Source organism: Massilia sp. BHUDP2, assembly GCF_046236355.1.
In the GTDB taxonomy this organism is placed as follows: Bacteria; Pseudomonadota; Gammaproteobacteria; order Burkholderiales; family Burkholderiaceae_D; genus Telluria; species Telluria varians.
The window spans coordinates 111,942-570,719 of the sequence record NZ_JBJUVW010000001.1 but is presented as its reverse complement, the minus strand read 5'-3'; the positions used below and the strand labels follow the sequence as shown (position 1 = coordinate 570,719).

The following is a 458,778-nucleotide window of genomic DNA, read 5'->3' as shown; positions in this document are numbered from 1 at the left end:
GGCTCGACCAGGGCCACGACGACGAGGGCGTGCCGGTGGTGATGATGGAAACCCGCAATGCCTTCGAGGTCGATGTCGGCACCTTCCAGAACACGCTGGACTACCGCATCGACAAGTTCACGGAGTTTCCCGAAGTGGCCGCGCAGCACAAGGATGAGCTGGCCGGCAAGACGGTGGTGACCTTCTGCACCGGCGGCATCCGCTGCGAGAAGGCCGCGATCCACATGAAGAACATCGGCTACGACCGCGTCTACCAGCTCGACGGCGGCATCCTCAAGTATTTCGAGGAAGTCGGCGGCGAGCACTACCAGGGCGACTGCTTCGTGTTCGACTACCGCACCGCGCTCAACCCGAAGCTTGAGCCGACCGAAACCACGCAGTGCTTCGCCTGCCGCGCCGTGGTGACGCCGCGCCAGCAGCTGGCGCCCGAGTATGTGCCGGGCGTGTCCTGCCCGCACTGCGCCGGCAAGGACAAGGGCGCCGCGGCGCCGGCCGGTCAGGAGCGGGCCGCTTTGTAAGACTGGGTGGACGCGTGGTCGGCGGGGCCGACCACTCTACGCCCAATCCAAGTTCTGCTACGGTAATGCGCTACCTGCGCCATACCGCTTCCACTACCCTGCACGACACCACGGCTTCGCTCCAGGCGATCCGTTTCACTTAATAATATTTCAAAAAACGTCTATTTTTGAAATATTGTTTCAAACGATGGCCATGCCGTCGAAGTCGAAACCGCTTGGCGAACCGACGATCTTCGCGATGGCCGCGTCGATCTGGCCCGGGTCGGAATACATGGCACCGGTCTGCAGGTTCTTCACCTGGGCGATGTAGTCGACCGCGATCGCCGTCTTGGCGCCGGTGTAGGCGGCCTTTTCGGCATCGGTATCGATCCGGTTGGTGAACTGGGTCGACACGCCCACCTTGGCATTGAACGCGACGCGGTCGTCACCCTGGGCGCCCGCGGCCACGCCGGTCACCACATTGCCGATGTTCAGCGCACCCGTGTTCAGGGCGTTCGCCCAGAAATCGATGCCGGCGGCTTCGCCCGCACGGCCGAACAGGTTCTCGTACACTTCCGCCACCACGGCACGGTTATTCATGCCGCCATAGGTCGCCTGGTATTCGGCCGAGGTCGAGAACGCCTGGGCGATTTCCTGGTAGCCGTTCGGGTTGGTCGCCAGGTTCTTGGCCCAGAACTCCAGGCCGGCCGGGTCCGCCGGGCGGCTGAAATAGGCGACATACAGTTTCTGCACTTCGTTAATGTAATCAGTTGCCATCACGGCCTCCTCATCAAAATGGTGAGGAAAATATACCGTAATAAAAAGAACAAGGGCGCAATCCACTCATCCGTGCGCGCCTAATTTCTTCAAGAAAATCAATTACATAGAAGAATAGATTTCCTCTGCGAATCGATATTTAACAATCCCTGGCGCTGCCGGACAAGGCTACTGACGAGCTCGAAACAGCCATCCATGCGGCTTTCGGCGCAGTGGCGCAAGCCCGGCACGGGAAGCCGCAAGGCTCAGGAAAAATGCACTGTTGAAAGGTTTACGCACAGGCGGCAGCAACCAGTGCAACACTCGCCGCATCGACTTGTGGTATCAGGGAGACAAGCAGACCGGCAAGGCCGGTCCGCTTGCAGTCGGCAGCAGATCAGCGGAAGTGGGCTGCGATCTCGCGCACCGAATCGGCCTGCAGCACGCCTGCCGCTGCGCGCAAGCGCATCAGCGCGATCAGGTAGGCGTAGCGCGCTTGCGCCAGGTCGCGCTGGCTGGTGAACAGCTGCTGCTGGGCATTGAGCAGGTCGAGGTTGATACGGACGCCGCCCTTGATGCTCTGCTCGGTGGCGGTCATCAGGAGCTTGCCCGACTCGACCGCCTTGCTCAGCGCTTCGACCTTGCGCGCACTGCTGGTGACGAGGCTGTGGGCCTTGCGCAGCTCGACCGTGATTTCATTGGTGCGGGCATCCAGTTCGGCCTGGGCCCGGCCATAGGCTGCCGCGGCCTGGCGCGTGCTGGCGCTGATCGCCCCGCCCTGGTACAGGGGGATGTTCACCTGCACGCCGAGCTGGCGGTTGACCTGCTGCTGGTTCAGGTTGGTCAGCGATTCGCTGTCGCTCTTGTTGTAGGTGGCCACGAAGTCCACGCGCGGATAGTGTCCCGCGCGCACGCGGTCGATGTCCAGGCGGGCGGTTTCGACCGCCAGGCGGGCCGCCGCCAGCTGGTTGTTGCGCGCCAGCGCCAGCTTGCGCCAGTCTTCGAACGCGACCGGCTCCAGTGCGATCGGTCTGAACTGCTCGCCCAGGCGGTCCAGCTCGCCCGGATCCATGCCGATCACGCCTTCGAGCGTATTGCGGGTCGCGGTCACGTTGTCCTGCGCTTCGATCACCTGCGCTTCGGCCAGGTCCAGGCGGGCCTGGGTTTCCAGCATGTCGGTCTTGGTGCCCTCGCCCTTTTCCAGCAGGCGCTGGTTGAGCTTTTTCAGCTCCAGGCTGGCGTCGCGCTGCACCTTGGCCAGCGCCAGCTGGTCCTGTGCGAACAGCACGTCCAGGTAGGCGCTCACCACGCGCACCGACACCTCGTCGATGGCGGCCTCGTAGGCCTCCTCGCTCTGGGCCGACTGGGCCTTGCCCTGGCGGTAGCGCGCGATGCCTTCCATGCTGAACAGCGGCTGGCGCAGCTGGACCACGCCCGAGCGGCTGGTATAGCGCGGGGTGTCGTGCCGCGGGATACCGAGCTGCATGTAGTCCTGGTCGGCCACGTTCTTGCCGTAGGAATAGCTGCCCGAGACCTGGGGCAGCAGGAAGGAGCGGCCGATGATCCGGTTTTCCTTGCCCGATTCGTTCTCGTAGAAGCGCATGCGGAATACCGGGTCGTGCTTGATGGCCGCCTCGTAGGCCTGGGTCAGCGACACCGCGCCGGCGCCGCCGGCGCTGCCCGCCAGCAGCACGCCGAGCACGCCCGCACGCAGCATCAGGCCCGGCCGGTTCTTCTTCACTTTCTCCATGGTCAATCCTCGCTCAGGGACGAATGCGCACGGTCCATCAGCGGCTTGAGCAGGTAGTTCATCATCGTGCGCTCGCCGGTCTTGACGAACAGTTCCACCGGCATGCCGGGACGGATGTCCATCTTGTGGTGGGCAACCATCTTCGCGCCCGCCGGCGACACCTTGACGCGCACCACGTAGAAGGCCATGCCGGTGCGTTCGTCGACGGTACGGTCGGCGGCGACGGTCTCGACCTCGCCTTCGATGTGCGGCGTGCGGTTGGCATTGAACGCCGAGAACATCAGTTCGACCTTCAGGCCCGGATGGACCTTGTCCACCAGGTTGACCGGCAGCTGGCCCTCGACCACCAGCGGGTCGTCGGTCGGCACGATTTCCATCATCTTGAAACCGGGCTGCACCACGCCGCCGTTGGTGAACACCGCCAGACCCACCACGGTGCCGCCGACCGGCGCCTTGACTTCGACGTTCGACAGCTCGAAGCGCTGCGCCTGCAGGCGCGCGCCCTGGCCCTGCGCCTCGCGCTGCACTTCGGACAGCTGGGTGCGCACTTCCTTCTGGTAGTCCTGCAGGCGCTGGGCCTTGCGCAGGGTCAGTTCGGTCACCTGGCGGCGCGCACGGCCGATATTGCCGATGTCTTCCGAAATCGAGCCGCCCAGCTGGGCATAGGTGCGCTCCAGCTCGAGCAGGCGGTTGCGGGCGACATAGCCTTCCTTCGCCAGGTCGCGCATGCCGGCCAATTGTTCCTTCAGGAAGCTGACCTGCTCCTTCTTGCTCTCGCGCGATTCCTCGAGGCCCTGGATCTGCAGCTTGAGGCCGGCGATGTTCTCGTCCAGCGCAGCCAGTTCGCTCTGCAGCGAGGCCTTGCGCGAGGCCAGCAGCGCGTTCTGCAGGCTGATCAGGCCGGCCACCTGCGGCTCGTTGCGGCGCTTTTCCAGCTCGGCCGGGAAAGCGATCTGCTTGAGGCCGTCGCGCTCGGCCGACAGGCGCGCTTCGTTGGCCAGCGCCGACAGGTACTGGCTTTCGGTCGTTTCGACGCCGGCCTTGGCCATGACCGCGTTCATGCGCACCAGCACCTGGCCGGCCTTGACGGTGTCGCCGTTGCGCACGAGGATTTCCTGCACCGTGCCGCCGCTCTGGTGCTGCACCGACTGGCGATTCGATTCCTTGGCCACGTGTCCGCTCAGCGGCACGCCCTTGTCCAGCGGCGCCAGCAGCGCCCACAGGAGGAAACCGCCCACGCCCAGCAGGACGATGATCCATCCGAGCCGGCTGTAGGCCTTGGCATCGGTGTTCACCGCCAGCGGGGTGGCGTCATGGGAAATGACTTCCGTCGTTTCGTTCTTTAACAACTTCATTGTTTCGCTTCTCCGATAGTTGCCGCCTGGTCTTGCGCGCTTGCGCCGGCCTGCTGGGTCTTGGCAGCCACTGCGGCCTGTGCGGCCTGCAATGCCTTGGCATTGGCTTCCTGCAGGGCCGCCAGCACTTGGCCGGTGGGGCCGAACATGTGGACCGCGCCCTCGCGCATCAGGAGCAGCTTGGTGGTGGCGCCAATGATGCTGGTGCGGTGGGTGATCAGGATGATCGTCTTGCCGCGCTGGCGCAGGTCGGTGACCGCGGCCACCAGCGCCTGTTCGCCGGCATCGTCGAGGTTCGAGTTCGGCTCGTCCAGCACGATCAGCGAGGGGTCGCCGTACATGGCGCGCGCCAGACCGATGCGCTGCTTCTGGCCGCCGGACAGGCCGGCGCCGCCGTCGCCCAGCTGGGTGTCGTAGCCTTCCGGGAAATGCAGGATCATGTCGTGCACGCCGGCGCGCTTGGCGGCCTGCACCACTTTTTCGGCATCCACTTCGCCGAAGCGGGCGATATTCTCGCTGACGGTGCCGCCGAACAGCTCGATGTCCTGCGGCAGGTAGCCGAGGTGCGGCCCCAGTTCCGCCTTGTTCCAGCTGTAGATGTCGGCGCCGTCCAGGCGCACCTTGCCCATCATGGCCGGCCACACGCCCACCAGCAGGCGCGCCAGGGTCGACTTGCCCGAGCCGCTCGGCCCGAGGATGCCCAGGACGTCGCCCGGAACGATGCCGAAGGACACGTTCTTGACGATCGGGTTGCGCGTGCCCGGCGGCGCGGCGGTCACGCCTTCCAGGGTCAGGATGCCTTTCGGCGCCGGCAGGGCCATGCCGGCCGGACGCGCCGGGTTGGCGTCGAGCAGCTTGGTCAGGCGATCATAGGCGCTGCGGGTGCTCGACCAGGTCTTCCAGACCCCGATCACCTGCTGCACCGGGGCCAGGGTACGGCCGACCAGGATCGAGGCGGCGATCATCATGCCCGGGGTGATCTTCTGCTCGAGCACCAGCAGGGCGCCCAGGCCGAGCACCAGCGATTGCAGCGAGGTCTGCACGAACTTGGTCACGGCGCCGATGCTGCCGGCCTTCTGGCTGGCGTCGGCCTGCAGGTTGAGGAACTTGCCGTGCATCTTGAACCAGCGGCTGATCAGGTTCGGCAGCATGCCCATCGACTCGATCACCTCGGCATTGCGCAGGTTGTTGGTCGCCAGCGTGCTGGCCGAGATCGCCATCGTGTTCGCTTCCGTCAGGGGCTGCTTGGTTACGCGCTCGTTGACGTAGGCCAGCACCACCAGCACGATCGTGCCGCCCAGGGCGAACAGGCCGAGCCAGGGATCGAACAGGAAGATGACGATCAGGTAGATCGGGAACCAGGGCGCGTCGAAGAAGGCGAACAGCGCATTGCCGGTCAGGAACTGGCGCAGGTTGGTCAGGTCGTTCAGGGCCTGGCCCGCGTTGCCGCCGGCCTGCTTGAGGTTCTGTTCGAAGGACGCGGTATAGATGCGCTTGTTGAGCACCATGTCGAAGCGCGCGCCGACGCGCACCAGCACGAAGGAGCGGATCACCTCCAGCGCGCCCATGAACAGGTAGGCGCCCAGCATCAGGAGGGTCAGCATCAGGAGCGTGATCTCGTTGCGGCTGGCCAGGACCCGGTCGTACACCTGCAGCATGTACAGCGACGGCACCAGCATCAACAGGTTGATGATGGCGCTGAAGGCGCCGATCGTCCAGAAGGTGCGCTTGAATGCCAGCAGGGCGCGGCCGATTTCAGTTTTTTCGTCTAAGAATTTCGTCATGAGTAAGGTGTGCAAGCTAGTGCACTAGAGATACTTCCTACGGGAAATGAATCGCCCTACATTATGAACGATAAAGACGAAAATTTGTGATGCACATCACATTTTTACGTTATTAGAGAGGCAAGATTGTGGCGTCGGCGCGTCGATGCTAATACCGCAAAGAAAAACCCCGCCTTCTTGCGAAGGCGGGGTTTTGTGTCAGCAATCAGCCTGGAAACCCAGGCGGCTTACTTAGACGGTCGGAGCCGGAGCAACCGAGGTGATGATGCCGTTGTTCAGCTGGATGGTGCTTGCTTCCACGCCGACCAGGGTGATGGTCACGACTTCCGGGGTAGCTGCGCTCGAACCGAAGACGGTCTTTTCCAGCTTGATGACGGTGTCCGAACCAACCTGGTTCACGAAGGCTTCCAGGACCGCGTTGTTGCCAGTCGACAGGGCGCCCTTGACCATGGTGTACTGCGAACCGATGTACAGCGAGTCGGTGCCTTGCAGGTTGAACAGGCTGATGGTCGAGTCCACTTTGCCGGCCATGAAGATGTCCGAGTTCGACGAACCGATTTCGGCGGCTGCATCCACGTTCTGGATGGTGTAGTTACGCGAGGTGAACACGCCAGCCGAGGTATCGATCGCAGCTTGCAGAGCGTTGCTCTGGGTAACCAGGCCTTCGGCGGTCTTCAGTTCTGCCAGGGCTTTGGTGAAGGCGGTGATGTTGTCGTTGGCGGTCTTGACCTGTGCGTTAGCGGCGGTCAGGGCTGCAGCCAGCGGGTTCTCGGCAGCGGTCTGGTCGTAGAACGCGTCCACCAGGCCCTTGAAGGTTTCGTACACGGTCGAATCGGCGGTGTCCTTGGCCTTGAAGATTGCCAGTTGCTCGGCGATCTGGGCTTCGGTCGGCATGGAGCCGGTAGCGACGGTCACGTCCTTGAACTGGGCCTTGATGGCAGCCAGTTCAGCCTGCTCGGCATCGCTGGTGTCCAGGTAGTCGACGGTGTTCTGGGTGGTGGTGACCAGGACGTTGGCCTTTTCCACGTTCACGTCCGACGCTTCCTTGGCGAACGATGCGTTCAGCAGAGCGGTCACGCCCGGGTTCTTGGCTTCGGTCACGCCCGATGCCAGGGTCAGTGCGCCGGTGGTGGCGCTGGTGGTGATCACGCCAGCCACGGTGCCGTTGGCTTCGACGGTCAGCGCGGTGCCGTTGGCAGCGTTGTAAGCAGCCAGCTTGGCAGCCAGGTCGATGTTGGCGGCCTTCTGGGTGTTCAGAGCGGCGGTCTGGGCGGTCACAGCAGCGGCAGCGTTGGCGATAGCCGACTGCAGGCCAGCAACCTTGCCGATGTCGCCGGTTGCCTTGGTGACGGCAGCTTGCGCGTCGACCAGGGCCTTGGCGTTGGCAGCTTGCTGGTCAGCGATCAGCGCAGCGCGCACCGAAGCCGAGCCGTTTTGGTAGATGGTTTCCACTGCGTCGCCAGCGGCCGGGGTGCCCAGCAGCTTCTGCACGGTAGCAGCCTTGGCATCGACCGATGCTTTCAGGGAGGCGTCGTCAGCGCTGGTGTCGGCTTTGCCGTCGCCATCGGCGGTGACCAGGAAGTCAGCCTTGGCCTTCTGTGCAGCAGCCAGGTTTGCCAGGGCGCCAGCGACGGTGAACGGGGTACCGGCGACGACGACTTTCGACACGGTGGTAGCCAGGTTCACCGGAGCGACGGCTGCTTCCAGCGATGCGTCGTTGGTGATGCTGGTGACGTAGGCCTTGGCCAGGGCGTTGGCGGCGGCGCCGCTGTAGCCATCTTGCTCAGCCTTGGTGTCCAGTTGTGCGGTGAAGGTGGTTGCGCCCGAAACTTTGTTTTCGTAGGCACGTGCGTCCGAACCCTGAGCACCCTTGACGACGTCAGCGACGACCTTGTCGATGGTGGTGGCTTTGCTGTCCAGGGCAGCAGCCCAGAATGCCTTGCCGGCTTCTTCTGCAGGACGGCCGAACAGGTTCATGTAGATCTTGTTGACGATGTCGGCGTTCGACAGGCCAGCGTATTCGGTCTTGTATTCGGCTTCAGCGGCGAAAGCAGCCGACACCAGGGCGGTCGAGCCCTTCTGGCCTGCAACGACGTTGGTCCAGTAATCCAGGCCAGCGTAGTCAGCCGGACGGTTGAAGTATGCGACGTACAGTTGCTGAACAGCTGCGACGTGTGCGGTGACGATTGCCATGTATTGCTCCAAAAAGAAAGATCGATCAATCAAGTGTTGGATCAAGCTTGCAGAGTGCGGATTTGCACGCCTGTAAGATCAACGGAGCGCATGATGACAGATGCGGAACAGAGCGATATGTGACGACCATCACAAAAGGACAAAGTTTTGCCGGAAATCGACAAAATTTATACAAATGCGATCACGATTACGCACTATGGGTAATTGACCGGGTTTGCATAGGGGAATTAAATATATGCATATGGACTGCGCAATATCATTGCACTTCAGAAATCGCGACAATAAAAAATAAAAACCCCGGACGCCCCGGGGTTTTTTAAATTCGACAAATCAGGCCGTCAACGCCAGGTCGCGCCGCCGCTGACGGTCCGCTTCTCGTCCAGCCGGCCGTCGAAGATGGTGGTCGCCGTACCGCCGCGCTCGTTCGTGAGCAGGCCCTGGACATTCATGATGCGGTGACGTCCCTCGGCGGCGTTGCCGTACAGGCGGCCGTCGTTCGTCACGGTTCCATCGGCGCTGACGCGCACGACGTCGGTCGAGGTATTCACATCCATGCCGGTCTGGAAAGTCCGCTTGCCGAAATCGACCATGAGGCTGCCGTTGGATAAAGTGGCATGCTCCGCCACGTTATTTCCATACCCATATTCGGTGGTGACCACGGCTTCGCTGTCGCGCAAGCCAAAACCGACCGTGCCGTTATTCGGCGCAACATAATCCTTTCCCGAGGAACGCAGCAGCGCAAAATACCCTGCCATCCCCAGCAATTCCTTGTTCTGGCGCTCTTCCGACAGATTCAGCTTGCCGTAGCTGCCCCCGATGGGTTGCCAGCGGCCCCACACGGCGACGCGCTCCGGCAGGGTGGACGGCGTCTCGATCACCGGAGCGGGCATGTTCACCACCGGCTCCGGCTCTTCCTTTGCCGGAGCCGGCTTGTCCGGCGCCGGAACGGAGGGCGGCGCGGGGGGCGAGCTGACCAGCTTTTCGATGACGGAGTTCAGGCCCGCATTCTTCATCGCTTCCACGCTGGCGGACTGGGCCGGGGAGGATCCCGCCCCACCCTTGGCAAGCGGCTCGTCGCGGCGCGGCGGCGAGACCTGGTCCGGGGACAGCGGGCTGCTCTGCAGGACCTGTGCGGCCTGGCCGCGCTGCACCTGCACCAGCTGGCCGCGCTGGGCGGCGCTCAGCTCACGGCTGGCCTCGCCTTCGCAAGGACCGGCGCCATCGGGCCGGCAGGCGCCGCTAAAGCCGCTGACCACCACGCCGCCGGAGATCACGGCCACGCGCGAGGTGTCGTCGTCGGTGAACACGGTGAAGTCCGTGCCGCGCACGCCGATCGCCGCAACCGGCGTATTGAAACGGAAGTTCTGGCGCGCCAGCTTCACCGCCTCGCCCGATTTGCTGCGCGCGACGCCGCTGAGCAGCTCGAGCTTGATGCGGGTATTGGCCGGGTTCTTCTGGTCGATGTGGTAGGTGACGATCCGCGCCTTCGTGTTGGGGCGCAGGATGAACAGGCCGTTGTCGACCGTCTTCACGTAGATGAAGCCGTCGCCGCCGGTGCTCAGCATCTGGCCTTCCTGGACGGCGCCGCCTTCGCGTGCACTGCTGTCGCCGACCTGCGCACTGCCGGCAACGAAGATGATCTTGCCCGCATCGGCTGCCTGTGCAGTGTGCGCTGCGCACATCAACAGTGCACTCAATATAATTTTTTGCAAGATAGTCCCCTTTTCCTCGGATGTTACCGTTTGTCTACGGCACGCTTCCGTGACGAGCATCACATTCTATCGGAAAGGATGGGCTCGTTAATGAACATTACATTTCGTCGTATTTCAATAAAAACAATGCGCAGAAGCAACTATGCGCGTTATACTGCCTTATTCTTTAACTGAAAGTACACCTGTACACTGCTGCGCGTGGCTGAACCGAGATTCCAAGCCCGACCCCGTGGAAGCTGGGTCATTGCTGCGCTGGCCTTCCTGGTGACCCTGTGGTCGCAATATGGGCAGCTCCTGCAGCTGTCGCTTCCGCACAACGGTCCTGCATCGTTCCCCCTTCCCTGGACAGACCCTCTGTTCCTGGCAAACGAGCGGCTGCGCGACGTCTTCCTGCGCCTGCAGGTGAGCAGCGCTCCCGAGCCGCGCATCCTGGTGGTCGACATCGACGAAGCCTCGCTCACCGAGGCCGGGTCCTGGCCCTGGCCGCGCGAACGCCTGGCCGACCTGGTCGAGATCCTGCTGACCCGCTACGAGGCGCGCGGCGTGGCGCTCGACATCGTCCTGCCGGAGGCGGGCGACAGCGCCGGCGACCGCCGTCTGGCGCTGCTGGCCCGGCATGGTCCGGTGGTGCCGGCCCAGGCATTTACTTTTCCGGCCGCCGGTCCGCGCGAGTACCCGCTGCGCAGCGGCCGGCTCGGCGGCGCCACCGATGCCTACCGCGGCGGCGTGCCGGCCAACGGTTACCTCGGCAACTACCCGGAGCTCGCCGAGGCGTCCCACGTCGGCGCGATCGGCTTCATCCCCGACCCGGATGGCGCGCTGCGCCGCGTGCCGCTGGTGACGCGCTTCGAAGGCCGCCACTACCCTGCGCTGGCGCTGGCCCTGGTCAACTGCTGCGCCGGCAAAGGGCCGCTCATGCTCGAGGACACCGGCATGCTGCGCGTGCCCTACACGCGCGACTGGTCGGCCTACACCGTGGTCAGCGCCGCCGACATCCTGGCGCAGCGCATCGTGCCGTCCAGCGCCGGCGGGCGCCTGGTGGTGGTCGGCTCGTCCTCGCTCGGCATGGCCGACCGGGTCGCCACGCCGCTGGCCGCCAGCCGCCCCGGCCTGGGCGTCCAGGCCACCATCCTGTCGGCCCTGCTCGACCGCCAGCAAGGCGCCGCGCCGGCTCCCTGGCCGGGACGCCTGATCGCCTGCCTGTTCGCGCTTGCCTCGGTAGCCGGCTGCATGCTGCTGTTCCCGCGCCTGTCGGCCGTTGCCAGCGTCGGGCTGCTCGCGGCCAGCTCGCTCCTGTGGCTGGGACTGGCCCATGCGGCCAGCAGGCACGATCCCGGCTTCGCGCCGGTGGGGCCGCTCGCCACCAACCTGTTCATGCTGGCGGTCGCCGTGCCCTACCAGTGGCAGGTGGCGCAGCGCCGTTCGCGCCAGCTGCTGCAGACCCTGCGCCAGTACGTGGCCCCGGCCGTGGTCGAGGAACTGCTGCGCAGCGAGGAGGACGATCCGCTGCGGCCGCGCCAGCGCGACGTGACCACCCTGGTGGCCGACATGGAAGGCTATACCGGCCAGGTCGAGGCGCTGCCGGTGGCCGAGGCGGCGCGCCTGACGCGCGACTTCCTCGACTGCCTGACCGGCCCCGTGATCGCGCACCAGGGCACGCTCGACAAGTACACCGGCGACGGCATGATGGCCTTCTGGGGCGCGCCGCTGCCGCTGGAGCAGCACGCCGACCTGGCGCTCGACGCCGCGCGCGAGATCACGCGCCGCGTCGCGGCGCTGAGCGCGGCGCGCGAGCGCGCCGGCCACAAGCCGCTGCGGGTACGGATCGGCATCGAAAGCGGACCGGCGATGGCCGGCGACTTTGGCACGACGTTCCGCAGCATTTATACTGCGGTCGGCGACGGGGTCAACACGGCGGCCCGGCTCGAACAGGTAGCCCGCGATTTCCCTCACAACACCATCATCGGTCCCGGCACCGTCGAACGCGCGCGCCGGCACCGCTTCCTCGCCCTGGGCGAACGCCTGCTGCGCGGTAAAGAAAAACCAACGCCTTTGTATACCCTCGACACCAGCATGAACCACCCCGGCACGGCCGTCGCGCGCAAGCCGGCAGCCGTGCTTCCCGCCAGCGGAGGCGGCGCATGAGCACTCCAGGCCTGTTCCTGCCCTCCTTCCTGGCCCTGGCCTTGGCCTGCCTGCCCGCGCAGGCGCGGGCCCAGGACATCGGTCCGGACGCCGCGCCGGCCCCGAGACTCGATGCCTCGCACGAGGCGCTCTACCAGGACGCCCTGCAGGCGCTGGCCGAAGGGCGCAAGACCGATGCCTCGACTACCTTGCGGCGCCTGATCGGACAGGTGCCCGAGCACGCCGGCGCCCTGATCGACCTGGCCCTGATCCAGTGCGGCCTCGGCAACGCCGGCGAGGCCGAGCGCCTGTTCGCCACCATCGAGACCCGCTTTTCGCCGACGCGCGAGATCCTCGAGCTGCTCAACGAGGCGCGCGACAGCGGCTGCAGGCCGGCCGCGCCGGCCAGCGCCGCCAGCGTGACCATCGGGCGCGGCATCGACGACAACGTCAACCAGGGCGCCAGCAACTCGACCTTCATCGTCACCGGCCCGGACGGCGACATCGAACTGCCGCTGCTGGAGGATTTCCGGCCGCAGCGCGACGGCTATACCACGCTGGGCACCGACTACGTGCGCGGCATCGGTTCCAATGGCAGCCTGGGCTTCGTGCAGGTGCAGCAGCGCCGCTACGACCGGCTGCGCGCCTACGACACCGGCGGGCTGTACACCGGCATCGAATCGCCCTGGCGCTTCGGCGCCTGGACCCTGCGCACCACCGGCTCGGTCGGGGCCACCACCATGGGCGGCCGGCTGTACCAGAAACAGCTGCAGCTGCAGGCACGGGTCGCGCCGCCGCTGCCCCTGCCGCCGCGCACCCAGCTGTACCTGACCGGCAGCGCCACCCGCACCGACTACCAGAACCTGCGCAACTTCGATTCGGACGTCCTGGAGGCGCGCGTCCTGCTGACCCACCAGGCCGGCACCCTGGGCGCCTATGCCACCCTGGGCGCGCTGAGCGACCGCGCACGCGGCGAGCGCCCGGGCGGCAATCGCCACGGCAGCTACCTCACGCTGTCGCTGCGCAAGCCGCTGGGCTGGGACCTGAATGGAGAATTGTCCTGGACGCGCCAGCAATGGGACAGCGCCACCCCCTATTCGCCCGAACTGCTGATCGACCAGGTGCGCGCCCAGCGCACCCAGATCCTGCGCGCGGTGCTGTCCTGGCAGCTGCGCAAGGACCACAGCCTGATCCTGGAAGCACGGGGCGTGCGCAACCGCGAGAACATTTCGATCTTCCAGTACGACAACCGCCAGCTCCAGTTCAGCTGGCAGTGGCAGCTGCCGTGAAACGCGGCTCCGCCTCCTGATTTTTCGCCATGGCATATCAACGACAACAGCGCAGCCTCGAAGCGGCCATCAGCTCCCACGACAACGGTTTCAACCTGGTGCGCCTGGTGTGTGCGCTGCTGGTGGTGGTGTACCACACCTGGATGATGAACCGGGTCGCGCCGCACCCCGATCCCCTGACCCGGCTGCTGGCGCCGAACGGCGACCTGGGCGCGCTCGCGGTCGGCGTATTCTTCGTCATCAGCGGCATGTTCATCGCGCGCAGCTGGATGGGCGACCCGCACCTGGGCCGCTTCGCCCTGCGCCGGGTGGCGCGCATCGTGCCCGGCCTGTTCGCCTGCCTCCTGGTGTCGACCTGCGTCGCGGTGGTGTTCTTTTCCGCACCCGGGTGGCGCGGCCTGCTCGAGCCTGCGCCATGGCGCTTCATCTTCGGCAACACGGTGCTGCATGGGCTGGTCTACAACATCCCGGCCGAGGAACTGCGCATCGCCGGCGTGCTGGGCGGCCAGGACCTGAACGGCCCGCTGTGGACCCTGTACTGGGAAGGCCGCATGTATGTGATGGTGGCCCTGGTCGGCTTGGCCGCGGCGACTCCCCTGCGCAGCTGGATGCGCGGCGCCGCCCTGTTCCTGCTGCTCGCCGCCAACCTGTTCCCGGAAGTGGCGAGCGGCTACGTCTGGGAAGTGCGGATGTGGTCGCTGTTCCTGGTCGGCATGCTGCTGCAGACCCTTGCCCCGGACCTGCGCATCGGCTGGCGCCACGTGGCCTGCGCGCTGGCCCTGCTGCTGCTCAACTGGACCAGGTCCGCGGCCCTGACCCCGAGTCCGCTCACCTGGTTCGGCATCGCGCTGGTGGCGGTGACGCTGGCCATGTGTGTCGGCTCGCAGTCCCTGCCATGGACGGCGCACGTGCAGCGCCACGACTACTCGTATGGCATCTATATCTGGCACTGGCCGGTGATCATCGTGCTGCGCGACCTGCTGCCGCCGGTGGGTCACCGGGAGCTGACGCTGGCGACGCTGGCCGTGGTGCTGCCGCTGGCCATGCTCAGCTGGCATCTGGTCGAGGCGCCGGCACTGCGCGCGGCGCGCGGCTGGCTCACGCGCCGCAGGCCGCAGGCGGTGGCGGTTCCAGCCGTGTAGAAATTCGCGCCAAGAGCGTTGCTGGCGTGCGCCGGCCCGCCCCCTTGCCGTTCCGAAACCCACCCTAAGCAGGCTCGACCGTATAGAATCACGCTTGTCGGGAATTCTGGAAAGGCCCTTGGATCGTGGTGGAAGATATGGTGTTGCTGGGCGTGGTCGCGAGCGCCGTGTGCGCGGGATGCCTGGTGCCGAACCGCTGGTTGCCACCTTTACCGAACGATAAATTCCTCCACTTCGCCAGCTTCGCGGTGCTGGCCATGCTGGCGCTGCGCATCGCCGAGACCCATGTCGAGGCGCTGTTCTGGCTGCTGGGCCTGCTTGTCGCGGGCTGGCTGATCGAATGCCTGCAGAGCCTGGTGCCGGACCGCCGCTTCTGCTGGCGCGACATCGGCGCCAACACGGCCGGCACCGTCTTCGCGGCCGCCGCGGCCCAACTCTACGTGACCTTCTTCCGAGCTTGACCAGAACGCAACATGAACGCGACCGCCAAACCCCTGCCCGCCCGCCGACCTGCCGAGAACGATACCCCCGCACCGGAAGAGCGCCAGATCCAGATTCACCTGCGCAAGATTCCACTGCTGGCCGGCCTGTCCGACGAAGAGCTCATCCGGGTCAAGCAGGACCTGCGCTTCCGCCATTACAAAAAGCGTGAGATCGTGCTGCAGAAAGGCGGCCATGGCGACGGCCTGCTGTTCCTGCTGTCGGGCCAGCTGCAGGTCATCGACGTGACCGAAGACGGCCGTTCGATCGGCTTGCGCATGCTGGCGCCGGGCGACTTTTTCGGCGAGATTGCCCTGATCAATAATTCGACCCGGTCGGCCTCGGTGGTGGCGATGTCGGACGTGCTGGTGGCCTTCCTCCCCGCCGCCACCGCCATGCACCTGTTCTCGCACTCGCCGTCGGTGGCGAACCAGATGCTCAAGCACCTGGCCCAGAAGATCCAGCGCGATTCGGAATTCCGTTCGCTGCTGAGTATTAACAATACCGCCAAGCGCATCTACACCTACCTGGTGCTGATGCAGAAGAACAAGCAGGACGAACCGGGCGTCCCCGCCGTGGTCGAGAACCTGCCGACCCACCAGGACATCGCCAACATGATCAACACCAGCCGCGAGACCGTGACGCGCGCGCTGACGGCGCTGGCGCAGCAGGGGATCGTGCAGAAGGATGCGCACCGCTTGATCATCGTGAAGCCGGAGGCCTTGCAGAAGCTGGTGCAGGGATCGTGAGCCGTCCTTGACCCGTAGGGTGGGCGGCTCCACCGACGCAGCGTGATCAGCCGGCCCCACAGCGCCGCCCACGCGTTCAACAGGCGGATGAGCAGCCGCACGGGCGGCATTGGCATGGTTTGAACGCGTGGGCGGCGCGAGCAAGCCGATTGTTCATATCGCCCGGTGGAGCCGCCCACCCTACGAGCGTCGCGTGCTACATTCATGTCATTACATGTTTGTTCAGGAGACGACAATGAGCACGATGACCGGCAAGGGCATGGAAATCAAACCCGGCCTTGGCAAGAGCCTGCTGACCGTGGCCCTGGTGACGGCGGCCATCCTGATGATCCCGCTCGTCGCGATGCAGTTCACCACCGAGGTGAACTGGACCGGTTTCGACTTCGTCGCCGCCGGCATCCTGCTGGCCTTCACCGGCCTGGTCCTCACCTTTGCACTGCGTAAGATCCGCAGCACGAAAAGCCGCCTGATTGCCGCCGGCCTGATCGGCCTGGGCTTCCTGTATTGCTGGGCAGAGATGGCTGTCGGGATTTTTACCAACCTGGGTAGCTGAACACGCGACAAACCATGACAAATTGAGTTGATTATAGACAAGGTGTTACATCTGTAACAATAGATTGGCGATTGGATGAAGTATAATTTTCGGCTCATCCGGCTCAGCCTTTCCTTATGCAACTCACATTGACGTACCCGATTGGGGCGCTGCTAGAGCGGGCCGCCCCATGATTTCTCCACTGATGCTGCGCGGCCTGTGGGCCTACCGCGGTTTCGTGCTGGGCAGCGTCAAACGCGAATTCCAGTCGAAATACGTGAACGCGATGCTGGGCGCCGTCTGGTCGGTGCTCAGCCCGCTCGCCATGATCCTCGTGTACACCGTGATCTTTTCCGAGGTCATGCGTGCCAAGCTGCCGGGCAACGCCTCCGGTGCCGCCTATTCCATCTACCTGTGTGCCGGCGTCCTGACCTGGGGCATGTTCGCCGAGATCGTCGCGCGCGGGCAGAACATGTTCCTCGAGCAGGCCAACCTGCTCAAGAAGATCAGCTTCCCGCGCATCTGCCTGCCGATCATCGTCGTGCTCAACGCCCTGGTGAATTTCGGCGTCATCTTCGGCCTGTTCCTGGTGTACCTGCTCGCCTCGGGCAATTTCCCGGGGCCCGTGTTCTTCGCCATCATTCCGGTGCTGCTGCTGCAGATCCTGCTGGCCATCGGCCTGGGCATGGTGAGCGGCATCCTGAACGTGTTCTTCCGCGACGTCGGCCAGTTCGTCACCATCGCGATGCAGTTCTGGTTCTGGCTCACGCCGATCGTCTACCCGGCCTCGATCCTGCCGGAAGCGGCGCAGCCGATCCTGGTCTACAACCCGATGGCGGCCGTGGTGGGGGCGCACCAGGCGATCCTGGTCGAAGGCCGCCTGCCCGACTGGAATGGCCTGATTCCGGCAGCCTTGCTGGCCCTGCTGCTGTGCATCCTGGGCCTGCGCCTGTTCCGCAAGCGCTCCGGCGAAATGATGGATGAACTCTGATGGGCAGCATCGTCGTTCAAAACCTGGGCAAGGCCTACAAGCAGTACCCCACGCGCTGGTCGCGCCTGGGCGAATGGCTGCTGCCGCTGCGCGGCCCGCGCCACAAGCTCAAGTGGGTGCTCACTGACATCAACTTCCAGGTCTCGCCAGGCGAGGCCGTGGGCCTGATCGGCATCAACGGCGCCGGCAAGAGCACGCTATTAAAGCTCATCACCGGCACCACCCAGCCGACCACCGGCAGCGTCTGGATGGAAGGCCGCGTGGCCGCCCTGCTGGAGCTGGGCATGGGCTTCCACCCCGATTTCACCGGACGCCAGAACGTCTACATGGCCGGCCAGCTGCTGGGCATGACGGTGGACGAGATCAGCGCGCTGATGCCGCAGATCGAGGCCTTCGCCGACATCGGCGACTACATGGACCAGCCGGTGCGCGTCTACTCGAGCGGCATGCAGATGCGTGTGGCCTTCTCGGTCGCGACGGCGCGGCGCCCTGACATCCTGATCGTCGACGAAGCGCTGTCGGTGGGCGACGCCTACTTCCAGCACAAGTCTTTTGATCGCATCCGCCAGTTCCGCAAGGAGGGCACCACTCTGCTCCTGGTGTCGCACGACAAGCAAGCGATCCAGTCGGTGTGCGACCGTGCCATCCTGCTGGACGGCGGCCGTCTGGCGAAACAGGGCAAGCCGGAAGAGATCATGGATTATTACAATGCCATGATCGCGGAACGCGAGAACGAAACCGTGCGCCTGAACGAGACCGGCGACGGCAAGGTCCAGACCATCTCGGGCACCGGCGAAGCCACGGTCAGCGACATCGCCCTGCGCGACGAGCTGGGCGAGCGCGTCGAGGTGGTCGACGTCGGCGCGGCCGTGACGCTGGAAGTGAAGGTGAAGGTCAAGGCCCCGATCCCGCGCATGGTGCTCGGCTACATGATCAAGGACCGCCTCGGCCAGCCGATGTACGGCACCAACACCCACCTGAAACAGCTGCCGCTCGAGGACGTCGCGGCCGGCGAAGAAGTGACCTACCGCTTCGCCTTCCCGATGAACCTCGGCCCCGGCACCTATTCGGTGGCGACCGCGATCGTCAGCACCGAGACCCACCTGGTCAACAACTACGAATGGCGCGACCTGGCGCTGGTGTTCACCGTGATGAACATGCGCCGCCCCCACTTCGAGGGCTCGGCCTGGCTCGACCCGGCCGTCGACATTCAACGTTCCCCATTGAGCACATGAGTTTCATTTCCTACTCCCAGAACGCCGAGGACGTGCTGCTGTGGCGCGCGCTCGGACACGTCGAGAACGGCTTCTACATCGACGTCGGCGCCAACGATCCCGAAGAGCATTCGGTCACCAAGGCCTTCTACGATGCCGGCTGGCGCGGCATCAGCATCGAGCCGCTGCCCTCCTTCCACCAGGCCTTCCTCGAGCAGCGCCCGCGCGACGTCAACCTGGCGATCGCCGCCGGCAGCGCGAACGGCGAACTGACCCTGTACGACACGCCCCAGGTGCGCGGCTGGGCCTCGCCCGACCAGGCGGTGGCCGAGCTGCACCGTTCGGAAGGCCACCAGGTCGTCGAGCTGAGCGTGCCGGTACGGACCCTGGCCTCGGTCTGCGAGGAATACGTGCAGGGCCGGCAGATCCACTTCCTGAAGATCGACGTCGAAGGCTTCGAGGGCGAAGTGCTCAAGGGGATGGATTTCGCGCGCTGGCGTCCCTGGGTGCTGGTGATCGAGGCCACGCTGCCGAACAGCCGCGAGACCAACCACGCCTCCTGGGAGCACATGGTGACCGGCCAGCGCTACCGCTTCGTGTGGTTCGATGGCCTGAACCGCTACTACGTGGCGGAAGAACACAGCGAACTGGAACAGCACTTCGGCATCCAGCCGAACGTGTTCGACGACTACATCTCGCACCACCTCGACAAGTCCTGGGCCGCCGCCAAGCGGCTCTCGACGGCCCTCAAGGCATCCGAGCAGGAAGCGCGCGACATCTCGGAACGCGCGGCACGTTCGATGGAACAGGCCCACCAGGCCGCGATGCTGGCGCAGCAGGCGCACCAGCAGGCGCTGGCGGAGCTGCACCACGCATCCGCGCGCGCCGAACAGGCCGAGCAGCAAAAGCGCGACGCCGACGCCCAGATCCTGGCGCTGCAGGATGCGCTGGCCGCATCGCAGCTGAGCGGCCACCACCTGACCGTGTGGGCGCAGGACATGGAAGCGCGCCTGACCGCCACCTATGCCAGCACCTCGTGGAAGATCACCGCGCCGCTGCGCGCGCTTGGGCGCGTGGCGCGTGCGCTGCGCCGTCCCGGCCTGGCGCGCCGCGTCGTCACCCGGGTGACGAAGAATGAGCGCATGCGCCGTCTCCTGATCCCGGTGCTGCTGCGCTACCCCGCGCTGGGCCAGAAGGTCAGCAGCTCGCTCGCCGCCATCAAGCAGGCCGCACCGGAGCCGGCGGCCCCTGGCGCGGCGGCGGTCCCCGAAGAACTCAAGGGCTTGCCGGTCTCGGTGCGCGCGGTGCTGGGTGACCTGCAGCGCGCCCGCGGCCAGGCTGGAAACCGGGCAGGACAATAAAAGATATGCGTATCGTCATCGACTTTCTCCACGCGCGGGACGGCATCGAGCCGGCCGCGTTGAACCTGGCAAAGGCCCTTGCGGCCGCCGCCGGCATGCGCGAGCTGTGGATTGCCGCGCCCCTGGACCAGCCTGGCCTGCTCGAAGACCTGCGCCTGGCCTTCCCGGACCGCGTGCGCGCGCTCGACCTGACGGGCAACGCGCGCCTGCAACCGGCCCTGCGCGAACATGCGCTGGCCAGCCTGTCGCCCGACGTGGTGCTGGTGCCGCGCGCTGCCGACAGGAGCCTCGCGCCCCTGCCCTTCCCGGTGCTCTACCGTGCGCCGCAAGGGCTCGACGCAGCCGCCCTGCTGGTCGAACTGGACGCCACCGCCGCCGAACGCAGCACCCATGCCGGGGCAAGCCGTCCGAAGCTGGCCTACGTCTCGCCGCTGCCCCCGGTCAAATCCGGCATCGCCGACTACAGCGCCGAACTGGTGCCGATCCTTGCGCAGTACTACGACATCACCCTGGTCGTCGACCAGGACACGGTGCTCGACGCGCGCCTGGACGGTTTCCCGCTGCACGGCCCCGACTGGCTACGCGCCCATGCGCATGGCTTCGAGCGCGTGGTCTACCACGTCGGCAATTCGCACGCGCACCAGCACATGTTCGAGCTGATCCGCGAGGTGCCGGGCATCGTGGTGCTGCACGACTTCTTCCTGTCGGGCGTGCTCGACAACCTGGAACGCGAAGCCTACCTGCCGCAGGGTTTCATCAAGGCGCTGTACGAATCGCATGGCTACACTGGCCTGCTCAGCCATCGCAGGGAAGGCCGCAACCCCTCGATCTGGAAGTACCCGCTCAACAAGGGCGTGCTCGACAACGCCACCGGCGTGATCGTCCACTCCGACTTCTCGAAAGAACTGGCGAGCGAATGGTACGGCGCGGACGCGGCACGAGGCTGGCACACCATCCCGCTGCTGCGCGGCCGTCCCGAGGACTCGGCCACGCCGGCGGCGCGCGCGGCGGCGCGTGCGCGCCTGGGCGTCCAGGACGGCGACTACCTCGTCACCACCTTCGGCATGCTGGGCCGCACCAAGCTCAATGAAGAGCTGCTCGACGCGTATCTCGCCTCGCCCCTGGCGCAGGACCCGCGCTGCCGCCTGGTCTTCGTCGGCGAGAACGACCCCGGCCTATACGGCGCAAACTTGTTGCGCAAGATCGCCGCCAGCGAAGCCGCCGGCCGCATCCGGATCGCCGGCTTCGTCGATGCCGCCACCTATGCCGACTACCTCGCCGCCAGCGACTGCGCGGTGCAACTGCGCGCCTCGACCCGCGGCGAGACCTCGGCCTCGGTGCTCGACTGCCTGCTGTACGGCATCCCGACCATCGTCAACGCCCACGGCTCGACCGCCTCGATCGACGACGCGCTGCTGCTGAAGCTGCAAGATGGCTTCAAGACATCGGAACTGGCCGATGCGCTGGCACGCCTGCACGGCGATGCGGAGCTGCGCGCCGGCCTGGCACAGCGGGCGCTGGCCCACATGGAACGCAAGCATGCGCCCGCCCACGTCGGCAAGCTGTACTTCGCCGCCATCGAAGCGTTCGCGCAGCGCAGCCCGCAGGCCGCCTACCGCAAGCTGGTACGGGCGTGCGCGCCGCAATGTCCGGACGCCGAGCTGCCGGCGCTGGCATCGGCGATCGCCTTCAACCATGCGCCCAGGGCGCCGCGCCAGCTGCTGGTGGACGTCTCCGCCGTGGTGCAGTCCGACCTCAAGACCGGCATCCAGCGCGTGGTGCGCAGCATCCTCCTGTCGATGATCGCGGATCCGCCGCCGGGCTTCCGTGTCGAGCCGGTGTATTCGCACGGCGGCAACCGCAGCTACCAGTACGCGCGCCAGTTCGGCCTGAACATGGTCGGTGAGACCGGACTGCTGCTGGAAGACGCCCCGGTCGACCTGCGTCCTGGCGACATCTTCTTCGGTCTCGACCTGTTCACCAACGGCACCTCGCAGAACGAGAGCCTGCTGCAGTCGATGCGCGCGCGCGGCATCGGCATCTATTTCGTGGTGTTCGACATCCTGCCGATGCTGCGTCCGGACGTCTTCCCCTTCGGGACCGAGCAGTACTTCGGCGACTTCCTGCGCACCGTGCACAAGGTGTCGGACGGCGTGCTGTGCATCTCGCGCGCCGTAGCGGACGAGCTGGCCGGCTGGATCGAAAGCCAAGGCTTGAAGCGCCGCGCGCCGCTCAAGCTCGGTCACTTCCACCTGGGCGCCGACATCGACGCCAGCGCGCCCAGCTTCGGCCTGCCGCCGGACGCCGCGCAGGTGCTGGACGCGCTGGCGCAGCGCCCCAGCTTCATCATGGTCGGCACCGTGGAGCCGCGCAAGGGCCACACCCAGGCGCTGGACGCCTTCGAGCTGCTGTGGGAGCGCGGCGAGGACGTCAACCTCGTCGTCGTCGGCAAGCAGGGCTGGATGATGGAAAAGCTGTGCGAACGCATGGCCGCGCATCCGGAAAAATCGAAGCGCCTGTTCTGGATGAACGGCATCTCGGACGAGATGCTGCTCAAGCTTTATGCCGCCTCCTCGGCCCTGCTGTCGCCGTCCGAAGGCGAAGGCTTCGGCCTGCCGCTGATCGAGGCGGCCCAGCACGGCATCCCGATCGTCGCGCGCAGCCTGCCGGTGTTCCGCGAAGTGGCGGGCAAACATGCCTATTACTTCGACGGCCTGGCGCCGCAAGACCTGGCCGACGCGATCCAGGCATGGCTGCTCTTGCAGCGCGAGGGCAAGGCGCCGCAGTCGACCGGCATGCCCTGGCTGACCTGGGACCAGAGCGCCCGGCAGGTGCTCGACGGCCTGGTGCGCCAGCAGTGGTACCGCGTGCTGCCCGGCACGGATAACGGCCATGCTTGAGCGCTGGCGCTTCCCGCTGCTGGTCGCACTCAGCCTGTGCGGCCTGCTCTGGATGTACGAGCCCTACTACGGCGGCGACGTGGTCGAGTACACGGTCGCCACCGTGGCGATCGCCGACCATGGCTCGCCCGATATCCGCCTGGAAGACATCGCCCGCGTGCGCAGCCTGCTGCCCGGCATGTTCGCGGAACCCTTCGACCTGCTCGAGCGCGGCATGCGCGCGGGCGAGCAGCAGCTGTACGCGGCCTTCGTGCGCGGGCGCGACGGCGATGTGTTCCCGGTCCATTACTTCGGCTATTCGCTGTTGGCGGCCGCCCCCTTCAAGCTGTTCGAGGCGCTCGGCATGCAGCCCTTCAAGGCCTTCCAGGCGGTCAACCTGGCGGCCGTCTTCGTGCTGGGACTGGCGCTGCGCCGCTTCTTCGGGTCCGAGCCCAAGGCCTGGCTCGGCCTCGGACTGTTCATGCTGTGCGGCGGCGCCCTCTACCTGCACTGGAGCAGCCCGGAATGCGTGAGCGCGGCCCTGCTGCTGGCCGGCCTGCTGTTCTATACCAGCGGCGCCCCGCTGGCCGGCAGCGTGCTGGCCGGGCTGGCCGGGCAGCAGAACCCGACCATCCTGTTCTTCTTCGTGTTCGCGCCCCTGTTCAAGCTCTGGCTCGAGTATGAGCGCCAGCTCGGCTTTGTCGGCAACCTGCGCGCCCAGCTCACCCGCAGCAACATTCTCGGCCTGGCTGGCGGCATGGCGGTGTTCGCGCTGCCGCCGCTGTTCAACCTGTGGCAGTTCGGCGTTCCTAACATCATCGCCAAGCTGTTCTCCGACCCGGGCCTGGTCGGCGCGACGCGCCTGCTGTCCTTCTACTTCGACCTGAACCAGGGCATGATCGTCGGCGTTCCCGCCCTGCTGCTGCTCCTGCTCCTGCTGCTGCCGCGCATGGATGGCCGCGCGCGCGGGGTGCTGGTACTGAGCGCGCTGCTCACGCTGGCGCTGGCCCTGCCCGCGCTCGCCGTGCTGAACTGGAACTCGGGCGCCGTGGGCCCCATGCGCTACGCCTTCTGGGCCGCGATGCCGCTGGTCTTCGCACTGCTGGTGCTGCTGCGCCGCCTGCCGCGCTGGCCGCAGCTGGCCCTGGTGCTGCTGGCGGCCGGCCAGGCGGCGGCGGTGGACCACGCATCCGAATACAACTACGTCCACTTCAGCCCCACCGCCGAGCTGGTCCTGGCACGCGCCCCGCAGCTTTACCATCCGGAGCCCGAGATCTTCGCCGAGCGCGCCGGCCACCACGACAACTACATCCAGACCGACAAGGTTTACGTGCTGCGCGGCGCCGACGGCAGGGAGCTGAAAACCCTGGTGCATGCGTCCAACGCCCACCTGGACGAGCAGCTGTGCGGCCGCGGCGCCAGCCTGGCGCCCGACCTGCCGCAGGTGGCGAGCACGCGCGGCTGGCGCTATATCGACGGGCCGCTGCGCTGTGTCGCAGGGGGCTACGTCCAGCGCAGCTTCGGGTTCGACGCGCTGCGCGCCGGCGAGGCCGTGGCCCTGGTGTCGGGCTGGAGCAACCTGGAGGCGAACGGCCCCGGCTGGGACGGCGCCTGGTCGCTGGGCGCGCGCTCGCGCCTGCGCGTAAAGGTCGACGGCGCCGCCGTCCAGGCCCTGCTCATCGCCGGCAACTACCTGGCGCCGAACCGCCAGACCCGCGTCATCGTGAACGGCCAGGACCTCGGCTGGCATGCGCTCGACCAGGCCGGCCCGCTGGCGCTGCCCGGACAGGCGCGCGCCGCCACACTCGACATCGAACTCGAACATGCCTCGCCCACCTCCCCCGGTCCGGGCGACCCGCGCCTCCTCGCCTTCTTCCTGCGCGAGCTCAGCGTACGCCAACACCCCAGCAAGCCATGAACGCTATTGACGCCAGCAGCACGAAGCTTTCTCCCGCCACCACGCAGGCCATTGCGCCGATCGGCGTGCCCGACGCGGTCGCGGTCGTGATCCCCAGCTACAAGGTCACCCGCCACATCCTGGGCGTGATCGAGGGCATCGGGCCCGAAGTCAGCCGCATCTACGTGGTGGACGACAAGTGCCCGGACGGCAGCGGCGCCTTTGTCCGCGAACACTGCCGCGACCCGCGCGTGGTAGTGCTGGAACACGCCGAGAACCAGGGCGTGGGCGGCGCCGTCATGACCGGCTACCGCGCCGCCATCGCCGACGGCGCCAAGGTGATGGTCAAGATCGACGGCGACGGCCAGATGGACGGCGCGCTGATCCCGAACTTCATCGCGCCGATCCTGGCGGGCGAGGCCGACTACACCAAAGGCAACCGCTTCTTCAACCTGGAACGCCTGGGCGCGATGCCGCCGATGCGCCTGTTCGGCAACGCGGCCCTGTCCCTGATGACCAAGCTGTCCTCGGGCTACTGGGACCTGTTCGACCCGACCAACGGCTACACCGCGATCCACGCCGACTGCGCGCGCTTCCTCCCTTTCGACAAGATCAGCAAGCGCTACTTCTTCGAGTCGGACATGCTGTTCCGCCTGAACATCCTGGGCGCGGTGGTGGCCGACGTGCCGATGGACGCCGTCTACGGCGACGAGGTCAGCAACCTCAAGATCTCGCGGGTCGTCACCGAATTCTTCACCAAGCACGTGCGCAACTTCGGCAAGCGCATCTTCTACAACTACTACCTGCGCAACATGTCGGTGGCCTCGATCGAGCTGCCGCTCGGGATCCTGCTGACCCTGTTCGGCACCATCTACGGCCTGACGCACTGGATCGCCTCGGCCCAGGATGGCGTCGCGACACCGGCCGGCACCGTGATGCTGGCCGCGCTGCCGGTGATCATGGGCGTGCAGCTGATCCTCGCCTTCATCTCGCACGACGTCGCCTCGGTGCCGCGCCGGCCGCTGCACAAGAAGACCCTGTACCGCAGTACCCCATGAGTCCGGCCAAGATCGCTTCGAAGCTGGCCTCGCGCCAGTTCGCCGTCTACGTCACCGGCGGCGTGCTGTGCGCGCTGGTCGACATCGGCCTGATGCAGCTGCTGCTGGGGGCGGGCTTCCACCACACGGCCGCCGCCAGCGCCGGCTTCGCGGCCGGGCTGCTGGTCAACTTCGCCTTCCACTCGGGCGTCACCTTCAACGCCTCGGCCAATCCGGCGCGCTTCGCGCGCTACCTGTGCCTGGTCGCCGTGAACTACGGGCTGACCCTGGGCTGCGTGGCCCTGGCCCAGGCGCTGGCGGGCAATCCCCTGCTCGGCAAGCTCCTGTCGCTGCCGCTGGTGGCGGTGAACGGCTTCCTGCTCGGCAAATACTGGATCTTCAAGTGAATACCACGGCAAGCACCCGGAACACACGCATACCCTCCCTGGTCCTGGCTGCCGGCATGGCGCTGGTGGGCTGGTACCTGCTGCAGCGCACGCTCGGCCTGTCGCCCGGCGTCTTCGCCGACGAGTGGTATTACAGCAAGATGGCGCGCCTGATGCCGCTGTCCGAGGCCACGCTGCCTTCCTGGCTCTACCTGCTGGTGTTCGGCGCCAGCAGCAGCTGCGGCCCCGGCTTCCTCGACTGCGCCCGCATCGGCAACGCTTTGTTCCACGTCGGCGCCGCCCCCTTCCTCTACCTGGTCGCGCGGCGCGTGATGCCGCCTGCCCTGGCCTGCGCCATCGCCCTGCTGTCCCTGCTGCTGCCGCTGAACCTCTACACCAGCTTCTTCATGCCGGAGTCGATGTACTTCTTCAGCTTCGCGGTGCTGGCCTGGGTCGCGCTGTGCGGCCTGGCCTGGCGCCCATGGCTGCATGCGCTGCTTGCCGGCCTCGTGCTGGGCCTGATGAGCCTGGTGAAGGTGCACGCCATCTTCCTGCTGCCGGCGCTGTCCCTCTACCTCGTGTACGCCAGCCGCGTGCGCGCTGGGGGTGACAAGGGCGGCGCCTGGATCGCACGCGGCCTGGGCGCGGCGGCGCTTGCGCTTGTCACCGCCGTGGTGGTGAAACTGCTGCTCGGCTGGCTGCTCGCCGGCGAGGCCGGCCTGACCCTGTTCGGCGCCTTCTACGGGGCCGGCGCCAGCTCGGCGTCGCAGCACAGCCTGCTGTCGCGCCTGTACCCGATCACGGTCAGCGCACGCGGCCATGCGATGGCCTTGACGGCGCTGCTGGCCATCCCGCTGGCGGCGCTGCTGCACGCCCTGTTCAGCCGCGACACCTGGCGCGCCGACAATCCGCGCGGCCCGCTGGTCGTCTTCACCGTGCTCGCACTCGGCTCGGCGCTCGGCCTGGCCGTCCTGTACACGGCCTCGATCGCCCACGAGGGACCGACAGAAGTCATACGCCTCCATTCGCGTTACTACAGCTTCGTCCTGCCCCTGCTGCTGTTGGCGGGCGCCGCGGCGACTCGCCCAGCCGGTTCCGGCCAGCTGCTGGCGCCGGCCCTGATCGCACTGCTGCTGGGTTTGCTGCTGGCACTGGCCTGGTTCCGCATGTCCGGCTTCGACCCGCGTATCACCGACAGTCCCGAGTACACGGCGCTGCTGCTGCGTGACTGGACGGTCGGTGCGCTGTTCATCGTACAGGCCCTGCTGCTGGTCCTGTGGCTACGCTACCGGCGCGCCGCGGCCTGGGGCTTCATATTGCTGGCGCTGCCGCTGGCCCTGTACGTCACCGATGTGCAAATCGGCACCTACCTCGGCCACCGCCAGCAGGCAGGGGCTGCCGACCGCGCCGGCATGGCCGCGCGCGCGCTGATTCCGCTGGAGGAACGCGGCGCGACCATGATCGTCGCCAACGGCGCCGACCTGTTCCGCACCCAGTTCCACATCGACTACCCCGAGATGACCCTGCTCGACATGCCCGACGGCAGCCCGATCGAGGCCTATCGCATCGGCTCGCAGACCCGCTGGCTGGTCGCGGTGGGCCGCCATCCGCTGCCGGAAGGGATGGTGCCGACGGTCGCCAACGAGGCCTTCACGATCGTCAAGCTGCCGCGTCCCGCGCGCAGCCTGGTGGGCGAGTACGCCTTCAATGTCGCGCCCGGCCCCGGCCAGCTGGTGGTGGGGGCCGACGGCCTGTCGAATGTGGAAGCCTGGGGCCGCTGGTCGGACGGCAAGCGCGTCGAGCTGCGTTTCGACCGCCCCCTGCCGGCGCGCCTGACGGTGGTGCTGACCGCCGGCGCCTTCGGCGCCAACATCAACGCGCCCTTCGTGCTGCGCGTGGGGGACGCCGCGCTTGAATTCCGCCTGCCCTGGGAAGCCCGCGAAGTCGTGCTCGACCTGGATACCGACGGGCGCCAGCAGACCCTGGCGATCGAGGTGCCGCAGCCGCAGCGGCCGAGCGAGCTGGGAAATTCGACGGATACGCGCCTGCTGGGGATTTCGCTGACGCGGATGCGCATTGAAACGAGACCATGACTCCACACGATACCCGAACAAAACGCCTTGTCTGGCCCCTGGCCCTGAGCTTCGCCCTGGCCGGCATCGCCTGGCTCCTCTACCAGCGCAACACCGGCCTGCAGCCGAGCGTCTTCGCCGACGAATGGTATTACAGCAAGTTCGCGCGCCTGATGCCGCTGGCGGATTCGATGCTGCCCTCGTATCTGTATCTATGGCTGTTCGGCGCCAGCAGCGCCTGCGGCGACGGCTTCCTCGACTGCGCCCGGATCGGCAACCTCGCCTTCTTCGTGGGCGCCGCGCCTTTCATCTACCTGATCGCGCGCCGCTACACGAGCGCTCCGGCGGCCGCCGGCGTCGCGGTGCTGAGCACGCTCGCGCCGCTGAATTCCTTCACCGTCTATTTCATGCCGGAATCGATGTACTACTTCGGCTTCTGCGTGCTGAGCTGGGTGGCGCTGAAGGGCAGCGACTGGCGGCCAGGCGCGCATGCGCTGGCAAGCGGTGCCGTGCTCGGCCTGATGAGCCTGGTCAAGGTGCATGCGGTGTTCCTGCTGCCGGCCCTGGTTCCCTTCCTGCTGGCGGCCAGCTGGCTCCGTGGCGGCCCCTGGTTCCTGCGCGGCATTGCCATGGCGGCCGCGGCGATCCTGTGCACCTTTGCGGTCAAGTTCAGTCTCGGCTGGCTGTTCGCCGGCGACGCCGGTCTCAGCATATTCGGGGCCTTCTACGAATCGACCAGGCTCGCCACCGACAGGATGACCCTGCTGGTGGCAGCCCTGGTCAGCGCGCGCGGCCACCTGATGACGCTGGCCCTGGTCTACGGCCTGCCGCTGGCCATGCTGGTCTACGCACTGTGCACGCAGGTAATGCGTCCGCGCGCCGAAGGCGCCGTCCCCGACCGGGAAGACGCCAAGCGGCGCTTGCTGCACCTGTACACCCTGCTCATGCTCGGCGCCGCCGCCGGCCTGACGGTCATGTATACCGCCGGCCTGCACGTCGAGGGCAGCCGCGAAGGCCTGCGCCTGCACCTGCGCTACTACAGCTTCGTGTTCCCGCTGCTGGTCGTCGTGGCCGCGGCGGCGCTGCCCCGGGAAGCACGGCTGCCCGAAGGGCGCGAGCGTTCCTGGCTGCGCTGGACACTGGTCGTGGCACTCGGGTCGGCCCTGGTCGCTGCGCTGTTCATGCTGCAGGGCTACACGACAAACGTGGTGGACGGCCCGGACATCCACCGCCTCAACGCGGTGGAGAAGTACCTGCGCATCCTCGTCGGGCTGCAGGCGCTCGTCCTGCTCGCCTGGGCAATGCGCCTGCGCGCGGCGCCGCTGCTGTTCCTCTGCCTCGTCCTGCCGGCAAGCTATGCGGCCAGCAACCGGGCCATCCACAATCACTTCGAGAACCTGCGCCCACCGAGCCAGACCGACCTGGCTGCCAAGTGGGTCCACGACCACGTACCGCCGGACGAGCGCAGCCAGGTGGTGGTGGCGGGCGTCGACCTGAGCATGATGCTGCGCGCGCAATTCCATATCGACCACCCGGACACCACGACCATGGTGATCGATTTCGGCACGGTCGCCGAGTACCAGTTGCCGTTGAACAAAAAGTGGATGCTGCTGCTGGGCGAGTACCAGGTGCCGGACAACATCGCCACCACCGTCCTGCGCACGCCCTGGTACACGGTGCTGCGCCTGCCCGAGCCCGAGCCGAAGCTCAGCCATGTGAAACTGTCGCTCCCGCCGGATCCGCGCGTGGTGACGGGCGTCGAAGGGCTGTCGCACCTCGAGCCCTGGGGCCGCTGGTCGGATGCGAAACGGGTCGTGATCGAGTTCGCGCAGCCGCTGCCGCGCCGCGCCGGCGTGGTGCTGACGGCGCGCGCCTACGACGTCAACGCCAACATGCCTTTCAAGATGCACCTCGGCGGCCAGACCCGGGAATTCAAGGTCGGCTGGCACCAGCAGGAAATCGGCCTGCATTTCGACACCGACGGCAGCGCCCGCACCCTGGTCATCGAGGTGCCGCAGCCGGTGTCGCCGGAGGAGCGCGGCCACCCGGGCGATTCGCGCAAGCTCGGCATCGGCATCGGCGACATCATCATCACCGACGGCACAGCCCAGGCCGCGCGTTGATCTGGCGCAGACTGGAGCCTTGTTGCCGGTGCTGTGTGCGGTCACGTACGGAATACCGTCCCCTGCCCCGCTAAAGTGAACTCGAGCCGGCCGCCCGCGTGCGGCTGCCGGCGCCGCGGCATGTTGCCGCACATCGGGACACACATGGCAACTGGATCGGACAAGGAAGATCACCTCTCGAAACCCCTCGACATGCAGGGGAATGGCCAGAGCGTGGGCGTGCAGGCCGTCGGCGAGGTCGAGGGCAATGCCGTCACGCCGACCGGCGGCCCGGGCATCAATCACTGGCAGGCCGGCTATATCGGCCGCCGGGGGCTGGACGAGCGCAGCAACATCTTCTTCGCCGCCGTCGAGATGACGCGCATGCCCATGATCATCACCGATCCCAACCAGGACGACAATCCGATCGTGTTCGCCAACGGCGCCTTCTTCGACCTCACCGGCTACGAAGAGAAGGACGTGATGGGCCGCAACTGCCGCTTCCTGCAGGGGCCCGACACCGACCGCGGCACCGTCGCCGAAGTGCGCAAGGCCTTGTGCGAGCAGCGCGCGGTGGCGGTCGACCTCCTCAACTACAAGGCCGACGGCGAGCCTTTCTGGAACGCCCTGTTCATCGGCCCGATCTTCGACCAGGACGGCAAGCTGCTGTACTTCTTCGCCTCGCAGATGGACGTCACCGAGCGCCGCAGTACGCTCGAGTCGAACCTGCAGGCGCAGAAGATGGAGGCCATCGGACAGCTGTCGGCCGGGATGGCGCACGACTTCAACAACCTGCTGCAGGTCATCAACGGCAACCTCGAACTGGCGCTCCTGAGCGCCGGGAAGACCCCCGCGGCGGCCGAGCCGATCCGGCGTGCCCAGCGCGCCACCCTGCAGGCCGGCAAACTCACCCAGCAACTGCTGAGCTTTGCGCGCAAGCAGCGCCTCGAGCACAAGCGCGTCAGCCTGAACGCGCTGGTGGTCGATTTTTCCGACATGCTGGTGCGCACGCTCGGCGACAAGGTCGAACTACGCCTCGACCTGCGCCCCGGCCTGCCGTCCTGCTCGATCGACCCGACCTACCTGGAGATGGCGCTGCTCAACGTCGTCATCAATGCGCGCGACGCCATGCCGCAAGGCGGCGTGGTCACGGTGGGCACGGCGGTAGTCGACGAAGCACGGCGTGTCGCCAACCGGCTGCCGCCGGGCGAGTACGTCGCCATCTCCATCCAGGACGGGGGCGAAGGCATGCCGCCGGACGTGCTCAAGCGCGCCACCGAGCCCTTCTTCACCACCAAGGGCCTGGGCACGGGCCTGGGCCTGGCGATGGTGCACGGCTTCGTGCAGCAGTCGCAGGGCCGGCTCGACATCGACAGCGAACCGGGACGCGGCACCCAGGTGCGCATGATCTTCCCGGTGGCGCAGCAGCCGCGGCACGAGGACGGCGACCTGGAGCCCGGCACGGACGCGCACGAAGCGGGCCGCAAGTGCCGCATCCTGGTGGTGGAAGACAACGAGGACGTGCGCGAGCTGGCCGAAGCCATGCTGGCGGCGGCCGACTACGACGTGCTGTCGGCGCCGAGCGGCGAGCGCGCGCTCGAGCTGCTCGAAACGGAAAAGGTGGATTTGCTGTTCACCGACGTGATCATGCCGGGCGGGATGAACGGGCTGCAACTGATCGAGCAGGTGCATGCCAGCAAGCCGTCGATGCCGGTGCTGGTGACCACCGGCTACATGGATGAACTGCCGGCGCGTGGGGCGCGCGACAAGTCACTCGACGTGCTGGCCAAGCCCTACCAGCACCAGGACCTGCTGGACCGGGTGCATGCGGCGCTGCGAGCGCGCCGGGCCGCCTGAACTCGCTATTCGTAGGGTGGACGGCTTCGCCGTCCACCCTACGAAAATCAATTGCTACGCGGTCCGCCACCCAGCAGGAAAGCCAGCTTCTGCTTGCCCGGCTTGGCTTGCGGCGCCGGCGTCACGACTTCCCTGCGCGCAGCGCTGGACGGCTCGTAGGGCTTGAGGAACCACGGATCGACCTTCTCGCGGCGCGGCGTCGGGCTGTAGCCGCTGCTGCGCGGCGGACGTTCGCCGCGCTCGCCGCCACGCGGGGCGCCTTCGTCGCGGCGTCCACGGCGTTCGCCGTCGCGGGCGAATTCTGGGCGTCCGCCTTCGCGCGAACGGCTCGACGGCGCCACGAAGCCCGGCAGCTCACCGCGCGGGACGGTCTGCTTGATCAGCTTTTCGATGTCGGCCAGCAGGCGCTCGTCCTTGTCCGAGTACACCGACAGCGCGTCGCCCGAGGCGCCGGCGCGTCCGGTACGGCCGATGCGGTGCACGTAGTCCTCGGCGTTGTACGGCAGGTCGTAGTTGATCACGCAGGGCAGGTCCGAGATGTCGAGGCCGCGCGCGGCCACGTCGGTCGCCACCAGCACTTCCACCGTGCCCGCCTTGAAGGCGTCGAGGGCGGCCATGCGCTCCTGCTGGGTCTTGTCGCCGTGGATCGCCGAGGCCTTGATGCCCTTCTGCTCGAGGTGGCGCGACAGGCGCGAAGCGCCGATCTTGGTGTTCGAGAACACGATCACCTGCTTCAGCTTGCGCTCGCGGATGATGTGCTCGACCACGTCGCGCTTGAGCTCCTCGTCGACCTTGTAGACGATCTGCGTGACCTTGTCGGCGGTGGCGTTGCTGCGCGCCACTTCGATCAGCACCGGACTGTTCAGGAAGCTGTTGGCCAGCTTCTTGATCTCCGGCGAGAAAGTGGCCGAGAACATCAGGTTCTGGCGCTGCTTCGGCAGCAGGTTGATGATGCGCTGCAGGTCGGGCAGGAAGCCCATGTCGAGCATGCGGTCGGCTTCGTCCATCACCAGCATCTGCACCTGGCCCAGGCTGATGTTCTTCTGCTCGATGTGGTCGAGCAGGCGGCCCGGGGTGGCGATGACGATCTCGACGCCGCCCTTCAGGATGGTGGTCTGGCCCTTCATGTCCATGCCGCCGAACACGACGGTGGAACGCAGCGGGGTGTGCTTGGCGTAGGCCTTGACGTTGTCGGCCACCTGCACCGCCAGTTCGCGGGTCGGGGTCAGCACCAGGGCGCGCACCGGGTGGCGCGCCGGCGACATGCTGCTGTTGGCATGCGCCATCAGGAGCTGGATGATCGGCAGCGAGAAGCCGGCGGTCTTGCCGGTGCCGGTCTGGGCGGCGCCCATGACGTCGCGGCCCTGCAGCACCAGCGGGATCGCCTTGGCCTGGATCGGGGTCGGGTACTCGTAGCCCTGGTCGGTCAGCGCACGCAGGATTTCCGGCGCCAGGCCGAGGTCGGTGAAGCGCACGGTCGGCGCTTCGTCCGCCTTGACTTGCTCGACCGGTGCGGCCAGGGTGATGTCGTCGGAATCGGCGCTCACGGGAGTATTCTGGATATCAGACATATTCTTGTTGGACAGTATTTCGTTAGCTCTACGGCTGCGCCTGCGGGCACGAATCGGCCCGCGCGGGTAGCTTCCAGAGGGACGGCGGGCCGGCAAACCGGTCCGCATGGGCCGCGAAGCGCCCAGGCAACAAGCCTGGACAGGGCGGACGTAGAGGCACTTTAGCGGGCTACACGATACCTGAAAACCACCCCCATGTATATAAAGTCCTGTTTCCGGGGCAGTTTTCGAGAACGGTGGAAAGCATCGGACAAAGGGTCAGGGTGTCCAGCCACGCTGCTGGGCCGCGCGTTCGGCCGCCGGGTCGAGGGTGGCGCCGACGATGCGGGCGTCGATGGCGGCCTGTACCGACGGCGGCAGGGTGCTGCCGTCGAGCCAGGCGGTGCCCGGCTGCGGCTGGGCCAGCACCGGGATGGTCCAGCGCCCGTTGCCGCGGCAGGCCAGGCCGGCCGTGGTGTCGACCACGAAGCTGCGGCAGTAGCTGCCGTCTTTCGACACGAAGGTGACGCCGATGCGCACCCCGGTTTCCGAGGGGCCGGGGCTGGCCAGCTGGCCGCCGAGGGCCTCGACCAGGCGGCCGCGCGCCACCAGGGCGCCGTCGCTGGCTTCGAGCATCACCAGCCCGGGGTCGGGCCGCAGTTCCTGCCAGCCGAGGGCGCCGCCGAGGGCGCCGGCCACGAGCGCGGCGCCGACGGCCAGCCAGTGGCGCGGCGTCCATTTGGTGCGGGCCGGCAGGGAGGGCGGCGCCAGCGGCGCGGCGCGTCCGGGGCGGACGGCGTCGAGGTGGACCACCTTGGCCCCGCCTGGGGCCCGGGCGCGCCCCTGGTGGTGTCCGCCGTGGCCGTTCGAGACGCTGAAGATGTGGGAGCGGCCGGCGGAGCGTTCGCCGCTTTCGCGGCGATGCTGGGCGATGCGGGCGGCCAGCACCGGATCGGCGCGCATAGCGCGCTCGACCGCCGCGCGCGCCGGCTCGGCCAGCTCACCGTTGATGTACGCGATCAGGAGGTCGTCCGAGAATTTCATGCCAGCACATAAACCACGAAAATAAGCTACGAAGTAATGAGACCGTGCTCGTCCAGGACGTCGTGCAGCAGCTCCAGGCGGATCACGGGGTTGTCGAGCATGAGCATGTGGTGCTTCTGCTGGTTGGGCAGCGGCAGCAGTTCGCACCACCGGTTCGCCACCCAGCCGCAGTCGTCGAGGCGGAACGGCGGCTGCACCGGCCAGCGGTGGCGCGGTACGTCGTGCAGCGAGGACAGCACGCGGTCGAGCGCGTCGGACGCGCCCTGCAGTTCGGACGGCACCTTGACGTCGTGGTCGTCCTCGACCAGCTCGGCCTCGGCCATCCACAGCCCGTTCAGGCGCTGTTCGGCGGTCACCACCGTGAAGCGCGAGCCGCCGCGGCAGAGTACCTGCAGCAGCCCGGGCGAGGTGGTGGTGGTTTCGGTGACGGAAGCGATGGTGCCGGCGGCGGCGAAGCGCTCCGGCTCGCCATCGGGCTGGCGCACCTCGTGTCCATGCGTGAGCAAGACCACGCCGAAGGGTGCGTCTTCGGTGAGGCAGCGGCTGATCATGTCGAGGTAGCGAACCTCGAACACCTGCAGCGGCAGCACCCCGTCCGGAAACAGCACCGTACTGAGCGGGAACAAGGGCATGGAAATCGTGGACATGATGTCCATGATGACAGAATCGCAGGCAAAACGGGAGCACGATTGGGCGCGCGCAGGGCGCCTTCAATCAGGCCCCTGCAGCGGCATGCTGCGGATCGCGTGCCCGAAGTTGGCCAGCCGCCAGCGCAGCCTGTCCATGCCCGGATCCGGCATCGGCACCACCCGCACCCGCAGCACCCCGCCCGGCAACGCCGGACAGGGGATGTCCTGCTCGCCCGCCTCCTCCACCGGGAGCCTGAACTCGCCGCCCGGCGCCAGCTGCACCGGGCCGAACACCAGCGGCGCCCCGGTGCCGTTCCTCAGCAACAGCACGTCCTGCACGCCCAGGGTCAGGCGCACCGCCGAAGGCGCCTGCTGGTCGCGCCGCACTTCCAGCGCCAGCTCGTGGCTGTCGCCGCGCAAGGGCCACAGCATTCCCCACAGCAGCACCAGCAATGCGCCGGCCACGAGGGCGGCGAGCGGCCAGTGGTGGCGCAGCAGCTCGGACGACTCAGGCAGCCGCATGCCGGGAGGGTAAAGCGCGGGGGCTCACACGTTTAGAAAGTTGCATCACGTCACTATAGGAGATAATACGATATATTGTCAGACGCGCCCGGTGGCGTGCGCTCCAACACAGCAAGGGTGCGTATCCTACCTGCTTCCGCGCGTTTCCGATCAACCTGCCCCACGGCGCCCTTCGCGCGTACGACTACATGCCGCAGTCCCAGCCAGCCACCCAGCCCAGCCGCATTCCCCTGCCCGGTTCCGGACAGATGCCGCTGCTGCTGGCCATGCTGGTGCTGCTGGTGACCCTCCTGGTCACGTTCAGCGCCTGGAGCAGCGCCAAGCGCGCCGCCGAAGCGCAGCTGCTCGAGACCTTCGACTACCGCACCCGCGACATGGCCTACAGCATCAGCCGCCGCATGGCGGTGTACGAACAGGTGCTGCGCGGCGCGCGCGGCTTCCTGCGCGGCTCGGTCGAGCTCGATCGGCACGACTGGGCGGAGTACTACGGGCTGCTGCGCCTGGACCAGTCCTTCCCCGGCATGGAAGCGCTCGGCATCGCCACCATCATCCCGCGCCCGCAGCTGGCGGCGCACGAGGCGGCCATGCGGCGCCAGGGCCATCCCGGCTATGCGGTGCACCCGGACACGCCGCGCGAAGTCTATACCGCGATCACCCACATCGAGCCCTTCGGCGGACGCAACCTGCGCGCCTTCGGCTTCGACATGTTCAGCGAACCGGTGCGCCGCGCCGCCATGGAGCGCGCGCGCGACACCGGCCAGGCGGCGCTGAGCGGCAAGGTGGTGCTGGTCCAGGAAGGCGTGGGGCACGGGAAGCCGGGCAGCCAGCAGGCCGGGGCCCTGATGTACCTGCCGGTGTACCGCGACGGCGAGCTGGCCGGCACCGTCGACCAGCGCCGCCGGGCCATCGTCGGCTGGGTCTACGCCCCTTTCCGCATGGACGACCTGATGCGGGGACTCGGCGGCGCCCATTCGACCGACCTCGAGGTCGAGATCCACGACGGCGATCCGGCCGGCGCCGCCAGCCTGCTGTACCGTTCGCCGAACGCGTCCAAACACCCGGCGCGCCTGCGCGCCAGCGCCCAGATCGTCCCGGGCGGGCGTACCTGGACCATCAGCATGCGCTCCAGCGCCGCCCTCGAAGAGAGCCTCGACACCAAGCGCCCGCAGCTGGTGGCGATCACCGGCATCGGCCTGAGCTTCCTGATCAGCCTGGTAGTCTGGCTGCTGGCCAGCGAACGGCGCCGCGCGCTGCAGCTGGCGCACGGCATGACGCTGGAGCTGCGCCAGTCGCACGACCGCATCGCCAGCGAGCAGAAACGCATCCAGGTCATCCTCGAGAACGCGCCCGACGCCTTCGTGGCCGTCGATGCCCGGGGCCGCATCACCGACTGGAACGCCCAGGCCAGCCGCCTGTTCGGGCAAAAGCCCGGCCAGGCCATCGGCCGCCCGGTGGACGAACTGCTGCCGGAGGAAAGCCGCGCGTCCTTCCGTGCCGGCTTCGAGGCCTTCGCGCGCAGCGGGCAGTGCGCGATGCAGGGTGCGCCGACCGAACTGCAGGTAGCCGGGCGCGACGGGCGCCACATCGCGACCGAAGTGACGGTGGCGGTGATGCCGACCGAGGAAGGCTTCGGCGCCACCGCCTTCGTGCGCGACATCACGCAGCGCAAGGAAGCGGAAGCGCGCGAGCAGCAGCGCCAGCAGGGCCTGGACGAGGCGCGCCAGCTTCTCGCCAGGGCCCAGAAACTGGAAGCGGTGGGCAAGCTCACCGGCGGCGTGGCGCACGACTTCAACAACATCCTGCACATCATTAGCGCCAACGTGCAGCTGATCCTGCGCGCCGACGCCAGCCACCGCAAGCGCCTGCTCAGCATCCTCGACGCGGTCGAGCGCGGCGCCAAGCTGGCCGGCCAGCTGCTCGCCTTCGCGCGGCGCCAGCCGCTGCACCCGCTCGAGGTGCACGTGGACGGGCTGCTGGAGCGCATGGACAGCCTGGTGCTGCGCGCGGCGGGCGACCAGATCACCCTGGAAAAACGCATCCCGCCCGATCTCTGGCCGGTGCTGGTGGACCCGAACCAGCTCGAGAATGTGCTGCTCAACCTGGTGATCAACGCGCGCGACGCGATGGAAGGCAACGGGCGCATCGTGCTGGCGCTGAACAACGCGCACGTGGAGGGCGACGCCGTGCTGGCGCCGGGCGACTACGTCACGGTGGCGGTCGCCGACAGCGGGCACGGCATGCCGCAGGACGTGATGGAGCACGCCTTCGAACCCTTCTTCACTACCAAGCCCGAGGGCAAGGGCACCGGCCTGGGCCTGTCGATGGCGCACGGCTTCGCGCGCCAGAGCGGCGGCGACATCCGCCTGGCGAGCGAGCCGGGCAAAGGGACGACGGTGACGATCTATCTGCCACGGCATATGGCCAGCGCACCCGTGGCGATGGCCTAGGGCGAATCGTGCGCGACTAGTCGCATGCTACATTGGCCCTGCCTGAACCCGAGCCAGGAGCCCACAGTGTCTTTCTCCGACAATGCCTCCCTCCACGTTCCCGTCGAGCAGAGTGTGCCGCACACCAGGGTCTTCGACAGCACGCTCAAGCTGCTCTCCGAAGGCTATCCCTTCTTCCAGCGCCGCTGCGCCGAACTGGACACCGACGCCTTCGCCACCCGCCTGATGGGCCGGCGCGCGATCTGCGTGAGCGGCCACGAGGCCGCGCGCATGTTCTGGCAGCCGGGCCGCTTCACACGGCGCGGCGCCATCCCGCCGACCACCCTGCTGCTGCTGCAGGACGCCGGCAGCGCCGAAACGCTCGACGGCGAGGACCACCGCCACCGCAAGGCGATGATGATGTCGCTGCAGACCCCAGGCGACCGCGCGCGCATGCTGACGATCGCGCAGGAAGAATGGCGCGCCCGGGTCGGCGGCTGGCCCGCGCGGCGCCGCGTGCGCCTGTTCGACGAGACCGAAAGCGTGCTGTGCGCCGCGGCCTGCCGCTGGGCCGGCATCCCCGCCTCGCACGTCGACCATGCGCGCCTGACCCGGGAATTTTCCGCCATGATCGACGGCGCCGGCACCGTGTTCCGGCGCACCATCCAGGGCCTGCTGCTGCGCAGCCGCACCGAGCATTGGGCCAAGGGCCTGGTCGGGGCGGTGCGCGCCGGCCAGCTGGCGCCGGAGCCGGGCAGCCCGCTGGCCGTGATCGCCCGCCACCGCGACCGCGACGAACAGGCGCTGCCGGTCGACGTCGCCGCCAATGAACTGATCAACGTGCTGCGCCCGGTGGTCGCGGTGGCGCGCTACATCGTGTTCGGCGCCCTGGCGCTGCACGACTACCCCGAATGGCGCGCGCGCGTCGCCACCGGCGACGACGCCACGCTCACCGCGTTTGTCCAGGAAGTACGGCGCTTCTATCCCTTCTTCCCGGCGGTCGGCGGGCGGGCGCTCGATGCGTTCGACTGGCGCGGCCTGCACTTCGCGGAAGGCACCTGGGTGCTGTTCGACATGCACGGCACCAACCACGACCCGCGGCTGTGGCCGGAACCGGAGCGCTTCAAGCCGGAGCGTTTCATTGGCTGGCAGGGCGACGGCTTCGACCTGGTCGCGCAAGGTGGAGGCGACTACCTGACCGGGCACCGCTGTCCCGGCGAAGCGATGACGGTGGACCTGGTGAAGGCCGCGCTGCACCTGCTGGCCTCGGAAGTGGTGTACACGGTGCCGCGCCAGGACCTGAGCATCAGCCTGGCGCGCATGCCGACCATGCCGGCGAGCGGCTTCCAGATCGAGGTGGCGGCGCCGGTGCGCTGAGCGGGTTCAGGCCTGGCTGCGCAGCGCCGGCGCGACCCGCTGCGCACCGTCATGCGCGCCACTGGCGCCCATGACCCGGTTGCGCCCCTGCGACTTGGCCTCGTACATGGCCAGGTCGGCGGCCCGCAGCAGTTTCTCGGCATCCATGCCGTCGTCCGGGAACAGCGCAATGCCCAGGCTGCCCGAGATGCGGTGCACCAGCTCGCCGTCGTCGAACGGCTGGTTCAGCTGGAGCAGGATGTTTTCCGCCACCTTGCGCGCGTCAGGCAGTGCCTCGCAGCGCGGCAGCAGCAGCACGAATTCGTCGCCGCCGACGCGCGCCAGCGTATCGGCTTCGCGCAGGCCCGCGCGCAGGCGGCGCGCCACCAGCTGCAGCAGGCGGTCGCCGGCCGCGTGGCCGTGGGTGTCGTTGACCGGCTTGAACTCGTCGAGGTCGAAGTAGATCAGCGCCACCTTGTGCCCGTCGCGGCTGGCGGCGCGGATCGCCTGGCGCAGGCGGTCGCCCAGCAGCACGCGGTTCGGCAGGCCCGTCAGCGCATCCTCGTGCGCCATGCGGCGCATGCGCGCCTCTTCGAGCTTGCGCGCGTCGATGTTGGAGAAGGTACCGACCATGCGCATCGGATTACCCAGCTCGTCGCGTTCGCTGATGGTGCCGCGCGCATCGATCCAGCTCCAGTCGCCGCTCTGCTTGCGCACCCGGAACTCGGCCGCGAAGTCCGGGCTGCGCCCGGCCAGGTGGCTGCGCAGCTGGGTGCGCAGCTGCGGCAGGTCTTCATGGTGGACGATGGCGTCAAGCGCGCTGCCGTACCACGAGATCACCGCGCGCTCGGTATCGAGGATCATCTGGGCGCGCGCCGACAGCGTGGCCAGGCCGGTGACGACGTCGCAGTCCCACACGCCGTCGCCGGTGGCGGTGAGCGCCAGCTTCCAGCGCGCCTCGGCGGCGGCCAGCGCCTTGAGGGCGCGGCGGCGCCGTTCGGCGGCGCCGAGCGCCGCCCAGCCCAGCAGGGTGAGCACGAAGGACACGGCGGCGCCGACCCAGCTCAAGGCATTGCGCTGCTGGGCGAAGCGCGCCTCGGCGTCCTGCACGGCTTCGCCGACCGTCACCACCATGCCGTAGTCGGGCAGCTTGTGCCAGGCATAGAAGCGGTCGACCCCGTCGAGCTGGCTGAGGCGGCGGAAGGTCCCCGTGACCGGGCTGTGGCCGGCATACGGGTTATTTGTCAGGAAGCGGCCCATGCCGTGGCTGGCGCTGCCGCGGGTGCTGCGCGCGATGACGGCGCCATCGATGCGGACCAGCGACACGGCGGCATGGGGGCCCAGGTCGATATCCTCGTAAAAGCGCACGAAATAGTCGGGCGAGACGGCGGCGATGATCACGCCCTGCAGGCGCCCTTGCGTGTCGCGGATCGAGCGGCTGAACTGCACGGCCCAGGCATTGGTGAGCGTGCAGATCACCGGCCGGCTGACGTCGATGCGGTCGTCGCGGATCCCGAGGTGGGCCTGGTAGCCGGGCGCGCTGCTCAGGTCCAGCCCGGTCTGCCCGGGACCGGCATTGGTGTAGGCGATCCGGCCCTTCGCGTCGAGCACGGTGATGAACATCGGCACCCGGTTGCGCAGGTAGCGCGTATTCTCGCCCACCATTTGAGTAAAGCCGTCGCGGTCGCGCTGCCAGGTGGAGCGCAGCTGGATCAGCGACAGGTCGACGATGCCGACGGTGGCGCGCACTTCCTCGGTGAACACGCGCGCATAGTTGCGCAGGTCGCGCGTGCTGCCCGCCTTGGCGATCGAGGCGAAGCGCGCCTGCTCCACCGCCACCAGTCCCCAGACGATGGGCAGCATGAGGGCCAGGTAGATGGCGAGGTCGCGCAGCACCCGCGGACGAAACAGGTTCGCCAGGCGTGAGCGCCACGAGGGCTTGGAGGTAGAGGAAGACGTAGGCATGACGACGAGCTTGCGGCAACCGGTATCTGGCATGAAGAGGCGAAGCCGGGCGTCTTGCTCGCGCCCGCAAAACTCCTGGATCGCGCCCGTGGTGGTCTAACCCATTATACATACAGTTTCCTGTTGGAACTTACTGTTGATGTAAAATTTGACGATTCCAACGATTTTTCGCCATGATGAAAGAATATTTCATACTGAACAGTAAGATGAAACACTATTTCATCAATAAACGACCGCGCCGCCTGTCATGACGCATGCTAGAGTGACATCATGAAACCGTTCTACAACGCGGCGGGCGTGCTGGCGCTACTGCTGGGCATCTTGGGCCTGTTCCTGCCCCTGCTGCCGACCACGCCCTTCCTGCTGCTGGCCTCCTGGTGCTTCGCGCGCGGCTCGGAGCGCCTGCACCGCTGGCTGCTGTCGCACCCTGTGTTCGGTGAATACCTGCGCAATTTCGAAGCCGGCCGCGGCATCCCGCTGAAGGCCAAGGTTCTCGCCACGGTCATGCTGTGGGGCTCGCTGCTGCTGGCGATGCGCCGCTTCGATGATCCGGCCATCCCCGCCCTGCTGGCGCTGATGGGCGCCGGCGTCAGCATCTACCTCTGGCGTTTCCTGCCGACCCTGCGCCTCGACCCCGCAAAGCGCTAGCCGCGCCATTTTTACGCGCCTCGCCGCACGTCGCCCGAATTTGTACTATCATTAGTTACATGAGACGCGACAGCAAACTATCCTCGGTGCTCCACGTGCTGCTGCACCTGGCCCACAGCGACCATCCGATGACCTCGGAAGAAATGGCCCGCTTCCTCGACACCAACCCGGTGCTGGTGCGGCGCGTGCTGGCCGGCCTGCGCGAGCGCGGCTACATCAGCTCGAACCGCGGCCACGGCGGCGGCTGGAGCATCACCTGCGACCTGGCCAAGGTGACGCTGCGCGACATCTACGACGCCGTCGGCGCCCCGTCCTTGTTCGCGATGGGCAACCGCAGCGAAAAGACCGCCTGCCTGGTCGAGCAAAGCGTCAACGCCGCCCTGGGCAATGCCTTTGACGAAGCCGAAGCCCTGCTGCTGCGCCAGCTCGGCGACGTCACCCTGGCCGACCTGTCGCAGGACTTCAACCGTCGCTTCGACGACTACAAACGCAGCCATCCCCACACGAGGTTTCACCATGAACATGAGCACGACCCAGTTTGACGCCATCGTCATCGGCGGCAGCTACGCCGGGCTGTCCGCCGCCCTGCAACTGGCCAGGGCGCGGCGCCGGATATTGGTGGTCGACGCCGGCCAGCGCCGTAACCGCTTCGCCGGCGAGTCGCACGGCTTTCTCACCCGCGACGGCCACCCGGCGGCCGACATCGCCGGGGCCGGCCGCGCCGAGGTGGCCGCCTACGACACCGTCGCGTGGATCGACGGCAGCGCCGTCGACGCGCGCCCGGATGGCGAGGGCTTCACGGTCGACCTCGACAGCAGGGGGAAGGTGCACGGCCGCCGCCTGGTGCTGGCCACCGGCGTGCGCGACGAGCTGCCGTCCATCGAGGGCCTGGCCGAGCGCTGGGGCAAGAGCGTGTTCCACTGCCCCTACTGCCACGGCTACGAGTTGCAGCAGGGCGCGATCGGCATCCTCGCCAACGACGAACTGGCCTTCCACCAGGCGATGCTGCTGCCCGACTGGGGAAAGGTGACGCTGTTCACCAACGGCCGCTACGCGCCCGACGCCGAGCAGCGCGCCGCCATGGAAAAACGCGGCGTGCTCGCCATCGACGACACGCCGGTCCTGCGCATCGAGGACAGCGCCACCGTCGTGCTGGCCGACGGCCGCCGCATCCCGCATGCGGGCCTGTTCACCTATGGCCGCCTGCACATGGCGAGCCCGATCGCGTCGCAGCTCGGCTGCGAATTCGACGAAGGCCCGCTCGGCCCCTTCATCCGCACCGACATGACGAAGCAGACCACCGTGCCGGGCGTGTTCGCCGGCGGCGACGCCACGCGTCCGGCCGGCAACGTGGCCATGGCCGTGGCCGACGGCGCGATGGCCGGCCTGGGGGCGCACCGCTCGCTGGTCTTCGGCTGAATCAGGAACAGCTGCGCCTGAGCCGGCCCTGGTTGTCGGCCGGATAGCTCAGCAGGATGGTGTCGGTGCGCTGGCCGGGCATCCAGGCCATCTCTACGTCGCCCGATCGCGAAGCGAACAGGTGCGGACCGACCTCCTCCAGCTGGACCCGCCGCCGCTTGTCGAACTCGGCAATGAGCCGCTCGTCGAGGTGGATCAGGTCCAGCCGGTGGCCGTTCGAAAGCGCGTAGCTGCCGACGACCTCGTCGGCCAGCTGGGTGCCGGTGGAAATGCGTCCATCGGGCGCGCCCATGGCCTCGCGCTGGGCGGTGATGTTAACCTTGCCCTGCGGGCCGCACTGGACAGCGAACGCAAGCGGCGCGGCCAGCAGCAAGGCGGCCGCGACAAGCGGATAGAAGCTGCGCATGATGTCTCCTCATGACGGATCGAATGGCAGCCGCACCACGGCGGCCGTCCTGAAGGTCAGACAGCGAAAGCCATGCGGGCGGTCCATCGCAGTATGGGAAGGCATTGAGCGCGATCAAACACATGGCGGATTGCCGGCGATCGCGCATAATGGAAGCCTCATCAGTCACGGCGCAAGGTATGGAAATCCAGTTCCTCGGCACCTCTTCCGGCGTACCGACCAGGTCGCGCAACATGACGGCGATCGCGATCCGCACGCGCGGCGCCAGGCACTGGTCGCTGGTCGACTGCGCGGAAGGCACGCAGCACCGGCTGCTGCGCACGAACTTGTCGCCGATGAGCCTGCGAGCGATCTTCATCACCCACCTGCATGGCGACCACTGCTACGGCCTGCCCGGCCTGCTGGCCAGCGCCGGCATGCTGGGCCGCACGGAAGCATTGGCCATCGTCGGCCCGCCGCCGCTGCGCGGCATGATCGAATGCATCATGGAAGCCTCGCAGCTGACCCTGCCCTACCCCATCGACTGGGTGGCGATCGACGCGCTGGCGCACAGCGACATCCTGCCCGACCTGCGGGTGCGCGCCACCAGGCTGTCGCACCGGATCGATTGCTGGGCCTACAGCTTCACCGAGGCGGCGGTGGAGCGCAAACTCGACATCGACAAGCTGAAAGCCGGCGGCGTTCCCGCCGGGCCGGCCTGGGGCGAGATCCAGCAGGGGCGCAACGTGGTGCTGGACGATGGCCGCGCCGTGGTGGCCGAACAGTACCTGATGCCGCCGCGCAGGTCGCGCAAGGTGATCATCGCTGGGGACAACGACACGCCCGAGTTATTGGCACAGGAAGCGGCGAACGCGGACGTGCTGGTGCACGAGGCGACCTATACGGAAGCGATCCTGCACAAGGTAGGACCGGAACCGCAGCACAGCTCGGCCGCGATGGTGGCGCGCGTGGCGCAGGGGGCGCAGGTGCCGAACCTGATCCTGACCCACTTCAGCCCGCGCTACCTGGACCCCAAGCAGGCAAATGGGAAGGTCCTGACGCTGGACGACATCGAGCACGAGGCGCGCGCGCATTACACGGGCACGCTGGCGCTGGCGCGCGACTTCGCGATCTACGAGCTCAGGAAGGATGGCAGCTTGCATCTGCTGCCGTAAAATCGACCCATGCCCAAGAAAAGCCCCATCTTCCCCGGACCCAATACATCGCGTGGCGCCGTGCTCGCCGTGCTGCTGTCGAACGAAGACCAGCTGGGTAGCGAGCCGCTGCGCGGCCGCATCACCCTGGCCGCCATCGTCCGCGCGCTCAAGCGCAAGTACCACTGGCCGATCGAGACCGAGAGCTTTCCGTCGAATAGCGCGGACGGGCGGGCGACCTGGGCGACGGTGTACAGCCTGCCGGCCGAGGTGATCACGAAAGCGTTGAATGCGGGTGGGCGCGATTGGCTGAAGAGCCGGAAGGCTGGCGCATCCGGTGATCAAGGAATGTAGTCATGGACAAGCGGCCCTTCGACATCGACGTGGCGCTCGAGCGCATCGAAGACGCCGTGCGACCCTGGCCGAAGGCGGCGCTGTTCCAGCTGGCGGAGGAAGGCTTTACCTCGACCTTCGAGCAGCTGCTGGCCTGCATCATCTCGATCCGCACCTATGACGAAGTGACGCTGCCGGTGTCGCGCACGCTGTTCGCGCGGGCACGCACGCCCTCGGCGGTCATGGCGCTGTCCTGGGAAGAGCTGGACGCCTTGATCAGCCCCAGCACCTTCCATGAACGCAAGGCGAACCAGATCCTTGCCATCGCACGCCAGGTGCATGAGCGCTTCGGCGACACCCTGCCCGGCGAGCGCGAGGTGCTGCTGTCGTTCGCCGGCGTCGGCCCCAAGTGCGCGAACCTGGTGCTGGGCGTTGCCCACGGCACGCCCGTCATCAGCGTCGACATCCACGTGCACCGGGTAACGAACCGCTGGGGCTACGTGCAGGCCTCCAAGCCCGAGAAGACCCTGGCGGCGCTGGAATCAACGCTGCCGCAAGAGCACTGGATCGACATCAACCGCCTGCTGGTCCCATTCGGGAAGCACATCTGCACTGGAACGAAACCGCGCTGCTCAAGCTGCCCGGTGCTCGACATGTGCCGGCAGGTGGGCGTGACGGAACATCGCTGAAGCGGCCTGGAGCCGCCAGCGGATGTTCGCCCCTATGCAAGCTTCCGGCAAACAAATTAACCAATTGCATAGCCCCAATAAAAGTGGGTATGTTTTTGTGCTTATTCGATGGGAATCTCCTATGGCGTCTCACATTATCTCGGCCAAGGCTATTTTCCCGCCTGAAATAATATGATCAGTCGAATACTCATCAATTCATGCATAGCGCATCGATTGCGGTAATTATTTATTTCAATGACGGTTTCGTCCGATCGATATTCACAACATATTCAAGGTTTGCAGCACAGTTATTCTTGGGATATATGCTAGATTAAACATTACGTCCGGAGCAGGAAGCTTTGTACGTACCAATTGTTTGCGCAGCCTTTATCAATATTAAAGGAACGATGATGCATATTGAACAAACCAGATTCTATAAAGCACTAGCGGTATCGACATTGACCCTCTTTACGGCGACGATATCCTTGCCAGCTGCGGCGACAAGCAATTTCGAAGTCTCGGCCTCCAATTACCGATATACGGTAAAGGATTTGAGGCCTGACGATGGCCAGGCAGCACAGTTCCTCGGCGAGCTGCGAAGCGTTAGAAACAGTGTGCAAGGAAGCGTCCAACAGGGCGACGCAATTATTTACAGCGACGCCCAGCAGAGCTTGTATATCAAGAACACACCGCCGTCGATTAGCTGGGACGGCAAGCTATCCGGGGAAAGCCATTATGCGTTTGATGCCAATGAAAACGTAACGGGCAATTCATATCCGGTGCACTCATGCTCCCAGCAGATATGCGGGGCGAGCTGAATGCCTCCGCTAGCACGTCGAATATCTTTTTCCAGCTTGCTCCGCACTCCGAGGTTTCGATGTCACTCGACGTGGTGATGAATCTGTACGCGACGCCTGGATCCCTGACAAAAGGCTCAGCACAGGTTGTGCATTGGGCCAGGGCAGACGGCGAGGAATTGAACCAGGCATCCGTCTCCGGCAGCGTGGGGCTATGGAATGACAGTTTTACCGACTCGGTCGACCGCGCCGAAACGCTGACGCTTGGCTTCGTGAATTCGTCGGACCAATGGATGTATGGGTCCTTCGGCTTCAACCTGCGCGCGGATTTCTCGCAAGGGGTGGTAACGGCAGTGCCTGAGGCACCGGCCCCTGCCATGCTTGCCGCCGGCGTTGGCCTGCTGGGGCTGTGGGGACGCCGTCGTTCCCGCGCGAGAAGCTAAGAGTCGTATCGACACCTGCCTTGTATCCATTTCAAGCAGGCGTCGATCGATACACTAGCGCGTTTCTTCAGGCGCTCTTAATGGATGAGCTCCAGCTGCGCCAATGCTTCCACCGCAAAATCCACGAAAGCCCGCACCCGCGCTGGCATGTGCCGCGCGCTCGGGAACACCAGGTGCACCGGCAGCAGCTCGGCTTCGTAGGCGCCCAGCACCGGCACCAGGGTTCCGGCCCGCAGGTCCGGCGCCGCCTGGTAACTCAGGGCGCGCGCGATGCCGAAGCCCTCGCGCGCCGCATGCAGCACGCCCTCCACGTCGTTCACCTGCAGGCGCGGCGTAAAGCGCACCACGTACTCGCGCCCCTCCGCGCCGTAACGCCATTCCGGCAGCCCGCGCACGGCGGTGCCCAGGATCAGCTGGTGGCGGCTTAGCTCCTCGGGCGTGGCAGGTGCGCCGTGCTGGCGCAGATAAGCCGGGCTGGCCACCGTCATGCGCCGCACCGCACCCACCTGGCGCGCGACCAGGCCCGAGCTGTCGAGCGGACCGATGCGCAGCGCCAGGTCGATGCCGCTGTCGATCAGGTCCATGTTGCGGTCGTTAAGGATGAGTTCGACCTGGATGTCCGGATAGCGCATCAGGAATGCCGTCACCACGGGCGCCATGTGGCGGCGCCCGAAAACCGTCGGCGCCGTTACCCGCAGCAGGCCGCGCGGGGTGGCCTGCTGGTGCTCGCTGATCGCCGCGTCATAGTCGGCCAGCAGGCGGCGCGCGCCCTCGGCCAGGCGCTGCCCCTCGCCCGTGGCGGTCAAGCGACGCGTGCTGCGTTCGAACAGGCGCGCGCCAACGCGCTCTTCCAGGGCGGCCAGCTGCCGCGTCACCGCCGAGGGCGAGCGGTGCAGCTTGTGCGCCGCGGCCGCCATGCTGCCTGCCTCGAAGATGGCCAGGAAGACCTGCAGTTCATCCAGACGGTCCATGCTTATTGCGAGAAGTGAAAGAGTGAATTGCGATTATGCCCCATTCCGCAATGCCCACCACCTGTCTAGGATGAAGACTCCATCAACCATTCCCCTTCACAGACATGGCTCCTTCCCTCACCCTCTACGGCACGGCGCTGTCCGGCCATACTCACCGTGTACAACTGTTCCTGCACCTGCTGGAGCTACCCTACCGCCTCGTTGAAACGCCAGCCTCGGTGCGCGAGAGCGCCGAGTTCCTGCGTATGAGTCCGCTCGGCCAGATTCCCGTGCTGCAGGACGGCGAGCTCGTACTGGCGGACAGCAATGCCATCCTCGTCTACCTGGCCAAGCGCTACGCTCCCGGCAGCGGCTGGCTGCCGGACGATCCGGTCGAAGCGGCGCAAGTGCAGCGCTGGCTGTCGCTGGCGGCCGGAGAGATCGCCTTCGGCCCGGCAAAGGCGCGCGTCGGCGCTCGCTGGGGCGACACCGGCATGCCACTCCATCTCATGCACAAGCTGGCGGACAAGGTGCTGCGCTTCATGGAAGCCAGCCTGGCGCAGCAGGACTTCCTGGCCCTGCCTGCACCGACGCTGGCGGACCTGGCCTGCTACGCCTACATCGCGCATGCGCCGGAAGGCGGCATTTCGCTGGCGCCTTACCCGCAGGTGCGCAACTGGATCGCGCGCGTCCAGGCGCTGCCGAATTTCGTGCCGATGCCGGAGTGAGGCCATGATCGATCACTGCATTCCCGAGCCTTTCCACGAAGGCGAGCTGCGCGCCCAGCAACTGGCTGGCGGCGGCCCGGCCGGCGCGCCGATCCGCAGCCAGATGCCGGACCAGCACCGCCAGTTCTTTTCCCTGCTGCCTTTCGTGTGCGTGGCTGTGGCGGATGCGCAAGGGTGGCCGCTTGCGACGCTGCTGCATGGCGAGCCGGGCTTCGCTTCCTCGCCGGTACCTGGTCGGCTGCGGATCGCCGCCCTGCCCGCCCCGGGAGACCCGGCCGGCCCGCATTTTCGGCAGGGTGCGGAGATCGGCATCCTCGGCATCGACCTGGGTACCCGGCGGCGTAACCGGGAAAATGGCGTGATTGCGCAGGCGGATGGCGAAGGCGTGCTGGTGGATGTGCGCCAGTCGTTCGGCAACTGCCCCAAGTATATTCATGTGCGCCAGCTTGTTCCCGTAGCGCGGGAGCGCGGCGGCATCGAGGCTTTCGGGGGCGAACTACCGCCAGACGCGGTGCGCCTGATTGTGGCGTGCGAAACGATGTTTGTCGCCAGCGCCAGTGGCAATAGCGCCCAGATCGGGGCACGCGGCCTCGATATCTCGCACCGCGGCGGCGAGGCCGGATTCCTGCGCCTTCGCGACAATGTGCTCACGGTGCCCGACTATCCGGGCAACCGTTACTTCAATACCCTGGGCAACCTGCTGCTGGAGCCGCGCGCCGCCCTGGTCATGGTGGACTTTGCCAGCGGTGACATCCTGCAGCTGCAAGGCCGCGCCGAGATTGCGTGGCAAGACGGCGCATTATCGGATGCACGGGCCGAGCGGGCCTGGACGTTCAGTGTTGCGCGCGGATGGCTGCGGCGAGCGGCATTCCCGCTCGCTGAGCGCCGCGACATTCGACACGCATGCTGATCGAATTGGCATGCGCAAGGCTTGCAGGAGAAAAGTGGTAGGCCTCCCCAGAGTCGAACTGGGCACCAACGGATTATGAGTCCGCTGCTCTAACCAAGCATGAGCTAGAGGCCCAGAAATCGGGACAGTGGCTAGAAAGTGATCTCGCCACCCGCTTCAGCGGCGCGGTACCGTGAAGCAGAGTGGCGAGAGGATATTGCTTTAGTGTAGGTCCGTCAAGCTCAGGTTACAACACTCAACCGCCGCTGCCCTCGAGGAAGCTCTTCAGCTTGTCCGAGCGCGACGGGTGACGCAGCTTGCGCAGCGCCTTCGCCTCGATCTGGCGGATGCGCTCGCGGGTCACGTCGAACTGCTTGCCCACCTCTTCCAGCGTGTGGTCGGTCGACATCTCGATACCGAAGCGCATGCGCAGCACCTTGGCCTCGCGCGGGGTCAGCGAATCGAGCACGTCCTTCACCACGCCGCGCATCGAGGCATGCAGCGCGGCGTCCGAGGGCGCCAGCGTGTTGTTGTCCTCGATGAAGTCGCCCAGGTGCGAATCGTCGTCGTCGCCGATCGGCGTCTCCATCGAAATCGGCTCCTTCGCGATCTTCATGATCTTCCGGATTTTGTCTTCCGGCATCTCCATCTTGATGGCGAGGGTGGCCGGATCCGGCTCGGCGCCGGTCTCCTGCAGGATCTGGCGCGAGATCCGGTTCATCTTGTTGATGGTCTCGATCATGTGCACCGGAATACGGATGGTGCGCGCCTGGTCCGCGATCGAGCGGGTGATGGCCTGGCGGATCCACCACGTCGCATAGGTCGAGAATTTATAGCCGCGGCGGTATTCGAACTTGTCCACCGCCTTCATCAGGCCGATATTGCCTTCCTGGATCAGGTCGAGGAATTGCAGGCCGCGGTTGGTGTATTTTTTGGCGATCGAGATCACCAGGCGCAAATTGGCCTCGGTCATCTCGCGCTTGGCTTTACGGGCCTTCATTTCGCCGGCGGCCATTTGCCGGTTGATGTTGCGCAGGTCCGGCAGCGGCAGCACGACACGGGCTTGCAGGTCGATCAGGCGCTGCTGCAATTCCTTGATGGTCGGGATGTTACGGCCCAGGATGGCGCTGTAGGCGTGGCCGGCGTTCACTTCGCCGTCCACCCAGTCCAGGTTGGTCTCGTTGCCCGGGAAGACCTTGATGAAGTGGGCGCGCGGCATGCCGCAGCGGTTCACGGCCACATCCAGGATCTGCTTCTCGATGTGGCGCACTTCGTCCACCTGGCCGCGCAGGGTGTCGCACAGCTTCTCGACCACCTTGGCCGTGAAGCGGATGCCCAGCAGCTCGTTGGAGATCGCGTCCTGCGCCTTGACGTAGGCCTTGCTGTTGTAGCCGTCCTTCTCGAAGGCCTTGCGCATCTTGTCGAACTGGTCGGCGATGTTGCCGAACTTTTCGAGGGCGGACTGCTTCAGCGCTTCGAGCTGCTCGGCCGAGTAGCCGGCCGCGCCGGAGGCGCTGCTGCTCTCTTCTTCCTCTTCCTCGGCTTCTTCCGCTTCGTCCTCGTCCTCGTCCTCGTCGTCGGTCGAGGTCGGGGCCACGGCGGTCGGCGAGGTGTTCTCTTCTTCGTCCGGATCGACCATGCCGTCGACGATCTCGTCGATCTTGATCTCGTCCTTCTCGATCTTGTTGGCGGCCTCGATGATCTCGGCGATGGTCACCGGGCAGGCCGAGATGGCCTGGATCATGTCCTTCAGGCCGTCTTCGATGCGCTTGGCGATCTCGATCTCGCCTTCGCGGGTCAGCAGCTCGACCGAGCCCATTTCGCGCATGTACATGCGCACCGGGTCGGTGGTGCGGCCGAAGTCGGAGTCGACGGTCGACAGCGCCGCCTCGGCGGCCGCTTCGGCTTCGTCGTCGCTGGTGACGTTCGGGACGTTATCGGACAGCAGCAGGGTTTCGGCGTCAGGGGCATGCTCGTAGACGGCGATGCCCATGTCGTTGAAGGTGCCGATGATGCCTTCGATCGCTTCCGGATCGACGATGTTGTCCGGCAGGTGGTCGTTGATCTCGGAGTACGTGAGGAAGCCGCGCTCCTTGCCCGACTTGATCAGGGCCTTGAGCTTGTTGCGGCGGATCTCGAGCTCTTCTTCGCTCGCTTCGGTATCCGAGGAGAACGCGTCCTTCAGCAGCGCTTTTTCCTTGGCCTTGCGGTCCTTGGCCTTGGCCTTGTCCGCGGCCTTCAGTTCGGCGCGCTCGACCGCGTTCAGCGCGGCGATCTCGTCGTTCTCGGGCGTGAATTCCTTGGGCTTGCGGCCACGGCGTCCCGGGACCTTGACGGTTGGCAGGACGTAACCGGACGTGTCGATGGCGGCCAGTGCGGCCGCATCGGTCGTCGCGTTAACCGGTGCCGGGCTCGCCGTACGAACCTCGGCCTGGTCTTGGCCTTTGTCCACCTTGGCGGACGCTCTCGTGGTTTTTGCAGCCACTTTGGTTTCGGGTTTCTTGGTTGGCACAGGCGCTTTCGAAGTCACAACGACTAACTTTACGATGGTTAAAGATAAAGTTTTTTGTTACCTTACATCACCCTGCAGGCAACGAACCGTTGCCTCGCTAACTGAAACTCCACGCCCCGATTGAAACGAAAAATGGTTTCAACAGTTGCAATAGTTAGCGTTTTATTATAGCACGCACCCCTATTTTTCCAAGTTGCACAAATGACCACACTCGCGGCTGTCAGTCAGACTTACCGTGCTGTCATTTCCGCAGCCGCTTCGCGGTCCAAAAGGTCCTGCTGGGCAACGATCTCGCGATAGCGAGTACTCACCTGATCTGGGGGCAACCCTGATGAAAACAACTGGTTAAGTTCTTGTGTTAACGCGTCCTTCTTGATTTGGCGCACAGCACTGAGCAGCCAGATGCGATCTGCCTCAACGTCCGACTCCGGCTCCGCAGCGATTTCCGAGATCAAACTGTCGTATTCTGCCGTCACTTCTTTTAACCCTTGTGACAAGGCCGCGAAGGTGCCGTACTCGCCCAATCCCTGGGCCAGGTGCACCAAGTGGCGCAGCGCGTCGGCGGATTCCTGGCCGAAATAGTCGAACGAAGCCAGCGCCTCGTCGTTCAGCAGCTGCGCCAGGTGCGGATGCGAGACCAGGATGCGCAGCATCTGCAGCTCGAGCCCGACCGGTTTTGGACGGCCCTGGCGCGGCGGCGCACGGCGCACGACCGATACCGGCTTAGACAATTCGAACAGCGATTCGATCTCGGCCGACGACGATTCGGTCAGGTTCGCCAGCCCGCGCACGATCTGCAGGCGCAGCGCGGTCGGCGCCATCGCCTGCAGCATCGGCTTGGCCTCGTGCTGGGCATGCGCCCTGCCCTCGGGCGTGTCGAGATCGTGCTCGGCCGTCACTTCGCGCAGCAGGAACTGCGACAGCGGCATGGCATCGTGAATTTCCTGCTCGAAGGCCTCGGCTCCGCGCTCGCGCACGAAGCTGTCCGGGTCGTGCTCCTGCGGCAGGAACAGGAACTTGATGATCTTGTCGTCCGTCACCTGCGGCAGGCAGGCTTCCAGCGCGCGGCGCGCGGCGCGGCGGCCGGCCTTGTCGCCGTCAAAGCTGAAGATCACGGTGTCGGTCTGGCGCAGCAGCTTTTGCACGTGGGTGCTGGTGCAGGCGGTGCCGAGCGTCGCCACGGCCTGCGGGAAGCCCAATTGGGCCAGGGCGACCACGTCCATGTAGCCTTCCGTCACCAGCACGTAGCCGGCGTCGCGGATCGCCTGCCTCGCTTCGAACAGGCCGTACAGCTCCAGGCCTTTCTGGAACAGCGGGGTTTCGGGCGAGTTCAGGTATTTCGGTTCGCCGCCGTCGAGCACGCGGCCACCGAAGCCGATCACCTGCCCTTTGGTATTGCGGATCGGGAACATGATGCGCTCGCGGAAGCGGTCGTAGCGTTTCTTGTTGTTGCCGTCCTCGTCGACCTTGTCGATCACCAGGCCGGATTCGACCAATGCCAGGGCGTCGTAGTCGGAGAAGACCGAGCGCAGGTTGTCCCAGCCGCCGGGGGCGTAGCCCATGCCGAAACGGGCCGCCACCTCGCCGGTGAGGCCGCGGTTCTTCAGGTAGGCGATGGCGTTGGGCGCTTCGCGCAGCTGGGCGCGGTAATAGGCGCAGGCCTGGGTGAGCGCTTCGGTCATGGCCAGCGACTGGGCCTGCTGGGCGGCGCGCTGCTGCGGCGGGATCTTGTCGTCCTGGTCCGGGACCACCATGCCCACGTTCTGAGCCAGGTCCTTGACGGCATCGACGAAGCCCATACCGGAGTATTCGATCAGGAAGCCGATCGCGGTGCCGTGGGCGCCGCAGCCGAAGCAGTGATAGAACTGCTTGGTCGGGCTGACGGTGAAGCTGGGGGATTTTTCGTTGTGAAACGGGCACAGGCCCATGTAGTTGGCCCCGCCCTTTTTCAGCTGGACGTAGCGGCCGACGATGTCGACGATGTCGACACGGTTGAGCAAATCGGTAATGAAGGATTGCGGAATCACTAGAAGGTACTCAGTGTTTGTCTCAACTCAGACTATACCGCAGCGGTGACTGCAAATTGATTTATGACAAGGCATCCGTTTGGATGGGGTCGGCTGTGGGAAAGGCGCATCGCGGCCTTTCCCCTGCCGCGATGGCGGTTCAGCCGCCGCTCAGCGCCTTCTTCACCAGGCCCGACACCACGGTCATGTCGGCACGCCCCGCCAGCTTCGGCTTGAGCACGCCCATCACCTTGCCCATGTCCTGCGGACCGGCAGCGCCGGTCGAGGCCACGGCAGCCGCCACTTCGGCGGCGATTTCCTCGTCCGACAGGCCGGCCGGCATGTAGGTCGACAGGATCGCCAGCTCGGCTTTCTCGATATCGGCCAGGTCGGCGCGGCCGCCGGCTTCGAACTGGGTGATCGAATCCTTGCGCTGCTTGATCATCTTCTCGACGATGGCCAGGGTCTGGGTGTCGTCCAGCTCGATCTGCTCGTCGACTTCCTTGCGCTTGATCTCGGCAAGGATCAGGCGGATGGTGGCCAGGCGGGCGCTTTCCTTGGCGCGCATCGCGGCTTTCATGTCCTCGGTGAGTTGTGCTTTCAGGCTCATGGATTCTCCGTCCGGTAGAGGTAAATTAGGTGGATATAAACGACAAAACCCGCCGCGGCAAAAACCGGAGCGGGCTTGCGGACGCTCAGCGACTCGCCGGGACTGAAGTCACCGGGGCAAGCCGTCAATGCCGTCTGATTAGTACAGCTTCTTCGGCAGCTGCTGGCTGCGGATGCGCTTGTAGTGACGCTTGACTGCGGCGGCCAGCTTGCGCTTGCGCTCTGCAGTTGGCTTCTCGTAGAACTCGCGGGCGCGCAGTTCGGTCAGCAGACCGGTTTTTTCGATAGTGCGCTTGAAGCGACGCATAGCGACTTCGAACGGCTCGTTTTCTTTAAGGCGGATAGTGGTCATGTAAAAATGAAACCGTTGGATTTAGGAAGAACGAAAGTGTAGCATCATTTGCCGATCAGTGGAAGCTTTTAGCAAATGTCCCACAATTGCCACACACCTCAAACGCTGCTGCCCGCGGCATGGCCCGAAGCCCATGCCCACTGGAAGTTGTAGCCGCCCAGCCAGCCGGTCACGTCGACCGTTTCGCCGATGAAGTACAGGCCCGGCACCTTGTTCGCCATCATGGTCTGCTGCGACAGCTCGCGCGTGTCCACGCCGCCCAGCGTCACCTCGGCCTTCTTGTAGCCTTCCGAACCGGTCGGGACGATGGCCCAGCGGTTGATGGCGTCGCCCAGCTTGCGCAGCTTGGCGTCGGCCATGTCGGCCAGGCGCGCGTCCGGCGCGAAACCGTTGGCCACCAGCAGGCCGTCGACCAGGCGCGCCGGCAGCCATTGCGCCAGCACGTTGCCGAGCTGCTTCCTGACCGTGGTTTTCATCGCGATCAGCTCCTCGGCCACATCCATCTCGGGCAGCAGGTCGAGCACGATCGGGGTGCCGGGCTGCCAGTAGCTCGAGATCTGCAGGATCGCCGGGCCCGACAGGCCGCGGTGGGTGAACAGCAGGTCTTCGCGGAAGTGGCCGCGCTGCGCCTTGCCCTTGCCCTTGCCGCTGCCGCCGGTGCTCACCTCCACTTCCAGCGCGATGCCGGCCAGCGGAACGAAGGCCTCCCAGCTGGGACCATCGAAGGTCAGCGGCACCAGGCCCGGGCGCGGCTCGACGATCTGCAGGTCGAACTGCTTCGCGATGCGGTAGCCCAGGTCGGTGGCGCCGATCTTCGGGATCGACAGGCCGCCGGTGGCGATCACCAGGCTGTCGCACTCGATGTCGCCGCCTTCCGCCGTGATGTGGAAGCCTGTGCCGGACTTTTCGATGCTGCCGACCTTGCAGGGCATGCGCCAGCTGACGTCGCCCGCATCGCACTCGGCGCGCAGCATCTGGATGATTCTCTCTGACGAGTCGTCGCAGAACAGCTGGCCCTTGTGCTTCTCGTGCCAGGCGATGCGGTGTTTCTTCACCAGGGCAAGAAAATCCTGCGCGGTGTAGCGCGACAGCGCGCTGCGGCAGAAATGCGGGTTCTGCGACAGGAAGTTGGCCGGACCCGCGCCGATGTTGGTGAAATTGCAGCGGCCGCCGCCGGAGATGCGGATCTTTTCGGCCAGCCGGGTGGCATGGTCGAGCAGCACCACGCGCCTGCCGCGCTGGGCAGCCACCGCCGCGCACATCATGCCGGCGGCGCCTGCGCCGATTACCGCTACATCATAGTGTTTTGCCATGTCCTGCCGTGTCCCGCCGGTTGCCCGTCAATCGCCAAACCGGCCATTGTATACGGTTCAGGGGTGCGGCGGAAAGCTAGCTCCCGTCCGCCGCCCGCACGTCCAGGTCGCGCCCGTTGAGCACCGTGCCGTCCCTGGCGATCGTGATGATGTGCATGCCCGTATCCGTCAGGCCCAGGCGCTTGAGCTGTTCCGGCGACACCCGCAGGAAGTACTCGCCCGGGAAAATCCCGCCGATGACGAAGTAGCCGTCGGCGGCGCTGGTCATCATGGCGACCACCTTGCGCGACGCGTCCACCAGTTCCAGCTTCAGGTCGCCGACGGCGCGCCGCTTGCCGTCGGCGTACAGGTAGGTGGTGCCGTCCACTTCCCCCGTCATGTTCACGGCGAACTCGACCTGGCTCACATTGCCGGGGCGCGGCAGGATGCGCACGCCGGGCGTGCGCGGCTGCCATTGCGGATCGTCGAGCGTGTTCGGGTCGAGGCCGATGTCGGTATGCTGGTAGGCCAGCAGGCGCGGCAGGTAGCCAATGCCCCTGGCATCGGTGCGTACCGCGTAATAGGCGCCATTGACGATGAAACCGGCGCCGGCGATGGCTTCGTCGGCGCCGTCCATGACGCCGTTCAGGTCCTTGTCGAGGAACACACGGATCGAGGCCGCGCCCATGTTCGCCATCGGCTGGGCGTCGGTCACCATGCGGCCGCTCCTCGGCTCCAGCCCCATGGCCATGAAGAACTGCATGCCGAGTCCATACTCGCCGCGGTTGGAATAATAGCCGTTGATGCCGAGCCCGTAGCTGCCCAGGCTCTTGTTCAGTGCGCCGGTGGCCCGCAGTTCGCGGTCCTTGAATGTGCGCGCCAGGCCGAGGTTCAGCAGGTAGCCGCTGTGCAGGTAGTAGTCGGCGGAGACCGCCGCCGCGCCCAGCGCGGTGTCGGGCGACAGCCTGTACTGCAACTGCCCGGTCAGGCCGATGCCGGCCACGCGCCGGCTTATCTGGAACTGGCCGTCGGCCAGCTCGTTGACGCCCAGCCTCTGCCAGCGCAGCCCATTGGTCAGTGCGAAGCCGTCCCGGTAGGCCGAGATCCGCCCCTGCACCTCGATGTTGCGGGTGCCCGAGGACAAGCGGTCATGCCGCACCTGCAGCGCCAGCGGAAAGAATTGCGCTCCTCCGGCGCCCAGGACGCCATCGGCGCGTACTTCATCGCGCGAGCGTACCGGGTCCGCGCCCCGATGGAAGAAATCGCTGCTGAATCCATCCAGGCGCGCGTGGCTGGCCGACACCGCGACACGGCCCAGGCGCGTCTTCAGGCCCAGCTGCGCCAGCGTGCCGCCGTCGTCCGCCCTGGCCGCATCCGCTGTTGCGATGAAGCTGTTCCAGTAGCCGCGCAGGCCGAGGTTGGCATAGCTGCGCCCGGCGCCGTCGAAGGTCGGCACGCGTTGCCAGCCGGCGGTGGCGTTGAGGTGCTCGCTCATGCCCCACTCGAACTGCGCCACGGCGCGCCGGCGCCCGAACCCGTCGCGGTGTGCGCCGAGGTCGTAGTACAAGGCGCCGCGCGGCACGGCCGACTGCTCCAGCAGGAAGCTCTGGCGCTCGACGCGCAGCTGGCCCAGCGGGCCGTGGAACACCAGCCTGAACTCGTTGGGACCGTAGGCCAGCGGCTGGTCCTCGAAGCTGTACTTGCCGTCCGGGCCCGACTGGCGGACCCCGACCAGGGCGTCGTTGTAGTACAGCTCGACGTCCCAGCCCGGCGGCAGCGCACCCTGCAAGCTGTGGCGGTCGAAACTGGTGGGCTGGTTGAGAGGACGGTTGCTGAGCACCATGCCATTGCCGGTCGGGCTGCTCGAGGAAATATTGTTCACGCCCGGCAGCGGCACGCTGCCGAACAGCGCGGTACGCGCATGGAGCGGGCCGAGCAGGCCGGCGTCCGGGTCGTTGCGCCCCAGCGTGAGGCGCAGGCCGGACGAAGGATCGTAGCGATTGCTGCTGGCATACAGGGCCGCCTCCATGCCCAGCAGATCGGTGGTCAGGTAGGCGGTGTAGCTTGCGTCCGCCTGGCGCCGCCCGCCGCCGTTGCCGGCAGTGAGCCCGATCGTCTGGTCGATGAAAGGCACGCCGGCCAGTCGGTAAGGCGCGGACAGGCGCGGGTAGCCCGGATCGACATAGCCTCCGGGAGCGCCCGGCCGGCTGCCATGCTTGCGCCGCTCCAGCCTTGCCTGGAGCGGCAACTGCTCGCGCGGGCGCACCTTGAGGGCGAGGCTGGACATGTCGAGGTCGAGGTCTACCGGCAGCCAGCGGGCCAGTACCTTGCTCGCCACATAGATCTCGTCGGACTGCAGCTTGAACTGCGAACGCTCGAGCTTCTCGTGCCGGCCCGCGATGTCCGCGACGCCGCCGGGCACGTCAAGGCTGAATCCGCGGCTTTCCGAAATGATATAGCCGCTGGCGCGGCCCTCTCCGGGCGTCACGCGGATGGCGAGCGTCAGCAGGCGCGCCATCTCGCCAAGCGGCAGGAAGACATCGCGCCCGATTTCATACCCGCTGACGGCGTCGGACAGGAGCTGGTTGCCGAGTCGGACTTCGAGCAGGACGAGGTTGTCCTCGGATTGCTGCGACGCTGATGCTGCCGCCGCCGGCTGCAAGGCCGGCAGCAACATCAATCCTGCGACAAGAAACCCCGTTCGGAAACCCTGCATGGTGCTCGAATGCGCATATTGCCGGCCAACCGGCGGTTGACCCGGCAATATGATTATTGTTCAATAAACATCTTCTGGGGACGCCCTGGGGCCATCACGGCAGGGCCAGGCTGGACTCCGCCAGCAGCTTGCCGCCCGCTTCCGGGCGGTCGCGGTAGCTGACCTCGATCGCGCCGCCAGAGAGCGCCACGCCGGCCGGCACCTGCAGTGGCAGCGTGACCCGGCGCACGCGATTCGGCGTAAGCACGGCAATACCGCCGATCTGCGCCAGATGCTGGGGCTTGCCGCCGCGCGGCGTGAACGTCACGTTCAGGTCGCCGTACACCGAGCTGCTTCCTTCGCGCTGCAAGCGCAGCGCCAGCTTCAGGGAGCCGCTTGCATCCTTCTGGATGGCGAGCCCGTCCAGGCTGACGTTCGCGCTGAGGTTCCCGTGGCGGACGATCACCGGCATCGCGGCGCCAACCAGGGTCTGGATCACCACGCCGACCTGGCCGTTCTCGACGCTACGGTTCTCGATACTGGCGCTGCCTTCGACATCCGGCAGCTTGTCGAACAGCAGGTGCGAACGGTATTCGCCTTCGGCCAATTCGGCGGGCTTGCGCAACATGATGCGCACCGTTTGCGCGGTCCCTGGCTGCAGCGTCACCTGGCGCGGCGAATAATGCAGCATGCCGTCGGCGAAGCGCTCGCCTTCCATGGCGGTCGCGGCCGGCTCGATCTGGCCGGATTCAAGCATGCGGCGGTTCACCAGCGAGATCCGGTAGCTTGCCGGTTTGCTGCCGTTGTTGATCAGCTGCACCTGGGCCGCACGCATGTTCTTGTCGAAGACGATGCGCGTCGGATGAAGCATGAGGTCGGCAAACGCAGGCGAACATGGCACCAGCAGCAGATATGCGAGCACAAGGGAGAGTGCCCGGCGCAGGCGGCCGAAGGAAGCGGATGCGAACGTGGGGTCAAACATGGTGGATTCCTGTGCCTAATTCTGAATGGGAGTGACGTTCACGTTGAACGTGCCGGTGTACCTGCCTGCCGGCTGCTTGGGCGCCACGACCAGGGTCGCGCCGATCGACAGGTTCGTGCCGTTGCTGGTTGGCACTGAAGCCAGGCTCGGCGGGTTGCTGTTGATAGCATTGAGCACCATGCTGCTGGCGCCACTACTCAAGCGGGCGCCGCCATTGGGAGGCAGGGTAATGATGGCGTCTCTATCTCTGCCGCTATTATTCCGGCGCACGTTGACGCTGGCAGCATGGACTGGCGAGGAGTTGAGGAGGATGACGCCGCCCGAACTTGTACGAGCACCGTTCGGCAAGAGGGTGATCGTGCCGGCGCCGGTGACGACGAAACTTCCGAAGTCCAGGTTGCTCCCTGGGGTGAGCACGACCTGCTGGGCATGGGCTTGATGCTGGCCGAGCAGGGCCAGCGCCGCCAGCACGATCGTGCCGGCGGCCCGGAATGCATGGCAACGGCGTGCCGACATGATTCAGGCGAAGACTGCGCCGCTACCGCTGCGCTCAGACGCCGTAATCGACGGTGGCGGTGATCTGGCCCGAGTAGACGCCGCCTACCTGGGTTGCGCCAACGGTCAGGACGCCGCCCACGTAGATCTTCGCGCCGGTGGCGCCCAGGGTGCCGCCGCTGGCCGTTGCCGAGGTTTCATTCGTCGGCGTCAGGGTGCTGATCGGCGTGAACGACATCGTCTCGGTGCCGCCGCTCCGGGTCAAGGGAGTCGTCACCGTGACACTGACCGTGAAGTTCTTGCCTTCATCACCGGTCACGTCGAACTCGGCGACGGTGGCCGAGTCGCTGCCCCCTGCCACTACGCCACCGAGCGTGCGAGTGCCGTTCGTGGCGAGGGTAACCGTACCACCGGTACCTCGCCCGAAGCTGCCGAACGACAGGTCGGTCACTTTGCTGATCGCGATCGGGACGATCACGGTGGCGGAGGTATTTGCGGTGGTGTCGGCGGCAACGGCGCTGCCGGTGGCGGCGGCGACTGCCAGCGCCAGGGCGGCCAGCGACAGGTGGGTCTTGGTAAAGCGGGCGTATTTGCTCATTCTGGTCTTCCTTCAGATTGTGATGGAGCTTGATTGCTAGCCAGGGCTGCTTGTTTTACGAACTAGACTACAAAGTGTCGCAGAGGAAACTATGAACGTTGCCGTTCGGTATCGTTTTGCTATGTTGCAAGAAAATAACAGCGACTTATTGAGAAAAATCATGGATTCAGCCAATCAAAACCCAAGCATTGTTGTCAATTTCATCAGTAAGTACAAAAACTTCATTCCCCTGGAATAGTTCTCTGTCCTCAGGCAGGACGTTGTTGCAATCCAAGGTTTGCAATCCTAAAAAACAAAAGGCCATCCCAAAGGGATGACCTCTTGCCTGTAAAGGAGAAAACGCGGGGCTGCCGTGTCAGCGGCGCAAGCCGCGCGCGACCTCGACGCAGTGTGCGGCCTGAGCAGCGATCGGTGGCGGAATCGGGACCTCGCCGCGCAGGGCGGCCGCGATCCAGGCCGCAGTGGTGGCCGCGTCGCGCGCCTCCGGCACCTCGGCCAGCTGGTCGGCGGGTGCGTCGCGCTCGACCAGCAGGCTCTGCTTCCCATCGTGGAACCAGTCGATCCGCGGTGCGCGGTGCGGGTTGGCGACGGTCTCCCCTTCGGTGCCGCGCATCAGGAAGGCGTCGCCGCGCTCCGGTGGGGCGGCCGTCGTGAAGTACGCGCCCAGCGTCTCCAGGTACTCCGGATGGGTGTAGGATACGAGACGCAGCGCCGGCCCCTCGAAAGGCTGCAGGATTTTCACCAGCGTATGGGTCGAGTTGCGCACACCGAGAATGCGGCGCAGCGACAGCATGTGGGCCAGGCTCGGCGCCAGGTGCTCGATCGGGATGAAGGCGGGACGGCGGCTGGCGAAGGCGTCGAGGATGTCGGCGCTCGTGCCCGCTTCTGCCACGCCGAGTTCAAGCAGGATTTCGCTGGTGGTAATGCGGCCCGGATCCTTACGCACGCCGTGCACCAGGACCGGCACGCCCTCGCGCGCCAGCAGCAGGGCCAGCAGCGGGGTCAGGTTGGCCAGCTTGCGCGCCCCGTTGTAGCTCGGGATCAGGACCGGGGCATACTCTCCCGGCGGGCTCGGCAAGGGCGCGAACGCGCTTTCGGCCGCATCCATGAAGCCCGCCAGTTCTTCCACCGACTCGCCCTTGATGCGCATCGCCAGCAGGATCGCACCCAGTTCGAGGTCGGAGACCCGCCCTTCCAGCATGGCCGCGTACAGCGCGCGGGCATCCTCGCGCGACATGCTGCGCGCACCTTTCACGCCACGGCCGATTTCCTTGATAAAGGGGGCAGCAGCAAAGCCTTCGATGTTCTTGTCCATGGCGCAAGCATACAACGCCTGTGCGCAGCCCGTGCGCGCGGCCGTGAGTTTTTGGGCGCCGGTGTGCAAGTGCAGCATTTTCGGTCTACACTGGATATTCCCTTTAGAAATCATCGCACCATGATCAACACGCCTGCCATTGAAAATACCAACGTCAGTTCGTTCGGGCAGATGCCGACGCCGACCGAACTCCACGCCACACTGCCGCTGTCCGACAAGGCCTTTGCCACCGTGATGGCAGGCCGCGAAACCCTGCGCAACATCCTCGACCGCAAGGACAAGCGCCTGTTCGTGGTCGTCGGGCCCTGCTCGATCCACGATCCGGAAGCCGGCCTGGATTATGCGCGCCGCCTCAAGGCGCTGCAGGCCGAAGTGGCCGATACGATGGTGCTGGTGATGCGCGTGTATTTCGAGAAGCCGCGCACCACCACCGGCTGGAAGGGCTATATCAATGACCCGTTCATGGACGACTCCTTCCGCGTCGACGTCGGCATGGAACGCGCGCGCCGCTTCCTGCTCGACGTGTGCGAACTGGGCCTGCCCACCGCCACCGAAGCGCTGGACCCGATCTCGCCGCAGTACCTGGGCGATTTGATCGCCTGGACCGCCATCGGCGCGCGGACCACCGAATCGCAGACCCACCGCGAGATGTCTTCCGGCCTGTCGACCCCGGTCGGCTTCAAGAACGGCACCGACGGCGATGTCTCGATCGCGATCAATGCCGTGCTGTCCTCGGCCAACCCGCACGCCTTCCTGGGCATCAACGGCCAGGGCACCGTGTCGATCGTGCGCACCAGCGGCAACGCCTACGGCCACGTGGTGCTGCGCGGCGGCGGCGGCCGTCCGAACTACGATTCGGTGTCGGTGGCGATCGCCGAGCAAGCCCTGCAGAAGGCCAAGCTGCCGGCCAACCTGGTGGTGGATTGCTCGCATGCCAACAGCTACAAGAAGCCGGAACTGCAGCCGCTGGTGATGTCGGACGTGATCCAGCAGATCAGGCACGGCAACCGCTCGCTGGTGGGCGTGATGATCGAATCGAACATCGTCAGCGGCAGCCAGGCGATTCCGGAAGACCTGTCGCAGCTGAAGTATGGCTGCTCGGTGACCGACGGCTGCATCGGCTGGGAAGAGACGGAACAGATGCTGCGCAGTGCGCACAAGGAACTCCTGCAGCGTCCGTAATTGTTATTGGCTGAACCACACCGCCTTTGTAGGGTGGACGGCGGAGCCGTCCACCCTACGGTAAAATCCTGTATTTCCCTCCTGCTGTTTCCCCCATGATTGTTCTCGGCGTCGAATCCTCCTGCGATGAAACCGGCCTGGCTCTGTACGACACCGAGCGCGGCCTGCTGTCCCATGCCCTGCACTCGCAGGTCGCCATGCACGAAGAGTATGGCGGCGTGGTGCCGGAACTCGCTTCGCGCGACCACATCCGCCGCGCCCTGCCGCTGCTGGAAGAGGTCCTGAAACGCGCGGACATGCCCGCATCGAACATCGATGCCATCGCCTACACCCAGGGCCCGGGCCTGGCCGGCGCGCTGCTGGTCGGTTCCTCGGTGGCCTGCTCGCTGGCCCTTGCCCTCGACAAGCCGGTGCTGGGCGTGCACCACCTGGAAGGCCACCTGCTTTCGCCCCTGCTGGCCAGCGAGCGCCCGGAATTCCCCTTCATCGCCCTGCTCGTCTCGGGCGGCCACACCCAGCTGATGCGCGTGGACGGCGTCGGCCGCTACACCCTGCTGGGCGAGACCCTGGACGACGCCGCCGGCGAAGCCTTCGACAAGTCGGCCAAGCTGCTGGGCCTGGGCTATCCGGGCGGCCCGGCGATCTCGCGCCTGGCCGAGTTCGGCGATCCGCTTGCCTACACGCTGCCGCGCCCGATGCTGCATTCGAAGGATTTCAATTTCAGCTTCTCGGGCCTGAAGACCGCCGTGCTGACGGTGGTAAAGAACCATGAAGAGAAGGTGGTGGCGAATATCTGCGAGCAGGACAAGGCCAACATCGCGCGCGGCTTCGTCGACGCCATCGTCGAGGTCTTGACCGCCAAGTGCGTGAATGCGTTGAAACACACGGGCCTGAAGCGCCTGGTGATCGCCGGCGGCGTCGGCGCCAACCGCCAGCTGCGCGAATCGCTCGATGCCGCGGCCGCCAAGCGCAAGTTCAAGGTCTATTATCCGGAGCTGGAATTCTGCACCGACAACGGCGCCATGATCGCCTTCGCCGGCGCCATGCGCCTCGAACGCAAGCCGGATCTGGCCCAGCGCGACTATGCTTTCAACGTGCGTCCGCGCTGGCCGCTCGATGAACTGGAAGCCGCCTGACAAGGCCTTTTACACTTGCTTTCAACATTGAACTTGCATGCCTGACATCGATCCTACGGTGTGACCGCCCCTTGCCAAACGATGGCAATATCCGACGGTTAAGTTTTACGGAGGTACTGCGATGCGCGTTGTAAGTTGGAACATTCGTTGGGGTTGTGGCAAGGACGGCCGGATCCGCATTCATGCGATCATCGACGTCCTGCGACGGCTGAATCCGGATGTCGTGTGTCTGCAAGAAGTAGCGGCCAATCACTCGGAACTGGAAGGCAGCGCCACCGCCAACCAGTTCAAGCAGCTGGGCGGCGCTTTCGGCGGCTACCACTCCATGGAGCACGCACCAAGCGAACTCTACAAGAACAACTCGCCCCGCCTGTTCGGCAACCTGATCCTCTCACGCTACCGCATCTCGCAGGTGCACCGCCACCTGCTGCCCTGGCCGGCCGACCCGGAGAATCCGGCCGGCATGCCGCGCGGCCTGATGGAAACCGTGATCGATGCGCCCAGCGGCAAGCTGCGCCTGATGACCACCCACCTCGAGTACTATTCGGCGCTGCAGCGCAGGGCGCAGGTGCAGCGCATCCGCGAACTGCATGCCGAGGCCAGCGCCCGCGCCCGCATCTTCCAGCCGGACCCGAGCCTGGACGCGCCCTTCCAGCTGGGTTTCCGTCCAGCGTCAAGCATCCTGTGCGGCGACTTCAACTTCACCCCGGATTCGAGCGACTACCAGGCCATGCTGGCGCCGATCGACGACGCCCCGGCCTTTGTCGACGCCTGGCGCGTCGCCCACGGCGGCGTGGCGCGCGCCCCGACTACCGGCCTGCACGGCTACCCATGGCCGGACAAACCGGACTGCTACGACTACTTCTTCGTCACCGAGGACCTGGCGCCGCGCGTGGCGACGGTCGACGTGCAGTCCGAGACTGCGGCGTCCGACCATCAACCGGTCGTGCTCGACCTGAAGTAAATCTTACTGCTGGGCAGCAGAATCACTCTGCGCCGCGATCTCGCGCAGCGCCTGCTCGAACACTTCGGGCGGCTGGCCGCCCGAGATCAGGTGGCGCTGGTTGATGATGATGGCCGGCACCGAGTGGATGCCGGCGCGCTGGAAGAACTGCTCGCGCTCGCGCACCTCGTCGGCATACTCGTCGGATTCCAGGATGCGCTTGGCCCGCTCGCGGTCCAGGCCGACACGCTCGACGACGTCCAGCAGCACGTCGTGGCAGCTCGGGTCCTGGCAATGGGTGAAATAGGCCTCGAACAGGCCCATCTTGAGGTCGCGCTGGCGGCCCTCTTCCTCGGCCCAGGACAGCAGGCGGTGCGCATCGAAGGTATTGTAGATGCGGCCGCGCCGCTCCATGTCGAAGCTGAAGCCCACGTCGGCGCCGCGCTGGCGGATCATCTCGCGGCTGTTGGCCTGCTGCTCGGCGGTGGCGCCGTATTTCTCGGTGATGTGCTCGACGATGTCCTGGCCGTCCGGCCCCATGTTCGGGTTCAGCTCGAAGGGCTGGAAATGCATGTCGGCCGCGACCTCTCCCTTGACGCGGGCGAGCGCCAGCTCCAGCGAGCTCAGGCCGATCGCGCACCAGGGGCAGGAGACGTCCGAGACGAAATCGATGCGGAGTTGTTTGCTCATGAGGGTGCCACCTTTCAGGTTCGTTGCGGCACCGCAGGTGCCTGATGGCGATATGGTAACGCGATGTGGCTTTTTCGGTGCGCCATGAAAAATGGGGGAGCATTGCTCCCCCACCTTGCCGGCAAACGCCCGCCTTATTTCCTGGCGGCGCCCTTGGCCTTGCTGCCGATCTTCGATTCCTTGCCCGCCATCAGGTTTCCGATATTGCTGCTGTGGCGCCACAGGAGCAGCGCGCTCATCGCCGCCACCGCGAACAGGATCTCATCCGCTCCGAACAGCAGGCCGTAGTAGAAGGGCGCGAAGATCGACGCGATCAGCGCCGCCAGCGAGGAATAGCGGAAGGCATAGGCCACGATCAGCCAGGTCGCCAGCGTCGCCAGTCCCAGCCACACATTAATCCCGAGCAGCACGCCGAGCGCGGTCGCCACGCCCTTGCCGCCCACGAACTTGAAGAATACCGGCCACAGGTGCCCCAGGAACACGGCGATCGCGACCAGGGCGATGCCGCCGTCGTCGAGGCCGTACTGCGGGCCGAACTTGACCGCCAGCCAGACCGCCAGCCAGCCCTTGGCGGCGTCGCCGACCAGGGTCGCGATCGCGGCCTTCTTGCTGCCGCTGCGCAGCACGTTGGTGGCGCCCGGATTCTTGGAGCCGTAGGTGCGCGGGTCGGACAGGCCGAAAGCGCGGCTCATCACGACTGCGAAGGAAATCGAGCCGATCAGGTAGGCGGCAATGGTGGCGATCAGGGTGTTCATGTCACTTTCTTACTTATTTGTCGGTACAGGGTTCAGGCGCTCGGACTATACACAGTGAGCATGCCCTTTGGCAATCATTCCGCCAGCGCGCACTGCACCGGCTTCGCGCCCAGCGTCGCGGTCAGCACGCCGGGAGCGATGCCGACCAGGTAACCGCGGCGGCCGCCGTTGATGTAGATCTTGTCGAGCGCCAGAATCGATTCCTCGACGTACACCGGCATCGCCTTGCGCACGCCGAAGGGCGAGGTGCCGCCGACCAGGAAGCCGGAATGACGCTGCGCCACCTCCGGCTTGCAAGGCTCGACCGACTTGCAGGGAATCGCACGCGCCAAATTCTTCGTCGACACCTTGCGGTCGCCGTGCATCAGGACGATCAGCGGCCGCGCCGATTCGTCCTGCATCACCAGGGTTTTGATGACATTGTGCTCAGGCACACCCAATTCGCGCGAAGACACGGCCGTGCCGCCGTGTTCCTCGTATTCGTAGGGATGTTCGGTAAAAGCCACGCCGTGCTTGCGCAGGAACTGCGTCGCGGGTGTCTCAGATACGTGCTCTTTCTTGGCCATGCGTGGTACGCTTAAGACGAACATAAGGGGTTTCTATTATGCAGCAAGAAATTCGCTTTGCCACCTTCAACACCTTCAACCTGGCCCCGCCAGGCATGCGCTGCTACGAGAACCTCGCTCCCTGCACGCCGGAGGAATACGAGGCCAAGCTGGACTGGACCGCGCACCAGATCGACCTGCTCAATGCCGACGTGATCGGCTTTCAGGAAATTTTCTCGCAGGCTACGCTGCGCGAGGTGCTGGCGCGCACCCGGCGCTTTCGCGAAGCGGTCCACCTGGGTTTCGATCCCGATCCGGAGGCGCCGCGCCTGACGCCGAGCGTGGCCCTGGTCTCGCGCCTGCCGGTCCTGAGCCACCCGCGCGCAATCAGCCTGTTCCCCGACAACGTGGCCATGCCGCCGGGCAGCCGCGACCCCGACCGTTTCACGCGCGCGCCGCTGCATGCCGAGGTCGAACTGGCGCCCGGCATCGTGATCGACGTGATCGTCGTGCACCTGAAGTCGCGCCGCCCCGACTATCGCAGCAGCGATACTGGCGAAGACCCGAACCTGTACGCCCTGGCCTGCCTGCGCTCGCTGATCCGGCGCGGCACCGAGGCCACCGCCCTGCGCGTGCTGCTCACCGACATGGCGCGCGACAAGGGGCGCCCGCGCATCGTGCTGGGCGACTTCAACGACGTCGCCGATTCGGTGACCACCGAGATCGTGCTCGGCGAAGGCGCGCCGCTGGCGGAGCGCATGTTCGACGCCGCGCGCCTGCACATGCACCAGGACAACCTGCGCAGCGTCGGCTTCTCGATCGTGCACGAAAGCCGGCACTCGACCATCGACCACATCCTGGTGTCGCAGGAATTCAATCCGGTGCTGCCGAATGCGATCGGCGAGGTGGTCGACGTGGTCTACCTGAACGACCACCTGAATCTGGGACTGCCGGAAGCCTCAGACCACGGGCAGGTGCTGGCGCGCATCCGCCTGTATTCGCAGGCCGGGCAGGCCGGCGGCGGAGAACACTGAGCGGCCTGGCCGCGGCCGTGACATTTCGCGCATGTTTGGCGCCGCGGAGCCGCTAGACTCTTTTCCAGGAACCACTCTTGGAGGAGAAAGCAGGTGTTGTCGAAAGCCCAGGCCGAACGCATTGCCGATGAACTGTTCGAACAGGCCCGCGCCAGCAGGTTCGGCTTCCCGGACCCGTCCGGCATGCCGGTGGCGCCGCTCTACCAGTGCCGCAGCATGCGGCGCCTGCCGCAGGGACTGCAAACGGAAATCGTGCGCAAGGCCACGCTGGCGGTCGGATCCTCCGCCTGGTTCGTCCTGGCGGTGCTGGCCTGGATCGTGGCCATCGCGCTGGTGTATGTCTTCGAGCCGACCGTGCTCGGATTCAGGACGGTGCCTTCCGCCTTCATGATCCTGGCGCCGCTGGCGCCGCTGCTGTTGCGGGCCTTGCTGGTGCGCCGGGCCGTGCGCGAGATCGCGGACCGAATGGCGCCGTGGCCGGTTCCGGTGCGGATGTAATCAGCGCACCGCCGGATTGAAGTCCGGCCGGGCGCTCGCCCCCGCCGCATAGAAACCCTGGTATTCGTCGCAGCCGTGCTGGCGCAGGAAGCGCAATTGCTCCTCGGTCTCGACGCCTTCGGCCACCACGCGCAGGCGCAGGCTGCGCGCCACCGCGATGATCGCCGGGATCAGGGCGGCGTCGAGCGGATCGTGCTCGATGTCGCTCACGAAGCTGCGGTCGATCTTCAGCTTCGACAGCGGGAAACGGCGCAGCGACGACAGGCTGGACAGCCCGGTGCCGAAGCGGTCGATGGTCAGCTGCACCCCGCGTTCGCGCAGGGACTTCACGGTGTCGTCGAGCAAGTGGTCGCCGCGCATGATGGCGCCCTCGGTAATCTCCAGGTCGAGCCAGGCCGGCGCCAGGCCGGACTGCGCCAGCGCGGCATCCACCGTCTCGAGCAGGCGGCCGTGCAGGAACTGGATGTCGGACAGGTTCACCGCCACCGTCACCGCATGGCCGGCGTCGCGCCAGGTGCGCGCCTGGGTGCACGCTTCAACCAGCACCCATTCGCCGATCGGCACGATCAGGCCGCATTCCTCGGCCACCGGCAGGAACTCGTGCGGCAGCAGCAGCCCGCGCTCGGGATAGCGCCAGCGGATCAGCGCTTCCATGCCGATCACCTTGCCGGAGCCGACGTCGAGCTCGGGCTGGTACTCGAGCACGAATTCGCCGCGTTCGAGCGCCTGGCGCAGGCGCTTTTCCAGTTCGCCGCGCTCGAACACGCGCGCATTCATCTCGGGGCTGAAGAAGCGGAAGCTGCTGCGGCCGTTCTGCTTGGCGTGGTACATCGCCACGTCGGCATGGTGCATCAGGGTGTCGACGTCGCCGCCGTCGGTGGGGCAGATGGCGATGCCGATCGAGGCCGACAGCGTCAGCTGCTGCCCCGCCACCTCGAAGGGACGCGAGACCGCCCCCATCACGGCATTGGCGACGTGCGCGGCCTGGTCGACTCCGCCGATGTCGGCCAGCAGCACGACGAATTCGTCGCCGCCGAGCCGGCTGATGGTATCGACCCGGCGCACGCAGCCGCGCAGGCGCGCCGCCACTTCGCGCAGCACCGCGTCGCCGGTCTGGTGGCCGTTGTTGTCGTTGATGGCCTTGAAGCGGTCGAGGTCGAGGAACAGGACGGCGAAGCTGTCGCGCTGGCGGCGCCAGGTGGCCAGCGCCTGGTGCATGCGGTCGAGGAACAGGGCGCGGTTCGGCAGGCCGGTGAGGGTATCGTGCTCGGCCTGGTGCCGTACCTGCGCTTCGACGCGCTTGCGTTCGCCGATGTCGGAGAGCGTCGCCATGTAGCTGCTGGCGGCGCCATGCGGGTCGCGGATGGTGGTGAGCGCCACCCAGGCGGTGTAGTGCTCGCCGTTCTTGCGCACGGCGGGCAGCTCGCCCTGCCAGCGGTCGTTGCCGTCGAGCTGGGACCAGATGGTGTCGTAGAAGCCGCCCCCGCCGCCGCCGTCCTCCTTGTCCTCGCCCCAGGGCAGGCTGGCGAGCGTGGAGCCGATGATGTCGGCGGCGTCGAAGCCGGTGATGGCGGTGAAGGCCTGGTTGACCGCCTGCACCCGGTATTCGGCATCCATGACGATGATGGCTTCGTGCGCGTTCTCGAACACCCGTGCCGCCTGGCTCAGGTTGTCTTCGACCTGCTTGCGCGCGGTGATGTCCACTTCCATGCAGAACACCTGCTGCGTGTGGCCGTCGCGCTTGACCGGGAAGTGGTTCGAATGCAGCCACAGGCGCCGGCCGGCGGCGGTCTCGACCCGCCAGTCGCGCGGCGCCGGCGCCTCGCCGTCGCGCCAGATGGCGGCGATGGTGTTGTCGAATTCGCGCTGCTGGTCGAGGTGGGACACCAGCTCGCGGAAGGGCTTGCCCAGCGCATGGCTGGCAGGGATGCCGAACAGCTGGGCGCAGGCATGGTTCCAGAAACGCACGATGCCGGCGCCATCGCGCGAGTGCACGGCCACCGCCGGCGCCAGTTCGATCGCCGTCACGAAACGGTAGAGCCAGTCGAGCGCCTGGCGGCCGGGGCCGTCGAGCTCGACGGCTTCGGGCAGGGCGCCGGCCACAGCCGGATGCGGCGCAGCCGGCGCCTGGAGATGGTCCTGGACGTGGCGGACAGGATCGGCAGGCAAGTCCAGCCCGCGCGGCCCACTGGGCCAGCCCGTCGGGTCTCGCGCTTGTTCGCTCACGGAAGAATCCTTTTCTAACGGAAACAGTCATGCGTGCCATGACAATCCCGTCATTCTTCCCCGCCCTGCCACCCCGGCGTTTGCGAACACGCAAAAGCAGGCTTCGCCTGCATTTCGTCGCGCCCCGGCGGCATTCCAGACCCGCGTTTCAACCGCCCGTCGCATCCGGCTGGATGCGCTGGAAGCGCCTGGCTATATTGGCATCATGCGCAAGGAGCTCCACCCTCTTCGCCAGGACGGAGCCCGAGCGCGAAGCATTCCATGCCGGCCCCGCGGACCTGCCTTCAGGCGGCGTCCTGCGGGGCCGCTTCGCCCTGCTCCGCCTGCGGCTGGCCGGCGCTGCCTTCCTCCGCCTCGCGCTTGGCGTCCTGCTTGCGCTTGGCCTTCTCTTCTGCCTTGCGCTTCTTTTCGAGTTCGCGCTGTCGCTTTTCGTACTGGAAATTCGTCCGTGCCATGTTCACCTCGTTAGCAGTGGATGTGAAGGGTGATGATCGGTGCTGCAGGCCCATTATGGCCCACCGCTTGCGCGGCGGCTTGAATTAACCCCGCGGGTGGTGCTGGGCATGCAGGTGCTTGAGGCGCTCGCGCGCAACATGCGTATAGATCTGTGTGGTCGAAATGTCGGCGTGGCCCAGCAGCAGCTGCACCACACGCAAGTCGGCGCCATGGTTCAACAAATGGGTGGCGAAGGCGTGGCGCAGGGTGTGCGGCGACAGCGGTCCCCCAATGCCGGCCTTTTGCGCATGCTTCTTGATCAGGATCCAGAACATCTGGCGCGTCATCGCCCCGCCGCGGCCGGTGACGAACAAGGCGTCGTCGACCTGCCCGTTCAGGATGATGCCGCGCGCATCCCGCAAGTAGCGCTCCAGCCAGCTGCGCGCCTCCTGGCCGAAAGGCACCAGGCGGGTCTTGCTGCCCTTGCCGGTGATGCGCAGCACGCCGTCATTCAAGCTGACTTCGACCAGTTTCAGGTCCACCAGTTCCGACACCCGCAGCCCGCTCGCATACATCAGCTCGAGCATGGTGCGTTCGCGCAGGCCCAGCGGCGTGGACACGTCCGGCGCCGCGAGCAGCGCCTCGACCTGGCTTTCGCTCAAGGTGTGGACGAAGCGGGTCGGCTGCTTGGCCGAGGCCATCTTCAGGCAGGGGTCGATCGGGATCTGGTTGCGGCGCAGCGCCAGCCCGTAGAAGCGTTTCAATACCGACAAACGCCGGTTCGCCGAACTGGGGCGCGTGTCGGCGTGGCGTTCGGCGAAATAGGCGGCGATGTCCTCGGGCTGCACGGCAAGCAGGCTGGCGCGCTGCGGCCGCTTGGCTTCCAGCCAGCCGGCAAACAGCTTGAGGTCGCGGCGGTAGGCGTCGAGCGAATTTTTGGCCAGCCCCTGTTCCAGCCAGAGGGTGTCGCAGAACTCGTCGATCAGTCCCAGATCGATTGCTGCTGCCATGGGGATGCGGTGGCGCCTTCGTGGCGCAGCAGCCAGCGCTTGACGGACAGGTGGAAGCCGTTCTCGTCGTCCTGGTTCGAAAAGCCCCCCAGGCCGCCGGATGCGGTGACGCGGTGGCAGGGAACGATGAGCGGAAACCAGTTGGCGCCACAGGCCTGGCCGACCGCGCGCGGGGCCGAGCCGATCGTCTTGGCCAGCTGGCCATAGGTCTTGACGCTGCCGCGCGGGATTGCAGAGATTTCGGACCAGACGCGGCGCTGGAACTCGGTGCCGGCCTCGAACAGCGGCAGGTCGAAGCGGAAGTCGGGGTCTTGCAGGTAGTGCGCCACCTGGACGGCGGCGGCATCGGCCACCTGATTATCGGCGGCTTTTTCCTGGAACGAAGGCTGCAGATAGACCAGTTCGCGGACACGTCCGTCAGTGGTGCGGATCCCGATGGCGCCGAACGGCGCCGGGACGATGGCGTTGAACAAGGTGCTTGCCTGGTCGGTCTTCATTCCAGCATCTTAACCGCTGGGATGGCGCCCGGCCACCCCCAGCCAGACTTCCGGCGAAAAAAAAGCGCACCCTGAGGTGCGCTCCAATTCGGGTCACGTCCCCGGCCGTTTAGCAGTGCTAACGGCTTCTGTAAAACGTGTGTCTCCTCGATTGTTCTCCGGTATGGATTACCGTGATTTTCTCTATGCTCCCCAAAACCGTGTGTGTTCTGTTCGCGTACGCACCATGTGGGTGCGAAGAGGCCCCATCATAACGCAAGCTTTTCGTGCAAACGTATCTTTTTGGCCACATTACCAAAAATTATTTTTAGATATGAAGAAAACGCATGAGCGTTCGCAAGGCCTGTCATGCAGCTGTCATAAGACGCTCTGGTCCAGCCTTATTTGGCGACCTCGCGCTGGATCGCCTGCACCACATCCTTGCCGATGCGCGCTTCCATCTGGGTGTACACCGGCTGCATGGCGCGCCGCCATTCGGCCTGCTGCTGCGAGCTGAGCGTATGGATGGTGGTGGTGCCGGCGCGCCGGATCGATTCCAGGGCCGCGTCGTTGGTACGCTGGGCAATGGTCTTCTCGTAGGCGGTGGCTTCCGTCATCGCCTTTTCCAGCGTCTTGCGGATCCCGCCCGGCAGGCCGTCCCAGAACTTCTTGTTGACGATGACGGCGTAACCCAGGTAGCCGTGGTTCGACACCGTCAGGTGCTTCTGCGACTCGTGCATGCGCTGGGTGTACATGTTCGAAGGCGTGTTCTCGGTGCCTTCCACCACGCCGTCGCGCAGGGCCGGCGTGGTTTCCGAAAACGCCAGCGCCAGCGGCTGGGCGCCCAGCGAACGCATCTGGACATCCAGCACCTTGGAGGCCTGGATGCGCATGCGCAGGCCGCGGAAATCGGATGGCGCCAGCAGCGGCTTGTTGGCCGACATCACCTTGAAACCATTGTCCCAGTAGGCCAGGCCGGTGATGCCCTTCGACTCGAGTTTACGCAGCAGGCCGCGCCCGATGCGCCCCTCCGTCACCGCATACAGCGCCTGCTTGGACGGGAAGATATACGGCAGGTCGAAGGCTTCGAATTCCTTCACGCCCAGCGGCGAGAACTTGGCCAGCGAGGGCGCCAGCATCTGCACCGCGCCCAGCTGCAGGGCTTCGAGCTCCTCGCGGTCCTTGTAGAGCTGGCTGTTCGGGTAGACTTGCACCTTCACCCGGCCGTTGGTCATCTGCTCGGCCAGGACCTTGAAGCGCTCGGCGGCGCGCCCTTTCGGCGTGTCCGGCGCGACCACGTGGCTGAACTTGATGATGATCGGCGCCTGCGCCCAGGCGGCATTGCCCGTGACGGCGAGCAGTGCGGCGGCGAGGAATCGGATCTGCGGGGCGGCGGTACGGTTCATCCTGGTCGGGAACGGGAATATGATGGGTGGGACCAGTCTGCGCGGCAGGCTTGCGGCGCGCCATCGTGGACTTCCACAATAGCCCGACAGTGTAACGAAGTACGGAGCATTAATGAAATTTCCCTTCACCCAGCAGCCGGACGCGCAGCGTGCGCGCTCCTGGCGCTGGCTGGTGCCGGTCCTGCTGGTGCTGCTGTTCCTGGCGGTGCTGATCTGGCTGCCTTGGCAGGCGCGCCAGATGGAGCAGACCGAACGCCAGGAACAGCTGATCGCGGACACGCTCTGGGTCGAGCAGACCCTGCGCTTCGAGCTGGCGCGCAGCGAGGAAGCGCTGGCGGGGCTGGGCGCCGACCTGGTGTCGCGGCCGCCGCAGCAACAGATCACCCCGCAGGCGCTGCAGGCGCGCTTTCGCCAGATGTTCGAGAACGGCCCCGAACTGGTGCGCATCGTCTGGTATGACGCCGATGGCAAGGTGATGGCCAGCCACGGCCTGGAACCGCCTGCCGTCCTGCCCGCGCCGACCCGGCTGGCGGCCGAGGTGGCCGGCGCGACCAGGCGCGGCCGCTACAGCGAACCCTACGGCGCCAGCGACGCCACGCCGGGCGTGCTCGACTTCTACCTGCCGCTGTACGCCGGCGGCAAGCCGGCCGGCAGCCTGGTCGCCACCTATAGCTTGCAGACCCTGCTCGACGAAACGGTGCCCTGGTGGTTCGCGCAGGACAACGCCCTGACCCTGCTCGACCGCGAGGACGACCCGGTGGCGCGGCGCGCCGCCGGCGGCCCGGGACGGGGGGTATATACGCACCGGCGCGAGCTCGACCTGCCGGGCGCGCTGGTGGTGCTGTCCACCGACAGCGTCAAGCGCGCGCCCCAGCTGCTGCCGAACCTGCTGGTCGGATCGGTCATCGTGCTGGCCCTGGGCCTGGTGCTGAGCCTGGGCTCGCTGTGGCGCCACATCTCGCGCACGCTGGCGGCGGAGCGGGCCCTGCGCCAGCAGATGGCCTTCCGCACCGCAATGGAAAACTCCCTGATCACCGGTCTGCGCGCGCGCGACCTGGAAGGACGCGTCACCTATGTGAACCGGGCCTTCTGCGAGATCGTCGGCCTGCCGGCCGAAGACCTGGTCGGCAAGAAGCCGCCCATGCCCTACTGGGCGCCGGAAGTCATGGCCGAGTATGAGGAGCGCTTCGCCGGCGTCCTGTCGGGCAACATCACGCCCCAGTTCGAAACCGTGTTCCAGCGCCCGGACGGCGTGCGCGTGCCGGTGCTGGTCTACGAGGCGCCGCTGGTGGATGCCGACGGCCGCCAGACCGGCTGGATGAGTTCGATCCAGGACATTACCGACCGCAAGCGCGCCGAAGAACTCAACCGCCAGCAGCAGGAAAAGCTGGAAAACAGCGCGCGCCTGGCTACCATGGGCGAGATGTCCTCGATGCTGGCGCACGAGCTGAACCAGCCGCTGGCGGCGATTTCCAGCTACACGGCCGGCGCCCTCAACGTGCTGGAGCGCACCGGCAAGGCGGGCGAACCGGTGAATGCCGGCATGCTGCGGCATGCGCTGGAGCAGGCGCGCCAGCAGGCGCAGCGCGCCGGCCAGATCATCCGCAGCGTGCACGAGTTCGTGAAAAAGCGCGAGCCGCGCCGCGAGCCGGTCACCATCCCCGGCGTGGTCGAGGGTGTGCGCGCCCTGATCGAGCTGCAGGCGCGCCAGGCCGGCGTCGTCCTGCGCGTCGAGCTGCCGCCGCAATTGCCGAAGGTGGAAGCCGACCGCGTGATGCTGGAACAGGTGCTGCTCAACCTCACCCGCAACGCGATCGAGGCGATGGTCGACACCCGGCTCGACCAGCGCGTGCTGCGCATCGGCGCTGCCCACGCCGACGGCATGGTGTCGGTGTCGGTGATCGACCGTGGCCACGGCATCGCGCCGGAAGTGGCGGCCGGGCTGTTCTCGCCCTTCTACTCGACCAAGGCGGAAGGGATGGGCATGGGCCTGTCGATCTGCCGCACCGCGATCGAGTTCCACGGCGGCACGCTGACCCATGCGCCAAACCCGGGCGGCGGCACCATCTTCACGTTCTCGCTGCCGGCGCAAGCGGCGAGCGGGGCGCTGGGCTAAAATCCGGGTGCGGCCCTTGCCGCAGATGATCAAGAATACCGAGGACGGAGACCCACCACATGCTGCACATCGTCGACGATGAAGACGTCATCCGCGACGCGCTCGCCTGGCTGGCGCAATCGCGCGGCCTGGAGGCGCGCGGCTACGCCAGCGGCGAAGCATTCCTCGCCGCCGTCGGCGCGTCCGTCCCCGGCGCCGACGGCGCGCAGGGCGACTGCGTGCTGCTGGACGTGCGCATGCCCGGCATGAACGGCATCGCCGTTTTTGACCAGTTGGTAAAAAATGGCCTGAGCGCGCGCTTGCCCGTGATCTTCCTGACCGGCCACGGCGACGTGCCGATGGCGGTCGACTCGCTCAAGCGCGGCGCCTTCGATTTCTTCGAAAAACCCTTCAACGACAACGTGCTGATGGACCGCGTCGAGGAGGCGCTGGTCGCCTCGCGCAAGGCGCTCGATGCCGCCGCGGTGCAGGCGCGCCTGGCGACCCTGTCGGCGCGCGAGCGCGAAGTGCTGGACCTGATCCTGGCCGGCATGATGAACAAGGTGGTGGCCGACAAGCTCGGGATCAGCATGCGCACGGTGGAGGTGCACCGGGCCCACATCTTCGACAAGATGCAGGTCAAGACCGCGGTCGAGCTGGCCGGCTTGCTGAAGTAAAACGCCACCTTGGAACTTCCTGAAACGCCCTCAATTGCTCTTCGTTCTCCTTCTTTTTCGCGCGGCAAGCGTCCCTGCGGTTTGAAGGAAGCCTTGTAAAATGAACCGGAACGCGACACGGCCGCTGCATTCTGTGGCGATCGCGGAGCTATTGCATTTAGGAATTCTCATGAACGAAAAAACAGTTGCAGACAAGATGTTCCTGAGGACGGCGAAATCGATGCTGATCCTTAACGGACAAGCCAATCCCGGCGTGGCGGCGCAGATGCCTCAGCAGCTCGTCAAGGAAGGCGACGGTCCCTTCGACGTGATCCTGATGTTTGCGCTCAACCGCAAGGAGCTCGAGCAGTACCTGCCGATCGCCAAGGAACGCCTGGGCGAAAAGGGTTCCTTGTGGATCGCCTACCTCAAGCAGACCGCCTCCAAGGCCACCGACATCAATCGCGATTCGATCAATGCCTATGCCAAGGAAAACGGCATCACCGCGGTGGCGATGATCTCGATCGACGGCGACTGGTCCGGCCTACGCCTCAAGCGCATCGAGTAAAGCGCCATGCCGTGCGAGCGCCCAGAGGACATGCTCGCGCACCAGGCTTGAAGGATGGCAGGCGCGTGCCCGCAAGGCCGCCACGATCGCCGCATCGCCCTTGCCGGCCGCGCTGGCGGCGGCATTGCCCAGCCCCACCGCCAGGTTGCGCAGCCAGCGCTCGTGGCCGATACGCCGGATCGGACTGCCTTCCATCCGGCGGTTGAATTCCTCCTCTTCCCACCCGAACAGGTCGACCATGCCGGCGTCGCCCAGGCCATTTCTCTCGTCGAAGTCGGGTAGCGAGGCGCGCTGCGCGAACTTGTTCCACGGGCAGGCCAGCTGGCAGTCGTCGCAGCCGTAGATGCGGTTGCCGATCAGGGGGCGCAAGTCTTCCGGGATGGCGCCCTTGAGCTCGATGGTCAGGTAGGAAATGCAGCGCCGCGCGTCCAGCCGGCCGGGGCCCAGGATGGCCTGGGTCGGGCAGACCTCGATGCAGGCCTGGCAGCCGCCGCAGTGGGCGCCGGTGGGCGGATCGACGGGCAGCGGCAGGTCGACCAGGATTTCGCCGATGAAGAAGGTGGAGCCGGCCGCGCGCGACAGCAGCAGCGTGTGCTTGCCGCGCCAGCCCAGGCCGGCTTTTTCCGCAAGCGGCAGTTCCATCACCGGCGCCGAATCGGTGAATACGCGGTAGCCCAGCTCACCGACGGCCGCCTTGACCTTCTCGGCCAGGGCCTGCAGGCGGTTGCGCAGCACCTTGTGGTAGTCGCGGCCGCGCGCATACACCGAGACCACGGCGGCGCCGGGTTCCAGCTGGCGTGCGTGTTCCTCACGACGCCAGTCTTCTCCGCGCGACATCGGCAGGTAATCCATGCGCGCGACGATGGCGCGCACCGTTCCCGGCACCAGCTCGCTTGGCCGCGCACGCTTCATGCCGTGGCTTGCCATATAATCCATCTCGCCATGGCAGCCGGCGTCGAGCCAGGCCTGCAAGCCGGCTTCCGCATGCGCCAGGTCGACGTCCGCGATGCGCACGTCGGCAAAACCGAGTTCCGCGCCCCATGTCTTGATGGTGCGTGCGAGCTCGTACAGGTCGGGTGGGGATGTCAGCATGGCGGGATGAACAACATGGCGACAGCGGTCGCTTAACACGCTATTTTATTCGATGCAGCCTTTCAAAGCCTACTTGCCCGACGAATCCGCGACCGCCGCATTGGGTGCGGCGCTGGCGCGCGCGCTCCAGCCCGGCCTGGTGATCTACCTGCACGGCGACCTCGGCGCAGGCAAGACGGCGCTCACCCGCGCCCTGATCCAGGCGGCCGGGCACAAGGGCACGGTCAAGAGCCCGACCTACACGCTGTCCGAGCCCTACCGCGTGCAGGTCGATGGCCAGGATATCAACATCATCCACTACGACCTGTACCGGATGTCGAGTCCCGAGGAATTCCTGGACGCGGGCTTCCGCGAAGACTTCGACGGCAGGAATATCTGCATCGTCGAATGGCCCGAAAAAGGCGAGCCGGTGTTGCCCTCACCCGACGTTCGAATCTTGCTTGACGTCAGCGGTCTCGGCCGTGAGGTAGAATTGCAGCCGTTGACTCAACCAGGCCTGCTATGTCTCGACCGCCTCGCCTACCCTCCGCCGACTCCCTGATTCCTGGTTCGCCGCGCCGCCGCACCCTGCTCAAGGCCGGCGGCACGCTGCTGCTTTCCGTGATCGCCCCGCTGCCGGCCAGCGCCGCGCAGATCCTGGCCGTCCGTGTCTGGCCCGCGCCCGACTACACGCGCGTGACGCTGGAAAACGACAGCAACCTCAAGACCGAGCACTTCCTCCTGTCCGACCCGCCGCGCATGGTGGTGGACATCGACGGGCTGGGCCTGAACAGCACCCTGAAGAGCCTGGTCGCCAAGATCGAATCGAACGACCCCTACATCAAGCAGGTAAGGGTCGGCCAGAACCGTCCGAACGTGGTGCGCCTGGTGTTCGACCTGAAGGAAGAGATCAAGCCGGAGGTGTTTACGCTGGCGCCGGTGGCCGGCTACCAGCACCGTCTGATCTTCGACCTCTATCCGACCAAGCCGGTCGATCCGATCGCCGCGCTGATCGAAAAGGGCGACTGGTTCAGCGAGGCGCCGACCTCGGCGGCTGCCGGCAGCGCCAATCCGGCCTCGCCCCTGCCGGCCACGCCGCCGGCCCAGACCGGCGCCGCTCCGGAAGCCATCGCCAAGCTGGAATCCGAGATGTCGGCCCTGGACGGCACCCCGCCGCCGCAGCCGGTACAGCCGACGCCGTCGAAGGCCGGCGCCAAGGCTGCGCCGCCGAAGGTGGTGCGCATGGTCACCATCGCGCTCGACCCGGGCCACGGCGGCGAAGACCCCGGAGCGATCGGCGCCAACGGCAGCCGCGAGAAGGACATCGTGCTGGCCGTGGCCAAGCGCCTCAAGGCCAAGCTCGAGCAGCTGCCGAATACCCGCGTCATGCTCACCCGCGACGGCGACTACTTCGTGCCGCTCGGCCAGCGCGTGCAGAAGGCGCGCAAGGTGCAGGCCGACCTGTTCGTGTCGATCCACGCGGACGCCTGGATCTCGCCGACCGCGCGCGGCTCCTCGGTGTTCGTGCTGTCCGAAAAGGGCGCCAGCTCGAGCGCGGCGCGCTGGCTGGCAAACGACCAGAACAAGGCCGACCTGGTCGGCGGCGCCAACTTCGCGGTGCAGGACAAGCAGATCGCGAGCGTGCTGTTCGACCTGTCGACCACGGCACAGATCAACGACAGCCTCAAGCTCGGCAAGGCCGTCCTGAGCGAAATCGGCGGCATCAACCGCCTGCACAAGGCCTCGGTCGAACAGGCCGGCTTCGCAGTGCTGAAAGCGCCTGACATCCCGTCGATTCTGGTGGAAACTGCATTCATCTCGAACCCGCAGGAAGAAGCCAAGCTGCGCGACGAAGGCTACCAGAACCAGCTGGCCGAGGCCATCACCAATGGCATCAAGCGCTATTTCGCCGACAACCCGCCAATGGCCAAGAGCCGCCAGACCTGACCCTTTTCGACCATGACCCTCGCCACCCATACCACCTACGGGCAGCTGCCCGCGATCCGGATCCAGGCGCCGGACGGCGCCGAAGCCACCATCACCCTGTACGGCGCCCACCTGGTTTCCTGGAAGGGCGCGGACGGCCGGGAACGCATGTTCATGAGCGAGAAATCGGTGCTCGACGGCAGCAAGGCGATCCGCGGCGGCGTGCCGGTGATCTTTCCGCAATTTGCCGAACGCGGCAAGGGCATGCGCCACGGCTTTGCCCGCGTGAGCAACTGGCGCCTGGAAGACAGCGGCCTGGAAGATGATGCAGCCTGGGCCAGCTTCGACCTGGCGGCGGGCGACCTGCCGACCACCCTGGCCGACGCCTGGCCGCACACCTTCGCCCTGTGCCTGCGCGTGGCGCTGCGCGCCAACCAACTGGACATGACGCTCACCGTGCGCAACCTGGGCGCCGCGCCCTTCCCCTTCGCGGCGGCGCTGCATACCTACCACCTGGTGCCGGACGTGTGCGAGGTGCGCATCGAGGGCATCTCCTCGGACGAGATCTCGATCATCGACAAGCTCGACGAGGTCTATCCGCACGTGGCGGGGCGCGCCCAGCTGGCCACCAGCGCGGGAACGCTGGTGCTGGAACAGAGCGGCTTTACCGATGCGGTGGTGTGGAACCCGGGCGCGGTGGATGCGGCGGCGCTGCCCGACATGGAGAACGGCGAGTACAAGCGCTTCGTGTGCATCGAGCCGGCCGTGCTCGATCCGGTGACGCTGGATGCGGGGCAGTCCTGGACCGGAACCTACCGCGTCAGCTGAAACGATGAAGCCCAGGTCTGGGGGTCAGGTCTGACTTTCGGACACGGACTGAGCAATACAATCACGCAATGCTCGAGTTCGTGTCCAAATGTCAGACCTGACCCTCATGTAAGCCGGGCAGTGCCCGGCTTTTTTTAGTTCGACTCCTTGATCATCCTGCCATTGCTCTGCTGGATCGGCCGCGCATTGAGCGGATACAGGCGCGAGAACAGCGCCATCTGCGCCGGCGAGGCCTGCATGGTCTGCTTCATCACGATCCACAGCACGTCCTCGGTGCACGGCGGTTCGGTGAGCGAGCCCATATAGGTGAAGTACTCGCGCTTTTCCGGCAGCGCCTCGCTCGGGTCGATCAGGATCGAGGGCGACACGGTCTGGTGCTTTTCCAGCGGCAGGTTGTTCCACACCGTCTGGATCAGGGAATTGGCCTTGCCGCGCTCGAGCAGCACGGCCAGCACCAGCAGCTTGCCTTCGTAGCTGCGGTGCACCAGGTGGATCACCATCTCGGTGCCCTTGCCGTTGATGCGCTCTTCCGACGGGCGGTGGAAGTGGAACTGCTGCAGCTCGTAGGCCATGTTGCCGACCGTGAGGAAGTTGCCGCCGCCGACCGTCACCTGGATGGTGTGGCCGTTGTCGATCTCGCTGAACGAGCTCGGACGGTAGTCGAAAGCGATCTGCTCGAGGTCGACCTTGATGCCGTCGCGCAGGTCGATCGGCGACTGGCGCTTGCCGGTATTGCACTGGGCCCAGTTCGAGTTGATGTTCGACCAGTTGGCCGGACCGTACTCGCCTTCGTAGCTCCAGTGGGTGCCGTTCTTCGGCTTGTTGGCGGCGGCGATCGCGGCTTCGGCTTCCTTGCGGCGCTTGGCCTCGGCCGCTTTTCTCGCCCTGGCGGCCGCGGCGGCGCGGGCCGCCTGCTGCTCGCGCAGCTGGGCCAGGCGCTCGGCGATGCGCACCGAGAGGTCGACTTCCGACTGTTCTTCGTCGGCGGCTGGTGCCGGCGCCGGGCGGGCTGCCGCGGCGCTGCGGGCGTCGGCGGCGGCGGCCAGGGCCTTCATGTCCGGCTTGACCGAGCTTGGCACGGGCTTGCCTTCGAGGATGGCCTTGACGGTGGCCGTCTTGCCATCGGTGGGCTTGGGAGCGGGGTCGCTCGCGCTTGCGGAAGCCATGACAAGGCTGCAAGCCAACAGGGCGATGAGGTGGCGCATGAGAATCCAGGGAGTGTCTGTCCTCATGCTTATCGGCAATAAGCACGGCAAACTTGAGTGCGCTGGAACAAGAACGCCCCGAAAAATCGGGGCGCTGTCAGGATGGCAAGGCGTCGACCTTACCGGCTCAGCATGTTGCGGCCGAATTTATACAGGCCGCCGATCGCCAGCGGCACCATCGCCGCCGAGATGCCGACCAGCACGATTTCGGTCAGGTGCTCCTTGACCACCGGGACATTGCCGAACAGGTAGCCGGCAGTGACCAGGCTGCCCACCCACAGCACCGCCCCGGTCACGTTGAACAGCTGGAAGCGGGCCAGCGTCATCTCGGAGACGCCGGCCACCAGGGGCGCGAAGCTGCGCACCACCGGCACGAAGCGCGCCACGATGATGGTCTTGCCGCCATGCTTCTCGAAGAAATCGTGGGTGCGGCGCAGCGCATCCTTGTTGATCCAGCGGTAGTTGTGCGTAAACACGCGCTGGCCGATGGCCCGCCCGACGTAGTAGTTCACGGTATTGCCGGTCACCGCGGCCACGATCAGGAGCGTCATCAGGAGCGCGAAGTTCATCTGGCCGGTGGCGCAGAAGGCGCCCGCGATGAACAGCAGGGTGTCGCCGGGGAGGAAGAAGAACAGGACCAGTCCGGTTTCGCAAAACACGATCGCGAACAGCACGATGTAAACATAGGTTCCGTACTGGGCCAGGAGCGCGCCCAGCGTCCTGTCGACATGCAGGAGCATGTCGAATAACTGCATCAGATCCATCATCTTCCTAGAGGTTAGCCGCGCATCATACCACCAGTTACCATCCCGGCATGCGAGACCATCCGGACGGCTTTACCTTCCGACCACATTCCCGCACAATCGCCGGGATAAGCAATCGATAACACACCTGGAGACTGCATGACCGCTTCGTTCAAGGCATCACGCCTGGCCCTCGCCGCCCTGGCCCTGCTGGCCGCCGGCAGCGCCGCCGCCGCCCCTGCCAAGCCAGAAAAGGAACTGCCGCCAAAACCCTCGCTGGCCGACGTGGTCAAGGCCTCCAAGCCGGCCGACTGGCGCGCGCTGGACCCGGAAAACACGCTGTACATGGACCTGCCGACCGGCCGCGTGGTCATCGAACTGGCTCCGAGCTTCGCACCGAATACCGCCGCCAACATCCGCGCCCTGGTGCGCGAAAAGTACTTCGACGACCTGTTCATCATCCGCTCGCAGGACGGCTTCGTGGTGCAGTGGGGCGACCCGGACGAGGAGAACCCGAAGCCGTTCAAGGCTGCCAAGACCATCAAGGCCGAGTTCACCGCGCCGATCAAGTCGGCCGGCAGCTTCACCCGGCTGAAGGACGGCGACGTCTATGCCCCGCAGGTCGGCCACGTGAACGGCTTCCCGGCCGCGCGCGACCCAGGCAGCGGCCAGACCTGGCTGGTGCACTGCCCCGCGATGATCGGCGTGGCGCGCGACACCGGTTCCGATACCGGCAACGGCTCGCAGCTGTACGTCGTCACCGGCCACGCGCCGCGCCACCTCGACCGCAACATCACCGTGGTGGGCCGGGTCGTGCACGGCATGCCGCTGCTCTCCAGCCAGCCGCGCGGCACCGGGGCTGCCGGCTTCTACGAGAAGCCCGAGCAGCGCATGCCGCTCAAGCGGGTAGCCATGGCGGCCGACGTGCCGGAAGCCGAGCGCAGCAAGCTGGAGGTGATGCGCACCGACAGCGCCACCTACCAGGCCGTGGTCGAGGCGCAGCGCAACCGCGGCGGCCCGTGGACCAAGGTCGCGGCCGGCAAGATCGACCTGTGCAACGCGCCGATTCCGGTGCGGGAGCAGAAGTAGGCGGGATATAATTTGGCGATGAACGCGCCCGCTCCCACCCATCGCCCGATCCAGCAACTCCCTGACCAGCTTATCTCCCAGATCGCCGCCGGCGAAGTGGTCGAGCGGCCATCTGCCGTGGTCAAGGAGCTGCTGGAAAACGCCCTCGACGCGGGCGCGACCCAGATCACCGTGCGCCTGGAAGAAGGCGGCGTCAAGCGCATCGCCATCACCGACAACGGGCGCGGCATCGAGCCGGACCAGCTGCCGCTGGCCCTGGCGCGCCACGCCACCTCGAAAATCGCCTCGCTGCACGACCTCGAGCACGTCGGCACGCTGGGCTTCCGCGGCGAGGCGCTGGCCTCGATCGCCTCGGTGGCCGCGTTGCGCATCACCTCGCGCACGCCGAACGCCGCCCACGCCTACGAAATCGTCGGCTCGCACGAGGGCACGGTGGCCCCATCTTCCGGCGCCTTCGGCACCACCATCGACGTGCAGGACCTGTACTTCAACACCCCGGCGCGCCGCAAGTTCCTGAAGTCCGAGCAGACCGAATACGGCCACTGCGCCGAGGTCGTGCGCCGCATCGCGCTGTCGCGTCCGGACGTCTCGTTCAGCCTGACGCACAACGGCCGCACCATCGACCACTGGAACGTGAGCGAAGCGGCCAAGCGCAGCGGCCAGATCCTCGGCAACGACTTCGCCGAGGCGCGCCTGGCGCTGGACGAATCCGCCGGTCCGCTGCGCCTGCACGGCTACGTCGGCCTGCCGACCGCGTCGAAAGCGCGCGCCGACGGCCAGTTCTTCTACGTGAACGGGCGTTTCGTGCGCGACAAGCTGCTGGTGCACGCGGTGCGCGCGGCCTACCAGGACGTGCTGCACGGCGACCGCTTCCCCTGCTACGTGCTGTCGCTCGACCTCGACCCGGCCCTGGTCGACGTCAACGTCCACCCGTCGAAGATCGAAGTGCGCTTCCGCGACAGCCGCGCGGTGCACCAGTTCGTGTTCCACGCGGTGCAGCGCACCCTGGCCCAGACCTCGGCCACCGCCCACGGCAGCGCGCCGGCGCCGATTTCCGCCGCCGAAGTCAAACCTACCGGCACCCCGGTGTGGGCGCCGCGCCCGCACGAGCAGACCTCCTTCGGTGCGCAGCTGGCGCCGACTTTCTCGCCCTCGCCCTTCGCGCCGGGCAGCCGCTGGGACGATCCGCGCCCGCAGCCGTCGAGCGGCGGCGTGGCGCAGCGTACCGAAGCCTATGGCGCCCTGTTCGCCACGGGCGGAGCGGCCAAGGCCGAGGCGCCGGTCGGCGTGCCGATATCAAGCTCCGAGCGCCCGCTGTCGAACGAGGATTTCCCGCTCGGCTTCGCCCTGGCCCAGCTGCACGGCATCTACATCCTGGCCCAGAACACCAAGGGCCTGGTGCTGGTCGACATGCACGCGGCCCATGAACGCATCCTGTACGAGCAGATCAAGAATGCGCTGGACGCGCGCGCCGAGGGCGAAGAACTGCAGGTGCAGCAGCTCCTGATCCCGGTGACCTTCTACGCCGACGCCATCGAGGTGGCGACCGCCCAGGACCACGGCGAGACCCTGAAGACGCTCGGCTTCGACATCGCCGCGCTATCGCCCACCACGTTGGCGGTGCGCACCGTGCCGACCCTCTTGAAGAACGCCGACGCCCAGACGCTGGCGCGCGACGTGCTGCGCGACGTGCGCGAATTCGGCGGCTCGCGCGTGCTGATCGAGCGCCGCAACGAACTGCTCGGCACCCTCGCCTGCCACACGGCGGTGCGCGCCAACCGCATCCTCTCGATCCAAGAGATGAACGCGCTGCTGCGCCAGATGGAAATCACCGAGCGCTCCGACCAGTGCAACCACGGCCGCCCGACCTGGGTCCAGCTCGAAATCTCGGCACTCGACAAACTCTTCCTGCGCGGCCAGTAATCGATATGAGCAACAAGAAACCGATGGCCGTGGCCATCATGGGCCCGACCGCGTCCGGCAAGACCGCGGCCGCGCTGGCGATCGCCAGGACCCGTCCCGTCGAGATCATCTCGGTCGACTCGGCCCTGGTCTACCGCGGCATGGACATCGGCACCGCCAAGCCTAGCCCCGAGGAGCTGGCGGCGGTGCCGCACCACCTGATCGACATCATCGACCCGCTGGAAGCCTATTCGGTGATGCAGTTCCGCGAGGACGCGATCCGCCTGGTGGGCGAGATCAGCGCGCGCGGCGCCCTGCCCCTGCTGGTGGGCGGCACCATGATGTACTTTAAAGGCCTGACCGACAGCCTGGACGAGCTGCCGACCGCCGATCCTGCGCTGCGCGCCCAGCTCGACGCGGAAGCGGCCAGCATCGGCTGGCCCGGCATGCATGCCAGGCTGCGCACGCTCGACCCGGTGACCGCCGAGCGCCTGAAGCCCAACGACGCGCAGCGCATCAACCGCGCGCTGGAGATCATCGCCCTGACCGGCAAGCCGATGTCCGAACTGCTGGGCAAGCGCGAGAAGCCCGAGCTGCCGTTTGAATTGATCTCGTTCGCGCTGGAGCCGTCGGACCGCGCCGTGCTGCACCAGCGCATCGCCCAGCGCTTCGACGCCATGCTGGGCGAGCGCGACGACGAAGGGCTGGTGGCGGAAGTGGCGCGCCTGCGTGCGCGCGGCGACCTGACGCCTGCCCTACCGTCGATCCGCTGCGTCGGCTACCGCCAGACCTGGGACTACCTCGACGGCAAGATCGACCGTGCGGAGCTGCGCGAACTGGGCATCATCGCCACGCGCCAGCTGGCCAAGCGCCAGATCACCTGGCTGCGCGCGATGCCGGAGCGGATCGTGATAGACTGCTTAGGTAACGACCCGACAGGCGAGCTGATGCACAAGCTGAGTCAGTTGAAAAAATGACATTGGCGCGAGATTTTTGCGTCGCAGATCGGCGTCCAGCCTTGACAGGCGGCGCGCCGGCATCGATAATGCCTGCCGTTGCGGTGATATAGCTCAGCTGGTTAGAGCACAGCACTCATAATGCTGGGGTCGGTGGTTCAAGTCCACCTATCACCACCACAGAATTCCAAACGGATGGCCTGACTCGCGCAGTCGGGCCATTTTGTTTTACCCGCTTTCGGTGATATAGCTCAGCTGGTTAGAGCACAGCACTCATAATGCTGGGGTCGGTGGTTCAAGTCCACCTATCACCACCACGACGGCAGCCCGCGTTCTTTCCCGAGAACGTGGGCTTTTGTTTTTCAGCGTAGCGCGAATCGACCATCGAGGCCGAACGCCACCATCTTCGGATGGCCGGTGACATAGGCCCATACCTCTTCTCGCGTCTTGAGCGGCGCATGCCCATACACCTTGTCCAGGGCCTCCAGCGTGACGACGACGAGCTGGTTCTTGCAGTAGGTCTGGATCGCGGACGAGGCGAGATAGCGTTCACGCTGCAGCTGCCCTAGCAGCCATAGAACGGGGCGCCACCAGTCGTAGGCGAAGTCGCAATGCTTGATCACGGTGGCCGACGATTCGCGCTGGGCCAGCATCGCGAAAAAATTCAGCATGTTGTCGAGCATGAGGCGATCCGCCCGGTCCGCGTGGACGATATCCTCATCGGCTTTGTCGCGCTTGGCCTCGTCCAGTTCGCGCAAAATGGGCAAGCTGCTGCCAGGGAGCGCAAGCTGCTCGACCACGAAAAGGCGGCTGGCCAGAAACTCCGCATAGTCCCGGCTCTTGACCGCCGCCAGGAGGCAGCGGAACGAACTGTCCTTCACGTGCTGGAAATCGAGGCTCGTAAACGTCTGAAACAGCTCGAAGATCGAGCGCTCCACCTCTTCGCGCCGCGCAATGCGCGATTCCTCGGCCTGGAACAGCAGTGTGACCACCACGCCGCCAAAGGCCAATGCAGTGAACAATACGTTCAGGCCGTTGTACACCTTTTCAAGCGGATCCTGAAAGGTCCCTTGGGGCAAGTGTTTCGCGATGGGGTAGGCAGTCAGCCAGACCAGCACGATCAGCAGCATGATGGTGAAAGCCAGGTACCCGGGGCGGGAAAGTCTCATGATCCATCCTTGTTATGTTAATTGGAATGATCATAGGCATATTTCCTGGTGCTTTCCATGCGTAAAAAATGAAAAGGCCAGCGCATGGCTGGCCTCCGGTCATCGCATGATGGTCAGTGCTTCTTGCCGCCACCCGAAATCTTGTTCTCGGTGGCCCAGGCGCGCCGCTCGGCTTCCTTCTTGCCTACGCCCTTCTTCTCGTAGCCTTCCTCGATGTGCTTGACCTGGCGTTTCTGCTTGTCCGTGTAGGACGATTTATCACCTTGAGGCATGATGATTCTCCTTTCCATGGTGGGATGGTCCACACCCCTCAGGCTACGCTCCTGCCCGCCCTTGTAACGTTCGGTATCTCACGCAAAAGAAGCTTCTACTCAGCAGTAAAGGACTCGTCCAGCGCATAGTCGCCGCGCGCCAGGCCCGCCAATACGGCGCCGGCCTGCTGCAGGTAGTCCGAGGGCACCAGGATGCGCACCCCGCCCAGCGCTGGCGCCAGCAGCAGATCGGTCTGCATCAGGTGGGCGTCCGCCAGCACGGCCGGGATGCCGGCCGCGACCAGGCAGCCCTGGGCCAGCGTCGCTTCCATCGGTACCAGGTACCTGGCGATGATGAACAGGTCGCGGCCGGGAATCTGGACGACCTCCGGGTTGGCGGCCAGCCAGGCGTTCAGTGCGAGTTGTTCCATGCGCCCCTCTCTTTTACCGTTCGGTCAAAACAGCGCCGGCGCCTGTGACAGCAGGTACAGGGTGACGCCGATCAGGCCACCGACGATGGTGCCGTTGATGCGAATGTACTGCAAGTCCTTGCCGATGTTGAGTTCGATTTGCTCGGACATCTCGCGATCGTCCCACTGTTTCACCGTATCGGCGATGTGGCGCGTCAGGAAGCCCGCGAACTCGGGGGCGACGCCGCGCGCGGCCGATTCCAGGTTGTCGCTCAGGGAGGCGCGCAGCTGCGGGTCTTCGGCCAGCACCTTGCCGACCCAGGCGCCGGTCGCCACCAGGCGCCGGCGCAGGCTCGAATCCTCGCTCTGCAGGTCCTGCTTGACCCAGCCCTTCAAGTCGCCCCACAGGGTGGCGAGGTAGCCGTTGAGCGTCTCGTCGCCCAGCAGGTAGGCCTTGATCTCGTCCGCCTTGCCGGCGAAGGACGGGTCGGCCTTCAGGCGCTCGATGAACTCCTGGGTAAACCTGTCGAAACGCTCGCGCAAAGGATGATGTGGGTCGGCTGCGACCTTGTTCAGGATGCCAGAGGCGAGCCGCACGGCCAGGCCGGCGCCCTTGCGTCCGATCAGCTCGGACGGCAGCATGCTTTCGATGAAGGCATAGTCTTCCTTGAGCCAGTCGACGATGCCCTGCGAGATCGTGGCCTGGGTGTCGGCGTTGTCGAGCAGGCGCGCCAGCTGGGTGATGCCTTCGTTGAGCAGTTCCTGGTGGCGCCCGTCGCGCGTCAGGCTCTCGAGGATGGTGCCGGCCGACTTCGACAGGTCGACGCTGTTCACCATGGCGTGCACCGCGCGCCGGATGAAGCCCTGCACCGCGCTGTCCTCGATGAAGTCGAGCAGCCAGATGCCCACGCGTACCAGGTGCTGGCCCAGCAGCTCGGTATTGGCGGGCTTGACCAGCCAGTCGGCCACCTTCTGCACCGGGTCGTGGCGCTGGATCAGCCTGACGATCGATTCGGTGTCGAGGAATTTCTCGTGCACGAAGCGCCCCAGGTTATCGGCGATGCGCTCCTTGTTCTTCGGGATGATCTCGGTGTGGCGCGAGACGATCGGGATCGGCACGCGTTTGAACAGGGCCACCACCGCGAACCAGTCGGCCAGCGCGCCGACCATGGCGGCTTCGGAAAAGGCGCGCAGCAGGCCGGTCCACCAGTTCTGGGGCAGGAATAGGGTCAGCACGAACAGCAAGGCCGCGCCTGCAAAAAATGCGAGCGCGAGCATTTTGGATCGCCGCAGTTCGGCTTCTTTCGTCATAGGCTCCGGGGTCATGCGTCCACCCCATGCATGCTATATGACTTCGCCGTTCCTCAGCGCTTCGATTGCCTGTCGAGTAAAACCCCAGTCGGCCAGGATCGCCTCGCTGTCCGCCCCCGGGCTGCTCGGTGCGCCCGGGGTGGCGGTTGCCGTGCGGCTGAAGCGCGGCGCCGGCGCCGGCTGGGTAACGCCATCGATCTCGACAAACGTGCGGCGTGCTGCGTTGTGCGGGTGGCGCGGCGCCTCGATCAGGTCGAGCACGGGCGCGAAGCACACCTCGGTGCCCTCCAGCAGGCGACACCATTCGTCGCGCGTCTTCGTGAGGAACAGCGCCGCGAAACGCTCCCGCAGCTCGGGCCAGTGCGCCTTGTTCCAGCGCCTGGTGAACAGCGGATCGACCTGGCCGGTGAGTTTCAACAGGGTGGCGAAGAACTGCGGCTCGATGGCGCCGATCGAAATGAACTTGCCGTCGGCGCAGGCATAGGTGTCGTAGAACGGGGCGCCGCCGTCGAGCAGGTTGCCTTCGCGCTGGCCGCTCCAGCTGCCTGCGCTGCGCAGGCCGTACATCATGGCGCCGAGCAGCGCCGCGCCGTCGGTCATGGCGGCATCCACCACCTGGCCCTGCCCCGACTTGCGCGCCTCCAGCACCGCGCAGACGACGCCGAAGGCCAGCATCATGCCGCCCCCGCCGAAGTCGCCCACCAGGTTCAGCGGCGGCGGCGGCGGGCTGTCGGCCCGCCCGGTCGAGTACAGCATGCCGGACAGGGCGACGTAATTGATGTCGTGCCCCGCCGCCTGCGCCAGCGGCCCGGACTGGCCCCAGCCGGTGACCCGGCCATACACCAGCTTCGGGTTGCGCTCCAGGCAGTTGTCCGGGCCCAGCCCGAGGCGCTCCATCACACCCGGCCGGAAGCCTTCCAGCAGCACGTCGGCCCGTTCGATCAGCTTCATCGCCGCGCAGCGCCCGGCCGCATTCTTCAGGTCGAGCGCGAGCGAGCGGCGCCCGCGCGCCATCACGTCGTGGCGCGTGCCCAGCACCGGGTAGGGCGTGTCCGCGCCGGGACTGGCCCCGGCCTTCCTGTCGATGCGGATCACCTCCGCACCCATGTCCGCCAGCATCATCGCGGCGAACGGGCAGGGGCCGATGCCGACCATCTCGACCACCCGTACTCCTGCCAATGGTCCTGCCATTTTCAGCCTCCTCAGAGCGAACGGGCGATGATTTCCTTCATGATCTCGTTGGCGCCGCCATAGATGCGCTGGACCCTGGCGTCCACGTACATCTGGGCGATCGGGTATTCCAGCATGTAGCCGTAGCCGCCGAACAGCTGCAGGCACTGGTCCACCACCTTGCACTGCAGGTCCGAGATCCAGTATTTCGCCATCGAAGCGCGCACGGTGTCCATGCGCCCGGCCAGCATGTCCTCGATGCAGCGGTCGATGAAGATGCGCGCGACGGTCGCCTCGGTCTTGACCTCGGCCAGCACGAAGCGGGTGTTCTGCATCTCGATCAGGGCCTGGCCGAAGGCCTTGCGCTCGCGCGTGTGCTCGACCGTGAGCTGCAGGGCGCGCTCGATGGCGGCCACGCCGCACACCCCGAGGATGGTGCGCTCGTAGGGCAGCTCGGTCATGAGCTGGGCGAAGCCCCTGCCCTCCTCGCCTCCCAGCACGTTCGCCAAGGGGACGTGGGCCTCGTCGAAGAACAGCTCGCAGGTGTCCTGGCCTTTCTGCCCCACCTTCTCCAGGATGCGGCCGACCCGGAAGCCCGCTTTGTGGCGGCCTTCCCCCGGGTTGTCCTTCGTTTCCAGCAGCAGGAGCGAGACGCCCTTGGCGCCGGCTGCCGGATCGGTCTTGGCCACCACCAGGATCAGGTCGGCCATGTAGCCGTTCGAGATGAAGGTCTTGGAGCCGCTCACGCGGTAGCCATCGGGGCCGCGCACGGCCGTGGTCCGGATGCCTTTCAGGTCCGAGCCGGCGCCCGGCTCGCTCATGGCGATCGCCGCGATCATCTCGCCGCTGGCCAGGCGCGGCAGGTATGTCCGTTTCTGCTCCTCCGTGCCCTGGTTCAGCAGGTAGTGCGCGACGATGGCGTGGACGTGGATGCCGAAGGCCGTATCGCCGCCATAGGACAGCTCTTCGAACACCACCGCCATGTGGGCGAAGCTGCCGCCGGCGCCGCCGTATTCTTCCGGGATGTCGGCCAGCAGCAGGCCCATCTCGCCGGCCTTGCGCCACAGCTCGCGGTCGACGTGCTGCTGCTCCCGCCATTTCTGCTGGTGCGGCGTGATCTCACCTAGCACGAAGCGGCGCACGGCATCGCGAAACGCGTGCAGTTCCTCGTTCATCCAGGGGGACGTGATCTCCATGCGCGTCCCCTCAGCCGTTGCGGTACATGGTGACGACGCAGGCGCCGCCCAGGCCCAGGTTGTGCTGCAGCGCCACGCGCGCGCCCTCGACCTGGCGCGCCTGTGCGCTGCCGCGCAGCTGGTGGGTCAGCTCGTAGCACTGGGCCAGGCCGGTCGCGCCCAGCGGGTGTCCTTTCGAGAGCAGGCCGCCGGAGGGGTTGGTGACGACCCGCCCGCCATAGGTGTTGTCGCCCTCGCGGATGAACTTGTCGGCGCCGCCTTCCGGGCACAGGCCCAGGGCTTCGTAGGTGATCAGTTCGTTGTGCGCGAAGCAGTCGTGCAGCTCTACCACATCGAGGTCTTCCGGACCCAGGCCGGACTGCTCGTAGACGTTTTGCGCGGCGGCGCGGCTCATGTCGTAGCCGACCAGGCGCATCATGTCGCCGACCGCGAAGGTGTTGGGGCGGTCGGTGGTCATGGCCTGCGCGGCGATGTGGACATCGTGGCGCAGGCCGTGGCGCAGCGCGAACTCGCCCGACACCAGCAGCGCCGCCGCGGCGCCGCAGGTCGGCGGGCAGGCCATCAGGCGCGTCATCACGCCCGGCCAGATCGCGGGGGCGTCCAGCACGTCCTGGGCGGTGACTTCCTTGCGCAGCAGCGCCAGCGGATTGTTCACGGCGTGGCGGCTGGCCTTGGCGCGGATGCGGGCGAAGGCTTCCAGAGGAGTGCCGTACTTGTCCATGTGCGCCAGGCCCGCGCCGCCGAAGTAGCGCAGCGCCAGCGGGATTTCCGGCTTGCCGACCAGGCGGTCGGTGACCTCGTCGAAGGCGTCGAAAGGCGTCGGGCGGTCGGTGAAGACCGAGCCGAGGGCGCCGGGGCTCATCTGCTCGAAGCCGAGCACCAGCACGCACTCGGCGGCGCCGCTGGCGATCGCCTGGCGTCCGAGGAACAGCGCGGTCGAGCCGGTCGAGCAGTTGTTGTTGACGTTGACGATGGGGATGCCGCTCATGCCGACCGCGTACAGGGCCTTCTGGCCACTGGTCGAGTCGCCATAGACGTAGCCCGCATAGGCCTGCTCCACCTGGTCGTACACGACGCCGGCATCCTCCAGCGCGGCGCGCGCAGCCTGCGCGCCCATCTCGTGGTAGGGGCTGCTCGCACCCGGCTTGGCGAAGGGGATCATTCCAACTCCGCTCACGTATACCTTCCTCATCCCATCTCCATATTCTTGATTAGGTCGAGCGACCTACTGTTGATCAATTATAGGTCAGTCGTACCATTAACGGTATGCCTCTGCGATAATCGTGCGATGCCTCCCATTTCCGACGATTCGATCGATAACGCCTTGCGCAACAAGGCCTCCACCACGACCGAAAAGGGCTTCGGGCGCGCGGTCGAGATCCTGCTGGTGGCGCGCCGCCTGCTGGCCGCCGAGGGCTATGCCGGACTGACGATGCGGCGCGTGGCCCAGGACGCCGGCATGAGCCTGTCGAACCTCCAGCATTACTACGGCAGCAAGGAGCAGCTGCTCGAAGCCCTGCTCCTGACCACGATGGACGAGTTCCAGGCCAAGATGGACCGGATCGCGGTGGCGATGGCCGGCCGGCCGCAGGTGGAGCGCTTCCTCACCACGGTCGACATGTTCCTCGACGAGATCACCGAGCCCACCATGCATGCGATCTTCTTCGAGATCTGGGCGCTGGCTTCGCGCCATCCCTTCGCGTCCAGCCTGATGGGCAAGATGATAGGGCGCGAGCGCAAGGCGGTGTATGGCCTGATCCAGGGTCTGAACCCGGCCATCACCGAGGAGCAGTACATGGAACGCGCGGTGCTGGTCGTGGCCCAGATCCAGGGGCTGATGCTGTTCCGGCTGGACCGCGTGGGGCGTCCGGAGCAGTACGCCGCGGTGCGCGCATCCCTGCACAAAGTGCTGCTATCGCTTGCAAGCGTGCCGTGATTTGCTGCCAACTGGCGCAAACTCGGCCTTAAAAAATACCGATGAGCGACCCTCCGTCGCGTATACTGGAAGGCTTGTCAACCTGCCACGGAGGCCGCACGGATGCACCATGAACTCAGTCTGATCACCACCATTGCAGCCGCGCTGGGCTTCGGCCTTCTGTTCGGCATGCTCGCCATACGCCTGAAACTGCCTGCACTGGTCGGCTACCTCGCCGCCGGCGTCCTGATCGGCCCCGCCACACCGGGCTTCGTCGCCGACGTGCAGCTGGCTTCCCAATTGGCGGAGATCGGGGTGATGCTGCTGATGTTCGGCGTGGGCCTGCACTTCTCGTTGGGCGACCTGCTCGACGTGAAGAAGATCGCCCTGCCCGGCGCGCTGCTGCAGATCGGTGTGGCCACGGCGATGGGCATCGGCCTGAGCTACTTCTGGGGCTGGGGCCTGGGTGCGGGACTGGTGTTCGGCCTGGCGCTGTCGGTGGCCAGTACCGTGGTGCTGCTGCGCGCGCTCGAGGCGCGCGGCGTGCTCGATTCCATGAACGGCCGCATCGCGGTGGGCTGGCTGGTGGTCGAAGACCTGGTGATGGTGCTGGTGCTGGTGATGCTGCCGGCCCTGGCCGGTCCGCTCGGCGGCAAGGGCGACGCCGGCGCCGAGCTGTGGCCGGCGCTGGGCAAGACCCTGCTGCAGGTCGGCGCCTTCGTCGCCTTCATGCTGGTGGTCGGCCGCAAGGTCTTCCCGTGGTTCCTGTGGCGGGTCGCCAAGACCAACTCGCGCGAGCTGTTCACGCTGTCCGTGATCGCCGCGGCGGTCGGCATCGCCTTCGCCTCCTCGGCGCTGTTCGGCGTGTCGTTCGCGCTGGGCGCCTTCTTCGCAGGCATGGTGCTGCGCGAGTCCGAGCTGAGCCACCGCGCGGCGGAAGAATCGCTGCCGCTGCGCGACGCCTTCTCGGTGCTGTTCTTCGTCTCGGTCGGCATGCTGTTCGACCCGATGGTGCTGGTGCAGTATCCGCTGGAGGTGCTGGCGACCGTGGCGATCATCCTGTTCGGCAAATCGATCGCCGCCTTCGTGCTGGTGCTGGCGCTGCGCTATCCGATCAACACCGCCGTCACGGTATCGGCCAGCCTGGCGCAGATCGGCGAATTCTCCTTCATCCTGGCGGCGCTGGGCATGCAGCTCGAACTGCTCCCCAGCCTGGGCCAGAACCTGATCCTGGCCGGCGCCATCATCTCGATCGCCGTCAACCCGCTGATGTTCAGCCTGGCCGCGCCGCTGGAGAAGTGGCTGCAATCCAAGCCGGAGCTGGCCCGCAAGCTGGAGCGTCCGGCCGATCCGCTGGCCGAGCTGCCGATGGAGACCGAGCGCGAGAAGCTGAGCGGCCAGGTGGTGCTGGTGGGCTTCGGCCGCGTCGGTCGCCGCATCGCCGACGACCTGGTGGCGCGCGGCGTGCACTTCGTGGTGGCGGAGCAGAACCGCGAGGTCGTCGAGCAGTTGCGCGGGCGCGGCATCCCGGCGGTGGCCGGCAATGCCGCCGAGCCGGCGGTGCTGATCCAGGCCCACATCACGCATGCGGCCCTCCTGGTGATTGCGACGCCCGATACCTTCCACGTGCGCCGGATGGTGGAGATCGCGCGCATGCTCAACCCCTCGGTCAAGGTGGTGGTGCGCTCGCATAACGAGGGCGAGGCGGCGCTGCTGCGCGAGGAAACCGGCGGCAAGGTGTTCGTCGGCGAGCAGGAGCTGGCGGCCAGCATGACGCGGCACGTGATGGAGACGCTCAAGCAGAGCGAGGCGGTGCATTAAGGATGGGCAGGCGGAGCGTTCGAAGCCACAAGCATCAATACATCGCCACCTTCAATCAACGTCATCCCGGCGCAGGCCGGGATCCAATTTCCTTCGCAGTCCACTACTGCTTGCGTGCACTGGCCAATGTGACGCAAGGAACTTGGGCCCCGGCCTTCGCCGGGGCGACGGTCTTTAGGCTGGTGGTTTCAACAAGGTCGCTACCGGATCTCAGCCATAAAAAAACCCGCCGGGCTTGCGCACGGCGGGTCGAAGAACAGCAAGGAAAAATCGTTAAGACTTAGGCTGCGACCACCTCTTCGACGCACAGCTTGAGGTTCGCATGGCGGCCGTGCAGCTGCGAGTGAATCAGCTCGCTGCGCTCTTCCAGCAGCGCGAACACCGCATCTTTTGAGAGCACATACTCTTCCATCAGGGTGTCCTTGAGCGACTCGATCACCAGCTTGTAGTCGCGGATCGCGTTCAGGGTGTAGCTGTAGAGCTCGTCGGCCTTTTCTTCCACCAGGCGCAGCGTGTGCTCGCCGCCCATGTCCTTCTGCAGCTGCGAATAGTCCAGCTTCGAGCGCGAGTACATCGACAGGCGGCCGACCATCAGGTTCAGCATCTTGGTGATCTTCTCGATGTCGTTCTGGCTGCCCACCGAGATGCCGCGCGGACCGTAGAACAGCTCTTCCGCCGCCACGCCGCCGTACAGGCCGATCACGTCGCGCTCCAGCTCTTCCAGGGTGCGCAGCGACATGTCCTGGCCCGACTGCAGCACGTAGCCCAGCGCGCCGATCTTCGACACCGCTTCGGTGCTGATCTTCAGCAGGTGCGACTTTTCCTTCACTTCGGCCAGGCTCATGCCGGCGCGCAGGTAGGGGTCGATCTGCATGAAGAAGTGACCCAGTTCGTGCAGGGCGATGCGCTCGCGCTGCTTGGTCTTCTCGGCCGTGGTCGCGCGGTCGGTCAAGCCGATGGTGGCGCGCTCGTAGGCACGGAACAGCAGGTTGGTGTTGATGATGGTCTTTTCCTGGATCGACAGCATCGAAGCACGCTCGACCACGGTTTCCAGCAGCGCCGGGCTCAGGTTCTGGGTGATTTCCGCCACCTGGTCCAGGTTGGTGTCGGTCCAGTCGACCAGGCCGTCCTTCTTGCGCGCCAGGAAGCTGCGCAGGAGTTCCTTGCGCTCGCCCTTGTTCGGCAGGCGGAAGTTGATCTTGACCGAGAAGCGGCGCAGCATCGCTTCGTCCATCTCGGTGTTCGAGTCGTCGAAGTTCGAGGCGACCACCCAGATCACGCCCTGGCCCTTGTCGCTCTTCACGCCGTCCAGCAGGCCCAGCAGGGTGTTGGCGGTGTCGTCTTCCCACTTCTTTTCGCTGCGGCCGCGCGGCATGAACAGGGTCTGGGCCTCATCCAGGAAGATGATGCACTTGCCCTTGGCGCAGGCCTTCTTGTACAGCGCGTTCAGCGCCTTCGAACCGCCTCCCACGTAGCCCGACTCCAGCGCCGAACCCGAGGCCGAGATCAGCGGCAGGTCCAGGCGCTTGGCCAGGTAGCCGACCAGCTTGGTCTTGCCGGTGCCGGCCGGACCGGTCAGCATCACGTTGAAGGGCTTGTCGATGTTGTGCGACTGGTATTCGTCGCGGTTGCGGATCATGTCTTCCAGGTGCAGGACTTCCTGCTTGATGTCGTCCATGCCGATCAGGTCGTCCATGCTGCCCTTGAGCTTGTCCGGGGTGATGACCGAGGCGCTCATGCCCATGCCCGGCACGCCGAACTTGAGCAGGTACAGCACCAGCAGCAGCACACCGATGGTCAGGCCATAGTTCTTCAGGAAGGTGCCGGCAGTGTCGAGGGCGGTGGCGCCGTCGTCCATCACCGCCTTGTGGCTGGCCAGATAGTCGTCCTTGGCGATCGAGTACGGGATCGCGTTCTTCAGCAGCACCTCGCGCTCGAGCGACAGGTGCGAGGTGCTCGGCACCTTGACCACGTGGATCGCATCGGCGTCCTTGAACTTGTAGACGTAGCGCGGCGACTCCGACAGCGGCTTGGCGATCAGGAGGTATTCCAGGCGGCCCTTGTGCGCGGCCAGTTCGGTGATCTCGGCAATATTTTGCGACTGCACCACCGGATTCGGATCCTGCGGCACGGTCGATTTCCAGATTGCCACTGCCGCAATCACACCGAGCAGCACTGCCAGCGAAATGCGGACGTACACGCTCTTGAATGCGTTCTTGAAAGCAACCTGAAGTTGGGCGAAATTCGGCATCGTTTGATCTTTAAGCAAAGTTGTCGGACAGCGGTGCTTCTGGGGTGCCGTGCCGGCGTTGGTCTCTCGCGGGATCGGCGTGCGGCGCGTGGTGGCCGCTCTAGGTTCCAAACGTGTTCGTTTGGTATTGTTTTGATGCCCGAGGGCAATGGGATAAGGAGACTATACCTGTAAAAAAAACCGAGGTGTATACGGAGCGACGAAAAAAATAGCGATCGCAACGATAGTGAGTAAATAAATAATGAAATTCATTGGCAGATTATCAGCAAAAATTATCGAACTTTTAAATAAAAGCGATTTCTTTGCTAAAACGACATGCCATTCCGAGCATCCGCTTGCAATAATGTCAGGATGCCTGCGAGGCTAATCTGCGACAACAGGATTTCTTTGATTGATCGCAACATGCACTCATCTTTCATCAAACTGATGACTTCTTTGAGCAAACAGCAATTCAATTGAGCGCAGCAATTTGCCCGCTTTTGATATGCTGATTTCACCGGATTGCCGTGATGCGACCTGTCATATATGGGGCTGTCTCAGCCGGAAGCAAGTCGCCATGGGGGCAAGACCGGGCAAGAACATCAGTATCAGCAAGCGAGCAACATCAAGAGGAACGGCTATGAATAGATACGCATTGGCAGCAGCACTGGCGATCTGCCTCGGCAGTCCCGCGCAAGCTGCCCTGATCGACCTCTCCACCAGCAACCAGGCCATGGCGCGCGTACAGCAACCGGTACGCAACCTGGCGGTCACCCAGCGCCAGGACGTGGTGGCGCCGCCGGCGAACATGTCGGAGCTGCCCGAACCGGAAGTGTTCGCGATGATGTTGCTGGGGCTGATCCTGATCGGCTACAAGGCGGGGCGCGACAGCAGCGAGAAGTTCAAGTAGCCATTGGGGCCTGAACTAGCGCCCTGGTCCACATCGCTGGACCGGGCGCTCAGACGCCATCGCACAGCGCCTGCAATTTCAGCAGCGTGTTCCAGTTACGGGATGTGGTGCCATCCCCAAGAAGTTTCCCAAGAGACGTAGCCGCAGAGCTATCCAACATCCCTTCCGGACACCAGACATAGGCCGCGTGCTCACCCAGCGCGAGCCGCTCGCAGCCCCAGTCGCGGCTGTCGAGCGCAGCCAGCTTGTCGCGCTGCGCGGCCGCACCCAGCAGGAAGACGATCAGGCGCGCGTGGTCGGTCGCCACATCGAGCAGCGGGTTGCCGTCGATGATCGCGCCCAGTTCCTCGCGGCCGAGCACGAACACGCGCGCAGCCACGCCGAGCCTGAGCACCAGCGCTTCCTCGATCGCCCCGGCGGCTTCCTGCGCCGTGGCGCCTTCCGCCCGGAACACGAGGTTGCCGCTGTTGAGCAGGCTGCGCACGCCGGTATAGCCCAGGCCCTCGACCAGCATGCGCAGGTCGGCCATGGCAATGCGCTTGGCGCGTCCGACGTTAATTCCTCGCAAGAATGCGATGTAGCAGGAGCTGTTCATGGGCGCGATCCTACCCGAGGCGATCCCGGCGTGGCGCAGTGCTCGATCTTCGACGAACTCAGGCGAGGCCTTCTGCGCGCAGCGCTTCCTGCACGGCCGGGATGGCGCCGACTCTCGCCTGGTAGGCCTGCAGGGCCGGCCAGTCGTCCAGGCTGAACTTCGCAAACTGCGCCCAGTTCAGCACGGTGAACAGGTAGGCATCGGCGATGCTGAACCCGCTGCCCATCAGGAAATCGCGGCTTGCCAGCTTGCCGGCCAGGTAATCCAGCGGACGCGCCAGCGCCGCCCAGGCCGCGGCACGGCCCTCTTCGGTACAGCCCGGCGTAAACAGCGGCGTGAAGCGCTTGTGCACCTCGGTGGCGATATAGTTGAGCCATTCCATGACCTGGTAGCGCTCGAAGGTCCCGTAGGCCGGGGCCAGGTTCGCGCCAGGTGCCTGGTCGGCGACGTACTGCAGCAGGACTGCGGCTTCGGTCAGCACCCTGCCGTCGTCCAGCTGCAGGGCCGGCAGCGCGCCCTTGTCGTTGATCTCACGGTAGTCGCCGCCGCTGGCGATGGCCTTGGTCTTCATGTTCACGCGCTCGACCGAGAACGGCAGGCCGGCAGCAATCAGCGCGATGTGCGGCGCCAGCGAACACACGCCTGGACTGATATAGAGCTTCATCGTTTTCCTTTCATGATGGGAGCGACACGGTCGCGAATTGCAAGCGTACAACATTTCTCAATACCCGCTGCGGGAATGCCACAAAGCTGTGCCAGGCCGGGTGGCGCGCCCACCCCGGTGTTAAGATCGTCCAAGTTATTGAAAGCAGGAAAGAACAGGAGAAAGAATGAGCGATAGCTACGAACTGGTGCCGCTGGCGCACCTGTATCCGGGCATGGTGCTCGCCGATGCGCTGCTCGATGCGCATGGGAACGTGCTGCTGGCCGAAGGCGCGGTGCTGGGCGAGGCGACCATCCTGTCGCTGTCCCGGCATGGCGTCGGCGCGGCCCCGATCCGCCGCGCCATCCCCCTGGACCAGCCCGACCCGGGCGCGGTACAGGCGCGCCTGGACCATCTGTTCCGCCGCAACGAGCGCGACGACCATGCGGACTGGGCTACCGGCCTGCTGCGCCGCTACGTCGAGGATTACCGCCTGCGGAGCGAGGTGGCGCCATGAACGCCCATCTTGAACAGGGCAACGGGATCGACAGCGCGGACCTCCTGGGCGGCGTCGAGGACCTGCCCTCGCTGCCGGCCGTGGTCATGGAGCTGCTCGGCAGCCTCGACCAGGAAGACCTCGACATCGCCGTGCTGGCGAAAAAGGTATCGAACGACCCGGCACTGACGGCCAAAACCCTGCGCCTGGCCAACTCCTCGGCCTTCGGCCTGCAGGTGAAGGCGACCACGATCCAGCAGGCCATGACCTACCTCGGCTTCGAGGCCACGCGCAACCTGATCACGACGGCAGCCCTGACCGGCTGCTTCCCGGCCGGGCGCTGCCCGGGCTTCAACGACAAGGCCTTCTGGCGCCACTCGATCGCCACCGCCGCCTGTGCCCGTGCGCTGGCGCGCCGGGTTCGCTTCAATGCGGACTACGCCTTCACCGCCGGCCTGCTGCACGACATCGGGCGGCTGGTGCTGGTGTCGCGCTTCCCCGAGCGCTACCAGGCGGTGCTGTCGCTGCGCGACAAGCTTGACGGCGAACTGATCGATGCCGAACGCGCCCTGCTGGGCGTGGACCACGTCGACGCCGGCGTGGCGCTGGCGGCGCACTGGAATTTCTCGGACACCATGCGCCAGGCGATCGCCTACCACCACGCGCCGGAGGCGGCCGGCGCCGGCTTCCTGGCGACGATCGTGCACGTGGCAAGCGCGGTCGTGCATGCGCTGGACCTGGCCGGAAATCCGGACGAGCTGGTGCCGCGCGTGTCCTCGGTGGCCTGGACGGCGCTGGGCATGGCGGAAGAAGCGTGGCTGCAGGTCTTCCATGAAACCGAACTGCAGTACGAGGAGATGTCGGCCATCCTGATGGCCTGACGGAAACGGGAATAGCGCAGATGGGCTGCGCGAAAGCCGGCCGAACCGGCGCGGCACAACGCTCAGGGCGCGGTGCCGCAGCCCGCTAGCACCGAAGGCATGACAGGCGCGGCCGTCATGCCCACGGCATCAGTGAGCATAATTGCCGGTCGACGGATTTGCTTCGTTACCTTGCTGCTGTTGCTGAGGCTGTTGCTGCTGTTGCTGCTGGGCTGCCGCTGCGGCGGCTGCCTGGGCTGCCTTCTCCTCTGGCTTCGGGCGGCCTTGTGCGTCCGAGAGGCGATACTTGGTGCGGCGGTCGCCCATCAGGTCGCGCAGGTCACGGATGCTCATGCCAGTCACTTCGTGCATGCGGATCAGCAGCGAAGCGCCGACCGGCAGGCGGTGGTGACGGATTTTGCTGATGACTGGCGGCGCAACTTCGAGCATGCGCGACAGCGCGGCGTCGTTCTTCAGCTGCATTTTACCGAGCAGGATGTCCAGCAGATGGTTCGGGTTGTAGCTTTCCTGCGAAGACAGAGCATGATGCTGTTGTGCCATGATGTTTACCTCTTCAGTTTGGTTAAAATAGTTCCTTTACGAACTTTTGTTAAAGACTACTTCGTCAACATAAGTTCCCGGACTACCTTCAGGAAATTAAACAGGTCAAGCCTGAAGATCCCCTTAAAAGACATGGTCCGAATTGCATACTCCCGCGTACCCTCTCCGCATGCGCACTTGTCTTTCAAACAAATTATCAGGCTCATACGTCCACAGTACATCCGAGCGGCGCATGTGACTCATTGTCAGAAATCAAGCTATCGTGCGGAAAGCTTGTCACATAGGCATTTCAGCACATGGGGATTATTTGTGGCGCACGCAAGAGATTTCTGCAATAAATTTTCCTAGTTAGAAGTTGAGTCGAAGCTCTTGATTTACAAGAAGAAAGAATCGATTCCAACATGACCATTTTCAAGGGTCCGAGGGCTTTTTCTCATCATCTCACATTTAACAATCTGAGCAGCTTGGCAACGACTTTAGGTTAAGAAACCTATCATTCCCTGTGGCATTAAAAATGCAGACGCACATCGCCATTCAGGGGGCTTCAAACGATTTACGCTAAACTGAGCACCTGTTTTTGCCAACGCATTCGCTCCCTTTCAATACAGCATTCCATGCAGAAAAAAGTATTCATCAAAACCTTCGGCTGCCAGATGAACGAATACGATTCGGACAAGATGGCGGACGTCCTCGGCGCATCCGATGGACTGGTCCGTACCGACTCGCCCGAAGACGCCGACGTCATCCTGCTGAACACCTGCTCGGTGCGCGAAAAAGCGCAAGAGAAAGTGTTTTCCGACTTGGGCCGCTTCAAGGCGCTCAAGCGCGACAAGCCGGACCTGGTGATCGGCGTGGGCGGCTGCGTGGCGTCGCAGGAAGGGGAAGCCATCGTCAAGCGTGCGCCGCACGTGGACGTGGTATTCGGGCCGCAGACCCTGCACCGCCTGCCGCAACTGATCCGCGAGCGCCGCCATAGCGGCAGCGCCCAGGTCGACATCAGCTTCCCGGAAATCGAGAAATTCGATCACTTGCCGCCCGCCAAGGTGGAAGGTCCGGTCGCCTACGTTTCCATCATGGAAGGCTGCAGCAAGTACTGCAGCTACTGCGTGGTGCCCTACACCCGCGGCGAGGAAGTCTCGCGCCCCTTCGAGGACGTGCTGACCGAGTGCGCCGGCCTGGCCGCCCAGGGCGTGAAGGAAATCATGCTGCTGGGACAGAACGTGAACGCCTACCGCGGCGCCATGGAAGGCAGCGAAGTGGCGGACTTCGCGCTGCTGCTGGAATACATCGCCGACATCCCCGGCGTCGAGCGCCTGCGCTACGTCACCAGCCATCCGAAGGAATTCACCCAGCGCCTGATCGACGCCTACGCGAAGATCCCGCAGCTGGTGAACCACATCTACCTGCCGGTGCAGCACGGTTCCGACCGCGTGCTCGGCGCCATGAAGCGCGGCTATACCGCCCTCGAATACAAGTCGATCATCCGCCGCATCCGCGCGGTGCGTCCGCTGATGGCCTTCTCGTCCGACTTCATTGTCGGCTTCCCCGGCGAAAGCGATGCCGATTTCGAGGCCATGATGAAACTGGTCGAGGACGTCGGCTTCGACAACAGCTTCAGCTTCATCTTCAGCAAGCGCCCGGGCACCCCGGCCGCCAACCTCGAGGACGACACGCCGCACGAAGTCAAACTGGCGCGCCTGCAGCGTTTGCAGGCCTTGATTGACGCGAATACGCGCAAATATAGTGCAGCAATGGTCGGCAGCGTCCAGCGCGTGCTGGTCGAGGGCCCCTCCAAGAAACACCCGGAACAGCTGCAAGGCCGTACCGAAAACAACCGCGTGGTCAACTTCAGTGCAGACGATGGCGTCGGCCTGGTTGGACAACTGGTCGACGTGCGCATCGTGACCAGCCATGACTATTTCCTCAGCGGCGAACTCGTCGCCAACCTAGACACGATTGCCAAAGCCAGTTGAAAAACACACCTACCCAGCCTTCGTACTTCATCCCCGAGCCGCTCGACAACACGCGGCTTGCCCACCTGTGCGGCCCACTGGACGAGAACCTGCGCCAGATCTCGGCCGCGCTTGACGTCACCATCTTCCGGCGCGGCGAGAAATTCATCGTCAGCGGCAGCAATGCCGAGCGCGCGGTCGAACTGCTGGAGCGCTTCTACGCGGTCGCCAACAAGGTCGTGCCGATCGAGGAAGTGCAGCTGGCCCTGGTGGAACAGCGTTCCGGCCTGAAGCCGCGTGCACCGGGCGAAGCCGAAGCGCCGGAAGCTGCAAGCAAGCAAGACGAGGGCGACGGCGCGACCGCCGGCGCCGAAGAACTGTCCGAACTGGTCAGCCCGACCCTGAAAACCCGCCGCAGCGACCTGCGCGGCCGGACGCCGCACCAGATCCAGTACCTGCGCTCCGTGCTCGAGCACGACATCAGCTTCGGGGTCGGCCCGGCCGGCACCGGCAAGACCTATCTGGCGGTGGCCTGCGCGGTGGACGCGCTGGAACGCGACGCGGTCAAGCGCATCATCCTGACCCGCCCCGCGGTGGAAGCGGGCGAGCGCCTCGGCTTCCTGCCGGGCGACCTGAGCCAGAAAGTCGACCCCTACCTGCGCCCGCTGTACGACGCGCTGTACGACCTGCTCGGCTTCGACCGCACCCAGAAACTGTTCGAGAAGCAGGTGATCGAGATCGCCCCGCTGGCCTATATGCGCGGGCGCACGCTGAACCACGCCTTCGTGATCCTGGACGAAGCCCAGAACACGACGGTCGAGCAGATGAAGATGTTCCTGACCCGCATCGGCTTCGGCAGCAAGGCCGTGATCACCGGCGACGTCACCCAGGTCGACCTGCACAAGTCGCAGCGCTCCGGCCTGGTCGACGCTATCCACGTGCTGAAGAACGTGCGCGGCATTGCCTTCACCCATTTCGCCAGCGAAGACGTGGTGCGCCACCCGGTGGTGGCGCGCATCATCGACGCCTACGAGAAAAACTCCTCGATCGAGGAACTGGCCGCCCTCCCCAAACCGACCCCTGTGAAAAATGCAAGAAAAAAAACATAAGCTCGACCTCGAAGTCCAGTATCCCGACACCCGCCTGGAACAGGAAATAACGGAAACGATGCTGCAGCGCTGGGTGGAAGCCGCCCTGCTCGGCCCGGCCGAGCTGTCGATCCGCTTCGTCGATGCCGAGGAAGGCCTGGCCCTGAACCGCCAGTACCGCGGCAAGGACTACGCGACCAATGTGCTGACCTTCGCCTACAACGAAGGCGAGGAACTGGGCGAGGACGACCCGACCCAGGCCGACATCATCCTGTGCACCGACGTGCTGCTGCGCGAGGCCGAGGAGCAGAAGAAGACGGTCGAGGAACACGCGGCCCACCTGGTGGTGCACGGCGTGCTGCACGCCCAGGGCTACGACCACGAGCACGACGAGGAAGCCGACGAGATGGAGCAGTTCGAGCGCGACATCATGGAAGTGCTCGGCTATCCGGATCCGTACGCGGACTGAGACATGGGCGGGAGCGATCCCGCCCTTTCCCTACGTCAACATGCCGTCATCGGCGCGCATGATGGGCCTTTCGCCCTTTTGGTGTATCCTATACCCATCGTAACAACGGCTTCACGCCAAACTATGCCCGAGTATCCCAGTGACGTCCGATCGGACGTCAAACCCCACCGGTCGCTGTTCGAACGGCTGACCGCACTCATCTCCCCCGAGCCTGAAAACCGCGCAGAACTGCTCGAAGTCCTGCACGAAGCCCACGAACGCAAGCTGATCGACGCCGACGCACTCTCGATGATCGAGGGCGTGTTCCAGGTCTCCGACCTGTCCGTGCGCGACATCATGGTGCCGCGTTCGCAAATGGACGTGATCGACATTACCGATCCGATCGAGCAGTGGCTGCCGATCGTGCTCGAGACCCAGCACTCGCGCTTCCCCGCCATCGAGGGCGAGCGCGACAAGGTGGTCGGCATCCTGCTAGCCAAGGACCTGCTGCGCTACTACGCCGAGGAATCCTTCGACGTGCGCAAGATGCTGCGCCCGGCGATCTTCATCCCGGAATCGAAGCGCCTCAACGTGCTGCTGCGCGACTTCCGCGCCAACCACAACCACATGGCCATCGTCGTCGACGAGTACAGCGGCGTGGCCGGCCTGATCACCATCGAGGACGTGCTCGAGCAGATCGTCGGCGACATCGAGGACGAGTACGACTTCGACGAGGACGAAGACAACATCCTGTCGATCAAGGAAGGCCAGCTCGGCCCGCGCTGGCGCGTCAAGGCCCTGACCGAGATCGAGCAGTTCAACGAAGAAGTCGGCGCCGACCTGCCCGAGATCGATGCCGACACCATCGGCGGCCTGGTCGCCAGCCACCTCGGGCGCATGCCGCACAAGGGTGAAGTGTTCGACCTCCAGAACCTGCGCTTCGAAGTGCTGCGCGCCGACGCGCGCCAGATCCACGTGCTGCTGGTCGAGAAGCTGCCTTACGCCGAAGACGACCGCGACTGATGCTGCGCCGCCGTACCCAGCCCACAACCGCTCCCGACCCTGCTCTGCGTGGCACCAGGCCTTCCCCGAAGGCCCTGGTGCTGATGGCGATTGCCGGGGCCACGTCCCTGCTGTCCTTCCAGCCCTTCGGCTGGTGGCCAGTACAATTCCTCGCCCTCGCCTACTTCTTCTACCAGGTCGGCATGGGCACGTCGCCGCGGCGCGGCGTGTGGCTGGGCTGGGCCTTCGGCTTCGGCTGGTCGGTGGCCGGCATGCACTGGCTGTACATCGCCGTCACCCGCTTCGGCGGCCTGCCCGCCATCCTGGGGGCGATCGCGATCGCCCTGCTCGGCCTGTACATGGGCCTGTTCGGCGCCTTCGCCGGCGGCGCCGCCAGCTGGCTGCGCCGCAAGTGGTCGCTGCCGGTGAGCGCCTTCGTGCTGCTGGTGCTGCCCGCCGTGTGGGGCGTATCGGAATGGATGCGCGGCTGGATCTTCACCGGCTTCCCGTGGGCGGCCTCGGGCTATGCCCACAACGTCTCGCCGCTCGCCGGCTACGCGCCGATCGTCGGCGTCTACGGCCTCGGCGTGCTGGCTGCCCTGTGCGCCGGCTGCCTGGTGATGCTGACCCAGCGCGCGCGCTGGCCGGCCGTCGGCCTGCTAGCGGCCGTGATGGCGGCCGGCTTCGGCCTCAAGCACGTCGCCTGGACCCAGGAGGTCGGACAGCCGGTGACGGTGCGCCTGCTGCAGGGCGACGTGCGGCAGGACCAGAAATTCGACGCGGCCTACCTGTTCGAGATCATCGAGCGCTACCAGGCGATGATCACGGCGGCCCCGGCGGACCTGATCGCCACCCCGGAGACCGCGATCCCCGTCACGCCGCAGCAGCTGCCCGCGGGTTACCTGGATGCGTTGCAGGGCTTTGCCCAGCAGACCCGCAGCCACCTGATGATCGGCATTCCGACCCTGAGCCGCGAGGGACGCTATGCCAACAGCGTGATCGCGCTCGACCCGCGCGGCGCCCAGGGCACGCAGGGCTACCTCTACAACAAGTTCCACCTGGTGCCCTTCGGCGAATTCATCCCGCCGGGCTTCCGCTGGTTCACCGACCTGATGAGCATCCCGCTGGGCGACCAGACCCGCGGCGAGCCGCTGCAGGCGCCCTTCCCGGTCAAGGACCAGCTGGTGCTGCCCAACATCTGCTATGAGGACGCCTTCGGCGAAGAGATCGCGGCCCAGCTGCGCAATGCCGCCAGGCCGGCGACGCTGCTGCTGAACGTGTCGAACCTGGCCTGGTACGGCGAATCGGTGGCGATCCCGCAGCACCTGCAGATCTCGCAGATGCGCGCCATCGAGACCGGCCGCCCGATGCTGCGCTCGACCAACAACGGCGCCACCGCCGTCATCGACGGCCGCGGCAATGTCGTGCAGCGCCTGCCCTTCTACGAGCGCGGCGTGCTGGCGGCCACGGTGCGCGGCACCGAAGGCCTGACCCCGTACGTCCGCGCCGGCAACCTGGCTTTCCTGGCGCTCGGCGGGCTGATGCTCTTCGGCGCATGGATCGCCGGCCGCTACCGCAATCGGGATTCGTAGGGTGGACGGCTCCGCCGTCCGCGCGTCCAACTCACCGACGCTCTGTGGCAAGGCATCCGATAGTTGAACGCGCGGACGGGAGACCCGTCCACCCTACAAAAACCCCACCAATTCGTACTGCTGAGTTGAATCGCTCCCCAGCCTACCGGTAAAACTTAGTAGAATTGGTCATTTGGCAAATTTACCGTGACCGCGGCAGGCAATGCCGCAGCGCCCCACATATTGCTCACATCCGATGCTCACATTCCAACAAATCATCCTCACCCTGCAGACCTACTGGGACAAGCAGGGTTGCGCACTGCTGCAGCCCTATGACATGGAAGTCGGCGCAGGCACCTTCCACACCGGCACCTTCCTGCGCGCGATCGGCCCGGAGCCGTGGCGCGCCGCCTACGTGCAGCCGTCGCGCCGCCCGAAGGACGGCCGCTACGGCGAGAATCCGAACCGCCTGCAGCACTATTACCAGTACCAGGTGGTGCTCAAGCCCGCGCCGGAAAACATCCTCGACCTCTACCTCGGCTCGCTCGAGGCCCTGGGTCTGGACCTGAAGAAGAACGACGTGCGCTTCGTGGAAGACGACTGGGAAAGCCCGACCCTGGGCGCCTGGGGCCTGGGCTGGGAAGTCTGGCTGAACGGCATGGAAGTCACCCAGTTCACCTATTTCCAGCAGGTCGGCGGCCTCGATTGCAAGCCGGTGCTGGGCGAAATCACCTACGGCATCGAGCGCCTGGCGATGTACCTGCAGGGCGTCGAGAACGTGTACGATCTGGTGTGGACCGAGTGGGAAGAAAACGGGGTCAAGAAGACCCTGTCCTACGGCGACGTCTTCCACCAGAACGAAGTCGAGCAGTCGACCTACAACTTCGAGCATGCGAACACCGAGCTGCTGTTCCAGGCCTTCAGCAACCACGAAGCCGAAGCCAAGCGCCTGGTCGAGCTGCAGCTGACCCTGCCGGCCTACGAGCAGATCATGAAGGCCTCGCACAGCTTCAACATGCTGGACGCGCGCGGCGCCATCTCCGTGACCGAACGCGCCGCCTACATCGGCCGCGTGCGCACCCTGTCGCGCCTGGTGGCCCAGGCCTATTACGACTCGCGCGAGAAGCTGGGCTTCCCGATGCTTCCAGGTGCCGACAAGGCTGCTGCTTAAAGAAGAACAGAACAAACCATGAACCAGACTCTCCTCGTCGAAATCCAGACCGAAGAACTGCCGCCGAAAGCGCTCGTCAAGCTGGGCGCCGCCTTTGCGAACGGCATCGCCAATGGCCTGAAGGCGCGCGACTTTTTGGAAAGCGACAGCGTCGTCACGTCGCACGCCACCCCGCGCCGCCTGGCGGTCACGATCACCAATGTGCGCGGCACCTCGCCCGACAAATCGATCCGCGAAAAGGTGCTGCCGGTCTCGGTCGCCCTGGACAAGGACGGCAACCCGAGCGCGCCCCTTGGCAAGAAGCTGGCCGCGCTGGGCTTCCCGGACCTGAAGATCAGCGACCTCGAACGCGCCCAGGACGGCAAGGCCGAATCCTTCTTCTACACCTACACCGCCAACGGCAGCCAGCTCGCCGGGGCCCTGCAGGACGTGCTGCAGGAGACCGTCGCCAAGCTGCCGATCCCGAAGGTCATGAGCTACCAGCGCCCGAGCGGCGACACGGTGCACTTCGTGCGCCCGGTGCACCTGCTGCTCGCCCTGCATGGCGAACAGGTGCTGCCGCTGACGCTGCTGGGCTTGGAAGCCGGCCGCCACACCATGGGCCACCGCTTCCTGTCGCACGGCGGTCAAATCGCCATCCCGCACGCCGACCAGTACGCGCACGTGCTGGAAAGCGAAGGCAAGGTGCTGTCGAGCGCCGAAGCGCGCAAGGAAAGCATCCGCAAGCAGCTGCTCGACAAGGCTGGCGCCGACCAGGTCCTGATGCCGGAATCGCTGCTCGACGAAGTGGCCGCGCTGGTCGAATGGCCGGTGGTCTACGAATGCCGCTTCGAGGAGGAGTTCCTGGCGGTGCCGCAGGAATGCCTGATCCTGACGATGCAGACCAATCAGAAGTATTTCGCCTTGACCGATGCCTCGGGCAAGCTGCGCTCGCGCTTCCTGATCGTCTCGAACCTGGCAACCGATGACCCCTCTGCCATCATCGGCGGCAACGAGCGCGTGGTGCGCCCGCGCCTGTCGGACGCCAAGTTCTTCTTCGAGCAGGACAAGAAGAAGACCCTGGAATCGCGCCTGCCGCTGCTGGAAAACGTGGTCTATCACAACAAGCTCGGCACCCAACTCGAGCGCAGCGAACGCGTCACCATCCTGGCAAGCAGCATCGCGCGCCGCCTGGGTTACGACGTGCCGCTGGCCGAACGCGGCGCACGCCTGGCCAAGGCCGACCTGCTGACCGACATGGTGGGCGAGTTCCCGGAACTGCAGGGCATCATGGGTACTTATTACGCGCGCCACGACGGCGAGCACGAGGAAGTCGCCCTGGCCGCCTCCGAGCACTACCAGCCGCGCTTCGCCGGCGATGCGCTCCCTTCGACCAATACCGGCCTGGTGGCGGCGCTGGCCGACAAGCTGGAAACCCTGGTCGGCATCTGGGCCATCGGCCTGCAGCCGACCGGCGAGAAGGATCCGTTCGCGCTGCGCCGCCACGCCCTGGGCGTGATGCGCATGCTGGTCGAGAAGCGCCTGCCGCTGTCGATCTCCGAGCTGCTGGCTGCAGCGGCCGGCGTGTTCGAAGGCCAGGCCGCGTTCAAGGATCCGCGTGCCGAGGTCACCGTGTTCATGCTGGACCGCCTGCGCGGCATGCTGCGCGAGCGCGGCTTCTCGCCGAACGAGGTCGAGGCCGTGCTGGCCCAGAACCCGGACCGCGTCGACGACGTGGTCCAGCGCCTGGAAGCGGTACAGGCCTTCGCCGCCCTGCCGGAATCGAGCTCGCTGGCCGCCGCCAACAAGCGCATCACCAACATCCTGAAGAAGAACGAGGACGCCCTGCCGCAGGACGCTTCGGTGGCGCAGGAGCTGCTGGTCGAACCGGCGGAAAGCGCGCTGGCCGCCAAGATGACCGCGCTCGAGGGCGAAGTCAGCAGCGCGTTCGAGAAGAGCGACTTCACCGGCGCCCTCAAGACGCTGGCGCTGATGAAGGATGAAGTCGACGCCTTCTTCAACGACGTCATGGTGATGGCGGAAGACGTCAAGCTGCGCAACAACCGCCTGGCGCTGCTGTCGCAGCTGCACGGCATGATGAACCGCGTCGCGGATATTTCGAAGCTCGCGGCATAAGGCCTTATCATGAAACTCATCATCCTCGACCGGGATGGGGTCATCAACCACGACTCGCCGGACTTCATCAAGTCGCCGGCGGAGTGGATCCCCATTCCCGGCTCGCTGGAAGCGATCGCCCGCCTGAACCAGGCGGGTTACCGGGTCGTGATCGCCTCGAACCAGTCGGGCATCGCGCGCGAACTGTTCGACATCACGACCCTGAACGCGATCCACCAGAAACTGCACGCCAGCGCCCAGCTGGTCGGCGCCGACATCGACGCCATCTTCTTCTGCCCGCATGCGGCGGCCGACAACTGCGACTGCCGCAAGCCCAAGGCCGGCATGTTCGAGGAGATCAGCAAGCGCTACAAGCTGAGCCTGAAGGGCGTGCCCACCGTGGGCGACTCGCTGCGCGACCTGCAGGCCGGCTTCATCATGGGCTGCGTGCCCTACCTGGTCCTGACCGGCAAGGGCGAGAAGACCCAACAGACCGGCGGCCTGCCGCCCGGCACCCAGGTATTCCCCGACCTCGCGTCGATGGTGAACGCCTTCCTCAAGACCGCGGCACAGCGGCCCGAGTAAATAAGTAAGCTATCACGTCCAGAACCAGTCCATTGTCCGGAGCCCCTTTGCATACCCTCAGTCTGTTCCTGCGTTCCCTGCTCTTCAAGATCGTCATGATCGTGGCCACCGTGGTGTGGGCCTGTGTATGCTTCCTGGCGGCGCCGCTGCCCTACAACAAGCGCTTCTGGGTGACCTCGCGCTGGAACGTCTTCATCATCTGGTGCGCGAAGCTCATCTGCGGCATCCGCTACGAGTTCAAGGGCTACGAGAACCTGCCGGACGGCCCGGCCATCATCCTGTCCAAGCACCAGTCGGCGTGGGAGACCATCTTCCTGCTGCCGAACCTCACCCGGCCGCTGGTCTACGTCTTCAAGAAGGAGATCCTCTACATCCCCTTCTTCGGCTGGGGCATGGCGCTGCTGCGCATGATCCCGATCGACCGCTCGCAGGGCAAGAACGCGTTTGCCCAGGTGGTCAAGCATGGCCGCCGCCGGCTCGCGGACGGCCAGTGGATCATCATGTTCCCGGAAGGGACGCGCATCCCGGTGGGCCAGAAAGGCAAGTACAAGAGCGGCGGTACGCGCCTGGCTGTCGAAACCCAAACGGTGGTCGTCCCGATCGCGCATAATTCAGGTGAGTGCTGGCCGAAGAATTCCTTCCTCAAGCGCCCCGGCCTGATCACGGTCTCGATCGGCAAGCCGATTTCGCCGGAAAACCACACCCCCGACAGCATGATGCAAGAGGTCGAAAATTGGATAGAATCCGAAATGCGCGTTATCTCGCCCCACGTCTACAAAGGTGGCTGAGCGACGTCAGCGCCCAGATCAGGAATTCGAAACCGCAGCAACTTATGACCTCTTCCAGGATCGACGGGCACCAGCTGGAACTGTTTGCACAGGAATTCTTCGCGGCGCTCAAGCCTTCGGATAAACCGGCCCCGCCCTCGCAGCCTCTCTTCAAGGCGCCGCCCCCGGCGCCGCGCCACCTCATCCCGAGTCCGCCCGTCGCCGAGGGCGAGCCGCCGCTCAAGCGCATCGTCCTCGGGTCCCATACGGTCGATTACGCCCTGCGCCGCTCGACGCGCCGCTCGATCGGCTTCATGATCGACGACGACGGCCTGCGCGTGACCGCCCCGCGCCGCTGCACGCAAATCGACATCGACAACGCGATCCGCGCCAAGCAGCGCTGGATCCTCACCAAGCTGCTGGAACGCGGCGAGCGCCGTGCACTCCGCCAGGAACGGGCACCGGTCGAATGGAAGGACGGCGCCCGCCTGCCCTACCTGGGCGGCGAGATCACGCTGCGCCTGGAAGAAGCGGCGCGCAGCCACTGCCAGTACGACGCGGCCAAGCGCGAGCTGTGGATCGGCGTGGTGCCGGGCCTGTCGGAATGGCAGTTGAAGGAACGCGTCAAGCTGTGGTTCCAGGCCGAGGCGAAACGGCTGTTCAAGGAGCGCCTGGACTTCTTCGCGCCGCAGCTGAACGTGGCCTACAAGGCCTTCGCGCTGTCCTCGGCGGGCACGCGCTGGGGTTCGTGCACGATCGAGGGGAATATCCGCCTGAACTGGCGGCTGGTCCACTACCCCGCGTCGCTGGTGGACTACGTGGTGGTGCACGAACTGGCGCACCTGCGCGAGATGAACCACAGCCCGCGTTTCTGGGCGACGGTGGGCGAGGTGTATCCGGATTACGACGGGGCGCGACTGGCGCTCAAGAAGCGGTCGCTCGAGATGCCCTTATTATTTGCAGATTGATTTTCGTAGGGTGGGCGGGTCTCCCGCCCACGCGGTGATCGCCATCGGCTCCGTTATCGCGCCGGATGATCTCGCTTCAAACTATCACCGCGTGGGCGGCAAAGCCGCCCACCCTACAGAAGCGCATCTCGGCGGGCGGCGGCCAACTCCTTCATCGCCCCCATCTGCGCCTCCGACAGCGCCCGATACGGAATCGGCAGCGTCCCGCGCTTCAGCACCATCATGAACCCGCGCGAATAGGTGCGCACGCCGATCACGTCTTCCCACCCGATCAGGGTCACGCCGCCGCTGGTGCGCACGATGCCGTGCTGGTCGATGGTGAATTCATAGGTGCGCCGGCCGCGGCCGAGCATGACGAAATGGAGGGCGGCGCCGAAGGTGCTTTTCAGGCGAAGGTAGAGGCTGGCTGGCCAGCGGATGCGCCGGCGGCGGATCAGGAAACCGCCGTGCTGCCACATGAAGCTGATGTATTCACCCAGCGTGTAGCGCACGAAGAAATGCAGTTCGGATAAGGGAACGGGAGGCGCAGCGGATGGCGCCGGGATATCCACCGGGCCGTCACTCACGGGCATGTGCAACAGCTTGTCGTCGGCCTGCTGTTGTACCGGCATGGCGACAGGTTGATTGCTGCCCATTGGGTCACTAAGCGGCCTCGGGTGATTAAACGACAACATAGCGCATCCCCTGGTTATTATCCGAGCTCGAACCGGAATGGTAGCAAAACCTACCGGATAAGTCGTCGCAGGAGTTCAACAGTGCGCAGGGTGGCGCCGCGGTGGCGGCCCGCGAACGCGAGCGCATGCGCGCCCATGCCAAGCCGGGCGGCCTCGTCTTCCAGCAGGCGCAGCGCGGCTGCGATCAAGGCGTCGGCATCGAGCACGCGCAGGGCGGCGCCGTCCGCTACCGCTTCCTCGGTCGCCTGTGCAAAGTTGAAGGTGTGCTCGCCCACCAGCACCGGCTTGCCCAGGGCGCAGGCTTCGATCAGGTTCTGACCGCCCAGCGGCATCAGGCTGCCGCCGATGAAGGCGCAATCGCAGGCGGTGTAGTAGGCGAACATCTCGCCCATCGAGTCGCCCAGCAGGACGTCGGCGTTGCCGATACCCGCTTCCAGGCGCGAGCGCCGCTGTACCGTCAAGCCGCGCGCCGCGGCCAGTTTCTCGACTTCGTCGAAGCGCTGCGGATGGCGCGGCACGATCGCCAGCAGCGCATTCGCCGGCTTGTCCGCCGCACGCTGCCAGGCGTCCAGGATCAGGGCTTCCTCGCCCTCGCGCGTGCTGGCGCACAGGAACACGGGACGCGCGCCGAACTGCGCGCGCAGCCAGGCGCCCTTTTCCAGCGCGGCCTGGGGCGGCACCACGTCGAACTTGATGCTGCCGGTCACCGCCACCTGCGGCGCGCCGAGCGAGCGAATGCGCCCGGCGTCAGCCTCGGTCTGCGCCGCCACCAGCGTGATGGCCTGCGCCGCATCCCTCATCAGGGCGCCCATCTTCTGCCCGCGCCCCAGCGAACGTTCCGACAGGCGCGCATTGACCAGCGCCACCGGCACCCCGGCCGAGGCGCAGCTGTCGACCAGGTTCGGCCACACCTCAGTCTCCATCAGGATGCACACGCGCGGCTGGAAGCGGCGCAGGAAGCGTCCGACCATGAAGCCGGTGTCGTAAGGCAGGTAGGACTGCACCAGGCGCTCGCCGTGGTGGCCGAACAGGGACTTGCCGGTGGCGCGGCCGGTCGGCGTCATGTGGGTCAGCAGGATGCGGGAATCGGGATACGCGGCGAGCAGCGCCTCGACCAGCGGTTCGCTGGCGCGGGTTTCGCCGACCGAGACGGCGTGCACCCACAAGGTCGTGCGCGTCGATGGGGGTGCATCGGGAAAGCCCAGGCGCTCGGCCCAGTGGGCGCGGTAGCCGGGCTCCTTGCGCCCGCGCCACCACAGGCGCCCGAACACGAGCGGCAGCGCCAGCCACCAGGCCAGCGAATACAGCCACCGCTTCACACGGCCTCCAGCAGGCGGCGCGCGGCGGCGATGACTTCGGGCGCGGACGGCGGCGCGCCTTGGTCGCCGAGGTTGACGATCCTGTCCGACCAGTTGCCCTCGGTCTTCCACTTCGGCGAATCGCAGTAGATCTCGACCGTCGGGCGGACAAAGGCGGCGGCGATATGGGTCAGGCCGGTGTCCACGCCCACCGCGAGGCGCGCATGCTGGGCCAGGGCCACCGCGTCCATCATCGACAGCTTCGGCAGCACGCGCGCGTTTGGCAGGCCGGCGGCCATGGCCTCGGCCTCCTGCCGTTCCTGGGGCGAGCCCCAGGGCAGCAGCACCGGCATCGGCGCCAGGGCGCGGCCGAGTTCGATCCAGTTCTCGCGCGACCAGCGCTTGGCGTCGCGCGCGGTGCCGTGGAAGAACACCGCGTAGTCTTCAGGCGGCAGGAAGCCGGGACGCGACGCTGCCTGCGGCGCAGGCAGGCCGAAATCCGGTGCATGGTCGACCGTATAGCCGAGCGCGGCGCCGGCGACCATGCGTCCGCGCGCCACCGCGTGGGTACGTGGATTCAGCGGGATGCTGTCGGTGTGGAAGATGCGCGAGATGCCCTCGTAGCCGGAGCCTTCGCTGCCGTTGGCCAGGCCGACCTTCCTGCCGCCCTTGCGCACGCGCGCCGCGCCCATGATGACGCCGGTCTTGAGCAGGCCCTGGGTATCGAACACATAGTCGTACTCCTCCTCGCGCAAGGTAGAGAAGAAGGCCTTGATCTCGGCCCGGGTTTCCGCCTTGCCGAGGCCCTTGCGCCAGCGGCGCAGCGCCCAGGGGATGATGTTGCGGACGTGCGGATTCAGGCGCACCAGGCTGGTATAGCCCTCTTCCACCACCCAGTCGATGGTGGCGCCCGGATGGTGGCGCAGGATGTCGGCCACCATCGGCAGGTTATGCAGCACGTCGCCCAGCGACGACACGCGCACCAGCAGGATCTTCAAGCGCAGGTCCTTAGAACGGCAGTTCGGCGTCCGGCTTGGCCGCCAGGATCACGGACTTGAACTCGGCCTGGATGCGCGCCAGGGCTTCCGGGTTCTCGCCTTCGAAGCGCAGGACCACCACCGGGGTGGTGTTCGAGGAACGCGCCAGGCCGAAGCCGTCCGGGTATTCCACGCGCAGGCCGTCGATGCCGTTGATCTTTTCCGAGCTCGGGAACGTCGCGTTGGCGCGCAGGCTGTCGATCAGGGCGAAGTTCTCGCCTTCCTTCAGATGCAGGTGCAGTTCCGGGGTGCTGCTGGCGATCGGCAGGCTGTTGAGCAGCTTCGACGGATCGGCTTCCTTGGTCAGGATCTCGAGCATGCGCGCGCCGGCGTACAGGCCGTCGTCGAAGCCGTACCAGCGGTCCTTGAAGAAGATGTGGCCGCTCATCTCGCCGCCCAGCGGCGCACCGGTTTCCTTCAGCTTGGCCTTGACCAGCGAGTGGCCGGTCTTCCACATCAAGGGGCGGCCGCCGGCTTTCTCGATCCAGGGAGCGAGGTGGCGGGTGCACTTGACGTCGTACAGGATCTCGGCGCCCGGATTGCGCGACAGGACGTCGCTGGCGAACAGCATCATCTGGCGGTCCGGGAAGATGATCTGGCCATCCTTGGTGACGATGCCGAGGCGATCGCCGTCGCCATCGAAGGCCAGGCCGATTTCGGCGTCGGTGTCCTGCAGCGCCTTGATGAGGTCCTGCAGGTTTTCCGGGTGCGCCGGGTCCGGGTGGTGGTTCGGGAAGTGGCCATCCACTTCGCAGAACAGTTCGACCACCTCGCAGCCCATGCCGCGATACAGGTCGCCGGCAAAGGCGCCGGCCACGCCGTTGCCGCAGTCGACCGCGATCTTGATCGGGCGCGCGACCTTGACGTCGCCAATGATGCGCTCGAGGTAGGCGGCGCGGATGTCGTGGGTGCCGTAGGCGCCGCGCTGTTCGGCGACCTTGCCGTCGTAGGCGGCGATACTGTCGTGCAGGGCCAGAATGGCGTCGCCGTAGATCGCCTCGCCCGCCATGACCATCTTGAAGCCGTTGTAGTCCGGCGGGTTGTGGCTGCCGGTGACCATGATGCCCGAACGGGTGTCGAGCACGTTGGTGGCAAAGTAGACCATCGGGGTGGCGACCATGCCGAGGTCGATCACGTCCACGCCGGCGTCGCGCAGGCCTTCGCCCAGGGCGGCGGCCAGGCCGGGACCCGACAGGCGGCCGTCGCGGCCGATCACGACCTTGCGCTCTCCCTTCGCCAGGGCGGCGGCGCCGAATGCGCGGCCGATGTGGCGTGCAATGCCTTCATCCAGCGTCTTGTCGATGACGCCGCGAATGTCATAGGCCTTGAAGATCGTTTTCGAGAGAGCAACCATGATGTCCTTGAAAAGCTGGGGCGCGGGCATACGAAAGCAGCCGGAGGACGCGGCAGGCGTCGGCGCCTAATTATTGGATAGTCATCGAGGGAGCACTGACGCGCTTCCTTGAAGGAATGACAAATACAGCTATTGTAGCGGCAAGCGGCGTCCGGTGGGAAACGGACGGACCGCTCGCGCTGGTCCTGCCAGGGCCGGGAAGTCCGGCCGGAATAAGCTTAGACGCGCAGCTTGTCGAGCGACTTGCCGCCTTCGACCCATTCCTTGACCCATTTCGGCTGGCGGCCGCGGCCGGTCCACTGCTGCGATGCATTGTCCGGATGACGATAACGCACGGCCACCGAATTGCCCTTGGTCGCGTTGCCGCGGCCGCCGGTCGCCAGCAGGTCCTTGAGGGGCACGCCAACACTCTGCGCGATCGCCAGAATCTGTTCGCGCGCCTTTTGCACTTCCTGGACTTCGCGCTTCTTCATCTCCTGCTTGATTTGTTCCTGCAGGTTGCGCAAATCGCCTACGGACATATTGGACAGATCCATCGTCGTTCCCTCTTGAATGAAAGGTTGAAATTAAAGCTTGTACGGCATGGCGAGATACTCACCAATTGTCGCAATATACTAGCATTAATAAGTTAATTGCGCTTTTTCTTTTGTAAGAAAAGCCAGCGTGGCGACTTAAATCGAACAATACGCACATATAACCAGAGGTAACTGATTATAAACAACAAACTGAAGAAGATGAGCACACTGGTGTTTTTCCAGAACACGGTTGCCGGAATGACGGCCATCAGGGAAAACAGCCATAAATAAGGCGAGGTGCGCGCGTTCCGTTTCATCAGTGCGCGCGCCTCGCGCGGCCCTACCGTCCATTGCACGATACGCCGGAATATCAAACTATGCAGATGAATTCCGTCCGGCAGTGCCGGTGATTTACCGCGCACGAACATGCGGCGGTAAGCGGAGAATATCGTTTCGAATGCGGGATAAATCAGCAGCAGCGCGGCGTACCAGGTGGACACGCCGGGATTGCGCATCACCAGCAGCAGCGCGAGCTCGCCGAGCATGAAACCGATGAAGTAGGCGCCGCCGTCGCCGAGGAAAATCAGGCCCACCGGATAATTCCAGATCAGGAAGCCCGCAGTGGCGCCGGCCACGATCAGCGCGGTCACCAGCACCACCATGTCCCCCACCTGCAGCGCCACATAGGCCAGCGACAGCAGCATGCAAATGCTGACCATGCTGGCCAGGCCATTGAAGCCGTCGATGATATTCACTGCATTCGCAATGCCCGCCACCGCGAGCACCGTGAGCGGCAGCACCACCAGATCCCATTGCAGCGGCAGCGCGCCCCAGGGCAGGTCGAGGCGCACCAGTTTTGCATCGAGCAGGTAATAGGCGAACAGCGCGGCAAGCATCGTGAGCAGCAGCCGGCGCGCCGGTGAAACGCGGCCCGTATAGTCTTCGACGATACCGCCGGCCATGGCAATGAAGGCGCATCCGAGCAGCGGCGCGATCCATGCGCCGAGCGCCGGTTCGCGCATCGTCGACATCGCGGCGGTGAATAAGACGGCGAGAAAGATCGGCACTCCGCCGATGCGCGCAACCACATGCGCGTGGAACTTCTGCACGCCGCCATAATCGGTATCGAGCGCAAAGCCATTGCGCTTCGCATACTTAATCACCAGCAGGGTGAGCAGTGCACAGGATACGAAACCGACGAAAAAGGAGAACATTTTATTATTCTTTCGGTGCACACTGTAAGTCGTTTCCGCGTCGATCCTGCGGAAAAAAACACCGCACTCTTATCGTGGGAATGGTGGCCCATTGTACCGGAATAGATGAGGCACTCCGGAGCCGAATGCGATTCTGCACGGCGTTGTTCGATTGCATCAAATTCGCGCCAGTTCGATTGCGCGCACGTGTTCCGTATTCGCCTGAGTTTCGCCGTGCCGATGCGGACACGGGCGAAATCATTTAGTATCGGCACAAGGGCGCTATCGCTCTCTGCTCCACCCACTTCGATAAGAACAACATGAGAACCTACGCCATCGGCGACCTGCAGGGCTGTGCCCACGAAGCCCAACTCCTGATCGACCGCATCGTCGACGACGCGCACCAGCATGGACAAACGCAGCCGCGCATCCTGTTCGTGGGCGACCTGATCAACCGCGGTCCGGATTCGCTGACCGCACTGCGCCGCATGAAGGCGCTGTCCGAAGAGAATCCCGGCCGCATCGAAGCGCTGCTCGGCAACCATGACCTGCACCTGATCGCGGTGGCGGTCGGCGCGCAGCGCAGCAGCCGCTCCGATACGCTCGACGAGATCCTGGCCGCACCCGACCGCGATGAACTCATCGGGTGGCTGCGCCAGCGCCCGCTGGCGATGTTCGTTGATGCGCACCTGCTGGTGCACGCCGGCGTCGCGCCGCAATGGAACGCGGCGCAGACGATGGCGCTGGCGCACGAGGTCGAAGCCGTGCTGCGCGGCGACGGCTGGATCGATCTCCTGGGCCAGATGTACGGGAACGAGCCGAATCAGTGGGACGACAGCCTGACGGGGATGGCGCGCCTGCGCTGCATCGTCAACGCGCTCACCCGCATGCGCCTGTGCGCGCCGGACGGGAGCATGGATTTCCTGCACAAGGAAAGCGAGAGCGGGCCGGAAGGCTCCGGCCTGGTGCCCTGGTTCGACCTGCCCCAGCGGGCCACGGCCGACGTGACCGTGGTGTTCGGGCACTGGTCGGCGCTGGGGCTGGTGCTGCGGCCCAACCTGGTGGGACTCGACAGCGGCTGCGTGTGGGGCGGGAAGCTGACGGCGGTGTGCCTCGACGACCGCTCGCTGCTGCAGGTGGATTGTCCCGAGTATCGGGAGCACAGCGGTAAAAAGTAAGATGGCCGGCAAGGCCGGCCATTGTTGACATCAGCGGTGCAGCTGGCTCAGGTCGCGCACCGCGCCGCGGTCCGCCGAGGTGGTGAGCGCCGCATACGCCTGCAGCGCCTGCGACACGTAGCGCTCGCGCGCCACCGGCTTCCACGCATCGCGGCCGCGCTCTTCCATCTTGCCGCGCCGGTGCGCCAGCTCTTCGAAGCTCACGCGCAGGTTGATGGTGCGCGCCGGGATGTCGATGTCGATGATGTCGCCCTCCTCCACCAGCCCGATCGCGCCGCCTTCGGCCGCTTCCGGCGAGGCATGGCCGATCACCAGGCCCGAGGAGCCGCCCGAGAAGCGCCCGTCGGTGAACAGCGCGCAGGCCTTGCCGAGGCCCTTGGACTTGATGTACGAGGTCGGATACAGCATCTCCTGCATGCCCGGCCCGCCCTTCGGGCCTTCGTAGCGGATGATGACCACGTCGCCGGCGTGTACCGTGTCGCCGAGGATGCCTTCCACCGCCGCGTCCTGGCTTTCGAACACGCGCGCCTTGCCGCTGAACTTGAGGATGCTCTCGTCCACGCCCGCCGTCTTCACGATGCAGCCCTTCTCGGCGATGTTGCCGTACAGGACCGCCAGCCCCCCATCCTGCGAATAGGCGTGTTCGCGGTCGCGGATGCAGCCCGTGCTGCGATCGAGGTCGTTTTCCTCGTAGCGCTCGGCCTGCGAGAACGCGACCTGGGTCGGCACGCCGCCCGGCGCCGCGCGGAACATCCGGTGCACGGCAGGATCGTCGCTGCGCTTGATGTCGTACTTCTCGATCGCCTCACCCATGGTCGGACTGTGCACGGTCGGCAGCGAGGTGTCGAGCAGACCGGCGCGCGCCAGTTCGCCCAGGATGGAGATGATGCCGCCGGCGCGGTGCACGTCCTCGATGTGGTACTTGTCGGTCATCGGCGCCACCTTGCACAGGCAGGGCACCTTGCGCGAAATGCGGTCGATGTCGGCCATGGTGAAGTCCACGCCGGCCTCGTGCGCCGCCGCCAGCAGGTGCAGCACGGTGTTGGTGGAGCCGCCCATCGAGACGTCCAGCGCCATCGCGTTTTCCCAGGCGGCCTTGGTGGCGATCGAGCGCGGCAGCACCGAGTAGTCGTCCTGCTCGTAGTGGCGCTTGGCGACTTCCACGATCAGGCGGCCGGCGCGCAGGAACAGTTCCTTGCGGTCGGCGTGGGTGGCGACGATGGTGCCGTTGCCCGGCAGCGACAGGCCCAGCGCCTCGGTCAGACAGTTCATCGAGTTCGCGGTGAACATGCCCGAGCAGGAGCCGCAGGTCGGACAGGCCGAGCGCTCGATCTCGGCAACGTCGGCATCGGACACCGTGCTGTCGCCAGCCTTGATCATGGCGTCAACGAGATCCAGCTTGATCACCTTGCGGTCGTTGTTGACCACCTTGACCACCTTGCCCGCTTCCATCGGGCCGCCGGAGACGAACACGGTCGGGATGTTCAGGCGCATCGCGGCCATCAGCATGCCCGGGGTGATCTTGTCGCAGTTCGAGATGCAGACCATGGCGTCGGCGCAGTGGGCGTTGACCATGTACTCGACCGAGTCGGCGATCAGGTCGCGCGAAGGCAGCGAGTACAGCATGCCGCCGTGGCCCATGGCGATGCCGTCGTCGACCGCGATGGTATTGAATTCCTTGGCCACGCCGCCGCTGGCTTCGATCTCGCGCGCCACCAGCTGGCCCAGGTCCTTCAGGTGCACGTGGCCGGGCACGAACTGGGTGAAGGAGTTGACCACCGCGATGATCGGTTTCTCGAAGTCGCCGTCCTTCATGCCGGTGGCGCGCCACAGGGCACGGGCGCCGGCCATGTTGCGGCCCTGGGTGGTGGTGCGGGAACGGTAAGTCGGCATGGTGGTCTCCTCGAACAGCGTATCAGCAAAGCACCAGCGTGCCGCCTCGGCTGTGAGTTGTCCAATATATGATTTATTGCTCTGTGATACGTTTTACATATCACGGTGCAATGCTGCGCCGACCGCCTCCTGCGCAGTCTCGGCCAGCTCGCGGCGGTGCGCCCCGGTTGCATCGATCGGCGCCAGCGGCTGCAGCCGCGCGATCACCGGCTTGCCTTCCAGGATCGTGAACAGGCTGTCCACGAAGGTGGTGTCGCCGGTGTAGTCGACCGAATGGTGATAGGCGCCGCTCGCGTCCACATAGGACAGCGCATAGGGCTGCACCGCCACTTTCGCATCGATGGCGGCCTCGAACAGGTTGGCGTGGAAAGGCAGCACTTCGCCCTGCCTGGACGTCGTCCCTTCGGGGAAAAAGGCGACCCGCTGGCCCTCCTGCAAGACGGTAACCAGGCCCTTGAAGATGTGGCGCAGCTCGCGCCGGTTGCCGCGCGCGATGAAGACCGTGCCGGCGGCGGCGGCCAGCCAGCCGAGCACGGGCCAGGAGCGGATCTCGGCCTTGGCCACGAAGCGGCAGGGATGCAGCGCGTTGATGACGAAGATGTCGAGCCAGGAGACGTGGTTGGCCACGATCAGTGCGTGCTCGAGCACGGGCGCTCCCGGCGTCTGCTCGACGCTCACGCGGCACAGGCCGAGCAGCTTGCGCGACCAGCGCCGCGTGAGGCGCTCGCGCGTGGCGAGCGAGACCAGCGGGAACACCAGGGCGCAGGTCGCCAGGCCCGCCACCAGGTGGACCACGACGCGCGCCAGGCGCAGGGCAAGCCGGATCTTCACGATGCGAGCGGGCTCACCTCATCAACGCTGGAAGGCGACGCGCCCGCGCACCAGCGTCGCCCGCACCTGCCCGGCTAGCTCGAAGCCGAGGAAAGGCGTGTGCTTGCCCTGGCTCGCCAGGGCCTTGCGCTCGACCTTCCAGCGGGCCTCCGGGTCGAACAGCACCACGTCGGCCGCGGCGCCCACCGACAGGGTGCCGGCGGGCAGTCCGGCGATGCGCGCCGGGCTCGAGGTGACCTTGGCGAGCGCCTGGGCCAGCGCCTCCTTGCCATCCTGGTCTTCCACCCACTTCAGGGTGAGCGCCAGCAGCAGCTCCAGGCCGGTCGCGCCCGGGGTCGCTTCGGCGAAGGGCAGCAGCTTCTCGTCCTCGTCGACCGGGGTGTGGTCGGAGCAGACCGCGTCCACGGTGCCGTCCAGCAGGGCGGCGCGGATCGCGTCGCGGTCGCGCTGGCTGCGCAGCGGCGGGTTGAAGCGCGCATTCGGGTCGAAGAAGCCGATGTCGGCGTCGGTCATGTGCAGGTGGTGCACGCCGACGTCGCAAGTGACGTTCAAGCCTTCCTTCTTGGCGCTGGCGACCAGCGCCAGGCCGGCCGCGGAGGACATGCGGCACAGGTGCACGCGCGCGCCGGTGGCGCGCATCAGCTCGAAGATGGTGTGCAGGGCGATGGTTTCCGACATGACCGGCACGCCCGACAGCCCCAGGCGCGAGGCCAGCGGGCCGCTGTGGGCCACGCCGCCGCGGCCGATGTGGGCGTCCTGCGGGCGCAGCCATACGGTGTAGCCGAAGGTCTTGGCATACTGCATGGCGCGCAGCAGCACGGTGGTGTCCAGCACCGGCACCTCGGCCTGCGAGAAGCCGATGCAGCCGGCTTCGGTCAGCTCGGCCATTTCGGTGAGCGCCTGGCCCTTCAGGCCCATGGTCAGCGCGCCCAGCGGGTGCACATTGGCCTGGTCGAGGATGCGCGCGCGGTGCTTGAGCATCTCCACCAGGCCCGGCTCGTCCAGCACCGGGTCGGTGTCCGGCGGGCAGACCAGGGTGGTCACGCCACCCTGCATCGCCGCCTGCATTTCGGATTCCAGCGTCGCCTTGTACTCGTAGCCCGGCTCGCGCAGGCGCGCGGACAGGTCGACCAGGCCGGGAGCGACCACCAGGCCGGTCGCATCGAACGTCTGGTCGGCGCTGAAGCCTTCCGGGGCACTGCCGAGGGCGGCGATCTTGCCGCCGGCGATGAACAGGTCTGTGACCTGGTCGATGTTGTTTGCCGGGTCGATCACCCGGCCGTTCTTGATGTGGTAGTTCATCCGTGCGAATTTCACGCCCTGCCTCCTGCCAAAATGCTCATCACCGCCATGCGTACCGCAATGCCGAAGGTCACCTGCGGCAGGATCACCGCCTGGCTGCCGTCGGCCACCGCCGAGTCGATCTCGACGCCGCGGTTCATCGGGCCCGGGTGCATCACGATCGCATCCGGCTTGGCCAGCGCCAGGCGCTCCGGGGTCAGGCCGTAGCTCTTGAAGTACTCCTGCGCCGAAGGCAGCAACGCGCCGCTCATGCGTTCGTTCTGCAGGCGCAGCATGATGATGACGTCGACGTCCTTCAGGCCCTCGTCCATGTCCGTGAAAGTACGAACACCCATCTCGGTTAGACCGCCCGGCAGCAGCGTGTGCGGGCCGATGGCGCGCACTTCCGGCACGCCCAGGGTGGTCAGCGCATGGATGTCCGAGCGCGCCACGCGGCTATGCAGGATGTCGCCGACGATCGCCACCCGCAGGTTGGTGAAGTCCTTCTTGTAGTGGCGGATCGTGTACATGTCGAGCAGGCCCTGGGTCGGGTGCGCGTGGCGGCCGTCGCCGGCGTTCACGACGTGCACGTGCGACTGCCCGGTCTCGACCAGGTGCTTGGCGATCAGGTAGGGCGCGCCGGACTGTGCGTGGCGCACCACGAACATGTCGGCGTGCATGGCCGACAGGTTGTCGATGGTGTCGAGCAGCGACTCGCCCTTGCTGGCCGACGAGGCCTGGATGTTCAGGTTGATGACGTCGGCCGACAGGCGCTTGGCGGCGATCTCGAAGGTGGTGCGGGTGCGCGTGCTGTTTTCGAAGAACAGGTTGAACACGCTCTTGCCGCGCATCAGCGGCACCTTCTTGACCTCGCGGTCGGAAATGCCCACGAAGCTCGAGGCGGTGTCGAGGATGTGGTTGATGACCGACTTGGGCAGTCCTTCGATGGTGAGCAGGTGCTGCAGCTCCCCGTTCTTGTTCAGTTGCGGGTTAAGAAAGATCTTGGACATTGTCTTCTTCAATGGTCAGCGAAAGTTGGCCGGCGTCGTCGCGCTGCAGGCACAGCGACTGCTGCGGCGCCAGCTCGGCGCGGGTGCCGACGTAGTCGGGCGCCACCGGCAGCTCGCGCCCGCCGCGGTCGGCCAGGGCCGCCAGGCGGATGCAGGCCGGGCGACCGTAGTCGAACAGCACGTTGATCGCGGCGCGCACGGTGCGGCCGGTCTGCAGCACGTCGTCCACCAGCACCACCGTCGCGCCGTCGACCGGGAAGCGGATGTGGGTCGGCTTCACGTCCGGGTGCAGGCCCTTCTTGGCGTAGTCGTCGCGGTAGAACGAGACGTCGATGGTGCCGAAGCGCCCAAGCAGGTCGAGGTCGCGCGCGAGGCGTTCGGCCAGCCAGGCGCCGCCGGAGTGGATGCCGACGATGGCGGCATCGGGCACGCCGTCCAGGCCGGCACGGACCTGGCCCAGCAGCTCGCGGTACAGCGCTTCCGCATCGTAGTCTTGATTAGATGTTGGCATGAGCGTCAAAGTATTGTTGCAAAATGATGGCGGCCGCCTTGGCGTCGATGATCTCGCCGCGCCGTTGCGGAATGACGGCGGACGAATAGCGCTCGTCGACGAGTTCGACAGGCAGGTTGAAGCGGCCGTGGAGCTGGTTGGCGAAGCGCCGGCTGCGCAGGGTCATGTCGTGCTCGGCGCCGTCGGGATGGCGCGGCTCGCCGACCACGAGGCGGGCCGGCTTCCATTCGTTGATGAGCTCGCCGATGACCTGGAAACGGGTGGCGTTGTCGACCGCCTTGATGACGGTCAACGGTTGGGCTTGCCCGGTGAGGGTGTTGCCCATGGCAATGCCGATGCGTTTGACACCGAAGTCAAATCCAAAAACGATGTCAACCATCAGGGTTCGAAGCCCCCCTTATGCATGGCCGGCTTCAGTCGCTAGCATTAAAGGATCGATTCCCAGCAGTTTGATGGCGGCGGTATAGCGTTCCTCGATCGGCAGGTCGAACAGGACCTTGGCGTCGGCGCCCACGGTGAGCCAGCCGTTGCGCGAGAGTTCTTCCTCGAGCTGTCCCGGGCTCCAGCCGGCATAGCCGATCGAGACCAGCATGCGGGCCGGGCCGGAGCCGCTGGCGACGGCTTCCAGCACGTCGATCGAGGTGGTGAAGGCGACGTCGTCGGTGACGGAGAGCGAGGACGAGAAGCGTCCGCCCGGCGAATGCAGCACGAAGCCGCGGTCGTCCTGCACCGGGCCGCCGAACATGATCGGCTGGTCCACCACCGAGGAGCGCAAGCCCGGGGCGAGCTTCAGGTCGACGCGGTCGAACAGCACTTCCATCGTCATGTCGGTCGGCTTGTTGATGACCACGCCAAGCACGCCCTTCTCGTTGTGCTCGCAAATATAGACGACGGTGCCGCCGAAGATCGGATCCTGGATCGAGGGCATGGCGATCAAGAAATGGTTGGCGAGGTTCAGCCCTGTAGAAGCCGGGCTGATCTTACCGAGCGTTTCACTCTGTTCCGGTGGCATGCCGGGCATCGGGTGAGTGCTGCCAACTTTGCTTTTTTTCATACGCTTACTCTCACATGGGCCCACTCAGGTTTGACCGCGAAGTGTCCACAAAACAACGTTACGCTTTTCGATAGTTTACACCGAATCGCTGTGGGGCCGATGGAAGCGCCCCGATAGACCCTCGATGCATACCCTGGAAAGACCGCCAGACCGACCCGGATCTGTCCCGCCCAGCTGCAAACGCAGTTCTGTTAGGACGAATCCTACCCAGTAAAATCGGCCGCCACCTTGACCCTGCACACGATGATGAATATGAGCAACTCCCTGGTCTGGTTCCGGCGTGACTTGCGGGCATTCGACCATGCAGCCCTTCACCAGGCCTTGACCTCGTCTAATTGTGTGTACTGCGTTTTCGTGTATGACAGCGACATTCTCGACCCGCTGCCGCGCGATGACCGCCGTGTGCGGTTCATCCACGCCAGCCTGGCCAGCCTCGAGGCCGAGCTGCGTCGGCTCGGCGCTTATCTGATTGTGCGGCAGGGCCGCCCTCTTGAAGTGGTCCCGGCGCTCGCCACCGAATTGGGTGTCGACGCGGTGTTCGTATGTGCCGATTATGAACCCGACGCGGTGGATCGCGACGCACGGATGAAAGCCCGCCTGGCCGCCGATGGTAGGAAATTTCTGAGCTTCAAGGACCAGGTCATCTTCGAACAGGACGAGGTGCTGACCTTGGCCAAGGGACCGTTCTCGGTGTTCACTCCCTACAAAAACGCCTGGCTCAAGCGCCTGGCCGGCATGCCCGAGGCGCTGGCCGCGTATCCGGTCGACCCGTATGCGCAGGCCTTCGCGCCCGCGCCGCCCGACGCGCCGCCCCTGCCCTCGCTGGCCGAGATCGGCTTCGAAGCGGGCGAGCCGCCGCTGCCGGCAGGCATGGAGGGCGCCGAGAAACTGTTCGAGCGCTTCATTGCGCACATCGCCGATTACGGCCGGGCGCGCGACTTCCCCTCGGAGGACGGCACCTCGCGCCTGTCCACCCACCTGCGCTTCGGCACCACCTCGATCCGCCACCTGGTGCGCACGGCGCGCCAGATGATCGAGAACGGCGCCGGCGGCGCCGGCGCCTCGGTATGGCTGTCGGAACTCATCTGGCGCGATTTTTACTCGATGATCCTGGCGCGCAACCCGCAGCTCGTCACCCGCTCGTTCAAGCCGGCCTTCGATGCGCTGGCCTGGGAAACCGGAGAGGAGGCCGATGCGCTGTTCGCGGCCTGGTGCGAAGGACGCACCGGCTATCCGCTGGTGGACGCGGCGATGGAGCAGCTGAACCGCACGGGCTTCATGCACAACCGGCTTCGCATGGTGACCGCGAGCTTCCTCACCAAGGACCTCGGGATCGACTGGCGGCGCGGGGAACGCTATTTCGCGCTCAAGCTGAACGACTACGAGCTGGCCTCGAACAACGGCGGCTGGCAGTGGGCGGCGTCGACCGGCTGCGACGCGCAGCCGTGGTTCCGGATCTTCAATCCGGTGGCGCAGTCGCAGCGTTTCGATGCGCACGGGGACTTCATTCGCGAGTGGGTGCCGGCGCTGGAAGGTTTGAGCGCGAAGGAGATCCATGCGCCATGGCTGGTCGATGCGGAGGTGCTGGCGGAGCGCGGCGTCGTGCTGGGGCGGGATTATCCCTTGCCGGTCGTCGACCATGACACGGCAAGGAAGCGGACCCTGGAACGCTTTGCGGTGATCAAGAAGGCCGCGGGCTGAGCTGCTTGTCCAGCAAACTCTCGATCGCCGCCAGCAACACCGGCTCCTGATAGGGCTTCCCGAAGTAGGCATTCACACCCAGGCCCAGCGCCACATTGCGGTGCTTGTCCGCCGTGCGCGAGGTGATCATGATGATCGGAATCCCCCTGGTCGCCTCCCTGCTGCGCAGCTCGCGCGTCAGGTCGAAGCCATCCATGCGCGGCATCTCGATATCCACCAGCATCAGATCCGGCCGCGACTCCTCGATCTGCTCGAGGGCGTCGACGCCGTCCTTGGCCAGCATCACCCGGTAGCCTTCGCGCTCGAGCAGGCGCTGGGTCACGCGGCGCACGGTGATCGAGTCGTCCACCACCATGATGGCGGCTTTCCGTTCCGGCTGCGCCTCATCGGCAACGGCCGCGAGCGGCGCCGCGGGGCGTTGGGCCAGCGCCACCGGATCGAGGATCAGCACGATCTCGCCCGTGCCCAGCACCGTGGCGCCGGCGATGCCCGGCACCCGTGACAGCTGCGGGCCGATGTTCTTGACCACCACTTCGCGGTTGCCCAGCACCTCGTCCACGCGCAGCGCGATGCGCCCGCCGGCGCCGTGCACGACCAGCACCGGGTTCAGGCGCTGCAACGCGCCGCCCTTGCCTTCGCCCAGCAGCACGGCGAGCGTGTGCAGCGCGTGCGGCTGGCCGGCCACGGCGATCGCGCCGGCAGCCTGCGCCGCGCCCAGTTCGGTGTCGCGCACCTGCAGCACCTGCTCGACCAGGGTCGCCGGCAAGGCATGGGTGCGCCCGCCGCTCGCGACCAGCACCACTTGCGCCACCGCCAGCGTCAGGGGCAGGTGGATGGCGAAGCGCGTGCCCTTGCCCGGCTCGGTCGAGACCAGCACCCGGCCGCCCAGCGCCTGCGCCTCGGAGCGCACCACGTCCATGCCGACGCCGCGCCCGGCCAGCTCGGTGAGCGTGTCGGCGGTCGAGAAGCCTGGCTCGAAAATCAGTTCGGCCGCTTCCTGGTCGTTCACGACCTGGCCAGGCCCCAGCAGGCCCAGGTCGCGCGCCTTGGCGCGGATGCGCTCCAGGTCCAGCCCGGCGCCGTCGTCGCTGAAGACGATCGCCACTTCGTTGCCGTGCTGGCTCACCTGCACCAGCACCTCGCCGGTCTCGGGCTTGCCGGCATCCACGCGTGCGGTGCGCGCTTCGATGCCGTGCACGATCGCATTGCGCAGCAGGTGTTCGAAGGGCGCCGCCATCTGTTCCAGCACGCTGCGGTCGATTTCCACCGAGCCGCCGCGGATGTCGAGGTTGACGCGTTTCTCGAGTTCCTTCGCGGTCTGGCGCGCGATCCGGAACAGGCGCTCGGCCAGGTTCGCAAACGGCACCATGCGCACCCGCATCAGGTCGCGCTGCAGGTCGCGCGTCATGCGCGATTGCGCCGCCAGGTCTTCGACCGCGCTGTCCACCGTGCGCGACAGGCTTTCATGGAAGGCTTCGACGTCGTTCACGCTCTCGGCCATCATGCGCGTCAGTTCCTGCAGGCGCGTGAAGCGGTCGAACTCGAGCGGGTCGAACTTCTCCTCGCCGGCGATCGACAGGGTGGATGCGATCTGCGACTCGGCCTGCATCTCGATCTCGCGCATCTGGCGGCGCAGGCGGTCGAGGTTGTCCGAGAAGTCCGTGAGCGCGCCCTTGATCGTGCCGACCTGGTTTTCCAGGCGCGAACGCGAGATCGACACCTCGCCGGCCTGGTTGACGACGCGGTCGAGGATGTCGGCGCGCACCCGCACCAGCGGCGCGCGGCTGCCCGGCTGCTCGGCGGGCGCCGGTACGCTTGCAGGCGCCGCCATCGCCGCGGGCTGCTGCAGCTGTTCGAACAGCAGCAGGGCCCCGTCATAGTTCGCCAGCAGTTCGTCGAACGCCGCCGGCGTGGTGGTCCCGGCGTGCACCATGTTCTCGATCTGGGTTTCCAGCTCGTGGGTGTGCTGGCCGAGGCGCATCGCGCCGGCCATGCGGGCGCTGCCCTTCACCGTGTGCAGCGCCCGCAGCAAGCCCTGGGCGATGGCATGGTCCTGCGGGTTCTGCTGCCACTGGCGCAGGCCGTTGCCGATCTGCGGGAACAGGTCGGCGCCCTCTTCCAGGAACACCGGCAGCAGGTCCGGGTCGAGTTCGTCGGTGAAGGCCGGGCTGGCAGCCAGCACGCTGTCGGCCGCGGCAGGCGCCGGCGCTGGCGCGGGTTCCGGCACCGGTTCGGTGACCATGTCGAGCACCGCCGCCACGCTTTCCGGCGCCGCATCGAGCACCGCCTCGTCCGGCGTGACCGCGACAAACGCAGGCTCCGGCTGCGCCGGCGCGGCCTGGTCGAGGGCCGGGGCGGCAAACGGGTCGTCGAGGAAGCTGTCGAACAGGTCGTCGATCTCGTCGGCCACGCGCTCCTGCTGCTGTTCTTCGCGCGGCGCAGCTAGCTGCTCGATCGGTGGTGGCGCGGCCAGGATCTCACTGTAGGCGGAGGCGAACAGGGCGTCGAGCGTCACGGCCAGCTCCGGATCGACCTCGCCATACACGCTTGCCGCCTGCTGGCTGGCCAGGCGCGCCAGCAGCGTGTCGAGCTGGGCGATCAGCTCCGGCTGGGCCGGGGGCAGTTCGCCGAGGGCGAACACCTGCAGCATCGTGCGCACGCGCGACAGGGCCGACTCCAGCAGTTCACGGCCGTCGTCGTCGAGCACCGGGCCCGGCGCCGCCAGCTTTTCCAGCACCAGCTCGAGCGCATGGGCGACGTCGCGCAGCGCGGTGTAGCCAACCGTGGACGAGGTGCCGGCCAGGGTGTGCGCCGCCTTCAGGGCCTCCGGCGAAGCGCGCCGTTCCGGTTCCGCGCGCCAGTCCTCGAAGTCCTGCGCCAGCAGCTGCACCAGGGTCTCGGCCTCGTCGAGGTAGATCGTGTACAGGCCGAGCGGGATGTCCAGGCCGCCGATGCGTTTGGTGTCCGCCCGGGGCTCGGGTTCGGGCTCGAGGATATCCTCGAGCACCGGCACCGGGAGCTCTTCAGGCGCACCGCCCTCCAGCACCCGCGCCGCGGCCGCGACCAGCGCCGCGCTGTCGCGCTGCGATGCGCCGCCGGCGGCCAGTTCGGCCACCCAGGCGGACAGTTCCGCATGCGCCTGGCGCAGCAGGCCCAGCAGCTCGGGGGTGGCGCTGCGCGCCTCGGCCAGCCACAGGTTCATGACGCGCTCGACCGCGGCGGCGCCTTCTGCGAAGCTGTCGAGGCTCACCATGCGGCTGCTGCCCTTGAGCGTGTGGAAGCCCCGGCGCAGCAGGGTCAAGGTCTCCTGACTGCCCGGATTGCTCTCGGCCTGGGGCAGCGCTTCCAGCACGAAGCCCAGCACTTCCTGGGCCTCCAGGATGAAGATTTCGAGCAGTTCGGACTCGATGGTGGCTTCCTGCTGCCGTGCTTCCTGCGTCGCGGCCTCCTGGGCCGGGGCGGGTTCCGGCGCCGCCTCGACGAATTCGAAGGGCAGCTCGCGCAGCAGGCGCTTCTCGAGGTCGAAGGTGAAGCGCCCCCTGGCCGCTTCGCTGTCCTGCGCCAGCAGGTCGGTGAAGAAGCCGAGCGCGCCGATGTTCTGGGCGATGTTGTGCAGCACGGCGGACTGCGTGCTCAGCTCGCCGGCGCTGGCCTCCAGGGTCCGCACCTCGCCGGCGACGTGGCGCACGGCCTGCACGGCCTGTTCCTGGTCGAGGATGGCCAGCGCGCCCTGCAGCTGGTGCAGCACCGGCTCGGCCTGGGCCAGCACCTCGCGCCTGGCCGGGTTGTCGTAGTAATCGTCGAGCAGCTTCTCGACCTGGCGCAGGCCGGCCTTGATCTCGCCGGCCAGCACCGCCACGGTCTGGCCCTGCTGGATCTGGCGCGCCAGTTCTCCCTGCCACTGCGGCGCATCCGGCGGAGTCTCGCCGGCGGCCAGCGCCAGCAGGCGCGCGCCGACCGCTTCGGCATTCTCGGCAAAGTCCTCGGGCAGCTGGCGCAGCTGGTCCAGGCCGTTCTCGACGAACAGCATGGCGGTGGCCATCTCGAGCTTGACCTCGTCGCTGCGGCCGGCCTGCATGGCGTCCGTCGCGGCGCGCCCGAGTTCGCGCATCAGCTGGGCCAGGGCGGGGGCGCCCAGCTTTTCGCTGGCGCCGGCCAGGCGCGAGAGCTGTTCGTTGAAATCTTCCTCGACCTCGAGGTCGCCCTCGGTGGCGATGCGGTCCCAGTCCGACTTGGTGCGGGCCAGCGCCTCGCGCGCTTCCTGCAAGGTGGCCTGGTCGATGCGCCCGTAGCGGCGCGCGGCGTAGTCGTGCGGCACCAGGCCGTCCAGGCCGCAGGCCTGGCGCAGGCGCTGGGCGTCCGGGTTCGGCCGGGCGGCTGCGGCGACGAAGAACAGCGCGTCGCGCAGCATCGCGTCCGGCGTGCCGCCCTGCCCCTGCGACAGGCGGCGCAGCTGCAGGTTGACCTGGCCGAGCAGCTGCTTCACATACAGGTCGCTGTCGATCTGGCCGTCGGCCACCACGCCGGCAAAGGCATGCAGCGCCTGCCAGAACAGGCGCGCGCGCGGCTCTTCCTGGCTGGCCGCGATGGGCGCCAGCGCGTCGCGCATGCCGGCCGCGTGCTGCGCGTCCCCGCTCTTCAGGTAGGGCAGCAGCGCTTTTTCGAAACGCGCGCGGCAGGCCGCGACGTCCGGTTTGTCGCCGGATGCGGGCGTATCCAGTTCGACACCCTTGCCGAGGCCGGCGGGCAGCAGGTCGGACGGGTGGATGCGTTCCACGCCCAGCTGCTCCTGCAGGTCGCGGTAGTAGGGGAACAGGCGCGCCGGCTGCTGCCGGCTGCCGGCCAGCAGCTCGTCGAGGTATTCGACCAGGGCCTGGTAGGCGTCCTGCACGGTCTTGACCGCGTCAAGCGTGCACGCGACCCGCCCGTCCTTGAAAGCGTCGATCAGCTGTTCGGCCGCGCCGCCCAGCACCGCGGCGCCTTCCACGTCCACCAGCTGCAGGGCGCCGTCGGCCTGGTGCAGGTGGGTCTTCGCGTGCAGCAGCAGGGTCGGTTGCGCTTCAAGGCTGCGCCCGGCCGCATCGCGCAAGGCCGTGCCCGAGCGTCCCAATGCATCCCTGATCTCGCCGATCACCCAGGACAGGGGACCGGTATCGAAGGCTGGCATGCGTTGGGAGGATGGGTTCGTCATGGGCTCGGGTTACAGGTGATGATGCTGGTTATGCCGCCACGCGGAAGCGCGACACGGAATCCTTCAGTTCCTGGGCCAGCAGCGCCAGTTCGCGGATCGACTGCGCCGTCTGGCGCGTGCCGCCCTGGGTCTGCTCGGTCACCGAGAGGATATGCTGCATATTATGGGCCACACCGTTGGCGGACGTCGCCTGCCGTTCAGCCGCGCCGGAAATCTCCTGGATCAGCTCCGCCAGGCGGTTCGACACGCGCGAGATGTCGATCAGCGCCGCACCGGCCGCATCGGACAGGCGCGCGCCCTCGACCACGCCCTGGGTCGACTTTTCCATTGCCGCCACCGCGTCGTGGGTGTCGGCCTGGATGGTGCGCACCAGCGCGCCGATGCCCTTGGCCGCCTCGGCCGAGCGCTCCGCCAGGCGCTGCACCTCTTCCGCCACCACCGAGAAGCCGCGCCCGGCCTCGCCCGCCGACGCGGCCTGGATCGCCGCGTTCAGCGCCAGCACGTTGGTCTGTTCGGTGATGTCCGAGATCAGGTCGGTGATCTCGCCGATCTCCTGCGAGGATTCGCCCAGGCGCTTGATGCGCTTCGAGGTTTCCTGGATCTGCTCGCGGATCTCGTTCATGCCCAGGATCGCGTTCTGCACGGCGCGCGCGCCCTGCTCCGCCGCCGCCACCGACTGGCGCGCCACGTCGGCCGATTCGGTGGCCGAACGCGACACCTCGGAAATCTCGGTGGCCATGCGCAGCACCGTGCTCGATGCTTCCTGGATCTCGTGCGACTGGGCGTCGGCCGCGCCCAGCAGCTCGGTCGACACCGCCTGGGCGCCGCCGGCGGCGCGCGTCACCTGCTCGGCGGTCCTGATGACGCGCAAGACGAGTTCGCGCAGTTCCTCGACCGTGTAGTTGACCGAGTCGGCGATCGCGCCGGTGATGTCTTCCGAGACGGTGGCGTGCACGGTCAGGTCGCCGTCCGCCACTTCCTGCAGTTCGTTCATCAGGCGCAGGATCGCCGCCTGGTTCTGGTCGTTGGTAGCCTTGGCTTCCTCTTCCTTGGCCTGGGCCAGCTGGCGCATCGCCTCGGCCTCGCGGCGGCGCGCTTCGGCGCCGCGCGCGCGGTTGCGCGAGTCCAGCAGCATCACGCGGCTGATGCTGCCGCCCATGGCCAGGGTGAAGATCGAGGCGCCGACCAGCAGCCAGAACCAGCCGCTCCTGGTGTCCAGCGCGCTGCGGTACTGGAGCTGCGCCCGCGCCAGGGTCGAGCGCAGGCCCTCGTTGTCGCGCGCGATGACCTGCTCGGCGGCGTGGGAGGCATTGAAGTTGTGCCCGTTGGTGGACAGCGGCGCCAAGCCTTCCTGCCAGCCCTTGTAGGCGGTGCGCGCATCGACGACGCGCTCGCGCAGGACGGGATCGATGCCGGCGCCGTTGCCGTCGGCCAGGCTGTCGAGCAGCGCGCCCAGTTCGGCGCCGTCGCGCACGATGGCGCGGGCGGCCTCGCGGTGGGCCGCGCCCGGCGCCAGGAAGGCATGGGTCGACACCGACAGGCGCTCGGCCAGCGCGGCCAGGCGGCCAAGGGAGGCGTTGCCGGGCTGCTTGTCGGCGATCGATTGCAGCTCCTTGGCGAGCGGCTCGAACTTGTCGACGCTGGCGCCGAAGCCGACCAGGTGGCGCTTGTTGCCGACGATGGTGGTGGCGGCCGCGTTCGAGGCGACCCAGGCCGAACGCGCCTTGGCCAGCAGCGATTGCAGCTCGCCGGAGGACGCGGGGATGGCCTTGCCGTCGGCCTGGCCGCCGCGCGCCAGCAGCTGCAGCAGGCGGCCGACTTCGGCGCGGCTGTCGTCGAGTTCGTTGAAGGCGCCCATCTCGCCGCGCAGGGCGTTCGGTGCGGCCTTGGCCACGCGCTGGGCATGCATCAGGGCGTCGGAGGCGATCTGGCCCTGGTTCGAGACCACGTCGGTGCGCGCGGCGTTCTGCCACATCGACAGCACGGTCAGCAGGATGCCGGCCACGAAGGCGGCCAGCACCAGGCGCAGCTGGCGCGACAGCGACAGGTGGCCGATCAGCGGCAGGCGCAGCTCGTCGCCGTCGCCGGCGGATTCACCCGCGCCCGGCTGGGATTTGCGCGGGCGGGTGCTGCCGAGGCGGCGCGCGGCGGCGTCGGCCGAGCCATGCGCGGCGCCCTCATGGGAAGGCGGCGCCAGCACGCCGGGGCCGAACTGGGTGTCGGGCGAGGCCATCACGGTATCGTCGTCCGCGTTGTCTTTCGAGAATACGTTCATGCTGAGTTTCGAGGCGAATCCCATACCGGCTCCTGGTCCTGCTTTTGTTGTATTGGTTAGCTGCGTCCGTCCGGCTGCTGCGCCACGTGCAGGAAGCGCTCTTCCCGCACCAGGGCCGCCAGCGAGAGCGGCGTCCACAGCTGGTCGTCGGCGTCGCGCAGGACCTCGCCCTCGCGTTGCATGCCGGCCGCCTGGCGCAGGCCGTACACGCGGTCGGCCAGCAGCGCGCAGTTGAAGCCGAGCGTGGGGGCGAAGGTGACGAGACGCGCGGACGGCCCCGAGGCCGGCTGCCCTTCCTCGCCGAGGTAGCGCGCCAGGTCGATGACGCCGACCAGGGTGCCGCGCACGTTGGCCAGGCCCAGGTACCAGGGCTGGGTCAGGGGCACGCGCGCCAGCGGCACTGGCGACACGATTTCACCGGCTTCCAGCAGGTCGAGCAGGTAGCGGGTGCCGCCCACCTGCATGCCGAGCTGCTGGATCGGCGCGCCGCCGCCGCCCTTGGCCGCCTGCATGCGCTCGAGCAGCTGCTCCTGGTATTCGCGCAGGCGGGTGCGGCGTGCCGCAGGGTCGAGCCTGGACTCGCCCCCGCTCATGCTGCGGCGGCCGCCGGGCTGGCGTCGAGCGAGGCGATGCTGGCCAGCAGCAGCGCCGGGTCGACCGGCTTGATCAGGTAGTCCTTGGCGCCCTGGCGCATGCCCCAGATGCGGTCGGTTTCCTGGTTCTTGCTGCTGCAGATGATGACCGGGATCTTGCTCAGCTCGGGGTCGCGCGCGATCGAGCGCGTCACCTGGAAACCGTTCGCGCCGGGCATGACCACGTCCATCAGGATCAGTTGCGGGCGCTCGGCGCGGATCTTGTCGATCGCCTCTTCGCCATTGACGGCGGTGCTCACGGCATAGCCGGCGCGCGCCAGGATGTCGGTCAGGTAGAAGCGTTCGGTCGGGGAATCGTCGACGATCAGGATGTGTTGAATGGCCACCTTGGGCTCCGGGGTCGGTAATCGGTCAAGCCTTCGCCGCCGTGTGCTCGCGCACCGCGGCCAGCAGGCTGTCCTTGGAAAATGGTTTGGTGAGGTAGGCGCTGGCGCCCACCATGGCGCCGCGCGCACGGTCGAACAGGCCGTCCTTGGACGACAGCATCAGCACCGGGGTGGCGTGGAAACGCGCGCTCTTCTTGATCAGGGCGCAGGTCTGGTAGCCATCGAGGCGCGGCATCAGGATGTCGCAGAACACCAGCGCAGGGTGATGGTCGTTGATCTTGGCCAGCGCATCGAAGCCGTCATCGGCCAGCACCACCTGGTAGCCGGCCTGGGTCAGGAAGATTTCGGCGGAGCGGCGGATCGTGCTGCTGTCGTCGATCACCATGATGGTCAGGCCGGTTGGGTGCGGCGATGTCGTCATTTTCGTTTCACTTCAGCATGAAGCGCCACGATAGCACAGGGTTTTCGCCTTGTGCGTGATGTGTTGCAACAAGTCAACTTTTACGTAACTTCCTGCAAACACACATGTTTTTGACACAATCTTAAATAGCGGTCATCTCGAAATCGTCCTTGCGGGCGCCGCATTCCGGGCAGGTCCAGTTCATCGGCACATCGGCCCAGCGGGTGCCCGGTGCGATGCCGTCGTCCGGGGCGCCGGCGGCCTCGTCATAGACCCAGCCGCAGATCAGGCACATCCAGGTCTGGAAAGGGGCCGTCGAATCGTTACTCACAATATGCTTCCTCGGTAAAGTAAAATGGAGAGTCGCGTATATTAATCCAGGCGTCGTGCAAAACCAAACCTTACCCCTGATCCTGACATTTGGCGTGTCCGACCCGGTCGGCGCGCTCGGCGTGCAGGCCGACCTGGCCGCCTTCGCCGCGCACGGATGCCACGGCTTGTCGGTGGTCGCCGGGCTGCTGGTCGCCGACAGCGCCAAGGTGGAAAACCTGCACGAAGTCGACAGCGACTGGATGGCCGACCAGGCCCGGGTCCTGCTCGAGGACATGCCGGTGGCCGCCTTCAAGGTCGGCGCCGTGGCCACCGTGCTGCAACTGGCGGCGATCGCCGAGATCGTGTCCGACTATCCGGACGCGCCCCTGGTCCTCGACCCCTTCCTGTCCGCCCTGCCCGACTCGGGCCTGGCCGACGAAGAGATGCTGTCCGCGATCCGCTCGATCCTGGCGCCGCAGACCACCGTCTTGATGCTGTCGCAGTCGGAGCTGGGCCGCATGGCCGAGACCTGGCGCGACGTGCCGGACGAGGGCGAAGAGAGCGCGGATGCCCTGCTGGCGGACGTCGCCGAACTGACCAATGCAGGCTGCCAGTACGTGCTCGTCACCGGCACCCGCGACAAGGACGGCACCTGCTCCAACACCCTGTTCGACGCCGACGGCGTGGTCGCCAAGGTCGAGTACCAGCACCTGCCGGGGCCTTTCGTCGGCGCCGGCAACACCTATTCGGCAGCCTTCACCGCCCTGATGGCCTGCGGCATGGAAGCGCCGCAGGCGCTGTTCGCCGCCCAGGAATACACCACCGGCGCGCTCGAACACGCCCAGCGCTTCGGCATGGGCAAGTTCATTCCCAACAAATTCTACCGGGGCTGAACAAGTCCCTTTCGCTATCATGACTGACAACACCTCGAAGAACGACCAACTGTTCGCCCGCGCCCAGCAAACCACGCCGGGCGGCGTGAATTCGCCGGTGCGCGCCTTCCGCTCGGTGGGCGGCACGCCGCGCTTCATCACCCGCGCCGAAGGCCCGTATTTCTGGGACGCCGACGGCAAGCGCTACATCGACTACATCGGGTCCTGGGGTCCGGCCATCGTCGGCCACGCGCACCCGCAGGTGATCAAGGCGGTGCAGGAAGCCGCAAGCCGGGGCCTCTCCTTCGGCGCCCCGACCGAAGGCGAGATCGAGATCGCCGAAGAGATCTGCCGCCTGGTGCCGTCGATCGAGCAGGTGCGCCTGGTCTCGTCGGGCACCGAGGCGACCATGAGCGCGCTGCGCCTGGCGCGCGGCGCCACCGGACGCGACAAGATCGTCAAGTTCGAAGGCTGCTACCACGGCCACGCCGATTCGCTGCTGGTGAAGGCCGGTTCCGGCCTGCTCACCTTCGGCAACCCGACCTCGGCCGGCGTGCCGGAAGACTTCGTGAAGCACACCCTGGTCCTCGACTACAACAACATCCCGCAGCTGGAAGACGCCTTTGCCTCGATGGGCGACACCATCGCCTGCGTGATCGTGGAGCCGGTGGCCGGCAACATGAACCTGATCCGCGCCACGCCGGAATTCCTGCAGCGCATGCGCGAGCTGTGCACCGAGTACGGCACGGTCCTGATCTTCGACGAAGTGATGTGCGGCTTCCGCGTAGGCCTGGGCGGCGCCCAGGAGATGTACGGCATCAGGCCGGACCTGACCGCGCTGGGCAAGGTGATCGGCGGCGGCCTGCCGGTGGCGGCTTTCGGGGGCCATGCGGAGCTGATGCAGAAGATGGCGCCGCTCGGCCCGGTGTACCAGGCCGGCACCCTGTCGGGCAACCCGGTGGCGGTGGCGGCCGGCATGACGACCCTGAAGCTGATCCAGGAGCCGGGCTTCTACGAGAAGCTGGGCGCGGCCAGCGCGCGCCTGGTGCAGGGCCTGACCGAGGCGGCGCAGGAGAACGACATTCCCTTCTGCGGCGACGCGGTGGGCGGCATGTTCGGCTTCTACTTCAGCAACAGCATCCCGTCGACCTACGGCCAGATGATGGCGGGCGACAAGGAGCGCTTCAACCGCTTCTTCCACGGCATGCTGGACGAGGGCGTGTATTTTGCGCCGGCCATGTTCGAGGCCGGTTTCGTGTCGGCCCAGCACAGCGATGCGGTGATCGACGAGACGGTCGAGGCGGCGCGCCGGGTGTTCAAGCGCATCGGCTGACCAGGCTGTAAAAACAAAAACGGGCGATGAAATAATATTTCACCGCCCGTCTCTTTTTGAAATTTTATTTCATCAGCGCAGCCAGCCGCGGCGCTGGAAGTACAGCAGCGGCGCCGCGATCGCCGCCACCATCAGGCCCAGCGCGAAGGGATAGCCGTAGGCCCACTCGATCTCCGGGAAGACCTTGAAGTTCATGCCGTAGATGCTGGCGATCAGGGTCGGCGGCAGGAAGGCCACCGAGGCCACCGAGAAGATCTTGATGATCTTGTTCTGGTTGATGTTGATGAAACCGACGGTGGCATCCATCAGGAAGTTCACCTTGTCGAACAGGAAGGACGTGTGGCCGTCCAGCGATTCGATGTCGCGCAGGATCTGGCGCGCTTCCTCGAACTGGTCGGCGTTCAGCAGCCGGCCGCGCATCAGGAAGCTGACCGCGCGCCGCGTGTCCATCATGTTGCGGCGGATCCGGCCGTTCAAGTCTTCCTCGTGCGCGATCGCGTTCAGCGCGGCGGCCGCGTCCTGGTCGGTGAATTCCTTCTGCAGCACGCGGGTGGAAACTTCTTCCAGCGCCTCGTAGATGCCCTCCAGCGCGTCCGCCGAGTACTCGGCGTCGGTCGCGTACAGGTCGAGCAGCACGTCCATGTAGTCTTCGATCGAGCCGGGACGCGAGCGCGCGCGCAGGCGCACCAGGCGGAACACCGGCAGGTCGTCGTTGTGCACCGAGAACAGGATTTTCCCGGACAGGATGAAGGCGACCGTGACCACGCGCGAGGGGCCGTCCTCTTCCTCGAGCAGGAAGTCGGTGCGCAGGTGCAGGTCGCCGTTCTCGGCTTCGTAGTAGCGGGCCGAGGCCTCGATGTCCGACACCTCGTCCTCGCCCGGCAGCGTCACCCCATAGGTCGTCTTGACCAGGATGCGCTCCTCGTCGGTGGGTTCGTTCAGGTCGACCCAGACCGGCGTCACATTCTCCAGGTCTTCGCGCGAGTCGACGCTGACCTGGTTCAGGCGGCCATTTTGTAGGACAAATACGTTGATCATGCGCTTTTCTCGGCCGGGATTCGAAAACTGCCGCAAGTGTAACCGACAGCCCCGGCAAGCGGCCACCCCGTAACGACAATTTCGTCACAGGACGGCGGCGCCCGGCGCTCAGGGCAGTTCGGCGAAACGCATCTGGCGCTGGATCGCGTTGGCGCGGCGCGCAAGGTAATTGGTCACGCCGCGCTTGTCGTAGTAGCGCGGGTTGGGCAGCATCACCGCCAGGCGCGCCGCTTGGGCCGGGCCCAGGTTGGCGGCCGAGCTGCGGTAGTAATAGCGGGCGGCGGCTTCGGCGCCGAACACGCCGCGGCCGAATTCGACCACGTTCAGGTAGATCTCGAGGATGCGGCGCTTGGGCATCACGGTTTCGAGCATGAAGGCGATGATCATCTCCTGCCCCTTGCGCAGGTAGCTGCGCGAGCCGCTCAGGAACAGGTTCTTGGCCAGCTGCTGGGTGATGGTCGAGCCGCCGCCGACCACCTTGCTGCGGCGGTTGTTCTTTTCGTACGCCTTTTCCAGCGCTTCCCAGTCGACGCCGTCGTGCTCGTTGAAGCGCGCGTCTTCCGAGGCGATCACGGCGCGCTTGAGGTTGTTCGAGATGCGCTCGTAGGGCACCCACTGGTGCTTGAGCTGTGCCTTCGGATTCTTTTCCTGCAGCGCCGCCAGTTGCTGGCGCATGAAACTGGTCGAGGACGGATTGAACATCGCATACCAGCAGACCATGACGAAGAAGTAGAGCTGGACCAGCAGCACCAGCAGGATCGGCCCGAGGATCAGCCACTTGAGCCAGCGGCGCGAGGACTTCGCAGCCACCTTGCGGGTTTTACCCATCGTTATTGTCGTTGTGCTCATCGTTGTTATCTAGGGGCGCATCTTCCTCAATACCTCCGCCGTATCGGGCCGCACGCCGCGCCAGATGGCGAAGGCTTCGGCCGCCTGCTCCACCAGCATGCCCAGGCCGTCGCGGGTGGCGGCGCCATGGCCGGCCGCGAATGCCATGAACACGGTAGGCTGGTTCCCGTACATCATGTCCAGGGCCAGCGTGCCCGGGCCGAACACGCTCGCCGCCACCGGCGGCACCTCGCCCGCCAGGCTGCCGGAGGTGGCGTTGACGACGATGTCGAAGCTGCCCGCCACCGCATCGAAGCCGCTGCCGTGCACCGGGATGCCGTAAGGAGCGAAATCCCGGGCCAGCTGCACGGCGGTGGCCGCGGTGCGGTTGGCGATCACGATCTCGCGCGGGCCCTGCTGGATGAAAGGCAGCAGCGCACCGCGCGCGGCGCCGCCGGCGCCCAGCAGCAGGATGCGCTTGCCGCGCAGCGCGACGCCCGCGTTGCGGGTGATGTCCGCCACCAGGCCGGGCCCGTCGGTGTTGTCGCCGACGATCTCGCCATTCGCGAACACCAGGGTGTTGACGGCGCCGGCGGTCCGGGCCCGCTCTTCCAGCCGGGTGCAGACCTGGGCGGCCTCGATCTTGAACGGCAGGGTGACGTTGGCGCCCTTGTAGCCTTCGGCCACCAGGCGCCGCACGGTCGCGGCAAAAGCGTCGAGCGGCGCGAGGCAGCGCTCATAGACCAGGTCCTGGCCGGTCTGGCGCGCGAAGATGGGGTGGATCTCGGGGGATTTGCTGTGGGCGATCGGGTTGCCGATCACGCAATACTTGTCAGTCAACCGTTCTCTCCTCGCAGTTCCGTCTGCATCTTTTCTTCGCGGGTGAAGCGGAAGCGCGTGATCACTTCCCACAGGTCGTCCTTGCCCTGCGTGCGCATGTTGGCCGGGAAGTTCCCGAAGGGCGCGGCCTGGCGCACGATTCTCAAGGCGGCCGCATCCAGGGCCGGGTTGCCGGAGCTGCGTTCGACGCGCGGGCCGCCATCCTTCGTGTAGATGGTCCCGTCCTGGAACACCGGGATGTAGACCACCAGCTCGCCGTACAGCTTCTTGCCGTTCTGCTGCGGGAAGTTGAGCGTGCCGACTTCCTCGATTCGCTTTTGCATCTCCTTGTAGTAGAGCGCATAGCCGACCTGGCGCGTGCTGGGCGTGATCTGGGTGCGCTTGGGGCGCTTGTTCTGGTCTTCGATGCGCTCGATGACCTCGGCCGCGGCGCGCGAGATGGCGCGGCTGGTGTCGAGGGCGTCGGCACCTTGACGGGTAGGGTCGGGCTTGTCCTGCTCGGTCTTGGGCGGCGCATGGAAGCTTGACGAGCGCACGCGGGTCAGGACGTTCTGCTGTTGCTGCTCCAGTTCGGCGATGCGGCGCTGCAGGGCCTTGATGCTTTCGCCGTTCTCGACCTTGCGCAGGTCGGGCAGCGGGGAACGGGCGCGCCCGGCGTCCGCGCTGCCGCCGCCTTCCAGGTTGGCCTGGGCCAGCGCGTCGGCCTTCACCGGGGCCTTGGCATGCTTGGCGTTGACCAGGATGACTTCGAGTCCCGGGTCGGCCGGCTGCTGGCGAAAGGCATCCGGCGCGGCGAAACGCAGCGCCAGCAGCCCCGCGTGCGCGAGCACGGAGACGCCGAGGGCGATCATCAGGGGACGGTTATCTTGCAAATACTTCACTGCGCGTGCCCGGACGGGCTGTTGGATCAGGGATGGGGCATTCTAACCTGCAACTGCGCCGTGTGGTGGGGTTCGTACGACGGCCGGCCGGGCCGGCCATCGTACGGTATCAGGCGGTTCCGGCGTTGGCGGGAACTTCCACGCCGTCCTCGGTCGTCACCGCGGCCACGACACCCTCGGCTTCCACGACTTCGGCCAGCGCCGCCTCGCCGGTATCGCCCTCTTCCTCTTCCTCCAGCTCCAGCGACGCATCCGGCGCCACCGCCGCCACCTCGAGCAGGCGCGCCTCGAGCGACAGGTCGACTTCGTCCCAGCGCACGATATCGAGCCTGACCTGGGCGCCGCGCGCCAGCTGCGGCATGCCGGCCAGGCGCGCCACCAGCGGGATCTCGACCAGGCGCACCACGTCTTCCTTCAGCACCACGGCGTCGACCTGCTTGGCGTTTTCCTGGCCCAGCCAGCGCAGGCACCAGTAGCGCTCCATGTTCTGCTGGAAGTCGTTGTAGGCCGCGTAGGCCGCATCAAACGCCGAGACGATCGAGAACAGGGTCGCGTCGCGGTGCTTGAACGGCGCCACCAGCGGCGCGGTCACGCCGTGCGAGGCACAGGCCAGGATCTGCCACTGGTTCACCAGGTCGGTGTAGCGGCGCAGCGGCGAGGTGCTCCATGCGTACTGGTCGACGCCCAGGCCCTGGTGCGGGGCCGCATGCGTGACCATGCGCACCTGGATCTTGGCGTTCCAGCCGCCCGCGCCCGGCCCCTGCGAGCGGTAGATGCCCGGCACGCCCGAGTCGTGCAGCAGCTTGCCCCAGGTGCTGTTCGCGAAGATCATCAGCTCGGCCACGATCTTGTCGAGCGGCGCGCCGCGCTTGCGGCGCACGATGCTCACCACGTCGTCTTCCACGTAGAAGTTGAAGTCGACGCGGTTGGCCTGCTCCGGCTTGAGGCCGAAGGCTTCGCGCTTCTTCATGCGGCCCGCTTCCAGGTGCAATGCCCACTGCCACAGCAGGCCCAGCTCTTTCTTGTGCTCGTACTCGCCGCTGCCCTCGTTCAGCGCTTCCTCGGTCACGATGGCGTCGAGCTCGTTCAGGCGCAGGTTGCGCTTGATCGGCACGCGCTCGGCGCGGGTGGTGGTCGACACCACGCTCCAGTCGGCGGGATTGAGCACCGCATATAGCGACAACGCCGGGCAGTCCTTGCCCTCGGACAGGGTGAAGGCGTCCACCACCTCGTCCGGCAGCATGGTGATCTTGTCGCCCGGCATATAGACGGTCGACATGCGTGCGCGCGCGATCTTGTCGATCGCATCGTCCGGACGGATGCCCAGGCCCGGCGCCGCGATGTGGATACCCACCTGCACCGTGCCGTCGTCCAGCCAGACCACCGACATGGCGTCGTCGATCTCGGTGGTGGTGACGTCGTCGATCGAGAAGGCGGCGACGTCCGCCAGCGGCAGGTCGCCTGGCGCCTTCGGCACCTCGACCGTCGGGAAGCCGGCGCCGCGCGGGAAGTGCTCGAACAGGAAGCGCGACATGTGCAGTTCCTTCGGCGAAGCCAGTCCGCCCGTGTTCAGCATCAGGCGCGGCGCCGTGGTCTGCAGCTCGGAGGCGGCCGCTTCCAGCGCCTTGTATTCGATGGTGTTCTTGTCCGGCTTGAACAGCAGCTGCTGCACGATTGCCTGCATCGATTGCGGCAGCTTGCCGGCCTTGAGCTCGTCGACGTAGCCGGCCTGCACGATGGCCTGCTGTTTCTTCTTTTCGATGCCGGCCAGCGCCGCCTTCAGGGTCTGCTCGGGGGCGGCCTTGTAGCGCCCGCGCCCCTTTTTATGGAAGTAGATCGGCGCGGCGTGCAGCGCCAGCACCAGGCCGGCGGCCTCGCTCGGCAGCGGCGCATGGCCGAAATACTCCAGGCCGAGTTCGGCGAAGCCGAATTCTTCCTGGCCCGCGACCTCCCACAGGAAGTCCAGGTCCACCTCGGCGGCGATGCCCTTGGCGGCGGCCAGCAGCGCTTCCGGCTCGGGCTTGTCGAACTGGATCAATACGTCCTTGGACTTGACCTTGCTGCGCTTGCCGCTGGCCAGCTCCACCTGGTAGGCCTCGCCGGCCTGCGACAATACCGTGCCGACCTTGAAATCGCCCGACTCTTCAAAAAATACGTTCATGTTATTTCGTGTTCTGTTGTGTTCCGGTCGGCTTCAGGTCCAGCACCGAGGGCAAGAATACCTCGGTGACCAGCAGCAGGCCTTGACGGCGGCGGTAGACGCAGCGCCGCGCATAATAAAGAGAGTCGTCACGAACATGTTCGTGACCCCCGCCGAGGGCCGCGCGCACGCGCTCCATCAGCGGATGGCCCGCGCGGATGCGCGCGTATTCCAGCTGTCCACGGCGCACCAGCGGGTCGTAGAACAGCGTGGTGCCGAGCGAACGCTCGCCCAGCGCCGAAAACAGCGGCCAGTCGCTGGCGGTGCAGCCCGTCGGCACCACCGTATGGCCGAACACCCGCGGGCGGCCGTCGCATTCGAGCAGCACTTCGCGCTCCCACACCCGGCCCGGACGCGTCAGGCCGATCGCCCGCGCCTCGTCCGCCAGGCAGGTGGCGGCGTTCTGGTGCAGCCGGCGCACGCGAAAGACCTCGCTATGCGCCATCAGGCGCGCCGTCAGCGAGCCTTCGGTGGTCAGCCAGTCGCGCATGCCTGCCGGCGCGCGCACGGCGCCGGCATGCGGCTGCCAGGCCGCCAGTCTCAGCGAACTTCCCCTCACTGCGCCATGCCCGCATTGGTGCAGAAGGCCAGCACGTCGTCGACATACTGCGGGAATTCCGAGATCGCATGGTCGCTGCCCTGGATCACGTGCTGCCTGGCCCCGGCGTAGTGCGCCACCATGTCGCGGTAGTCCAGCACTTCGTCGCCGGTCGCCGCGATCAGGAAGTAACGTTCCGGCCTGGTGATCTTCTCGATACGCAGCGCGGCCAGTTCGTCGATGTATTCGCGGCGGAACTCGAAAGGCTCATCCGAATGCCAGGCCGTGGTCACGCCGACGTGGTGCTCGAGGTTCTTCAAGGGATTCACGGACGGGTTGAGCAGTACCGCCGGCACGCCCAGGCGCTCGGCCAGCCAGGTGGCGTAGAAGCCGCCCAGCGAGGAGCCGATGATGGACAAATTGTCGGGTGCATGGCGCTCGGCCAGCAGCAGGCAGAGGGCCATCGCCTCCTTCGGCGAAGCCGGCAGCTGCGGGCAGATCAGCTCGTGCGCGCGCCCGGCCTCTTCCAGCGCTTTCTGTACCACGCGCGCCTTGAAGGACTTGGGCGAGGAGCGAAATCCGTGCAAATACAGAATCATGGGGCCAGCGCGTCCAGCAGTTTCTGGTGCACGCCGCCGAAGCCGCCGTTGCTCATCACCAGGATGTGGTCGCCCGGCTGGGCCGCCTGCACGATCGCCTGCACCATGTAGTCGAGCTGGTCGAAGCTGTGGGCGATGCCGCCCAGCGGCTTCAATGCGTCGGCCAGCGACCAGCCCAGCGCCTGCTGGCTGCCGAAGCCGAACACCAGGTCGGCGTCCTTCAGGCTGCCCGGCAGCGCATCCTTCATGGCGCCCAGCTTCATGGTGTTGGAGCGCGGCTCGAGCACGGCCAGGATGCGCCCGCCGGTGCCGATCTTCTGGCGCAGGCCGCCCACGGTGGTGGCAATGGCGGTCGGATGGTGGGCGAAGTCGTCGTACACGGTCACATTGTTGACGACGCCGCGCACTTCCATGCGGCGCTTGACGCTCTGGAAGCGCGCCAGGGAAGCGATCGCCTGCGAGGTCGGCACGCCGACGTGGCGCGCGGCGGCGATCGCGGCCAGCGCGTTCGAGCGGTTGTGGTGGCCGGTCAGGTCCCAGTGCACGGTGCCCTGGACGTCGCCGTTGAACAGGACGTCGAAGCTACCGCCCTGGTGCTCGACCAGGCTCCAGTTCGCGCCTTCGGACAGGCCGAAGGTCTCCTTCTCGCTCCAGCAGCCGCGCTTGATCACGCGTCCCAGCGAGGCTTCGTCGCCATTGACGACCAGGCGGCCCACGCCCGGCACGGTGCGCACCAGGTGGTGGAACTGGGTTTCGATGGCGCCGATGTCCGGGAAGATGTCGGCGTGGTCGTATTCCAGGTTGTTCAGCACCGCGGTCTTGGCGTGGTAGTGGACGAACTTGCTGCGCTTGTCGAAGAAGGCGGTGTCGTATTCGTCCGCCTCGATCACGAAGAAATCGCTCGGCTTGTCGCCGTGCAGGCGCGCCGAGATACCGAAGTTCATCGGCACGCCGCCGATCAGGAAGCCCGGCGCATAGCCGGCGTCTTCCAGGATCCAGGCCAGCATCGAGGTGGTCGTGGTCTTGCCGTGGGTACCGGCGACGGCCAGCACCCATTTCTCGCGCAGGATGTGCTCGCCGATCCATTGCGGGCCGGAGACGTAGGGCAGGCCGCGGTTCAGGATTTCCTCGATCAGCGGATTCCCGCGCGTCATGACATTGCCGATCACATACAGGTCGGGATTCAGCGACACCTGTTCCGGGCCATAGCCCTGGATCAGCTCGATGCCCTGGGCTTCCAGCTGGGTGCTCATCGGGGGATAGACGTTGGCGTCGCATCCGGTGACGCGGTGGCCGGCTTCCTTGGCCAGGACCGCCAGGCCACCCATGAAGGTGCCGCAAATACCGAGGATATGAATGTGCATGGTCGAGGAAGAAATAGCTGCGCTTGTTGTCCGAAAGCGCGATTTTACCCGACCCGCTGTTATTTTCCGCTTAAGAGTATGATTCAGGCATGCCTACACCGAACAAGGACGTACTCCAGTTGCGCGCCGAAATCGCTGCCCTTGCTGCGCGCATGATCGCCCAGGATGGCGCCGATTACGACACCGCACGCCGCAAGGCGGCCCGCCAGGTGCTCGGGGTGGATCGCCCCAGCCCCAACCTGATGCCCGACAACATGCAGATCGAGGAACAGGTCCGTCAATACCAGGCCCTGTTCGGCGGCCCCGGCCAGGCCGCACGCTTGAATGCCATGCGCGAGACCGCCCTGCAGGTCATGGACCAGCTCGCCGACTTCCGCCCCTACCTCACCGGCGCCGTCCTGAACGGCACGGCGGGCGAACACGACGACATCCACCTGCAGCTGTTTGCCGACAGCGCCAAGGAAGTCGAGATCTACCTGCTCAACCGCAACGTCAATATAGAGATCTCGGAAACGCCCCATTTCAAGGGCGGCCGGCACGATCCGGTTGAAACGGTCAGCTTTATGTGGCATAAGGAAACTATCCATGCCGAGTTGTACGACTTTCATGACTTGCGCGGCGCCTTGAAGCCGCGCGCCGATGGCCGCCTGCAGCGGATCGACGCAGCCGGGCTGCGCGCGCTGATGGCGGATGATCAAACCCTGGAACAGGACGAATGAACAAGAAACACGTGGCTGTCTACGCGGCCGTTGCCGCCATGTTCGGCATCATGGGCGCCCTGGTGGCGATCAACAAGAAAGACCCTCCCCCGATTACGACTGCCATTGCGCCGACCGGCGGCAAGCCGCACACGGCGGTCGACAACCTGTTCGCGCAGTCGCTGAACGACCTGCAGGGCGCGCCGCAATCGCTGGCGAAGTGGCGCGGCAAGCCGCTCCTGGTGAATTTCTGGGCAACCTGGTGCGCGCCTTGCGTGCAGGAGATGCCGGAACTGTCCGAGCTGGCAGGCAAGGATGGCGGCAAGACCTTCAACGTGATCGGCATCGGCATCGATTCGCCCTCGAACATGCAGGAATTCGCGGCCAAGCTGAAGATCGCCTACCCGCTGTATGTGGCGGGGATGGGCGGGACCGAGCTGTCGCGGGACTTCGGCAATACCGCCGGGGGCTTGCCGTATACAGTATTGATCGGCGCGGATGGCCAGGTGCGCAAGACTTACCTGGGCAAGCTGAAGTTCGACGAACTGCGCGCGGACCTGGCGAAGCTGTAGGGTGGACGGCTTTGCCGTCCGCGCGTTCAAATCACGGTTGAAACCACGCGACCGATGATCATGGTGTAGTTGAACGCGCGGACGCTTGTACTTCAGGCCACTGGCCTGAAGTACCCCGTCCACCCTACGAAAAGCACCTCAGCGAACGACCGTTCTTTTCCGAATTTCTTCGAACATGCCTTCATCAACTGGCAATTTTACTGCTTGCCAATAGCCGAGCTTGGCGGCACAATGCCTTCCTTTCGGGCGTTCAGACTCTAAACATGGCGAAAAAGCTACTGCTGCTTAATGGCCCCAACCTCAATTTACTGGGGACCCGGGAGCCGGCGGTGTACGGCGCGACGACGCTGGCCGACATCGAGCAGGCAGCCAAGGCACAGGCGGCAAGCGCGGGCGCAAGCCTCGACTGCTTCCAGAGCAACCATGAAGGAGCCCTGATCGACCGCATCCACGCCGCGCGCGGCGACGGCGTGGATGCGATCGTCATCAATCCGGGCGGCCTGACCCACACCAGCGTGGCCCTGCGCGATGCGCTTGCTGCGGTGGCAATCCCGTTCGTGGAGGTACACATCTCGAATGTCCATGCCCGCGAGCCCTTCCGGCACCACTCGTACCTGTCCGCAATTGCGCAAGGCGTAATCTGCGGCTTGGGTCCGGACGGATACCGGTTTGCCATCGACTTCGCGCTTAAATCGCGTTAATCTACGTCAACTTCATGTATCAGCGGCGACGCGGCCACCCACCAGCGCGACGCCCGCTCTCTAAAACGAATAAAACACCAAGGGGTTTCACATGGATCTCAGAAAACTCAAGACCTTGATCGACCTGGTCGCCGAATCAGACATCGCTGAACTCGAAGTCACCGAAGGCGAAAGCAAGGTCCGCATCGTCAAGTCGTCCGCAAACCCGCAAGGCCAGATGATGATGATGCCGCAGCAGGCCGTGCAGCACTACGCCGCGCCGGCCGTGCAGGCCGCCCCGGCACCCGCGGCCGCCGCTCCGGCCGCCGCCCCTGCCGCCGCCGAGCAGACCGGCCACGTGGTCAAGTCGCCGATGGTCGGCACCTTCTACCGCTCGTCGGCTCCGGGCGCCCCGGCGTTCGTCGAAGTCGGCCAGAGCATCAAGTCGGGCGACACCCTGTGCATCATCGAAGCGATGAAGCTCCTGAACGAGATCGATGCCGACGTCGCCGGCACGGTCACCAAGATTCTCGTGGAAAACGGCCAGCCGGTCGAATTCGGCCAGCCGCTATTCGTCATCGGTTAAGAACCTTCGGCCCGGCGGCGTCCTGCCGCCAGCCCATCCCATGTCGTGTCCGGCGCGCTTTCTGATCCAGACTGTTGCGCCGGTTTTCACTGAAACACCGAACCTACCATGTTTGAAAAAATCCTCATCGCCAACCGTGGTGAAATCGCGCTGCGTATCCAGCGCGCCTGCCGCGAACTGGGCATCAAGACGGTCGTCGTTCACTCCGAGGCGGACAAGGACGCCAAGTACGTGAAGCTGGCGGACGAATCCGTCTGCATCGGCCCGGCCCAGTCGGCGCTCAGCTACCTGAACATGCCGGCGATTATCAGCGCCGCCGAAGTGACGGACGCCGAGGCTATCCACCCGGGCTACGGCTTCCTGTCGGAGAACGCCGACTTCGCCGAGCGCGTCGAGAAATCGGGCTTCGTCTTCATCGGCCCGCGTTCGGACTCGATCCGCCTGATGGGCGACAAGGTCTCGGCCAAGCAGGCGATGATCAAGGCCGGCGTGCCCTGCGTGCCGGGTTCGGACGGCGCCCTCTCGGACGACCCGAAAGAGATCATCCAGACCGCGCGCCGCATCGGCTACCCGGTCATCATCAAGGCCGCCGGCGGCGGTGGCGGCCGCGGCATGCGCGTGGTGCATACCGAAGCCGCGCTGCTCAACGCCGTGCAGATGACCAAGACCGAAGCCGGCACCGCCTTCGGCAATCCGGAAGTCTATATGGAGAAGTTCCTGGAAAATCCGCGCCACGTGGAGATCCAGGTGCTGGCCGACGAGCACAAGAACGCCGTCTGGCTGGGCGAGCGCGACTGCTCGATGCAGCGCCGCCACCAGAAAGTCATCGAAGAAGCGCCGGCGCCGGGCATCCCGCGCAAGCTGATCGAGAAGATCGGCGACCGCTGCGCCGAAGCCTGCCGCAAGATCGGCTACCGCGGCGCCGGCACCTTCGAATTCCTGTACGAGAACGGCGAGTTCTACTTCATCGAGATGAACACCCGCGTGCAGGTGGAACACCCGGTCACCGAGATGATCACCGGGATCGACATCGTGCAGGAACAGATCCGCATCGCCTGCGGCGAGAAGCTGCGCTTCCGCCAGCGCGACATCATGCTGTCGGGCCACGCGATCGAGTGCCGCATCAACGCCGAGGATCCGTTCAAGTTCACCCCGTCGCCCGGCCGCATCACCGGCTGGCACCCGCCGGGCGGTCCCGGCATCCGTGTCGATTCGCACTCGTATGCAGGATATTATGTTCCACCTCATTACGACTCGATGATCGGCAAGGTAATTTCCTACGGTGCGACGCGCGAGCAGGCAATTCGCCGCATGCAAATCGCGCTCTCGGAAATGGTGGTTGAAGGTATTCTCACCAATATCCCGCTGCACCGTGAGCTGATGGTCGACGCCCGCTTCATCGAGGGCGGCACCAACATCCACTACCTGGAGCACAAGCTGGCTTCCAAGCCGGACCTGCCGAAGGAAACGGGACTCGGCGCCAAATCGGAAACCAAGGTAGACGCATGAGCTGGACGGAAGTCGTCATCGAAGTAGCGCGGGACCACGCGGAGGCCCTGTCGGACGCCCTGATGGAAGCGGGCGCCCTGTCGGTCTCGGTGGAAGACGCGGACGAAGGCACGGACGCGGAAAAGCCGCTGTTCGGCGAGCCGGGCATGGAACCGACCGAAACGGCGTGGGATCACAGCCGCGTGGTTGCGCTGACCGACACCGACGCCGACCAGTTCGCGATCGTGCAGGAAGCCGCCAACGCCATCAAGCTGCCCGTCGTGCCCTCCTTCACCACCCGCGCGGTGGCGGACGCCGACTGGGTGCGCCTGACCCAATCGCAGTTCGAGCCGATCCACATCGGCAAGAACATCTGGGTCGTGCCGAGCTGGCACGAGGCGCCGGACCCGAATGGGCTCATCCTCGAGCTCGATCCGGGCCTGGCCTTCGGCACCGGCAGCCATCCGACCACCCGCCTGTGCATGGAGTGGCTGGAAGCGCACCCGGCGCCGGGCAAATCGGTGCTGGACTACGGCTGCGGCTCGGGCATCCTGGCGATGGTCGCCAAGAAGCTCGGCGCGCTTGATGTCGCCGGCGTCGACATCGACCCGCAGGCGATCGAATCGGCACGCAGCAATGCCGAGCGCAACAAGGTCAGCATCGACTTCTACCTGCCGGACGACTTTGCCGGCGCTCCCAACGAGCGCCATGCGAAGGGCCAGTTCGACATCGTCGTGGCCAACATCCTGTCGAGCCCATTGAAGCTGATGGCGCCGATGCTGTCCGGCCGCGTGGCGCCGGGAGGCTCCCTGATCCTGTCGGGCGTGCTGGCACGCCAGGCGGAAGAAGTGGCTGCCGCCTACGCACCTTTCATCAAGCTGGGCGTCTGGGCCGAGCAGGACGGCTGGGTCGCCCTTCACGGGACGCTCGGCCAGGACACCGCACCCGCGCCGCGTTCCGCCATCACCGGCTAAGGGACGACCCAGGCATGGCGCTCGCCACCCAATGCCCCCACTGCGGCACGATGTTCCGCGTCGCCGCGGACCAGCTCAAGCTGCGTGGGGGCATCGTCCGTTGCGGCGCCTGCACCGAAATCTTTGACGGCAACGCCGCGCTGGTCGACCTGGCCAGCGCGGCGCCGCGCCCTTCCCCACGGCGCCGGCGTGCTTCGGACGCCGACACCGCCCTTGCCCCGGCGCCTGCCGCCGCTCCCCAGCCCCAAGCGCTTGCCGCTCCCGCGCCGGAAGCGGATGAAGACCCGATCTACACCCTCGAGTTCGACCGCGCCTTCTCGCCCTACGGCATCCTGCCCAAGGCAAGCAGCGGCGACGAGGTGAACGAGGCTGCGCCGGTGGCCGACGCTGCGTCGGAAGCGGCCGCAGCGCAGGCCCCGGCGGACGAGGTACCGCCGGAGCCGGTCGCCGAGCCGGCCCACGAAGCAAGCGCTGAGCCTGGCCCTGAAGTCATCCCTGACGCGAGTCCCGAAGCCGCGCCGGAGCCGGCGTCGATGGCGCAGGCATCCGCCGACGCACCGGTGGCGCTTGCGGCGGAGCTGCAGGTTGACGAAGAACTGGTGGCTGCACCGGCCCCGGACCAGGCCGATTATCCGGAGCAGCCTGCTTCTGTTTCTCCTTCTACGCCGGCCCTTGCCGCAGCACCGGCCCCTGCCGCCGCAAAGGCGGCCGTGCCGCCCCTGCTGCTGCGCGAATCCGGCCCCGCCACGGTCACCATGCCGGCCCCGCCGAGCGCGCCCCCGGTGGCGCCGAGGACGCCGCGCACCCGGGCCGCGGAAGCACGCGCCGCGCGCAAGTCCAAGCTGACGCCGACCAGGATCGAACCGCCCAAGCTGCGCGTGCCGGAGCCCGACGAGCCGGAATTCGTGCGGCGCGGCCGCCAGCGCGAACGCTCGGGCAAGGCCATGCGCATCGCGATGCTGCTTGGTAGCGTGCTGCTGCTGCTGGTCCTGGCGGCGCAGGTCGTCATGCACTTCCGCACCCCGCTGGCGGCCCGCTATCCCGGACTGAAGCCGACGCTGGTCTCGCTGTGCGGCGTGCTGGGCTGCCGCGTCGAGCTGCCGGCCCGGATCGACCAGCTGGTGATCGACACCGGCGAACTGACCACGCTGGGCGGCAACGCCTATACCTTCAGCACCCAGCTGCGCAACCAGGGCGATTCGATCCAGGCCTGGCCCAGCATCGAACTGACCCTGTCGGACGCCGACGACAAGCCGCTGGTGCGGCGCGTGTTCGGCCCGCGCGATTACCTGCCGGCCGGCCCGCTGCTGGGCCTTGGCTTCGCCGCGCACGCCGAGCAGCCCGTGAAGCTGCACTTCCGTGTCACGGAACCGGCGCCATCCGGCTACCATATCGCCGTCTTTTACCCCTAATCTCTTGAAGGCATCTCCATGACCAAGACCGCCCTGATCTGCGGCTCGATCGCATTCGACAAGATCATGCAGTACCACGGCCGCTTCGCCGAGACCCTGCTGGCCGACCAGCTGCACCGCGTGAACGTCTCCTTCCTGGTGCCGACCATGCGCCTGGAGTACGGCGGCTGCGCGGTGAACATCGCCTACAACCTCAAGCTGCTCGGCGGCGAACCGCTGGTCATGGGCACCATCGGCCAGGACGGCGGCGACTACCTCGAGCGCATGAAGAAACAGGGCATCGAGACCCGCGCCATCCGTACCATCGGCGACGCCTACACCGCGCAGTGCTTCGTCACCGCGGACCAGGACAACAACCAGATCAACGCCTTCCACCCGGGCGCGATGCAGTACTCGCACGAGAACAACGTGGCCGACCAGGGCGCATTGCGCGTGGCGATCATCTCGCCGGACGGCCGCGACGGCATGCTCAAGCACGCCGCCGATTGCGCCGCCCAGGGCATCCCCTTCATGTTCGACCCGGGCCAGCAGCTGCCGATGTTCTCGGGCGAAGAGCTGATCCGCTTCATCGATGGAGCCAGCTACCTGGCCTGCAACGACTATGAATTCGAAGTAGTGATGGACCGCACCGGCCTGAGCCTGGCCGACATCGCCGGCCGTCTCGAGGCGCTGATCGTCACGCGCGGCGGCGAAGGGTCGGACATCTACGCCGGCGGCGAGCACTATCGCATCCCGGCCGTGAAGGCCGACGAGATCGTCGACCCGACCGGCTGCGGCGACGCCTACCGCGCCGGCCTGCTGTACGGGATCACGAATGGCCTGGACTGGCCGACCACCGGCCGCATCGCCAGCCTGCTGGGTGCGATCAAGATCGGCAGCACCGGAGGCCAGAACCACAGCCCTACGCCGGAAGAGATCGAACAGAAGTTTGAAGCGGCGTTCGGGTACAAGTTCCGCTGAAACGACGCGCTCAGGCTGCACAAATGAATTGGGGTCCCCGCAGGGACCCCAATTTTTTATGCGCTCACGCCATCAGCCGTAAAACACCTGCCTCAGCACGAACTGGATAATCTGGATCAGCACCAGCGCCACCAGCACCGATAAATCGATCCCGCCGATCGGCGGCACCACGCGCCGGATCGGCCGCAGGATCGGCGTATTCAGCGCATGCACGAAAGGCGCCAGCGGCGCGTTCGGGTTCACCCAGCTGAAGATCGCATCGATGATCAGGAGCGCCATGAAGCCGTACAGGATCCAGTTCAGGAACCGGTACAGCGCGTGCAGCAGCACCATCTGCGCATCCGCCCCCGCCACCAGCAGCAGCGAACTGGCCAGCAGCACCACCAGGAAAGCGCCGATCAGGCTCGCCCAGTCATAACCACCCATGCCCGGCACCAGGCGCCGCAGCGGCAGCACCAGCCAGTCGGTCAGGGTAAAGGTGAATTGTCCGATCTGCTGCGGCGGGCGCACGCGCGTGGCCTGCATCCAGAAGCGCAGCAGGAGCAGCCCTCCCAGCAAGGCGGCAGCGGTATCGACGATAAACTGGAGAATAGACAGCACGTAGGCTCCTCAAAAAAAAACCGCCGTGTGAACGATCACACAGCGGTATTTTGCCTGATCCAGGCAAGACTCGCTATCGAGCCGGAATTACGGGCGGCTGCTGGTCGGGAACGGCCATGCGGCTGCCGGCGACAGCGTGGTTTTCGCTGCCGCAGCAGGTGCGGCTGCCTTGCTGTCCGATTTCGAATCGGTTTTTGCTTCCGGCTTTGCTTCGGCTTTCGATTCCGATTTGCTATCGGTTTTCGAATCCGATTTGCTGTCGGCCTTGCTATCGGCTTTCACTTCCGGTTTTGCTTCGGCCTTGGCTTCCGGTTTCGCTTCGGCTTTCATTTCCGGCTTGGCTTCGGCTTTTGCGGCCGGCTTTGCAGCAGGCTTGGCGGTTGCCGATTTGGTGGCAGCCGATTTGGTAGCAGCGGATTTAGCTGGAGCGGCCGCTTTTGCCGGAGTAGTGACTTTTTTTTCGGCCGATTTTGCCGGAGCTGCGGCTTTAGCCGGAGCAGCGGCTTTCTTGGCAGCCGATTTTTCCGGTGCAGCCGATTTAGCCGGTGCAGCAGCTTTCTTCGCAGCAGCAGGCTTAGCGGCGGCTTTGGTCGCGGTCGCTTTCTTTGCAGCCGGCTTTGCAGCCGATTTAGCAGCAGTCGATTTGGTAGCGGCGGTTTTGGTCGCGGCTGCCTTCTTTGCTGCCGGTTTGGCTGCGGTTTTTGCTACTGGCTTGGCGGCTGCTTTCTTGGCTGCTGGTTTGGCAGCGGCTTTCTTTGCTGCCGGCTTGGCTGCCGATTTGGTAGCAGCGGCCTTGGCTGCCGGTTTTGCAGCGGCTTTCTTGGCTGCAGGCTTGGCGGCGGCTTTCTTGGCTGCCGGCTTGGCTGCCGACTTGGTTGCAGCGGCCTTGGCTGCCGGTTTTGCAGCGGCTTTCTTTGCAGCAGGCTTGGCTGCCGGCTTGGCTGCGGCTTTCTTGGCTGCCGGCTTTGCTGCCGACTTGGCTGCGGCCTTTGCTGCCGGCTTGGCTGCAGCTTTCTTTGCCGCAGGCTTACCTGCCGGCTTTGCTGCAGCTTTCTTCGCTGCTGGCTTGGCTGCCGGCTTCGCTGCAGCTTTCTTTGCTGCTGGCTTCGCTGCCGGCTTTGCAGCGGCTTTCTTTGCAGCAGGCTTGGCCGCTGCCTTGGTGGCGGTGGTCTTAGTTGCTGCGGTCTTGCTTGCAGCGGCTTTCTTTGCAGCAGGCTTAGCTGCCGGCTTTGCCACCGCCTTGGTGGCGGTGGTCTTGCTTGCAGCGGTCTTGCTTGCTGCAGCTTTCTTTGCAGCAGGCTTAGCTGCCGGCTTGGCAGCTGCTTTGGCCGGAGCGGCCTTGGCTGCCGGTTTGGCGGCGGCGGCTTTCTTAGCTGCCGGTTTCTCGGTTGCAGCCTTTGCTGCTGGTTTCTTAGCGGTTGCCATTTGATTCTCCTTCATCTGCGATGAGAAATACGCTCAAGGTTTAAAACCCGCCCACCCTCAGCGTGGCGGGCGAATTATTCATCGGACCAAACCGCCGGGCGATTTGGGCCAATGAATCCGGCACCGGCTGAACTGCTGCAACTCCTCACAATTGCAGCGCTTCAGCCAACGTCGCTAGGTAACCGATTCAATGCGTTCTCACATCGCTACCCTCGCGGGCGCGAAAAGAAAAAGCCGCCTTGCCTGAACTCGGTCAGGCAGTGCGGCTTGTTCTTTTCGCTTCGCTTAAGTGCATACTGATTGAATCAGTGTCCTATTATTCGATCGATTACTGCCCGGATGGACGCGACAATATCACATGTTCACGTTTTGACAAATTCAAACACGTAAAGTACACGAAAACTTTGTGAGCGCGCAACCCGAACACCTCAAAGTGAATCAGTATTTTCGTACTTAAACATGCGATTGCGCATTCATCACCCGAAATCGCATTTCACCTGGTCGCCTAACCAGGACGCGCTTTCAATTGGGGCCGCATCGGCGAACGATCGGCGAGCACCAGCTGCACATGCTTGGACAGCGCGACGCGCGAAACAGTGCCTTTGATTTTTAAGGGCGCCTGCCTTTTATTCGACGACCCTGAGCAGGTCCATCTTGCACAGCCATGCCAGCCCGCGCAACAGCGTCGGCCGGTCGCATGGTCCCAGCGTGTCGATCAGTTCTTCCACTTCCACCGGCCGCGGCCCGATGGCCCCGAACAGGCGGCCGAAATCCTCGAGCGTCGGCAGCGAGCTTGAGGCGAAGCGGTTGATCGCCAGGTCCCGATACCCGTTCACCAGCGCCAGCGAGGCATCCGGCGCCAGCTCCACCAGCGAAGCGGCCGTGAGCGGACGCGTGGCGTAGCTCGCGAACAGGCGAAACGGATCGGGACGGTCCGGGGCGCGCGAAGGCAGCGGCGGCGCCAGCACCGGGTCGGCGCGCCGCCTTTCGGCGAGTTCCTCCCACAAGGCGCGGTAGCGGCCGAAAATGACGGCCCAGTCGAATGTCGTCTGCGCCCTTTGCCGCGCCTGTTCTCCGAGCCTGCGGCGCAGTTCCGCGTCGCGCACCAGGCGTCCGTAGGCCTGCGCCAGCAGCGCGCCGTCCACCGCCACCGCCTGGCTGGCGTGGCCGCAGTACATGTCGAAACTGTCCACCCCGTCGTCGTAGCGCAGCGCCAGGTCGAGTCCCGCGCCCGCGCCCGGCATCACGGTCGGGATGCGGTAGCCGTCGATGCCGTCGCGCACCGTGTCGCGGTAGCCGTTCCAGTCCGAGACCACGCAGGGCAACCCGGCCGCCATCGCCTCCACCGGGCTCAGGCCGAAGGTCTCCTGCACATTGTCGGCCAAGGAGGTGAAGACGTCGGCGGCGGCCCAGGCGTCGAGCTGGTTGTCAGGCACGCGGCCATCGAGTTCGATCAGGCGCACGGATGGACACAGGAGCGCCGCGGCCTCGCGGAAGGCCTGCTCGATGGCTTCTCCAGCGAACCAGCCGGCCAGGATCAGATGCACGCGCCGCCCGTCCTTCTCGGCGCGCTCGAGCGCGGTGAACATCTGTTGCGGATGGGACTTGGCATGCACCGACAGCCGGCCGAGGTAGAGGAAGGCCACGTCCTCGTCCCCGATGCCGAGCCGGGCGCGCGCTTCCACGCGGCGGCCGGCGTCGGGGCGCAGGTCCGCCGCATGGACGCCGAGCGGAATCAGGGGCAGTTGCGGCAGCTCGAAGCGCTGCGCGGCCAGGCGGGTGCGCAGGTAGTCGGCCTGCTGCTCGACCAGCACCCGCACGCTGTCGCGCACCGCGCGCGAGGTGCAGACGATCGCGTCCCAGCTGCGCACCGGCGCCACCAGCAGGTGGCTCACCATGCTCATCATCTCGTGCGAGGCGGTGGCGTGGGTGATGCCGCACAGGCTGTAGCGGTGCTCGCCTGCCTGCAGGCGGCGCCAGGCCAGGCGCTCGATACTGGGGCCGGGGTGGTAGAGACAACCGAAGCGGTCCAGGTCCTGCGGACGCGATTGCGGCACCCACGTGACCTGGCCGCCGTAGCCATCCTGGCGCAGGGCGGTCTCGAAGGCGTCGGCATGGCTGCGGTCGGCGGCGAAACAGCCGATGTCGCCGTCCCCGGAGTGCCGCGCGATGGCGCGCAACAAGCCGACGCCGGCGGACTGGCGCCCCATCAGCTTCTGGCCGGCGGTCGAAAAGGCTTCGGGCAGGTAGTGCAAGGCAAAGCGCTCGTGCATGCAGGCTCCTTGGCCAGCGGCCGCGCTGCACGCGGAATACCGCTGACATGTCGGGGCGATGATAGCCATTCGATGGTCGCGGCGGCGCGGGCTTGCGACTTGCACCGCGCCGCATGTGCCTGGGGCTGTGTCTCGTAGTGACAACGAATCCTGTCAAATTAAACAATGTTGATATCGCCAGGCACGGATTCGTATTGCTGTGAGGAATGAGAGTTCGTTAAAATTTGTAGGATCAGTCCGACATCGCTCCGACGCCCTCCTCTCGAACGACTTCCCGCTCGCGCCCCACCGTCCCCTCACGCAGGAACCATCTTGGCCACTAAAATTCTTTCCGTCTCTTTTGCCAACGGCTTTGTGGGCGACTACTCCAAGTCCACCGAGGCAAAGTCCGCCTCCTACCTGAAGGACCTGGGTTGGTCCAACTTCCAGTTTCAGCAAGTCAGCGAATCGTCGCAGTTCACCCTGCAAGGCAACGACCTGACAGGCAGGATCCTGATCACCGACGCGGCCGGCAAGCAGCATACGATCGACGCCGTCATCAACTGGCGCACCCCCAGCGGCGATGTCAGCACGATGGTGGCCTACGCAACCGGCAGCACGGCCTATACCCTGGCGACCACGACCGGCACGCTGACCATTGCTCCACTGGTGCCGAACGCGAAGAACCCCGCTCACACTTTCCTGGGTCTGACCTTCAATGGCCGGACGCTCGACATCCAGGGCGGCATGGTCAGCGGAAATGCGGCAGCCAATAATGTCCTGGGTGACCTGAACACCTACCTGGCGAATCAGCCGCAATTGACGGTCAGCGATATCAGCGTGGACGAAGACAGCGGCATGGCAACCGTCACCGTCACGCTGAGCAAAGCCAGCACTGACACGATCTCGGTCAAGTACGCCACCCAGGACGGCACGGCCGCGCAGGGCAAGGATTACATCGGCACCAGCGGCGTCCTCACTTTTGGCGCGCAGCAGACCTCGGCGAGCTTCCAGGTGCCGCTGATCGGCAATAAGGTGGTGGATGGCGCCCGCAGCCTGGACATCGTCCTCAGCGACAGCATGTTCGCGGCGATCGTCGACAACGTCGGCGTTCTCACGATCACCGACAACGACACGACTTCCCCACCGCCCGCGGCCCAAAGCGTCGCCGGCATCGTTGCCGACGGTGCCGGCAGCGTGACCGAAGGCGGATCGCTGACATTCGTCGTCACCCTCAGCGCCGCATCGGGCAGCGAGAACAGCCATGCCTTCACGCTCGGCGGCCAGGCCGGCGGTCTCGACCTCGGCACGCTCGTCTTCAGCAATGGCGTCACCCTGGTGAACGGCAAGCTGGTCGTCCCGGCCGGCGTGGCCAGCTTCACCGTGACCGTGCCGACCATCGACGACGTCCTGATCGAGGGCGCGGAATCGGTGGTGCTCGGCGTGGGCGGCAAGACGGCCACCGGAACGATCGTCGACAACGACACCCAGAAGGTGGCCGGCGTCACCGTGCAGGACGCGGCCATCGGCGCCGATCCGGCCGATACCAGCGTCACCGAGGGCGCCGCGCTGCGCTACACGGTGACGCTCAACGCCGCCAGTCCGGCCGCGACCGAATACGCCGTCGCCTTCGGCGGCACCGCGACGGACGGCGACCGCGGCGCGCTCTCGTTCAGCGCTAACGTCGCCTGGAAGAATGGCGATGCGGCGACCGGCATCGTCGTGGTGCCGGCCGGCGTCACCGTCTTCCACGCCACCCTGGCAACGGTCGACGATACGCTGATCGAAGAGACGGAGACGGTCACCCTGATCGTCGGCGGCATCAGCGCCACCGGCACCCTCCTCGACAACGACAGCCAGTCGGTATCGGGTGTGCTTGCCGAAGACGCGGCCCACACCGGCGCGGCACCGACCGATTCCGCCGTGGTGGAAGGCGCATCCCTGTTGTATACCGTGAGCCTGAGCGCGGCCAGTCCGGTCCCGAGCGAGCACACGCTGGCGGTCTCGGGCACCGCCTCCGCCGCGGACTTCCAGGCCTTTGTCTTCAGCAACGGCGTCACCTGGAAGAACAATAACCCGCAGAGCGGGATCGTGGTGGTGCCGGCGGGCGTCACCGCGTTCAGCGTCAAGGTGCCGACCGTCGACGACTTCGACATCGAAGCGGCGGAAACCCTGGTCCTGACGATCGGCGGCAAGTCCGCCGCCGGCACCATCACCGACAACGACAGCCAGTCGGTATCGGGCGTGCTGGCCGAGGATGCCGCCCACACCGGCGCGGCGCCGGTCGACTCGAGCGTCGAGGAAGGCGGCAAGCTGCTGTACACCGTCGCCCTGAGCGGCGCCAGCCCGACGCCCAGCGAACACACGCTGGCGGTCGCGGGCACCGCCGGCGCCGGCGACCGCGGCGCCTTCGTGTTCAGCGACGGCGTCGCCTGGAAGAACGGCGACGTCGCCAGCGGTATCGTGATCGTGCCGGCGAATGTTGCTACCTTTACCGTCCTGGTGCCGACCGTGGACGACACGCTCATCGAGGGTGCCGAAACCCTGGTCCTGACCGTGGGCGGGGTTGCCGCCACCGGTACCATCCTTGATAACGACAGCCAGGCGGTCGCCGCCGTCGTGGCCGAGGATGCCGCCCATACCGGCGCGGCGCCGGTCGACTCGACCGTCGAGGAAGGCGAGGCCCTGCTCTACACGGTGACGCTGAACGGCGCCAGCCCGGCGGCCGTCGAGCACACGCTGGCGATATCGGGCACGGCCGGCAGCGCCGACCGCGGCGCCCTCGTCTTCAGCGATGGCGTGGCCTGGAAGAACAATGATGCGCAAAGCGGCATCGTCGTGGTGCCGCCCGGCGTCGGATCGTTCACGATCCGCGTCGCGACGGTCGACGACAGCGCCGTCGAAAGCGCCGAAAGCCTGGTGCTGACCGTGGGCGGAGTCGCCGCCACCGGCACCATCGCGGACAACGACCGCCCCAGCGTCGTGTCGGTGCTGGCCGAAGACGCCGCCCAGGCCGGCGCGCTGCCGGTCGACAGCGCCGTCGTCGAAGGCGGCACCCTGCAGTACACGGTGCTGCTGAGCGCAGCCGGCGCCACGCAAGGAGAATTCCTGCTGGGCCTCGGCGGCACCGCGGGCCGCCTCGATCACGCAGCGCTGGTGTTCAGCGACGGCGTCGCCTGGAAGAACGGCGAGCCGGCCACCGGCATCGTGGTGGTCCCGGCCGGCGTGGGCAGCTTCCGCATCACGGTTGCCACCACGGACGACAGCGCCGTCGAGCTGGCCGAGTCGCTCGCCATCACGGTGGGCGGCGTGACCGGCACCGGCACCATCACCGACAACGACAGCGTGAGCGTGGCCAGCGTGATCGCGGAAGACGCGGGACAGGTTGGCCTGAGCCCGGTGGACAGCGTGGTCACCGAAGGCTGGATCCTGCGCTACACGGTCCAGCTGAGCGGCGTGGGCGTGGCCGACAGCGAATTCCAGCTCGCCTTCAGCGGCACCGCCAGCGCGGCGGACGTGGAGGGCATCGTGTTCAGCGACGGTGTCGACTGGAAGGACGGCGATGCCGCCACCGGCCTCATCGTCGTGCCGGCCGGCGTCGGCAGTTTCAAGATCACCGTCGGCACCGCCGACGACGACATCATCGAGCTGGCGGAATCGCTGGTCGCCACCGTGGGTGGCGTTGCCGCCACCGGCACCATCACCGACAACGACAGCCAGAGCGTGTCGTCCCTGAAGGCCGAGGATGCGGCCAACCCGGGCGCGCTGCCGGTCGACAGCAGCGTGGTGGAAGGCGCCGCCCTGCTGTTCACCGCGACACTCAACGGCCCCAGCCCGGTCCCTACCGAATACGCGCTCGCCCTGGGCGGCAGCGCCGGCGCCGCCGACCTGGGCGCGATCTCCTTCGGCCAGGGCGTGGCCTGGAAGAACAATGACCCGGCCAGCGGCGCCATCGTGGTCCCGGCCGGCGTGAGCACGTTCACGGTCACGCTCCAGACCCTGGACGACGCCCTGGTCGAGGCCGCCGAATCGGTGGTCCTGAGCATCGGCGGCGTCAGCGCCACCGGCACCCTGACCGACAACGACAGCCTGGCGGTGCGCGCCGTGCTGGCCGAGGATGCCGCCAACCTGGGGCGCGATCCGCACGATTCGGTCATCACCGAAGGCGGCACGCTGCAGTACACCGTGACCCTGAACGGCGTCGCGCCGGCGCCCACCGAGTTCACGCTGGCGCTGGGCGGCACCGCGTCGAACGCCGACCTCGGCCTGCTCGCCTTCAGCCATGGCGTAGCCTGGAAGAACGGCGATCCGGCCAGCGGCATCGTCGTCGTCCCGGCCGGCGTGGCCGGCTTCAGCGTGACCCTGCCGACCGTGGACGACGAGCTCGTCGAATCCTCGGAAAGCGCGGTGCTGGTGGTGAACGGCGTGCATGCGACCGGCACCCTGCTCGACAACGATTTCGTGCCCCCGGCCCCGGCGCCGCAACCGCAGCCGGAACCAACGCCGCCGGCACAGCCGGCGCCGCCGGTGGCGGCCCCCGAGCCCGTACTCGAAACCGGCCTCGATCCGGCCAGCGACGACGGCGCCAGCAACAGCGACCGGGTGACCAGCATACGCACGCCGGAATTCACCCTGCAGGGCGCACAGATCGTGGCGGGCGGCAGCGTGCGCCTGCTGTCGCCGGAAGGCCTGGTGGTAGGCGCCACCCCGATCAGCGCAGCCGACGCGCTGGCCGGCAGGGTCAACGTGGGCCCGGGTCCGCTGGACGACGGCGTGTATACCTACATGGCCCAGGTGCTGGACGCCGACGGCAAGCTGATCGCCTCGGCGCCGGTCACCGTCACGGTGGTCACCGACCTCGATGGCGTGATGCCCTCGGTCGAACTGGCGGCCTATGGCGGCGACTACAACCGCGACGGCATCCTCGACTGGCAGCAGAATACGGTCGCGCTCCTGCCCCTGCGCTCGCTCGCCGACGTCGCACTCGGCAAGGACGCCCCGGTCGCCGCCTTCGGCGCCATCCTGGCCGGCAGCCTCGGCGCCGAAACGGGCGCCGTCCAGCTGACCGCGGGCGGCCAGCTCAAGGACCTGGGCCTGACCGCCTTGCCGGCGGCCCTGCCCCAGGAGCTGCGCGCAGCCTCGCCGGTATTCAAGTTCACCGTCGAGGCGGAAGACGGCGTTCCGAGCCTGCCGGACCTGGATCCGTCGCGTCCGGGCCTGCAGACCCGCGTCGTGATCGAACTGGGCCTGAACGGCGTGGTGTCGAACAGCTTCATGAAGTTCGACCGCGCCAGCCAGAGCTGGTACAGCTTCCTCGACGACCAGGACCTGTCGACCTTCGATGACGGCGCCACCCTGATCGACCTGAACAACGACGGCCGGGTCGACCGCATCGTGATCACCCTGACCGACGGCGCCAGGGGCGACGACGACGGCCTGGTCAACGGCACCATCGTCGACCCCGGCCTGCTGGTCTTCGACACCACGCCGGACAAGGTCTACAGCGTGCGCCTGCACTCGGGCGAGACCTATTACACCGCCGACATCGCGGATGCCCAGGCGAAGAGCAGCGGCACCGGCAACGTGTTCCAGGGCGTGGCCTTCGACTCGATGGTGGGCGCGCCGGACGCCAAGCACGTGTCGGCCTTCTACCAGCCGTTCACGCAGGACATGAGCTTCGCCGTGGACGGCCAGGCCCTGCCCTACGCCTGCTATGAACTGATCAATGGCTCGGCCGGCTTCTTCGCGGCCGCCGCGGGCAAGGCGGCGGTGAACATCCACCTCTGGCAGAACGCCAGCGGCCTGACCGAACTGGTCTCGGCCACGCAGGCGCGCGAGCTCGGCCTGGCGGCCAAGGGCTACACCGATCGTGGCGCCCAATTCAGCGTGGACGTGGATAATGCCTTCAAGTTCGACGCCGAAGGCTACCTGATCGCCAACCAGGACAATGCCTCGGTCCAGGCGCTGGTGAAGCAGCTGGCGGGCATGTACACGTCCACGAGCGCGGCCGGCTTCGTCGAAGCGGTCGAGCAGAATTATTTCGAGCAGATCAAGCTGGTCGGCGTCGCCCATGGCGCGGCCGCGGGTGCTGCGGACCTGAATGCGGTGTTCGGCACCGGCTTCGGAAGCTAAGGAAGACGTATGAACAGATTGATGCAGAATTGCGTGGCCCTTGCGGCCGCGCTGTTGTCGGCGCAGGCGTCGGCGCAGGCCGTGCAGGCCCGCTCCGCCGACCCGGTGCGCTACTGGGGCGCCCACGCGGGCGTGAACACCCTGAAGGACTGGGACGCCCAAGTCGACTTCGGCTTCGGCACGCCGCGCAGCGGCCATGCCGACCTCGATCGCGGCGTGCACGGCGGCCTGATGGTCGGCCGCCAGTCGGAACACCTGCGCTACGAGCTGGAGTACGAGACCGGCCGCATCGAGGTCGAGCGGCTCACGCTCGACCCGCTGAGCCAGGCCGTGAACGGCAAGGGGCGCTACCACGCCCTGTTCGCGAACGCCTACCGCACCGACAGGCTGAGCGAACGGATCGACTCCTTCGTGGGCGGCGGCATCGGCTGGGGACGCGTCAAGCTGCCGCAGCTGGGCCTGGGCGCCAACTGCAACTGCTTCGGCCCGGCCTCGAAGAGCGGCTTCGCCTGGCAGCTGCGCGCGGGGCTCGGCTACCGCGTGTCGGACCAGGCCAGCGTGTCGCTGCAGTACACCTGGCTCAGCCTGCCGCGTCCGGAAGCCGAAGGCCCGCCGGGCATCCGCTATGACCGCAAGCGCTTCGGCGCCGTCACGCTGGGCTATTCCCGCCAGTTCTGACCCGGACCGGGGCGCCTGCGCCCCAGCGCATCAATTGTGCGCGGCTGCTTTGTTAGCACCGCTACAATTGTCCGCTTATGTCCGACAACATCCTGCTCATCGAGGACCGCCCCCTGGACGCGGAGCTGACTGTCCATGCGCTGCGGCGCTCCGGCATCCACAATCCGGTCGTCCATGTGCATGACGGCGATGAAGCCCTGGTGCTGCTGCGCCGCGCGGAAGCGGCCGGCACGGCCGGACAGTTCTCACTGATCCTGCTGGACGTGCGGCTGCCGAAGATCGACGGCTTCGGCGTGCTCAAGCACATCCGCTCCTCCCCCTGCCTGCAAGCCATTCCGGCCGTCGTGGTGACCTCGCTGCCGGTGGAGTCGGACCGCGTGCGCGCCTCGCTGCTGGGCGCCTCGAACTACCTCGCCAAGGCCATGGACCTCGACGAATTCGCCATCCTGCTGAAGATCTCGCTCAGGCCATTCATCTAGCCGACGCAGGCCTCGGCATATTCGGCCTCGCTCACCAGGCCAGCAAGACGCAGGGCCTCGGGCCGCAAGCTCTCCGGGAAGTCCGCCTTGCCCTCGGGATTGCCCAACTCGTCCAGGGGCGAACAGGCGACCAGGCCCTGGATGATGCGGTAGCCGGCGCCGCGCGGCATGCCCAACTGGGCGTCCAGCCCGAACAGCCGCGGGAGGTGGCTGCCCGCCGCCGGCTGCGAGGCGCGGCGCCGGGCCTGCACCAGGCACACGGCCAGCGCCCTGTCCAACTCCCCTTCCCGCATGCGCTCCACACGCGGGACGGCGCGGCCGACATGGCGGATGCAAAAAGCGTCGAGGCCTGCGGCATCCAGGCGGGTCCACGCATGCCAGACCGAATCCGCCGCGCGCGAAGGCAGCGCGCAGGTGCCGGCCGCTGCGGCCGCGCAGTCGAAGAACATCATCAGGCCTTCGGCCGACTGGGCATAGAAGGAAGCGTCGCGCGGGATGCCGGGAAACGCCGCGTGCGCGCTCCTGGCCCAGTAAGGAAACAGTGCGGCGGGCACGTCGGCCAGCACGGATGCGTAGGTGGACTGGGCGAATTCCCATTCCACCGTGTGCGCCGGCGCGCGCGGGGTTTCCCTGACATTCATCGCTCTCTCCCTTGTCGATCCTCCTCACCTTAGTGCAGGGACACACGGCGGATGATGAGCGAGCTCAACAAGGAAAAAACCCGTCTTGCGACGGGTTTCAGGAGAGAGGCTTCAGCGCTGCGGGGCGATCCGCCAGACGGTGCCGCCGGCATCGTCGACCACCAGCAGGGCGCCGTCCTGCGCCACCTCGACCGCCGCGGGGCGGCCCCAGACGTCGCGGTCGCTCAGCACCATGCCGCTCATGAAGTCCTGATACTGGCCGGTCGGCACGCCGTTCTTCATGAAGACGCGCACCACCTTGTAGCCGGTGCGCACGCCGCGGTTCCAGGAACCGTGCAGGGCCACGAACACGTCACCCTCGTACTCCTTCGGGAAGGCGTTCTTCGCGCCCTTCGGCGCCTGGTAGACCACCATGCCGAGCGGCGCCGAGTGCGATTGGATCAGCACGTCCGGCACGATGCTTCTACCCTTCAGGTCCGGGCGCTGGCCCTTCAGGCGCGGGTCTTCGTTGTCGCCGATGTAGTACCACGGCCAGCCGTAGAAACCGCCCTGCTTCACGCGCGTCAGGTAGTCCGGCGGCAGGTTGTCGCCCAGCGCGTCGCGCTCGTTCACGGTGCACATCACGTCGCCCGTGCCCGGGTAGACCAGCATGCCGACGCAGTTGCGCAGGCCGGTGGCATAGGTGCGGCGGTTCTTGCCGTCCACGTCGAAGGCCATGACGGTGGCGCGGTCGGTCTCCACGCCCCAGCTGGCGCCCACACCATGCCTGGCTTCCCACTGCGCGATCGGTTCCGGCGGCTGCGCGCCGATCTCGGTGGCCACGTTGGTGGCCGAGCCGATCGACAGCAGCATGGTCTTGCCGTCCTTCGAGAACGCCAGGGTACGGGTGGTGTGGCCGCCGCTGGTGTCGGACAGCTCGGGAACGATGACTTCCGCCGTGCCGCGCGCCTTCAGGTCGCCGTTGCGGTAAGGGATACGCACCACCGAATTGACGTTGGCGACGTACAGGTACTGCGGGTTCGCGCCCGACGGCCAGAAGGCGATGCCGTAGGGACGGCTCAAGCCGCTGGCGAAGACCTCGACCTTGTCGGCGGCCTGGCCGTTCTTCGCGCGCGCCACCTTGATCTCGCCCTTGGCGGTGGCCGCCAGGAAGACGTCGCCGTTCGGCGAGCGCAGCGCCACCCGCGGCTTGTCGGCGTCACTGGCGAAGACACTCACCGTGAAGCCCTGCGGCACGACCGGCATGCTGCCGTTCGGACGCGCCTCGACGCGCGGACCGTTGCCGGCACTGCTGGTGGCAAACGGCGGCGGCATGTCGGTGAGCTTGATGTGGTGGATGCGGCCGGGCTGGTTGTCGTCCCAGGAACCCTGGCGCTCGGCCGGGGTAGCCGCCTTCGCGGGTGCCGCTGCCGTGACCGCGCCCTGCAGGCTGGCGAGGTAGCCGACCAGCGCCGCGCGGGCCGCCTTGTCCGGCACGCCGACCGGCATCGTGGTGCCCGGCACGTTCTTCGCGGGGTCAGCCAGGAAAAGGTCCAGCTCTTCACGGGTCCAGGTCTTGCCGGCCGCGCCGGCTTTCACCAGGGCCGCGGAGTAGTTGAAGCCGGGGACGCCGGCCGCCTTGCGCCCGACAACGCCGAACAGGCCCGGGCCGGCGCGCGAGGACAGGTTCGTGTCCACGCTGTGGCAGCTGGCGCAGTTGTTCTGGAAAGTGGTCTGGCCAGCGGTGCTTGCCGGTGCGGCGTGGGCAGCGGACACGGCTGCCAGGCTGACGAGCAGCGCGACGGTCTTGGCTTGCAAGGGAGTTCTCCTGTTGTTGGCAATGCGGAACTGGACAGTGCGACATCATAGGGCAAGTCGGCGGCGTGCGCTGAGCAAAGTGTGCCACGGCTATAATCGCCAGTCGATCTCTCCCAGCACCCGCGCGTGGAGCCCAGACAAGCAGCCAACGAATGCCGAACCCAATGCCGATGCCCCCGGTCGATGCGGACTCCCTGGTGCATGCCGAACTTGCCCGCTATCGCTTCATTACCGGACTGGACGACGCGATCCGCCTGCTCACCGATCCCGAACAGATCGCCCAGACCGCCGCGCGCCTGCTGGGTGAACATCTTGGCGCGGACCGCTGCGCCTACGCCTACGTGAGCGAAGACCAGGGCAGCTTCACCCTCACCGGCAACTACACCAGGAATGTTCCCAGCATCGTCGGGCGCTACCCGACGGCGGCCTTCGGCGCCGAGTTCGTCCGCCTGAACCGCCAGGGTCAGCCCTATGTCGTGGAAGACAGCGAGTCCGACCCACGCGTCAGCGACGTGGTGCAGGCTTACCGCGATACCGTCATTCGCGCCGTCATCTGCGTCCCTGTCATCAAGGCTGGCCTGTGGGTAGCCTGCATGGCCCTGCACCAGGCTGCCCCCCGCCGCTGGCAGGAACACGAGGTCCGTCTGCTGGAAGCGGTTGCCCATCGCGCGTGGGAATCGATCGAACGCAGCCGCATTGCGATCGAGCTGCGTGCGGCCGAGGAACAGGCGCGCCGCAGCCACGACTACCTGCGCCTGCTGCTCGACTGCACCGAGGAAGGTTTCTATTCGATCGACCGCGAGGGCGTTACCATCATGTGCAACGCCGCCTTCCTGAAGATGCTGGGCTTCCGCAGCGAAGAGGAGGCCATCGGCAGGAAGCTGCACGACGTGATCCACCATGCGCACCCGGACGGCTCGCATTACTGCGTGGAGGATTGCCCGATCTACCGCGCCGCGCGCGACGGCGTGCCGGCGCTGGTGGAGGACGAGATGTTCTTCCGCGTGGACGGCACCGGTTTTCCGGTCGAGTACCGCGCCCGCCCGGTCTGGCGCGACGGCCAGCTGCAGGGCGCGGTCTGCACCTTCGTCGACCTGACCGAGCGCCGCCGCACCGAGCAGGCCCTGCGCGAGAGCGAAGCGCACCTGCAGTCGCTGTTCGGACAGACGGCGGCCGGCATCAGCGAATCGGACACGCAGGGACGTTTTCTGCGCGTGAACGACCGTTATTGCCAGATCGTGGGACGCAGCCGCGAGGAACTGCTCACGCTGCGCATGCACGAGATTACCCACCCGGACGACCTGCCCGCGAACGTTCCGCTATTCAGGCAGGCCATCGCCAGCGGCGAGCCTTTCGAGATCGAGAAGCGCTACCTGCGGCCGGATGGCAGCATCGTCTGGGTCAGCAACACGGTGAACCTGATCCGCATCCCGGGCCAGGAGACGTATTCCAGCGTGCTGGCGATCAGCGTCGACGTCAGCAAACGCAAGCGCGCCGAGGAAGCGCTGCGCGAAGCCGACCGCCGCAAGGACGAGTTCCTGGCGATGCTGGCGCACGAGCTGAGGAACCCGATGGCCCCGATCCGCGCCGCCGCCGACCTGCTGGAGTCGCGCGACCTGGCGCCCGAGCAGCGCCGCCGCACCAGCCAGATCATTGCGCGCCAGGTCCGGCACATGACCGGCCTGGTGGACGACCTGCTGGACGTCTCGCGCGTCACGCGCGGCCTGGTGGAATTGCAGAAGGTCCGGCTCGACGTGAAGCAGGTCATCGCCGACGCCGTCGAGCAGACCCGCCCCCTGATGGAAGCGAAGCGCCACCGCTTGGTGGTGGAACTGGCGTTCGACGCCGCCCAGGTGCTGGGCGACCACAAGCGCCTGGTGCAGGTGCTGAGCAACCTGCTGGGCAACGCGGCCAAGTACACCCCGGCGGAAGGCCGCATCGAAGTGACGATGGGAGCGACCGACGAGCAGGTGGTCCTGGCGGTCGCGGACAACGGCATCGGCATCGCCCAGGAACTGCAGGTGCGCATATTCGACCTGTTCGCCCAGGCCGACCGCAGCCCCGACCGCTCGCAGGGCGGCCTCGGCATCGGCCTGGCCCTGGTGAGAAGCCTGGTGGAGCTGCACGGCGGCAGCGTCGCCGCTCACAGCGAAGGCCTGGGCAAGGGCAGCCGTTTCGTCGTGACCCTGCCGCGCGCCGCCGCGAAGGAGTTGCCGGAGGCTGCACAAGGCGACGCCGCGCCGCTTGCGCCGTCTGCCGCACGGCGCGTACTGGTGGTCGACGACAACGTCGATGCGGCCCAGATGCTGGGCATGTGCCTGGAAGCGGCCGGCCACGCCGTCATGATCGAGCACGATTCGCAGCAGGCGCTGGAACGGGCCAGTACCTGGCTGCCCGAGGTGTGCATCCTCGATATCGGGCTGCCGGGGATGGATGGAAACGAGCTGGCGCGCCACTTGCGCGCGCAGCCGGAGACCTCGAAGGCGACCCTGATCGCCTTGACGGGCTATGGTCAGGAGCAGGACCGCCAGAACGCCATGGCAGCCGGATTCGACCATCACCTGGTCAAGCCGGTGGCGGCGCCGGACTTGCTGGCGCTGGTCGCCAAGGCGCAGCGCTAGCACGCCTGGCTTACACGGTCAGCAGACCACGAAAGCCACGCGCCGCGTAATAGGACTCGGCGCCGTTGTGGTAGACGAATACCCGGCCGTAGCGGCGGTCGCAGAACAGCGCGCCGCCCAGCTCCCGCACGTCCGGGGGCGTCGCGATCCAGCTCGAGGTCTTGCGGTCGAATTCGCCCAGCGTCTGCAGGTGGCGGTACTGTTCTTCGGTCAGCAGCGCAATGCCCATGCTGGCGGCCACCTCCTCCGCACTGCTGCGCGGCTTGTTTTCCTTGCGCGCGTCCAAAGCGGCGCGGTCGTAGCAGATGCTGCGCCGGCCTGCCGGCGATTCCGGGGAACAGTCGCAGAAGACGATGCTGCCGCTCGCTTCGTCCATGCCGACGACGTCCGGTTCGCCGCCGCTCGCTTCCATTTGCGCCAGCGCATCCAGCGCGGCGGGATGGTCTGCGAGTCTTGCCGCTACCTCGGACCAATCAACTCCCGCGTGGCGGTGCATGTTCTTGTCGAAGCGGGTCTTCACTGTCTGCAGCAGTTCCTTGGCTTGTTCCGGGCGCATGGCTGGTCTTGTCCTCTCATGGTGATGACTGCGATCAGGAACGCAAACTTAGCACAGCTCCGGAGGCGGGCATGAAAAACCCGGCTGCCGTTGCCGGCAGCCGGGTTTCGTGAGTCCGATGCGGGAGATCAGTCCCAGCTCAGCGCACCGCCGGTCTGGTACTCGGTCACGCGCGTCTCGAAGAAGTTACGCTCCTTCTTCAGGTCGATCATCTCGCTCATCCACGGGAACGGGTTCTCTTCGTTCGGGAACAGCGGATCCAGGCCGATCTGCACCGAGCGGCGGTTGGCGATGAAGCGCAGGTAGCTCTTGAACATCGGGGCGTTCAGGCCCAGCACGCCGCGCGGCATGGTGTCTTCGGCGTAGCGGTACTCGAGTTCGACGGCTTCCAGGAACAGGGCCTTGAGCTCTTCGCGGAAGGCCGGGGTCCACAGTTGCGGGTTTTCCATCTTGATCGTGTTGATCAGGTCGATGCCGAAGTTCACGTGCATCGACTCGTCGCGCAGGATGTACTGGTACTGCTCGGCGGCGCCGGTCATCTTGTTCTGACGACCGAGCGCCAGGATCTGGGTGAAGCCGACGTAGAAGAACAGGCCTTCCATCAGGCAGGCGAACACGATGATCGACTTCAGCAGCTTCTGGTCGTTTTCCAGGGTGCCGGTCTTGAAGTCAGGATCGGTCAGGACGTTGATGAACGGGATCAGGAACTGGTCCTTGTCGTGGATCGACGCGATCTCGTTGTAGGCGTTGAATATCTCGCGCTCGTCCAGGCCCAGCGATTCGACGATGTACTGGTAAGCGTGGGTGTGGATCGCCTCTTCGAAAGCCTGGCGCAGCAGGTACTGGCGGCATTCCGGCGCCGTGATGTGGCGGTAGGTGCCCAGCACGATGTTGTTGGCGGCCAGCGAGTCGGCGGTCACGAAGAAGCCGAGGTTGCGCTTGACCAGGCGGCGCTCGTCTTCCGACAGGCCGTTCGGGCTCTTCCACAGCTCGATGTCGCGCTGCATGTTCACTTCCTGCGGCATCCAGTGGTTCGCGCAGCCGGCCAGGTACTTGTCCCATGCCCACTTGTACTTGAACGGCACCAGCTGGTTCACGTCGGTCTGGCCGTTGATGATGCGCTTGTCGTCGGCGTTGACGCGCTTGGCGACTTCGGCGGAGGCAGGTGCGGCTTCGCCGGCGGCTTGCGGTGCGCGCGGGGCTGGTGAGGTAGTCGGTTCGTCGTCCCAAGAGAGCATGGTGTTATTCCTTTTTTCGTGGCCTCCTCGATTGGTGGGCCGTTAAGTATTCAGGGTGGTCGTCATTCGCGGATGGAAGCCAAGCGTTAGTGGTGCACTACGGACTTGGATTCCGGCCTTCGCCGGAATGACGGTTTTGAGCTTAGTGGTACAAAGTGCTGCCGGGCCGTCAGGCCGGGCAGCACGTTTAGTGGCTTATTGGCAGGCTTCGCACTCGTCGAAGCCGGCGTCGCCCGGACGCAGGTAGCAGGCGGCGCCTTCCACCACTTCCGCGCTGGCAGCGGCCGGTGCCGCCGGAGCGGCAGCCACCGGACCGTTCGCTGCTGGAGCAGCGTGGCCGGCCACCAGGCCGCCCGAGACCGGCACCGCGTTCAGGGCGCCGGTGCGGGTGGTCGACTTCTCCATGTGCGTCGCCGCGATGGTGCGCAGGTAGTAGGTGGTCTTCAGGCCGCGCAGCCAGGCCAGTTTATAGGTCTCGTCCAGCTTCTTGCCCGAGGCGCCGGCCATGTAGATGTTCAGCGATTGGGCCTGGTCGATCCACTTCTGGCGGCGCGAGGCGGCTTCCACCAGCCACTTCGGCTCGACTTCGAACGCGGTGGCGTAGATGTCGCGCAGGTCTTGCGGCACGCGGTCGATCTTGGAGAGCGAACCGTCGAAGTATTTCAGGTCGGCGATCATCACTTCGTCCCACAGGTCGCGCGCCTTCAGGTCGCGCACCAGGTAGGAGTTGATCTCGGTGAACTCGCCCGACAGGTTCGACTTCACGTACAGGTTCTGGAAGGTCGGCTCGATGCAGGCCGACACGCCGATGATGTTCGAGATGGTCGCGGTCGGGGCGATCGCCACGCAGTTCGAGTTACGCATGCCGAATTGCTTGATGCGCTCGCGCACCACGGTCCAGTCCATCGATTCGCTGGTGTCCTGCTCCAGGTAGCCGCCGCGTTCTTCCGCCAGCAGCTTGATCGAGTCCTGCGGCAGGATGCCGCGGTCCCACAGCGAACCTTCGTAGGTCTCGTAGCGGCCGCGCTCTTCGGCCAGCTCGGTCGAGGCCAGGTAGGCGTAGTAGCAGACGGCTTCCATCGACTTGTCGGCGAATTCGACTGCTTTCTCCGAGGCGAACGGCACGCGCATCATATGCAGGCAGTCCTGGTGGCCCATGATGCCCATGCCCACCGGGCGGTGGCGCAGGTTCGAGTTGCGCGCCTTGTCCACGGCGTAGTAGTTGATGTCGATGACGTTGTCCAGCATGCGCATCGCGGTGCGGATGGTCTTCTGCAGCTTGGCGTGGTCCAGGCCCTCACCCTTCATGTGCTGCGGCAGGTTCACCGAGCCCAGGTTGCAGACGGCGATCTCGTCGGCGCTGGTGTTCAGCGTGATCTCGGTGCACAGGTTCGACGAGTGCACCACGCCGACGTGCTGCTGCGGCGAGCGGATGTTGCACGGATCCTTGAAGGTGATCCACGGGTGGCCGGTCTCGAACAGCATCGACAGCATCTTGCGCCACAGGTCGAGGGCTTCGACCTTCTTGTACACGGTCATTTCGCCGCGGGCAGCCTTGGCTTCATAGGCGACGTAGGCTTCTTCGAAGGCCTTGCCGACCTTGTCGTGCAGGTCCGGGGTTTCGCTCGGCGAGAACAGGCTCCAGTGGCCCTTCTCCATCACGCGCTTCATGAACAGGTCCGGAATCCAGTTCGCGGTGTTCATGTCGTGGGTGCGGCGGCGATCGTCGCCGGTGTTCTTGCGCAGGTCGAGGAATTCCTCGATGTCCATGTGCCAGGTTTCCAGGTAGGCGCAGACCGCGCCCTTGCGCTTGCCGCCCTGGTTCACCGCCACGGCGGTGTCGTTGACCACTTTCAGGAACGGGACCACGCCCTGCGACTTGCCGTTGGTGCCCTTGATGCGCGAGCCCAGCGCGCGGACCGGGGTCCAGTCGTTGCCCAGGCCGCCGGCGAACTTCGACAGCAGCGCGTTTTCCTTGATCGCGTCGTAGATGCCTTCCAGGTCGTCGCCGACGGTGGTCAGGTAGCACGAGGACAGCTGCGAGCGGCGGGTGCCCGAGTTGAACAGGGTCGGGGTCGAGCTCATGAAGTCGAACGACGACAGCAGGTTGTAGAACTCGATGGCGCGCGCTTCGCGGTCGGCTTCGCGCAGGGCCAGGCCCATCGCGACGCGCATGTAGAAGGCCTGCGGCATCTCGATGCGGGTTTCGCGCACGTGCAGGAAGTAGCGGTCGTACAGGGTCTGCAGGCCGATGTAACCGAACTGCAGGTCGCGGTCGGCGACGATGGCCTTGGCCAGGCGCTCGAGGTCGAACTTGCCCAGTTCTTCGTCCAGCAGCTCGTTCTGGATGCCCTTGGCGACGTACTGCGGGAAGTAGGTGATGTATTCGGCAGCGGCGCCGGCTTGCGGCACTTCGTGGCCGAAGACTTCCTTGCGGATGGTGTGCAGCAGGATGCGCGCGGTGACCTGGCTGTAGGCCGGGTCGGTTTCCATCAGGGCGCGGGCGGCCAGGATGGCCGACTTGTGCAGCTCTTCGACCGGCACGCCGTCGTACAGGTTCTTCAGGGTCTCGGCGACGATGGCGTCGGCGTCGACGTGCTTCTCCAGGCCCGAGCAGGCCGCGTTCACGAGGGCGTGGACGTCGTTGATGTCCAGCGGACGGCGCTCGCCGCCGTCGACCACATGGATCTGCGGCGCGGCGACCGGGGTACCGCCGGCGGCTTCCTTGGCGGCCTTGCGCTCTTCCATGCGCTTGGCGCGGTACAGCACGTATTCGCGGGCGACGTCATGCTCGCCCGAGCGCATCAGCGACAGTTCGACCTGGTCCTGCACGTCTTCGATGTGGAAGGTGCCGCCGTTCGGCTGGCGGCGCACGAGGGCGGCCACCACGTTGTTGGTCAGCTGCTCGACCAGCTCGCGGATGCGCGCCGATGCGGCGCCCTGCCCGCCGGCGACGGCGAGGAAGGCCTTGGTCATCGCGACCGAGATCTTGTGCGGCTCGAAAGCGACCACGGCGCCGTTGCGGCGGATAACCCGGTAGTCACCACGTGCGACGATTTCTGCGGGCGTGGCGGTGGCCGACGCGCCAGGGGTGACGTGCGGATTGATCGAAATGTCTTGTGCTGTTTGCATTGAGCCTCCAGTGAGCAGCGGGTGCCGTTGTTGTCTTGAGCCGGACTTGTCAACCGGACAAAATTTTAAGCAAAGCGATACCCCGCCAGCTGGAACTCCTCACTGGCAACCAAGGATGAGATCAATGCGGCAGGGTAGAAATCGTTGTTAATTCAGTAGCTTGCGGAGCAAGCTTCAAGTCGAACGTGAATCTAGTTTCTTCTGATCCACTACCACTATATCTAGTGCTCGAGCTTGATATGAGACTAATTGTAGTGCCTGACCTAGGTCAGGGCAAGTGACGGAGCCGGTAATTTTTTTTGTTTTTTTTGGTGCGCTGGCTTGACAAGCCCATAGGGCAAGAACGACGGGCGGTATGCGGTGAGTGAGCACTAACCCTGTTCCGGAACGCTGCACAAGGCTTAATCAGCTGCATGCGCGGCGCATCGTTCTTGTGCATTTTGCACTGGCGAAAAGACAACATGATGACATGCCGACTCGCGCTTTTGCAGGAGACTCACGCATGGTCGTCCGGCGCGCAGATCTCCAGCTTCTGCATCTGGTAGCGCAGCTGGCGCACGCTGATGCCGAGCAGGCTCGCCGCCTGGGTGCGGTTGAACTGGGTCTGCTGCAGGGCGCGTCCGATGATGTCGCGCTCGACCTGGCTCAGGTAATCGGGCAGGTTGCTCGGCAGGCCGTTGGGGCCCAGCATGGCGGAAGCGGGCGCCGCCTCCAGCGGGGCAGGCGCAGGCGTCGGCACCGGTTCCGGCAAGGGCGCGGGCACGGGCATGGGCGCCGGCGCGCTCGCGGCCGGTTCGCGCCGCAGCGCGTCGCCCGGCCGTGCCGCCTTGAGCGACAGGTCGCCCACTTCGATCACGCCGTCGTTGGCAAAGGCCAGCGCCCGCTCCAGCACGTTTTCCAGTTCGCGGATATTCCCCGGGAAGGAGTAGGCACGCAGCGCATCGAGCACGCCCGGCCCGAGCGCGGCCTGGCCGGGCCCGGCCAGGCGTGCCAGGATCGCGTCCACCAGCGGCGCCAGGTCGTCGATCCGTTCGCGCAGCGGCGGCAGCGACAGTTCGATCACGTTCAGGCGGTAGAACAAATCCTGCCTGAACCTGCCCTGCTCCACGCATTTCGCCAGGTCCTGGTGGGTGGCGCTGATGATGCGCACGTCCACCGGCTCTTCCGTGGTGGCGCCGATCTTGCGCACGCGCCGCTCCTGGATCGCGCGCAGCAGCTTGACCTGCATCGGCAGCGGCAGGTCGGCCACTTCGTCCAGCATCAGGGTGCCACCGTTGGCGGCCTGGAAGAAGCCGTCGCGCTCTTCGGCCGCGCCGGTGAAGGCGCCCTTGCGGTAGCCGAAGAACTCGGCTTCCATCAGGGTTTCGGGAATGGCGCCGCAGTTCACCGCCACGAACGCCTTGCCGGCGCGCGAACTCTGGGCGTGGATCTCGCGCGCGGCCAGTTCCTTGCCGCTGCCGGACTCGCCGGTGATCGAGATCGGCGCGTTCGAGCGCGCCAGCCGTCCGATCTGGGCGCGCAAGGCCGCCATCGCGCTTGACGTGCCGATCATGCGCGAACCGGGCGCCGCGCCGTCCGCCCAGGGGGCCGGGGCATCAAGCAGTTTCAGGGCCGAGCGCACCATCACGCGCAGCGCATCCAGGGCCACCGGCTTGGAGATGTAGTCGAAGGCCCCGGCCTTGAGCGCCACCACCGCGTTCTCGGCGCTGCCGTAGGCGGTGATGACGGCGATCGGCGTGCCCTTGTGCGAGGCAGTCACCTCGCGCACCAGTTCCAGCCCCAGGCCGTCCGGCAGGCGCATGTCGGTCAGGATCAGCGCGTAGTCGTGTTCCTCGAGCAGGCCGCGCGCCTGCCGCAGCGTGGCCGCGCTGTCGACGTCCAGCCCCATCTTGAGCAGGGTGATCTCGAGCAGTTCGCGCAGGTCGGCTTCGTCGTCGACCACCAGGATGCGGGGTGCGGTCATGGTTCTCTCACACTATATATAGGCAACCGGATCCTAGGCCGGCTGCGAGAAGCTGATCACGAAACGCCCGCTCGCCCGGCGCGGTCCGGTGGCGCTGGGGTCGAAGCGGTATTCGTAGTCGAGCTTCGCGTCGTTGTTCAGGCACAGCTCGCGTGCCAGGTACAGGCCCAGACCCGTACCCTTGCTCGAGGTAGTATAGAAGGGTTCGAACAGGTGGGCGCGCACTTCGGGCGTGATGCCGGGGCCGTCGTCCTGCACGTGCAGCTCGATGCGGCCGGCGGCGTCCAGGGCCGGGAAGATGCGGATGCTGCCGGGCTCGCGGCTGGCATAGCGCACCGCATTGCCCAGCAGGTTGAGCAGCACTTCGTGCAGGTGCAGCGGGTCGAAGCGCAGCGCGCTCGTCCCGGGGTCGCCCAGGTAGACTATATCCTCCGCGAGCCCATGGGTTTCGCAGAATTCGGCCTTCAGCTCGGCGAGAAAGCTGGCCAGCTGCACCGGCTCGCCGTTCGGCTGCACCTTGCGCGACAGCTGCAGGATGTCCTCGACCATGCGGTTCACGCGCGTCACGTTGTCGCCCACGATCTTCAGCAGGCGCACCTCGGCCGGGCCGTGCAGGTCTTCGGCCAGCAGCGCGGTGGCGTGGCCGATCGCCGACAGCGGATTGCGCACCTCGTGCGCGATGCTGGCCGTGAGGCGCCCCATCGAGGCCAGCTTGAGCTGCTGCGCCTGGTTCTCGATGGCGCTGACGTCCTGCATGAACACCACGCTGCGTCCCAGCGCGACATCGAGCGTGTCGACCCGCGCGAAGCGCAGCTTCAGGTGCACCGGCTGGTCGCGCCGGCCGCGCAGGGGGCCTGTGTCTTCCTGGTAGGGCTTGACGGTCACGAACGCAGCGTCTTCGCTCGGCGCGCGCAGCCAGGCGCTGAAGGCTTGCGCCAGCGGTTCCAGCCCCGGCGCCTCGCCCAGCCGGAACGCCGCCACCTCCCCTTCCAGGCCCAGCATGCGGCGCGCCGCCGGGTTGCCGGTGAAGACCGCGCTGTCGTCGCCCACCACCAGGATGCCGTCGCCGACGTCGGCGATCACGATCGCGTTGATCGCCTGCTGGACGCGCAGGTCGACGCCGCGCTGCGCGGCCAGTTCTTCCTGCTTGATCAGGCGCGCCGCCAGGCGGTTCACCACCAGCACGCCGGCGAAGAAGGCGGCGCCGTACAGGCCGGCCTGCATCAGCGAAGGCTGGTTGTCCTGCATGAAGACCTGCCAGGTGGTCTCGGCCAGCAGGAACAGGGTCGCGACCGCGCTCGAAAACAGCGCCAGCGTCAGGGGAGCCAGGATGGCGGCGCCGGCCAGCGGGAACAGGTACAGGATCCCGAGGCCGCTGCGCATGCCGCCGGCTTCCAGGTAGAGCAGCGAGATCACGGCCAGGTCGACCGCGATCTGGCAGCCCAGGTGCAGCGCGAAGCGGCGCCGCCACCATGCGCCGAGCGCGCCGAAGACCAGTGCCGCCGCCAGGTAGAACAGGCAGGCCGGGGTGTTGGCAGCGTCCAGGCGCACGCCCCCGTCGGTGATGCGCACGCCCAGGTAGAGCAGCAGCACCAGCGCGATGACGATGCGGGTAATGGTGAAGGTTTGGAGCGAGCGCCACAGGGTCATGCGCGCTTCGCGGGACAGCACCGCTGCTGGCGACATCGGCCGGCTTACTGCGGCGGCAGGCGCACGTGGCCCGGCGAGCAGTAGTCGTGGCCGTCGGCGTGCACCGCTTCGGAGGCCGGGAAATGGATGCCGCAGTGCGCGCACTGGGTCATGGTTTCGATTTCGGCCAGCGGCGCTTGCGGGGGAGGCTCACGGTGCAGGGGCGGCTGCTGGCGCGCGCCCAGGCCCTTGAGCTTGGCGCGGATCGCCATGACGACCAGCCCGATCAGGAGGATCCAGAAGATGACGCGGCTCATGCCAGTCCCCGGTGCAGGACGACTTCGAGCACGAAGCGGCTGCCGACGTAGGCCAGCGCCAGCGTGGCGAAGCCCGCCAGCGTGAAGCGCAGCGCGGTCTTGCCGCGCCAGCCTTGATAACGGCGGCCCGCCAGCAGCGCCGCGAACAGCAGCCAGGACAGCAGCGCGAACACGCTTTTATGGTCGAGGCGCAGGGCGCGGCCGAACAGCTGTTCGGAGAACACCACGCCCGACAGCACGGTGAGGCTGAGCAGGATGAAGCCGATCCAGATCACGCGGAACAGCAGCTTTTCCATGGTCAGCAGCGCCGGCAGCTGGTCCAGCGCGCTGCCCAGCCAGCCGCCGCTGGCGGCGCGCGTGTGCAGGCGCGCCTCCTGCAGGGCCATCAGCACGGCATGGAAGGCGGCGATGGTGAGCGTGCTGTAGGCCAGCACCGCGACCACGACGTGCCAGCCGAAGGCCGGCGTCTGGCCGTTCAGCGGCAGCAGGCTGCCGGGGAAGACCACCGGCAGCACGCTAGCTGCCACGGCGAAAGGCATGACCAGGCGGCGCATGCCGTCGAGGGCGAAGTTGCGGTTTTCCAGCCAGTAGGCGGCCACCGAGACCCACAGGGCGCTCGAAAGCATGATGGCGAAGCCGACCCGCAGCTGGCCCGGCTCGGCCACGTCGAGCCCGAGCGCGGCGCCATGCACCGCCCAGGCCAGGGCGGTGACGCCTGAGATGACGGCGCCCCGGCGCGACGGCAGCAGGGCGCACACCGCGTACAGCAGGGCCGCGGCGAGGAAGAGGGAGTTCTGCATAATAAGAGTCTACACCATCGGGAAATGGTGGGGGCGGGCCCTCCCCGCCCCTAAGGCCTAATTAAGAGCGTATTTGCAACTAGTCCACCGCAGCCATCCGCAACTCCTCGGTATGATGTCGCTGCTGCTCTTCCATCACCATCCCCCCCAGCTCCCGCTTGAGCGCGTTGAATTCCGGCGCCGCCGGGTCGCGCATGCGCGGAATCTCGACCAGCAGGTCGCGCTTGATCGTCCCCGGCCGGTAGGTCATCACGACGATCCGGTCCGCCAGGTAGACCGCCTCTTCGATGCTGTGGGTAACGAACAGAATGGTCTTCTTCAGCTCGGACCAGATGCGCAGCAGCTCGTCCTGCAGGTTGCGGCGGGTGAGCGCATCCAGGGCGCCGAAGGGCTCGTCCATCAGCATGATCGGCGAATCGAGCGCCAGCACGCGCGCGATCGCCACGCGCTGGCGCATGCCGCCCGACAGGTCCTTGGGAAAGCGCTGCCGGAAGTCGCTCAGCGACAGCATCCCCAGCAGGTCGCCGACCCGCGCGCGGATCTCGGCCTTGCCCAGGCCCTTGATGTGCAGGCCGAAGCCGATGTTGTCCTCGACCGTCATCCAGGGGAACAGCGCATATTCCTGGAACACCATGCCGCGGTCCGGCCCCGGCGCCGTCACCGGGTTGCCGTCGACCGTGATCGTGCCGCTGCTGGGCAGCGAGAAGCCCGCCACGGCGTTGAGCAGCGTGGACTTGCCGCAGCCGGATGGCCCGAGCAGGCAGGTGAACTGCCCGCGCGGGATGTCGAGGTCGATGTCCTGCAGCGCCGTGACCGTCCTGCCGCCGGTTTCGAACAGCTTGTGGACGCCATCGACGCGGATATGCGGCTCCAGGACCTGCGGGGGGATAGCATGCGGTGCGTTCATGTCAGTGCTCCAGGCCGCGGTGCCAGCGCAGCAGGTAGTTGTTCAGGCGGTTCATGGCGATGTCGATGGCCAGGCCGAGCAGGCCGATGGTGATCATCCCGGCGATGATCTTGTCGGACCAGAAGTACTCGCGCGCCTCCAGGATGCGGAAACCCAGCCCGTTGTTCACGGCGATCATCTCCGACACGATCACCACGATGAAGGCGGTGCCGATCCCGATCCGCACGCCCGACAGGATGTAGGGCACGGCGGCCGGCAGGATCACGCGCAGGAACATGGTGGCGCCGCCCGCCCCCAGGTTGTGCGCCGCGCGCAGGTAGATGCCGTCCACGTGGCGCACCCCGGCGATGGTGTTCATCAGGACCGGGAAGAAGGCCCCCAGCGCGATCAGAAACACGGCCGGCGGGTTGCCCAGCCCGAACCACAGGATGGCCAGCGGGATGTAGGCGATCGGCGGAATCGGGCGCAGCAGCTGCACCAGGGGGTTCATCCACGCGTACACGACGCGGCTCGCGCCCATCGCCAGCCCGAGCGGCAGGGCCAGCCCGGCGCCGATCGCGAAGCCCACCACCACCCTCACCATGCTGGTCCAGATGTCGATCGGCAGCTCGCCCGACAGCGCCCAGGACCACCAGCCGCCTTCGGTATAGTCCGCGTAGGGCGCCAGCGGCAGCAGGTAGGCCACCCACTTGCGCCAGACGTCGAGCGGGGCCGGCAGCACCTGCGGGTTGACCCAGCCGTTCATGGCGACCCACTGCCACAGCAGGACGGCGGCCACCGGGACCACCGCACCGACCGCCATCTCGCGCCAGCGTTCGCGCGCTTGCTTGCGCCTGTCTTGGGTATGCATGTCGGCCTCCTTCACTTCACGTCCAGGCTTTTCTTCGCCGCCGCCAGCAGGTCGGTGCGCACCCACTCCTGGGCCACCGGCGGTTTCGCCATGCGCCCCACCCCGGTTCTGGCCATGATGTCGGTGGTGACCTGAATGTGCTCGGGCGTGATGTCGAAGGAGTACGGCGAATTACGGATCGCGTCCTGGAAGTCGTCGCTGGTGATCTGGTTCTTGAAGATCGTCTCGCGCACGTATTTTTCGGCCACCGAGGGGCTGTCGATGAAGGTCCTGGTGGCGTCGACGAAGCAGCGCATGAATTTTTCCGCCACCGGGCGCCGTTCGCGGTAGAACTTCTCGGTCATGACCATGGTCCGGATCGGCTCGCCGATCGGGGTGTCATACGGTTTGATCACTTCGACGCCGAAGCCCTTGTTGATCGCCTGCGAGGACTGCGGCTCGGACTGCATCATGGCGTCGATCTGCTTGCCGAGCAGGGCCTGGTTCAGGTCGGCGTAGGACAGGAACACCAGCTGCACGTCCTTGCCGGGCGCCGCATCGGCCTTCAATCCATGCTTGGCCAGCTGCGCCATCAGGAGCACTTCCTGGATCGCGCCACGGGTCACGCCGACCCGCTTGCCCTTGAGCCCCGCGACGCTGCGGATGCCCAGTTCGGGCCGCGCCACCAGGCGCGCGCCGCCCTTGGCGAAACCGGCCACCACGACGATCGGCGCCCCGCCGGCGCGGCCCGAGATCGCCGCCTCCGAAGCGGTGGCGCCGACGTCCAGCTCGCCGGCGATGATCGCCTGCATCACGTCCAGGCCCTTGGCGAAGACCTTTTCCTCGACCCGGATGCCGCACTTCGGCGCGATCTCCTTGATGTACGAGACCGCGCCGAAATGGGCGAGCTTGAGGTTCCCGAGCCGGACCACCTCCTGGGCCCCGGCGCCGCCTGCTGCCAGCAGGGCGGCTGCGGCGAGGATGCTGCTGACTAGCTTGATCATGCCTGTTCCCCCGTATATACAAATCGCAAAACAATTGGTGTCGCCTGTATGCGGCACAGCAAAACATGTGCGCGCACCAGATCGATGCTGACGGGAAATGGCCTATGAGCACGTGAGCTGTGTCAGAAACGGCAAGGTTTCCATATGATCGAACGCATCACAGTTGAGGAAAAACTGCGTTATATCGCTGCGGCGGTCGAACTCGGCGGCTGCCGCAAGGTAGAATGGCGGTTTGTCGAATGCCGACGTGCTGTCTAATATAGTAGGTAGAACATGCTAGATAACCTTACCCAACGCCTAGCCAAGGTCGTCAAGACGATGCGCGGCGAGGCGCGTCTTACCGAGGCGAACACCGCCGAGATGCTGCGCGAAGTGCGCATGGCCCTGCTCGAGGCCGACGTGGCGCTGCCGGCGGTGCGCGAATTCATCGCCAAAGTCAAAGAGAAAGCGCTGGGCGAAGAAGTCATCGGCTCGCTCAGCCCCGGCCAGGCCCTGGTCGGCGTGGTGCAGCGCGAGCTGGCCGCCCTGATGGGTGCCGACCTCGGCCCCGACGCCACCCAGCTGTCCTTCGCCCAGCAGCCGCCGGCGATCATCCTGATGGCCGGCCTGCAGGGTGTGGGTAAAACCACCACCACCGGCAAGCTCGCCAAGTACCTCAAGGAACAGAAGAAAAAGAAGGTCCTGACCGTTTCGGCCGACGTCTACCGCCCTGCCGCGATCGCGCAGCTGGAGTCCGTCACCAAGCAGGTCGGCGCCGACTTCTTCCCGTCCACCGCCAACGACAAGCCGGTCGACATCGCGCGCAACGCGCTCGATTGGGCCAAGAAGCACTACCACGACGTCCTGATCATCGACACCGCCGGCCGCCTCGGCATCGACGAAGCGATGATGCAGGAGATCGCCGCGGTGCACGCCGCCGTCAATCCGGTCGAGACCCTGTTCGTGGTCGACGCCATGCTGGGCCAGGACGCGATCAACACCGCCAAGGCCTTCAACGACGCCCTGCCGCTCACCGGCGTGGTGCTGACCAAGCTCGATGGCGATTCGCGCGGCGGCGCGGCCCTGTCGGTGCGCCACGTGACCGGCAAGCCGATCAAGTTCGCCGGCGTGTCCGAAAAGCTGGACGGCCTCGAAGCCTTCGACCCGACCCGCATGGCCAACCGCGTGCTGGGCATGGGCGACATCCTGGCGCTGGTGGAAGAAGCGCGCAAGGGCGTCGATGCCGAGGCCGCGACCGAGCTGGCCAACAAGATCAAGGGCGGCGGCAAGTTCGACATGAACGACTTCAAGGCCCAGCTGACCCAGATGAAGAAGATGGGCGGCATGTCCGGCCTGCTCGATAAACTGCCGGCCCAGTTCCAGCAGGCGGCGGCGGGCGCCAACATGGACCAGGCCGAGAAGCAGGTACGCCGCATGGTCGGCATCATCGATTCGATGACCCCTGGCGAGCGCGCCAAGCCCGAGCTGATCAAGGCCAACCGCAAGCGCCGCATCGCGGCCGGCGCCGGCGTGCAGGTGCAGGAAGTGAACCGCATGCTGAACCAGTACGACCAGATGCAGACCATGATGAAGAAGCTCAAAGGCGGCGGCCTGATGAAGATGATGCGCGGGATGAAGGGCATGATGCCCGGCCTGCGCTGACCGCTCGGCGTCGTCGAAGAAACCGCGCAGGCACGGGCTTTGCGCGGTTTTTTACATTCTGACAGGCGGTTTTTTCATTTGCCGGGTCCCTAGTGTGCGATAGCTCGCATATCGGGGCTTATAAGAATGAAAAAATTTCGAAAAAGACTTGCATGAACAGTAAAAGGCCACCAATATAAGCCGGTGCGTCAATAACGCAACTTTCCCTGTGATCGTTTTAGGAGGCTCGAAGATGGCAACAGCCAAAAAATCCACCGCAGCGCCAGCCAAGAAAGCAGCCGCCAAGCCGGCAGCAGCGGCCAAGCCTGCAGCAAAAAAAGCAGCAGCTCCAGCAAAAGCAGCAGCGAAGCCGGCCGCAGCACGCAAGCCGAACGCCGCTTTCATGAAAGAGATGACGCCGTCGGGCGAACTGGCAGCAGTGGTCGGCAACAAGCCGCTGCCACGCACCGAAGTCACCAAGAAGGTCTGGGACTACATCAAGGCCCAGAACCTGCAGGACGAATCGAACCGCCGCATGATCAACGCCGACGACAAGCTGAAGGCTGTCTTCGGTGGCAAGGCACAGGTCTCGATGTTCGAAATGACCAAGCTCATTTCGGACCACCTGAAGTAAGCACTGGCCGGCTGTCCAGTAGCCTTGCAAATGAAAAGCCCCGGGAGACCGGGGCTTTTTGTTTTGGCACCTTTGTAGGGTGGGCGGGTTCCCCGCCCACGCGGTGATAGTTAGGGCATGAACAGCCGCACGGGCAGCATTACCGTGATTTGAACGCGTGGGCGGGAGACCCGCCCACCCTACGATCACAGGCCCGCCGCTGCCTTCATCAGGTGGAAGACCTGCGTGTTCTCCATCGTCCCCTTGAACGGCGCCGAGCCGGCGCCGGTGGCAAACAGCTTCACGTCCCCGCCGCCGTGCGATTCGTACACGGTGCGCACGCCGGCCTCCTGGCGGTACTCGTCGCCCAGGGCGACGGCGCTGTCCACGTCGGCGCGCAGGTCCGGGCGCACCTTGCCGTTGCCGAACAGGAGCGCGGTGAAGGTCTTGCCGTCGGCGTCCTTCTTCGGCTGGCCGCTGGCGTAGTCGTGCACGATGTCCAGCACCTTGCTGCCGCGCTTCGGATAGCCGCTCAGGACCATCGTGTGGTCGTGGTCGGCGGTCACGACGATGAGCGTGTTCTCCAGTCCCGGATCGATCTGGCGCATGCGGTCGATCGCGGCCTGGATCGCCTCGTCGAAGGCCACCGTGTCGGCCAGCGCGTTCTTGGCGTTGGTGTCGTGCAGCGCGTGGTCGATCTTGCCGCCTTCGACCATCAGGAAGAAGCCGTCCGGATCCTTCGACAGCAGCTCGATCGCCTTCAGGGCCATCTCGGTCAGGGTCGGCTGCTCCGGGCGGCGCGCCAGCGAATAGTCCATGTGGGTGTCGGCGCTATAGATGCCGACGAACTTGCGGCCCGGGCGTGCCGACATCATGTCGGCGCGGGTCTTGCCGACGGCATAGCCCTGCGCCGCGAACTCCGCCATCAGGTCGCGCCCGTCCGCGCGGCCCTTCGGATTGGCGGCCTTGTCGAAGGGCGTGAAGTGGTGGCGCCCGCCGCCCATCAGGACGTCGACGCCGTCGCCCAGCGCGCGGTTGTAGCCTTCGCCGCCCGGCACGATCTGGCGCGCGATGGTGTAGCCGGCGTCGCGGTGGCAGACGTGCGAGAAGGTCGACGCCGGCGTGGCGTGGGTCAGCTCGGTGGTGGTCACCGCGCCCACGGCCTTGCCACGGGCCTTGGCCAGCTCCAGGATGGTCGGCACGATCACGCCGTCGTTCGGCGCACACTTGTCGATCGTGCGGTTGCCGTTGGCGTCCTTCTCCGGATCGATGGCGCGCGCATCCTTGATCGAGATGCCGTCCTGGTTGATCTTCACGCCGGTCATGTAGGCGCCCATCGAGGGCGCGCTGTCGGTGGTCTGGAAGTCGTTCGAATAGGTCTTGATGCGCGCGGTGCGCTCCAGGCGTTCGAAGTTCAGCAGGCCGTCCTCGCCGTGCTTGAAGATGCGCGCGGCGCTGATGGTGGTCGGACCCATGCCGTCGCCGAGGAAGAAGATGATGTTCTTGGCCTGCGGCGCTGCAAATGCGCAGCTGCTTGCCAGGCTGGCGGCCAGAAGGAAGTTGAGTCGTTTGTTCATGATGAATTCCTCAGAGGCCGGCAGCGGTCTTGATCAGGCCGAAGACGCGGGTGTTGTCGATGGTCCCGCGGAACAGTTCCGCGCCGGCGCCGGCGGCGCCCAGGTAGACGTCGGTGCCGCCGTGGGTTTCGGCGCCCGTGCGCGTGCGCACCACCGCTTCCTGGTGGTAGTCGTCGCGCGTCACGATCTCGTCGGTGAGCGCGGGCTGGCTGGAGCGCGGACCGTTGGTGCGGTTCTCGCCTGTGCCGAAGCCGATGATGGTGAAGGGACGGCCTTCCTTGTCCAGCTTGGGGCTGCCGTCCAGGTTGCGCACCAGGCCCAGCACGCCCGGGTTGGTGGGTGTGGTCTTGCCGGTGCGGACCGTGTAGCCGTTCAGGAGCAGCGTGTGGTCATGGTCGGCGGTGGCGACGATCAGGGTGTTCTTCAGGCCCGGATCCAGTGCTTCCATCTTCTCCAGCGCGGCCTGCATGGCGTCGTTGTAGGACACGGTTTCCTGCAGCGCGCGCTTAGCCAACGTGGCGTGCAGCGCATGGTCGATCAGGCCGCCCTCCACCACCAGGAAGAAGCCCTTGCCGCCTTGGGTCGCGTGCGGGGCCAGCAGGTCGATGGCCTTGCGCGTCATCTCGGTCAGGCTCGGCTGCTTCGCTTGATCGCGGGTGGCGTCGTAGTCCATGTGGTTCTGGGCGAACAGGCCGATGGCCGGCTGCTGCGCGTCGAGGGCGAGCGCGTTGAAGCTCGCGGTATCGCGGGCGACGCGGAAGCCCTGCTGCCCCAGTTCGGCCAGCAGGTCGCGGTTGTCGGCACGCTTGCCGCCGCGCGCGAAGGGCGTGAAGAACTGGGCGCCGCCGCCGAACATCACGTCCAGGCCGCGCGGGCCGAGCGCCCCGTTGTAGCCGGCGCCGCCCGGCACCAGCATGGCCGCGAAATCGGTCTCGAGCTTGCGGTGGCAGCCATGGCCGTAGGCGGAGGCTGGGGTGGCGTCGGTGACGCTGGTGTTGGTGACCACGCCCAGTGCCATGCCGCGCTTGCGCGCCAGTTCCAGCAGCGTGGTGGCGGGCGAGCCGTTCTCGCACTTGCTGACCAGGGCATTGCCGTTGGCATCCTTGCCCGGCGCGACCGAGCGGGTGCCGAGGGACATCGAGATCACGCCGTTGTTGTGCTTCACGCCGGTCATGTAGGCGGCCATGCCGGCGGCGCTGTCGGTGACCATGGCGTCATTCGAGAAGGTCTTCACGAAGGCCGATTCGGGCAGACGGTCGATGGTGAGTTCGCCCGCTTCGCCGGCGTGGAAGATGCGCGCCGCGGTGAGCGTGTTCAGGCCCATGCCGTCGCCGAGGAAGAAGATTACGTTCCTGGCGCGCTGGTCGTGCTGGACCTGGGCGGGTGCTTGGGAAGTGGGCGGCACGGCGGCGCAGCCGGCCAGCGCGGCGATGAGGACAGCGCCGGCAAGGGTGGACAATCGCATGAGGACCTCTACGTCTGGAAAGCGCAGAGTTTAATGCATTATGGCACCTGGAATTGTTGCGGGATTGTTAGTACGGCACTAGCCGCGCTTGAATTCCCATTTCTTCCAGGCCGCCAGCACCGCGTTCGGATACTGCGGCTTGCCGCGGCTGCCGTTGTAGCGGCCCAGCGCGAGATACAGGTTGCCCTTTTCCATGTCGATGTACATGCGCAGGATCGAGCAGCCGTAGCGCAGGTTGGTCTGCATGTGGAACAGCTTGCGACGGTCGCTGTCGCCGATGACCTTGGTCCAGAACGGCATCACCTGCATGTAGCCGCGCGCGCCGGCGATGGAAATGGCGTACTTGCGGTAGGCCGACTCCACGTGGATCAGGCCCAGCACCAGCCCCGGGTCGAGGCCGGCCCGGGTCGATTCGTACCAGACCGACTCGAGGAATTCGGTGCGCGACAAGGCGTCCGGGATGCGCTTGGCGAGCCGGCGCGACATCTCGTCGAACCAGGCCTGGTAGCGCGCCCGCGCTTGCTCGTCGCGCAGCACCGGCTTCGGCGGGCGGCTGTCATTGATGGCGTTGGCCAGGGCGAGGCGGACCGAATCGGCCAGCGCTTCTTCCTTCTGGTTGCCGGCATGCGCCGCGCCGGCGAGCAGCAGCGCGCCGGCAAACAGCGCACTGGCTGCGAAGGGGAACAGCGTCGCCAGGTTCACTTGCCCAGCTTGCCCTTGATGAAGGCGACCATGCCGTCGACCGGCACGCTGGTGGCGGCTTCGTCGCGGCGGCCCTGGTATTCCAGGTTGCCTTCCTTGAGGCCGCGCTCGCCGATCACGACGCGGTGCGGTACGCCGATCAGTTCCCAGTCGGCGAACATCGCGCCCGGACGCAGGCCGCGGTCGTCGACGATCACGTCGACACCGGCCGCCTGCAGTTCGGCGTACAGCTTCTCGGTCTGTTCCTTGACCATCTCGCTGCGGTCCAGGCCCATCGGGCACAGCACCAGCTCGAACGGGGCGATCGAATCCGGCCAGATGATGCCCTTGTCGTCGTAGTTCTGCTCGATCGCCGCGCCCAGGATGCGGGTCACGCCGATGCCGTAGCAGCCCATCTGCAGCGGGGCCGGCTTGCCGGCTTCGTCCAGGAAGGTGGCGCCCATCGCTTCCGAATAGGCAGTACCGAGCTGGAACACGTGGCCCACTTCGATGCCGCGCTCGATCGCCAGCACGCCCTTGCCGTCCGGCGAAGGATCGCCTTCGACCACGTTGCGCAGGTCGGCCACGAGCGGCTCGGCGCAATCGCGGCCCCAGTTGGCGCCGACGTAGTGGTAGTCGGCCTCGTTGGCGCCGCAGACGAAGTCGGCCATGTTGGCGACAGTGCGGTCGGCCACCACGGTGACCGGCAGTTTCGTGCCGATCGGACCGAGGTAGCCCGGCACGGTGCCATACACTTCCTGGATCTCGGCTTCGGTCGAGAAGTGGAATTCCTTCAGGCCCGCGACCTTGTTCACCTTGATCTCGTTGAGTTCATGGTCGGCGCGCAGCAGCAGCAGGAAGTAGCTCTTCTTGCCTTCGTTCTCGACGGTCAGGGCGATGCTCTTGACGTGGTGCTGCAGCGGGATGTTCAGAAGTTCGGCCACGGCTTCGCACTTCGTTCTACCGGGAGTCGAGGTCTTGACCAGTTCCTGCGTCGCCGCGCCGCGCGCGCCGCTGGCCAGCGCCTCGGCCGCTTCGATGTTGGCGGCGTAGTCCGAATCCGGGCAGTACACCAGCGCGTCTTCGCCGGTGCTGGCGATGACGTGGAATTCATGCGAGCCGGTGCCGCCGATGGCGCCGTTGTCGGCGGCCACCGCGCGGAACTTCAGGCCGAAGCGCGTGAAGATCTTGGTGTAGGCGTCGAACATGGTCGCGTAGGACTTCTGCATGCCCTCGACGTCGCGATCGAAGGAATACGCATCCTTCATCGTGAACTCGCGCCCGCGCATCAGGCCGAAGCGCGGACGGCGCTCGTCGCGGAACTTGGTCTGGATGTGGTAGAAGTTGATCGGCAGCTGGCGGTACGACTTGAGCTCGCTGCGCACGACGTCGGTGACGACTTCTTCCGAGGTCGGCTGGATGGCGAACTCGCGGCCGTGGCGGTCCTTCACGCGCATCAGTTCCGGGCCCATCTTGTCCCAGCGGCCGGTTTCCTGCCACAGTTCGGCCGGCTGCACGAGCGGCATCAAGAGTTCGATGGCGCCTGCCTTGTTCATCTCTTCGCGGATGATGTTCTCGACCTTGCGGATGATGCGCAGGCCGGTCGGCATGTAGGTGTAGATGCCCGAGCCGAGGCGCTTGATCATCCCGGCGCGCATCATCAACTGGTGGCTGACGATTTCCGCGTCCGAAGGCGCTTCTTTAAGAGTTGAAATAAAAAATCGTGAGGCGCGCATATCCGTGAATTCTTTTTAAAAAGAGAGGGTTATAATCGACCTAATTTTAAAGGATTAGCTGGCTGATGCGTCCAATCTTTCTACAAATGGGTCCGGAACAAGCATCACCCGCCTCGTCGGCAACCAGCCGGCCAGGTGGGCAAGGCAATTTGTGGGTAAAAATATAAGGATCGTACGGCCGGCAGAAAGTTTCGAGGTGCACTTATGCTCGATCGTGAAGGGTTCCGCCCCAACGTCGGCATCATCCTGCTGAACGCCAACAACGAGGTGTGGTGGGGCAAGCGGGTGCGCGAGCACTCATGGCAGTTTCCGCAAGGGGGTATCAAATACGGCGAGACGCCGGAACAGGCGATGTACCGCGAACTCGAGGAAGAAATCGGTTTGCGGCAGGAGCACGTCAAGATCGTGGGCCGCACCCGCGACTGGCTGCGCTATGAAGTGCCCGACCACTTCATCAAGCGCGAGATCCGCGGCCACTACCGTGGCCAGAAGCAGATCTGGTTCCTGCTGCGCATGATGGCGCGCGATAACGACGTCAACCTGCGCCTGACCGACCATCCCGAGTTCGACGCCTGGCGCTGGCACGACTACTGGGTGCCGCTGGACGTGGTCATCGAGTTCAAGCGCGATGTCTACCAGCGCGCGCTGCAGGAGCTGTCGCGCTTCATCACCTGGCCGGCCAAGGGCCAGCATGGCGAACGCCGCCACAGCGCGCGCTACCTGCGCCAGCCGCACAGCCGCGCCCAGGGCGGCAAGGGCCAGCAGGCATTGGCGGCCGGTGCGGTGGCGCCTGCCGCCGCGGCCAAGCCGGCGACGCCGGATTCGCTGGTGCTGTTGCCGGACGAGTAAGCCGAACCACGGGGAGCAGCGCGCTCCTCGTGGCTTTCTTGCGCCGCGCCCGCGGCGGATGCCCCGTTTCATCCCGCGCTTCAGGCCGCTGCCTGGGCGTCCTGAAGCAGACAGCGGCGGGAAGCGCTAGAATGCCGGCTTCCTGCCTTTTTTCTCCCTCCCCAGCCATGTTCACTCCGTCCTCGCACGACGTGCGCCGCTTTTTCTGCGAAGCCCTGCGCAAGCAGCGCAACGGCGAGATCCTGAGCCCGATGGACGCCATCGCGGCCGACTGGATCGTCCAGCATCCCGAATACCACGCCGAACTCGACGACGTCGAAGCGGCCATCGCCCGCGACTACTCGGTCGAAGGCGGCAAGCCGAATCCCTTCCTGCACCTGTCGATGCACCTGTCGATCGCCGAGCAGGTCTCGATCGACCAGCCGCGCGGCATCAAGGCCGCGCACGACCTGCTGGTGAACCGCATCGGCGAGCACGAGGCGCACCACGAGATCATGGAATGCCTCGGCGAGATGATCTGGAAGTCGCAGCGCGCCGGCCTGCCGCCGGATACCGAGGCCTATATCGAATGCGTGCGTCAGCGCGCCACGCGCTGAGGGACACGGCAACATGATTCAAAAATGCGGCATAGGCCGCATTTTTTGTATCATGTTCCAAATCCCAACAGTTTAGCCGGGGCGTCCCTATTTACGCCGTGTTTATGCATACAGGATTGCCGGGAATGCAAGTTTCCTCCTAGTATTTATGCATGAAAACCATCCTCCGCCTGCTGGGCGCGGCCTGCGCCCTCCTCCCCCTCGCCCATGCCGCCGCGCAGACCTGCACCTATACACCGATCGGCAAGCTGCCGCTGCGCTATAGCGGCCCGGGCCTGGAGATCACCACCGAGGGCAGCATCAACGGTACCCCGGCCGAGCTGCTGGTCGACACCGGCGCTTACCAGACGGTGCTCACGCGTACCGGCACCGAGCGGCGCGGCATCCGGCTCTACGAGACTGGCCGCCGCACCTCGGGCATCGGCGGCCACTCCATGCTATACGCCTCGATCGTCAACGAATTCATCGTCGGCCCGGTCCGCGCGGGCCGCAGCAACATGCCGGTCGTCGGGACCTTCGGCGACACGCCTTCCTACGACGGCATCCTCGGCGCGCCCTTCCTGTTCCAGACCGACGTCGAGATCTCGCTGCCGACCAAGCAGCTGACCTTCTTCGTGCCGGAGAATTGCCGCAACACCCACCTGGGCTACTGGGCCAAGGACGTGCAGTCGGTACCGATGCGGCGCCACGACGAGGATCACATGAATCCCTACTTCATGGTGCGCATCAATGGCGTGGAACTGGAAGCCATGATCGACACCGGCGCCACCGTTAGTTCAATCAGCAGCAAAGGGGCCAAGCGCGCGGGGATCGCGTTCGACACGCCCGAGGCCCGCGGCTCCGATCTGGTGGGCGTCGGCGGCTACACCGCCTCGCGCTGGCACGTGACGCTCAAGACCTTCCAGATCGGCGAGGAAACCGTCCAGAATGCCGAAATGGCGGTGCAGAATTCGGGGCTGGACGTGGCGGACGTGATCCTTGGCGCCGACTTCCTGCGCGCCCACCGGGTGCTGTTCGCGATGAGCCAGAACAAGCTGTATTTCTCCTACGTGGGCGGCGACCCCTTCGGCCAGCGGCGCACGCTCGAGCCCTGGATGCTGGCCGAGGCCGAGGGCGGCAATCCTTCCGCGCAAATGATGCTGGCCAGCGCCTACAGCAGCGGCAACCGTGCGGCGCGCGACGACGCGCAGGCCGCCGAGTGGCTGGAGAAGGCGGCCAGGGGCGGCAGCCCGCACGCCAACCTGGTCACCGGACGCAGGCTGGTGCAAGGCCGCGACTATGCCGCCGCCATCCCGCGCCTGCGCAACGCGCTCGACAAGCTTCCGGCCGAGCGCAACGGCGCCTTCTACCTGTACGTCGCCCGCGTACGCCAGGGCGAAGCCGAGCTGGCCAAGTCGGAACTGGCCACTACCTTCGGGCGCAGCGAGCGCGACGAGTGGCCGAAGCCGATTGCCGACTTCTACCTTGGCAAGCTTTCCGCCGACAAGCTGCTGGCGCAGGCGGCGGACGACCGCGAAGCGGGCAAGAAGCGCCGCTGCGCCGCGCTGTCGGCGATGGGCGACTGGCACCGCGCACATGGCCAGGCCGAGCAGGCCCAGGCGCTCGACAAGCAGCTCGCCGACAGCTGCGCGGACACGGGACAGAGCTTTGTCAAGCTGGGCGGCTGATCAGCCCAGCTTGTCGTCGGCGACGCGGTAGCGCGGGTCTTCCGGCAGGTTCACTTCGATCATGTCGCGGGCGCGTTCGAGCAGCTCGCGGCAGTCCGGGCTCAGGTGGCGCAGGTGCAGGCGCTTGCCCAATGCGCGGTAGCGCTCGGCCAGGGCATCGATGGCCTGGATCGCCGAGTGGTCGGCCACGCGCGCGCGGCGGAACTCGATGACCACGTCCTGCGGGTCGGTCTTCGGCGCGAACATCCCCTGGAAGCCGGTCACCGAGGCGAAGAACAGCGTGCCTTCCAGCTCGTAGACCTTCCATCCCTGCGCATCCACGCCGCTGGTGACGCGGATCTGCTTGGCATGCTGCCAGGCGAACACCAGGGCCGAGACGACCACCCCGGCCAGCACCGCCACCGCCAGGTCGAAGGCCAGGGTGATGCCCGCCACCAGCACGATCACCAGTGCGTCCGCCCGCGGCACCTTGCCGAACAGGCGGAAGGTGCCCCACTCGAAGGTCTTCTCACAGACCACGAACATCACGCCGATCAGCGCCGCCAGCGGGATCTGCTCGATCCAGCGTGACCCGACCAGGATGAAGGAGAGCAGGAACAGGGAGGCCACGATGCCCGACAGGCGCCCGGTACCGCCGCTGTTCACGTTGATCATGCTCTGGCCGATCAGGGCGCAGCCGCCCATGCCCCCGAAGAAGCCGGTGACGACGTTGGACGCGCCCAGCGCCAGGCATTCGCGGTTGGGCTGGCCGCGGGTGTCGGTGATCTCGTCGAGCAGGGTGAGCGTCAGCAGCGACTCGATCAGGCCGACGCCGGCCAGCACCAGCGCATACGGGAACACGATGCGCAGGGTCTCCAGGTTCCACGGCACCTCGGGCACCGCGAAGCTGGGCAGGCCGCCGGCGATCGAACCGAGGTCGCCCACGGTCTTGGTCTCGATGCCCAGCAGCGCGCAGCCCGCGCTGGCCGCCAGGATGCCGACCAGGGTGCTCGGCACCGCCTTGGTCAAGCGCGGCGTGAGGTAGATGACCGCCATGGTGGCGGCGACCACCGCCAGCATCGTGGCCAGCTCAGGGCCGCCCATCCATTGCATGCTGCCATCCGGGCCCGGCGTCTTGAAGTGGCCGAACTGGGCGACGAAGATCACCAGCGCCAGGCCGTTGACGAAGCCGAGCATGACCGGGTGCGGCACCATGCGGATGAACTTGCCCAGGCGCGCGGCCGCGAACAGCAGTTGCAGCACGCCCATCAGCACCACGGCCGCGAACAGGTACTGCGGCCCGTGCTGCACCACCAGCGCCACCATCACCACCGCCAGCGATCCGGCCGCGGCCGAGATCATGCCGGGGCGGCCGCCGAACGCGGAGGTAATGAAGGAGACCAGCACCGCGGCGTACAGGCCGGTGAGCGGCGAGACCTGGGCCACCAGGGCGAAGGCGATCGCCTCGGGGACGAGCGCCAGGGCGACGGTCAGTCCGCTGAGCAGGTTGGATTTGAGGTAGGACGGGGACAAGGACATCGGGGCTCCGGAAAACAAAATCCCCCCGCCGGCTGCCCGGTCGGGGGGATCGTCAGTTTACCAGCTGGACGCCGGAACCGCTGGAAGCTGCTGTGTCTTGTTACTTGCTGACCACGAACTGCGACGGCAGGCTGGCCAGGTAGGCGCCGATGTCCGCCATGTCCTTGTTCGACAGCGGCTGCACCTGCCCTGCCATGATCGGATTGGTGCGGCCGTTGGCGCCGGCGCCGCGCTTGTAGGCGCGCAGGGCGTGGGCCAGGTAGTCGGCATGCTGGCCGGCCAGCTTCGGATAGCTCGGGTCGATCGGCTTGTTATAGTCGGCGCCGTGGCAGGACGCGCAGTTGTACTTCTTGACCAGCGCCTCGCCTTTCGAGACGTCGGCCGCCGTAGCGTTCAGGGCAAAAGCGCCGGCAACCAGCGCATAGATCAGTTTTTTCATTGGCTGGTCCTTAGCGTTTGGCGGTGGCGGGGGTCTGCTGCGAATAGTAGGCGGCGACGTCGGCGATGTCCTGGTCGCTCAGCGAGGCGGCGATGCCCATCATCGACGGGTTCTTGCGCTCGCCCTTGCGATAGGCCTTCAGCGCGCTTTCGATGTACTTGGCCGACTGGCCGCCGATCATGGGAACGCGGTAGACCTCGGGGAAGCCCGACTTGTAGCCCGGGATGCCGTGGCAGCCGATGCACATTTCGATCTTGGCCGGTGCTGCTTTCGGATTGCCGACAACTTCCGCCGCGGCTGCGGTACCAGCAAACGCTGCCAATACCAGTAGTGCTAAAGATTTTTTCATGGGTGTGGCTCGTTAGTTGTAATTCGAATACCGCAAACGCACAAAAAGTTAGCAAATGGACTACCAACCTGTCGATTCTATCTGAAGAGTTGTCACCAGTCTACAAACGCGCGCAGCCCTGTCCGCGCCTGTGTTCTGGCATATACTCGGCTTCATTTCACTCCAATCCAGAACGCCCATGCACGCTTCCCCACGCTTCGAAGGCAGCGACAACTACGTCGCCACCGCCGACCTGAAACTGGCCGTCAACGCCGCGCTCACGCTCGGCCGCCCGCTCCTGATCAAGGGCGAGCCGGGCACCGGCAAGACCATGCTGGCCGAGGAAGTGGCGGCCGCGCTCGACATGCCGCTGCTGCAGTGGCACGTGAAGTCGACCACCAAGGCCCAGCAGGGCCTGTACGAGTACGACGCGGTGTCGCGCCTGCGCGACTCGCAGCTGGGCGACGAGCGCGTGCGCGACATCCACAACTACATCGTCAAGGGCGTGCTGTGGCAGGCCTTCACCGCGCCGGAACCAACCGTCCTGCTTATCGACGAGATCGACAAGGCCGACATCGAGTTCCCGAACGACCTGCTGCGCGAACTGGACCGCATGGAGTTCTACGTCTACGAGACGCGCGAGATGGTGGTGGCCAAGCACCGCCCGCTGGTGATCATCACCTCGAACAACGAGAAGGAATTGCCGGATGCATTCCTGCGCCGCTGCTTCTTCCATTACATCAAATTCCCGGACCGGGACACCATGGCTGACATCGTCAAGGTGCACTTCCCGACCCTGAAGCAGGACCTCCTGGGGGCCGCCCTGCAGAGCTTCTACGAGCTGCGCGAGGTGGCCGGCATCAAGAAGAAGCCCTCGACCTCGGAATTCCTCGACTGGCTCAAGCTCCTGCTGGCCGAGGACATCCCGTTTGATGCCCTGCGCAGCCAGGACGGGAAAGCCATCGTGCCGCCGCTGCACGGCGCCCTGCTGAAGAACGAGCAGGATGTGCACCTGTTCGAGCGCCTGGTCTACATGTCGAGGACCAACCGGTGATCAAGGTGCTGCCTGCCACGCTCGAGTTCAACGGCCTGCGCCTGGAGCCGCTGGCGCCGCACCACGAGGACGGCCTGCGCGCCGCCGCCAGTGACGGCGAACTGTGGAAGCTGCGCGTGACCAGCGTGCCCGAGCCGCACAATGCGGCGCAGTACATCGGCACCGCGCTCGACACGCGCGACCGCCTCGCCTTCGCCGTGGTCGACGCGCGCCACGGCAGCGTGCTGGGCACGACCAGCTACCACGACATCGTCCCGAGCGTGGACCGCGTCGAGATCGGCTACACCTGGTACGCCAGGCGCGTCCAGCGCACCCATGTGAACACCAGCTGCAAGCTGCTCCTGCTGTCACACGCCTTCGACACCCTCGGCTGCGGGGTGGTCGGCCTGCGCACCGACTGCGAGAACTTTGCCTCACAGACCGCCATCGAGGCCCTGGGCGCGAAGAAGGATGGGGTCATCCGCCACCACGCCCTGCGCCGCGACGGCACGGTGCGCGACACGGTCATGTACAGCATCCTGCGGGGCGAATGGCCGCTCATCAAGCGCGCCCTGCACGAGCGCCTGGAGCGGCACGCACGAGTCTGAACCATGCTGATCGATTTCTTCTACACCCTGCGTGACGCCAAGGTCCCGGTCACGATCAAGGAATTCCTGACCCTGCTGGAAGCCCTGCAGCAGGGCGTGACCGCGCCCTCGCTCGACGAGTTCTACTACCTCGCGCGCCTGACGCTGGTGAAGGACGAGGCCCACTTCGACAAGTTCGACCGCGCCTTCGGCGCCTACTTCAAGGGCGTGAACGCGGTGTTCGACGAGAAGGCCGACATTCCGCTCGACTGGCTGCTCAAGCGCTTCGAGCGCGAGCTCACGCCCGAACAAAAGGCCGCGCTGGAAAAGCTCGGCTACGACAAGCTGCAGCAGCGCCTGGAAGAACTGCTGAAGGAACAAAAGGGACGCCACGAGGGCGGCAACAAGTGGATCGGCACCGGCGGCACCTCGCCCTTCGGGAACGGCGGCACCAACCCGGAAGGCATCCGCATCGGCGGCCAGGGCCGCAACCGCACGGCGGTCAAGGTCTGGGAGCAGCGCAGCTACCGCGACTACGACGACGAGCGCGAGCTCGGCACCCGCAACATCAAGGTGGCGCTGCGCCGCCTGCGCCGCTTCGCCCGTACCGGCGCGGCGGAAGAACTGGCGCTGGACGACACCATCCGCGCCACCGCCAGCAACGCGGGCTACCTCGACATTCGCATGCAACCGGAGCGCAAGAACCGCATCAAGGTGGTGATGCTGCTCGATGTCGGCGGCTCGATGGACGACCACATCGAGCGCGTGGAAGAACTGTTCTCGGCCGCCAAGAGCGAGTTCAAGAACATGGAGTTCTATTACTTCCATAACTGCGTCTACGACTACCTGTGGAAGAACAACCGGCGCCGCCACAGCGAGCGCTTCCCGACCTGGGACGTGCTGCGCACCTACCCGAACGACACCCGCGTGATTTTTGTCGGCGACGCCACCATGAGTCCCTACGAGGTGCTGGCGCCGGGCGGCTCGGTCGAGTACAACAACGAGGAAGCCGGCGCCGCCTGGCTGGCGCGCTTCACCAGCGCCTTTCCCAAGTTCGCCTGGCTCAATCCCGAGCCGGAACACCTGTGGGAATACCGGCAATCGATCGCCGTGATCCGGCAGATCATGAATAACCGGATGTTCCCGATCACCCTGGAAGGGCTGGAACGGGCCATGCGACTGCTCTCGAAGTAGGACCCTCCGCAGGTCAATCGTGCGCGCAAGACCCTCTTGTAGAATTAACAAAACGACCACATGTCGGTCGAACGAGAGGGAGAACCGATGCCGGACCTGCTGCCCATCCTGACCAGCCTTGCGTGGCCGATCGCGCTCGCCATCGCCTGGCTGGCCGGCGAATTCGGCCAGCGCTTCACGGGCCTGCCCCGCATCAGCTTCTATGGCCTGGTCGGCTTCGCGCTGGGCAGCACCCAGATCGGGGTGCTCCCGGCGCCCGACGCCGGCCCGGTGGCGCTGTTGGCCGACATCGCCTTCGGCCTGATCCTGTTCGAGCTGGGCTACCGCATCAACCTGCGCTGGCTGCGCCACAATCCCTGGATCGGGGTGGCCGGGCTGGCGGAAAGCCTGCTCACTTTCGTACTGGTCTACCTGGTGGCGCTGGCCTTCGGCAGCTCCCAGCTGGTGGCGCTGATGATGGCCGCCCTCTCGATGGGCACCTCGCCCGCCACCATCGTCCGCGTCATCAACGAATACCGCAGCTCGGGCCAGGTCACCGAGCGCGTGCTGCACCTGACGGCGCTGAACTGCGTGCTGGCGGTGTTCGCCTTCAATGCCATCATCGGCTTCTGGATCTTCCACACTTTTGACGCGGTGGGCGAGGCCCTGTGGCAAAGCCTCGTCACACTGGCCGGGTCGGCCCTGGTCGGCGCGGTGTTCGGCGTCGCCGTCCCCGCCCTGCTGCGCGTCCTGCACAACCCGCGCCACGATGCCACGGCCGCCTTCGCGCTCGCCATCGTGCTGCTGGTAGCGATCTGCGATGCCGGTTCGCTCTCGCCCTACATCGCGGCGCTCACGTTCGGCCTGACGGCGCGCCATCGCCGCATCGCCTTCAGCCAGGCGCAGCGCAATTTCGGCGCGCTGGGCGAAGTGCTGACCGTGCTGCTGTTCATCTACGCCGCCTCCACGCTCGACTGGCGCCAGGTGGCAACCGGCGCGACGCTGGCGGTGATCGTGGTGGCGGTGCGCCAGCTGGCCAAGACCGTCGGGGTGACCGCGTTTGCCCACCTGTCCGGCGTGTCGTGGCGCAAAGGCGCGCTCACCAGCCTGGGGCTGGCGCCCTTGTCGGTGTTCGTGATCCTGCTGATCGAACATGCGCGCCATGCGGGCGTGCACGTCGTCGAGGAACTGCGCGCGATGGCCGCGGTGACGATGCTGCTCGAAGTGTTCGGTCCCGTCATCATCCAGCGCGCCCTGGTGTGGGCGCGCGAAGCTCCGGAGCGTCCCGATGCCGCTTGAAGCCTTCAATCCCTCGCAGCCGCTCACCTTCGGCGTCGAACTGGAACTGCAGCTGGTCAGCCTGTCGGACTTCAACCTGACCGCGGCGGCCCCCGACCTGCTGCACCTCCTGAAGCGCAAGCCCTTCCCCGGCAACGTGACGCCCGAGATCACCGAGAGCATGATCGAGATTAACTCGAGCGTGCACTCGTCCTACGGGCCGCTGCTGGAGGAATTGCGGGCCATCCGCGACACCCTGGTGGCGGCCGGCGACATGCTCAACATCGGCATCGCCGGCGGCGGCACCCATCCGTTCCAGCACTGGTCGGATCAGAAGATCTCGAGCAAGCCGCGCTACGAATACCTGTCGCAGCTGTACGGCTACCTGGCCAAGCAGTTCACCGTATTCGGCCAGCACGTGCACATCGGATGCGCCAACGGCGACGATGCCCTGTACCTGCTGCACGCGCTGAACCGCTACCTGCCGCACTTCATCGCCTTGTCGAGCTCCTCGCCCTTCGTGCAAGGGCACGACAGCGGCTTCGATTCGGCGCGGCTGAACTCGGTGTTCGCCTTCCCGATGAGCGGGCGTGCGCCTTTCGTCCTGAGTTGGCAGGAGTTCACCGACGTGTACTTCGCCAAGATGGAGCGCACCAACATCATCAAGAGCATGAAGGACTTCTACTGGGACCTGCGGCCCAAGCCCGAGTACGGCACCATCGAGCTGCGCGTGTGCGACACGCCGCTCACGGTGGAGCGCGCGGCGGCGCTGGCGGCCTACCTGCAGGCCCTGTGCCGGCACCTGCTGCAGCGGGTCGACGCGCCGCCGGTGGAGGACGACTACCTGGTCTACAACTACAACCGCTTCCAGGCCTGCCGCTTCGGGCTGGAGGGCGCGATCACGCATCCGAAGACCTATGCCAACGTGCCGATGCGCGAGGACATCCTGGCCACGCTGGACAACATGATGCCGCATGCCGAGGCGCTGGGCAGCGTCGAGGCGCTGCAGCACCTGGCGCAGGCGGCGCGCGAAGGCAGCGACGCGGCCCAGCTGCGCCAGGTCTTCGAACGCGAAGGCAGCGTCGAAGGCATGGTGAACGGGGCGATCCAGCGCTTCAGGGGCGAGCGCCGCATGCGCCTGGTCCGCTAGCCGTGCTTCAGCCGTGGACGGCGCGGGCGTCCGGCGGCGCCTCGCCGCGCTCGTGCAAGCCATAGTCGCGTGCTACCCGTGCCACCCGCAGCCGGTAGGCACGGAACAAGCCCGCGCGGCCGCGCGCCTGCGCCGCCCGGTGCGATTCGAGCTGGCGCCATTGCCCCACCGCTTCTTCATCGCGCCAGAACGACAGCGACAGGATCCGTCCCGGGCAGGACAGCGATTCGAAGCGCTCCACCGACACGAAGCCGTCGATGGCTTCCAGCTGCGCGCGCAGGCCCGCGGCGATGTCGAGGTATGCCTGCCTGTGCGCCGGGTCAGGCTCGACCTCGAAGATCACGGCGATCATGCTGCCCGCCGTCCCAGCGTGCCCTCGACGAGCTCGGTGAAACTGCGCTGTTCGCGCAGGATGAAGCGCTGTTCCTGCGCCAGCGCGAAGTTGTCGCGCGCCTCCGGGTCGAGTTTCAGGCGCGTCCGGTAGGCTTCATAGGCGGCCAGGCTGTCGAAAGCAACCAGCCCCCAGGCTTCGTCGTTGGTCCCTTCGTGCGGCAGGAAGTAGCCGAGCAGATGGCCGCCGCAGCGCGGAATGATGCGTCCCCAGTTTTCGGCATAGCGGCGAAAGGCTTCGCGCTGGAAAGGATCGATCTGGTAACGGATGAAACAGGTGATGGTCATGCCAGCTCCTCATGTTGTCGGAGCGGCCACTGTATGCCTTCCTGCTGGCGGATGCTTCGGCTAAGATCGAAGCATGACGGACGGACCGAACATCACCACTATTGCCGCGCTGATCGGCGATCACGCCCGCGCCCAGGCCCTGACCGTGCTCATGGCCGGCAAGGCCTTGAGCGCAACCGAGCTCGCCGATGCCGCCGGCGTCACGCGCCAGACCATCAGTGCCCACCTGGCGCAACTGGTCGATGCCGGACTGCTGGCCGTCGAGCCGCAAGGGCGCCACCGCTACTTCCGCATTGCCGATGCCGAGGTGGCGCAGATGCTGGAGGTGCTGATGGGCGTGGCGTCCGGCGCGGTGGGCACGCGCAGGCGCACCGGTCCGCGCGAGCCGGCGCTGCGCAAGGCGCGCGTGTGCTATGACCACCTGGCCGGAGAGCTCGGCGTGCTGATGTACGAGAGGCTCGCCCAACGCGGCGCATTCGAGGCTGGGCCGGGCGGCATCGGGCTGACGGCGCAGGGCACGCTGCTGGTGGCCGAGCTGGGCGTGGATGCCGGCGCGCCCGCGGGCAGCCGGCGGCCCTACTGCCGCACCTGCCTGGATTGGAGCGAGCGGCGCCACCATCTGGCGGGGGTGCTCGGGGCGGCCCTGCTCGACCGCTTCGAAGCGCTGGGGTGGGCCAAGCGGGTGCCGGAATCGCGCGTGCTGGCCTTCAGTGCGGCTGGAGAAGCCGCGCTGCGGGAGTGGCTGGCTTAGCCAGGCTCACTGCGCCACCGCCTTTGCTCCCCACGTCCCCTTCATGAACCTGGCCAGCAGGGGCTGCTTCACCGGCGGCGGCAGCTGCGCGTCCACCAATCCGGCCCAGCGCTCGGCCAGCTGTTCGCAGGTGGCGCGCAGCACCGGATCGGCGTCCGGCAGCCGCGACAGCGCGCACAGGTGGCGCTCGATCACCGACGCCAGCTTGACGCAGGGCTGCTCGCCGTCAGCGCGCGCGGTGTAGTGCGACATCAGGTGCAGCAGCGACGCCACCAGCAGCACGTCCTGGCTGCGCGCAGGGTCTGCGACAGGAATACTCATGCACACCTCCCAAGGAAACAATCGAATGAATGAGAATGATTCTCATTTATTATTGTCCGGCCGGGAGATGAAAGCAAGCGTTTATTGATTACAACCGGGTCTCGCGCGCCGCGCGCAGGAATTCGTCCAGCACCGGCGTGCAGTCGAGCAGCTCGACGCCGCCGGCGCGGTGGAATTCCGGGTGCCACTGCAGGCCCATGACGAAGTCGGCCCGCTCGTAGCGGATCGCCTCGACGATGCCGTCGGGCTCGGAATAGGCCTCGACGCGGATGTCGCGCCCCAGTTCCTTGACCGCCTGGTGGTGGATCGAATTGACGATCGGCCGTTCGACACCGTGGAACATCTTGCCGAGCGAGGAACCGGCCGGGAAGCGGATGGCATGGCGGTGCGCATCGTAGATGTCCTGCACGTGGGCCAGGGCATCGGGCACGTTGGTGAGCACGTCCTGGTAGAGCGTGCCGCCGAAGGCGACGTTGATCAGCTGGCAGCCGCGGCACACGCCCAGCACGGGTTTACCGGCATCGACGAATTCGTGCAGCAGCTCGAGCTCGTAGACGTCGCGTGCGCGGTCGCCGCTCCACTCGGGCCGGGTCGGCACCTCGGAATAAGTCTGCGGCGCCACGTCCGCCCCGCCCTGCAGCACCAGCCCGTCAAGGTGGCGCGCATAGTGGCGCAAGGTGATGTTGCTGGGGTGGAGCAAGCCGTTCGTGTTCACAGTGGGGATCATGAACACCAGCACGTCGCGCGACATCACCCACTGGGCGATCGATTCTTCGAGATATTGCAGGTTCTTGCTGAGCAGGCCCCGGGCGCCGGGTTCCGGATGGAAGATGCGCGCCGACACCCCGATGTGCAGGGTACGGTTCATGAAATCGCGGTTGAAACGCTCGCGCAGGGCGCGCCAGCGCGAGCCGATGACGCGCCCGGCCAGCGCCAGCGGCGTATCGCCGTCGCGTTGGTACTTGGCATGCCCGCGCATGGTCTGCCCCTGGGTCGCGCGCCGGTCGGGCACCCGCACCGGGGCTTCGGGACGCTTCTCGATCGGGGGACCGGGCACTTCCGGGGGTGGTTGGGGTTCGTCTTGCGCCATGACTAGCAATATAGCCGCGCCATGGCCGCGCACGATTTGAAGTTGTTACAAAAAGCTCATCGCGCCGCGCAGGCATGTTGCAAAACCGGCAGCTTGCGGGAAATCCCGTTTCGGTTGATACTGTATGCAATTACAGTAGTTTTTATTAAGGCTTGCTGATTGGTAGTGCCAGCAGCTTCTGGAAGGTAGCCAGCAGGTGGCGGTCGGCCACGGGTTTGTCGAGCAGTCCGCGCACGCCGGCATCGCGGGCGCGCAGGCTGTCGTACTTGAACGATTGCCCAACAAGAAACAGCACGGCGGTACGCCCTGCGCCTTCCTGCGATTTGATGGCGCTGCTCAGGCTGTACGGTTCGATGCCCGGAGCGCAGGTGTTGATCATGACCAGCGACACGGGCGTCTCGTCGCACAGGCGCACGGCGGCGCGGCTGCTGTCGGTCCATTCGACCGGCCGCGAGACGGTGGCGTTGCCGGGCGTGCTGCTCGAAGGGTTGGCAAGCGGATTGGCCACGACCCGCGCCACATGGTCGCGGAAGGCGCCGCCCTTGTCGATGATGAGGACGGCGCCGTCCGGCGGGCCGTGGCGCAAGCGCTGGTAATAATCTGGCGTCTCGGTGTCCGGCACCAGCCGCGGCCTTCGGCGCCGCTCGGGCAGGCAGCGTTCGCCGCGCGCGGCCAGGGCTGCCAGCGCCTGCACGCGGGTGTCGAGCAGTTCGGCCAGGGCCTCGTACAGGCTGGCGGGATCGATGGGACGCGGCAGGGTGCGGCGAATGCTGGCGCCATCGCCGCCGATCAGGAGGATGGGCTGGGGTGCGCCGGGCGGCAGGCAGGCCAGGCGCGCCAGGGCGGCCGGATTGGCGCCATCGGCGATGTACAGGTCGGGTTCTTGCAAACTGTCGTCGTGCAGGCAAAAATACGCCGGCCCCGCCAGCGGGGCTTGCGCCAGCAGCGTCTCGAGCTGGGCGCATTCAGGGGGCGCGAAACCGACCAGGCGGACGGTAAATGGATATCTGGCTGCGGGCATCGCTTTTCCAGCCTTTCCAATAACACTTCCGGTCACATCGTTTTAATCTAGCACAATAGTGTGGACTAACAAGCACGTTTGGCATCTCAAAAATGGCCAACTTTCCGCGTGACAAGAGATAGAATGCGCAAGCATTGAATTTACACATACCAGCATGGCTTCCAAGAAACCCGCATCTGACTACAGCGAATCATCCATCCGCGTCCTCAAAGGACTCGAGCCCGTGAAACAGCGTCCGGGCATGTACACCCGGACCGAAAACCCGCTGCACATCATCCAGGAAGTGATCGACAACGCCTCCGACGAGGCGTTGGGCGGACACTGCAAGAACATCGCCGTCACCCTGAACACGGACGGCTCGGTCACGGTCGAAGACGATGGCCGCGGCATCCCGGTTGGACTGCACCCGGAAGAAAACGTGCCGACGGTCGAGATCGTCTTCACCCGCCTGCACGCGGGCGGCAAGTTCGACAAGGGCTCGGGCGGCGCCTATGCCTTCTCGGGCGGCCTGCACGGCGTCGGCGTGTCGGTCACCAATGCGCTGTCCACGCGCCTGGAAATCACCGTCTGGCGCAAGGACGACGAGGGCAATGGCGTGCACGAGCTGGCCTTCGAGAACGGCGACCTGGTCGAGCCCCTGGCTTCGCGTCCTGCTGAACGCGGCGGCAAGAAGAACGGCACCCGCGTCACCGCCCGCCCCGACCCGAAGTACTTCGATTCGCCCAATATTCCCCTTGGCGACATGCAGCGCCTGCTGCGCTCGAAGGCCGTGCTGCTGCCGGGCGTGACCGTCACGCTCACCAATGCCAAGACCGGCGACGTCCAGACCTGGCGCTACGACGAAGGCCTGCGCGGCTACCTGACCGAGGCGCTGGCCCAGGCCTCCAACGGCCAGACCGTGATTCCGCTGTTCGAAGGTGCGCAGTACGCCGCGCTCGGTGACGAGGGCTTCGCCGAGGGCGAAGGTGCGGCCTGGGTGGTGGCCTGGACCGAGGAAGGCAGCGTGGTGCGCGAGTCCTACGTCAACCTGATCCCGACCGTGAGCGGCGGCACCCACGAGTCCGGCCTGCGCGACGGCCTGTTCGGCGCGGTGAAGAGCTTCGTGGAGATGCATTCGCTGCTGCCGAAAGGCGTCAAGCTGCTGCCGGAAGACGTGTTCGCACGCGTCTCCTTCGTGCTGTCGGCAAAAGTGCTGGACCCGCAGTTCCAGGGCCAGACCAAGGAACGCCTGAACTCGCGCGACGCGGTCAAGCTGGTTTCGACCTTCACCCGCCCGCCGCTCGAGTTGTGGCTGAACCAGCACGTCGAATACGGCAAGAAGCTGGCCGAACTCGTCATCAAGCAGGCGCAATCGCGCCTGCGTTCGCTGCAGAAGGTCGAGAAGAAGAAGTCCTCGGGCGTGGCCGTGTTGCCGGGCAAGCTGACCGATTGCGAATCGACCGACATCACCCGCAACGAGCTGTTCCTGGTCGAGGGCGACTCGGCGGGCGGCTCGGCCAAGATGGGCCGCGACAAGGAGTTCCAGGCCATCCTGCCGCTGCGCGGCAAGGTGCTGAACTCCTGGGAGACCGAGCGCGACCGCCTGTTCGCGAACAACGAGATCCACGACATCGCGGTGGCAATCGGCGTCGACCCGCACGGCGTCGACGACAATCCGGACCTGACCGGCCTGCGCTACGGGAAGATCTGCATCCTGTCCGATGCGGACGTGGACGGCTCGCACATCCAGGTGCTGCTGCTGACGCTGTTCTTCAGGCACTTCCCTGCCCTGTTCCGCAACGGCCACATCTGCGTGGCACGTCCTCCCTTGTATCGCGTCGACGTGCCGGCACGCGGCAAGAAGCCGCTGCAGAAGCTCTACGCGCTGGACGACGGCGAACTGCTGGCCATCGAGGACAAGCTGAAAAAAGAAGGACTGAAGGAAGGCGTGTGGAGCATCTCGCGCTTCAAGGGCCTGGGCGAGATGAATGCGGAACAGCTGTGGGAAACCACCATGAACCCGGACACCCGCCGCCTCTTGCCGGTCGCCTTCGGCCAGTACAGCCTGGCCGAGTCGGGCTCGCGCTTCAACATGCTGATGGGGAAAGGCGAAGCCGCCGCCCGTCGCGCCTGGCTGGAAGAACACGGCAACGAAACGGAAGCCGACATCTGACGTCGCGCCCGCCGAACAGAACGAATAGATCATGACGACGCAAGCAAGCCTCTTCGAACAACAAAACGCGCCTTCGGACGACACCGAGACGCTCACCCTATCCACCTTCGCCGAGCGCGCCTACCTCGACTACGCCGTCTCGGTGGTCAAGGGCCGCGCGCTGCCGGACGTCTCGGACGGCCAGAAGCCGGTCCAGCGCCGCATCCTGTACTCGATGCACGAACTGGGCCTGGGCCACACCGCCAAGCCGCGCAAATCGGCCACCGTGGTCGGCGACGTGCTCGGTAAACTGCACCCGCACGGCGACCAGTCGGTGTACGACGCGCTGGTGCGCATGGCCCAGGACTTCTCGCTGCGCTACCCGCTGATCGACGGCCAGGGCAACTTCGGCTCGCGCGACGGCGACGGCGCCGCGGCGATGCGCTATACCGAAGCGCGCCTGACGCCGGTGTCGCGCCTGCTGCTCGACGAACTCGACATGGGCACGGTGGACTTCCAGCCGAACTACGACGGCTCCACCACCGAGCCGCGCCAGCTGCCGGCGCGCCTGCCGATGGTGCTGCTCAACGGCGCCTCCGGCATCGCGGTCGGCATGGCCACCGAGATCCCCTCGCACAACCTGCGCGAGGTGGCGCAGGCCGCCGTGGCCCTGATTCGCAACCCGAAGATCACCCACGCCGAACTGATGACCTTGATCACCGGTCCGGACTTCCCGGGCGGCGGCCAGATCATCACCCCCGCCTCGAACATCGCCGACATGTACGCCAGCGGCCGCGGCTCGCTCAAGGTGCGCGCGCGCTGGAAGATCGAAGAACTGGCGCGCGGCCAGTGGCAGGCGGTGGTCACCGAACTGCCGCCGGGCTGCTCGGCCCAGCGCGTGCTGGAAGAAATCGAGGAACTCACCAACCCGAAGGTCAAGGCCGGCAAGAAGGCCCTGCTGCCGGAGCAGCTGGCGCTGAAGCAGACCATCCTCGGCGCGCTCGACACCGTGCGCGACGAATCGGGCCGCGAAGCGGCGGTGCGCATCGTGTTCGAGCCGAAGTCGAAGAACCAGGACCAGAACGAGTTCATGCTGATGCTGCTCGCGCATACCTCGCTCGAGACCTCCAGCCCGATGAACCTGGTGATGATCGGCGGCGACGGCCGTCCGCGCCAGAAAGGCCTGACCGACATCCTGCAGGAATGGATCGACTTCCGCTTCGTCACCGTGCGCCGCCGTACCGAATTCAGGCTGGGCAAGGTCAACGACCGCATCCACATCCTGGAGGGCCGCGAGACCGTCCTGCTGAACATCGACGAAGTCATCGCCATCATCCGTAATTCGGACGAGCCGAAGGCCGCGCTGATCGAGCGCTTCCGTCTGTCGGAGCGCCAGGCCGAGGACATCCTCGAGATCCGCCTGCGCCAGCTGGCGCGCCTGGAAGCGATCAAGATCCAGCAGGAGCTGGCCGAGCTGCGCAGCGAGAAGGAAAAGCTGGAAGACATCCTGAATAATCCGTCCAGCATGAAGCGCCTGATCATCCGCGAGATCGAGCAGGACGCCAAGCAGTACGGCGACGAGCGCCGCACCCTGATCGAGGAAGCCGAGCGCGCCGTGGCCGAGCAGAAGGTCATCGACGAGCCGGTGACGGTGATCGTGTCCGAGAAAGGCTGGGTGCGCGCGCGCACCGGCATCGGCCACGACCCGGCGCAGTTCACCTTCAAGGCCGGCGACTCGCTGCTCCAGGCCTTCGAGTGCCGCACGGTCGATTCCCTGATCGGTATCGGCAGCAACGGCAAGTCCTTCTCGGTGCCGGTAGCCGCCCTGCCGGGCGCGCGCGGCGACGGCGTGCCGATCACCACCCTGGTCGACCTGTCGGGCGGCGTGCGCATCCTGCACTACTTCGCGGGCAACCCGGAAACGCGCCTGCTGCTGGCCTCGTCGAACGGCTTCGGCTTCATCGCCAAGGCCGGCGACATGATCAGCCGGCTGAAGGGCGGCAAGTCCTTCATCACGCTCGACGAAGGGGCCGTGCCGCTGGCGCCGCGGATCGTGAGCGACACCGCCGGCGCGATCGCCTGCCTGTCCGAAAAGGGCCGCGTGCTGGTGTTCGGCATCGACGAGATGAAGGTGCTGACCAACGGCGGCCGCGGCGTGACGCTGATGGAACTGGAGCCGAAGGAAACCCTGCTGGCGGCGCAGCCGATCAACCAGAAGGGCGTGAACGTGATCGGCACCTGGGCCGGCTCGAAGCCGCGCACGGTGGAGCTGTTCGCATCGGGCCTCGAGCCGCACTTCGGCAAGCGCGCGCGCAAGGGCAAGCCGCTGTCGGCCAAGCTCAAGGCGCAGGATTTGGCGATGCGGGCGACCGAAACGAGCACCTGACCCGTAGGGTGGGCGGGTTTCCCGCCCACGCGGTGATAGATAGCGGTTAATTCGACGCGCAGGCAGATCTAGCGTAGTTTGACCGCGTGAGCGGAAATCCGCCCACCCTACAAAAGCAGAACGCCGGCTCGCAAGCCGGCGTTTTTACTTGGGGCGGCGCCGGCTTAATGCTTGGCAGCCGCCTTGTGCACGTCCGCGGTCGCTTCGGCACGGGCCTGCTCGGTCTTGGCCGCGGCAGTGGCCTTGTCGGCAGCCGCATCGACCTGGGTCTTGAGCAGCTTCTCGTCCGCCTTGATCATCTTCTTGTCGGCCTTCAGGTTGGCGTCGGCGATCTTTTCTTCGGCCTTGGCAACCGCCTTGGCACGGTCTTCCGGATCGGCCTTCGCCACCTTCTCGACGGCGTTGGCATGCGCCTTCACGGCGTCGGCGTGGGCTTCGGCTTTCTTCTCGTTGGCCTTGGCAACCGCCTTGTTCACTTTTTCGTCGGCCTTGGCCGCGGTCTTCACTTCCTTGGCTTCCGCCTTGACGATGTCCTTCTCGGCCTTGGCTTCGGCCTTCACGACGGCGCTGTTGGCGGCCGGGGTGGTGGCGGTCTGGGCGTGGGCGGCGGTGGCGAACAGGCCGGCGATGAGGGTGGCGATCAGTTTGTTCATGGTGATTCCTTTCCGGTGAGTGGTCGCGCGGTGCTGCTTGCGCAAATAATTGTTGTGACGACGAGTCCAGAATACGGACTCTCCACTCGCCGGGTCTGTTAGCCAGCCCACTTAGACCCTTGACATTTTGTAAGCAAAGTTTACGGTCGAGTTTTCCCCGCATACAGGTCGATGATGTCGGCAATCCCATCCTGGCACACCGGGCAGAAGGCTTCGCTGCGGTCGAACATCAGGCATTGCATTGCCGGCCGGTAGTAGCCGGTGGCTTCGTAATTCGCACCCTCGAAGGCGCCCACGTCGTGGCGATGGGGTTTGCCCGCGAACAGCGCGTTGGTCGCCTTCAGGTCCTCGATGAACAGCGCATTCATCTCGCTCTCCGGCCGGTTCGCCGCACGCAGCGCCGCGCGCTTCTTCTGGTAGGCGCGCGAGGCTTCCTCGTATTCAGCCTTGGGCCAGGGCGTCGGCAGCGGCGTGCCGGCCTTCACGTGGCGCTTCCACTTGATGTTGGCCGGATCGCGCAGCGCGGTGACGTTCGGTTCCCACGGTTCCATGCGCGTGCTGGCGGCCGCGTAGGCGACCGGCGAGGTGTAGTACTCGTCGGCCAGGCCGGCGAAGTGGTGGCCGAATTCGTGCACGAACAGATAGTTGGCCCAGCCGTTGCCGGCCGCCGCGGTGCTGAACTGGCCGAAGATGCCGCCGCCGCCATAGGTCTCGTTGTTGACCAGGATCTCGATGAACTCGTAGGGCGCGTGCTGGGCGATGTCGCGCAGCGCGCGGTTGTCCAGGGTGAGCACGTAGCGCTCGCTGCCGAAGATGTCGTAGCGGGTGCCCAGCTTTGATGCATGGTGCATGCCGGTGGACGGGCGGCTGATGCCGGATTCGCTGGTGGGCAGCGCCAGCGCCCAGACGTTGAAGTCCCTGGCGCGCTCCTTGAAGGGCGAGACCGAGAACAGGTACTGGGTCAGGCGCCGCGCGTCCGCCTCGAACTTCTTCATTTCCGCGGCAGTGTAGCCGTCACCCATGATCAGGAGGTCGACCTTGTCGGCGGACGGACCGCTCACGTGCACCGGAATCGGCTTCGCGCCCAGGTCCGGCTGCTTCTTCACGACCTCCTGGGCATCCGCATCCACCTCGACGCTCCAGGCCACCGAGAACCCGTTGCGCTCGTCGCGCTTGAGGATGCGTACGCGCACCGGGCGGTCCGGCTTGGGAAAGCGTACCGATTCCTGGAAGCTGCGGCTGATCTTGCTGGCTTCATCCGTCGTGCGCCACTCGCCGAAGACGGTCGAGAAGCCGCGCGAGTACAGCAGGTCGCCGGTCTTCGCGTCCACCACCTCGACCCGGTTCTGGCCGCGGTTGGTCTCGTCGACGTTGCGCGCCGTGTTGCCGGGCCAGGGCAGCGGTTCGATGACGACGCGTTCCAATGCATACTGGTCGGACAAGGCATTGCCGCTGTGCGTATAGTCGACGCGGACAGTGGCCGGCTGGGCTGCGCAGGCAAAGCCGGTGACCAGCGCCAGCGCGGCAGCGAAGAATCGGAGTGGCAGACGGAACATGGTGATCCCCATTCGGTGCGGAAGCTGCATTGTAAAACGGGCGCGGCACTGTCGGAAATGACAGTTGTACCCATCAGCCCCGCGAACTAGAATCGTGCGGATACATAGGAGACGACATGCACCTGTTCAAACGCAGCCTATTTACCGCGCTGGCCCTGGCTTCCCCACTAGCGCATGCGGCCCTGCCCGCCGCCTGCAAGCCGGGCCAAGCCATCCACGACAGCGGCTATGTGAAGATCGGCGGCATCGAGCAGTGGATCTCGATCGACGGCGCCGACTGCGCCAAGCCGGCGCTCCTGCTGGTGCATGGCGGTCCGGGCAATCCGATCTCGATTTACGAAAACGATCCGTACGCGTCCTGGACCAGGGATTACGTCGTCATCCACTGGGACCAGCGCGCCGCCGGCCTGACCTGGTCGCGCAACGCCCCTAGCGAAGACACGCCCCTGCGCCTGGAGCGAATGCGCGACGACGGCATCGAACTGTCGCGCCACCTGCTCGAACGCCTGGGCAAGCGCAAGCTGGTCCTGCTGGGCAGCTCCTGGGGCTCGATCCTGGGCGGACACATGGCGGCACGCAGTCCGGAACTGTACTGCGCCTGGGTGCCGGTGGCGCAGGTCGTCAACAGCACCGAGACCATGCGCGCCTCGCGCGAGATCATCCTGGAGCGCGCCCGCGCGGCCGGAGACCAGGCCACCGTCGAGAAGATCGAGGCGCTCGGCACGCCGCCCTGGACCAACCCGCGCAACTTCGGCATCCTGCGCCGTGCGATCCGCAAGTATGAGGCCATGGTATCCGATCCGATCCCCGCCGCCTGGATGGAGTGGAAGGCGGCGCGCAGCACGCCTCAGGCGCGTGCCGACTACACGGCGGGCGAGGACTATTCGTACATCCAGTTCATCGGCATGAAGGGCGACGGCATCATCTCGACTGTCGACATGGAGCGCCAGGCGGCCGGCTTCAGGCTGCCGGTCTACATGGTGCATGGCGAGCAGGACCTGCTGGCGCCCAAAGAAATCGCGCAACGCTACTTCGACCGGATCTCGGCGCCGCGCAAGCAGCTGGCGATCGTCCCGCGCGCCGGACACGATCCGAACCTTCCCCTGATCGATGCACAGGCGCGCATGCTGGCCAGCCAGCTGGGCGGCCGCTGCGAATGATCCGCTCTCACCGGGCGGCTTCTACCCGGCCGGCGCCGGCACCGCCGTCCGCCACGGTCTCGAGTTGCCGGTACTGGTACAGCGGCCGCTGCACCACGATCGGCCGGATGTCGAGCCGCATGTTGTAGACCGAGTACTGCTCGGTGAACGAGGACTGGTAGCCCACGCTGTCGCCCGTGCGGGTGAGCTTGAACTCGAAGCCGAGGTCGGGCTGGATGCCGTGCGGGCTGTCGAGCGAGAGGCCGATGGCTTCCGGCTGGTCGCTGTCGATCAGCTTGGCCATCAGGTCGACCACCGTGCTGTTGCCGAGGATGTCGGCCGAGAACAGCGGTTCGCGGTAATAGGGCCGGGCCGGGTCGATCCGGTTGTCCAGCTTGTCGGGCGCGGGCGTGAAGGTCTGGCTGAGCAGGTTGAAACGGTCGCCGTTGTCCAGGTAGCTCAGGCGCACGTTGCTGACGCTCAGCGGCCCTCCCTTCGGCCCGTCCTGCGGCGCCGCCTTCGACAGGTCGACCAGCAGCGCGCCGCGGTAGCCGATCACCTCGACGTCGCGGGCCGGGCCCACCACCATGGCGGTGTTCTCGTCGATGCCCAGGCCAAGCTTGTAGCCCTTCTTGAGCATGGCCGGCACCATGCGCGCGAACCGGCCGCGCACCAGCAGGTGCTGGTCGATGAAGACGTCGTCGCCGATGAAACCGAGGCCGGGCGCGATCTCCTTGTCCTCGTCGATGCCGAGCTTGAGCGTGGCCAGCACCGTCTTGGGACGGCCGAACATGGTGCTGCTCATGATGGCGGCTCCTGCGCTGGAGCCGGCGATCATGCCGCCGCGCCGGTACATGTCCCACAGGGCGTCGAGCATGCGGGTATTGCCGCCGTCCTCGCGGCGCAGCGCGCGCGTGATGCGGCCCTGGTCGCCGCCGGCGAAATAGGCGCCGCCGGCCGCGCGCACCGCGCTGGCCAGCGCCGGATCCTCGGCGGCCGCCTGGTAGTCGATGCCGGACAGGCGCACGGCCACCGGCACGAAGAAGGCCCTGGCGCCATAGTGGTTGAAGCGCTCGACCAGGAACTTGCCGGCTTTTTCGGGGCTGGCCGAGGCCGAGGCGAACACGGCGATGCGGGCGCCCTTGCCGCCCGCCAGTTGGACCATGCGTTCCCACACGGCGGCATTGTCGGCACGCAGTGCGCCGCCGATGATGACGAGCGAGCCTTTAGGCTCCTTCGGCTGCCCGGCGTCGGCCGCGGCAAGCGGCTGGTTTCCCAGCAAGGCAAACACCAGCAGAGCACGGACGACGGCGCGAAGCATGCGAATCCTCCCGGTTCAGACACATCGTAAGCCTGATTCCAGAAGGGAGTCGCCGTGTTGAGTATGCTCAGGACAAATATATGTTCGGAAAGTACCGCTCCATGATCGTCTCGGGACGCTGGGGCGCGGTAAAACCGAAGCGCTCGTACAGGCTGTGCGAATCGCTGGTGTGGAGCGTGAAGCGGCGCAGTTTCTGCAGGCTGGGGTGGCGCAGTACCGCCCCGATCAGCTGCTTGCCGTAACCGCGGCCGCGGTACTCGGGCACCACGAACACGTCCACCAGGTTGGCGAAGGTCGCGAAGTCGGTGATGACGCGTGCAAAAGCGATCTGGCGCCCGTCGAGATAGCCGCCGAAACACAGCGAATTCTCGATGGCACGCTCGACGGTCGGACGCGAAATGCCAACTGCCCAGGTGGATTGCTCGCTCAGGAAGCGGTAGATCATCGGGATGTCCAGCCGCGTCTGGTCGGTACTGACCTGGAAGCTCGAATCGTTGGTAATCATGGAAGCGTTGAATGTGGCTTAAAAACCAATTCTAGCGCCGTTCTCTTGATGCATAAGTTTCAATTGGACGGCGCTCCCCGGGCAGCTCAGCCGTTGCGCAGGTAGCGCTCAGGCAGCTGCAGCTTGGCGTCCTCGGCCTGCCAGATCAGGTTCAGCACGTACCAGCGCTTGCCGTCATGGATGAGCTGGATGCTGTTGATCCCGCGCATGAAGGGCTTGGCCTCATCCTTGGCGTGGCGCGCCTCGTAGGTGCTGAACACGTGGGCGATCTGACCGAAGGTCTCGGTGGTGCGCGCCTTTTCGGTCTCGAAGAAACCCATGGTGGCGAAGGCCTTGGTGTTGCGGGCGATGTAGTCCTCCGGGCTCATGGCGCGCAGGACGTAGCTGCCGTCCGGACGCGCGACCATGGCGCCCATGCGACCTTCCGGCGCGAACAGCGAGCGCATGCGATCCCAGTCGCGTGGGGCGCCGGCCGGGCCCGAGATCACGTCGTAGACGGCGGCGATGATGGCGTCGATCGAGGCGACGTCCGCCGCTTTTGCTGCCGGCATGCTTGCCGCCGCGGGCGCGGCTGGTGCGGCCACTGCGGTGGGCGTGGCCGGCGCAGCGGGTGCGGCCTGCTGCGCCAATGCTGCAGGTGCCGCAAACGCGAGTGCCAGGCCGAGTTGGGCCAAACGATGCATGTCTCCCCCTTATTAGAATAGTAAGCACATCATTGCGCATTTACCGGCGCTTGTCATCCACCTCGGGTGAGGGGCGGGCACAGGCTTTATAATCGTGGGATACCTAACAGGGATCCCACCATGACCGATCAATTCTCCAAGAAAGCCGAAGCCTGGTCCGCGCGCTTCACCGAACCCGTCTCCGACCTCGTCAAGCGCTACACCGCCTCCGTGTTCTTCGACAAGCGCCTGGCGCCCTTCGATATCCAGGGCTCGCTCGCCCACGCCGAGATGCTGGCCGCGCAAGGCATCATCAGTGAACAGGACCGTGCGGAGATCGAGCGCGGCATGGCCCAGATCAAGGGCGAGATCGATGCCGGCAGCTTCGAGTGGCTGCTCGACCTGGAAGACGTGCACCTGAACATCGAGAAGCGCCTGACCGAACTGGTGGGCGACGCCGGCAAGCGCCTGCACACCGGCCGCTCCCGGAACGACCAGGTCGCGACCGACATCCGCCTGTACGTGCGTGCGGCGATCGACGACATCCTCGGCCTGCTCGCCAGCCTGCGCGCCGCCCTGCTCGATCTGGCCGAACGCCATGCGGACACCATCATGCCGGGCTTCACCCATTTGCAGGTGGCCCAACCCATCACGTTTGGACACCACATGCTGGCCTACGTCGAGATGTTCGGCCGCGACGCCGAGCGCATGCAGGATGCGCGCCGCCGCGTGAACCGCCTGCCGCTGGGCGCGGCCGCGCTGGCCGGCACCACCTTCCCGATCGACCGCCTGCGCGTGGCCAAGACCCTGGGCTTCGAGGACGTGTGCCACAACTCGCTGGACGCCGTGTCGGACCGCGATTTCGCGATCGAATTCACGGCTGCAAGCTCCCTGATCATGATGCACGTGTCGCGCTTCTCGGAAGAGCTGGTCATGTGGATGAGCCCGCGCATCGGCTTTATCGACATCGCCGACCGCTTCTGCACCGGCTCGTCGATCATGCCGCAAAAGAAAAACCCGGACGTGCCGGAACTGGCGCGCGGCAAGACCGGCCGCGTCTACGGCCACCTGAACGGCCTCCTGACCCTGATGAAAGGCCAGCCGCTGGCCTACAACAAGGACAACCAGGAAGACAAGGAACCGCTGTTCGACACCATCGACACCGTCACCGACACCCTGCGCATCTTCGCCGACATGGCGGGCGGCATCACCGTGAAGGCCGAGAACATGCGCGCGGCGGCGCTGCAGGGCTACGCCACTGCGACCGACCTGGCCGACTACCTGGTCAAGAAGGGCCTGCCCTTCCGCGACGCCCACGAAGCGGTGGCGCACGCGGTGCGCGCCTGCGACATCGCCAAGTGCGATTTGTCGGAGATGTCGTTGGAGAAGCTGCGCGAGTTCTCGCCGCTGATCGAACAGGACGTGTTTGCCGTCTTGACCCTGGAAGGCTCGGTGGCGGCGCGTGACCACGTGGGCGGCACCGCGCCGAACCAGGTGCGGGCGGCCATCGCCCGCGTGCGCAAGCAGCTGGAAGAGTAACTCGTCGGGGTGGTCGGGGTGGCCGGCGACGCCGGCCACCCAATTACCCGCCGCGCTTGTCCCGGCCGCGCTGCTTCGCTTCCTTCATCAAGACCTTCCACTTCCCGCGCTCGGCAATGCGCTCCAGCGCCGTCTGCTCCGCCCGCCGCACCTCGCGCAACAGCTTGCGATAGTTCTGCAGGCGATCCGCATCCACCACGTCCCGCACCGCGCATCCCGGCTCGCTCGCATGGCGGCAGTCGCGGAACTGGCAGCCTTCCGCCAGCGCCGCGATGTCGTTGAAGGACAGCTCCAGCTCATCCTCGTCCGCGTCCGGCTGCCAGGCGCGCAGGCCGGGCGTATCGATGATGCAGGCCCCGCCCGGGCAGCGGTGCAGCGAGCGCGCCGTGGTGGTGTGGCGGCCGCGGTCGTCGCCGTGGCGGGTGCCGCCGGTGGCTTGCAGGCTGCCGCTCAGGGCATTGGTGAGCGTGGACTTGCCCACGCCTGAGGACCCGAGCAGCACCAGGGTCTGCCCTGCCCCCAGCCAGGGCGCCAGCACGCCGGTGTCAAGCTGCTCCGACGGAATCAGGTGCAGCAGCGGCACGTCATCGGGAATGCGCTGGCGCAGCTGCGCGATCCTGTGCGCGACCTCGCTGCCGATGTCCGGCTTGGTCAGGATCATGACCGGCGCCACGCCGCAGGCCCGCACCAGCGCGATATAGCGCTCCATGCGGCGCGGATTGAAGTCATTGTCCAGGCCCATCAGCAGCAGCGCCGTATCCACGTTGCTGGCCAGCACCTGGCTACCCGACGGGGTGCGCCGCGACAGCCGGGTGAAGGCGTCGAGCGTGTCGGCGATCCACCAGTCGCCCAGGCTGTGCGTGGCCAGTACCCAGTCGCCGACCACGGGCTGGCCACGCGCGTCGAAGCGCGCGTTGCGCGCGGGGAATGCCTCGCGCCCGTCGTCGAGCGTGAGCGCGTCGCGCTGGGCGGAAGTGACGCGGCCGAGGCGAGCTTGCGGCGATGCCGCCGCGAGTTGTGAGACGAAATGCTGCTTGAAGCCGATCCCGTGCAGGGTCGGGAAATCGATGTCGATCATGACGATGTGTTTTCCACTTAGTGGCGCAACAGGCGTGCGCGGGCAGCCGCACCAGTGGCGCGGCAAAGCAAGAAATGGAAGGTCGGGCGCGCTGGCGCGCTTAAGACATCGTCGAGATGGACGAAGCGCTCAGGCGGCCGACCGGAAGACGGTATCAGGCTGGTTCATGCGGCGTCTCCTCGGATCGGTGAATGGGATGGCCAGTCTGGCAGCACGCCGCCCCGGCGTCAAGGGAGGCGAAGCCTTCAGGTCTTTTGCGCTATGCTGGATGATCCGATTCCACAACGAGAATGCATCCGTGACCCCGACCAATCCATCCGTCCTGCCCTCGCGCGAATACGCCGCCTTCCTGTTTGACATGGACGGCACCATCCTGACCTCGATCAAGTCCGCCGAGCGGGTCTGGAGCGCATGGGCGCTCCGGCATGGACTGGATCCGGTGACTTTCGTGCCGACCGTGCACGGCAAGCGTACCGAAGACACCATCCGTAACCTCGGCCTGCCCGGTGTCGACCCGGTGGCGGAAGCGCTGGGCATTGCGCTGGCGGAAATCGAGGACGTCGGCGACATCGAGGAAATCGCCGGTGTGGGCCGCTTCCTGGCCAGCCTGCCGACGGACCGCTGGGCCATCGTCACCTCGGCCTCGCGCCCCCTGGCGACGGCGCGCATCGCGGCCGCCGGCCTGCCCCTGCCGCCGCTGCTGGTGTCTGCCGACGACGTCAAGCGCGGCAAGCCGCATCCCGATCCTTTCCTGCTGGGCGCCCAGAAACTGGGCGTGGCGCCGCAGGATTGCCTGGTGTTCGAAGACACGACGATCGGCCTGGCGGCCGCGGAAAGCGCAGGCATGGACAGTATCGTCGTGACCGCCACGCACACGCATCCGGTCGAGACGCGCTCGGCCCCGGTGGCCGATTACATGGACCTTGTTGCCGTGCGTACAGAAAGTGGGCTGCTGAAGGTGCAGCGCAAGATCGGACATTGACATGTGGCATTGACGACCGCTGCCAATAGGTCGATTGTGTAGCTAATTTTCAGCTCATCAATTACCTACAATGTCCAATGTCCTCTCCAAACAGGCTCTCGTTAGCTGGGCACTCATCCCGCCATTTATCGCATGGGTGCTATTTGCCAGCGACAGTGGCCAAGGCTACTTATTTGCAATTGGTGGAATGATTGCCAGTATGGTCGTGGCGGTGGCCGCGCTCATCATTGGCTTCATCACAAAAACCATTGGGTCTACCCTTCTGGGAACACTGGCAGGCTTCCTGCTCGTAGCAATAGGCATGTCCATCCTCTGAGATACTCATCGCATCTTCTTGTCTCTGCGCATATGGCACCCATCTAAAGGATATCCACGGCATTGAAGGAGTTTCCCATGCACCGCTATCGCAACACGAGCGGCGAATCCGGCGTGGTCGCCTACGACATCGATACCGACTCGATCACCATCCAGTTCACCGGCGGTGACCGCTATCTGTACACCGAGCGCAGCGCCGGCGCCGAGAATATTGCCAGAATGCAGGAACTGGCGCGCGAAGGGCGCGGATTGTCGACCTTCGTGAGCCAGCACATCCGCAGCCGCTACGCGCGCAAGCTGAACTGACCCTCAGCCGCGTGGCGGGTAGGGAGTCCCGTCCTTGTGCGAATAGGTGTCGGTGGCGCCATCGTAGTGCAGGTCGATGTCCGGATACGTCGCCTGGTCTTCCTTGACGCGCGAGCCGACGCACAGGAAGACCCCCTGCCCCCAGCTGCGGTTGACGAGATGGTGCCCGTTCGGCTTTCCTGCCGGGAAGGCCGCGCAGTCGCCTGCGCGCATCAGGGTCTCGCCTTCGTCGGTGACCAGCACCAGCTCGCCCGACACCACCATCACGAATTCGTCCTCATGCGAATGCCAGTGGCGCTGCGAGGATGCGGCGCCCGGCTGCAGTTCGACCAGATTGACGCCGAACTGGGTCAGGCCGCCGGCGTCGCCCAGGGCCTGCTTGGTGCGTCCGTCCACCAGCTCGGCGTAGGCTTCGGGGTAACCCGTACCTTTCAGTACGGGAATGCTGCTCAGGTCCAGTCTCGACATGCGATAGGTCTCCTTGGTTGGCGGCGGACAGCGCCCTCGCGTCCTAGCCGCGTTTCTGTACCAGCGTCAGGATATCGTAACTCGCCACGAGTTCGTCGTGTTGATTCGTCACCTGCACATCCCAGGCCACCACGCCCTGGCCTCGGCCCTGCTCGTCGGTACGGTTGCGGTCGACCTTGCGCTTGCAGGTCAGGCGCGCGCGGATGGTGTCGCCGATCGCCACCGGCGCCACGAAACGCAGGTTGTCCAGGCCGTAGTTGGCCAGCACCGGGCCCGGCGCCGGCGACACGAACAGGCCCGCCGCCGCCGACAGCACGAAGTAGCCGTGCGCGATGCGCTTGCCGAACTGGGTGTCCTTGGCCGCGATCTCGTCGAAGTGCATGTAGAAGTAGTCGCCCGAGACGCCGCCGAAGTTGACGATGTCGGCTTCGCTCACGGTGCGGCGGTGGGTCAGCAGCGAGTGGCCCACTTCCAGGTCTTCGAACCAGCGGCGGAAAGGGTGGATCTCGGTTTCCTTGACCGCGCCGCCGCGCACGTACTCGCCGGTGACGGCGCCCAGCATGGTCGGCGAACCCTGCACCGCGGCGCGCTGCAGGAAGTGTTTCACCGCCCGGATGCCGCCCAGCTCTTCGCCGCCGCCGGCGCGGCCCGGGCCGCCGTGCTTGAGTTGCGGCAGCGGCGAGCCGTGGCCGGTGGAATCGACCGCCGACTCGCGCTCGAGGATGTGCACGCGTCCGTGCGAGGCGGCGGCGACCGGCACCGCGTGGGCGGCGATGGCCGGGTCCTTGGTCACCAGCGTGGTCACCAGGCTGCCCTTGCCGCGCGCGGCGAGGTGCAGGGCTTCGTCGATGTCGCGGTAGGTCATCATCGTGCTGACCGGGCCGAATGCTTCGATGTCATGGACGGCGTCGTTATTCAATGCGTTACGGCACAGCAGCAGGGTCGGCGCGAAGAAGGCGCCGTTGGCACAGCCCTCGCCCACCGGGCTGAAACCGTCGCGGGCGCTGAACAACACTTCGTTGCCGCGCGCGAGCATCTCGACACGCTCCGAGACGTCGCGATGCTGGTCCATCGAGGCCAGCGCACCCATGCGCACGCCCTCGACCTTCGGGTTGCCGACCGTGATCTTCGCCAGGCGCTCGCGCAGGCGCGCGCCCACCGCATCGGCGTGCTGCTCGGGCACGATGACGCGCCGGATCGCCGTGCACTTCTGGCCGGCCTTGCCGGTCATCTCGCGCGCGACTTCCTTCACGAACAGGTCGAATTCCGGGTCGTCCGGCGTCACGTCCGGGGCCAGGATGGCGCAGTTCAGCGAGTCGGCTTCGGCGGTGAAGGTGACCGCTTCGCGGATCAGGTTCTGGTTGGCCTTCAGCTTGGCGGCGGTGTCGGCCGAACCGGTGAAGGTGACGGCGTCGAAGCCGCCCAGGCGGTCGAGCAGGTCGCCGGTCGAGCCGATGACCAGCTGCAGCGCGCCTTCCGGCAGCAGGCCGGAATCCATCATCATCTTGACGGTGGCGTGGGTCAGGTAGCTGGTGGCGGTGGCCGGCTTGACGATGCAGGGCATCGCGGCCAGGAAGCTCGGCGCGAATTTTTCCAGCATGCCCCAGATCGGAAAGTTGAAGGCATTGATGTGCACCGCCAGGCCGCCGCGTGGCACCAGGATGTGGGTGCCGGCGAAGCCGCCGCGCTTGCCGAGGGCGATGGCCGGGCCCTCGTGCAGCACGTTCGACGAAGGCAGCTCGCGCGAGCCCATGCTGGCGTAGGCGAACAGGGTGCCGATGCCGCCTTCGACGTCGACCCAGCTGTCCGGGCGGGTGGCGCCGGTCAGGTGCGAGATCTCGTACAGCTCTTCCTTGCGCTCCATCATGTAGAGGGCCAGGGCTTTCAGGACCTGGGCGCGCTTCTGGAAGTCCAGCCGCATCAGGGCGGGGATGCCGGTCTTGCGGCCGTAGGTGACGGCTTCGTCGAAGTCGATTTTCTCGGCGTGGGTGTGAAAGATCAGTTCGTTGTTCAGCGCGCTGTGCAGCGGGGTATGCGCCTCGGCACCGTGCCAGCGGCCGGCGATCAGGCTTTGCAGGGTTGCGATGTTGCCCATGTTGTTATCTCCAGTCAGGTATCTCTTCAGGAATCAGGTACTTCACACCAACGCAGCTCTTATCAACGTCATTCCCGCGAAGGCGGGAATCCAAGTTCACTCCGCAGCCACCAGCTCAAGCTAACGCTGCTCAGACAAAATTGGGTTCCCGCCTACGCGGGAACGACCGTGCAGAAGGTGCTGGTGCAATCAAACTCTCGGTTTATGTCTGCCATCGGGATCGAACTCGATGCCCTTGCGATCCGGCTCGGGTTCAAGCAAGGCCTCGACTTCGCGCATCGTCTGCAGCGAGCGAACGTTCAGTTCGTGGTACTGGCGCGTCCCGAAGCTCTTCCACTTCACGTCTTCGTCAGTGAGCTCGCGCATGACTTTCGCAGGCGTGCCCATCACCATGCTGCGCGGCGGGATGATCATCCCGGCCTTCACGAAGCTCATCGCGGCCACGATCGATTCCTCGCCCACGACCGCCTTGTCCATCACCACCGCATTCATGCCTACCATCGCATTGCGCTTGATGCGGCAGCCGTGCAGTACCGCGCCGTGGCCGATGTGGCCGTCCACTTCAACGACCGTGTCCTCGCCCGGGAAGCCGTGCATCACGCAGGTGTCCTGCAGGTTGGCGCCCTCTTCCAGGATCAGGCGGCCGAAGTCGCCGCGCAGCGAGGCCAGTGGGCCAATGTAGCAGCGCGGGCCGACGATCACGTCGCCGATCAGCACCGCACTCGGGTGCACGTAAGCGCTGGGATGCACCACCGGCCGCACGCCGTCGATCTCGTACACCTTGACCATGCTTTACACCCGCTCGACGATGATCGCGATGCCCTGGCCCACGCCGATGCACATGGTGCACAGGGCGTAGCGGCCCTTGATGCGGTGCAGCTGGTTGACGGCGGTGGTCACCAGGCGCGCGCCGGAGGCGCCCAGCGGGTGGCCGAGGGCGATGGCGCCGCCGTTCGGGTTCACGTGGGCAGCGTCGTCGGGCAGGCCGAGGTCGCGCATGACGGCCAGGCCTTGTGCCGCGAAGGCTTCGTTCAGCTCGATCACGTCCATCTGGTCGAGGCGCAGGCCGGTCTGTGCCAGCAGTTTCTTCACGGCCGGCGACGGACCGAAGCCCATGATGCGCGGCGCCAGGCCGGCGGTGGCCATGCCGACCACGCGCGCGCGCGGGGTCAGGCCGTTGCGTGCGGCGGTTGTTTCGGCAGCCAGCAGCAGAGCGCAGGCGCCGTCGTTCAGGCTCGACGCGTTGCCGGCGCTGACGGTCCCGTCGGGCAGCACCACGCCCTTCAGTTTCGCCAGTGCTTCCATGCTGGTCTCGCGCGGCTGCTCGTCGGTGTCGAATACGCGCGACTCGCCTTTCTTTCCATGGATCGTGACCGGGACGATCTCGTCCTTGAAGAAACCCTCGGCATGGGCACGCGCCCAGCGCTGCTGGCTGCGCAATGCGAACGCATCCTGATCCAGACGGTTGATGTTGAATTCCACCGCCACGTTCTCGGCGGTCTCCGGCATCGAGTCGATGCCGTACTTGGCTTTCATCAGCGGATTGACGAAGCGCCAGCCGAGGGTGGTGTCCTCGATCTTGGCGGCGCGCGAGAAGGCGCTGTCGGCCTTGGCCATGACGAAGGGCGCGCGGGTCATGCTCTCGACGCCGCCGGCAATGATCAGGTTGGCCTCGCCGGCCTTGATCGCACGCGCGGCGCTGCCGATGGTGTCCATGCCGGAACCGCACAGGCGGTTGATGGTGTTGGCCGGCACCGATGGAGGCAGGCCGGCGAGCAGCGCGGCCATGCGGCCGACGTTGCGGTTGTCTTCGCCGGCCTGGTTGGCACAGCCGTAGAACAGGTCGTCCACCGCGCCCCAGTCCACGTCCTTGTTGCGATGGATGAGCGCGGCGATGGGCAGCGCGCCCAGGTCGTCGGCGCGCACGCTCGAGAGCGCGCCGCCGTAGCGGCCGAAGGGGGTGCGGATGGCGTCGCAGATGAATGCGTCAGTCATGGTGTCTCCTCGATATTCAGTTTTTTGGACGCTTGTCGACGACGCGTCGGGCCTTGCCGGTCAGCGTGCGTTCGATCCCGCCGGGCGGCATCAAGCGCACGCGCGTGCTCACGCCCACATGGGTCTTGATGCAGTGCTGGAGTTCGCGGCACAGCGCATCCACGTCGCCTGCTGCGAGCGAAGCGTCGCGCAGTTCGCCCAGCACTTCCAGCGTGTCGAGGTGGCCGTCGCGTGCGACCACCAGCTGGTACTGCGGCGCCAGCGCCGGCATCTTCAGGATGATTTCTTCGATCTGGCTCGGGAACACGTTCACGCCGCGGATGATCAGCATGTCGTCCGAGCGCCCCGTGATGCGTCCCATGCGGCGCATCGAACGCGAGGTGGGCGGCAACAGGCGGGTCAGGTCGCGCGTGCGGTAGCGGATGATCGGCAGCGCTTCCTTGCTCAGCGACGTGAACACCAGCTCGCCCTCCGCGCCGTCAGGCAGCACGTCGCCGGTCTCGGGGTCGATGATCTCGGGGTAGAAATGGTCTTCCCAGATGGTCGGGCCGTCCTTGCTCTCGATGCACTCGCTCGCCACGCCCGGGCCCATCACCTCCGACAAGCCATAGATGTCGACCGCGTCGATGCCGGCACGGGCCTCGATCTCGCGGCGCATGGCGTCGGTCCAGGGTTCGGCCCCGAAGATGCCGACCTTCAGCGAGGAGCTTGAAGGGTCGATCCCCTGGCGCGTGAATTCCTCGACGATGTTCAGCATGTACGAGGGCGTGACCATGATGATCGAGGGCTTGAAATCCTGGATCAGCTGCACCTGCTTCTCGGTCTGGCCGCCGGACATCGGGATCACCGTGCAGCCGAGCTTTTCGGCGCCGTAGTGCGCGCCCAGGCCGCCGGTGAACAGGCCGTAGCCGTAGGAGATGTGCACCATGTCGCCGGCACGGCCGCCGGCCGCGCGGATCGAGCGCGCCACCACGCCGGCCCAGGTGTCGATGTCGCGCTGGGTGTAGCCGACCACGGTCGCCTTGCCGGTGGTGCCGCTGGATGCGTGGATGCGCACCACCTGCTCGCGCGGCACCGCGAACAGGCCGAAGGGATAGTTGTCGCGCAGGGTTTTCTTGTCCGTAAACGGGAACTTGGCCAGGTCGGACAGCGACTTCAGGTCTTCCGGGTGCACGCCGGCGGCGTCGAAGGCGGCTCGGTAGTGCGGCACGTTCTCGTAGGCGTGGCGCAGCGACCACTTCAGGCGCTCCAGCTGCAGGGCCTGCAGTTCGTCGCGGCTCGCGCGTTCGATCGGTTCCAGCTCGCTCGGCGCCGGATTACGTTGGACCATCTTCGACCTCCTCGTCGTCTTGCAAAATACTTTACTGCCCGACCTCTGCCACCATCCCGCTGACGCGGTGCGACTTCCCGCGGAACAGCGCCACGGTGCGCCCGTCCTGGTTCGTGACCGTGATGTCATACACGCCGGTCTTGCCCTGCAGGGCCTGCTCCACCGCCTCGGCCACCAGCACGTCGCCTTCACGGCCCGGCGCCAGGTAATCGATGCTGCAGCCGGCACCCACGGTATTGAAATTGTGCGAGTTGCAGGCAAAGGCAAAGGCGCTGTCGGCCAGCATGAAGATGTAGCCGCCGTGGCAGGTGGCGTGCCCGTTGAGCATGTCGCCGCGCACGCGCATCGACATGCGCGCGTAACCGGGGCGGATCTCGTCAAGCAGCATGCCCAGGGCCTGGCTGGCCGGGTCGCGCTCGTACATGGTCTTGCCGGCCAATTCGGCCAGGGCCTGCGGATCGCTATGCATGGAAGGTCGCTCCATGCGGATTCGCGGCGATCTTGCGGCGTAGCAGCGGCGAGACGCGATAGCGATCTTCGCCATAAGTCGTGGCGAGGTTGGACAGCACCGCCACGATGTGCTCCAGCCCGACGCTGTCGGCCCAGGCCAGCGGGCCGCGCGGGTAATTGACGCCCTTCTGCATCGCGATGTCGACGGCCTGCGCGCTGCACACGCCCTGGTTGACGGCGTCGGCGGCCTCGTTGGCCAGCATGGCGACGGTGCGCATCACGGCCATGCCGGGCACGTCGTCCAGGCGCGTGACGGCAAAGCCGGCGGCCTGGAACATGCCGACCACCGCGTGATACGCAGCCTCGCTGCACTGGTCGGCGCGCGCCAGCGCGATGCGGGTGGCGCCGGATGGGTCCAGCAGCAGGTCGTAGACGACGGTGTCGTCATGCCAGCTTTCGGCGGCACGCTCGGTGGCGCTGCGGCCATCGGTGAGGTAGACCGCGGCGCCGTTGCACACGAAGCCCGGGGACGCGTCCAGGGTCTCCTCGCGCGGCAGCGCGTAGCCGGCAGCGGCCAGGCGCGCGGCCAGCGCTGCGATCGCGTCGGATTCGTTGCCGACGATCGCCACCGACTCCGGTCTCGCTTGCGGCGCCTCCAGCTGCACGGCAGGCTTTTCGACACCCTCGCCGTAACGGTAGAAGCCGCGCCCGGTCTTGCGGCCCAGGAAGCCGGCGTTGACCAGTTCCTGCTGCAGGATCGAAGGCGTGAAGCGCGGGTCGCCGAAATAGGCCTTGTAGACCGAATTCGTCACCGAGAAGTTGACGTCGTGGCCGATCAGATCCATCAGCTCGAAGGGCCCCATACGGAAGCCCCCGCAGTCGCGCAGCACGGCGTCGATGGTGGCCGGCTCGGCGGCCTGCTCCAGCAGCAGGCGCAGGCTTTCCGCGTAATACGGACGGGCGACGCGGTTGACGATGAAGCCCGGCGTCGATTTGGCGTGCACCGGGTTCTTGCCCCAGGCTTCGGCGGTGGCGTAGGTGGTGTCGGCAACCGCCTTGTCGGTGGCGATGCCGCTGATGACTTCCACCAGCGCCATCAGGGGCACCGGATTGAAGAAGTGCATGCCGACCAGGCGTTCCGGGCGGCGCAGCTTTGCTGCAATCGCGGTGACCGAAATCGACGAAGTGTTGGTGGCAAGGATGCAGTCGTCCGCCACGATGCCTTCCAGCTCGGCGAACAGGGCGCGCTTGGCGTCCAGGTTCTCGACGATGGCTTCGACCACCAGCGCGGCGCCGCTGGCTTCCTGCAGCGTGCCGATGCGTTTCAGGCGCGCGCGTGCCTCGTCGGCCGCGGTGGCGTCCATGCGGCCCTTCTCGACCAGTTTGGCGTAGGTCTTGCCGATGTCGGCGATGGCCTTGTCGGCGGCGTCGGTCCGGGTGTCGAACAGCAGGACCTGATGGCCGGCGCTGGCCGCCACCTGGGCGATGCCGCTGCCCATGGCGCCGCTGCCGACGACGGCGACGATGCTGTCTTTCGGGAGAGCCGTCACTTTATTCTCCCTTGAAGTGTGCTGGACGCTTGGCGATGAAGGCGGCGACGCCTTCGCGGTAGTCGTGGCTGTAGCCCAGCTCGCGCATCATCTCGCCTTCCAGCTTCAGCTGCTCCGGCAGGGTGTTGGACCAGCTGGCCTGCAGGGCTTTCTTGGTGAAGGCGAGGCCGCGGGTAGCCGCGGCGGCGAAGTGCTCGGCCATGGCCATGGCCTGGTCCATCAGGGCTTCGTCCGGCACGCAGGCCCAGATCAGGCCCCATTGCTCGGCCTTCTCGGCGCTGAGTTTGTCGCCCAGCATGGCAAGGCCGGTGGCGCGCGCCTGGCCGATCAGGCGCGGCAGGTGCCAGGTGCCGCCGGTGTCGGGAATCAGGCCCAGCTTGCAGAAGGCTTCGATGAAGCTGGCCGATTTCGCGGCCAGCACGATGTCGCAGGCCAGGGCGAGGTTGGCGCCGGCGCCGGCGGCCACGCCATTGACGGCGCAGATGACGGGCATCGGGAGCGACTTCAGGGTCATGACCAGCGGGGCGTAGAACCTCTCGACCGATTCGCCTAGGTCGACGCCGGGGGCGCCCGGTTCGACGGCACGGTCGGACAGGTCCTGGCCGGCGCAAAAACCCCGGCCGGCGCCGGTGAGGACCAGCACGCGCACCGACTTGTCGGCCTGGAGTGTGTCCAGGGCGTCGCGCACTTCGAGGTGCATGGCCTGGGTGAAGCTGTTCAGGCGATCGGGGCGGTTCAGGGTCAGGAGGGCGATGCCGTTTTCGATCTTGAACTGGATGGATTCGTAGCTCATGGTTGTCTCCACTATTATTGTTGTCCTTCGCACGTCGTCCCGGCGCAGGCCGGGACCCAAGTTCGGTGGTTCGCTACGAACGTCAAATTGGGTTCCGGCCTTCGCCGGAACGACGGTTTCTCTGCTAGCGTGCCTATTCGGCGATATCGAAATCGACCACGACCTTGTCGGTGATCGGGAAGCTCTGGCAGCTGAGCACGAAGCCGCGCGCTACCTCGTAGTCTTCCAGCGCGTAGTTCACGTCCATCTCCACCTGGCCGTCGAGCACCTTGCAGCGGCAGGTCGAGCACACGCCGCCCTTGCACGAGTAGCGCATGTCGATGCCCGCGCGCAGGCCGGCGTCCAGGATGGATTCCTTGTCCTTGTCCATCGTGAAGCTGGCCGCGTTGCCGTCCATGATGACGGTGACTTCGGTGAGGTGCTGCGCCCCTGCCTCGATTCTGCGCGGCTTGTGCTCGTGCTTGGGGATGCTGGCGGCGAACAGTTCGATGCGGATCTTCTCCTTCGCCAGCCCGGCCGCCTGCAGCGAACGCGACACGCCGTGCATCATGTCTTCCGGCCCGCAGATGAAGGCGACGTCGATGTCGTCGATAGCGATCCAGTGTTTCAGGAACAGGCCGCACTTCTCTTCCGTGATGCGCCCGTTGAAGAGTTCGATGTCCTGCTGCTCGCGGCTCATCACATACACCAGCTTGAGCCGGTCCATGTAAGTGTCCTTGAGGTCGGTCAGTTCATCGCGGAAGATCACGCTCGACGAGGCGCGGTTGCCGTAGACGATGGTGAAGCGGCTCTTCGGTTCGGCCTGCAGGGTGGTCTTCACGATCGACAGGATCGGCGTGATGCCGCTGCCGGCTGCGAAGGCCAGGTAGTGGCGTTCGCTCGCCGGGTCGAGCGGCACGTTGAAGTGGCCCATCGGCGGCATCACTTCGAGGGTGGCGCCCGGTTTCAGGTGTTCGTTGGCCCAGCTCGAGAACTGGCCGCCGGACACCCGCTTGATCGCCACGCGCAGTTGTTCGTCCTGCACCGCCGAGCAGATCGAGTAGGAACGGCGCACGTCCTCGCCGTCGATCATCGCGCGCAGGGTCAGGTGCTGGCCCTGCTGGTAGGCGAATTGGGCTTTTAGCTCGGCCGGGACTTCGAAGGTGACGGCGATGGCGTCGCGGGTCTCCTGCTTCACCTTCGCCACGGTCAGTGGATAGAATTTGCTCATCTTAGTGACACTTGAAATAGTCGAAAGGCTCGCGGCAGTCGAGGCACTTGTACAGCGCCTTGCAGGGCGTCGAGCCGAACTCGCTGGTCAGCTGGGTATGCGGCGAACCGCAGTTGGGGCAGGCCACCTCGGGCGCGGCGCGGCGGCGGATGCCTGCGTGCAGGCCGCTGATGTCGATCGCCTGCTGCACCGGCGGCGCGATGCCGTAGCCCTTCAGGGCGGCCTTGCCGGCCTCGCTCATCCAGTCGGTGGTCCAGGCGGGCGCCAGGCGGCTGACGATGCGTACCTGTTCCAGGCCATGCGCCTGCAGGGCTTCCTTCACCGCGTCCGCGATGACCTGCATGGCCGGGCAGCCCGAGTAGGTGGGCGTAATGGTGACCACGCATGTCTCGCCATTCGCGCCCTCGAAAGCGACCTCGCGCACGATGCCGAGGTCCACCAGCGAGATGACGGGAATCTCCGGATCGGCGACCTCGCCGAGCCAGCTCCACACCTGTTCGATGGTGACGCCGACTGCGTTCATTACCACTGCGCTCCCGGATAGGCTCGCTGCAGGAACTGCATCTCGGCCAGGATGTAGCCCAGGCGCTCGCTGTGCCGGCCCTGCTTGCCGCCGCGCTGCATCCAGGCGCCGGGGTCAGGCATGGCCAGGGTGGCTTCGTTCAGCACGTCGGCCAAGTGGTCGAGGTAGTTCTTGCGCAAGGATTCGCTGGCTGGCGCCACGCCCTGCTCCACCATCGCATTGTCGACGGCGTCGTAGAGGAACACCTCGCCGCTGTACATCCACAGCTCGTCCAGCGCGGTCTGCATTTTCGCGTGGCTGACATCGGTGCCGTCGCCCAGGCGCACCACCAGGTCGCCCGAGCGGCGCAGGTGGTAAGTGACTTCCTTGATCGACTTCTGCGCGATCTCGGCGATGCGCGCATCGCTCGAGCGGGTCAGGCCGTCCATCAGGAAGTAGTGCCAGGTGTCGAACAGGAACTGGCGCGTCATGACCTCGGCATAGCTGCCGTTCGGCTGCTCGACCAGCAGGCAGTTGCGGTAGTCGTGGGCGTCGCGCAGGAAGGCGAGGCGGTCTTCGTCGCGGCCCTTGCCTTCCAGTTCGCCGGCATAGCTCAGCCACATGCGGGTCTGGCCCAGCAGGTCGAGCGCGACGTTCGACAGCGCCATGTCTTCTTCCAGCGCCGGACCCTTGCCGCACAGCTGGCACAGCTGCTGCGACAGGATCAGGGCGTTGTCGCCCTGGCGAAGCAGATACTCGATCTTTGCGTCCACGGCAGACCTCACAGGTTCTTGACTTCTTCCGGCATCGGGAAGAAGGTCGGGTGGCGGTAGACCTTGCTGTTGGCCGGCTCGAACAGGGCTTCCTTGTCGTTCGGGCTGCTGGCCACGATGTCCTGGGCGCGCACCACCCAGATGGACACGCCTTCGTTGCGGCGGGTGTAGACGTCGCGCGCGTTGTTGATCGCCATCTCGGCGTCAGGCGCGTGCAGGCTGCCCACGTGCTTGTGGGCCAGGCCGTGCTGGCTGCGGATGAAGACTTCCCACAGCGGCCATTCTTTGCTCATTCTGTATCTCCGTAATTCTTGTGGTATGCGAGAGCTGGTTGAACGCGTGGGCGGGAAACCCGCCCACCCTACGAGAACCAATTACGCTACGGCCTTGGCCGCTTTTTTCTCGGCGTGGGCGACCAGGGCGTCGCGAAACCATTCGCCGTCCTCATAGGCTTTCACGCGGGTGCGCAGGCGCTCGCGGTTGCAGGGGCCGTTGCCCTTCAGGACGTTGTGGAACTCGCTCCAGTCGATCTCGCCGAAATCGTAGTGGCCGCGCTCCTCGTTCCATTTGAGGTCGGGGTCGGGGATGGTCAGGCCCAGGTATTCGGCCTGCGGCACGGTCTGGTCGACCATGCGCTGGCGCAGCTCGTCGTTGGAGAACAGCTTGATGCGCCAGGCGGTCGACTGCGCGCTGTTCACCGACTCGGCATCCGAGGGGCCGAACATCATCAAGGACGGCCACCACCAGCGGTTCAGCGCATCCTGGGCCATCGTCTTCTGCTCGGGCGTCCCCTTGGCCAGCGCCATCATGATGTCGTAGCCCTGGCGCGCGTGGAAGGACTCTTCCTTGCAGACGCGGATCATGGCGCGCGCGTACGGACCGTACGAGCAGCGGCACAGCGGGATCTGGTTGATGATGGCCGAGCCGTCCACCAGCCAGCCGATGGCGCCCATGTCGGCCCAGCTCAAGGTCGGGTAGTTGAAGATGCTCGAGTATTTTGCCTTGCCCGCATGCAGGGCCAGCAGCAGCTCGTCGCGCGATACGCCGAGCGTCTCGGCGGCGCTGTACAGGTACAGGCCGTGGCCGGCCTCGTCCTGGATCTTGGCCAGCAGGACCGACTTGCGCTGCAGCGTCGGCGCGCGCGTGACCCAGTTCCCTTCCGGGAGCTGGCCGACGATCTCGCTGTGCGCGTGCTGCGAGATCTGGCGGATCAGGGTCTTGCGGTAGGCCTCGGGCATCCAGTCCTTCGGCTCGATCTTGATGCCGGCGTCGATGCGCGCCTGGAACGCCGCTTCTTCAAGGCTCATGTCTTCTTCGGTTCGGACTTTCTTGAGTCCGGTCTCCACCATTTGTGCGTACATGCTGGTCTCCGTTGCGAAACTCTCCAAACCATAATACGATACAAAAAATTGGATGTACACCAAAATTTTGAATCATATTGAGGCGTTATCAATGGCACAACTCACCAGCGCGGAATGGATAGACCGCTTCCTGACGAACGACCCGCCGCGCCATAAATCGCTGGTGATGACCCTGTGCGGCGACGCCATCGCCCCGCACGGTGGCGCCTTCTGGCTGGGCAGCATGATCGACCTGCTGGGCCCCCTGGGCGTGTCGGACCGGCTGGTGCGCACCAGCGTGTTCCGCCTGGTGCAGGAAGGCTGGCTGACCGCCAGCCGCGAGGGCCGGCGCAGCCGTTATGCGCTGGAGCCGAAGGCCCTGCCGCGCTTCGAGCGCGCCAACCGCCGCATCTATTCGCCGCCGGGACTGGACTGGGATGGCCGCTGGACCATCGTGCTGGCCCCCAACGGCAGCATCGACGGCGACCTGCGCGCGCTGCTGCGCAAGGAACTGGAGTGGGAAGGCTTCGCGATGCTGGCCACCGGCGTGATGACGCACCCGGCCCCGGATCGCGACACCCTGCGCGAGATCCTGGTGCGTGCCGGCGCGGAAGGGAAGGTATTCGTGTGCGATGCGGCCGAACTGCCCGGCGTCGGCGCGCGCCCGCTGCCCGAGCTGGTGGGCGACGCCTGGGATCTGTCGGGCGTGGTGGCCGGCTACCGCGGCTTCATCGAGACCTTCACGCAGCTGGCGGACATGGACGCGGACATCTCCCCGCAGGACGCGTTCGCCATCCGTACGCTGCTGATCCACGCCTACCGCCGCGTGCAGCTGCACGACCCGATGCTGCCGCTTGGGCTGCTGCCGGCCCCGTGGCCGGGCAGCGACGCCTATGAACTCGCCGGGCGCATCTACCGTCTCACCTATGCCCGGGCCGAGAAACACATCATGACGATGCTGCGCAAGGAAGACGAATCCACGCCGGAAGCGGACCAGGACTTCCATGAGCGATTCGGCGGTCTCGCCTGATTCGTGCAGTATCATTAGCGTTTTACCCAACACCGATAATCCAGGACACACCATGTCTATCAAGATCAGCAGCCAGTTCGACGCTGGCGCCATCGAAGTCGTCAACGCCACAAGCGCGAACGCCATCGACCTGAACATCCGCAAGGATTCGCACGCCGACATCGTGCAATGGTTCTACTTCCGCCTGCAGGGCGCGCAAGGCCAGGCCTGCACCATCCGCTTCCTGAATGCGGCCCAAGCCGCCTATCCGGCCGGCTGGGAAGGCTACCAGGCGATGGCGAGCTACGACCGCGTCAACTGGTTCCGCGTGCCGACCTCCTACGACGGCAAGGTCATGACGATCGAGCACACCCCGGGCATGGACAGCGTCTACTACGCCTACTTCGAGCCCTATTCGTGGGAACGCCACCTGGAGCTGCTCGATCGCGCCCAGATGGCCGAGAACGTGCGCATGCTGGACCTCGGCTCCACCGTCGACGGCCGCGACCTGAACATGCTGGTCATCGGCGAGCCCTCGCCTGAAAAGAAAAAGGTCTGGGTGATCGCACGCCAGCACCCGGGCGAGACCATGGCCGAGTGGTTCGTCGAAGGCATGCTCGACGCCCTGCTCGACCCGGCCCACCCGTTCGGCCGCCAGCTCCTGAAGGAATCGGTGTTCTACGTGGTGCCGAACATGAACCCGGACGGCTCGGTGCGCGGCAACCTGCGCACCAACGCGGCCGGCGCCAACCTGAACCGCGAGTGGATGAACCCGTCGATGGAGCGCAGCCCGGAAGTGTTCCTGGTGCTGAAGAAGATGCACGAGACCGGCGTCGACCTGTGCCTGGACGTACACGGCGACGAGGGCCTGCCCTATGTGTTCGTGGCCGGCAGCGAGTCGCTCCCGACCTGGACCGAGGCCCAGGCCGCGCAGCAGCAGCGTTTCATCGAGGACTTCAAGATCGCCAGCCCGGACTTCCAGGACGTGCACGGCTACGGCAAGACCCCGTTCACCGACGAGACCCTCACCATGGGCTCCTCGCACATCACCCACGCCTTCGGCTGCCTGTCGCTGACCCTGGAACTGCCGTTCAAGGACAACGCCAACGACCCGGACCCGCAGGTGGGCTGGGACGGCGCCCGCAGCGCGCGCCTGGGCGCGGCGGTGCTGCAGCCGGTGCTGAACGCGGTCCGCGCGCTGGGCACGAAGTAAGGAGCGGGCGATGAGCATCTTCTCCGCCCCCGTGTTCGACGCCACCGTCGTGTTCGAAGGCCAGGAGCTGTTCAAGGGCCGCGGCGCGGCCCAGACCTGGGCCGAAAAAGTGGCGAAGGAAGTCGAGGCCGAGGTGACGGTCGAGAAGATCGGCACCGGTTGGGCCCTCAAGGCCACGGTCGACGGCGAGCCGGTCACCTGGGGCATCTATGGCCAGCGCCTGAGCCGCATCGGGCAGAGCGGCTAGGTTCTTCTTCGCTTCCGCCCTTGCAGACGCCCCGGCTTTCCGGGGCGTCGTCGTTTCCGGACCACACCACAGGACTGGCCTCATGCACATCGCATGAACGAAATTCTGTTGCATTTTTTACTCGACAAGCACTGTTGAGTCAGTGATAGTTTCGGCTGCCCTTTGCCCCCGGACTCCCTCTCATGCGACGCGCCGACCTGTTCCCGCCCTTCACCGTGTTCAAGGCCACCATGTCGGGCTCGTCGGCATCCACCGCAGATACGCAAGGCCCCACCCTGGTCAGTGGCCCGGACGGCGCCTCCCACCTGACCAACGGCAAGCTCGTGTTGACATTCAACGAGCCGATTTTTTGGGGAACGGGAAGTTTCTACGTCATGGCGGGCGGCAATGCGGTCGCTGGGGGACCCGTGTACATGAACGCGGAGATCTGGATATCGGGCAATACCCTGACCATCACACCATTCTGGCCCTTGCAGTATGCGACCGCCTACACGGTGATGTTCAGCCACGATGCCTTGACGGACGCAGCCGGCAACAAGCTCCCGGGCGATAGCGCATACCCCCTGCTGTTCGAGTTCACCACCGCCGCCAGTCCGCCAGCCGTCACCCGGACCGGCACCACGGCCCCGGACATCCTGTACGGAAGCGACCATGCCGATACCCTGAACGGGGACGCCGGCGGCGACACCTTGTTTGGCCTGGGCGGAGACGACATCCTCGATGGCGACGGCCTCGCCTCCGATGCGGGCGGCGACCGGCTCCATGGCGGCGCCGGCAACGATATCCTGCGCGGCGGCGCCGGGCACGACCAGCTGATCGGTGGAAGCGGCGACGACCGGCTCGAAGGCGGGGCCGACGACGACTTCCTGAGCGATGACGAAGGCCGCAACACCCTGTTTGGCGGCGACGGCAACGACAACCTGTCTTCCGGTATCGGCGCGACCGGCACATTCGATGGGGGCGAAGGCAATGACAGTCTGTCGGCGAGCAGCGGCGTCGACATGGCGGGCGGCGGCGGCGACGACAAGATCACCATCTCGCTCGGCAGCGAGACGCCCAGCACCATCGATGGCGGCAGCGGCAACGACATGCTGCAGGCCATGCTGAAGGAGCGGGTCAAGGCCCAGTTGACGATGACGGGCGGCGCCGGCATCGACACGTTCAGCTTCGCCGGGAACACGGCGCTCGATGCCGGCCTGCGGGTGCGCATCAGCGATTTCGCCGCCGGCGCCGGCGAACGCCTCGATATCCAGGGATTGCTGCCGGCGGGGTACAGCGGCAATCCCTTCGCCGACGGCAGCCTGCGCCTGCTCGCGCAAGGCGCCGACACCCTGCTGCAACGGCGTCTGCCGGGCGAAACCGGCTACCAGACCATGGTGGAACTCAGCGGCGTCCAGCCTGGGCAGCTGAGTGCTGCCAACTTCGCCGGTGGACTCGACCCGGCCGGCGCGCCGCGCGGGCTGACCCTGACCGGCACCGTGGGCCCCGACACCCTGACTGGCGGCACGCTGGATGACACGCTGCAGGGACTCGGAGGCGATGACCGCCTGAACGGCAGTACCGGCAACGACCGGCTCGAAGGCGGCTGGGGCGATGACGAGCTGGTGGGCGGCGACGGCGACGACCGGCTCGACGGGGGTGAAGAGGACGACAAGCTCTACGGCGGCAACGGCAGCGACCACCTGATCGGCGGCTGGGGCCAGGACACGCTCAACGAGATGCACACCCTCGGCGGCGACAACATCCTGGAAGGCGGCGATGGCAACGACACGCTGCATGCGGAAAACAGCGGCACCAATCTGCTCGACGGCGGCAACGGTGCCGACGACCTGTGGAGCGGCGGTTTCGGCAACAGCACCCTGCTGGGTGGCGAAGGCGATGACACGCTGCGTGTCAGCAGCGTCTGGAACGGGCCGCAAGAGCTCATCATGGATGGGGGTGCGGGCCAGGACCGGCTGACCATCGGCGTCGCCGAACCCGGCGTCTCGGTGACGGCGCGCGGCGGCAGCGGCGCCGACGTGTTCGTGCTGGAGAAGGCCGGCGGCACGGTGACCATTGCCGATTTTACGCCGGCCGACGGCGACCAGCTGAACCTCAACAGCCTGCTCCCGGAAACGCCGAAGAGCAATCCCTTCGGCAGCCTCGGCTACTTCAAGCTGGAACAGGCGGGCAGCGACGTGCGGGTCCTGGTGGACGCCGACGGCGCCGCCGGAAACCGGTACGGCTGGCAGCTGGCCGCGACCCTCGCCAATGTCGACCTGGCCGCGCTGACCGGCGCCCACATCGTCGGGCCCTACCACCCCGACGGCCGCGAGACCGGCGAAACCATCACCGGCACCGAAGGCAGCGACGTGCTGTTCGGGGGCGTGTACGACGACACCATCCGTGGTCTGGGTGGCCCCGACCGCCTCGATGGCGGCGCCGGCAACGACCTGCTCGAAGGCGGCGACGAAAGCTGGGGCGGCGACGAACTGTACGGCGGCGCCGGCAACGACGTGCTGCGCGGCGGCGTCGGCGACGACGTCCTGGTCGACAAGGAAGGCTACAACACCCTCGACGGTGGCGCCGGCAAGGACAAGATCCAGGCCGCGGCGCCCGACCTGGGCGGCCCCGGCATCAAGTCGCGCGTCCTGGGCGGCGACGGCGACGACAACATCGCCGCCGGCGACACCGTCGACCGCATCGAGGGCGGCAGCGGCAACGACCTGATCTCCATCGGGAGCAAGATGTTCCCGCGCGCCACGCGCTGGGAGGGGGCGCTGCAGCTCGATGCCGGCGACGGCGACGACATGATCAGCCTGCCCGGCTCCGACACCGCCGTGCGCCCGATCCACGCTTCCGGCGGTGCCGGCAGGGATGCGTATTACTTCGACGGCAGCGCGTTCCTGCCGGTGGTGACGATCTCCGACTTCGAGACCGGCAGCCAGGGCGACATCGTCGGCGCCTTGTGGATGCTGCCCGTGCCGCCCGGCCCGAACCCGGTCAATCCCTTCGGCCCGTCCGGCATGCTGCGCCTCGTCCAGCGCGGCGCGGACGTGGTCCTGCAGCGCGACCTCGACGGCGCGGCCGGCGCCGATGGCTGGGACGACGTCGTGATCTTCACCGGGAAGCTGCTGTCCTCCTTCACCAGGGAAAACTTCAGCGACGTCGATCCAGGCGGTTCGCAGAAGGGCAATGAGCGCCAGGGGACGGCAGGCATGGACCAGCTGCAGGGCGGGAGCTTCGACGACACCCTGCGCGGCCTGGGCGGCAACGATACGCTCGATGGCTACGGGGGGAACGACGTCCTGGAAGGCGGCGACGGCAACGACACCCTGGACGGCGGCAGCGGCAACGACCGGCTCTACGGCGACGCCGGAGACGACCATCTGAACGACTACGAAGGCGACAACGCGCTGTATGGCGGCGAAGGCAAGGATACGCTGTCGGTCTACGGCAAGGGCGTCAACCTGCTCGATGGCGGCGCCGGCGACGACACGCTGCAGATCGCGGCCTGGGACAAGGTCACCGCACGCGGCGGAAGCGGCGCCGACGTGTTCCGCATCCAGCGCGGCGACAGCGCCCTGACGATCGCCGATTTCAGCGCCGCCGACGGCGACCGGCTGGACCTGCGCGACCTGTTCCCGTTTGCGCTGGACGGCAATCCCTTCGGCCGCCGCGCCTACCTGAAAATGGAGCAGTCGGGAAGCGACGTGCTGCTCTACCAGGATGCCGACGGCGCTGCCGGGAGCGCGCAAGGCATGCGCCTGATCGCGACGCTCGCCGGGGTCGACCTGAAGACGCTCACCGAGGCGCACATCGTCGGGCAATACCACCCCGACGGCAACTACACCGGCCAGACCATCGTCGGCACCGCGGGCCGCGACCGTCTGACCGGCGGCGCGCGCGACGACATTATCCAGGGGATGGGCGGGGACGACCAGATCGACGGCGGCGCCGGGGACGATCGGATCGAAGGCGGCGACGAAGAGGGTATCGGCGACACCTTGAGCGGCGGTTCGGGCGACGACATCCTGCGCGGCGGCAAGGGCGCCGACACCCTGTACGGCAACAGCGGCAGCGACCTGCTCGAGGGCGGCGCCGGCGACGACCGGCTCGAAGACGGCGATGGCGACGACCGCCTGCTGGGCGGCGACGGCAACGACACCCTGATCGACGAATTCGGCAGCGGACTGGTCGACGGCGGCGCCGGCGACGACTGGATCAGGGCGGGCGTGCAATACCCGAACCAGTACAGGGCATCCGGCACCATGCAAGTCATCGGCGGCGCCGGCAACGACCGGATCGAGGCAGCCATGAGCATTGCCGGCATCGATGCCGGCGCCGGCAACGACTACATCGAACTCCGGCCCCATGGCGGCGCCGACGGGATCGAGGTGCTGCGCGTAACGGCCGGCGATGGCGACGACGTCCTGGTGCTGTCGGGCGGCCGGGGCAAGACGCCGGTCGAGGCGACCGGCGGCAGCGGGCAGGACACCTACCGCTTCAGCCACTTCCTCGCGCTTCCTCCGATCACGGTGACCGACTTCCAGGCCGGCGCCGGCGGCGACGTGCTCGACATCTCCGCGGTCTTCGTCGACTCGCTCGGCACCGGCAATCCCTTCGGGAGCTGGAACCTGCTGCGCATGCTCCAACGTGGCGCCGATGCCGTCCTGCAGTACAACATGGCGCCAGGCGGCACCCCGGCCCAGTGGATCGACACGGCCGTGCTGCGCGATACCTCGATCGGCGCGCTGACCGGCGAGAACTTCAGCGACGGCGCCCGTCCCGACGGTTCGCCGATCGGCTGGGAGCGCAGCGGCACCGCGGCGGACGATGACATGCACGGCGGACGGCTGGACGACCGCCTGCGCGGCGCCGGCGGCAACGACAAGATCTACGGTGAAAACGGCAACGACATCCTGCATGGCGAGACCGGCGACGACATCCTTTGGGGCGGCAGGGGCGACGACGAGCTGTGGGGCGGCGACGGCAGCGACACGCTGTATGGCGACGAAGGCAGCAACCGGCTCGAAGGCGGAGCGGGCAACGACAGGCTGTACTCGCGCGGCAGCGGCGACATCCTCGCCGGCGGTGAAGGCAAGGATTTCCTGGAAAGCAGCGGCAACGGCACGGTGTTCGACGGCGGCGACGGCGACGATACGATCTGGACCGCCTATCCCTTGTCTTATACGGAAGCGGCAACGACGTCCACGGTCCATGCCGGCGCCGGCAACGACCGTATCGTGATCCGCGACAGCGGGGCCCGGGTCGACGTGACCGCCGACGGCGGCGCCGGCAGCGACGTCTATGTGATCGAGGGCCGCCAGGCAGGCAGCATCAGGATCCTGGACTTCCAGACCGGCGAAGGCGGCGACCTGCTCGACCTGACCAGGCTGCTCTGGAACAGCTGGGATCCCGCCAAGCCGAATCCGTTCGCGGAAGGCGGCCTGCTCAAGGCTGTCCAGCGCGGCGCGGACACGGTCGTGCAGCTGCGCGTCACCAGGGACGGCGCCGCCAGCTACGAAGACCTGCTCACGCTGGCGAACGTGAACAAGAGCGCGCTCGGCGCCGCCAATATCGCGATGGGTTTCAACCCGGACGGCACGACGCAGGGCCGCACGATCGCCGGCACGGCCGGCGCCGACGAGATCGTCGGCGGCTGGCTGGGCGACACCATCGACGGCGCAGGGGGCGACGACCTCCTGTGGGGTGGCGTCGGCAACGACCGCCTGCTCGGGGGCGACGGCAAGGACAGGCTCGACGGCGACTTCCAGATGGAATTCCCGCTGCCGCCCGGCTTCGATGCACGACAAAGCGGAAACGACGTCCTCGACGGCGGCGCCGGCGACGACCAGTTGTCCACCAGCTGGGGCAGCGACGTGCTGCACGGCGGCGACGGCAACGACACCCTGCAGCTGTCCTGGGCCACGGACCCGGCACGCAGCCCCGAACGCGCCGCGCTGCACGGCGACGCGGGCGACGACCAGTTCAAGATCTACGCCACTGCCGAGGCCGCCCTGGCGCTCACGCTCGAAGGCGGCGCCGGCAAGGACAGCTTCGACATCAACTGGTTGCCGGCTGCCGGCATCGGCTCGCTGACCATCCTCGACTTCCAGGCCGGCGAGGGCGGCGACCTGCTCGACATCTTCGACATCGTCCACATGAACGGTTCGTTCTTCGCCAGCGGGCAGGTCCAGCTGCGCCAGGATGGCGCCGACACCGTGTTCTGGCTCGACCCCGACGGCGCAGGCGGAGCGCTGGCGCACCAGCCCCTGCTGCGCCTGAAGAACGTCGATGCCGCCAAGCTCACCGCCGCCAACATGGCCCACGGCCTGCCGCCGGACGGCAGCACCAAAGGCATGACCTGGAACGGCAGCACCGGCAACGACAGTTTTACCGGCGGCTGGCTGGACGACGTACTCAATGGTGGCGACGGCAACGACGTCCTCGAGGGCTACTTCGGCAACGATACGCTCGATGGCGGCGCCGGTAACGACCGCCTGACCGACACCGCCGGCAAGAACACGCTGCTGGGTGGCGCCGGCAACGACTACCTGGTATCCGCTGGAGAATCGACGCTGCGCGGCCAGGACGGCGACGACATCCTCGCGCTCTGGCGCGGTAACGGTACCCTCGACGGCGGCGACGGCAACGACACCCTGACCGTCCAGTCCGAGCCGAACGCCGATGCCGGCGCACGCGTGACCATGCTGGGCGGCGCGGGCGCCGACATCTTCAGGGTCAATGAAAACTGGACCGGGAACGACAAGAGCATCGCGGCCATGGCCACCGGCGGCGAAGGACGCGACGTCTTCATTGCCGGCCCCCAGCTGTATGCCGTGGCCGACTTCAGGCCAGGCGCCGACGGCGACTGGATCTCGCTGCTTGGCTTGCCGATCAGCCTGGAAACGGTGCCAGACCCGTTCGGCAAAGGCTACCTGCGCCTGGTACAGGACGGCGCCGATGTGCAGCTGCAGTTCGACAGGGACGGCGCCCTCGGTATGAGCGGCTTCGAGACGGTCATGCTGCTCAATCATCTCAAGGTGGCCGACATCACGGCAGCCAACTTCCTCGAATCCGTCGCCGTGCCGGCGCCCTTCGTGCCGCCGCCCCCTCCTCCACCTCCTCCGCCCCCTCCTCCACCACCACCGCCGCCTCCTGCACCGCCGGTCGCCGCCGATCCGCCGGTCACCAGCATCGGCGGCGCAGGCAGCGAGGTGCTCACCGGCGGCAGCGGCAACGACCGTCTCGACGGCGGCGAAGGCAACGACGTGCTGGTGGGCGGCGCCGGCAACGACACCCTGGTCGGCGGCGCTGGCCTGGACAGCGCGCGCTACACCGGCAGCAGGGCCGACTATACGGTCACGCATGCCGCAGGCGTGTTCCAGGTAGTCGACAAGCGTAGTTCAGCCGGCGACGGCAGCGACACGCTGGCCGGCGTGGAACGCCTGGTCTTCGCCGACGGCGCCATGGCGCTCGACATCGACGGCGTGGCCGGCCAGGCCTTCCGCATCTACCGCGCCGCCTTCGACCGCGCGCCGGACATGAAAGGCATGGGTTTCTGGCTGCAGGCGATGGACCAGGGCAGCACGCTGGTCGACATCGCCGCCGGCTTCGCGGCCTCGAAGGAATTCGCCGAGGTGTACGGCAGCGCGCCGACCAATGCCGAGATCGTCACGCGCTTCTACACCAATATCCTGCACCGCGAACCGGAGGCCGCGGGCTACGCCTACTGGCTCGATATCCTGGACAGCAAGAAAGCGAGCCTGTCCGCGGTGCTTGCCGCAATCAGCGAGAGCATGGAAAACCAGGCCGCCGTGGCCGAACTGATCGCCAGCGGCATTCCCTACACGCCCTGGGGCTGATTCAGGCGGGGTAGCGCGCCCGCGTCGCGGCGGCCGCCTCGGCCACCAGCTGCTCCAGCACGTGCGCGTCGACGTCCTCCAGCCGGCGCACGTAGAGGCAGGCCTTGCCCATCTTGTGCCGGCCCAGGCGCTCGCGCAGCGCGTCCGTCGGCGGCACTTCGCAGGACAGATAGATGCTGATGTCACCCTTGCGCGAAGAGAAGCCGGCGAGCGGGGCGTCGCCTTCGCGGCCGCTGGCATACTTGTAGTGATAGCTGTCGAAGCCGACGATGCTGCCGCCCCACATGACGGGAGGCGCTCCCGTCACCCTGCTCATCATCGCCACGATCGCTTCGCAGTCCTGGCGGCGCGCGGCGTCGGGAATCGCATCCAGGTAGGCGCGCACGCTGGCGCCATTGGCCCTGGTCTTGTTCTCAGCCATAGGGGGTGTAGGCAAAGCCGTTGGCGATGATCGCCGCCGAGCCGTTGATGTTTTCCGGACTCTCGCTGATCCCGGCCAGCACGTCGGCGCGCGCCACGCCGCTGTCGAGTTTCTGCACCCAGAAGTCCAGGCCCGCCTGCTCCGGCGCGCGGTCGAGGATGTTGGTGTAGTAGCGCGTGACCAGCTCGCGGTGCGTCATGGCGGAGCCGTAGGCGTCGCGGTATTCCTGCGAGTCGATGAAGCCCTGCGCCACCGCCGTGACCGACACGCCCGCATCGAGCTTGCCGATCCAGAAGCCGACGCCCGCCGCATCCGGCGTGCGGTTGAAGGCGGCCTCGTACAGGCGGTAGGCGCGGCCGCCGGTTTCGCCGGCCCCGACGTCGAGCGCCACGTTGGTGTCGGCGAAGACCAGGCGCTCGATGCCCTCCAGGCTGTCCCTGCCCTCCACGCCGGTGCTGTCGGCCACGGTGAAGCCGGTGGCCGTGCGGGTGACGGCGTAGGCGGCGTGCTTGCCCGCGTACAGGGCGAAATCGAAGCCGGCGCCTCCCGAGATCCAGTCGTCCCCGCCGCCGCCGCGGATGCGGTCGTTGCCGGCAAAGCCCATCAGGCCGTCGGCGCCAGCGCTGCCCTCGATCGTATCGTCGCCGGCCAGGAAAGGCTCGTACAGGCCGCGCAGGTCGCCCTTGCGCTCGACGTAGGGGGCTAGCAGGCTGGCAGCATGGTCGAGACCGCTGATGGTGTAGACCAGCGCATCCTTGATGGAAAAGGAGGTGCTGGCGATCTTGCCGTTCAGGCTGCTGTCCGAGGCCAGCGGAAAGTCGCCGAGGAAGGTCTGGCGGTAGGTGGTGTCCGCGATCGAGATGCGGTTGAAGTTGGTTTCCCGCAGCATCCAGGTCCAGTCCTGGGCGCTGCGGAAATCGAAGGCTTGCGACAGGACGAGCTTGGCCATGGCGCCTCCGCTTGTTTTAGAGCTCGACGCCCAGGTGCTTCTGGACCCAGGTATTGGCGTCCGCGAGCGCGTCGAAATGCAGGGTGGCGATGGTGGTCTTGTCGGGCGCCAGGAAGCTCACGTAGGCCTTGCGCGCCTCGTTGCCCGAGCTGAGCAGGTCGGAGGGCTGGGACAGCTCGACGGTGGCGACCAGGTCGAGGTTGAGCAGGACGCTCTTCTGGCTGTTTTCCTTGTCAATGCGAACGAACTTGCTCATTATTTATTCTCCAGTTTCAACTACCGGCCACGACCATCTTTTCGATGAGGATCGAACCGGTCGATTTGTTGCCGCGTGCCAGGACATCGTTGCCGATCGCCACGATTTGCTGGAACATCTCGCGCATATTGCCCGCGATGGTGATCTCTTCCACCGGATACTGGATCACGCCGTTCTCGACCCAGTAACCAGATGCGCCGCGCGAATAATCGCCGGTGACGTAGTTGACGCCCTGGCCCATCAGTTCGGTGACCAGCAGGCCCGTGCCCATCTTGCGCAGCATGCCTTCGAAATCGTCGGCGCGCTTCGTGCCCGTGGAGACGATGTCGAGGTTGTGCGAGCCGCCGGCATTGCCCGTGGTCTGCATGCCCAGCTTGCGCGCCGAGTACGAGGACAGGAAGTAGCCCTGCAGTACGCCATTCTCCACCACCTTGCGGCGGGTGGTGCGCACGCCTTCCTCGTCGAAGGGCGCGGAGCCGACCGCGCCGATCAGGTGCGGGTCTTCGACGATGTTGATATGCTCCGGGAAGACCTGCTTGCCCAGCGAATCGAGCAGGAAGCTCGACTTGCGGTACAGCGCGCCGCCCGAGACCGCCTGCACGAAGGCGCCGAGCAGGCCGGCGGCCAGCGGGGCCTCGAACAGCACCGGGCAGGTGCGGGTGTCCAGCTTGCGCGCGTTCAGGCGTGCCAGCGCGCGCTCGGCGGCGTAGCGGCCCACGGCTTCCGGCTTGGCCAGTTTCTTGGGGTCGCGCGCCGAGGTATACCAGTCGTCGCGCTGCATCCGGTTGCCCTTGCCGGCAATCGGCGCGACCGAGATCGTGTGGCGCGAGAACGGATAGCCGCCGATGAAGCCGCGCGAGTTGGCGCCGACGAAATGCGACTGCTGCACGTAGACGCTGGCGCCTTCGCTGTTGCTGATGCGCGGGTCGACCTCGAAAGCCGCGTTTTCGCAGCGCTGGGCGAGTTCGACCGCTTCTTCGGTACTGATCTGCCAGGGGTAGAACAGGCGCAGGTCGCGCGGGCTCGTTTCCAGCAGCTCGGCGTCGGGCAGGCCGGCGCAGTCGTCTTCGGCGGTGAAGCGGGCGATGTTCCAGGCCGCTTCCACGGTGTCTTTCAGGGACTTGGTGGAGAAGTCGGAGGTATTGGCATTGCCGCGCCGCTGGCCGTAGTAGACGGTGACGCCGATGCCCTTGTCCTTGTTCTGCTCGATGGTCTCGATCTTGCCTTTACGCACGGAAACCGACAGGCCGCTGCCTTCGCTGATCTCGACCGACGCGTCGGTGGCGCCCTGCTCTTTCGCGAAGGCCAACACGTCGCGGGCGAGCTGTTTCAGCTGGTCCTGGGTATGGGTAAACGTAGAAGTGATCGCGGAGTCGTTCATGTCGTGTTTTCGTGGCTCGCCCTAAAACAGTTATCATAGCAGCCGTTTACTATTTTCACTGACCGGCTCTACGCCAATCGGATCGATCCGGGTCAATCCATAGATCATGCCTAATCCAAACCGCGGCTCCGTGGGCTTCCAGTCCAACGAGTTCGACCAAGAATACGAACGTCCTTCCAAGTCCGAAGCCAAGCGCCAGTCGAACGAGCTGCAAAAGCTCGGCGAACAGCTGGTGGAGGCGCCGCGCGACCGCGTCAAGCGCGTCGAGATGCCGGAAGACGTCAAGGAAGCCATCCTTACCTGCCAGACCATCACCAACCACGAAGGCCGCCGCCGCGCCCTGCAGTTCGTGGGCAAGAAGATGCGCACGCTGGACGAGGAAGAAGTCGAGCTCATCAAGCGCACCATCGAGGGCTGGAAAGGCGCCTCGAAGGCCGAGACCGCCGCGCTGCACGCCCTCGAGCGCCGCCGCGAGAAATTGCTGGCCGACGACAAGGCCCTGACCCAGCTGCTGGAAGAAAATCCGGAACTGGACGTGCAGCACCTGCGCACCCTGATCCGCAACGCGCGCAAGGAACAGGCGGAGAACAAGCCGCCCAAGGCCTACCGCGAGATCTTCCAGATCCTGAAGGACCTGGGCAAGAAGCAGAAACAGAAGGCGGCAGCAGACGACGAGGAAGAAGCCGGCGATGACGAGTCCGACGACGAGTAATCCTGAATTGGCGCATCAAGAGCTGATCATCGGCCTGGTGTCGGTCTCGGACCGCGCCAGCGGCGGCGTCTACGAGGACAAGGGCATCCCGGCCCTGCACGAGTGGCTGGCGCAGGCGATCACCACGCCGTTTCGGGTCGAAACCCGTCTGATCCCCGACGAACGCGCGGAGATCGAGCGCACCCTGGTCGACCTGGTCGACAATGCGCGCTGCCATCTGGTGCTCACCACCGGCGGCACCGGCCCGGCGCGGCGCGACCTCACGCCCGAGGCAACGCTGGCCGTGGCCACGAAAGAGATGCCGGGCTTCGGCGAGCAGATGCGCCAGATCAGCCTGCGCTTCGTGCCGACCGCGATCCTGTCACGCCAGACCGCGGTGATCCGCGAGACGCTTGACCACGCGGCCCTGATCATGAACCTGCCGGGCCAGCCCAAGTCGATCAAGGAAACGCTGGAAGGCCTGAAGGACGATGCCGGCAACACGGTCGTCGGCGGGATTTTTGCCGCCGTCCCCTACTGCATCGACCTGATCGGCGGCCCCTACATCGAAACCAATCCGTCCGTCAGCAAGACCTTCCGCCCGAAATCGGCGCTGCGTCCTCCTGCTGCCTGAACTGCATTGTCATTCCTAAGGAACCCATGGAACTGCTGCAAAACATCGAGATCGAAACCGCGCCGAACCCGCAAGTGGCAGTCATCTGGCTGCACGGCCTGGGCGCCGACGGCAACGACTTCGTGCCACTCGTGAACGAACTGGACCTCGCCGGATTGCCGGGCATCCGCTTCGTGTTCCCGCATGCGAAGACCATGCCGGTGACGATCAACGGCGGCTACGTGATGCGCGCCTGGTACGACATCACCGGCGCCGAACTGACCCGCCGCGAGGACGAAGGCGGCCTGCGCGCCTCGCAGCGCGACGTGGAAGCCCTGATCGCGCGCGAAAAGGCACGCGGCATCCCGGCCTCGCGCATCATCCTGGCTGGCTTCTCGCAAGGCTGCGCGATGACCCTGCAGACCGGCATGCGCCATCCGGAAAAGCTGGCCGGCATGCTGTGCCTGTCGGGCTACCTGCCGCTGGCCAACGTGGTCGTCAACGAGCGTACCGAGGAAAGCCTGGCCACGCCGATCTTCATGGCCCACGGCACCCACGACAACGTGGTGCCCTTCGCGCGTGCGCGCGAGTCGAAGGATGTGCTGGTGTCGCTGGGTTACCAGGTCGAGTGGCACGAGTACATGATGCAGCACTCGCTGTGCCTGGAAGAGGTGCAGGATATTTCGAAATGGATCAGGAAGGTGCTGGCGTAGAGTGGGCGGCTTCGCCGCCCACGCGGTGATAGCTCGCAGCGAGATCATCGAGCCCGAAATCGGAGCCGATAACGATCACCGCGTGGGCGGGAAACCCGCCCACCCTACTGTTTCAACGCGGCCTCCACCGCATCGGCGAGGCGCGACACGATCTCCGACAAATCCGCCGCCGTCGCGATGAAGGGCGGCGCCAGCAGCACGTGGTCGCCGTACTGCCCGTCGATGGTCCCGCCCATCGGGTAGACCATCAGCCCGTTCTCCATCGCCTTGGCCTTGATCGCCGCGTGCAGCTTGCGCTCCGGCGCGAAGGGCCGCTTGTCGGCGCGGTCCTGCACGAATTCCAGCGCCAGGAACATGCCGCGCCCGCGGATATCGCCCACGTGCTCGTGGGTGCCGAACACGTCGCCCAGCATGCGCCGCAGCGTCGCGCCGCGGCTGCGCACGCGCCCCAGCAGGTCGTCGCGCTCGATCACCTTCTGCACTTCCAGCGCCGCCGCCGCCGCCACCGGGTGCCCGATGTAGGTGTGCCCGTGCTGGAACATGCCGCTGCCGTTACGCAGGCAGTCGACGATGGTCTGGTGCGCCAGCACCGCGCCGATCGGCTGGTAGCCCGCGCCCAGGCCCTTGGCGATCGCGATGATGTCCGGCGCCACGCCGTCCTGCTCGATCGCGTACATGGTGCCGGTGCGGCCCATCCCGCACATCACCTCGTCGGCGATGAACAGGATGCGGTAGCGGTCGCAGATGTCGCGCACGCCCTGGAAGTAGCCCGGCGTCGGGGGGATCGCGCCGCCGGTGGCGCCCACCACCGGCTCGGCGACGAAAGCGATGATGTTCTCCGGCCCGGCCTTGAGGATCTGGGTTTCCAGCTCGTCGAGCAGGCCGGCGGTGTAGTCGTCCACGCTCTGGTGCGCCGCGCGGCCGCGGTATTCGTAGCAGGCGCTCACCCGCACGGTGTCCATCAGCAGCGGCGCGAAGGCCTTGCGGCGCCACTCGTTGCCGCCCACCGCCAGCGCGCCCAGGGTGTTGCCGTGGTAGCTCTGGCGCCGCGCCATGAACAGGCGGCGCTGCGGCTCGCCCGCCTCCACCCAGTACTGGCGCGCCAGCTTGAGCGCCGTCTCCATCGCTTCCGAACCGCCCGAGACCAGGTAGACGCCGCCGATGTCCTGCGGCGCCCCCTGGACCAGGCGGTCGGCCAGTTCCTCGGCCGCATCGGTGGTGAAGAAGGCGGTGTGGGCATAGGCGCAGCGGTCGATCTGGCGGTGCATGGCGGCGATCACGTCTGGATGCCCGTGGCCGAGCGAGGACACGGCAGCCCCGCCGCTGGCGTCGATGTAGATCCGGCCGGCCTTGTCGCGCATGCGGATGCCGTCGGCGGACACCGCGGTCGGCGGCACCTGGCGCAGGTTGCGGTGGAGGATATGGCTCATTGCGACTCCCTTGGTCAGAACAAGAGTTTGACAATAAGCGTGCCGTGCACCGGTTCTTTTGATTTTTAGAGAACGCTGTGCAATTATTTTCCAATTACAACATTTGATCGACGCCATGACCGACCGACTCGGACCGATCGCCCTGGAGGACATGAGCCCGGCCCAGCGCGCCGCGGCGCAGGCCATCATCGACGGGCCGCGCGGGGCGGTGTACGGCCCCTTCGTGCCCTTGCTGCGCAGTCCGGAGCTGATGGAATACGCCCAGCGCATGGGCGAGTACCTGCGCTACCGCAGCGCGATCGGGGTGCGACTGTCGGAGCTGGCGATCCTGGTCACCGCGCGCCAGTGGAACCAGCAGGTGGAATGGGCGATCCACGCGCCGATCGCGGCCCAGGTGGGCATTCCGGCCTCGGTGATCCAGGCGATCGCCGAGCGGCGCAGACCAGGCGACATGCTGGTCGACGAAGCGGTGGTGCACGACTTCTGCGTCGAGCTGCACGAGGCCAAATCGGTCTCGGACCGGGTGTATGCCGATGCGCTCGCGCTGTTCGGCGAGCACGGGGTGGTCGATCTCATGGGGATCAACGGGTATTACACCTTCCTGGCCATGGTGATGAACACGGCCAGGACGGCGGTGCCGGCAGGCTGCGAGGCGCGGCTGCCGGACTAGTGGCTCACTTCGGGAAGGCGACCACTTCCTGCTGCTGTTCTCCAAGCCCTGCAATACCGAGCCTCAGCTTGTCGCCCTTCTTCAGGAAGCGCTGCGGCGAACGCCCCATGCCCACGCCCGGCGGCGTGCCGGTGGTGATGATGTCGCCCGGTTCCAGCGTCATGAAGCGCGACACGTAGCTGACGATCTGCGCCACCGTGAAGATCATGTTCGCGGTGTTCCCGGTCTGCATGCGCTTGCCGTTCAGTTCCAGGTAGAGGTCGAGGTCCTGCACGTCGTAGATTTCGTCGCGCGTCACCAGGAAGGGGCCGACCGGACCGAAGGTGTCGCAGCCCTTGCCCTTGTCCCATTGCGAGCCCATCTCGAACTGGAAGGCGCGCTCGGACACGTCGTTGACCACGCAGTAGCCGGCCACGTACTTGAGCGCCTCGTCTTCGCTGACGTACTGCGCGCGGGTGCCGATCACCACGCCCAGCTCGACTTCCCAATCGGTCTTTTTCGAGCCCTTGGGCAGCTGGACCGGATCGTCCGGGCCGGACAGGCTGCTGATCGCCTTGGTGAAGAAGATCGGCTCCTTCGGCACCTCGGCGCCGGTCTCCGCCGCATGGTCGGCATAGTTCATGCCGATGCCGATGAACTTGCCGACGCCCTTGACCGGCACGCCCAGGCGCGGATTGCCGCGCACCAGCGGCAGCGTCTTCCACTCAAGCTTCGCCAGCTTGCGCAGCGCCTTGTCCGAGAGTTGCGACGCGTCGATGTCGTCGATGATCCCGGACAGGTCGCGCAGGCGGCCCTCTTCGTCGAACAGGCCCGGCTTTTCCTTGCCCGGGCGGCCATAGCGCACCAATCTCATTCTTGTATTCCTTGTATATCAAACGCCAAACACGCCCAGCATGGGCCAGCGGGCGATGATACCAAGGATCGGACGGCCAGGTTATTGGCTCAGCAGATAAGCGCTGATATCGAGCGCATCGCGTTCGCTCACGCCCATGTTCGGCATGGCGGTATGCGGGTCGATCGACTGCGGGTCGCGGATCCAGCGCACCAGGCCGGCCTGGTCGTTCGGCACCGCCCCCGCCAGCACCTTGCGCTCGGCCATGCCTTCGAGCGGCCGGCCGACATAGACCTTCGAGCCGGGCACGCCGGGGATCAGGTGGCAGGACTGGCAGGCGTACTGCGTCACGGCGATCTTGCCGCGTTCCGGGTCGCCCTGCACACCGACCGGCGGCCGCTTGGGCGAGCAGGCGGCCAGGCTGGCCAGCGCCAGCACCGCCGCGATGCGCCAGGCGCTCATTTCGCCCCTCCCTGCGCCAGCGCCGGCGCGCCAGGGGCCGCGGTCCAGGCGCGGAAATCCTGCGCGCTCATCGCCGGCATGGCCCTCACGAAGGCCACCACCGCCCAGATCTCGTCCTCGCCCAGGTGGTATTCCCAGGCCGGCATGCCGCTCATCTTGATGCCGTTCTTCGTGATCCAGTACAGCTCGCGCGCTTCCCAGTGCTGGGTGGCGTCCACCAGCGGGCCGGGAATCGGCTGCATGCTCATGCCGATGGTGGACTGGGCCACGCCCGGGCCGCCGTGGCATTGCAGGCACTTGTCGCGGTAGACCGCGGCGCCGAGGCGCAACTGCTGCTCGCCCCCGAGGCGCGGCACCTGCACGTCGCGTGCATGGTGGCGCACCGAGTTCGCCATGCCCTTTTCCAGCACCGTGTACACATAGGGGAAATGCTGGGCGGTGGCGCCGATGTTGTACCAGCCGCCATACAGGAGCGCGAGGCCGGCCGCCCCCGCGGTGACGCCTGCCGCGAGCAGCGTCGATACAGCGGTCTTCACGATCAGCCGTTGGCGGTTAGAAAGCATGTCGGGGTGCGTCCGATTGGATTCGTTAAAAAAAATGCATTGTTGTTTGTGTATTATAAAAGCCACTTCACAATGTCGAATTTCAAACGTGCGCCCCCGTCTTTACCGTGATTCTCTCCGCACCGCCACACAGGCCGCATTGACACTGGCTTGTGCCGTATTGCTCGCCGGGTGCAAGGACGACGCACGCTCGGCTGTCCCCGGCGGCGACGTGCAGCTTGGACTGCGGCTGGTCACCCAGTACCAGTGCGGCGCCTGCCACGTGATCCCGGGCGTGCAGGGCGCGGACGGCAAGTCGGATGGCGCCGGGCCATCGCTCGACTACATCGGCCGCCTGAGCTACATCGCCGGCGGCATCCCCAACCAGCCCGCCAACATGGTGCAATGGCTGCGCGTGCCGCATGCCGTCAAACCCGGCACCGAGATGCCGCCCATGGGCCTGACGGAACAGGAGGCGCGCCACATGGCCGCCTTCCTGTACACGCTGCGGTGAGCGCCATGACCGGCACCCTGCACTCGGCCCTGGAGCCGGCCGGCTGGGACGCGGCCATCATCAGCCAGTTCGCCTGGGTCATGTTCGGCGCCGGCGCCCTGATCTTCCTCGCCGTGATGGCGCTGCTGTTCCTGAGCCTGCGGCGCCGCGAACGGCCGGCGCGCGCGCTGCTGTGGATCGGGGGCGGCGGCATCGCCTTCCCGGTGGTGGTGCTCACCGCGCTCCTGGGGTGGAGCACCTGGCGCAGCGCCCAGCTGGCGCCGCAGACCTCGCACGATGCGCTCACCATCTCGGTGACCGCCAAGATGTGGTGGTGGGAAGTGCGCTACCACGACCCGGCGAGCGGACGCGAGATCGTCACCGCCAACGAAATCCACATCCCGGTCGGCCGCAAGGTCTACCTCGGCCTGAATTCGGCCGACGTGATCCATAGCCTGTGGGTGCCCTCGCTGGCCGGCAAGCGCGACATGGTCCCGGGCCGCGTCACCGGCCTGACCCTGCGCGCCGACAAGCCGGGCATCTACCGCGGCCAGTGCGCCGAATACTGCGGCGCCCAGCATGCGAAGATGGCGCTGCACGTAGTGGCCCTGGTGCCGCAGGAATTCGAGGCCTGGCTGGCACGCCAGGCGCAGCCTGCCCTGCCCGCGGACAACGCGATCCTCGAACGCGGCCGCGCCGCCTTCCTGGAACAACGCTGCCAGGCCTGCCACACGATCCGCGGCGTGGCCGAAGGATCGCGCCTGGGCCCGGACCTGACCCACGTCGGAAGCCGCATGCACATCGGCGCGGGCACCCTGCGCAATCACCGCGACACGCTGGACGGCTGGATCGCCGACCCGCAGGCCGCCAAGCCCGGCGTCTTCATGCCCGGCTCGCACGACCTCGACCGCGACACGCTGCGCGCGCTGGCCACCTACCTCGAGCACCTGAAATGACGCAGCTCCCGCCCAATTCATTGCCCAATTCCCTGCCGCGGCCGGAGGGCGAATTCGAGCGCCTGAAGGAAGTCTGGCGCACGCCCACCGGCTGGCGCTTCTTCACCTCGGTGAACAACACCAGCATCGGCCTGCTCTACATCGGCACCGCCCTGCTGTTCTTCGTCCTGGCCGGCATCCTGGCCCTGGTCATGCGGGTGCAGCTGGCGGTGCCCGACAACACCCTGCTCAGCCCCGGCACCTACAACCAGGTCTTCACCATGCACGGCACGGTGATGATGTTCCTGTTCGCGATCCCGATCGTCGAGGCATTGGCCGTCTACCTGCTGCCCAACATGCTGGGCGCGCGCGACCTGCCCTTCCCGCGCCTGTCCGCCTATGCCTACTGGGCCTATGCCTTCGGCGGCCTGGCCTTCTTCTGCACCATCTTCGTCGGCCTGGCGCCGGACGGCGGCTGGTTCATGTACCCGCCCTATACCGGCAACACCTATTCGCCGGGCCTGAACGCCGACTTCTGGCTGCTGGGGATCGGCTTCATCGAGATCTCGGCGATCGCCGGCGCGATCGAGCTGATCGTCGGCATCCTGTTCACGCGCGCGCCGGGCATGACGCTGCGCCGCATGCCGGTGTACGCCTGGGCCATGCTGGTGGTGGCGGTGATGATCGTGTTCGCCTTCCCGGCGGTGATCGCCGGCACCGCCCTGCTGGAACTGGAGCGCGCCTTCGACTGGCCCTTCTTCATCGCCGAGCGCGGCGGTGATCCGATCCTGTGGCAGCACCTGTTCTGGTTCTTCGGCCACCCCGAGGTCTACATCATCTTCCTGCCGGCCGCCGGGATGGTCTCGACCATGATCCCGACCATCGCCGGCACCCCGCTGGTGGGACGGCGCGCCATCATCGTGGCGCTGGTCGGCGTCGGCTTCTTCAGCTTCGGGCTGTGGGCCCACCACATGTTCACCGCCGGCCTGGGCGTGCTGGAGATGAGCTTCATCTCGGCCGCCAGCATGGCGGTGGCGATCCCGACCGGCATCCAGGTATTCGCCTGGATCGCCACCCTGTGGAACGGGCGGGTGCGCATGACGTCCCCGGCGCTGTTCCTGATGGGCTTCATGTTCATCTTCGTGCTGGGCGGCCTGACCGGGGTGATGGTGGCCGTGATCCCGTTCGACTGGCAGGCCCACGACACCTATTTCATCGTGGCCCACCTGCACTACGTCCTGATCGGCGGCATGGTGTTCCCGGTGTTCGCCGGGATGTATTACTGGCTGCCGCTGGTCAAGGGCCAGCCCCTGTCCGAGAAGCTGGGGCGCTGGGTGTTCTGGATGATGTTCGGCGGCTTCAACCTGGCCTTCTTCCCGATGCACATCACGGGCCTGTACGGCATGCCGCGCCGGGTCTACACCTATGACGCGCACCTCGGCTGGAACCTGCTGAACATGCTGTCCACGGTCGGCGCCTTCATCTTCGCCTTCGGCGTGCTGCTGTTCATCGTCGACGCCGTGCGCGCGCTGCGCCGGCCGGAAAAGGAAGTGGGCAATCCGTGGAATGCGCCGACCCTCGAATGGCTGCCGTCGGAATCCTACGGCAACCGCAGCATCCCGCGCATTCACTCGACCAACCCGCTGTGGGACCAGCCGACCCTGTCCGAGGAAGTCGAGCGCGGCCAGCACTACCTGCCCGGCACTGCCACCGGCCTGCGCGAGACCATCGCCACCAGCCCGGTCAAGGCCGAGCCGCGCTACCTGATGGTGCTGCCGACCGACAGCTGGCTGCCGGTCATCGCCGCCCTCGGCACGGCCGGCTTCTTCCTGCTGCTGACCGTCAAGGCGATCCTGCCGGCCTTTATCTTCGGCTTGATGGCGGTGGGCGGCACCATCGCCTGGCTGTGGGAATCGGATCGCAAGCCGCCGATCGACCAGGCGCGGGTCGCAGAAGATTTGGTGCTGCCGGTGAATGCGAAGACCACCGCCTCGCAGTCGTGGTGGGGCACGATGGTGATGCTGATCGTCGACGCCTGCATCTTCGCGTCCTTCGGCTACGCCTACGTCCATGTGTCGATGCGCCTGCAGGTCTGCCCGCCGCCCGGCGCCGCCTTGCCGGAGCTGTCGTCGCAGCTGGTCTCGGCCGGCCTTTTGGTGGCTAGTTCGGTGCTGATGCTGCTGGCCGTGCGCGCGCTCGGCAAGCGCCGCCTGCCCTGGCTGGTGCTGCTGGCGCTGGGCTGCACCACGGCTTCCTTCCTGTTCGATCTGCGCGGCCACCAGTTCGCCGGCCTCGACCCGACAGCCAGCGCCTGGGGCGCCGCGATCGGCGGGCTGCTCGGCTACCAGGGCCTGCACGTGGTGGTGCTGGCGATCGCCGGCCCCTATCTGGTTCTCCGGTCCTGGCGCGGTCACCTGGGCGAGCGCAGCCGCGCGACGCTCGACAATGTCGCCCTGCTCTGGCACTACACCACGCTGCAGGGCCTGGCCGGCATGGCGCTGGTGCATGGCCTGCCGGCGCTGATGCCGTGGCTGATGGAGTAGACCATGCAAGACCACTTCTTCCGGCAACTGATGCGCGGCACCCTGCCTCTCCTGGTATGGGCGGCGCACTTCACCGTCTGCTACCTGCTGGCGGCGGCGCAGTGCACGCCGGCGGTAATGCGCACGGGCGGGCCGGACCGCTTGCTGCTGGGGATCGCGACCGTGGCGGCGCTGGCCATCTGCCTGTGGCTGGCCTGGCGCGAACGCGGCATCCTGCGCAACGCCACGGAAGCGGCGCTGCTCGACTGGGCGGCGGCGCTGGGCGCCGTGCTGGCCTTCGTGGGGATCCTGTGGACCGGGATGCCGATCCTACTGGTCAGCGGCTGCGCGTAGGGTGGGCGGGTTTCCGCCCACGCGGTGATAGTTATCCCTACGATTAACGCGCGTTCGGCGTCACGCGCCAGACCACGTTGCCGACATCGTCCGCCACCAGGATCGCGCCCTTCCCGTCCACCGCGACGCCGACCGGACGCCCCTGCGCCTCGCCGTCCTTGTTGAGAAAGCCGCTGAGCAGCTCGACCGGTTTCCCGGCCGGCTTGCCTGCCCTGAACGGCACATACACCACGTTGTAGCCCGACAGCGGCTTGCGGTTCCAGGAACCGTGCTGACCGATGATGGCGCCGTTGGTGAACTGCGGCAGCAGCGCGCCGGTATAGAAGGCCAGCCCCAGCGCCGCCACGTGGGCGCCCAGCGCATAGTCCGGCACGATCGCCCTGGCCACCAGGTCCGGGCGCTGCGGCTTGACGCGCTCGTCCACGTGCCTGCCATACCAGCTGTAGGGCCAGCCGTAGAAGCCGCCCTCCTTCACCGAGGTCAGGTAGTCCGGCACCAGGTCGCTGCCGATCTCGTCGCGTTCGTTCACCACCGTCCACAGCACCCCGGTTTCAGGATTCCAGGCCAGGCCGTTCGGGTTGCGCAGGCCGGCGGCGAAGAGGCGGGTCTTGCCGGTGGCGATGTCCACTTCGAGGATCGCGGCGCGGTCGACTTCCTGGTCGATGCCGTTTTCGGCCACGTTGCTGTTCGAACCCGTGGTGGCGTACAGCTTGCGCCCGTCCTGGCTGGCGATGATGTTCTTGGTCCAGTGGTGGTTCAGCGGCCCGCCCGGCAGCGGCGCCACCGGGGCTGCCTGCGCGGTGATGGCGGTAGCGCCCTCGCGGTAGGGGAAGCGCACGATGCCGTCGGTGTTCGCCACGTACAGCGTGTCGCCGACCAGCGCCATGCCGAAGGGCGAGTTCAGGCCCTTCAGGAACACGGTCTTCAGTTCCGCCACGCCGTCGCCGTCGGCATCGCGCAGCAGCGTGATGCGGTTCGCGCTGGGCACGCCCGCGCCCGCCCTCTCCATCACCTTTTTCTGGACGTAAGCCTTGATGCCCTTCTTGGCCGGCTGTTGCGGCGCATTGCTCTCGGCGACCAGCACGTCGCCATTGGGCAGCACGTGGAGCCAGCGCGGATGGTCGAGGCCGGAAGCGTAGGCCTGCACCGCCAGTCCCGCCGCCGCGAGCGGCTTGCCGCCCGGTGGCCAGCCCCTGGCGGGGGCGATGTCCACGGTCGGGATCAGGGAGCGGACCGGCGACACCAGGGTCGGATGCGAGCCGACGTCGGCGCCGGGAGACAGCGTGGAGCGGTCGCCGCAGGCGGCCAGCAGCAAGAGCATGGCGCCGCTGGACAGGCGAAGCAGGAAGTGGTCGCGCATGGTGTTCTCTCGGTGGGGGCGGACAGCACGATACTAGCCAATCCGGCCATATCGCGCCATCCTTTCCCAGCGAGAGAAGGGATTCAGGTGGGAACCGCCTGGACCTCCTCGACATCCTCGGCCACCGGCGCGCTCTGGCGCCGGCGCCGCCGCACGAATCCGACCAGGCCCGGCAACTGCACCAGCACCAGCACCGCAAAGGCCATGCGGTAGGCCATGGCGGGAGTCTGGCCGGCGTCGTCGATGGGCCACAGCCCGACCAGCAGGCCGAAGCCCGCCTGCACCACGAAGGCGCCGATGAAGATCAGGAGGTTCAGGCAGGTCGCCGCGCGTCCGGTCAGCTCGCGCGGCATCGACTGCGCGATGATGGCGTACTCGATTCCCGTAATGGTCCCGACCAGCGTGAACAGCACCGACAGCAGCTGGAAGCTCGGCTTGTAGTTGAGCACGAAGGCAGCCTGCACCAGCAGGAAGACGGCGATGCCGGCGGCGGCGACGTCCAGCGGGGCGATGCCGCGCCGGCCGGCCCACTCGGTGATCATGCCCACCCCGATGGCGCCGAAGATCACCGACGCCATCCCCATGTAGAGCAGGTAGGCGACCGCGTCGTCGGGAAAGCGCGCGACGTCCGACAGCCAGCGCCCGATCCACAGCCCCTGGATGCCGAAGAACACCGCATGCGGGATCAGGACCAGCGAGGCCGTGTTGCGAAACACCGGCGCCCGGAACACCTCGCGCAGCGCCTGCCCCAGCGGTCCGCGCTTGGGCTGCGGTCCCTTGTCACGGGGGTATACGAGCGCGATCAGCAGGCCGGAACATGCGGTCAGCCCGGCCAGGATGGCGAACAGGCCGCGCCAGTCGGTATAGTCGAGCACCAGCCGCACCGGCATGGTCGCGCTGGCGGCGCCCAGCCCCCCTACTGCGATCAGGTAGCCGTGCACCGAAGGCAGCTTGTTCGGGGTGATCCAGGTGGACACTGCCTTCACCGCCGCCATGAAGCAGCCGCCCAGGCCCAGGCCCATGACGGCGCGCGCCACCAGCAGCTGCCCGAAGCCGGTGCCGCGCGCGAACAGCAGCGCGCCGAGCGCGCCGACCAGCATCATCGACAGCTGCACCCTGCGCGGTCCCCAGCGGTCGAGGGCGATCCCGACCGGCAGCTGGACCAGCGCGAAGGCGAAGAAGAAGGCGCTGGTGAGCAGTCCGAGCTCGCCCGGGGTGAGCGCGAGCGCCCCCATCAGGTCGGGGGCCAGCACCGCGTTCACGTTGCGCAGCAGCGTCGACAGATAGTGTCCCAGCGCGAACGGCAGGAACACGTAGAAAAAAACCGCCACGCCGGTCAGGCGTGGCGCGGTGGCGGTATCCTGCATGGGCCAGGTCCCGGTCGGGGTCGGGTGGATGCGCGTCCGGAGTCAGGCCGCGTCCTGGGTAGCGCCGCCACGCGGCTGGCCCGCCGGCACCAGCGGGATGACGCGCCCGCCGGGTCCGCGCAGCGGGCCTTCGCTCTCCTGTTCGAAGAAGAACTTGTCGCGCCCGAAGGCCGGCTTGAGGTGGTCGAGCCAGGTGGCTTCCGGATCGTACTTGGCGAAGAAGGGTCGGCGCACCCATTCCGGATTGCGGGCCTGCAGGAACTGCAGCGCGAACAGCTTCTCGCCATTGATCGTGACCACGCCGTCGATCACCACCTTGCCCGGGAAGGCGCTCATCGAGGGACCGCGCACGGTGCGCGACAGGCCCGACACCATCGAGTAGGCCTCCTGGAAGATCTGGTGCGCGCGCGCCAGCGGCAGGGAGAAGTAGTCGCGCGGGCCGGTGTCGCGCTCGACGAACATGTAGTACGGAATGGCGCCCAGGCGCACGCCGGTGGTCCACAACTCGGCCCAGCTCTTCGGGTCTTCGTTGATGTGGCGGATCAGGGGTCCCTGCATGCGCAGCGTGGCGCCGGTGCCGACGATGCGCTTGACCGCCTGCTGGGCTACGGGCGCGCGTAGCTCGACCGCATGGTTGTAGTGACCCATGATCGCGAGGTTCTTGCCCGACCTGACCACCTTCTCGAACAGGCGCATCAGGTCGTCGCTGTCCTTGTCCGACACGAAGCGCTGCGGCCAGTAGGCCACCGACTTGGTGCCGATGCGGATGTTCTGGATGTGGGCCAGGTTCGGTTCGAGCAGCGGCTCGAGGAACTCGGCCAGCGAACGCGTGTTCATGATCATCGGGTCGCCGCCGGTGATCAGGACGTCGGTGACGTCTTTATGGGTCTCGAGGTAGGACACCAGCTCCTTGCATTCGCGCGCATCGAACTTCATGTCGTCCATGCCGACGAACTGCGGCCAGCGGAAGCAGAAGGTGCAGTAGGCGTGGCAGGTCTGGCCCGAGCTCGGGAAGAACAGCACGGTCTCCTTGTACTTGTGCTGCAGGCCCTTGAGCGGCGCGTCGTTGACGCGCGGGACGTTGTGCGTCATCTGGCCGGCCGGGTGCGGGTTCATGCGCATGCGGATGCCGTGCACCAGCTTGGCGGTGGCCGCCTCGTCCTTCTTGTACAGCACCAGGTCGCGCAGTTGTTCGTATTCGCTGGCGGGCAGCATGTCGCGGTGCGGGAAGGTGAGCCGGTAGATCGGATCGTCCGGCACCTTGTCCCAGTCGATCAGCTCCTCCAGCACGTAGGCGTTCACGCGGAACGGCAACACATGGGACACCACCTGCACGGCTTCCTGCAGCTCCGGCGTCAGCCATTGCCATTGGCGTGCCGTGTGGATCGTCTGGCGGGTATAGGGCTTGAACTTGGAGGGCGTCGATTCGGTCGTGATCACGGAAATTCTCCAGGAAACGAGGGATGAATTAGTCGGCGTGGGTAAAACGTTGCCGGTAAGAATTCATCTTACGTTGCGGAAAACCCGCGAGAATTGCCGTCAATCAATCGGATTGTTCCTACGCTGGGGGTTAAAACAAGAGAGAGGCAGAACGGGACAAATACTGGACAGGACGGCCCGGAGCGCATTCTCCGGGCCGTCCGCAGGCTTATTTCGGGGCGCGCCGGCGCATCCATTCGGCGAAATGCCTGCCCACCAGCAGGTCGCCGTCATAGCTCAGGTGGTTGGTGTCGCGGTACATCAGGCGTCCGTCGATCATGGCGTGGCAGCTGCTGTCGTCGCACAAGGCCGTGGACGAATCGAACCAGGCCATCTGCGGGAACTCGCGGGCAAAGGCGCCCAGGACCTCGCGGTGCTGCACCACCTGCTGCTCCCATTCGGCGCGCGTGATCGCGCAGGGCACGCGGGTGGCCGACGAGGCCACGCCGGCGCGCTTGATGCAGGAACGCGGATCGAAGCTGATGATGGGCACGTCGTTCATGAAGATCACCTGCTTGCCGGCCGCGGTGAAGCGGCGGAAGGTCTCGCGCGCCGCATCCACCCACATGCGGTGCTCGGGCGCGCTGCCGAAGCGCAGGTGGGTCGAGAACACCACGGTCTTCACCGAAGGCATGCCGAGGGCCAGTTCCAGCATCGGCTGGGTCGCCTGCTGGTAGGGATCGCCCTGCGGGTCCAGGCCCCAGTACGGATGGCGGGTTCCCAGCATCAGGAGGTTCTCGCCAACGCTGCTGTAGTACTTCGTCAGGCCGGCCACCACGTGGTAGGCATGGCTGTCGCCCACCAGCACCACGGTCGGGTCCCTGGCGGCGTCGGCCTGCAGACAGTACTCGTAGGTCGAGTCGAAACCGTAGCGCTTCTTGCAGGCCTCGGCATTGGCCTTGTCCTCGACCAGCACCAGCGCCTTCTGGTTGGCCAGGTTGTCCTGGACCGGCTTGCGCGTCGGCAGGCCGTCGTTCAGGTAGATATAGCTTCCGGCGGCGGCGCAGGCAAGCATCAGTGCGCTCAGCGCCGTAACCTTGCCGCGCCCGCTACCGCCGCGCAGCGGGCGTTCCAGCACGCGGTAGGTCAGCCAGGCCAGCAGGACGGCCAGCAGCACCGCCCCGGCGCGGATGGCCGGCGCCGGGGTGCGCGATTCGACGATCTGGGCAAACGACAGCAGCGGCCAGTGCCACAGGTAGAGCGGATAGCTCACCAGCCCGATCCAGACCATGATGCGGTTCGACAGCAGCACGCGGTTGAGCCAGGCCTGCGGCCCGGCGCCGATGAGCAGGAGCGCGCCCAGTGCGGGCAGCAGCGCGCGCCAGCCGGGGAAGGGGTCTTCCCGCGTAATCAGGGCCAGGCCCGCGGCCAGCAGGGCGGCGCCAAGCCAGGAGAGCAGGTTCGGCGCCACGGCAAGGCGCGAAGCGGCGGCGCCGTGGCGCGCATGCAGGCAGGCCAGGCCGGCGCCCAGCAGCAGCTCCCAGGCGCGGCTGGCCGGGGAATAGAAGGTGGCGGTCGGGTGATCGGCGATGCCGCCCAGGTTGACGGCGAACGAGGCCAGCGCCAGCACGGCGGCCACCGCCAGCAGATTCATGCGCAGCCGCCACCCAAGCAGGAGGACGACCGGCCACAGGATATAGAACTGCTCCTCGATGCCGAGCGACCACAGGTGCAGCAGCGGCTTGGTGTCGGCCGCGGTGTCGAAGTAGCCGACCTGGGCCCAGTAGAAGAAGTTGGCCGCGAAGCCGGCGCCCCCGACCACGTGCTTGCCGAGCTGCTGGTATTCGTCAGGGAACAGGGCCAGCCAGCCGAAGGCCAGGCAGGAACCGAGCACCAGCACCAGCGCCGGGAAGATGCGCCGCACGCGGCGCGCGTAGAAGCCGGCGAAGCTGAAACTGCCCGCCTCCAGCTCGCGCAGCAGGATGCTGGTGATCAGGAAGCCGGAGATGACGAAGAAGATGTCGACGCCGATGAAACCGCCCCGCAGCACCGCCGGGAAGGCATGGAACAGCACCACCGACAGCACGGCGACGGCGCGCAGGCCGTCGATGTCACGGCGGTAGGCCAGGTGCCCCGGTGTGTCGGCTGGTTTTCCCAGCGGGTCCCCGAAGGGAATCTGTGTCTCTCGCTTCATGCCGGCTCATCAATAAAAGCTGACGATTCTACATGAGGTGTTTACATCGAAACAACGAACTCTGCCTCAAAACAACATCCGGATTGATTTGCATGCAGGGTGGATGACAGAAGCTGCTCAGCATCCACTGACACCAATGCGCAACGTTCCTACCCCGACTCCGCGTTGCGATTGCGCGATCGCAATTCCTGCTCATCCCAGCCCGGTACATTTGCCAATGCACTTTAGCAATATTGATCCCAGAACATTCACTCAAGGAGTCAACATGAAACTGTTCGCCACGACCGCCGCCCTGTGCCTGGCCATTGCCGCCACCCCTGCCCTCGCCAATGGCCCGACCGAAAAGGACGCCATCGCGATGGTCGAACGCGGCGTTGCCCTGGTCAAGGCCAAGGGCAAGGACGAGATGATGAAGAAGATCAACGCGAAGGATGCGGAATACGTCCAGGGCGAGCTCTACATGGACATCCGCGACCTGAAGACAGGCATCGTGCTGGCCCACCCCTATAACCCCTCGATCGTCGGCAAGGACCTGACCGACGTGCCGGATGCGAACGGCAAGAAGTACCGCCGCGAGATCATCGAACTGGCCGCCGCCAAGGGCAAGGGCTGGGTCGACTACCAGTACAAGAATCCGACCAGCGGCAAGATCGAGCCGAAGACGACCTTCATCCAGCGCGTCGACGACGTGGTGCTGGAAGTCGGCATCTACAAGAAGTAAAGCGCCCCGCCCTTTCGTCCACGCCCGGAGTCAAGCATGCTGAACAAACTGAGGATCGGCCCGAAACTCCTGCTGGCCCCGGGCCTGGTGCTGGTGCTGCTGACGATGCTGTCGGCAGCCGCCTATTACGGCATGGTGCGCCAGAACGCCTCGCTCGAGCACATGGTGCAGGTGCGCGCCGCGCGCCTGCAGGCCGTGGCCGACGTGGCGGGCGAAGCGCGCTTCGCGCATGCCAACATCTACCAGCTGCTGGCCTGGGTGAACGGCAGCTTCGCGAAGAACCGCCTGGACGCCCTGACCGCCGATATCCACAAGAAGCATGCCGCGATTGCAGCCAGGCTGGGCGAACTGTCGAAGGGCGCCGCACCGGGCGAGCGCGCGCCGATCGAGAGCGCGCTGGCAGGGCTGGCGAGCTACCGCAAGATGGTGGCCGAGACCATCGAGCTGGCCCAGGTCGACCAGTCGATCGCCACGAACTCGATGCAGAAGGCCGAGAAGCAGTTCGTCGCACTCGACAGCGGCCTGCAGAACCTGGCGGCGCTGGAAAAGAAGCTGAGCGTGGAAGCACATGCCGCCGCCAAGGCCGAGTTCCGCACCCTCGGCATGACCATGGCCGGCATGGTGCTGCTGTCGATCGCTTTGTCCCTGGTGGTGACGATGCTGGTGCGGCGCGCCATGCTGGCCGATATCCATTCGATCGCCACGGTGGTGAACGACCTGGCCGAGGGCCGCCTGCGTCCGTCCGGCACGCCCGGCGCCGGGCGCGACGAGATCGCCGACACCTCGCGCGCGCTCGACCACTCGATCTCGCGCCTGAACGGCGCCCTGAACAGCATATTGCACTCGGTGCGCTCGATCGACACCGCTTCGAAGGAAATCGCCACCGGCAACCTGGACCTGTCGACCCGCACCGAGCTGCAGGCCGGCTCGCTCGAACAGACCGCCAGCACCATGGAAGAACTGACCACGGCAGTCAAGGAAAACGCCAACAACGCGCGCCTGGCGTCGGATCTCGCGGCCGAGGCGGCGCAACTGGCCTCGAACGGCGGCCAGGCGGTGGGCCGCGCGGTGGCGACCATGGAATCGATCCAGGCCAGCTCGCGCAAGATCGTCGAGATCACCAGCGTCATCGACGGCATCTCGTTCCAGACCAACCTGCTGGCCCTGAACGCCGCGGTGGAAGCGGCGCGCGCCGGCGAGCAGGGGCGCGGCTTCGCGGTGGTTGCAGCCGAAGTGCGCACGCTGGCCCAGCGCTCGGCGGCGGCGGCGCGCGAGATCAAGGGCCTGATCGCCGATTCGGTGAAGAGCATCGAGGATGGCAGCGCTTCGGTGAGCGAGGCCGGCGCCAGCATGGGCGACATCGTCGCCTCGGTGCGCCAGGTGAACGACATCATCGGCCGCATCAGCATCGCCAGCACCGAGCAGGCCGACGGCATCGCCGAAGTGAACAAGGCGGTCGGCCAGATGGACGGCATGACCCAGCAGAACGCGGCCCTGGTTGAACAGGCCGCGGCAGCGGCCGAAAGCCTGCACGAGCAGACCGTCAATCTGGCCAAGGCGGTATCGATCTTCAAGTTCGAGGGTGACGACGGTGCGGACATCGCCGCTGTGCAGTCCGAGGACGAGGCGATCGCGGAAGACGAAGGCGGCGAGGGCTTCCACGGCCTGCACGAGCGCCGTTCTCCCGGCAGCGCGATGCGCGGACGTGCGGTGGCGGCGCTGCCTGCTGCGACCACCAGGGGAACGCAGCGGCGGCGCAGCGCCTGACGGCTTAGCGGAAGGGCCGGCTGACGAAGCGTGAACCCGCCAGCCCGAAACGCCAGGGCACGTCCATCGCCTTGGAAATCCCGATGCGCGGTCCGGTCACGACCTCCAGGCCTGGCGGCGCGGGCAGGATCTCGAACGGCGGCTGCGATATGGCCATGCCGTTGAGGGCACGGGTCACGCCAAGGGCCTGGCACAGCCTGCCCGGGCCAGAGCACAGCAGCCACTCATCCATCGCATCGCGGCGCACGCGCATCTGGTCCAGGCCGATGAGCGGCTCCAGCGCGCGGATCAGGACCCCGGCGCCGTGGCCCTCTTCGCGGCACACGAAGTTCAGGCACCAATGGATTCCGTAAGAACGATAGACATAGGCATGGGCAGGCGGCCCGAACATCGAGGCATTGCGCTCGGTAGGACCGGAAAAGGCGTGCGACGCCGGGTCTTCGCGGTCATACGCTTCGGTCTCGACGATCCGTCCGCCGACGCCATCCACCAGCACCGTCACGCCGATCAGCTGGCGCGCGACGATCTCCGCGGGCTGGGAAAAATCGATTCCTGCTATTGTCGAAATGGCCATGGCGGGATTCTAACCCGGCCTGTCCAAGGGTGTCGCTTTGGTTAAATTGACACAGAATATGATTTTAATGATAAGCATTTTGCATTGCTTTGCTGCAATAAAATAAGTGCTGGGGTATAGTGGCAAGGTTGGTCGCTTCCCTTCCGCACTTCCTCCTGCCCGCCCATGAATACCCTCGCCGATCCCGTTCTGCACCTCGACCAGGTCGATGCCCTGATCAAATCGATCCGCATCCCACCCCGGCCGAGCCTGCTTGCCGACATGCAGCGCGAACTGGCATCGGAAGACCCGTCGCCGGAGGCGATCGGCAAGATCGTGGCAAGCGACGTCGGCATGTCCGGTGCGCTGCTCAAGCTGGCCAATTCGGCGATCTACGGCGGCCGGCGCAAGGCCAAGTCGATCGAGCAGGCGATCCTGTTCCTGGGCATTAACCAGGTTGCGGCCCTGATGACCGGCCTGCTGGCGCGCCAGGCGATTCCCGCCAACAGCGCCGCGCTGGCCAGCTTCTGGGATATCAGTACCCGGCGCGCCCAGGCCATGGTGTTCCTGTCGCGCCGCCTGCGCATCGGCGAGGCGGACGTGGCCCACACCTTCGGCCTGTTCTGCGACACCGGCGTGCCGCTGCTGATGGAACGCTTCCCGGACTACGCCGCGACCTATGCCGCCGCCTCGCTGGAAACGCAGCGCGCATTCACCGTGCTCGAGGACGAGCGCCATAGCACCAATCACGCGGCGCTCGGCTGCCTGCTGGCGCGCAACTGGGGCCTGTCGGGCGACGTCGGCTGGGCCATCCTGCACCACCATGATTTCGCCGTGCTCGACGACGCCGCGAGCGCCGCCGCGGTGCGCTCGCTGGTCGCCCTGTCGGTGCTGGCGGAGAGCGCGATCTGCCGCTACCAGGGCCATGCCGAATCGCTCGAATGGAACAAGGGCGGCGCCGCCGCCTGCGCCTACCTCGGGCTGTCGGACGAGGAAACGGCCGAGCTGCTGGACGAGCTGGTGGAAGCCTTCCACGAGCAGTAGATACATATCTTTACATCACTCCTGTACAGGCGGATACTGCCTGTAAGTACACTCGGGAGTGAGTCATGAAGTATCTCGCCATCCTGCTGTCGCTGTCGCTGTCCCTGCTGGCGGGCTGCGCCAGCGTGCAGCCCCCGAGCGCGCCCCTTCCTCCCTTCGCCGACGCACGCTTTGCGCCACCAAGCGAGCCGGTCGGCGCCGGCGACCTGTTCACCCTCAGTCCGGCGATGCTGTCCTACCTGAACAGCCCGGCTTTCAACAGGTACCTGCGCCAGAGCGGCTCGCGCCGCGGCCTGGTCGAAGCGCTGTACAGCAAGACCGACCTGAAGCTCGAATACGAATCCTCGAAGACCCGCACTGCCGCGGAAACCTACGCGGACCGCTCCGGCAACTGCCTGTCGCTCGTGATCATGACGGCGGCCTTCGCCAAGGAACTGCGCATGCCGGTGCGCTTTCGCAGCGTCGACGTCGGCAATGACTGGAGCCGCAAGGCGGACCTGTACCTGGGCAGCGCCCACGTCAACGTCGCGGTCGGCGAACCGGTCGATAGTGGCTTTCGCGGCAATGGCCTGAACGAGTTCCTGGTGGTCGACTTCATCCCGCAGGAGGAAGCCGAACGCCTGCGCGCACGCGAACTGGACGAAGACGACATCGTCGCGCTCTACATGAACAACCGCGCGGCCGAGATGCTGGTGCAGGACCGTATCGACGACGCCTACTGGTGGGCGCGCGCCGCGGTGGACAAGCGCCCTGGGCTGATCGCGGCGCTCAACACCCTGGCCGTGATCTACAACCGGCACGGCGATCTGGCGCTGGCCGAACAGACCTACCGCGCGGCCTTGCTGCGCGAGCCGGAGAACGTGATGGTCATGCGCAATCTGCAGCCAGTGCTGGCCACGCTGGGCAAGCACGCCGAGGCCTCGGCGCTGGCGCAACGCATCGCCAGCATCGAGCCCTTCCCGCCCTATTACCACTTCGACCAGGGCATGCTGGCGCTGCGCGCGGGCGACTTCGACAAGGCGCGGCGCCTGTTCGAACGTGAGCTCAAGCGCGCCCCTTACAACGACGAGTTCCTGTTCTGGCTCGGCGTGACCCACCTGCGCCTGGGCGACGTCCAGCATGCGCGCGAGCAGATCGCCAAGGCGGTCGACAACAGCACGCGGCAGGAGATGCGGCAGCTGTATTCGGCCAAGCTGGCGATGCTGCGAAAGGTGAGTGCGACCGGGACCCATATCCGCTGACCGGCCAGCCTTAGGTTCAGAACAATGGCGACTGCGACGGCAGCGATATTTCTCTTTCTCGTTCGGCGAGTCTATGCCAGATCATCAGCTTCTGCTCGAACGTCATCGCCATGTGCGCAGGTGAACTCGACGGCAGCACGACAGTACGGTAACCGGCGGCGGCGAACTGCGGCGCGAACTTGCCCGACGCCTGGCCATTGAAACCGACCGTCTCCAGCTCCGGACAGAGCGCGCGCAAGCGTTCGAAATCGTTGGCGGCCGGGTTGCGGATCGCGGAATCGAGGCTGCCTTCGCGTTCGCAGCCGGCCAGCACGTCCCACAGGCCGAAGCGGTGGGCCAGCAGGCGCGGCAAGCGCTCTTCATACGGCAGGCTGGCCAGTTCCTCCCCGATCACCGCCGAGATCAGGGGCCAGAATTGATTTCGCGGATGAGCGTAGTAACGCCCCGCAGCCAGCGAGGCGGCGCCGGGGAAGCTGCCGAGGACGAGCACGCGGGTGTCCGGCGCGAGCACGGGCGCAAGGCCAGTCAAGGAGGGAGTTCGATTCACCATGCCCCGATTGTAGCCGGACGAAAAAAAGCGGCGAGCACTCACGTACCCGCCGCAAAGGGCAAACCGTCGGGAGACGAAACGACGGCAGGTCTACTTCATGGCAACGGCATTGCCGTCGACGCGGGCGGCATCCCAGCCGCCGCCCAAGGAACGAATCAAGGCCACCGTCGTCACCGCCCGGTTGCCGCGCAGCTGGACGGCCGTGCGTTCGACCGCCGCCAGGTTGCGCTGGGCATCGAGCAGCTCCAGGTAGCTGGAACGGCCGGCGTCGTACAGCTTCTGCGCCAGGTCGGCCGAACGGCGCGCCGACAGCAGCGCCGCATCGATCTGCTCGGCCTGGCCGGCAAGGATGCGCAGGCCGGCCAGGTTGTCCTCGACCTCGGCAAAGGCCGTGAGCACGCTCTGGCGGTAGCTGCCCACCGATTCCTCCAGCACCGCTTCACTGCGTTCGACGTTGGCGCGGTTGCGGCCGCCGTCGATGATCGGCATCGAGGTGAGCAGGCCCAGCACCCAGGAACGGCTGCTCCACTTGAACACTTCCGACATGGCCCCGCCGACGCCTCCTCCGGCTGCGCTGATCGTGAGCGCCGGGAACATCGCGCCGCGCGCCACGCCGATGCGGGCATTCGAGGCTTCCATCGCGCGCTGGGCGGCATTGATGTCGGGACGGCGTTCCAGCAGCGAGGACGGCAGGCCGGCCGGTATCGCGGGCAGTGCGGTGGCGCCAAGTAGGGGACTCTTGTCGGCGACGTAGTGCGACGCCGGCTTGCCCAGCAGGACCGCCAGCGCATGCTCGGCGGTGGCGCGCTGGCGCTGCAGGCCGATCGCCTCGGCGCGTGCCGTCGCCAGCTCGGTGCGGGCGCGCGACAGGTCGAATTCGCCGATGTCGCCCAGGTCGAAGCGGCGCTGCGTCACCTTCACGCTTTCCTCGCGCAAGCGCACGGTTTGCGCCACCGTGTCCAGTTCGGCGTCCAGCGCCCGCAGGCGGAAGTAGGTCTGCGCCACGTCCGCCTGCAGCGCCAGCAGCACCGAGCGGTAATTGGCATCAAGGGTCGCCGCATCGCTGCGCGCCGCCGACACACCGGCCGCCACGCGGCCGAACAGGTCGACCTCGTAGCTGGCGGTGAGGTTCGCCGTGTAGCTCGTCACCGGCTGGGTCGGCGTGCCTTGCGGCAGGCCGCTTTCCAGCGCCGACGGGCGGGCGCGCTGGGCGCCGATGCCGACGCCGACCTGCGGCACCCTATCCGCTTGGGCGATACCGGCGATCGCCCTCGCCTGCTTGACGCGGCTTGCCGCCACCGCCAGGTTGGCGTTGTTGGCGCCGGCTTCCTCGATCAGGGAGGTCAACGCCGGATCCTTGAAGGCCAGCCACCACTGGCCGCGTGGCTGCTGCTCGGCAGGCTGGGCGGGTTTCCAGCGCGAGCCTTCGATGCCTTCCACTTCGACGGCGCTCGGCACCTGCGATTCACGGAAGGCCGTCGGCGTCTCGATGGCCGGCTGCCTGAATTCCGGGGTGGCGCAGGCGGTCAGCAGCAGGGCCGCCAGCAGCGGGGCCACGCCCCTTGCAATCATGCTTTTCATCTCAATGCACTCCTTCCAGGTCAAGGACCGGGGTTTTGGCTGGCGCCACCGGCGCTTTTTTCTCGAAACGCTTGGCCAGCGTGCGCAGCAGGACGTAGAACACCGGCGTCAGGAACAGGCCGAAGAAAGTCACGCCCAGCATGCCGGCGAACACCGCCACGCCCATCGCATGGCGCATCTCGGCACCGGCGCCGCTCGAGAACACCAGCGGCACCACACCCATGATGAAGGCGATCGAGGTCATCAGGATCGGACGCAGGCGCAGGCGCGAAGCTTCCAGCGCGGCATCGACGATACTGCGGCCATGGTCTTCCAGTTCGCGGGCGAATTCCACGATCAGGATCGCGTTCTTCGAGGCCAGCCCCACCAGCACGAACAGGGCGATCTGGGTGAAGATGTTGTTGTCGCCACCGGAAAGCTTGACGCCCACCAGCGCGCACAGGATCGACATCGGCACGATCAGGATCACCGCCAGGGGCAGGGTCCAGCTTTCGTACTGGGCGGCCAGCACCAGGAACACCAGCAGCACGCACAGCGGGAACACGTAGACCATGGTGTTACCGGCGAGGATCTCCTGGTAGGTCAGCTCGGTCCACTCGTAGGCGATCCCCTTCGGCAGCGTTTCCTTGGCCAGCTGCTCCATGATGGCCTGGGCCTGGCCCGAGGACACGCCCGGCGCCGGACCGCCGTTGATGTCGGCCGCCACATAGTTGTTGTAGCGCTGGACGCGGTCCGGGCCGTAGCTGTCCTTCAACTGCATCAGGGACGACAGCGGGATCATCTCGCCCTTGTCGTTGCGGACCTTCAGCTGGGCGATCTGCTCCGGCTGCGAGCGGAACTGCGCATCGGCCTGCACCCGCACCTGGTAGGTACGACCGAACTGGTTGAAGTCGTTCACGTACAGCGAGCCCAGGTTCACCTGCAGGGTCTGGTAGATGGTCGACAGCGGCACGCCGAGCTGCTTGGCCTTGACGCGGTCGACGTCCGCGAACAGCTGCGGCACGTTGATCTGGTAGCTCGAGAACACGCCCGCCAGCTCCGGGGTGCCCCAGGCCTTGGCCTGCAGCGCCTGCGTGGCCTTGTACAGTTCGTCGTGGCCGAGGTTGCCGCGGTCTTCCAGCATCAGCTTGAAGCCTCCGGTGGTGCCCAGGCCGTTCACCGGAGGCGGCGGCAGTACCATCACGAAGGCATCCTGTACGCTGCCCATGCGCTTGTTGATCTCGGCGGCGATGGCTTCGGCCGACTGCTCCGGCTTGCCCTTGCGCTCGCTGAACGGCTTCAGCCCCGTGAACACGATGCCGGCGTTCGGCGCATTGGTGAAGCCGTTGATCGACAGGCCCGGGAAGGCAATCGAGGATTCCACGCCCGGGATTTCCTTGGCGATGGCCGACATCTTGCGGATCACTTCATCGGTGCGGTCCAGCGAGGCGGCGTCCGGGAGCTGGGCGAAACCGATCAGGTAGCCCTTGTCCTGGGCCGGCACGAAGCCCGGCGGCACGACCTTGAACATGAACACCGCGGCAATGCCCAGCGCCAGGTAGACGCCCAGCGTCGCGGCTTTACGGCGCAGGACGGTCTTCACGCCGCCTTCGTAGCTGTGCGAGGCACGGCCGAAGAAGCGGTTGAAGGCGGCGAAGAAACGGCCCAGCACCTTGTCCATGGCGCGGGTCAGGCGATCCTTCGGCGCATCGTGGGCTTTCAAGAGCGCCGCGGACATGGCCGGCGCCAGCGTCAAGGAAACGAAGGCCGAGATCACGGTCGAGATGGCGATGGTCAGGGCGAACTGGCGGTAGAACTGGCCGGTCAGACCGGACACGAAAGCGATCGGCACGAACACGGCGCACAGCACCAGGGCGATGGCGATGATCGGGCCCGACACTTCCTTCATGGCCTGGATGGTCGCGTCATGCGGCGACAGGCCGTTGCCGATGTTGCGCTCGACGTTTTCCACCACCACGATGGCGTCGTCGACCACGATACCGATGGCCAGCACCAGCCCGAACAGCGACAGCGTGTTGATCGAGAAGCCGAACATCAGCATCACGGCAAAGGTGCCGACCACCGACACCGGCACCGCCAGCAGCGGGATGATCGAGGCGCGCCAGGTCTGCAGGAACACGATCACGACCAGGGCCACCAGTACCACGGCTTCAAGCAGGGTCTTGATCACCGAGTCGATCGACTCGCGCACGAACTGGGTCGGGTCGTACACGATGCTGTACTCGACGCCTTCCGGGAAGTCCTTCGAAAGCGCTTCCATCGTGGCACGCACATCCTGGGACAGCTGCAGCGCATTGGCATTCGGCGCCTCGAAGATCGGGATCGCCACCGCCGACTTGTTGTTCAGCAGCGAGCGCAGCGCGTAGGAGCTGGAACCCATCTCGAGGCGCGCCACATCCTTCAGGCGCGTGACCGCGCCGTCCTCCCCGGCCTTGACCACGATGTCGCCGAATTCCTCGGCGCTCGACAGGCGGCCCTGGGTGTTGACGGTCAGCTGGAAGTCCGCATCCTTGCTCGGCCCCTGGCCCACCACGCCGGCCGCGACCTGCACGTTCTGCTCGCGGATGCTGGCCACGACGTCGCCGGCGGTCAGGTTGCGCGCCGCGACTTTCTGCGGGTCGAGCCAGACGCGCATGGCGTAGTCGCCCGAGCCGAACAGCTGGACTTCGCCCATGCCGTTCAGGCGCGCCAGCTGGTCCTTGATGTTCAGCACCGCGTAGTTGCGCAGGTACAGGTCGTCGTAGCGGCCGTCCGGCGAGTTCAGGTGCACCACCATGGTCAGGTTGGGCGAACTCTTCACCGTGGTGACGCCGATCTGGCGCACCTCCTCGGGCAGGCGCGGCAGCGCGCGCTGCACCCGGTTCTGCACCTGGCTCTCGGCGCGGTCGATGTCGGTGCCGATCGCGAAGGTCAGGGTCAGGGCCAGGGCGCCGTCCGAGGTGTTCTGGGAGCTCATGTAGAGCATGTCCTCGATGCCGTTGATCTGCTCTTCCAGCGGCGCGGCCACGGTTTCGGCGATCACCTTCGGGTTCGCGCCCGGATACTGGGCGCGCACCACCACCGACGGCGGCACCACCTCGGGATACTCGGACACGGGCAGCTGGAAGATCGAAATCAGGCCGCCCACGAAGACGATCACCGACAGCACGACCGCGAAGATCGGCTTGTCGACGAAGAAGCGGGAGAAGTTCATGGTCTTACTCCTTGGCGGTGTTCAAAGCCAGCTTCGCGCCGTCCCTGGCGGCGATAGCGGCATCCATCGGCACGATCTGCGGCGCCACCGGCGCGCCGGGGCGCACGCGCTGCAGGCCATTGACGACGATCTTCTCGCCGGCCTTCAGGCCCGAACGCACCACGCGCATGCCGTCGACCACCGGGCCGAGGGTCACCGGGCGGTACTCGGCCTTGCCGTCTGCGCCCACCACGACCACGAACTTGCGGCTCTGGTCGGTGCCGACCGCGCGGTCGTTGATCACGATGGCCTTGCCGGCCTCGCCGCTGCCCACCTGCACGCGGGCGAACAGGCCGGGCGCCAGGGCGCGGTCCTTGTTGGCCAGGGTGGCGCGCATGCGCACGCTGCCGGTTCGGGCGTCGAGCTGGTTGTCGACGAATTCGAGCTTGCCTTCGTGCGGGAAGCCCTCTTCGTTGGCCAGGCCGACCTTCACCACCGCTTCCTTGTCGCGCTGGGCGCCGACGCGCAGGTAGGTCTGTTCGTCGCCGTCGAAGCTGGCGTAGATGCGCTCCAGCGAGACCACCGAGGTCAGCACGGCGCTGGCATCGACCAGGTTGCCGAGGGTGATCTCGGCCTTCGACACGCGGCCGTCGATCGGCGCCGTGACGCGGGTATAGGCCAGGTTCAGGCGCGCCGCCTCGTACTGGGCCTGGGCGGCCCTGGCGTTGGCGTCGAGTTCCTTCTGGGCGGCGGCCTTTTCGTCGAACTCGCGCTGGGCGATGGCCTTATCAAGCAGCAGGCGCTCGGCGCGCTGCAGCTCCAGGCGCGCCAGGTCGGCTCTGGCGCGGGCCGCGCTGGCGGCGGCGCCGGCGCGGTCGGCTTCGGCCTGGTAAGGGCGCGGGTCGATCACGAACAGCACCTCGCCTTTCTTCACTTCGGCGCCCGGCGTGAAATTGACGGCGGTGATGTAGCCGCTGACGCGCGAACGGATCTCGACCTCTTCCACGGCTTCCAGGCGGCCCGAGAATTCCTGGGTTTCAAGCACCGGCTTTTCGATGACGACCGCGGCGGAAACCGGCGGTGCGGCGGGCGCCGCGGCGGCTGCGCCATCCTTGCTGTTGGCGTCGGCGCAGCCGGTGAGCACTGCGCCTGCCAGGCCTGCAGCTGCGAGCAGCCCGACGAGTGTCCTTACCTTGCCCATGTGTCGTTGGTTATTCATGATCAACCTTTCTTATTGAAGAGACAAAAACTTCCCTGTCCGTAGCCGGGTACGAGCCGGATGCGGGGAAAAAGAGGGCCTGTCCACGCCCGCAGGCGTGGATGCCGAATTCCTTACTGGTATGGAGGCCGCGCGCTCAGCGCGGCGGGGGCGCCGGGATCAACAGCGCACGGTGCGCAGGTGGTGCATGTTCATGGCTCACCTCTTTCTAAAGACGTTCCCTCACGTCGCCGAAGCGACGAATTTTTGGGAAAAAACGGGCCTCCCTCGTGCTCGCGGCACGTGGTTGTTGGGAAGGCAGTGATGGTTAGCTCTGGCGCTGGCTGGTCAGCGATCCAGTCCGGCAAGGAAGGTGGCGATCTCGGCGAGCGCGTGCACCTTGCATGCACATTCGTTGCGTCCGTCGGGGTCCTGCAGGGGCGCCGGCGGCATGCGCCGCACCGTGGTGCGTACGCCGGCATTGATCAGTTTGGCGCCGTATTGTTCGGCCTCGTCGCACAATGGGTCGTCCTCGGCGGAGAGGATCAGCGCTGGCGGCAGGTTCTTCAGCCGGGTCGAACGCAGCGGCGAGGCATACGGATGCGCGCGGTCGGCGGCATGCGGCAGGTAGCCGCGGTAGGCGGCGGCGCAGTCGCTGGTGACTTTTTCGCGGTCGGGGCACTGGTTCATCTGGCGCATCGAGCCGGTGGACAGGCCGGGATCGAGCATCGGCATGATCAGGATCTGGCCGGCCAGCTTGGGGGCGGCGCGGTCACGCGCCATCAGGGCGCAGACGGCGGCCAGGTTGGCGCCTGCCTCGATGCCCATCACCACCAGCTTCTTGCCGGACCAGCCGAGCTTCGCCTTGTGTTTGGTAGTCCAGAGCAGCACGGCGTGCGCATCTTCCACCGCGGCCGGGAATGGGCTCACCGTTGCCAGGGTGTAGTTCGAGGCGAGCACCGCACGCTCTTCGTTGCATTGGGCCATATGGCGCAGGAATTCGTCCGCCTCCTGCAGGTCGCCCGAGACGAAGCCGCCGCCATGGAAGAACACGATGAGCGTATCGCGCTTGGCGGGCGTGCCGGCGGTGTACAGGCGCGCGGCAAGCGCTCCCTGTGCGCCGGCCACTTCCAGCTCGCGCACGTCCACGTTTGCCGTAGCGGCTACTTCGCGTTCGAGTACCGCGCTCATTGGCGGCCCCCTTCCGGCGCCACGGCCCAGCGGCTCGATTCGCCTTCCGGGCACGCGTTGCAATCCAGTTCCAGCTGCATCGAGAGTGCCTTCAGGCCGCGCGCTTCCGCGCCGGCAGCCTGCGAATAGGCGTCGGTCCCCAGCAGGCCTGCCAGCGCTACCCCGCTCAGGGTCACTGCTACCGTGGTGAAGATTCCGTCCCGCATGCTCATGACCAGCTCCGTTGATGTTTACATTTTGTTGCGATGCACACACTATAGTCTTCAACTACAATCGGATAAAGATGTCAATAACGAATTGATTGTTCAGATTGCCGAACAATCGACCAATTCAGGAAGGTGAGATCCTCATGAACAAGCTCCAGGCCATGGAAGTTTTCATCCAGGTGGTCGACTGCGGCAGCTTCACCAAGGCGGCGGAAATGCTGAACCTGCCCAAGGCGACGGTCTCGACGCTGGTGCAGACGCTGGAATCGACCTTGTCGGTCAAGCTGCTGCACCGCACGACGCGCCAGGTGATGATCACCTCGGACGGCGCGGCCTACTACGAACGCTGTGTGCAGATCCTGTCGGATGTGCGCGACGCCGAGGAATCGCTGTCGCGCCACCGGCTGAGCCCGAGCGGGCGGCTGCGCATCGATACGCCCACCGGCCTGGCCTCGGAAATCCTGATCCCCGCCCTGCCCGCCTTCTTCGAGCGCTACCCGGACATCACGCTCGAACTGGGCAGCACCGACCGTCCGGTCGACCTGGTCGAGGAAGGGGTGGACTGCGCCGTGCGCGGCGGCGAGCTGGTGGACCCGAACCTGATCGCGCGCCGCATCGGCGTGATCAACTTCGTCACCGCCGCCTCGCCTGCCTACATCGAACGCTACGGCATGCCGGAACATCCGCGCGACCTGGATCGCCACCGCTGCGTCAACTACTTCTCGGCCAAGACCGGCAAGATCTCGAAATGGGACTTCACCCGCGACGGCGAGCGCATCGAAGTGGCGCTGCCCGGCTCGATCGCCCTGAACGACTCGAACGCCTATGTGCATGCGGGGCTGGCGGGACTGGGCGTCATCATGATGACGGACTACCTGCTGGCGCAGCACATCGCGGCGGGGCGCATGGTGCAGGTGCTGCCCGAGTGGAGCAGCGATGCGCTGCCGGTGCACGTGGTCTACCCGCAGAATCGCCACCTGTCGGCCAAGGTGCGCGTGTTCGTCGAATGGATTTCCGAGCTGTTCGCGGGCCACCCGAACCTGCGCCTGCAGGCGCCGCGGCCCAGCGTTCAACAGGAGCTGGAGACGGTGTAGAATCGGCCAAAACAACAGAGCACACGGAGACAAGCATGGACCACCGCGCATCCCCCCGCAACATCGACGTCCTGCTGGCGCGCTACGCCGAAAGCCACCGCAACCACACCAACGAGATCATCCACTTCGTGTGCATCCCCCTGATCGTCCTGAGTTTGCTGGGCATCATGTGGGCGGTCCACCCGGTGGTGGCGATCGCGGCGACGCTCGCCTCGCTCTACTACTACACCAAGCTGTCGCGCGGGTTCGCCATCGGCATGGGCGTCATGAGCGCGGTAATGCTGGGCTTACTCGCGCTGATGCCGGACATGACAGTGCTGCCGGTGTCGATCGCGATCTTCGTGGTGGCCTGGATCGGGCAGTTCATCGGCCACAAGATCGAGGGCAAGAAGCCGTCCTTCTTCGAGGACCTGCGCTTCCTGCTGATTGGGCCGCTGTTCGTGCTGTCCTTCCTGTATCGCCGCATGAATCTCGCTTACTAAGGCGTATTCATTCAACCTGCAAGAACGCGCGGGAGCACGTATACTCGCGCGATGCCTTCTTCCGTCCTCTTCACCGTCGCCTCCCTGATCTGGGGCTCGACCTTCTTCGCCATCACCCTGCAGCTGGGCGAAGCGCCGCCCGCCGTCTCGGTGGCCTACCGCTTCTTCCTGGCCGCGGCCACCCTGTTCCTCATCTGCCTGGTGCGCCGCGACAGCCTGCGCCTGCCGCTACGCACCCATGGCTGGATGGCGCTGCAGGGCGTGCTCACCTTCTGCATCTCTTACCTGTGCACCTATCAATCCGAGCAGTACGTGGTGTCGGGCCTGGTGGCGGTGGTGTTCGCGCTGATGGTGTTCTGGACGCCACTGCTGAGCAGCCTGTTCTTCGGCACCGGCATCAGCCGCCGCACCATCGCCTGCGGCGTGGTCGCGATCGCCGGCGTCGCCCTGCTGTTCTGGCATTCGATCGGCACCGCCTGGCGCGATTTCCAGGCTGGCGGCAGCCCCGCCTTCATCGCCGGCGTGATCCTCGCCCTGGCTGCCACCATCGCCAGTTCGGCCGGCAGCATCGTCGTCACCAAGGTGAAGGAACAATGCGAAAACCTGCCCCTGACCATGGCCTGGTCGATGCTGTGGGGCGCGTCGCTGGTGACCGTGTGGTCGCTGGCCCATGGCGACCGTTTCGTCATCCCGAGCAGCCCGACCTACTGGGCCGGCCTGGTCTACCTGTCGATCTTCGGCTCGGTGATCGCCTTCTTCGCCTACTTCACCCTGATCGGGCGCATCGGCGCGCAGAAGACCGTCTACATCGGCGTGATCACGCCGGTGCTGTCGGTCCTGCTGTCGATCAAGCTCGAAGGCTACCGTCCCGGCCCCGTCGAATTTGCCGGCATGGTCCTGTGCCTGGCCAGCGTGGCCTGGGCCCTGCGCGCACCCGCAGCCAAACCCGTGCAATCCGCAAACCTGAACAATCCACTCGAAACGCCATGAGCACCACTTTCTCCATCCGTCCCGCCCAACCCACCGACGTTACCCACATCCATTCCATGATCGTGGAGCTGGCCGTGTTCGAGAAACTCGAACACCTGGTGGTTGCCACCGAAGACCTGCTGCACGAGGGCCTGTTCGGCAGTCGCCCGTCGTGCGAAGCCATCATCGGCGAGGAGAACGGCGAAGTGGTCTGCTTCGCGCTGTTCTTCCATAACTTCTCGACCTTCCTGACCAAAAAGGGGCTGTACCTGGAAGACCTGTACGTGCGCCAGTCGCACCGCGGCAAGGGCTATGGCACCAGGATGCTGACGCGCCTCGCGCAAATCGCGGTCGAGCGCAATTGCGGCCGCTTCGAATGGTCGGTGCTGGACTGGAACGCCCCGGCGATCGGGTTCTACCAGCAGATGGGCGCCGACATCCTGCCCGACTGGCGCATTTGCCGCGTCACCGGCGACACCCTCACAGCCTTGGCCGAACGACGCACATAAAGAAAAACCCACGGGGCCGTGAGGCGCCGTGGGCGAACCCATTTTGTCAAATGGGGAGGGGAGATGGTGAATCACACGCTAACAATATAAACGTGGATTCTTAATATTCAATTAGGCCTTACATCCGGTTACCCTTGTTACCAAACCGGTTTTTCGCTGCCGTTGAACTGATAATTCCCGAGCTGGAAATTAGTGGTTTGATGAAGGTCAAGCACACCCTATTCAAGAGGGCGTTGCTTGTGCATGCGTAACGGATAAGGCTTGCCCTGTCTCCGTATGTTCACACGCTGATGTGCGCAGCACGCAAGACACCGCCGTTGACGACGCTGCGGCAAGGATTCGATCCCATGGCATAGGCCAGGTCGGCCGGGCGGGCAATGTCCCACAGGGCCAGGTCGGCCCGCTTCCCCACTTCCAGCGATCCGATCTCCTCGTGCAGGCCGAGGGCGCGTGCGGCGTGGATGGTGGCGCCCAGCAAGGCTTCCTGCGGCGTCAGGCGCCACAGGGTGCAGGCCATGTTCATGGCCAGCAGCAGGGAGGTCATCGGCGAGGTGCCGGGGTTGCAGTCGGTGGCGACCGCCATCGCCACCTTCGCTTCGCGCAGCGCCGCGATCGGCGGCTGCCTGGTCTCGCGCAGGAAGTAGTAGGCGCCCGGCAGCAGCACCGCCACCGTGCCCGCGCGCGCCATCGCGTCGATGCCGGCCTGGCTCAGGTATTCGAGGTGGTCGGCCGACAAGCCTCCATGGCGCGCCACCAGCTCGGCGCCCTGCTGGTCGGACAGCTGTTCGGCATGCAGCTTGACCGGCAAACCGAGCGCCCGCGCAGCGAGGAAGATGCGTTCGGTCTGCGCATGGGTAAAACCGATCCGTTCACAGAAGGCGTCCACTGCGTCGACCAACCCTTCCTGCACCAGTTGCGGCAGCATGCGTTCGCATACTTCAGTCACGTAGTCGTCGGCCCGGCCCGCGAATTCCGGCGGCAGCGCATGGGCGCCCAGGAAGGTGGTGGCAACCCGCACCGGGAGGCGCCCGGCCACTTCGCGCGCGGCGCGCAGCATGCGCGCCTCGGCGTCCAGCGCCAGGCCGTAGCCCGACTTGATCTCGAGCGTCGTCACACCCTCGGACAGCAGCCTGGCCACGCGCGGCAGGCTTTGCGCCAGCAGCGCCTCGACGTCGGCGTCGCGCGTGGCGCGCACGGTGGACATGATGCCGCCGCCCTGGCGCGCGATGTCCTCGTAGCTGGCGCCGTTCAGGCGCGCTTCCCATTCCTTGCTGCGGTTGCCGGCGTGGACGACGTGGGTGTGGCAGTCGACCAGGCCCGGCGTCATCCAGGCGCCGCCGCAGTCGTGTTCCGCGCTGGCCGGCGGCGCATCGCGGCGCGCGCCGAGCCAGGCGATGCGGCCGTCCTTCACGGCCAGCGCGGCGTCAGGCATCTCGCCGTAGCCGTCCACGGCGGTAGGCACCATCGTGGCCAGATTCACGTTCGTGAACAGCAGGTCCACAGCGTCACTCATAGCTTTCTTCGTCTTCTTCCTCGTGGTACCAGACGTCCACGATGTAGATCATGCCCTGCCCCGCTTCGAGACGCCAAGTCGAGCCGGGCTCCAGCACCACTGCGTCGTAGCGCACCATGCCGATACGCTCCTTTTCGTTGCGCAGCTCGAGGGCGTCGCCCTCCGCCAGGAACAGCACGGTCACGTCGGCGCGCGCCACGAATGTGGACGAATCGCCCGACAGCCGGCGCCGGCCGAAGGTGTGGTAGCAGCGTTCGCTGCGCGTCATGGCATTGAAGTCGGTGCTGCCGCCGCGGCTGAGTTTCGCGATGACCTGCGAGCTGCCGTCGAAAGCCACCACCGGCTCGGTATCGGTCACCAGGGTCGGCTCACCGTCGATTTCCAGCGTCATGCCGTGGCCCTCGACCAGGGCCAGCGTCCGGTCCACGCCGGGGAAGCTTGAAAAGGCGCCATCCTTCTCGATGGTGGCCAGGCTCACGCGCCAGTCGAAGTCCTCGAAGCCGGAGTCCGGCGGCCCGATGGCGATTTCGGTCGTGCTGCCGCCGCCGTTCTTCCACGGCACCGGCGACAGTCCCGCGAATGGGATCAGTACGGTCATTGGCTCACCTCGCGCAATTCGTTCATGGCCTGGCGGTAGCGCTGCGTGACCGCCTCCTGCGCCACGTGGCGTCCGCCCTGCACCACCCAGCGCCCGCCGCACAGCACGTCGCGCACCAGGTTGTCGTTACCGCAGAACAGGAAGCGGCCGAGCACGTCCTCGTCCCCCACGCCGTCCAGGTTCGGATGGCTCCCGTCCAGCACCAGGAGGTCGGCGCGCAGGCCTTGCGCGAGCGCGCCCACCTTGCGACCGGCCGCCTGGGCGCCGCCGCGCAAGGCAGTCTGCCACAAGTACTGGCCGACGTCGCGCTGTTGACGTGTGAACGCAATATTGCGGCGCTGGTGGACCAGGCGCTGGCCGTATTCCAGCCAGCGCAGCTCCTCGACCGGACTTTGCGACACGTGGCTGTCGCTGCCGATGCCGAAGCGGCCGCCTAGCTCGATGTAGGCCTGCAGCGGGAACAGGCCGTCGCCGAGGTTGGCTTCGGTGGTCGGGCACAGGCCGGCGACGGCGCCGCTCTGCGCGATCGCCGCCACCTCGGCATCGTTCAGGTGGGTCGCATGCACCAGGCACCAGCGTTCGTCGAGCCCGACCTGCTCCACCAGGTACTCGACCGGACGCCGGCCGCTGAAGGCGATGCTCTGCTCGACCTCGGGCATCTGCTCGGCGATGTGGATGTGCAGCGGACGCCCGGCCGGCAGGCCGGCCGCCAGCTCGCGCACCTGCGCGATGCTGGCCGCGCGCAGCGAATGCGGCGCGGCGCCGACTTCCAGCTGGCCGCCGCGCAGGGGCTGCAGCGCCTCGACGATACCGAGGATGTCGTCGACGCCGGTGCGGAAGCGCCGCTGCTCGGGTCGCAGCGGCTGCTCGCCGAAGCCGGCATGGCTGTACAGCACCGGCAGCAGGGTCAGGCCCATGCCGGTGGCATGGCCGGCGGCAGCCACACGCTCGGCGGTTTCGGCCGGTCGTGCATAGGCTTCGCCATCCGGCCCCCGCTGCAGGTAGTGGAACTCGCACAGCGAGGTGTAGCCATGACGCAGGCATTCCACGAACAGCTGGGCGGCGATGGCCTCGATCTGCTCGGGCGTGATGCGGGCGGCGAAGCGGTACATCAGGTCGCGCCAGGTCCAAAAGCTGTCCGGACCCTCGCCGGCACGCTCGGTCAGCCCGCCCAGCGCGCGCTGGAAGGCGTGCGAGTGCAGGTTGACCATGCCCGGCAAGACGTAGTCGGCGCGCGCCACGCCGAGGGGCGGCGCGGCCTGCGCGTCGACGCGGGTCAGGTCGCCCTGCGCATCCCATTCGAGCAGCACGTCGCGCTGCCAGCCATCCGGCAGCAGCGCATGGCGGGCGAACAGGGCTCTCATGCGCGCACCCACGTCAACGCGGCGCCGATCATGTCCTGCAACAGCGGCTGGACTTGCGCCGCCGCCTCAGGGCGATATTCGAACGGAGCTTGTTCGTTCATGTACAGGCACTGGCACATCTCGAGCTGGATCGCGTGCACGCCCTGCTCCGGCTGGCCGTACTTGCGGGTGATGTGGCCGCCCTTGAAGCGGCCGTTGACCGCGATGCTGAAGCGGTCCTGGGCGCGGGCGACGCCCACCACCGCCTGTTCCAGGCCCGGGGCGCAGGACGTACCGTCGGCGGTACCGAAATTCAGGTCCGGCAGGCGGCCTTCGAAAAAGCGCGGCACGATCGAGGCGATCGAATGCGCGTCCCACAGTACCACGCTGCCGAATTCACGTGTCAAGCGATCCAGCTCCGCGCGCAACTGCTCGTGGTAGGGCATCCAATAGCGCTCCAGGCGGCGCCGCACCTCGGCTTCGTCCGGCGTCTTGCCCGGCAGGTAGAGGCTCTCGCGGCCGAAGGTGTCGACCGGGCACAGCCCCGTGGTGTCCATCCCGGGATACAGGTTGGTGTTCTCGGGTGGGCGGTTCAGGTCGATCAGGTAGCGCGACCAGCGCGCCGAGATGGTCGACACGCCCATCTCTTCCAGGAAGCCGTAGAGTTCCGGCAGGTGCCAGTCGGTGTCCGCGCGCGCCGTGGCGCAGGGCGCCATGCTGCCTGCGACCTCGTCCGGGATGTCGGTGCCCGCATGGGGCATCGACACGAGCATGGGGAGCCTGCCTGCCTTGAACCGGAAATCCATTGCCTCTCCTGGGTGAAATGATTAAGGGTGCAGAACCGTGAACAGTTCCTTGATTGATGCCGACAGCTCGCCGTTCACGACCATCAGGCGCGCGGCCTCGATGTCCGGGGCGAAGAAGCGGTCCGCATCGTAGGGCGCTACGCGGGCGCGCAGCTGGGCGTGCACGTGTTCGAGGTGCTCGGAGCTCTTCAAGGGGCGGTGGAACTCGATTCCCTGCGCCGCCGCCAGCAGCTCGATGCCCACGATCACGGAGGTATTGTGCGCCATCTGGTCCAGGCGGCGCGCCGCGAAGGTGGCCATGCTGACGTGGTCTTCCTGGTTGGCCGAGGTCGGCAGGCTGTCGACGCTGGCCGGATGGGCCAGCGACTTGTTTTCCGAGGCCAGCGCGGCGGCGGTGACGTGGGCGATCATGAAGCCCGAGTTCAGGCCCGGTTCCTTCACCAGGAAGGCCGGCAGGCCGGACAGGTTGGCGTCGATCAGCAGCGCGATGCGGCGTTCCGACAGCGCGCCGACTTCGGCGATGGCCAGCGCCAGCGTGTCGGCGGCAAAGGCCACCGGCTCGGCATGGAAGTTACCGCCGGAGATGATCGCGCCGTCGTCCGGGAACAAGAGCGGATTGTCGGTGACGGCATTCGCTTCGATCAGCAGGGTGCGGCCGGCATTGGCGATCAGGTCCATCGCCGCGCCCATCACCTGCGGCTGGCAGCGCAGGCTGTACGGGTCCTGCACGCGCTCGTCGCCCACCAGGTGCGAGGCGCGGATGGCGCTGCCCGCCACCAGCTCGCGGTAGATGGCGGCTGCCGCGATCTGGCCCGGCTGGCCGCGCACCGCGTGGATGCGTGGGTCGAACGGCGCGTCGCTGCCGCGCGCGGCGTCGACCGACAGGGCGCCGGCCACCATGCCCGCTTCCAGCACGCGCTCGGCCATGAACAGGCCGTGCAGGGCCAGCGCGGTCGAGACCTGGGTGCCGTTGATCAGTGCCAGGCCCTCTTTCGCCGCCAGGGTCACCGGCTCGATGCCGGCGGCGCCCAGCGCCTGCTTGGCATCCATCAGTTCGCCTTTATAGCGCACCGGGCCGACGCCCAGCATGGCGAGGGTCATGTGCGCCAGCGGCGCCAGGTCGCCCGAGGCGCCGACCGAGCCCTGCGAGGGAATTGCCGGCATGATGCCCGCGTTGTACAGGGCGATCAGGGTCTCGATGATCAGGGGGCGCACGCCGGAATAGCCGCGCGCCAGGCTGCCGATCTTGGTCAGCACGATCAGGCGCACGATGTTGTCGGCGATGAGTTCGCCGGTGCCGACCGCATGCGACAGGATCAGGTTGCGCTGCAGCGCTTCCAGCTGGTCGTTCGGGATGTGGGCCTTGGCCAGGATGCCGAAGCCGGTGTTGATGCCGTAGGCCGGGTCGCCCTTGGTGGTGATTTGCTGGACCAGGGCGCAGGAGGCGTTGACGGCCTGCCACGCTTCGGGCGCGAGGCTCAGCGGCACGTGGGCGGCCCAGACGGCGCGCAGGTCGGCCAGGCGCAGTTCGCCCGGTTGCAGGGTCAGGTGGTGATGCGAGTCGTTCATGGTGTACTGCCTTACTTGATCATTGGGAGATTCAGGCCATTGCGCTTGGCCGTCTCGATTGCGCTTTCATAGCCGGCGTCGGCGTGACGCATCACGCCCGAGCCGCTGTCGTTGACCAGCACGCGCGCCAGTCGCTTGGCTGCCGCCTCGGTACCGTCGGCCACGATGACCACGCCCGAGTGCTGCGAATAGCCCATCCCTACGCCGCCACCATGGTGCAGCGAGACCCAGGTGGCGCCGCCGGCCGTGTTCAGCAGGGCGTTCAGCAGCGGCCAGTCGGACACCGCGTCGGTGCCGTCGCGCATGGCTTCGGTCTCGCGGTTCGGGCTCGCCACCGAGCCGGTGTCGAGATGGTCGCGTCCAATGACGATGGGTGCTTTCAGTTCGCCCGTGCGCACCATCTCGTTGAAGGCCAGGCCGGCCAGGTGGCGCTCGCCCAGGCCGAGCCAGCAGATGCGCGCCGGCAGGCCCTGGAAGGCGATGCGTTCGCGCGCCATGTCGAGCCAGCGGTGCACGCGTGCGTGCTGCGGGAACAGTTCCTTGATCTTGGCGTCGGTTTTATGGATGTCTTCCGGGTCGCCCGACAGCGCCACCCAGCGGAACGGGCCGCGGCCTTCGCAGAACTGGGGACGGATGTAGGCCGGCACGAAGCCGGGGAAATCGAAGGCGTTCTCGACGCCCTCGTCCTTGGCCACCTGGCGGATGTTGTTGCCGTAGTCGACGGCATAGGCGCCCATAGCCTTGAAGTCGAGGATGGCGCGCACGTGGGTGGCGCACGATCCTGCTGCTGCCGCTTTCAGGCGCGCGTGCTGGGCCGGGTCCTGCTGGGCGGCCTTCCACTCTTCCACCGTCCAGCCGGAAGGCAGGTAGCCGTTGATCAGGTCGTGGGCCGAGGTCTGGTCGGTGACCAGGTCCGGCACCAGGCCGCCCGCGCGTGCACGCCGCACCAGTTCCGGCAGCACGTCGGCCGCATTGCCGAGCAGGCCGATGGAGACCGCTTCGCGCTTGGCGGTGTGCTCCTTGATCATCGCCAGCGCCTCGTCGATATCGCGCGCCTGCTTGTCGAGGTAGCGGGTGCGCAGGCGGAAATCGATGCTGCTCTGCTGGCATTCGATGTTGAGCGAGACCGCGCCGGCGAAGGTGGCGGCCAGCGGCTGGGCGCCGCCCATGCCGCCCAGGCCTGCTGTCAGGATCCAGCGGCCCGCCATGTCGCCGCCGAAGTGCTGGCGCCCGGCTTCGGCGAAGGTCTCGTAGGTGCCCTGCACGATGCCCTGGGTGCCGATGTAGATCCAGCTGCCGGCGGTCATCTGGCCGTACATGAACAGGCCCTTGCGGTCCAGTTCATTGAAGTGTTCCCAGTTGGCCCATTTCGGCACCAGGTTGGAGTTCGCCAGCAGCACGCGCGGCGCATCCGCATGGGTGCGGAACACGCCGACCGGCTTGCCGGACTGGATCAAGAGGGTCTGGTCGTCTTCCAGTTCGCGCAGCGAGGCGAGGATCTGGTCGTAGCATTCCCAGTTGCGCGCGGCGCGCCCGATGCCGCCGTAGACCACCAGTGCCTGCGGGTTCTCGGCCACCTCGTTGTCGAGGTTGTTCTGGATCATGCGGTAGGCGGCTTCGGTCAGCCAGCTCTTGCAGGAGAGTTCGCTGCCGCGCGGGGCGCGGATGACGCGGGTGGGGTCGAAGCGGGGGTCGTGGGGCATCGGTGAGTTCATGGCGGCTCCTGGGTTGGAAATGGTGCGCGCAACAAGGGCGCGCACCACGTGCAGCGATGAGTCTAAGTTGTATATACAACCAAGTCAATCGATTTTGTCAGCCCCTCCGCGCTTACTTTTTGAACACCTGTTTGCCACCCACCCAGGTCTCCAGCACGCCGGTCTTGAAGATGTCGTAGGTCGGCATGCGGAACAGGTCGCGGTCGATCACGATGAAGTCGGCGTGCTTGCCCGGCTCCAGCGAACCCAGGCTGTTTTCCTGGTGGCCGGCGTAGGCCGCATCCAGGGTGAAGCAGCGGAAGGCTTCTTTCAGCGACATGGCCTGGTTCGGATACCAGCCGGCCACCGGCTGGCCCGCGTGGTCCATGCGGGTGACGGCGGCGTGGATGCCGAAGAAGGGGTTCGGCGATTCGACCGGGAAGTCCGAGCCGCAGGCGATGCGCGAGCCCTGGTGCAGGAAGCTGCGCCAGGCGTAGGCGCCCTTGATGCGTTCCGGGCCGACGCGGGTCTCGGCCATGTTCTTGTCCGAGGTGGCATGGGTCGGCTGCATCGATGGGATGATGCCGAGCGACTTGAAGCGCGGGATGTCGTCCAGGGTCACGACCTGGGCGTGCTCGATGCGGTGGCGCTGCGCACCGCTCTTCGTCGCGGCCAGTTCCTTCTTGTAGATGTCGAGGATCTGCTTGTTGCCGGCGTCGCCGATGGCGTGCACGTTGACCTGGTAGCCCTTGCGCATGGCCTTGGTCATCATGGCGTCCATCTGCGCCTGCTTGAAGAACAGCAGGCCGTGCGAATGCGGTTCGTCGCTGTAGGGCTTGAGCAGGGCGGCGCCGCGGCTGCCCAGCGCGCCGTCCGAATACAGCTTGACCGCGCGCAGCGCGTACATGCCGTCGGCGTAGTCCTTCAGCGGGCCATTTTTTGCCAATTGGTCAAAATCTTCGCCGGTGCCGCCGATCATGGCGTACACGCGCGCGGTCAGCTTCTTCCTGTCCGCGTAGTCGCGGTACAGGCGGTCTTCCGCCACGCCGATGCCGGCGTCGTGCACGGCGGTCAGGCCCATGCGCGCGATCTCTTGCAGCGACTTATCCAGCATGACGCGCCCTTCCGCCTCGGTCTGGGCCGGCATGACCTTGGTCACCAGTTCCTGCGCCGCGTCCACCAGCACGCCGGTGGCTTCGCCATTCGCATCGCGCATGATCTTGCCGCCGGCCGGATCCGGCGTCGTCTTCGTGATGCCGGCCAGCGCCAGCGTGCGGCTGTTGGCCCAGCCGGCGTGGCCGTCCACGCGCTCCAGCCAGACCGGGCGATCGGACACGACGGCGTCGAGTTCGGCGGCGGTCGGGAAGCGGCCCAGCTTCCAGTTTTCCTGGTTCCAGCCGCGGCCGCGGATCCAGGCATGGTTCGCATTCGCCTTGGCATAGCCGGCGATGGACTTGATGGCGCCGTCCAACGACGTGGTGCTGGACAAGTCGAGCTGGGTCAGCTGCTGGCCCAGGCCGAACACGTGGCCATGGGCGTCGATCAGGCCCGGCAGCACGGTGCGGCCCTGCATGTCCACCTGGCGCGCGTTCTTCGCCTTGGCGCTCACTTCGGCATTGCTGCCGACGGCAAGGATGCGTCCGCGGTCGTCGAAAGCCAGCGCGCTGAACTGCACCAGCTCGCCCTTGGCGTTCAGGGTGTAGCCATTGGCGTTGGTGATGACGGTGTCGGCGTGGGCCGATCCGAGGACGCCGAGGCCGGCGAGGACGATCAGGGAAGACAGGGGGATCTGGCGCGCGCGCATGCTTATCAATTCTCCGTTTTTGTATGGGTGACCGCGCCTTATGGGCACGGCACGGAGAAGTGTATAGAAAATCAAGGCCAGGGCATAGCCGCCCTACCCCGCGTCATGAAAGATGATCCCCAAGGTGTGCCGCAGGCCGCGCCGCAGCCGGCTGACGCCGTGGCGCATCGCCACCCGGTACACGCCGCGCGTGCCCTGCACCGGGCGCTGGTTCACGGCAAACACGACCGCATCGCCCTGGCCGAGGGGCACCACCTCGGCGCGCGACTGCATGCGCGGGCGCTGCTCCGTCAATACGAACTCGCCGCCCTCGAAGTCGACGCCGGGCCTGGACAGCAGCACCGCCACCTGCAGCGGGAACACCAGCTCGCCGTACAGGTCCTGGTGCAGGCAGTTGTAGTCGCCCTCGCGGTAGCGCAGCAGCAGCGGCGTCGGTTTGCCCTGGCCGGCCGCGTGGCAGCGCGCCAGGTAATCCGCATGCGCGGGCGGAAAGCGGGTCTCGATGCCCAAGCTCTCGTGCCAGCGGTTGGCGATGCCGGCCAGCGGCGGATACAGCGCGCCGCGCAGGGCCTCGAGCGGCGCCGGCAGCGGATAGGCGAAATACTGGTACTCGCCGCGCCCGAAGCCGTGCTGCTGCATCACGACGCGGCTGCGAAACAGCGCCGGCCGCTCGTACAGGGCGGCAGCGGCCTCGCAGTCCCGCGGCGCCAGCAGCCCGGGAATCACGGCGCAGCCGAAGGCGTCCAGCTCTCCGGCCACGCGCTCCCAGTCGATCTCCTTCACTGGCCCGCCTCGCGGTCGAGCAGCGTGCGCTTGCGCTCGATCCCCCAGCGGTAGCCGGACAGGGCGCCGTCCGTACGCACCACGCGGTGGCAGGGAATCGCCACCGCCACCGGGTTGGCTGCGCAAGCCCCCGCGACGGCGCGGGCCGCCGTCGGCATGCCCAGGCGTTCGGCCAGTTCGCTGTAGCTGACCGTGGAGCCGGCGGGAACGGCGCGCAGCGCTTCCCACACGCGGCGCTGGAAGGCGGTGCCGCGCACGTCGAGCGGCAGGTCGAGGCCGAGGCGGGGCGCCTCGACGAAGCCGATCACCTGGGCCACCGTGCGTTCGAACTCGGCTTCCGCGCCCCTGAGTTCGGCCTGCGGGAAGCGCGCCTCGAGGTCGCGCACCAGCGGTTCCGGCTCGTCGCCGATCAGGATCGCGCAGATGCCGCGCTCCGTACTGGCCACCAGGATGGCGCCGAGCGAGCATTGCGCGACGGCGAAGCGGATGGTCTCGCCCTGCCCGCCCGCGCGGTAGCGGCCGGGCGTCATGCCCAGCAGCCCGGTACTGGCGTCGTAGAAGCGCCCGCTCGAGCCGAAGCCGGCCTCGTACAGCGCCTCGGTCACGCTGGGCGCCGCCCCCAGGCCCTGCTGCAGGCGTGCGCCGCGCCGCGCCGCCGCATAGGCTTTCGGCGTGACGCCGGTATGCGCCTTGAAGACGCGATGGAAGTGGAAGCGGCTCATGCCCACCGCCTGCGCCAGGCTGTCGAGGTCGGGGGCGTCTTGCGCTGCGTCGATCAGGCGGCAGGCCTGCGCCACCGCGGCCGCCTGGCGCTGCGCCAGCGGCGGCTGGTCCGGCCGGCAGCGCAGGCAGGCCCGGAAGCCCGCGGCCTCGGCCTCGAGCGGGCTGGCGTGGAAAGCGACGTTAGCGCGCAGCGCGCCGCGCGAGGGGCAGGAGGGCCGGCAGTACACCCCGGTGCTGCGCACGGAATAATAGAACTGGCCGTCGGCGTCGCGGTCGCGGCGCTGCACGGCGGCCCAGCGCGCCTCGTCGGTATCAAAGATGCTGGTCATGGCGGTCATGATGAAGTCCCGGTTCGGTAAGTATAGGGTCAGCCTAACCGCCTGCCGACCGCGGGGCACTCCGGGTATTGCTTTCGAATTGCGATGCTAGAATTTGGTGTCGGCGGCTGCATGCCGCTTCAAACCTTCCCGGAGAGTAGTTTGGAAGAACCGATCACGCAAGACAGCACCCCCATTTTCCAGCGCATCAAGGATTACCTGGTCGGCGAGATCGCCTCCGGCCGCTGGAAGGAAGGTGACCTGGTGCCTTCCGAGCAGGCGCTGGTGCGCCAGTTCGGCGTCTCGCGCATGACCGTCAACCGCGCGGTGCGCGAGCTCACCGCCGAGCAGGTGCTGACCCGGCGCCAGGGTTCCGGCACCTATGTGGCGCCGCAGAAGTACCAGGCCACCCTGGTCGAGATCCGCAACATCGCCGACGAAATCCGCGCGCGCGGCCGCGCCCACCGCAGCCACCTGCGCCTGCTGCGCGCCGAGATTGCCACCGACGAGCTGGCGGCCGAGTTCGAGCTGGCGCCCGGCGCCACGCTCTACCATTCGATCATCGTCCACTTCGAGAACGACGTGCCGATCCAGGTCGAGGACCGCTGGGTCAACCCGGAATGCGCGCCGCGCTACCTGGACCAGGACTTCAGCGCCATCACCCCGAACGAGCACCTGATGGCGGCTGCGCCGCTGCAGGGCGCGAGCTACACCATCGAAGCCCAGCCGGCGCCGGGCGAGGTGGCGCCGATGCTGGCGATCGGCGAAGGCCAGCCCTGCCTGTTGCTGCACCGCCGTACCACCTCGGGCGGACGGGTCGCCTCGGTGGCCACGATGTGGCATCCTGGCCACTTGGCGCGCTTTACCGGCAGCGTTTGAGGCGGAAGCTGTTCAATATCTGCACGTGACCGGAAAAATTCGCCATAATGGCTCCCTTCCGAATGCCGCCCATCTTCCCCGCATGAAGCCGCCCTCTTCGCCCGCACCGCATGCCGCCCCACGCCGCGTGCTGCTGCTCGACGACGACCGCTTCATGCTCGACGTGCTGCGCGAGATGCTCGACATGGTCGACGAGACTGGCGGCAGCGGCCGCTTCGACGTCCATGCCGAATGGGACGCGCGGCGTGCGCTGGCGGTCCTGCCGCGCCATGCGCCGGATTTCCTGATCTGCGACCTGGCGATGCCGGAAATGGACGGCATCGAGTTCCTGCAGGCCGCGGCCGGCCAGGGATTCAGCGGCCGGGTGATCCTGGTGTCGGCGCTGGAAGACGGCGTGCGCGACGCCGCCACCGAGCTGGCGCGCGCCCTCGGGCTGCGGGTGGCGGGCGCCTTCCGCAAGCCGCTGGCGATCGAGCAGTTGCGCCTCGCGGTGCAATGTTGAGATTTTGTACAAGGCGACCCACACTTTTCGAAAAAATGGGGTATTATTCGGCACATCCCCGCCTGACACCCCCTGCCGTTTTTCCATATTGAATTTTGCACACAGTGCCTCCACCATTGTGTAGCAGCTAATTATTTGATGAGAAGCGCGATGAGCAGTACGCGCAGGCCGGCGGGACCACGCCGGATCGGCACAGGCCGCCAGGCGTAACTTGATCCTTACCTCTTTTGAGGAACATATGAGCGAAAACATTAAACACATCACCGATGCAAACTTCGATGCCGAAGTGCTCAAGTCCGAGCAACCGGTCCTGGTCGACTTCTGGGCCGAGTGGTGCGGCCCGTGCAAGATGATTGCACCGATCCTGGAAGAAGTCGCCCAGCAGTACGCTGGCAAGCTGGTGGTGGCCAAGGTCGACGTCGACGCCAACCAGGCCGTACCGGCCCAGTTCGGCATCCGCGGCATCCCAACCCTGATCCTGTTCAAGAACGGCGAAGCGGCTGCGCAAAAAGTCGGCGCCATGGCCAAGGGCCAGCTGGTTCAGTTTATCGACAGCAATATCTGATACTGCTACCATAGCGGCGGCAGCGCGCCCGCGCTGCCGTCATTGTCGGGAAGCTGACCGGCTCCGGTGCTTCCCAGCTTACATAAACCCACGTAGTTCCCTCCCCTACCTTTACTTTCCCGTCACGGGACACCCACACAAACATGCATTTATCTGAACTGAAGGCAATGCACGTCTCCGCGCTGCTGGAGATGGCAATCGGCCTCGACATCGACAACGCAGCCCGCCTGCGCAAACAGGAACTGATGTTCGCCATCCTGAAGAAACGCGCCAAGCAGGGCGAACAGATCTTCGGCGACGGCGCCCTCGAAGTCCTGCCGGACGGCTTCGGCTTCCTGCGCTCGCCGGACGCCAGCTACATGGCCTCGACCGACGACATCTACATCTCGCCGTCGCAGATCCGCCGGTTCAACTTGCATACGGGTGACTCGATCGAAGGCGAAGTGCGTACGCCGAAGGACGGCGAGCGCTACTTCGCGCTGGTGAAGGTGGACAAGGTCAACGGCGAATCGCCGGAAGCCTCGAAGCACCGCATCCTGTTCGAAAACCTGACCCCGCTGCACCCGAACGAGCCGCTGCGCCTCGAGCGCGACATGAACGGCGCCGAGAACATCACCGGCCGCATCGTCGACCTGATCTCGCCGATCGGCAAGGGCCAGCGCGGCCTGCTGGTCGCTTCGCCGAAGTCGGGCAAGTCGGTCATGCTGCAGCACATCGCCCACGCGATCACCGCGAATCACCCGGACGTGACCCTGATCGTCCTGCTGATCGACGAGCGTCCGGAAGAAGTGACCGAGATGCAGCGTTCGGTACGCGGCGAAGTGGTCGCCTCGACCTTCGACGAACCGGCCACCCGCCACGTGCAGGTCGCCGAGATGGTGCTGGAAAAGGCCAAGCGCCTGGTCGAGATGAAGAAGGACGTCGTGATCCTGCTGGACTCGATCACCCGCCTGGCGCGCGCCTACAACACCGTGATCCCGGCCTCGGGCAAGGTGCTGACCGGTGGTGTCGACGCCAACGCCCTGCAGCGTCCGAAGCGCTTCTTCGGCGCGGCGCGTAACGTCGAGGAAGGCGGCTCGCTGACCATCGTCGCCACCGCCCTGATCGAGACCGGCTCGCGCATGGACGACGTCATCTACGAAGAATTCAAGGGCACCGGCAACATGGAAGTGCACCTCGAGCGCCGCCTGGCCGAGAAGCGCGTCTACCCGGCCATCAACCTGAACAAGTCGGGTACCCGCCGCGAGGAACTCCTGATCAAGCCGGACCAGCTGCAGAAAATCTGGATCCTGCGCAAGCTGCTGTACTCGATGGACGAGATCGAGGCGATGGAGTTCATCCTCGACAAGATGCGCGCCACGAAGAACAATGTCGAATTCTTTGACATGATGCGCCGCGGCGGCTAAGCCGACGTAGCATTTCGCGCGACAGAGGGCGGCCTGCGGGCCGCCCTTTTTCTTGCCCGGAGCGCCGAAGCGGCTTATAATCGCCGGTTCAGTCCAACCCCTGGCAAGTGATCGGCAATCGGGTCAAGAAGCAGGACGACCGACGAAGTGCCGTTTGGCTACCAACCATAGAGAAAGCAACATCATGAAGACCGATACCCATCCGGATTACCGCGAAGTCCTGTTCCACGACGTGTCCTGCGACTTCAAGTTCATCACCCGTTCGACCATCAACACCCGCGAAACCGCTACCTACGAAGGTAAGGAATACCCGCTGGTCAAGATCGAAGTCTCGGCTGAATCGCACCCGTTCTACACCGGCAAGCACAAGATCGTCGACACCGCTGGCCGCGTCGAGAAGTTCCGCCAGAAGTTCGGTTCGGTCGGTTCGAAGACCGCAGTCGCCAACGGCTAATCTGCCCGGGCACCACGCAAGCTCCGGGTCCGCAGGGCCCGAAGTTGCCAGAAAAGAAGCCGGTATCCCCGGCTTCTTTTTTTTCGCGGCTATACTACGCGACTATTCTTTCCCGCTGCACTGAACGATGAAACCCGTCCGCCTTCCCGCTGCCGCCACACTGGCACTGCCCCGCTGGGCCCTGCTCGCGCTGGGCATGCTGTACATCCTGCCGGGCCTGATCGGCCGCCACCCGTGGAAGGAAGACGCCGGCCCCTTCGGCATCATGTGGACGATGGCGCACGGCGGCATCGACGACTGGCTGTACCCGAACATCGCCGGCCTGGCAGCCGCCCAGGAAGGCCCGCTGGCCTTCTGGCTCGGCGCGCTGTGCATCAAGCTGTTCGGCTGGATCCTGGGCGACGTGCTGGCCGCGCGCGTCTCCACCATCGGCATCTTCGTCACCGGCGCCATGTCGCTCTGGTACACCGCCTTCCACCTGGGCCGCCGCGCCGAAGCACAGCCGCTGCGCCTGGCCTTCGGCGGCCAGCCCGAGCCCGACGACTACGGCCGCACGCTGGGCGACACCGCGGTGCTGATCTACCTCGGCTGCCTGGGCCTGCTGGTGCAGAGCCACCTGACCCTGGCCGCCACCCTGCAGGGCGCCCTGCTCGCCTATTTCCTGTACCGCGCGGTGCGCTACGTCGAGACCTCCTCGACCCGCAATGCCGTGCTGGTCGGCCTGTCGCTGGGCGCGCTGGCCCTCACGCGCGGCATCGTAGTGCCGGCGGTGCTGGTGCTGGCGCTGTATGCCTGCACCCGCTACCTGAAGCTGGCGACCCGCGACAGCCTGCGCCACCTGGCCATCGCCGCAGGTGTCGGATTTCTTATCACCCTGGCCTGGATCGTGCCGGCCGCACTGGTCCAGCCCTACGGCCTGTCGCCGGTCGGCGAGTGGCTGGACTGGAATGCCGGCCAGCTCGCGCTGCCCAGCCTGGCCTCGCTGAAGGGCTTCTTCCGCATCGGCGTCTGGTTCTTCTGGCCGGCCTGGCCGTTCGCCCTGTGGGCGATCTGGGCCTGGCGCCGCCAGCAGCACCTGCTGCACATCGTGATGCCGGTGATGTTCTTCGTCGCCCTCGCGCTGCTGCTGCTGTGCGACCCGGAGCCGGAAAACAGCGACTTCCTCAAGATGCTGGCGCCGCTGGCGCTGATGGCCGCCTTCGGCCTGCCGACCATGAAGCGCGGCGCGATCAATGCGATCGACTGGTTCTCGGTGATGGTGCTGACCATGCTGGGCGCGCTGGTGTGGCTGTTCTGGATCGCGAAGCTCACCGGCTGGCCGGCCCAGCTGGCCAAGAACGCGCTCAAGCTGGTGCCCGGCTTCAAGCCGGAAGTCGGCATCATCGCCTTCCTGGTGGCCGCCGCGACCAGCGTCGGCTGGATCATGCTGGTCCACTGGCGTCTGTCGCGCCAGCCCTCGGTGCTGTGGCGTGCGGTGGTGCTGTCCTCGGGCGGCCTGATCCTGCTGTGGGTGCTCCTGATGACCCTGTTCCTGCCGGACCTCAACTACAGCAAGAGCTACGCCGGCGTGGCCCAGCAGATCGCGGCAACCCTGCCGCATGACGCGGACTGCATCGAAACCAATGTGAATCCGGCCCAGCGCGCTTCCCTGGCCTATTTCGGCCGCCTGCCCTTCACCACCCTGGCGGGCGGCACTTGCCGCTATGTCCTGCTCCAGGACAGCATCAAGAACCGCGACGACGACAAGCTGGCGCGCCGCTACGGCGTGCGCGGCAGCACCGTGCTGTGGGAAGGCCGGCGCGCCTCCGACCGCGACGAACGCTTCCGGCTGTTCCAGCGCAGCCGCTGATTCCTCCTTCCTGACTGTTTCCTTGCAGGCCGCCGGCATCCCAGCCGGCGGCCTTTTTCGTTCTGGCACGATTCCTGCATCTTTTTCACCGGTGCGCAGCACACCAGCCTGATATGAGAACCTATGTATGCAAGATAGCGCGCTTGAGCGGAGTCAACTGCCCCGTAAGCTAGACCGGCACAATAAAACAGGTCGTTTTTTGTTGCCATGCGGGCGCAACCGATCGAGCAGCGCTGCGAGGAGATACCATGAAAAGCGTTACCTTTTCGGAAATTGTTCGTGTTCGCGAGCGGCCTTTCTTCCTGCGTTGCCCCGCTACCTGGCGGCAGCTGTTCCCATGGGTTCTTACCATGGCCGTCGGCCTGCCGCTGCTGATGCTGGTGCTGCACCTCATCGACCCGGAAACCCCGCTGCCCTTCATCGTGCTGCCGGCGCTGGTCGGCGGGCTGATGCCGGTGGCCATGATGGGCCCGGGAAGCTTCGAGATGCGCACCCGCTTCGATGCCCACCACATGATCAGCACGCTCGACGAAGCGCTGGTGTCGCTGGGCTACCGGCGCACCAGGTCCGATGCCGACCGCATCAGCTACTTCCGCCCGCTGCCCTGGCTGCGCGGCCGCGAAGGCTCGATCGAAGTGGCGGTGCAGCCGCACACGCTGCAGGTGGTGGGCCCGGTAGGCAGCCTGAGGCTGCTCCAGCAGCGCATCTCCTGCTGATTGTTCGGGCGACGAACCCTGTTACGGGCCGCTACCGGCCCGTAACAGGGTTCGTCGCCGCAATACTTTCGCCGGTGCTGGTCATCCGTGCAATCGATGTGCTAAGATGCGCGCCTGCTATTGGGCCTCTGTGGCGGAATTGGTAGACGCACTTGACTCAAAATCAAGCGCCGAAAGGCGTGCCGGTTCGATTCCGGCCGGAGGCACCACCCACCAGCATGGCAGTCACATTGACCTGCCCCTCGATTTGCCCCGACATTTCCGTCGGAATAATTTACACCTCAAAAAACTCTGCCACTGGCCAAGCCATGTGGGCGAGCATTACGGTTGCTTGATCGGCCCACCCCAGTTCTCGTAACTGCGCTCGATGCGCCGCGCCGTGCCGTCGCGCCCCATGGCTTCGAAGGCCGCGTTCAGGCGCCCCACGACGGCATCGGGCACCCCGGGATTGCAGGCCAGGTAGAGCTCGATCCGGTTGAATACCAGCAGTGGCACGATCTTCTTGTCGTAGCCGTAGCGGGACAGGATGGTGCTGCCGCTGCGCAGGCTGGCGGCCCACAGGTCGATGCGGTCGAGCAGCAGCTTGCCGGCATTGGCAAGGTCCTCATTGGCGGCGTCGACCCGGAAGCCGCGCGCCCGCAGGTAGGCATCGCGGGCGTCGCCGTTGTAGGTGCCGATGCGCAGGCCGCGCGCATCCTCGAGGCTGCGTAGTAGCAGCTTGCTGTCGGCGCGCGCCAGCATCACCCACTGGCCGACGTCGGTCGGCCCCACCCATTTGAACAGGTTTTCCCGCTCCGGCGTACGCGAGGTCGAGTACACGCAGGCATCCGGACGTTGCTGCGCAGCCAGGTAGGCGCGCTTCCAGGGCAGCAGCTCGATGCTGTAGTCGACGCCGGCGCGCTGCATCGCTTCGCGCACCTTGTCGGTGGCGATGCCGGTCACGCGCGTGCCCTCCAGCATGCTCGACGGCGCCGATGTTTCGGTCGTGATATAGAGCCGAGGCCGGGCGGCAGGCGCCGTCCCGGCGGCGGCATTGGCGGCGCTGGCGGCAGCGCCGGCTACCGCGAATGCTATCGCGAGAATTCGAGTAAGCAAGGTTTTTCCCTGGCTGGATCGCCTGCGCATTGCGCTATCCACACGCGCTTGTATTGATTTATCAATGCAGAGTAGCACTACAGGGAATTTTTCCGCAATGCATGTCGGTACAGCGACCGGCGAGGGTGGCGCCTGCGCGACAAAAACGCGGGTCAAACCCGCATGATTCCTGCCTTCAACGAGACTTTCCAATAAGAAAGTGAGATACTGCTGAGACCTTTCCCGGGCACTTTTCACTGCCCAATCACCGCAAAAGCCGCCCCATGCTGCAATTATTTTCAGTTCCGGACGATCCGTCGCTGCTCACCTTTGGCGTCTATGAACCGCGCTTTGTCCTGCTGTCGGTCCTGATTGCCATTTTCTCGTCCTGGATGGGCTTGCAGATTGCCGGCCAGGCGGCCGCCAGCCGCAGCCACCGCGCACTCGTGCTCGGCAGCGGCAGCCTCGCCCTCGGCGCCGGCGTCTGGGCCATGCACTTCATCGGCATGCTAGCGTTCAACCTGTGCACGCCGATCACCTATGACCCGATGACCACCATCCTGTCGGCGCTGCCCAGCATCGGTGCCTCGGCGGTGGCCTTGTCGCTGATTTCGCGCCAGCGCCTCGGCCCGGTCGGCCTGCTGGTCGGCGGCGTGCTGGTCGGCGCCGGCATCGGCGCCATGCATTATTCCGGCATGGCCGGCATGCAGATGCGCCTGCAGCTGCGCTATGACCCGGCCATGTTCGCCCTGTCGATCGTGGTGGCGGTGGTGCTGGCCACGCTGGCGCTGGGCGTGCGCTTCGGCCTGAAGCGCTTCCGCTCGCTGAGCGAATCGCGCCGCCTGCTGCTGGCGGCCATCGTGATGGGCTGCGCCATCGCCGGCATGCATTACACCGGCATGGCCGCCGCGCGCTTCGTCGGCCAGGCCGACCCGGCCGGCACCGGCTCCTCGAACAGCGACTTCCTGGCCCTGGCCATCTCGCTCACCACCATGATCTTCACCGGCCTGGTGGTCGCCGCCAACGGCCTGCTGCGCTACCGCATGATGTTCCTCGAGCTGCGCCGCAGCGAAGCCTGGATGCGCGCCCTGCTCACCACCACGGTGGACGGCGTGATCACGATCGCGCGCGACGGCACCATCACCGAATTCAACGCCTCGGCCGAACGCATCTTCGGCTGGCGGCGCGACGAAATCGTCGGCCGCAGCGCCAGCCTCCTGATCGCCGACGACGACGCGCCCTCGCACGACGGCCTGCTGGGCCTCATCACCGAAGGCTTTACCCCGGCGATGTCGGGCAGCAGCGAGATCATGGGCAAGCGCAAGGACGGCAGCCTGGTGCCGATCCGCCGCGCCATCGGCCATGCACGCCTGGACAAGCAGGACCTGTTCGTCTGCTTCATCACCGACATCAGCGAGCGCCGCGCCATCATGCAGGCGCTGCATGCCAGCGAAGCGCAGTTCCGCTCGCTGATCGCCAACATCCCCGGCATTTCCTTCCGCTGCACGCTGGACGGCCAATGGCCGATGGTCTTCATCAGCGACGCGGTCGAACGCGTCACCGGCTACCCGGCCGCCGACTTCCTGGGCGACCATCCGCGCCGCCTGTTCGGCACCCTGATCCACGCGACCGACCGCGTGCGCGTGAACGAAGAGCTGGAAGCCGCGCTGCGCGAAGACCGCCCCTACCTGGTCGAATACCGCCTGCTGCACAAGGACGGCAGCGTGCGCTGGCTGTGGGAGAACGGCAGCGGCGTACGCGACGACGAAGGCACGGTCAGCTGGCTCGATGGGGTCATCCTCGACATCACCGAGCGCCGCCAGATGGAAGACGCGCTGCGCGACGCCAAGGACAAGGCCGAGCAGGCCGCCGCCGCGCGCGCCACCTTTGTCGCCAACATGAGCCACGAGATCCGCACGCCGATGAATTCGATCCTCGGCTTCACCGACGTCCTGCTCGACGGTGAGCTGAACAAGGAACAGCGGCGCCACCTCGACACCATCCGCAGCGCCGGCCGCGCGCTGCTGCGCCTGCTCAACGAGATCCTCGACACCGCCAAGCTGGAAAAGGGCGCGGTGGAGCTGGAGCAGAACGACTACAACCTGCTGTCCCTGATCGACGAGCTGTCGTCCACGCTGGCCGCGAATGCGCGCGCCAAGGGCCTGCACCTCGACATCCACTACGATCCGGCGCTGCCGACCGGCCTGCGCGGCGATGAGCTGCGGGTGCGCCAGGTGCTCACCAACCTGCTCGACAACGCGATCAAGTTTACCGAGAAAGGCACCGTGACCCTGCGCGTGCGTGCCGAGGGCGACCAGCTGTGCATCATCGTCAGCGACACCGGCATCGGCATCGCGCCGGAACGCCTGCAGGCGATCTTCGATCCGTTCACCCAGGCCGACGCCTCGATGACGCGCCGCTTCGGCGGCACCGGCCTGGGCACCACCATCAGCAAGCAGCTGGTCGAGCTGATGGGCGGGAAGATCTGGGCCGAGAGCGAACTCGGCAAGGGCACCAGCTTCCACGTGCATCTGCCGCTGGTGCTGGCGCGCTTCGCGCAGCAGGCGCCGCGCGTGCGCAGCGCCGCGGTGCTGCCGCCGCTGCGCGTGCTGGCCGCCGACGACGTGCCGCAGAACCTGGAGCTGCTGCAGCTCCTGATGGCGCGCCGCGGCCACACGCTCACCGCCGTGGCGGATGGCGCCGCGGTCCTGGAGCAGGCCAAGGAAGGCGACTTCGACCTGGTGCTGATGGACTTCCAGATGCCGACCCTCGACGGATTGAGCGCCACGCGCGCGATCCGCGCCCACGAGGCGGCCACGGGCAAGCGCCGTACGCCGGTGATCGCGATGACCGCCAGCGTGCTGGCCGAGCACCGCCGCGCCAGCGTCGAAGTCGGCATGGACGGCTTCGCCACCAAGCCGGTCGACTGGTTCACGCTGTCGCACGAGATCGCGCGGGTGCTGGGCCTCGACCAGCAGCAGGCGGACAAGGACGCGCTTGCGCTGCCTGCCGCGGCGCGCGAGGTGCTGAACCGCCGCGCCGGCCTGCACCGCTGGGCCGACAAGGCCGACGTGTATGCCGAGGCGCTCGATCACTTCGGCCGCCAGTACGCCGACCTGGCCACCACGCTGAAGATGCATGCGGCAGGCGGCTCGCACCAGCAACTGCGCATGCTGGCGCACAAGGTGCGCGGCGTGGCCGCCAACGTCGGCCTGGAACAGCTGTCCGACGCGCTGTCCAGGCTCGAGCAGGCCACCAACACCGTCCCGACCGACGAGCGCGAGGCCGCCCAGGCGCTGGACACCGCCACCGCCGCCCTGGGCGACGCGCTGGCCGCGATCCGCGCCGGCAGCCCGCAGCCGACCGTGGCGCCCGAGGCGGCGCCCTATGACCTGGTGCGCGCGCGCCGCGCCGGCGGCGTGCTGTTGCAGGCGCTGCGCCGCGGCGCCCTCGACGATGCCGCCCTGTCCGGCCTGGCGGCGGCGCTGGCCGGCCATCCGGTGGCGCCGCGCGTGGCCCAGATCCAGGGCGCGATCGGCGACTTCGAATTCGACTCCGCCCTGGAACAGCTGGAGGCCGTGATGGCCACGCTGGAAGAATAAGTTTTACAGGATTGACGAGCATGACCCAACCGAACAACCGGCCGCTGATCCTCGCGGTCGACGACGAAGCCAGCAACCTGCAGCTGCTGCGCCAGATCCTGCAGGACCACTACCGCCTGCTGTTCGCCAAGGACGGCGCGCGCGCGCTCGAGCTGGCGCGCCAGGAAGGTCCCGACCTGGTGCTGCTGGACGTGATGATGCCGGGGATGTCCGGCTACGAAGTGTGCGCCTCGCTCAAGTCAAACCCGGATACCGCGGCGATTCCCGTGATCTTCGTGACCGCGCTCACCGACACCGCCGACGAGCTGGAAGGCTTCGAGGCCGGCGCGGTCGACTACATCACCAAGCCGGTGAGCCCGCCGATCGTGCGCGCGCGCGTGCGCACCCACCTGTCCCTGGTGCGCATGGAAGAGTTGCGCGCGACGCGCCTGGAAATCGTCCAGCGCCTCGGCCTGGCCGCCGAATACAAGGACAACGAGACCGGCCTGCACGTGATCCGCATGAGCCACTTCTCGCGCATCCTGGGCATCGCGGCGGGCATGAGCGAGGTGGAAGCGGACGACCTGCTGCACGCCGCGCCGATGCACGACGTGGGCAAGATCGGCATCCCGGACCGCATCCTGCAGAAACCCGGGCCGCTCGATCCGGACGAATGGAAGGTGATGCAGAGCCACGTGACGATCGGCGCCGAGATCATCGGCGAGCACGAAGGCGGCATGCTGGCGCTGGCCTCGCAGATCGCGCTGACCCACCACGAGAAATACGACGGCAGCGGCTACCCGAACGGCCTGCGCGGCGAGGACATCCCGCTGGTCGGGCGCATCGTGGCGATCGCCGACGTGTTCGACGCGCTGACCTCGAAGCGGCCATACAAGAAGGCCTGGTCAGAGGATGAAGCGCTGACCTTCCTGCGCGAGCAGAAGGGGCGCCATTTCGATCCGGCGCTGGTCGACCTGTTCCTCGAACAGATGCCAGCGGTACGGGCGGTGCAGCAGCGCTGGGCGGAAGCCTAGATCAGCGCGTCGGCGGCACGCCCGCCAGTCCCACGCTCTCGCGCGCATTCGCGGTGGCCTTGCGCGCCACCAGCTCCTTGTACAGGTCGGTGTAGTTGGCCGCCATCCGCTCCGAGGTGAACAGCTCGTGGTAGCGCTGTTCCGCGCGCACGCCCATGCGGCGCGCCATCTCGGTGTCGTTCCACAACGCCTGCAGCGCGGCGCGCAGCGCCATGGCGTCCGAGGGCGGCACCACCAGCCCGGTCTCGCCATGCTGGTTGATGTAGGTGGTGCCGCTGCCGATCTCGCAGGAAATCATCGGCTTGCCGTACATCGCCGCTTCCAGCAGCGAGATACCGAAGGATTCCGCCCGCAGGTGCGAGGGGAAAGCCATCGCATGGCACAGGCTCAGGAGCGCCGCCTTGTCGGCGTCGTCGACGCTGCCGGTAAACACCACGTGTTTCAGGCCGAGACGCGCCGCCTGCTCGCGCAAGGCCTGCTCTTCCGGTCCGGTGCCGACGATGACGATCGGGTAGTCCAGGCCGCGCGCCGCTTCCAGCAGGACGTGCAGGCCCTTGTAGTAGCGCAGCACGCCGACGAACAGGAAGAACTTCGGACCGAGCTTGGCGCGCCAGTGCGCCAGGCGGCACGGCTCGACGTGCGGATAAGTCGACTTGTCCAGGCCGTAGGTGATGATGCGGGTCTTGTCGCGGTAGCGCTGCAGCACGTTCGAGGAAGCCAGGTAGTTGGGCGAGGCCGCGACCACGGCATCGACACTGTCGAAGAAGCGGTACTTGAGCGGCTGGTACAGGCGCAGCAGGTGCTTCTGGCGCACGATGTCGGCGTGGTAGCTCACCACGGTGGGCTTGTCCACGCGCGCCATGAAATGCGCCAGGTCCATGAAAGGCCACGGGAAGTGGTAGTGGACCACGTCGGCCTCGCGCGCCATGCGCGACAGCGCACCGATCGCCTGCAGCGAGCAGGCGTTCGAGGCGATCTCGAAGTTCTGCGGCACCCGATGCACGGTGTGCCCATCGAGCGTATAGGGCGCCAGGTCTTTCTGGCGCGACAGCGACAGCACGGTATTGTTAACGCCCAGGCGCGTCGTGCCGACGCACAGCTGGCGGATCACCTGTTCGATGCCGCCAAGGGAGTCCGGATAGTACGTCTTGTAGAAATGAAGGACACGCATGTTGGAAGCTTACTGCGAAAGTAGCGCACGGTACACCTCGGCAGTCTGCCGTGCGGTAGCGTGCCAGGTCAGTTGTTCGGCCCGCGTGCGGCCGGCGGCGATGCAACGCGCGCGCTCGCGGGCGTCGTTGGCCAGCGTCTGCAGCGCGCTCGCCAGCAGGCCCGTGTCGAGCGGGTCGACCTCGAGTGCGGCGCCTTGCGTCACTTCGGGCAGCGAGCTGGCGTTCGACGCCACCACCGGGACGCGCGAGGCAAAGGCCTCGACCACCGGGATGCCGAAGCCCTCGTACAGCGAAGGAAAGGCGAACACGCCGGCGCCGGCGTACAGGTGGCGCAGCTGCTGGGCGTCGGTGAGCTTGTCGAGCCAGACCACGTTCTCGCCATTGGCCTGCGCCGCCTGGATCTGGGCGACCAGCGCTTCGCAGCGCCAGCCGCGCGCGCCGACCACCACCAGCGCGCGCTCGTCGCGCAGGGCCTTCGGCAGCGTCAGCCAGGCATCGAGCAGGCGGCCGACGTTCTTGCGCGGTTGCAGCGTGCCGACAGTGAGGAAATAGCCAGGGCGCAGTTTGTAGTGTGCAAGCGTGGCTGCCATCGCCTCCGCGTCGGGCGCCTCGAGCCACTCGTCGTCCACGCCGCAGTAGACGACCGAGACCCGGTTCGGGTTCACGCCGAAGCATTCGACCAGTTCGTCGATCGCGAAGTGCGACAGCGCGATGACGTGGTCGGCCTTGGCGGCGGCCTTGCGCTGCAGCCAGTTCTTGAGGCTGCGCAGGCGCGGGTTGCACCACTCGGGGTACTTGATCGGCAATGCGTCGTGCAGGGTCGCCACCACCGGGCAGTCCATGCGCACGATGCGGTAATCGGTGACGTGGAACAGGTCGGCCGGCATGTGGACGCGGTGCGCGGAAGGCGTGGCGAGGTCGACCAGGGAAGCGGTTTCGAAGGATTGCGGCATGGGCTGGCCGATGCTGATGCCCTGCCCCTTCGAACCGACGCGCGGCCAGGAATACGGGACGACGCTGCAGCCGGTGCGCGGCAGGTGCCGCATCAGTGCGCTGGTATAGACGCCGATGCCGTCGAGGCGGCCGCCGGTCAGGCCCGGTTCGATCATGGTCGTTCCGAGCCCGACGGTGAGACCGCCGGCCCTCACGCCAGGTACATCCAGCGCAGCGTCTCGGACAGCGGCGTCGGGTCGAGTTGGCCGATGACGGCGGTGAGCTTGCTGTTGCTGCCCGACAGCGTGAGCACGTCGTTGGCGCGCACGAATGCCGGGTTGACGTGCACGTCGATGTGGTAGCCGGCGATCTCGCTCATCATGTCGATCAGGTTGGCCAGCGAGTGCGAACTGCCGGAGCAGACGTTGAAGGCTTCGCCGGCAGGCGCCACGGCCAGCAGGCGGCGGTAGGCGCGCGCCACCATGCGCACGTCGGAGAAGTCGCGCGCGATCGCCAGGTTGCCCAGCTCGATGCGCTTCTCGTTGCGGCGGAAGTGGGACACGATCTTCGGCAGCAGGAAGTTGTCGGTCTGGCCCACGCCGGTATAGTTGAACGGGCGCGCGATGGTGATCGGCAGCTTGTCCATCCACAGGCGCGCCATGTATTCCATGGCCAGCTTGCTGACCGCGTAGTCGTTGGCCGGGCTTGGGGTCACGTTCTCGTCGATGACGGGCACGCTGGCATTGCCGTAGATGTTGGCCGAGGAGGCCAGCAGCACGCTGGTGGGGCGGTGCTTGCCGGCGGCCAGCGCTTCGAGCAGGTTGCGCGTGCCGACCACGTTGACGCGGTAGATCAGTTCGGCGTCCGAATGGGCCACGAAGGCGATGCCGGCCAGGTGCGCGACCACGTCGGGCTGCACCTCGTCGACCATCCGCGCCACGGCTTCGCGGTCGCACAGGTCGACCGCATGGATGTCCGGGCCGAGCTCTTCGCCCGGCATGACGGTGCCGTAGACACGGTAGCCGGCGGCAGTGAGCTCCTGCGCCATGTAATAGCCGGTGAAGCCGCGCAGGCCCGTGATGAGCGCGCGGCGTCCCTCGCCTTCCCTCCCGCCGATGAAGGCCGGGATGTCGTCCGTGGCCATGCGTTCCATGATCTTAGAACGAGAATCCGATTTCGTTGCGACGCAGGTCGGCGTCGACCATCATCTGGCACAGTTCTTCGAGCGTGGTCTTGGGCTCCCAGCCCAGCACGCGCCTGGCCTTGGACGGATCGCCGATCAGGAGGTCGACTTCGGCCGGGCGGTAGAACTTCGGCGACACGCGCACCAGGGCCTTGCCGGTACGCGCGCAATGACCCACTTCGTTCTCGCCTTCGCCGGCAAACTCGATGTCGATGTTGGCGCCCTTGAAGGCCATGCTGACGAAGTCGCGCACGGTCTCGGTGCGCTTGGTGGCCAGCACGAAGGTATCGGGTTCGTCGGCCTGCAGGATGCGCCACATGCCTTCGACGTATTCCTTGGCGTAGCCCCAGTCGCGCTTGGCGTCGAGGTTGCCCAGCTCGAGCACGTCGAGCTTGTTCAGGACGATCTTGGCGACCGAGTCGGTGATCTTGCGGGTGACGAATTCACGGCCGCGCAGCGGCGACTCGTGGTTGAACAGGATGCCCGAGGAACCGTAGATGCCATAGGACTCGCGGTAGTTGACGGTCATCCAGTGGGCGTACAGCTTGGCCACGCCGTAGGGGCTGCGTGGATAGAAAGGCGTCTCTTCGACCTGCGGAATGGACTGCACCTTGCCGAACATCTCGGAGGTGGAGGCCTGGTAGAAGCGGATCTTCGGATTGACGATGCGGATGGCTTCGAGCAGGTTGACCGCGCCCAGGCCCGTGATCGAGGCGGTGGTGACCGGCTGTTCGAAGGACACGCCAACGAAACTCTGCGCCGCCAGGTTGTAGACCTCGTCGGGCTGGCTGCTTTCGACCAGGCGGATGCTCGAGGACAGGTCGGTCAGGTCGTATTCGACCAGCGCCAGGTTCGGATGCTTCTCGATGCCGAGCTCTTCGATGCGCCAGAAATTAACCGAACTGGAGCGGCGGAAGGTGCCGGTCACGTGGTAACCCTTCTCCAGGAGAATCTGCGCCAAGTAGGCGCCATCCTGGCCGGTAATACCAGTGATCAGGGCTCTTTTCGTTGTTTGCATGTTCTTGGGTTCTTGAAGATGGTCTTGCAGGCAGCCAGACTCAGGAAAGCCGGGATTGTATCAGAGAGGGGTGTTGTCTACCTTTACACGGTAGACAGTGCTGCAATAAATGCAACAATTTATCTCGACATTATGCCTTGAAAAGTATGACACCCGGCGCCCGCTTACGGTTTGTTACCGTTGTATTTGTGCGAAGACAAATTGTGAAATTCTGAGACAAAAACGCCTGACATAGCTCAAGGAGCCGCGTCAGGCGTACGTTTTACCGCTTGTTGGTACTTACTTACCTCTGCGAGACCGCATCCACGACACACAAGGCCGTCATGTTGACGATGCGGCGTACCGTCGACGAAGGCGTCAGGATGTGCACGGGGCGTGCGCAGCCCAGCAGGACCGGGCCGATCGCGATGCCGTTGCCGGCGGCGCTCTTGACCAGGTTGTAGGAAATGTTGGCAGCGTCGATATTCGGCATCACCAGCAGGTTGGCGTCGCCGCTCAAACTGGAGTTCGGCATGATCTTCATCCGCACCTTGGCTTCGATCGCGGTGTCGCCGTGCATCTCGCCGTCGATTTCCAGGCCCGGCTTGGCCTGCTGCACCAGCGGCAGCACCGCGCGCATCTTGCGGGCCGATTCGCTATTGTAGGTGCCGAAGTTCGAGTGCGACAGCAGGGCCGCGCGCGGCTGCATGCCGAAGCGTTCCATCTCCTCGGCCGCCATCACGGTGATCTCGGCCAGCTCCTCGGCGTTCGGGTTCTCGTTGACGTGGGTGTCGACGATGGCCAGCTGGCGGTCCGGGGTGATCAGGAAGTTCATCGCCGCGTACACCTTCGATGCCGGCCGCTTGCCCAGCACCTGGTCGACGTAGTGCAGGTGCATCTGGGTGGTGCCGTAGGTGCCGCAGATCAGGCCGTCCGCGTCGCCCTTGTGGACCATCATGGCGCCGATCAGGGTGTGGCGGCGGCGCATCTCGATCTTGGCCAGGTCGACGGTCACGCCCTTGCGCTTGGCCATCTCGTAGTAGGTCTGCCAGTAGTCGCGGTAGCGCTCGTCGTAGTCGGGGTTGATCACGTCCACGTTCTGGCCGAGCTTGAGGCGCAGGCCGAACTTCTCGATGCGCTTTTCCAGCACCGCCGGGCGGCCGACCAGGATCGGGCGCGCCAGCTTCTCGTCGACCACCACCTGCACCGCGCGCAGCACGCGCTCGTCCTCGCCCTCGGCGTAGACGATGCGCTTGGCTTCCATCGGCGCGGCCTTGGCCACCGAGAACAGCGGCTTCATGAAGGTGCCGCTGCGGTACACGAACTGCTGCAGGCTCTCGGCGTAGGCGGCCAGGTCCGCGATCGGCCGGGTGGCGACGCCGCCGTCCTGCGCCGCCTTGGCCACCGCCGGGGCGATGTGGGTCAGCAGGCGCGGATCGAAGGGCATCGGGATCAGGTATTCCGGGCCGAAGGACAGGTTGGCGATGCCGTAGGCCGAGGCCACGATGTCCGACTGCTCGGCGTGGGCCAGGTCGGCGATCGCGTGCACCACCGCGATTTCCATCTCGCGGGTGATGGTGGTCGCGCCGCAGTCCAGCGCGCCGCGGAACATGTAGGGGAAGCACAGGACGTTGTTGACCTGGTTCGGGTAGTCCGAACGGCCGGTGGCGATGATGGCATCGCTGCGCACCGCCTTGACGTCTTCCGGCAGGATCTCCGGGTTCGGGTTGGCCAGCGCCAGGATCAGCGGATTGGGCGCCATCTGCGCGACCATGTCCTGCTTCAGCACGCCGCCTGCCGACAGGCCCAGGAAGATGTCGGCGCCGGGGATCACCTCGGCCAGCGAGCGGTGCGGGGTATCCTGCGCGAAGCGCGCCTTGTCCTCGTCCATCAGCTCGGTGCGGCCCTTGTAGACCACGCCGGCCAGGTCGGTGACGAAGATGTTCTCGATCGGGAAGCCGAGGTCGACGATCAGGTCGAGGCAGGCCAGCGCGGCCGCGCCGGCGCCCGAGACCACCAGCTTGCAGTTCTTGATATCCTTGCCGACCACCTTCAGGCCGTTCAGGATGGCGGCGCCGACGATGATGGCGGTGCCGTGCTGGTCATCGTGGAAGACCGGGATCTTCATGCGCTCGCGCAGCTTGCGCTCGATGTAGAAGCACTCCGGCGCCTTGATGTCTTCCAGGTTGATGCCCCCGAAGGTCGGTTCGAGCGAAGCGATGATGTCGACCAGCTTGTCCGGGTCGTTCTCGTTGATCTCGATGTCGAACACGTCGATCGCGGCGAACTTCTTGAACAGCACGCCCTTGCCCTCCATGACCGGCTTGGAGGCCAGCGGGCCGATGTTGCCCAGGCCGAGCACGGCGGTGCCGTTCGAGATCACGGCGACCAGGTTGCCGCGCGCCGTGTACTTGTACGAGTTGGCCGGGTCCTTGACGATCTCCTCGCAAGGGGCGGCGACGCCCGGCGAGTAGGCCAGCGCCAGGTCGCGCTGGTTCAGCAGGCCCTTGGTCGGGGTGACACTGATCTTGCCGGGGCGGGGAATCTGGTGATATTCGAGTGCTGCTGCGCGCAGCTGTTGACGCAATTCTTCTTTCTTGTCCGATGACGAGTCCATGCCGGGCAGCCTTCCTGAAACTAGAGGGGAACCTCCAATTTTATCAGACGAACAGTTGACAAAGGCTACGTATTTTCAACAGGCAGTCATGGATATATAAGTTTTGCTAATAATTCAAGCTCTACCATTAGCCCAGCTTCTAGTTAAAGGGGGCGATTACAATGCGGAGATGCTTTCCGAATTCGACCTCATCAAACAATTCTTCAAACGCGAGCGCCCCGGCCGGGCCGACCTGGGCATCGGCGACGATTGCGCCCTGCTCACGCCCTCCCCCGGCATGCAGCTGGCGATCTCGAGCGACATGCTGGTCGAGGACCGGCATTTCTTCGCCGGCGCCGATCCCGTCAAGCTGGGCCATAAGAGCCTGGCGGTGAACCTGTCGGACCTGGCGGCGATGGGTGCGCGCCCGGTCGGCTTCACGCTGGCGCTCGCGCTGCCCACCGCCGACCCGACCTGGCTCGATGGTTTCTCGCGCGGGCTATTCGCGCTGGCCGACGCGCACGGCTGCGAGCTGATCGGCGGCGATACGACCAAGGGGCCGCTGAACATCTGCATCACGGTGTTCGGCGAGCTGGCCCCCGGGCACGCGCTGCGGCGCGATGCGGCGCGCGTGGGGGACGACATCTGGATCTCGGGCACGCTGGGCGACGCGCGGCTGGCCCTGGCCGGCTACCTGGCGGAAGTGGCGCTGCCCGACGAGGATCACGCGCAGGCGGCCCAGCGCATGCACATGCCGGCGCCGCGCGTGGCCCTGGGCCTGGCGCTGGCGGCGCAGCCGGTCGCGCATGCGGCCCTCGATGTGTCGGACGGGCTGGTGGGGGACCTCGGGCACATCCTGGCGGCGTCGAAGGTCGGCGCCACGCTGGAGGTGGACACGCTGCCGGCCGGGCCGGTGCTGGCGCGGCAGTCGCTCGAACTGCGGCGCCGCTTCACGCTGGCGGGCGGCGACGATTACGAGCTGTGCTTCACGGCGCCGGCAGCGAACCGGGAAGCGGTGCTGGAAGCCGGACGGCGCAGCGGAACAAAGGTGACGCGGGTCGGAAGGATCGAGGCCGAGCCGGGCCTGCGTTTCGTGGATGCGCATGGGTCACCGCTCGATCTCAAACTCAGCGGCTGGGATCACTTCAGTTAGGCCGTACCGGTTTTCTCCACATCCTCGCGCGGCACCTTGCGGTCGTCATACGGCCCGTAGGTCAGCCAGTAGTGCCGGAACGCCAGCCGGATATTCTCGCGCAGCTGCAGGTCGTGCCAGGGCTTGGTGTAGAAGCGGTAGATCGCCCCGCGGTTGATCGAATCGAGCACCGTCTCCACGCCGGTGTAGCCCGACAGGATGATGCGGATGGTCTCCGGATACATCTCCTTGACCTTGCTGAGGAACTCGGTGCCGCTCATGACCGGCATGCGCTGGTCGCACAGGATCACCTGCACCCGGTACAGCGCCAGCAATTCGAAACCCTCGGCCGGCGAGGAGGCCGTCAGCACCCGGTAGTTGTCGCGCCTGAACAGGCGGTGCAGCGCGGTCAGCACGTTGACGTCGTCGTCCACGATGAGCAGGGTTTGCACCTTGTCGTCCTGGGCCGGCGGCTGGTCGGGCTGGGCGCGGTTGTCCTGTACCAGGCGCGCCAGCTCGTCGGCGGGCAGGCCGCGCGAGAAGTGGAAGCCCTGGATCTCGTCGCAGCGGTTGCGCCGCAAGTACGCCATCTGCGCACGCGTCTCCACGCCTTCGGCGATCACCTGCATGTGCAGGCTGTGCGCCATGCTGATGATGGCCAGCGCGATCGCCGCATCGTCCGGGTTGGTCACGATGTCGCGCACGAAGGCGATGTCGATCTTCAGCTTGTCGATCGGGAAGCGCTTGAGGTAGGCCAGACTCGAGTAGCCCGTGCCGAAGTCGTCGATCGCAATGCGGATGCCGAGTTCCTTCAGCCGGCCCAGCACGGCGATGGTGTGCTCGGCATTCGACATGAGCGCGCTTTCCGTCAGTTCCAGCTCCAGCATGCCGGGCTCGACCCCGTGCCTGTCGAGCGCGGCGCGGATCACGCTTTCCAGGTCGCCTTCGACGAACTGGCGGCTCGACACGTTCACCGCCACCCGCACGTCGCGCACCCCGCTTGCGTTCCAGGCCGCGATCTGGCGGCAGGCTTCGTCGACGATCCATTCGCCGACCCGCACCACCAGCCCGGTTTCCTCCATCAGCGGCACGAACTCGGCCGGGTAGACCAGCCCGAAGCCCGGCCGGTTCCAGCGCAGCAGCGCCTCCACGCCCGAGATGCGGCCGGTGTTCAGTTCCAGCTTGGGCTGGTAGTACAGCACGAACTGGTTGCCCTCGAGCGCGCTGCGCAGCGCCAGCTCGAGGTCCAGGCGCGCCAGCACCTGCACGTTCATCCCGGCGGTGAAGAAGCGGTAGCCGTCGCGCCCCGCTTCCTTGGCGCGCACCATCGCGGTGTCGGCATACTTGATCAGGGTGCCCGGCTCGGTCGAGTCTTCCGGGTACATGGCGATGCCGATGCTGGCCGTCAATGCGGCCTGCTGGCCGTGCAGGTCGAAGGGGGCGCGCAGCGACTCGCGGATCTCGTTGGCGACGTTCACCGCCTCCTGCTGGTCGCGCGTCATGGTCAGGATCAGGGCGAACTCGTCGCCGCCCAGGCGCCCGGCCGTGTCGCGCAGGCGCACCACGCGCACCAGGCGCGTGCTGAACTGGCGCAGCAGCTCGTCGCCGAGCGAGGTGCCGAGCGAATCGTTGATGATCTTGAAGCGGTCGAGCGTGATGCACAACACCGCCACGCGCCAGTTCTTGTCGCGCGCCAGCTCGATGGCGTCGCGCAGGTTCTGGAAGAACAGGGTGCGGTTCGGCAGGCCGGTGAGCGCATCGTAGCTGGCCATGTGGCGCAGGCGTTCCTGGGCGTGCAGGCGCTCGCTGATGTCGCGCGCTACCGCGATCAGCATGCGGCTCTTGCCCAGGTCCTGCAGCTTCCAGCTGATCTCCACCGGCACCGCGCCCTGCCCGCCGGCGCGCAGCAGCTCGGTCTCGACGATGTCGCCGGGCAGCGCGCCGAATTCCGGCTTGTCTCCCTCGCCATCGACGCCGGGCGCGGCGGTGGGCACGCCGTCATGGGCCAGCGCATCGGCCGCCAGGTGGCGCTCGAGCAGCTGGCGCGTGCCCAGGCCCAGCGCCACCGGGTCGATGCGCAGCAGCGCCTCGCGCGAGAAACCGAGCATGCGGCAGGCGCCGTCCGAGACGTCCACCATCGCCATCGAGGCGGTGTCGATCAGGAAGATCGCATCCGGCGTCGCATCCATCGCGCCGCGGAAGCGCGCCAGCTCGGCGGTGCGCTCGCGCACCTCGCGTTCCAGCTGCACCCCGTAGTCCTGCGACTCGCGGTGCAGCAGGCGCACTTCCAGCAGGTTGCGGATGCGCGTCATCACCTCCACGGTGTCGAAGGGCTTGCCGATGAAGTCGCGCGCGCCGGCTTCCAGCGCCGCCAGCTTCTTGTCCGGCTCGGCCGTCACCACCAGCACCGGCAGCCAGGAATCGCTCTCGAGCGGCTTGAGCGCCTCCATCACGTCGAAGCCGTCCATGGCCGGCATGTGCAGGTCGAGGATGATCAGGTCGAAGCGATGCTTCAGGTGCATCGACACCACCTGGCGCGGATCGCAGGTAGCCGAGACGTTCTCGTACCCGGTCGTCTTCAGCAGGTATTCCAGCAGCTGGACGTTGACGGGTTCGTCGTCCACGACGAGGATGCGCGCGCGGCGGATGTCGGACAGTGAAATCATTCGGCCTTCCTTTCGGCTGGTTTTGCTTTGGCCAGCGTACTGTTGATCGCGTCGGTGAACTTGTCGATGTCGATCGGTTTGGTCAGGTAGCGGGTGAAGCCCGCGGCCATGCCGCGCTCGATGTCGCGCTGCATGGCGTTGGCGGTCAGGGCGATGACCGGGATGCCGGCGGTGAGCGGATCGGCGCGCAGCTGCCTGAGCACCTCGATGCCGCTCATGCCCGGCAGGTTCAGGTCCATCAGGATGATCGCCGGCTGGTGCGCGCGCGCCAGCGACAGGCCGACATGGCCGTCGTGCGCCGACAGCAGGCGCAGGTCGGAACGGAAGCGCACGATCTCTTCCACCAGGCGCAGGTTGGCGGGATTATCCTCGACGTACAGGATCAGCTGCGGTTCTCCTTCATCCGGCACGGTATGGACTTCCTGCGCCTCGGCGGCCACGCCCTCCGCCTGCGCCGCCAGCGGCGCGGTGGTGGCCAGCTCGATCCAGAACACGCTGCCCATGCCCGGGCTGCTGGACACGCCGATCTCGCCGCCCATCAGCTCGACGAGGCGCTTGGTGACCACCAGCCCGATGCCGGTACCCTCCTGGCTGCCGCCCTCCTGGCCGAGCCGGTTGAAGGGCTGGAACAGGCTCGCCACCTGTTCGGCATCGAGACCGGCGCCGGTGTCCCGCACCGACAGGCGCAGCCGGGTCGGGGCCACCTGTTCGCAGGTGACCACCACGGCGCCGGCCTCGCGGTTGTACTTCACCGCGTTGGAGAGCAGGTTGAGCAAGACCTGTTTCAGGCGGGTGCGGTCGGCCAGCACTACCGCCCCCGGCGTTTCCGGGAACAGCACGTGCACGCCGCGGCTCGCCGCGATCGGCTCGACCATGGCGCGGGTTTCCAGCAGCGTGTCGGAGAGCGCCACCGGCTCCATCGACAGCGTCACCGTGCCCGACTCGACCTTGGCCAGGTCGAGGATCTCGTTGATCAGGGTGAGCAGGTGGCGGCCGCTCTTCAGGATATGGCCGGCGAACTCCTTCTTCTGCTCGATCGTCGAGGGCAGCGTATCGGAAGTGAGAATCTGGGCGAAGCCCAGGATCGCGTTGAGCGGCGTGCGCAGCTCATGGCTCATCGAAGAAAGAAACGCCGACTTGGCCTGGTTGGCGCTGCGCGCCTCTTCGATCGCATTGGCCAGCTCGGCGTTGGCCAGCGCCAGCTGCAGGGTGCGCTCGTCCACGCGCTGCTCGAGCTGCTCGTTCAGGCGCATGACTTCCTGCTGCGCGCGCGAGCGTTCCGCCGCTTCGCGCGCGATCTCGCTGCTCGAGGTCTCCAGTTCGCGCGTGCGCCCTTCGATCTCGGTCAGCATGGCATTGAAGGAATCGACCAGCTCCCCGGCCTCGTCGTTGCTGATGCGCGGCGCGCGGCGCGAGTAGTCGCGGGTGGCGACGACGTCGCGCGCGATCTCGGTGATGGCCACGATCGGCGCCGTCACCACCCGGCCCATGCGGCGCATCAAGAGGTAGGCCACGAACATCGCCAGCAGCGTCACCCCCGCGGCGATGCTGAGGTAGTCGACCGTGCGCGCCAGCAGCTGGTTCTCGGCGCGCAGGTAGACCGTGCCGAGCGCGTCGCCATCCTCGACGATGCGGTGGTGGATGACCAGCTTGTCGCGATCGCTGGCGGGGACGGCGGGCAGACGCTCGGGCAGCCCGCTCGCCTCGCCGGCCGCCTGGTAGGAAGCGAACAGCTCACCGTTGGCGTCGTAGATGGCGGCGGCGCGCACCTGGGGGCGGGTGCGCAGCAGCGCCAGGTTCTCCTTGGCCAGACGCGGATCGTCGAAGCTCAGCGCGGCCGAGCTCATGTGGCCGACCAGTTCCGCCTGGGTGGCGAGGTCGTTCAGCAGGCTGCGGTGGTAGCTGCGCAGGTCGTAGAAGATGATGATCGCCACCGACACCAGCAAGGCGACGAACGTGGTGGTCATCACCGCCCGCACCAGCTTGCTGCGGATCGAACGGCGATGGGTCATGCGGCCTCCAAGGGTCCTACCTCAAACGGAATTGTCAATACAAGAGTCGACCACCAGGGCGCGGCGGCGCCAATCAGCATAGCCGACGACTTCGTGTCATGTCGCACGGAACTTTTCACCATTCAACCATATGCACACCGGGTAAAACATGCATGCAGCTTGAAGTGCACGCTTTCTGTGTCAGTGCGGCACGGACCGCGCTAGAATAAACTGCGCGCCGCTCGCGTGCGCCACATCGGCCTCGGCCTGCTCATCGGTTCACCGCAGGGTCAACCGCATTCAAAGGAGCTTTACGTGACGAACGATATCCTAGATCTTGCTACGAAAGTTGGCCGGGCGCTCGAGGCCAAGCGCCTGGTGCTGGCCACCGCCGAATCCTGTACCGGGGGCGGCGTATCCCAGGCAATCACCGAAATCCCGGGTTCCACCGGCTGGTTCGATTGCGGCTTCGTCACCTATTCCAACAATTCCAAGACTGAACTGCTGGATGTGCCGGCCGCGCTCATCGCGCAATTCGGCTCGGTGAGCGAGGAAGTGGCCGGCAAGATGGCCGAGGGGGCGCTGTCCAACAGCACGGCCGACGTCGCAGTGTCGACCACCGGCATCGCCGGGCCGACCGGCGCGGTGCCGGGCAAGCCTGTGGGCACGGTCTGTTTCGGCTGGTCGCGCGGCGACACGACCTATACCGAGCGCCTGGTGTTCCAGGGCGACCGCAAGGCGGTGCGCGAGCAGACCGTGGCGCATGCGCTGCAGGGCCTGCTGCGCTTCATCGAGTAGGCAGGCAAGCCTCGATGACTGGCATGGCGCCGCGCCTGCTGGGCGGCCTGGCGCTGCTTGCAGCCGCCGGGCCGGGATGTGCCCAGGCCGCTGCCGATACCGATACCGCCGCGTACACCGTGTATGCGGCGGGCGACATCGCGCGCTGCAAGCACCCCGACCCGCGCTGGTCGGGCGCCGCCGCCACCGCCAGGCTGGTGGAACCGCTGCTGCGCGCCAATCCCAGGTCCGCCGTGCTGTCGCTGGGCGACCACACTTATCCCTACGGCAGGGCAGCCGAGTTCGAGAACTGCTACCACCCGACCTGGGGACGCTTCCGCGAGCGCACCTGGCCCACGCCCGGCAACCACGAATATGCGACGCCGGGCGCCGCGCCCTACTTCGCGTATTTCGGCGATCGGGCCAAACCGCAAGGAAAGAGCTGGTACAGCCTGCGGCTCGGCAGCTGGCTGGTGGTGTCGCTCGACAGCAACCTGGAAGGGGCGGCGCATGCCGAGCAGATCGGCTGGCTGCGCGACACGCTGGCGCGCGAGAAGGCCGCCTGCACCCTCGCCTTCTGGCACCATCCGCTGTACACCTCGGGCGGCCACTTCCGCGAACAGGGACGCTTGCGCGACGCCTTCGCGCTGCTGCATGCGGCCGGCGCCGAGCTGGTCCTGTCGGGCCACGACCACGACTACGAACGCTTCGCGCCGCAGGATGCCGACGGCCGGCTCGACCGCGCCAGGGGCGTGCGCCAGTTCGTGGTCGGCACCGGCGGCGCCTATGCCACGCCCTTCCTGCAGTTCACGCCGAACAGCGAGGTGCGCGAAGCGAGCTACGACGGCGTGCTGGAGCTACGCCTGCTGGACGGCGCCTACGCATGGCGCTTCCTGCCGGCCGACCCCAGCCGGGTGCCGGCGGGGGCCACGCCCGACCACGGACGCGGCAACTGTCACTGAGTTGCCACCGAGTCGCCACTGAGCGCCACAGAAGGAGCACCACATGAGATACTGCCGGCTGCTCGCCCTGATATTGATGATGACCACATTCGCTCCACCCACTGGCGCCCAGTCCGCGCCGCCGCCCCTGCCCACCGTCGCTTTCGAAAAAACCACCCTGCCCAACGGCCTTCAAGTGATCCTGGTCGAAGACCGGCGCCTGCCGATCGTGGCAGTGAACATCTGGTACCACGTCGGCCCGGCCAACGAAGCGCCCGGCCTGACCGGCTTCGCCCACCTGTTCGAGCACATGATGTTCGCGCAGACGCGCCACATCCCGCGCGGCATGGCCGACCGCCTGCTGGAAGGCGCCGGCGCCACCGACAGCAACGGCGGCACCGGCTATGACCAGACCAGCTACTACGACACCGTGCCCTCCAACCAGCTGGAGCTGGCCTTGTGGGTGCACGCCGACCGCATGGGCTACCTGCTCGACGTGCTCGACCAGAAGGCGCTCACCAACCAGCAGGACGTGGTGCGCAACGAACGCCGCGAGACCGTCGAGGACGAACCCTACGGCCTGGTGCAGGAAGCGCTGGCGCATGCGCTGTTCCCGAAGGGCCATCCGTATTACGCCTCGATCATCGGCTCGCACGCCGACATCCAGAACGCGAAACTCGACGACGTGCGCCAGTTCTTCCAGCGCTACTATGGGCCGAACAACGCCAGCATCGTGATCGCCGGCGACATCGACAAGGCCAGGACGCGTGCCCTGGTCGAACGCTACTTCGGCAGTTTCAAGCGCAGCCCCCCGGTGGCCCGCCCCAGCGTGACGACGCCGCCGATCACCAGCGAGCGGCGCGTGGTCGTGCGCGACCGCGTGGAGCTGCCGCGCATCTTCATGGGCTGGCTCACGCCGCCCGCCTACCAGCCGGGCGACACCGAGCTGGCGGTGGCGGCCGAGATCCTCGGCGGCGGCAAGTCGAGCCGGCTGTACAAGAAGCTGGTGTACGAGCGCCAGATCGCCCAGGACGTGGACGCCAGCCAGAACTCCCAGGGCCTGGTCTCGACCTTCGTCATCGACGTCACCGCGCGCCCCGGCGTCGAAGCGCGCGCGCTGGAAGCCGCGATCGACGCCGAGCTGGCCCAGCTGCGCGATCACGGCCCCTCGCAGCGCGAAGTCGAGCGCGCCCGCAACAGCCTCGAGACCGCGCTCCTGAGCACCGTCGAAAAGCTGGGCGGCGACGGACTGGCGGACCAGCTCAACCACTACAACCAGTACACCGGGGACCCGGGCTACCTGGCGAAAGACGTGGCGCAGCTGCGCAGCATCACGCCCGCCGACGTGCAGCGCGCCGTGCGCAGCTACTTGCGCCAGCAGGCGCGCGCGGTGGTCACCGGCCTGCCCGGCAAGCCGGTCATCGACGACCCGCGGGTTCCGCCTGCGCCGAAAGCCGGCAAGGCCGCCAAGCCGGCCACCGTGGCCGCGCACGAAGCGATCAACGTGCCGGAGCCCTGGCGCGCGCAGCAGCCGAAGGCGGGGCCGGCCCCGCGCTTCACGCTGCCGCAGGGCGAGTCCTTCAAGCTCGCCAACGGCCTCACCGTGATCCACCACTACAAGCCGGGCCTGCCGCTGGTGGCGGCCCAGCTGGTGGTGCGCAGCGGCAGCGCCGAGAATCCCGCCGACGTGCCGGGCCTGGCCGGCTTCACGGCGCAGATGCTGGAAGAAGGGACGGCCACGCGCAGCGCTCCTGGAATAGCCGACGAGATCGCGCAGCTCGGCGCCTTCCTCGACACCGGCACCGGCCATGACGCCTCCATGGTGTCGCTACTGTCGCTGCGCGCGAACTTCGCGCCGGCGCTCGACATCATGGCCGACATCGTGCTGCGCCCGGCCTTCCCCAATGCGGAAGTCGAGCGCCAGCGCGCCGACCGGATCGGGGAACTGATCCAGCAGCGCGACGATCCGGAATCCGTGGCAGCAGTGGCCGCGGCCGGCACCTTGTACGGCAGCGGGCATCCGAAGGGCTATGGCCAGCTCGGCACCGAACCGGCGATCCGCGCCGTCACGCGCGACGACCTGGTGGACTTCTGGCGCCGCCACTACGTGCCCGGGAATGCCGCGCTGGTGGTGTCGGGCGACATCACGCGCGGCGAACTGACGGCGCTGGTGGAAGCGCGCTTCGGGGCCTGGGCGCGTGCCGACGTCCCCGACGGCGGTGCGGAAGAGCCCGCCGGCACGCCCGCGCGCCTGGTGCTGGTCGACCAGCCGGGCGCGGTGCAGACCGCGCTGCGCGTCACCAGCATCGGGGTGGCGCGCACGACGCCGGACTTCCCGGCGCTGCAGGTCCTGAACGCTGCCCTGGGGGGCATGTTCTCCAGCCGCCTCAACAACAACCTGCGCGAGACCAAGGGCTACACCTACGGCATCTCCTCCTGGTTCCGCTACGACCGCACGCCGGGCCCCTTCGTGGTCGCCGGCAACGTGCGGCGCGACGCCACCGGCGCCTCGGTGCGCGAGATCTTCAGCGAGGTGAACGCGATGCGCGATGCGCCGCTGCCGGCCGCCGAACTCGACACCGCCCGCGACGCCCAGGTGCTGTCGCTGCCCGGGGCTTTCGAGACCAATGCCGACATCGGCGCCAGCATGGCCGACATCTTCATCTACGGCCTGCCGCTCGACTACTACGCTCGCCTGCCCGCCCAGCTCTCGGGCGTCACGGCGGCGCAGGTGCAGGCCGCGGCGCGCAAGTACCTGGCGCCGGAACGGATGAAGGTGGTCGCCGTGGGTGACCGCAAGCGCATCCTGCCGCAGTTGCAGCCGCTCGGGCTGGGGACGGTGGAGGTGCGGGATAGCGATGGGCAGTTGCCGCGCCGCACGGACTGAGTGGTGTGGTCAGGAAATCAGATCGGCATCCGAGCCTGCGTAGATTTTCCGAAATCTCAGATAGCCTGCGCAGGCGATCAGATCGGAAGCAGACCCCCAGGGCTCCCGTCCTTCAGTAACGAGGCGGGGAATCTTGCCGTGCTTCTGGTATTCCTCCACGGCACCTCGCTGCTCTTCAGTCAGTCCATCGTCTGCGCGCATCCGATAAACAGAGTTTCCCCGGCCACGCATCCTGGATCGAACTTCATTATGGCTTGCCACCGCCTTGCGTCGCTTCACCCATTTATCGAGCATGGCAAGCATGTCTTTTTCGTTGTCCGGATTACCGGGTATGAGCTTGAACCAGGCCCTGGAGTCATGGACATAGTTGTCGAAGAACTCCAGTACAGCTGGATTCAGGCTTTTTTCCTTTTCCCACCAGGTCGCAATTTCTTCCCACTCGGCCGCATGGCTGTTGCCGAATCCGGCTTTCTGAACTGAGGGAATGAACTGCCTGCCCTTCTCCTTGAGCCAGGTAGCAAATGCCTTGATTTCTTCTTCGAATTCATGGGCCGCGCTGTGGAGATCGTTTTGGTCGAACACGGATGAACGGAGGAAGCTCGGGCTCTTATGCAATGGGGTCGTTCCGGTGACCCGTCGGGCCAGCCGCCACTCGATCTGCTTGCGCGCCTGCTCGCGCATGATCCGATGGATTGGGCCTTTCGTTTCCTTGCACGTCGCGATGTAGGCGTTGAAGGCGGCGATCGCCTCGGGCTTCAAGGCGAACCTTTGCTTCGCAACCGGGCTCGCCAGCTCAAGCTTCAAGGGAACACCGTTCAGGCGAGCGGCCTTGTACATCATCAGGAGCGGAATTCTCGTCAGCATGTCCGCTCCCGCTGGATCGGTTCCGCGCCCCTGTTCGCCGGGACAGTAGCCGCAGCCGACGTCCGAATGTACCCCGGGCACGACGATTTCCGTGCAGCCTTCGGCGAGGACGCCGTTGACCGAGATCGAATCGACCGGAAAGCTGCGGCGCAGTTCGTGCGCCGCAACGAGATGCAGGCAGTTCATGCCTGCCGGGACACGCATGCTGTCTTCGGCATCTGCCCAAAGTCCATGCCCATCGAAGAACCCAAACGAGTTTGCGGATCCAACGGAGGCGACGGTATCGAACAGGCCCAGGAAGTCGAAGTGCACCGGAAAGCCACCCAGCGACATCGCTCCCGTTTTTCCTCTAAGCCTGGCGTCCAGCTTGCAAAGGGATTGCAGCCAGTTTACGAACACACGGGCTTCCGTGGCGCCGCGCGAAAAACCGAACACCGACATATAGATCGTCTTGACGATACCCGGGTCAATCTTGGCCGGCTTGCCTCTTTTCTCGTTCGGCCAATGCCTGGAGACGGCCTCATGCAATCTCAGCAGCATTTCCTTGAATTTTTGTGGCACCTTCTTTTCGCGACTGTTCAAGCCGAGTTCGCCTCCCCTGCCATCAAGGAGTGCGCGTGTGCTTTTATTCAGGATGAGGGTCCGGCACAGCTCTTTTTCTTCCGTTGCCGATATCAGCGGCGTCTTCAGAAAAAACCGGTGAAGGTTGTTCACGGCCTGGATCAATGCCCACACTATCCTGAAGTCGCCGAATCCGCCTGCTGCGGCGCCGGAGGTAGCTTGCATGCCGGTTCCATTATCGCCTACTTGCGGGAAAGGGGATGCGACGCCCGGGACATAGACTCGGAAGAAATGCTTATATCTGGGCAGTTCGTGTACCCAGTCAGTCGAAGTGGGAAGGACTCCAGGGACGCTCAGGCCAGGGTAACAATCGTAGAGGCGGGCGACGTTCGAATGGTTCTTCGTAACCTCGGCTTGTTCATAATTGTTCTTAGTGCCATCAAAGAAAAATCCGAAGAATAGATTTGTCTCACATGACCTGCTCGGCATACCAATCGTAACTCCTTCTCGTTGTTCCTGAAGACGAAAATTTGCTTTTTCGCCTTCGGTAAAGAAATGGTCGAGATTGGTAGCTAATGCAAATTTTTCAGCGATAGGTGGAGACAAGAGCGCGGTCATGGCCTAACCTCCATCAACTCTTTAACTTTATCTCGACTGTACTCCAGCACCTTTTCATAACGGCTTTTTAAATAGATTATGTATTTAGAATCGTTAGGACCTGAAAATCCTTTAATGCTTTCGCGATCATATTGCTCAGCCAGTTGCCACGCTTCCCTAGCGCTCTTCTCTGGATCTTTCTCTAATTCGTCTAATAAGACCAGCGCGTCATCAATTCCCCCTAGTTCGTGATGAAGAAGAATTTTCCACCGTTCTTGACGATATTTGAGTGATGGCACAGGCCAACCTTTTATTTTCCCTGGCCAATTCGGATGGTCGGGCTGAAAGTCACTTGATACGATAGCGACCTTACCGTCCGGGGTACGCAGCACCCACAGCTCACCAGGCTTGCCGTCGGGGTATTGCGGGACCTCGACGAGGTGTGTCTCCTTAACTTCAAGCAGCCCATTCTCCGGCCCCCTGTCTACCCAGTGGGTTGCATTCACCTGCAGTTTGATACCGGGACGCCAGGTCTTGGGCAGCGTCGCACAGCAGGTTGTCCCCCCAGCCCCATAAGGATCGATCAGTTCTCCGCCGGCACCGGGCTGGTCCTTGAGGGCCGGATTCTTGACGGAATAACTGAAGGTATCCACGGTGTGGTTGACGCCATGAAGATTGACGTCCACGTTTGTTGACTCACTACACGCGGTGAGAGCGGGTTGAATCAACAGGCAGGCCAGCACCGGTACAGCATATTTCCAGATCGGCTTGAGCATGTTCGTCCTCATGATGATGTCCTTCGCCAGTCAAACACCGAGTCGACAATCCCGATCACGGTCTTGTCCTGCCACACGCGGCTGTTGCGTACCTGGCCAAGACGCCATAGCCATGGCGAGATGCGCACCCGATAGCGGGCAAGGCCACCGTCGCTCCCAAGCATTGCTACTTCGCTGATCTCTCCAGTAAAGCTGGTGCGGCTACCGTTGGCCAAGGCGATCTGCAGTTTTGCCGACTGTCCCAGCAGTTTTTCCAGCTCTATATGGGCATTGGTCGACAGGACAATGAGGTCTCGGACATCGAGCTCGTTCAAGGCCTCATCGGCCAGGAAAGCCTCGACCAACAGCTCTTTCGTACTGAGGCCAGCGCTGCTGTCGTCGACGCTCAGCTCATAGAGCCTTGTCGTGCTTGAAAAACGGGCAAGCTCGACGGCAATTTGTTCCGCCAGTATCGTGGTCATGAGGGAAAGCTATTCTTCGGTAAGTCCGCGATCCTCGGCGGACGGTCTGAAAATAAAAGTACATCGGCCAACATACCGGACTGATCCGACAAGTCATTGCGCAATCGCATTAATTTTCAGCGGCCGTACTGCTTGCCGGTCACGAGCATTTCGCCTAACATATGAACAAATCTTCACATGTTAAACATGACTACACCTACCGAATTCGAACACGCGGCCGGCGCCGTCGAAGAACTGGCCGACCTGTTCCACCTGCTCGGCGACGCCACCCGCCTGCGCATCGTGCTGGCCTGCCTGGCGCAGCCGACCGCGGTGGGCGACATCGCCGCCTCCCTCGATTTGTCCAGCTCCCTGGTCAGCCACCACCTGCGCCTGCTGCGCGCGGCCCGCATCGTCAAGGCCGAGCGCCAGGGCAAGCAGGTCTTCTACTCGGCTGCCGATGCCCACATCAGCAGCCTGCTCGCCAACATGTTCGAACACATCGCCGAACCAATCAATGGAATGGACGCATGAGCACCACCCACACGCACGACCACCATGATCACGACCACGATCATGGCCACCACCACGGTTTCGGCCACCACCATCACCACATGCCGGATCCGGCCGGGCACGAGCGCGCCTTTGCGCTGGCCATCGGCCTCAACGCGCTGTTCGTGGCCATCGAATTCACCTACGGCTTCATCGCCCACTCCACCGCGCTGATGGCGGACGCCGGCCACAACCTGTCCGACGTGCTCGGCCTGGTGTTGGCCTGGGGCGCGGCGGCGTTGGCAAAGCGCGCGCCGACGCACCGCTACACCTACGGCCTGCGCGGCTCCTCGATCCTGGCGGCGCTGGGCAATGGCCTGCTCCTGATGGTGGCCTGCGGCGCCATCGCCCTGGAAGCGGTGCAACGCTTCACCGAACCGGCGCCGGTACAGGGCATGACGGTGTCGATCGTTGCAGGGATCGGCGTTCTGATCAACGGCTTCTCGGCCTGGCTGTTCATGGCCGGCAGCAAGAGCGACCTGAACCTGCGCGGCGCCTACCTGCACATGGCGGCCGACGCCGCGCTGTCGCTGGGCGTGGTGATTTCGGGCCTGCTCATCATGGGCACCGGCTGGACCTGGGTCGACCCGGCGGTGAGCCTGGTGATCGTGGTCGTGATCGTGATCGGCACCTGGTCGCTGCTGCGCGAATCGGTGCTGCTGTCGATGGCGGCGGTGCCGCCCGGCGTGGATGCGAACGCGGTGCGCGACTTTCTCTGCAGCCAGCCGGGCGTGAAGGAAGTGCACGACCTGCACATCTGGGCGATCAGCACGACCGAGAACGCGCTGACGGCGCACGTGGTGATGCCGGGCGGGTACCCGGGGGACCGGGTGCTGGACGAGATGGTGGACAGGCTGCGCAGCGACTTCGGGATCCACCACTGCACGCTGCAGGTGGAGGAAGGGACGACGCATCATGGTTGTGCGCTGGGTGATCATCATGGTCATGACCACGAACATGATCATGACCATGCCCATGCGCACTGAGTGCAGCCGGGCCGGCGAGCCCTAGCCGGCGAGGTTGGCGTACAGCGCCGTACTCAGGTAGCGCTCGCCAAACGACGGAATGATCGTCACGATCAGCTTCCCGGCATTCTCCGGCCGCTGCGCCACCTGCACCGCCGCCCACAAGGCGGCGCCTGACGAAATTCCCACCAGCAGTCCCTCTTCGCGCGCCGCGGCGCGCGCCGTCTCGAAGGCATCCTCGTTCTTCACGGTGATCACTTCGTCGTAGACGCCGGTGTTGAGCACTGCCGGCACGAAGCCGGCGCCGATGCCCTGGATCGGGTGCGGCCCCTTGGTCCCTTTGGACAGCATGGGCGAGGCTTCCGGTTCCACGGCGATGGACTGGAAGCCGGGTTTGCGCGCCTTGATGACTTCGCTCACGCCCGTGATGGTGCCGCCGGTGCCGACGCCGGCCACCAGGATGTCGACCCGGCCGTCGGTGTCGCGCCAGATTTCCTCGGCGGTGGTGTTGCGGTGGATTTCCGGGTTGGCCGGATTGTTGAACTGCTGCGGCATGAAGCAGTTCGGATCGGCGGCCACCAGTTCCTCGGCGCGGCGGATCGCGCCCAGCATGCCTTCGCTGCCCGGCGTGAGCACCAGCTCGGCGCCGTAGGCGCGCAGCAGCATGCGCCGCTCGTTGCTCATGGTCTCGGGCATCACCAGCTTGCAGCGGTAGCCGCGCGCGGCGCACACCATCGCGAGCGCGATGCCGGTGTTGCCGCTGGTGGGTTCGACGATGACGGTGTCGGGCTTGATCATGCCGGCCCGCTCGGCGGCCTCGATCATGGCCAGGCCGATGCGGTCCTTCACGCTGTGCGCCGGGTTGTGGTATTCCAGCTTGCCGAGGATCTCGGCGCCGCCATTCGGGGCCAGCCTGCGGATTCGTACGAGGGGGGTGTTGCCGATCAGTTCAGTAACGTCGTTCGCAATGCGCATGCCGGTCTCCCGTTTATCGTTGGATTTGACTTTACTTGACGTTCACCAGTTCCACATCGAAGATCAGATCGGCATCAGGCGGAATCATGCCGCCGGCGCCGCGCTTGCCGTAGGCCAGCGCGCTCGGGATGACCAGGGTGCGCTTGCCGCCCACCTTCATGCCCTGCACGCCCTGCTCCCAGCCCTTGATGACCATGCCGGCGCCGAGCTGGAACTCGAGCGGGTCGCCACGGTCGAGCGAAGAATCGAATTTCTTGCCGCGCTGCTTCGGCGCGAGCGGCTTGTGCAGCCAGCCGGTGTAGTGGACCAGGACCTTGCTGCCGACGCTGGCTTCCTTGCCCTTGCCGACCACGCGGTCGATGATCTCGACCTGCGGGGTGGGCGCGGCCGGCACGACCGGCTCGGCCTGCGGCTGGACCGTCTGCGGCTGGGTCGCCTGCGGGACGTTCTGCTGCTCCGGCGCAGGCTGGGTGGTGGGCTTGGACGCGTCCTGCTGCTGGGTGGTGCTGTCCTGGGCGGTGGCGCCGGCAGCGGCGGCCAGCAGCAGTGCTGCGAATGCGGTACGACGGATCATGTGGGTTCTTCCATCAAAGTGATCAATAACTGATCCTATGATAGCAAGGCCGCTTCGGCTTGCACAGTTTGCGCTTGAGCAACAGCATCGAGCGCGTCCAGCGGCTCGGCATTCGCCGCATCGGCCAGCTTGCGCAGCAGGTGGCCGGCCGCCACCATGCCGAAGGTGGCCGTGACCACCATGCTCGAGCCGAAGCCGGCGCAATTCAGGCCGGTGACGCCGTTCGGATCGATCGCGCAGGCGTCGCCGGCATCCGGATAGCGCAGCGGTTCCATCGAGAACACGGCATCGATGTGGTACTTGTTCTTTTCACCCTTGGCGAAGCCGTACTGGGCGCGCAGGATCTTGCGCACTTTCTTCAGCAGCGGTTCCTGCTCGGTGCGGGCCAGGTCGCGCACTTCGATCCTGGTCGGATCTAGCTGGCCGCCGGCGCCGCCAATGACGATCAGGGGCAGCTTCCTGGCACTGCAGTAAGCGATCAGCGCCGCCTTCGACTTGACGCCGTCGATGGCGTCGACCACGTAGTCGAAACCTTTGCCGGCGATCATCGTCTCGATGTTCTCCGGATCGATGAAGTCCTCGACCAGGGTCACCTTGCAGAACGGGTTGATCTGCGCGATGCGTTCCTTGAGCGCCTCGATCTTCGGCATGCCGATGGTCGAGCTGAGCGCCTGGAGCTGGCGGTTGATGTTCGATTCGGCCACGTTGTCGAGGTCGATCAGGGTCAGGTGGCCGACAGCGCTGCGTGCCAGCGCCTCGACGATCCAGGAACCGACGCCGCCGACACCGATCACGCAAACGTGCGCCGCACGGAAGCGTTCGAGGGCACGCTCGCCATAGAGGCGCGCGATCCCGCCGAAGCGGCGCGCAAAGTCGACTTCGTCGTCCAGGGTAGCTGCAAGAGTAGGGGTATCGGTCAGGTTCATCCCGCCATTTTAACGGACCTCGATTGCGCATCTGCACTAAAATAGCTTCTAGTCAACCAAATTCTTCTCGTGTGTCAACAAAACGCCCCATGACTCTCAACCTCCACGACACCGCCCCCGATTTCGACCAGCCGATCGCCGTCCTCAAGCACTGCCATGACCGCATCCGCAAGCAGCTGGCGACCCTCGACAAGCTGCTCGCCCATCTGCCGGAATCCGGCGCCGACGAACAGGCGCGCCAGGCCGCGGCAGCGGTGCTGAAATACTTCGAGAAGGCAGCCCACCTGCACCACGACGACGAGGAACAGGACCTGATCCCGATGCTGCGCGCCGTGGCGCAAGGCGAGGACGCCGCCACCCTGCAGGCGTTGGCGCCGGTGATCCTGCAGGACCACAAGGACATGGACGCGCTCTGGCAGGATTTGCACGAGCAACTGACCGCCATCGCCGAAGGCCAGTCCACGGTGCTGTCGGCCAGCGCGGTGCAGCGTTTCAGCCAACGCTATTCTGCCCACATGGAACGCGAGGAGGGCACGATGGCGCCGATGGCCCTGCGCCTGTTCAGCCCGGAACAGATGGCCCAGCTGGGCAAGGCGATGCAGGCGCGCCGCGGCATCGGAGAAACCTCCCCTGCCCCGGCCATCGGCCAGGCCGTCGCCGACCTGCGCAAGGACTACGGCCAGGCCAGCCTGAACGAGAACGAGGTGATGGACGACCCGATGCTCCAGTTCACGCAATGGTTCGAGCAGGCGCTGAAGGCCGAGGTGAACGAGCCGAACGCCATGTCGGTGGCCACGGTGGCGGCCAACGGTCGCCCGAGTTCGCGCATCGTGCTGGTGAAGCAGTTCGACGAACGCGGTTTCACCTGGTACACCAACTACGATAGCCGCAAAGGCCAGGAGTTGGAGGATAATCAATACGCCGCTTTGTTGTTCTTTTGGAGCGAACTCGAACGCCAGGTGCGCATCGAAGGACGTGTAGAGCGCACCTCAAACGAAGAAAGCGACCGGTATTTCCGCAGCCGGCCGCTGAAAAGCCGTTTGTCGGCCATCGCCTCTCGTCAAAGCGCTCCAATCGGCAGCCGCGCTGAGCTGGAACAGAACTACGAAGCCGTAGCACGGCAAGCTGGAGATGATCCGGCGCGTCCGGGCAACTGGGGCGGTTTCCGCCTCGTGCCCGAGCGCCTGGAATTCTGGCAGGGGCGCCGCTCCCGCTTCCACGACCGCATCGTCTACGAGCGTCAGGAAGACGGCAGCTGGACCCGCCTGCGTTTGCAACCCTAGGCCGGCCGCAGCGCGAGCTCGCATCTGCGCGGCACGCCGGCCACCTATGCCGGAGGTGAGCGTGTTCGAGCAAATGGTATTGTCGGCCTGGAGTGCAGGCCTGCGTGACAAGCTGTCCCTGCCCTTGCGGGTGGAACTGTGGGATGGCCGCCAACTCGAGTTTTCCTCCGAGCCGGCACGGGTCACCATCCGCGTCCCCGACCGCTCCGCCCTGCGCTACCTGCGCTCGCCCTCGCTGTACAACCTGGGGCGGGCCTACGTCGAGGGAGCGATCGACATCAAGGGACGGGCGGCCGACATCATCAACGTCGGCAACGCGCTGGCGGCCAGCCTGGACAAGGGACGCGGCCGCCTCGGCGACATGCTGCGCCGCGCGGTCCCGCACACGCGCGAGAGCGATGCCGAAGCGATCCGCTACCACTACGACGTTTCCAACGATTTCTACGCGGCCTGGCTCGACCCGGCCATGGTGTATTCCTGCGCCTACTTCGAGAACGGCGACGAAGACCTGGCCACGGCGCAGCAAAAGAAAATCGACCACATCCTGCGCAAGATCGACCTGCGGCCCGGACAGACCTTGCTCGACATCGGCTGCGGCTGGGGTGCGCTGGTGCTGCGCGCGGCCCAGGCCTTCGGCGCGCGCTGCGTCGGCGTGACGCTGTCCGAGAACCAGGCCCGGCTTGCGCGCGAGCGGGTCGAACGGGCCGGATTGCAGGGACAGGTCGAGATTCGCCTGCAGGACTACCGCGACGTCGACGGCAGCTTCGAACGCATCACCAGCGTCGGCATGTTCGAACACGTCGGCGTGCAGCACCTGCCGGAATATTTTTCACGGGTGAACCGGCTGCTGGCCCCGGGGGGCGTGGTGATGAACCACGGCATCACCACCACCAATGTCGACAACAGCGCCACGCCCTACGGCGGCGGCGAATTCATCGACCAGTACGTGTTCCCGCACGGCGAGCTGGCCCACCTGGCCACGGTGGTGCGGGCGATGCAGGAAGGCGGGCTGGAGGTGCGCGACGTGGAAAACCTGCGGCGCCACTACGCGAAGACCTGCGCGATCTGGACCGACAATTTCGAAGGCAATGCCGAGCATATCCGGACGCTGACGGACGAGAAGCGCTTCCGCATCTGGCACGTCTACCTGGCGGGCTGCGCCTACGCCTTCGCGCACGGGAGGATCAGCCTGTACCAGATCGTGTGCGGCAAGGCGGATGGAGAGGTCGAGCAGTTGCCGTGGTCGCGCAAGTACATGTACGCTACTTGAGCCGCTCGGTAAAGGTCTTGCGGAACTTCGCCACCTTCGGCGCCACCACGAAGGCGCAGTAGCCCTGCAGCGGATGCTGCGCAAAATAATTCTGGTGATAGTCCTCGGCCTTGTACCAGGTCTCCTGCGGCAACAGCTGGGTCACGATCGGCGCATCCCATACCGCCGCCATCTCGGCCATCACCTTGCGCGCCGTCGCCTCCTGCTCCGGCGAGGTGGTGAAGATCACCGAGCGGTATTGCGGGCCGACATCGTTGCCCTGGCGGTCAGGCGTGGTCGGATCATGGATCGTGAAGAAGATCTCGAGGATGTCGCGGTAGCTGATCACCGTTGGGTCGAACTCGAGCCGCACCACCTCGGCATGGCCGGTCGTGCCCGCGCACACTTGTTCGTAGCTCGGCTTGTCGACGTGGCCGCCCATGTAGCCCGATTCCACGCGCGTCACGCCGCGCGCTTCCAGGTAGACCGCCTCCAGGCACCAGAAGCATCCGCCACCCAGGATGGCTACCTCCCTCCCGCTTTGTTCGCTCATTGCACGCACCTTTGCTATTTCGTCAGATTCGATAGTTCTTAATGTAACGCAAAGCGCACTTTCATGCAGTGCGCTCGGGATCAACACCCGGCCGGCCGCCCGACAGTGGCATAATGGCGATCCAATGAATACACGCTCTCCCCGTGCCACGACGCGCGGTTTCGACTCGGCGCATTTTCGCCACGCCCTGTCGCAATTCGCCACCGGTGTCACCGTCATCACCACGCGCCTTGCCGACGGCTCTTTCCGCGGCCTGACCGCCAGTTCCTTCAACTCGGTCTCGCTCGAGCCCCCGCTCGTCCTGTGGAGCCTGGGCGCCGGCGCCAACAGCCTGCCCATCTTCAGCGGCAACTCGCATTACGTCATCAACGTGCTGGGCGCGGGCCAGCAGGACCTGGCGCTGCGCTTTTCGCGCCGCAGCATCGACGATCCCTTCACCGGCGTCGAGTACGAACTGTCGCGCACCGGCCTGCCGATCCTGAAGGGCGTCTCGGCCTGGTTCGAATGCCACAACCGCAGCCGCTATCCGGAGGGCGATCACGTCATCTTCGTGGGCGAAGTCGAGGAATGCGCCGTGCATCCGCAGTCGGCGCTGCTGTTCCATGGCGGACGATTCGGTGCAACCGGCTAGGGCGGTTGTTTAACGTGCAGCTGGCGAGGATCACGCCAGCTCTCCGGATTTTTAGGCAAATCCGGCCGGGTCCCGCGCCCTACCATTCTCTTCACCTTAACGCCGCGTCAAGCGGCATCTCATGGAGAAGAGATCATGTCCAAAGTCTGGTTCATTACGGGCGCCGGCCGCGGCATCGGCGCAGAAATTGCCCATGCAGCGATCGCGAATGGCGACCGCGTTGTTGCGGCGGCTCGCAGCCTTGCACAGCTGACATCCACCTTCGCCTCGGTCGATTCGGAGCAGGTCGAACTGGTCGAACTCGACGTCGCCAAGGAAATGCAAGCCACGGTCGCCATCGAGGCCGCCGTCGCCCGCTTCGGCCGCATCGACGTGCTCGTCAACAACGCCGCCTATGGGCTGCTGGGCAACTTCGAGGAGCTGTCCCCGGCCGACATCGAACAGCAGTTCACGGTCAATGTGTTCGGCGTGATGCACATGCTGCGTGCCGCCCTGCCGGTGTTGCGCCGCCAGCGCGCGGGCCACGTCGTCAACATCAGCTCGATCGCCGGCGTCACCGGCTTCGACGGCGCCTCGGTCTACTGCGCCACCAAGTATGCGATCGAAGGCCTGTCTTCTTCGCTCGGGCTGGAGCTGGCCAAGTTCGGCATCAAGGTGAGCACAGTCGAGCCGGGCTTCTTCCGTACCGACTTCCTCGACCAGAGCTCGGTGCGCTACGGCCAGAAGGTGATCGACGATTATGCGGCCTACGGCTCGGTCGAGAACGTTTACGGCGCCTACCACGGCAAGCAGCTGGGCGATCCGGCCAAGCTCGCCGAGCTGGTGGTGCACCTGGCCGGGATGGACAATCCGCCGAAGCATTTCCTTGCCGGAAGCGATGCGCTCGCCATGGCACAATCCGAGATCGACGCCCGCTTGACCGAGCTGAACGCCCTGGCTGGACTGTCGCGCTCGACCGACCACGATGCCTGAGCACTGCGCCGGCACTGGTGGTATCCTGCGACCGATAGCGCCATGAACTCGCCCGACCAGCTCCCCATCCTTGCCGGTGTCCAGACAAGCGAGCCGCCCCAGCAGCCGGCCATGCCCGCGCTTGCGCGCTTGGCGCGGAGCCTGCTTGCCAATGCGCCGCAGGACGGTTCTTTCGAGACCTGCATTCCGGGCGTACATGCCATCCGCGCCTCGAGCACCAGCGCGGAACTGGTGCATGGCCTGCACCGCCCCGCCCTGTGCATCGTTGCGCAGGGCGCCAAGACGGTCATGCTGGGCGAAGAGTCCTACGAATACGATCCCTCGCGCATGATGATCTTTTCGCTGGACCTGCCGATCGCCGCCATGATCAGGCAAGCCAGCGTGGCCGCGCCCTACCTGTCCTTCCGGCTCGATTTCGACCAGCAACGGCTGGCGGAACTGATCCTGAAGGCCTATCCGGAAGGTGTACCGGCCGTTCGCGACAGGCGTGCCGTGTACGTGGCGCAGGCGGGCGAGGCCATCGTCGACGCCGCGGCGCGTTTGATGGCGCTGGCCGGCCAGCCCGAGGATGCCGCCCTGCTGGCGCCGCTGGCCATCGACGAGATCATGCTGCGCCTCTTGCGCGGCCCCTTTGGCGCCCGCCTGGCCCAGCTCGGCCGCGTCGAGTCGCACCGTATCGGCAAGGTAGTGGACTGGATCCGCCGGAATTACGACCGGCCTGTCCGCATCGACGACATGGCCGAGCTGGCGCACATGAGTCCCTCCTCCCTGCATGAGCACTTCAAGTCGCTGACCTCGATGAGCCCGCTGCAGTTCCAGAAGACCCTGCGCCTGCAGGAAGCGCGCCGCCTGATGTTGTCGAGCGGCATGGATGCCGGGCTTGCTTCCCAGCGTGTCGGCTATGCCAGCGCCTCGCAGTTCAGCCGTGAATATACGCGCCATTTCGGCTCGGCGCCGACACGCGACATGCTGCGCCTGCGCAATGCCGGTCTGGCGCAAGCAGTATCGTTTACCCAATAATCCGCTCTCGCCGGCACTCGGATTCCCGACCGAGCAAAAATGAAAATGCCTGTCGCAGATTCAAAAGATACGGCGGCGCACCATTCTTATAATGGTCAAGCCATGGCGCGGCCTCCAGACCGGCGTGCGCCTCGTACAAGAACCTATCGAGACAGGAAGATCCATGAGCCATTCCGATTCGCCCCGCAAAGCCGCCTTCCACTGGGACGACCCCCTGCTGCTGAACAGCCAGCTCACCGATGAAGAACGCATGGTGCGCGAGGCTGCGGCGAGCTACTGCCAGGACAAGCTCAAGCCGCGCATCCTCGAGGCTTTCCGCCACGAGCGCATGGACAACGCGATCTTCCGCGAAATGGGCGAACTCGGCCTGCTCGGCCCGACCATCCCGGAACAATACGGCGGCCCGGGCCTGAACTACGTCTCGTACGGCCTGATCGCACGCGAGGTCGAGCGCGTCGACTCCGGCTACCGCTCGATGATGAGCGTGCAGTCCTCGCTGGTGATGGTGCCGATCTTTGAATTCGGCAATGAGGAAACCAAGCAGAAATACTTGCCGAAACTGGCCACCGGCGAATGGATCGGCTGCTTCGGCCTGACCGAGCCGAACCACGGCTCCGACCCGGCTTCCATGGTCACCCGCGCCCGCAAGGTCGAGGGCGGCTATTCGCTGAGCGGTTCCAAGATGTGGATCACCAACTCGCCGGTCGCCGATGTGTTCGTGGTCTGGGCCAAGGACGACGAAGGCGCGATCCGCGGCTTCGTGCTGGAAAAGGGCTGGAAGGGCCTGAGCGCTCCCGCCATCCACGGCAAGTTCGGCCTGCGCGCCTCGGTCACCGGCGAGATCGTCATGGACGAGGTGTTCTGCCCGGAAGAAAACGCCTTCCCGGACGTGCGCGGCCTGAAGGGCCCGTTCACCTGCCTGAACTCGGCGCGCTACGGCATCGCCTGGGGCGCGCTCGGCGCGGCCGAAGATTGCTGGCACACGGCGCGCCAGTATGTGCTGGACCGCAAGCAGTTCGGCAAGCCGCTCGCCGCCAACCAGCTGGTGCAGAAGAAGCTGGCCGACATGCAGACCGAAATCACCCTCGGCCTGCAGGGCTGCCTGCGCCTGGGCCGCATGAAGGACGAAGGCACCGCCGCCGTCGAGATCACCTCGATCATGAAGCGCAACTCCTGCGGCAAGTCACTGGATATTGCCCGCACGGCACGTGACATGCTCGGCGGTAACGGCATCTCGGACGAGTTCGGCATCGTGCGCCACATGGTCAACCTCGAAGTGGTCAATACCTACGAAGGCACCCACGACATCCACGCGCTGATCCTCGGCCGCGCACAGACCGGCATCGCCGCGTTCTGATCCTCCAGGCGCGCCGCCGCCCGGTGGCGCGCTTTCCCATGCAACACTGATTTCGTTACAACAGACTTTTCTAATTTCAATCGTGCCGCGTCAATACAACGTGATTTTGCGCTAGGATAGTTACTCAACTCTTATAACTAAAAATAGCGGTTATCTCAGACCATTTCGCGAGGTTGGATGAGCGCCCTTGACGGACCGCAATTGCCTGCTCTTGGCGACGCACACGCGTTGTCGCTCGAGCTGTTGCTCCAGAACTTGCCTGGAGTCGCTTATCGCTGTCGCTACGATGCCGACTGGACGATGGAATTCATCAGCGCCGGTGTGGAGAAGTTGACTGGTTATCCGGCAGCCGCATTCCTGGCGCGTCCAGGCATGAATTTCGCCAGCCTGATCCATCCGGACGACCGCGCCGGCGCCGAACGCAGCGTCGCCCTGGCACTGCAGCAGGGACGCGCCTTCAAGCTGACCTACCGCATCCGCTGCGCCACCGGCGAAACACGATGGGTCTATGAACAGGGAGCAGCACCGCCTCAGGGACGGGGCAAGATCCTTGAAGGCTTCATGTTCGACTACACGGAACTGCGCAATGCCAACCTGCTGGTGCAGGAACAGGCTTCCTACCTGCAGCAGGCGCGCGATGCGATCATCGCGATGGACCTGAATTCGCGCATCACTTACTGGAATCACGGCGCAGAGCGGCTCTACGGCTGGAGCGCTTCCGAAGCACGTGGCAAGAAATTCTCCGATTTACTTTGCGAGAACCTGCCAGCCTACCACGCAGCCTACGAGAACACACTCGCCAACGGCGGGTGGATGGGCGAGTTGTCGCACCTGCGCCGCGACGGCGTTTGCATCGAGACCGATACCCGCTGGACGCTGATGGCCAACGACCGCGAGTCGGGCGCGCCGCAGAAGATTCTGGTGATCAGCACCGACATCAGCGAACGCAAGCACAATGAAGCGAAGATCTACCGACTTGCCTTCTTCGACCCATTGACCGACCTGCCGAACCGCGCCAGTCTGCTCGACCATCTGCGCCGCGCCCTGCTGGGCAGCGCGCGCACGCGCAAGTGCGGCGCCCTGATGTTCTGCGACCTCGACAATTTCAAATACCTGAACGACTCGCAGGGGCACGCCGCCGGCGACCTGCTGCTGCAGGCGGTGGCACGCCGCCTCGAGCACTGCGTGCGCGAGGCCGACATGGTGGCGCGCCTGGGCGGTGACGAGTTCGTGATCCTGATCCAGCCTGTGGAAGACACGCGCGAGGGCGCGGCGGCCCAGGCCGAGACGGTGGCCAGCAAGGTGGTGGCCGCGATGGCGGCGCCCTTCCAGCTGGCCGACATGATGTATTCGGTCTCGGTCAGCGTCGGCGTGACCACCTTGTGCGGTACCGTGGACACGGTCGAATCGACCCTGCGCCAGGCCGACGCCGCGATGTACCAGTCCAAGGCCTGCGGGCGCAACACCTACCGCTTCCACGACCCCGCGGTGCAGGCGGCGTGGTCGGCTCGGGCCGAGCTGGAAGGCGCGATGCGGCGTGCGCTGCGCGACAACGAGTTCGTGCTGCATTACCAGCCGCAGCTCGACCGCAGCAGCCGTGTGATCGGCGCCGAAGCGCTGTTACGCTGGCGCCTGCCGGACGGTCGGCTGCTGTACCCGGCCGAGTTCATCCAGGCTGCTGAAGAGAGCGGCCTGATCATCGACATCGGACGCTGGGTGCTGCGCACCGCCTGCGCCGAGCTGGCGCGCTGGCAGCACTATCCGGACACCGCCGGGCTGACGATGTCGGTCAATGTCAGCGCCGGCCAGTTCATCGAGCCCGACTTCGTGCCGATGCTGCAACAGGTGTTCGAAGAAACCGGGGTGCAGCCGTCCAGCCTCAAGCTCGAGCTGACCGAAAGCCTGGTGGTGCGCGATTTCAGCCACACCGCGCATACCATGGCCACCCTGAAGCAGCGCGGCATCAGCTTTTCGCTGGACGACTTCGGCACCGGCTACTCGTCGCTGGCCTACCTGCGCAAGCTGCCGCTCGACCAGCTCAAGATCGACCAGTCCTTCATGCGCGACGTGCTGACCGACCAGAACGACGCGTCCATCGTGCGCTCGATCATCGCGCTGGGCGAGAGCCTGGGCCTGCAGGTGATCGCGGAAGGCGTCGAGACGCCGGGCCAGCGCCAGTTCCTGTCGGACGCCGGCTGCTACATCTACCAGGGCTTTCTGTACCAGCACGCGCTCAGCGCCGAGCATTTCACGCAGTACGCGCGCACGGTGCATTAGCCCCGAGCGCCAGCGGTATGCCTCGCGCCCAGCGGTTCGAGGAGAGCGAGAATTCGAGCGCCCGCACCTGGTGGAACCAGCCGGCCGGCACGTACAGCAGGTCGCCCGGCGCGACGATGCACTCGACCGTGGCCGCCTGGAGCGCCAGCGGATACGCGTCGAAGTCCGGCGCCTCCGGGTCGACGGGTGAACCGAACAGGACCGGATTGGCTTCGTTCGCATACAGGAAGGCGTCGTGGTGAGGCGGCGCCAGAAAGATGCGTTTGGTGCCCCAGATTTGCGCGAAGATGTTGTCGTCGAAGTCGCAATGCAGGGGCGTCATCGTGCCCACCGGGCCGAGCCAGAAACGGGGCGGCCCCATCTTGCGAAAATAGGCCGGCCAGTGGCACAGGCGGTTCAGCTCGCGCAGTTCCAGGTTGCCGACATAGGGCGGCGGCTCGCCGGCGCCGTGGATGCGTTCGGGCTCGAGGTCGAGGTAGGCGCGCAAGGACATGTCGCGCATCGGGCGGTCGGCCCGGAAGGGTTGCCGGATGTAGTCGCCGACGCGGGCGCGCACCGGCAGATCGCCGTAGCGTTCGCGCAGCTCGAGCGGGGTAAGGCTGCACAGGGGCCAGCGATCGACCAGGCCGGTCATGATGAAGGGGAGTCCTTGCGCGGCGCGCGCCGCGAAGGCTGCCGCGTCCAGCCGCTTGAGGCGCGGCACCTCGGAGGGGATCGGCAGGCCGCGCGCATGGTCCTTGACGGCCTGGCGCATCGCGGCGATCGAGACGACGCCGCGCACCGCGGCGTCGCGCTCTTCCTGCGCCAGCTTCCTGGCTGCCGCGTCTTCCGGCGTCGTCGCCAGCGTCGGCAGCGGTGGCAGGATGCCTTTCGCTTCCCTATTGTCCTGCATATGTTTCAGCACTCCACACGAAACCGTACAGGTTAGCGCGTGGAGGCCAGGATGTCGACAAATGCGGTCGAATCAGGCGCGGCTTGCGCCGAAGGGCGTTTCCGCCACGCCCTGCACACCCGGGCGCAGCAGCACCACCGAACCCGCCTCGCCGCCCGAGCCCGGGTCGATCGACGTTACCAGGAAGGTATCGAGCTGCGGCCCGCCGAAGGCGCACATCGAAGGCTTGGCCATCGGCAGCGCGATCTCGCGGTCCAGCTTCCCGCCCGGCGTGAAGCGCTGTACCAGGCCGCCGTCGTTGGCGCAGGTCCAGTAGCAGCCTTCGACATCGACCGCGGCGCCGTCCGGGCGGCCCTTCTGCCCGCTCAGGTCGAGGAAGACGCGCTTGTTGTGCGGGATGCCCTGCTCGACGTCGTAGTCGAAGGCCCACACGGTGCGGCGCTGCGGATGCGAATCCGACAGGTACATGGTGCGCCCGTCGGGCGACCAGGCCAGGCCGTTCTGCGTCAGCAGGCCGCTCACCACCGGACCATGCAGTCCCTCGTCCGCGCTGTAGCGGTACAGGCCGCCGACCGCGCGCGCCGCGCCCATGTCCATGAACATGGTGCCGCTCCAGAAACGGCCCTGGCGGTCGCAGCGCCCGTCGTTGAAGCGCATGCCTTCGCCCAGCTCAAGCGCGGACGGCGCGGCCAGGCGCGTGGCCTCGGCCTTGCCGTCCTCGCCCAGGACCAGGCGATGGATACCGGTTTCCATGCCGGCCACCAGGCTGCCGTCGACGGCGCCTGCGACGCAGGCCACCATCTCGGGCGCTTCCCAGTGGCGCAGCGCGCCGGTGGCGTGGTCCATGCGCCAGACGCGGCGCGCCGGGATGTCCACCCAGTACCACGCAGCTTCCGCCGCGTTCCAGGTGGGACTTTCGCCGGTGGCGCAATGCACGCCTTCGATACGGTCGATCTCCATGCCTGCCATTACAGGTCGGTGATCTCGCGGTGTGCCGGCACCAGGGCCTTCATCACCAGCCAGGCCGTCAGGTAGGCCAGCGCGCAGATCGAGAACATGATCAGGTAGCCGGTTTCCAGGTGACCCAGGGCGCCGTAGTAGTCAAACAGCCAGCCGCCCAGCTTGGTGAGCAGCACGCCGCCCAGGCCGCCGGCCATGCCGCCGATGCCGACCACCGAACCGACGCTGTGCTTGGGGAACATGTCCGACACGGTGGTGAACAGGTTGGCCGACCAGGCCTGGTGCGCCGAGGCGCCGATGCCGATCAGGATCACCGGGATCCAGAAGCCCAGGTAGCCGAGCGGCTGGGCCAGCAGCACCACCAGCGGGAACAGGGCGATGGTGAACATGGCGCGCATGCGGCCCTGGTAGATGCTGTGGCCGCGGTCGATGAACCAGGTCGGCAGCCAGCCGCCACCGATACTGCCCACCATCGTCATGCTGTACAGGACAGCCAGCGGCAGGACCATCTCCGGGCCGGTGAGGCCGTACTGCGCCGACATGTACTTCGGCAGCCAGAACAGGAAGAACCACCACACGCCGTCGGTCATGAACTTGCCGAAGGCGAACGCCCAGGTCTGGCGGTAGCCCAGCAGCTTGAACCACGATGCCTTCGGCTTGGCCGCTGCGGCGGTCGGGTTCGCGTCCGCAGGCGAGCTGTCGCTGTTGATGTAGGCCAGTTCGCCTGCGCTGAGGCGCTTCTGGCGATCCGGGGTGTCGTACAGCCAGATCCAGATGCCCATCCAGACGAAGCCGATGGCGCCGACCGCGATGAAGGCGGCCTGCCAGCCCCAGTACTCGGCGATCAGGGGCACGGTCAGCGGCGCCAGGATCGCGCCGACGTTGGCGCCGGAGTTGAAGATGCCGGTGGCGAAGGAACGCTCGCGCTTGGGGAAGTACTCGGCGGTGGCCTTGATCGCGGCCGGGAAGTTGCCCGCCTCGCCGATCGCCAGCACCGCGCGGCCCACCATGAAGCCGACGATCGAGACCGGCACCGCGGCCAGGCCGAGCGTGGTGAACACGCTGTTGACCGCATTGCCGATGCCGATGGCGTAGGCGTGCGCAACGGCGCCGATCGACCAGACCACGATGGCGAGGACGAAGGCGCGCTTGGTGCCGAGGCGGTCGATCACGCGGCCGGCGAACAGCATCGAGATGGCGTAGACGAACTGGAAGACTGCCGTGATGTTGGCGTAGTCGGTGTTCGACCAGCCGAATTCCTTGGTAAGCAGCGGCGCCAGCAGGCTCAGGACCTGGCGGTCGAGGTAGTTGATGGTGGTGGCGAAGAACAGGAGGGCGCAGATGGTCCAGCGATACTTGCCCACCGTCGAGGTGAGCCCCGGGGCCTGCTCCGCGCGTTGCTTCGCATTTGCGCTCATGACTTGCTGATTCATGGGATCAGTTCTTTTCAAACGAAACAGCCGGCGTCTCCTCCGGCTGGTGCTTCAATCGGTCGACGAAGGGGTGCCACAAGCACGCCTTCGGGGGCGCAAAGTCGAACCTTGCGCCCCCTCACATTACTCTGCGACTTTCAGGTCTCCATCCAGCACGCGCGCAAGGCGCAGTGGATTGTCGTCGCGAAGCGCCTCCGGCAGCAAGCCCTCCGGCACGTTCTGATAGCACACCGGTCGCAGGAAGCGGTCGATCGCGCTCGCGCCCACCGAGGTGGTGCGGCTGTCGCTGGTGGCCGGGAACGGGCCGCCGTGGACCATCGCGTGCGACACTTCGACGCCGGTCGGGAAGCCGTTGAACAGCACCCGGCCCGCCTTGCGTTCCAGGACCGGCAGCAGCTTTGCGGCGAGTAGATGGTCGGCCGGCTTGGCGTGCACGGTCGCGGTCAGCTGCCCATGCAGCTGTTCGGCTGCCTGCAGCATCTGCTCTTCGCTGTCGAAACGGACTACCAGCGCGGCCGGGCCGAAGATTTCGTCCTGCAGCTCCGGGTTGCCGATGAAGTCCGCAGCATCGACCTCGTACAGCGCAGCCTGGGCGGCGCAGCCGATGCCTTCGGTACCGCCCTGGGCGACCAGGCGCAGGCCCTTGGCGGCGCCGAAGCGTGCGATACCGCTGTTGTAGGCGTCATGGATGCCGGCGGTCAGCATGGTGCCCGCGCCCTTGGCTGCCAGCGCCGTGGTGGACGCCGCAGTGAAGGCGTCGAGCGCCGCGCCCTTGACCGCGAACACCAGGCCAGGGTTGGTGCAGAACTGGCCCACGCCCAGGGTCAGCGAGTCGACGAAGCCGTTCGCAAGAATCGAACCGCCCTCTTCCAGCGCTGCAGGCAGGAGGAACACCGGGTTCACGCTGCTCATCTCGGCGTAGACCGGGATCGGTTCCGGACGTGCGGCCGCGGTGCGCATCAGCGCGGTGCCGCCGCCACGCGAGCCGGTGAAGCCGACCGCCTTGATGGCCGGGTGGCCGACCAGCTGCTGGCCGATGGTACGGCCGTCGCCGAAGATCATCGAGAACACGCCTTCCGGCAGGCCGCACTCCTGCACCGCGCGCTGGACGGCGCGGCCGACCAGTTCCGAGGTGCCGAGGTGGGCGCCGTGGGCTTTCACGATGACCGGGCAGCCTGCTGCCAGTGCCGATGCGGTATCGCCGCCCGCGACCGAGAAGGCCAGCGGGAAGTTACTGGCGCCGAAGACCACGACCGGGCCGAGGCCGATCTTGGCCAGGCGCAGGTCAGGACGCGGCGGGGTGCGTTCCGGCAGCGCGCTGTCGATCGTCGCGCCCAGGAAGCGGCCGTCGCGCACCACTTTCGCGAACAGGCGCAGCTGAGTCACGGTGCGCATGCGCTCGCCTTCCAGGCGGGCTTGCGGCAGGCCGGTTTCCTGCTGGGCGCGTTCGATCAGGCTTGATCCGATGGCCAGGATCTGTTCCGCCACCGCTTCCAGGAAGCGGGCGCGCTGTTCCAGCGGCAGCGAACGGTACGGATCGAACGCTTGGGCTGCGAGTTCGCAGGCACGTTCCACGTCGGCGCCGGTCGCCTGGCCGAAGGCCGGCTCGAACTCGCCGCGGGTGGACGGGTTGTAGGCTTTCACCTCGCCCGCGCTACCGCGGACGAGCTGGCTGCCGATGATCATTTCACCAGTGATCTGCATGGCTTACACCGGGTTCTTTTGTTTCTTGATCAGGGCCAGCAGCATTTCGTCTTCTGCCGGGGTCAGGTCGGTCAGCGGCGGACGCACCGGACCTGCGCCGTGGCCGACCAGGCGGGCGCCGGCCTTGACGATGCTGACAGCGTAGCCGCCCTTGCGGTTGCGGATCTCCAGGTACGGCAGGAAGAATTCGTCCAGCAGGCGGTTGGTGGTGGCGGTGTCGCCGCTGGCGGTGGCGTGGTAGAAGTCCATTGCCAGCTGCGGCACGAAGTTGAACACGGCCGACGAGTACACCGGGGTACCCAGGGCCTTGTAGGCGCCGGCATACACTTCCGCGGTCGGCAGGCCGCCCAGGTAGCTGAAACGGTCGCCCAGCTTGCGGTAGATCGAGACCATCAGTTCGATGTCGCCGATGCCGTCCTTGAAGCCGATCAGGTTCGGGCAACGGTCAGCCAGCTTGGCCAGCGAGTCCGCGCTCAGGCGGCAGGCGGCGCGGTTGTACACCACGACACCGATCTTCACGGAGCGGCACACCGCTTCGACGTGGGCGATCAGGCCATCCTGGTTGGATTCGGTCAGGTAGTGCGGCAGCAGCAGCAGGCCCTGGGCGCCCTGGCGCTCGGCTTCCTGTGCGTGGGCGATGGCGGCGCGGGTCGGGCCGCCGCAGCCTGCCAGGATCGCGACGCCGGTACCGGCGCAGGTGTCGACCGCGGTCTTGACGATCTGGCTGTACTCTTCGCCGTGCAGCGAGAAGTATTCGCCGGTGCCGCCGGCGGCGAACAGCGCGGTCGCGCCGTACGGCGCCAGCCATTCCAGGCGCTTCTGGTAGCCGGCTTGATCGAATTCGAGTTCGGCGTTGAAGTCGGTGATCGGGAAGGACAGCAGGCCGTGCGACAGGACTTTTTGTAGTTCGAGTGCTTGCATTACAGAGTCTCCAGGACAGATGTGTGAAATACGGGTGAAGAAAGGATTACCGCGCCAAGTTGTATGTCATCGTACAACTTAAGCGATGAGCTCGCAAGCAGAATGTGCGACTTTTTTTAATTGATCATGGATTCGATCCGGCGCTGCGCCTGCACCAGCCGTTCGCGGCTGTTGGACAGGTGGGTGCGCATGGCCGCGCGTGCGGCCTCCGGATCGCGGCGCTCGATGGCGCGGAAGATATCGTCGTGTTCGCGGCCGACGCGCTCGTTGAAGTTGGCCGGCTTGTCCTGCTCCAGCTCCACCGTGTTCAGGCGCGCACGCGGGATGATCGCGTTGCCGAGCTGGGTGAGGATGTCTTCGAAATAGCGGTTGCCGGTGGCCTGCGCGATGAGCAGGTGGAAGCGCTTGTCGGCATCCACCGCCGACCTGCCGACCGCCATCGCTTCATGCATCTCGGCCAGGGCCACGCCCAGGTCCCGCACCTGCTCGTCGGTGCGGCGCACCGCGGCCAGGCCGGCCGTTTCGGTCTCGACGCCGATGCGCAGCTCCAGGATCGACAGCACGTCGCGCAGGGTCAGGATGCTTTCGGCATCGATGCCCAGGCCGGACTGCGGGCGTTCCAGCACGAAGGTCCCGATGCCGTGGCGCGTCTGCACCAGCCCGGAGGCCTGCAGGTGCGAAATCGCCTCGCGCACCACGGTGCGGCTCACGCCATGCTGCGCCATCATCGAGGACTCGGTCGGCAGTTTTTCGCCCGGCTTGAGGATGCCCTGGCGGATGCTGCTGCTGATCTGTTCGACGACGCCCTGTGCGAGGTTACGGGGCTTGCGCTGGGTGGGGAGCATGTGGTGAATAAAGCTTGGAATGAGAGATAAGACAATTATATATCAAGACAAGTTGTATGACGTCCTATGACAAGACATCTCTAATAAGCTGTATCGGGGACGCCACAGCGGGTATCGATCCCGTGCCGGCCTGACCGCTTGATAAATTGGTCAGGCCAAAATAGAATCTGGCGAACCTTTAGGAGTCCACCCCATGTTACGTCCTGCCCGTTCTCTCGCCTGCCTGCTTTCCCTGCTGTTCGCCAGCTGCGCCAATGCCGCCGCCCTGCCCGACCGTGTGATCCTGGTCGGCGACTCCACCATGGCCAGCACCACCGGCTACGGCGACGCCCTGTGCGCGCGTCTGACGCCGGAGACGGCCTGCCACAACCTGGCGCGCGGCGGCCGCAGCTCGGGCAGCTTCCGGGCCGAGAAACGCTGGGACGAGGTCATGGAACTGCTGCGCAAGGGCGCGGGCTTCCGCAAGACCTATGTGCTGATCCAGTTCGGCCATAACGACCAGCCGGGCAAGCCGGGGCGCTCCACCGACTACGTCACCGAATTCCCCGCCAACATGCAGCGCTACGTGGAAGAAGCCCGTTCGCTCGGCGGCGAACCGGTGCTGGTGACACCGCTGACGCGCCGCATCTTCAAGGACGGCTACGTGCACAATGACCTGGCGCCCTGGGCCGCCACCGTGCGCACGATCGCCCGCGCCACGCATACGCCGCTGATCGACCTGAACGCGCTGTCGCTGGCGGCCGTGCAGGAGATGGGATCGCAGGAAGCGGACAAGCTGGCACGCCTAGGGGCCAACTTCGACCACACCCACCTCGGCCCGCTCGGCGCGGAACGCTTCTCCGGAATCGTGGCCAGGGAGCTGGTGCGCAAGGTGCCGGCGCTGTCCGCATCGATGCGGGGCGCACAGTGAAGGCGCCGCTCGCATTGATGGCGCTGGCCGCGGCCGGCGCCGTGGCGGCGCCGCTCACGCCTCCCCCGTTCCGGCCAGCCACCGCGGCCGTGCCGGTCCCGACGGCCGAGCGCCAGCATGCGCCCTTCGACGGCTGGGCCGCACAAGAGGGCGGCACCCGCGGCGGCGCCCTGGCCAGCCTCGCCCATGTGTACACCGTGCGCGACCGCGCCCAGCTGCTGGCGGCCCTGAGCGCAACAGCGCCGGCGCGCATCGTGCGCGTGGCGGCGAGCATCGACATGAGCGAGGGGCGTCCTTTTCGCGATACAAAGGACCAGGCGCAGCGCGGCATCATACGCATCCCGTCAAATACCACCCTGATCGGGGTGGCTCCGGGAGCCGGCTTCGTCCACGGCAGTCTGATCGTCGCGAACGTCGAACAGGTGGTGATCCGCAACCTCGCTATCCGCAACCCCTGCGACGTCGGCCCGGTCTGGGATCCGCACGACGGCAGCAAGGGCAACTGGAATTCCGAATTCGACGGCATTACCGTCTCCGGCTCGCACCACGTCTGGATCGACCATAACAGCTTTACCGACGCGCCACAGACGGACGACAGGCAAGCGGTCGCGAACGGCAAGATCATGCAGTGCCATGACGGCGCAGTCGACATCACGCGCGGTTCCGACTACGTCAGTGTCACCTACAACCACTTCGCCGAGCACGAGAAGAACATGCTGATCGGCGCAAGCGACGCGGCCACCGGCGACGCCGGCAAGCTGCGCGTGACCCTGAAAGGCAACCTGTTCGAGCACGTGGCCGAACGCGCGCCGCGGGTGCGTTACGGCCAGGTGCACCTGCTGAACAACTACTATGTCGGCGACCGCCAGCGCCCGGTGTACCGCCACGGCTACAGTGTCGGCGCCGCCCATGCGGCGCGCATCATCTCGGATGCCAATGCGTTCGACGTCGCCGGCGCCGCGAGCTGCAAGCAGATCGTGCGCGACCCGGCCTCCAGCCCCGGCATCTTTGCCGACAGCGGCTCTCTGCTGAACGGCAGGCCTCTCGCGGACTGCGCCTATGGGGGCGACGCCGGCTGGCGCGTGCCCTACCGCTACACGGCGCTGCCCGCCAGCGAGGTAGCGCGCCACGTGCGCGAGCATGCCGGCCCGCGCCCCATGCAGCAAGCAGCGGACGGCTATGCCGAGGCCCGCTTCGTCCCGGTGGCGGGCAGCCCCTTCCTGCTGCGCGCCCGCCAGGACGCGAACGGCGACTGGCAGGGCGCCAGCCTGCAGCTCAGCGACGACCGCAAGGTCTGGGTGGTGGAGCTGCTGGAGTCGCGCGGCGGCGAGGTCAAGCGCATCAAGCAGGTGCGTCGCAATGCCTCGCTGCCGGGCACGCCGGTGGTGCTGCGCTATGCGGCCGAACCGGGACCGCAGGATAATGTGCTGAACGTCTCGGTGGACGGCGACCGCGCCACCTGGCTGGTGGCGCCGCCCTTCCCCGCGATGCAGCCGGTCAGCTGGGAAGCGGGCGCGAACACCCTGGTCGACCTGCGCGGCGGCCCTGCCGGCGCGCCGCCCGAGCGCGTGACCGTCCACGTCGGCGCCGACCGCATCGCGCTGCAGGCCGGCGACACGCCCGAGACCATCCGGGTCGGCGGCGCCGGCGGAAGTGCGCACATCGCCGCAGTCTCCGCCGATCCGCGCATCGCGCATGCCGATGCCGCGAGCGGCGCCCTGCGCCTGACCCCGCACGCCGCGGGCCGCACCACGGTGACGGTGCGCAGCCTCGACGATCCCTGGGCGCAGGCCGTGTTCACGGTCGACGTGGGCGCCCCCTTCGCCGCGCCGGCCGGCACCACCCTGCCCCCTGGGGCCACCGCCCTGCCGGCCAACGGCGAGCGCGGCGTGCCGCCCGATACGCCGCTGCGCCTCGTCTTCGCGGACGAACCGGTGCTCAGCGGCGAAGGCAGCGTGCGCGTCTACCGCAAGCGTGACAAGGCGCTGGTTGCGGTCATCCGTCCGGGCGAAACCGTCACGGCGCTGGCCCCGGGCGAGCGCCAGCGCCTGGTGCGACAGCATCCGATCCGCGTACTCGGCAAGGAGCTGTACGTGCGCATGCCGCGATCGCTCGAACGCGGCCTCGAGTACGAGGCGGTGATTGACGCCCGCCTGGTGCGCGCCAAGGGCTTCCAGGGCGCGCGCTGGTCCTTCCGCACCACGCCCTACCAGCCGGTGGGCGACAGCGTGACGGTCGATGCCATCGGACGCGCCGACTTCCGCACCGTGCAGGGCGCGCTCGACTACGCCATGACGCTGCCGCGTGCGCAGGCGCTCACCGTGAACGTGCGCGATGGCGTCTATCCGGAACTGCTCTACCTGGTTGACAAGGACAATGTCATGCTGCGCGGCCAGAGTCGCGAAGCGACCATCATCCGCGCCGCCAACAGCGAAACCCGCAATCCGGGCTCGGGCAGCGGGCAGCCGGACGGCACGGCCGGCATCGACGGCGGCCGCGCCCAGTTCCTGGTCCAGGATGTCGACCTGTTCGAAATCCGCGACATCGCCCTGCACAACAGCACCCGCCGCAGCGACGGCCATTCGGCCCAGGCCGAAACGATCTTCTTCAGGAGCGAGAACGGCCGCCTCATCGCGCGCAATGCGCACTTCGTGAGCGAGCAGGACACGCTACAGCTGCACGGCTATGCCTGGTTCTACAGGTCGCTCATCGAAGGCAACGTCGACTTCGTGTGGGGGAACAACCGCGCCGCCCTGTTCGAAGAAAGCGAACTGCGTACGGTAGGCGACAGCGCCAATCCGCAAAGCGGCGGCTACATCGTGCAGGCGCGCACCGTGGGCAAGGACGATCCGGGCTTCGTGTTCCTGCGTTCGCGCCTGACGCGCGGCCCCGGCCCGGCAGGCAACCTGCCGCCCAACGGCGCAACGTACTTCGCACGCTCGCCGGGCACCGCGAATACCTGGGACAACGTCGCCTTCATCGCGTGCAGCGTCGGCCCGCACATCGCCGCGGATGCCTGGTACCGCAAGCCGCTGCCGAATCCCCTGGAGGGCGGCTGGCGCGAATACGGCAACCGTTCGGAAGACGGGCAGCCGCGCAGCTACGGCGGCTACCAGATGGACCGGGCGCAGGCCGAGCGCCTGTCAACCCGCGCCGCGGTGTTCGCCGGCCGCGGCTGGAATCCTCAGCCCTAAGTAATAGCGCGGCCACCCTGGCCGCATAAAGGCGCGCGCAGCGCTTGACAGTGCCGTTTACAGCTGTAATCATGAACTGAGATTACAACTGTAAATGGTGCTGTCATGTCGAATCCTTCCCCCATCAACATCAGCGACGCCGAGTCGCACGTCATGGAAGTGCTGTGGCGCGCGCCCGGCCCGGTGGTGGCCGAACAGGTCGTCGTCGCCCTGTCCGAGAGCCAGCACTGGCAAACCGCCACCGTCAAGACCCTGCTCAACCGCCTGCTCAAGAAGGGGGCGATCGCGGCCGAGAAGGATGGCCGCCGCTTCCTTTACCAGGCGGTGCTGCCGCGCGAGGCCTGGCTGGCGCGCGAAAGCGAAAGCCTGGTGCAGCGCCTGTTCGGCGGACGCATTGCGCCGCTGGTCGCCCATTTCGGCAGCCAGAAAAAACTGTCGCAGGCGGACATCCGGGAACTGCGCAAGCTGATCGACGAGCTCGATGATGGCCAGTGAGCTCATGCCCCTGGTCCTGCGCGCGGCGCTGTTTGCCGGCTTGGCGACCCTGATCCTGCTGGCGGTGCGCAAGCCATTACGGCGCTGGCTCGGCGCGACGCCGGCTTACCAGGCCTGGCTGATCGTGCCGATCGTGGTGGCGGCAAGCCTGTTGCCACGAAGCGCGGCACCATCCGGCTTGTCCGTGCAGGCGCTGCGCCCCGTGCAGGCACTGGCCGTGCAGGCCGCGCCGGTAGTGGCGGCGGACGGAGCCGGCATGCTGCCCTTCATCTGGATGGCCGGCGTCGCGGCGATGGCATGGTGGTTCATGCGCGGCCATCTGCGCTTCCTGCGCCAGGCAGGCGAGCTGACCCGCTCCGGCGGCGTGTTCGTCGGCGCCGCCGGCGCCGGACCGGCTTCGGTCGGCCTGCTCCGCCCGCGGATCGTGGTGCCGCGCGACTTCGCACAGCGCTACACGCCCGCCGAGCAGGCGCTGGTAATCGCCCACGAACAAGTCCACGTCGCGCGCCGCGACGCCTTTGCCAACCTGCTGACGGCCCTGTTTCAGTGCCTGTTCTGGTTCAACCCGCTGATCCACGTCGGCGCGCGCCGCCTGCGCCAAGACCAGGAACTGGCCTGCGATGCCGCCGTCATGCGGCAGTACCCGCGCCAGCGCCGCGTGTATGCCGAAGCACTGCTCAAATCCCATGCCGGCGCCTTTGCGGCGGGCGGCATCCACTGCCACTGGCAAACGCAACACCCTACCAAGGAGCGCATCATGAGTTTGCAGCAAGCCTTACCCGGAACCCTGCGCCGCATCGCTGGCCGCTGTACCCTCGCCCTGCTGGCCGCGGGCGCTTTCGGCACGACGCTGGGTGTGCGCGCCGAGCAGGCTGCAGGTGTGCCCCAGTATTCGGTGGCGATGGTCATCGGCGATGCGAACAGTTCATCGGTCTCCTTCCAGCTCAAGGCGGAAGGCTTCGAGGGCGATGGCAAGCATTCCATCCCGCGCGTGCTGACGCCGGCCGGCGAAAAGTTCAGCGTAAGCACGGGTGAGTGGCGCCTCGACATGATCGTCCGTCCGGCCGAGACGCCCGACAAGGTCTGGCTGACCGGGAAACTGTTCAAGGGCGCAGCCTTGATGACGGCGCCGACCTTGCTGGCCCGCGTCGGCGAAGCGGCTACCGTCAGGGTCGGCGAGGGCGATAAAGCCTTCAGTGTGGCGATGACAGTGACACCACAACCGTAAAGACGGCTCCGTTAGCTTATAATTGGTTGGTCCACTTGCAACAATACCCGCACCAAACTAAGATCGCTGGTTTGGCATCGGCCACCATATTTACAAACGACGGACCCATCGATGAAGAAAACCGCTGCGCTGAACGAGAACAGCGTCAACGAGCCACGGCTGTATCGGGTGGTCTCGGCCAAGATCGAGGAACTGATCCGCGCCGAAAACATCCGCCCGGGCGAGCGCCTGCCGGCCGAACGCGAGCTGGCCACCAAGCTTGGCGTCAGCCGCACCTCGCTGCGCGAAGCCCTGATCGCCCTGGAACTGGGCGGTACGGTCGAAGTGCGCGGCGGCTCGGGGGTGTACGTCAGCGAACAGGCCCAGCCCCAGGCCGAGGTGCCGACCGCCGGCCCCGGCCCATTCGAAGTGCTGGCCGCGCGCCGCCTGATCGAGGTCGAAGTCGCGGCGCTGGCCGCGAAGCACGCCAGCGATTCGGCCATCGACGCCATCCTGCGCGCGGTGGAAGAGATGGAGCAGCACCACGAAGACCGCAGCGGCAACGAATCGGCCGACCGCAACTTCCACCTGGCGATCGCGCGCGCCACCGGCAACAGCGCGATGGTCGGCGTAATCGAATACCTGTGGAGCCAGCGCGGCTCGCTCTGGCACAAGCTGAAGGAACACTTCCAGACCGAAGAACTGCGCCAGCAGACCCTGATCGACCACCGCAACATCTTCGCCGCCATCGCCTCGCACGACGTGGCCGGCGCCCGCACCGCCATGCGCGCCCACCTCGACCGCGTGACCCGCACTTTCTCGCGCGGCTGATGCCTTGTCCGGGCCGGGCCATCGGCCCGGCTGTCCACCCTTCCCGCCGTTCTCTCCCCTCCCTGCGTTTCCAGGTCGCCTTCGGCGTTGCGGAAATATTGCTGTTTGAATAATTGGCCCAACCGCCTTGTATTTACGAACAGACCAGAAAATAAGTGGTTCGTCCAGATTGCGAAAGCGGTCCGACCAAAGTAGAATCCGCTACAGACCAATCAATCATCTGCTGATCCCTACCGCCGTCGCACGAGGATGGCCTGCCGCGGACCACAGCGCTGTGCATTGGACGGCAGTGACCTCGTCACCACCGCGCGGATACCCCTGCGTATCCCTTCGCGCGATCCAGGGACACACCCGGACGCAATTCTGATTTGAGCAGGAGACTTCCAGTGAAACAAACTCGTATCACCGAACAACGCTTCCTTCTGACGGCAATCACTGCCGCAGTGCTGACCCTGACGAACACCGCCATCGCGCAGGACGCGCCGATGCAGCGCGTCGAAGTGACCGGTTCCTCGATCAAGCGCCTCGCCACCGAGAATGCCCTTCCGCTGACCACCTACAAGGCCGAGGAACTGACCAACCAGGGCCTGACCACGATGACGGAAGTCGCCGTGGCCCTGACCGTCGCGGCGACCAACGAACCGGTCGGCGGCGGCGGCGGCGGCACCATGATCAACATGCGCGGCCTGAACACCAACCGCACCCTGGTGCTGCTGAACGGCCGCCGCCTGGCCAACGAGGCGCTGGGCGCGAGCTCGGTCAACGTCGACGTGATCCCGATGGCCGCCATCGAGCGCGTCGAAGTGCTGCGTGACGGCGCATCGGCCCTGTACGGCACCGACGCGATCGCCGGCGTGGTCAACTTCATCACCAAGAAATCGGTCAAGGACGTCACCGTCCACGCCAGCACGGTGCAGCCGGAACAATCCGGCGGCGGCGACCAGAAGCGCGTCACCCTGATCGCCGGCAAGGGCGACATGGCCACCGACGGCTGGAACGTCTATACCGCCTTCAGCGCCCAGCGCCGCGAGTCGCTGATGCAGAAGGACCGTCCGCAAATCTGGGATCCGGTCAAGCTGGCCGCGCTCGGCGGCAACCCGTTCACCTCGAACACCTCGGGCGGCTCGGCATCGCCCGCGAACTACACGATCTACCGCAACGGCAAGTCGGCCAACATCACCGGCAACCCGTATTTCGCCTCCGGTTGCGTGGCGCCGGGCCTGCCGCAGACCACGGTGCCGTCGACCCGTACCAACGCCAACGGCGGCAAGACCTGCATTACCGACCCGACCATCTACCCGCAGCTGCTGCCTGAGAACCAGCAGGTCACCCTGTTCACCAAGGGTAGCCTGGCCCACGGCGACGGCGGCGTGCTGACGGTGGAACTGAACCTGTCGCGCTCTTACATCGACGCCATCAGCCCGCCACAGCCCTTCGGCGCGAATACCAACTACGACATGCGCACCGCCTCGCGCAAGCCCCTGATGATCACCAAGGCCAGCAAGTGGTACCCGGGCGGCAGCGGCGGCGTGCCGGCCGTGGCCGGCCTGAACGGCGAAGACCTGGCGCTGACCTGGAGCCTGGACGAGCTGGGCGCGGCCAAGCTGCACGACGTGCAAAAGAATGCCCGCCTGGTCGTCGCCGATGAAGGCCAGATCAAGGGATGGGATTACCGCGTCGGCGCGAACTACGGCTACAGCCACCGCGACAGCGGCTTCAAGGAAAACTTCGTGCGCACCCCGGGCGTATACGCGGGTGTCGCCAACGGCATCCTGAACCCGTTCGGCGCCCAGGATGCCGCCGGCCGCGCCTACCTGGAGAGCATCTCGGCCGACGGCGAGGACTTCCGCGTGGCCGACGTGCGCCACTACGGCGTCGACTTCAACCTGAGCCGCACCCTGATGGACCTGCCGGGCGGCTCCCTCGGCCTGGCCGTGGGCGGCGACTGGCACCGCGAGACCTACGAGGAAGACGCGCGCATGATCGGCGACGAGGTGGTCTGGCGGGTCAACGGCTCGCCCGGCAACAACCCGAGCGGCGCGCGCCGTGTCGCCGCACTGTACGCCGAACTCGACGCACCGGTCACGAAAGAGCTGAACCTGAACTTCGCCGTGCGCGGCGACCACTTCAGCGATTTCGGCTCGACCTTCAATCCGAAGGCCAGCTTCCGCTACCAGCCGATGAAACAGCTGATGGTGCGCGGCACGGTCAGCACCGGCTTCCGTGCGCCGACCCTGCCTGAACTCTACGGTGTGCCGCGCACGCTGGCACCGTCGACCTCGAGCTGGGACGATCCGTTGCTGTGCCCGAGCGCCACGCCGAACGTGGCCGGCTCCGGTACCCTGACCACCGATCCGCGCTATGCCGGCCTGGGCCTGGACGCCGAGCGCGTCTGCAACACGCGCCTGACCACGCTCGTCGGCGCCAACCCGGACCTGGAACCGGAAAAGTCGAAGACCTATACCGTGGGCTTCGTGATCGAACCGATCAAGAACTTCGTCGCCACCGTCGACTTCTGGAAGATCGACATGAAGGGTACGATCGCCCAGATCAACGAGGATTCCATCTTCGACAACCTGGCGCGCTACCAGGACCTGTTCGTGCGTAACCCGGACGGCACGCTGCAGTACATCACGAAGACACGCCTGAACATGGGCGGCCTCAAGACCCAGGGTATCGACCTGAGCCTGAACTACTCGTACCCGACCAAGAACTGGGGCCGCTTCGGCTTCTCGATGGACGGCACCTACACCGACAAGTACGAAGGCCAGAACGACGTCGGCAGCCCATGGGTCGACAGCGTCGGCCGCATCGGCGCCCTGTCCACCGGTTCCACCTCGGCCAACACCTACATCTTCAAGTGGAAGCACCAGGCGCGCGTGAACTGGAACTACGGCCCGTTCTTCGCCCAGCTGACGCAGCAGTACTCGTCGACCTACGAGGACACCAACGCGCTGCCGACCCAGCAGCCGGGCCAGCCGTTCTACAACGTGATCGCACCGTACCGCGTGTACAACCTGTCGACCACCTACAAGTTCTCGAAGAACTTCAAGGTCGGCGCCGGTGTGAACAACCTGTTCGATACCGATCCGCCGCTGTCGAACCAGCGCCTGTCCTCGCGCGTCGTGTTTGCGCAGAACATCGCCAAGCCGATCGGGCGTGCCTTCACGCTGCGCGCGGACTACACGTTCTAAGCGTCTTCGCACCGTGACCACCGCAGGGCGGACGAGACCTCGTCCGCCCTGCGCACATCCATCTATGCGCGCATGCCGGCGCCGGCAAATAAAGGAATCACCATGACTAAGCGACACATCAATCCGCAACGCCGTTCGCTGCTGTATGCTGCATCGGCATCGGTGGCCGGCCTGGCTGTGGGACCGTCGCTCGCCGCAAGCGGAGGAGCCAAGGTGGCACAAGACGATCCCTGGGCGCGCGCCCAAAGCATCATCGACGGGTTCAGGAAGCCGCTCGTCTTCCCCAAGCGCGACTTTTCCATCACCGCCTATGGCGCCAAGCCCTGCGAAGCAGTCATGGTGACGGGTTACGTGGCCGACCACGAAGAGGGCAAGCTCAGCACCCCGGCGCCGGGCGCCCATGACTGCTACGCGGCGATCGCGGCGGCCATTGCCGCCTGCAGCGCGGCGGGCGGCGGCCGGGTCGTGATCCCGGCCGGTAACTGGCTGGTGAAGGGACCGATCGTCCTGAAATCCAACGTCAACGTGCACCTGGCCAAGGGCGCCCACGTCTACTTCAGCAACGATCCGGAAGACTTCGCCAAATACGGAGAGTATGACTGCGGACCCAATGGCAAGCTGGTGATCTCGCGCTGGCAGAGCAACGACTGCCTGAACTATTCGCCGATGGTCTACGCCTACGGCCAGACCAACATCGCCCTCACCGGCGAAGACTGGACCAGCATCCTCGACGGCCAGGGCGGCGTGCCGCGTGCCGATGGCGAGACCTGGTGGGACTGGAAGGGCAAGCGCAAGGGCGTGGCAGGAAAGGCGCCCAACCCGCAGCGCACGCAGATCGCCGTCAACCCGCTCAATCCCTCCTCGATCCGGGCAGTGGCCCCGAATCTGAACGACGCCCAAGTCGCCCTCATGGAGGGCAAGAACGACAAATGGCGCACCGACGAAGCCTACTTGCCGACGCTGTCGGAAGCGGGCGTGCCGGCCGCGAAACGGGTGTTCGGCCGCGGCCACTACCTGCGCCCCTGCATGGTCGAATTCATCGGCTGCACCAATGTGCTGATGCAGGGCTACCAGCTGAACCAGACGCCGTTCTGGCAGCACCACCCGGTCAACTGCAGCAAGGTCGAGATCCGCGGCGTGCACATGGACAGCATGGGACCGAACAGCGACGGCTTCGATCCGGAAGCCTGCAACACCGTGCTGGTCGACGGCTGCACCTTCAACAGCGGCGACGACTGCATCGCGATCAAGGCCGGCAAGAACCTCGACACCCAGTTCGGCCCGACCCAGAACGTGGTGATCCAGAACTGCGTCATGAACAGCGGCCACGGCGGCGTCACGCTGGGCAGCGAGATGGCGGGCGGGATCCAGCACGTATATGCGCAGGACATCGAGTTCCGCAACACGCACTGGGCAAGCGACCCGCTCAACACCGCGATCCGCCTGAAGACCAACATGAACCGCGGCGGCTTCCTGCGCCACTTCTACGTGCGCAACGTGACCATGCCGAACGGCGTCAACCTCAAGCCGCAGTTCTATACCCCGCTGCCCGGCTCGCCGATCAAGCCGAAGTCGGTCGGCGCCGGAGCCGGCGCCGTGATCACCTTCGACTGCGACTACGCGCCGAACGCCGACAACGTGCGCACCCGCCCACCTAGCGTGGAGCACATCCACATCTCCGGCGTCAGGGTCGGCAACGTCGCCACGGAGAATGGCCCGCGCTCCTGCTACCAGGCGCTGCTCCTGCTCGGCCCGGTCGCCTTCGACTACAACGGCGACAAGCCGGTCGACATCCTGCCGATCCGCGACGTGACCATCACCGACTGCGACTTCGGCACCCCGGTGAACGCGGACCAGCCCTGGTTCATCTACAACGTCCGCAACGTCAAGCTGAGCAAGGTCACCATCGCGGGCAAGGTCTACAACACCACCCTGCAGGCCTGAAGCCTGCACCGGTTTCGGTGCAGGATGAGCTAGGATGTCGGACTGACAGCCACCGCTTCCTAGCCGACACCGATGCTCGACCTGATCAACGCCATCCCACGCAGCCTGATTCTTCCTCCCGCCAACCTGTTCCTGTTGATCCTGATCGGCCTCGCGCTATGGCGCCGCTGGCCGCGCATCGGCCGCAGTCTTGCGGGAACCGGGCTGGCGCTACTGGCCTTGCTGTCGATGCCGAAGGTGGCCGAGCTGTTCGTCACGCCGCTGGAGCGGATGACCGCGCCCCTGCACGCGCCCGAACGCGCCGGCGCCCAGGCGATCGTGGTGCTCGGGGCCGGACGGCTGCGTAATGCCCCCGAGTACGGCGGCCGCGACATCCCCGATGTCACCGCCCTGGCGCGCCTGCGCTACGCAGCCCACCTGCAGCGGCGCACGAAGCTGCCCGTCCTGGTCAGCGGCGGCACCGTCGGGAAGCCGCCCGCCGGTGAGCGCGCTTATTCGCTGGCCGATGCGATGGCGACCGCCTTGCGCGAGGATTTCGGCGTGCCGGTACAATGGGTCGAAGCACGCTCGCGCGATACCGCGGAAAACGCCGCCTACAGCGCCGCGCTGCTGCGCGCGGATGAGGTCCGGCGTGTCCTGCTGGTGACCGATGCCATGCACATGGCGCGCGCCCGCGCCGCGTTCGAACGCGCCGGGGTCGAGGTGGTCGACGCACCGACCATGTTCTTCACCGGCCAGGCCCGCAGCATCCACGCCTGGGTGCCCAGTGCCGAGGGCTTGCGCCGTTCCTGGTATGCCATGTACGAACTGATCGGCCTGGGCTGGTACCGTCTGCGCGCGGGCGGCGCGCAGGCCCCCGAGCGCTGAGCGCTCAGCCGCCGGCCCGCTTCGGCTGGTGGCCGAGCTTCCTGAGCGTTTCCATGATCAGCTCGCAGTGCTCGCCCTGCACTTCGATCACCCCATCCTTCACGGTGCCGCCGGAACCGCATGCCGTGCGCAGCTGCTTGCCCAGCTGGGCCAGTTGGGTGGCATCGAGTGCGAGGCCCTTGACGATGGTCACGCTCTTGCCGCCCCGGCCCTTGGTTTGCAGGGAGACGCGCACCACGCCGTCGCCCTTGACCACGGCCCGGGCCTTGCACTCGCAGGCCGAGACGGACTTGCGGCATGCGGGGCACATGCGGCCGCTCTCGGTGGAATAGACGAGGCCGCTGTTCGAACTGCTCTTCATGTTCTGCTCAAGAATATCTGTGAAATCGGGGGGACGAGTGTAGCAGCATCGGCTCCTCAAAGCTGCGGCGGCGCAGCTGGACGGGTCCTGCACCACTGCGCGCGCAGCGCGAAAGCGGCGTCGATGTCGCCGGCCGACGTTTCCTGGTTCGGCTGCATCTCGACGTACTTCACCGCGGCATCGCAATGTCCCATCTTCGCGCCCAGGAGAAAGATGGCCCTTGCCAGGTCGAGATCGCCGTTCTGTTCCAGGATCAGCCCGTATTGATGGTAGGCCTCCGGAAGTCGGCCCTGCATCGCTTTCTGGAACAGCCTGGACGCTTCTTCCGCATCCGCAGGCACTACGCGGCCCGATACGAGCAGCTTGCCCAGGGCGAGCTCGGCGCGCCCTTCGCTGCGGCCAAGGGCCTTGCGGTACAGCGCCGCCGCCTGCACGTCGTCCTGCACGTTCCCGAGACCCAGTTCGAAGCTGCGGCCGAGATGGACCAGGCCTGACGCATCGCCCTGCGCCGCGGCGCGTGCGATCCAGGCCACTGCCGCCGTGCGCTCCTCGTCGGAGACGGCGCGCTGCATTCCCAGCAGGCCAAGGCGCATCTGCGCCTCGGCCAATCCGCCCTCGGCGGAGCGCGTCAGCCAGGACAAGGCCTTGTCCATGTCGAGCTCTCCCGCGGTGCCGTACTGATAGGCCCACGCCAGGTTGGCCTGGGCCCAGCCGTGCCCCTGCTCCGCCGCCTTCGCGTACCAGTAGACCGCCTGTTTCTGGTCATACGGCACGCCAAGGCCACGGTAGTACAGCACGCCGAGATTGTTCTGCGCGAATGCATTGCCGGCTTGCGCCGCCAGCAGGTACCAGGCGGCGGCCTGCGCGGGATCGGCTTCGACGTGGGTGCCGTGCTGGTACCAGGCGCCCAAGGTATTCTGGGCGACCGGATCGCCCGCTTCCGCACGCTTCCTGGTGCCGGCGAGCAGCGCCGCGTCCTGCGCCTGCGTCTTCTGCGCCCCGCCGGGTATCCAGACAAATTGCGTCTTGAGCCAGCCGGTCGGCGCCTGGCCCGTGGCTTGCACGCCATGAAAGTGGCAGTTGCGCACCGCATCGAGTGCGGCCTTGTCGAGGTCTTCCCTGCCGCTGGACGTGTACACGCGCACATCGTTCGCGCGCCCCAGTTCGCCGATCAGCACTTCGACCGTCGTCTTGCCGCCGGCGCCCTGCGCCAGCGCGGCGGCGGGATAGACGGGGCGCCCGCAGGCATTCAGGTCCATGGCCATCAGCTGCTGCGGGTCCTGCAGGCGGGCGGCAAGCACCTGGGCGGGAAGGATGGCCGCGGCAGCGGCCAGGGAGAGGATGAGCTTCTTCATGCCTGGAATGTACGGCATCGCGCGGTGCTACACATACACGCATTGTCACCTGTCGGCCTGGCCGCAGGCGCCCCACCGGTCAGCGCACGCCGCTAACCGGCAGCCAGGACGGCTTGGTATTGGTGTGCAGTTCGATGTCGACCGGATCGGTAAAGGGTGCGTCCAGCGTGCCGAGGGTGACCGCAATGCGCTCGGGCGACTGCTCGCTGCGCCAGAACAGGGTGGAGCCGCATTGCCGGCAGAAGGCGCGCCGGCCGTGGCTCGACGAGGCGTATTCGGTAATGAACTCTTCGCCGCGTTCGATGCGCAAGCCGGCACGGGCAAGGTTGGCATAGGTGCCGGCGGCCGCCCCATGCTGTTTCTGGCACATGGTGCAATAGCAGTGGCTGGCGCTCTCGATCGGGCCGGTCGCCTGGTAGGCAACGGCGCCGCACAGGCAGCTTCCTCGTAACATGCTGGTCTCCTCGTAGTCCGGATCAGGCCGGCCGGTTCTCGGTCCCTTCGCCGCGCGTGACGTGCAACATGCGGCTCGGCTGGCGCACCCGGGCAGTATGCCAGACGCCGCGCGGCACCACGACGGCGCCGCTGCCCTCCAGCACGATGGTCTCCACCCCGCTGTCGCGTTCAAGCAGCAGTTCTACGTGACCTGCGAGCAGGTAGACGAATTCGTCGCCGTGCGGGTGCATTTCCCAGCTCGGCCAGTCTTGCGTGAACGAGAATTCGCTGACCAGCCAGCCCTTGCCGAAGGCATCGAGTTCGGCTGGGGGCAGCTGCCAGAAGGATTCGCCTGGCACGCTGCGTGCCAGGCCATCGTCGGCGAGGTGGACATAGGTCTGCTGCGGGTCGATTGGCATGACGGCTCCTTCGTCGAGAGCGGAATTCTGCCAATACTATCACCCGCGAGGCGGGCTCAAGGGGTGATGCGCAGGTAGTCGATATCGGCGAAGCTGCCCGCCGCCCCGGTCGCGAACAGGCCGACCTGCGTCCCGACCCAGCGGCCCATGGTGGCGTCGAATGGCGCACCGAGCTGCGTGTAGCGCAGGCCGTCCGCGCTGTACCAGAAGGCGACGCGGGCGCCGGCCGTCACGTGCATGCGCAGGTGGGCAGCGAAGCCCGGCAGTTCCGCGCCCAGCTCCTCGACGCACTTGCCGTCTTGAGCACAGCGCACCAGCACCATGCGCGGCTTGCCTTCGACGCGGCGCAGGCCGAACCACTGGCTGGCCAGGCCCATCGTGCTGAGACCGACCTGGTCGCCGTCGCGCTGCGCGTGCAGGTCGACCTTGGCGGTGACGCCGAAGGCGGGCGCCGGGAACTTCTGGGTCAGCACCGAGGGCAGCGAGCGTACCGGCATCTCCGGCTGCGCGAACAGGCGCAGATGGCCCGGACGGGCGTCGAGCGCATACCAGCGGGAATCCGGGTTGGCTGCCCATTGCCACTGCGCACCCAACGCCTTGCCATCGAATTCATCGCTCGTTGCCGGCACCTGCCGGACGAAGCTGCCGGGAACCGGCTTGGCATGTTCGGTCACCGGCTGGCCCACGCCCGGCTTGCTCGACGGCTCGCCGATCAAGGGCCAGCCGTCGTTCCAGCGCATCGGCTGCAGGTGCACCACGCGTCCGTAGGCGCGCTTGTCCTGGAAGTGGAAGAACCAGTCGCTGCCCTGCGGCGTCCTGACCCAGGCGCCCTGGTGCGGCCCGTTGATGCTTGTCGCGCCCTGCTCCATCACGATGCGCGACTCGTACGGGCCCTCGATGCTGCGCGAGCGGAACACCGATTGCCAGCCATGCTCGACGCCGCCCGCCGGCGCGAACACGTAGTAATATCCGTTCGCCTTGTACAGCTTCGGTCCCTCCAGCGTGCGGTAGCCGGGCAGCTTGTCGCCGTCGATGACCACCTTGCCTTCGCTGTCGAGCAGGCTGCGGCCATCGGGCGCCATCTTGCGCAGCGTGAGCACATTGTTGAAGCCGGCCCGGCTCTTGGCCCAGGCGTGGATCAGGTAAGCCTTGCCGTCCTCGTCCCACAGCGGAGCCGGATCGATGATGCCCTTGCCCGGCAGGAGCAGGTGCGGGGTGCTCCAGGGACCCTTGAAGTCTTTCGCGGTGGTGACGTAGATCCCGTTGTCGGGGTCGGGATAGAAGATCCAGAATTTGCCGTCGTGGTGGCGCAGGGACGGGGCCCACACGCCCTTGCCGTGCTGGGGCGCGGCGAACTGCGCACCCGGCACCAACTGGGGCAGCGCATGGCCCTGCAGCTCCCAGTTGACCATGTCTTTCGAGACCAGCAGCGGCAGGCCGGGCGCGTTGGCGAAGCTCGAGGACACCATGTAGTAGGTGTCGCCCACGCGGATCGCGTCCGGGTCGGAATAATCGGCATGCAGGATCGGGTTGCGGTAGCGGCCGTCGCCGAGGTCGGGCGACCACGGCGCGCGTGCCGGCACGGGGCCGAGCACGCGCTCGAGAAACGCCGCCATCGCGTCGACGGTGGGCGACACCCAGGGATCGAACAGCCAGAACGAATGCGGCGTGCCGGCCAGCGCCACGGTATCCGAATGGATGCCGTACGAGGCCAGTTTGGCCGCCATCGCCTCGCGTCCCACCGAGAAGCGCGGCACGCTGCTGGTGATGAAGAGTACCGGCGGGCTGTTCTTGCCCACATGATTGATAGGCGAAGCCTCGCGCCACAGCGCTTCCTTCTCGGCGTAGCGGCCGCCGAACCAGGCGCCGGCCGCGGAGGGGTTCTTCTTCGGATCGTCCTCGTGCCTGCGCGCTTCCTCCGAGGTGAAATCGGACAGGCCGTCGATGTTGACCACCGCACGGATGGCTTGCGGCTCGAGCATGCCGACCAGCGCGGCGATCTGGCCGCCGGCCGAGCCGCCGGCGATCGCAACCCGGTTTGGGTCGATGCCATGGCTGCCCGCGCCCTTGCGCAGCCAGCGCACGGCTTCCTTCACGTCCTCGATCGCGGCCGGGTAGCGCGCCTGTCCGGACAAACGGTAACTGACGGTGGCGGCCGCGTAGCCGCGTGCGGCAAGGCGCGCCGCCAGCGGCGCCATGTTGGTCCGCTCGCCGGTGCCCCAGCCGCCGCCGTGGACCAGGATCACCAGTGGCGCCGGCTTGCCGCCCGGGCCGGGCAGGTAGAGGTCGAGCCCCAGGGACAGGTCGCCGCGCCGCGCATACTCGAGGTCCTTGCGCACCTGGACCGGGGCAGGCGCCTCGGCGCTGGCGATGCGGATGTCGGGATAGTCGCGCACCAGCTTGCGGTAGGTGGTGTCGGCGTTGTACGGCGCCTGGGCGAAGGCCGCAGTGGCCGTCAGTGCCAGCAGCAGGCCGAGAGGAGCCCGCCTCACAGCGCCGCTCCCCGGAACACGCAGCGGCGGCGCAAGTTCGCGCCCGGCGCCAGCACCGTCAGGCCGGGATAGCCCGGCAGGTTGTGCGCATTGATCGGGTGGTCCACCGGTTCGAAGCAGAAGAAATCGCGTCCCGGCGGAACGTAGAGGATGAAGTAATCCATGTCGGCCTGTACCTCCAGTGCAAGGCCGCGTTGCGGCCAGGTGACGCGGGCGGCGCCGTGCCAGCCCTCGAATACGTTGTCGACGCCGTTCTGGGGCAAAGGCGCGGGGCTGTCGAAGCGCCACTCGGGCGGGATGTCCTGGCGCATCAGCGGCAGCTTGTCGGGGCCGGCCATCCACACGCTGTTGGCGCCGGCTTCCAGCCGGGCGCCCTGGGGATCCGGCATCCAGGGATGCAGGCCGATCCCGAAGGGCAGCGCACTACGGCCCGCATTGCGCACGCTGAGCTCCACCACCAGCGCATCCTTGTCCAGGATGTAGTGCAGCTCGGCCGTATAGGCGAAGGGCGCCGCGTCCCAGCGGTCCAGGCTTAAAGTCAGTGAAGCATCGTGGTGGGCGGCGACGCGCCAGGGCTGCTGCCAGCCGTCGCCGTGGATCGGGCAAGGCTCTCCGGCCCGGTTCGGCGCGGGCACGTGGCGCTGGCCTTCGAAGGCAAAGCCGGAGGGCGCCATCCGGTTCGACCAGGGCAGCAGCGGGAAGCAGGCCAGCTGCCCGGGCAGCGGCGTGTCGTTGACCTCAGGCGGCAAGCCGCGCAGCAGGGGCCGCGCCTGGTCGCCGTCCAGCCAGTCCAGCCGCGCCAGGCCGCCCCCGATCTGCGGAACGATCTCGGCCAGCAGGCGCTCGTTACGCAGTGTGAGGCGTTCCAGCACGGCTCTGGTCACCGATCAGTATTGCGGGCCGTCGAGCAGGAACTTGCCGCCCTGGTACATCGTGGTGACGTCGTCCTTGGCCGGGAACTCGGAGGTGTCCGGGAACAGGTGGGCGAACTTCGACGAGCTGTCCTTCGGCTTGTAGCCCAGGTGCGAGGCCAGGCGGTTGTCCCACCACACGCTGTCGTTGTCCGACATGCCATAGACGATGGTGTGGCCGACGCGCGGCGCGAACAGCGAGCAGCGCAGCATCTCGGTCAGGTCGTCGTAGGAGAACCAGGTGCTCATCATGCGCTTGTTGGCCGGCTCCGGGAAGCTCGAACCGATGCGGATGCAGACGGTCTCGATGCCGAAGCGGTCGAAGTAATAGCGCGCGATCTGCTCGCCGAAGACCTTCGACAGGCCGTAGTAGCTGTCCGGGCGGGTCGGCGACTCCGCGTCCAGCACGGTGTTGACGTGGTGGTAGCCGATCGCGTGGTTCGAGCTGGCGAAGATCACGCGCTTGGTACCGGCCTTGTGCAGGGCTTCATACAAATTGGCCACGCCCAGGATGTTGGCCTGCATGATCGGCTCGAAAGGCTTCTCGGTGGAGATGCCGCCGAAGTGCAGCACGGCGTCCACGCCTTCGAGCAGTTTCAGTACCGCTTCCTTGTCGGCCAGGTCGCACTGGACGATCTCTTCGCCCTCGCGCGCTTCGCCCATGTCGGCGACGTCGGACAGGCGCACGACCTCGGCCCAGGGCTTGATACGGTCACGCAGCACCTTGCCGAGGCCGCCGGCGGCGCCGGTCAGCAGGATGCGTTTGAAGGGCTTGCCCTTTGCTGCTTCAGTCATTGCTAAAACTCCTCATTCTTCAGGTCACCGGCGCAGGATTGAACAGCGCCAGCGCATTGTGCAGTTTCCAGTGTTCGGCCCAGGTCTTGCGCCCGCTGGCCACGTCGAGGATCAGGCGGAACAGCTCCCAGCCCACGTCCTCGATGCTAGCCTCTCCGCTGGCGATGCGCCCGGCGTTCACGTCCATCAGGTCGTGCCAGCGGTTCGCCAGTTCGGTGCGGGTGGCCACCTTGATCACCGGGACCGCCGCCAGGCCGTAGGGGGTGCCGCGGCCGGTGGTGAAGATGTGCACGTTCATGCCGGCCGCCATCTGCAGGGTGCCGCAGATAAAATCGCTGGCCGGGGTGGCGGCGTAGATCAGGCCCTTCTGCTGCAGCTTCTCGCCCGGCGACAGCACGCCGGTGATCGCCGTGGTGCCCGACTTGACGATCGAGCCCATGGCCTTTTCCACGATGTTCGACAGGCCGCCCTTCTTGTTGCCGGGCGTGGTATTCGCGCTACGGTCGACGCCGCCGCGCACCAGGTAATCGTCGTACCACTGCATCTCGCGCACCATCGCCTGGGCCACTTCCGGGGTGGCGGCGCGCGCGGTCAGCTGGTCGATACCGTCGCGTACCTCGGTGACTTCGGAGAACATCACGGCGCCGCCGGCACGCACGATGAGGTCGGTGGCGAAACCGACGGCCGGGTTGGCGGTCACGCCCGAGAAGGCGTCGCTGCCGCCGCACTGCACGCCGACCACCAGGTCGGAGGCCGGGCAAGTGACGCGCTGGCGCGCGTTCAGCAGCGCCAGGTGCTTCTCGGCGGTCTGCATCAGGTTGTCGATCATCGACATGAAGCCGACGTGCTGCTGGTCCTGCAGGGTGATGACCGAGGGTTCGGCGTTGCCGATCGGGATCGAGCCGGCCGGGAACAGGCGTGCCGGCGGCAGCTTCTCGCAGCCCAGGCTGACGACCATGACGTGGTCGCCGAAGTTCGGGTTTTTGGAGAGGTTGCGGATGGTCTTGATCGGGATGTCCGCGCCCGGCGCGTCGATCGCGACGCCGCAGCCGTACACGTGCTCGAGCGCGACCACGTCCTCGACGTTCGGGTAGCGCGGCAGCAGCTCTTCCTTGATGCGCTTGACCGCGTAGTCGATCACGCCCGAGACGCACTGCACGGTGCTGGTGATCGCCATGATGTTGCGGGTACCGACCGAACCGTCCTTGTTGCGGTAACCCTCGAAGGTATAGCCTTCGAGCGCTTCGGTGACCGGGCGCGCATGGGTGCCGATTGGCAGGTCGTCGAGCGAGCGGGCCGCGGGCATGCGCAGCACGCGCTCCGACACCCAGCTGCCGCGCGGGATCGCGCCGTTGGCATAGCCGATGATCACGCCGTAGCGGGTGACCGGGTCCCCATCGGCGAAGTCCACCAGTGCCACCTTGTGCCCCTGCGGGACCCCTTCGACGAGCGTCAGGCCGTCCGGGAAAACGGTGCCCGCGGGCAGTCCGCCGTCGTTGACGACGATGGCGACGTTGTCGCTGGCCTGCATGCGGATTGTGCGCGGAACTTGGGTGTTCATGGTGTGGTGCCTTGGTCGGTAGGTTCTTTTTCAGTATGCCATACAATTTCGGGCAGTGGCTAGTCCACATTGCTATTTTGGTCGGACCAAATTAGAATGGCCTGACCAATAAGTAGTCAGATAGTAGCTAGACGTATAAGTCAGACAAATCCGCCCGACTGGAGACATATGAAGACGACCTTGATGGCAGCCTCGCTTGCCACCGTTCTTGGCTGCGCACTCGCTTGCGGCCCCGCCCTGGCCCAGGGTGGCCACTACCGCAACACCGACAACAAGAACCTGCTGGACCACTCCGAAGGCACCTATCCGGTGCCGTACAAGAAGCCGGTGGTGGCGGAAGTGACGGCCCAGCTCAAGGCGATCCGCGGCTACATGGACCAGGCAACGCCGACCCGCATCATCAACAGGAAGACCGGCGACCAGATCACCGACCTGAAGACGCCGAACGCCGACGCCATCTTCGAACCCAGCGCGGGCGACTACGGCATCCAGGTGTACGAGATGGGCGTGGTCCACTCGGGCCTCCTGAAGGCAGCCGAAGCGACCGGCGACAAGAGCTTCACGGCGATGAGCCAGCGCCACTTCCAGTTCTTCTCCCAGACCCTCCCCTATTTCCGCGCCCAGGAACAGAAGTTCCAGCTCGACCGGGCCAACAGCTTCGCGCGCTTCCTCGCTCCGCACTCGCTGGACGATTCCGGTTCGATGTGCGCCGCCCTGATCCGCGCGCGCGCGGCCAAGGTCGGCCCGGACCTCAAGCCCATGATCGACACCTGCAGCGACTGGGTGATCAACAAGCAGTTCCGCCTGGAAGACGGCACCATGGCGCGCAAGCGCCCGCAGGAAGTGTCGCTGTGGGGCGACGACATGTACATGAGCATCCCGCTGCTGGCCGAGATGGGCCGCATGACGGGCGATCGCAAGCACTTCGACGACGCCGTCAACAACGTCATGGGCATGAGCAAGCGCCTGTTCAACCCGCAGAATGGCCTGTACACCCACGGCTGGCACGCCAACCATCCGGACGCGCCGCGCTTCTACTGGGCGCGCGCCAACGGCTGGGCGGTGCTGGCCATGTCGGACCTGCTCGACGTGCTGCCGAAGGACCACCCGGGCTACCAGCCGGTGCTGAACCAGCTGCGCGCCGCGATCAAGGGCATCGCCGAACTGCAGTCGGGCACCGGCCTGTGGCACCAGATGATCGACCGGAACGACTCCTACCTCGAGACCTCGGCCAGCGCCATGTTCACCTACGTGATCGCACACGCGGTCAACCAGGGCTGGGTCAGCCCGACCACCTACGGCTCGATCGCGCAGGCCGGCTGGGTGGGCCTGTCGACCCGCATCACCGCCAAGGGTGAAGTGGAAGGCACCTGCGTCGGCACCACCCTCGCCGGCGACATGGTCTATTACTACAACCGTCCGACCAGCGCGCACGCGCTGCACGGCTACGGCCCGACGCTGCTGGCCGGCGCCGAGATCATCAAGATGATCAATAACCCGGCTATCGATATCCAGCACAAGGTTCGCACGTATCATTACGTGCCCAAAGGGGGCAAGACCGACTACAACAAGCATCAGCAATGATGCGTTCATCATCGAGTGAAGCCATGAAACGACTGATCCTTGCAGCGGCCGCATTGTCCACCAGCGCCGCATCGCTGAACGCCTACGCCTTTGACAAACTGGCAGTGACCGTGCAGCACGACCTGTCCATCGCACGTCCGTCCGAGACCATCTCGATCCCCTGGAGCGAGGTCAACGCCGCCCTGCCGGGCGCCCTGATCCAGAAGATCGCCGTGAAGGACGCCAAGGGCCGCGTGCTGCCCTACCAGGTGACCAACGTGGCGCCGCTGTCCAAGGATCCGGAGAACAAGGGCATCGCCTACGGCGAGCTGCTGTTCCAGCACAGCTTCGCCCCCGGCGAGAAGAGCGCCAGCTTCACCGTCGAGAAGATCGACACGGTGGCGCCGGTGTTCGCCCAGAAGGCCTATGCCCGCTACGTGCAGGAACGCCTCGACGACTTCGCCTGGGAAAACGACAAGGTTGCGCACCGGACTTATGGCCCGGCCCTGGCCGCCCCCTCGCCGGCCGGCATGAACAAGGAAGTGCTGGTGACGAGCGGCCTGGACCTGTGGTTCAAGCGCGTGCCTTACCCGATCATCGACCGCTGGTACAACAAGGGCCATGACCACTACCATGAGGACGAGGGCGAGGGCATGGACATGTACCAGGTCGGCAAGTCGCGCGGCGCCGGCGGCACCGGCGTGTGGGACGGCAAGCAGCTGTACACCAGCGTGAACTACGCCTCGTGGAAGGTGCTGGCCAATGGCCCGGTGCGCGCGGTCTTCGAGCTGCACTATGCCGCCTGGGATGCGGCCGGCAAGCCGGTCAGCGAGGTCAAGCGCTTCACCGTCGACGCGGGCCGCCAGCTGGACCGCATCGAGAGCACCTTCCAGTTCGAAGGCAATGAGCCGATCACGGTGGCCGTGGGCCTGAACAAGAACCCGAGCGACAAGGGCCAGGACCCGGTCATCGCGGTCAAGCGCGAAGGTCCGGTGCTGCTGCAGTGGATCGAGCAGAAGAGCAATGGCGCCTTCGGCACCGCGGTGGTGCTGCCGGGCGCGGAAGGCTTCACCGAGGACAAGCTGAACGAACTGATCCTGGCCAAGGCCACTTCCGGCAAGCCGCTGCGCTACTACGCCGGCGGCGCCTGGAGCCGCGCCGGCGACGTCACCACGCTCGCCCAGTGGCAGCGCCTGGCGCAGGACACCGCTGCGCGCGACGGCAATCCGGTGCGCGTGATCCTCGCAAACCCGGCCAAGTCGGGCAAGTGAGGTGACGATGCGCTTCCAGCCCCGCCGCCGCGCCCTGCTGCGCACCGTTCCCGCCGCCGGCCTGCTGCTCGCCGGCGCCGGCTGCGCCACCTCCTCCAGCAACAAGACCGCGGGCGATCCGTGGCAGCGCGCCGCCGACATCGTCGCGCGCTTCGCCACCCCGCTGCGCTTCCGCGAGGAAGACTTCCCGATCACGGCCTTCGGCGCCAAGCCCTGCTCGATGGTCGAGGTCAAGGGACAGACCGCGTCCCTGGTCAACGGCGTACTTCGCACCCCGGCCAAGGGCTCGCCCGACGCCTATCCGGCGATCACGGCGGCCATCGCGGCCTGCCACGCCAAGGGCGGCGGCCGGGTCGTGATCCCGGCCGGCGACTGGTACTGCGCCGGCCCGATCGTGCTGCGCTCGAACGTGCACGTGCACCTGGCTGCAAACGCGCGCGTGCATTTCTCGGCCAATCCGGAACACTATGCGCGCCACGGCGAATTCGACTGCGGCGCCAACGGCAAGCTGACCCTGTCGCGCTGGCAGGGCAACGACGTCCTGAACTACTCGCCGCTGGTCTATGCGCACAACCAGACCAATATCGCGCTCACCGGCGCCGACTGGACCAGCATCCTGAACGGCCAGGGCGGCGTGCCTTTCGAAGACAAGCCGGACGAGTGCTGGTGGGACTGGAAAGGCCGCGGCACGCCGGTACGCACCCGCACCGAGATCGCAGCGAACCCGGCCAATCTGTCGCTGGACAAGGTGGCGCCGAACCTGCTAGAAGCGCAGCGCGCTCTGATCCAGGGCGAAGGCTGGCAGACCGATTCGCGCTACCTGCCGGCCCTGTCGGAAGCGGACGTGCCGGTGGCGCGCCGCGTGTTCGGCCACGGTCACTTCCTGCGCCCCTGCATGATCGAATTCATCGGCTGCAGCAAGGTGCTGCTGCAGGGCTACCAGGTGAATGCGGCGCCGTTCTGGCTGCACCACCCCGTGAACTGCCGCGACCTGGCGATGCGCGGCGTGAACATGGAAAGCCTGGGCCCGAACAGCGACGGCTTCGACCCGGAAGCCTGCGACGGCGTGCTGGTGGAGGAATGCACCTTCAACAACGGCGACGACTGCATCGCGATCAAGGCCGGCAAGAACCGCGACACACAACACGGCCCGACCCGCAACATCGTGATCCAGCGCTGCATCATGAACAGCGGCCACGGCGGCGTGACCCTGGGCAGCGAGATGGCCGGCGGCATCGAGCACGTGTATGCGCAGCAGCTCGAGTTCCGCAACATGCACTGGGCCAAGAAGCCGCTGAACACCGCAATCCGCCTGAAGACCAACATGAACCGGGGCGGCTTCCTGCGCCACCTGTACGTGCGCGACGTCACCCTGCCGAACGGCGTCAGGATCGAGCCGATGATGTACAAGCCGCTGCCGGGTGCGAAGGAAATCACCCAGCCGGTGGCCTCGACCGCGGGCGCGATCATCACCATCGACTGCGACTACGTGCCGGGCGACGACGCGGTGCGCACCCGGCCGCCGCAGGTGTCGGACATCGTCATCAGCGGCGTCCGTGCCGGCAACGTGGACACCGGCTCCGGCAAGTTCTCGTGCTACCAGGCCTTCGTGCTGCTCGGGCCCGTGGCGTCCAGCTTCAACGGACCGGCCGGCACCCCGATCCTGCCGATCCAGCGCATGCGCATCAGCGATTCGGACTTCGGCACGCCGAAGAACGCGGCCCAGCCCTGGTTCCTGCACAACGCCACCGGCATCACCCTGGACCAGGTCACCATCGGCGGCAAGCTCTACAACACGACCCTGTCGTCCAGCAATCCCTAATCCGGGAGAGGTCAGGCCGGTTCATGTATTTATTTGAATTGGCCTGACCACATCTGTCAATATTGCCGTAAAATCTAAAAACTGGCCTGACCAGATACAGATAAAAACGCAATGGAGACAGCATGAAACAAGCGCCGCGTGCCGCCTTACGCCAACTCACCCTGTGCCTGCTCGGCACTGCCTCGGTGTCCCCCCTGTCCATCGGCGCTGCTTTCGCCCAGGACGCCCCAGCCTCCCAGCCGCAGCAGATCCAGACCGTCCAGGTGACCGGCCTGCGCGCCTCGCTCGAGAGCGCGCTGAACGCCAAGCGCGAAGACAGCGGCATCGTCGACGTCATCAAGGCGGAAGACATGGGCAAGTTCCCGGACACGAACCTGGCCGAGTCGCTGCAGCGCGTGCCGGGCGTGGTGATCGACCGCGATGCCGGCGAAGGCCGCAACATCACGGTGCGTGGCCTGGGCCAGGACTTCACCCGCGTGCGCATCAACGGCATCGAGGGCCTGGCCACCACCGGCGGCACCGACAGCTCTGGCGGCACCAACCGCGGCCGCGGCTTCGACTTCAATGTATTCGCCTCCGAGCTGTTCAGCTCCCTCACCGTGCGCAAGAGCTCCTCGGCCGACGTCGACGAAGGCTCGCTCGGCGCCACCGTCGACCTGCAGACCCTGCGCCCCTTCGACCTGAAAGGCTTCAACGCCACCATCGCGGCCAAGGGCAAGTACAACGACGGCTCGGAAAAGATCGACCCGCGCGTGGCCTTCATGCTGTCGAACACCTTCATGGACCGCACCCTCGGCGTGCTGGTCTCGGGCGCATTCTCGAAACGCCGCGTGCTGGAAGAAGGCTTCAGCACGGTGCGCTGGGATAACGGTCCCTCATCGGGCGGCTGGTGCGCGCCGCAAGGCGTCGCCAACAACCCGGCCAACTCCACCGCCACCACCTGCGGCCCGGCGGCCCAGGGCGTGCCGCGCCTGCCGGCATCCGCAGCGGCCACCGAGGCCTACAACGCTGCCAGCAGCGCCGGCAACTTCCACCCGCGCCTGCCACGCTACGGCCGCCTGACCCACGACCAGGACCGCCTGGGCCTGACCGCCTCGGTGCAGTGGCGCCCGCAACGCGGCACCCTGCTCACCTTCGACATGCTGTACTCGAAGCTGGATGCGACGCGCCAGGAAGACTTCCTGCAGGCGATGTCCTTCAGCCGCAGCGCCGCCCAGGGCGGCAAGCCGCAGATGAGCGTGGTCGAAGCGCAATACGCGCCGAACGGCGCACTTCTGTATGGCCGCTACAACGGCGTGGATATCCGCTCGGAATCGCGCTTCGACGAACTGAACACCACCTTCAGCCAGCCGACCCTGACGCTGGAACACAAGTTCAGCGACACCTGGAGCATGAGCGCCAAGGTCGGCCGCGCGAACTCGAAATTCCGCAATCCGGTGCAGACCACCGTCACGCTCGACGCGCTGAACGTGAACGGCTACACCATCGACTTCCGCGGCAACGAGCGCCTGCCGGCGATCAGCTATCCGTTCGACCCGATGGCAAGCAACGGCGCGCTGGGCATCATCGGCGTGCCGGCAGTGGCCAGCGGCACCCAGCCGACCACGGTGCCGAACACCACCACCAGCGAGATCCGCATCCGTCCGCAGGGCGCGACCAACGTCAACGACGTCGGCCAGTTCGACCTGGCCTGGGAAGCCAGCGACAACCTGAGCTTCAAGGGTGGCCTGAACCGCAAGAAGTACGCGTCGGACACCTACGAATTCCGCCGCGTGAACCAGAACGACACGATCTTCGCGCCGGCGGCAGGATCGACCGGCCTGACGACGACCGTGAGCGGCTTCGGCAAGGGCCTCGACATGCCGGCCGGGAACGCGACCGGCTGGGTGATCCCGAACCTGCGCGCCATCGCGGCCGCCTACGACATCTACTGCAACTGCATCAAGGCCGGCCCCGCGGGCGGTCCGGGCGACTTTACCCTGTCTTCGATCACCAACGGCAATGCGCGCGGCAACAACCGCACCGTCACCGAGCGCGACGACGGCTTGTACCTGATGGGCGAGTTCAAATACGACCTGTGGGACATCCCGCTGCGCGGCAACTTCGGCGTGCGTCACGTGAAGACCGAGCTGGAAGCGATCGGCTACCAGGCCGCCGGCGGCGGCACCGCGGTGAAGGTGAACCACGAGTACAAGGACACCCTGCCTTCGATGAACATCGCGGCCAACCTGACCCGCGACTTCATCGTCCGCTTTGGCGCGGCCAAGGTGATGACCCGCCCGCAACTGGGCTTCCTGTCGCCGGGCGGCACCATCTCGACCACCGGCACGCTGACCATCAACACCGGCAACCCGCTGCTGAAACCCTTCCGCGCCAAGACCTTCGACTCGAGCTTCGAGTACTACTTCGGCAAGAACGCCTTCGTGGGCCTGGGCCTGTTCCAGAAGAACATCGACACCTACATCCAGTCGCTGCGCACCAACGTGGCCTTCCGCGAGACCGGCCTGCCGCTGTCGCTGCTGCCGGCGAACTTCAGCGGCGACGAGCAGTTCCAGGTCACGGCCCCGATCAACACCGATGGCGGCAAGCTGAAGGGCTTCGAGCTGAACTACCAGCAGCCGTTCACCTTCCTGCCGGGCTGGGGCCGCAACTTCGGCACGGTGCTGAACTACACCAAGGTGAGCTCGAAGATCGAGTATGCGGTCTCGCCGACCAGCAGCGAACGCATCGTCGACGACCTGCTGAACCTCTCGCCGAAGTCCTGGAACGCGACCTTCTACTATGACGACGGCAAGTTCAGCGCCCGCGTCTCGGGCGCCAAGCGTTCGTCCTTCCTGACCCGCGTGCCGGGCCAGAACAACAACGACGTCGAGGGCAAGAACGAGACCTTCAACGTGGACGTGTCGCTCTCGTACAAGTGGAACGAGCAGCTGGAATTCACGCTGGAAGGCGTCAACCTGACCAACGAGCCGAATGACCAGTTCATCAGCCGCGCGCGCAACAGCGTGGTGGTGAACAACGTGACCGGGCGCGAATTCCTGGCGGGGCTGCGCTACAAGTTCTGATTTCTTCCTCTCCTCTCCTTGGGAGCTTTGACAGCCCGCGCTTGCGCGGGCTTTTTTCATCGTGCGCGCCGCAAAGAAAAAGGCCCGCACGCGGCGAGCCTTCGGGCAGGATGAAACGCCGCTTAGAACTTGTAGCCGACAGCCAGGATCACCGATACCGGGTCCAGCTTCATGTGCTGGGTCTGGCCGGTCGAGAAGTGCACGTCGGTGCGCAGGCGGGCCTTGTTGAGCGTGACGTCGGCAAACCATTTCTCGGTAAAGTTCACGGCCATGCCGACCTGGGCGGTGTAAGTGAACTTGTTGTCGATGCTGAAGGTCGTCGGAACGCCGCTGCCCGGGTTGGTAATCGCGGTCATCTTGGCCGAGCCGCGTTCCTTCATGAAATAGGCATACGTCGCGCCGATGCCAACGAAGGGACGGAAAGTGGCCGTCGGGGCACCGAAGCGGTATTGGGCGAACAGAGTCGCCGGCAGCGCCTCGACGGTGCCGAGCTGGCCGGTGCCGGCGATGGCGCCCGCGCCGTAGATCTTGTGCTTGTAGGGCGTGCCCAGCGCGGTCTCGAGCGAAATGTTGTCGGTCAGGCCGTAGGCCAGGACCAGCACCGGCTGAATGTCCCGGTCGACGTCGCCCTTCGAGCCCGGCAGGGCCGGGGCGCCGATGTCGCCGCTTTCAACCTTCGGGGTGAGCTGGTTGAGGCCGACCTTGGCCGTGAACTGACCGGCGGACTGGGCTGACGCGGTCGAAGCGCAGGCCAGCGCTGCGACGACGCCCAGCACCTTGACGACGCTGTTGAAACGTACTTTCATGTTATCTCCTGATTCTGTGATGGGAGCCCGCCTGGTGGCGGGCCCTCCGCTGTCGTGCAGCCTGTCGATTACAGCCAGCCCTTGACCGCCATTTCCTTGAGAACAAGGCGTGCGATCAGGTTGTTCTCGAACGGCGTCGGGTGGATGTCGTCGGCGAACATGTAGCGGCTGACGTCACCGGCCACGGTATTGCTGTTTGTGCAGATCAGGGACGTGGTGCCCAGTGCGTTCGGGCCGCAGGCCGGGCTGGTGGTGTTGGTCAGGCCATACGGCCCCGGATTCTTCACCTGGTCATTGCTGACGCTGTACAGGTCGACGTACAGGATACGGTCGTCGGCGCCGATGCCGTTCTTCAGCTGGGTATTGAAGGCGTTGATCATGGCGGTAATCAGCTGCTGGATGTCGGCGGTGCGAGACTTGCCGGCCGGGGTGCTGGCAACGTCGGGCAGGTTGGCGACGATGACGTATTTCGCGCCCTTGGCCAGGATCTCGTTCTTCACCAGTGCCGCCATCTGCGCGCCTGCCGTACCCAGGTCCTGGACCAGCTTTGGACCGTTGGCGGCGGCGTAGTCGGCGCCGGCTTTCGCACCGGCAGCGGTGGCGTCGGCCTGGGCCTTGGTGACCATGGGGCCGTAGACCGACACCTGGGCCACGGCGGCGTTGCCCGGCTGGCGTGCGGCGGCGCCGACGGCGGCAGCCACGATAGTCTGCGAGGTATTGCCAGGACGGGCGCTCTCGGTGGCGATGGCCGCGCCGATCGCCTGGGCGGCGGTCTGCGGATTGGTCGCGCCGGCCGCCAGTTGGGCGGTCAGCGAGGTGGCGAAAGTCTGGGCACCGGCGGCATTGCCTGCCGCCGTGGCCTGGGCCGACAGAGTACTCAGGGCCATCAGCACGTCGTTACCGCCGGACAAGATGGTCACCAATTCGGTGCCGCTGAACTTGTTGCCGGTGCGGGACAGGTGGTTGGCGACCTGGGTCACCAGCGGCACCGTCATTTCGCCGATCGGCGAGCCGGTGGCCTTGTTGCCCGGGCCGATCGGGTTGGTCACGCGCGAACCGCCCTGGGCATAGTTGAAGCAGTTCAGGTTGTTGCTGATCGCTACCGAGAAGCCGCGCGACGCGTCGCCTTCGAGGCCGGTCTGGGCCGCGCAAGGCGCCGGCAGTTTCAGCTCGGCTGCCAGGAATTCGACCCAGATCTTGCCGTTCAGCTCAGGATTCTTGGCGGTGCCATCGCCGTTGATGGTGAACTTGCCGCCGCCGGCCTGCTTGACCGCGCCCACAGCATAGGTACCGACGTCCGACAGGCTGTCGCCGAAGGAGACCTGCTGGGTGAAGCTGAGTTTTTGCGTTTGGTCGCCGCCGCTTGGGCTGGTCCCGCCGCAGGCTGCCAGCACCGCTGCCGTCAGCAGGGCGAGCGCGAGTTTGGTTTGACGCATTGTGTCTCCTAGATTGATTTTATTTGAAACGAACGGGCGTGCTATTCGTTCCATAATAATATGCCAGTGTTCAACTTGCTTGTATAGGAATTGCTTACCCGCACGTCAGTTTTTAGTGACACGTGGCAAACAGATCGGGCGGCGATTATAGCGCCGCTATCGGTCCGGAAAGAAAGGGTTTTTGAACGGTGTGACACAGAACAACGCCCGTACGTACGGGCGTTGTGCCTGAAGACGCTTCAGGTGTGCGAAGACGCGCGCTTACTGAGCGGTTTGGTTCAGCAGGCCGTGGACGATGCCGGTCGAGCCGTGCGCGGCGCGGCGCAGGCGGTCGTTGACGCCCAGCCAGGCTCCGCCCTGCGGCGGCGCTTCGACCAGGATCAGGTCCGCGCCCTGGCCGTCCATCGCACGCAGCGCGGCGTACAGGGCATGGGCGAAGCCATCCGGTGTGGCCGGCAGGCGCAGCGCGGCGTGGGTGCTCGGCATGTCCGAGTAGTGGATCAGCGCGACCTTGCGTCCCGCCGCCGCCAGTTCAGCCAGGGTCTGGCGCAGCGTGGCGCTGTCCTGCATCGCCACCGGCGTATGCGGCGCATAGTGCGATTCGAGCGTGCCCGAAACGCGCGGGGCCGCGGCGTCGGGGGCGCTTGGCAACTGGTCGATCACCGCGGCAATCGCCTCGGCGCCGATGTGGCCCGGACGCAGCAGCACCGGGCCGTGGGTGGCCAGGCGCGACAGGTCGACGATGGTCGATTCGATGCCGACTTGCGAGGCGCCGCCATCCAGCACCATGGCCAGCGTGCCGTCTTGCTCGAACTCGTCGCGCACGTGCTGGGCCAGGGTCGGGCTGACCGCGCCAAACTTGTTGGCCGACGGCGCCGCTACGCCGCCCTTGCCGCCCTTGAAGGCGCGCAGCAGCGCGATCGCCACCGGGTGCGACGGGCAGCGCAGGCCGACCGTGTCCTGGCCGCCGCTGACGGCGTCCGGGATGTTCGGTGCGCGCTTGAGGATCATGGTCAGCGGGCCGGGCCAGAAGGCATCGGCCAGCGCCTGGGCCTCGTGCGGGATCTCGGCGGCCCAGTAGTCGAGCGGCGCACCAGGAGCGAGGTGCACGATCACCGGATGGTCCTGCGGGCGGCCCTTGGCGGCATAGATGGCCGCGACCGCGGCCGGGTTCTCGGCATCGGCGCCGAGGCCGTACACGGTCTCGGTCGGGAAGGCGACCAGCGCGCCCTGCTCCAGCGCGCGTGCGGCAGCCTCGATGGCGGCCTGGTCGATGTTCTCGCTTGCCATCCTTACTCCGGGATTCCGAGGATGGCGCAGGCCTGGCGCAGGCTGTCCTGCGCCTGTTCCAGCGTCGGCGCCACGAAGGTCACGTGGCCCATCTTGCGTGCGCGGCGCGGGTCGTCCTTGCCGTACAGGTGCAGGTTGGCGCCCGGCAGTGCCAGGATGCGGTCCCAGGCCGGTTCGCGGGGGGTAGCGCTGTCGCCTTCGAACCAGACGTCGCCCAGGATGTTGAGCATGACGGCGGGCGAATGCTGGCGCACGTCGCCCAGCGGCAGGCGCGCCATCGCGCGTACCTGTTGCGCGAACTGGCTGGTGATGCAGGCGTCGATGGTGTAGTGGCCGCTGTTGTGCGGGCGCGGCGCCATCTCGTTGACCACCAGGGTGCCGTCGGCAAGCACGAAGAATTCGATGCACAGCACGCCCACATAGCCCAGCTGGGCCACGATGGCGCGCGCCGCATCCTGCGCCTGCTTCGCGCAGGCCGCGGAGACGTTCGGTCCCGGCACGGTGGTCGTGAACAGGATGCCGTCGCGGTGCACGTTCTCGGCGATCGGGTAGACCACCGACGCGCCGTCATGCCCGCGTGCGGTGAGGACCGACACCTCGTAGGCCAGCGGCAGCATCTTCTCCAGCAGGCAGGTGACGCCCTTCATGGCATCGAAAGCGGCGCGCACGTCGTCGCGCGTGCGCACGCGCACCTGGCCCTTGCCGTCGTAGCCCATGCGCACGGTCTTCAGGATGCCGGGCAGCAGGTCGTCATCGATGGCGTCGATGTCGGCATGCGAGGCGATGGTCTTGTGCGGCGCCGGCATCACGCCGGAGCTCGGCGCGCATTCGACGAAGAAGCGTTTTTCCGCGATACGGTCCTGGGCGATCGATACGCAGGAGGCGGCCGGCGCAACAAAAGCGCGCTCGCCCAGCCAGGCCATGCTGTCGGCCGGGACGTTCTCGAATTCGGTGGTGACGGCGACGCAGGCCTGGGCCAGTTCGGCCAGGCCGTTCGCATCGTCATAGCCGGCGTTGATCAGGCGCTCGGCGACCTGCCCTGCCGGGCAGTCCGCGGCTGGCTCGAGCACCGCGACCTTGTAGCCCATCGCCTGGGCGGCGTAGGCGAACATGCGGCCGAGCTGGCCGCCGCCCATCACGCCGAGCCAGGCCGACGGATTGGCGGATGGGAGAAACGATTCACTCATGCGTCAGGACGGGAAGGGTCATGGCCTGGGCCGCCGCGGTCTGCTCGGCGCGGAAGGCCAGCAGCTTCTGCGCCAGCGCATCGTCGGTGGCAGCCAGGATCGCCACCGCGGTCAGGGCCGCGTTGGCGGCGCCGGCTTCGCCGATGGCGAAGGTCGACACCGGCACGCCCTTCGGCATCTGCACGATGGAGAGCAGCGAATCTTCGCCGCGCAGGTACTTCGAAGGCACCGGCACGCCCAGTACCGGCACGATGGTCTTGGCGGCCACCATGCCCGGCAGGTGGGCGGCGCCCCCTGCCCCGGCGATGATGGCGCGCAGGCCGCGCTCGCGTGCGGTTTCCGCATAGGTGAACATCTCGTCCGGCATGCGGTGCGCCGAGATCACCTGCGCCTCGAAAGCTACGCCGAACTGCTTCAGGATGTCCACGGCATTCTTCATCACGTCCCAGTCGGACGAGGAACCCATGATGACGCCGACAACTGGCTTGTTTGCTTGCTCGCTCATCTTCTCAGGCCTTCAGCTTCTCGCCGGTGAGGCGTTCGATGGCTTCGAAATACTTGGCCTGGGTCTTTTCGATGACGTCCTGCGGCAGGGCCGGGGCCGGGGCGGTCTTGCCCCAGTCGGTCAGGGTTTCCAGGTAGTCGCGCACGAACTGCTTATCAAAACTCGGCGGCGACATGCCCGGCGCGTAGGAGTCGGCCGGCCAGAAGCGCGAGGAGTCGGCGGTCAGGACTTCGTCCATCAGGTGCAGCACGCCATTGTCGTCCAGGCCAAATTCGAACTTGGTGTCGGCGATGATGATGCCGCGGGTGGCGGCGTATTCGGCGGCGGTGGTGTAGAGCTGGATGCTGATGTCGCGCATCTTGGCGGCGAGTTCCTTGCCGATGCGGTTTTCCATTTCCTCGAACGAGATGTTCTCGTCGTGTTCGCCGATGTCGGCCTTGGCGGCCGGGGTGAACAGCGGCTGCGGCAGCTTGTCGGCCTGGCGCAGGCCGGCGGGCAGCTGGATGCCGCAGACGGCGCCGCTTTCCTGGTAATCCTTCCAGCCCGAGCCGATGATGTAGCCGCGCACGACGGCTTCGACCAGGATCGGCTTGAGGCGCTTGGCCACGACGGCGCGGCCGCGCACCTGCTCGACTTCATCCGGGGCCACCACGCTTTCCGGCGCCACGCCGGTCAGGTGGTTCGGCACGATGTGGCCGAGCTTCTCGAACCAGAAGTCGCTCATCTGGTTCAGCACCATGCCCTTGCCGGGAATCGGCTCGTTCATGACCACGTCGAAGGCCGACAGGCGGTCGGTGGTGACGATCAGGATCTTGTCGTCGCCGACAGCGTAGTTGTCGCGCACCTTGCCGTGACCGAGCAATGGCAGGGACTTGATGGTGGATTTGTAGAGGCTGTTCATAGAAGGGATATCAGGGAAACAGAGCCGGAGAAGGCCTCCGGTGAAGGCGTCCAGGCCGGGGGTGGCCTGGACCGAATGCGACATTTTACGTCAATTCAGATTGTCTCACCGCCCCTGGGGCGGTAAGACAATGGACGCACTGCTTACTGGACGATCTGGGCCAGCTCGCCTGCCTTGTAGCGCTCGGCCATCTTCTCCAGCGGCACCGGCTTGATCTTGGCAGCCATGCCTTCGCAGCCGAAGGACAGGTAGCGCGCCTTGCAGATCTCGGTGGCGGCTTCGCGGGCCGGCTTCAGGTAGTCGCGCGGGTCGAACTTCGACGGGTTCTGGAACATGTACTTGCGGATCGCAGCGGTCATGGCCAGGCGGATGTCGGTGTCGATGTTGATCTTGCGCACGCCGTGCTTGATGCCTTCCTGGATCTCTTCGACCGGCACGCCGTAGGTCTCTTTCATGTCGCCGCCGAATTCGCGGATGATCGCCAGCAGTTCCTGCGGCACCGACGAGGAGCCGTGCATCACCAGGTGGGTGTTCGGGATGCGGGCGTGGATTTCCTTGATGCGGTCGATCGCCAGGATGTCGCCGGTCGGCTTGCGGGTGAATTTGTAGGCGCCGTGCGAGGTGCCGATGGCGATGGCCAGGGCGTCGCACTGCGTTTTGGCGACGAAGTCGGCGGCCTGGGCCACGTCGGTCAGCAGCTGCTCGCGGGTCATGGTGCCGTCGGCGCCGTGGCCGTCTTCCTTGTCGCCCTTCATGGTCTCCAGCGAACCGAGCACGCCCAGTTCGGCTTCGACCGTCACGCCGATCGAGTGCGCGAATTTCACGACTTCACGCGAGACTTCGACGTTGTATTCGTAGGAAGCGACCGACTTGCCGTCGGCCTCGAGCGAACCGTCCATCATCACCGACGAGAAGCCCGAACGGATCGCGGCCATGCAGACCGCCGGCGACTGGCCGTGGTCCTGGTGCATGACGACCGGGATGTGCGGGTAGGCTTCGACGGCGGCGTCGATCAGGTGACGCAGGAAGGCTTCGCCTGCGTATTTGCGGGCGCCGGCCGAGGCTTGCATGATGACCGGGCTGCAGGTGGCGTCGGCGGCGGCCATGATGGCCTGCACCTGTTCCAGGTTGTTGACGTTAAAAGCCGGCAGGCCATAACCGTTTTCGGCGGCATGGTCCAGCAGTTGACGCAGCGATACGAGTGCCATGGTTGATTACTCCAAACAATTAAGAAACTATTTCGTCCAGCTCGCCCACGCGCACGATCTTGAGCGCATTGGTGCCGCCGGCCTGCCCCATCGGCGAGCCCCAGGTCACGACGATCAGGTCGCCCTTGCGCACCATGCCTTCGCGAATCAGGACCTCTTCGGCCTTGCGCAGCACCGCATGGCTGCCACCTTCCTGAAGCAGGTGGAATGCTCGCACGTTCCGGTACAGCGATGCCTTGCGCTGCGTCGTCTGCAGCGGGGTCAGGGCGAAGATCGGGGTGTCGATCGAGTGGCGGCTCATCCACAGTGCGGTCGAGCCCGATTCGGTCAGCGCCACGATCGCCTTCACCTTCAGGTGATGGGCCGTGAACAGGGTGCCGTAGGCGATCGACTGGTCGATGCGGGTGAACTGGACATTCAGGAAATCTGCATCCTGCTTGTTGTATTCGGATTGTTCGGCCTCGAGGCAGATCGCGGCCATCATTTCGACGGTCTCGACCGGGTACTTGCCCGATGCGGTCTCGGCCGAGGTCATCACGGCGTCGGTGCCGTCCAGCACGGCGTTCGCCACGTCCGAGACTTCGGCGCGGGTCGGCACGGCGTTGACGATCATCGACTCCATCATCTGGGTCGCGGTGATGGCCAGCTTGTTGGAGGCGCGCGCCATCTTGATCATGCGCTTCTGCAGCGCCGGCACGGCCGCGTTGCCCACTTCCACCGCCAGGTCGCCGCGCGCGACCATGATGCCGTCCGAGGCGTCCAGGATTTCCTGCAGCACGGGGATGGCTTCGGCGCGCTCGATCTTGGCGATCATCATCGGCTTGTGGCCGTAGGGCTCGCCGGCGATGTTGGCCAGCTGGCGCGCCATTTCCATGTCGGTGGCGTTCTTCGGGAAGGAGATCGCCAGGTAGTCGGCCTGGAAGCTCATCGCGGTCTTGATGTCTTCCATGTCCTTCGAGGTCAGGGCCGGCGCGGTCAGGCCGCCGCCCTGGCGGTTGATGCCCTTGTTGTTCGACAGCTCGCCGCCCACCTTCACGGTGGTGAAGATCTCGTGGTTGACCACCTTGTCGACGATCAGCACGATCAGGCCGTCGTTCAGCAGCAGCTTGTCGCCCGGCTTGACGTCGCGCGGCAGGGCCTTGTAGTCGAGGCCCACGCGGTCCTGGTTGCCCAGCTCGCCATTCTCGCCCCAGCGGGCGTCAAGGATGAACTTGTCGCCGTTGTTCAGGAAAATCTTGCCCTCTTCAAACTTGCCGACGCGGATCTTCGGACCCTGCATGTCGGCCATGATCGCCACTTCGACGCCGCATTCGGCAGCCGCGCGGCGCACCAGGGCGGCGCGGTCGATGTGGTCCTGCGCCTTGCCATGCGAGAAGTTCAGGCGCACGACGTCGACGCCGGCGCGGATCATGCGGACGAGGATGTCGAAGTCGGTCGATGCCGGGCCGATGGTGGCAACGATCTTGGTGGCGTTGTACAGGGGGCGCGCAGCTTGCATGTGTCTGGAATCCTTGGTTCTGAAAAGAGAAGCGCAGCCACTGGGCTGCGCTGGTACTGATTACTTATTGTTTGGATTTACGCTGGAGCAGGATCTCGACTGCCGGCAGGGTCTTCCCTTCCAGGAACTCGAGGAAGGCGCCGCCGCCGGTCGAGATGTAGCCGATCTGGTCGCCGATGTCGTACTTGGCGATCGCGGCCAGGGTGTCGCCGCCGCCGGCGATCGAGAAGCCGTTCGACTTGGCGATGGCCATCGCCAGGGTCCTGGTGCCTTCGGCGAACTGGTCGAATTCGAACACGCCCACCGGGCCGTTCCAGACGATGGTGCCGGCCTTGGCCACCTGCTCGGCCAGCATGGCGGCGGTCTTCGGGCCGATATCCAGGATCATGTCGTCGTCCGCCACGTCGGCCACGTCCTTGACGGTCGCAGCCGCGGTCGGGCTGAATTCCTTGGCGCAGACCACGTCCACCGGAATCGGCACTTGCGCGCCGCGCGCGGCCATCATGTCGATGATCTGCTTGGCCTCACCGACCAGGTCGTTCTCGACCAGCGACTTGCCGATGTTCAGGCCGACGGCCTTCATGAAGGTGTTGGCGATGCCGCCGCCGACGATCAGGTTGTCCACCTTGCCGGCCAGGCTCTGCAGGATGGTCAGCTTGCTCGACACCTTCGAGCCGGCCACGATGGCCAGCAGCGGACGGGTCGGCTGGCCCAGGGCCTTGCCCAGCGCATCCAGCTCGGCTGCCAAGAGAGGGCCGGCCACGGCCACCGGCGCGAACTTGGCGATGCCGTGGGTGGTGGCTTCGGCGCGGTGCGCGGTGCCGAAGGCGTCGTTGACGTAGACGTCGCACAGCTTGGCCATCTTCTGGGCCAGCTCGTCGCTGTTCTTCTTTTCGCCCTTGTTGACGCGGCAGTTTTCCAGCAGCACAACCTGGCCCGGCGCGACATCCACGCCATCGACCCAGTTCTGCTTCAGTTCCACCGGCTGGCCGAGCAGCTCGGACAGGCGCGCGGCGACCGGCGCCAGGCTGTCTTCCGGCTTGAACTCGCCTTCGGTCGGACGGCCCAGGTGCGAGGTGACCATCACGGCGGCGCCGGCCTTCAGGGCAGCCTGGATCGCGGGCACGGAGGCGCGGATACGGGTGTCTTCGGTGATATTGCCAGCGTCATCCTGCGGCACGTTCAGGTCGGCGCGGATGAATACGCGCTTGTTCTTCAGCGCATCGCGGTCGATCAGGTCTTGCAAACGGGTGAAACTGAGAACGTCGTCCATTGGCTAGTCAACAATGAAAAAGTGAAAAAACGTCATTGTACATTAGCCCGGGGCCCCAAAAACGTGTAGGACGCGCAACAGTGTGAATACCAGCATGCCGAAGATGATCGTCATCAGCATGCTGCGGCGCCACAGGTAGAAAGCCAGGGCGGCGAGCGCCGCGATCAGCTTGGGATTGGCCAGCGTGAGCTGGGTCTGGCCCTGGGTGTCGATCAGCAGGTCGGGCCCGATGATGGCGGCCAGCGCGCAGGCCGGCGCATAGCGCAGCATCTCCTGCACCCGCGGCGGGATGGTGACGCGGTGGCCGATCAGCCAGAACGAGCTGCGGGTGGCGGCGGTGGCGACGCACAGCACGCCGATGGTGAGCCAGATTTCCCAATCAGCCATTGCGTGCCTTTCGTTTTGCGAGGGACTCTTCGACAAACATCGAAGTGACCATGCCGACCAGGACGGCCAGCAGCAGCCCGAGCTTGTACGGCAGGCCGTAGGCCAGCACCGAGACCGCAATGGCGACCGCGACGCCGCACAGCGCCGCATTGTTGATGATGAGCGGCACCATGATGCACAGGATCGCCAGCGTGCCGGCAAAGCCCAGCCCCCATTCGGTCGGAATGGCGCTGCCCAGGAAAATGCCGGTCAGCGAGCCGATCTGCCAGGCGAACCAGTTCGGGTACATCAGCCCCTTCAGGTAAGACAGTTTGCCGGCCACGCGTTCGGCAGTCGGATAGCGCTGCAGGAACATCGCCACGGTCAGGTCGCCGGAGACGTAGCCGAGCAGGAAGCGCTGGCGCCAATGCAGGTGCGCGAAGTGCGGGCCCAGCAGTGCGGAGAAGATGACGAAGCGCAGGTTGACGACCAGGGCGGTGGCGAAGATGACCCAGATCGGTGCGGCGGCGGCAATCAGGGGAAGTGAAGCGAGCTGGGCGGATCCGGCGAAGACCAGCAGGGTCATGCCGACCGCCTGCGCGGCGGTCAGGCCGCTCTTGACCATCGCGATGCCCACCACCAGGCCCCAGGCGCCGATGCCGAACAGCGAAGGCAGGCCGGTCTTGAAGCCCTCGCGCCAGGCGGCGGGGTCGTGGGCTTCGGTGGGCTCCGTGGTGACAGCGGCTTGCTGGCCCGGCGGCAGGGCCGGGGTCATGTTGTTTTCCTGCAACTGCCGTAGGGGGCGGATGCGGCGACGGGCTTGAAACGGTCGGGCATGAAACGCATGTAAGGGTGCGGCGCCAGGCTGGCAGCGCAATGCCCCCGGGCTCGTTTATGATCAGCTGGTAATTCTACCGATCATTTCGATATGCAGGTTGAATCGGATAGAATCTTGTCTTTGCCATTTCCCTTTTATGGAGAAAAACAGATGAACCAAAAGACGATGCCTGTGGTGGAACTCGAGGCCAAAGACCTGCCGGCACACTGCCCGAATCCGGCAATGCCGCTGTGGTCCTCGCACCCGCGCGTCTTCCTCGATTTCGACCACCACGGCGATGCCAAGTGCCCGTACTGCGGCACCCAGTACCGCCTGGCCCCGGGCGTCGAGCTCAAGCACCACTGATCTTCCCGGTGCGGCGCCAGCCGCACCGATCTTCCATGCACTACCGCGCGCCCGCATGGCTGCCTGGCGGCCACCTCCAGACCATCTATCCGGCGACCTGCGTCGCCAAACCGCCCGTCGCCTACCGGCGCGAGCGCTGGAGCAGCAGCGACGGCGATTTCATCGATGTCGACTTCGTCGACGGCCAGCCGGGCAAGCCGCTGGTCGTGCTGTTCCACGGCCTGGAAGGCTCGTCCAACAGCCATTACGCGCGCTCGCTGATGGCGGCGCTGCGCGCACGCGGCTGGTCCGGCGCGGTGCCGCACTTCCGTGGCTGCTCGGGCGAAGCCAACCTGATGCCGCGCTTCTACCATTCCGGCGACGCGGCGGAAGTCGACTGGGTGCTGAGGAAGCTGCATGCACGTGCCCCCGGTCCCCTGTTCGCGGCGGGCGTGTCCCTGGGCGGCAATGCGTTGCTGCGCTGGCTGGGCGAATCGGGCCATGGGGCGGACATCGTCGAGGCCGCCTGCGCGGTGTCGGCGCCGCTCGACCTGGCGCGCGGCGGCGAAGCGCTGTCGTCCGGCTTCAACATGCTGTACACGCGCATGTTCCTGCAGACGCTCAAGCCCAAGTGCCTGGCCAAGCTGGAACGCTATCCCGGCCTGTTCGACCGCAGCGCCCTGATGGCGGCGCGCGACCTCTACGCCTTCGACAACGTGGTGACCGCGCCGCTGCACGGCTACAAGGACACCGACGACTACTGGCACCGCGCCAGCGCCCGCCACGTGCTGCACGAGATCACCGTGCCGACCCTGGTGCTCAACGCCCGCAACGACCCCTTCCTGCCCGGCCGGCACTTGCCCCAGTCCGCCTCGAAAGCGGTGACGCTGGAGTATCCTGACGAAGGTGGGCACGTCGGTTTCGCCGTGGGTCCCTTCCCCGGACGGATCGACTGGCTGCCGCGGCGCATCCTGGCCTTCTTCGACAGCGCGGCACCTGCCGCAAGCCGCGCGCCCGGCGCGCTCGAACCATGCGAAGCTTGAGACTATGGACGACATCGTAAAACAGGCAATGGCCAAGTGGCCGAACGTACCGCACTGCTACGGCTGGCTGGCGCTGGATGCGCGCGGCAACTGGCGCATGCGCGACGAGGCGGCGCAGCGCGCCAATGCGCCGGGCGACAAGCTGGCGAATGCGGCGCTGGTGGGCTTCATCAACCGTAACTACGCGCACGACGACAAGGGCCGCTGGTATTTCCAGAACGGTCCGCAACGCGTGTACGTGAACCTGGAAGCGACGCCCTTCATCGCGCGCACCGACCCAAGCCAGGGCTTCGTGCTGCAGACCGGCCAGGCGCTGGCGGCGGTGGAAGCGGCCTACATGACCGATGCCGGCGCCGTGATCCTGCAGGCCGGCGAGATCGTCGCCCAGCTCGACGACCGCGACGTGGCCCAGGTGCTGGCGCGCATGGAGCTCGACGGCCAGCCGGCCTCGGTGGAAGCGATCATGGCCTGGCTGGAGGACGACTCGGCCGAGCTGACGCTGGACCGTGTGAAAGTGGAACGCTTGTCGGCCGATGCGCTGCAACGCCGCTTCGGCTACGTGCAAGCGCCCGGGACCTGATCTACGGGAAGTCCTTCTCGGTTTCCTTCTCGGCCTTCTGGCGCGCCTTCAGCTCGCGCTCGCGCGCATCGATGACGGCCTGATCATAGAAGGACACGTCGCCGGCCTTGCGCGCCAGGTCGAGCTGCGCCACCGCTGCCGGCAGCGCGCCCGCCAGCGCATACGATTCGGCCAGCGCCATGTGCTGCAGGGCGATCTTGCCCTGCTTGGCATAGGTGCGCGCCAGCATGTCGTGCAGCTTCGGTTCCTCGCGGTAGAGCTGGGTCTGGTCGCGCAGGTAACGGGTGGCCTCCTCGAACTTGCCGGCCGCGATCAGCGCCTCGCCGTACTGGCGCGCGATGGCCCTCGACAGCGGATAGCGCTGGCGCGCGGCATCGGCTTCCTGCACCGCCTGCTCGGCCATCGCCGGCCCCTGGCCGGGCGCCAGCTTGATCTCGACGGACAGCCCGGCGAACATCGCCGCGCCGTCGCCGGCGTTCGATTCGGCCGACAGGACACCCTCCTTCGGCTTGACGGTGGCGCGCGCCTTGTCGAGCCATTCCTGGGCCTCGACCAGGTTCCCCTGGCGCAGCGCCAGCAGCGACAACCCGTACTGCGCGCCTGCCTGCAGGTGGCGGTGCGATTCCTTGAGCTGGGCGTCGAACGCGTTCTTCGCCTCGCGGCGGCCGCCGACGCTCTCGTCCTGCAGCACGCGGGCACGCGCGCGCACCAGCTGGAAGTCGAGGTTGTCGACGCGCGCCTTTTTCGGCATCTCGCGGATGCGCGCCTGCATGTCGGTGATGCGCTCGGCCGTCAGCGGGTGGCTGCTCAGGTGGGCCAGGTTCGCGGGGATGTCGCCCGACAGCTTGGTGGCGCTCTGCAGGCGCCTGAAGAAGCCGACGATGCCGGTGACGTCAAAGCCGCCCGCGCCCATGATCTGGAAACCGACGCGGTCGGCCTCGCGCTCGGCCTCGCGGCTGAAATTGAGCTGGCGCTGCACGGCCAGGCCCTGCCCGCCCATCAGGACGCCCATTGCGGCATCGGAGCTTGCCTTGGCGGCCAGCGCGGCCAGGATCATCGAAGCCAGCGGCAGCAGCACGTCCTGCTTCTGCTGCCCGATCATGCGGGCGATGTGGCGCTGCGACACGTGGCCGATCTCGTGCGCCATCACGCCGGCCAGCTCCGACTCCTTCTGCGCCGCCACGATCAGGCCCGTATGGGCGCCGATGAAGCCGCCCGGCAGGGCGAAGGCGTTCAGGTTCACGTCGCGCATGGCGAAGAAGGTGAAATCGGCATTGGTCTCGCCGCGCGAGCCGGGCACCGAGGACAGCAGCGTGTTGCCGAGGTTGTTCAGGTACTCGGTGATCTGGTCGTCGTCGAGATAGCCCGGGTCGCGCCGGACGTCGCGCATGATCTCTTCGCCGAGCTTGCGCTCGAGTACTGGCGACAGGTCCTGGCGCGCGGTGTCGCCAAGCGTCGGCAGGCGCAGGTTGTTCGGCTTTTGAAGTGGCTCGGCGGGGGCGGCAATGGCGAGGGCGGCCGCCGTGCACAGGGCAATGGCGGTCAACGCAGGGCGCCAGCGGCGCGCCGATGCTGGGCGGGGAGCGTAGTTCACAATGCTATGATAACCCTATCCGCAGCCGCGTTGCTGCACGGCGAAACACTTTGTTCCACAACCTTATTGGGTTAGCAATGAGCACTTCCACCCCGCCCGCAGAGCACCTGACCCACTTCGACGCCACCGGCCAGGCCCACATGGTCGACGTCGGCGCCAAACAAGATACCCACCGCATCGCCGTGGCGGCCGGCAGCATCCGCATGGAGCCGGAGACCCTGGCGCTGATCCAGTCGGGCAACGCGAAAAAGGGCGACGTGATCGGGATTGCCCGCATCGCCGCGATCATGGCCTCCAAACGGACCAGCGACCTGGTGCCGCTGTGTCATCCGCTGCCGATCACGCGGGTGGCGGTGGATTTCGAGGTGGACGCGGCGGCCAGCAGCGTGCATTGCCGGGCGCAGGTCGAGACCATCGGCAAGACCGGGGTCGAGATGGAAGCGCTGACCGCGGTGCAGGTTGGTCTCTTGACCATCTACGACATGTGTAAGGCGGTCGATCGCGGGATGGTGATGACGAATGTGCGGGTGCTGGAGAAGCACGGGGGCAAGAGCGGCGACTGGACGGCCGCGCTGTCCTAACGCAGCCGGCACTCTCAAGCGCGGTTCGTCACCACGGTGATGCCTTCGGCAAGCGCGAGCCGCTCCAGGGCGTCCTCCAGCAGGGCGCGGGCCTGACCCGCGCTGCGTTGCAAGCTCGCGTGAAGTTCGGCATCTTCCGGGCTGCGTAGCGCGCACTGGGCGCTGTAGCGCTCGAAACTCCCGACGGTCATCAAGACCTCGGCCAGATGCCGCGGGCACTCGCAAGCCAGACGCCCGCTTGTTTGTGCCAGCATCGATAGTGTTTCGTCTCCATAGCGCGGCGCAGGCGCGGACGGTGGTGTGTGGGACAGGGGTATCCGCTCTCCCTGCATCGCAAGCCGACACAAGGGCAGGAGTTCACTCAAGTCGGCAGGCAGGCGGGCCACCAGGCAGCCGGCGTTGCGCAAGGCCCGGATCGTTGCGCCCGACGAAAAACGGTACAGCACCAGGATCGCGGCCGGAATGCGTCCGCGCAGGGCCTCAATGCGGGGCAATACCGTATCGTCCAGTTCCGCCTTCTCGACAATTAACACCTCTCCATCATCGTCGACTTTTTCCTGATCCAACTCGGCCAGCGTGGCACAGCGCAGGCGCAGGTCGAGCCCGATCGCATCGGTGCCGAGTGCGACCAGCCTGCGCGGCAAGCTTGCTCCCACGACCACCGCACGTATCGGTACAGCCGACAACGAGACCTGTACTGGATTGTGCTGCTCGAACATCGATTCCAACTGTTGACGAGACAAGCTGGCCAGCAAGCCGATGCCGTGCCCTTGATCGACCAGTAGCTTGAGCAAGGCAAGACGCTCCACTTGCTCGGTCGAGTAGAGACGCTGACCGTGCGAAGAGCGCCTGGTGTCCGATAGTTGGTAGCGCCGCTCCCACACACGCAATGTTTCGACCGGCAGACCGGCCATGCGCGCCGCCGTGCCGGCACGATAGACAACCGTCTGATGAACCGCATTTTCGGAAGAGCTCATGTCAATGCCCCGTTTTTGAACCATTTAATTTCCAGATTATAGGTTCACGCCTTAGACATTTCGTCAAAATTTTCTATATTATCGGGACAAGTTCATTTCATTTACCCCACCACCAGGAGCGCATCATGAAACGACTCTTCCTCGCAGTCCCGTTTGCTCTGGCCCTCGGCTCGGCCCAGGCTGCCGATATCGTCGACACCGCCAAGTCGGCCGGCAGCTTCAATACGCTGGTCACCGCCGTGCAGGCAGCTGGCCTGGTCGACACCCTGAAAGGTCCCGGTCCGTTCACGGTGTTCGCGCCGACGGATGCGGCATTCGCCAAGATTCCGAAGGCGAAGCTGGACGCCCTGCTCAAGGACAAGGAAGCATTGACGAAGGTCCTGACCTACCACGTGGTTCCAGGCAAGGTGATGGCGGCGGACGTCAAGCCGGGCATGGTCAAGACCGTCGAGGGCAATGCGTTCAAGGTCAGCACCAGCGGCGGCAAGGTCATGGTCGACAAGGCCACTGTGACGAAAACCGACATCGCGGCGGACAATGGCGTCATCCACGTGATCGATACGGTCATCATGCCGAAGTAAGCCATGTTCCCACCGCAGATCACAGCATCGGCGGTGGTTTCCGTGACGTCTCTCTGCCCACAATCTCACCAATATTCACCATTCGAATAGGCAATGTCAGCATACATGTAAGCTGATATGATGCCGCCTCCCGCACGTCGTCCCGACGGCGAATCTGGCCCCGCATCGCATGACCACCGAACAAGCCCGCGAACTCAAGCCCCAGGAATTCGAGTTCGAAACCATGAACCTGCAGGTCGGCGTCCGGCTGCAGGTGATGACCCACCGGCACCTCAAGCCGGCCCAGTATTTCTCGACCCTGATCGGCTACGTCAAGGACGAATACCTCATCATCAAGATTCCGACCGAGAACGGCGCGCCGATCGCCATGACGGAAGGCGATCCGCTAACGATCCGGGTGTTTTCAGGGGTGAACGTGTGCTCGTTCGCGTGCTCGGTCGAGCGGGTCTTCCCGCGGCCGCTGAACTACGTGCACCTGTCCTTCCCGACCGCGATCCAGGGCACCAGCCTGCGCGGTGCGATGCGGGTCAGGGCCGACATTCCGGCGCGTGTATTCAAGACAAGTGGGGCGGCGTCACCGATCGCCTGTACGCTGGCCAACGTCTCGGTGACCGGGGCCAGGATCGATTCGAACTATCCGCTGCCGGCCGACAGCGAAGTGCTGACGCTGGCGTTCACGCTGGCGACCCCGCCCACCAACGAGGAAGTGCCGGTGGAGACCCTGGCCGCGATCCGGAACATGACGGTCACCCGGCCGGCGCCGAACAAGCCCGATGTCTACAGCTACGGCGTCCAGTTCGTCGACCTCGATCCGGTGCACTACACCCTGCTGCAGAACATGACCTACGAGGCGCTGCTGGCGGACCGGCTCAAGATCGTCTAGGGAGGCGCCTTCCGCCGCTCCAAATGATGTCCATGGTAAATTGCCGGCCTGCGTAAGCAGCGCCCTGCTGCTTGCCAGATGACAACAAGGATGGAGCATGAATATTCGTTTGTCGGGTTTGCTGCCAATGGCGGCGGCGGCCCTTGTCGCGACGAGCGCGAGCGCCGCGCCGCGCGGCTTTACCGTGGAAGACCTGGTGAACATGGAACGGGTGGGCAGCCCGGCCGTGTCGCCCGACGCCAGCCGCGTCGTTTACACCGTGCGCAGCACCGACATGAGCAAGAACCGCGGCCACACCGAACTGTGGATGCTCGACCTGCGCACTGTCGGGGCGGCGCCGCAGCGCCTGACCACTCACGGTTCCAGCAGTACCGAACCGGAATGGTCGCCGTCTGGCGACGCCATCTATTTCCTGTCCTCCCGTTCGGGTTCGTCGCAAGTGTGGCGCCTTCCGATTGTCGGCGGCGCGGCGGGCGAGCCGGTGAAGGTCACCGACCTCCCCCTCGACGTGGAGAGCTTCCGCATCTCGCCGGCAGGCGACCGCCTGGCGATGAGCCTGTCGGTCTTCCGCGACTGCGCGGATCTCGCCTGCACCAAACAGCGCCTTGACGCGAAGGACAAGGACAAGAGCAGCGGCAAGCTGTATGACCGCCTGTTCGTACGTCATTGGGACACCTGGAAGGACGGACGCAACAATGTGCTGTTCTCGGCGCCGCTCGACAGCGCCGGCAAGGCGGGCGGCGTGCCGGTTGCGCTATCGGGCTCGCTCGACGGCGACGTACCCTCGAAGCCCTTCGGCGACCGCGAAGAGTTCCGCTTCAGCCCGGACGGCAAGACCATCGTGTTCGCGGCCCGCATCGCCGGCAAGACCGAGGCCTGGTCGACCAACTTCGACCTGTACACCGTGCCGGCCGCTGGCGGCGTCCCGCGCAACCTTACGGCCGACAACCCGGCCTGGGATACCAAGGGCGTGTTTTCGCCTGACGGGAAAACCCTTGCCTACCTGGCGATGGCGCGTCCCGGCTTCGAGGCCGACCGCTACCAGGTGATGCTGATGGATGTGGCCAGCGGCGCAAAGCGCAAGCTGGCTGCCGATTGGGACCGCTCCGCTGGCAGCCTGCACTGGCGTGCCGACGGCAAGGCCCTGATCGTCGATGCCGAAGACCTGGGCCAGCACCGGCTGTTCTCGCTCGACGTCGCGAGCGGCAAGGTGACGGCGCTGACCGACAAGGGCGCGGTCGGCGCCTTCGACGTGCGCGGCAATACGGTGGTCTATACCCAGGCCAACCTGGCCTCCGGCGCGCAGCTGTTCGCCATGCAGCCCGGCGGCCGGCCAAGACAGCTGACCAGGCTGAACGCCGAGCGCCTGGCCGACGTGCGCTGGGGCGAGTACGAGCAGTTCAGCTTTGCCGGGGCCAATGGCGAGACGGTGTACGGGCACGTGATGAAACCCTGGAATGCCGAACCGGGCAAGAAGTACCCGATCGCCTTCCTCGTGCACGGCGGGCCGCAGGGCAGCTTCGGTAACGGCTGGAGCTATCGCTGGAATCCCCAGGTGTATGCTGGCGCGGGCTATGCCACCGTGTTCATCGACTTCCATGGCTCGACCGGCTACGGCCAGAAATTCACCGACTCAATCAGCGGCGACTGGGGCGGCAAGCCGCTGGTGGACCTGCAGAAGGGCCTGGACGCGGCCGCGAAAAAGTTCCCATGGCTCGACCGCGAACGCAGCTGCGCCCTGGGCGCATCCTACGGCGGCTACATGATGAACTGGATCGCGGGGAACTGGAACGACGGCTTCCGCTGCCTGGTCAACCACGACGGCGTGTTCGACAGCCGCGGCATGGCCTACTCGACCGAGGAACAGTGGTTCACTGACTGGGAAAACGGCGGCGCCTATTTCGCGGCGCCCGACAAGCACGAACGCTTCAATCCGGTCCACCACGTCAACAAGTGGGAGACGCCGATGCTGGTGATCCAGGGCGACCTCGATTTCCGCATCCCGACCGCCCAGGCGCTCGGCACCTTCACGGCGCTGCAACGTAAAGGCATCGATAGCCAGCTGCTGGTGTTCCCGGACGAGAACCACTGGGTGCTCAAACCGGCGAACTCGGTGCAGTGGCATCACACGGTGATGAACTGGCTGGATCGCTACCTGAAGAAGTAATGCTGTAAACGAAAAAGAGACCGCCGTGGCGGTCTCTTCGAACGATCGCCATCGCGATCGTTCCCTTACGACATGGAGGCTTATTCCGGGGTCGTAGCCGCGGCCAGATCGCAACCTGCCGGCTTGTACTCATCCTTGGAGAAACCGGCAGTCACGCACGAGTAGGTGCCGGCAGCGCTGCGGCTCAGGGTGATCTTTGCGGTACCTGCGGTGCCGATACGGCCTGGGCTCGAAATGGTGCAGCTCAGTGCAGCCGCTGCAGCGCCGTCCGTGCCCGGAGCGGTAGCTTCGATCGTGTCGCAGTTACCGGTCTTGGCAGGCAGGCCAGCCTTGGCCAGGTAGCCAGGACCATCCGTTGCGCTGCCTTCAACGAAAGCCATTTCGTAACCGGTCTTGCCCGCTGCGATGTCGGCGTAGGCAGCAGCTGCCTTGCCCTTGGCGATGTAGTCCTGGTAGGCCGGGATTGCCACGGCAGCCAGGATACCGATGATCGCGACGACGATCATCAGTTCGATCAGGGTGAAACCGCCTTCAGCTTTTTTGGTTTGCATTTGCTTGATGTTCATTTCTATCTCTCCAGGGTGGTGTTTCGGGTAATTGGGTTACTGCTTGTTGCCACGCTTTCCTATATGCAAGGCGTATGCCAGCCCCAAAAATGCTGATTTTATTAGTAGGGAGATAAGGAAATGCCGTGCCAGGACAGGTTTTGGCTTGAGGAGTGACAAAATTTGTCACTCGAGCTCAGCAATTTTTGTCAGCTGGACAGTTTATGGAACGTAATTTGTCATGCATACCGAGGGCCCTGGTCATGGCATGCCAAAAATTTACCGAGTGGTAAAAAAAACGGGGAGCTCACGCTCCCCGTTTTCGTCGACCTTGAACTGCCGGATTACAGCATGGCCTTCAGCAGGCGCGCCATTTCCGACGGGTTCTTGGTGACCTTGATGCCGCAGGCTTCCATGATTTCCAGCTTGGCTTGTGCGGTATCGGCGCCGCCCGAGATCAGCGCGCCGGCGTGGCCCATGCGCTTGCCCGGAGGCGCGGTGACGCCAGCGATGAAGCCGACGACCGGCTTCTTCATGTTGTCCTTGATCCACTGAGCAGCGTTCGCCTCGTCCGGGCCGCCGATCTCGCCGATCATGATGACCGCGTCGGTGTCAGGATCGTCGTTGAACATGCGCATCACGTCGATGTGCTTCAGACCGTTGATCGGGTCGCCGCCGATGCCGACTGCCGACGACTGGCCCAGGCCCAGGGCGGTCAGCTGGCCGACTGCTTCATAGGTCAGGGTGCCCGAGCGCGACACGACGCCGATACGGCCCTTCTTGTGGATGTGACCCGGCATGATGCCGATCTTGATTTCGTCCGGGGTGATCAGGCCTGGGCAGTTCGGGCCCAGCAGCAGGGTCTTGGAGCCGGCCTTGGCCATGCGATCCTTGACTTCCATCATGTCACGGACAGGGATGCCTTCGGTGATGCAGATGGCCAGGTCCAGCTCGGCTTCAACGGCTTCCCAGATGGCGGCGGCTGCGCCTGCCGGCGGAACGTAGATCACCGACACGGTGGCGCCGGTTTCCGACTTGGCTTCCTTGACCGATGCGTAGATCGGGATGCCTTCGAAATCTTCGCCGGCTTTCTTCGGGTTCACGCCTGCCACGAAGGCTTCACGGCCGTTCGCGTAGTCGCGGCACATGCGGGTGTGGAACTGGCCGGTCTTGCCGGTGATACCTTGGGTGATGACTTTGGTGTCTTTGTTAATCAGAATCGACATTTTTATTTCCTTCGCGAATTAGGCTTGGCCAGCGGCAGCGGCAACGACCTGCTTCGCTGCGTCTTCCATGGTGTCGGCGGAGATGATCGGCAGGCCCGAATCGGCCAGCATCTTCTTGCCCAGGTCTTCGTTGGTGCCCTTCATGCGGACGACCAGCGGCACTTGCAACGACACGGCCTTCGATGCGGTGATGACGCCTTCGGCGATCACGTCGCAGCGCATGATGCCGCCGAAGATGTTGACCAGGATGGCTTTCAGGCCCGGGTTCTTCAGCATGATCTTGAATGCTTCGGTGACCTTTTCTGCGGTCGCACCGCCGCCCACGTCCAGGAAGTTGGCCGGCTCGCCGCCGAACAGCTTGATGGTGTCCATGGTGGCCATGGCCAGGCCGGCGCCGTTCACCAGGCAGCCGATGTTGCCGTCCAGCGAGATGTAGGCCAGGTCGAACTTCGATGCTTCGACTTCAGCCGGATCTTCTTCGTCCAGGTCGCGGTAGGCGACGATTTCCGGGTGACGGAACAGGGCGTTCGAGTCGAAGTTGAACTTGGCGTCCAGGGCGATGACCTTGCCCGAACCGGTCAGGATCAGCGGGTTGATTTCGGCCAGCGATGCGTCGGTTTCCCAGTAAGCCTTGTACAGGCCTTGCAGGTTGGTGCGCGCGTCGACGATCGACGCTTCCGGCACGCCGATCTTGCGGGCGACGTCGTCGGCCTGCTCATCGGTCAGGCCGACCGACGGTTCGATCACGACGTTGTGGATCTTTTCCGGGTTGCTGTGCGCGACTTCTTCGATGTCCATGCCGCCTTCCGACGAGGCCATCAGCACGACCTTCTGGGTGACGCGGTCGGTCACCAGGGAAACGTACAGTTCCTTCTTGATGTCAGCGCCTTCTTCGATCAGCAGGCGGCGGACTTTCTGGCCTTCCGGGCTGGTCTGGTGCGTGATCAGCTGCATGCCCATGATCTGGTCGGCGTATTCCTTGACCTGTTCCAGCGACTTGGCAACCTTGACGCCGCCGCCCTTGCCGCGGCCGCCTGCGTGGATCTGCGCCTTGACGACCCAGACCGGGCCGCCCAGCTCTTCAGCTGCCTTCACGGCCTCTTCCACGTTCATGCACGGAATGCCGCGCGGAACGGTCACTCCGAATTTTCGGAGGATTTCTTTGCCCTGATACTCATGGATTTTCATGCTGGCTTCCCTTCTTATCTATGTACTGAATGAGTAATACGGTTGAATTACAAAATGACAAACAGCGAATCCTAACCCGACACGGCTTTGATCGACCAGCGGGGATAGTAGGTGGCCACGGCCGGTCCGTCGCTGCGCAGCGCATGGCAACGGTCGAGCTCGAAAGGCCGTTCGGCCGCGCTTTTATTCGCATCTGCGTCGGCGCCGCCGCGATCGTCGAACACGTCGTCGGCGTAGGCCTGCAGCGCTGCGGTAGGCAGCACCTGGGCCAATTCGGTCAGGTGGGTGCAGCCGAGCACGCCGGACAGGCGGTCTTTCAGGTGCAGCCGGAAGTGGTTCATGAGCGACAGGCCGACCAGCTTTTTGTAAGCAGGGCCGATGGTCTCGCAAAAACCGGGATACGGAACGGAATCGGACGCGGCTTCGGCGTCCACGATGGTCAGCTTGCGGTCGATGGTGACGCGCAGCTTGAGGTCGTGTACAGGCATGCCGCCCGGTCGATCACCGGAAGGCAGCGAAATGTCACGGGTTTTGACGTCGCGGATACTGGCGTCCAGATCCCACAGGCCATCGTCGCGCGCATAGGCTTCGACGGTGATGGCGCGCGTATGCCGGAGCGAGCGCGATACGGGAGGAGACAGGGGCATAAAAACCAATGCCGCTTACGCGGCGGTTAGTGGTGCAGCCAGTGTGCTTCATGCACGTTGCCGTAGCTTCTACGACAACAACCGCTCATGCGGCGCTGCTTAAACCGTGAAAGTTTAGCACACGGCGTTGGCGGTTGCACTGCAACAGCGGCCTTTTTGCTGCACTGCAGGCAAGATCGGACGGGTTTCTTGCTGAGCCGTCAATATTGCTTTGGCTGGACGGGTCTGTCGGGTTGGCAAGACCAATCTCGACAGCGGCACGCCGCAGTCGCTCCGTAAACGCACAGCGCCAGCGTGCAGCGCCATCGTCCGTTGAGGAATATGCCTGGGCATATCGGGGATGACGCTCCACGCTGGCGCCGGAGCCATGCTTCTCTATATAGGGAGCGCAAGAATCGAAGGGTGATACATCAGGCCTGCGGCCACGCCTGGCATATCGTCAGAGCAAGCCTGGGGCCAGGCCGGCTCGTCAGGGCAACAGGCTCGAACTCCAGCCTGTTTACAGCTCGTCGTCGTCGGGAGCGCCCTGCATTGCGATCCGTGCAGCGCGTTGGGAGAAACCACGCTGCAGCATGAAACGCATCTGCTTGGCACGCTCAGCCGCATCGGCGGCGACGGTGCCGAACTTGCGCCGCCAGACTTCGGCGGCGCGTGCGGTTTCGCTGTCGGCGAGCGCGGCCTTGATCTCATCCAGCGCTTCACCGTTGACGCCGTGGCTTTGCAGCTCGGCCATCACGCGGCTATTGCCGAAGCGGCTTGCCTTCCTGTGGATCAGGGATTCGGCAAAACGCTCCTGCGACAGCCAATTGTTCTTCTCAAGGAAATCCAGGAGGGCTTCCACGTCATCGCCCTCCTCGGCATAACGGGCCAGCTTGCGCCCCAGCTCGAGCCGGCTGTGCTCGCGCATCGACAAGTAGCGAAGCGCGCGCGCTTTCAAGCTCAGCTGGGGTGCAGGCATAGGCACTCTACAAGCCCGGCGATTACTCGCCGACTGCCTTCAGCTTGTCCTTGCCGCTGTCTTCGACAGCAGCCAGGACCGGCGGCAGCTCGCGCACGCCCAGCGCAGCACGGACCTTGTTCTCGATTTCGCGTGCCAGTGCCGGACGCTCTTTCAGGAACTGACGGGCGTTGTCCTTGCCCTGGCCGATGCGTTCACCGTTATAGCTGTACCACGAACCCGACTTCTCGACGATCTTGTTGTCGGCGCCCAGATCCAGGATTTCGCCTTCGCGCGAGGTGCCTTCTCCGTACAGGATGTCGAAGTGGGCTTCCTTGAACGGCGGCGCGATCTTGTTCTTGACGACCTTGACCTTGGTTTCGTTACCGATCACTTCGTCGCCCGACTTGATCGAGCCGGTACGGCGGATGTCCATGCGCACCGAGGCGTAGAACTTCAGCGCGTTACCGCCGGTGGTGGTTTCCGGGCTGCCGAACATCACGCCGATCTTCATACGGATCTGGTTGATGAAGATGACCAGGGTATTGGTACGGTTGATCGAGCCGGTCAGCTTGCGCAGCGCCTGCGACATCAGTCGCGCCTGCAGGCCCGGCAGCGAGTCGCCCATGTCGCCTTCGATTTCGGCGCGCGGGGTCAGTGCCGCCACCGAGTCGATGACCACGAGGTCGACCGAGCCCGAACGCACCAGCGCGTCGGTGATTTCGAGGGCTTGCTCGCCGGTGTCCGGCTGCGAGATCAGCAGGTCGCCCAGGTTGATGCCCAGTTTTTGCGCATAGGTCACGTCAAGCGCGTGCTCGGCGTCGATGAAGGCGCAGGTGCCGCCCAGTTTCTGCATCTGGGCGATGGTCTGCAGCGTCAGGGTGGTTTTACCCGACGATTCCGGACCGTAGATCTCGACGATACGGCCGCGCGGCAGGCCACCGACGCCCAGCGCGATGTCCAGGCCCAGCGAGCCGGTAGAAACAGTCTGGACTTCCTCGACCGGTGCGCTGGTGTCCATGCGCATGACCGAGCCCTTGCCGAACTGCTTTTCAATTTGCGCCAGGGCGGCGGCCAGCGCCTTGCCCTTTTCAGCGGCGTTTACTGCGGTTTTTTTGTCGTCCATGGTGTACTTTCAGCTGTGGAGTAGGCAAGGTAGGGGCGCTACCACGCAAATCAAGGTCACTACTGTATAAAAACTCAGTGGTTTGAACAAGCGGAATCAAGCCACTACTGTATATAAATCCAGTGGTTTAGGCAAGCGAAAAAAGTCGCGGTGTTGCTGTCTGTAAGACTCGCATTGTTGCGATAAATCAAACACAATAGGGCCTGTCAAAGGTCTAACGAAATACCGAAGGTGGTCCCATGCGAATTCTGCTCGCCGAAGATGATAGCGTACTTGCCGATGGGCTAACACGTTCCCTGCGCCAGTCCGGCTATGCCATCGATTGCGTCAAGAACGGCCAGGATGCCGATACGGCCCTGTCCACCCAGGAGTTCGACCTCCTGATCCTCGACCTTGGCCTGCCCAAGCTGTCCGGCCTGGAAGTGCTGCGCCGCCTGCGCGCGCGTTCCTCGCTGCTGCCGGTACTGATCCTCACCGCCGCCGACTCGGTCGAGCAGCGCGTCGAGGGCCTCGACCTCGGCGCCGACGACTACATGGCCAAGCCTTTCGCCCTGTCCGAGCTGGAGGCGCGGGTGCGCGCCCTCACCCGCCGCGGCGCCGGCGGCGGCCCGGCCGTGGTCCGCCACGGCCCGCTGGTGTACGACCAGGTCGGCCGCAGCGCCTACATCAACGACCAGATGCTCGACCTGTCGGCGCGCGAGCTCGGCCTGCTGGAAGTGCTGCTGGCGCGCACCGGGCGCCTGGTCTCGAAGGAGCAGCTGGTCGACCACCTGTGCGAATGGGGCGAGGAAGTCTCGAACAACGCCATCGAGGTCTACGTGCACCGCCTGCGCAAGAAAATCGAGGTCGGCGGCGTGCGCATCGCCACCGTGCGCGGCCTCGGCTACTGCCTCGAAAAATACTCCGACGTCCCGCGCGCGACGGCTCCAGAGAACAAGTGAACGAGCGCGACGCCGGGCTTGCCGACACGCCTCCGGGCGCGGGGCAGGACGCGTCCCTGCCCGCCGAGCGCCGGCCTTGGGTCCCGCCCAATCCCGAGCCCGACGAGAACATCCGCCATTCGCTGTTCGGCGAGATCCTCGACTGGATGCTGGCCCCGCTGCTGCTGCTGTGGCCGATGAGCATCGCGATTACCTACCTGGTGGCCAAGTCGATCGCCAACCAGCCTTTCGACGACGCGCTGGAAGACCGCGTCACCGTGCTGTCGCAGCAGATCCGCACGGTGGCCGGCCGGCCCGAGGTGCAGCTGCCCGGCAGCGCGACCGACGTGCTGCGCGCCGACGACGTCGACAGCGTCTACTTCCAGATCAGCGGGCCGGACGGCGCCCACCTCGACGGCGACCGCGACCTGCCGCGCCCGCGCAAGGGCATGCTCGAGGAAGGCGCCCACGGCGGCGCCGTGCTCTTCCGCAATGACAACATCCACGGCACGCCGGTACGCGTCGCCTATTCCTGGGTCAACCTCGATCCGCTGCGCGCGCGTCCAACGGGCACGCCCCCCAGCCTGGCCCTGGTGCAGGTCGCAGAAACCCTCGACAAGCGCGCCCACCTGGCCAACGAGATCATCAAGGGCGTGATCCTGCCCCAGTTCATCATCCTGCCGGTGATCCTGGCGCTGGTCTGGTTCGCGCTGTCGCGCGGCCTGTCCCCGCTGGCCGAGCTGCAGGAGCGCATCCGCGCGCGCCCGCAGGACGACCTGTCGCCGATCGACCCGCGCCAGGTGCCGGAAGAGATCTCGCCGCTGGTCGGCTCCTTCAACGACATGCTCGAGCGCCTGGCCCAGACCGTCGAGATGCAGAAGCGCTTCATCGCCGACGCCGCGCACCAGATGAAGACCCCGCTGGCCGGCATGCGCATGCAGTCGGAGCTGGCGCTGCGCCAGGTCGACCCGGGCGAGATCCACCGCTCGCTCGAGCAGCTGGCCAAGAGCTCGGAATCGGCCACGCGCCTGGTCAACCAGCTGCTGGCCCTGGCCCGCGCCGAGAACCAGCCGCATGCCGGCCTCGCTTTCGAGGAAATCGACCTGGCCCAGCTGGCCCGCGCCACCGTGCAGGACTGGGTGCAGGCCTCGTTCGCGCATGGCATCGACCTCGGCTACGAATCGCCCGATGCGCCTGCGCACGAAACCCTGCACATCGCCGGCAACGCGCTGATGCTGCGCGAACTGCTGTCGAACCTGATCGACAACGCGCTGCGCTACACCCCGCAGGGCGGCAGCGTGACGGTGCGGGTGCGGCGCGACGGAGAACACGCCCTGCTCGAAGTCGAGGACACCGGTCCCGGCATCGCGCCGAGCGAGCGTGCCAACGTGTTCGAACGCTTCTACCGCATCCTCGGCAGCAACGTGCAGGGCAGCGGCCTGGGGCTGGCGATCGTGCGCGAGATCGCGCAGCAGCACGGCGCCGAGATCGACATCTTCAACAACCCGCGCAGCCACTCGTCCAAGTATCCCGGCAGCCTGTTCCGCCTGACCTTCCCGCCTCCTGTCCATGAACCCATCGATGCCGACTGATTCCCCGCCTACGCCGAGCGATCCGCACGCGCGCCTGGCCGCCGCCCGCGCCGCGCACTGGCAGGCGACGCGCCGGCTGACCGCGGCGCTGCTGGTGGTGTGGCTGTGCACGGGCTTTTGCACCGTGTTCTTCGCGCGCGAGCTGTCGCGCTTCACCCTGTTCGGCTGGCCCATGTCCTTCTACATGGCGGCTCAAGGAGCGTCGCTGGTGTCGCTCGCCGTGATCGTGTTCTACGCCTGGCGCATGCGCCGGCTCGACCGCCTGTACCCCGACGCCGCGCGGGAGAGCGCATGAGCGCGAACAAGCCGCCCTACTTCCGCAAGCTGTCGCGCTACTACCTCTGGTATACCGCCTGCTTCGCCCTGTTCCTGCTGGCGCTGGCCCTGCTCGAGCAGGAAGGCATGCCGCGCCTGTGGATCGGCTACATCTTCATGTTCGCGACCATCGTCCTCTACGCCACCATCGGCGTGGTGGCGCGCACCTCGAACGTCACCGAATACTACGTGGCCGGGCGGCGCGTGCCGGCCCTGTTCAACGGCATGGCCACGGCGGCCGACTGGATCTCGGCGGCCAGCTTCATCAGCCTGGCCGGCGGCCTGTACCTGTACGGCTTCGACGGGCTGGCCTACATCATGGGCTGGACCGGCGGCTTCGTGCTGGTGGCCCTGCTCATCGCGCCCTACCTGCGCAAGTTCGGGCAATACACCATCCCCGACTTCCTGGCGGTGCGCTACGGCGGCGGCGCCGGCGGACGCGGCGGGCCGGTGCGGGCGCTGGCGGTGGCCGCCACCATCCTGGTCTCCTTCACCTACGTGGTGGCCCAGATCTACGCGGTCGGCCTGATCGCCTCGCGCTTCACCGGCGTCGATTTCTCGGTCGGGATCTTCCTGGGCCTGGCCTCGATCCTGGTCTGCTCGTTCCTAGGCGGGATGCGCGGCATCACCTGGACCCAGGTGGCCCAGTACATCATCCTGCTGGTCGCCTTTTTGATCCCGAGCATCTGGCTAGCGGCCAAGCATGCCGACAATCCCATTCCCCAGGTGGCCTATGGCTCGCTGTTACAGAAGCTGGCCGCGCGCGAGCAGCAGCTGGAAAAGGACCCGCGCGAGGAACAGGTGCGGGCCGAGTTCCGGCGCCGTGCCGACGAATACGCGGCGCGCCTGGCCGCCCTGCCGGCCTCGTGGGAGACGGGCCAGCTGGAAGCGCAGCGCAACCTGGCCGCGGTACGCGCCAGCAATGCCTCGCTGGTCGAGGTGCGCCAGGCCGAGCGCGCCCTGAACACCTATCCCGGTTCGGCCGACGAGGCGCGCGCCCTGTGGCTCGAGCAGCGCGACGCCAACCTGGCGCGCGCCCGCCCGCCGGTGCCGCACACGGTGCCCTTCCCCGGCGCCACCGAAGAGGAATCGGACAAGCGCCGCAACAACTTCCTGGCCGTGGTGTTCTGCCTGATGTTCGGCACCGCCGCCCTGCCCCACATCCTGATGCGCGCCTATACCACGCCCTCGGTGAACGAGACCCGGGTGTCGGTGTTCTGGACCCTGTTCTTCATCCTGTTGATCTACCTGACCATCCCGGCGCTGGCGGTGCTGGCCAAGTACGACATCTATACCGCACTGGTGGGCAGCGATTTCTCGTCGCTGCCCACCTGGGTCTCGTACTGGGCCAGCGTGGACAAGGTCAGTCCCCTGCTCAGCATCGCCGACGTCAACCGCGACGGCGTGGTGCAGCTGGCCGAGATCGCGATCGACGCCGACGTGCTGGTGCTGGCCACGCCCGAGATCGGCGGCCTGCCCTACGTGATCTCGGGCCTGGTGGCGGCCGGCGGCCTGGCCGCGGCGCTGTCCACGGCCGACGGCCTGCTGCTGGCGATTTCCAACGCGCTCTCGCACGACGTGTACTACAAGATGGTCGATCCGGGCGCCTCGACCCAGAAGCGGGTGACGATCTCCAAGCTGCTGCTGCTGGCGGTCGCCTTCATCGCGGCCTATACCGCCTCGCAGAAACCCGCCGACATCCTGTCCCTGGTCGGCGCGGCGTTCTCGCTCGCCGGTTCGACGCTTTTTCCGGTGCTGGTGCTGGGCGTGTTCTGGAAGCGCGCCAACCACATGGGAGCGATGGCGGGCATGGTCACCGGCTTCCTGGTCTGCCTGTGGTACATGCTGCGCGCCAGCCCGACCCTGGGCGGCAGCCTGGACCAGTCCTGGCTCGGCATCCAGCCGCTGGCGGCCGGCGTGTTCGGGGTGCCGGCGGGCCTGCTGGCCACAGTGGTCGGCAGCCTGCTGAGCGCACCGCCGAGCCATGCGAGCATGGGCATGGTGGATTACATCCGGGCGCCCGAGGAAGAGACAGCGGGCAAGCCCTGAGGCGTATGCGCCACGGCAGGCATGCCGTATGCATGACATCGGTATTGCGGGTGTTTTTCCGATGGCAAGACTGTTATTGTCGAGCGGCTGCGGGAAAGCGTCCCGCGTCCAAGACGACAACCGAACAGAGATCCATGCACACTTCGCTACTCCGCTCCCTGCGCTGCGCTGCGCTCGCCTCCGCCGTCGCACTCGCCTGCACCCTGCCGGTCCATGCCGATGCGCAGGCGCCGGTCCCGGCTGCGCTGCCGTCCATCGCCAGCTTCTTCGGCAATTCCCCATTCGGCGGCGCCGTGCTGTCGCCGGACGCCCACTTCCTGGCCGTGCGCCTGGGTGCGCCAGGCAAGCGCGACTCCCTAGCCGTCGTCGACCTGTCGAACAACAGCGCCAAGGTCATCGCCTCTTACAACGATGCGGACGTCGGCCACATCCGCTGGATCAACAACGAACGCCTGGTCTTCACCACCCAGGAAAAGAACGTCGGCCTCGGCAACAAGCGCTACGCTCCCGGCCTGTATGCGATCGACCGCGACGGCCAGAAGTTCGTCGAGCTGGCCGACCGCACCGGCTGGGGCAGCGCACACGGCTCCCGGGCCACCCGCAAGGTGCTGCCCTGGCATACCTACCTGCTCCCCCAGGCCGGCACGCGCGACTCCGACTACGTGTACGTCACGAGCCCGATCTTCGACACCACCGGCGACGTGCGCAGCGTTGACCTGCTGCGCCTGAACACCCTGACCGGCTTCACCCAGACCGTACCGCGGCCGGGCAACGTGCAGGGCTGGATGCTCGACCACAAGGGCGAGCCGCGCCTGGCCACGGGCTTCGAGAAGGACACGATCACCCTGCACTACCGCGACCCGGAGAGCGGCGCCTGGCGCGTGCTGGCAAGCTATCCCGCCTTCGGCGACGGCAGCAAGGCGCTGCAGCCGCTCGGCTTCACTCCGGAAGGCAACCTGTACGTGCTGGCACGCAGCGGCGGACGCGAAACGACGGCTGTCCACATTTTCGACATCGTCAGCGGCAAGATCGACCCGCGACCGCTCGTGATGACCGCCGGTTTCGACTTCGACGGTGGCCTGATCGTGAACCGCGACAAGGTGCTGGGCATCAGCTTCCGCACCGATGCGGTATCGAACGAATGGTTCGATCCCGGCATGAAGGCGGTGCAGGCCGAGCTGGACAAGCTGCTGCCCGCCACCATCAACATGATCAGCGTGCCGGCGCGCGGCGAAACGCCCTGGGTCCTGGTGAGCTCGTACTCGGATGCCATCCCCGGCACCTACTCGCTGTACAACGTGCAGACCAAACAGCTGAACAAGGTCGCCGACAGCAGGCCGGACATCAAGCCGGCGCAGATGGGTCGCCAGCAGTTCGTGCGCTACAAGGCACGCGACGGCCTCGAGATCCCGGCCCTGCTCACCCTGCCGCCCGGGGGCGCAAAGAAGAACCTGCCGATGGTGGTGATGGTGCACGGCGGCCCTTATGCGCGCGGGGCATCCTGGGGCTGGAACAGCGAAACGCAGTTCCTGGCCTCGCGCGGCTACGCGGTGCTGGAACCGGAATTCCGCGGCAGCAAGGGCTTCGGCATCAAGCACTTCAAGGCAGGCTTCAAGCAGTGGGGACTGGCGATGCAGGACGACATTGCCGACGGCGTGCGCTGGGCGGTTGGCCAGGGCATCGCCGACGGGTCGCGCGTGTGCATTGCCGGCGCCAGCTACGGCGGCTACGCCACCCTGATGGGCCTGGTGAAGGATCCGGACCTGTACAAATGCGGCATCAACTGGATCGGCGTCACCGACATCAACCTGCTGTACAACGGCGGCTGGAGCTTCACCAACGACACCTCGGACGAGTACAAGGCCTACGGCATGCCGGAAATGGTGGGCGACCCGGTCAAGGACGCGGCCCAGTTCCAGGCCACCTCCCCGCTTCGGCAGGCGGCCCGCATCACCCAGCCGGTGCTGCTTGCCTACGGTGGCGTCGACCGGCGCGTGCCAATCAACCATGGCACCGAATTCCGCAACGCGGTCATGAAGACCAACAAGAACGTCGAATGGGTCGAGTATCCGGAAGAAGGCCACGGCTGGGCACTGGAGAAGAACAACATCGACTTCTGGGGCCGCGTCGAGCGCTTCCTCGACAAACACATCGGCGCGGGTGCGGCGAAATAGCAAGACAAGACGGACGCCTCGGCGTCCGGCAATAACGACAAGCTGAACGAGACCATGACTACCGCCTTATCCACGCTCTGCGCGCGACTCTGCCTCGCGCTGGCGGCGGCCGGTGCCGCCGTCCTTCCGTCCCACGCCCAGGATGCGCCGCCGCCGGTCGAGACCTTCTTCTCGAACCCGCTGATGGAGCACGCCGCCCTGTCGCCGAGCGGCCGCTACCTCGCGGCCCTGACCGGTGCGCCGGGCCGGCGCGACATGCTGATCGTGGTCGACCTGCAGGAAAAGAAGGGCAAGATCGTGGCCGGCTACAAGGACGCCGACATCCTCGACTTCCAGTGGGTCAACGACAACCGGCTGGTCTTCAATGTCACCGACAAGCAGGTCGGACCCGGCGGCCGGGTCCTGGCCAGCGGGCTGTATGCGGTGGACCGCGACGGCGAGAAGCTGCGCCAGCTGGCGCACCGGCGCGGCAACGAAGGGATCGTCGAAGGCGCCGGCCGCATCGAGCGCCACATCCTGCCCTGGCACACGTTCATGCTCGGCCAGCGCGGCGCCCAGGACTCCGACGCGGTGTACGTCACCAGCGTCAAGTTCAACGACAGGGGCCTGGTGCGAACGACGGAACTGCTGCGCCTCGACACCGTGACCGGCCGCACGCAGTCGATACCGCGGCCAGGGCCGGTGGATGGCTGGATGCTCGACAACGCGGGCGAGCCGCGACTGGCCTTCCATTCCGAAGGCGCCACCACCACCATCCATTACCGCGAACCGGCGAGCGGCAACTGGCGCACGATCGCGCAGTTCGCCACCTACACAGACAGCAAGGAGGCGTTCTCCCCGGTCGGCTTCGGCAGTGACGGCACGCTGTACGTGCGCGCCCAAGGCGGCAGCGATACGTCCTCGCTGTACAGGTTCGACCTGGCGGCCGGGAAGATCGACCCGGAACCGGTGCTCGTCACGCGGGGGTATGACTTCACCGGCAGCCTGGTCAGCCAGCGCGGCAAGCTGCTCGGCGTGAACATCGAGACCGATGGCCTGACCAGCGTCTGGTTCGACAAGGACATGCAGGTGGTCCAGCAGAAGGTGGACAAGCTGCTGCCCGCCACCTCCAACCTGATCTCTCCGGCTTCCAATCCCGATGCACCGTGGGTGCTGGTCGCGTCGTATTCGGACCTGCGGCCGCGGTTCTACAACCTGTACAACCTGAAGACCGGGGAACTCAACCCGGTCGGCACGAGCCGTGAAGGCATCGATCCGCGCCGCATGGCACGGCAGGACCCGGTGCGCTACAAGGCCCGGGACGGCCGCGAGATCCCGGCCCTGCTCACGATCCCGGCAGGCAGCAAGAAGAACCTGCCGCTGGTGGTGCTGGTGCACGGCGGCCCTTACCTGCGAGGCAATCACTGGGGCTGGGATCCGGAGACGCAATTCCTTGCCTCGCGCGGCTATGCGGTGGTGGAGCCCGACTTCCGCGGCAGCCTCGGCTACGGCCAGGCGCACTTCCAGGCAGGCTGGAAGCAATGGGGCCTGGCGATGCAGGACGACATCGCCGACGCCGCGCGCTGGGCCATCGCGCAGGGCATCGCCGACCCGAAACGCATCTGCATCGCCGGCGCCAGCTACGGCGGCTACGCTACCCTGATGGGCCTGGTAAACGACCCCGATCTCTACAAGTGCGGCATCAACTGGGTGGGCGTCACCGACATCAACCTGCTGTACGACGGACACTGGAGCTTCGAGTCGGACCTGCAGGAAGACTTCAAGGTGCACGGCATGCCGGTCCTGATCGGCGACCAGGTCAAGGACGCCGCCCAGTTCAAGGCCACTTCGCCGATCGAACAGGCGGCGCGCATCACCCAGCCGCTGCTGATGGCCTATGGGGCGGTAGACCGGCGCGTGCCGCTCTACCACGGCACCAAGCTCCGCGACGCGGTGAAGAAGCACAACCAGCAGGTCGAATGGGTCGTCTACCCGGAGGAGGGACACGGCTGGAGCCAGCCGGCAACGCGCTTCGATTTCTGGACGCGGGTCGAGAAATTCCTGGCGAAGCACATCGGGGACAAGGCTGCGCAGTAGTCCCCAAAACAAAACGGGCGCCGCGGCGCCCGTTCCTGCGTCAATCGACGGCGAATTACTGCACGACGGTCTGCGCCTGGCCTTCTTCGCGCGCACGGATCTCGCCGATGCGGTACACGGTCTCGCCAGCCGCCTGCAGCTGCGCCATGGCGGCATCCGCGTTTTCCTTCGAGACGATCACGGTCATGCCGATACCGCAGTTGAACACGCGGTGCATCTCGGCGTCGGCCACGCCGCCGTGCTGCTGCAGCCACTTGAACAGCGGCGGCATTTCCCAGGCCTTGGCATCCAGCACCGCGGTCAGGTTCTCGGCCAGCACGCGCGGGATGTTCTCGACCAGGCCGCCACCGGTGATGTGCACCAGGCCCTTCACTTCCATCGACCCCATCAGCGCCAGCAGCGGCTTGACGTACAGGCGGGTCGGCGCCATCAGCACGTCGGCCAGCTTGCGGCCGTGGAAGTCGGCTTCCAGGTCGGGATTGGCGACCGAGATGATCTTACGCACCAGCGAGTAGCCGTTGGAGTGGATGCCCGACGAGGCCAGGCCCAGCACCACGTCGCCCGGGACGATCTTGCTGCCGTCGATGATCTGCGACTTCTCGACCGCGCCGACGGCGAAGCCGGCCAGGTCGTATTCGCCGTCCGGGTACATGCCCGGCATCTCGGCGGTCTCGCCGCCCAGCAGGGCGCAGCCGGACTGTTCGCAGCCTTCGGCGATGCCCTTGACCACGGCGGTGGCGGTCGCCACGTCCAGCTTGCCGCAGGCGAAGTAGTCGAGGAAGAACAGCGGTTCGGCGCCCTGCACCAGGATGTCGTTGACGCTCATCGCGACCAGGTCGATGCCGACCGTGTCGTGGCGATTCAGCTCGAAAGCGAGCTTGAGCTTGGTGCCGACACCGTCGGTACCCGACACCAGCACCGGTTCCTTGTACTTCTTGCTGATCTCGAACAGCCCGCCGAAACCGCCGATGCCGCCGAGCACGCCTTCGCGCATGGTGCGCTTGGCAAACGGCTTGATCGCTTCGACCAGGGCATCGCCTGCGTCGATGTCGACACCGGCGTCGCGGTAGGAGAGGGAAACATTAGATGGTTGGCTCATGGTATTTGGCAGCGGAGGCGGTAAAATAGGGGGCGGCAGACCGTCAAACCTTGGTCAATCCGCTATTTTAGCAAAACGGCCCCGTGTCCAAGCCATGTGTGCCCATTTGCATACCATTGTTACCTATTTGAATGCCGATTTTGTTGGCAGAACCGCCAAGAGAACAAGAACAAGCATGCCAATTCTCCTGAGCCCGAAGCGATGAAACAGCTGGTGCTCGATTTAGGCGCCGAACCGGCGCACAGCCTCGACACCTTCCAGGTGGGCGAGAATGCCGAACTGGCGCACCTGATGCACCAGTTCGCGCAGCGTGCTTCGCGCGAGCATTTCGCCTACCTGTGGGGCGATACAGGCGCCGGCAAGACCCACCTGCTGCAGGCGCTGGCCGCCAGCCCGGCCTCGCGCTACATCCCCTTCGACGCGCCGGCAGACCAGTTCGTGCACAGCCCGGACGTCACCCTGTACCTGCTGGACGATACCGATCGCCTGTCGCCCCGGCGCCAGATCGACGCCTTCGCCCTGTTCAACCAGATCCGCGAACACGGCGCCTACATGGTGAGCACCGGCCCGGTGCCGCCGGCGGTGCTGGGGGTGCGTGAAGACCTGCGTACGCGCATGGGCTGGGGCCTGATCTACCAGATCAAGGGCTTGTCGGACGACGAAAAGATCGCGGCGCTGACCCAGGCGGCCGAAGCGCGCGGTTTGACGCTGTCGGCCAGCGTGTTACCCTATTTGTTGTCTCACTTCAAGCGCGACATGCGGTCGCTGGCGACGATGCTGGACGCCCTCGACCAGTATTCGCTCGAGACCCAGCGTCCCGTCACCCTGCCGCTGCTGCGTGATTTGTTGCTGCAAGAAAACCAGCAGTCGGAACCCAAAGAATGAAAAACCTTGCGCTGTTCGACCTCGACCACACCCTGATGCCGATCGATTCGGATTACGAATGGGGCGAGTTCCTGGTCCGCATTGGCGCGGTGGACGAAACCGCCTTCCGCCGCCGTAACGACGAATTCTTCGCCCAGTACAATGCCGGCGTCCTCGATCCGGTGGAATACCTCGAGTTCGCCCTCGGCACCCTGGCGCGCTTCCCGCGCCCGGAACTGGACGCGATCTACGCGCGCTACATGGCGGAAGTCATCGAACCCGCGATCCGGCCGAAGGCGCTGGCGCTGGTGCGCCAACACCAGGACGCCGGCGACCTGGTGGCCATCATCACCGCGACCAACCACCACATCACGGCGCCGATCGCGGCGCGCTTCGGCGTCGAGCACCACATCGGGGCCATGCCGGAGTACGACGCGGCAGGGAACCTGACCGGCAGGCTGCTCGGCACCCCGACCTCGGGCCCCGGCAAGATCACCCACATGCACGCCTGGCTGGAGCGCCTCGGCAAACGCTTCGAGGACTTCGAACGCTGCCACTTCTACAGCGACTCGCACAACGACCTGCCGCTGCTGTCGATCGTCAGCCACCCGGTCGCCACCAACCCGAGCGCGAAGCTCGCCGCCCACGCGCAATCGCAGGGTTGGCCAACTATCCATCTCTTCAATGATTAAGAAATTCATCCGCAAGATCCTCGGCGTGAAAGACGACGGCCGCGACCCGACCCAGCCGGTCATCCTGGGACCGGAAGAACACAAGATCGACCCGCGCAACGTGTCGCGCAATGCGGTCACGGTCACCCAGACCCTGCAGGAAGCCGGCTTCAAGGCCTTTGTCGTCGGCGGCGCCGTGCGCGACCTGCTGCTGGGCGTGAAGCCCAAGGACTTCGACATCGCCACCGACGCCACGCCCGAGCAGGTCAAGCGCCTGTTCCGGCGCGCCTTCATCATCGGGCGCCGCTTCCAGATCGTGCACGTGATGTTCGGCCAGGACCTGCTGGAAGTGACCACCTTCCGCGGCAACGGCAGCGACAACGCGCCGAAGGATGAACACGGCCGCGTCCTGCGCGACAACAACTTCGGTCCCCAGCACGAGGACGCGGCGCGCCGCGACTTCACCATCAACGCCATGTACTACGACCCGGCCACCCAGACGGTGCTGGACTACCACGGCGGCATCGAGGACATCCGCGCCAAGACCCTGCGCATCATCGGCGTGCCGGAAGCGCGCTACCGCGAAGACCCGGTGCGCATGCTGCGCGTGGTGCGCTTCGCGGCGAAGCTCGGCTTCACCATCGAGCCGACCACGCGCGCCCCGATCCCGGTCATGGCCCCGCTGATCGACAACGTGCCGGCCGCGCGCGTGTTCGACGAGATGCTCAAGCTCCTGCTGTCGGGCCACGCGCTGGCCTGCCTGAAGGAGCTGCGCTCGGCCGGCCTGCACCACGGCTTGCTGCCGCTGCTGGACGTCGTACTGGAACAGCCGATCGGCATGAAGTTCGTGACGCTCGCCCTGGAATCGACCGACGGCCGCGTCAAGGCCGGCAAGGGCGTCTCGCCGGGCTTCCTGTTCGCGTCGCTGCTGTGGCACCAGGTGCTGGAAAAGTGGAATGCCTACCGCGCCGCCGGCGAATCGCCGATTCCCGCCCTGCACCTGGCAGCCGACGACGTGCTGGGGACCCAGACCGAGAACCTGGCCCTGCAGCGCCGCATCGCCACCGACATGCGCGACATCTGGGCCATGCAGCCGCGCTTCGAGCGTCGCACCGGCAAGGCCCCGTTCAAGCTGCTCGAGCACCCGCGCTTCCGCGCCGGCTACGACTTCCTGCTGCTGCGCTGCGAATCGGGCGAGCTGCCGGGCGAGGTCGGCGAATGGTGGACCGCGTTCTATGCGGCCGAAGGCGGCGAGCGCGAAGCCCTGCTGGCGGCCGCCAACCAGCGCGACCGCGGCGAAGGAAGCGCGAAGCGCAAGCGCGCGCCGCGCCGCGGTCCGCGCCGCCGCAACGAGGGCGAAGGAGCGCAAACCCCGCAGGGCGGCGGCGAGGAATGATCGCCTACGTCGGCATCGGCGCCAACCTGGGCGACGCCCGGGCCAACGTGCTGGACGCGCTGCGCCGCCTGGCCCTGCTGGACGGTTCGACAATCATCGAAACGTCCGGCCTGTACCGCACCGCGCCGGTCGACTCCAGCGGCCCCGACTACATCAACGCGGTGGCCTGCATCGACACCGCCTTCGACCCTTTCGAGCTGCTCAAGGCGCTGCAGGACATCGAACAGGCGCACGGCCGCGAGCGCCCCTACCGCAACGCGCCGCGCACGCTGGACCTCGACCTGCTGCTGTACGGCGACCAGCAGATCGCCACCGACACCCTAACCGTGCCGCACCCGCGCATGCACGAGCGCGGCTTCGTGCTGGCGCCGCTGGCCGAAGTCAACCCGGATCTCGTCATCCCCGGCGTCGGCCCCATCCACGACTACCTGCCCCTGGTCGCCAGCCAGGCGGTCGAGAAGATCGGCTGAACCTCCATCCATGACCACCTTCCTGCTGCTCGCCGCTTCGAACATCTTCATGACGATCGCCTGGTACTGGCACCTGAAGGGCGGCATGCACAAGCCGCTGCTCACCGTCATCGTGATCAGCTGGGCCATCGCCTTCGTCGAGTACTGCCTGGCCGTCCCCGCCAACCGCATCGGCTTTGCCAGCGGCTGGAGCGCCGGGCAACTGAAGGTGATGCAGGAAGCGATCGCCCTGGTCGTGTTCGGCATCTTCATGGTGACCGTCCTCGGCGAGCCGGTCTCGTGGCGCCACCTCGCCGCGTTCGCCTGCATCATGGCGGCGGTGGGCTTCCTGTTCGTCGGCAAATAGGCAAAAAAGCCCGCTTCGAATCAAGAATCTGATTGTTTGTCGCGTCACGTTCGTCAATACGATGCGCACGGAATAATCGAGATCAACAGCGTGAGCGTTTGGCGCGCACGGCTCTGCAAGCTCTCCGATCTGCCCGAGAATAAATACACACAGTGACGCCGCGTGAGCTCACTGGCAGGCAGATAACGATAACACCGGAGACAACATGAGCCACCTCGAGCGCCGCCCAGGCCGGCGCGCCCCTTCATTCCCCTTGACCGCCACCGCGCTTGCCGTGGCCGCCCTTTTCGGCCAGGCCCAGGCACAGGAACAGGAAGCGCCGCCGGCCGAGAACACCGTGGTCGTGACCGGCTTTCGCGCCAGCCTGAACAGCGCGCTGAACGACAAGAAGAACGCCGACGGCATCGTCGACGTCATCAAGGCCGAGGACGTCGCCAAGTTCCCCGACGCGAACCTGGCCGAATCGCTGCAGCGCGTGCCGGGCGTCTCGCTGGCGCGCGGCGACGGCGGCGAGGGCAAGCAGATCAGCGTGCGCGGCCTGAACGCCGGCTTCACGCGCGTGCGCATCAACGGCATCGAAGCCATTTCGGCCACCGGCGCCTCGGACATCAACGGCAGCACCAACCGCTCGCGCGCCTTCGACTTCTCGGTGTTCGCCTCCGAGCTGTTCAACAGCCTGGAAGTGCGCAAGACCTCGGAAGCGTCGATCGAGGAAGGCTCGCTCGGCGCCACCGTCGACCTGCGCGGCGCCCGTCCCTTCGACTTCAAGGGCGAAACCATCACGGTGGCCGGCCAGCAGACCTACAACACGCTGGCGCACCGCCCCGCCCCGCGCGCCACTGCGCTGTACTCGAACCGCTGGGACACCGGCATCGGCAAGCTCGGCTTCCTGGTCTCCGGCGCCTATTCGAAGCGCCACGCTACCGAGGAAGGCTACGAGGCGGTGGAAATGCTGACCGCGAACTCGGACGGCGGCTTCTGCTCGCCGCTGGGCGCGAGCCCGCAGAATCCCGCCAACACCCCTGCGAAAGGCATCACGGCCGCCAACTGCGGCTTCAACCTGCCGCGCACCTCGACCAGCGCCGCCTACAACGACGTGTTCGGCCGCACCGACAACTACGGCGGCACAGTCGCCAACCCGGCGCCGGGCTCGGGCGCCTTCCACCCGCGCATCCCGCGCTACCGCCGTTCGGTGGCCGACTACGAGCGCGCCGGCCTGACCGCGGCCTTCCAGTGGCGCCCGCGCGCCGGCACCGAGCTCAATCTCGACCTGCTGGGCGGCGACTTCAAGAACGACCGCTACGACAACTACATCTCGGCCATCTCCTTCGGGCGCAGCCTGGCCGCCGCCAACGGCAAGCCCCAGACCTCGATCCTCGAGACCTCGTTCAACGGCAACGGCAGCTGGGAGTACGGCAAATTCAACGGCGTGGACATCCGCTCGGAAGGCCTGCTGGACGTGAACAACACCACATTCCGCCAGCACGTGTTCTCGGGCAGCCACAAGCTCACCGACACCATCAAGCTCGACTTCATGAGCGGCGTGTCGCGCTCGGATCTCGATTCGCCGATGCGCGCCACCGTGCAGATCGATTCGCCGAACGCCAACGGCTTCGTGTTCGACTTCCGCCAGAACCGCAACGTCCCGATCCTGAACTTCGGCATCGACGTGGCCAACCCGAACAACTTCAGCTGGGGCCCGGTCGATGCGGACGGCACCGTGCACGGCCAGTTCGTCGGCCGCAAGCTGGAGACCGGTAACCGCCTCAAGACCAATGCGGTGGGCGCCAGCTGGGAAGTCAGCCAGAACCTGACCCTGCGTTCGGGGCTCTCGATGCGCGAGAACACCTGGACCAACCTCGAATTCGGTTCCGGCGCGCCGAACGGCCTGCCCAATCCGGCCGGCTTCCAGATGGCCAGCGTGACCCGCATGATCAGCAATTTCGGCCGCGGCCTGGAAGGCTCGGGCTACCCGAGCCAGTGGGTGGCGGTCGACCTCGACAAGTTCCGCAAGGTGTGGGACATCGAGTGCCACTGCGCCGCCGTGCCGGGCTCGGAATACCAGCTCCTGACCCAGGCCAACCGCCGCGTGGTCGAGAAGATCGATGCGCTCTACCTGTCGGCAGATTTCAACGTCGACGTCGGCCCGGTGACGCTGCGCGGCAATGCCGGCGTGCGCGCCGCCGAGACTCGCGCCACCGCAGCCGCCCTGGTAAACGGCGGCGGCACCCTCACCGAAGTCAGCATCGACAAGAAATACCGCGACTACCTGCCGGCCCTGAACCTGACCGCGCAGTTGCCGCACGACGTGTTCCTGCGCTTCTCGGCCGGCAAGACCCTGTCGCGGCCCGAATACGTCGACCTGGCGCCGTCCGCGACGGTGAACACCCAGGCCCAGACCGTCAGCATCGGCAGCCCGGGGCTCGATCCGATCCGGGCCAAGACCTACGACCTGCAGGCGGAGTGGTACTACGACAAGAACGCGATGGTCTCGGTCGGCTTCTTCCGCAAGGACATCGACACCTACATCCAGCGCATCAGCGAACGCGTGCCCTACAACACCCTGGGACTGCCGGATTCCTTGCTCACCGGCGGCGGCAGCGGCTGCTCGCTAACCGGCGGCACCCCGGCCTGTCCGACCCTGCCGGCGTCGGTGGTGACGGTGAGCCGCGCGGCGAATACGCCGGGCGGCCCGCTGAAGGGCTTCGAGTTCAACCTGCAGGCGCCGTTCAACTTCCTGCCCGGGATGTGGAGCAAATTCGGCCTGCTGGCCAACTACACCCGCGTGAAGTCGACCATCACCTACATCACGCGCACCGCCACCCCGACCCTGCCGGCGCTGACGATGGACGCCAACCTGGTGGGCATGTCGCCGAAGGCCGGCAACCTGACCCTGTACTACGAGGATCCGAAGTTCAGCGCGCGCGTCTCGGCGGCGCACCGCTCGTCCTACCTGTTCAACGTGCTGGGCGACGTGAACGGCCACGACTACACCTTCGTGGACGGGGCGACCAACCTGGACTTCTCGATGTCGTACAACCTGACGCCGAACCTGCGCGTCAGCCTGGAAGGCTCGAACCTGACCGACGAACCGCTGCGCTACGGCCGCGATTCGCAGCGTAACGATACGCTGCTGTACGCCCACTCGGGCCGTACCTTCGCGCTGGGCGTGTCGTACAAGTTCTAAAGGGGACTCAGGCCGGCGCCACCGGGCGCCGGCGCTGAACCAGGGGCGTGACCACGACCCGGCCGTCGCCCACGGCGATCTGCGCCTGGTCGACCAGCACCTCGTCGTAGCGGATCGCCAGCACGAAGCGCCGTACCCGGCCGTCGGGGCCGATGTCGCGCTGGTCGTAGCTGAATTCCCAGCCGCGGCGTCCCCAAGCGATCGCGATGCCGATGACACCATCGCGCTCGCCGCGGCGCCAGGGAATGCCGGGGTCGCCCGCCTGCCGGGCGCCGGCGGCGATCTTCAGGTAATCGACCAGCTGGACAAGGTCGAACAGCTCGAAAACCCGCGCCAGCGTCCGGTTGCGAAAACCGCGCCATCCCGGCACCAGGAACCAGTGCGGGCAGGGCAGCTCGTCGAGATAGGTGTTCAGCGCCGTCCCGCACAGCACGCACTGGTTGTGGTGCATGCCCGCGCGGATGGCGGTACTCAGGCAAGCAAAGTCCATCTGGCTTCACGCCGCTCGGGCGTCCTCGTACGCACACGTGAACAACATACAGGAACGTCAATACGACGCCAGCCGGCACGTGAAAACAATCATGGCCCTGCGCGTTTGCGTCCGGGGCATTACACTACGCGTTTCCGAACGACCGTTTTACAAGGATTTCCATGAGCGCTTACCTGCAAGGCCAGGATCCGGCTGCCAACGATGCCCCGAAACCCGTCCGCAAGGCCGTCACCGCACCTTCGCTGCTAGCCATGCGCGCGGCGGGCGACAAGATCGCGATGCTGACCGCCTACGACGCCAGCTTCGCCTCGCTGATGGACCGCTGCGGCGTGGACGTGCTCCTGATCGGCGATTCGCTGGGCATGGTCTGCGCCGGCTACGATTCGACCCTGCCGGTGACGGTGGCCGATGTCGCCTACCACACCGCGTCTGTCGCGCGCGGCAACAAGCTGGCCCTGGTGCTGGCCGACATGCCCTTCGGCAGCTACACGACCCCGGTCGAGGCCTACAACAACGCGGTGACGCTGATGCGCGCCGGCGCCCAGATGGTCAAGATCGAAGGCGGCGCCTGGCTGGCCGAGACCGTGCGCTTCCTGGTCGAGCGCGGCATCCCGGTGTGCGCCCACATCGGCCTGACGCCGCAGTTCGTGCACGCCTTCGGCGGCTTCAAGGTGCAGGGCAAGACCGATGCCGCGGCCGAGCAGCTCAAGGCCGACGGCCTGGCGCTGCAGGCGGCGGGCGCCTCGCTGGTGGTGCTGGAAGCGATTCCCGCGGCGCTGGGCAAGGAAGTCACCGAACTGCTGGCGATCCCGACCATCGGCATCGGCGCCGGCCCGGACTGCTCCGGCCAGGTGCTGGTGATGCACGACCTGCTGGGCGTCTTCCCGGGCCGCAAGGCGCGCTTCGTGCGCAACTTCATGGAAGGCCAGACCAGCATCGACGCGGCCGTGAGCAGCTATGTGGCCGCGGTCAAGGACGGCAGCTTCCCGGCGCCGGAACACTGCTTCTAAGGAGCCGGCATGGAAGGACAGACGAAAACACCCACCACCCGTCTGTTCCTGGCCCTGTGGCCTGAGCCGGGCGTGCGCCATCTCCTGGCCGAGTGGCGCGACGCCTGGACCTGGCCGGCGGGCGCCGCGCCCGTCCATGCCGACAAGCTGCACGTCACCCTGCACTTCCTCGGCGCCCTGCCGAGCGAACGCCTGACTGAACTGCTGGACGGTTTTGCCGTTCCGTTCGAACCCTTCCGCCTCGATCTCACGCACGCCGCGCTGTGGCATAACGGGATCGCCGTGCTCGAACCAAGCCTCACGCCGCCCGGCCTCGCAGCCCTGCACGGACGCCTGTCGGACGCGCTGCTGGCCCTGGGCCTGCAGCCGGAAGCGCGCCGCTACCGCCCGCACGTGACGATGGCGCGCCGCGCCGGCGGCGCCGGCGTGCCTGCGGAAGGTCCGCCGGTGCTGTGGGAGGTGCGCGGCTATGCGCTGGTGGCGTCGAAGGACGGCGTCTACACGGTGCTGCGCGAGTACGCCTGAGCGCTCAGGCGGGCACGTAGCGCAGCCTGAGCACGTCCTCGTCGATCCGCTCGTGCGCCAGCAGGCGCAGCGGCGGCCGGGGGCCGGCGAAATACGGCGTGCCGCCGCCGAGCACGACCGGGTGGAGGTAGATCCGGTACTCGTCGATCAGGCCAAGCGCGGTGAGGCTGCGCGCCAGATCGGGGCCGGCCACTTCGATCTCGCCCTCGTGCCCGGCCTTCAGCTGGCGGATCGCGTCGCCCAGGTCGCCGCCCAGCAGCGTGGCATTCGGCCCCACCGAGCGCAGGGTGCGCGACACCACCCACTTCGGCTGGCGGCGCCAGGCCAGCGCGAAGGCCTGCTCGTCCACGCCCCATTCCGGACGATCCTCGTCCCAGTAACGCATGATCTCGTAGATCTTGCGGCCGTAGATGCTACCCGTCTGCGCCTGCGCTTCTTCGATGAAGTGGCGGAACAGCCTGGGGCTGGGCCCGAAGGCCATGTGGTCGACGTAGCCGTCGAGGGACTGGTTCATTCCAAAGACAAGCCTGGCCATGCCTGTTTCCTTTCCCTCGATGGCGGATCGCTATGCGGACAAGCCTTTTTGCAGCAGCTCGGCGACCAGCTCGTTCAGCTCGACGCCGCGCTCCTTGCTCAGCGCCTGCAGCTGCCCTACCAGGTCGCCGTTGAGCTTGACCGCGAAGGGCACCAGTCCCAGGGCGCGGTCGCGCTCGCGCTGTTCGCGCCGGTCGGGCACGGCATTCCTGGCGGCGCCGCCGAAGGCCGCGTTCTGCGCGCCCATCTGGTTCTTCAGTTTTTCAGCTTGCTGCTTGGCGAGGTCGGTTCGTTTCATTGTGTTCTCCTATGGTGCAGGAGTGGATTTTACCTTGATGATCCCCGCACTCATGGCAATGACCAGTCCCGACAGCGACAACATGCCCAGCGCCACCATGATACTCGCGTGCGAGGCGATGTAGCCCAGCACCGGCGGCGCCAGCAGCAGCCCGCCATAGCCCAGCGTCGCCACCGCCGCCACGCCGGCGCCGGCGCTCATGCCCGGGATGCGCGAGGCCGCGCCGAACAGCAGCGGCACCACGTTGGCCGCGCCGATGCCGATCAGGGCGAAGCCGGCGGCCGACAGCAGGAAGTGGGTGCTCAGCACCGCCGTGGCCAGGCCCGCGAACATGGCCAGCCCGCCCAGCACCATCACGCGCATCGCGCCGAAGCGCAGGATCATGCGGTCGCCCGCGAAGCGGCAGGCCGCCATCGCGATCGAGAAGGCCGAGAATCCCAGCGCCGCCTGCGCCGGTGCCGCCTTGGTGCGCTCCTGCATCAGGAGTGCGCTCCAGTCGACCAGCGCACCCTCCACCGCGAAGCACAGCAATGCCAGCAGGCCCAGGCTGAGCGCCGCGCCGCGCGGCAGCTGGAAGTGGCTGCCTGCCTCGTAGGTCGGTGCGAAGGCCATCACGCGCGGCGCCACCAGTGCCAATGCGACCGCGGTCGCGATGCCCATCGCCATCGCTCCCTTGCCGTCGCCCCAACCCTGGCCGATGACCAGGCCGCCCAGCGCTGCGCCAATCAGGCCGCCGAGGCTGTAGAAGCCATGGATGGATGACAGGGTCGGGATGCCGCGCGCGGCCTCGACCTCGCTGGCGTTGGCGTTCATCGCCACGTCCAGTGCGCCGTTGCTGACGCCGAACGCGAACGCGGCCACGAACAGCAGGCGCAGGTCGCTCACGCCCATGAGCACGGCCAGCAGCGCGGCAAAGGCGAAGCCCGACAGCAGGGTCATGCGGCGTGTACCCCAGCGTGCGGTGAAGCCGCCCATCAGGGGCATTGCCAGCAGCGCGCCTGCCGCGATGGTGAGCAGGACCATGGACAGCGTGGCCAGGTCGATGCCGAGGCGTGCCTGTACCACCGGCACGTGCGCGGCCCACAGGCCGATGCCGGCGCCGTTGAGCAGGAAGACGGTCGAGATCGACCAGCGCGCCGCGGACAGCGAGGAAGGGTTCTGGTTCATGTGCGGGCTTTCGGGGCAAGCTGGAGGTCGAGTCCCGGATGCGCCTGGCGCAGGCGGGCAATGGTGTCGGGCGGCGCGTCGGCTTCGAGTACCAGGTGGTCGAGTTCGGCCAGGCGGGCAAAGGCGAAGGGCGCGCTGTCGCCCAGGCGTTCGTTGAGGATGGCCGCGGCCCGGCGGGTGCTGCCGGTCACCATGGCGGCCTTGATGGTGGCTTCCTCGGCATCGGAAGCCGCCAGCCCGCGTTCCGGGTCGAGCGCGCAGACGCCGACGATGCACAGGTCGGCGCGCAGCTGCTGCAGCTCGGCCAGGGTCCAGGCGCCGAGCACCGCACCGCTGCCGGCGTGGTAGGTCCCGCCCAGCAGCACGATGCGGGTGCGGCGGAAGTCGCCCAGCGCCAGCGCCAGTTGCGGGCTGTTGGTGACGACGGTCGCGGCCTGGCCGTCTTCCAGCAGGCGCGCCAGCGCGAGGTTGGTGGAACCGGCGTCGATCAGCACCGTGTCGCCGGGGCGGACGAGCGTGCACAGCGCCTGCGCCAAGGTGCTCTTTCTGGCTGGGTCGCGTTCGACGCGCTCGCCGAAGCTGGCCTCGCGCGTGCGCCGCACTGCGCCGCCGTGCACGCGGCGCAGCAGGCCGGCGGCGTCGAGCTCGCGCAGGTCGCGCCGGATGGTGTCTTCCGAGGTGTCCAGGCGCTGGGCCAGCTCGGCCGCCAGCACCCGCCCTTCCCGCTCGACGGCCTCGATGATCGATTGCCGCCGTTCTTCTGCAAGCTGCATGTTCTCTCCTGATGAATCCGCATAATTCTACGCGAACATGCAAAATCACGCATATAAACGCAGGAATACGGCAAATCCAGGCTTGATCCTGCTGTCATGCATATAACATTTTCACTCTTCGGCCGTAGGCGGGTTGCCAAGAAGTTGTTAAACTTCATCTACTTTAGTAAGAGAAACATCATGGACAAGTCCGCCGCCATCCTCATCGTCGACGACTACCTCCTGATCCGCACCCACGTGCGCCAGGTGCTGGCGGAACTCGGTTTCCTGAACGTGTTCCAGGCCGATAACGGCAAGACCGCGCAGGACCTGATGCGCAAGCAGCAGATCGACATCGTCGTCGGCGACTGGGGCATGCCGGTGATGAGCGGGATCGACCTGCTCAAGTGGATGCGGACCGACCACCGCTACGCGAACACGCCGTTCATGATGCTGACCGCCGAAGCCAATCCGCAATCGGTGCGCACCGCGCTGCAGGCCGGCGTCAACGCCTACATGATCAAGCCGTTCACGGTGCACAGCTTCGCCTGCAAGTTCATGAGCATGCTGGGCGTGCAGCTGGAAACGGCGCCGGGCCCGTTCGCGCGCCAGGGCATGTCCGCGCCTGCGCCCATGCCGAAGCCTGCGGCAGCGCCTGCGCCGGTGCCGCCGGCGGCCGCCGTGCTGCCCGAATCGAACGTCATCGGCCTGGATGCGCCGATCGGCGAGCGGGTGAAGAAATCGACGGTGCTGATCGTGGACGACATCCCGACCAACATCGAAGTGCTGGCCGGGGTGCTGAAGGACGACTATGCGATCAAGGTCGCGATCAGCGGCAGGAAGGCGCTCGAGATCGCGGACGCCTTCCACATCGACCTGATCCTGCTCGACATCATGATGCCGGCCATGGACGGCTTCGAAACCTGCCGCCAGCTCAAGGCCAACCCGAAGACGGCGCACATCCCGATCATCTTCCTGTCGGCGCGCGACGGCACCGAGGACGTGGTGGCCGGCCTGCGCCTGGGCGCGGTGGACTACGTGTCCAAGCCGGCCGACCCGACCATCTTGAAAGCGCGCCTGTCGGCCCACCTGCTGCTGGCCACCGCCATGCAGGACATCAAGCGCCAGAACGCACTCCTGATCGAGAATGCACGCCTGCGCGAGGACGTCGAGCGCATCACCCGCCACGACCTGAAAAGCCCGATCGCCGTGGCGCTGCACGGCAGCCAGGCCCTGCTCGCCAGCCCGCTCACGCAATCGCAGCGCGAGCAGGCGCTCATGATCGAGACCGCGGCCGAGAACGCGCTCGAGATGATCAACCGCACCCTCGACGTCTACAAGATGGAACAGGGCAGCTACCAGCCGGTGCTGCAGATGTTCGACCTGGGCGAGATGCTGGAACGGGTCTGCCAGCAGGCCCAGTTCACCTTCGACAGCGGCGACGTCACGGTCGTCTACGACAAGCCGGATGAGGTGATGTGCCTGGGCGAACCGCTGCTGTGCTATTCGCTGTTCAACAACGTGCTGAAGAACGCGATCGAGGCCTCGCCGCCGGGCGGCCGTGTAAGCGTGAATATCGCGCCCGGCTACGGCAACCTGCACGTCATGGTCGACAACGCCGGCGAGGTGCCGCAGGCGGCGCGCGAGCGCTTCTTCGAGAAATATGCGCCATCAAGCAAGATCGGCGGCAACGGCCTGGGCACCTACTCGATCCGCCTGATGGCCGAGGTACAGGGCGGCAGCGTGAGCATGGACACGGGCCACGGCCGCACGCGCCTGACCATCACCCTGCCCTGCCCGTAAGCGGGCCGGGCGCCCCACGCCGCATTTCCTCATTTCGGAACATGAATCCTGCAGTTCGTGACATGACAGGCCTGCTGCGTCCCGTCGGGGGCGATACTCGGGGCATGAACACGACCGCTCCCACACTGATCCGGCCCGGCCTCATGTGGCGGCTCTACATCGCCGCCTGGACGACCTACGGGGTTTTCATTTCCTTCGCCGACCAGCTGGACTGGGTGGTGGAGGGCCGTTTCGATGCGGGCCGCTGGCTGCTGACCTTCGTCAGCCTGCTTCCCTCCGCCCTCCTGCTGGCGCTGGCCTGGCCCCTGACCGGCTTCTTCGAGCGCCGCGCCTACCGCCTCGGCAGCATCATCGCCATCCATATCCCGACCGCGTTCGTGTTCTCCGTGGTGTCGCAGACGCCCTTCTGGCTGAGCTTCCACACTGCCAAGCCGATCAGCTGGTACGTCTGGCCGCTGCTCTACCACGTCATGACCTACCTGCTCGGCGCCGGTGTCTTCCACCTGATCCGCGCCAGCGAAGCCGCGCACCGGCAGGCGCTGGTGGTGAAGGATGCGCAGAACCTGGTGATCGCATCGGAACTGAGCGCGCTGCGCAACAAGCTCAATCCGCACTTCCTGTTCAACACCCTGCACTCGATCATCGCGCTCACCCAGCGCAACCCGGCGGCCGCCGAGACCGCGCTGTTCCAGTTCTCGGACATGCTGCGCTATGTGCTCGACACCGAGCGCAGCGGCAGCGACCGTGTGACCCTCGATGCGGAACTCGATTTCGTGCGCGACTATCTGGAGCTGGAACAGCTGCGCCTGGGCGAGCGCCTGCAGGTCGAATGGGATCTCGACGAGGACGCGGGCGACCATCCCCTGCCGGCCCTGTCCTTGCAGCCGCTGGTCGAGAACAGCATCAAGCACGCCTTCAATCCGCACAGCCGGCCGGGCATCCTGCAGATCCGCACGCGGCGCGATCCGGCAAGCGGCGCGTTGACCATGACGGTGCGCGATACCGGTCCCGGCGCCGATCCGGCGGCCATCGCCACCTCCTCCGGCCTGGGCCTGCGCACCATCGAGCGGCGCCTGCAGCTGGACTATGGCAGCCGCGCCGCCATGCGGGTGAAGAGCGCGCCGGGAGCCGGGTTCAGCGTGTCGGTGACGATTCCGGCAGTCCGGGAAGAGAGCTACGCATGAACACAAAAACCGCCTTTTTCGCCGAAGACGAACCGCTGGCGCGCGACGTGCTGCGCGACGCCATCTACGCCCATCCCGCTTTGCGCCTGGTGGGCGAGGCGGCCAACGGCGCCGAGGCGCTGGACCGGATCACGCGCCTGCGCCCCGAGGTCGTGTTCATGGACATCCAGATGCCCGAGATGACCGGGCTGGAAGTGCTGCGCCGCCTCGACTACCTGCCGCAGATCGTGTTCACCACGGCCTACGACCAGTACGCGGTGACGGCCTTCGAGCTGCATGCGGTGGACTACCTGCTCAAGCCCTTCACGCAGGCGCGCTTCGCGGCGGCGGTGGCGCGCCTGCTCGACGGTCCGCTGCACGCCCGCGACACCCTCGACAGCGCCCTGGCGCAGGCGGCAGGCGCGAGCGCGGCGCCGGCGCGGCTGGAACGCATCCTGGTGCGCGACCGCGGCCGCATCTTCCCGCTCGCGACCGGCGAGATCGAGTACATGAAGGCCGATTCCAAGTACACGGTGATCGCGGCGCGCGGCCAGACCTTCCTGGTCCGCATCGGCATCTCCGAGCTCGAGGTCCAGCTCGACCCGGCGCGCTTCGTGCGCATCCACCGCTCGGCCCTGGTCAACCTCGATTTCGTGGACTCGATGCGGGCCGACGAGCAGTCGCAGCTGCAGATCCACATGCGCGACGGGACGGTGCTGGGCGCCAACCGCGACGCGTCGAAAGTCTTGCGCGACATGGCGATCTGAACGGCGCGATGCGCCGTCAGCGGGCCAGGTGCCTGCCGACGGCCGCCACGACATCCTGCGGGCTGACCGGCTTGACCAGGTGGTCGTCGAAGCCGGCCTCCAGGGTGGCGCTGCGGTCCTGCTGCTGGCCCCACCCCGTCACGGCGACCAGCGCCACCTTCCCGCCCCAGTCCTGCGCCCGCACCCAGCGTGCCACCTCGATGCCGTTCGCGTGTGGCATGCCGATATCGAGCACCAGCGCGTCCGGCCGCCATTGCTCGGCCATCTGCATGGCCTGCCTGCCGTCATAGGCCACCTGGACCGTGTATCCCTCCAGGCGCAGCACCTCGCCCAGCAGGTCGGCGGCGTCGACGTTGTCGTCGGCGACCAGCAGCCGCAGGTGCGTGCCGGCCGCCACGCCGGCGCCGGCCGGGGGCTGCTCTTCCACGATATCCGGAGCGATGCACGGCAGTTCGATGCGCACCGTCGTGCCGCGCCCGCTGCCTTCGCTGGAGGCCTGCACCGTGCCGCCATGCAGGTCGACCAGCTTGCGCACCACCGCCAGGCCGATGCCCAGGCCCTCGGTTCCGCCGCTGACCTTCGACTGGCCCTGGGAGAACATGTCGAACACGGTATCCAGCTGCTCGCGGGCGATCCCGGCGCCGTTGTCGGTGACGGCGACGACGGCCCGCCCCGCTTCGCTGGCGGCATGGACCGTGATGACGCCGTTCGCGGGCGTGAACTTGGCGGCGTTGTTCAGGATATTGCTGATCACCTGGGTCAGCCGGACCTCGTCGCCCAGCACCATGATGGGCGAGGCCGGCAGGTCGAAGCGGATGTCGTGGCCGAGCGATTCGATCAGCGCCCGCGTGCTTTCGCAGGCCTGCTCGATCGTTCGCCGCAGGTCGACCGGACGGGTATCGAGCACGATGCGGTTCAGGGTGATGCGGCTCAGGTCGAGCAGGTCGTCGAGCAGGCGGCTCATGTGGCGGGTCTGGCGGGTGATGACCTCGCGGGCCTTGCCGATGGCGGCGGGCGGGCTCGCATGACGCAGCATCTCGACCGAGTAGCCGATCGCGGCCATCGGATTGCGCAGCTCGTGCGCCAGCACCGACAGGAACTCGCTTTTCTGGCGGTTCGCTTTCTCCAGTTCGCGCTGGACGTCCTTCAGCCCGGTGACGTCCATGACCGCCGCGACCGCACCGCGCACGCGTCCCTGCGCGTCGAACAGCGGCGCCGCATTGACCAGCATGGTGAGCGAACGTCCGTCGTGGAACTGCACGTCGAGCTCCTCGCCGCGCACCGGTTTGCCGAGCCGCGCCGCCACCCGCATCGGCCAGTCGGCCGGCTCGAGGGCTTGCCCGGCGCGCAGGTAGCGGTAGGGGCGCTCGTCCGTGTCGATGCGCTCGTATCCGTTGCCGTGGCCGACGCCGAGCAGCGCGGAAAAGTACGGCGTGATGCTGATGTTCTGCGCCGCGGCGTCGCGGCTGATCGCGATGCCGACCGGCAGCACGTCGATGATGGTCTGCAGCTCTTCGCGCTGCTTGCGCTGCGCCTCCTTCGCCATCACCTCGGCCGTCACGTCGCGCAGCGTGCCGATGACCAGGCGCGCCCGGCTGCCGTCATGCTGCAGCAGCTTGGCGCTGCCGGCGAGCCAGCGCAGCTCGCCGTCCGCGCCGAGCACGCGGAACTCGGCGGCGACGCGGCTGGTCCCGTCCAGGACACTGTCCCAGAGGGCGTGCAGCCGGGCGACGTCCTCGGGATGCACCTGGGCCAGCGCCTGCGCCGGGTCGGCATGCACGAAGCCGGGCGGGTGGCCGAACATCGGGCCCGCGTCGTCGGAGCAGGACAGCTGTCCGCTGGCCAGGTCGGCCTGCCAGGTCGCCATGCCCGCGGACTGCAGCGCGACCTCGAGGCGCGCCTTGGCCAGCGATTCGCGCGCCGTCGAGGCCTGCAGCCTGGCGCGGTTGCTCACCCGCTCGAAGCAGGCCAGCACGGCGAACGGCACGCGCGGATAGTGCTTGGGCGTCTTGGTGATGTAGTCGTCCAGGCCCTCTTTCATGGCATCGACGGCGACTTCCTCGTTGCCGCTGCCGGTGAACATGATGACCGGCACCTCCGGATAACGCGCCTTGATCTCACGCAGGACCTCGGTGCCGACCGTCCAGCGCAGCCGGTAGTCGGTGACCGCCACCTCGAAGCCGCCGGCGGCGAGCGCCTCGGCCAGCGTCGCGGCGTCGCTGATGTGGCGCACCTCGACCTGTTCGATGCGCAGCCGCAGCTCGCGCTCGACCAGGGCGCGGTCGTCGGGATTGTCGTCGATGAGCAGGACCCGCAACGGTCCCTGGCTGAAAACTTGCTCAGGCATTGGGCAACTCGATCCAGAAATTCGATCCGATGCCCGGCGCGGCCTCGACGCCGACGCTGCCGTTCATGCGCTCGACGCCTTTCTTGACGATCGCCAGACCGATGCCGGTGCCCGGGTATTCCTCTTCGCCGTGCAGGCGCTCGAACACGTTGAACACGCGCGCCCTGGCTTCGTCGGCCATGCCGATGCCGTTGTCCTGCACCTCGATGCGCACCGTGCGTCCATGGGCGCGCGCCACGACCTGCACCGCGGCATGGGTGTCGGGCCGCACGAACTTGACGGCGTTGGCCAGCAGGTTGGCCAGGGCCTGCACCAGCACCGCGCGGTGCGCGCGCACCACCAGGTCCTCGGGGATGTCGACCTGGATGTCGGCCGCCTGGTAGGCCGGCTCGCCCTGCAGGCTTGCGCCCGCATCGTTCACCACGTCGCGCAGTGGCAGGAGGTCGGTGCAGATCTCGGCGCGCGACAGGCGCGCGAACTCGAGCAGGTCGGACACCATCAGGTCGATGCGGCGGGCAATCGCGTTGATGCGGTCGACGTACTGCTCGAAGTTGCCGAAGTCCCCGGCCGACAGGTCCTGGCGCAGCGCCGCCGCGTAGCCCTGGATGGTGCGCAGCGGCTCGCGCAGGTCGTGCGAGACCGAGAAGCCGAAGGTCTCCAGGGCCTCGTTGGCTTCCTGCAGCTGGCGGGTGCGCTCGACGATGCGCTGTTCCAGCTCGGCGTTGAGGCGGTGGATCTCGGCGCCGGCGCGGCGCAGCGAGGTGGCGTCTTCGACGATGCCGTCGATGGCGTCGTGGCCGTTGACCCGCACCCGCACCAGCTTGACGACGTAGAAGCGCCCGGCCTCGTCGCTGGCGCCCAGTTCGGCCTGCAGTTCGGCGGCGTCGGAGACCGCCTGCAGTTGCGGCAAGCGGCCCGCGACCTGGTCCAGCAGCGGATGGCGCAGCGAGCCCGGCGCGCTGGGATCGCCGCCGAGCATGGTCCAGAAGGCGCGGTTGGCTTCCTCGAGCCTGCCGTCGAGCGACATGCGGAACACGCCGAGCTGGATGTTTTCCAGCAGGGCCGCCAGCCGGGTTTCGGAGCGGATGGCGCGGGCCCGGATTTCCTTGCGGTCCAGGCAGGTGCGCACCGCGACCGGCAGGCGCGCATAGTGGCGCGGGCTCTTGATGACGTAGTCGTCGAGGCCGAGCTTCATCGCCTCGACCGCGATCTCCTGCGTCCCGGTGGCGGTGAACATGATGACCGGCAGTTGCGCATCGAAGGCCTTGACCTGCTTGAGGATGTCCAGGCCGGTCACCCAGCGCATCTGGAAATCGGTGATCACGATGTCGACCCGCAGGCCGGACTGGAGCTCGCGCTCCCAGGCGGCGCGGTCGCCGACCTCGCCGATGACGCAGCCCGGCAGGTTGCGTTCGAGCTCGCGGCGCGCCAGGGCGCGGTCATCCGGGTTATCGTCGAGCAGCAGTATGTTCAGTGTCATGGTAGGTGTTTCATTGCCACGCGCCGAGGGCTGGCGGCGGCACGCTCAGGTTGTTCCGGAACCAGTACAGGTCGAGCACGCCGAGCAGCTGGACCAGGCCGTGGAAGGCTACCGGCTTCAGGAGGTAGGAATTGGCGCCCAGCGCATAGGCCTTCTGGATGTCCTCGTCCTCGCTCGACGAGGTCAGCACGACCACGGGCGTCGTGGCCAGCGCGGGCTGGCTGCGTATCCAGCGCAAGACCGCCAGGCCGGAGCGCTTGGGCAGTTTCAGGTCAAGCAGCACCAGGGCCGGGAGCGGATGGCGCCCGCGGTCGCCGAAATGCCCGCTGCCGTCGAGGTAGGCCACGGCTTCGTCGCCGTCGTGGACGACCTGCAGCGCCACCGCCAGCGCGGCCTTCTTGATGGCGCGGCGCGCCAGCAGCACATCGTCCGGGTTGTCTTCCACCAGCAGGATCAGCGGCAGGCCGGCGCCGTCGTCCTCGTGGTTCACGATTTCCATTCCATGCTCCTTGTTCAGTCGGCTGCCTGCAGGGCCAGCTCGAAGGTGGTCCCGCCGCCCTCCCGATCCAGGATCGCCACCTTGCCGTCCATACGTTCGAGGCCTTTCCTGACGATCGCCAGGCCGATGCCGGTGCCCGGATAGCGCTCGTGGCCGTGGAGGCGCTCGAACACCCCGAACACATGCTCGCGGTGTTCCGGCGCGATGCCGATGCCATTATCGCCGATCAGGAGGCGCGCCACCGCACCGTCGCGCCTTCCCGCGATCTCGATGCGCGGCACCACGCCCCGGTCGACGAACTTGATGGCGTTCGATACGAGGTTGCCGACGACCTGGGCCAGGATGGTAGCATTCCCGCGCACCGCCGGCAGCGGCCAGGCGATATCGAGCTGTGCGCCGCTCGCGCCGATCTCGGCCTCCAGGTCGCGCAGGGCGGTTTTCACGACGGCCCCGAGGTCGACGCGCTCCAGCTGCAGTTCGGCGCGCGACAGGCGGCTGTAGGCCAGCAGGTCGGTGATCAGGCGGTCCATGCGCACCACGGCGGCCACGATGCGGTCCGCGAACATCCTGCCCTCCGCGGACATGCGCTCGCCCTCGTCCTCGACCAGGGCGGTGGCGAATCCTTCGACGTTGCGCAGCGGCGCACGCAGGTCGTGCGCCACCGTGTGCGCAAAAGCGCGCAGCTCGGCATTGGCCTCGGCGATCCGTTCGGTGCGCTCCTCGACCCGCTGTTCGAGCAGCTGGTTGGCTTCGATCAACTCACGCTGGGCGACCTTGATCTGCGTGACTTCGAGCAGGGCGACGACGATGCCTTGCAGTGCGCTTCCATCCAGCACCGGATAGCAGCTGGCCAGCCAGTCGCGCTGCGGCGCCGCATCCGTCCCCGGACTGCCGAACTCGATGCCGGCGACCTGGCGGCGCTCGCGCCGGACCTGCTCCAGCACCTGGCCGACCCGTTCTCCCATCGACGCCGGCAAGACCTCCGCCGGCGACCGGCCCACGATGGCGCTCTTGGACATGCCGCTCACTTCCGCCAGCGCATCGTTGAGTTCGGCCAGGCGCAGGTCGGCGCCGACCAGGCCGAGGCCGACCGGAACGGCGCGGTAGATGGTTTCGATCTGGGCCAGCCTGCTGCTGAGCGCCAGCTCGGACTCCTTGCGCGCGTGGATGTCTTCGATCAGGCCGTACCAGGCCACGACGGCGCCCGTGTCGGCGCGGCGCGGGTTGGCGCGCGAGCGCATCCAGCGCAGCTGCCCGCCGGCGTCGCGGATGCGGAATTCGACGTCGAACGGCTCCCCGCTGTCCACCGCATGCGCCCAGGCCCGCATCATCGCCGGACGGTCCTCGTCGAAGACGGCGCTCGACCAGCCGGCGCCAAGGACGGCCTCGCGCGCCTGTCCCGTGAGCGACAGCCAGCGATCCGAAATGCGCTCGATGGCGCCGCCGGGCGAAGCCCGCCACGGTATCTGCGGGTTGAGCTCGATCGTGTAGCGGTAGTTGGCTTCCGACTCGGCCAGGGCGCGGGCGCGCGCATTGCGCTCGCTGACGTCGCGCAACACCAGCACCTCGCCCGCGGCCATGTCTCCCTGCGGTTCGATCGGCGCGGCGCTCAGTTCGGTGGCGTATTCGCGTCCGTTGCCGGATGCCAGCACCACGTGTTCGCCGCCGTCCGCGATGGCCTGCTCCAGGTCGACCGGCCCGCCGCTGCCGCGGTCGCGAAAGCGCAGCACCTGCTCCAGCCGCATGCCGACGCCGCGTGCCTCGGGCGTGCCGGTCAGTTCCTCCGCCACCCTGTTCATCAGGCTGACATTGCCCTTTGGGTCGGTCGCGATCACGCCGTCGCCGATACTGCGCAGCGTCGCGTCGAGCCGCGCGCGTTCGGCCAGCAGGCGCGCCGCGTCCCGCGACGAGATCACCCACAGCATGACCACCAGCAGTCCGGCCACGCCGGCGGTGATCGCAAAGGCCGTGATCAGCTCGCGGCGCCCCTCCTCCACGTGCCGCTGCCGCACCTGCAGCAGGCGCTGTTCCTCGGTGCGGATCAGCTGCGCCTGCGCCAGGATCCGCTGCTTGAGCGCATGCCCCGACTCCAGCACCGCCAGCTCGACCGGGCGCCCGGCGCGCCGTTCCTGCATGACACGCTCGAGCAGGTCCAGGCGCCTGCGCACCGCGTCCTCGAAAGACCGCATCGCCACCTGCTGCCGCGGGTTGTCGAGAATCAGTGTGCGCAATTCATGGACCTCGGGCAGTACGGCGTCGCGGGCCTGCCGGTAGTCGGCCACGAAGTTGTCGTTACCGGTCAGCAGGAAGCCGCGCTGGGCGGCTTCCGCTTCGCTGGTCAGCGTCAAGGCTGCCTGCACGTGTTCCAGGACTTCGCGGGTATGGACCACCCACCGCCAGGACTCCGACTGGTTCTGGATGCCGCGGGCCAGCACACTGAGGGCGATGTTCAGGACCAACAGGCTGACGATGGTGGCGATCGTGACGGGCCTGCGCAGCTTGAGTTTTTTCATGGAAAACAGTCACTGCCGGTGACGCTGGTCCGGGCAGTGACGGGGTGGCGTTCCGGCTAGCATACACGAGCGGCCTGCCTGGCTGCGCTACAGAGGAGGCATGGCTTACGGTAGCTGAATCCAGGTGGTCTTGAGCTCGGTGTATTTGTCGAAGGCATGCAGCGACTTGTCGCGCCCGTTGCCCGACTGTTTATAGCCGCCGAAGGGCACCGTGATGTCGTCGTTGTCGTACTGGTTGACGTGCACCGTGCCGGCCCGCAGCGCGCGCGACGTGCGAATCGCCTTGCTCATGTCCGAGGTCCATACCGCCGCCGCCAGGCCGTAGGGCGTGGCGTTCGCCTGCCTGATCGCTTCGTCCAGGTCGGTAAAGGACAGCACCGACAGCACCGGCCCGAAGATCTCCTCGCGCGCGATGCGCATCCCGGGCTCGACGCCGTCGAACAGGGTCGGCTCGATGTACAGGCCGCCGCTGTCCTGGCGCGCAGCGCCGCCGCCTGCCAGCAGGCGCGCACCGGCCGCCTTGCCGTCCTCGATATAGCCGAGCACCGTCTTCATCTGGACCGGATCGACGATGGCGCCCATGACGGTTTGCTCGTCGAGCGGGTCGCCCGGCGCGTAACGCGGGACCAGCGCCAGCGCTTTTTCCAGGAAGGCATTCTTGATCGACGCTTCGACGAACAGGCGCGAGGGCGCGTTGCAGCTCTCGCCCTGGTTGAAGTAGATCGACCCGATCGCGCTTTCCACTGCCGCATCGAGGTCGGGGCAGTCGGCGCAGACGATGTTGGCGGATTTGCCGCCCAGCTCGGTCCAGGCGCGCTTCAGGTTCGACTGCCCCGCCATCTGCAGGATCTGCTTGCCGACCCGGGTCGAGCCGGTGAAGGCGATGCAGTCGACGTCCATGTGCAGGCCGAGCGCGCTGCCGGCCTCGCCGCCATGACCGGGCAGGACGTTGAACACGCCCGGCGGCACGCCCGCCTCCAGCGCCAGCTCGGCCAGGCGCAGGCAGCTCAAGGGCGCCTTCTCGGACGGTTTCAGGACCAGGCTGTTGCCGCTTGCTAAAGCCGGGCCGATCTTCCAGGCCGCCATCAGCATCGGGTAGTTCCAGGGGATGACCGCCGCGACCACGCCGACCGGTTCGCGCGTGACCAGGGCCAGGCTGTCCGCGCCGGTGGGGGCGACCTGGTCGTAGATCTTGTCGATCGCCTCGCCATACCAGCGGATGCAGTTCTGGGCCAGCTGCACGTCCACGCTCAGGCTGTAGCGGATGGGTTTACCCATGTCGAGGGTTTCCAGCAAGGCCAGCTCGTCGCGGTGCGCGAGCATCAGGTCGGCGAAGCGGACCAGCACCCGCTTGCGCTCGCTTGGCGCCGTGCCTGCCCAGCGGCCGTCCTCGAAGGCCCGGCGGGCGCTGGCGACGGCGGCATCGGCGTCCGCGGCATCGCAGCGCGCGACCTCGGCCAGCTTGCGGCCATCGATGGGGGAGATGCAGTCGAAGCGGGCCCTGGTGCGCGCGTCGACGCGGAATCCGTCGATGAAGGCGCGGCCGTCGATGGCCAGATTGACAGCCCGTTGATGCCATGATGGAGTCGACATACCAATTTCCCTTCCTTGAAGTGCAACACTTGATGCCAAATACGAGCAAAGTTGATCCAACGGCCGAATTCTGCCTTTATAATCGCGAATTTTCCGCCCGATAATTCTTGCTTCCCGGAGCCACCACCGCATGAACACCACTTTGATCGTTTTCGTCGCGCTTTACATGCTCGGCACGCTGGGGCTCGGGATGTGGGCGGGCACGCGGATCAAGAATACCGCCGACTTCGCCGTGGCGGGCCGCAGCCTGCCGCTGATCATGGTGATCACCACCACCTTCGCCACCTGGTTCGGCGCCGAGACCGTGATGGGCGTGCCCGCCAAGTTCGTGCAGGGCGGCCTGAACGCCATCATCGAGGACCCGTTCGGGGCCGGCATGTGCCTGATCCTGGTCGGCCTGTTCTTCGCCAAGAAGCTGTACAAGCTGAACCTGCTCACCATCGGCGACTACTACCGCCAGCGCTACGGCAAGGGCATCGAGATCTTCTGCTCGGTGGCGATCATCCTGAGCTACCTGGGCTGGGTGGCGGCGCAGATCACCGCGCTGGGCCTGGTGTTCACGGTGCTGACCGGCGGCGCGATGTCGCCGGCCATGGGCATGCTGGTCGGCACCCTGGCGGTGCTGATCTACGTGGTGGTGGGCGGCTTCCTGGCGGTGGCGATCACCGACTTCGTCCAGATGATCGTGCTGGTGGTCGGCATGAGCATCATCGCCTTCTTCGCGGCCGACCTGGCCGGCGGTTCCGACAAGGTGCTGGCGATGGCCCAGCAGGCCGACCTGTGGCGCGTGCTGCCGGAGCCCACCTTCACCGACATCGCCTTCTTCGTGGGTGCGGCCGTCACCATGATGTTCGGCTCGATCCCGCAGCAGGACGTGTTCCAGCGCGTGATGTCGGCCAAGGACGCGCCGACCGCGCGCACCGGCGCCGTGATCGGCGGCGCCAGCTACATCCTGTTCGCCTTCGTGCCGATGTTCATCGTCGCCGCGGCCGTGGTGGTGATGGGGAACTCGGCGATGGAGATCGCCCAGAACGACTACCAGCGCCTGCTGCCGACCTTCATCATGACCAAGATGCCGCTGGTCATGCAGATCCTGTTCTTCGGCGCCCTGCTGTCGGCGATCAAGAGCACCTCGTCGGCGACCCTGCTGGCGCCGTCGACCAGCTTCGTCGAGAACATCCTCAAGAACCTGCGTCCGGGCATGAGCGACAAGCAGAACCTGCTGGCGATGCGCATCACCATCGTGATCTTCGCGGCCCTGGTGCTGACCTATGCGATCGCGATGGAAGGCACCTCGATCTACGAACTGGTGTCGAGCGCTTACCAGGTGACCCTGGTGGGCGCCTTCGTGCCGCTGGTGATGGGCCTGTACTGGAAGCGTGCGACCACCCAGGGCGCGATCGTCTCGATCGGCGCGGGCATCCTGGTGTGGCTGCTGTTCTTCGAAGGCGTGACCACCTGGGGCGAGCACTTCCCGGGCCAGCTGGCCGGGCTGATGGCGGCCTTCGTGGGCATGTTCGTGGGCTCGCTGGCGCCGCAGTTCGTTCGCAATGGTGGGGAGCCGACGAAGCATATCGTTGGGGCGAGTGCCTGAGTTCACGCTGATCTGAGGAATTGGGTTCCCGCCTTCACGGGAACCCAAGTTCGTTGCGAGCCACCGACTACGCCATCCACCCCTTCCCCACCACCTCCTCCAGCGTCAAATCCAGGCAATACTCGATCCGCTCCACCATCTCGTCGATCTGCGCCCGCGTGATCGACAGCGGCGGCGCCACGATCATGCGGTCGCCCACCGCGCGCATGATTACCCCGTTGTCGAACATGTGCTTCCGGCACAGCATCCCCACCGCCTGCTCGGCCGGGAAGGCTTCGCAGTCGTGCACGGTGGCCCCCTTGCGCCGCACCAGGTTCAGCCCCGCCGTCATGCCGCAGGTCTCGGCATGTCCGACCAGCGGGTGCATCGCCAGCGAGGCGAAGCGCGACTTCAGGTGCGGGCCGGTTTCCAGCGCCACGCGCTCGACCAGGCCTTCGGCCTCGATGATGTGCAGGTTCTCCAGCGCCGCGGCGCAGGCCGAGGGGTGGCCGGAATAGGTGAAGCCGTGGTTGAAGTCGCCGCCCTTCTCGATCAGGACGTGCGCCACGCGCCCTCCCACCAGTACCCCACCCAGCGGCACGTAGCCCGAGGTGACGCCCTTGGCAAACGCGATCAGGTCGGGCTGGAAGCCCATCAGCTCGCAGCCGAACCAAGTGCCCAGGCGCCCGAAGCCGCAGATCACTTCGTCCGACACCAAGAGGATGTCGTACTTGTCGCAGATGCGCTGGATCTCGGGCCAGTAGGTCGCGGGCGGGATGATCACGCCGCCCGCGCCCTGCACCGGCTCGCCGATGAAGGCCGCCACCCGCTCCGGCCCCACTTCCAGGATTTTTTCTTCCAGCCAGCCGGCGGCGTGCAGGCCGAACGCGGCCTCGCTCATGCCGCGCCCGTGTTCGGCGTAGCTGGGCTGGCCGATGTGGACGATGCCGGGAATCGGCAGCGAGCCCTGCGCGTGCATGCCGGCCATGCCGCCCAGCGAGGCCCCGGCCATGGTACTGCCGTGGTAGGCGTTGCGGCGGCTGACGATGACCTCGCGATCGGGCTCACCAAGCAGCTGCCAGTAGCGCCGCACCATGCGCACGATGGTGTCGTTCGCCTCCGAGCCGCTACCGGTGAAGAACACGTGCTGGAACTGGGGAGGAGACAGCCGGGCCAGCAGCGCCGCCAGCTTCACCGCGGGCACGTTGGTGGTGTTGAAGAAGCTGTTATAGAAGGGCAGTTGCAGCATCTGCGTATGCACCGCGTCGGCGATGCTGGCGCGGCCGTAGCCGGCGTTCACGCACCACAGGCCGGCCATGCCGTCGATGATCTTCTTGCCGTCCGAATCCCACAGGTAGACGTCTTCGGCGCGCACGATCACGCGCGCGCCGCGTTCCCTCAGCGCCGCGTGGTCGGTGAAGGGATGCAGGAAGTGCGCGCTGTCGAGGCGCTGCAGTTCCTGGGTGTCATAGGTCTCGCGTGCCTCGGTCGTGGCGACGCGCAGCGAGGCGACTGGGGTATTGGTGGTCATGATCGGCTCCAATTTTTTGTGTGAATCCGATCAGACGTGCAGGAGCAGGTGTTCCCGCTCCCACGGGCTGATGACGCGCATGAATTCCTGGTGCTCGAGGTCCTTCACCGCCGAGTACACGTCGATGAAGCGCTCGCCCAGCACGTCGCGCAGGCGGTCTTCGCGGCGCAGCAGGGTGATGGCCTCGGACAGGCCCTGCGGCAGCTCGACCGGCATGTCATAGGCGCTGACTTCGACCATCTGGCTCGGCTCGACCGCGTCCAGCATGCCCAGGTAGCCGCAGGCCAGGGTGACGGCCAGGGCAAGATAGGGATTGGCGTCGGCGCCGATCACGCGGTTCTCGATGCGCCGGTCCTGGGCGCCGGACACCGGCACGCGGAAGCCCACCGTGCGGTTGTCCATGCCCCACTGCAGGTTGATCGGCGCCGCCGAATGGCGCACGATGCGGCGGTAGGAGTTCACGTAGGGCGCGATGATGGCCATCGCCGAAGGCATGTAGCGCTGCAGGCCGCCGATGTAGTGGCGGAAGGCGTTCGAAGGCGTGCCGTCGGGATTGCTGAAGATGTTGCGGCCGCTCTCCAGGTCGACCACGCTCTGGTGCACGTGCATCGCCGAGCCGGGTTCGTCCGCCATCGGCTTGGCCATGAAGGTGGCGTACATCTCGTGCTTGAGCGCGGCTTCGCGCAGAGTGCGCTTGAAGTAGAAGACCTTGTCGGCCAGGCCGAGCGGGTCGCCGTGCAGGAAGTTGATCTCCATCTGGCCGGCGCCGATCTCGTGGATGAGCGTGTCGACGTCGAGGTTCATCATCTCGCAGTAGTCGTAGATGTCCTCGAACAGCGGGTCGAATTCGTTGACGGCGTCGATGCTGTAGACCTGGCGGCTGGTCTCGGCGCGGCCGCTGCGGCCCACCGGCGAGGACAGCGGCAGGTTCGGATCGATGTTCTTGGCCGTCAGGTAGAACTCGAGCTCCGGCGCCACCACCGGCTTCCAGCCGCGCTCCGCATACAGCTTGAGCACGCGGCGCAGCACGCTGCGCGGCGCGTAGTCGACCAGCGTGCCGTCGGAGAAGTAGCAGTCGTGGATGACCTGGGCGGTGGGATCGACCGCCCACGGCACCATGGTGATGGTGGTCGGGTCGGCCTTCAGGATCATGTCGCGGTCGGTGGCTGCGATGGCGCGGTTATACGATTCGTCGCGCTCGGGGGTGTTGCCGGTGACGGTCATGCCCAGCACCACTTCGGGGATGCGCATGCCGCGGTCTTCGGTGAACTTCACGCGAGGGAGGATTTTTCCACGGGCGACGCCGGTCAGGTCGGGGACCAGGCATTCGATTTCGGTGACCCGTTTCGCGTTGAGCCACTCCTCCATGTCGGTGTAAGAAAAATTGTCGCGGATTGCCATGATTGCCTCACTGTCTGGTTCGGATCGAGTGCGCACGCGCGGCACGGGCCGGGTGCGCTCGCACATCAGGCAGGAAAGCTATGGGACGGCGTCGCTGGACCAGGGAAAGGCCGCCTCCGGGGTGTGGATCCTCATGCGCCCCTCTGCCGTTTCTGCTGCTGGTATTCGCGGCAGGCCTGGCCGAAGGCGCCGAACATCTTCATCGAATACGGGTTGTGCTGGATGCGCCACTCGGGGTGCCATTGCACCGCCAGCGTGAAGCCGGGCGCGGTGGAGACCGAGAAGGCTTCGACCAATCCGTCCTCCGCTACCGCTTCGACCGTCAGGCCGGGCGCGAGTTCGTTGACGCCCTGCCCGTGCAGCGAGTTCACCGGAATCTCCGGCACGCCGAGCATGCGCTCGAGGCAGCCGCCCGGCGTGAGCGTGACGTTGTGGGCGTCGCCGTACTGCTCGTCCATGCCGAGTTCGGGATTTTCGCGGTGGTCGAACTTGCCGGCCACCGCCTGCACCGCCTGGTGCAGGCTGCCGCCCAGGGCCACGTTCATCTCCTGGAAGCCGCGGCAGATCGCGATGATCGGGATGCCGCGCTTGACCGCTTCGCGGATCAGGGGCAGCGTGGTCTGGTCGCGCGCCGGGTCCTGCGGCAGGGAGGGATCGAGCACTTCCTCGGAATAGTAGCTGGGATGGACGTTCGAGGCCGAGCCGGTCAGCATGATGCCGTCGCACAGGGCCAGCATGGTTTCCAGGTCCAGCGAAGCGCCAAGCGAAGGCAGGATCACGGGCGCGCAGTCGGCGCCGAGGACGACGGCGTCGACATACTTGTGCTGGGCCGCGTGATAAGGGTGTTCGCCGAAATCACGCGTGCATGCGGGGACGAATACGATGGGGCGCATGGTCTCTACCTTGTCGTGAAGCGCACGAAACCATGATACGAGCATTCCGGTCCGGGCGCGAGTGGCCTATGACTCAGATCAACTGCGCCAGATCAATGCGGCGCGGCCGGAGCGTACTCCCTACTGCTGATCTGCCTGGTGTTCATAGCAAAAGCTTAACGGTAACTCGAGAAGCATGCCAACACGGTAAGGCAGAGGAGCGGCGAAATACTATTTCATGCAAGGCTCTTCCATGAAATTTTATTTCGCCACGGAAATTACCCCTTACTTCTTCAGCACGGCGAGCGCCGCTTCCAACACGGTATCCCGGCCGCGGCGCAGGTCGGCCACCGTCGGCGCCGCCTTGACGGTCGGCTGGATGCCGTGACCGACCCAGGCGCGCCCGTCCGGATAGGTGTCGGCCTTGGTGCAGATGCGCGCCACGCCGCCGCCCGGCAGGTTGATGAACAGCGGCTGGCCGGTGCTGCCGCCGGTGGCTTCGCCGACGATCGGGCCGCGTCCCATGCCCTCGTAGGCCACCATGAAGTCTTCCGCCGCCGAGTAGGTGGCGCCCGAGGTCAGCACCGCGACCGGGCCCTTGAACAAGCGCTTGCCGTCCGGCTGGCGCTCGTTCAGCTTGCCTTCGAAGTTCGGCATCGGACGCTTCCATGCGCGGTAGGACGGCAGGTACTGGCGCGTCTCCCACTTGCCGGTCGCGAAGGGCTTGTCGGTCAGCGTGGCCAGCACGCGCCAGCCTTCGGACGAATTGCCGCCGCCGTTGTTGCGCAGGTCGATGATCAGCGCCGAGCTCGCCGCGATCCCGTCGAAGGCCGCGAGGAAGGCGTCGGCGGCCCGGCTGTCGCCGAAGCTGTTCAGGGCCACGTAGCTCACATTGCCCGGCAGCTTGCGCAGTTCGAAAGGCGGATTGCTGCCTGCCGCCTTGCCGAAGCTTTGCGCGTCGACGCGCTTCGCCTCCAGCTTCACGGTCTTGCCGTCGGCATGGCGGAAAGTCAGGCGCGGCGCCTTGTCGCGCGGGCCCATCAGGAACTGGTAGCCGTACACGCGGATATCCCTGTCCTGCGGCGTCGAGGCGCTCACATAGGGCGCGATCTCGCGCTGGGCATAAGCGCCGACCGGCTCGCCGTCGACCTCGACGATCTCGGAACCCGGGACCACGCCGCCCGCTTGCAAAGCCGGGTCGAACACCTCGCGTACCAGCACCCTGCCCTCGACCAGCTGCGTCTTCATGAGCGGCCGCGCCATCATCGCGTTGCGCAGCTCCGGTCCGGGATAGACATTGGTATGCCCGTCCTGCAGCTTGGCGCACAGCTCCATCAGCACGCGGTAGTAGTCAGCGGTGGAGGTGGTGGCACGCACCTTCGGCAGATAGTCGAGGTAGAGCCGGTCCCAGTCGAGCTCCTTGAGCTTGTCGACGTACACGAAGTTGTACTTCACCTCGGACCAGAATTTCGACAGGCCGGCGATCTTCTCGTCTTCGCTGATGTTCTCGCGGTAGGGCGAGCCGAGTGCGGGCGAGTCGAACAGCAGCGCTTCGCGCGCCTCAGCGGGCTTGGCGTCCTGCGCGAAGGCTGCCCCGGACAAGGCCGCAAGGACTGCGGCGGCGATGATGTGACGTACCATGGAATCTCCCTTGTTGTAATGGGGGGCGATTCTACGAAGCGGAAAGGCCGTTGTGGGAGGGTAATGCGACAGGCTGCATGATTCGCGGAGCAGTCTGCGGTAGCAATCTGTTACAGCTGTGCCGTGCACAGTCTTGTAGTGTATTGCGTATGGAAGGAAAACCGGGCGCGCGTTGCGTTCCGGTGCACCTCATGGAGAAACTATGAAACCCCTGTTCGCCGTCCTCGCCTTGCTGGCATCGCTGAACCATGCTGCTGCCGGCGAGATCTCGCTGTTCACCGATGCGGACTTCCGCGGTCGTCCGCTGAGCCTGCACGGCCCGGTCACGAACCTGGAAGCGCTCGGATTCAACGACCGCGCATCGTCGGCCATCGTCCGTTCGGGCAGCTGGGAGATCTGCGAGCACAAGGATTTCGGCGGCCGCTGCATCGTGCTGGAGCCGGGCGAATACCGGATGTTCGAGGGTTTCAACGACGTGGCTTCGTCGGTGCGGGAACTGGAGCGCGGACGTGGACGCGATGGATACCGTGACCGTGACCGGCGCTACGACGAGGGCGGGTGGGGACGGCGCGGTCCTGGCGGCGACAACCGGCGCGGCCCACCGGTCGAGCTGTTCGCCGATCGCCATTTCGGCGGCGAGGGCATCATGCTGGAAAGCGATGTGCACAGCCTGCGTTCACGCAATTTCAACGACCGCGCGGGCTCGATGATCATCCGCGAAGGCGAATGGCAGCTGTGCGAGCATGACGATTACCGCGGCCGCTGCATTGTCTACGGGCCGGGCCGTTATCCGTCCCTGCGCGGCCTGGACGGCATCGCGTCGTCGCTGCGCAGGGTGCGCTGATACCCTGGCGAACTACTTCTTGTATTCGTAGTACTTGCGCGCGTCGCCGCGCACCTGCTCGGCCGGGTACTTGGCCCGGTTGAGCACCATCTTCTCCTGCACCGCCGCGAACAGGTCGACGTCGAGCTTGTCGGCCAGGCGCACCAGGTAGACCAGCACGTCGGCCATCTCGTGGCGCACCTGTACCAGCTTGTCCGGACCGAGTTCCTCGGGCCGGCCATGCTGGAGCCACTGGAAATGCTCCAGCAGCTCGGCCGCCTCGACGCTCAGGGCCGAGGCCAGGTTCTTGGGCGTGTGGAACTGGTCCCAGTCGCGCTCGTCCACGAAGGCGCGGACGAGATCGCGCAGCTGGACGAGATCACTGTCCGCGGCGTTCGTCACGCACCTGGTCTCCATCGAGGTAGCCGGTGAGGACGCGCTGCAGCTTGGGCGCGATCTCGTCGTAGCTGCTGACCGTGATGCCGAGGTCGCGCAGAAGGCCGTCGTGCACGCCGTAGACCCAGCTGTGGATGGTCAGCGGCTGGCCGCGTTCCCAGGCATCGCGCACGATGGTGGTCTGGGCCACGTTGATCACCTGCTCGGCCACGTTCAGTTCGACCAGGCGGTTCACCGCCGCGCGGCCCACCACGTTGCCGAGGTACTTGCCGTGCTTCTCGCGCACGTCGCGCACGTGGCCGAGCCAGTTGTCGGCCATGCCCACACGGGTGCCGGTGAGCGCTGCGCCGACGCCCGAGCAGCCGTAGTGGCCGCACAGGATGATGTGCTTCACCTTCAATACGTCGATCGCAAACTGCAGCACGCTCAGGCAGTTCAGGTCGGAGTGCGCGACCACGTTGGCGATGTTCCGGTGCACGAACAGCTCGCCCGGCAGCATGCCGAGCAGTTCGTTGGCGGGCACGCGGCTGTCCGAGCAGCCGATCCACAGGTATTCCGGCGCCTGCTGTTCCGACAGCGCCTTGAAGAAGTTCGGGTCTTCGGCCACCATCGAGGCGGCCCATTTGCGGTTGCGTGCGAAGAGCTCTTCGGCGCTCACGCCCGTCGTGTTGTTATCCATTGTTTTCCCTGGTTGATGCGTGCTGAATGGACGAAAGTATACCAGCAGGCGAAAAAAAACCGCCGAGGGCTTTCGCCTTCAGCGGTTTTCCTGGTTCGATTTCTTACTCGAAGAAGTCCTTGACCTTGTCCATCCAGCCCTTGCTCTGCGGGCTGTGCTTGGCGCCACCTTCGGTGGTCGAGCGTTCGAACTCGCGCAGCAGTTCCTTCTGCTTGTCGGTCAGCTTGACCGGGGTCTCGACGACCACGTGGCAGAACAGGTCGCCGGTGTAGCCCGAACGGACGCCCTTGACGCCCTTGCCCTTGAGGCGGAAGGTCTTGCCGGTCTGGGTGCCTTCCGGCACCGTGAACGACACCTTGCCGGTGAGCGTAGGCACTTCGATCTCGCCGCCCAGCGCCGCCTTGGCGAAGGAAATCGGCATCTCGCAGTGCAGGTCGTCGCCCTCGCGCTGGAACACCGGGTGCGGCTTGATGTGGATCTCGACGTACAGGTCGCCCGCCGGTCCCCCGTTCGTGCCCGGCTCGCCGTTGCCGGTCGAGCGGATGCGCATGCCGTTGTCGATACCGGCCGGGATCTTCACTTCCAGCGTCTTGTTGCGCTTGATGCGTCCGGCGCCGCCGCAGGCCGCGCAGGGTTCCGGGATGATCTTGCCGCTGCCATGGCACTTCGGGCAGGTCTGCTGGATGCTGAAGAAGCCCTGCTGCATGCGCACCTGGCCGTGGCCCGAGCAGGTGGTGCAGGTCACGGGCTGGGTGCCCGGCTTGGCGCCGCTGCCGTGGCAGGTGTCGCACTTGTCCCAGCTCGGCACGCGGATGGTGGTCTCGTAGCCGTGCGCGGCCTGCTCCAGGGTGATCTCGAGGTTGTAGCGCAGGTCGGCGCCGCGGTAGACCTGCGGGCCCGCGCTGCGGCCGCGGCCGCCGCCGCCGAAGATGTCGCCGAAGATGTCGCCGAAGGCGTCGCCGAAACCACCGGCACCGAAGCCGCCCCCGCCGCCGCCCATGTTCGGGTCGACGCCGGCGTGACCGTAGCGGTCATAGGCCTCGCGCTTCTCCGGATTGGTCAGCATCTCGTAGGCTTCCTTGACCTCCTTGAACTTCTCTTCCGCTTCCTTGTTGTCGGGGTTACGGTCAGGGTGGTACTTCATCGCAAGCTTGCGATAAGCCTTCTTGATGTCGTCTTCCGACGCGTTCTTGGCGACCCCGAGGATCTCGTAAAAATCACGCTTTGCCATTGGCGGCACCTTGCTTGTTGATCTGGTAAAACGGTGTGTGCAAAAAAACCGAGCCGGAGCACCCAACGGTCGCAGCGGCTCGGCATGTCCCGTAACGGGAAACGGACGAGTGTAACCCAGCTCGTCCGTCCCCGTCAGGGATTACTTCGCGTCTTTCACTTCCTTGAAGTCCGCGTCCACGACGTCGTCCTGCTGCGGCTGCTGTTCGCCGCCGGCAGCCTGGGCCCCGCCCGCGCCGGCAGCGCCAGCCTGCTGCGCCTGCATGTCGGCGTACATCTTCTCGCCCAGCTTCTGGGCCGCGGTCGACAGGGCCGAGGTCTTGGCATCGATGTCCGACTTGTCGCCGCTCTTCAATGCGCCTTCCAGGTCGGCAATCGCCGCTTCGATCTTTTCCTTCTCGCCGGCTTCCAGCTTGTCGCCGTATTCGGTCAGGGACTTGCGGGTCGAGTGCACCAGCGCGTCGCCCTGGTTGCGGGCTTCGGCCAGTTCCTTGACCTTCTTGTCCTCTTCCGCGTTCAGCTCGGCATCCTTCACCATCTTCTGGATTTCGTCTTCCGACAGGCCCGAATTGGCCTTGATGGTGATCTTGTTTTCCTTGCCGGTAGCCTTGTCCTTCGCGCCCACGTGCAGGATGCCGTTGGCGTCGATGTCGAAGGTCACTTCGATCTGCGGGGTGCCGCGCGGTGCCGGCGGGATGCCCTCGAGGTTGAATTCGCCCAGGCTCTTGTTGCCTGCTGCGATCTCACGCTCGCCCTGGTAGACCTTGATGGTCACGGCCGGCTGGTTGTCGTCGGCGGTCGAGAACACCTGCGAGAACTTGGTCGGGATCGTGGTGTTCTTGTGGATCATCTTGGTCATCACGCCGCCCAGGGTTTCGATGCCCAGCGACAGCGGGGTCACGTCCAGCAGCAGCAGGTCCTTGCGCTCGCCCGACAGGACCGAGCCCTGGATGGCGGCGCCGACAGCGACGGCTTCGTCCGGGTTGACGTCCTTGCGCGGATCCTTGCCGAAGAACTCCTTGACCTTTTCCTGCACCTTCGGCATGCGGGTCATGCCGCCGACCAGGATGATGTCGTCGATGTCCGAGACCTTGATGCCGGCATCCTTGATGGCGACGCGGCACGGCTCGATGGTCTTGGCGACCAGTTCCTCGACCAGGGCTTCCAGCTTGGCGCGGGTGATCTTCAGGTTCAGGTGGACCGGCGCGCCGTTCGCCATGGCGATGTACGGCTCGTTGATCTCGGTCTGCTGCGCCGACGACAGTTCGATCTTGGCGCGCTCGGCCGAAGCCTTGATGCGCTGCAGGGCGATCGGGTCCTTCGACAGGTCGAGGCCGTTGATCTTCTTGAACTCGTCGATGATGTAGTCGATCACGCGCTGGTCGAAGTCTTCGCCGCCCAGGAAGGTGTCGCCGTTGGTCGACAGCACTTCGAACTGCTTCTCGCCGTCGACGTCGGCGATCTCGATGATCGAGACGTCGAAGGTGCCGCCGCCGAGGTCGTACACGGCGATCTTGCGGTCGCCCTTGTCGGTCTTGTCCAGGCCGAATGCCAGCGCGGCCGCGGTCGGCTCGTTGATGATGCGCTTGACGTCCAGGCCCGCGATGCGGCCGGCGTCCTTGGTCGCCTGGCGCTGCGAGTCGTTGAAGTAGGCCGGCACGGTGATGACCGCTTCGGTCACTTCTTCGCCGAGGTAGTCTTCGGCGGTCTTCTTCATCTTGCGCAGGACTTCAGCCGAGATCTGCGGCGGCGCCAGCTTCTTGTCGCGCACGCCGACCCAGGCGTCGCCGTTGTCGGCGGCCAGGATCTGGTAAGGCATCAGCGAGATGTCTTTCTGGACTTCCTTTTCCTGGAACTTGCGGCCGATCAGGCGCTTGACCGCGAACAGGGTGTTCTTCGGGTTGGTGACAGCCTGACGCTTGGCCGGCGCGCCGACGAGGATCTCGCCGTCTTCCTGGTAAGCGATGATCGACGGCGTGGTGCGCGCGCCTTCGGCGTTTTCGATGACTTTCGGCTGGCCATTTTCCATGATGGCGACGCAGGAGTTGGTGGTTCCCAGGTCAATACCGATGATCTTGCCCATGTTGTTTTCCTTTTGAATGCTGTAGTTTCGGATAGAGTCAATATTGGGAAATACCGCGCCCTTTCAAGAGCGCAGTATCCAGCTCCTGCTTACTTCGGCGCCGCCGCCGTCACGATGGCCGGACGCAGCAGGCGGTCGGCGATCATGTAGCCCTTCTGCAGCACGGCGACCACGGTATTGGCCTCCTGCTCGGACGGCACCACGGCCACGGCCTGGTGCTTGTTCGGGTCGAGCTTCTCGCCCGCTTGCGGCATCACTTCGACCAGGCGGTTCTTTTCGAACGCGGCGGTCAGCTGCTTGAGCGTCATTTCGACGCCTTCGCGGATCGCTTCGACGGTCTGCGACTCGACCTTCAACGCCATTTCCAGGCTGTCGCGCACCGGCACCATGGCCTCGGCGAAGCTTTCGATGGCGAATTTGTGGGCCTTGCTGACGTCTTCCTGGGCGCGGCGGCGGATGTTTTCCGCGTCGGCCTTGGCACGCATGAAGGCGTCGTGCATCTCGGCCAGCTTGGCTTCGGTGGCGCTGAGCTGGGCTTCCAGTTCGGACTGCACCGAGCTGTCGGCCGTCGGAGGCACGCCGGCCTGGCCGGCGCTGGCCTGGGCCGCCTCGTTCGCGCTAGCGGCGGTAGCGGCATCAGCCTGCTGCGGCGCGGCGCCGTTGCCCTGTTGGGACAGCTCTTGGTTTTCTTGGTCTTGCATCGAAAAAACTCCTAGAATCAAGGACTTGGCTGAGTTGGTAACGTGTCCTGCGTGACACACAGGGCCCTACATGGGGCGATGTCCTACATTTTCAAGGGGCATTCCCGGTACACCTTATGAAAAAGTAGACATCATTTGTTACAAGATTTACGCTTTCCCTGAATCATTTCTCAATGAAAAGTCTTACGCTTCCTGACAAGCTTGCAGTAAACACCGCAAGCATCCGGGAGCAGACATCATGAGACTTCAACTGATCAGTGGCGCCGTCGTGCTGTACACCTTCGCGGTGCTGGCATGGCTGTGCTATGTCGGCATCAGTGCGGCGCCCTGGCATGCATAAACTGAGCCGTCTATTTTAACAGGTCGACAAGAAGCGGCTTTACGCGCCCAGCTGGGCCGCGTGCTGGGCGCCGACCTGGGCATCGCGGCGCTGGGCCGCGCGCTGGGCCGGCGTCAGGATGGTCGGCCAGCCGATCAAGTGCTGTTCGGCGATCTCGGCCATGCCGGTGATCCAGGCCGGCGACTCGTTCAGGCAGGGAATGTAGTGGTATTCCTTGCCGCCGGCGGCCTCGAAGTCGTGGCGCACTTCCATATTGATCTCTTCCAGGGTTTCCAGACAGTCGCTGGTGAAACCCGGGCAGATCACGTCGATCCGCTCCAGCCCCTGGCGCGCCAGTTCCTGCACCGTGGGCGCCGTGTAGGGCTGCAGCCACTCGGCCTTGCCGAAGCGTGACTGGAAGGTGACGATGTATTCGTCGGCGCCCATGCCCAGCGCCACCGCCAGCAGGCGCGCGGTCTTCTGGCATTCGCAGAAATACGGGTCGCCCAGCATCAGGGTGCGCTTGGGCGTGCCGTGGAAGCTCATCACCAGCTTCTGGCCGCGGCCGTGGGCTTCCCAATACGATTCCACCTGCACGCGCAGCGCCTCGATATAGCCTTCGTGGTCGTGGTAGTGGCGCACCAGGCGCAGCTCGGGGATATTGCGCACCTGCGCGTAGTGGGCATGGACGGCGTCCCAGACCGAGGCGGTGGTGGTGCCGGAATACTGGGGATAGGCCGGCAGGACCACGATGCGCTGGCAGTGATCGGCCTGCAGGCGCGCCAGCACGTCGGACAGCGAAGGCGAGCCGTAGCGCATCGCCATCACCACCTTCACGCCTTCATGGCCGCGCTCGACGAGGGTCTTTTCCAGCAGCGCCGCCTGCTTCTGGGTGTGCACCTTGAGCGGCGAGCCTTCCTTGGTCCAGATAGTGCGGTACTTGGCGGCCGACTGGCCGGAACGGAAAGGCAGGATGAACAGGTTCAGGATGAACCACCAGATCCTGGCCGGGATCTCGACCACGCGCGGATCGGAAAGGAACTGCTTCAGGTAGCGGCGGACGGCCTTGCGGGTGGGTTCGTCCGGCGTACCCAGGTTGACCAGCACGATGGCGCTGGAGGGCACGGTACCGTGGGGGAAAGGCGGTTCGTTTCGAAAGGGCATGAGCGAAAGATATTGAAAGGACGCCCAATATTATAAGTGGCGTCCCATGGCCGGACGTGTCTACCGCGAACAACAGCGGGTCATCAGGTGCTGGTATGCAGGCGCACGTCGATGTTGTTGCGGGTGGCGTTCGAGTAGGGGCAGACCACGTGGGCCTTGTCGACCAGCTCCTTCAGCTGGGCCTGATCCATTCCGGGCGCCTTGATGCTCAGGTCGACCTCGATGCCGAAGCCGGTCGGGATCGGGCCGATGCCGACGTCGCCGGTGACGGTCAGGTCGGGCGGCAGCGTGACTTTTTCCTTGCCGGCCACGAACTTGAGCGCGCCGAGGAAGCAGGCCGAATAGCCGGCCGCGAACAGCTGTTCGGGATTGGTGCCCGAGCCGCCGCCACCGCCGAGTTCTTTCGGGGTGCTCAGCTTCAGGTCAAGCACATTGTCGGAACTTTTCGAGGTGCCTTCACGGCCGCCTTGCGAGGTGGCCTGGGCGCGGTACAGCACGTTGTCAATGCTCATTCGAATTCCTCCTGTGGTGGTCTGGACGTGTCCGCGGAGCGGAGCCTTGAACACTTTGCCACAGAATGGCGGAAGGGGCAGGACGGGAGTGCGGCGGCGCCATCGCCGGCCCATAGCTGTCCGGGCTGAAGCGCACGCTCAGCCCGGCCACCAGGCCGACACAGGCGAGGTGCCAGGACCATCCCGGAACATAGCTGGCGCTGAGTTCATGCAGCGCGGCGACGAGCCAGGGCGGCAGCGCGGCCAGGATGAATCCGCCGCCCTGCATGAGCGCCGCCAGCGCGCCTGCCTGCGCGGGATCGGGCAGATGGTCGAGCGCGACGCCCATCGACAGGGCGAACCAGCCGCCCAGGCCCGCACCGAGGATGGCCGCCAGGGCGTAAGGTGCCCAGCCGGGGGCCAGGGCGAGGCCGGTAAAACCGAGGGCCTGCATGCCCAGCGTGAGCCACAGCCAGGGCCGCCGGTCCGCTTGTTTTCTGGCGATTGCAGGCAGCGCCAGCGCCGCCAGCGCCTGGGCCGCCGCCAGGGTCGCCAGCAGGCCCGCGCTGGCGGAGGGGCTCCAGCCCTGCGCCTGATAGGCGGGCGCGAGCCATGCCACGACCGACGAATAGCCGCCGTTGACCAGGCCGAAACAGGCCATGAGCAGCCAGGTCCGGGGCCGCCCCAACAGCGCCTGCGTCGTGCGGCGGCCGGGACGCGTGCGCGCATCGGCAGGCAGGGCCACCCGGGCCACCAGCACGGCAAGCAGGGCCGGCAGGGCAAAGCACGCCAGTCCCGCCGTCCAGCTGCCGCTGGCCTCGGCCACGACCGGGGACAGCATGGCGCCGAGGGCGCCGCCGCCCATCAGCATGGCCGAATACAGCCCCATCACGGGCCCGGTGTGGCGGGGGAAGGCGCGCTTGATCATCCCTGGAAAGACGGCCTGCACGAGCGCCACGCCCGCGCCGATCAGGGCGGCGGTGGCGACCAGGGCGGCGCCCGATCCGGCCAGCAGGCGCAGGGCGCAGCCGCCGCAGATGGCGGCCAGGGCGAACAGCACCGCGCGGCGCGCGCCCACGGCGCTTTCCAGAGCCGGCGCGGCGAATGCCAGGATGCCCATCAACAGCATCGGCACCAGCGTCAGCAGCGCCATGCCCTGCAGGCCCAGCCCTGTGTGACGATGGATGCTGGAAGCGAGCGGCCCGATGCCGGTGATGAAGGGCCGCAGATTGATCCCGACCAGCACCACGGCCGCGATCGGCATCAGCCGGCGTACTGCGCCCGGGCTAATGGTGTTGCTGCCAGTGCGCGTACAGGTCCGGCTCGCCGTCGAGGCGGACCGGCAGGTGCCGAATCCGCATGGACTGCTGGTCGACGGGCCTGGCCAGGTCGGCGTAGACCGCGGCCGTGGACAGGCCGAAGGGCTCGGCGTCCTGGTTGGAATAGGCGTAGCTCACCGCCGCGACCCCGGCCATGCGCATCGCTCCCATGCACATGGGGCAAGGATGCCCACTGGCATAGACGGTACAGCCTTCCAGGCTGGCCGAGTCGAGAATGCGGCTGGCGGCCCGGATGGCCAGCAGTTCGGCATGCGCCGTCGGATCCTTGGTGCCGACGACCTCGTTGACCGCCTGCGCGATCACCTTGCCGTCCTTGACGATGAGCGCACCGAAGGGGCGCCCGCCCTGTTCGACATTGGCGTAGGCCAGCGCGATGGCTTGCCGGAGAAAATCCGTGTCCTGGTTCATGTGCTTTCCTTTCAAAAGCTCAGCGCCCGCCGGCGGCGCGCAAGACGCTTTCGATCTTGCGGTAGCCGCGGGCGCGCGCATGCTGCAGGGGCGTGATGCCGTTGCGATCTGCAATGTTGGGATCGGCGCCCGCTTCGAGCAGGATGGCCACGATCCGCCGGTGGCGTTCGCCCTCCCCGCCCAGGATGATGGCTTCCAACAAGGCGTTCCATCCCAGCTTGTTGACATGGTCTACCGCCACGCCGGCCTCGACCAGGATTTTCACCGTATCGACGTGGCCGCGCTCGGCCGCCGGAATCAGGGCCGTTCCGCCATAGCGGTTGGTGCTGCGCAGATCGGCGCCGTGCGCCAGCGTCATCTTCAGCATGTCGAGATACCCCCGAGCGCCGGCATACAGATAGGGACTGTCGCTGATCTGGTCCTTGGCGTTGACGTCGGCGCCGGCCTCGATGAGCACCCGGGCGGCGGCAACCTGGTCGGCCCTGGTCGCGGCCAGCAAGGCGGTCGAGCCGGACGCGTCGCGCGCGTCGATCCTGGCGCCTTCACGCAGCAGGCGCTCGATGGCGGGAACATCGCCGCGCGCAGCGGCGGCATGTAGCGGATGGGCGGGCATGGGCTGCGCCGAACAGGCTTGCATGCCCACAAGCATGGTGCTTGCGCAGAAAGTGGGAATGATTAACTTGGTCATGTCGGCTCCGAATCGATCGGCCAAGCATAAGCTCCTCCCGCATTATTTGGAAATTAAATTAAATCATCAAAATTATTAAAATCCTGCATGGTAGGATGCCTACTCCACCATGAACCGGGCAGGAAAATGTTCGATCTACGCTTGTTGCGTGCTTTTGTGACCATTGTCGATGCGGGCAGCTTTACCGCGGCGGCCGACCGCCTGCACATGACGCAATCCACCATCAGCCAGCAAATCGCCCGGCTGGAAGAAGCGGTCGGCCAGCCGCTGGTGGACCGCTCGGCCCGGCCGGTACGCGCGAGCGCCGCCGGCGAGCGGCTGCTGGGGTATGCGCGGCGCATCCTGCTGATCGAGGGCGAAGCGCAGGCGGCCCTTGCCGACCCGGCCGGCGCAAGACCGGTACGCATCGGCCTGCCCGAAGACGTCTTCGACGGCAGGATGGCCTCGGCCTTGCAGGCGCTGGCCGGCCAGGATCGCTCGATCCGGCTCGACATCACGACGGGCCTGAGCCGCAGCCTGGCGGAGGCTTACCGGGGCGGCGAATTCGATATCGTCGTGGTCAAGGAAGCGGCGGCAAGCGCCGATTGCCTCGCGACGTTTCCGGAACCGATGGCCTGGTTCGAAGGCGAAGACAGCACGCAGCCATGGCCCGACCCGATTCCGCTGGTCGTCTTTCCGCCGGGCGGGCTGTATCGCGAGGCCATGTTCGAACGCATCGAGCGCGAGCGCCGGCGCTGGTATATCGCTTTCTCGGGCAGCAGCCTGCAAAGCATCCTGGTCGGGCTGGAAGGCGGCCTCGGATTGTCCATGCTTCCCGTGCAGGCGGCCAAGGGACGGCGCCTGCGCATCCATGCCCCCTTCGGCACGGCGCCGCCCATGGCTGTCTCCATTTACACCTGGGACAAGGGCGGGCTGGTGTCCGAACTGGCCAGGGCGATGGCGGAGGTGCTCGACAATCGATGAATGCCGCCTGGGGTGCGGGCCTCAGGAAGCCAGCAGCTCCCTGGCATGCTTGCGCGTCGTTTCCGTGATCTCGATCCCGCCCAGCATGCGCGCCACCTCCTCCACCCGCGCCCGGGTGTCGAGCACGTCGATGCGCGAGACCGTGCGGCCCTCGATGGTGGCGCCCTTGGCCACCTGGAAGTGCTGGTTGGCCTGGCTCGCCACCTGCGGCAGGTGGGTCACGCACAGCACCTGGCGCTGCTGGCCCAGGCGCTTGAGCAGGCGCCCCACCACCTCGGCCACGCCGCCGCCGATGCCGGTATCGACCTCGTCGAAGATCAGGGTCGGCGTGGTGGTCGCGTGCGCGGTGATCACGGCGATCGCCAGCGAGATGCGCGCCAGTTCGCCGCCCGAGGCCACCTTGGCCAGCGGGCGCGCCGCCACCCCGAGATGGCCGGCCACCAGGAATTCGACCTGCTCGAGGCCGTGCGCGCCGGGTTCGCCGGGGTTGAGCGCCACCTCGAAGCGGCCGCCGCTCATGCTCAGTTCCTGCATCGCGCTGGTGACGCCCTTGCCCAGCTCCACGGCCGCCTGCTGGCGCCGTTTCGACAGGCCCTCGGCCACTTTCATGTAGGCCGCCTTGGCCTTTTCTTCCTGCTTGCGCAAGCCTTCCAGGTCGCTGGCGTCGGCCAGCTGGCGCAGCCTGGTGGCCAGCGCGGCGTGTTCCTCGTGCAGTTCTTCGGGCGTCACGTGGTACTTGCGCGCGGCGCTGTGCAGCGCTTCCATGCGCGCGTCCACTTCGCGCAGGCGGCCCGGGTCGAGTTCGACCTTGTCGATGTAGTTGTTCAGCGCGTACACGGCTTCCTGCAGCTGGATGCGCGCCGGCTCCATGCAGTCGAGCACTTCCTGCAGCTGCGCGTCGACGTCGACCAGCTTGCCCAGTTTGGCGTTGAGCGAGGACAGCTGCGACAGGATCGGGTGGTCGGCTTCCGAGATGGCCTGCAGCGCTTCCTGCGCGCCTTCGAGCAGGCTGGCGGCATGCGACAGGCGGCTGTGCTCGTTGCTGATCTCGGCCCATTCGCCGGCCTTCGGCGCCAGCTTGTCGAGCTCGCTCACCTGCCACTCCAGGCGCTCGCGTTCGAGCAGCACGTTGCGCGCATCGTTCTCGAATTCCTCGCGCTGGCGCACCAGCGCGCGCCAGGCTTTATAGGCGCTCGCGGTGGCCTGCACCTCTTCGCTGGCGGCCGGGTCGCGCACGGCGATCTGGTTGTCGAGCAGTGCGCGCTGGGCGTCAAGCTTGAGCAGCGACTGGTGCGCATGCTGGCCATGGATGTCGACCAGCATGTCGCCCAGCTCGCGCAGCTGCGCGGCGGTGGCGCTGATGCCGTTGATCCAGGCCTTGGAGCGGCCGGCGTTGTCGATCACGCGGCGCATCAGGGCCACGCCTTCCTCGGTCGGGAATTCGTTGGACAGCAGCCACGCGGAGGCCGTGGACGTCAGCGCGAATTCGGCGGTGATGTCGGCCTTGGCCGCGCCTTCGCGCACCATGCTTGCGTCGCCGCGCCCGCCCAGCGCCAGTTGCAGCGCGTCGATCAGGATCGACTTGCCGGCGCCGGTCTCGCCGGTGAACACCGTGAAGCCATGCGCGAACTCGAGTTCGATGGCGTCGACAATGACGAAATCACGGATGGTAAGTGTGCGCAGCATGAAAAATCGGGTCTCCTGTTTTTGCTCTGCTTGTGACGGGATTACGTCAATTTGCCTTCGTTGGTCGGGTATTCGTTCCAGTGCAGCTTTTCGCGCAGCGTGTGGTAATAGCTCCAGTCGCGCGGATGCAGGAAGGTGATCGTGTGCGGCGAGCGCGAGATGACGATGCGGTCGCCCAGCTGCAGGCTGGTGAAGGTCTGCATGTCGAAGTTGACGCTGATGTCGCGCCCTGCCACCAGTTCGACCACGATCTCGCTGGAATCGGGCACGACGATCGGCCGGTTCGACAGCGCGTGCGGCGCGATCGGCACCAGCACGATGCCCCGCACTTTCGGGTGCAGCAGCGGGCCGCCGGCCGACAGCGCGTAGGCGGTCGAGCCGGTGGGCGTCGAGATGATCAGGCCGTCCGCCCGCTGGTTGTACATGAATTCGCCATCCACGATGAGCTTGAGCTCGACCATGCCGGCGCCGGTGCCGCGCGCTACCACCACGTCGTTGAAGGCGACGCTGCAGAAGATCTCCTGGCCGTCGCGCACCACGCGCGCTTCCAGCAGGGTGCGCTCGCCGCTGCGGGCCTGGCCCTGCAGGATCTCGTGCAGGGCCGGCACCATGCGCTCGAGCGGAATGTCGGTGATGAAGCCCAGCCGGCCCGAGTTGATGCCGATGAGCGGAATGTCGTACTTGGCGAGCTGGCGCGCGATGCCGAGCATGGTGCCGTCGCCGCCCATGACCACCGCGTAGCTGCCCTGCTCGCCGATCTCGGCCACCGTCATGGCCTCGATGCCCTCGATACCGAGGTAGGCGGCGGTATCGGTCTCGAACACCACCCGGTAGCCTTCCTTGGCCAGGAACTCGGTGAGCTGCCGGGCCGGCTCCTCGATGCCGGGGGTATTTTGCCGCACCACGAGCGCGATGATTGGTTGCTTTTCAGGCGTCACAGGCATGGTTCCAGGGCGGTTGGGTCGGGACTACGGAGATTAACCGATTATCCCTGCGTCTGCTATATGGGTGCGCTGCGGGCGCTCGCAAATGACTGTACAAATAAACAGTATAACGGGCGCCCTGCGCTTCCGGCAAGATCAGATCAAGAGTCCGACCGCCACCGCCAGCGACACCGTCATGATCAGGGTGAACAGGTGCAGCACCATCAGGACCACCCAGCGCAGCGCCGTCACGATCCGCCCGCCACCGAACACGCGCCGCATCGCGGTCGGCAGGTAGAACACCAGCCAGGCCAGCAGCACGACGCGGACGAAGTTCCAGCCGTCCGCCAGCATGAACAGGCTCAGCATCAGGAAGGCGAAGGCATTGCTGTGCAGGGCGAACAGGAAGTGCTCGCCGTAGCGCCGTCCCGAGCCGAGGTAGAGCAGCTTCAGGTAGAGCGCGAACACCGGCATCATCAGGAAGATCGCGTACGGCGTATAGCTGAAGAACACGCGCTTGGCCGTGTCGTTGCGTTCCTTGGGCGACAGGGCGAAGAAGCGCTCGGCGCCCTGCTCCAGCCTCGGGCTGACACTGCCCAGCAAGCGCTTGGTCTTGTCCTGGAATTCCTGGAAATTCTCGGTATTGCCCGCGTCCCCCGACTGCCGGACGGCCGCCGGCGCGCTCACGGCAGGCGGCGTGTCGCTGCCGCCGATATTGACGATCTGCACGCCGCTCATCTTGAACAGCGCGAAGAAGATGATGCTGAAGGTGAGGTACAGGCGCAGCGGCTCGATGTAGCGCACCCTGCGGCCTTCGATGTACTCGCGGCTCAGGAAGCCCGGCTTGAACAGCAGCAGCTTGAGCGAGCGCCACAGCTTGCCCTCGAGCGCCACGTAGTGGGCGATGAACTCGTGCAGGAATTCGCGCGCGCTCGGCACGTGCAGGTGGGTCGCCTGGCCGCACTGGTGGCAATAGTTGCCGGAGATGGCGGTGTCGCAGTTCTTGCAGAAAGCGGCTTGCTGGTGGGTATCGAGGGCGTGGGCAGTCACGTTACAGGTCCTGCAATATTGTCCAAACCCGCATGTTAACGGGTTAGTTGCAAAAAAGCATCTCTCATTGTCACGCCACCGGCGCCAATTGCGCGACTGCTTCGGCAGGCGGCGGCTACGATGGGGGTTAACTGGATTACAAGGAGGCCCATATGGTGACCGAAACCAAAGACCGCTTCGTCAACACGAAGGCACCGATCGAGAACGATGGCGTCAAGCGCCAGCCGCACGAGCGCGACGAAAGCCCGGACGCGCAGGACCAGGAACCGCGCGGCATCATCAAGCAAGCCGCCGAAGACATGGCGCAGGGACTGGTGAACACCGACATGTACGGCACCAATCCCGACGGCCTGGAAAACGCCGTCGACCCGGCGCCGGGCGCCACCGGCCAGGCCAAGCCCCAGCCGGACAACAAGGATTCGATGCGCCGGCACGACACCACCAACGACAAAGCCGACAAGAACAACCTGTAAGGAGAAACGATGACCATCAAACGCAACGGCAGCGCCGTCTGGAGCGGCGGCCTGAAGGACGGCAAGGGTGCGATCTCGACCGCGAGCGGCGTGCTCAAGGACACCCAGTACGGCTTCAACACCCGCTTCGAGGACGGCCCCGGCACCAACCCGGAAGAACTGATCGGCGCGGCCCATGCGGGCTGCTTCACGATGGCGCTGTCCGGTCAGCTGGGCCAGGCCGGCCTGACGGCGCAGGAACTGCGCACCACCGCCACCGTCTCGATGGAAAAGGTCGAAGGCGGCTTCTCGATCACCGCGGTGCACCTCGACCTGGTGGCCAGGATCCCGGGCGCCAGCCAGGAAGCCTTCGACAAGGCAGCCAACACGGCCAAGGAAAACTGCCCGGTGTCGAAGCTGCTGAACGCAAACATCACGATGACCTCGAAGCTGGAGAGCTGATTCGTTGTTGGTAGGGTGGACGGCTTCGCCGTCCGCGCGTTCAACCAGCGTATTCACAGCCGCGCAGCATTGGAGGCTGCTCTGCAAGAACAGCCCCCAGCGCATAAAATGGCCGCTTTCCGTTTCACCAGAAGGACACCCCCATGCGCATCCTCCACACCATGCTCCGCGTCGGCGACCTGCAGCGTTCCATCGACTTCTACACCAAGGTGCTCGGCATGAAGCTGCTGCGCACCAGCGACAATCCCGAGTACAAGTACAAGCTCGCCTTCCTCGGTTACGGCAGCAACCCGGACCACGCCGAACTCGAGCTGACCTACAACTACGGCGTCGACAGCTACGACATGGGCACGGCCTACGGCCACATCGCCATCTCGGCCGAAGACATCTACGCCACCTGCGACAACGTGCGCGCCGCAGGCGGCAACATCACCCGCGAGCCGGGCCCGGTCAAGGGCGGCACCACCGTGATCGCCTTCATCACCGACCCGGACGGCTACAAGGTCGAGCTCATCGAGCGCAAGGACAATGCGGCCGGTGCCGGCCTGAGCAGCTAAGCTCTCCCCTCCTCAGCAGGACCGGCGCGGCGCTGCTACAATCGCCGGGCCTGCTTTTCAGGCATCAACTTAAATTACGTCTTCGGGGCGGGGTGCAATTCCCCACCGGCGGTATGGCCTGCAATGGGCCGAGCCCGCGAGCGCCTGCGCAAGCAGGGTCAGCAGACCTGGTGAGAGGCCAGGGCCGACGGTATAGTCCGGATGAAAGAAGATGTGCGCTGCCACGCGCTGTCCTCGCTGCTTTTCGCAGCCGGGCCGGCGCGCGCTTTGCTTTGCCCTGATGCGTTTTTCGCCAACTTACTGCGAGGAGCGTTTCACATGTTAGTCACCACCACCCATTCCCTCACCAGCACCGACCTGGAAGGCCGCATCGCCGCCGCCCTGGACGCCGTGCGCAACGGGGTTCCCGTCATCCTGCTCGACGATTTCGACCGCGAGAACGAAGCCGACCTGATCGTCGCAGCCGACAAGCTCAGCGTCGAGACGATGGCGCTGATGATCCGCGAATGCAGCGGCATCGTGTGCCTGTGTCTCTCCGCAGACAAGGTGCGCACGC

The 458,778-nt window shown here is 66.3% G+C and carries 399 protein-coding genes, 4 tRNA genes and 1 riboswitch (2 of these 404 running past the window's edge); of the genes, 180 read left to right on the top strand and 223 right to left on the bottom strand.

Going from position 1 to position 458,778, the window contains the following annotated elements; all coding sequences use genetic code 11:
• Positions 1-518, top strand: the 3' portion of a protein-coding gene (locus ACK6C6_RS02520; RefSeq protein ID WP_409265724.1) for a sulfurtransferase. The gene continues 355 nt to the left of window position 1, outside the view; the window shows 518 of its 873 coding nt (coding positions 356-873); the start codon falls outside the window, past its left edge; its stop codon occupies positions 516-518.
• Positions 519-698: 180 nt separating this feature from the next.
• Here ACK6C6_RS02520 and ACK6C6_RS02515 read toward each other — a convergent pair whose 3' ends face one another.
• The 6 genes from ACK6C6_RS02515 to ACK6C6_RS02490 all read right to left on the bottom strand — a co-directional run bounded on the left by ACK6C6_RS02515 (position 699) and on the right by ACK6C6_RS02490 (position 10,032).
• Positions 699-1,274: a DUF4214 domain-containing protein gene (locus ACK6C6_RS02515; protein WP_409265723.1), complete on the bottom strand. Its 576-nt coding sequence runs from the start codon at positions 1,272-1,274 to the stop codon at positions 699-701.
• Between the two features lie 376 nt (positions 1,275-1,650).
• Entirely contained in the window at positions 1,651-3,003 is a 1,353-nt protein-coding gene (locus ACK6C6_RS02510) for a TolC family outer membrane protein (protein ID WP_409265721.1), read from the bottom strand.
• 2 nt (positions 3,004-3,005) lie between these two features.
• The gene (locus tag ACK6C6_RS02505) at positions 3,006-4,358 is read right to left on the bottom strand and encodes an HlyD family type I secretion periplasmic adaptor subunit (protein ID WP_409265720.1); all 1,353 of its coding nucleotides are present in this window, start codon (positions 4,356-4,358) and stop codon (positions 3,006-3,008) included.
• Positions 4,355-6,142, bottom strand: a complete 1,788-nt coding sequence (locus ACK6C6_RS02500) for a type I secretion system permease/ATPase (protein ID WP_209587539.1) — start codon at positions 6,140-6,142, stop codon at positions 4,355-4,357. Before ACK6C6_RS02500 ends, ACK6C6_RS02505 begins: the two co-directional genes overlap by 4 nt.
• A gap of 231 nt (positions 6,143-6,373) precedes the next feature.
• A complete protein-coding gene (locus ACK6C6_RS02495; protein ID WP_409265719.1) occupies positions 6,374-8,335 on the bottom strand; it encodes a DUF4214 domain-containing protein in 1,962 nt (653 codons plus the stop codon).
• A gap of 338 nt (positions 8,336-8,673) precedes the next feature.
• Positions 8,674-10,032 (bottom strand): FecR domain-containing protein, encoded by a 1,359-nt coding sequence (locus tag ACK6C6_RS02490; protein WP_409265718.1) that lies wholly within the window; start codon positions 10,030-10,032, stop codon positions 8,674-8,676.
• A gap of 279 nt (positions 10,033-10,311) precedes the next feature.
• Between ACK6C6_RS02490 and ACK6C6_RS02485 the strand changes: the two genes are divergently transcribed.
• From ACK6C6_RS02485 to ACK6C6_RS02410, 16 genes are all read left to right on the top strand, one after another.
• Positions 10,312-12,192 carry a CHASE2 domain-containing protein gene (locus tag ACK6C6_RS02485; RefSeq protein WP_409265717.1) on the top strand — a complete coding sequence of 627 codons (1,881 nt, stop codon included), beginning with the start codon at positions 10,312-10,314 and terminating at the stop codon, positions 12,190-12,192.
• Complete coding sequence (locus tag ACK6C6_RS02480) at positions 12,189-13,460, top strand: tetratricopeptide repeat protein (protein ID WP_409265716.1); 1,272 nt, start codon at positions 12,189-12,191, stop codon at positions 13,458-13,460. The genes ACK6C6_RS02485 and ACK6C6_RS02480 overlap by 4 nt, the downstream gene beginning before the upstream one ends.
• A 29-nt stretch (positions 13,461-13,489) precedes the next feature.
• On the top strand, positions 13,490-14,602 hold the full coding sequence (locus tag ACK6C6_RS02475; protein ID WP_409265715.1) for an acyltransferase family protein: 1,113 nt from the start codon (positions 13,490-13,492) through the stop codon (positions 14,600-14,602).
• 125 nt (positions 14,603-14,727) lie between these two features.
• Complete coding sequence (locus tag ACK6C6_RS02470; protein WP_409265714.1) at positions 14,728-15,063, top strand: VanZ family protein; 336 nt, start codon at positions 14,728-14,730, stop codon at positions 15,061-15,063.
• 12 nt (positions 15,064-15,075) lie between these two features.
• Positions 15,076-15,831, top strand: coding sequence for a Crp/Fnr family transcriptional regulator (locus ACK6C6_RS02465; protein ID WP_209587534.1), 756 nt, complete (start codon positions 15,076-15,078; stop codon positions 15,829-15,831).
• A 235-nt stretch (positions 15,832-16,066) separates the two neighbouring features.
• Entirely contained in the window at positions 16,067-16,384 is a 318-nt protein-coding gene (locus ACK6C6_RS02460; protein WP_409265712.1) for a hypothetical protein, read from the top strand.
• 169 nt (positions 16,385-16,553) lie between these two features.
• Entirely contained in the window at positions 16,554-17,354 is an 801-nt protein-coding gene (locus ACK6C6_RS02455) for an ABC transporter permease (protein ID WP_409265711.1), read from the top strand.
• The gene (locus ACK6C6_RS02450; protein WP_409265710.1) at positions 17,354-18,589 is read left to right on the top strand and encodes an ABC transporter ATP-binding protein; all 1,236 of its coding nucleotides are present in this window, start codon (positions 17,354-17,356) and stop codon (positions 18,587-18,589) included. The genes ACK6C6_RS02455 and ACK6C6_RS02450 overlap by 1 nt, the downstream gene beginning before the upstream one ends.
• Positions 18,586-19,929 (top strand): FkbM family methyltransferase, encoded by a 1,344-nt coding sequence (locus ACK6C6_RS02445; protein ID WP_409265709.1) that lies wholly within the window; start codon positions 18,586-18,588, stop codon positions 19,927-19,929. Before ACK6C6_RS02450 ends, ACK6C6_RS02445 begins: the two co-directional genes overlap by 4 nt.
• A gap of 5 nt (positions 19,930-19,934) precedes the next feature.
• Positions 19,935-22,829 carry a glycosyltransferase gene (locus tag ACK6C6_RS02440; RefSeq protein WP_409265708.1) on the top strand — a complete coding sequence of 965 codons (2,895 nt, stop codon included), beginning with the start codon at positions 19,935-19,937 and terminating at the stop codon, positions 22,827-22,829.
• Positions 22,822-24,726 (top strand): hypothetical protein, encoded by a 1,905-nt coding sequence (locus tag ACK6C6_RS02435; protein ID WP_409265707.1) that lies wholly within the window; start codon positions 22,822-22,824, stop codon positions 24,724-24,726. The genes ACK6C6_RS02440 and ACK6C6_RS02435 overlap by 8 nt, the downstream gene beginning before the upstream one ends.
• Positions 24,723-25,763, top strand: a complete 1,041-nt coding sequence (locus ACK6C6_RS02430) for a glycosyltransferase family 2 protein (protein WP_409265706.1) — start codon at positions 24,723-24,725, stop codon at positions 25,761-25,763. Before ACK6C6_RS02435 ends, ACK6C6_RS02430 begins: the two co-directional genes overlap by 4 nt.
• Positions 25,760-26,149, top strand: coding sequence for a GtrA family protein (locus tag ACK6C6_RS02425; protein WP_292040125.1), 390 nt, complete (start codon positions 25,760-25,762; stop codon positions 26,147-26,149). The genes ACK6C6_RS02430 and ACK6C6_RS02425 overlap by 4 nt, the downstream gene beginning before the upstream one ends.
• The gene (locus tag ACK6C6_RS02420; protein WP_409265705.1) at positions 26,146-28,221 is read left to right on the top strand and encodes a DUF7024 domain-containing protein; all 2,076 of its coding nucleotides are present in this window, start codon (positions 26,146-26,148) and stop codon (positions 28,219-28,221) included. Before ACK6C6_RS02425 ends, ACK6C6_RS02420 begins: the two co-directional genes overlap by 4 nt.
• Positions 28,218-30,323 (top strand): DUF7024 domain-containing protein, encoded by a 2,106-nt coding sequence (locus ACK6C6_RS02415; RefSeq protein WP_409265704.1) that lies wholly within the window; start codon positions 28,218-28,220, stop codon positions 30,321-30,323. Before ACK6C6_RS02420 ends, ACK6C6_RS02415 begins: the two co-directional genes overlap by 4 nt.
• A gap of 144 nt (positions 30,324-30,467) precedes the next feature.
• The gene (locus tag ACK6C6_RS02410) at positions 30,468-32,159 is read left to right on the top strand and encodes a histidine kinase famiy protein (protein WP_409265702.1); all 1,692 of its coding nucleotides are present in this window, start codon (positions 30,468-30,470) and stop codon (positions 32,157-32,159) included.
• Between the two features lie 47 nt (positions 32,160-32,206).
• Here the strand turns inward: ACK6C6_RS02410 and ACK6C6_RS02405 are convergent, their stop codons facing one another.
• The 4 genes from ACK6C6_RS02405 to ACK6C6_RS02390 all read right to left on the bottom strand — a co-directional run bounded on the left by ACK6C6_RS02405 (position 32,207) and on the right by ACK6C6_RS02390 (position 35,904).
• Positions 32,207-33,730, bottom strand: a complete 1,524-nt coding sequence (locus ACK6C6_RS02405; RefSeq protein WP_409265701.1) for a DEAD/DEAH box helicase — start codon at positions 33,728-33,730, stop codon at positions 32,207-32,209.
• A gap of 258 nt (positions 33,731-33,988) precedes the next feature.
• Positions 33,989-34,753 carry a hypothetical protein gene (locus tag ACK6C6_RS02400; protein WP_409265700.1) on the bottom strand — a complete coding sequence of 255 codons (765 nt, stop codon included), beginning with the start codon at positions 34,751-34,753 and terminating at the stop codon, positions 33,989-33,991.
• A gap of 26 nt (positions 34,754-34,779) precedes the next feature.
• On the bottom strand, positions 34,780-35,400 hold the full coding sequence (locus tag ACK6C6_RS02395) for an LON peptidase substrate-binding domain-containing protein (protein WP_051306744.1): 621 nt from the start codon (positions 35,398-35,400) through the stop codon (positions 34,780-34,782).
• A gap of 63 nt (positions 35,401-35,463) precedes the next feature.
• Positions 35,464-35,904, bottom strand: a complete 441-nt coding sequence (locus ACK6C6_RS02390; protein ID WP_409265699.1) for a hypothetical protein — start codon at positions 35,902-35,904, stop codon at positions 35,464-35,466.
• 188 nt (positions 35,905-36,092) lie between these two features.
• Between ACK6C6_RS02390 and ACK6C6_RS02385 the strand changes: the two genes are divergently transcribed.
• Complete coding sequence (locus ACK6C6_RS02385) at positions 36,093-38,351, top strand: CHASE domain-containing protein (protein WP_409265698.1); 2,259 nt, start codon at positions 36,093-36,095, stop codon at positions 38,349-38,351.
• Positions 38,352-38,417: 66 nt separating this feature from the next.
• A complete protein-coding gene (locus tag ACK6C6_RS02380) occupies positions 38,418-39,707 on the top strand; it encodes a cytochrome P450 (protein WP_409265697.1) in 1,290 nt (429 codons plus the stop codon).
• Between the two features lie 6 nt (positions 39,708-39,713).
• On the opposite strand, the gene ACK6C6_RS02375 is transcribed toward ACK6C6_RS02380, so the two are convergent.
• Positions 39,714-41,651, bottom strand: a complete 1,938-nt coding sequence (locus tag ACK6C6_RS02375) for a diguanylate cyclase domain-containing protein (protein WP_409265695.1) — start codon at positions 41,649-41,651, stop codon at positions 39,714-39,716.
• Between the two features lie 270 nt (positions 41,652-41,921).
• Between ACK6C6_RS02375 and ACK6C6_RS02370 the strand changes: the two genes are divergently transcribed.
• From ACK6C6_RS02370 to ACK6C6_RS02360, 3 genes are read left to right on the top strand one after another with little or no spacing between them, the layout of a single operon-like run.
• Complete coding sequence (locus ACK6C6_RS02370) at positions 41,922-42,299, top strand: YbaN family protein (RefSeq protein ID WP_409265694.1); 378 nt, start codon at positions 41,922-41,924, stop codon at positions 42,297-42,299.
• Positions 42,300-42,358: 59 nt separating this feature from the next.
• Positions 42,359-42,841 (top strand): RrF2 family transcriptional regulator, encoded by a 483-nt coding sequence (locus ACK6C6_RS02365; protein ID WP_409265692.1) that lies wholly within the window; start codon positions 42,359-42,361, stop codon positions 42,839-42,841.
• Positions 42,816-43,718 carry an NAD(P)/FAD-dependent oxidoreductase gene (locus tag ACK6C6_RS02360; protein ID WP_409265691.1) on the top strand — a complete coding sequence of 301 codons (903 nt, stop codon included), beginning with the start codon at positions 42,816-42,818 and terminating at the stop codon, positions 43,716-43,718. The genes ACK6C6_RS02365 and ACK6C6_RS02360 overlap by 26 nt, the downstream gene beginning before the upstream one ends.
• Position 43,719: 1 nt before the next feature.
• Here ACK6C6_RS02360 and ACK6C6_RS02355 read toward each other — a convergent pair whose 3' ends face one another.
• Positions 43,720-44,124: a hypothetical protein gene (locus ACK6C6_RS02355; protein ID WP_409265690.1), complete on the bottom strand. Its 405-nt coding sequence runs from the start codon at positions 44,122-44,124 to the stop codon at positions 43,720-43,722.
• A 179-nt stretch (positions 44,125-44,303) separates the two neighbouring features.
• On the opposite strand from ACK6C6_RS02355, the gene ACK6C6_RS02350 reads away from it, so the two are divergent.
• The 5 genes from ACK6C6_RS02350 to ACK6C6_RS02330 all read left to right on the top strand — a co-directional run bounded on the left by ACK6C6_RS02350 (position 44,304) and on the right by ACK6C6_RS02330 (position 47,498).
• A complete protein-coding gene (locus ACK6C6_RS02350; protein WP_409265689.1) occupies positions 44,304-45,278 on the top strand; it encodes a ribonuclease Z in 975 nt (324 codons plus the stop codon).
• A gap of 9 nt (positions 45,279-45,287) precedes the next feature.
• The gene (locus ACK6C6_RS02345; RefSeq protein WP_409265688.1) at positions 45,288-45,611 is read left to right on the top strand and encodes a hypothetical protein; all 324 of its coding nucleotides are present in this window, start codon (positions 45,288-45,290) and stop codon (positions 45,609-45,611) included.
• Between the two features lie 2 nt (positions 45,612-45,613).
• Positions 45,614-46,279, top strand: a complete 666-nt coding sequence (gene nth / locus ACK6C6_RS02340) for an endonuclease III domain-containing protein (RefSeq protein ID WP_409265686.1) — start codon at positions 45,614-45,616, stop codon at positions 46,277-46,279.
• 338 nt (positions 46,280-46,617) lie between these two features.
• Complete coding sequence (locus ACK6C6_RS02335) at positions 46,618-47,076, top strand: hypothetical protein (RefSeq protein WP_409265684.1); 459 nt, start codon at positions 46,618-46,620, stop codon at positions 47,074-47,076.
• 59 nt (positions 47,077-47,135) lie between these two features.
• Entirely contained in the window at positions 47,136-47,498 is a 363-nt protein-coding gene (locus ACK6C6_RS02330; RefSeq protein WP_409265683.1) for a hypothetical protein, read from the top strand.
• A 77-nt stretch (positions 47,499-47,575) separates the two neighbouring features.
• Here ACK6C6_RS02330 and ACK6C6_RS02325 read toward each other — a convergent pair whose 3' ends face one another.
• Positions 47,576-48,469 carry a LysR family transcriptional regulator gene (locus tag ACK6C6_RS02325; RefSeq protein WP_036215143.1) on the bottom strand — a complete coding sequence of 298 codons (894 nt, stop codon included), beginning with the start codon at positions 48,467-48,469 and terminating at the stop codon, positions 47,576-47,578.
• Positions 48,470-48,573: 104 nt separating this feature from the next.
• Between ACK6C6_RS02325 and ACK6C6_RS02320 the strand changes: the two genes are divergently transcribed.
• Together ACK6C6_RS02320 and ACK6C6_RS02315 are read left to right on the top strand one after the other, a co-directional pair.
• The gene (locus ACK6C6_RS02320) at positions 48,574-49,176 is read left to right on the top strand and encodes a glutathione S-transferase family protein (protein ID WP_409265680.1); all 603 of its coding nucleotides are present in this window, start codon (positions 48,574-48,576) and stop codon (positions 49,174-49,176) included.
• Positions 49,177-49,180: 4 nt separating this feature from the next.
• Positions 49,181-50,086 carry a pyridoxamine 5'-phosphate oxidase family protein gene (locus ACK6C6_RS02315; RefSeq protein ID WP_409265679.1) on the top strand — a complete coding sequence of 302 codons (906 nt, stop codon included), beginning with the start codon at positions 49,181-49,183 and terminating at the stop codon, positions 50,084-50,086.
• Positions 50,087-50,121: 35 nt separating this feature from the next.
• Here the strand turns inward: ACK6C6_RS02315 and ACK6C6_RS02310 are convergent.
• From ACK6C6_RS02310 to ybiB, 11 genes are all read right to left on the bottom strand, one after another.
• Positions 50,122-50,200 (bottom strand) — tRNA-Ile (locus tag ACK6C6_RS02310).
• A 121-nt stretch (positions 50,201-50,321) separates the two neighbouring features.
• Positions 50,322-52,517: an RNA polymerase sigma factor RpoD gene (gene rpoD, locus ACK6C6_RS02305; protein WP_409265677.1), complete on the bottom strand. Its 2,196-nt coding sequence runs from the start codon at positions 52,515-52,517 to the stop codon at positions 50,322-50,324.
• A gap of 290 nt (positions 52,518-52,807) precedes the next feature.
• Positions 52,808-54,604, bottom strand: a complete 1,797-nt coding sequence (dnaG, locus tag ACK6C6_RS02300; protein ID WP_409265675.1) for a DNA primase — start codon at positions 54,602-54,604, stop codon at positions 52,808-52,810.
• Positions 54,605-54,743: 139 nt separating this feature from the next.
• A complete protein-coding gene (locus ACK6C6_RS02295) occupies positions 54,744-55,193 on the bottom strand; it encodes a GatB/YqeY domain-containing protein (RefSeq protein WP_209587495.1) in 450 nt (149 codons plus the stop codon).
• A 138-nt stretch (positions 55,194-55,331) separates the two neighbouring features.
• A complete protein-coding gene (gene rpsU / locus ACK6C6_RS02290) occupies positions 55,332-55,544 on the bottom strand; it encodes a 30S ribosomal protein S21 (protein WP_005665410.1) in 213 nt (70 codons plus the stop codon).
• 98 nt (positions 55,545-55,642) lie between these two features.
• Entirely contained in the window at positions 55,643-56,857 is a 1,215-nt protein-coding gene (locus ACK6C6_RS02285; RefSeq protein WP_409265672.1) for an NAD(P)/FAD-dependent oxidoreductase, read from the bottom strand.
• A gap of 76 nt (positions 56,858-56,933) precedes the next feature.
• A complete protein-coding gene (locus ACK6C6_RS02280) occupies positions 56,934-59,513 on the bottom strand; it encodes a hypothetical protein (RefSeq protein ID WP_409265671.1) in 2,580 nt (859 codons plus the stop codon).
• 133 nt (positions 59,514-59,646) lie between these two features.
• Positions 59,647-60,402, bottom strand: a complete 756-nt coding sequence (locus ACK6C6_RS02275) for a molecular chaperone (protein ID WP_409265670.1) — start codon at positions 60,400-60,402, stop codon at positions 59,647-59,649.
• 126 nt (positions 60,403-60,528) lie between these two features.
• Positions 60,529-61,029: a DUF4402 domain-containing protein gene (locus ACK6C6_RS02270; RefSeq protein ID WP_409265668.1), complete on the bottom strand. Its 501-nt coding sequence runs from the start codon at positions 61,027-61,029 to the stop codon at positions 60,529-60,531.
• A gap of 34 nt (positions 61,030-61,063) precedes the next feature.
• Positions 61,064-61,606, bottom strand: a complete 543-nt coding sequence (locus tag ACK6C6_RS02265; RefSeq protein ID WP_409265667.1) for a DUF4402 domain-containing protein — start codon at positions 61,604-61,606, stop codon at positions 61,064-61,066.
• Positions 61,607-61,961: 355 nt separating this feature from the next.
• Positions 61,962-62,921: a DNA-binding protein YbiB gene (gene ybiB, locus ACK6C6_RS02260; RefSeq protein ID WP_409265666.1), complete on the bottom strand. Its 960-nt coding sequence runs from the start codon at positions 62,919-62,921 to the stop codon at positions 61,962-61,964.
• 120 nt (positions 62,922-63,041) lie between these two features.
• Between ybiB and ACK6C6_RS02255 the strand changes: the two genes are divergently transcribed.
• The 3 genes from ACK6C6_RS02255 (at position 63,042) to ACK6C6_RS02245 (ending at position 66,203) form a co-directional block, all read left to right on the top strand.
• The gene (locus ACK6C6_RS02255) at positions 63,042-64,103 is read left to right on the top strand and encodes a 3-deoxy-7-phosphoheptulonate synthase (protein ID WP_409265662.1); all 1,062 of its coding nucleotides are present in this window, start codon (positions 63,042-63,044) and stop codon (positions 64,101-64,103) included.
• Between the two features lie 95 nt (positions 64,104-64,198).
• Positions 64,199-65,239, top strand: coding sequence for a tRNA (adenosine(37)-N6)-threonylcarbamoyltransferase complex transferase subunit TsaD (gene tsaD, locus ACK6C6_RS02250; RefSeq protein WP_292038330.1), 1,041 nt, complete (start codon positions 64,199-64,201; stop codon positions 65,237-65,239).
• 121 nt (positions 65,240-65,360) lie between these two features.
• The gene (locus ACK6C6_RS02245; RefSeq protein ID WP_409265661.1) at positions 65,361-66,203 is read left to right on the top strand and encodes an endonuclease/exonuclease/phosphatase family protein; all 843 of its coding nucleotides are present in this window, start codon (positions 65,361-65,363) and stop codon (positions 66,201-66,203) included.
• Positions 66,204-66,206: 3 nt separating this feature from the next.
• Here ACK6C6_RS02245 and ACK6C6_RS02240 read toward each other — a convergent pair whose 3' ends face one another.
• The 3 genes from ACK6C6_RS02240 to ACK6C6_RS02230 form a co-directional block, all read right to left on the bottom strand.
• Positions 66,207-66,872 carry a DsbA family oxidoreductase gene (locus tag ACK6C6_RS02240; RefSeq protein ID WP_409265659.1) on the bottom strand — a complete coding sequence of 222 codons (666 nt, stop codon included), beginning with the start codon at positions 66,870-66,872 and terminating at the stop codon, positions 66,207-66,209.
• A gap of 134 nt (positions 66,873-67,006) precedes the next feature.
• Entirely contained in the window at positions 67,007-67,627 is a 621-nt protein-coding gene (gene plsY / locus ACK6C6_RS02235) for a glycerol-3-phosphate 1-O-acyltransferase PlsY (RefSeq protein ID WP_027866710.1), read from the bottom strand.
• 74 nt (positions 67,628-67,701) lie between these two features.
• Complete coding sequence (locus ACK6C6_RS02230) at positions 67,702-68,193, bottom strand: aminoacyl-tRNA deacylase (RefSeq protein ID WP_409265658.1); 492 nt, start codon at positions 68,191-68,193, stop codon at positions 67,702-67,704.
• A 38-nt stretch (positions 68,194-68,231) separates the two neighbouring features.
• On the opposite strand from ACK6C6_RS02230, the gene ACK6C6_RS02225 reads away from it, so the two are divergent.
• Together ACK6C6_RS02225 and ACK6C6_RS02220 are read left to right on the top strand one after the other, a co-directional pair.
• Complete coding sequence (locus ACK6C6_RS02225; protein ID WP_409265657.1) at positions 68,232-69,206, top strand: endonuclease/exonuclease/phosphatase family protein; 975 nt, start codon at positions 68,232-68,234, stop codon at positions 69,204-69,206.
• A 93-nt stretch (positions 69,207-69,299) separates the two neighbouring features.
• Positions 69,300-69,704: a hypothetical protein gene (locus ACK6C6_RS02220; protein ID WP_409265656.1), complete on the top strand. Its 405-nt coding sequence runs from the start codon at positions 69,300-69,302 to the stop codon at positions 69,702-69,704.
• Here the strand turns inward: ACK6C6_RS02220 and ACK6C6_RS02215 are convergent, their stop codons facing one another.
• The 5 genes from ACK6C6_RS02215 to ACK6C6_RS02195 form a co-directional block, all read right to left on the bottom strand.
• A complete protein-coding gene (locus ACK6C6_RS02215) occupies positions 69,705-71,930 on the bottom strand; it encodes a putative bifunctional diguanylate cyclase/phosphodiesterase (protein WP_409265654.1) in 2,226 nt (741 codons plus the stop codon). It abuts the gene before it with no gap.
• 284 nt (positions 71,931-72,214) lie between these two features.
• A complete protein-coding gene (locus ACK6C6_RS02210) occupies positions 72,215-72,385 on the bottom strand; it encodes a hypothetical protein (RefSeq protein WP_292038322.1) in 171 nt (56 codons plus the stop codon).
• Between the two features lie 84 nt (positions 72,386-72,469).
• Positions 72,470-73,375, bottom strand: a complete 906-nt coding sequence (gene xerD, locus ACK6C6_RS02205; protein WP_409265652.1) for a site-specific tyrosine recombinase XerD — start codon at positions 73,373-73,375, stop codon at positions 72,470-72,472.
• Positions 73,348-73,872, bottom strand: a complete 525-nt coding sequence (locus tag ACK6C6_RS02200) for a methylated-DNA--[protein]-cysteine S-methyltransferase (RefSeq protein ID WP_409265650.1) — start codon at positions 73,870-73,872, stop codon at positions 73,348-73,350. The genes xerD and ACK6C6_RS02200 overlap by 28 nt, the downstream gene beginning before the upstream one ends.
• A 380-nt stretch (positions 73,873-74,252) precedes the next feature.
• A complete protein-coding gene (locus ACK6C6_RS02195; RefSeq protein ID WP_409265649.1) occupies positions 74,253-75,257 on the bottom strand; it encodes a TRAP transporter substrate-binding protein in 1,005 nt (334 codons plus the stop codon).
• Between the two features lie 112 nt (positions 75,258-75,369).
• On the opposite strand from ACK6C6_RS02195, the gene ACK6C6_RS02190 reads away from it, so the two are divergent.
• The 3 genes from ACK6C6_RS02190 (at position 75,370) to ACK6C6_RS02180 (ending at position 78,576) form a co-directional block, all read left to right on the top strand.
• Positions 75,370-77,373 (top strand): PAS domain S-box protein, encoded by a 2,004-nt coding sequence (locus tag ACK6C6_RS02190; RefSeq protein WP_409265647.1) that lies wholly within the window; start codon positions 75,370-75,372, stop codon positions 77,371-77,373.
• A 59-nt stretch (positions 77,374-77,432) separates the two neighbouring features.
• Positions 77,433-78,029 carry a response regulator transcription factor gene (locus tag ACK6C6_RS02185; protein ID WP_036215196.1) on the top strand — a complete coding sequence of 199 codons (597 nt, stop codon included), beginning with the start codon at positions 77,433-77,435 and terminating at the stop codon, positions 78,027-78,029.
• 220 nt (positions 78,030-78,249) lie between these two features.
• Positions 78,250-78,576, top strand: a complete 327-nt coding sequence (locus ACK6C6_RS02180) for a DUF3052 family protein (RefSeq protein WP_229446002.1) — start codon at positions 78,250-78,252, stop codon at positions 78,574-78,576.
• Here ACK6C6_RS02180 and queG read toward each other — a convergent pair.
• Positions 78,553-79,668 (bottom strand): tRNA epoxyqueuosine(34) reductase QueG, encoded by a 1,116-nt coding sequence (gene queG, locus ACK6C6_RS02175; RefSeq protein ID WP_409265645.1) that lies wholly within the window; start codon positions 79,666-79,668, stop codon positions 78,553-78,555. The two genes, ACK6C6_RS02180 and queG, sit on opposite strands and share 24 nt — an antisense overlap.
• A 52-nt stretch (positions 79,669-79,720) precedes the next feature.
• Here queG and tsaE point away from each other — a divergent pair, with 52 nt between their 5' ends.
• From tsaE to ACK6C6_RS02160, 3 genes are read left to right on the top strand one after another with little or no spacing between them, the layout of a single operon-like run.
• Positions 79,721-80,209 (top strand): tRNA (adenosine(37)-N6)-threonylcarbamoyltransferase complex ATPase subunit type 1 TsaE, encoded by a 489-nt coding sequence (gene tsaE, locus ACK6C6_RS02170; RefSeq protein ID WP_409265643.1) that lies wholly within the window; start codon positions 79,721-79,723, stop codon positions 80,207-80,209.
• Positions 80,170-81,594, top strand: a complete 1,425-nt coding sequence (locus ACK6C6_RS02165; RefSeq protein WP_051996935.1) for an N-acetylmuramoyl-L-alanine amidase — start codon at positions 80,170-80,172, stop codon at positions 81,592-81,594. Before tsaE ends, ACK6C6_RS02165 begins: the two co-directional genes overlap by 40 nt.
• Positions 81,595-81,606: 12 nt before the next feature.
• On the top strand, positions 81,607-82,401 hold the full coding sequence (locus ACK6C6_RS02160; protein WP_409265642.1) for a D-hexose-6-phosphate mutarotase: 795 nt from the start codon (positions 81,607-81,609) through the stop codon (positions 82,399-82,401).
• Positions 82,402-82,535: 134 nt separating this feature from the next.
• On the opposite strand, the gene ACK6C6_RS02155 is transcribed toward ACK6C6_RS02160, so the two are convergent.
• Positions 82,536-83,606 carry a carbonic anhydrase gene (locus tag ACK6C6_RS02155; RefSeq protein WP_409265641.1) on the bottom strand — a complete coding sequence of 357 codons (1,071 nt, stop codon included), beginning with the start codon at positions 83,604-83,606 and terminating at the stop codon, positions 82,536-82,538.
• A gap of 119 nt (positions 83,607-83,725) precedes the next feature.
• Positions 83,726-84,370: a VTT domain-containing protein gene (locus tag ACK6C6_RS02150; RefSeq protein ID WP_027866695.1), complete on the bottom strand. Its 645-nt coding sequence runs from the start codon at positions 84,368-84,370 to the stop codon at positions 83,726-83,728.
• 138 nt (positions 84,371-84,508) lie between these two features.
• Between ACK6C6_RS02150 and ACK6C6_RS02145 the strand changes: the two genes are divergently transcribed.
• The 5 genes from ACK6C6_RS02145 (at position 84,509) to ACK6C6_RS02125 (ending at position 88,613) form a co-directional block, all read left to right on the top strand.
• The gene (locus tag ACK6C6_RS02145) at positions 84,509-85,438 is read left to right on the top strand and encodes a peptidylprolyl isomerase (protein ID WP_409265640.1); all 930 of its coding nucleotides are present in this window, start codon (positions 84,509-84,511) and stop codon (positions 85,436-85,438) included.
• 18 nt (positions 85,439-85,456) lie between these two features.
• Positions 85,457-87,361 (top strand): DNA mismatch repair endonuclease MutL, encoded by a 1,905-nt coding sequence (mutL, locus tag ACK6C6_RS02140; RefSeq protein ID WP_409265638.1) that lies wholly within the window; start codon positions 85,457-85,459, stop codon positions 87,359-87,361.
• Between the two features lie 5 nt (positions 87,362-87,366).
• On the top strand, positions 87,367-88,317 hold the full coding sequence (miaA, locus tag ACK6C6_RS02135) for a tRNA (adenosine(37)-N6)-dimethylallyltransferase MiaA (protein WP_409265636.1): 951 nt from the start codon (positions 87,367-87,369) through the stop codon (positions 88,315-88,317).
• A gap of 82 nt (positions 88,318-88,399) precedes the next feature.
• Positions 88,400-88,476, top strand: a tRNA-Met gene (locus tag ACK6C6_RS02130).
• A 60-nt stretch (positions 88,477-88,536) separates the two neighbouring features.
• Positions 88,537-88,613: transfer RNA gene (locus ACK6C6_RS02125), tRNA-Met, on the top strand.
• Between the two features lie 45 nt (positions 88,614-88,658).
• Here ACK6C6_RS02125 and ACK6C6_RS02120 read toward each other — a convergent pair.
• The 7 genes from ACK6C6_RS02120 to ACK6C6_RS02090 all read right to left on the bottom strand — a co-directional run bounded on the left by ACK6C6_RS02120 (position 88,659) and on the right by ACK6C6_RS02090 (position 94,995).
• Positions 88,659-89,465: a hypothetical protein gene (locus tag ACK6C6_RS02120; protein WP_209587468.1), complete on the bottom strand. Its 807-nt coding sequence runs from the start codon at positions 89,463-89,465 to the stop codon at positions 88,659-88,661.
• Between the two features lie 113 nt (positions 89,466-89,578).
• Positions 89,579-89,737 (bottom strand): hypothetical protein, encoded by a 159-nt coding sequence (locus tag ACK6C6_RS02115; protein WP_036215215.1) that lies wholly within the window; start codon positions 89,735-89,737, stop codon positions 89,579-89,581.
• Positions 89,738-89,832: 95 nt separating this feature from the next.
• A complete protein-coding gene (locus tag ACK6C6_RS02110; RefSeq protein WP_209587467.1) occupies positions 89,833-90,147 on the bottom strand; it encodes a putative signal transducing protein in 315 nt (104 codons plus the stop codon).
• Positions 90,148-90,171: 24 nt separating this feature from the next.
• Positions 90,172-91,437, bottom strand: a complete 1,266-nt coding sequence (locus tag ACK6C6_RS02105; protein ID WP_409267294.1) for a DUF445 domain-containing protein — start codon at positions 91,435-91,437, stop codon at positions 90,172-90,174.
• 33 nt (positions 91,438-91,470) lie between these two features.
• On the bottom strand, positions 91,471-92,628 hold the full coding sequence (locus tag ACK6C6_RS02100) for a CaiB/BaiF CoA transferase family protein (protein WP_409265635.1): 1,158 nt from the start codon (positions 92,626-92,628) through the stop codon (positions 91,471-91,473).
• Positions 92,629-92,639: 11 nt separating this feature from the next.
• Positions 92,640-93,803, bottom strand: coding sequence for an acyl-CoA dehydrogenase family protein (locus tag ACK6C6_RS02095; RefSeq protein WP_409265634.1), 1,164 nt, complete (start codon positions 93,801-93,803; stop codon positions 92,640-92,642).
• Positions 93,804-93,813: 10 nt separating this feature from the next.
• Positions 93,814-94,995 (bottom strand): lipid-transfer protein, encoded by a 1,182-nt coding sequence (locus ACK6C6_RS02090; protein ID WP_409265633.1) that lies wholly within the window; start codon positions 94,993-94,995, stop codon positions 93,814-93,816.
• Positions 94,996-95,091: 96 nt separating this feature from the next.
• Between ACK6C6_RS02090 and ACK6C6_RS02085 the strand changes: the two genes are divergently transcribed.
• Both ACK6C6_RS02085 and ybaL read left to right on the top strand, forming a co-directional pair.
• The gene (locus tag ACK6C6_RS02085; protein WP_409265632.1) at positions 95,092-95,739 is read left to right on the top strand and encodes a TetR/AcrR family transcriptional regulator; all 648 of its coding nucleotides are present in this window, start codon (positions 95,092-95,094) and stop codon (positions 95,737-95,739) included.
• Between the two features lie 102 nt (positions 95,740-95,841).
• Positions 95,842-97,539, top strand: a complete 1,698-nt coding sequence (ybaL, locus tag ACK6C6_RS02080; protein WP_409265631.1) for a YbaL family putative K(+) efflux transporter — start codon at positions 95,842-95,844, stop codon at positions 97,537-97,539.
• Between the two features lie 280 nt (positions 97,540-97,819).
• Here the strand turns inward: ybaL and ACK6C6_RS02075 are convergent, their stop codons facing one another.
• Positions 97,820-99,790, bottom strand: coding sequence for an AAA family ATPase (locus tag ACK6C6_RS02075; RefSeq protein WP_409265630.1), 1,971 nt, complete (start codon positions 99,788-99,790; stop codon positions 97,820-97,822).
• Between the two features lie 619 nt (positions 99,791-100,409).
• Here ACK6C6_RS02075 and ACK6C6_RS02070 point away from each other — a divergent pair.
• Entirely contained in the window at positions 100,410-100,679 is a 270-nt protein-coding gene (locus tag ACK6C6_RS02070; RefSeq protein ID WP_027866679.1) for a hypothetical protein, read from the top strand.
• Positions 100,680-100,728: 49 nt separating this feature from the next.
• On the opposite strand, the gene ACK6C6_RS02065 is transcribed toward ACK6C6_RS02070, so the two are convergent.
• Both ACK6C6_RS02065 and gstA read right to left on the bottom strand, forming a co-directional pair.
• Complete coding sequence (locus tag ACK6C6_RS02065) at positions 100,729-101,274, bottom strand: DUF1697 domain-containing protein (protein ID WP_409265629.1); 546 nt, start codon at positions 101,272-101,274, stop codon at positions 100,729-100,731.
• A gap of 58 nt (positions 101,275-101,332) precedes the next feature.
• Positions 101,333-101,938, bottom strand: a complete 606-nt coding sequence (gene gstA, locus ACK6C6_RS02060) for a glutathione transferase GstA (protein ID WP_209587460.1) — start codon at positions 101,936-101,938, stop codon at positions 101,333-101,335.
• A 166-nt stretch (positions 101,939-102,104) separates the two neighbouring features.
• On the opposite strand from gstA, the gene ACK6C6_RS02055 reads away from it, so the two are divergent.
• Together ACK6C6_RS02055 and ACK6C6_RS02050 are read left to right on the top strand one after the other, a co-directional pair.
• Positions 102,105-102,434, top strand: coding sequence for a hypothetical protein (locus tag ACK6C6_RS02055; RefSeq protein WP_409265628.1), 330 nt, complete (start codon positions 102,105-102,107; stop codon positions 102,432-102,434).
• Positions 102,431-103,294, top strand: coding sequence for an HDOD domain-containing protein (locus tag ACK6C6_RS02050; protein WP_209587458.1), 864 nt, complete (start codon positions 102,431-102,433; stop codon positions 103,292-103,294). The genes ACK6C6_RS02055 and ACK6C6_RS02050 overlap by 4 nt, the downstream gene beginning before the upstream one ends.
• Positions 103,295-103,423: 129 nt before the next feature.
• Here the strand turns inward: ACK6C6_RS02050 and ACK6C6_RS02045 are convergent, their stop codons facing one another.
• Positions 103,424-103,834 (bottom strand): hypothetical protein, encoded by a 411-nt coding sequence (locus tag ACK6C6_RS02045; protein ID WP_027866675.1) that lies wholly within the window; start codon positions 103,832-103,834, stop codon positions 103,424-103,426.
• 614 nt (positions 103,835-104,448) lie between these two features.
• Between ACK6C6_RS02045 and miaB the strand changes: the two genes are divergently transcribed.
• The 10 genes from miaB (at position 104,449) to ACK6C6_RS01995 (ending at position 115,480) form a co-directional block, all read left to right on the top strand.
• On the top strand, positions 104,449-105,807 hold the full coding sequence (gene miaB, locus ACK6C6_RS02040; protein WP_409265626.1) for a tRNA (N6-isopentenyl adenosine(37)-C2)-methylthiotransferase MiaB: 1,359 nt from the start codon (positions 104,449-104,451) through the stop codon (positions 105,805-105,807).
• On the top strand, positions 105,804-106,895 hold the full coding sequence (locus ACK6C6_RS02035) for a PhoH family protein (RefSeq protein WP_409265625.1): 1,092 nt from the start codon (positions 105,804-105,806) through the stop codon (positions 106,893-106,895). Before miaB ends, ACK6C6_RS02035 begins: the two co-directional genes overlap by 4 nt.
• On the top strand, positions 106,876-107,343 hold the full coding sequence (ybeY, locus tag ACK6C6_RS02030; RefSeq protein ID WP_409265624.1) for an rRNA maturation RNase YbeY: 468 nt from the start codon (positions 106,876-106,878) through the stop codon (positions 107,341-107,343). The genes ACK6C6_RS02035 and ybeY overlap by 20 nt, the downstream gene beginning before the upstream one ends.
• Before the next feature lie 123 nt (positions 107,344-107,466).
• A complete protein-coding gene (locus tag ACK6C6_RS02025) occupies positions 107,467-108,345 on the top strand; it encodes an HlyC/CorC family transporter (protein ID WP_036215251.1) in 879 nt (292 codons plus the stop codon).
• Positions 108,345-109,916: an apolipoprotein N-acyltransferase gene (gene lnt / locus ACK6C6_RS02020; protein ID WP_409265622.1), complete on the top strand. Its 1,572-nt coding sequence runs from the start codon at positions 108,345-108,347 to the stop codon at positions 109,914-109,916. Before ACK6C6_RS02025 ends, lnt begins: the two co-directional genes overlap by 1 nt.
• A 235-nt stretch (positions 109,917-110,151) precedes the next feature.
• A complete protein-coding gene (gene glyQ / locus ACK6C6_RS02015; protein ID WP_027866669.1) occupies positions 110,152-111,066 on the top strand; it encodes a glycine--tRNA ligase subunit alpha in 915 nt (304 codons plus the stop codon).
• An 18-nt stretch (positions 111,067-111,084) separates the two neighbouring features.
• Positions 111,085-113,181, top strand: a complete 2,097-nt coding sequence (gene glyS / locus ACK6C6_RS02010; RefSeq protein WP_409265621.1) for a glycine--tRNA ligase subunit beta — start codon at positions 111,085-111,087, stop codon at positions 113,179-113,181.
• A gap of 9 nt (positions 113,182-113,190) precedes the next feature.
• Positions 113,191-113,745 carry a D-glycero-beta-D-manno-heptose 1,7-bisphosphate 7-phosphatase gene (gene gmhB / locus ACK6C6_RS02005; RefSeq protein ID WP_036215260.1) on the top strand — a complete coding sequence of 185 codons (555 nt, stop codon included), beginning with the start codon at positions 113,191-113,193 and terminating at the stop codon, positions 113,743-113,745.
• A gap of 47 nt (positions 113,746-113,792) precedes the next feature.
• Positions 113,793-114,533, top strand: coding sequence for a lysophospholipid acyltransferase family protein (locus ACK6C6_RS02000; RefSeq protein ID WP_209587451.1), 741 nt, complete (start codon positions 113,793-113,795; stop codon positions 114,531-114,533).
• 44 nt (positions 114,534-114,577) lie between these two features.
• Positions 114,578-115,480: a M48 family metallopeptidase gene (locus ACK6C6_RS01995; protein ID WP_409265619.1), complete on the top strand. Its 903-nt coding sequence runs from the start codon at positions 114,578-114,580 to the stop codon at positions 115,478-115,480.
• 113 nt (positions 115,481-115,593) lie between these two features.
• Here ACK6C6_RS01995 and ACK6C6_RS01990 read toward each other — a convergent pair whose 3' ends face one another.
• From ACK6C6_RS01990 to ACK6C6_RS01965, 6 genes are all read right to left on the bottom strand, one after another.
• Positions 115,594-116,115 (bottom strand): YcxB family protein, encoded by a 522-nt coding sequence (locus ACK6C6_RS01990; RefSeq protein WP_409265618.1) that lies wholly within the window; start codon positions 116,113-116,115, stop codon positions 115,594-115,596.
• Between the two features lie 89 nt (positions 116,116-116,204).
• Entirely contained in the window at positions 116,205-117,473 is a 1,269-nt protein-coding gene (waaA, locus tag ACK6C6_RS01985) for a lipid IV(A) 3-deoxy-D-manno-octulosonic acid transferase (RefSeq protein WP_409265617.1), read from the bottom strand.
• Positions 117,470-118,450, bottom strand: coding sequence for a lipopolysaccharide heptosyltransferase I (gene waaC / locus ACK6C6_RS01980; RefSeq protein WP_409265616.1), 981 nt, complete (start codon positions 118,448-118,450; stop codon positions 117,470-117,472). The genes waaA and waaC overlap by 4 nt, the downstream gene beginning before the upstream one ends.
• Positions 118,451-118,460: 10 nt before the next feature.
• Positions 118,461-119,843: a phosphomannomutase/phosphoglucomutase gene (locus tag ACK6C6_RS01975; protein ID WP_409265614.1), complete on the bottom strand. Its 1,383-nt coding sequence runs from the start codon at positions 119,841-119,843 to the stop codon at positions 118,461-118,463.
• 218 nt (positions 119,844-120,061) lie between these two features.
• Positions 120,062-120,379, bottom strand: coding sequence for an H-NS family nucleoid-associated regulatory protein (locus tag ACK6C6_RS01970; protein WP_027866660.1), 318 nt, complete (start codon positions 120,377-120,379; stop codon positions 120,062-120,064).
• A gap of 92 nt (positions 120,380-120,471) precedes the next feature.
• Complete coding sequence (locus ACK6C6_RS01965; protein WP_409265613.1) at positions 120,472-121,572, bottom strand: glycosyltransferase family 4 protein; 1,101 nt, start codon at positions 121,570-121,572, stop codon at positions 120,472-120,474.
• A 299-nt stretch (positions 121,573-121,871) separates the two neighbouring features.
• On the opposite strand from ACK6C6_RS01965, the gene ACK6C6_RS01960 reads away from it, so the two are divergent.
• Entirely contained in the window at positions 121,872-122,729 is an 858-nt protein-coding gene (locus ACK6C6_RS01960) for a symmetrical bis(5'-nucleosyl)-tetraphosphatase (RefSeq protein ID WP_409265612.1), read from the top strand.
• Between the two features lie 30 nt (positions 122,730-122,759).
• Here ACK6C6_RS01960 and ilvD read toward each other — a convergent pair whose 3' ends face one another.
• From ilvD to ACK6C6_RS01925, 7 genes are all read right to left on the bottom strand, one after another.
• Positions 122,760-124,622, bottom strand: coding sequence for a dihydroxy-acid dehydratase (gene ilvD, locus ACK6C6_RS01955; protein WP_209587443.1), 1,863 nt, complete (start codon positions 124,620-124,622; stop codon positions 122,760-122,762).
• A gap of 93 nt (positions 124,623-124,715) precedes the next feature.
• Positions 124,716-125,453: a lysophospholipid acyltransferase family protein gene (locus ACK6C6_RS01950; protein ID WP_409265611.1), complete on the bottom strand. Its 738-nt coding sequence runs from the start codon at positions 125,451-125,453 to the stop codon at positions 124,716-124,718.
• A 21-nt stretch (positions 125,454-125,474) separates the two neighbouring features.
• Entirely contained in the window at positions 125,475-126,755 is a 1,281-nt protein-coding gene (locus ACK6C6_RS01945; protein WP_409267293.1) for a dihydroorotase, read from the bottom strand.
• Positions 126,756-126,766: 11 nt separating this feature from the next.
• A complete protein-coding gene (locus ACK6C6_RS01940; protein WP_409265609.1) occupies positions 126,767-127,744 on the bottom strand; it encodes an aspartate carbamoyltransferase catalytic subunit in 978 nt (325 codons plus the stop codon).
• Entirely contained in the window at positions 127,725-128,255 is a 531-nt protein-coding gene (gene pyrR / locus ACK6C6_RS01935; RefSeq protein WP_285375096.1) for a bifunctional pyr operon transcriptional regulator/uracil phosphoribosyltransferase PyrR, read from the bottom strand. Before pyrR ends, ACK6C6_RS01940 begins: the two co-directional genes overlap by 20 nt.
• Entirely contained in the window at positions 128,242-128,634 is a 393-nt protein-coding gene (gene ruvX, locus ACK6C6_RS01930; RefSeq protein WP_036214949.1) for a Holliday junction resolvase RuvX, read from the bottom strand. Before ruvX ends, pyrR begins: the two co-directional genes overlap by 14 nt.
• A gap of 18 nt (positions 128,635-128,652) precedes the next feature.
• Positions 128,653-129,267 (bottom strand): YqgE/AlgH family protein, encoded by a 615-nt coding sequence (locus tag ACK6C6_RS01925; protein ID WP_409265608.1) that lies wholly within the window; start codon positions 129,265-129,267, stop codon positions 128,653-128,655.
• 288 nt (positions 129,268-129,555) lie between these two features.
• On the opposite strand from ACK6C6_RS01925, the gene ACK6C6_RS01920 reads away from it, so the two are divergent.
• Positions 129,556-131,010 carry a cryptochrome/photolyase family protein gene (locus tag ACK6C6_RS01920; protein WP_409267292.1) on the top strand — a complete coding sequence of 485 codons (1,455 nt, stop codon included), beginning with the start codon at positions 129,556-129,558 and terminating at the stop codon, positions 131,008-131,010.
• On the opposite strand, the gene ACK6C6_RS01915 is transcribed toward ACK6C6_RS01920, so the two are convergent.
• From ACK6C6_RS01915 to ACK6C6_RS01890, 6 genes are all read right to left on the bottom strand, one after another.
• Positions 130,991-136,201, bottom strand: a complete 5,211-nt coding sequence (locus ACK6C6_RS01915; protein ID WP_409265606.1) for an Hpt domain-containing protein — start codon at positions 136,199-136,201, stop codon at positions 130,991-130,993. The two genes, ACK6C6_RS01920 and ACK6C6_RS01915, sit on opposite strands and share 20 nt — an antisense overlap.
• 28 nt (positions 136,202-136,229) lie before the next feature.
• On the bottom strand, positions 136,230-138,476 hold the full coding sequence (locus ACK6C6_RS01910) for a methyl-accepting chemotaxis protein (RefSeq protein ID WP_409265605.1): 2,247 nt from the start codon (positions 138,474-138,476) through the stop codon (positions 136,230-136,232).
• A 56-nt stretch (positions 138,477-138,532) separates the two neighbouring features.
• Positions 138,533-139,069, bottom strand: a complete 537-nt coding sequence (locus tag ACK6C6_RS01905; RefSeq protein ID WP_409265603.1) for a chemotaxis protein CheW — start codon at positions 139,067-139,069, stop codon at positions 138,533-138,535.
• Positions 139,066-139,455 carry a PleD family two-component system response regulator gene (locus ACK6C6_RS01900; RefSeq protein ID WP_409265602.1) on the bottom strand — a complete coding sequence of 130 codons (390 nt, stop codon included), beginning with the start codon at positions 139,453-139,455 and terminating at the stop codon, positions 139,066-139,068. The genes ACK6C6_RS01905 and ACK6C6_RS01900 overlap by 4 nt, the downstream gene beginning before the upstream one ends.
• 25 nt (positions 139,456-139,480) lie before the next feature.
• Complete coding sequence (locus ACK6C6_RS01895) at positions 139,481-139,876, bottom strand: PleD family two-component system response regulator (RefSeq protein ID WP_036215297.1); 396 nt, start codon at positions 139,874-139,876, stop codon at positions 139,481-139,483.
• Between the two features lie 121 nt (positions 139,877-139,997).
• A complete protein-coding gene (locus tag ACK6C6_RS01890; protein WP_029755924.1) occupies positions 139,998-140,150 on the bottom strand; it encodes a rubredoxin in 153 nt (50 codons plus the stop codon).
• Between the two features lie 91 nt (positions 140,151-140,241).
• On the opposite strand from ACK6C6_RS01890, the gene ACK6C6_RS01885 reads away from it, so the two are divergent.
• Positions 140,242-141,060, top strand: a complete 819-nt coding sequence (locus ACK6C6_RS01885; protein WP_409265601.1) for a hydroxymethylpyrimidine/phosphomethylpyrimidine kinase — start codon at positions 140,242-140,244, stop codon at positions 141,058-141,060.
• Between the two features lie 19 nt (positions 141,061-141,079).
• Positions 141,080-142,372 (top strand): glutamate-1-semialdehyde 2,1-aminomutase, encoded by a 1,293-nt coding sequence (hemL, locus tag ACK6C6_RS01880; protein ID WP_409265600.1) that lies wholly within the window; start codon positions 141,080-141,082, stop codon positions 142,370-142,372.
• A 72-nt stretch (positions 142,373-142,444) separates the two neighbouring features.
• Here hemL and corA read toward each other — a convergent pair whose 3' ends face one another.
• From corA to mpl, 8 genes are all read right to left on the bottom strand, one after another.
• Positions 142,445-143,410, bottom strand: coding sequence for a magnesium/cobalt transporter CorA (gene corA / locus ACK6C6_RS01875; protein ID WP_036215305.1), 966 nt, complete (start codon positions 143,408-143,410; stop codon positions 142,445-142,447).
• 108 nt (positions 143,411-143,518) lie between these two features.
• Positions 143,519-144,238 carry a monofunctional biosynthetic peptidoglycan transglycosylase gene (gene mtgA, locus ACK6C6_RS01870; protein WP_209587431.1) on the bottom strand — a complete coding sequence of 240 codons (720 nt, stop codon included), beginning with the start codon at positions 144,236-144,238 and terminating at the stop codon, positions 143,519-143,521.
• Between the two features lie 30 nt (positions 144,239-144,268).
• Positions 144,269-145,078, bottom strand: coding sequence for a shikimate dehydrogenase (aroE, locus tag ACK6C6_RS01865; RefSeq protein ID WP_409265599.1), 810 nt, complete (start codon positions 145,076-145,078; stop codon positions 144,269-144,271).
• Complete coding sequence (locus ACK6C6_RS01860) at positions 145,075-145,929, bottom strand: TonB family protein (protein ID WP_409267291.1); 855 nt, start codon at positions 145,927-145,929, stop codon at positions 145,075-145,077. Before ACK6C6_RS01860 ends, aroE begins: the two co-directional genes overlap by 4 nt.
• Before the next feature lie 139 nt (positions 145,930-146,068).
• Positions 146,069-148,120, bottom strand: a complete 2,052-nt coding sequence (locus ACK6C6_RS01855) for a ribonuclease catalytic domain-containing protein (protein WP_409265597.1) — start codon at positions 148,118-148,120, stop codon at positions 146,069-146,071.
• A gap of 1 nt (position 148,121) precedes the next feature.
• Positions 148,122-148,718, bottom strand: coding sequence for a chorismate--pyruvate lyase family protein (locus ACK6C6_RS01850; protein ID WP_409265595.1), 597 nt, complete (start codon positions 148,716-148,718; stop codon positions 148,122-148,124).
• Complete coding sequence (locus tag ACK6C6_RS01845) at positions 148,715-149,296, bottom strand: YqiA/YcfP family alpha/beta fold hydrolase (RefSeq protein WP_409265594.1); 582 nt, start codon at positions 149,294-149,296, stop codon at positions 148,715-148,717. Before ACK6C6_RS01845 ends, ACK6C6_RS01850 begins: the two co-directional genes overlap by 4 nt.
• The gene (gene mpl, locus ACK6C6_RS01840; RefSeq protein WP_409265592.1) at positions 149,293-150,660 is read right to left on the bottom strand and encodes a UDP-N-acetylmuramate:L-alanyl-gamma-D-glutamyl-meso-diaminopimelate ligase; all 1,368 of its coding nucleotides are present in this window, start codon (positions 150,658-150,660) and stop codon (positions 149,293-149,295) included. The genes ACK6C6_RS01845 and mpl overlap by 4 nt, the downstream gene beginning before the upstream one ends.
• Before the next feature lie 89 nt (positions 150,661-150,749).
• Here mpl and ACK6C6_RS01835 point away from each other — a divergent pair, with 89 nt between their 5' ends.
• The 8 genes from ACK6C6_RS01835 (at position 150,750) to ACK6C6_RS01800 (ending at position 158,030) form a co-directional block, all read left to right on the top strand.
• The gene (locus ACK6C6_RS01835; RefSeq protein WP_409265590.1) at positions 150,750-151,379 is read left to right on the top strand and encodes a hypothetical protein; all 630 of its coding nucleotides are present in this window, start codon (positions 150,750-150,752) and stop codon (positions 151,377-151,379) included.
• Positions 151,376-151,930, top strand: coding sequence for a redoxin family protein (locus tag ACK6C6_RS01830; protein ID WP_409265589.1), 555 nt, complete (start codon positions 151,376-151,378; stop codon positions 151,928-151,930). The genes ACK6C6_RS01835 and ACK6C6_RS01830 overlap by 4 nt, the downstream gene beginning before the upstream one ends.
• Before the next feature lie 263 nt (positions 151,931-152,193).
• On the top strand, positions 152,194-152,631 hold the full coding sequence (aroQ, locus tag ACK6C6_RS01825; RefSeq protein ID WP_209587423.1) for a type II 3-dehydroquinate dehydratase: 438 nt from the start codon (positions 152,194-152,196) through the stop codon (positions 152,629-152,631).
• A 91-nt stretch (positions 152,632-152,722) separates the two neighbouring features.
• Complete coding sequence (gene accB / locus ACK6C6_RS01820) at positions 152,723-153,196, top strand: acetyl-CoA carboxylase biotin carboxyl carrier protein (protein WP_209587422.1); 474 nt, start codon at positions 152,723-152,725, stop codon at positions 153,194-153,196.
• A 108-nt stretch (positions 153,197-153,304) separates the two neighbouring features.
• Positions 153,305-154,705, top strand: coding sequence for an acetyl-CoA carboxylase biotin carboxylase subunit (gene accC, locus ACK6C6_RS01815; protein WP_409265588.1), 1,401 nt, complete (start codon positions 153,305-153,307; stop codon positions 154,703-154,705).
• Positions 154,702-155,658 (top strand): 50S ribosomal protein L11 methyltransferase, encoded by a 957-nt coding sequence (gene prmA, locus ACK6C6_RS01810; RefSeq protein WP_036215339.1) that lies wholly within the window; start codon positions 154,702-154,704, stop codon positions 155,656-155,658. The genes accC and prmA overlap by 4 nt, the downstream gene beginning before the upstream one ends.
• A 14-nt stretch (positions 155,659-155,672) precedes the next feature.
• Positions 155,673-157,070 carry a DUF3426 domain-containing protein gene (locus tag ACK6C6_RS01805; RefSeq protein WP_409265587.1) on the top strand — a complete coding sequence of 466 codons (1,398 nt, stop codon included), beginning with the start codon at positions 155,673-155,675 and terminating at the stop codon, positions 157,068-157,070.
• Between the two features lie 18 nt (positions 157,071-157,088).
• Positions 157,089-158,030, top strand: a complete 942-nt coding sequence (locus tag ACK6C6_RS01800) for a carbohydrate kinase family protein (protein WP_209587419.1) — start codon at positions 157,089-157,091, stop codon at positions 158,028-158,030.
• A gap of 72 nt (positions 158,031-158,102) precedes the next feature.
• Here the strand turns inward: ACK6C6_RS01800 and ACK6C6_RS01795 are convergent, their stop codons facing one another.
• From ACK6C6_RS01795 to ACK6C6_RS01785, 3 genes are all read right to left on the bottom strand, one after another.
• Positions 158,103-158,630 carry a YggT family protein gene (locus ACK6C6_RS01795; RefSeq protein WP_036215345.1) on the bottom strand — a complete coding sequence of 176 codons (528 nt, stop codon included), beginning with the start codon at positions 158,628-158,630 and terminating at the stop codon, positions 158,103-158,105.
• An 87-nt stretch (positions 158,631-158,717) separates the two neighbouring features.
• Positions 158,718-160,070 (bottom strand): transcriptional regulator, encoded by a 1,353-nt coding sequence (locus ACK6C6_RS01790; protein WP_409265584.1) that lies wholly within the window; start codon positions 160,068-160,070, stop codon positions 158,718-158,720.
• 611 nt (positions 160,071-160,681) lie between these two features.
• Positions 160,682-162,328, bottom strand: coding sequence for a glycosyltransferase family 4 protein (locus ACK6C6_RS01785; protein ID WP_409265582.1), 1,647 nt, complete (start codon positions 162,326-162,328; stop codon positions 160,682-160,684).
• A 312-nt stretch (positions 162,329-162,640) separates the two neighbouring features.
• On the opposite strand from ACK6C6_RS01785, the gene ACK6C6_RS01780 reads away from it, so the two are divergent.
• The 3 genes from ACK6C6_RS01780 to ACK6C6_RS01770 all read left to right on the top strand — a co-directional run bounded on the left by ACK6C6_RS01780 (position 162,641) and on the right by ACK6C6_RS01770 (position 169,596).
• The gene (locus ACK6C6_RS01780) at positions 162,641-168,439 is read left to right on the top strand and encodes a beta strand repeat-containing protein (RefSeq protein ID WP_409265580.1); all 5,799 of its coding nucleotides are present in this window, start codon (positions 162,641-162,643) and stop codon (positions 168,437-168,439) included.
• 9 nt (positions 168,440-168,448) lie between these two features.
• Entirely contained in the window at positions 168,449-169,117 is a 669-nt protein-coding gene (locus ACK6C6_RS01775; RefSeq protein ID WP_209587416.1) for an outer membrane beta-barrel protein, read from the top strand.
• A 77-nt stretch (positions 169,118-169,194) separates the two neighbouring features.
• Entirely contained in the window at positions 169,195-169,596 is a 402-nt protein-coding gene (locus tag ACK6C6_RS01770; protein WP_292038263.1) for a response regulator, read from the top strand.
• On the opposite strand, the gene ACK6C6_RS01765 is transcribed toward ACK6C6_RS01770, so the two are convergent.
• Both ACK6C6_RS01765 and ACK6C6_RS01760 read right to left on the bottom strand, forming a co-directional pair.
• A complete protein-coding gene (locus tag ACK6C6_RS01765) occupies positions 169,593-170,237 on the bottom strand; it encodes a hypothetical protein (RefSeq protein ID WP_409265578.1) in 645 nt (214 codons plus the stop codon). The two genes, ACK6C6_RS01770 and ACK6C6_RS01765, sit on opposite strands and share 4 nt — an antisense overlap.
• A 111-nt stretch (positions 170,238-170,348) precedes the next feature.
• Positions 170,349-172,034, bottom strand: a complete 1,686-nt coding sequence (locus ACK6C6_RS01760; RefSeq protein ID WP_409265576.1) for a PQQ-dependent sugar dehydrogenase — start codon at positions 172,032-172,034, stop codon at positions 170,349-170,351.
• Positions 172,035-172,186: 152 nt separating this feature from the next.
• On the opposite strand from ACK6C6_RS01760, the gene ACK6C6_RS01755 reads away from it, so the two are divergent.
• Positions 172,187-174,655, top strand: a complete 2,469-nt coding sequence (locus ACK6C6_RS01755; protein WP_409265574.1) for a PAS domain S-box protein — start codon at positions 172,187-172,189, stop codon at positions 174,653-174,655.
• A 10-nt stretch (positions 174,656-174,665) separates the two neighbouring features.
• On the opposite strand, the gene ACK6C6_RS01750 is transcribed toward ACK6C6_RS01755, so the two are convergent.
• The 10 genes from ACK6C6_RS01750 to ACK6C6_RS01705 all read right to left on the bottom strand — a co-directional run bounded on the left by ACK6C6_RS01750 (position 174,666) and on the right by ACK6C6_RS01705 (position 187,030).
• Complete coding sequence (locus ACK6C6_RS01750) at positions 174,666-175,211, bottom strand: DUF4256 domain-containing protein (protein ID WP_409265572.1); 546 nt, start codon at positions 175,209-175,211, stop codon at positions 174,666-174,668.
• 128 nt (positions 175,212-175,339) lie between these two features.
• A complete protein-coding gene (locus ACK6C6_RS01745; RefSeq protein WP_409265570.1) occupies positions 175,340-176,449 on the bottom strand; it encodes a ribonucleotide-diphosphate reductase subunit beta in 1,110 nt (369 codons plus the stop codon).
• 195 nt (positions 176,450-176,644) lie between these two features.
• Positions 176,645-179,581 (bottom strand): ribonucleoside-diphosphate reductase subunit alpha, encoded by a 2,937-nt coding sequence (locus ACK6C6_RS01740; RefSeq protein ID WP_409265569.1) that lies wholly within the window; start codon positions 179,579-179,581, stop codon positions 176,645-176,647.
• 496 nt (positions 179,582-180,077) lie between these two features.
• Positions 180,078-181,544 carry a sigma-54-dependent transcriptional regulator gene (locus tag ACK6C6_RS01735; RefSeq protein ID WP_409265567.1) on the bottom strand — a complete coding sequence of 489 codons (1,467 nt, stop codon included), beginning with the start codon at positions 181,542-181,544 and terminating at the stop codon, positions 180,078-180,080.
• Between the two features lie 33 nt (positions 181,545-181,577).
• Positions 181,578-183,230, bottom strand: a complete 1,653-nt coding sequence (locus tag ACK6C6_RS01730) for a two-component system sensor histidine kinase NtrB (protein WP_409265566.1) — start codon at positions 183,228-183,230, stop codon at positions 181,578-181,580.
• Positions 183,231-183,238: 8 nt separating this feature from the next.
• On the bottom strand, positions 183,239-183,490 hold the full coding sequence (locus ACK6C6_RS01725) for a PP0621 family protein (RefSeq protein WP_409265565.1): 252 nt from the start codon (positions 183,488-183,490) through the stop codon (positions 183,239-183,241).
• On the bottom strand, positions 183,487-184,290 hold the full coding sequence (locus tag ACK6C6_RS01720; protein WP_209587405.1) for a cytochrome c biogenesis protein CcsA: 804 nt from the start codon (positions 184,288-184,290) through the stop codon (positions 183,487-183,489). The genes ACK6C6_RS01725 and ACK6C6_RS01720 overlap by 4 nt, the downstream gene beginning before the upstream one ends.
• A gap of 79 nt (positions 184,291-184,369) precedes the next feature.
• The gene (locus ACK6C6_RS01715) at positions 184,370-185,197 is read right to left on the bottom strand and encodes an ABC transporter ATP-binding protein (protein ID WP_409265564.1); all 828 of its coding nucleotides are present in this window, start codon (positions 185,195-185,197) and stop codon (positions 184,370-184,372) included.
• Between the two features lies 1 nt (position 185,198).
• Entirely contained in the window at positions 185,199-186,047 is an 849-nt protein-coding gene (locus ACK6C6_RS01710) for an ABC transporter permease (protein ID WP_409265563.1), read from the bottom strand.
• A gap of 11 nt (positions 186,048-186,058) precedes the next feature.
• A complete protein-coding gene (locus tag ACK6C6_RS01705) occupies positions 186,059-187,030 on the bottom strand; it encodes an ABC transporter substrate-binding protein (RefSeq protein ID WP_409265562.1) in 972 nt (323 codons plus the stop codon).
• 273 nt (positions 187,031-187,303) lie between these two features.
• Here ACK6C6_RS01705 and ffh point away from each other — a divergent pair, with 273 nt between their 5' ends.
• Together ffh and ACK6C6_RS01695 are read left to right on the top strand one after the other, a co-directional pair.
• Complete coding sequence (gene ffh / locus ACK6C6_RS01700; protein ID WP_027866609.1) at positions 187,304-188,671, top strand: signal recognition particle protein; 1,368 nt, start codon at positions 187,304-187,306, stop codon at positions 188,669-188,671.
• Between the two features lie 232 nt (positions 188,672-188,903).
• Positions 188,904-189,284 (top strand): SWIB/MDM2 domain-containing protein, encoded by a 381-nt coding sequence (locus ACK6C6_RS01695; RefSeq protein WP_285375012.1) that lies wholly within the window; start codon positions 188,904-188,906, stop codon positions 189,282-189,284.
• Between the two features lie 185 nt (positions 189,285-189,469).
• Here the strand turns inward: ACK6C6_RS01695 and ACK6C6_RS01690 are convergent, their stop codons facing one another.
• The 4 genes from ACK6C6_RS01690 to ACK6C6_RS01675 form a co-directional block, all read right to left on the bottom strand.
• Positions 189,470-190,840, bottom strand: coding sequence for an alkaline phosphatase (locus tag ACK6C6_RS01690; RefSeq protein ID WP_292038243.1), 1,371 nt, complete (start codon positions 190,838-190,840; stop codon positions 189,470-189,472).
• A 10-nt stretch (positions 190,841-190,850) separates the two neighbouring features.
• The gene (locus ACK6C6_RS01685; protein WP_292038242.1) at positions 190,851-192,305 is read right to left on the bottom strand and encodes an alkaline phosphatase; all 1,455 of its coding nucleotides are present in this window, start codon (positions 192,303-192,305) and stop codon (positions 190,851-190,853) included.
• A gap of 78 nt (positions 192,306-192,383) precedes the next feature.
• Positions 192,384-193,001: a lytic transglycosylase domain-containing protein gene (locus tag ACK6C6_RS01680; RefSeq protein ID WP_409267290.1), complete on the bottom strand. Its 618-nt coding sequence runs from the start codon at positions 192,999-193,001 to the stop codon at positions 192,384-192,386.
• A gap of 2 nt (positions 193,002-193,003) precedes the next feature.
• Positions 193,004-194,722 carry a proline--tRNA ligase gene (locus ACK6C6_RS01675; RefSeq protein WP_409265560.1) on the bottom strand — a complete coding sequence of 573 codons (1,719 nt, stop codon included), beginning with the start codon at positions 194,720-194,722 and terminating at the stop codon, positions 193,004-193,006.
• 204 nt (positions 194,723-194,926) lie between these two features.
• On the opposite strand from ACK6C6_RS01675, the gene ACK6C6_RS01670 reads away from it, so the two are divergent.
• The 3 genes from ACK6C6_RS01670 (at position 194,927) to ACK6C6_RS01660 (ending at position 197,834) form a co-directional block, all read left to right on the top strand.
• Complete coding sequence (locus ACK6C6_RS01670; RefSeq protein WP_409265559.1) at positions 194,927-195,571, top strand: RNA pyrophosphohydrolase; 645 nt, start codon at positions 194,927-194,929, stop codon at positions 195,569-195,571.
• Between the two features lie 167 nt (positions 195,572-195,738).
• Positions 195,739-196,167: a DUF1841 family protein gene (locus ACK6C6_RS01665; protein WP_036211640.1), complete on the top strand. Its 429-nt coding sequence runs from the start codon at positions 195,739-195,741 to the stop codon at positions 196,165-196,167.
• Positions 196,168-196,319: 152 nt separating this feature from the next.
• The gene (locus tag ACK6C6_RS01660) at positions 196,320-197,834 is read left to right on the top strand and encodes an aspartyl protease family protein (protein WP_409265557.1); all 1,515 of its coding nucleotides are present in this window, start codon (positions 196,320-196,322) and stop codon (positions 197,832-197,834) included.
• Here ACK6C6_RS01660 and ACK6C6_RS01655 read toward each other — a convergent pair whose 3' ends face one another.
• The 3 genes from ACK6C6_RS01655 to ACK6C6_RS01645 all read right to left on the bottom strand — a co-directional run bounded on the left by ACK6C6_RS01655 (position 197,835) and on the right by ACK6C6_RS01645 (position 200,140).
• Complete coding sequence (locus ACK6C6_RS01655) at positions 197,835-199,352, bottom strand: SulP family inorganic anion transporter (protein WP_409265556.1); 1,518 nt, start codon at positions 199,350-199,352, stop codon at positions 197,835-197,837. It abuts the gene before it with no gap.
• 100 nt (positions 199,353-199,452) lie between these two features.
• On the bottom strand, positions 199,453-199,791 hold the full coding sequence (locus tag ACK6C6_RS01650) for a cytochrome c (RefSeq protein WP_036211631.1): 339 nt from the start codon (positions 199,789-199,791) through the stop codon (positions 199,453-199,455).
• Between the two features lie 10 nt (positions 199,792-199,801).
• On the bottom strand, positions 199,802-200,140 hold the full coding sequence (locus ACK6C6_RS01645) for a cytochrome c (protein ID WP_209587395.1): 339 nt from the start codon (positions 200,138-200,140) through the stop codon (positions 199,802-199,804).
• A 178-nt stretch (positions 200,141-200,318) separates the two neighbouring features.
• Here ACK6C6_RS01645 and ACK6C6_RS01640 point away from each other — a divergent pair, with 178 nt between their 5' ends.
• The 5 genes from ACK6C6_RS01640 (at position 200,319) to ACK6C6_RS01620 (ending at position 205,340) form a co-directional block, all read left to right on the top strand.
• Positions 200,319-201,173 carry an AAA family ATPase gene (locus ACK6C6_RS01640; RefSeq protein WP_409265555.1) on the top strand — a complete coding sequence of 285 codons (855 nt, stop codon included), beginning with the start codon at positions 200,319-200,321 and terminating at the stop codon, positions 201,171-201,173.
• Positions 201,170-201,760 (top strand): GNAT family N-acetyltransferase, encoded by a 591-nt coding sequence (locus tag ACK6C6_RS01635; protein ID WP_409265554.1) that lies wholly within the window; start codon positions 201,170-201,172, stop codon positions 201,758-201,760. Before ACK6C6_RS01640 ends, ACK6C6_RS01635 begins: the two co-directional genes overlap by 4 nt.
• Positions 201,761-201,763: 3 nt before the next feature.
• Positions 201,764-202,933: a VWA domain-containing protein gene (locus ACK6C6_RS01630; RefSeq protein WP_209587392.1), complete on the top strand. Its 1,170-nt coding sequence runs from the start codon at positions 201,764-201,766 to the stop codon at positions 202,931-202,933.
• An 87-nt stretch (positions 202,934-203,020) separates the two neighbouring features.
• Entirely contained in the window at positions 203,021-204,211 is a 1,191-nt protein-coding gene (locus ACK6C6_RS01625; protein WP_209587391.1) for a cation:proton antiporter, read from the top strand.
• A complete protein-coding gene (locus ACK6C6_RS01620) occupies positions 204,201-205,340 on the top strand; it encodes a YbdK family carboxylate-amine ligase (protein ID WP_409265552.1) in 1,140 nt (379 codons plus the stop codon). The genes ACK6C6_RS01625 and ACK6C6_RS01620 overlap by 11 nt, the downstream gene beginning before the upstream one ends.
• Positions 205,341-205,347: 7 nt before the next feature.
• Here the strand turns inward: ACK6C6_RS01620 and ACK6C6_RS01615 are convergent, their stop codons facing one another.
• On the bottom strand, positions 205,348-205,692 hold the full coding sequence (locus tag ACK6C6_RS01615) for an antibiotic biosynthesis monooxygenase family protein (RefSeq protein WP_409265551.1): 345 nt from the start codon (positions 205,690-205,692) through the stop codon (positions 205,348-205,350).
• Positions 205,689-206,018 (bottom strand): NIPSNAP family protein, encoded by a 330-nt coding sequence (locus tag ACK6C6_RS01610; RefSeq protein ID WP_209587388.1) that lies wholly within the window; start codon positions 206,016-206,018, stop codon positions 205,689-205,691. Before ACK6C6_RS01610 ends, ACK6C6_RS01615 begins: the two co-directional genes overlap by 4 nt.
• Before the next feature lie 73 nt (positions 206,019-206,091).
• Between ACK6C6_RS01610 and ACK6C6_RS01605 the strand changes: the two genes are divergently transcribed.
• A complete protein-coding gene (locus ACK6C6_RS01605) occupies positions 206,092-206,769 on the top strand; it encodes a helix-turn-helix domain-containing protein (RefSeq protein ID WP_209587387.1) in 678 nt (225 codons plus the stop codon).
• A gap of 6 nt (positions 206,770-206,775) precedes the next feature.
• Here ACK6C6_RS01605 and ACK6C6_RS01600 read toward each other — a convergent pair whose 3' ends face one another.
• The 3 genes from ACK6C6_RS01600 to ACK6C6_RS01590 all read right to left on the bottom strand — a co-directional run bounded on the left by ACK6C6_RS01600 (position 206,776) and on the right by ACK6C6_RS01590 (position 209,201).
• Positions 206,776-207,090, bottom strand: coding sequence for a hypothetical protein (locus ACK6C6_RS01600; protein WP_409265550.1), 315 nt, complete (start codon positions 207,088-207,090; stop codon positions 206,776-206,778).
• An 88-nt stretch (positions 207,091-207,178) separates the two neighbouring features.
• A complete protein-coding gene (locus ACK6C6_RS01595; protein WP_209587385.1) occupies positions 207,179-208,180 on the bottom strand; it encodes a type 1 glutamine amidotransferase in 1,002 nt (333 codons plus the stop codon).
• Between the two features lie 145 nt (positions 208,181-208,325).
• Positions 208,326-209,201 (bottom strand): two-component system response regulator, encoded by an 876-nt coding sequence (locus tag ACK6C6_RS01590; protein WP_409265549.1) that lies wholly within the window; start codon positions 209,199-209,201, stop codon positions 208,326-208,328.
• 154 nt (positions 209,202-209,355) lie between these two features.
• Between ACK6C6_RS01590 and ACK6C6_RS01585 the strand changes: the two genes are divergently transcribed.
• Both ACK6C6_RS01585 and parC read left to right on the top strand, forming a co-directional pair.
• A complete protein-coding gene (locus tag ACK6C6_RS01585) occupies positions 209,356-211,353 on the top strand; it encodes a DNA topoisomerase IV subunit B (protein WP_209587383.1) in 1,998 nt (665 codons plus the stop codon).
• Between the two features lie 31 nt (positions 211,354-211,384).
• Entirely contained in the window at positions 211,385-213,718 is a 2,334-nt protein-coding gene (gene parC / locus ACK6C6_RS01580; RefSeq protein WP_409265547.1) for a DNA topoisomerase IV subunit A, read from the top strand.
• Between the two features lie 164 nt (positions 213,719-213,882).
• Here parC and ACK6C6_RS01575 read toward each other — a convergent pair whose 3' ends face one another.
• Positions 213,883-214,371, bottom strand: a complete 489-nt coding sequence (locus tag ACK6C6_RS01575) for a hypothetical protein (protein ID WP_209587381.1) — start codon at positions 214,369-214,371, stop codon at positions 213,883-213,885.
• A 140-nt stretch (positions 214,372-214,511) separates the two neighbouring features.
• Positions 214,512-215,927: a M64 family metallopeptidase gene (locus ACK6C6_RS01570; RefSeq protein WP_409265546.1), complete on the bottom strand. Its 1,416-nt coding sequence runs from the start codon at positions 215,925-215,927 to the stop codon at positions 214,512-214,514.
• 116 nt (positions 215,928-216,043) lie between these two features.
• On the opposite strand from ACK6C6_RS01570, the gene ACK6C6_RS01565 reads away from it, so the two are divergent.
• Positions 216,044-217,087, top strand: a complete 1,044-nt coding sequence (locus ACK6C6_RS01565) for an alpha/beta fold hydrolase (protein WP_409265545.1) — start codon at positions 216,044-216,046, stop codon at positions 217,085-217,087.
• Between the two features lie 7 nt (positions 217,088-217,094).
• Here ACK6C6_RS01565 and ACK6C6_RS01560 read toward each other — a convergent pair whose 3' ends face one another.
• The 3 genes from ACK6C6_RS01560 to ACK6C6_RS01550 all read right to left on the bottom strand — a co-directional run bounded on the left by ACK6C6_RS01560 (position 217,095) and on the right by ACK6C6_RS01550 (position 219,575).
• Positions 217,095-218,387, bottom strand: a complete 1,293-nt coding sequence (locus ACK6C6_RS01560; RefSeq protein ID WP_409265544.1) for a cyanophycinase — start codon at positions 218,385-218,387, stop codon at positions 217,095-217,097.
• A 67-nt stretch (positions 218,388-218,454) separates the two neighbouring features.
• Positions 218,455-218,892 (bottom strand): GNAT family N-acetyltransferase, encoded by a 438-nt coding sequence (locus ACK6C6_RS01555; RefSeq protein WP_209587377.1) that lies wholly within the window; start codon positions 218,890-218,892, stop codon positions 218,455-218,457.
• Positions 218,893-218,978: 86 nt separating this feature from the next.
• A complete protein-coding gene (locus tag ACK6C6_RS01550) occupies positions 218,979-219,575 on the bottom strand; it encodes a hypothetical protein (RefSeq protein ID WP_409265542.1) in 597 nt (198 codons plus the stop codon).
• Between the two features lie 120 nt (positions 219,576-219,695).
• On the opposite strand from ACK6C6_RS01550, the gene argH reads away from it, so the two are divergent.
• On the top strand, positions 219,696-221,093 hold the full coding sequence (argH, locus tag ACK6C6_RS01545) for an argininosuccinate lyase (RefSeq protein ID WP_409265541.1): 1,398 nt from the start codon (positions 219,696-219,698) through the stop codon (positions 221,091-221,093).
• Positions 221,094-221,136: 43 nt separating this feature from the next.
• Here the strand turns inward: argH and rsgA are convergent, their stop codons facing one another.
• Positions 221,137-222,171 carry a ribosome small subunit-dependent GTPase A gene (gene rsgA, locus ACK6C6_RS01540; protein WP_409265540.1) on the bottom strand — a complete coding sequence of 345 codons (1,035 nt, stop codon included), beginning with the start codon at positions 222,169-222,171 and terminating at the stop codon, positions 221,137-221,139.
• 268 nt (positions 222,172-222,439) lie between these two features.
• Here rsgA and ACK6C6_RS01535 point away from each other — a divergent pair, with 268 nt between their 5' ends.
• The 3 genes from ACK6C6_RS01535 to ACK6C6_RS01525 all read left to right on the top strand — a co-directional run bounded on the left by ACK6C6_RS01535 (position 222,440) and on the right by ACK6C6_RS01525 (position 223,774).
• Positions 222,440-223,153, top strand: coding sequence for an HAD-IA family hydrolase (locus tag ACK6C6_RS01535; RefSeq protein WP_409265538.1), 714 nt, complete (start codon positions 222,440-222,442; stop codon positions 223,151-223,153).
• 70 nt (positions 223,154-223,223) lie between these two features.
• On the top strand, positions 223,224-223,469 hold the full coding sequence (locus ACK6C6_RS01530; RefSeq protein ID WP_409265537.1) for a hypothetical protein: 246 nt from the start codon (positions 223,224-223,226) through the stop codon (positions 223,467-223,469).
• Between the two features lie 77 nt (positions 223,470-223,546).
• Positions 223,547-223,774 (top strand): hypothetical protein, encoded by a 228-nt coding sequence (locus ACK6C6_RS01525; RefSeq protein ID WP_027865570.1) that lies wholly within the window; start codon positions 223,547-223,549, stop codon positions 223,772-223,774.
• Positions 223,775-223,777: 3 nt separating this feature from the next.
• On the opposite strand, the gene ACK6C6_RS01520 is transcribed toward ACK6C6_RS01525, so the two are convergent.
• The 13 genes from ACK6C6_RS01520 to paaA form a co-directional block, all read right to left on the bottom strand.
• Positions 223,778-224,242, bottom strand: a complete 465-nt coding sequence (locus ACK6C6_RS01520; protein ID WP_409265536.1) for a cupin domain-containing protein — start codon at positions 224,240-224,242, stop codon at positions 223,778-223,780.
• A gap of 43 nt (positions 224,243-224,285) precedes the next feature.
• Positions 224,286-226,337, bottom strand: coding sequence for a phenylacetic acid degradation bifunctional protein PaaZ (gene paaZ / locus ACK6C6_RS01515; RefSeq protein ID WP_409265535.1), 2,052 nt, complete (start codon positions 226,335-226,337; stop codon positions 224,286-224,288).
• A gap of 189 nt (positions 226,338-226,526) precedes the next feature.
• Entirely contained in the window at positions 226,527-227,126 is a 600-nt protein-coding gene (gene paaY, locus ACK6C6_RS01510; protein ID WP_409265534.1) for a phenylacetic acid degradation protein PaaY, read from the bottom strand.
• Positions 227,127-227,129: 3 nt separating this feature from the next.
• Positions 227,130-228,332 (bottom strand): 3-oxoadipyl-CoA thiolase, encoded by a 1,203-nt coding sequence (pcaF, locus tag ACK6C6_RS01505; protein WP_409265533.1) that lies wholly within the window; start codon positions 228,330-228,332, stop codon positions 227,130-227,132.
• A gap of 16 nt (positions 228,333-228,348) precedes the next feature.
• Positions 228,349-229,662: a phenylacetate--CoA ligase PaaK gene (paaK, locus tag ACK6C6_RS01500; RefSeq protein WP_409265532.1), complete on the bottom strand. Its 1,314-nt coding sequence runs from the start codon at positions 229,660-229,662 to the stop codon at positions 228,349-228,351.
• A 31-nt stretch (positions 229,663-229,693) separates the two neighbouring features.
• A complete protein-coding gene (gene paaI / locus ACK6C6_RS01495) occupies positions 229,694-230,131 on the bottom strand; it encodes a hydroxyphenylacetyl-CoA thioesterase PaaI (protein WP_409265531.1) in 438 nt (145 codons plus the stop codon).
• Positions 230,124-231,662, bottom strand: a complete 1,539-nt coding sequence (gene paaH / locus ACK6C6_RS01490; RefSeq protein WP_409265530.1) for a 3-hydroxyacyl-CoA dehydrogenase PaaH — start codon at positions 231,660-231,662, stop codon at positions 230,124-230,126. The genes paaI and paaH overlap by 8 nt, the downstream gene beginning before the upstream one ends.
• Position 231,663: 1 nt before the next feature.
• On the bottom strand, positions 231,664-232,455 hold the full coding sequence (paaG, locus tag ACK6C6_RS01485) for a 2-(1,2-epoxy-1,2-dihydrophenyl)acetyl-CoA isomerase PaaG (RefSeq protein WP_409265529.1): 792 nt from the start codon (positions 232,453-232,455) through the stop codon (positions 231,664-231,666).
• 133 nt (positions 232,456-232,588) lie between these two features.
• Positions 232,589-233,665 (bottom strand): 1,2-phenylacetyl-CoA epoxidase subunit PaaE, encoded by a 1,077-nt coding sequence (paaE, locus tag ACK6C6_RS01480; RefSeq protein WP_409265528.1) that lies wholly within the window; start codon positions 233,663-233,665, stop codon positions 232,589-232,591.
• A gap of 1 nt (position 233,666) precedes the next feature.
• Positions 233,667-234,188: a 1,2-phenylacetyl-CoA epoxidase subunit PaaD gene (gene paaD / locus ACK6C6_RS01475; protein WP_409265526.1), complete on the bottom strand. Its 522-nt coding sequence runs from the start codon at positions 234,186-234,188 to the stop codon at positions 233,667-233,669.
• Complete coding sequence (gene paaC, locus ACK6C6_RS01470; RefSeq protein WP_409265525.1) at positions 234,188-234,940, bottom strand: 1,2-phenylacetyl-CoA epoxidase subunit PaaC; 753 nt, start codon at positions 234,938-234,940, stop codon at positions 234,188-234,190. Before paaC ends, paaD begins: the two co-directional genes overlap by 1 nt.
• 8 nt (positions 234,941-234,948) lie before the next feature.
• Positions 234,949-235,233, bottom strand: coding sequence for a 1,2-phenylacetyl-CoA epoxidase subunit PaaB (paaB, locus tag ACK6C6_RS01465; RefSeq protein ID WP_027865558.1), 285 nt, complete (start codon positions 235,231-235,233; stop codon positions 234,949-234,951).
• A gap of 81 nt (positions 235,234-235,314) precedes the next feature.
• A complete protein-coding gene (paaA, locus tag ACK6C6_RS01460) occupies positions 235,315-236,301 on the bottom strand; it encodes a 1,2-phenylacetyl-CoA epoxidase subunit PaaA (protein ID WP_409265524.1) in 987 nt (328 codons plus the stop codon).
• A 91-nt stretch (positions 236,302-236,392) separates the two neighbouring features.
• Here paaA and paaX point away from each other — a divergent pair, with 91 nt between their 5' ends.
• From paaX to ACK6C6_RS01440, 4 genes are all read left to right on the top strand, one after another.
• The gene (gene paaX / locus ACK6C6_RS01455; RefSeq protein ID WP_409265523.1) at positions 236,393-237,310 is read left to right on the top strand and encodes a phenylacetic acid degradation operon negative regulatory protein PaaX; all 918 of its coding nucleotides are present in this window, start codon (positions 236,393-236,395) and stop codon (positions 237,308-237,310) included.
• Positions 237,311-237,362: 52 nt separating this feature from the next.
• Positions 237,363-238,502, top strand: a complete 1,140-nt coding sequence (locus ACK6C6_RS01450; protein WP_409265521.1) for a M14-type cytosolic carboxypeptidase — start codon at positions 237,363-237,365, stop codon at positions 238,500-238,502.
• Between the two features lie 10 nt (positions 238,503-238,512).
• Positions 238,513-238,749, top strand: coding sequence for a hypothetical protein (locus ACK6C6_RS01445; RefSeq protein WP_409265520.1), 237 nt, complete (start codon positions 238,513-238,515; stop codon positions 238,747-238,749).
• A gap of 182 nt (positions 238,750-238,931) precedes the next feature.
• Positions 238,932-246,596 carry a type I secretion C-terminal target domain-containing protein gene (locus tag ACK6C6_RS01440; protein WP_409265519.1) on the top strand — a complete coding sequence of 2,555 codons (7,665 nt, stop codon included), beginning with the start codon at positions 238,932-238,934 and terminating at the stop codon, positions 246,594-246,596.
• Position 246,597: 1 nt separating this feature from the next.
• On the opposite strand, the gene ACK6C6_RS01435 is transcribed toward ACK6C6_RS01440, so the two are convergent.
• Genes ACK6C6_RS01435 through pmbA form a run of 4 tightly spaced genes read right to left on the bottom strand, consistent with a single transcriptional unit; the run spans position 246,598 to position 249,603 of the window.
• On the bottom strand, positions 246,598-247,017 hold the full coding sequence (locus ACK6C6_RS01435) for a DUF1801 domain-containing protein (RefSeq protein WP_409265518.1): 420 nt from the start codon (positions 247,015-247,017) through the stop codon (positions 246,598-246,600).
• The gene (locus ACK6C6_RS01430) at positions 247,010-247,966 is read right to left on the bottom strand and encodes a DUF4214 domain-containing protein (protein ID WP_209587350.1); all 957 of its coding nucleotides are present in this window, start codon (positions 247,964-247,966) and stop codon (positions 247,010-247,012) included. Before ACK6C6_RS01430 ends, ACK6C6_RS01435 begins: the two co-directional genes overlap by 8 nt.
• 16 nt (positions 247,967-247,982) lie before the next feature.
• On the bottom strand, positions 247,983-248,222 hold the full coding sequence (locus ACK6C6_RS01425) for a hypothetical protein (protein ID WP_209587349.1): 240 nt from the start codon (positions 248,220-248,222) through the stop codon (positions 247,983-247,985).
• A 16-nt stretch (positions 248,223-248,238) separates the two neighbouring features.
• Positions 248,239-249,603, bottom strand: coding sequence for a metalloprotease PmbA (gene pmbA / locus ACK6C6_RS01420; protein ID WP_409265517.1), 1,365 nt, complete (start codon positions 249,601-249,603; stop codon positions 248,239-248,241).
• Between the two features lie 106 nt (positions 249,604-249,709).
• Between pmbA and yjgA the strand changes: the two genes are divergently transcribed.
• Genes yjgA through ACK6C6_RS01405 form a run of 3 tightly spaced genes read left to right on the top strand, consistent with a single transcriptional unit; the run spans position 249,710 to position 251,620 of the window.
• Positions 249,710-250,315 carry a ribosome biogenesis factor YjgA gene (gene yjgA / locus ACK6C6_RS01415; RefSeq protein ID WP_409265516.1) on the top strand — a complete coding sequence of 202 codons (606 nt, stop codon included), beginning with the start codon at positions 249,710-249,712 and terminating at the stop codon, positions 250,313-250,315.
• On the top strand, positions 250,293-250,928 hold the full coding sequence (mog, locus tag ACK6C6_RS01410) for a molybdopterin adenylyltransferase (protein ID WP_409265514.1): 636 nt from the start codon (positions 250,293-250,295) through the stop codon (positions 250,926-250,928). The genes yjgA and mog overlap by 23 nt, the downstream gene beginning before the upstream one ends.
• Before the next feature lie 26 nt (positions 250,929-250,954).
• Positions 250,955-251,620, top strand: coding sequence for an alpha/beta hydrolase (locus ACK6C6_RS01405; protein ID WP_409265512.1), 666 nt, complete (start codon positions 250,955-250,957; stop codon positions 251,618-251,620).
• A 104-nt stretch (positions 251,621-251,724) separates the two neighbouring features.
• Here ACK6C6_RS01405 and ACK6C6_RS01400 read toward each other — a convergent pair whose 3' ends face one another.
• A complete protein-coding gene (locus ACK6C6_RS01400) occupies positions 251,725-253,050 on the bottom strand; it encodes an aspartate aminotransferase family protein (protein ID WP_409265510.1) in 1,326 nt (441 codons plus the stop codon).
• Between the two features lie 115 nt (positions 253,051-253,165).
• Between ACK6C6_RS01400 and ACK6C6_RS01395 the strand changes: the two genes are divergently transcribed.
• On the top strand, positions 253,166-253,720 hold the full coding sequence (locus ACK6C6_RS01395) for a carboxymuconolactone decarboxylase family protein (protein ID WP_409265508.1): 555 nt from the start codon (positions 253,166-253,168) through the stop codon (positions 253,718-253,720).
• 4 nt (positions 253,721-253,724) lie between these two features.
• Here the strand turns inward: ACK6C6_RS01395 and ACK6C6_RS01390 are convergent, their stop codons facing one another.
• From ACK6C6_RS01390 to ACK6C6_RS01380, 3 genes are all read right to left on the bottom strand, one after another.
• On the bottom strand, positions 253,725-254,573 hold the full coding sequence (locus ACK6C6_RS01390; RefSeq protein ID WP_036212949.1) for a fumarylacetoacetate hydrolase family protein: 849 nt from the start codon (positions 254,571-254,573) through the stop codon (positions 253,725-253,727).
• A gap of 81 nt (positions 254,574-254,654) precedes the next feature.
• Positions 254,655-255,014 (bottom strand): c-type cytochrome, encoded by a 360-nt coding sequence (locus ACK6C6_RS01385; RefSeq protein WP_409265506.1) that lies wholly within the window; start codon positions 255,012-255,014, stop codon positions 254,655-254,657.
• The gene (locus ACK6C6_RS01380) at positions 255,011-255,550 is read right to left on the bottom strand and encodes a c-type cytochrome (protein WP_409265505.1); all 540 of its coding nucleotides are present in this window, start codon (positions 255,548-255,550) and stop codon (positions 255,011-255,013) included. Before ACK6C6_RS01380 ends, ACK6C6_RS01385 begins: the two co-directional genes overlap by 4 nt.
• 238 nt (positions 255,551-255,788) lie before the next feature.
• Between ACK6C6_RS01380 and ACK6C6_RS01375 the strand changes: the two genes are divergently transcribed.
• From ACK6C6_RS01375 to ACK6C6_RS01360, 4 genes are read left to right on the top strand one after another with little or no spacing between them, the layout of a single operon-like run.
• A complete protein-coding gene (locus ACK6C6_RS01375) occupies positions 255,789-256,070 on the top strand; it encodes a c-type cytochrome (RefSeq protein ID WP_409265503.1) in 282 nt (93 codons plus the stop codon).
• A 5-nt stretch (positions 256,071-256,075) separates the two neighbouring features.
• Positions 256,076-257,005, top strand: a complete 930-nt coding sequence (coxB, locus tag ACK6C6_RS01370; protein ID WP_409265502.1) for a cytochrome c oxidase subunit II — start codon at positions 256,076-256,078, stop codon at positions 257,003-257,005.
• Positions 257,002-259,527, top strand: a complete 2,526-nt coding sequence (ctaD, locus tag ACK6C6_RS01365; protein ID WP_409265501.1) for a cytochrome c oxidase subunit I — start codon at positions 257,002-257,004, stop codon at positions 259,525-259,527. The genes coxB and ctaD overlap by 4 nt, the downstream gene beginning before the upstream one ends.
• A gap of 3 nt (positions 259,528-259,530) precedes the next feature.
• Positions 259,531-259,860 (top strand): hypothetical protein, encoded by a 330-nt coding sequence (locus ACK6C6_RS01360; RefSeq protein WP_409265500.1) that lies wholly within the window; start codon positions 259,531-259,533, stop codon positions 259,858-259,860.
• 43 nt (positions 259,861-259,903) lie between these two features.
• Here the strand turns inward: ACK6C6_RS01360 and ACK6C6_RS01355 are convergent, their stop codons facing one another.
• The 4 genes from ACK6C6_RS01355 to ACK6C6_RS01340 all read right to left on the bottom strand — a co-directional run bounded on the left by ACK6C6_RS01355 (position 259,904) and on the right by ACK6C6_RS01340 (position 266,200).
• On the bottom strand, positions 259,904-261,220 hold the full coding sequence (locus ACK6C6_RS01355; protein WP_409265498.1) for a PQQ-dependent sugar dehydrogenase: 1,317 nt from the start codon (positions 261,218-261,220) through the stop codon (positions 259,904-259,906).
• Between the two features lie 83 nt (positions 261,221-261,303).
• The gene (locus ACK6C6_RS01350; RefSeq protein ID WP_409265496.1) at positions 261,304-262,587 is read right to left on the bottom strand and encodes an MFS transporter; all 1,284 of its coding nucleotides are present in this window, start codon (positions 262,585-262,587) and stop codon (positions 261,304-261,306) included.
• A 42-nt stretch (positions 262,588-262,629) separates the two neighbouring features.
• Complete coding sequence (locus tag ACK6C6_RS01345) at positions 262,630-264,027, bottom strand: lysine 2,3-aminomutase (protein WP_313030071.1); 1,398 nt, start codon at positions 264,025-264,027, stop codon at positions 262,630-262,632.
• A 208-nt stretch (positions 264,028-264,235) separates the two neighbouring features.
• Positions 264,236-266,200 (bottom strand): acyltransferase family protein, encoded by a 1,965-nt coding sequence (locus ACK6C6_RS01340; RefSeq protein WP_409265495.1) that lies wholly within the window; start codon positions 266,198-266,200, stop codon positions 264,236-264,238.
• Positions 266,201-266,465: 265 nt separating this feature from the next.
• On the opposite strand from ACK6C6_RS01340, the gene ACK6C6_RS01335 reads away from it, so the two are divergent.
• Entirely contained in the window at positions 266,466-266,921 is a 456-nt protein-coding gene (locus ACK6C6_RS01335; RefSeq protein WP_027865534.1) for a cache domain-containing protein, read from the top strand.
• Positions 266,922-266,957: 36 nt separating this feature from the next.
• Complete coding sequence (locus ACK6C6_RS01330) at positions 266,958-268,688, top strand: methyl-accepting chemotaxis protein (protein WP_409265493.1); 1,731 nt, start codon at positions 266,958-266,960, stop codon at positions 268,686-268,688.
• 4 nt (positions 268,689-268,692) lie between these two features.
• On the opposite strand, the gene ACK6C6_RS01325 is transcribed toward ACK6C6_RS01330, so the two are convergent.
• Entirely contained in the window at positions 268,693-269,262 is a 570-nt protein-coding gene (locus tag ACK6C6_RS01325; protein ID WP_409265492.1) for a DNA-3-methyladenine glycosylase, read from the bottom strand.
• A gap of 165 nt (positions 269,263-269,427) precedes the next feature.
• Between ACK6C6_RS01325 and ACK6C6_RS01320 the strand changes: the two genes are divergently transcribed.
• Entirely contained in the window at positions 269,428-270,285 is an 858-nt protein-coding gene (locus ACK6C6_RS01320) for an HDOD domain-containing protein (RefSeq protein ID WP_409265491.1), read from the top strand.
• A 65-nt stretch (positions 270,286-270,350) separates the two neighbouring features.
• Complete coding sequence (locus ACK6C6_RS01315) at positions 270,351-271,526, top strand: tetratricopeptide repeat protein (RefSeq protein WP_409265489.1); 1,176 nt, start codon at positions 270,351-270,353, stop codon at positions 271,524-271,526.
• 16 nt (positions 271,527-271,542) lie between these two features.
• Here the strand turns inward: ACK6C6_RS01315 and ACK6C6_RS01310 are convergent, their stop codons facing one another.
• The 6 genes from ACK6C6_RS01310 to ACK6C6_RS01285 form a co-directional block, all read right to left on the bottom strand.
• On the bottom strand, positions 271,543-272,076 hold the full coding sequence (locus ACK6C6_RS01310) for a DNA-deoxyinosine glycosylase (RefSeq protein ID WP_409265488.1): 534 nt from the start codon (positions 272,074-272,076) through the stop codon (positions 271,543-271,545).
• A 90-nt stretch (positions 272,077-272,166) separates the two neighbouring features.
• A complete protein-coding gene (locus ACK6C6_RS01305; RefSeq protein WP_409265487.1) occupies positions 272,167-273,657 on the bottom strand; it encodes an efflux transporter outer membrane subunit in 1,491 nt (496 codons plus the stop codon).
• 1 nt (position 273,658) lies between these two features.
• Positions 273,659-276,850 (bottom strand): efflux RND transporter permease subunit, encoded by a 3,192-nt coding sequence (locus tag ACK6C6_RS01300; protein WP_409265486.1) that lies wholly within the window; start codon positions 276,848-276,850, stop codon positions 273,659-273,661.
• Between the two features lie 4 nt (positions 276,851-276,854).
• Positions 276,855-278,048, bottom strand: coding sequence for an efflux RND transporter periplasmic adaptor subunit (locus tag ACK6C6_RS01295; protein ID WP_409265485.1), 1,194 nt, complete (start codon positions 278,046-278,048; stop codon positions 276,855-276,857).
• Positions 278,049-278,375: 327 nt separating this feature from the next.
• On the bottom strand, positions 278,376-279,218 hold the full coding sequence (locus ACK6C6_RS01290) for an alpha/beta hydrolase (RefSeq protein ID WP_209587328.1): 843 nt from the start codon (positions 279,216-279,218) through the stop codon (positions 278,376-278,378).
• The gene (locus ACK6C6_RS01285; protein ID WP_409265484.1) at positions 279,215-279,430 is read right to left on the bottom strand and encodes a hypothetical protein; all 216 of its coding nucleotides are present in this window, start codon (positions 279,428-279,430) and stop codon (positions 279,215-279,217) included. Before ACK6C6_RS01285 ends, ACK6C6_RS01290 begins: the two co-directional genes overlap by 4 nt.
• A 137-nt stretch (positions 279,431-279,567) precedes the next feature.
• Between ACK6C6_RS01285 and ACK6C6_RS01280 the strand changes: the two genes are divergently transcribed.
• Genes ACK6C6_RS01280 through ACK6C6_RS01265 form a run of 4 tightly spaced genes read left to right on the top strand, consistent with a single transcriptional unit; the run spans position 279,568 to position 282,478 of the window.
• Positions 279,568-280,518 (top strand): LysR substrate-binding domain-containing protein, encoded by a 951-nt coding sequence (locus ACK6C6_RS01280; protein WP_209587327.1) that lies wholly within the window; start codon positions 279,568-279,570, stop codon positions 280,516-280,518.
• 35 nt (positions 280,519-280,553) lie between these two features.
• On the top strand, positions 280,554-281,000 hold the full coding sequence (locus ACK6C6_RS01275; RefSeq protein WP_409265483.1) for a DUF962 domain-containing protein: 447 nt from the start codon (positions 280,554-280,556) through the stop codon (positions 280,998-281,000).
• 51 nt (positions 281,001-281,051) lie between these two features.
• Complete coding sequence (locus tag ACK6C6_RS01270; protein WP_209587325.1) at positions 281,052-281,990, top strand: EamA family transporter; 939 nt, start codon at positions 281,052-281,054, stop codon at positions 281,988-281,990.
• Positions 281,987-282,478, top strand: coding sequence for a GNAT family N-acetyltransferase (locus tag ACK6C6_RS01265; protein WP_409265482.1), 492 nt, complete (start codon positions 281,987-281,989; stop codon positions 282,476-282,478). Before ACK6C6_RS01270 ends, ACK6C6_RS01265 begins: the two co-directional genes overlap by 4 nt.
• A 280-nt stretch (positions 282,479-282,758) precedes the next feature.
• Here ACK6C6_RS01265 and hutI read toward each other — a convergent pair whose 3' ends face one another.
• The 9 genes from hutI to ada form a co-directional block, all read right to left on the bottom strand.
• Positions 282,759-283,991 (bottom strand): imidazolonepropionase, encoded by a 1,233-nt coding sequence (gene hutI, locus ACK6C6_RS01260; RefSeq protein ID WP_409265480.1) that lies wholly within the window; start codon positions 283,989-283,991, stop codon positions 282,759-282,761.
• Entirely contained in the window at positions 283,984-284,589 is a 606-nt protein-coding gene (locus tag ACK6C6_RS01255) for a HutD family protein (RefSeq protein WP_209587322.1), read from the bottom strand. The genes hutI and ACK6C6_RS01255 overlap by 8 nt, the downstream gene beginning before the upstream one ends.
• Positions 284,586-285,953 (bottom strand): formimidoylglutamate deiminase, encoded by a 1,368-nt coding sequence (locus ACK6C6_RS01250; RefSeq protein WP_409265479.1) that lies wholly within the window; start codon positions 285,951-285,953, stop codon positions 284,586-284,588. The genes ACK6C6_RS01255 and ACK6C6_RS01250 overlap by 4 nt, the downstream gene beginning before the upstream one ends.
• Positions 285,950-286,738 (bottom strand): N-formylglutamate deformylase, encoded by a 789-nt coding sequence (hutG, locus tag ACK6C6_RS01245; protein WP_409265478.1) that lies wholly within the window; start codon positions 286,736-286,738, stop codon positions 285,950-285,952. Before hutG ends, ACK6C6_RS01250 begins: the two co-directional genes overlap by 4 nt.
• Before the next feature lie 21 nt (positions 286,739-286,759).
• Positions 286,760-288,307, bottom strand: coding sequence for a histidine ammonia-lyase (hutH, locus tag ACK6C6_RS01240; RefSeq protein ID WP_409265477.1), 1,548 nt, complete (start codon positions 288,305-288,307; stop codon positions 286,760-286,762).
• Positions 288,308-288,318: 11 nt separating this feature from the next.
• Entirely contained in the window at positions 288,319-290,022 is a 1,704-nt protein-coding gene (gene hutU, locus ACK6C6_RS01235; protein WP_409265475.1) for a urocanate hydratase, read from the bottom strand.
• 112 nt (positions 290,023-290,134) lie between these two features.
• The gene (locus ACK6C6_RS01230; RefSeq protein WP_409265474.1) at positions 290,135-291,805 is read right to left on the bottom strand and encodes an amidohydrolase; all 1,671 of its coding nucleotides are present in this window, start codon (positions 291,803-291,805) and stop codon (positions 290,135-290,137) included.
• A 93-nt stretch (positions 291,806-291,898) separates the two neighbouring features.
• Positions 291,899-292,588 carry a 2OG-Fe(II) oxygenase gene (locus tag ACK6C6_RS01225; RefSeq protein ID WP_409265473.1) on the bottom strand — a complete coding sequence of 230 codons (690 nt, stop codon included), beginning with the start codon at positions 292,586-292,588 and terminating at the stop codon, positions 291,899-291,901.
• Positions 292,585-293,649, bottom strand: a complete 1,065-nt coding sequence (gene ada, locus ACK6C6_RS01220) for a bifunctional DNA-binding transcriptional regulator/O6-methylguanine-DNA methyltransferase Ada (protein WP_409265472.1) — start codon at positions 293,647-293,649, stop codon at positions 292,585-292,587. Before ada ends, ACK6C6_RS01225 begins: the two co-directional genes overlap by 4 nt.
• Positions 293,650-293,790: 141 nt before the next feature.
• On the opposite strand from ada, the gene hutC reads away from it, so the two are divergent.
• The 8 genes from hutC (at position 293,791) to ACK6C6_RS01180 (ending at position 300,208) form a co-directional block, all read left to right on the top strand.
• Positions 293,791-294,507: a histidine utilization repressor gene (gene hutC / locus ACK6C6_RS01215; RefSeq protein ID WP_285374846.1), complete on the top strand. Its 717-nt coding sequence runs from the start codon at positions 293,791-293,793 to the stop codon at positions 294,505-294,507.
• Between the two features lie 82 nt (positions 294,508-294,589).
• Entirely contained in the window at positions 294,590-295,009 is a 420-nt protein-coding gene (locus tag ACK6C6_RS01210) for a response regulator (RefSeq protein ID WP_409265471.1), read from the top strand.
• Positions 295,010-295,247: 238 nt separating this feature from the next.
• Positions 295,248-295,574, top strand: a complete 327-nt coding sequence (gene trxA, locus ACK6C6_RS01205) for a thioredoxin TrxA (RefSeq protein WP_027865507.1) — start codon at positions 295,248-295,250, stop codon at positions 295,572-295,574.
• A gap of 143 nt (positions 295,575-295,717) precedes the next feature.
• Complete coding sequence (rho, locus tag ACK6C6_RS01200; RefSeq protein WP_005665081.1) at positions 295,718-296,980, top strand: transcription termination factor Rho; 1,263 nt, start codon at positions 295,718-295,720, stop codon at positions 296,978-296,980.
• A 184-nt stretch (positions 296,981-297,164) separates the two neighbouring features.
• The gene (locus tag ACK6C6_RS01195; RefSeq protein WP_036213036.1) at positions 297,165-297,434 is read left to right on the top strand and encodes a type B 50S ribosomal protein L31; all 270 of its coding nucleotides are present in this window, start codon (positions 297,165-297,167) and stop codon (positions 297,432-297,434) included.
• Positions 297,435-297,561: 127 nt separating this feature from the next.
• Positions 297,562-299,283 (top strand): ArnT family glycosyltransferase, encoded by a 1,722-nt coding sequence (locus ACK6C6_RS01190; RefSeq protein ID WP_409265469.1) that lies wholly within the window; start codon positions 297,562-297,564, stop codon positions 299,281-299,283.
• A 248-nt stretch (positions 299,284-299,531) separates the two neighbouring features.
• A complete protein-coding gene (locus tag ACK6C6_RS01185; protein ID WP_209587312.1) occupies positions 299,532-299,999 on the top strand; it encodes a hypothetical protein in 468 nt (155 codons plus the stop codon).
• A gap of 124 nt (positions 300,000-300,123) precedes the next feature.
• Positions 300,124-300,208 (top strand) — tRNA-Leu (locus ACK6C6_RS01180).
• Between the two features lie 112 nt (positions 300,209-300,320).
• On the opposite strand, the gene ACK6C6_RS01175 is transcribed toward ACK6C6_RS01180, so the two are convergent.
• Entirely contained in the window at positions 300,321-301,094 is a 774-nt protein-coding gene (locus tag ACK6C6_RS01175; protein ID WP_409265468.1) for a substrate-binding periplasmic protein, read from the bottom strand.
• A gap of 263 nt (positions 301,095-301,357) precedes the next feature.
• On the opposite strand from ACK6C6_RS01175, the gene ACK6C6_RS01170 reads away from it, so the two are divergent.
• Positions 301,358-304,675, top strand: a complete 3,318-nt coding sequence (locus tag ACK6C6_RS01170; protein WP_409265467.1) for an MHYT domain-containing protein — start codon at positions 301,358-301,360, stop codon at positions 304,673-304,675.
• Between the two features lie 20 nt (positions 304,676-304,695).
• Complete coding sequence (locus ACK6C6_RS01165) at positions 304,696-305,688, top strand: two-component system response regulator (protein WP_209587258.1); 993 nt, start codon at positions 304,696-304,698, stop codon at positions 305,686-305,688.
• Position 305,689: 1 nt separating this feature from the next.
• On the opposite strand, the gene ACK6C6_RS01160 is transcribed toward ACK6C6_RS01165, so the two are convergent.
• The 5 genes from ACK6C6_RS01160 to ACK6C6_RS01140 form a co-directional block, all read right to left on the bottom strand.
• The gene (locus ACK6C6_RS01160) at positions 305,690-306,859 is read right to left on the bottom strand and encodes a glycosyltransferase family 4 protein (protein ID WP_409265466.1); all 1,170 of its coding nucleotides are present in this window, start codon (positions 306,857-306,859) and stop codon (positions 305,690-305,692) included.
• Positions 306,860-306,868: 9 nt separating this feature from the next.
• Entirely contained in the window at positions 306,869-307,969 is a 1,101-nt protein-coding gene (locus ACK6C6_RS01155) for a glycosyltransferase family 4 protein (protein ID WP_409265465.1), read from the bottom strand.
• Positions 307,970-308,004: 35 nt separating this feature from the next.
• The gene (locus tag ACK6C6_RS01150; RefSeq protein WP_409267289.1) at positions 308,005-308,937 is read right to left on the bottom strand and encodes a GDP-mannose 4,6-dehydratase; all 933 of its coding nucleotides are present in this window, start codon (positions 308,935-308,937) and stop codon (positions 308,005-308,007) included.
• A gap of 13 nt (positions 308,938-308,950) precedes the next feature.
• On the bottom strand, positions 308,951-309,994 hold the full coding sequence (gene gmd / locus ACK6C6_RS01145) for a GDP-mannose 4,6-dehydratase (protein WP_209587254.1): 1,044 nt from the start codon (positions 309,992-309,994) through the stop codon (positions 308,951-308,953).
• 283 nt (positions 309,995-310,277) lie between these two features.
• Positions 310,278-312,590, bottom strand: coding sequence for an NADP-dependent malic enzyme (locus ACK6C6_RS01140; RefSeq protein ID WP_409265464.1), 2,313 nt, complete (start codon positions 312,588-312,590; stop codon positions 310,278-310,280).
• A 169-nt stretch (positions 312,591-312,759) separates the two neighbouring features.
• Between ACK6C6_RS01140 and thiL the strand changes: the two genes are divergently transcribed.
• On the top strand, positions 312,760-313,722 hold the full coding sequence (thiL, locus tag ACK6C6_RS01135) for a thiamine-phosphate kinase (protein WP_409265463.1): 963 nt from the start codon (positions 312,760-312,762) through the stop codon (positions 313,720-313,722).
• Here thiL and ACK6C6_RS01130 read toward each other — a convergent pair.
• Both ACK6C6_RS01130 and ACK6C6_RS01125 read right to left on the bottom strand, forming a co-directional pair.
• A complete protein-coding gene (locus tag ACK6C6_RS01130; protein WP_209587252.1) occupies positions 313,719-316,367 on the bottom strand; it encodes an EAL domain-containing protein in 2,649 nt (882 codons plus the stop codon). The genes thiL and ACK6C6_RS01130 overlap by 4 nt on opposite strands.
• Positions 316,364-318,379 carry an ATP-binding protein gene (locus ACK6C6_RS01125; protein WP_409265461.1) on the bottom strand — a complete coding sequence of 672 codons (2,016 nt, stop codon included), beginning with the start codon at positions 318,377-318,379 and terminating at the stop codon, positions 316,364-316,366. The genes ACK6C6_RS01130 and ACK6C6_RS01125 overlap by 4 nt, the downstream gene beginning before the upstream one ends.
• Positions 318,380-318,673: 294 nt before the next feature.
• Here ACK6C6_RS01125 and ACK6C6_RS01120 point away from each other — a divergent pair, with 294 nt between their 5' ends.
• The 3 genes from ACK6C6_RS01120 to ACK6C6_RS01110 are packed head-to-tail and all read left to right on the top strand — an operon-like array spanning position 318,674 to position 322,963.
• A complete protein-coding gene (locus ACK6C6_RS01120; RefSeq protein ID WP_036213072.1) occupies positions 318,674-319,156 on the top strand; it encodes a CinA family protein in 483 nt (160 codons plus the stop codon).
• A gap of 14 nt (positions 319,157-319,170) precedes the next feature.
• The gene (locus ACK6C6_RS01115; RefSeq protein WP_409265460.1) at positions 319,171-320,097 is read left to right on the top strand and encodes a metallophosphoesterase family protein; all 927 of its coding nucleotides are present in this window, start codon (positions 319,171-319,173) and stop codon (positions 320,095-320,097) included.
• 43 nt (positions 320,098-320,140) lie between these two features.
• A complete protein-coding gene (locus tag ACK6C6_RS01110; RefSeq protein WP_409265458.1) occupies positions 320,141-322,963 on the top strand; it encodes a M16 family metallopeptidase in 2,823 nt (940 codons plus the stop codon).
• Positions 322,964-322,972: 9 nt separating this feature from the next.
• Here the strand turns inward: ACK6C6_RS01110 and ACK6C6_RS01105 are convergent, their stop codons facing one another.
• The 3 genes from ACK6C6_RS01105 to ACK6C6_RS01095 are packed head-to-tail and all read right to left on the bottom strand — an operon-like array spanning position 322,973 to position 326,222.
• Positions 322,973-325,006, bottom strand: a complete 2,034-nt coding sequence (locus ACK6C6_RS01105) for a phospholipase effector Tle1 domain-containing protein (protein ID WP_409265457.1) — start codon at positions 325,004-325,006, stop codon at positions 322,973-322,975.
• Positions 325,003-325,761: a DUF3304 domain-containing protein gene (locus ACK6C6_RS01100; RefSeq protein ID WP_409265455.1), complete on the bottom strand. Its 759-nt coding sequence runs from the start codon at positions 325,759-325,761 to the stop codon at positions 325,003-325,005. The genes ACK6C6_RS01105 and ACK6C6_RS01100 overlap by 4 nt, the downstream gene beginning before the upstream one ends.
• Before the next feature lie 8 nt (positions 325,762-325,769).
• Positions 325,770-326,222 (bottom strand): contractile injection system protein, VgrG/Pvc8 family, encoded by a 453-nt coding sequence (locus ACK6C6_RS01095; RefSeq protein ID WP_409265454.1) that lies wholly within the window; start codon positions 326,220-326,222, stop codon positions 325,770-325,772.
• Positions 326,223-326,408: 186 nt separating this feature from the next.
• Between ACK6C6_RS01095 and ACK6C6_RS01090 the strand changes: the two genes are divergently transcribed.
• The gene (locus tag ACK6C6_RS01090) at positions 326,409-326,735 is read left to right on the top strand and encodes a helix-turn-helix transcriptional regulator (RefSeq protein WP_036213087.1); all 327 of its coding nucleotides are present in this window, start codon (positions 326,409-326,411) and stop codon (positions 326,733-326,735) included.
• Entirely contained in the window at positions 326,732-327,739 is a 1,008-nt protein-coding gene (locus tag ACK6C6_RS01085) for a cation diffusion facilitator family transporter (RefSeq protein ID WP_409265453.1), read from the top strand. The genes ACK6C6_RS01090 and ACK6C6_RS01085 overlap by 4 nt, the downstream gene beginning before the upstream one ends.
• Positions 327,740-327,760: 21 nt before the next feature.
• On the opposite strand, the gene cysK is transcribed toward ACK6C6_RS01085, so the two are convergent.
• The 3 genes from cysK to tcdA are packed head-to-tail and all read right to left on the bottom strand — an operon-like array spanning position 327,761 to position 330,193.
• Positions 327,761-328,693: a cysteine synthase A gene (gene cysK / locus ACK6C6_RS01080; RefSeq protein WP_209587244.1), complete on the bottom strand. Its 933-nt coding sequence runs from the start codon at positions 328,691-328,693 to the stop codon at positions 327,761-327,763.
• 31 nt (positions 328,694-328,724) lie between these two features.
• Positions 328,725-329,267, bottom strand: a complete 543-nt coding sequence (locus ACK6C6_RS01075) for an FKBP-type peptidyl-prolyl cis-trans isomerase (RefSeq protein ID WP_409265452.1) — start codon at positions 329,265-329,267, stop codon at positions 328,725-328,727.
• A gap of 35 nt (positions 329,268-329,302) precedes the next feature.
• Positions 329,303-330,193 (bottom strand): tRNA cyclic N6-threonylcarbamoyladenosine(37) synthase TcdA, encoded by an 891-nt coding sequence (tcdA, locus tag ACK6C6_RS01070; RefSeq protein WP_409265451.1) that lies wholly within the window; start codon positions 330,191-330,193, stop codon positions 329,303-329,305.
• An 89-nt stretch (positions 330,194-330,282) separates the two neighbouring features.
• On the opposite strand from tcdA, the gene pdxH reads away from it, so the two are divergent.
• Positions 330,283-331,476 carry a pyridoxamine 5'-phosphate oxidase gene (gene pdxH, locus ACK6C6_RS01065; protein WP_409265450.1) on the top strand — a complete coding sequence of 398 codons (1,194 nt, stop codon included), beginning with the start codon at positions 330,283-330,285 and terminating at the stop codon, positions 331,474-331,476.
• A gap of 61 nt (positions 331,477-331,537) precedes the next feature.
• Positions 331,538-332,746, top strand: a complete 1,209-nt coding sequence (locus ACK6C6_RS01060; RefSeq protein ID WP_409265448.1) for a class I SAM-dependent methyltransferase — start codon at positions 331,538-331,540, stop codon at positions 332,744-332,746.
• On the opposite strand, the gene msrA is transcribed toward ACK6C6_RS01060, so the two are convergent.
• A complete protein-coding gene (msrA, locus tag ACK6C6_RS01055; RefSeq protein WP_285380047.1) occupies positions 332,739-333,278 on the bottom strand; it encodes a peptide-methionine (S)-S-oxide reductase MsrA in 540 nt (179 codons plus the stop codon). The genes ACK6C6_RS01060 and msrA overlap by 8 nt on opposite strands.
• A gap of 124 nt (positions 333,279-333,402) precedes the next feature.
• On the opposite strand from msrA, the gene ACK6C6_RS01050 reads away from it, so the two are divergent.
• The 5 genes from ACK6C6_RS01050 (at position 333,403) to ACK6C6_RS01030 (ending at position 339,535) form a co-directional block, all read left to right on the top strand.
• A complete protein-coding gene (locus ACK6C6_RS01050; protein WP_027865480.1) occupies positions 333,403-333,909 on the top strand; it encodes a flavin reductase family protein in 507 nt (168 codons plus the stop codon).
• A gap of 135 nt (positions 333,910-334,044) precedes the next feature.
• Positions 334,045-334,881, top strand: coding sequence for an SDR family NAD(P)-dependent oxidoreductase (locus ACK6C6_RS01045; protein ID WP_409265447.1), 837 nt, complete (start codon positions 334,045-334,047; stop codon positions 334,879-334,881).
• Between the two features lie 42 nt (positions 334,882-334,923).
• Positions 334,924-335,901, top strand: coding sequence for an AraC family transcriptional regulator N-terminal domain-containing protein (locus ACK6C6_RS01040; RefSeq protein ID WP_409265445.1), 978 nt, complete (start codon positions 334,924-334,926; stop codon positions 335,899-335,901).
• Positions 335,902-336,064: 163 nt separating this feature from the next.
• Positions 336,065-337,258, top strand: a complete 1,194-nt coding sequence (locus tag ACK6C6_RS01035; protein ID WP_209587236.1) for an acyl-CoA dehydrogenase — start codon at positions 336,065-336,067, stop codon at positions 337,256-337,258.
• 300 nt (positions 337,259-337,558) lie between these two features.
• The gene (locus ACK6C6_RS01030; protein ID WP_209587235.1) at positions 337,559-339,535 is read left to right on the top strand and encodes a bifunctional diguanylate cyclase/phosphodiesterase; all 1,977 of its coding nucleotides are present in this window, start codon (positions 337,559-337,561) and stop codon (positions 339,533-339,535) included.
• Here ACK6C6_RS01030 and ACK6C6_RS01025 read toward each other — a convergent pair.
• The 6 genes from ACK6C6_RS01025 to ACK6C6_RS01000 form a co-directional block, all read right to left on the bottom strand.
• The gene (locus tag ACK6C6_RS01025) at positions 339,507-340,427 is read right to left on the bottom strand and encodes a cupin-like domain-containing protein (RefSeq protein ID WP_409265444.1); all 921 of its coding nucleotides are present in this window, start codon (positions 340,425-340,427) and stop codon (positions 339,507-339,509) included. The genes ACK6C6_RS01030 and ACK6C6_RS01025 overlap by 29 nt on opposite strands.
• A gap of 72 nt (positions 340,428-340,499) precedes the next feature.
• Positions 340,500-341,387 (bottom strand): SMP-30/gluconolactonase/LRE family protein, encoded by an 888-nt coding sequence (locus ACK6C6_RS01020; protein ID WP_409267288.1) that lies wholly within the window; start codon positions 341,385-341,387, stop codon positions 340,500-340,502.
• Positions 341,388-341,395: 8 nt separating this feature from the next.
• Positions 341,396-342,820, bottom strand: coding sequence for an MFS transporter (locus ACK6C6_RS01015; RefSeq protein ID WP_409265443.1), 1,425 nt, complete (start codon positions 342,818-342,820; stop codon positions 341,396-341,398).
• 123 nt (positions 342,821-342,943) lie between these two features.
• Positions 342,944-344,524 (bottom strand): aldehyde dehydrogenase (NADP(+)), encoded by a 1,581-nt coding sequence (locus ACK6C6_RS01010; RefSeq protein ID WP_409265442.1) that lies wholly within the window; start codon positions 344,522-344,524, stop codon positions 342,944-342,946.
• A gap of 3 nt (positions 344,525-344,527) precedes the next feature.
• Positions 344,528-345,445, bottom strand: a complete 918-nt coding sequence (kdgD, locus tag ACK6C6_RS01005) for a 5-dehydro-4-deoxyglucarate dehydratase (RefSeq protein ID WP_209587231.1) — start codon at positions 345,443-345,445, stop codon at positions 344,528-344,530.
• Between the two features lie 116 nt (positions 345,446-345,561).
• Positions 345,562-346,290 carry a FadR/GntR family transcriptional regulator gene (locus tag ACK6C6_RS01000; RefSeq protein WP_209587230.1) on the bottom strand — a complete coding sequence of 243 codons (729 nt, stop codon included), beginning with the start codon at positions 346,288-346,290 and terminating at the stop codon, positions 345,562-345,564.
• 193 nt (positions 346,291-346,483) lie between these two features.
• Between ACK6C6_RS01000 and ACK6C6_RS00995 the strand changes: the two genes are divergently transcribed.
• From ACK6C6_RS00995 to ACK6C6_RS00960, 8 genes are all read left to right on the top strand, one after another.
• Positions 346,484-347,200 carry a rhamnogalacturonan acetylesterase gene (locus ACK6C6_RS00995; RefSeq protein ID WP_409265440.1) on the top strand — a complete coding sequence of 239 codons (717 nt, stop codon included), beginning with the start codon at positions 346,484-346,486 and terminating at the stop codon, positions 347,198-347,200.
• Complete coding sequence (locus ACK6C6_RS00990) at positions 347,197-350,394, top strand: pectinesterase family protein (protein WP_409265439.1); 3,198 nt, start codon at positions 347,197-347,199, stop codon at positions 350,392-350,394. The genes ACK6C6_RS00995 and ACK6C6_RS00990 overlap by 4 nt, the downstream gene beginning before the upstream one ends.
• Before the next feature lie 105 nt (positions 350,395-350,499).
• Positions 350,500-350,889 carry a BlaI/MecI/CopY family transcriptional regulator gene (locus tag ACK6C6_RS00985; protein ID WP_409265438.1) on the top strand — a complete coding sequence of 130 codons (390 nt, stop codon included), beginning with the start codon at positions 350,500-350,502 and terminating at the stop codon, positions 350,887-350,889.
• Entirely contained in the window at positions 350,876-352,117 is a 1,242-nt protein-coding gene (locus ACK6C6_RS00980) for a M56 family metallopeptidase (RefSeq protein ID WP_409265437.1), read from the top strand. The genes ACK6C6_RS00985 and ACK6C6_RS00980 overlap by 14 nt, the downstream gene beginning before the upstream one ends.
• Positions 352,118-352,228: 111 nt before the next feature.
• Positions 352,229-352,927, top strand: a complete 699-nt coding sequence (locus ACK6C6_RS00975; RefSeq protein WP_051996733.1) for a FadR/GntR family transcriptional regulator — start codon at positions 352,229-352,231, stop codon at positions 352,925-352,927.
• A 386-nt stretch (positions 352,928-353,313) separates the two neighbouring features.
• The gene (locus ACK6C6_RS00970) at positions 353,314-356,121 is read left to right on the top strand and encodes a TonB-dependent receptor plug domain-containing protein (protein WP_409265436.1); all 2,808 of its coding nucleotides are present in this window, start codon (positions 353,314-353,316) and stop codon (positions 356,119-356,121) included.
• 102 nt (positions 356,122-356,223) lie between these two features.
• Positions 356,224-358,065, top strand: a complete 1,842-nt coding sequence (locus ACK6C6_RS00965) for a glycoside hydrolase family 28 protein (RefSeq protein ID WP_409265434.1) — start codon at positions 356,224-356,226, stop codon at positions 358,063-358,065.
• A gap of 72 nt (positions 358,066-358,137) precedes the next feature.
• Positions 358,138-358,932: a YdcF family protein gene (locus ACK6C6_RS00960; protein WP_209587223.1), complete on the top strand. Its 795-nt coding sequence runs from the start codon at positions 358,138-358,140 to the stop codon at positions 358,930-358,932.
• A 4-nt stretch (positions 358,933-358,936) separates the two neighbouring features.
• Here ACK6C6_RS00960 and ACK6C6_RS00955 read toward each other — a convergent pair whose 3' ends face one another.
• The 8 genes from ACK6C6_RS00955 to garD form a co-directional block, all read right to left on the bottom strand.
• Positions 358,937-359,293 (bottom strand): translation initiation factor Sui1, encoded by a 357-nt coding sequence (locus ACK6C6_RS00955; RefSeq protein ID WP_209587222.1) that lies wholly within the window; start codon positions 359,291-359,293, stop codon positions 358,937-358,939.
• Between the two features lie 56 nt (positions 359,294-359,349).
• Entirely contained in the window at positions 359,350-360,648 is a 1,299-nt protein-coding gene (locus ACK6C6_RS00950) for a TonB family protein (RefSeq protein WP_409265433.1), read from the bottom strand.
• 79 nt (positions 360,649-360,727) lie between these two features.
• The gene (locus ACK6C6_RS00945; RefSeq protein ID WP_409265431.1) at positions 360,728-361,102 is read right to left on the bottom strand and encodes a GFA family protein; all 375 of its coding nucleotides are present in this window, start codon (positions 361,100-361,102) and stop codon (positions 360,728-360,730) included.
• A gap of 22 nt (positions 361,103-361,124) precedes the next feature.
• Positions 361,125-361,502: a cupin domain-containing protein gene (locus ACK6C6_RS00940; RefSeq protein WP_409265430.1), complete on the bottom strand. Its 378-nt coding sequence runs from the start codon at positions 361,500-361,502 to the stop codon at positions 361,125-361,127.
• 56 nt (positions 361,503-361,558) lie between these two features.
• Entirely contained in the window at positions 361,559-363,994 is a 2,436-nt protein-coding gene (locus ACK6C6_RS00935) for a family 43 glycosylhydrolase (protein ID WP_409265429.1), read from the bottom strand.
• Entirely contained in the window at positions 363,991-364,866 is an 876-nt protein-coding gene (locus tag ACK6C6_RS00930; protein WP_409265428.1) for an aldose 1-epimerase, read from the bottom strand. Before ACK6C6_RS00930 ends, ACK6C6_RS00935 begins: the two co-directional genes overlap by 4 nt.
• Positions 364,867-364,881: 15 nt before the next feature.
• Positions 364,882-365,700, bottom strand: a complete 819-nt coding sequence (locus ACK6C6_RS00925) for an NAD-dependent epimerase/dehydratase family protein (protein ID WP_409265427.1) — start codon at positions 365,698-365,700, stop codon at positions 364,882-364,884.
• Positions 365,701-365,719: 19 nt separating this feature from the next.
• The gene (gene garD / locus ACK6C6_RS00920) at positions 365,720-367,261 is read right to left on the bottom strand and encodes a galactarate dehydratase (protein WP_409265426.1); all 1,542 of its coding nucleotides are present in this window, start codon (positions 367,259-367,261) and stop codon (positions 365,720-365,722) included.
• 168 nt (positions 367,262-367,429) lie between these two features.
• Between garD and ACK6C6_RS00915 the strand changes: the two genes are divergently transcribed.
• The 4 genes from ACK6C6_RS00915 to ACK6C6_RS00900 all read left to right on the top strand — a co-directional run bounded on the left by ACK6C6_RS00915 (position 367,430) and on the right by ACK6C6_RS00900 (position 374,982).
• Positions 367,430-368,845, top strand: a complete 1,416-nt coding sequence (locus tag ACK6C6_RS00915) for a glycoside hydrolase family 105 protein (protein ID WP_409265425.1) — start codon at positions 367,430-367,432, stop codon at positions 368,843-368,845.
• A 23-nt stretch (positions 368,846-368,868) separates the two neighbouring features.
• Positions 368,869-370,095 carry a DUF4861 family protein gene (locus tag ACK6C6_RS00910; protein WP_409265424.1) on the top strand — a complete coding sequence of 409 codons (1,227 nt, stop codon included), beginning with the start codon at positions 368,869-368,871 and terminating at the stop codon, positions 370,093-370,095.
• A gap of 7 nt (positions 370,096-370,102) precedes the next feature.
• Positions 370,103-371,917, top strand: a complete 1,815-nt coding sequence (locus ACK6C6_RS00905) for a glycoside hydrolase family 28 protein (RefSeq protein ID WP_409265423.1) — start codon at positions 370,103-370,105, stop codon at positions 371,915-371,917.
• Positions 371,918-372,039: 122 nt separating this feature from the next.
• Entirely contained in the window at positions 372,040-374,982 is a 2,943-nt protein-coding gene (locus tag ACK6C6_RS00900; protein ID WP_409265422.1) for a TonB-dependent receptor, read from the top strand.
• A 122-nt stretch (positions 374,983-375,104) separates the two neighbouring features.
• Here the strand turns inward: ACK6C6_RS00900 and ACK6C6_RS00895 are convergent, their stop codons facing one another.
• The 11 genes from ACK6C6_RS00895 to ACK6C6_RS00845 all read right to left on the bottom strand — a co-directional run bounded on the left by ACK6C6_RS00895 (position 375,105) and on the right by ACK6C6_RS00845 (position 386,227).
• Complete coding sequence (locus ACK6C6_RS00895) at positions 375,105-375,788, bottom strand: OmpW family outer membrane protein (protein WP_209587209.1); 684 nt, start codon at positions 375,786-375,788, stop codon at positions 375,105-375,107.
• 68 nt (positions 375,789-375,856) lie between these two features.
• Positions 375,857-377,224, bottom strand: coding sequence for an SGNH/GDSL hydrolase family protein (locus ACK6C6_RS00890; protein ID WP_409265421.1), 1,368 nt, complete (start codon positions 377,222-377,224; stop codon positions 375,857-375,859).
• A gap of 261 nt (positions 377,225-377,485) precedes the next feature.
• The gene (locus ACK6C6_RS00885) at positions 377,486-378,514 is read right to left on the bottom strand and encodes an L-threonylcarbamoyladenylate synthase (protein WP_409265420.1); all 1,029 of its coding nucleotides are present in this window, start codon (positions 378,512-378,514) and stop codon (positions 377,486-377,488) included.
• A gap of 2 nt (positions 378,515-378,516) precedes the next feature.
• Positions 378,517-379,701: a 5-(carboxyamino)imidazole ribonucleotide synthase gene (locus ACK6C6_RS00880; protein ID WP_409265419.1), complete on the bottom strand. Its 1,185-nt coding sequence runs from the start codon at positions 379,699-379,701 to the stop codon at positions 378,517-378,519.
• Positions 379,694-380,206, bottom strand: coding sequence for a 5-(carboxyamino)imidazole ribonucleotide mutase (gene purE / locus ACK6C6_RS00875; RefSeq protein ID WP_209587205.1), 513 nt, complete (start codon positions 380,204-380,206; stop codon positions 379,694-379,696). The genes ACK6C6_RS00880 and purE overlap by 8 nt, the downstream gene beginning before the upstream one ends.
• Positions 380,207-380,210: 4 nt before the next feature.
• Positions 380,211-381,107, bottom strand: coding sequence for a phosphoribosylaminoimidazolesuccinocarboxamide synthase (locus ACK6C6_RS00870; protein WP_036213180.1), 897 nt, complete (start codon positions 381,105-381,107; stop codon positions 380,211-380,213).
• Between the two features lie 143 nt (positions 381,108-381,250).
• The gene (gene fba / locus ACK6C6_RS00865; RefSeq protein ID WP_036213183.1) at positions 381,251-382,315 is read right to left on the bottom strand and encodes a class II fructose-bisphosphate aldolase; all 1,065 of its coding nucleotides are present in this window, start codon (positions 382,313-382,315) and stop codon (positions 381,251-381,253) included.
• A 19-nt stretch (positions 382,316-382,334) separates the two neighbouring features.
• A complete protein-coding gene (gene pyk, locus ACK6C6_RS00860; protein ID WP_152571001.1) occupies positions 382,335-383,795 on the bottom strand; it encodes a pyruvate kinase in 1,461 nt (486 codons plus the stop codon).
• A gap of 82 nt (positions 383,796-383,877) precedes the next feature.
• Complete coding sequence (locus tag ACK6C6_RS00855; protein ID WP_409265418.1) at positions 383,878-385,086, bottom strand: phosphoglycerate kinase; 1,209 nt, start codon at positions 385,084-385,086, stop codon at positions 383,878-383,880.
• 42 nt (positions 385,087-385,128) lie between these two features.
• On the bottom strand, positions 385,129-385,473 hold the full coding sequence (locus tag ACK6C6_RS00850) for an AzlD domain-containing protein (protein WP_409265417.1): 345 nt from the start codon (positions 385,471-385,473) through the stop codon (positions 385,129-385,131).
• Entirely contained in the window at positions 385,466-386,227 is a 762-nt protein-coding gene (locus ACK6C6_RS00845) for an AzlC family ABC transporter permease (RefSeq protein ID WP_409265416.1), read from the bottom strand. Before ACK6C6_RS00845 ends, ACK6C6_RS00850 begins: the two co-directional genes overlap by 8 nt.
• A gap of 213 nt (positions 386,228-386,440) precedes the next feature.
• Between ACK6C6_RS00845 and ACK6C6_RS00840 the strand changes: the two genes are divergently transcribed.
• From ACK6C6_RS00840 to ACK6C6_RS00830, 3 genes are read left to right on the top strand one after another with little or no spacing between them, the layout of a single operon-like run.
• Positions 386,441-386,635, top strand: a complete 195-nt coding sequence (locus ACK6C6_RS00840; protein WP_027865446.1) for a zinc-finger domain-containing protein — start codon at positions 386,441-386,443, stop codon at positions 386,633-386,635.
• Positions 386,636-386,670: 35 nt separating this feature from the next.
• Positions 386,671-387,657 carry a YheT family hydrolase gene (locus ACK6C6_RS00835; protein WP_409265415.1) on the top strand — a complete coding sequence of 329 codons (987 nt, stop codon included), beginning with the start codon at positions 386,671-386,673 and terminating at the stop codon, positions 387,655-387,657.
• A 4-nt stretch (positions 387,658-387,661) separates the two neighbouring features.
• A complete protein-coding gene (locus tag ACK6C6_RS00830; protein WP_036213198.1) occupies positions 387,662-388,237 on the top strand; it encodes a DUF2946 family protein in 576 nt (191 codons plus the stop codon).
• 1 nt (position 388,238) lies between these two features.
• Here the strand turns inward: ACK6C6_RS00830 and ACK6C6_RS00825 are convergent, their stop codons facing one another.
• Positions 388,239-389,783 carry a M48 family metalloprotease gene (locus ACK6C6_RS00825; RefSeq protein WP_409265414.1) on the bottom strand — a complete coding sequence of 515 codons (1,545 nt, stop codon included), beginning with the start codon at positions 389,781-389,783 and terminating at the stop codon, positions 388,239-388,241.
• Positions 389,784-389,908: 125 nt separating this feature from the next.
• Here ACK6C6_RS00825 and moaC point away from each other — a divergent pair, with 125 nt between their 5' ends.
• Positions 389,909-390,412 (top strand): cyclic pyranopterin monophosphate synthase MoaC, encoded by a 504-nt coding sequence (gene moaC, locus ACK6C6_RS00820; protein WP_409265413.1) that lies wholly within the window; start codon positions 389,909-389,911, stop codon positions 390,410-390,412.
• A 14-nt stretch (positions 390,413-390,426) separates the two neighbouring features.
• Here the strand turns inward: moaC and ACK6C6_RS00815 are convergent, their stop codons facing one another.
• Entirely contained in the window at positions 390,427-391,389 is a 963-nt protein-coding gene (locus ACK6C6_RS00815) for a MerR family transcriptional regulator (protein ID WP_409265412.1), read from the bottom strand.
• Between the two features lie 125 nt (positions 391,390-391,514).
• Here ACK6C6_RS00815 and ACK6C6_RS00810 point away from each other — a divergent pair, with 125 nt between their 5' ends.
• The 3 genes from ACK6C6_RS00810 (at position 391,515) to ACK6C6_RS00800 (ending at position 395,020) form a co-directional block, all read left to right on the top strand.
• Positions 391,515-391,970, top strand: a complete 456-nt coding sequence (locus ACK6C6_RS00810) for a fasciclin domain-containing protein (protein WP_209587198.1) — start codon at positions 391,515-391,517, stop codon at positions 391,968-391,970.
• Positions 391,971-392,139: 169 nt separating this feature from the next.
• Positions 392,140-392,853, top strand: a complete 714-nt coding sequence (locus ACK6C6_RS00805) for a flagellar brake protein (RefSeq protein ID WP_409265410.1) — start codon at positions 392,140-392,142, stop codon at positions 392,851-392,853.
• Positions 392,854-392,950: 97 nt separating this feature from the next.
• On the top strand, positions 392,951-395,020 hold the full coding sequence (locus tag ACK6C6_RS00800; RefSeq protein WP_409265408.1) for a prolyl oligopeptidase family serine peptidase: 2,070 nt from the start codon (positions 392,951-392,953) through the stop codon (positions 395,018-395,020).
• Between the two features lie 80 nt (positions 395,021-395,100).
• On the opposite strand, the gene ACK6C6_RS00795 is transcribed toward ACK6C6_RS00800, so the two are convergent.
• From ACK6C6_RS00795 to recA, 6 genes are all read right to left on the bottom strand, one after another.
• The gene (locus ACK6C6_RS00795) at positions 395,101-395,586 is read right to left on the bottom strand and encodes a pilin (protein ID WP_409265406.1); all 486 of its coding nucleotides are present in this window, start codon (positions 395,584-395,586) and stop codon (positions 395,101-395,103) included.
• Positions 395,587-395,909: 323 nt separating this feature from the next.
• Positions 395,910-396,791 (bottom strand): succinate--CoA ligase subunit alpha, encoded by an 882-nt coding sequence (sucD, locus tag ACK6C6_RS00790; protein ID WP_036213214.1) that lies wholly within the window; start codon positions 396,789-396,791, stop codon positions 395,910-395,912.
• A gap of 18 nt (positions 396,792-396,809) precedes the next feature.
• Positions 396,810-397,979 carry an ADP-forming succinate--CoA ligase subunit beta gene (sucC, locus tag ACK6C6_RS00785; RefSeq protein WP_036213217.1) on the bottom strand — a complete coding sequence of 390 codons (1,170 nt, stop codon included), beginning with the start codon at positions 397,977-397,979 and terminating at the stop codon, positions 396,810-396,812.
• Positions 397,980-398,050: 71 nt separating this feature from the next.
• Positions 398,051-398,626 carry a DUF2889 domain-containing protein gene (locus tag ACK6C6_RS00780; protein ID WP_036213220.1) on the bottom strand — a complete coding sequence of 192 codons (576 nt, stop codon included), beginning with the start codon at positions 398,624-398,626 and terminating at the stop codon, positions 398,051-398,053.
• A gap of 499 nt (positions 398,627-399,125) precedes the next feature.
• Positions 399,126-399,584 carry a recombination regulator RecX gene (recX, locus tag ACK6C6_RS00775; RefSeq protein WP_409265405.1) on the bottom strand — a complete coding sequence of 153 codons (459 nt, stop codon included), beginning with the start codon at positions 399,582-399,584 and terminating at the stop codon, positions 399,126-399,128.
• A 22-nt stretch (positions 399,585-399,606) separates the two neighbouring features.
• Positions 399,607-400,689: a recombinase RecA gene (recA, locus tag ACK6C6_RS00770; RefSeq protein WP_281910773.1), complete on the bottom strand. Its 1,083-nt coding sequence runs from the start codon at positions 400,687-400,689 to the stop codon at positions 399,607-399,609.
• 239 nt (positions 400,690-400,928) lie between these two features.
• Here recA and ACK6C6_RS00765 point away from each other — a divergent pair, with 239 nt between their 5' ends.
• The 6 genes from ACK6C6_RS00765 to ACK6C6_RS00740 all read left to right on the top strand — a co-directional run bounded on the left by ACK6C6_RS00765 (position 400,929) and on the right by ACK6C6_RS00740 (position 409,815).
• Complete coding sequence (locus tag ACK6C6_RS00765; RefSeq protein ID WP_409265404.1) at positions 400,929-401,630, top strand: response regulator; 702 nt, start codon at positions 400,929-400,931, stop codon at positions 401,628-401,630.
• On the top strand, positions 401,627-403,201 hold the full coding sequence (locus ACK6C6_RS00760; RefSeq protein ID WP_409265402.1) for a sensor histidine kinase: 1,575 nt from the start codon (positions 401,627-401,629) through the stop codon (positions 403,199-403,201). Before ACK6C6_RS00765 ends, ACK6C6_RS00760 begins: the two co-directional genes overlap by 4 nt.
• Entirely contained in the window at positions 403,191-403,496 is a 306-nt protein-coding gene (locus tag ACK6C6_RS00755; protein ID WP_051996750.1) for a DUF4212 domain-containing protein, read from the top strand. The genes ACK6C6_RS00760 and ACK6C6_RS00755 overlap by 11 nt, the downstream gene beginning before the upstream one ends.
• The gene (locus ACK6C6_RS00750; RefSeq protein WP_409265401.1) at positions 403,493-405,565 is read left to right on the top strand and encodes a sodium:solute symporter family protein; all 2,073 of its coding nucleotides are present in this window, start codon (positions 403,493-403,495) and stop codon (positions 405,563-405,565) included. Before ACK6C6_RS00755 ends, ACK6C6_RS00750 begins: the two co-directional genes overlap by 4 nt.
• A 134-nt stretch (positions 405,566-405,699) precedes the next feature.
• Positions 405,700-407,739 (top strand): alpha/beta hydrolase family protein, encoded by a 2,040-nt coding sequence (locus ACK6C6_RS00745; protein ID WP_409265399.1) that lies wholly within the window; start codon positions 405,700-405,702, stop codon positions 407,737-407,739.
• Positions 407,740-407,793: 54 nt separating this feature from the next.
• On the top strand, positions 407,794-409,815 hold the full coding sequence (locus ACK6C6_RS00740) for an alpha/beta hydrolase family protein (protein WP_409265398.1): 2,022 nt from the start codon (positions 407,794-407,796) through the stop codon (positions 409,813-409,815).
• A gap of 55 nt (positions 409,816-409,870) precedes the next feature.
• Here the strand turns inward: ACK6C6_RS00740 and purM are convergent, their stop codons facing one another.
• A complete protein-coding gene (gene purM / locus ACK6C6_RS00735) occupies positions 409,871-410,914 on the bottom strand; it encodes a phosphoribosylformylglycinamidine cyclo-ligase (protein WP_027866607.1) in 1,044 nt (347 codons plus the stop codon).
• 201 nt (positions 410,915-411,115) lie between these two features.
• Between purM and hda the strand changes: the two genes are divergently transcribed.
• From hda to ACK6C6_RS00705, 6 genes are all read left to right on the top strand, one after another.
• A complete protein-coding gene (hda, locus tag ACK6C6_RS00730) occupies positions 411,116-411,799 on the top strand; it encodes a DnaA regulatory inactivator Hda (RefSeq protein WP_036213241.1) in 684 nt (227 codons plus the stop codon).
• Positions 411,796-412,470 (top strand): HAD family phosphatase, encoded by a 675-nt coding sequence (locus ACK6C6_RS00725; protein ID WP_036213244.1) that lies wholly within the window; start codon positions 411,796-411,798, stop codon positions 412,468-412,470. Before hda ends, ACK6C6_RS00725 begins: the two co-directional genes overlap by 4 nt.
• Positions 412,463-413,845: a polynucleotide adenylyltransferase PcnB gene (pcnB, locus tag ACK6C6_RS00720; RefSeq protein WP_209587184.1), complete on the top strand. Its 1,383-nt coding sequence runs from the start codon at positions 412,463-412,465 to the stop codon at positions 413,843-413,845. Before ACK6C6_RS00725 ends, pcnB begins: the two co-directional genes overlap by 8 nt.
• Positions 413,842-414,315 (top strand): 2-amino-4-hydroxy-6-hydroxymethyldihydropteridine diphosphokinase, encoded by a 474-nt coding sequence (folK, locus tag ACK6C6_RS00715; RefSeq protein WP_036213248.1) that lies wholly within the window; start codon positions 413,842-413,844, stop codon positions 414,313-414,315. Before pcnB ends, folK begins: the two co-directional genes overlap by 4 nt.
• A gap of 10 nt (positions 414,316-414,325) precedes the next feature.
• Positions 414,326-414,661, top strand: a complete 336-nt coding sequence (locus ACK6C6_RS00710) for a DMT family protein (protein ID WP_409265397.1) — start codon at positions 414,326-414,328, stop codon at positions 414,659-414,661.
• Between the two features lie 205 nt (positions 414,662-414,866).
• Positions 414,867-417,848 (top strand): TonB-dependent receptor, encoded by a 2,982-nt coding sequence (locus ACK6C6_RS00705; RefSeq protein ID WP_409265396.1) that lies wholly within the window; start codon positions 414,867-414,869, stop codon positions 417,846-417,848.
• A 7-nt stretch (positions 417,849-417,855) separates the two neighbouring features.
• Here ACK6C6_RS00705 and ACK6C6_RS00700 read toward each other — a convergent pair whose 3' ends face one another.
• Complete coding sequence (locus ACK6C6_RS00700; protein WP_409265395.1) at positions 417,856-418,338, bottom strand: hypothetical protein; 483 nt, start codon at positions 418,336-418,338, stop codon at positions 417,856-417,858.
• A 161-nt stretch (positions 418,339-418,499) separates the two neighbouring features.
• Here ACK6C6_RS00700 and panB point away from each other — a divergent pair, with 161 nt between their 5' ends.
• Together panB and thpR are read left to right on the top strand one after the other, a co-directional pair.
• On the top strand, positions 418,500-419,348 hold the full coding sequence (gene panB / locus ACK6C6_RS00695; protein WP_027866600.1) for a 3-methyl-2-oxobutanoate hydroxymethyltransferase: 849 nt from the start codon (positions 418,500-418,502) through the stop codon (positions 419,346-419,348).
• A 9-nt stretch (positions 419,349-419,357) separates the two neighbouring features.
• Positions 419,358-419,873 (top strand): RNA 2',3'-cyclic phosphodiesterase, encoded by a 516-nt coding sequence (thpR, locus tag ACK6C6_RS00690; RefSeq protein WP_409265393.1) that lies wholly within the window; start codon positions 419,358-419,360, stop codon positions 419,871-419,873.
• 4 nt (positions 419,874-419,877) lie between these two features.
• Here the strand turns inward: thpR and ACK6C6_RS00685 are convergent, their stop codons facing one another.
• Genes ACK6C6_RS00685 through ACK6C6_RS00670 form a run of 4 tightly spaced genes read right to left on the bottom strand, consistent with a single transcriptional unit; the run spans position 419,878 to position 422,645 of the window.
• Positions 419,878-420,408, bottom strand: coding sequence for a dihydrofolate reductase family protein (locus ACK6C6_RS00685; RefSeq protein WP_409265392.1), 531 nt, complete (start codon positions 420,406-420,408; stop codon positions 419,878-419,880).
• Positions 420,409-420,438: 30 nt separating this feature from the next.
• Entirely contained in the window at positions 420,439-420,705 is a 267-nt protein-coding gene (locus tag ACK6C6_RS00680) for a hypothetical protein (protein ID WP_209587179.1), read from the bottom strand.
• A gap of 9 nt (positions 420,706-420,714) precedes the next feature.
• Positions 420,715-421,872 carry an MFS transporter gene (locus ACK6C6_RS00675; RefSeq protein ID WP_409265391.1) on the bottom strand — a complete coding sequence of 386 codons (1,158 nt, stop codon included), beginning with the start codon at positions 421,870-421,872 and terminating at the stop codon, positions 420,715-420,717.
• Positions 421,869-422,645, bottom strand: a complete 777-nt coding sequence (locus ACK6C6_RS00670; RefSeq protein WP_409265390.1) for a DeoR/GlpR family DNA-binding transcription regulator — start codon at positions 422,643-422,645, stop codon at positions 421,869-421,871. Before ACK6C6_RS00670 ends, ACK6C6_RS00675 begins: the two co-directional genes overlap by 4 nt.
• A gap of 180 nt (positions 422,646-422,825) precedes the next feature.
• Here ACK6C6_RS00670 and ACK6C6_RS00665 point away from each other — a divergent pair, with 180 nt between their 5' ends.
• The 3 genes from ACK6C6_RS00665 to ACK6C6_RS00655 all read left to right on the top strand — a co-directional run bounded on the left by ACK6C6_RS00665 (position 422,826) and on the right by ACK6C6_RS00655 (position 426,357).
• Positions 422,826-424,427, top strand: a complete 1,602-nt coding sequence (locus ACK6C6_RS00665) for a response regulator (RefSeq protein ID WP_409265389.1) — start codon at positions 422,826-422,828, stop codon at positions 424,425-424,427.
• 104 nt (positions 424,428-424,531) lie between these two features.
• Positions 424,532-425,611 carry a sensor histidine kinase gene (locus tag ACK6C6_RS00660; RefSeq protein WP_409265387.1) on the top strand — a complete coding sequence of 360 codons (1,080 nt, stop codon included), beginning with the start codon at positions 424,532-424,534 and terminating at the stop codon, positions 425,609-425,611.
• Positions 425,608-426,357: a LytR/AlgR family response regulator transcription factor gene (locus ACK6C6_RS00655; RefSeq protein WP_409265386.1), complete on the top strand. Its 750-nt coding sequence runs from the start codon at positions 425,608-425,610 to the stop codon at positions 426,355-426,357. The genes ACK6C6_RS00660 and ACK6C6_RS00655 overlap by 4 nt, the downstream gene beginning before the upstream one ends.
• Before the next feature lie 16 nt (positions 426,358-426,373).
• Here ACK6C6_RS00655 and ACK6C6_RS00650 read toward each other — a convergent pair whose 3' ends face one another.
• From ACK6C6_RS00650 to ACK6C6_RS00630, 5 genes are all read right to left on the bottom strand, one after another.
• Entirely contained in the window at positions 426,374-428,704 is a 2,331-nt protein-coding gene (locus tag ACK6C6_RS00650; protein WP_409265385.1) for a response regulator, read from the bottom strand.
• Positions 428,697-430,184: a sensor histidine kinase gene (locus ACK6C6_RS00645; RefSeq protein ID WP_409265383.1), complete on the bottom strand. Its 1,488-nt coding sequence runs from the start codon at positions 430,182-430,184 to the stop codon at positions 428,697-428,699. The genes ACK6C6_RS00650 and ACK6C6_RS00645 overlap by 8 nt, the downstream gene beginning before the upstream one ends.
• Before the next feature lie 10 nt (positions 430,185-430,194).
• Entirely contained in the window at positions 430,195-430,683 is a 489-nt protein-coding gene (locus tag ACK6C6_RS00640) for a response regulator (RefSeq protein ID WP_225239056.1), read from the bottom strand.
• 14 nt (positions 430,684-430,697) lie between these two features.
• Entirely contained in the window at positions 430,698-433,196 is a 2,499-nt protein-coding gene (locus ACK6C6_RS00635; RefSeq protein ID WP_409265382.1) for a PAS domain-containing protein, read from the bottom strand.
• A gap of 105 nt (positions 433,197-433,301) precedes the next feature.
• On the bottom strand, positions 433,302-434,789 hold the full coding sequence (locus tag ACK6C6_RS00630) for an aldehyde dehydrogenase (RefSeq protein WP_409265380.1): 1,488 nt from the start codon (positions 434,787-434,789) through the stop codon (positions 433,302-433,304).
• A gap of 130 nt (positions 434,790-434,919) precedes the next feature.
• On the opposite strand from ACK6C6_RS00630, the gene ACK6C6_RS00625 reads away from it, so the two are divergent.
• Positions 434,920-436,383 carry a sodium:solute symporter family protein gene (locus tag ACK6C6_RS00625; protein ID WP_409265379.1) on the top strand — a complete coding sequence of 488 codons (1,464 nt, stop codon included), beginning with the start codon at positions 434,920-434,922 and terminating at the stop codon, positions 436,381-436,383.
• A 67-nt stretch (positions 436,384-436,450) separates the two neighbouring features.
• On the opposite strand, the gene ACK6C6_RS00620 is transcribed toward ACK6C6_RS00625, so the two are convergent.
• From ACK6C6_RS00620 to ACK6C6_RS00605, 4 genes are all read right to left on the bottom strand, one after another.
• Positions 436,451-437,893: an aspartate aminotransferase family protein gene (locus ACK6C6_RS00620; RefSeq protein WP_409265378.1), complete on the bottom strand. Its 1,443-nt coding sequence runs from the start codon at positions 437,891-437,893 to the stop codon at positions 436,451-436,453.
• Positions 437,894-437,923: 30 nt separating this feature from the next.
• Positions 437,924-439,294, bottom strand: a complete 1,371-nt coding sequence (locus ACK6C6_RS00615) for a glutamine synthetase family protein (RefSeq protein WP_409265376.1) — start codon at positions 439,292-439,294, stop codon at positions 437,924-437,926.
• 131 nt (positions 439,295-439,425) lie between these two features.
• Complete coding sequence (locus ACK6C6_RS00610) at positions 439,426-440,187, bottom strand: gamma-glutamyl-gamma-aminobutyrate hydrolase family protein (RefSeq protein ID WP_409265375.1); 762 nt, start codon at positions 440,185-440,187, stop codon at positions 439,426-439,428.
• 264 nt (positions 440,188-440,451) lie between these two features.
• Positions 440,452-441,807 carry a S41 family peptidase gene (locus tag ACK6C6_RS00605; RefSeq protein WP_409265373.1) on the bottom strand — a complete coding sequence of 452 codons (1,356 nt, stop codon included), beginning with the start codon at positions 441,805-441,807 and terminating at the stop codon, positions 440,452-440,454.
• A 202-nt stretch (positions 441,808-442,009) separates the two neighbouring features.
• On the opposite strand from ACK6C6_RS00605, the gene ACK6C6_RS00600 reads away from it, so the two are divergent.
• Positions 442,010-442,651 carry a beta/gamma crystallin-related protein gene (locus ACK6C6_RS00600; protein WP_409265371.1) on the top strand — a complete coding sequence of 214 codons (642 nt, stop codon included), beginning with the start codon at positions 442,010-442,012 and terminating at the stop codon, positions 442,649-442,651.
• 12 nt (positions 442,652-442,663) lie between these two features.
• Here the strand turns inward: ACK6C6_RS00600 and ACK6C6_RS00595 are convergent, their stop codons facing one another.
• From ACK6C6_RS00595 to ACK6C6_RS00550, 10 genes are all read right to left on the bottom strand, one after another.
• Entirely contained in the window at positions 442,664-443,032 is a 369-nt protein-coding gene (locus tag ACK6C6_RS00595; RefSeq protein ID WP_409265370.1) for a nucleotide pyrophosphohydrolase, read from the bottom strand.
• On the bottom strand, positions 443,010-443,705 hold the full coding sequence (gene can / locus ACK6C6_RS00590) for a carbonate dehydratase (RefSeq protein WP_036213307.1): 696 nt from the start codon (positions 443,703-443,705) through the stop codon (positions 443,010-443,012). The genes ACK6C6_RS00595 and can overlap by 23 nt, the downstream gene beginning before the upstream one ends.
• A gap of 103 nt (positions 443,706-443,808) precedes the next feature.
• Positions 443,809-444,936: a molecular chaperone DnaJ gene (gene dnaJ, locus ACK6C6_RS00585; RefSeq protein ID WP_036213310.1), complete on the bottom strand. Its 1,128-nt coding sequence runs from the start codon at positions 444,934-444,936 to the stop codon at positions 443,809-443,811.
• Positions 444,937-445,077: 141 nt separating this feature from the next.
• Positions 445,078-447,018: a molecular chaperone DnaK gene (gene dnaK / locus ACK6C6_RS00580; protein ID WP_209587163.1), complete on the bottom strand. Its 1,941-nt coding sequence runs from the start codon at positions 447,016-447,018 to the stop codon at positions 445,078-445,080.
• A gap of 89 nt (positions 447,019-447,107) precedes the next feature.
• Positions 447,108-447,719 carry a nucleotide exchange factor GrpE gene (gene grpE / locus ACK6C6_RS00575; RefSeq protein ID WP_409265368.1) on the bottom strand — a complete coding sequence of 204 codons (612 nt, stop codon included), beginning with the start codon at positions 447,717-447,719 and terminating at the stop codon, positions 447,108-447,110.
• 379 nt (positions 447,720-448,098) lie between these two features.
• A complete protein-coding gene (gene hemH, locus ACK6C6_RS00570; RefSeq protein ID WP_036213317.1) occupies positions 448,099-449,202 on the bottom strand; it encodes a ferrochelatase in 1,104 nt (367 codons plus the stop codon).
• Positions 449,203-449,285: 83 nt separating this feature from the next.
• Positions 449,286-449,714 (bottom strand): organic hydroperoxide resistance protein, encoded by a 429-nt coding sequence (locus ACK6C6_RS00565; protein WP_209587161.1) that lies wholly within the window; start codon positions 449,712-449,714, stop codon positions 449,286-449,288.
• Complete coding sequence (locus ACK6C6_RS00560; protein ID WP_409265367.1) at positions 449,704-450,957, bottom strand: cyanate transporter; 1,254 nt, start codon at positions 450,955-450,957, stop codon at positions 449,704-449,706. The genes ACK6C6_RS00565 and ACK6C6_RS00560 overlap by 11 nt, the downstream gene beginning before the upstream one ends.
• 22 nt (positions 450,958-450,979) lie before the next feature.
• Positions 450,980-451,441: a nucleoside deaminase gene (locus tag ACK6C6_RS00555; protein WP_409265366.1), complete on the bottom strand. Its 462-nt coding sequence runs from the start codon at positions 451,439-451,441 to the stop codon at positions 450,980-450,982.
• 19 nt (positions 451,442-451,460) lie between these two features.
• Positions 451,461-452,129 (bottom strand): ankyrin repeat domain-containing protein, encoded by a 669-nt coding sequence (locus tag ACK6C6_RS00550; protein WP_409265365.1) that lies wholly within the window; start codon positions 452,127-452,129, stop codon positions 451,461-451,463.
• 126 nt (positions 452,130-452,255) lie between these two features.
• Between ACK6C6_RS00550 and ACK6C6_RS00545 the strand changes: the two genes are divergently transcribed.
• On the top strand, positions 452,256-453,092 hold the full coding sequence (locus ACK6C6_RS00545; protein ID WP_409265364.1) for a LysR family transcriptional regulator: 837 nt from the start codon (positions 452,256-452,258) through the stop codon (positions 453,090-453,092).
• A 21-nt stretch (positions 453,093-453,113) separates the two neighbouring features.
• On the opposite strand, the gene recN is transcribed toward ACK6C6_RS00545, so the two are convergent.
• From recN to ACK6C6_RS00530, 3 genes are all read right to left on the bottom strand, one after another.
• Positions 453,114-454,778 (bottom strand): DNA repair protein RecN, encoded by a 1,665-nt coding sequence (recN, locus tag ACK6C6_RS00540; RefSeq protein WP_409265363.1) that lies wholly within the window; start codon positions 454,776-454,778, stop codon positions 453,114-453,116.
• A gap of 41 nt (positions 454,779-454,819) precedes the next feature.
• Positions 454,820-455,722 (bottom strand): NAD kinase, encoded by a 903-nt coding sequence (locus ACK6C6_RS00535; protein WP_409265361.1) that lies wholly within the window; start codon positions 455,720-455,722, stop codon positions 454,820-454,822.
• A gap of 135 nt (positions 455,723-455,857) precedes the next feature.
• Positions 455,858-456,751 carry a DUF3667 domain-containing protein gene (locus ACK6C6_RS00530; protein WP_409265360.1) on the bottom strand — a complete coding sequence of 298 codons (894 nt, stop codon included), beginning with the start codon at positions 456,749-456,751 and terminating at the stop codon, positions 455,858-455,860.
• A gap of 152 nt (positions 456,752-456,903) precedes the next feature.
• Here ACK6C6_RS00530 and ACK6C6_RS00525 point away from each other — a divergent pair, with 152 nt between their 5' ends.
• From ACK6C6_RS00525 to ribB, 4 genes are all read left to right on the top strand, one after another.
• The gene (locus tag ACK6C6_RS00525) at positions 456,904-457,224 is read left to right on the top strand and encodes a hypothetical protein (protein ID WP_409265359.1); all 321 of its coding nucleotides are present in this window, start codon (positions 456,904-456,906) and stop codon (positions 457,222-457,224) included.
• A gap of 9 nt (positions 457,225-457,233) precedes the next feature.
• Complete coding sequence (locus ACK6C6_RS00520) at positions 457,234-457,665, top strand: OsmC family protein (RefSeq protein ID WP_209587153.1); 432 nt, start codon at positions 457,234-457,236, stop codon at positions 457,663-457,665.
• A gap of 143 nt (positions 457,666-457,808) precedes the next feature.
• Positions 457,809-458,222, top strand: a complete 414-nt coding sequence (gene gloA / locus ACK6C6_RS00515) for a lactoylglutathione lyase (protein WP_027866567.1) — start codon at positions 457,809-457,811, stop codon at positions 458,220-458,222.
• A 74-nt stretch (positions 458,223-458,296) separates the two neighbouring features.
• Positions 458,297-458,439, top strand: a riboswitch (FMN riboswitch).
• A 101-nt stretch (positions 458,440-458,540) separates the two neighbouring features.
• A protein-coding gene (gene ribB, locus ACK6C6_RS00510; RefSeq protein WP_409265357.1) for a 3,4-dihydroxy-2-butanone-4-phosphate synthase crosses the window boundary here: on the top strand, positions 458,541-458,778 show its beginning. 407 nt of this gene lie beyond the right edge of the window; the window shows 238 of its 645 coding nt (coding positions 1-238); the start codon lies at positions 458,541-458,543; its stop codon lies off the right edge, out of view.

Bases quoted from the DNA above. Each gene is read 5' to 3' on its own strand.
- ACK6C6_RS00700 (WP_409265395.1), bottom strand. From the start codon at position 418,338: ATGGACTTTGCTTGCCTGAGTACCGCCATCCGCGCGGGCATGCACCAC.
- hemH (WP_036213317.1), bottom strand. From the start codon at position 449,202: ATGCCCTTTCGAAACGAACCGCCTTTCCCCCACGGTACCGTGCCCTCC.
- ACK6C6_RS01405 (WP_409265512.1), top strand. From the start codon at position 250,955: ATGGAACTGCTGCAAAACATCGAGATCGAAACCGCGCCGAACCCGCAA.
- ACK6C6_RS01765 (WP_409265578.1), bottom strand. From the start codon at position 170,237: ATGAATGTCAGGGAAACCCCGCGCGCGCCGGCGCACACGGTGGAATGG.
- ACK6C6_RS01095 (WP_409265454.1), bottom strand. From the start codon at position 326,222: ATGACCACGATACTGGCGGAACAAATTGCCGTCGAGCTTGCCCGTTTT.
- ACK6C6_RS01050 (WP_027865480.1), top strand. From the start codon at position 333,403: ATGAATACACGCTCTCCCCGTGCCACGACGCGCGGTTTCGACTCGGCG.
- ACK6C6_RS02165 (WP_051996935.1), top strand. From the start codon at position 80,170: ATGTCTCGACCGCCTCGCCTACCCTCCGCCGACTCCCTGATTCCTGGT.
- hutH (WP_409265477.1), bottom strand. From the start codon at position 288,307: ATGAACGACTCGCATCACCACCTGACCCTGCAACCGGGCGAACTGCGC.
- ACK6C6_RS01755 (WP_409265574.1), top strand. From the start codon at position 172,187: ATGCCGAACCCAATGCCGATGCCCCCGGTCGATGCGGACTCCCTGGTG.
- ACK6C6_RS02315 (WP_409265679.1), top strand. From the start codon at position 49,181: ATGATCGATCACTGCATTCCCGAGCCTTTCCACGAAGGCGAGCTGCGC.
- ACK6C6_RS02455 (WP_409265711.1), top strand. From the start codon at position 16,554: ATGATTTCTCCACTGATGCTGCGCGGCCTGTGGGCCTACCGCGGTTTC.
- ACK6C6_RS00650 (WP_409265385.1), bottom strand. From the start codon at position 428,704: ATGCCTGAGCAAGTTTTCAGCCAGGGACCGTTGCGGGTCCTGCTCATC.
- can (WP_036213307.1), bottom strand. From the start codon at position 443,705: ATGGATAACAACACGACGGGCGTGAGCGCCGAAGAGCTCTTCGCACGC.
- ACK6C6_RS02450 (WP_409265710.1), top strand. From the start codon at position 17,354: ATGGGCAGCATCGTCGTTCAAAACCTGGGCAAGGCCTACAAGCAGTAC.
- ACK6C6_RS01550 (WP_409265542.1), bottom strand. From the start codon at position 219,575: ATGCATCGTTTGGCCCAACTCGGCCTGGCACTCGCGTTTGCGGCACCT.
- ACK6C6_RS00870 (WP_036213180.1), bottom strand. From the start codon at position 381,107: ATGAACAGCCTCTACAAATCCACCATCAAGTCCCTGCCATTGCTCGGT.
- ACK6C6_RS02055 (WP_409265628.1), top strand. From the start codon at position 102,105: ATGAGCGATAGCTACGAACTGGTGCCGCTGGCGCACCTGTATCCGGGC.
- ACK6C6_RS01775 (WP_209587416.1), top strand. From the start codon at position 168,449: ATGAACAGATTGATGCAGAATTGCGTGGCCCTTGCGGCCGCGCTGTTG.
- ACK6C6_RS01110 (WP_409265458.1), top strand. From the start codon at position 320,141: ATGAGATACTGCCGGCTGCTCGCCCTGATATTGATGATGACCACATTC.
- ACK6C6_RS00940 (WP_409265430.1), bottom strand. From the start codon at position 361,502: ATGCCAATCGACCCGCAGCAGACCTATGTCCACCTCGCCGACGATGGC.
- ACK6C6_RS02065 (WP_409265629.1), bottom strand. From the start codon at position 101,274: ATGAACAGCTCCTGCTACATCGCATTCTTGCGAGGAATTAACGTCGGA.
- rpsU (WP_005665410.1), bottom strand. From the start codon at position 55,544: ATGACCACTATCCGCCTTAAAGAAAACGAGCCGTTCGAAGTCGCTATG.
- ACK6C6_RS01975 (WP_409265614.1), bottom strand. From the start codon at position 119,843: ATGGTTGCTCTCTCGAAAACGATCTTCAAGGCCTATGACATTCGCGGC.
- ACK6C6_RS01915 (WP_409265606.1), bottom strand. From the start codon at position 136,201: ATGACGAACCCATCCTCCCAACGCATGCCAGCCTTCGATACCGGTCCC.
- ACK6C6_RS01665 (WP_036211640.1), top strand. From the start codon at position 195,739: ATGTTCACTCCGTCCTCGCACGACGTGCGCCGCTTTTTCTGCGAAGCC.
- ACK6C6_RS01675 (WP_409265560.1), bottom strand. From the start codon at position 194,722: ATGCGCGCCTCACGATTTTTTATTTCAACTCTTAAAGAAGCGCCTTCG.
- thpR (WP_409265393.1), top strand. From the start codon at position 419,358: ATGGAAGGACAGACGAAAACACCCACCACCCGTCTGTTCCTGGCCCTG.
- ACK6C6_RS00995 (WP_409265440.1), top strand. From the start codon at position 346,484: ATGTTACGTCCTGCCCGTTCTCTCGCCTGCCTGCTTTCCCTGCTGTTC.
- ACK6C6_RS01925 (WP_409265608.1), bottom strand. From the start codon at position 129,267: ATGCCACCGGAACAGAGTGAAACGCTCGGTAAGATCAGCCCGGCTTCT.
- ACK6C6_RS01735 (WP_409265567.1), bottom strand. From the start codon at position 181,544: ATGACCGCACCCCGCATCCTGGTGGTCGACGACGAAGCCGACCTGCGC.
- ACK6C6_RS00895 (WP_209587209.1), bottom strand. From the start codon at position 375,788: ATGAAAGTACGTTTCAACAGCGTCGTCAAGGTGCTGGGCGTCGTCGCA.
- ACK6C6_RS00755 (WP_051996750.1), top strand. From the start codon at position 403,191: ATGCCGACTGATTCCCCGCCTACGCCGAGCGATCCGCACGCGCGCCTG.
- ACK6C6_RS00620 (WP_409265378.1), bottom strand. From the start codon at position 437,893: ATGACCACCAATACCCCAGTCGCCTCGCTGCGCGTCGCCACGACCGAG.
- glyQ (WP_027866669.1), top strand. From the start codon at position 110,152: ATGCTCACATTCCAACAAATCATCCTCACCCTGCAGACCTACTGGGAC.
- ACK6C6_RS01190 (WP_409265469.1), top strand. From the start codon at position 297,562: ATGAAACCCGTCCGCCTTCCCGCTGCCGCCACACTGGCACTGCCCCGC.
- ACK6C6_RS01335 (WP_027865534.1), top strand. From the start codon at position 266,466: ATGAAACTGTTCGCCACGACCGCCGCCCTGTGCCTGGCCATTGCCGCC.
- ACK6C6_RS01770 (WP_292038263.1), top strand. From the start codon at position 169,195: ATGTCCGACAACATCCTGCTCATCGAGGACCGCCCCCTGGACGCGGAG.
- ACK6C6_RS02325 (WP_036215143.1), bottom strand. From the start codon at position 48,469: ATGGACCGTCTGGATGAACTGCAGGTCTTCCTGGCCATCTTCGAGGCA.
- ACK6C6_RS02345 (WP_409265688.1), top strand. From the start codon at position 45,288: ATGCCCAAGAAAAGCCCCATCTTCCCCGGACCCAATACATCGCGTGGC.
- ACK6C6_RS00625 (WP_409265379.1), top strand. From the start codon at position 434,920: ATGAACACCACTTTGATCGTTTTCGTCGCGCTTTACATGCTCGGCACG.
- ACK6C6_RS02495 (WP_409265719.1), bottom strand. From the start codon at position 8,335: ATGGCAATCGTCACCGCACACGTCGCAGCTGTTCAGCAACTGTACGTC.
- paaD (WP_409265526.1), bottom strand. From the start codon at position 234,188: ATGAACGCAGTCGGCGTCACCATCGAACAGGTGTGGAGCTGGCTCGGC.
- glyS (WP_409265621.1), top strand. From the start codon at position 111,085: ATGAACCAGACTCTCCTCGTCGAAATCCAGACCGAAGAACTGCCGCCG.
- ACK6C6_RS00945 (WP_409265431.1), bottom strand. From the start codon at position 361,102: ATGTTACGAGGAAGCTGCCTGTGCGGCGCCGTTGCCTACCAGGCGACC.
- ACK6C6_RS01685 (WP_292038242.1), bottom strand. From the start codon at position 192,305: ATGCGATTGTCCACCCTTGCCGGCGCTGTCCTCATCGCCGCGCTGGCC.
- ACK6C6_RS02330 (WP_409265683.1), top strand. From the start codon at position 47,136: ATGTCACTCGACGTGGTGATGAATCTGTACGCGACGCCTGGATCCCTG.
- ACK6C6_RS02295 (WP_209587495.1), bottom strand. From the start codon at position 55,193: ATGAGCCTGAAAGCACAACTCACCGAGGACATGAAAGCCGCGATGCGC.
- ACK6C6_RS02370 (WP_409265694.1), top strand. From the start codon at position 41,922: ATGAAACCGTTCTACAACGCGGCGGGCGTGCTGGCGCTACTGCTGGGC.
- ACK6C6_RS01530 (WP_409265537.1), top strand. From the start codon at position 223,224: ATGTCCAATGTCCTCTCCAAACAGGCTCTCGTTAGCTGGGCACTCATC.
- ACK6C6_RS00980 (WP_409265437.1), top strand. From the start codon at position 350,876: ATGATGGCCAGTGAGCTCATGCCCCTGGTCCTGCGCGCGGCGCTGTTT.
- ACK6C6_RS01535 (WP_409265538.1), top strand. From the start codon at position 222,440: ATGATCCGATTCCACAACGAGAATGCATCCGTGACCCCGACCAATCCA.
- ACK6C6_RS01015 (WP_409265443.1), bottom strand. From the start codon at position 342,820: ATGAATCAGCAAGTCATGAGCGCAAATGCGAAGCAACGCGCGGAGCAG.
- ACK6C6_RS00780 (WP_036213220.1), bottom strand. From the start codon at position 398,626: ATGCCCCTGTCTCCTCCCGTATCGCGCTCGCTCCGGCATACGCGCGCC.
- ACK6C6_RS00955 (WP_209587222.1), bottom strand. From the start codon at position 359,293: ATGAAGAGCAGTTCGAACAGCGGCCTCGTCTATTCCACCGAGAGCGGC.
- ACK6C6_RS02395 (WP_051306744.1), bottom strand. From the start codon at position 35,400: ATGTCCACGATTTCCATGCCCTTGTTCCCGCTCAGTACGGTGCTGTTT.
- ACK6C6_RS00880 (WP_409265419.1), bottom strand. From the start codon at position 379,701: ATGAGTGAATCGTTTCTCCCATCCGCCAATCCGTCGGCCTGGCTCGGC.
- ACK6C6_RS00910 (WP_409265424.1), top strand. From the start codon at position 368,869: ATGAAACGACTGATCCTTGCAGCGGCCGCATTGTCCACCAGCGCCGCA.
- ACK6C6_RS02050 (WP_209587458.1), top strand. From the start codon at position 102,431: ATGAACGCCCATCTTGAACAGGGCAACGGGATCGACAGCGCGGACCTC.
- ACK6C6_RS01745 (WP_409265570.1), bottom strand. From the start codon at position 176,449: ATGCTCTCTTGGGACGACGAACCGACTACCTCACCAGCCCCGCGCGCA.
- ACK6C6_RS01310 (WP_409265488.1), bottom strand. From the start codon at position 272,076: ATGGTGAATCGAACTCCCTCCTTGACTGGCCTTGCGCCCGTGCTCGCG.
- miaB (WP_409265626.1), top strand. From the start codon at position 104,449: ATGCAGAAAAAAGTATTCATCAAAACCTTCGGCTGCCAGATGAACGAA.
- ACK6C6_RS01890 (WP_029755924.1), bottom strand. From the start codon at position 140,150: ATGTGCCTGATCTGCGGCTGGGTCTATGACGAGGCCGCCGGCGCCCCG.
- cysK (WP_209587244.1), bottom strand. From the start codon at position 328,693: ATGCGCATTGCGAACGACGTTACTGAACTGATCGGCAACACCCCCCTC.
- recN (WP_409265363.1), bottom strand. From the start codon at position 454,778: ATGCTGCGCACACTTACCATCCGTGATTTCGTCATTGTCGACGCCATC.
- ACK6C6_RS02185 (WP_036215196.1), top strand. From the start codon at position 77,433: ATGCTGCACATCGTCGACGATGAAGACGTCATCCGCGACGCGCTCGCC.
- ACK6C6_RS01355 (WP_409265498.1), bottom strand. From the start codon at position 261,220: ATGCGCGACCACTTCCTGCTTCGCCTGTCCAGCGGCGCCATGCTCTTG.
- ACK6C6_RS01565 (WP_409265545.1), top strand. From the start codon at position 216,044: ATGCACCTGTTCAAACGCAGCCTATTTACCGCGCTGGCCCTGGCTTCC.
- ACK6C6_RS01150 (WP_409267289.1), bottom strand. From the start codon at position 308,937: ATGGCCACGGACGACATCCCGGCCTTCATCGGCGGGAGGGAAGGCGAG.
- ruvX (WP_036214949.1), bottom strand. From the start codon at position 128,634: ATGGTTGACATCGTTTTTGGATTTGACTTCGGTGTCAAACGCATCGGC.
- recA (WP_281910773.1), bottom strand. From the start codon at position 400,689: ATGGACGACAAAAAAACCGCAGTAAACGCCGCTGAAAAGGGCAAGGCG.
- accC (WP_409265588.1), top strand. From the start codon at position 153,305: ATGTTTGAAAAAATCCTCATCGCCAACCGTGGTGAAATCGCGCTGCGT.
- dnaK (WP_209587163.1), bottom strand. From the start codon at position 447,018: ATGGGCAAGATCATCGGTATTGACCTGGGAACCACCAACTCCTGCGTC.
- ACK6C6_RS00565 (WP_209587161.1), bottom strand. From the start codon at position 449,714: ATGAGCATTGACAACGTGCTGTACCGCGCCCAGGCCACCTCGCAAGGC.
- ACK6C6_RS02230 (WP_409265658.1), bottom strand. From the start codon at position 68,193: ATGGCCAAGAAAGAGCACGTATCTGAGACACCCGCGACGCAGTTCCTG.
- ACK6C6_RS00645 (WP_409265383.1), bottom strand. From the start codon at position 430,184: ATGACACTGAACATACTGCTGCTCGACGATAACCCGGATGACCGCGCC.
- ACK6C6_RS00655 (WP_409265386.1), top strand. From the start codon at position 425,608: ATGAACACAAAAACCGCCTTTTTCGCCGAAGACGAACCGCTGGCGCGC.
- ACK6C6_RS00550 (WP_409265365.1), bottom strand. From the start codon at position 452,129: ATGACCAAGTTAATCATTCCCACTTTCTGCGCAAGCACCATGCTTGTG.
- ACK6C6_RS02385 (WP_409265698.1), top strand. From the start codon at position 36,093: ATGCCGCAGTCCCAGCCAGCCACCCAGCCCAGCCGCATTCCCCTGCCC.
- ACK6C6_RS01020 (WP_409267288.1), bottom strand. From the start codon at position 341,387: ATGGAGATCGACCGTATCGAAGGCGTGCATTGCGCCACCGGCGAAAGT.
- ACK6C6_RS02515 (WP_409265723.1), bottom strand. From the start codon at position 1,274: ATGGCAACTGATTACATTAACGAAGTGCAGAAACTGTATGTCGCCTAT.
- ACK6C6_RS01275 (WP_409265483.1), top strand. From the start codon at position 280,554: ATGGACCACCGCGCATCCCCCCGCAACATCGACGTCCTGCTGGCGCGC.
- ACK6C6_RS00815 (WP_409265412.1), bottom strand. From the start codon at position 391,389: ATGAGCTCTTCCGAAAATGCGGTTCATCAGACGGTTGTCTATCGTGCC.
- ybaL (WP_409265631.1), top strand. From the start codon at position 95,842: ATGCACCATGAACTCAGTCTGATCACCACCATTGCAGCCGCGCTGGGC.
- ACK6C6_RS01435 (WP_409265518.1), bottom strand. From the start codon at position 247,017: ATGGCTGAGAACAAGACCAGGGCCAATGGCGCCAGCGTGCGCGCCTAC.
- aroQ (WP_209587423.1), top strand. From the start codon at position 152,194: ATGGCGAAAAAGCTACTGCTGCTTAATGGCCCCAACCTCAATTTACTG.
- ACK6C6_RS02475 (WP_409265715.1), top strand. From the start codon at position 13,490: ATGGCATATCAACGACAACAGCGCAGCCTCGAAGCGGCCATCAGCTCC.
- queG (WP_409265645.1), bottom strand. From the start codon at position 79,668: ATGCTGACATCCCCACCCGACCTGTACGAGCTCGCACGCACCATCAAG.
- ACK6C6_RS02465 (WP_209587534.1), top strand. From the start codon at position 15,076: ATGAACGCGACCGCCAAACCCCTGCCCGCCCGCCGACCTGCCGAGAAC.
- ACK6C6_RS01445 (WP_409265520.1), top strand. From the start codon at position 238,513: ATGAGCATCTTCTCCGCCCCCGTGTTCGACGCCACCGTCGTGTTCGAA.
- ACK6C6_RS00605 (WP_409265373.1), bottom strand. From the start codon at position 441,807: ATGGTACGTCACATCATCGCCGCCGCAGTCCTTGCGGCCTTGTCCGGG.
- ACK6C6_RS00850 (WP_409265417.1), bottom strand. From the start codon at position 385,473: ATGGCTGATTGGGAAATCTGGCTCACCATCGGCGTGCTGTGCGTCGCC.
- ACK6C6_RS01305 (WP_409265487.1), bottom strand. From the start codon at position 273,657: ATGAAAAGCATGATTGCAAGGGGCGTGGCCCCGCTGCTGGCGGCCCTG.
- ACK6C6_RS01450 (WP_409265521.1), top strand. From the start codon at position 237,363: ATGTCTATCAAGATCAGCAGCCAGTTCGACGCTGGCGCCATCGAAGTC.
- ACK6C6_RS02400 (WP_409265700.1), bottom strand. From the start codon at position 34,753: ATGAAATTCTCGGACGACCTCCTGATCGCGTACATCAACGGTGAGCTG.
- ACK6C6_RS01155 (WP_409265465.1), bottom strand. From the start codon at position 307,969: ATGATCGAACCGGGCCTGACCGGCGGCCGCCTCGACGGCATCGGCGTC.
- ACK6C6_RS02350 (WP_409265689.1), top strand. From the start codon at position 44,304: ATGGAAATCCAGTTCCTCGGCACCTCTTCCGGCGTACCGACCAGGTCG.
- ACK6C6_RS01650 (WP_036211631.1), bottom strand. From the start codon at position 199,791: ATGAAAAAACTGATCTATGCGCTGGTTGCCGGCGCTTTTGCCCTGAAC.
- ACK6C6_RS00965 (WP_409265434.1), top strand. From the start codon at position 356,224: ATGACTAAGCGACACATCAATCCGCAACGCCGTTCGCTGCTGTATGCT.
- ACK6C6_RS00835 (WP_409265415.1), top strand. From the start codon at position 386,671: ATGCACTACCGCGCGCCCGCATGGCTGCCTGGCGGCCACCTCCAGACC.
- gmd (WP_209587254.1), bottom strand. From the start codon at position 309,994: ATGCAAACAACGAAAAGAGCCCTGATCACTGGTATTACCGGCCAGGAT.
- ACK6C6_RS00525 (WP_409265359.1), top strand. From the start codon at position 456,904: ATGGTGACCGAAACCAAAGACCGCTTCGTCAACACGAAGGCACCGATC.
- ACK6C6_RS02410 (WP_409265702.1), top strand. From the start codon at position 30,468: ATGGCAACTGGATCGGACAAGGAAGATCACCTCTCGAAACCCCTCGAC.
- pmbA (WP_409265517.1), bottom strand. From the start codon at position 249,603: ATGAACGACTCCGCGATCACTTCTACGTTTACCCATACCCAGGACCAG.
- ACK6C6_RS00640 (WP_225239056.1), bottom strand. From the start codon at position 430,683: ATGGAAATCGTGAACCACGAGGACGACGGCGCCGGCCTGCCGCTGATC.
- ACK6C6_RS01560 (WP_409265544.1), bottom strand. From the start codon at position 218,387: ATGCTTCGCGCCGTCGTCCGTGCTCTGCTGGTGTTTGCCTTGCTGGGA.
- ACK6C6_RS01960 (WP_409265612.1), top strand. From the start codon at position 121,872: ATGAGAACCTACGCCATCGGCGACCTGCAGGGCTGTGCCCACGAAGCC.
- mtgA (WP_209587431.1), bottom strand. From the start codon at position 144,238: ATGGGTAAAACCCGCAAGGTGGCTGCGAAGTCCTCGCGCCGCTGGCTC.
- ACK6C6_RS00610 (WP_409265375.1), bottom strand. From the start codon at position 440,187: ATGCGCCCCATCGTATTCGTCCCCGCATGCACGCGTGATTTCGGCGAA.
- ACK6C6_RS00795 (WP_409265406.1), bottom strand. From the start codon at position 395,586: ATGAACATCAAGCAAATGCAAACCAAAAAAGCTGAAGGCGGTTTCACC.
- ACK6C6_RS00675 (WP_409265391.1), bottom strand. From the start codon at position 421,872: ATGAACCAGAACCCTTCCTCGCTGTCCGCGGCGCGCTGGTCGATCTCG.
- plsY (WP_027866710.1), bottom strand. From the start codon at position 67,627: ATGAACACCCTGATCGCCACCATTGCCGCCTACCTGATCGGCTCGATT.
- ACK6C6_RS01785 (WP_409265582.1), bottom strand. From the start codon at position 162,328: ATGCACGAGCGCTTTGCCTTGCACTACCTGCCCGAAGCCTTTTCGACC.
- ACK6C6_RS02155 (WP_409265641.1), bottom strand. From the start codon at position 83,606: ATGCGCCACCTCATCGCCCTGTTGGCTTGCAGCCTTGTCATGGCTTCC.
- ACK6C6_RS02375 (WP_409265695.1), bottom strand. From the start codon at position 41,651: ATGCCTACGTCTTCCTCTACCTCCAAGCCCTCGTGGCGCTCACGCCTG.
- garD (WP_409265426.1), bottom strand. From the start codon at position 367,261: ATGAACACCCAAGTTCCGCGCACAATCCGCATGCAGGCCAGCGACAAC.
- ACK6C6_RS00985 (WP_409265438.1), top strand. From the start codon at position 350,500: ATGTCGAATCCTTCCCCCATCAACATCAGCGACGCCGAGTCGCACGTC.
- paaE (WP_409265528.1), bottom strand. From the start codon at position 233,665: ATGAGCAAATTCTATCCACTGACCGTGGCGAAGGTGAAGCAGGAGACC.
- ACK6C6_RS00745 (WP_409265399.1), top strand. From the start codon at position 405,700: ATGCACACTTCGCTACTCCGCTCCCTGCGCTGCGCTGCGCTCGCCTCC.
- thiL (WP_409265463.1), top strand. From the start codon at position 312,760: ATGCTTTCCGAATTCGACCTCATCAAACAATTCTTCAAACGCGAGCGC.
- ACK6C6_RS02225 (WP_409265657.1), top strand. From the start codon at position 68,232: ATGCAGCAAGAAATTCGCTTTGCCACCTTCAACACCTTCAACCTGGCC.
- rho (WP_005665081.1), top strand. From the start codon at position 295,718: ATGCATTTATCTGAACTGAAGGCAATGCACGTCTCCGCGCTGCTGGAG.
- ACK6C6_RS01575 (WP_209587381.1), bottom strand. From the start codon at position 214,371: ATGAACAAACTGATCGCCACCCTCATCGCCGGCCTGTTCGCCACCGCC.
- ACK6C6_RS01115 (WP_409265460.1), top strand. From the start codon at position 319,171: ATGACTGGCATGGCGCCGCGCCTGCTGGGCGGCCTGGCGCTGCTTGCA.
- ffh (WP_027866609.1), top strand. From the start codon at position 187,304: ATGCTAGATAACCTTACCCAACGCCTAGCCAAGGTCGTCAAGACGATG.
- ACK6C6_RS01210 (WP_409265471.1), top strand. From the start codon at position 294,590: ATGAAGCCGCCCTCTTCGCCCGCACCGCATGCCGCCCCACGCCGCGTG.
- ACK6C6_RS01000 (WP_209587230.1), bottom strand. From the start codon at position 346,290: ATGCTCCCCACCCAGCGCAAGCCCCGTAACCTCGCACAGGGCGTCGTC.
- ACK6C6_RS02255 (WP_409265662.1), top strand. From the start codon at position 63,042: ATGATCAACACGCCTGCCATTGAAAATACCAACGTCAGTTCGTTCGGG.
- mutL (WP_409265638.1), top strand. From the start codon at position 85,457: ATGAACGCGCCCGCTCCCACCCATCGCCCGATCCAGCAACTCCCTGAC.
- kdgD (WP_209587231.1), bottom strand. From the start codon at position 345,445: ATGCAAGCACTCGAACTACAAAAAGTCCTGTCGCACGGCCTGCTGTCC.
- ACK6C6_RS00555 (WP_409265366.1), bottom strand. From the start codon at position 451,441: ATGAACCAGGACACGGATTTTCTCCGGCAAGCCATCGCGCTGGCCTAC.
- ACK6C6_RS01285 (WP_409265484.1), bottom strand. From the start codon at position 279,430: ATGAGCATGCGGGACGGAATCTTCACCACGGTAGCAGTGACCCTGAGC.
- ACK6C6_RS00765 (WP_409265404.1), top strand. From the start codon at position 400,929: ATGCGAATTCTGCTCGCCGAAGATGATAGCGTACTTGCCGATGGGCTA.
- ACK6C6_RS01290 (WP_209587328.1), bottom strand. From the start codon at position 279,218: ATGAGCGCGGTACTCGAACGCGAAGTAGCCGCTACGGCAAACGTGGAC.
- ACK6C6_RS00800 (WP_409265408.1), top strand. From the start codon at position 392,951: ATGAATATTCGTTTGTCGGGTTTGCTGCCAATGGCGGCGGCGGCCCTT.
- ACK6C6_RS02120 (WP_209587468.1), bottom strand. From the start codon at position 89,465: ATGAGACTTTCCCGCCCCGGGTACCTGGCTTTCACCATCATGCTGCTG.
- ACK6C6_RS01790 (WP_409265584.1), bottom strand. From the start codon at position 160,070: ATGAAGGAGAATCAAATGGCAACCGCTAAGAAACCAGCAGCAAAGGCT.
- ACK6C6_RS00885 (WP_409265420.1), bottom strand. From the start codon at position 378,514: ATGGCAAGCGAGAACATCGACCAGGCCGCCATCGAGGCTGCCGCACGC.
- ACK6C6_RS02160 (WP_409265642.1), top strand. From the start codon at position 81,607: ATGACCCTCGCCACCCATACCACCTACGGGCAGCTGCCCGCGATCCGG.
- ACK6C6_RS02090 (WP_409265633.1), bottom strand. From the start codon at position 94,995: ATGAGGAAGGTATACGTGAGCGGAGTTGGAATGATCCCCTTCGCCAAG.
- ACK6C6_RS01845 (WP_409265594.1), bottom strand. From the start codon at position 149,296: ATGATTCTGTATTTGCACGGATTTCGCTCCTCGCCCAAGTCCTTCAAG.
- ACK6C6_RS01045 (WP_409265447.1), top strand. From the start codon at position 334,045: ATGTCCAAAGTCTGGTTCATTACGGGCGCCGGCCGCGGCATCGGCGCA.
- ACK6C6_RS01250 (WP_409265479.1), bottom strand. From the start codon at position 285,953: ATGAGAGCCCTGTTCGCCCGCCATGCGCTGCTGCCGGATGGCTGGCAG.
- ACK6C6_RS00685 (WP_409265392.1), bottom strand. From the start codon at position 420,408: ATGGCCAGGCTTGTCTTTGGAATGAACCAGTCCCTCGACGGCTACGTC.
- ACK6C6_RS01340 (WP_409265495.1), bottom strand. From the start codon at position 266,200: ATGAAGCGAGAGACACAGATTCCCTTCGGGGACCCGCTGGGAAAACCA.
- hutG (WP_409265478.1), bottom strand. From the start codon at position 286,738: ATGGATTTCCGGTTCAAGGCAGGCAGGCTCCCCATGCTCGTGTCGATG.
- ACK6C6_RS02210 (WP_292038322.1), bottom strand. From the start codon at position 72,385: ATGGCACGGACGAATTTCCAGTACGAAAAGCGACAGCGCGAACTCGAA.
- ACK6C6_RS02390 (WP_409265699.1), bottom strand. From the start codon at position 35,904: ATGCGGCTGCCTGAGTCGTCCGAGCTGCTGCGCCACCACTGGCCGCTC.
- ACK6C6_RS00855 (WP_409265418.1), bottom strand. From the start codon at position 385,086: ATGGACGACGTTCTCAGTTTCACCCGTTTGCAAGACCTGATCGACCGC.
- mpl (WP_409265592.1), bottom strand. From the start codon at position 150,660: ATGCACATTCATATCCTCGGTATTTGCGGCACCTTCATGGGTGGCCTG.
- ACK6C6_RS01835 (WP_409265590.1), top strand. From the start codon at position 150,750: ATGCCTACACCGAACAAGGACGTACTCCAGTTGCGCGCCGAAATCGCT.
- ACK6C6_RS02505 (WP_409265720.1), bottom strand. From the start codon at position 4,358: ATGAAGTTGTTAAAGAACGAAACGACGGAAGTCATTTCCCATGACGCC.
- ACK6C6_RS01750 (WP_409265572.1), bottom strand. From the start codon at position 175,211: ATGCGCCCGGAACAAGCCAAGGAACTGCTGCAGACAGTGAAGACCCGC.
- yjgA (WP_409265516.1), top strand. From the start codon at position 249,710: ATGCCTAATCCAAACCGCGGCTCCGTGGGCTTCCAGTCCAACGAGTTC.
- paaB (WP_027865558.1), bottom strand. From the start codon at position 235,233: ATGAGCAAAGAATGGCCGCTGTGGGAAGTCTTCATCCGCAGCCAGCAC.
- hutU (WP_409265475.1), bottom strand. From the start codon at position 290,022: ATGAACTCACCGATGCCCCACGACCCCCGCTTCGACCCCACCCGCGTC.
- ACK6C6_RS01265 (WP_409265482.1), top strand. From the start codon at position 281,987: ATGAGCACCACTTTCTCCATCCGTCCCGCCCAACCCACCGACGTTACC.
- tsaE (WP_409265643.1), top strand. From the start codon at position 79,721: ATGCAGCCTTTCAAAGCCTACTTGCCCGACGAATCCGCGACCGCCGCA.
- pdxH (WP_409265450.1), top strand. From the start codon at position 330,283: ATGACTCTCAACCTCCACGACACCGCCCCCGATTTCGACCAGCCGATC.
- ACK6C6_RS00905 (WP_409265423.1), top strand. From the start codon at position 370,103: ATGCGCTTCCAGCCCCGCCGCCGCGCCCTGCTGCGCACCGTTCCCGCC.
- ACK6C6_RS01010 (WP_409265442.1), bottom strand. From the start codon at position 344,524: ATGCAGATCACTGGTGAAATGATCATCGGCAGCCAGCTCGTCCGCGGT.
- ACK6C6_RS00520 (WP_209587153.1), top strand. From the start codon at position 457,234: ATGACCATCAAACGCAACGGCAGCGCCGTCTGGAGCGGCGGCCTGAAG.
- ACK6C6_RS01610 (WP_209587388.1), bottom strand. From the start codon at position 206,018: ATGACCATCACCTGTTTCATCCGTTACCAGATCGATCCTTTCCAGCGC.
- ACK6C6_RS01425 (WP_209587349.1), bottom strand. From the start codon at position 248,222: ATGAGCAAGTTCGTTCGCATTGACAAGGAAAACAGCCAGAAGAGCGTC.
- ACK6C6_RS00710 (WP_409265397.1), top strand. From the start codon at position 414,326: ATGACCACCTTCCTGCTGCTCGCCGCTTCGAACATCTTCATGACGATC.
- ACK6C6_RS02245 (WP_409265661.1), top strand. From the start codon at position 65,361: ATGCGCGTTGTAAGTTGGAACATTCGTTGGGGTTGTGGCAAGGACGGC.
- ACK6C6_RS01330 (WP_409265493.1), top strand. From the start codon at position 266,958: ATGCTGAACAAACTGAGGATCGGCCCGAAACTCCTGCTGGCCCCGGGC.
- ACK6C6_RS01595 (WP_209587385.1), bottom strand. From the start codon at position 208,180: ATGGCGCAAGACGAACCCCAACCACCCCCGGAAGTGCCCGGTCCCCCG.
- sucC (WP_036213217.1), bottom strand. From the start codon at position 397,979: ATGAAAATCCATGAGTATCAGGGCAAAGAAATCCTCCGAAAATTCGGA.
- pcnB (WP_209587184.1), top strand. From the start codon at position 412,463: ATGATTAAGAAATTCATCCGCAAGATCCTCGGCGTGAAAGACGACGGC.
- ACK6C6_RS02100 (WP_409265635.1), bottom strand. From the start codon at position 92,628: ATGGCAGGACCATTGGCAGGAGTACGGGTGGTCGAGATGGTCGGCATC.
- ACK6C6_RS01920 (WP_409267292.1), top strand. From the start codon at position 129,556: ATGAATATGAGCAACTCCCTGGTCTGGTTCCGGCGTGACTTGCGGGCA.
- ACK6C6_RS02360 (WP_409265691.1), top strand. From the start codon at position 42,816: ATGAACATGAGCACGACCCAGTTTGACGCCATCGTCATCGGCGGCAGC.
- ACK6C6_RS01140 (WP_409265464.1), bottom strand. From the start codon at position 312,590: ATGGACTCGTCATCGGACAAGAAAGAAGAATTGCGTCAACAGCTGCGC.
- hda (WP_036213241.1), top strand. From the start codon at position 411,116: ATGAAACAGCTGGTGCTCGATTTAGGCGCCGAACCGGCGCACAGCCTC.
- ACK6C6_RS01740 (WP_409265569.1), bottom strand. From the start codon at position 179,581: ATGCAAACAGCACAAGACATTTCGATCAATCCGCACGTCACCCCTGGC.
- paaI (WP_409265531.1), bottom strand. From the start codon at position 230,131: ATGCATAGCGATCCGCAGGCCCTGGCCGAATTGGCCGGCAAGACCATG.
- argH (WP_409265541.1), top strand. From the start codon at position 219,696: ATGACCGATCAATTCTCCAAGAAAGCCGAAGCCTGGTCCGCGCGCTTC.
- ACK6C6_RS01025 (WP_409265444.1), bottom strand. From the start codon at position 340,427: ATGCAGGACAATAGGGAAGCGAAAGGCATCCTGCCACCGCTGCCGACG.
- recX (WP_409265405.1), bottom strand. From the start codon at position 399,584: ATGCCTGCACCCCAGCTGAGCTTGAAAGCGCGCGCGCTTCGCTACTTG.
- ACK6C6_RS01315 (WP_409265489.1), top strand. From the start codon at position 270,351: ATGAAGTATCTCGCCATCCTGCTGTCGCTGTCGCTGTCCCTGCTGGCG.
- ACK6C6_RS01075 (WP_409265452.1), bottom strand. From the start codon at position 329,267: ATGATCCGTCGTACCGCATTCGCAGCACTGCTGCTGGCCGCCGCTGCC.
- ACK6C6_RS01855 (WP_409265597.1), bottom strand. From the start codon at position 148,120: ATGAACGTATTTTTTGAAGAGTCGGGCGATTTCAAGGTCGGCACGGTA.
- ACK6C6_RS01300 (WP_409265486.1), bottom strand. From the start codon at position 276,850: ATGAACTTCTCCCGCTTCTTCGTCGACAAGCCGATCTTCGCGGTCGTG.
- ACK6C6_RS00615 (WP_409265376.1), bottom strand. From the start codon at position 439,294: ATGGCAATCCGCGACAATTTTTCTTACACCGACATGGAGGAGTGGCTC.
- ACK6C6_RS01895 (WP_036215297.1), bottom strand. From the start codon at position 139,876: ATGACGACATCGCCGCACCCAACCGGCCTGACCATCATGGTGATCGAC.
- ACK6C6_RS00925 (WP_409265427.1), bottom strand. From the start codon at position 365,700: ATGACTGAAGCAGCAAAGGGCAAGCCCTTCAAACGCATCCTGCTGACC.
- ACK6C6_RS02430 (WP_409265706.1), top strand. From the start codon at position 24,723: ATGAACGCTATTGACGCCAGCAGCACGAAGCTTTCTCCCGCCACCACG.
- mog (WP_409265514.1), top strand. From the start codon at position 250,293: ATGACGAGTCCGACGACGAGTAATCCTGAATTGGCGCATCAAGAGCTG.
- prmA (WP_036215339.1), top strand. From the start codon at position 154,702: ATGAGCTGGACGGAAGTCGTCATCGAAGTAGCGCGGGACCACGCGGAG.
- rsgA (WP_409265540.1), bottom strand. From the start codon at position 222,171: ATGATCGACATCGATTTCCCGACCCTGCACGGGATCGGCTTCAAGCAG.
- ACK6C6_RS01295 (WP_409265485.1), bottom strand. From the start codon at position 278,048: ATGAATAACCAACGACACATGGGCAAGGTAAGGACACTCGTCGGGCTG.
- ACK6C6_RS01660 (WP_409265557.1), top strand. From the start codon at position 196,320: ATGAAAACCATCCTCCGCCTGCTGGGCGCGGCCTGCGCCCTCCTCCCC.
- ACK6C6_RS02085 (WP_409265632.1), top strand. From the start codon at position 95,092: ATGCCTCCCATTTCCGACGATTCGATCGATAACGCCTTGCGCAACAAG.
- accB (WP_209587422.1), top strand. From the start codon at position 152,723: ATGGATCTCAGAAAACTCAAGACCTTGATCGACCTGGTCGCCGAATCA.
- ACK6C6_RS01995 (WP_409265619.1), top strand. From the start codon at position 114,578: ATGACCTCTTCCAGGATCGACGGGCACCAGCTGGAACTGTTTGCACAG.
- ACK6C6_RS01185 (WP_209587312.1), top strand. From the start codon at position 299,532: ATGAAAAGCGTTACCTTTTCGGAAATTGTTCGTGTTCGCGAGCGGCCT.
- ACK6C6_RS02405 (WP_409265701.1), bottom strand. From the start codon at position 33,730: ATGTCTGATATCCAGAATACTCCCGTGAGCGCCGATTCCGACGACATC.
- ACK6C6_RS01655 (WP_409265556.1), bottom strand. From the start codon at position 199,352: ATGTCCTTGTCCCCGTCCTACCTCAAATCCAACCTGCTCAGCGGACTG.
- ACK6C6_RS02285 (WP_409265672.1), bottom strand. From the start codon at position 56,857: ATGGCAAAACACTATGATGTAGCGGTAATCGGCGCAGGCGCCGCCGGC.
- ACK6C6_RS01645 (WP_209587395.1), bottom strand. From the start codon at position 200,140: ATGAAAAAATCTTTAGCACTACTGGTATTGGCAGCGTTTGCTGGTACC.
- ACK6C6_RS01040 (WP_409265445.1), top strand. From the start codon at position 334,924: ATGAACTCGCCCGACCAGCTCCCCATCCTTGCCGGTGTCCAGACAAGC.
- ACK6C6_RS01230 (WP_409265474.1), bottom strand. From the start codon at position 291,805: ATGCGCGCGCGCCAGATCCCCCTGTCTTCCCTGATCGTCCTCGCCGGC.
- ACK6C6_RS00670 (WP_409265390.1), bottom strand. From the start codon at position 422,645: ATGCAGCTTGCAGAAGAACGGCGGCAATCGATCATCGAGGCCGTCGAG.
- ACK6C6_RS01690 (WP_292038243.1), bottom strand. From the start codon at position 190,840: ATGAACAAACGACTCAACTTCCTTCTGGCCGCCAGCCTGGCAAGCAGC.
- purE (WP_209587205.1), bottom strand. From the start codon at position 380,206: ATGAGCGAGCAAGCAAACAAGCCAGTTGTCGGCGTCATCATGGGTTCC.
- ACK6C6_RS01990 (WP_409265618.1), bottom strand. From the start codon at position 116,115: ATGGGCAGCAATCAACCTGTCGCCATGCCGGTACAACAGCAGGCCGAC.
- paaG (WP_409265529.1), bottom strand. From the start codon at position 232,455: ATGAGCTACGAATCCATCCAGTTCAAGATCGAAAACGGCATCGCCCTC.
- ACK6C6_RS01860 (WP_409267291.1), bottom strand. From the start codon at position 145,929: ATGATCGCCCTCGGCGTCTCCGTGCTCGCGCACGCGGGGCTGCTGGCG.
- coxB (WP_409265502.1), top strand. From the start codon at position 256,076: ATGACCGGCACCCTGCACTCGGCCCTGGAGCCGGCCGGCTGGGACGCG.
- ACK6C6_RS00750 (WP_409265401.1), top strand. From the start codon at position 403,493: ATGAGCGCGAACAAGCCGCCCTACTTCCGCAAGCTGTCGCGCTACTAC.
- ACK6C6_RS01590 (WP_409265549.1), bottom strand. From the start codon at position 209,201: ATGCCCGCAGCCAGATATCCATTTACCGTCCGCCTGGTCGGTTTCGCG.
- sucD (WP_036213214.1), bottom strand. From the start codon at position 396,791: ATGTCGATTCTGATTAACAAAGACACCAAAGTCATCACCCAAGGTATC.
- ACK6C6_RS02270 (WP_409265668.1), bottom strand. From the start codon at position 61,029: ATGTCGGCACGCCGTTGCCATGCATTCCGGGCCGCCGGCACGATCGTG.
- ACK6C6_RS02150 (WP_027866695.1), bottom strand. From the start codon at position 84,370: ATGGATCTGATGCAGTTATTCGACATGCTCCTGCATGTCGACAGGACG.
- ACK6C6_RS01400 (WP_409265510.1), bottom strand. From the start codon at position 253,050: ATGAGCCATATCCTCCACCGCAACCTGCGCCAGGTGCCGCCGACCGCG.
- ACK6C6_RS00600 (WP_409265371.1), top strand. From the start codon at position 442,010: ATGAAACCCCTGTTCGCCGTCCTCGCCTTGCTGGCATCGCTGAACCAT.
- ACK6C6_RS01730 (WP_409265566.1), bottom strand. From the start codon at position 183,230: ATGTCGCCAGCAGCGGTGCTGTCCCGCGAAGCGCGCATGACCCTGTGG.
- ACK6C6_RS02280 (WP_409265671.1), bottom strand. From the start codon at position 59,513: ATGTTGCTGCCGGCCTTGCAGCCGGCGGCGGCAGCATCAGCGTCGCAG.
- ACK6C6_RS00890 (WP_409265421.1), bottom strand. From the start codon at position 377,224: ATGCGTCAAACCAAACTCGCGCTCGCCCTGCTGACGGCAGCGGTGCTG.
- nth (WP_409265686.1), top strand. From the start codon at position 45,614: ATGGACAAGCGGCCCTTCGACATCGACGTGGCGCTCGAGCGCATCGAA.
- ACK6C6_RS02445 (WP_409265709.1), top strand. From the start codon at position 18,586: ATGAGTTTCATTTCCTACTCCCAGAACGCCGAGGACGTGCTGCTGTGG.
- ACK6C6_RS00950 (WP_409265433.1), bottom strand. From the start codon at position 360,648: ATGAAGAAGCTCATCCTCTCCCTGGCCGCTGCCGCGGCCATCCTTCCC.
- ACK6C6_RS00830 (WP_036213198.1), top strand. From the start codon at position 387,662: ATGGACGACATCGTAAAACAGGCAATGGCCAAGTGGCCGAACGTACCG.
- purM (WP_027866607.1), bottom strand. From the start codon at position 410,914: ATGAGCCAACCATCTAATGTTTCCCTCTCCTACCGCGACGCCGGTGTC.
- ACK6C6_RS01905 (WP_409265603.1), bottom strand. From the start codon at position 139,069: ATGAGCGGGGGCGAGTCCAGGCTCGACCCTGCGGCACGCCGCACCCGC.
- ACK6C6_RS00810 (WP_209587198.1), top strand. From the start codon at position 391,515: ATGAAACGACTCTTCCTCGCAGTCCCGTTTGCTCTGGCCCTCGGCTCG.
- ACK6C6_RS02045 (WP_027866675.1), bottom strand. From the start codon at position 103,834: ATGGCACAACAGCATCATGCTCTGTCTTCGCAGGAAAGCTACAACCCG.
- gloA (WP_027866567.1), top strand. From the start codon at position 457,809: ATGCGCATCCTCCACACCATGCTCCGCGTCGGCGACCTGCAGCGTTCC.
- ACK6C6_RS00560 (WP_409265367.1), bottom strand. From the start codon at position 450,957: ATGCCGATCGCGGCCGTGGTGCTGGTCGGGATCAATCTGCGGCCCTTC.
- ctaD (WP_409265501.1), top strand. From the start codon at position 257,002: ATGACGCAGCTCCCGCCCAATTCATTGCCCAATTCCCTGCCGCGGCCG.
- ACK6C6_RS02240 (WP_409265659.1), bottom strand. From the start codon at position 66,872: ATGAGCAAACAACTCCGCATCGATTTCGTCTCGGACGTCTCCTGCCCC.
- ybiB (WP_409265666.1), bottom strand. From the start codon at position 62,921: ATGGACAAGAACATCGAAGGCTTTGCTGCTGCCCCCTTTATCAAGGAA.
- ACK6C6_RS02110 (WP_209587467.1), bottom strand. From the start codon at position 90,147: ATGGAACAACTCGCACTGAACGCCTGGCTGGCCGCCAACCCGGAGGTC.
- ACK6C6_RS01165 (WP_209587258.1), top strand. From the start codon at position 304,696: ATGACCCAACCGAACAACCGGCCGCTGATCCTCGCGGTCGACGACGAA.
- ACK6C6_RS02320 (WP_409265680.1), top strand. From the start codon at position 48,574: ATGGCTCCTTCCCTCACCCTCTACGGCACGGCGCTGTCCGGCCATACT.
- ACK6C6_RS02180 (WP_229446002.1), top strand. From the start codon at position 78,250: ATGCTGATCCTTAACGGACAAGCCAATCCCGGCGTGGCGGCGCAGATG.
- ACK6C6_RS01170 (WP_409265467.1), top strand. From the start codon at position 301,358: ATGCTGCAATTATTTTCAGTTCCGGACGATCCGTCGCTGCTCACCTTT.
- ACK6C6_RS00545 (WP_409265364.1), top strand. From the start codon at position 452,256: ATGTTCGATCTACGCTTGTTGCGTGCTTTTGTGACCATTGTCGATGCG.
- ACK6C6_RS01555 (WP_209587377.1), bottom strand. From the start codon at position 218,892: ATGATTACCAACGATTCGAGCTTCCAGGTCAGTACCGACCAGACGCGG.
- dnaJ (WP_036213310.1), bottom strand. From the start codon at position 444,936: ATGGCAAAGCGTGATTTTTACGAGATCCTCGGGGTCGCCAAGAACGCG.
- ACK6C6_RS02460 (WP_409265712.1), top strand. From the start codon at position 16,067: ATGAGCACGATGACCGGCAAGGGCATGGAAATCAAACCCGGCCTTGGC.
- ACK6C6_RS01255 (WP_209587322.1), bottom strand. From the start codon at position 284,589: ATGACCGTACTGATCCCATTCGCGGGACTGTCGCCGGTGCCGTGGAAG.
- miaA (WP_409265636.1), top strand. From the start codon at position 87,367: ATGAGCAACAAGAAACCGATGGCCGTGGCCATCATGGGCCCGACCGCG.
- ACK6C6_RS02265 (WP_409265667.1), bottom strand. From the start codon at position 61,606: ATGAGCAAATACGCCCGCTTTACCAAGACCCACCTGTCGCTGGCCGCC.
- ACK6C6_RS00535 (WP_409265361.1), bottom strand. From the start codon at position 455,722: ATGCCTGTGACGCCTGAAAAGCAACCAATCATCGCGCTCGTGGTGCGG.
- grpE (WP_409265368.1), bottom strand. From the start codon at position 447,719: ATGCAAGACCAAGAAAACCAAGAGCTGTCCCAACAGGGCAACGGCGCC.
- pyrR (WP_285375096.1), bottom strand. From the start codon at position 128,255: ATGCCAACATCTAATCAAGACTACGATGCGGAAGCGCTGTACCGCGAG.
- ACK6C6_RS00635 (WP_409265382.1), bottom strand. From the start codon at position 433,196: ATGAAAAAACTCAAGCTGCGCAGGCCCGTCACGATCGCCACCATCGTC.
- ACK6C6_RS02510 (WP_409265721.1), bottom strand. From the start codon at position 3,003: ATGGAGAAAGTGAAGAAGAACCGGCCGGGCCTGATGCTGCGTGCGGGC.
- ACK6C6_RS01350 (WP_409265496.1), bottom strand. From the start codon at position 262,587: ATGCAGGATACCGCCACCGCGCCACGCCTGACCGGCGTGGCGGTTTTT.
- ybeY (WP_409265624.1), top strand. From the start codon at position 106,876: ATGCAAGAAAAAAAACATAAGCTCGACCTCGAAGTCCAGTATCCCGAC.
- ACK6C6_RS01620 (WP_409265552.1), top strand. From the start codon at position 204,201: ATGCCGCTTGAAGCCTTCAATCCCTCGCAGCCGCTCACCTTCGGCGTC.
- ACK6C6_RS02425 (WP_292040125.1), top strand. From the start codon at position 25,760: ATGAGTCCGGCCAAGATCGCTTCGAAGCTGGCCTCGCGCCAGTTCGCC.
- ACK6C6_RS00740 (WP_409265398.1), top strand. From the start codon at position 407,794: ATGACTACCGCCTTATCCACGCTCTGCGCGCGACTCTGCCTCGCGCTG.
- ACK6C6_RS01520 (WP_409265536.1), bottom strand. From the start codon at position 224,242: ATGTCGAGACTGGACCTGAGCAGCATTCCCGTACTGAAAGGTACGGGT.
- paaA (WP_409265524.1), bottom strand. From the start codon at position 236,301: ATGTACGCACAAATGGTGGAGACCGGACTCAAGAAAGTCCGAACCGAA.
- ada (WP_409265472.1), bottom strand. From the start codon at position 293,649: ATGACCGCCATGACCAGCATCTTTGATACCGACGAGGCGCGCTGGGCC.
- ACK6C6_RS00915 (WP_409265425.1), top strand. From the start codon at position 367,430: ATGAAGACGACCTTGATGGCAGCCTCGCTTGCCACCGTTCTTGGCTGC.
- ACK6C6_RS02365 (WP_409265692.1), top strand. From the start codon at position 42,359: ATGAGACGCGACAGCAAACTATCCTCGGTGCTCCACGTGCTGCTGCAC.
- panB (WP_027866600.1), top strand. From the start codon at position 418,500: ATGAGCGCTTACCTGCAAGGCCAGGATCCGGCTGCCAACGATGCCCCG.
- paaZ (WP_409265535.1), bottom strand. From the start codon at position 226,337: ATGGGCAACATCGCAACCCTGCAAAGCCTGATCGCCGGCCGCTGGCAC.
- hemL (WP_409265600.1), top strand. From the start codon at position 141,080: ATGACTGACAACACCTCGAAGAACGACCAACTGTTCGCCCGCGCCCAG.
- ACK6C6_RS01695 (WP_285375012.1), top strand. From the start codon at position 188,904: ATGGCAACAGCCAAAAAATCCACCGCAGCGCCAGCCAAGAAAGCAGCC.
- ACK6C6_RS01125 (WP_409265461.1), bottom strand. From the start codon at position 318,379: ATGACCCATCGCCGTTCGATCCGCAGCAAGCTGGTGCGGGCGGTGATG.
- ACK6C6_RS01585 (WP_209587383.1), top strand. From the start codon at position 209,356: ATGGCTTCCAAGAAACCCGCATCTGACTACAGCGAATCATCCATCCGC.
- ACK6C6_RS01720 (WP_209587405.1), bottom strand. From the start codon at position 184,290: ATGCAGAACTCCCTCTTCCTCGCCGCGGCCCTGCTGTACGCGGTGTGC.
- ACK6C6_RS00845 (WP_409265416.1), bottom strand. From the start codon at position 386,227: ATGACCCCGGCCCTGCCGCCGGGCCAGCAAGCCGCTGTCACCACGGAG.
- ACK6C6_RS00705 (WP_409265396.1), top strand. From the start codon at position 414,867: ATGAGCCACCTCGAGCGCCGCCCAGGCCGGCGCGCCCCTTCATTCCCC.
- trxA (WP_027865507.1), top strand. From the start codon at position 295,248: ATGAGCGAAAACATTAAACACATCACCGATGCAAACTTCGATGCCGAA.
- ACK6C6_RS00900 (WP_409265422.1), top strand. From the start codon at position 372,040: ATGAAACAAGCGCCGCGTGCCGCCTTACGCCAACTCACCCTGTGCCTG.
- paaK (WP_409265532.1), bottom strand. From the start codon at position 229,662: ATGGTCCAACGTAATCCGGCGCCGAGCGAGCTGGAACCGATCGAACGC.
- ACK6C6_RS01725 (WP_409265565.1), bottom strand. From the start codon at position 183,490: ATGAGCCGCGTCATCTTCTGGATCCTCCTGATCGGGCTGGTCGTCATG.
- ACK6C6_RS00630 (WP_409265380.1), bottom strand. From the start codon at position 434,789: ATGTCGACTCCATCATGGCATCAACGGGCTGTCAATCTGGCCATCGAC.
- lnt (WP_409265622.1), top strand. From the start codon at position 108,345: ATGCTGCGCCGCCGTACCCAGCCCACAACCGCTCCCGACCCTGCTCTG.
- msrA (WP_285380047.1), bottom strand. From the start codon at position 333,278: ATGAGCGAACAAAGCGGGAGGGAGGTAGCCATCCTGGGTGGCGGATGC.
- ACK6C6_RS01970 (WP_027866660.1), bottom strand. From the start codon at position 120,379: ATGGATCTGTCCAATATGTCCGTAGGCGATTTGCGCAACCTGCAGGAA.
- ACK6C6_RS01940 (WP_409265609.1), bottom strand. From the start codon at position 127,744: ATGTCCAAGATCTTTCTTAACCCGCAACTGAACAAGAACGGGGAGCTG.
- folK (WP_036213248.1), top strand. From the start codon at position 413,842: ATGATCGCCTACGTCGGCATCGGCGCCAACCTGGGCGACGCCCGGGCC.
- ACK6C6_RS00665 (WP_409265389.1), top strand. From the start codon at position 422,826: ATGGACAAGTCCGCCGCCATCCTCATCGTCGACGACTACCTCCTGATC.
- ACK6C6_RS01615 (WP_409265551.1), bottom strand. From the start codon at position 205,692: ATGATCGCCGTGATCTTCGAGGTCGAGCCTGACCCGGCGCACAGGCAG.
- ACK6C6_RS01270 (WP_209587325.1), top strand. From the start codon at position 281,052: ATGCCTTCTTCCGTCCTCTTCACCGTCGCCTCCCTGATCTGGGGCTCG.
- paaX (WP_409265523.1), top strand. From the start codon at position 236,393: ATGGCACAACTCACCAGCGCGGAATGGATAGACCGCTTCCTGACGAAC.
- ACK6C6_RS01910 (WP_409265605.1), bottom strand. From the start codon at position 138,476: ATGAACGTATTCTCGAAAGACAACGCGGACGACGATACCGTGATGGCC.
- gstA (WP_209587460.1), bottom strand. From the start codon at position 101,938: ATGAAGCTCTATATCAGTCCAGGCGTGTGTTCGCTGGCGCCGCACATC.
- ACK6C6_RS02095 (WP_409265634.1), bottom strand. From the start codon at position 93,803: ATGGAGATCACGTCCCCCTGGATGAACGAGGAACTGCACGCGTTTCGC.
- fba (WP_036213183.1), bottom strand. From the start codon at position 382,315: ATGGCACTCGTATCGCTGCGTCAACTGCTGGACCATGCCGCCGAAAAC.
- ACK6C6_RS01670 (WP_409265559.1), top strand. From the start codon at position 194,927: ATGCTCGATCGTGAAGGGTTCCGCCCCAACGTCGGCATCATCCTGCTG.
- ACK6C6_RS01965 (WP_409265613.1), bottom strand. From the start codon at position 121,572: ATGTTCTCCTTTTTCGTCGGTTTCGTATCCTGTGCACTGCTCACCCTG.
- ilvD (WP_209587443.1), bottom strand. From the start codon at position 124,622: ATGCCGACTTACCGTTCCCGCACCACCACCCAGGGCCGCAACATGGCC.
- ACK6C6_RS00805 (WP_409265410.1), top strand. From the start codon at position 392,140: ATGACCACCGAACAAGCCCGCGAACTCAAGCCCCAGGAATTCGAGTTC.
- ACK6C6_RS01705 (WP_409265562.1), bottom strand. From the start codon at position 187,030: ATGATCAAGCTAGTCAGCAGCATCCTCGCCGCAGCCGCCCTGCTGGCA.
- ACK6C6_RS02435 (WP_409265707.1), top strand. From the start codon at position 22,822: ATGCTTGAGCGCTGGCGCTTCCCGCTGCTGGTCGCACTCAGCCTGTGC.
- ACK6C6_RS01390 (WP_036212949.1), bottom strand. From the start codon at position 254,573: ATGAGATTGGTGCGCTATGGCCGCCCGGGCAAGGAAAAGCCGGGCCTG.
- hutI (WP_409265480.1), bottom strand. From the start codon at position 283,991: ATGAGTGACGCTGTGGACCTGCTGTTCACGAACGTGAATCTGGCCACG.
- ACK6C6_RS01090 (WP_036213087.1), top strand. From the start codon at position 326,409: ATGACTACACCTACCGAATTCGAACACGCGGCCGGCGCCGTCGAAGAA.
- ACK6C6_RS01280 (WP_209587327.1), top strand. From the start codon at position 279,568: ATGAACAAGCTCCAGGCCATGGAAGTTTTCATCCAGGTGGTCGACTGC.
- ACK6C6_RS01600 (WP_409265550.1), bottom strand. From the start codon at position 207,090: ATGAGTATTCCTGTCGCAGACCCTGCGCGCAGCCAGGACGTGCTGCTG.
- ACK6C6_RS02355 (WP_409265690.1), bottom strand. From the start codon at position 44,124: ATGCGCAGCTTCTATCCGCTTGTCGCGGCCGCCTTGCTGCTGGCCGCG.
- tsaD (WP_292038330.1), top strand. From the start codon at position 64,199: ATGATTGTTCTCGGCGTCGAATCCTCCTGCGATGAAACCGGCCTGGCT.
- ACK6C6_RS01395 (WP_409265508.1), top strand. From the start codon at position 253,166: ATGACCGACCGACTCGGACCGATCGCCCTGGAGGACATGAGCCCGGCC.
- ACK6C6_RS01570 (WP_409265546.1), bottom strand. From the start codon at position 215,927: ATGTTCCGTCTGCCACTCCGATTCTTCGCTGCCGCGCTGGCGCTGGTC.
- ACK6C6_RS01035 (WP_209587236.1), top strand. From the start codon at position 336,065: ATGAGCCATTCCGATTCGCCCCGCAAAGCCGCCTTCCACTGGGACGAC.
- ACK6C6_RS02480 (WP_409265716.1), top strand. From the start codon at position 12,189: ATGAGCACTCCAGGCCTGTTCCTGCCCTCCTTCCTGGCCCTGGCCTTG.
- parC (WP_409265547.1), top strand. From the start codon at position 211,385: ATGACGACGCAAGCAAGCCTCTTCGAACAACAAAACGCGCCTTCGGAC.
- ACK6C6_RS02500 (WP_209587539.1), bottom strand. From the start codon at position 6,142: ATGACGAAATTCTTAGACGAAAAAACTGAAATCGGCCGCGCCCTGCTG.
- ACK6C6_RS00960 (WP_209587223.1), top strand. From the start codon at position 358,138: ATGCTCGACCTGATCAACGCCATCCCACGCAGCCTGATTCTTCCTCCC.
- ACK6C6_RS01625 (WP_209587391.1), top strand. From the start codon at position 203,021: ATGCCGGACCTGCTGCCCATCCTGACCAGCCTTGCGTGGCCGATCGCG.
- ACK6C6_RS01630 (WP_209587392.1), top strand. From the start codon at position 201,764: ATGCTGATCGATTTCTTCTACACCCTGCGTGACGCCAAGGTCCCGGTC.
- ACK6C6_RS00680 (WP_209587179.1), bottom strand. From the start codon at position 420,705: ATGAAACGAACCGACCTCGCCAAGCAGCAAGCTGAAAAACTGAAGAAC.
- ACK6C6_RS01325 (WP_409265492.1), bottom strand. From the start codon at position 269,262: ATGGCCATTTCGACAATAGCAGGAATCGATTTTTCCCAGCCCGCGGAG.
- ACK6C6_RS01385 (WP_409265506.1), bottom strand. From the start codon at position 255,014: ATGAGCGCCTGGCGCATCGCGGCGGTGCTGGCGCTGGCCAGCCTGGCC.
- ACK6C6_RS00660 (WP_409265387.1), top strand. From the start codon at position 424,532: ATGAACACGACCGCTCCCACACTGATCCGGCCCGGCCTCATGTGGCGG.
- paaY (WP_409265534.1), bottom strand. From the start codon at position 227,126: ATGGTCAAGGTGTACGAGATCGACGGCGTGCGGCCGGTGGTGCATCCC.
- ACK6C6_RS01430 (WP_209587350.1), bottom strand. From the start codon at position 247,966: ATGGCCAAGCTCGTCCTGTCGCAAGCCTTCGATTTCCGCAGCGCCCAG.
- ACK6C6_RS01830 (WP_409265589.1), top strand. From the start codon at position 151,376: ATGAACAAGAAACACGTGGCTGTCTACGCGGCCGTTGCCGCCATGTTC.
- ACK6C6_RS01805 (WP_409265587.1), top strand. From the start codon at position 155,673: ATGGCGCTCGCCACCCAATGCCCCCACTGCGGCACGATGTTCCGCGTC.
- ACK6C6_RS01640 (WP_409265555.1), top strand. From the start codon at position 200,319: ATGCACGCTTCCCCACGCTTCGAAGGCAGCGACAACTACGTCGCCACC.
- ACK6C6_RS02190 (WP_409265647.1), top strand. From the start codon at position 75,370: ATGAAATTTCCCTTCACCCAGCAGCCGGACGCGCAGCGTGCGCGCTCC.
- corA (WP_036215305.1), bottom strand. From the start codon at position 143,410: ATGATCAACGTATTTGTCCTACAAAATGGCCGCCTGAACCAGGTCAGC.
- ACK6C6_RS01105 (WP_409265457.1), bottom strand. From the start codon at position 325,006: ATGACCGCGCTCTTGTCTCCACCTATCGCTGAAAAATTTGCATTAGCT.
- moaC (WP_409265413.1), top strand. From the start codon at position 389,909: ATGAGCACTTCCACCCCGCCCGCAGAGCACCTGACCCACTTCGACGCC.
- ACK6C6_RS01800 (WP_209587419.1), top strand. From the start codon at position 157,089: ATGACCAAGACCGCCCTGATCTGCGGCTCGATCGCATTCGACAAGATC.
- ACK6C6_RS01945 (WP_409267293.1), bottom strand. From the start codon at position 126,755: ATGAACTACCACATCAAGAACGGCCGGGTGATCGACCCGGCAAACAAC.
- ACK6C6_RS02195 (WP_409265649.1), bottom strand. From the start codon at position 75,257: ATGAACCGTACCGCCGCCCCGCAGATCCGATTCCTCGCCGCCGCACTG.
- ACK6C6_RS00840 (WP_027865446.1), top strand. From the start codon at position 386,441: ATGAACCAAAAGACGATGCCTGTGGTGGAACTCGAGGCCAAAGACCTG.
- ACK6C6_RS02415 (WP_409265704.1), top strand. From the start codon at position 28,218: ATGACTCCACACGATACCCGAACAAAACGCCTTGTCTGGCCCCTGGCC.
- ACK6C6_RS01100 (WP_409265455.1), bottom strand. From the start codon at position 325,761: ATGCTCAAGCCGATCTGGAAATATGCTGTACCGGTGCTGGCCTGCCTG.
- ACK6C6_RS01195 (WP_036213036.1), top strand. From the start codon at position 297,165: ATGAAGACCGATACCCATCCGGATTACCGCGAAGTCCTGTTCCACGAC.
- pcaF (WP_409265533.1), bottom strand. From the start codon at position 228,332: ATGACTGACGCATTCATCTGCGACGCCATCCGCACCCCCTTCGGCCGC.
- ACK6C6_RS02275 (WP_409265670.1), bottom strand. From the start codon at position 60,402: ATGCTTCATCCGACGCGCATCGTCTTCGACAAGAACATGCGTGCGGCC.
- ACK6C6_RS02075 (WP_409265630.1), bottom strand. From the start codon at position 99,790: ATGCCGAATTTCGCCCAACTTCAGGTTGCTTTCAAGAACGCATTCAAG.
- ACK6C6_RS00725 (WP_036213244.1), top strand. From the start codon at position 411,796: ATGAAAAACCTTGCGCTGTTCGACCTCGACCACACCCTGATGCCGATC.
- ACK6C6_RS02070 (WP_027866679.1), top strand. From the start codon at position 100,410: ATGAATAGATACGCATTGGCAGCAGCACTGGCGATCTGCCTCGGCAGT.
- tcdA (WP_409265451.1), bottom strand. From the start codon at position 330,193: ATGAACCTGACCGATACCCCTACTCTTGCAGCTACCCTGGACGACGAA.
- xerD (WP_409265652.1), bottom strand. From the start codon at position 73,375: ATGGCAGCAGCAATCGATCTGGGACTGATCGACGAGTTCTGCGACACC.
- ACK6C6_RS01715 (WP_409265564.1), bottom strand. From the start codon at position 185,197: ATGAACGCACCGCATGCTATCCCCCCGCAGGTCCTGGAGCCGCATATC.
- ACK6C6_RS01710 (WP_409265563.1), bottom strand. From the start codon at position 186,047: ATGCATACCCAAGACAGGCGCAAGCAAGCGCGCGAACGCTGGCGCGAG.
- ACK6C6_RS01130 (WP_209587252.1), bottom strand. From the start codon at position 316,367: ATGATTTCACTGTCCGACATCCGCCGCGCGCGCATCCTCGTCGTGGAC.
- ACK6C6_RS02105 (WP_409267294.1), bottom strand. From the start codon at position 91,437: ATGACGAAAGAAGCCGAACTGCGGCGATCCAAAATGCTCGCGCTCGCA.
- ACK6C6_RS02115 (WP_036215215.1), bottom strand. From the start codon at position 89,737: ATGCCTCAAGGTGATAAATCGTCCTACACGGACAAGCAGAAACGCCAG.
- ACK6C6_RS01320 (WP_409265491.1), top strand. From the start codon at position 269,428: ATGAATACCCTCGCCGATCCCGTTCTGCACCTCGACCAGGTCGATGCC.
- ACK6C6_RS02440 (WP_409265708.1), top strand. From the start codon at position 19,935: ATGCGTATCGTCATCGACTTTCTCCACGCGCGGGACGGCATCGAGCCG.
- ACK6C6_RS00975 (WP_051996733.1), top strand. From the start codon at position 352,229: ATGAAGAAAACCGCTGCGCTGAACGAGAACAGCGTCAACGAGCCACGG.
- ACK6C6_RS02025 (WP_036215251.1), top strand. From the start codon at position 107,467: ATGCCCGAGTATCCCAGTGACGTCCGATCGGACGTCAAACCCCACCGG.
- ACK6C6_RS01440 (WP_409265519.1), top strand. From the start codon at position 238,932: ATGCGACGCGCCGACCTGTTCCCGCCCTTCACCGTGTTCAAGGCCACC.
- ACK6C6_RS01085 (WP_409265453.1), top strand. From the start codon at position 326,732: ATGAGCACCACCCACACGCACGACCACCATGATCACGACCACGATCAT.
- ACK6C6_RS01525 (WP_027865570.1), top strand. From the start codon at position 223,547: ATGCACCGCTATCGCAACACGAGCGGCGAATCCGGCGTGGTCGCCTAC.
- gmhB (WP_036215260.1), top strand. From the start codon at position 113,191: ATGAAACTCATCATCCTCGACCGGGATGGGGTCATCAACCACGACTCG.
- ACK6C6_RS01030 (WP_209587235.1), top strand. From the start codon at position 337,559: ATGGAATTCATCAGCGCCGGTGTGGAGAAGTTGACTGGTTATCCGGCA.
- ACK6C6_RS01360 (WP_409265500.1), top strand. From the start codon at position 259,531: ATGCAAGACCACTTCTTCCGGCAACTGATGCGCGGCACCCTGCCTCTC.
- ACK6C6_RS02200 (WP_409265650.1), bottom strand. From the start codon at position 73,872: ATGAAGACCGACCAGGCAAGCACCTTGTTCAACGCCATCGTCCCGGCG.
- ACK6C6_RS02145 (WP_409265640.1), top strand. From the start codon at position 84,509: ATGACCGCTTCGTTCAAGGCATCACGCCTGGCCCTCGCCGCCCTGGCC.
- ACK6C6_RS01605 (WP_209587387.1), top strand. From the start codon at position 206,092: ATGACGGACGGACCGAACATCACCACTATTGCCGCGCTGATCGGCGAT.
- ACK6C6_RS01160 (WP_409265466.1), bottom strand. From the start codon at position 306,859: ATGCGTGTCCTTCATTTCTACAAGACGTACTATCCGGACTCCCTTGGC.